Source organism: Bradyrhizobium sp. T-1, from assembly GCF_053592855.1.
Genome location: NZ_CM132115.1, coordinates 3,716,654 through 4,170,789, shown reverse-complemented (window position 1 = coordinate 4,170,789; position 454,136 = coordinate 3,716,654). Strand labels below are relative to the sequence as shown.

General features: G+C 63.8%; 432 protein-coding genes, 6 tRNA genes, 7 pseudogenes and 1 riboswitch (2 of these 446 running past the window's edge). Of the genes and pseudogenes, 166 read left to right on the top strand and 279 right to left on the bottom strand.

The window, feature by feature from the left end:
• The 3 genes from ACWAT4_RS20090 to glmS form a co-directional block, all read right to left on the bottom strand.
• On the bottom strand, positions 1-595 hold the 5' portion of the coding sequence (locus ACWAT4_RS20090) for an NAD(P)-dependent oxidoreductase (RefSeq protein WP_449727872.1). It extends 263 nt beyond the left edge of the window; 595 of the gene's 858 nt are visible here — the first part of the coding sequence; it begins with the start codon at positions 593-595; the stop codon falls past the left edge of the window.
• A gap of 106 nt (positions 596-701) precedes the next feature.
• On the bottom strand, positions 702-1,472 hold the full coding sequence (locus tag ACWAT4_RS20085) for a DUF502 domain-containing protein (protein ID WP_212302344.1): 771 nt from the start codon (positions 1,470-1,472) through the stop codon (positions 702-704).
• Between the two features lie 89 nt (positions 1,473-1,561).
• On the bottom strand, positions 1,562-3,388 hold the full coding sequence (gene glmS, locus ACWAT4_RS20080; RefSeq protein WP_212302345.1) for a glutamine--fructose-6-phosphate transaminase (isomerizing): 1,827 nt from the start codon (positions 3,386-3,388) through the stop codon (positions 1,562-1,564).
• A gap of 221 nt (positions 3,389-3,609) precedes the next feature.
• Between glmS and ACWAT4_RS20075 the strand changes: the two genes are divergently transcribed.
• Positions 3,610-3,828 carry a hypothetical protein gene (locus ACWAT4_RS20075; protein ID WP_212302346.1) on the top strand — a complete coding sequence of 73 codons (219 nt, stop codon included), beginning with the start codon at positions 3,610-3,612 and terminating at the stop codon, positions 3,826-3,828.
• Positions 3,829-3,850: 22 nt separating this feature from the next.
• Here ACWAT4_RS20075 and ACWAT4_RS20070 read toward each other — a convergent pair whose 3' ends face one another.
• On the bottom strand, positions 3,851-4,036 hold the full coding sequence (locus tag ACWAT4_RS20070; RefSeq protein ID WP_212302347.1) for a hypothetical protein: 186 nt from the start codon (positions 4,034-4,036) through the stop codon (positions 3,851-3,853).
• 40 nt (positions 4,037-4,076) lie between these two features.
• Positions 4,077-5,432 carry a bifunctional UDP-N-acetylglucosamine diphosphorylase/glucosamine-1-phosphate N-acetyltransferase GlmU gene (glmU, locus tag ACWAT4_RS20065; protein WP_212424692.1) on the bottom strand — a complete coding sequence of 452 codons (1,356 nt, stop codon included), beginning with the start codon at positions 5,430-5,432 and terminating at the stop codon, positions 4,077-4,079.
• Positions 5,433-5,622: 190 nt separating this feature from the next.
• Here glmU and ACWAT4_RS20060 point away from each other — a divergent pair, with 190 nt between their 5' ends.
• The gene (locus tag ACWAT4_RS20060; RefSeq protein WP_449727871.1) at positions 5,623-7,068 is read left to right on the top strand and encodes a hypothetical protein; all 1,446 of its coding nucleotides are present in this window, start codon (positions 5,623-5,625) and stop codon (positions 7,066-7,068) included.
• A gap of 54 nt (positions 7,069-7,122) precedes the next feature.
• On the opposite strand, the gene ACWAT4_RS20055 is transcribed toward ACWAT4_RS20060, so the two are convergent.
• Complete coding sequence (locus ACWAT4_RS20055) at positions 7,123-7,257, bottom strand: hypothetical protein (protein ID WP_283815591.1); 135 nt, start codon at positions 7,255-7,257, stop codon at positions 7,123-7,125.
• A gap of 201 nt (positions 7,258-7,458) precedes the next feature.
• Here ACWAT4_RS20055 and ACWAT4_RS20050 point away from each other — a divergent pair, with 201 nt between their 5' ends.
• A complete protein-coding gene (locus tag ACWAT4_RS20050) occupies positions 7,459-7,839 on the top strand; it encodes a hypothetical protein (RefSeq protein ID WP_212302350.1) in 381 nt (126 codons plus the stop codon).
• Here the strand turns inward: ACWAT4_RS20050 and ACWAT4_RS20045 are convergent.
• Positions 7,799-9,460: a glycoside hydrolase family 17 protein gene (locus tag ACWAT4_RS20045; RefSeq protein WP_249154185.1), complete on the bottom strand. Its 1,662-nt coding sequence runs from the start codon at positions 9,458-9,460 to the stop codon at positions 7,799-7,801. The two genes, ACWAT4_RS20050 and ACWAT4_RS20045, sit on opposite strands and share 41 nt — an antisense overlap.
• Positions 9,461-9,683: 223 nt before the next feature.
• Between ACWAT4_RS20045 and ACWAT4_RS20040 the strand changes: the two genes are divergently transcribed.
• From ACWAT4_RS20040 to ACWAT4_RS20030, 3 genes are all read left to right on the top strand, one after another.
• Positions 9,684-10,286 carry a beta-1-3, beta-1-6-glucan biosynthesis protein gene (locus ACWAT4_RS20040; protein ID WP_212424689.1) on the top strand — a complete coding sequence of 201 codons (603 nt, stop codon included), beginning with the start codon at positions 9,684-9,686 and terminating at the stop codon, positions 10,284-10,286.
• Positions 10,287-10,501: 215 nt separating this feature from the next.
• On the top strand, positions 10,502-13,168 hold the full coding sequence (locus ACWAT4_RS20035; RefSeq protein ID WP_212424688.1) for a glycosyltransferase: 2,667 nt from the start codon (positions 10,502-10,504) through the stop codon (positions 13,166-13,168).
• A 330-nt stretch (positions 13,169-13,498) separates the two neighbouring features.
• A tRNA-Lys gene (locus ACWAT4_RS20030) sits at positions 13,499-13,574 on the top strand.
• A gap of 1,022 nt (positions 13,575-14,596) precedes the next feature.
• On the opposite strand, the gene ACWAT4_RS20025 is transcribed toward ACWAT4_RS20030, so the two are convergent.
• Entirely contained in the window at positions 14,597-14,725 is a 129-nt protein-coding gene (locus ACWAT4_RS20025) for a pyocin activator PrtN family protein (protein ID WP_212424687.1), read from the bottom strand.
• 293 nt (positions 14,726-15,018) lie between these two features.
• Here ACWAT4_RS20025 and ACWAT4_RS20020 point away from each other — a divergent pair, with 293 nt between their 5' ends.
• Entirely contained in the window at positions 15,019-15,507 is a 489-nt protein-coding gene (locus ACWAT4_RS20020) for a hypothetical protein (RefSeq protein ID WP_449727870.1), read from the top strand.
• 197 nt (positions 15,508-15,704) lie between these two features.
• Here ACWAT4_RS20020 and ACWAT4_RS20015 read toward each other — a convergent pair whose 3' ends face one another.
• Entirely contained in the window at positions 15,705-16,559 is an 855-nt protein-coding gene (locus ACWAT4_RS20015; protein ID WP_449727869.1) for a right-handed parallel beta-helix repeat-containing protein, read from the bottom strand.
• A 534-nt stretch (positions 16,560-17,093) separates the two neighbouring features.
• Here ACWAT4_RS20015 and ACWAT4_RS20010 point away from each other — a divergent pair.
• Positions 17,094-17,591 carry a hypothetical protein gene (locus ACWAT4_RS20010; protein WP_449727868.1) on the top strand — a complete coding sequence of 166 codons (498 nt, stop codon included), beginning with the start codon at positions 17,094-17,096 and terminating at the stop codon, positions 17,589-17,591.
• A 315-nt stretch (positions 17,592-17,906) separates the two neighbouring features.
• Positions 17,907-18,392: a hypothetical protein gene (locus ACWAT4_RS20005; RefSeq protein ID WP_212445730.1), complete on the top strand. Its 486-nt coding sequence runs from the start codon at positions 17,907-17,909 to the stop codon at positions 18,390-18,392.
• Positions 18,393-18,459: 67 nt separating this feature from the next.
• On the opposite strand, the gene ACWAT4_RS20000 is transcribed toward ACWAT4_RS20005, so the two are convergent.
• Entirely contained in the window at positions 18,460-19,134 is a 675-nt protein-coding gene (locus ACWAT4_RS20000) for a hypothetical protein (protein WP_449727867.1), read from the bottom strand.
• A gap of 308 nt (positions 19,135-19,442) precedes the next feature.
• Between ACWAT4_RS20000 and ACWAT4_RS19995 the strand changes: the two genes are divergently transcribed.
• The 5 genes from ACWAT4_RS19995 to ACWAT4_RS19975 all read left to right on the top strand — a co-directional run bounded on the left by ACWAT4_RS19995 (position 19,443) and on the right by ACWAT4_RS19975 (position 21,554).
• Positions 19,443-19,916 (top strand): hypothetical protein, encoded by a 474-nt coding sequence (locus tag ACWAT4_RS19995; protein WP_212302359.1) that lies wholly within the window; start codon positions 19,443-19,445, stop codon positions 19,914-19,916.
• Positions 19,917-19,934: 18 nt separating this feature from the next.
• On the top strand, positions 19,935-20,252 hold the full coding sequence (locus ACWAT4_RS19990; RefSeq protein WP_449727866.1) for a hypothetical protein: 318 nt from the start codon (positions 19,935-19,937) through the stop codon (positions 20,250-20,252).
• A gap of 254 nt (positions 20,253-20,506) precedes the next feature.
• A complete protein-coding gene (locus ACWAT4_RS19985) occupies positions 20,507-20,749 on the top strand; it encodes a hypothetical protein (RefSeq protein ID WP_212302361.1) in 243 nt (80 codons plus the stop codon).
• Positions 20,750-20,901: 152 nt separating this feature from the next.
• Positions 20,902-21,144 carry a hypothetical protein gene (locus ACWAT4_RS19980; protein WP_449727865.1) on the top strand — a complete coding sequence of 81 codons (243 nt, stop codon included), beginning with the start codon at positions 20,902-20,904 and terminating at the stop codon, positions 21,142-21,144.
• Between the two features lie 119 nt (positions 21,145-21,263).
• On the top strand, positions 21,264-21,554 hold the full coding sequence (locus tag ACWAT4_RS19975) for a hypothetical protein (protein WP_212302363.1): 291 nt from the start codon (positions 21,264-21,266) through the stop codon (positions 21,552-21,554).
• A 15-nt stretch (positions 21,555-21,569) separates the two neighbouring features.
• On the opposite strand, the gene ACWAT4_RS19970 is transcribed toward ACWAT4_RS19975, so the two are convergent.
• Complete coding sequence (locus ACWAT4_RS19970; RefSeq protein ID WP_212445734.1) at positions 21,570-22,490, bottom strand: LysR family transcriptional regulator; 921 nt, start codon at positions 22,488-22,490, stop codon at positions 21,570-21,572.
• A gap of 107 nt (positions 22,491-22,597) precedes the next feature.
• Here ACWAT4_RS19970 and ACWAT4_RS19965 point away from each other — a divergent pair, with 107 nt between their 5' ends.
• From ACWAT4_RS19965 to ACWAT4_RS19910, 12 genes and pseudogenes are all read left to right on the top strand, one after another.
• Complete coding sequence (locus ACWAT4_RS19965; protein ID WP_212302365.1) at positions 22,598-22,921, top strand: Dabb family protein; 324 nt, start codon at positions 22,598-22,600, stop codon at positions 22,919-22,921.
• On the top strand, positions 22,918-23,997 hold the full coding sequence (locus tag ACWAT4_RS19960) for a maleylacetate reductase (protein ID WP_449727864.1): 1,080 nt from the start codon (positions 22,918-22,920) through the stop codon (positions 23,995-23,997). The genes ACWAT4_RS19965 and ACWAT4_RS19960 overlap by 4 nt, the downstream gene beginning before the upstream one ends.
• Positions 23,998-24,002: 5 nt before the next feature.
• A complete protein-coding gene (locus tag ACWAT4_RS19955; RefSeq protein ID WP_449727863.1) occupies positions 24,003-25,376 on the top strand; it encodes an amidohydrolase family protein in 1,374 nt (457 codons plus the stop codon).
• Between the two features lie 21 nt (positions 25,377-25,397).
• The gene (locus ACWAT4_RS19950) at positions 25,398-26,300 is read left to right on the top strand and encodes an NAD(P)-dependent oxidoreductase (protein WP_449727862.1); all 903 of its coding nucleotides are present in this window, start codon (positions 25,398-25,400) and stop codon (positions 26,298-26,300) included.
• A 16-nt stretch (positions 26,301-26,316) separates the two neighbouring features.
• Positions 26,317-27,201 (top strand): intradiol ring-cleavage dioxygenase, encoded by an 885-nt coding sequence (locus ACWAT4_RS19945; protein WP_449727861.1) that lies wholly within the window; start codon positions 26,317-26,319, stop codon positions 27,199-27,201.
• Positions 27,202-27,312: 111 nt separating this feature from the next.
• Positions 27,313-27,459 (top strand): annotated as a pseudogene (locus ACWAT4_RS19940) (FAD-linked oxidase C-terminal domain-containing protein); the annotation flags it as partial.
• Positions 27,456-28,979, top strand: coding sequence for a sugar ABC transporter ATP-binding protein (locus ACWAT4_RS19935; protein ID WP_449727860.1), 1,524 nt, complete (start codon positions 27,456-27,458; stop codon positions 28,977-28,979). The pseudogene ACWAT4_RS19940 and the gene ACWAT4_RS19935, both read left to right, overlap by 4 nt.
• A complete protein-coding gene (locus ACWAT4_RS19930) occupies positions 28,972-29,922 on the top strand; it encodes an ABC transporter permease (RefSeq protein WP_449727859.1) in 951 nt (316 codons plus the stop codon). Before ACWAT4_RS19935 ends, ACWAT4_RS19930 begins: the two co-directional genes overlap by 8 nt.
• Positions 29,919-30,896 (top strand): ABC transporter permease, encoded by a 978-nt coding sequence (locus tag ACWAT4_RS19925; RefSeq protein WP_449727858.1) that lies wholly within the window; start codon positions 29,919-29,921, stop codon positions 30,894-30,896. The genes ACWAT4_RS19930 and ACWAT4_RS19925 overlap by 4 nt, the downstream gene beginning before the upstream one ends.
• 43 nt (positions 30,897-30,939) lie before the next feature.
• A complete protein-coding gene (locus ACWAT4_RS19920) occupies positions 30,940-31,914 on the top strand; it encodes a sugar ABC transporter substrate-binding protein (protein WP_449727857.1) in 975 nt (324 codons plus the stop codon).
• Between the two features lie 71 nt (positions 31,915-31,985).
• Positions 31,986-32,273: a YciI family protein gene (locus ACWAT4_RS19915; RefSeq protein WP_449727856.1), complete on the top strand. Its 288-nt coding sequence runs from the start codon at positions 31,986-31,988 to the stop codon at positions 32,271-32,273.
• A 275-nt stretch (positions 32,274-32,548) separates the two neighbouring features.
• Positions 32,549-33,022, top strand: coding sequence for a cupin domain-containing protein (locus ACWAT4_RS19910; protein WP_212424678.1), 474 nt, complete (start codon positions 32,549-32,551; stop codon positions 33,020-33,022).
• 102 nt (positions 33,023-33,124) lie between these two features.
• Here ACWAT4_RS19910 and ACWAT4_RS19905 read toward each other — a convergent pair whose 3' ends face one another.
• A complete protein-coding gene (locus ACWAT4_RS19905) occupies positions 33,125-33,652 on the bottom strand; it encodes a hypothetical protein (RefSeq protein WP_449727855.1) in 528 nt (175 codons plus the stop codon).
• A 1,846-nt stretch (positions 33,653-35,498) separates the two neighbouring features.
• Between ACWAT4_RS19905 and ACWAT4_RS19900 the strand changes: the two genes are divergently transcribed.
• Complete coding sequence (locus tag ACWAT4_RS19900) at positions 35,499-36,812, top strand: serine hydrolase domain-containing protein (RefSeq protein ID WP_449727854.1); 1,314 nt, start codon at positions 35,499-35,501, stop codon at positions 36,810-36,812.
• A gap of 255 nt (positions 36,813-37,067) precedes the next feature.
• A complete protein-coding gene (locus ACWAT4_RS19895; protein ID WP_449727853.1) occupies positions 37,068-38,144 on the top strand; it encodes a hypothetical protein in 1,077 nt (358 codons plus the stop codon).
• A 526-nt stretch (positions 38,145-38,670) separates the two neighbouring features.
• On the opposite strand, the gene ACWAT4_RS19890 is transcribed toward ACWAT4_RS19895, so the two are convergent.
• Both ACWAT4_RS19890 and ACWAT4_RS19885 read right to left on the bottom strand, forming a co-directional pair.
• A complete protein-coding gene (locus ACWAT4_RS19890) occupies positions 38,671-39,063 on the bottom strand; it encodes an NUDIX hydrolase (RefSeq protein WP_212303846.1) in 393 nt (130 codons plus the stop codon).
• A 156-nt stretch (positions 39,064-39,219) separates the two neighbouring features.
• The gene (locus ACWAT4_RS19885) at positions 39,220-40,320 is read right to left on the bottom strand and encodes an AI-2E family transporter (protein WP_212303847.1); all 1,101 of its coding nucleotides are present in this window, start codon (positions 40,318-40,320) and stop codon (positions 39,220-39,222) included.
• A gap of 506 nt (positions 40,321-40,826) precedes the next feature.
• Here ACWAT4_RS19885 and ACWAT4_RS19880 point away from each other — a divergent pair.
• From ACWAT4_RS19880 to ACWAT4_RS19870, 3 genes are all read left to right on the top strand, one after another.
• Positions 40,827-41,054: a hypothetical protein gene (locus ACWAT4_RS19880; protein ID WP_212303848.1), complete on the top strand. Its 228-nt coding sequence runs from the start codon at positions 40,827-40,829 to the stop codon at positions 41,052-41,054.
• 347 nt (positions 41,055-41,401) lie between these two features.
• Positions 41,402-43,441 (top strand): acetoacetate--CoA ligase, encoded by a 2,040-nt coding sequence (locus ACWAT4_RS19875; RefSeq protein ID WP_449727852.1) that lies wholly within the window; start codon positions 41,402-41,404, stop codon positions 43,439-43,441.
• Positions 43,442-43,561: 120 nt separating this feature from the next.
• Complete coding sequence (locus tag ACWAT4_RS19870) at positions 43,562-43,864, top strand: hypothetical protein (RefSeq protein ID WP_011087444.1); 303 nt, start codon at positions 43,562-43,564, stop codon at positions 43,862-43,864.
• Between the two features lie 5 nt (positions 43,865-43,869).
• On the opposite strand, the gene ACWAT4_RS19865 is transcribed toward ACWAT4_RS19870, so the two are convergent.
• Together ACWAT4_RS19865 and ACWAT4_RS19860 are read right to left on the bottom strand one after the other, a co-directional pair.
• Positions 43,870-44,103, bottom strand: a complete 234-nt coding sequence (locus ACWAT4_RS19865; protein WP_212303850.1) for a hypothetical protein — start codon at positions 44,101-44,103, stop codon at positions 43,870-43,872.
• Positions 44,104-44,440: 337 nt separating this feature from the next.
• Positions 44,441-44,725 (bottom strand): hypothetical protein, encoded by a 285-nt coding sequence (locus ACWAT4_RS19860; RefSeq protein ID WP_212424670.1) that lies wholly within the window; start codon positions 44,723-44,725, stop codon positions 44,441-44,443.
• A 187-nt stretch (positions 44,726-44,912) separates the two neighbouring features.
• On the opposite strand from ACWAT4_RS19860, the gene ACWAT4_RS19855 reads away from it, so the two are divergent.
• The 3 genes from ACWAT4_RS19855 to ACWAT4_RS19845 all read left to right on the top strand — a co-directional run bounded on the left by ACWAT4_RS19855 (position 44,913) and on the right by ACWAT4_RS19845 (position 46,540).
• The gene (locus tag ACWAT4_RS19855) at positions 44,913-45,500 is read left to right on the top strand and encodes a formyltransferase family protein (RefSeq protein ID WP_449727851.1); all 588 of its coding nucleotides are present in this window, start codon (positions 44,913-44,915) and stop codon (positions 45,498-45,500) included.
• A gap of 199 nt (positions 45,501-45,699) precedes the next feature.
• Positions 45,700-46,050 (top strand): hypothetical protein, encoded by a 351-nt coding sequence (locus ACWAT4_RS19850; protein WP_212303853.1) that lies wholly within the window; start codon positions 45,700-45,702, stop codon positions 46,048-46,050.
• Complete coding sequence (locus ACWAT4_RS19845) at positions 45,995-46,540, top strand: hypothetical protein (RefSeq protein ID WP_212303854.1); 546 nt, start codon at positions 45,995-45,997, stop codon at positions 46,538-46,540. The genes ACWAT4_RS19850 and ACWAT4_RS19845 overlap by 56 nt, the downstream gene beginning before the upstream one ends.
• A gap of 51 nt (positions 46,541-46,591) precedes the next feature.
• Here the strand turns inward: ACWAT4_RS19845 and ACWAT4_RS19840 are convergent, their stop codons facing one another.
• The gene (locus ACWAT4_RS19840; protein WP_212303855.1) at positions 46,592-46,990 is read right to left on the bottom strand and encodes a RidA family protein; all 399 of its coding nucleotides are present in this window, start codon (positions 46,988-46,990) and stop codon (positions 46,592-46,594) included.
• A gap of 148 nt (positions 46,991-47,138) precedes the next feature.
• On the opposite strand from ACWAT4_RS19840, the gene ACWAT4_RS19835 reads away from it, so the two are divergent.
• Together ACWAT4_RS19835 and ACWAT4_RS19830 are read left to right on the top strand one after the other, a co-directional pair.
• A complete protein-coding gene (locus ACWAT4_RS19835) occupies positions 47,139-48,014 on the top strand; it encodes a DMT family transporter (RefSeq protein WP_449731234.1) in 876 nt (291 codons plus the stop codon).
• 204 nt (positions 48,015-48,218) lie between these two features.
• Entirely contained in the window at positions 48,219-49,631 is a 1,413-nt protein-coding gene (locus ACWAT4_RS19830) for a caspase family protein (protein ID WP_449727850.1), read from the top strand.
• Positions 49,632-49,732: 101 nt separating this feature from the next.
• Here ACWAT4_RS19830 and ACWAT4_RS19825 read toward each other — a convergent pair whose 3' ends face one another.
• Positions 49,733-49,972 (bottom strand): BrnA antitoxin family protein, encoded by a 240-nt coding sequence (locus ACWAT4_RS19825; RefSeq protein WP_212303857.1) that lies wholly within the window; start codon positions 49,970-49,972, stop codon positions 49,733-49,735.
• Positions 49,973-49,975: 3 nt separating this feature from the next.
• Positions 49,976-50,953 (bottom strand): cysteine synthase A, encoded by a 978-nt coding sequence (gene cysK / locus ACWAT4_RS19820; RefSeq protein ID WP_449727849.1) that lies wholly within the window; start codon positions 50,951-50,953, stop codon positions 49,976-49,978.
• Between the two features lie 222 nt (positions 50,954-51,175).
• Between cysK and ACWAT4_RS19815 the strand changes: the two genes are divergently transcribed.
• A complete protein-coding gene (locus tag ACWAT4_RS19815; protein WP_128951697.1) occupies positions 51,176-51,394 on the top strand; it encodes a hypothetical protein in 219 nt (72 codons plus the stop codon).
• 12 nt (positions 51,395-51,406) lie between these two features.
• Here ACWAT4_RS19815 and tgt read toward each other — a convergent pair whose 3' ends face one another.
• Positions 51,407-52,555, bottom strand: a complete 1,149-nt coding sequence (gene tgt / locus ACWAT4_RS19810; protein WP_449731160.1) for a tRNA guanosine(34) transglycosylase Tgt — start codon at positions 52,553-52,555, stop codon at positions 51,407-51,409.
• 228 nt (positions 52,556-52,783) lie between these two features.
• Between tgt and ACWAT4_RS19805 the strand changes: the two genes are divergently transcribed.
• The 4 genes from ACWAT4_RS19805 (at position 52,784) to ACWAT4_RS19790 (ending at position 56,974) form a co-directional block, all read left to right on the top strand.
• Positions 52,784-53,938: a patatin-like phospholipase family protein gene (locus tag ACWAT4_RS19805; RefSeq protein WP_212445758.1), complete on the top strand. Its 1,155-nt coding sequence runs from the start codon at positions 52,784-52,786 to the stop codon at positions 53,936-53,938.
• 147 nt (positions 53,939-54,085) lie between these two features.
• Complete coding sequence (locus tag ACWAT4_RS19800) at positions 54,086-54,844, top strand: TetR/AcrR family transcriptional regulator (RefSeq protein ID WP_212303877.1); 759 nt, start codon at positions 54,086-54,088, stop codon at positions 54,842-54,844.
• A gap of 256 nt (positions 54,845-55,100) precedes the next feature.
• Positions 55,101-55,706, top strand: coding sequence for a PepSY domain-containing protein (locus ACWAT4_RS19795; protein WP_212303878.1), 606 nt, complete (start codon positions 55,101-55,103; stop codon positions 55,704-55,706).
• A 230-nt stretch (positions 55,707-55,936) separates the two neighbouring features.
• Positions 55,937-56,974, top strand: a complete 1,038-nt coding sequence (locus ACWAT4_RS19790; protein ID WP_449731159.1) for an aspartate-semialdehyde dehydrogenase — start codon at positions 55,937-55,939, stop codon at positions 56,972-56,974.
• A gap of 95 nt (positions 56,975-57,069) precedes the next feature.
• Here ACWAT4_RS19790 and queA read toward each other — a convergent pair whose 3' ends face one another.
• The 5 genes from queA to coaD all read right to left on the bottom strand — a co-directional run bounded on the left by queA (position 57,070) and on the right by coaD (position 60,261).
• The gene (queA, locus tag ACWAT4_RS19785) at positions 57,070-58,143 is read right to left on the bottom strand and encodes a tRNA preQ1(34) S-adenosylmethionine ribosyltransferase-isomerase QueA (protein WP_449731158.1); all 1,074 of its coding nucleotides are present in this window, start codon (positions 58,141-58,143) and stop codon (positions 57,070-57,072) included.
• A 123-nt stretch (positions 58,144-58,266) separates the two neighbouring features.
• Positions 58,267-58,731, bottom strand: coding sequence for a peptidylprolyl isomerase (locus ACWAT4_RS19780; protein WP_212303863.1), 465 nt, complete (start codon positions 58,729-58,731; stop codon positions 58,267-58,269).
• Entirely contained in the window at positions 58,728-59,153 is a 426-nt protein-coding gene (locus tag ACWAT4_RS19775; protein ID WP_449731233.1) for a hypothetical protein, read from the bottom strand. Before ACWAT4_RS19775 ends, ACWAT4_RS19780 begins: the two co-directional genes overlap by 4 nt.
• An 8-nt stretch (positions 59,154-59,161) precedes the next feature.
• Positions 59,162-59,725 (bottom strand): peptidylprolyl isomerase, encoded by a 564-nt coding sequence (locus ACWAT4_RS19770; RefSeq protein ID WP_212303864.1) that lies wholly within the window; start codon positions 59,723-59,725, stop codon positions 59,162-59,164.
• Positions 59,726-59,766: 41 nt separating this feature from the next.
• On the bottom strand, positions 59,767-60,261 hold the full coding sequence (gene coaD / locus ACWAT4_RS19765) for a pantetheine-phosphate adenylyltransferase (RefSeq protein WP_212303865.1): 495 nt from the start codon (positions 60,259-60,261) through the stop codon (positions 59,767-59,769).
• Between coaD and ACWAT4_RS19760 the strand changes: the two genes are divergently transcribed.
• The 4 genes from ACWAT4_RS19760 (at position 60,251) to ACWAT4_RS19745 (ending at position 63,914) form a co-directional block, all read left to right on the top strand.
• Positions 60,251-60,472, top strand: coding sequence for a hypothetical protein (locus ACWAT4_RS19760; protein ID WP_212303866.1), 222 nt, complete (start codon positions 60,251-60,253; stop codon positions 60,470-60,472). The two genes, coaD and ACWAT4_RS19760, sit on opposite strands and share 11 nt — an antisense overlap.
• Positions 60,473-60,518: 46 nt before the next feature.
• Positions 60,519-60,776, top strand: coding sequence for a hypothetical protein (locus ACWAT4_RS19755; RefSeq protein WP_212303867.1), 258 nt, complete (start codon positions 60,519-60,521; stop codon positions 60,774-60,776).
• A 189-nt stretch (positions 60,777-60,965) separates the two neighbouring features.
• A complete protein-coding gene (locus ACWAT4_RS19750) occupies positions 60,966-62,819 on the top strand; it encodes a potassium transporter Kup (protein WP_212447636.1) in 1,854 nt (617 codons plus the stop codon).
• Positions 62,820-62,954: 135 nt separating this feature from the next.
• The gene (locus ACWAT4_RS19745) at positions 62,955-63,914 is read left to right on the top strand and encodes a phosphotransferase family protein (RefSeq protein ID WP_212303868.1); all 960 of its coding nucleotides are present in this window, start codon (positions 62,955-62,957) and stop codon (positions 63,912-63,914) included.
• Positions 63,915-63,923: 9 nt separating this feature from the next.
• Here the strand turns inward: ACWAT4_RS19745 and gyrA are convergent, their stop codons facing one another.
• The 3 genes from gyrA to ACWAT4_RS19730 form a co-directional block, all read right to left on the bottom strand.
• Positions 63,924-66,662 carry a DNA gyrase subunit A gene (gene gyrA / locus ACWAT4_RS19740; RefSeq protein WP_449731157.1) on the bottom strand — a complete coding sequence of 913 codons (2,739 nt, stop codon included), beginning with the start codon at positions 66,660-66,662 and terminating at the stop codon, positions 63,924-63,926.
• A 168-nt stretch (positions 66,663-66,830) separates the two neighbouring features.
• Positions 66,831-67,229 (bottom strand): DUF2306 domain-containing protein, encoded by a 399-nt coding sequence (locus ACWAT4_RS19735; RefSeq protein ID WP_212303870.1) that lies wholly within the window; start codon positions 67,227-67,229, stop codon positions 66,831-66,833.
• 197 nt (positions 67,230-67,426) lie between these two features.
• Positions 67,427-67,924, bottom strand: coding sequence for a single-stranded DNA-binding protein (locus ACWAT4_RS19730; RefSeq protein WP_128966369.1), 498 nt, complete (start codon positions 67,922-67,924; stop codon positions 67,427-67,429).
• Positions 67,925-68,356: 432 nt separating this feature from the next.
• Between ACWAT4_RS19730 and ACWAT4_RS19725 the strand changes: the two genes are divergently transcribed.
• The 6 genes from ACWAT4_RS19725 (at position 68,357) to ACWAT4_RS19700 (ending at position 75,655) form a co-directional block, all read left to right on the top strand.
• A complete protein-coding gene (locus tag ACWAT4_RS19725; RefSeq protein ID WP_212303871.1) occupies positions 68,357-69,130 on the top strand; it encodes an outer membrane protein in 774 nt (257 codons plus the stop codon).
• A 250-nt stretch (positions 69,131-69,380) separates the two neighbouring features.
• Complete coding sequence (locus tag ACWAT4_RS19720) at positions 69,381-70,058, top strand: outer membrane protein (RefSeq protein ID WP_212303872.1); 678 nt, start codon at positions 69,381-69,383, stop codon at positions 70,056-70,058.
• Positions 70,059-70,337: 279 nt separating this feature from the next.
• Positions 70,338-73,319, top strand: a complete 2,982-nt coding sequence (gene uvrA / locus ACWAT4_RS19715) for an excinuclease ABC subunit UvrA (protein ID WP_212303873.1) — start codon at positions 70,338-70,340, stop codon at positions 73,317-73,319.
• A gap of 73 nt (positions 73,320-73,392) precedes the next feature.
• Positions 73,393-73,956, top strand: coding sequence for a DinB family protein (locus ACWAT4_RS19710; RefSeq protein ID WP_212303874.1), 564 nt, complete (start codon positions 73,393-73,395; stop codon positions 73,954-73,956).
• Between the two features lie 18 nt (positions 73,957-73,974).
• Positions 73,975-74,625, top strand: coding sequence for an HAD-IA family hydrolase (locus ACWAT4_RS19705; protein WP_212424647.1), 651 nt, complete (start codon positions 73,975-73,977; stop codon positions 74,623-74,625).
• Between the two features lie 109 nt (positions 74,626-74,734).
• Positions 74,735-75,655, top strand: a complete 921-nt coding sequence (locus tag ACWAT4_RS19700; RefSeq protein WP_449731156.1) for a nucleoside hydrolase — start codon at positions 74,735-74,737, stop codon at positions 75,653-75,655.
• 7 nt (positions 75,656-75,662) lie between these two features.
• Here the strand turns inward: ACWAT4_RS19700 and ACWAT4_RS19695 are convergent, their stop codons facing one another.
• Both ACWAT4_RS19695 and ACWAT4_RS19690 read right to left on the bottom strand, forming a co-directional pair.
• The gene (locus ACWAT4_RS19695; RefSeq protein WP_212300742.1) at positions 75,663-76,601 is read right to left on the bottom strand and encodes a YVTN family beta-propeller repeat protein; all 939 of its coding nucleotides are present in this window, start codon (positions 76,599-76,601) and stop codon (positions 75,663-75,665) included.
• A gap of 2 nt (positions 76,602-76,603) precedes the next feature.
• The gene (locus ACWAT4_RS19690; RefSeq protein ID WP_212424645.1) at positions 76,604-77,170 is read right to left on the bottom strand and encodes an SRPBCC family protein; all 567 of its coding nucleotides are present in this window, start codon (positions 77,168-77,170) and stop codon (positions 76,604-76,606) included.
• Positions 77,171-77,626: 456 nt separating this feature from the next.
• On the opposite strand from ACWAT4_RS19690, the gene ACWAT4_RS19685 reads away from it, so the two are divergent.
• Complete coding sequence (locus tag ACWAT4_RS19685) at positions 77,627-79,699, top strand: DUF1217 domain-containing protein (protein WP_449731155.1); 2,073 nt, start codon at positions 77,627-77,629, stop codon at positions 79,697-79,699.
• Positions 79,700-79,711: 12 nt separating this feature from the next.
• Here the strand turns inward: ACWAT4_RS19685 and ACWAT4_RS19680 are convergent, their stop codons facing one another.
• The 5 genes and pseudogenes from ACWAT4_RS19680 to ACWAT4_RS19660 all read right to left on the bottom strand — a co-directional run bounded on the left by ACWAT4_RS19680 (position 79,712) and on the right by ACWAT4_RS19660 (position 84,185).
• The gene (locus ACWAT4_RS19680) at positions 79,712-80,509 is read right to left on the bottom strand and encodes an AAA family ATPase (protein WP_212300745.1); all 798 of its coding nucleotides are present in this window, start codon (positions 80,507-80,509) and stop codon (positions 79,712-79,714) included.
• A 76-nt stretch (positions 80,510-80,585) separates the two neighbouring features.
• Positions 80,586-80,993: pseudogene (locus ACWAT4_RS19675) on the bottom strand (AAA family ATPase); the annotation flags it as partial.
• Between the two features lie 111 nt (positions 80,994-81,104).
• Entirely contained in the window at positions 81,105-81,965 is an 861-nt protein-coding gene (locus ACWAT4_RS19670) for a PCC domain-containing protein (RefSeq protein ID WP_212424643.1), read from the bottom strand.
• A gap of 9 nt (positions 81,966-81,974) precedes the next feature.
• Positions 81,975-83,582 (bottom strand): acyl-CoA synthetase, encoded by a 1,608-nt coding sequence (locus ACWAT4_RS19665; RefSeq protein WP_212424642.1) that lies wholly within the window; start codon positions 83,580-83,582, stop codon positions 81,975-81,977.
• Positions 83,583-83,687: 105 nt separating this feature from the next.
• A complete protein-coding gene (locus tag ACWAT4_RS19660) occupies positions 83,688-84,185 on the bottom strand; it encodes a hypothetical protein (RefSeq protein ID WP_212300748.1) in 498 nt (165 codons plus the stop codon).
• On the opposite strand from ACWAT4_RS19660, the gene ACWAT4_RS19655 reads away from it, so the two are divergent.
• Genes ACWAT4_RS19655 through ACWAT4_RS19645 form a run of 3 tightly spaced genes read left to right on the top strand, consistent with a single transcriptional unit; the run spans position 84,184 to position 85,542 of the window.
• Positions 84,184-84,690, top strand: coding sequence for a hypothetical protein (locus ACWAT4_RS19655; protein WP_449731154.1), 507 nt, complete (start codon positions 84,184-84,186; stop codon positions 84,688-84,690). The two genes, ACWAT4_RS19660 and ACWAT4_RS19655, sit on opposite strands and share 2 nt — an antisense overlap.
• 49 nt (positions 84,691-84,739) lie before the next feature.
• The gene (locus tag ACWAT4_RS19650) at positions 84,740-85,255 is read left to right on the top strand and encodes a DUF3828 domain-containing protein (protein ID WP_449731153.1); all 516 of its coding nucleotides are present in this window, start codon (positions 84,740-84,742) and stop codon (positions 85,253-85,255) included.
• Positions 85,256-85,266: 11 nt separating this feature from the next.
• Complete coding sequence (locus ACWAT4_RS19645) at positions 85,267-85,542, top strand: GNAT family N-acetyltransferase (protein WP_449731152.1); 276 nt, start codon at positions 85,267-85,269, stop codon at positions 85,540-85,542.
• A gap of 49 nt (positions 85,543-85,591) precedes the next feature.
• Here the strand turns inward: ACWAT4_RS19645 and ACWAT4_RS19640 are convergent, their stop codons facing one another.
• Both ACWAT4_RS19640 and ACWAT4_RS19635 read right to left on the bottom strand, forming a co-directional pair.
• Entirely contained in the window at positions 85,592-85,990 is a 399-nt protein-coding gene (locus ACWAT4_RS19640) for an SPW repeat protein (protein WP_212300752.1), read from the bottom strand.
• A 200-nt stretch (positions 85,991-86,190) separates the two neighbouring features.
• Positions 86,191-87,126: a tetratricopeptide repeat protein gene (locus ACWAT4_RS19635; RefSeq protein ID WP_212300753.1), complete on the bottom strand. Its 936-nt coding sequence runs from the start codon at positions 87,124-87,126 to the stop codon at positions 86,191-86,193.
• Between the two features lie 104 nt (positions 87,127-87,230).
• Between ACWAT4_RS19635 and ACWAT4_RS19630 the strand changes: the two genes are divergently transcribed.
• The gene (locus tag ACWAT4_RS19630) at positions 87,231-87,506 is read left to right on the top strand and encodes a GNAT family N-acetyltransferase (protein ID WP_212300754.1); all 276 of its coding nucleotides are present in this window, start codon (positions 87,231-87,233) and stop codon (positions 87,504-87,506) included.
• 53 nt (positions 87,507-87,559) lie between these two features.
• On the opposite strand, the gene ACWAT4_RS19625 is transcribed toward ACWAT4_RS19630, so the two are convergent.
• Positions 87,560-87,973, bottom strand: coding sequence for a DUF3597 domain-containing protein (locus ACWAT4_RS19625; RefSeq protein ID WP_212300755.1), 414 nt, complete (start codon positions 87,971-87,973; stop codon positions 87,560-87,562).
• A 335-nt stretch (positions 87,974-88,308) separates the two neighbouring features.
• Here ACWAT4_RS19625 and ACWAT4_RS19620 point away from each other — a divergent pair, with 335 nt between their 5' ends.
• Positions 88,309-89,217: a DUF2189 domain-containing protein gene (locus tag ACWAT4_RS19620; RefSeq protein WP_212300756.1), complete on the top strand. Its 909-nt coding sequence runs from the start codon at positions 88,309-88,311 to the stop codon at positions 89,215-89,217.
• 136 nt (positions 89,218-89,353) lie between these two features.
• Positions 89,354-90,178, top strand: coding sequence for a lytic murein transglycosylase (locus ACWAT4_RS19615; RefSeq protein WP_212424639.1), 825 nt, complete (start codon positions 89,354-89,356; stop codon positions 90,176-90,178).
• 76 nt (positions 90,179-90,254) lie between these two features.
• On the opposite strand, the gene ACWAT4_RS19610 is transcribed toward ACWAT4_RS19615, so the two are convergent.
• Positions 90,255-90,581 (bottom strand): hypothetical protein, encoded by a 327-nt coding sequence (locus ACWAT4_RS19610; RefSeq protein WP_212301105.1) that lies wholly within the window; start codon positions 90,579-90,581, stop codon positions 90,255-90,257.
• A 628-nt stretch (positions 90,582-91,209) separates the two neighbouring features.
• Here ACWAT4_RS19610 and ACWAT4_RS19605 point away from each other — a divergent pair.
• The 5 genes from ACWAT4_RS19605 (at position 91,210) to ACWAT4_RS19585 (ending at position 95,939) form a co-directional block, all read left to right on the top strand.
• On the top strand, positions 91,210-91,362 hold the full coding sequence (locus ACWAT4_RS19605) for a DUF1127 domain-containing protein (RefSeq protein WP_007590701.1): 153 nt from the start codon (positions 91,210-91,212) through the stop codon (positions 91,360-91,362).
• Between the two features lie 126 nt (positions 91,363-91,488).
• Entirely contained in the window at positions 91,489-92,916 is a 1,428-nt protein-coding gene (gene trmFO / locus ACWAT4_RS19600; protein WP_212424638.1) for a methylenetetrahydrofolate--tRNA-(uracil(54)-C(5))-methyltransferase (FADH(2)-oxidizing) TrmFO, read from the top strand.
• 7 nt (positions 92,917-92,923) lie between these two features.
• The gene (locus ACWAT4_RS19595; protein WP_449731151.1) at positions 92,924-94,018 is read left to right on the top strand and encodes a serine/threonine protein kinase; all 1,095 of its coding nucleotides are present in this window, start codon (positions 92,924-92,926) and stop codon (positions 94,016-94,018) included.
• A gap of 93 nt (positions 94,019-94,111) precedes the next feature.
• Positions 94,112-94,666 (top strand): CAP domain-containing protein, encoded by a 555-nt coding sequence (locus ACWAT4_RS19590; protein ID WP_249209909.1) that lies wholly within the window; start codon positions 94,112-94,114, stop codon positions 94,664-94,666.
• A gap of 94 nt (positions 94,667-94,760) precedes the next feature.
• Positions 94,761-95,939 (top strand): aminotransferase class V-fold PLP-dependent enzyme, encoded by a 1,179-nt coding sequence (locus ACWAT4_RS19585; RefSeq protein ID WP_449731150.1) that lies wholly within the window; start codon positions 94,761-94,763, stop codon positions 95,937-95,939.
• A 33-nt stretch (positions 95,940-95,972) separates the two neighbouring features.
• Here ACWAT4_RS19585 and ACWAT4_RS19580 read toward each other — a convergent pair whose 3' ends face one another.
• Positions 95,973-96,434 carry a cupin domain-containing protein gene (locus ACWAT4_RS19580; RefSeq protein WP_212300762.1) on the bottom strand — a complete coding sequence of 154 codons (462 nt, stop codon included), beginning with the start codon at positions 96,432-96,434 and terminating at the stop codon, positions 95,973-95,975.
• Positions 96,435-96,562: 128 nt separating this feature from the next.
• Here ACWAT4_RS19580 and ACWAT4_RS19575 point away from each other — a divergent pair, with 128 nt between their 5' ends.
• The gene (locus tag ACWAT4_RS19575; RefSeq protein ID WP_212301106.1) at positions 96,563-98,104 is read left to right on the top strand and encodes a winged helix-turn-helix domain-containing protein; all 1,542 of its coding nucleotides are present in this window, start codon (positions 96,563-96,565) and stop codon (positions 98,102-98,104) included.
• 13 nt (positions 98,105-98,117) lie between these two features.
• Here the strand turns inward: ACWAT4_RS19575 and ACWAT4_RS19570 are convergent, their stop codons facing one another.
• From ACWAT4_RS19570 to yajC, 6 genes are read right to left on the bottom strand one after another with little or no spacing between them, the layout of a single operon-like run.
• Entirely contained in the window at positions 98,118-99,362 is a 1,245-nt protein-coding gene (locus ACWAT4_RS19570; RefSeq protein WP_212300763.1) for a threonine ammonia-lyase, read from the bottom strand.
• Positions 99,363-99,407: 45 nt separating this feature from the next.
• Positions 99,408-100,271 carry a phytoene/squalene synthase family protein gene (locus ACWAT4_RS19565; RefSeq protein WP_212300764.1) on the bottom strand — a complete coding sequence of 288 codons (864 nt, stop codon included), beginning with the start codon at positions 100,269-100,271 and terminating at the stop codon, positions 99,408-99,410.
• Positions 100,268-100,651 carry an Mth938-like domain-containing protein gene (locus ACWAT4_RS19560; protein ID WP_449731149.1) on the bottom strand — a complete coding sequence of 128 codons (384 nt, stop codon included), beginning with the start codon at positions 100,649-100,651 and terminating at the stop codon, positions 100,268-100,270. The genes ACWAT4_RS19565 and ACWAT4_RS19560 overlap by 4 nt, the downstream gene beginning before the upstream one ends.
• A gap of 60 nt (positions 100,652-100,711) precedes the next feature.
• Positions 100,712-101,731: a protein translocase subunit SecF gene (gene secF / locus ACWAT4_RS19555; protein ID WP_212300766.1), complete on the bottom strand. Its 1,020-nt coding sequence runs from the start codon at positions 101,729-101,731 to the stop codon at positions 100,712-100,714.
• A gap of 10 nt (positions 101,732-101,741) precedes the next feature.
• Positions 101,742-103,340: a protein translocase subunit SecD gene (secD, locus tag ACWAT4_RS19550; RefSeq protein ID WP_212424632.1), complete on the bottom strand. Its 1,599-nt coding sequence runs from the start codon at positions 103,338-103,340 to the stop codon at positions 101,742-101,744.
• A 50-nt stretch (positions 103,341-103,390) separates the two neighbouring features.
• Complete coding sequence (gene yajC, locus ACWAT4_RS19545) at positions 103,391-103,759, bottom strand: preprotein translocase subunit YajC (protein WP_148753779.1); 369 nt, start codon at positions 103,757-103,759, stop codon at positions 103,391-103,393.
• 181 nt (positions 103,760-103,940) lie between these two features.
• Between yajC and ACWAT4_RS19540 the strand changes: the two genes are divergently transcribed.
• On the top strand, positions 103,941-104,945 hold the full coding sequence (locus tag ACWAT4_RS19540; RefSeq protein ID WP_449731148.1) for an ATP-binding protein: 1,005 nt from the start codon (positions 103,941-103,943) through the stop codon (positions 104,943-104,945).
• Positions 104,946-105,097: 152 nt separating this feature from the next.
• Here the strand turns inward: ACWAT4_RS19540 and ACWAT4_RS19535 are convergent, their stop codons facing one another.
• Both ACWAT4_RS19535 and ACWAT4_RS19530 read right to left on the bottom strand, forming a co-directional pair.
• Positions 105,098-106,486 (bottom strand): LysM peptidoglycan-binding domain-containing M23 family metallopeptidase, encoded by a 1,389-nt coding sequence (locus ACWAT4_RS19535; RefSeq protein WP_212424630.1) that lies wholly within the window; start codon positions 106,484-106,486, stop codon positions 105,098-105,100.
• A gap of 109 nt (positions 106,487-106,595) precedes the next feature.
• Positions 106,596-107,246 carry a protein-L-isoaspartate(D-aspartate) O-methyltransferase gene (locus tag ACWAT4_RS19530; protein WP_212300770.1) on the bottom strand — a complete coding sequence of 217 codons (651 nt, stop codon included), beginning with the start codon at positions 107,244-107,246 and terminating at the stop codon, positions 106,596-106,598.
• A gap of 242 nt (positions 107,247-107,488) precedes the next feature.
• Here ACWAT4_RS19530 and ACWAT4_RS19525 point away from each other — a divergent pair, with 242 nt between their 5' ends.
• Complete coding sequence (locus tag ACWAT4_RS19525) at positions 107,489-107,860, top strand: response regulator (protein ID WP_212424628.1); 372 nt, start codon at positions 107,489-107,491, stop codon at positions 107,858-107,860.
• A gap of 20 nt (positions 107,861-107,880) precedes the next feature.
• On the opposite strand, the gene surE is transcribed toward ACWAT4_RS19525, so the two are convergent.
• The 12 genes from surE to ACWAT4_RS19465 form a co-directional block, all read right to left on the bottom strand.
• Positions 107,881-108,648 (bottom strand): 5'/3'-nucleotidase SurE, encoded by a 768-nt coding sequence (gene surE, locus ACWAT4_RS19520; protein WP_212424627.1) that lies wholly within the window; start codon positions 108,646-108,648, stop codon positions 107,881-107,883.
• 128 nt (positions 108,649-108,776) lie between these two features.
• Entirely contained in the window at positions 108,777-109,139 is a 363-nt protein-coding gene (locus ACWAT4_RS19515; protein WP_212301107.1) for a hypothetical protein, read from the bottom strand.
• 158 nt (positions 109,140-109,297) lie between these two features.
• A complete protein-coding gene (gene serS / locus ACWAT4_RS19510; protein ID WP_449731147.1) occupies positions 109,298-110,728 on the bottom strand; it encodes a serine--tRNA ligase in 1,431 nt (476 codons plus the stop codon).
• 137 nt (positions 110,729-110,865) lie between these two features.
• A complete protein-coding gene (gene tatC / locus ACWAT4_RS19505) occupies positions 110,866-111,678 on the bottom strand; it encodes a twin-arginine translocase subunit TatC (protein ID WP_212300774.1) in 813 nt (270 codons plus the stop codon).
• On the bottom strand, positions 111,675-112,238 hold the full coding sequence (gene tatB / locus ACWAT4_RS19500) for a Sec-independent protein translocase protein TatB (protein ID WP_212424625.1): 564 nt from the start codon (positions 112,236-112,238) through the stop codon (positions 111,675-111,677). Before tatB ends, tatC begins: the two co-directional genes overlap by 4 nt.
• An 88-nt stretch (positions 112,239-112,326) precedes the next feature.
• On the bottom strand, positions 112,327-112,560 hold the full coding sequence (locus tag ACWAT4_RS19495) for a twin-arginine translocase TatA/TatE family subunit (protein WP_212300776.1): 234 nt from the start codon (positions 112,558-112,560) through the stop codon (positions 112,327-112,329).
• A gap of 168 nt (positions 112,561-112,728) precedes the next feature.
• Positions 112,729-113,481 carry an SMC-Scp complex subunit ScpB gene (gene scpB / locus ACWAT4_RS19490; RefSeq protein WP_212300777.1) on the bottom strand — a complete coding sequence of 251 codons (753 nt, stop codon included), beginning with the start codon at positions 113,479-113,481 and terminating at the stop codon, positions 112,729-112,731.
• A 21-nt stretch (positions 113,482-113,502) separates the two neighbouring features.
• Positions 113,503-114,342, bottom strand: a complete 840-nt coding sequence (locus tag ACWAT4_RS19485) for a segregation and condensation protein A (RefSeq protein WP_212300778.1) — start codon at positions 114,340-114,342, stop codon at positions 113,503-113,505.
• Positions 114,339-114,776: a hypothetical protein gene (locus ACWAT4_RS19480; protein ID WP_449731146.1), complete on the bottom strand. Its 438-nt coding sequence runs from the start codon at positions 114,774-114,776 to the stop codon at positions 114,339-114,341. The genes ACWAT4_RS19485 and ACWAT4_RS19480 overlap by 4 nt, the downstream gene beginning before the upstream one ends.
• A gap of 45 nt (positions 114,777-114,821) precedes the next feature.
• Positions 114,822-116,369, bottom strand: coding sequence for an SPOR domain-containing protein (locus ACWAT4_RS19475; protein WP_449731232.1), 1,548 nt, complete (start codon positions 116,367-116,369; stop codon positions 114,822-114,824).
• Positions 116,370-116,511: 142 nt separating this feature from the next.
• Positions 116,512-118,302, bottom strand: a complete 1,791-nt coding sequence (gene argS / locus ACWAT4_RS19470; RefSeq protein ID WP_449731145.1) for an arginine--tRNA ligase — start codon at positions 118,300-118,302, stop codon at positions 116,512-116,514.
• Between the two features lie 9 nt (positions 118,303-118,311).
• On the bottom strand, positions 118,312-119,508 hold the full coding sequence (locus tag ACWAT4_RS19465; protein WP_249148998.1) for a deoxyguanosinetriphosphate triphosphohydrolase: 1,197 nt from the start codon (positions 119,506-119,508) through the stop codon (positions 118,312-118,314).
• Positions 119,509-119,629: 121 nt separating this feature from the next.
• Between ACWAT4_RS19465 and erpA the strand changes: the two genes are divergently transcribed.
• Positions 119,630-119,959, top strand: coding sequence for an iron-sulfur cluster insertion protein ErpA (erpA, locus tag ACWAT4_RS19460; RefSeq protein ID WP_449731144.1), 330 nt, complete (start codon positions 119,630-119,632; stop codon positions 119,957-119,959).
• Positions 119,960-120,081: 122 nt separating this feature from the next.
• Here the strand turns inward: erpA and ACWAT4_RS19455 are convergent, their stop codons facing one another.
• The 7 genes from ACWAT4_RS19455 to ACWAT4_RS19425 form a co-directional block, all read right to left on the bottom strand.
• On the bottom strand, positions 120,082-121,314 hold the full coding sequence (locus tag ACWAT4_RS19455) for a transposase (RefSeq protein WP_449731143.1): 1,233 nt from the start codon (positions 121,312-121,314) through the stop codon (positions 120,082-120,084).
• Between the two features lie 165 nt (positions 121,315-121,479).
• Positions 121,480-122,235, bottom strand: coding sequence for a DUF4272 domain-containing protein (locus ACWAT4_RS19450; protein WP_449731142.1), 756 nt, complete (start codon positions 122,233-122,235; stop codon positions 121,480-121,482).
• 74 nt (positions 122,236-122,309) lie between these two features.
• On the bottom strand, positions 122,310-123,386 hold the full coding sequence (locus ACWAT4_RS19445; protein WP_449731141.1) for a cobaltochelatase CobT-related protein: 1,077 nt from the start codon (positions 123,384-123,386) through the stop codon (positions 122,310-122,312).
• Positions 123,387-123,515: 129 nt separating this feature from the next.
• Positions 123,516-124,625: a dienelactone hydrolase family protein gene (locus tag ACWAT4_RS19440; protein ID WP_449731140.1), complete on the bottom strand. Its 1,110-nt coding sequence runs from the start codon at positions 124,623-124,625 to the stop codon at positions 123,516-123,518.
• A 118-nt stretch (positions 124,626-124,743) separates the two neighbouring features.
• Positions 124,744-125,718 carry a DUF4132 domain-containing protein gene (locus tag ACWAT4_RS19435; RefSeq protein ID WP_449731139.1) on the bottom strand — a complete coding sequence of 325 codons (975 nt, stop codon included), beginning with the start codon at positions 125,716-125,718 and terminating at the stop codon, positions 124,744-124,746.
• On the bottom strand, positions 125,667-126,365 hold the full coding sequence (locus ACWAT4_RS19430; protein ID WP_449731138.1) for a hypothetical protein: 699 nt from the start codon (positions 126,363-126,365) through the stop codon (positions 125,667-125,669). Before ACWAT4_RS19430 ends, ACWAT4_RS19435 begins: the two co-directional genes overlap by 52 nt.
• 109 nt (positions 126,366-126,474) lie before the next feature.
• Complete coding sequence (locus ACWAT4_RS19425; protein ID WP_449731137.1) at positions 126,475-128,805, bottom strand: ATP-binding protein; 2,331 nt, start codon at positions 128,803-128,805, stop codon at positions 126,475-126,477.
• 134 nt (positions 128,806-128,939) lie between these two features.
• On the opposite strand from ACWAT4_RS19425, the gene xth reads away from it, so the two are divergent.
• Positions 128,940-129,737 (top strand): exodeoxyribonuclease III, encoded by a 798-nt coding sequence (gene xth / locus ACWAT4_RS19420; protein ID WP_212300790.1) that lies wholly within the window; start codon positions 128,940-128,942, stop codon positions 129,735-129,737.
• 88 nt (positions 129,738-129,825) lie between these two features.
• Here the strand turns inward: xth and ACWAT4_RS19415 are convergent, their stop codons facing one another.
• From ACWAT4_RS19415 to ACWAT4_RS19405, 3 genes are all read right to left on the bottom strand, one after another.
• Positions 129,826-130,650 (bottom strand): tetratricopeptide repeat protein, encoded by an 825-nt coding sequence (locus tag ACWAT4_RS19415; RefSeq protein WP_212300791.1) that lies wholly within the window; start codon positions 130,648-130,650, stop codon positions 129,826-129,828.
• Complete coding sequence (gene ilvD / locus ACWAT4_RS19410; protein WP_212300792.1) at positions 130,637-132,361, bottom strand: dihydroxy-acid dehydratase; 1,725 nt, start codon at positions 132,359-132,361, stop codon at positions 130,637-130,639. The genes ACWAT4_RS19415 and ilvD overlap by 14 nt, the downstream gene beginning before the upstream one ends.
• Positions 132,362-133,053: 692 nt before the next feature.
• Positions 133,054-133,410 (bottom strand): hypothetical protein, encoded by a 357-nt coding sequence (locus ACWAT4_RS19405; RefSeq protein ID WP_212300793.1) that lies wholly within the window; start codon positions 133,408-133,410, stop codon positions 133,054-133,056.
• Positions 133,411-133,575: 165 nt separating this feature from the next.
• Between ACWAT4_RS19405 and ACWAT4_RS19400 the strand changes: the two genes are divergently transcribed.
• Complete coding sequence (locus tag ACWAT4_RS19400; protein ID WP_063706516.1) at positions 133,576-133,854, top strand: metal/formaldehyde-sensitive transcriptional repressor; 279 nt, start codon at positions 133,576-133,578, stop codon at positions 133,852-133,854.
• A gap of 5 nt (positions 133,855-133,859) precedes the next feature.
• The gene (locus ACWAT4_RS19395; RefSeq protein ID WP_449731136.1) at positions 133,860-134,921 is read left to right on the top strand and encodes a nickel/cobalt efflux transporter; all 1,062 of its coding nucleotides are present in this window, start codon (positions 133,860-133,862) and stop codon (positions 134,919-134,921) included.
• A 33-nt stretch (positions 134,922-134,954) separates the two neighbouring features.
• Here the strand turns inward: ACWAT4_RS19395 and ACWAT4_RS19390 are convergent, their stop codons facing one another.
• Positions 134,955-135,875: a DUF1259 domain-containing protein gene (locus ACWAT4_RS19390; protein WP_449731135.1), complete on the bottom strand. Its 921-nt coding sequence runs from the start codon at positions 135,873-135,875 to the stop codon at positions 134,955-134,957.
• 429 nt (positions 135,876-136,304) lie between these two features.
• Between ACWAT4_RS19390 and ACWAT4_RS19385 the strand changes: the two genes are divergently transcribed.
• Positions 136,305-137,363 (top strand): Cj0069 family protein, encoded by a 1,059-nt coding sequence (locus ACWAT4_RS19385; RefSeq protein WP_449731134.1) that lies wholly within the window; start codon positions 136,305-136,307, stop codon positions 137,361-137,363.
• A gap of 25 nt (positions 137,364-137,388) precedes the next feature.
• Here ACWAT4_RS19385 and ACWAT4_RS19380 read toward each other — a convergent pair whose 3' ends face one another.
• The gene (locus ACWAT4_RS19380) at positions 137,389-137,790 is read right to left on the bottom strand and encodes a MerR family transcriptional regulator (protein WP_449731133.1); all 402 of its coding nucleotides are present in this window, start codon (positions 137,788-137,790) and stop codon (positions 137,389-137,391) included.
• An 85-nt stretch (positions 137,791-137,875) separates the two neighbouring features.
• Here ACWAT4_RS19380 and ACWAT4_RS19375 point away from each other — a divergent pair, with 85 nt between their 5' ends.
• Positions 137,876-138,316, top strand: coding sequence for a hypothetical protein (locus ACWAT4_RS19375; RefSeq protein ID WP_212300798.1), 441 nt, complete (start codon positions 137,876-137,878; stop codon positions 138,314-138,316).
• Positions 138,316-138,525: a hypothetical protein gene (locus ACWAT4_RS19370; RefSeq protein ID WP_212300799.1), complete on the top strand. Its 210-nt coding sequence runs from the start codon at positions 138,316-138,318 to the stop codon at positions 138,523-138,525. The genes ACWAT4_RS19375 and ACWAT4_RS19370 overlap by 1 nt, the downstream gene beginning before the upstream one ends.
• Here the strand turns inward: ACWAT4_RS19370 and ACWAT4_RS19365 are convergent.
• From ACWAT4_RS19365 to ACWAT4_RS19315, 11 genes are all read right to left on the bottom strand, one after another.
• Entirely contained in the window at positions 138,522-139,307 is a 786-nt protein-coding gene (locus ACWAT4_RS19365) for a CbtA family protein (RefSeq protein WP_212300800.1), read from the bottom strand. The two genes, ACWAT4_RS19370 and ACWAT4_RS19365, sit on opposite strands and share 4 nt — an antisense overlap.
• A gap of 10 nt (positions 139,308-139,317) precedes the next feature.
• Positions 139,318-139,536: a CbtB domain-containing protein gene (locus ACWAT4_RS19360; protein ID WP_212300801.1), complete on the bottom strand. Its 219-nt coding sequence runs from the start codon at positions 139,534-139,536 to the stop codon at positions 139,318-139,320.
• Between the two features lie 3 nt (positions 139,537-139,539).
• Complete coding sequence (locus tag ACWAT4_RS19355) at positions 139,540-139,830, bottom strand: hypothetical protein (protein ID WP_212424611.1); 291 nt, start codon at positions 139,828-139,830, stop codon at positions 139,540-139,542.
• Entirely contained in the window at positions 139,827-140,003 is a 177-nt protein-coding gene (locus ACWAT4_RS19350; protein ID WP_449731132.1) for a hypothetical protein, read from the bottom strand. The genes ACWAT4_RS19355 and ACWAT4_RS19350 overlap by 4 nt, the downstream gene beginning before the upstream one ends.
• A gap of 76 nt (positions 140,004-140,079) precedes the next feature.
• Positions 140,080-142,080, bottom strand: coding sequence for a TonB-dependent receptor plug domain-containing protein (locus ACWAT4_RS19345; RefSeq protein ID WP_449731131.1), 2,001 nt, complete (start codon positions 142,078-142,080; stop codon positions 140,080-140,082).
• 228 nt (positions 142,081-142,308) lie between these two features.
• A riboswitch (cobalamin riboswitch) is annotated at positions 142,309-142,522 on the bottom strand.
• A gap of 75 nt (positions 142,523-142,597) precedes the next feature.
• Positions 142,598-142,819, bottom strand: coding sequence for a hypothetical protein (locus tag ACWAT4_RS19340; protein ID WP_212300805.1), 222 nt, complete (start codon positions 142,817-142,819; stop codon positions 142,598-142,600).
• A gap of 110 nt (positions 142,820-142,929) precedes the next feature.
• Complete coding sequence (locus tag ACWAT4_RS19335; protein ID WP_449731130.1) at positions 142,930-143,130, bottom strand: hypothetical protein; 201 nt, start codon at positions 143,128-143,130, stop codon at positions 142,930-142,932.
• Positions 143,131-143,383: 253 nt separating this feature from the next.
• Complete coding sequence (locus ACWAT4_RS19330; RefSeq protein WP_212300807.1) at positions 143,384-144,220, bottom strand: fumarylacetoacetate hydrolase family protein; 837 nt, start codon at positions 144,218-144,220, stop codon at positions 143,384-143,386.
• A gap of 23 nt (positions 144,221-144,243) precedes the next feature.
• Complete coding sequence (locus tag ACWAT4_RS19325) at positions 144,244-145,566, bottom strand: MFS transporter (RefSeq protein ID WP_249209913.1); 1,323 nt, start codon at positions 145,564-145,566, stop codon at positions 144,244-144,246.
• Between the two features lie 31 nt (positions 145,567-145,597).
• On the bottom strand, positions 145,598-147,169 hold the full coding sequence (locus ACWAT4_RS19320) for a bifunctional 3-(3-hydroxy-phenyl)propionate/3-hydroxycinnamic acid hydroxylase (RefSeq protein ID WP_212300808.1): 1,572 nt from the start codon (positions 147,167-147,169) through the stop codon (positions 145,598-145,600).
• A 43-nt stretch (positions 147,170-147,212) separates the two neighbouring features.
• Complete coding sequence (locus tag ACWAT4_RS19315; protein WP_449731129.1) at positions 147,213-148,109, bottom strand: VOC family protein; 897 nt, start codon at positions 148,107-148,109, stop codon at positions 147,213-147,215.
• A 197-nt stretch (positions 148,110-148,306) separates the two neighbouring features.
• On the opposite strand from ACWAT4_RS19315, the gene ACWAT4_RS19310 reads away from it, so the two are divergent.
• Positions 148,307-149,026, top strand: a complete 720-nt coding sequence (locus ACWAT4_RS19310; RefSeq protein WP_449731128.1) for a GntR family transcriptional regulator — start codon at positions 148,307-148,309, stop codon at positions 149,024-149,026.
• 22 nt (positions 149,027-149,048) lie between these two features.
• On the opposite strand, the gene ACWAT4_RS19305 is transcribed toward ACWAT4_RS19310, so the two are convergent.
• From ACWAT4_RS19305 to ACWAT4_RS19295, 3 genes are all read right to left on the bottom strand, one after another.
• On the bottom strand, positions 149,049-149,261 hold the full coding sequence (locus ACWAT4_RS19305) for a hypothetical protein (RefSeq protein WP_212300811.1): 213 nt from the start codon (positions 149,259-149,261) through the stop codon (positions 149,049-149,051).
• 215 nt (positions 149,262-149,476) lie between these two features.
• Positions 149,477-149,653, bottom strand: a complete 177-nt coding sequence (locus tag ACWAT4_RS19300) for a hypothetical protein (RefSeq protein ID WP_212300812.1) — start codon at positions 149,651-149,653, stop codon at positions 149,477-149,479.
• Positions 149,654-149,758: 105 nt separating this feature from the next.
• Positions 149,759-151,495 (bottom strand): adenylate/guanylate cyclase domain-containing protein, encoded by a 1,737-nt coding sequence (locus tag ACWAT4_RS19295; protein ID WP_449731127.1) that lies wholly within the window; start codon positions 151,493-151,495, stop codon positions 149,759-149,761.
• A gap of 323 nt (positions 151,496-151,818) precedes the next feature.
• On the opposite strand from ACWAT4_RS19295, the gene ACWAT4_RS19290 reads away from it, so the two are divergent.
• Complete coding sequence (locus tag ACWAT4_RS19290) at positions 151,819-154,002, top strand: lytic transglycosylase domain-containing protein (RefSeq protein ID WP_449731126.1); 2,184 nt, start codon at positions 151,819-151,821, stop codon at positions 154,000-154,002.
• A gap of 77 nt (positions 154,003-154,079) precedes the next feature.
• Here ACWAT4_RS19290 and ACWAT4_RS19285 read toward each other — a convergent pair whose 3' ends face one another.
• Both ACWAT4_RS19285 and ACWAT4_RS19280 read right to left on the bottom strand, forming a co-directional pair.
• The gene (locus tag ACWAT4_RS19285) at positions 154,080-154,421 is read right to left on the bottom strand and encodes a hypothetical protein (protein WP_449731125.1); all 342 of its coding nucleotides are present in this window, start codon (positions 154,419-154,421) and stop codon (positions 154,080-154,082) included.
• Positions 154,418-154,606: a hypothetical protein gene (locus ACWAT4_RS19280; protein ID WP_449731124.1), complete on the bottom strand. Its 189-nt coding sequence runs from the start codon at positions 154,604-154,606 to the stop codon at positions 154,418-154,420. Before ACWAT4_RS19280 ends, ACWAT4_RS19285 begins: the two co-directional genes overlap by 4 nt.
• Positions 154,607-154,674: 68 nt before the next feature.
• Here ACWAT4_RS19280 and ACWAT4_RS19275 point away from each other — a divergent pair, with 68 nt between their 5' ends.
• The 4 genes from ACWAT4_RS19275 to ACWAT4_RS19260 all read left to right on the top strand — a co-directional run bounded on the left by ACWAT4_RS19275 (position 154,675) and on the right by ACWAT4_RS19260 (position 158,913).
• A complete protein-coding gene (locus ACWAT4_RS19275; RefSeq protein ID WP_212424601.1) occupies positions 154,675-154,986 on the top strand; it encodes a hypothetical protein in 312 nt (103 codons plus the stop codon).
• A 791-nt stretch (positions 154,987-155,777) separates the two neighbouring features.
• Complete coding sequence (locus ACWAT4_RS19270; RefSeq protein ID WP_449731123.1) at positions 155,778-157,760, top strand: PAS domain-containing sensor histidine kinase; 1,983 nt, start codon at positions 155,778-155,780, stop codon at positions 157,758-157,760.
• Positions 157,757-158,428, top strand: coding sequence for a response regulator transcription factor (locus ACWAT4_RS19265; protein ID WP_212300817.1), 672 nt, complete (start codon positions 157,757-157,759; stop codon positions 158,426-158,428). Before ACWAT4_RS19270 ends, ACWAT4_RS19265 begins: the two co-directional genes overlap by 4 nt.
• Before the next feature lie 104 nt (positions 158,429-158,532).
• Entirely contained in the window at positions 158,533-158,913 is a 381-nt protein-coding gene (locus ACWAT4_RS19260) for a response regulator transcription factor (RefSeq protein ID WP_433995261.1), read from the top strand.
• Positions 158,914-158,954: 41 nt separating this feature from the next.
• Here the strand turns inward: ACWAT4_RS19260 and ACWAT4_RS19255 are convergent, their stop codons facing one another.
• The 18 genes and pseudogenes from ACWAT4_RS19255 to eno all read right to left on the bottom strand — a co-directional run bounded on the left by ACWAT4_RS19255 (position 158,955) and on the right by eno (position 177,654).
• A complete protein-coding gene (locus tag ACWAT4_RS19255) occupies positions 158,955-159,926 on the bottom strand; it encodes a tripartite tricarboxylate transporter substrate binding protein BugD (protein WP_212424599.1) in 972 nt (323 codons plus the stop codon).
• 88 nt (positions 159,927-160,014) lie between these two features.
• A complete protein-coding gene (locus ACWAT4_RS19250; RefSeq protein ID WP_212444800.1) occupies positions 160,015-161,256 on the bottom strand; it encodes a threonine synthase in 1,242 nt (413 codons plus the stop codon).
• 210 nt (positions 161,257-161,466) lie between these two features.
• Positions 161,467-162,888 carry a dihydrolipoyl dehydrogenase gene (gene lpdA, locus ACWAT4_RS19245; protein WP_449731122.1) on the bottom strand — a complete coding sequence of 474 codons (1,422 nt, stop codon included), beginning with the start codon at positions 162,886-162,888 and terminating at the stop codon, positions 161,467-161,469.
• Between the two features lie 17 nt (positions 162,889-162,905).
• Positions 162,906-163,139 carry a hypothetical protein gene (locus tag ACWAT4_RS19240; RefSeq protein ID WP_212300822.1) on the bottom strand — a complete coding sequence of 78 codons (234 nt, stop codon included), beginning with the start codon at positions 163,137-163,139 and terminating at the stop codon, positions 162,906-162,908.
• A gap of 8 nt (positions 163,140-163,147) precedes the next feature.
• Positions 163,148-164,500: a pyruvate dehydrogenase complex dihydrolipoamide acetyltransferase gene (locus tag ACWAT4_RS19235; protein ID WP_212300823.1), complete on the bottom strand. Its 1,353-nt coding sequence runs from the start codon at positions 164,498-164,500 to the stop codon at positions 163,148-163,150.
• A 62-nt stretch (positions 164,501-164,562) separates the two neighbouring features.
• Positions 164,563-165,015, bottom strand: a complete 453-nt coding sequence (locus ACWAT4_RS19230) for a nucleoside deaminase (RefSeq protein WP_449731121.1) — start codon at positions 165,013-165,015, stop codon at positions 164,563-164,565.
• 2 nt (positions 165,016-165,017) lie between these two features.
• On the bottom strand, positions 165,018-165,320 hold the full coding sequence (locus tag ACWAT4_RS19225) for a DUF5076 domain-containing protein (RefSeq protein WP_212424593.1): 303 nt from the start codon (positions 165,318-165,320) through the stop codon (positions 165,018-165,020).
• Between the two features lie 3 nt (positions 165,321-165,323).
• Entirely contained in the window at positions 165,324-166,706 is a 1,383-nt protein-coding gene (locus ACWAT4_RS19220) for a pyruvate dehydrogenase complex E1 component subunit beta (RefSeq protein ID WP_212424592.1), read from the bottom strand.
• Positions 166,707-166,735: 29 nt separating this feature from the next.
• Complete coding sequence (gene pdhA / locus ACWAT4_RS19215) at positions 166,736-167,758, bottom strand: pyruvate dehydrogenase (acetyl-transferring) E1 component subunit alpha (RefSeq protein WP_212424591.1); 1,023 nt, start codon at positions 167,756-167,758, stop codon at positions 166,736-166,738.
• A gap of 172 nt (positions 167,759-167,930) precedes the next feature.
• Entirely contained in the window at positions 167,931-169,328 is a 1,398-nt protein-coding gene (locus ACWAT4_RS19210; protein ID WP_449731120.1) for a glycerophosphodiester phosphodiesterase family protein, read from the bottom strand.
• 176 nt (positions 169,329-169,504) lie between these two features.
• A complete protein-coding gene (adh, locus tag ACWAT4_RS19205) occupies positions 169,505-171,022 on the bottom strand; it encodes an aldehyde dehydrogenase (protein WP_212424589.1) in 1,518 nt (505 codons plus the stop codon).
• 149 nt (positions 171,023-171,171) lie between these two features.
• A complete protein-coding gene (locus tag ACWAT4_RS19200) occupies positions 171,172-172,131 on the bottom strand; it encodes a helix-turn-helix domain-containing protein (RefSeq protein ID WP_212300829.1) in 960 nt (319 codons plus the stop codon).
• Between the two features lie 222 nt (positions 172,132-172,353).
• A complete protein-coding gene (locus ACWAT4_RS19195; RefSeq protein WP_027529774.1) occupies positions 172,354-172,671 on the bottom strand; it encodes an FtsB family cell division protein in 318 nt (105 codons plus the stop codon).
• A 202-nt stretch (positions 172,672-172,873) separates the two neighbouring features.
• Entirely contained in the window at positions 172,874-173,425 is a 552-nt protein-coding gene (locus tag ACWAT4_RS19190) for an NADPH-dependent FMN reductase (RefSeq protein WP_212424588.1), read from the bottom strand.
• Positions 173,426-173,607: 182 nt separating this feature from the next.
• Complete coding sequence (locus tag ACWAT4_RS19185; RefSeq protein WP_212300831.1) at positions 173,608-174,603, bottom strand: MBL fold metallo-hydrolase; 996 nt, start codon at positions 174,601-174,603, stop codon at positions 173,608-173,610.
• Between the two features lie 71 nt (positions 174,604-174,674).
• A pseudogene (locus ACWAT4_RS19180) lies at positions 174,675-175,001 on the bottom strand (helix-turn-helix transcriptional regulator); the annotation flags it as partial.
• 196 nt (positions 175,002-175,197) lie between these two features.
• Positions 175,198-176,337: a zinc-binding dehydrogenase gene (locus ACWAT4_RS19175; protein ID WP_212424587.1), complete on the bottom strand. Its 1,140-nt coding sequence runs from the start codon at positions 176,335-176,337 to the stop codon at positions 175,198-175,200.
• A 33-nt stretch (positions 176,338-176,370) separates the two neighbouring features.
• Entirely contained in the window at positions 176,371-177,654 is a 1,284-nt protein-coding gene (eno, locus tag ACWAT4_RS19170; protein WP_212300833.1) for a phosphopyruvate hydratase, read from the bottom strand.
• 127 nt (positions 177,655-177,781) lie between these two features.
• Between eno and queF the strand changes: the two genes are divergently transcribed.
• Positions 177,782-178,258: a preQ(1) synthase gene (gene queF, locus ACWAT4_RS19165; protein WP_212300834.1), complete on the top strand. Its 477-nt coding sequence runs from the start codon at positions 177,782-177,784 to the stop codon at positions 178,256-178,258.
• Here queF and ACWAT4_RS19160 read toward each other — a convergent pair.
• From ACWAT4_RS19160 to ACWAT4_RS19135, 6 genes and pseudogenes are all read right to left on the bottom strand, one after another.
• Positions 178,255-178,653 (bottom strand): TfoX/Sxy family protein, encoded by a 399-nt coding sequence (locus ACWAT4_RS19160; protein ID WP_212300835.1) that lies wholly within the window; start codon positions 178,651-178,653, stop codon positions 178,255-178,257. The two genes, queF and ACWAT4_RS19160, sit on opposite strands and share 4 nt — an antisense overlap.
• Positions 178,654-178,713: 60 nt before the next feature.
• Entirely contained in the window at positions 178,714-179,925 is a 1,212-nt protein-coding gene (locus ACWAT4_RS19155; RefSeq protein ID WP_449731119.1) for an MFS transporter, read from the bottom strand.
• Positions 179,925-180,788, bottom strand: a complete 864-nt coding sequence (gene kdsA / locus ACWAT4_RS19150; protein WP_212300837.1) for a 3-deoxy-8-phosphooctulonate synthase — start codon at positions 180,786-180,788, stop codon at positions 179,925-179,927. Before kdsA ends, ACWAT4_RS19155 begins: the two co-directional genes overlap by 1 nt.
• A 126-nt stretch (positions 180,789-180,914) precedes the next feature.
• Positions 180,915-181,241 (bottom strand): NIPSNAP family protein, encoded by a 327-nt coding sequence (locus tag ACWAT4_RS19145; protein ID WP_212301111.1) that lies wholly within the window; start codon positions 181,239-181,241, stop codon positions 180,915-180,917.
• 235 nt (positions 181,242-181,476) lie between these two features.
• Positions 181,477-181,773 carry a nuclear transport factor 2 family protein gene (locus tag ACWAT4_RS19140; protein ID WP_449731231.1) on the bottom strand — a complete coding sequence of 99 codons (297 nt, stop codon included), beginning with the start codon at positions 181,771-181,773 and terminating at the stop codon, positions 181,477-181,479.
• Positions 181,774-181,860: 87 nt separating this feature from the next.
• Positions 181,861-182,253 (bottom strand): annotated as a pseudogene (locus tag ACWAT4_RS19135) (RidA family protein); the annotation flags it as partial.
• A gap of 147 nt (positions 182,254-182,400) precedes the next feature.
• On the opposite strand from ACWAT4_RS19135, the gene ACWAT4_RS19130 reads away from it, so the two are divergent.
• A complete protein-coding gene (locus tag ACWAT4_RS19130; RefSeq protein WP_212444809.1) occupies positions 182,401-183,132 on the top strand; it encodes an ArsR/SmtB family transcription factor in 732 nt (243 codons plus the stop codon).
• Between the two features lie 55 nt (positions 183,133-183,187).
• Here ACWAT4_RS19130 and ACWAT4_RS19125 read toward each other — a convergent pair whose 3' ends face one another.
• The 3 genes from ACWAT4_RS19125 to tpiA form a co-directional block, all read right to left on the bottom strand.
• Entirely contained in the window at positions 183,188-184,819 is a 1,632-nt protein-coding gene (locus tag ACWAT4_RS19125) for a CTP synthase (RefSeq protein ID WP_212300840.1), read from the bottom strand.
• A 166-nt stretch (positions 184,820-184,985) separates the two neighbouring features.
• Positions 184,986-185,375, bottom strand: coding sequence for a preprotein translocase subunit SecG (secG, locus tag ACWAT4_RS19120; protein WP_212300841.1), 390 nt, complete (start codon positions 185,373-185,375; stop codon positions 184,986-184,988).
• A gap of 193 nt (positions 185,376-185,568) precedes the next feature.
• Positions 185,569-186,324, bottom strand: a complete 756-nt coding sequence (gene tpiA / locus ACWAT4_RS19115; RefSeq protein ID WP_449731118.1) for a triose-phosphate isomerase — start codon at positions 186,322-186,324, stop codon at positions 185,569-185,571.
• A gap of 276 nt (positions 186,325-186,600) precedes the next feature.
• Here tpiA and ACWAT4_RS19110 point away from each other — a divergent pair, with 276 nt between their 5' ends.
• The 4 genes from ACWAT4_RS19110 to moaC are packed head-to-tail and all read left to right on the top strand — an operon-like array spanning position 186,601 to position 190,873.
• A complete protein-coding gene (locus ACWAT4_RS19110; RefSeq protein WP_449731117.1) occupies positions 186,601-188,499 on the top strand; it encodes a SurA N-terminal domain-containing protein in 1,899 nt (632 codons plus the stop codon).
• 14 nt (positions 188,500-188,513) lie between these two features.
• Positions 188,514-189,527, top strand: a complete 1,014-nt coding sequence (trpD, locus tag ACWAT4_RS19105; protein WP_212300844.1) for an anthranilate phosphoribosyltransferase — start codon at positions 188,514-188,516, stop codon at positions 189,525-189,527.
• A 7-nt stretch (positions 189,528-189,534) separates the two neighbouring features.
• A complete protein-coding gene (gene trpC, locus ACWAT4_RS19100) occupies positions 189,535-190,356 on the top strand; it encodes an indole-3-glycerol phosphate synthase TrpC (RefSeq protein WP_449731116.1) in 822 nt (273 codons plus the stop codon).
• A gap of 1 nt (position 190,357) precedes the next feature.
• Positions 190,358-190,873 (top strand): cyclic pyranopterin monophosphate synthase MoaC, encoded by a 516-nt coding sequence (moaC, locus tag ACWAT4_RS19095; RefSeq protein ID WP_212424578.1) that lies wholly within the window; start codon positions 190,358-190,360, stop codon positions 190,871-190,873.
• A gap of 5 nt (positions 190,874-190,878) precedes the next feature.
• On the opposite strand, the gene ACWAT4_RS19090 is transcribed toward moaC, so the two are convergent.
• Positions 190,879-191,043 (bottom strand): Flp family type IVb pilin, encoded by a 165-nt coding sequence (locus ACWAT4_RS19090; RefSeq protein ID WP_212300847.1) that lies wholly within the window; start codon positions 191,041-191,043, stop codon positions 190,879-190,881.
• 307 nt (positions 191,044-191,350) lie between these two features.
• Here ACWAT4_RS19090 and ACWAT4_RS19085 point away from each other — a divergent pair, with 307 nt between their 5' ends.
• Both ACWAT4_RS19085 and ACWAT4_RS19080 read left to right on the top strand, forming a co-directional pair.
• The gene (locus tag ACWAT4_RS19085) at positions 191,351-194,071 is read left to right on the top strand and encodes a bifunctional diguanylate cyclase/phosphodiesterase (protein WP_449731115.1); all 2,721 of its coding nucleotides are present in this window, start codon (positions 191,351-191,353) and stop codon (positions 194,069-194,071) included.
• Between the two features lie 57 nt (positions 194,072-194,128).
• Positions 194,129-195,230, top strand: a pseudogene (locus ACWAT4_RS19080) (serine hydrolase domain-containing protein).
• 105 nt (positions 195,231-195,335) lie between these two features.
• On the opposite strand, the gene ACWAT4_RS19075 reads toward ACWAT4_RS19080, so the two are convergent.
• Positions 195,336-196,673: a S41 family peptidase gene (locus tag ACWAT4_RS19075; RefSeq protein ID WP_212300851.1), complete on the bottom strand. Its 1,338-nt coding sequence runs from the start codon at positions 196,671-196,673 to the stop codon at positions 195,336-195,338.
• A 307-nt stretch (positions 196,674-196,980) separates the two neighbouring features.
• On the opposite strand from ACWAT4_RS19075, the gene ACWAT4_RS19070 reads away from it, so the two are divergent.
• The 8 genes from ACWAT4_RS19070 (at position 196,981) to ACWAT4_RS19035 (ending at position 203,597) form a co-directional block, all read left to right on the top strand.
• A complete protein-coding gene (locus ACWAT4_RS19070) occupies positions 196,981-198,108 on the top strand; it encodes an alpha-hydroxy acid oxidase (RefSeq protein WP_212300852.1) in 1,128 nt (375 codons plus the stop codon).
• 15 nt (positions 198,109-198,123) lie between these two features.
• A complete protein-coding gene (locus ACWAT4_RS19065) occupies positions 198,124-198,750 on the top strand; it encodes an HAD family hydrolase (RefSeq protein ID WP_212300853.1) in 627 nt (208 codons plus the stop codon).
• Positions 198,751-198,909: 159 nt separating this feature from the next.
• On the top strand, positions 198,910-199,107 hold the full coding sequence (locus tag ACWAT4_RS19060; protein ID WP_212300854.1) for a hypothetical protein: 198 nt from the start codon (positions 198,910-198,912) through the stop codon (positions 199,105-199,107).
• Between the two features lie 146 nt (positions 199,108-199,253).
• On the top strand, positions 199,254-200,381 hold the full coding sequence (locus tag ACWAT4_RS19055) for a helix-turn-helix transcriptional regulator (protein WP_449731114.1): 1,128 nt from the start codon (positions 199,254-199,256) through the stop codon (positions 200,379-200,381).
• Positions 200,382-200,501: 120 nt separating this feature from the next.
• Entirely contained in the window at positions 200,502-201,713 is a 1,212-nt protein-coding gene (locus ACWAT4_RS19050; RefSeq protein WP_449731113.1) for a molybdopterin molybdotransferase MoeA, read from the top strand.
• A gap of 176 nt (positions 201,714-201,889) precedes the next feature.
• Positions 201,890-202,591, top strand: a complete 702-nt coding sequence (lexA, locus tag ACWAT4_RS19045; protein ID WP_128966471.1) for a transcriptional repressor LexA — start codon at positions 201,890-201,892, stop codon at positions 202,589-202,591.
• 177 nt (positions 202,592-202,768) lie between these two features.
• On the top strand, positions 202,769-202,966 hold the full coding sequence (locus tag ACWAT4_RS19040; RefSeq protein WP_212300857.1) for a hypothetical protein: 198 nt from the start codon (positions 202,769-202,771) through the stop codon (positions 202,964-202,966).
• 196 nt (positions 202,967-203,162) lie between these two features.
• Positions 203,163-203,597, top strand: coding sequence for a hypothetical protein (locus tag ACWAT4_RS19035; protein WP_212424572.1), 435 nt, complete (start codon positions 203,163-203,165; stop codon positions 203,595-203,597).
• A gap of 10 nt (positions 203,598-203,607) precedes the next feature.
• Here the strand turns inward: ACWAT4_RS19035 and ACWAT4_RS19030 are convergent, their stop codons facing one another.
• The 4 genes from ACWAT4_RS19030 to ACWAT4_RS19015 form a co-directional block, all read right to left on the bottom strand.
• Positions 203,608-205,905, bottom strand: a complete 2,298-nt coding sequence (locus ACWAT4_RS19030; protein ID WP_449731112.1) for a ComEC/Rec2 family competence protein — start codon at positions 205,903-205,905, stop codon at positions 203,608-203,610.
• A 96-nt stretch (positions 205,906-206,001) separates the two neighbouring features.
• A complete protein-coding gene (locus ACWAT4_RS19025) occupies positions 206,002-206,235 on the bottom strand; it encodes a DUF2171 domain-containing protein (RefSeq protein ID WP_015685840.1) in 234 nt (77 codons plus the stop codon).
• 123 nt (positions 206,236-206,358) lie between these two features.
• The gene (locus tag ACWAT4_RS19020; RefSeq protein WP_212300861.1) at positions 206,359-206,745 is read right to left on the bottom strand and encodes a nuclear transport factor 2 family protein; all 387 of its coding nucleotides are present in this window, start codon (positions 206,743-206,745) and stop codon (positions 206,359-206,361) included.
• Between the two features lie 9 nt (positions 206,746-206,754).
• The gene (locus ACWAT4_RS19015; protein ID WP_449731111.1) at positions 206,755-208,431 is read right to left on the bottom strand and encodes a glutamine--tRNA ligase/YqeY domain fusion protein; all 1,677 of its coding nucleotides are present in this window, start codon (positions 208,429-208,431) and stop codon (positions 206,755-206,757) included.
• A gap of 155 nt (positions 208,432-208,586) precedes the next feature.
• On the opposite strand from ACWAT4_RS19015, the gene gltX reads away from it, so the two are divergent.
• The 9 genes from gltX (at position 208,587) to ACWAT4_RS18970 (ending at position 218,601) form a co-directional block, all read left to right on the top strand.
• Positions 208,587-210,014: a glutamate--tRNA ligase gene (gltX, locus tag ACWAT4_RS19010; protein ID WP_449731110.1), complete on the top strand. Its 1,428-nt coding sequence runs from the start codon at positions 208,587-208,589 to the stop codon at positions 210,012-210,014.
• Between the two features lie 147 nt (positions 210,015-210,161).
• Entirely contained in the window at positions 210,162-211,466 is a 1,305-nt protein-coding gene (gene gltA, locus ACWAT4_RS19005; protein WP_212300864.1) for a citrate synthase, read from the top strand.
• Positions 211,467-211,566: 100 nt separating this feature from the next.
• Complete coding sequence (locus ACWAT4_RS19000) at positions 211,567-212,283, top strand: hypothetical protein (protein WP_449731109.1); 717 nt, start codon at positions 211,567-211,569, stop codon at positions 212,281-212,283.
• Positions 212,284-212,412: 129 nt separating this feature from the next.
• Entirely contained in the window at positions 212,413-213,591 is a 1,179-nt protein-coding gene (locus ACWAT4_RS18995) for an ROK family transcriptional regulator (RefSeq protein WP_449731230.1), read from the top strand.
• 57 nt (positions 213,592-213,648) lie between these two features.
• Positions 213,649-214,935, top strand: coding sequence for an ABC transporter substrate-binding protein (locus ACWAT4_RS18990; RefSeq protein ID WP_212300865.1), 1,287 nt, complete (start codon positions 213,649-213,651; stop codon positions 214,933-214,935).
• A complete protein-coding gene (locus ACWAT4_RS18985; protein ID WP_212300866.1) occupies positions 214,932-215,861 on the top strand; it encodes a carbohydrate ABC transporter permease in 930 nt (309 codons plus the stop codon). Before ACWAT4_RS18990 ends, ACWAT4_RS18985 begins: the two co-directional genes overlap by 4 nt.
• Complete coding sequence (locus ACWAT4_RS18980; RefSeq protein ID WP_449731108.1) at positions 215,854-216,711, top strand: carbohydrate ABC transporter permease; 858 nt, start codon at positions 215,854-215,856, stop codon at positions 216,709-216,711. The genes ACWAT4_RS18985 and ACWAT4_RS18980 overlap by 8 nt, the downstream gene beginning before the upstream one ends.
• 10 nt (positions 216,712-216,721) lie before the next feature.
• Positions 216,722-217,837: an ABC transporter ATP-binding protein gene (locus ACWAT4_RS18975; RefSeq protein WP_449731107.1), complete on the top strand. Its 1,116-nt coding sequence runs from the start codon at positions 216,722-216,724 to the stop codon at positions 217,835-217,837.
• Entirely contained in the window at positions 217,834-218,601 is a 768-nt protein-coding gene (locus ACWAT4_RS18970) for an SDR family NAD(P)-dependent oxidoreductase (protein ID WP_212424564.1), read from the top strand. The genes ACWAT4_RS18975 and ACWAT4_RS18970 overlap by 4 nt, the downstream gene beginning before the upstream one ends.
• A 110-nt stretch (positions 218,602-218,711) precedes the next feature.
• On the opposite strand, the gene lpxB is transcribed toward ACWAT4_RS18970, so the two are convergent.
• The 22 genes from lpxB to ACWAT4_RS18860 all read right to left on the bottom strand — a co-directional run bounded on the left by lpxB (position 218,712) and on the right by ACWAT4_RS18860 (position 246,386).
• Positions 218,712-219,890, bottom strand: coding sequence for a lipid-A-disaccharide synthase (lpxB, locus tag ACWAT4_RS18965; protein ID WP_449731106.1), 1,179 nt, complete (start codon positions 219,888-219,890; stop codon positions 218,712-218,714).
• Entirely contained in the window at positions 219,887-220,747 is an 861-nt protein-coding gene (locus ACWAT4_RS18960) for an LpxI family protein (protein ID WP_212301114.1), read from the bottom strand. Before ACWAT4_RS18960 ends, lpxB begins: the two co-directional genes overlap by 4 nt.
• 19 nt (positions 220,748-220,766) lie before the next feature.
• Entirely contained in the window at positions 220,767-221,558 is a 792-nt protein-coding gene (gene lpxA, locus ACWAT4_RS18955; protein WP_449731105.1) for an acyl-ACP--UDP-N-acetylglucosamine O-acyltransferase, read from the bottom strand.
• A gap of 194 nt (positions 221,559-221,752) precedes the next feature.
• Positions 221,753-222,214, bottom strand: coding sequence for a 3-hydroxyacyl-ACP dehydratase FabZ (gene fabZ, locus ACWAT4_RS18950; protein WP_036010015.1), 462 nt, complete (start codon positions 222,212-222,214; stop codon positions 221,753-221,755).
• Positions 222,211-223,278, bottom strand: a complete 1,068-nt coding sequence (gene lpxD / locus ACWAT4_RS18945; protein ID WP_449731104.1) for a UDP-3-O-(3-hydroxymyristoyl)glucosamine N-acyltransferase — start codon at positions 223,276-223,278, stop codon at positions 222,211-222,213. Before lpxD ends, fabZ begins: the two co-directional genes overlap by 4 nt.
• Positions 223,279-223,426: 148 nt before the next feature.
• Entirely contained in the window at positions 223,427-225,961 is a 2,535-nt protein-coding gene (gene bamA / locus ACWAT4_RS18940) for an outer membrane protein assembly factor BamA (protein ID WP_212300873.1), read from the bottom strand.
• 173 nt (positions 225,962-226,134) lie between these two features.
• Positions 226,135-227,286 carry an RIP metalloprotease RseP gene (rseP, locus tag ACWAT4_RS18935; protein WP_212300874.1) on the bottom strand — a complete coding sequence of 384 codons (1,152 nt, stop codon included), beginning with the start codon at positions 227,284-227,286 and terminating at the stop codon, positions 226,135-226,137.
• Between the two features lie 44 nt (positions 227,287-227,330).
• A complete protein-coding gene (gene dxr, locus ACWAT4_RS18930) occupies positions 227,331-228,554 on the bottom strand; it encodes a 1-deoxy-D-xylulose-5-phosphate reductoisomerase (protein ID WP_212300875.1) in 1,224 nt (407 codons plus the stop codon).
• Positions 228,555-228,558: 4 nt separating this feature from the next.
• Positions 228,559-229,401: a phosphatidate cytidylyltransferase gene (locus ACWAT4_RS18925; RefSeq protein ID WP_349629478.1), complete on the bottom strand. Its 843-nt coding sequence runs from the start codon at positions 229,399-229,401 to the stop codon at positions 228,559-228,561.
• A complete protein-coding gene (locus tag ACWAT4_RS18920; protein ID WP_212300876.1) occupies positions 229,398-230,156 on the bottom strand; it encodes an isoprenyl transferase in 759 nt (252 codons plus the stop codon). The genes ACWAT4_RS18925 and ACWAT4_RS18920 overlap by 4 nt, the downstream gene beginning before the upstream one ends.
• Positions 230,157-230,168: 12 nt before the next feature.
• On the bottom strand, positions 230,169-230,732 hold the full coding sequence (gene frr / locus ACWAT4_RS18915; protein ID WP_212300877.1) for a ribosome recycling factor: 564 nt from the start codon (positions 230,730-230,732) through the stop codon (positions 230,169-230,171).
• Positions 230,733-230,801: 69 nt separating this feature from the next.
• On the bottom strand, positions 230,802-231,518 hold the full coding sequence (gene pyrH, locus ACWAT4_RS18910; RefSeq protein ID WP_212300878.1) for a UMP kinase: 717 nt from the start codon (positions 231,516-231,518) through the stop codon (positions 230,802-230,804).
• A gap of 61 nt (positions 231,519-231,579) precedes the next feature.
• Positions 231,580-232,503 (bottom strand): translation elongation factor Ts, encoded by a 924-nt coding sequence (tsf, locus tag ACWAT4_RS18905; RefSeq protein ID WP_449731103.1) that lies wholly within the window; start codon positions 232,501-232,503, stop codon positions 231,580-231,582.
• Between the two features lie 136 nt (positions 232,504-232,639).
• Positions 232,640-233,629: a 30S ribosomal protein S2 gene (locus ACWAT4_RS18900; protein ID WP_212300880.1), complete on the bottom strand. Its 990-nt coding sequence runs from the start codon at positions 233,627-233,629 to the stop codon at positions 232,640-232,642.
• Positions 233,630-233,838: 209 nt separating this feature from the next.
• Positions 233,839-236,337, bottom strand: a complete 2,499-nt coding sequence (locus tag ACWAT4_RS18895; protein WP_449731102.1) for a caspase family protein — start codon at positions 236,335-236,337, stop codon at positions 233,839-233,841.
• A gap of 180 nt (positions 236,338-236,517) precedes the next feature.
• Entirely contained in the window at positions 236,518-237,480 is a 963-nt protein-coding gene (locus ACWAT4_RS18890) for an FHA domain-containing protein (protein WP_212300882.1), read from the bottom strand.
• Positions 237,477-238,820 (bottom strand): S1C family serine protease, encoded by a 1,344-nt coding sequence (locus tag ACWAT4_RS18885; RefSeq protein WP_349629477.1) that lies wholly within the window; start codon positions 238,818-238,820, stop codon positions 237,477-237,479. Before ACWAT4_RS18885 ends, ACWAT4_RS18890 begins: the two co-directional genes overlap by 4 nt.
• A 99-nt stretch (positions 238,821-238,919) precedes the next feature.
• Positions 238,920-239,660, bottom strand: a complete 741-nt coding sequence (locus tag ACWAT4_RS18880; protein WP_212300883.1) for a carbonic anhydrase — start codon at positions 239,658-239,660, stop codon at positions 238,920-238,922.
• Positions 239,661-239,721: 61 nt separating this feature from the next.
• Complete coding sequence (locus tag ACWAT4_RS18875) at positions 239,722-240,249, bottom strand: DUF2846 domain-containing protein (protein ID WP_212301117.1); 528 nt, start codon at positions 240,247-240,249, stop codon at positions 239,722-239,724.
• Between the two features lie 100 nt (positions 240,250-240,349).
• Positions 240,350-243,853 carry a DNA polymerase III subunit alpha gene (gene dnaE, locus ACWAT4_RS18870; protein WP_212300884.1) on the bottom strand — a complete coding sequence of 1,168 codons (3,504 nt, stop codon included), beginning with the start codon at positions 243,851-243,853 and terminating at the stop codon, positions 240,350-240,352.
• Between the two features lie 526 nt (positions 243,854-244,379).
• Positions 244,380-245,102, bottom strand: a complete 723-nt coding sequence (locus tag ACWAT4_RS18865; RefSeq protein WP_212300885.1) for an outer membrane protein — start codon at positions 245,100-245,102, stop codon at positions 244,380-244,382.
• 375 nt (positions 245,103-245,477) lie between these two features.
• Entirely contained in the window at positions 245,478-246,386 is a 909-nt protein-coding gene (locus tag ACWAT4_RS18860; protein ID WP_449731101.1) for a transglutaminase-like domain-containing protein, read from the bottom strand.
• A 21-nt stretch (positions 246,387-246,407) separates the two neighbouring features.
• Here ACWAT4_RS18860 and ACWAT4_RS18855 point away from each other — a divergent pair, with 21 nt between their 5' ends.
• Entirely contained in the window at positions 246,408-247,667 is a 1,260-nt protein-coding gene (locus tag ACWAT4_RS18855) for a hypothetical protein (protein WP_212300887.1), read from the top strand.
• Positions 247,668-247,703: 36 nt separating this feature from the next.
• Here ACWAT4_RS18855 and ACWAT4_RS18850 read toward each other — a convergent pair whose 3' ends face one another.
• The 5 genes from ACWAT4_RS18850 to ACWAT4_RS18830 all read right to left on the bottom strand — a co-directional run bounded on the left by ACWAT4_RS18850 (position 247,704) and on the right by ACWAT4_RS18830 (position 253,655).
• On the bottom strand, positions 247,704-248,636 hold the full coding sequence (locus ACWAT4_RS18850; protein ID WP_449731100.1) for a dihydrodipicolinate synthase family protein: 933 nt from the start codon (positions 248,634-248,636) through the stop codon (positions 247,704-247,706).
• A gap of 128 nt (positions 248,637-248,764) precedes the next feature.
• Positions 248,765-250,162 carry an ABC transporter substrate-binding protein gene (locus ACWAT4_RS18845; RefSeq protein WP_212300889.1) on the bottom strand — a complete coding sequence of 466 codons (1,398 nt, stop codon included), beginning with the start codon at positions 250,160-250,162 and terminating at the stop codon, positions 248,765-248,767.
• 230 nt (positions 250,163-250,392) lie between these two features.
• Positions 250,393-251,436: a LacI family DNA-binding transcriptional regulator gene (locus ACWAT4_RS18840; protein WP_449731099.1), complete on the bottom strand. Its 1,044-nt coding sequence runs from the start codon at positions 251,434-251,436 to the stop codon at positions 250,393-250,395.
• An 84-nt stretch (positions 251,437-251,520) separates the two neighbouring features.
• Entirely contained in the window at positions 251,521-252,510 is a 990-nt protein-coding gene (locus ACWAT4_RS18835; RefSeq protein ID WP_449731098.1) for a serine hydrolase domain-containing protein, read from the bottom strand.
• A gap of 371 nt (positions 252,511-252,881) precedes the next feature.
• Entirely contained in the window at positions 252,882-253,655 is a 774-nt protein-coding gene (locus ACWAT4_RS18830; protein ID WP_449731097.1) for a helix-turn-helix transcriptional regulator, read from the bottom strand.
• Positions 253,656-253,763: 108 nt separating this feature from the next.
• On the opposite strand from ACWAT4_RS18830, the gene ACWAT4_RS18825 reads away from it, so the two are divergent.
• Entirely contained in the window at positions 253,764-254,843 is a 1,080-nt protein-coding gene (locus ACWAT4_RS18825) for a zinc-binding dehydrogenase (protein WP_449731096.1), read from the top strand.
• Positions 254,844-254,971: 128 nt separating this feature from the next.
• Here ACWAT4_RS18825 and ACWAT4_RS18820 read toward each other — a convergent pair whose 3' ends face one another.
• The 8 genes from ACWAT4_RS18820 to ACWAT4_RS18785 form a co-directional block, all read right to left on the bottom strand.
• Complete coding sequence (locus ACWAT4_RS18820; protein ID WP_449731095.1) at positions 254,972-255,676, bottom strand: ABC transporter ATP-binding protein; 705 nt, start codon at positions 255,674-255,676, stop codon at positions 254,972-254,974.
• A gap of 7 nt (positions 255,677-255,683) precedes the next feature.
• A complete protein-coding gene (locus ACWAT4_RS18815; protein ID WP_148773669.1) occupies positions 255,684-256,964 on the bottom strand; it encodes a lipoprotein-releasing ABC transporter permease subunit in 1,281 nt (426 codons plus the stop codon).
• Positions 256,965-257,037: 73 nt separating this feature from the next.
• Positions 257,038-258,357 carry a proline--tRNA ligase gene (proS, locus tag ACWAT4_RS18810; RefSeq protein WP_449731094.1) on the bottom strand — a complete coding sequence of 440 codons (1,320 nt, stop codon included), beginning with the start codon at positions 258,355-258,357 and terminating at the stop codon, positions 257,038-257,040.
• 147 nt (positions 258,358-258,504) lie between these two features.
• Positions 258,505-260,067: a copper resistance CopC/CopD family protein gene (locus tag ACWAT4_RS18805; protein ID WP_449731093.1), complete on the bottom strand. Its 1,563-nt coding sequence runs from the start codon at positions 260,065-260,067 to the stop codon at positions 258,505-258,507.
• Positions 260,067-260,585: a YcnI family protein gene (locus ACWAT4_RS18800; protein WP_212424547.1), complete on the bottom strand. Its 519-nt coding sequence runs from the start codon at positions 260,583-260,585 to the stop codon at positions 260,067-260,069. The genes ACWAT4_RS18805 and ACWAT4_RS18800 overlap by 1 nt, the downstream gene beginning before the upstream one ends.
• Before the next feature lie 31 nt (positions 260,586-260,616).
• A complete protein-coding gene (locus ACWAT4_RS18795; RefSeq protein WP_449731092.1) occupies positions 260,617-261,141 on the bottom strand; it encodes a copper chaperone PCu(A)C in 525 nt (174 codons plus the stop codon).
• Between the two features lie 39 nt (positions 261,142-261,180).
• Positions 261,181-263,700, bottom strand: a complete 2,520-nt coding sequence (locus ACWAT4_RS18790; RefSeq protein ID WP_449731091.1) for a TonB-dependent receptor — start codon at positions 263,698-263,700, stop codon at positions 261,181-261,183.
• Positions 263,701-263,785: 85 nt separating this feature from the next.
• Positions 263,786-264,160, bottom strand: coding sequence for a DUF2946 domain-containing protein (locus tag ACWAT4_RS18785; protein WP_449731090.1), 375 nt, complete (start codon positions 264,158-264,160; stop codon positions 263,786-263,788).
• Positions 264,161-264,641: 481 nt separating this feature from the next.
• On the opposite strand from ACWAT4_RS18785, the pseudogene ACWAT4_RS18780 reads away from it, so the two are divergent.
• The 5 genes and pseudogenes from ACWAT4_RS18780 (at position 264,642) to ACWAT4_RS18760 (ending at position 269,797) form a co-directional block, all read left to right on the top strand.
• Positions 264,642-265,046 (top strand): annotated as a pseudogene (locus tag ACWAT4_RS18780) (globin).
• 136 nt (positions 265,047-265,182) lie between these two features.
• On the top strand, positions 265,183-266,205 hold the full coding sequence (locus ACWAT4_RS18775) for a sugar ABC transporter substrate-binding protein (RefSeq protein ID WP_212300906.1): 1,023 nt from the start codon (positions 265,183-265,185) through the stop codon (positions 266,203-266,205).
• Between the two features lie 23 nt (positions 266,206-266,228).
• Positions 266,229-267,731: a sugar ABC transporter ATP-binding protein gene (locus ACWAT4_RS18770; RefSeq protein WP_212300907.1), complete on the top strand. Its 1,503-nt coding sequence runs from the start codon at positions 266,229-266,231 to the stop codon at positions 267,729-267,731.
• 12 nt (positions 267,732-267,743) lie between these two features.
• Positions 267,744-268,772: an ABC transporter permease gene (locus tag ACWAT4_RS18765; RefSeq protein WP_212300908.1), complete on the top strand. Its 1,029-nt coding sequence runs from the start codon at positions 267,744-267,746 to the stop codon at positions 268,770-268,772.
• A gap of 647 nt (positions 268,773-269,419) precedes the next feature.
• Positions 269,420-269,797, top strand: coding sequence for a hypothetical protein (locus tag ACWAT4_RS18760; protein WP_212300909.1), 378 nt, complete (start codon positions 269,420-269,422; stop codon positions 269,795-269,797).
• A gap of 49 nt (positions 269,798-269,846) precedes the next feature.
• On the opposite strand, the gene ACWAT4_RS18755 is transcribed toward ACWAT4_RS18760, so the two are convergent.
• Positions 269,847-271,015 (bottom strand): IS3 family transposase gene (locus tag ACWAT4_RS18755; protein WP_212298635.1). Its coding sequence is split into 2 segments (ribosomal slippage): positions 269,847-270,727 and positions 270,727-271,015, totalling 1,170 coding nucleotides; the frame shifts between segments, so codons are not numbered across the junction.
• A gap of 478 nt (positions 271,016-271,493) precedes the next feature.
• On the opposite strand from ACWAT4_RS18755, the gene ACWAT4_RS18750 reads away from it, so the two are divergent.
• On the top strand, positions 271,494-274,232 hold the full coding sequence (locus ACWAT4_RS18750; RefSeq protein ID WP_449731089.1) for a UPF0182 family membrane protein: 2,739 nt from the start codon (positions 271,494-271,496) through the stop codon (positions 274,230-274,232).
• A gap of 235 nt (positions 274,233-274,467) precedes the next feature.
• Here ACWAT4_RS18750 and ACWAT4_RS18745 read toward each other — a convergent pair whose 3' ends face one another.
• The 6 genes from ACWAT4_RS18745 to ACWAT4_RS18720 form a co-directional block, all read right to left on the bottom strand.
• On the bottom strand, positions 274,468-274,677 hold the full coding sequence (locus ACWAT4_RS18745) for a hypothetical protein (protein WP_212300911.1): 210 nt from the start codon (positions 274,675-274,677) through the stop codon (positions 274,468-274,470).
• A gap of 188 nt (positions 274,678-274,865) precedes the next feature.
• The gene (locus ACWAT4_RS18740) at positions 274,866-275,924 is read right to left on the bottom strand and encodes an ABC transporter ATP-binding protein (protein ID WP_449731088.1); all 1,059 of its coding nucleotides are present in this window, start codon (positions 275,922-275,924) and stop codon (positions 274,866-274,868) included.
• Positions 275,917-276,897 (bottom strand): ABC transporter ATP-binding protein, encoded by a 981-nt coding sequence (locus ACWAT4_RS18735; protein ID WP_449731087.1) that lies wholly within the window; start codon positions 276,895-276,897, stop codon positions 275,917-275,919. Before ACWAT4_RS18735 ends, ACWAT4_RS18740 begins: the two co-directional genes overlap by 8 nt.
• Positions 276,894-277,715, bottom strand: coding sequence for an ABC transporter permease (locus tag ACWAT4_RS18730; protein ID WP_212300914.1), 822 nt, complete (start codon positions 277,713-277,715; stop codon positions 276,894-276,896). The genes ACWAT4_RS18735 and ACWAT4_RS18730 overlap by 4 nt, the downstream gene beginning before the upstream one ends.
• Positions 277,712-278,635 carry an ABC transporter permease gene (locus tag ACWAT4_RS18725; RefSeq protein ID WP_212301118.1) on the bottom strand — a complete coding sequence of 308 codons (924 nt, stop codon included), beginning with the start codon at positions 278,633-278,635 and terminating at the stop codon, positions 277,712-277,714. The genes ACWAT4_RS18730 and ACWAT4_RS18725 overlap by 4 nt, the downstream gene beginning before the upstream one ends.
• A 59-nt stretch (positions 278,636-278,694) precedes the next feature.
• Positions 278,695-280,284, bottom strand: coding sequence for an ABC transporter substrate-binding protein (locus tag ACWAT4_RS18720; RefSeq protein WP_449731086.1), 1,590 nt, complete (start codon positions 280,282-280,284; stop codon positions 278,695-278,697).
• A 424-nt stretch (positions 280,285-280,708) separates the two neighbouring features.
• Between ACWAT4_RS18720 and ACWAT4_RS18715 the strand changes: the two genes are divergently transcribed.
• The gene (locus ACWAT4_RS18715) at positions 280,709-280,996 is read left to right on the top strand and encodes a hypothetical protein (protein WP_449731085.1); all 288 of its coding nucleotides are present in this window, start codon (positions 280,709-280,711) and stop codon (positions 280,994-280,996) included.
• 32 nt (positions 280,997-281,028) lie between these two features.
• On the opposite strand, the gene mtnK is transcribed toward ACWAT4_RS18715, so the two are convergent.
• The 25 genes from mtnK to ACWAT4_RS18590 form a co-directional block, all read right to left on the bottom strand.
• Positions 281,029-282,315, bottom strand: a complete 1,287-nt coding sequence (mtnK, locus tag ACWAT4_RS18710; RefSeq protein WP_449731084.1) for an S-methyl-5-thioribose kinase — start codon at positions 282,313-282,315, stop codon at positions 281,029-281,031.
• A gap of 33 nt (positions 282,316-282,348) precedes the next feature.
• On the bottom strand, positions 282,349-282,696 hold the full coding sequence (locus ACWAT4_RS18705; RefSeq protein WP_212300917.1) for a hypothetical protein: 348 nt from the start codon (positions 282,694-282,696) through the stop codon (positions 282,349-282,351).
• Between the two features lie 55 nt (positions 282,697-282,751).
• Positions 282,752-283,027, bottom strand: coding sequence for a DUF1467 family protein (locus ACWAT4_RS18700; protein ID WP_212300918.1), 276 nt, complete (start codon positions 283,025-283,027; stop codon positions 282,752-282,754).
• Between the two features lie 9 nt (positions 283,028-283,036).
• Positions 283,037-283,441, bottom strand: coding sequence for a methylmalonyl-CoA epimerase (gene mce, locus ACWAT4_RS18695; protein ID WP_212424534.1), 405 nt, complete (start codon positions 283,439-283,441; stop codon positions 283,037-283,039).
• A gap of 52 nt (positions 283,442-283,493) precedes the next feature.
• Positions 283,494-285,164, bottom strand: a complete 1,671-nt coding sequence (locus ACWAT4_RS18690; protein WP_212300920.1) for a ribonuclease J — start codon at positions 285,162-285,164, stop codon at positions 283,494-283,496.
• Positions 285,164-285,970: a biotin--[acetyl-CoA-carboxylase] ligase gene (locus tag ACWAT4_RS18685; RefSeq protein ID WP_212300921.1), complete on the bottom strand. Its 807-nt coding sequence runs from the start codon at positions 285,968-285,970 to the stop codon at positions 285,164-285,166. The genes ACWAT4_RS18690 and ACWAT4_RS18685 overlap by 1 nt, the downstream gene beginning before the upstream one ends.
• Position 285,971: 1 nt before the next feature.
• Entirely contained in the window at positions 285,972-287,408 is a 1,437-nt protein-coding gene (gene nuoN, locus ACWAT4_RS18680) for an NADH-quinone oxidoreductase subunit NuoN (RefSeq protein WP_212300922.1), read from the bottom strand.
• A gap of 22 nt (positions 287,409-287,430) precedes the next feature.
• Positions 287,431-288,939, bottom strand: coding sequence for an NADH-quinone oxidoreductase subunit M (locus tag ACWAT4_RS18675; RefSeq protein ID WP_212300923.1), 1,509 nt, complete (start codon positions 288,937-288,939; stop codon positions 287,431-287,433).
• Positions 288,940-291,021 (bottom strand): NADH-quinone oxidoreductase subunit L, encoded by a 2,082-nt coding sequence (gene nuoL / locus ACWAT4_RS18670; RefSeq protein WP_449731082.1) that lies wholly within the window; start codon positions 291,019-291,021, stop codon positions 288,940-288,942. It abuts the gene before it with no gap.
• Positions 291,022-291,084: 63 nt separating this feature from the next.
• Positions 291,085-291,393, bottom strand: coding sequence for an NADH-quinone oxidoreductase subunit NuoK (nuoK, locus tag ACWAT4_RS18665; protein ID WP_008547737.1), 309 nt, complete (start codon positions 291,391-291,393; stop codon positions 291,085-291,087).
• A complete protein-coding gene (locus ACWAT4_RS18660) occupies positions 291,390-292,028 on the bottom strand; it encodes an NADH-quinone oxidoreductase subunit J (RefSeq protein ID WP_212300925.1) in 639 nt (212 codons plus the stop codon). The genes nuoK and ACWAT4_RS18660 overlap by 4 nt, the downstream gene beginning before the upstream one ends.
• A 9-nt stretch (positions 292,029-292,037) precedes the next feature.
• Positions 292,038-292,532, bottom strand: a complete 495-nt coding sequence (gene nuoI / locus ACWAT4_RS18655; RefSeq protein WP_191093171.1) for an NADH-quinone oxidoreductase subunit NuoI — start codon at positions 292,530-292,532, stop codon at positions 292,038-292,040.
• A gap of 8 nt (positions 292,533-292,540) precedes the next feature.
• Entirely contained in the window at positions 292,541-293,608 is a 1,068-nt protein-coding gene (gene nuoH, locus ACWAT4_RS18650) for an NADH-quinone oxidoreductase subunit NuoH (protein ID WP_212300926.1), read from the bottom strand.
• 5 nt (positions 293,609-293,613) lie between these two features.
• Entirely contained in the window at positions 293,614-295,689 is a 2,076-nt protein-coding gene (gene nuoG, locus ACWAT4_RS18645) for an NADH-quinone oxidoreductase subunit NuoG (protein WP_212300927.1), read from the bottom strand.
• Between the two features lie 5 nt (positions 295,690-295,694).
• Complete coding sequence (gene nuoF / locus ACWAT4_RS18640) at positions 295,695-297,020, bottom strand: NADH-quinone oxidoreductase subunit NuoF (protein ID WP_128951516.1); 1,326 nt, start codon at positions 297,018-297,020, stop codon at positions 295,695-295,697.
• 15 nt (positions 297,021-297,035) lie between these two features.
• A complete protein-coding gene (locus ACWAT4_RS18635; RefSeq protein ID WP_212300929.1) occupies positions 297,036-297,239 on the bottom strand; it encodes a hypothetical protein in 204 nt (67 codons plus the stop codon).
• Complete coding sequence (gene nuoE, locus ACWAT4_RS18630) at positions 297,239-297,850, bottom strand: NADH-quinone oxidoreductase subunit NuoE (RefSeq protein WP_212300930.1); 612 nt, start codon at positions 297,848-297,850, stop codon at positions 297,239-297,241. The genes ACWAT4_RS18635 and nuoE overlap by 1 nt, the downstream gene beginning before the upstream one ends.
• Positions 297,851-297,860: 10 nt before the next feature.
• Positions 297,861-298,823 carry an FkbM family methyltransferase gene (locus ACWAT4_RS18625; RefSeq protein WP_212424531.1) on the bottom strand — a complete coding sequence of 321 codons (963 nt, stop codon included), beginning with the start codon at positions 298,821-298,823 and terminating at the stop codon, positions 297,861-297,863.
• Positions 298,823-300,019: an NADH-quinone oxidoreductase subunit D gene (locus tag ACWAT4_RS18620; RefSeq protein ID WP_449731080.1), complete on the bottom strand. Its 1,197-nt coding sequence runs from the start codon at positions 300,017-300,019 to the stop codon at positions 298,823-298,825. The genes ACWAT4_RS18625 and ACWAT4_RS18620 overlap by 1 nt, the downstream gene beginning before the upstream one ends.
• 2 nt (positions 300,020-300,021) lie before the next feature.
• Complete coding sequence (locus tag ACWAT4_RS18615; RefSeq protein ID WP_449731079.1) at positions 300,022-300,636, bottom strand: NADH-quinone oxidoreductase subunit C; 615 nt, start codon at positions 300,634-300,636, stop codon at positions 300,022-300,024.
• Positions 300,637-300,647: 11 nt separating this feature from the next.
• Positions 300,648-301,235 carry a NuoB/complex I 20 kDa subunit family protein gene (locus tag ACWAT4_RS18610; RefSeq protein ID WP_194475600.1) on the bottom strand — a complete coding sequence of 196 codons (588 nt, stop codon included), beginning with the start codon at positions 301,233-301,235 and terminating at the stop codon, positions 300,648-300,650.
• Entirely contained in the window at positions 301,226-301,591 is a 366-nt protein-coding gene (locus tag ACWAT4_RS18605; RefSeq protein ID WP_092290902.1) for an NADH-quinone oxidoreductase subunit A, read from the bottom strand. Before ACWAT4_RS18605 ends, ACWAT4_RS18610 begins: the two co-directional genes overlap by 10 nt.
• A gap of 478 nt (positions 301,592-302,069) precedes the next feature.
• Positions 302,070-303,206: a PepSY-associated TM helix domain-containing protein gene (locus ACWAT4_RS18600; protein ID WP_449731078.1), complete on the bottom strand. Its 1,137-nt coding sequence runs from the start codon at positions 303,204-303,206 to the stop codon at positions 302,070-302,072.
• Between the two features lie 22 nt (positions 303,207-303,228).
• Entirely contained in the window at positions 303,229-305,478 is a 2,250-nt protein-coding gene (locus ACWAT4_RS18595; protein ID WP_449731229.1) for a TonB-dependent siderophore receptor, read from the bottom strand.
• A 184-nt stretch (positions 305,479-305,662) separates the two neighbouring features.
• Positions 305,663-306,178 carry a MarR family winged helix-turn-helix transcriptional regulator gene (locus ACWAT4_RS18590; RefSeq protein WP_212424527.1) on the bottom strand — a complete coding sequence of 172 codons (516 nt, stop codon included), beginning with the start codon at positions 306,176-306,178 and terminating at the stop codon, positions 305,663-305,665.
• 176 nt (positions 306,179-306,354) lie between these two features.
• Between ACWAT4_RS18590 and ACWAT4_RS18585 the strand changes: the two genes are divergently transcribed.
• Positions 306,355-307,545, top strand: coding sequence for an aromatic ring-hydroxylating dioxygenase subunit alpha (locus tag ACWAT4_RS18585; RefSeq protein WP_212424526.1), 1,191 nt, complete (start codon positions 306,355-306,357; stop codon positions 307,543-307,545).
• 159 nt (positions 307,546-307,704) lie between these two features.
• Positions 307,705-308,997 (top strand): spinster family MFS transporter, encoded by a 1,293-nt coding sequence (locus ACWAT4_RS18580; protein WP_212424525.1) that lies wholly within the window; start codon positions 307,705-307,707, stop codon positions 308,995-308,997.
• 6 nt (positions 308,998-309,003) lie between these two features.
• On the opposite strand, the gene ACWAT4_RS18575 is transcribed toward ACWAT4_RS18580, so the two are convergent.
• Positions 309,004-309,912 (bottom strand): alpha/beta fold hydrolase, encoded by a 909-nt coding sequence (locus tag ACWAT4_RS18575; RefSeq protein ID WP_249154174.1) that lies wholly within the window; start codon positions 309,910-309,912, stop codon positions 309,004-309,006.
• Between the two features lie 222 nt (positions 309,913-310,134).
• Between ACWAT4_RS18575 and ACWAT4_RS18570 the strand changes: the two genes are divergently transcribed.
• Positions 310,135-310,338, top strand: a complete 204-nt coding sequence (locus ACWAT4_RS18570) for a hypothetical protein (protein ID WP_212300939.1) — start codon at positions 310,135-310,137, stop codon at positions 310,336-310,338.
• Between the two features lie 95 nt (positions 310,339-310,433).
• Here the strand turns inward: ACWAT4_RS18570 and ACWAT4_RS18565 are convergent, their stop codons facing one another.
• Positions 310,434-312,659: an O-linked N-acetylglucosamine transferase family protein gene (locus tag ACWAT4_RS18565; protein WP_449731077.1), complete on the bottom strand. Its 2,226-nt coding sequence runs from the start codon at positions 312,657-312,659 to the stop codon at positions 310,434-310,436.
• 200 nt (positions 312,660-312,859) lie between these two features.
• Here ACWAT4_RS18565 and ACWAT4_RS18560 point away from each other — a divergent pair.
• The 3 genes from ACWAT4_RS18560 to pepT all read left to right on the top strand — a co-directional run bounded on the left by ACWAT4_RS18560 (position 312,860) and on the right by pepT (position 314,839).
• A tRNA-Asp gene (locus tag ACWAT4_RS18560) sits at positions 312,860-312,936 on the top strand.
• A gap of 249 nt (positions 312,937-313,185) precedes the next feature.
• Positions 313,186-313,485 carry an HU family DNA-binding protein gene (locus tag ACWAT4_RS18555; RefSeq protein WP_212444874.1) on the top strand — a complete coding sequence of 100 codons (300 nt, stop codon included), beginning with the start codon at positions 313,186-313,188 and terminating at the stop codon, positions 313,483-313,485.
• A gap of 106 nt (positions 313,486-313,591) precedes the next feature.
• Positions 313,592-314,839 carry a peptidase T gene (gene pepT / locus ACWAT4_RS18550; RefSeq protein ID WP_212300962.1) on the top strand — a complete coding sequence of 416 codons (1,248 nt, stop codon included), beginning with the start codon at positions 313,592-313,594 and terminating at the stop codon, positions 314,837-314,839.
• A 13-nt stretch (positions 314,840-314,852) separates the two neighbouring features.
• Here the strand turns inward: pepT and ACWAT4_RS18545 are convergent, their stop codons facing one another.
• A complete protein-coding gene (locus ACWAT4_RS18545) occupies positions 314,853-315,746 on the bottom strand; it encodes a hypothetical protein (RefSeq protein WP_212300963.1) in 894 nt (297 codons plus the stop codon).
• 308 nt (positions 315,747-316,054) lie between these two features.
• On the opposite strand from ACWAT4_RS18545, the gene ACWAT4_RS18540 reads away from it, so the two are divergent.
• The 5 genes from ACWAT4_RS18540 to ACWAT4_RS18520 are packed head-to-tail and all read left to right on the top strand — an operon-like array spanning position 316,055 to position 322,978.
• Positions 316,055-316,480: a hypothetical protein gene (locus ACWAT4_RS18540; protein WP_349630899.1), complete on the top strand. Its 426-nt coding sequence runs from the start codon at positions 316,055-316,057 to the stop codon at positions 316,478-316,480.
• Between the two features lie 56 nt (positions 316,481-316,536).
• Complete coding sequence (ihpA, locus tag ACWAT4_RS18535; protein ID WP_212300964.1) at positions 316,537-317,811, top strand: divalent metal ion exporter subunit IhpA; 1,275 nt, start codon at positions 316,537-316,539, stop codon at positions 317,809-317,811.
• The gene (gene ihpB / locus ACWAT4_RS18530) at positions 317,808-318,785 is read left to right on the top strand and encodes a divalent metal ion exporter adaptor subunit IhpB (RefSeq protein ID WP_212300965.1); all 978 of its coding nucleotides are present in this window, start codon (positions 317,808-317,810) and stop codon (positions 318,783-318,785) included. The genes ihpA and ihpB overlap by 4 nt, the downstream gene beginning before the upstream one ends.
• Positions 318,778-321,990: an efflux RND transporter permease subunit gene (locus tag ACWAT4_RS18525; protein WP_449731076.1), complete on the top strand. Its 3,213-nt coding sequence runs from the start codon at positions 318,778-318,780 to the stop codon at positions 321,988-321,990. The genes ihpB and ACWAT4_RS18525 overlap by 8 nt, the downstream gene beginning before the upstream one ends.
• 1 nt (position 321,991) lies before the next feature.
• Complete coding sequence (locus ACWAT4_RS18520; protein WP_449731075.1) at positions 321,992-322,978, top strand: cation diffusion facilitator family transporter; 987 nt, start codon at positions 321,992-321,994, stop codon at positions 322,976-322,978.
• 185 nt (positions 322,979-323,163) lie between these two features.
• Here ACWAT4_RS18520 and ACWAT4_RS18515 read toward each other — a convergent pair whose 3' ends face one another.
• Positions 323,164-324,024, bottom strand: coding sequence for a class I SAM-dependent methyltransferase (locus ACWAT4_RS18515; protein ID WP_449731074.1), 861 nt, complete (start codon positions 324,022-324,024; stop codon positions 323,164-323,166).
• Positions 324,025-324,157: 133 nt separating this feature from the next.
• Between ACWAT4_RS18515 and ACWAT4_RS18510 the strand changes: the two genes are divergently transcribed.
• Positions 324,158-324,234, top strand: a tRNA-Val gene (locus tag ACWAT4_RS18510).
• Positions 324,235-324,373: 139 nt separating this feature from the next.
• Here ACWAT4_RS18510 and ACWAT4_RS18505 read toward each other — a convergent pair.
• From ACWAT4_RS18505 to ACWAT4_RS18480, 6 genes are all read right to left on the bottom strand, one after another.
• Complete coding sequence (locus tag ACWAT4_RS18505; protein WP_449731073.1) at positions 324,374-324,778, bottom strand: GFA family protein; 405 nt, start codon at positions 324,776-324,778, stop codon at positions 324,374-324,376.
• Positions 324,779-324,847: 69 nt separating this feature from the next.
• Positions 324,848-327,271 carry an endopeptidase La gene (gene lon / locus ACWAT4_RS18500; RefSeq protein WP_212300970.1) on the bottom strand — a complete coding sequence of 808 codons (2,424 nt, stop codon included), beginning with the start codon at positions 327,269-327,271 and terminating at the stop codon, positions 324,848-324,850.
• A 325-nt stretch (positions 327,272-327,596) separates the two neighbouring features.
• Positions 327,597-328,868, bottom strand: coding sequence for an ATP-dependent Clp protease ATP-binding subunit ClpX (clpX, locus tag ACWAT4_RS18495; protein ID WP_018642420.1), 1,272 nt, complete (start codon positions 328,866-328,868; stop codon positions 327,597-327,599).
• A 450-nt stretch (positions 328,869-329,318) separates the two neighbouring features.
• On the bottom strand, positions 329,319-329,954 hold the full coding sequence (locus ACWAT4_RS18490; RefSeq protein ID WP_212300971.1) for an ATP-dependent Clp protease proteolytic subunit: 636 nt from the start codon (positions 329,952-329,954) through the stop codon (positions 329,319-329,321).
• 292 nt (positions 329,955-330,246) lie between these two features.
• Positions 330,247-331,605 (bottom strand): trigger factor, encoded by a 1,359-nt coding sequence (gene tig, locus ACWAT4_RS18485; RefSeq protein ID WP_212300972.1) that lies wholly within the window; start codon positions 331,603-331,605, stop codon positions 330,247-330,249.
• Between the two features lie 181 nt (positions 331,606-331,786).
• A tRNA-Leu gene (locus ACWAT4_RS18480) sits at positions 331,787-331,871 on the bottom strand.
• Between the two features lie 155 nt (positions 331,872-332,026).
• On the opposite strand from ACWAT4_RS18480, the gene ACWAT4_RS18475 reads away from it, so the two are divergent.
• Entirely contained in the window at positions 332,027-333,343 is a 1,317-nt protein-coding gene (locus ACWAT4_RS18475) for a multicopper oxidase family protein (RefSeq protein ID WP_449731072.1), read from the top strand.
• Between the two features lies 1 nt (position 333,344).
• On the opposite strand, the gene ACWAT4_RS18470 is transcribed toward ACWAT4_RS18475, so the two are convergent.
• The gene (locus ACWAT4_RS18470; protein ID WP_212300974.1) at positions 333,345-333,788 is read right to left on the bottom strand and encodes a GNAT family N-acetyltransferase; all 444 of its coding nucleotides are present in this window, start codon (positions 333,786-333,788) and stop codon (positions 333,345-333,347) included.
• Complete coding sequence (locus tag ACWAT4_RS18465; RefSeq protein WP_449731071.1) at positions 333,788-335,287, bottom strand: NAD(P)H-hydrate dehydratase; 1,500 nt, start codon at positions 335,285-335,287, stop codon at positions 333,788-333,790. The genes ACWAT4_RS18470 and ACWAT4_RS18465 overlap by 1 nt, the downstream gene beginning before the upstream one ends.
• 378 nt (positions 335,288-335,665) lie before the next feature.
• Here ACWAT4_RS18465 and ACWAT4_RS18460 point away from each other — a divergent pair, with 378 nt between their 5' ends.
• The gene (locus ACWAT4_RS18460) at positions 335,666-336,004 is read left to right on the top strand and encodes a P-II family nitrogen regulator (RefSeq protein ID WP_007603495.1); all 339 of its coding nucleotides are present in this window, start codon (positions 335,666-335,668) and stop codon (positions 336,002-336,004) included.
• A 150-nt stretch (positions 336,005-336,154) separates the two neighbouring features.
• On the top strand, positions 336,155-337,564 hold the full coding sequence (gene glnA, locus ACWAT4_RS18455) for a type I glutamate--ammonia ligase (RefSeq protein ID WP_212300976.1): 1,410 nt from the start codon (positions 336,155-336,157) through the stop codon (positions 337,562-337,564).
• Between the two features lie 223 nt (positions 337,565-337,787).
• On the opposite strand, the gene ACWAT4_RS18450 is transcribed toward glnA, so the two are convergent.
• The 3 genes from ACWAT4_RS18450 to ACWAT4_RS18440 all read right to left on the bottom strand — a co-directional run bounded on the left by ACWAT4_RS18450 (position 337,788) and on the right by ACWAT4_RS18440 (position 340,969).
• Positions 337,788-338,546 carry a slipin family protein gene (locus tag ACWAT4_RS18450; RefSeq protein ID WP_433995260.1) on the bottom strand — a complete coding sequence of 253 codons (759 nt, stop codon included), beginning with the start codon at positions 338,544-338,546 and terminating at the stop codon, positions 337,788-337,790.
• Positions 338,546-339,919, bottom strand: a complete 1,374-nt coding sequence (locus tag ACWAT4_RS18445) for an NfeD family protein (RefSeq protein ID WP_449731070.1) — start codon at positions 339,917-339,919, stop codon at positions 338,546-338,548. The genes ACWAT4_RS18450 and ACWAT4_RS18445 overlap by 1 nt, the downstream gene beginning before the upstream one ends.
• Before the next feature lie 276 nt (positions 339,920-340,195).
• On the bottom strand, positions 340,196-340,969 hold the full coding sequence (locus tag ACWAT4_RS18440) for a gamma-glutamyl-gamma-aminobutyrate hydrolase family protein (RefSeq protein WP_212300978.1): 774 nt from the start codon (positions 340,967-340,969) through the stop codon (positions 340,196-340,198).
• A gap of 236 nt (positions 340,970-341,205) precedes the next feature.
• On the opposite strand from ACWAT4_RS18440, the gene ACWAT4_RS18435 reads away from it, so the two are divergent.
• On the top strand, positions 341,206-342,357 hold the full coding sequence (locus ACWAT4_RS18435) for an AI-2E family transporter (protein ID WP_212424514.1): 1,152 nt from the start codon (positions 341,206-341,208) through the stop codon (positions 342,355-342,357).
• Between the two features lie 15 nt (positions 342,358-342,372).
• On the opposite strand, the gene ACWAT4_RS18430 is transcribed toward ACWAT4_RS18435, so the two are convergent.
• From ACWAT4_RS18430 to ACWAT4_RS18405, 6 genes are all read right to left on the bottom strand, one after another.
• Entirely contained in the window at positions 342,373-342,669 is a 297-nt protein-coding gene (locus ACWAT4_RS18430; RefSeq protein WP_212300980.1) for an antibiotic biosynthesis monooxygenase family protein, read from the bottom strand.
• Between the two features lie 99 nt (positions 342,670-342,768).
• The gene (locus tag ACWAT4_RS18425; protein WP_212300981.1) at positions 342,769-343,005 is read right to left on the bottom strand and encodes a hypothetical protein; all 237 of its coding nucleotides are present in this window, start codon (positions 343,003-343,005) and stop codon (positions 342,769-342,771) included.
• A 57-nt stretch (positions 343,006-343,062) separates the two neighbouring features.
• Complete coding sequence (locus ACWAT4_RS18420) at positions 343,063-344,295, bottom strand: GGDEF domain-containing protein (RefSeq protein ID WP_212300982.1); 1,233 nt, start codon at positions 344,293-344,295, stop codon at positions 343,063-343,065.
• Between the two features lie 229 nt (positions 344,296-344,524).
• Positions 344,525-345,007: a 30S ribosomal protein S9 gene (gene rpsI / locus ACWAT4_RS18415; RefSeq protein WP_092290945.1), complete on the bottom strand. Its 483-nt coding sequence runs from the start codon at positions 345,005-345,007 to the stop codon at positions 344,525-344,527.
• A gap of 2 nt (positions 345,008-345,009) precedes the next feature.
• The gene (rplM, locus tag ACWAT4_RS18410; RefSeq protein ID WP_015685724.1) at positions 345,010-345,474 is read right to left on the bottom strand and encodes a 50S ribosomal protein L13; all 465 of its coding nucleotides are present in this window, start codon (positions 345,472-345,474) and stop codon (positions 345,010-345,012) included.
• Positions 345,475-345,632: 158 nt separating this feature from the next.
• Positions 345,633-346,061: a PaaI family thioesterase gene (locus ACWAT4_RS18405; protein WP_449731069.1), complete on the bottom strand. Its 429-nt coding sequence runs from the start codon at positions 346,059-346,061 to the stop codon at positions 345,633-345,635.
• A gap of 86 nt (positions 346,062-346,147) precedes the next feature.
• Between ACWAT4_RS18405 and ACWAT4_RS18400 the strand changes: the two genes are divergently transcribed.
• The 5 genes from ACWAT4_RS18400 (at position 346,148) to ACWAT4_RS18380 (ending at position 350,445) form a co-directional block, all read left to right on the top strand.
• Positions 346,148-346,972 carry an enoyl-CoA hydratase gene (locus tag ACWAT4_RS18400; protein WP_212300983.1) on the top strand — a complete coding sequence of 275 codons (825 nt, stop codon included), beginning with the start codon at positions 346,148-346,150 and terminating at the stop codon, positions 346,970-346,972.
• Between the two features lie 133 nt (positions 346,973-347,105).
• Positions 347,106-347,690: a CoA-binding protein gene (locus ACWAT4_RS18395; protein ID WP_449731068.1), complete on the top strand. Its 585-nt coding sequence runs from the start codon at positions 347,106-347,108 to the stop codon at positions 347,688-347,690.
• A 138-nt stretch (positions 347,691-347,828) separates the two neighbouring features.
• On the top strand, positions 347,829-349,109 hold the full coding sequence (locus ACWAT4_RS18390) for an O-acetylhomoserine aminocarboxypropyltransferase (protein WP_449731067.1): 1,281 nt from the start codon (positions 347,829-347,831) through the stop codon (positions 349,107-349,109).
• Between the two features lie 133 nt (positions 349,110-349,242).
• Positions 349,243-350,001 (top strand): class I SAM-dependent methyltransferase, encoded by a 759-nt coding sequence (locus tag ACWAT4_RS18385; protein WP_449731066.1) that lies wholly within the window; start codon positions 349,243-349,245, stop codon positions 349,999-350,001.
• A 99-nt stretch (positions 350,002-350,100) separates the two neighbouring features.
• Positions 350,101-350,445 (top strand): hypothetical protein, encoded by a 345-nt coding sequence (locus ACWAT4_RS18380; RefSeq protein WP_212424510.1) that lies wholly within the window; start codon positions 350,101-350,103, stop codon positions 350,443-350,445.
• Between the two features lie 19 nt (positions 350,446-350,464).
• Here ACWAT4_RS18380 and ACWAT4_RS18375 read toward each other — a convergent pair whose 3' ends face one another.
• Positions 350,465-351,547 carry a COX15/CtaA family protein gene (locus ACWAT4_RS18375; protein WP_449731065.1) on the bottom strand — a complete coding sequence of 361 codons (1,083 nt, stop codon included), beginning with the start codon at positions 351,545-351,547 and terminating at the stop codon, positions 350,465-350,467.
• Positions 351,548-351,656: 109 nt separating this feature from the next.
• Between ACWAT4_RS18375 and ACWAT4_RS18370 the strand changes: the two genes are divergently transcribed.
• Positions 351,657-351,878 carry a DUF2842 domain-containing protein gene (locus ACWAT4_RS18370; protein ID WP_212424508.1) on the top strand — a complete coding sequence of 74 codons (222 nt, stop codon included), beginning with the start codon at positions 351,657-351,659 and terminating at the stop codon, positions 351,876-351,878.
• Here the strand turns inward: ACWAT4_RS18370 and ACWAT4_RS18365 are convergent.
• Entirely contained in the window at positions 351,868-352,911 is a 1,044-nt protein-coding gene (locus ACWAT4_RS18365; protein ID WP_449731064.1) for a polysaccharide deacetylase family protein, read from the bottom strand. The two genes, ACWAT4_RS18370 and ACWAT4_RS18365, sit on opposite strands and share 11 nt — an antisense overlap.
• A 129-nt stretch (positions 352,912-353,040) precedes the next feature.
• Between ACWAT4_RS18365 and ACWAT4_RS18360 the strand changes: the two genes are divergently transcribed.
• Positions 353,041-354,222, top strand: coding sequence for a GNAT family N-acetyltransferase (locus ACWAT4_RS18360; RefSeq protein ID WP_449731063.1), 1,182 nt, complete (start codon positions 353,041-353,043; stop codon positions 354,220-354,222).
• A 41-nt stretch (positions 354,223-354,263) separates the two neighbouring features.
• Here the strand turns inward: ACWAT4_RS18360 and ACWAT4_RS18355 are convergent, their stop codons facing one another.
• The gene (locus tag ACWAT4_RS18355) at positions 354,264-356,498 is read right to left on the bottom strand and encodes a GumC family protein (protein ID WP_449731062.1); all 2,235 of its coding nucleotides are present in this window, start codon (positions 356,496-356,498) and stop codon (positions 354,264-354,266) included.
• Positions 356,499-356,701: 203 nt separating this feature from the next.
• Between ACWAT4_RS18355 and ACWAT4_RS18350 the strand changes: the two genes are divergently transcribed.
• The 3 genes from ACWAT4_RS18350 (at position 356,702) to ACWAT4_RS18340 (ending at position 360,932) form a co-directional block, all read left to right on the top strand.
• Positions 356,702-357,835: a glycosyltransferase family 4 protein gene (locus ACWAT4_RS18350; RefSeq protein ID WP_212444892.1), complete on the top strand. Its 1,134-nt coding sequence runs from the start codon at positions 356,702-356,704 to the stop codon at positions 357,833-357,835.
• A 120-nt stretch (positions 357,836-357,955) separates the two neighbouring features.
• On the top strand, positions 357,956-359,503 hold the full coding sequence (locus ACWAT4_RS18345) for an undecaprenyl-phosphate glucose phosphotransferase (protein ID WP_212300994.1): 1,548 nt from the start codon (positions 357,956-357,958) through the stop codon (positions 359,501-359,503).
• Between the two features lie 163 nt (positions 359,504-359,666).
• The gene (locus tag ACWAT4_RS18340; protein ID WP_449731061.1) at positions 359,667-360,932 is read left to right on the top strand and encodes an O-antigen ligase family protein; all 1,266 of its coding nucleotides are present in this window, start codon (positions 359,667-359,669) and stop codon (positions 360,930-360,932) included.
• A 34-nt stretch (positions 360,933-360,966) separates the two neighbouring features.
• On the opposite strand, the gene ACWAT4_RS18335 is transcribed toward ACWAT4_RS18340, so the two are convergent.
• Positions 360,967-361,437, bottom strand: coding sequence for a MarR family transcriptional regulator (locus ACWAT4_RS18335; protein WP_212301124.1), 471 nt, complete (start codon positions 361,435-361,437; stop codon positions 360,967-360,969).
• 148 nt (positions 361,438-361,585) lie between these two features.
• Here ACWAT4_RS18335 and ACWAT4_RS18330 point away from each other — a divergent pair, with 148 nt between their 5' ends.
• Entirely contained in the window at positions 361,586-362,782 is a 1,197-nt protein-coding gene (locus tag ACWAT4_RS18330) for an FAD-dependent monooxygenase (protein ID WP_212300996.1), read from the top strand.
• Positions 362,783-362,932: 150 nt separating this feature from the next.
• On the opposite strand, the gene ACWAT4_RS18325 is transcribed toward ACWAT4_RS18330, so the two are convergent.
• From ACWAT4_RS18325 to ACWAT4_RS18310, 4 genes are read right to left on the bottom strand one after another with little or no spacing between them, the layout of a single operon-like run.
• The gene (locus tag ACWAT4_RS18325; protein WP_212300997.1) at positions 362,933-364,108 is read right to left on the bottom strand and encodes a saccharopine dehydrogenase family protein; all 1,176 of its coding nucleotides are present in this window, start codon (positions 364,106-364,108) and stop codon (positions 362,933-362,935) included.
• Between the two features lie 2 nt (positions 364,109-364,110).
• Positions 364,111-365,289 carry a saccharopine dehydrogenase family protein gene (locus tag ACWAT4_RS18320; RefSeq protein ID WP_212300998.1) on the bottom strand — a complete coding sequence of 393 codons (1,179 nt, stop codon included), beginning with the start codon at positions 365,287-365,289 and terminating at the stop codon, positions 364,111-364,113.
• A 9-nt stretch (positions 365,290-365,298) separates the two neighbouring features.
• Positions 365,299-366,081 carry a DUF169 domain-containing protein gene (locus ACWAT4_RS18315; protein WP_212424498.1) on the bottom strand — a complete coding sequence of 261 codons (783 nt, stop codon included), beginning with the start codon at positions 366,079-366,081 and terminating at the stop codon, positions 365,299-365,301.
• Between the two features lie 49 nt (positions 366,082-366,130).
• A complete protein-coding gene (locus tag ACWAT4_RS18310; protein ID WP_212301125.1) occupies positions 366,131-366,898 on the bottom strand; it encodes a YdcF family protein in 768 nt (255 codons plus the stop codon).
• A gap of 179 nt (positions 366,899-367,077) precedes the next feature.
• Here ACWAT4_RS18310 and ACWAT4_RS18305 point away from each other — a divergent pair, with 179 nt between their 5' ends.
• The 3 genes from ACWAT4_RS18305 to ACWAT4_RS18295 all read left to right on the top strand — a co-directional run bounded on the left by ACWAT4_RS18305 (position 367,078) and on the right by ACWAT4_RS18295 (position 368,977).
• On the top strand, positions 367,078-368,019 hold the full coding sequence (locus ACWAT4_RS18305) for an acetamidase/formamidase family protein (protein WP_212301000.1): 942 nt from the start codon (positions 367,078-367,080) through the stop codon (positions 368,017-368,019).
• A gap of 199 nt (positions 368,020-368,218) precedes the next feature.
• Positions 368,219-368,416 carry a hypothetical protein gene (locus ACWAT4_RS18300; protein ID WP_007603456.1) on the top strand — a complete coding sequence of 66 codons (198 nt, stop codon included), beginning with the start codon at positions 368,219-368,221 and terminating at the stop codon, positions 368,414-368,416.
• 72 nt (positions 368,417-368,488) lie between these two features.
• Complete coding sequence (locus tag ACWAT4_RS18295) at positions 368,489-368,977, top strand: GcrA family cell cycle regulator (protein ID WP_212301001.1); 489 nt, start codon at positions 368,489-368,491, stop codon at positions 368,975-368,977.
• Positions 368,978-369,259: 282 nt separating this feature from the next.
• On the opposite strand, the gene ACWAT4_RS18290 is transcribed toward ACWAT4_RS18295, so the two are convergent.
• On the bottom strand, positions 369,260-370,807 hold the full coding sequence (locus ACWAT4_RS18290; protein ID WP_212301002.1) for a porin: 1,548 nt from the start codon (positions 370,805-370,807) through the stop codon (positions 369,260-369,262).
• A gap of 409 nt (positions 370,808-371,216) precedes the next feature.
• Here ACWAT4_RS18290 and ACWAT4_RS18285 point away from each other — a divergent pair, with 409 nt between their 5' ends.
• Positions 371,217-371,723, top strand: coding sequence for a MarR family winged helix-turn-helix transcriptional regulator (locus ACWAT4_RS18285; protein WP_212301003.1), 507 nt, complete (start codon positions 371,217-371,219; stop codon positions 371,721-371,723).
• A 29-nt stretch (positions 371,724-371,752) separates the two neighbouring features.
• On the opposite strand, the gene ACWAT4_RS18280 is transcribed toward ACWAT4_RS18285, so the two are convergent.
• From ACWAT4_RS18280 to ACWAT4_RS18270, 3 genes are all read right to left on the bottom strand, one after another.
• Entirely contained in the window at positions 371,753-372,868 is a 1,116-nt protein-coding gene (locus tag ACWAT4_RS18280) for an alpha/beta hydrolase family protein (protein ID WP_449731060.1), read from the bottom strand.
• A gap of 273 nt (positions 372,869-373,141) precedes the next feature.
• Positions 373,142-374,113: an SDR family NAD(P)-dependent oxidoreductase gene (locus ACWAT4_RS18275; protein WP_449731059.1), complete on the bottom strand. Its 972-nt coding sequence runs from the start codon at positions 374,111-374,113 to the stop codon at positions 373,142-373,144.
• A 147-nt stretch (positions 374,114-374,260) separates the two neighbouring features.
• Positions 374,261-375,169, bottom strand: a complete 909-nt coding sequence (locus ACWAT4_RS18270; protein WP_449731058.1) for a dihydrodipicolinate synthase family protein — start codon at positions 375,167-375,169, stop codon at positions 374,261-374,263.
• 307 nt (positions 375,170-375,476) lie between these two features.
• Here ACWAT4_RS18270 and ACWAT4_RS18265 point away from each other — a divergent pair, with 307 nt between their 5' ends.
• Positions 375,477-375,716, top strand: a complete 240-nt coding sequence (locus ACWAT4_RS18265) for a hypothetical protein (RefSeq protein WP_212301007.1) — start codon at positions 375,477-375,479, stop codon at positions 375,714-375,716.
• Positions 375,717-375,853: 137 nt separating this feature from the next.
• Here the strand turns inward: ACWAT4_RS18265 and ACWAT4_RS18260 are convergent.
• Positions 375,854-375,955: pseudogene (locus tag ACWAT4_RS18260) on the bottom strand (PEPxxWA-CTERM sorting domain-containing protein); the annotation flags it as partial.
• Positions 375,956-376,993: 1,038 nt separating this feature from the next.
• Between ACWAT4_RS18260 and ACWAT4_RS18255 the strand changes: the two are divergent.
• A complete protein-coding gene (locus tag ACWAT4_RS18255; protein WP_212301134.1) occupies positions 376,994-377,263 on the top strand; it encodes a hypothetical protein in 270 nt (89 codons plus the stop codon).
• A 51-nt stretch (positions 377,264-377,314) separates the two neighbouring features.
• Here ACWAT4_RS18255 and ACWAT4_RS18250 read toward each other — a convergent pair whose 3' ends face one another.
• On the bottom strand, positions 377,315-378,286 hold the full coding sequence (locus ACWAT4_RS18250; RefSeq protein ID WP_449731057.1) for an alpha/beta hydrolase fold domain-containing protein: 972 nt from the start codon (positions 378,284-378,286) through the stop codon (positions 377,315-377,317).
• Between the two features lie 121 nt (positions 378,287-378,407).
• On the opposite strand from ACWAT4_RS18250, the gene ACWAT4_RS18245 reads away from it, so the two are divergent.
• From ACWAT4_RS18245 to ACWAT4_RS18230, 4 genes are all read left to right on the top strand, one after another.
• A complete protein-coding gene (locus ACWAT4_RS18245) occupies positions 378,408-379,037 on the top strand; it encodes a TetR/AcrR family transcriptional regulator (protein WP_449731056.1) in 630 nt (209 codons plus the stop codon).
• 303 nt (positions 379,038-379,340) lie between these two features.
• Positions 379,341-381,905 (top strand): WD40 repeat domain-containing protein, encoded by a 2,565-nt coding sequence (locus tag ACWAT4_RS18240; protein WP_212424491.1) that lies wholly within the window; start codon positions 379,341-379,343, stop codon positions 381,903-381,905.
• Positions 381,833-382,129 (top strand): hypothetical protein, encoded by a 297-nt coding sequence (locus tag ACWAT4_RS18235; protein WP_212424490.1) that lies wholly within the window; start codon positions 381,833-381,835, stop codon positions 382,127-382,129. Before ACWAT4_RS18240 ends, ACWAT4_RS18235 begins: the two co-directional genes overlap by 73 nt.
• Before the next feature lie 74 nt (positions 382,130-382,203).
• Positions 382,204-382,443, top strand: coding sequence for a hypothetical protein (locus ACWAT4_RS18230; RefSeq protein WP_212301012.1), 240 nt, complete (start codon positions 382,204-382,206; stop codon positions 382,441-382,443).
• An 87-nt stretch (positions 382,444-382,530) separates the two neighbouring features.
• Here the strand turns inward: ACWAT4_RS18230 and ACWAT4_RS18225 are convergent.
• The 7 genes from ACWAT4_RS18225 to ACWAT4_RS18195 all read right to left on the bottom strand — a co-directional run bounded on the left by ACWAT4_RS18225 (position 382,531) and on the right by ACWAT4_RS18195 (position 387,268).
• Positions 382,531-382,608 (bottom strand) — tRNA-Pro (locus ACWAT4_RS18225).
• A 111-nt stretch (positions 382,609-382,719) separates the two neighbouring features.
• Complete coding sequence (locus ACWAT4_RS18220; protein WP_212301013.1) at positions 382,720-383,298, bottom strand: MerR family transcriptional regulator; 579 nt, start codon at positions 383,296-383,298, stop codon at positions 382,720-382,722.
• 27 nt (positions 383,299-383,325) lie between these two features.
• The gene (locus ACWAT4_RS18215) at positions 383,326-383,667 is read right to left on the bottom strand and encodes an integration host factor subunit alpha (RefSeq protein WP_206733146.1); all 342 of its coding nucleotides are present in this window, start codon (positions 383,665-383,667) and stop codon (positions 383,326-383,328) included.
• A gap of 134 nt (positions 383,668-383,801) precedes the next feature.
• A complete protein-coding gene (locus ACWAT4_RS18210) occupies positions 383,802-384,782 on the bottom strand; it encodes a beta-ketoacyl-ACP synthase III (protein ID WP_212424489.1) in 981 nt (326 codons plus the stop codon).
• On the bottom strand, positions 384,779-385,840 hold the full coding sequence (gene plsX / locus ACWAT4_RS18205; protein WP_212301015.1) for a phosphate acyltransferase PlsX: 1,062 nt from the start codon (positions 385,838-385,840) through the stop codon (positions 384,779-384,781). The genes ACWAT4_RS18210 and plsX overlap by 4 nt, the downstream gene beginning before the upstream one ends.
• Positions 385,841-386,138: 298 nt before the next feature.
• On the bottom strand, positions 386,139-386,720 hold the full coding sequence (locus ACWAT4_RS18200; protein ID WP_449731055.1) for a YceD family protein: 582 nt from the start codon (positions 386,718-386,720) through the stop codon (positions 386,139-386,141).
• Positions 386,717-387,268, bottom strand: a complete 552-nt coding sequence (locus ACWAT4_RS18195) for a ubiquinol-cytochrome C chaperone family protein (protein WP_449731054.1) — start codon at positions 387,266-387,268, stop codon at positions 386,717-386,719. Before ACWAT4_RS18195 ends, ACWAT4_RS18200 begins: the two co-directional genes overlap by 4 nt.
• A gap of 98 nt (positions 387,269-387,366) precedes the next feature.
• On the opposite strand from ACWAT4_RS18195, the gene ACWAT4_RS18190 reads away from it, so the two are divergent.
• Together ACWAT4_RS18190 and ACWAT4_RS18185 are read left to right on the top strand one after the other, a co-directional pair.
• Positions 387,367-387,852, top strand: coding sequence for an outer membrane protein assembly factor BamE (locus ACWAT4_RS18190; protein ID WP_212301018.1), 486 nt, complete (start codon positions 387,367-387,369; stop codon positions 387,850-387,852).
• Between the two features lie 178 nt (positions 387,853-388,030).
• Positions 388,031-389,020 carry a Bug family tripartite tricarboxylate transporter substrate binding protein gene (locus tag ACWAT4_RS18185; protein WP_449731053.1) on the top strand — a complete coding sequence of 330 codons (990 nt, stop codon included), beginning with the start codon at positions 388,031-388,033 and terminating at the stop codon, positions 389,018-389,020.
• Positions 389,021-389,493: 473 nt separating this feature from the next.
• On the opposite strand, the gene ACWAT4_RS18180 is transcribed toward ACWAT4_RS18185, so the two are convergent.
• The 17 genes from ACWAT4_RS18180 to ACWAT4_RS18100 all read right to left on the bottom strand — a co-directional run bounded on the left by ACWAT4_RS18180 (position 389,494) and on the right by ACWAT4_RS18100 (position 406,222).
• Positions 389,494-390,588 carry an FIST signal transduction protein gene (locus ACWAT4_RS18180; RefSeq protein ID WP_449731052.1) on the bottom strand — a complete coding sequence of 365 codons (1,095 nt, stop codon included), beginning with the start codon at positions 390,586-390,588 and terminating at the stop codon, positions 389,494-389,496.
• 140 nt (positions 390,589-390,728) lie between these two features.
• Complete coding sequence (locus ACWAT4_RS18175) at positions 390,729-391,784, bottom strand: alpha/beta fold hydrolase (RefSeq protein WP_212301022.1); 1,056 nt, start codon at positions 391,782-391,784, stop codon at positions 390,729-390,731.
• Positions 391,785-391,807: 23 nt separating this feature from the next.
• Positions 391,808-393,457 carry a flavin-containing monooxygenase gene (locus tag ACWAT4_RS18170; protein WP_449731051.1) on the bottom strand — a complete coding sequence of 550 codons (1,650 nt, stop codon included), beginning with the start codon at positions 393,455-393,457 and terminating at the stop codon, positions 391,808-391,810.
• A gap of 135 nt (positions 393,458-393,592) precedes the next feature.
• Positions 393,593-394,480 (bottom strand): helix-turn-helix domain-containing protein, encoded by an 888-nt coding sequence (locus ACWAT4_RS18165; protein ID WP_449731050.1) that lies wholly within the window; start codon positions 394,478-394,480, stop codon positions 393,593-393,595.
• Positions 394,481-394,775: 295 nt separating this feature from the next.
• Positions 394,776-396,896, bottom strand: coding sequence for a sodium-translocating pyrophosphatase (locus ACWAT4_RS18160; RefSeq protein ID WP_212424483.1), 2,121 nt, complete (start codon positions 396,894-396,896; stop codon positions 394,776-394,778).
• Positions 396,897-397,183: 287 nt separating this feature from the next.
• Positions 397,184-397,792, bottom strand: a complete 609-nt coding sequence (locus tag ACWAT4_RS18155) for a hypothetical protein (protein WP_449731049.1) — start codon at positions 397,790-397,792, stop codon at positions 397,184-397,186.
• Positions 397,793-397,905: 113 nt separating this feature from the next.
• Complete coding sequence (gene thiL, locus ACWAT4_RS18150) at positions 397,906-398,904, bottom strand: thiamine-phosphate kinase (protein ID WP_449731048.1); 999 nt, start codon at positions 398,902-398,904, stop codon at positions 397,906-397,908.
• Positions 398,905-399,042: 138 nt separating this feature from the next.
• Entirely contained in the window at positions 399,043-399,537 is a 495-nt protein-coding gene (gene nusB, locus ACWAT4_RS18145) for a transcription antitermination factor NusB (RefSeq protein WP_212301028.1), read from the bottom strand.
• Between the two features lie 21 nt (positions 399,538-399,558).
• Positions 399,559-400,050 carry a 6,7-dimethyl-8-ribityllumazine synthase gene (gene ribH, locus ACWAT4_RS18140; RefSeq protein ID WP_212301029.1) on the bottom strand — a complete coding sequence of 164 codons (492 nt, stop codon included), beginning with the start codon at positions 400,048-400,050 and terminating at the stop codon, positions 399,559-399,561.
• A gap of 75 nt (positions 400,051-400,125) precedes the next feature.
• The gene (locus ACWAT4_RS18135) at positions 400,126-400,737 is read right to left on the bottom strand and encodes a riboflavin synthase (protein WP_212301030.1); all 612 of its coding nucleotides are present in this window, start codon (positions 400,735-400,737) and stop codon (positions 400,126-400,128) included.
• Positions 400,737-401,885, bottom strand: coding sequence for a bifunctional diaminohydroxyphosphoribosylaminopyrimidine deaminase/5-amino-6-(5-phosphoribosylamino)uracil reductase RibD (ribD, locus tag ACWAT4_RS18130; RefSeq protein ID WP_449731047.1), 1,149 nt, complete (start codon positions 401,883-401,885; stop codon positions 400,737-400,739). The genes ACWAT4_RS18135 and ribD overlap by 1 nt, the downstream gene beginning before the upstream one ends.
• Positions 401,882-402,364 (bottom strand): transcriptional regulator NrdR, encoded by a 483-nt coding sequence (nrdR, locus tag ACWAT4_RS18125; RefSeq protein WP_063683081.1) that lies wholly within the window; start codon positions 402,362-402,364, stop codon positions 401,882-401,884. The genes ribD and nrdR overlap by 4 nt, the downstream gene beginning before the upstream one ends.
• Positions 402,365-402,380: 16 nt before the next feature.
• Entirely contained in the window at positions 402,381-403,679 is a 1,299-nt protein-coding gene (gene glyA, locus ACWAT4_RS18120; protein WP_212301032.1) for a serine hydroxymethyltransferase, read from the bottom strand.
• Between the two features lie 301 nt (positions 403,680-403,980).
• Positions 403,981-404,202: a hypothetical protein gene (locus ACWAT4_RS18115; RefSeq protein WP_212301033.1), complete on the bottom strand. Its 222-nt coding sequence runs from the start codon at positions 404,200-404,202 to the stop codon at positions 403,981-403,983.
• A gap of 37 nt (positions 404,203-404,239) precedes the next feature.
• A complete protein-coding gene (locus ACWAT4_RS18110; RefSeq protein WP_212301034.1) occupies positions 404,240-404,476 on the bottom strand; it encodes a hypothetical protein in 237 nt (78 codons plus the stop codon).
• Positions 404,477-404,675: 199 nt separating this feature from the next.
• Positions 404,676-405,194, bottom strand: a complete 519-nt coding sequence (gene ldtR / locus ACWAT4_RS18105; protein WP_027529973.1) for a transcriptional regulator LdtR — start codon at positions 405,192-405,194, stop codon at positions 404,676-404,678.
• A gap of 524 nt (positions 405,195-405,718) precedes the next feature.
• Positions 405,719-406,222, bottom strand: a complete 504-nt coding sequence (locus tag ACWAT4_RS18100; protein ID WP_212301035.1) for a DUF6163 family protein — start codon at positions 406,220-406,222, stop codon at positions 405,719-405,721.
• A gap of 124 nt (positions 406,223-406,346) precedes the next feature.
• Between ACWAT4_RS18100 and hemB the strand changes: the two genes are divergently transcribed.
• From hemB to ACWAT4_RS18085, 3 genes are all read left to right on the top strand, one after another.
• Complete coding sequence (hemB, locus tag ACWAT4_RS18095) at positions 406,347-407,408, top strand: porphobilinogen synthase (RefSeq protein WP_449731046.1); 1,062 nt, start codon at positions 406,347-406,349, stop codon at positions 407,406-407,408.
• Between the two features lie 164 nt (positions 407,409-407,572).
• The gene (locus ACWAT4_RS18090; RefSeq protein WP_212301037.1) at positions 407,573-408,112 is read left to right on the top strand and encodes an RDD family protein; all 540 of its coding nucleotides are present in this window, start codon (positions 407,573-407,575) and stop codon (positions 408,110-408,112) included.
• A gap of 104 nt (positions 408,113-408,216) precedes the next feature.
• Positions 408,217-408,993, top strand: coding sequence for an arginyltransferase (locus tag ACWAT4_RS18085; protein WP_212301038.1), 777 nt, complete (start codon positions 408,217-408,219; stop codon positions 408,991-408,993).
• Positions 408,994-409,046: 53 nt separating this feature from the next.
• Here ACWAT4_RS18085 and ACWAT4_RS18080 read toward each other — a convergent pair whose 3' ends face one another.
• The gene (locus ACWAT4_RS18080; protein WP_449731045.1) at positions 409,047-410,198 is read right to left on the bottom strand and encodes an IS4 family transposase; all 1,152 of its coding nucleotides are present in this window, start codon (positions 410,196-410,198) and stop codon (positions 409,047-409,049) included.
• A 215-nt stretch (positions 410,199-410,413) separates the two neighbouring features.
• Positions 410,414-411,778 (bottom strand): Nramp family divalent metal transporter, encoded by a 1,365-nt coding sequence (locus ACWAT4_RS18075; RefSeq protein WP_449731044.1) that lies wholly within the window; start codon positions 411,776-411,778, stop codon positions 410,414-410,416.
• Positions 411,779-411,948: 170 nt separating this feature from the next.
• On the opposite strand from ACWAT4_RS18075, the gene ACWAT4_RS18070 reads away from it, so the two are divergent.
• Positions 411,949-413,193, top strand: coding sequence for an MFS transporter (locus ACWAT4_RS18070; protein WP_449731043.1), 1,245 nt, complete (start codon positions 411,949-411,951; stop codon positions 413,191-413,193).
• A gap of 53 nt (positions 413,194-413,246) precedes the next feature.
• Here ACWAT4_RS18070 and ACWAT4_RS18065 read toward each other — a convergent pair whose 3' ends face one another.
• Positions 413,247-414,506, bottom strand: a complete 1,260-nt coding sequence (locus ACWAT4_RS18065) for an adenylate/guanylate cyclase domain-containing protein (protein WP_449731042.1) — start codon at positions 414,504-414,506, stop codon at positions 413,247-413,249.
• A 166-nt stretch (positions 414,507-414,672) separates the two neighbouring features.
• On the opposite strand from ACWAT4_RS18065, the gene ACWAT4_RS18060 reads away from it, so the two are divergent.
• Both ACWAT4_RS18060 and ACWAT4_RS18055 read left to right on the top strand, forming a co-directional pair.
• Entirely contained in the window at positions 414,673-415,830 is a 1,158-nt protein-coding gene (locus ACWAT4_RS18060; RefSeq protein WP_449731227.1) for an MFS transporter, read from the top strand.
• Positions 415,831-415,861: 31 nt separating this feature from the next.
• Positions 415,862-416,056, top strand: coding sequence for a hypothetical protein (locus ACWAT4_RS18055; RefSeq protein WP_212424476.1), 195 nt, complete (start codon positions 415,862-415,864; stop codon positions 416,054-416,056).
• A gap of 110 nt (positions 416,057-416,166) precedes the next feature.
• Here ACWAT4_RS18055 and ACWAT4_RS18050 read toward each other — a convergent pair whose 3' ends face one another.
• The 3 genes from ACWAT4_RS18050 to ACWAT4_RS18040 form a co-directional block, all read right to left on the bottom strand.
• Positions 416,167-417,075 carry a hypothetical protein gene (locus tag ACWAT4_RS18050; RefSeq protein WP_449731041.1) on the bottom strand — a complete coding sequence of 303 codons (909 nt, stop codon included), beginning with the start codon at positions 417,073-417,075 and terminating at the stop codon, positions 416,167-416,169.
• Positions 417,042-417,917 carry a DMT family transporter gene (locus ACWAT4_RS18045; RefSeq protein WP_449731040.1) on the bottom strand — a complete coding sequence of 292 codons (876 nt, stop codon included), beginning with the start codon at positions 417,915-417,917 and terminating at the stop codon, positions 417,042-417,044. Before ACWAT4_RS18045 ends, ACWAT4_RS18050 begins: the two co-directional genes overlap by 34 nt.
• 83 nt (positions 417,918-418,000) lie before the next feature.
• Positions 418,001-418,849 (bottom strand): N-acyl homoserine lactonase family protein, encoded by an 849-nt coding sequence (locus ACWAT4_RS18040; RefSeq protein ID WP_449731039.1) that lies wholly within the window; start codon positions 418,847-418,849, stop codon positions 418,001-418,003.
• Between the two features lie 247 nt (positions 418,850-419,096).
• Between ACWAT4_RS18040 and ACWAT4_RS18035 the strand changes: the two genes are divergently transcribed.
• Together ACWAT4_RS18035 and chrA are read left to right on the top strand one after the other, a co-directional pair.
• A complete protein-coding gene (locus ACWAT4_RS18035) occupies positions 419,097-419,915 on the top strand; it encodes a chromate resistance protein ChrB domain-containing protein (protein WP_449731038.1) in 819 nt (272 codons plus the stop codon).
• Positions 419,915-421,300: a chromate efflux transporter gene (chrA, locus tag ACWAT4_RS18030; protein ID WP_449731037.1), complete on the top strand. Its 1,386-nt coding sequence runs from the start codon at positions 419,915-419,917 to the stop codon at positions 421,298-421,300. Before ACWAT4_RS18035 ends, chrA begins: the two co-directional genes overlap by 1 nt.
• A 105-nt stretch (positions 421,301-421,405) precedes the next feature.
• Here the strand turns inward: chrA and ACWAT4_RS18025 are convergent, their stop codons facing one another.
• The gene (locus tag ACWAT4_RS18025) at positions 421,406-422,134 is read right to left on the bottom strand and encodes a PEP-CTERM sorting domain-containing protein (protein ID WP_212424472.1); all 729 of its coding nucleotides are present in this window, start codon (positions 422,132-422,134) and stop codon (positions 421,406-421,408) included.
• A gap of 827 nt (positions 422,135-422,961) precedes the next feature.
• On the opposite strand from ACWAT4_RS18025, the gene ACWAT4_RS18020 reads away from it, so the two are divergent.
• The gene (locus ACWAT4_RS18020; RefSeq protein ID WP_449731036.1) at positions 422,962-423,318 is read left to right on the top strand and encodes a hypothetical protein; all 357 of its coding nucleotides are present in this window, start codon (positions 422,962-422,964) and stop codon (positions 423,316-423,318) included.
• Positions 423,319-423,450: 132 nt separating this feature from the next.
• On the opposite strand, the gene ACWAT4_RS18015 is transcribed toward ACWAT4_RS18020, so the two are convergent.
• The 12 genes from ACWAT4_RS18015 to rpoZ form a co-directional block, all read right to left on the bottom strand.
• A complete protein-coding gene (locus ACWAT4_RS18015; RefSeq protein ID WP_449731035.1) occupies positions 423,451-424,995 on the bottom strand; it encodes a GMC family oxidoreductase in 1,545 nt (514 codons plus the stop codon).
• 110 nt (positions 424,996-425,105) lie between these two features.
• A complete protein-coding gene (gene parC / locus ACWAT4_RS18010; protein WP_212301048.1) occupies positions 425,106-427,364 on the bottom strand; it encodes a DNA topoisomerase IV subunit A in 2,259 nt (752 codons plus the stop codon).
• A gap of 59 nt (positions 427,365-427,423) precedes the next feature.
• The gene (locus ACWAT4_RS18005; protein WP_212301049.1) at positions 427,424-427,702 is read right to left on the bottom strand and encodes a hypothetical protein; all 279 of its coding nucleotides are present in this window, start codon (positions 427,700-427,702) and stop codon (positions 427,424-427,426) included.
• 103 nt (positions 427,703-427,805) lie between these two features.
• A complete protein-coding gene (gene recO / locus ACWAT4_RS18000; protein WP_449731034.1) occupies positions 427,806-428,558 on the bottom strand; it encodes a DNA repair protein RecO in 753 nt (250 codons plus the stop codon).
• Positions 428,559-428,953: 395 nt separating this feature from the next.
• Positions 428,954-429,334, bottom strand: coding sequence for a hypothetical protein (locus ACWAT4_RS17995; RefSeq protein WP_212424469.1), 381 nt, complete (start codon positions 429,332-429,334; stop codon positions 428,954-428,956).
• Between the two features lie 21 nt (positions 429,335-429,355).
• Positions 429,356-430,282 carry a GTPase Era gene (gene era, locus ACWAT4_RS17990; protein WP_212424468.1) on the bottom strand — a complete coding sequence of 309 codons (927 nt, stop codon included), beginning with the start codon at positions 430,280-430,282 and terminating at the stop codon, positions 429,356-429,358.
• A complete protein-coding gene (gene rnc, locus ACWAT4_RS17985) occupies positions 430,272-431,168 on the bottom strand; it encodes a ribonuclease III (protein ID WP_212424467.1) in 897 nt (298 codons plus the stop codon). The genes era and rnc overlap by 11 nt, the downstream gene beginning before the upstream one ends.
• Positions 431,165-431,929, bottom strand: coding sequence for a signal peptidase I (lepB, locus tag ACWAT4_RS17980; RefSeq protein WP_212301054.1), 765 nt, complete (start codon positions 431,927-431,929; stop codon positions 431,165-431,167). The genes rnc and lepB overlap by 4 nt, the downstream gene beginning before the upstream one ends.
• A 249-nt stretch (positions 431,930-432,178) precedes the next feature.
• A complete protein-coding gene (acpS, locus tag ACWAT4_RS17975) occupies positions 432,179-432,598 on the bottom strand; it encodes a holo-ACP synthase (RefSeq protein ID WP_212301055.1) in 420 nt (139 codons plus the stop codon).
• Positions 432,595-433,347 (bottom strand): pyridoxine 5'-phosphate synthase, encoded by a 753-nt coding sequence (locus ACWAT4_RS17970; RefSeq protein ID WP_212301056.1) that lies wholly within the window; start codon positions 433,345-433,347, stop codon positions 432,595-432,597. The genes acpS and ACWAT4_RS17970 overlap by 4 nt, the downstream gene beginning before the upstream one ends.
• Positions 433,348-433,392: 45 nt before the next feature.
• Positions 433,393-435,678, bottom strand: coding sequence for a RelA/SpoT family protein (locus ACWAT4_RS17965; protein WP_212301057.1), 2,286 nt, complete (start codon positions 435,676-435,678; stop codon positions 433,393-433,395).
• A gap of 210 nt (positions 435,679-435,888) precedes the next feature.
• Complete coding sequence (gene rpoZ / locus ACWAT4_RS17960) at positions 435,889-436,281, bottom strand: DNA-directed RNA polymerase subunit omega (protein WP_008133017.1); 393 nt, start codon at positions 436,279-436,281, stop codon at positions 435,889-435,891.
• A gap of 332 nt (positions 436,282-436,613) precedes the next feature.
• Here rpoZ and ACWAT4_RS17955 point away from each other — a divergent pair, with 332 nt between their 5' ends.
• Positions 436,614-437,267 carry a LabA-like NYN domain-containing protein gene (locus ACWAT4_RS17955; RefSeq protein ID WP_212301058.1) on the top strand — a complete coding sequence of 218 codons (654 nt, stop codon included), beginning with the start codon at positions 436,614-436,616 and terminating at the stop codon, positions 437,265-437,267.
• Positions 437,248-437,922: a uracil-DNA glycosylase gene (locus ACWAT4_RS17950; RefSeq protein WP_212444933.1), complete on the top strand. Its 675-nt coding sequence runs from the start codon at positions 437,248-437,250 to the stop codon at positions 437,920-437,922. Before ACWAT4_RS17955 ends, ACWAT4_RS17950 begins: the two co-directional genes overlap by 20 nt.
• On the opposite strand, the gene ACWAT4_RS17945 is transcribed toward ACWAT4_RS17950, so the two are convergent.
• From ACWAT4_RS17945 to dapA, 4 genes are read right to left on the bottom strand one after another with little or no spacing between them, the layout of a single operon-like run.
• Positions 437,919-438,500 carry a peroxiredoxin gene (locus ACWAT4_RS17945; RefSeq protein WP_449731033.1) on the bottom strand — a complete coding sequence of 194 codons (582 nt, stop codon included), beginning with the start codon at positions 438,498-438,500 and terminating at the stop codon, positions 437,919-437,921. The two genes, ACWAT4_RS17950 and ACWAT4_RS17945, sit on opposite strands and share 4 nt — an antisense overlap.
• A 15-nt stretch (positions 438,501-438,515) precedes the next feature.
• Positions 438,516-438,989, bottom strand: a complete 474-nt coding sequence (smpB, locus tag ACWAT4_RS17940) for an SsrA-binding protein SmpB (protein WP_027530006.1) — start codon at positions 438,987-438,989, stop codon at positions 438,516-438,518.
• A gap of 59 nt (positions 438,990-439,048) precedes the next feature.
• Positions 439,049-439,462 (bottom strand): large conductance mechanosensitive channel protein MscL, encoded by a 414-nt coding sequence (mscL, locus tag ACWAT4_RS17935; RefSeq protein WP_212301061.1) that lies wholly within the window; start codon positions 439,460-439,462, stop codon positions 439,049-439,051.
• Between the two features lie 47 nt (positions 439,463-439,509).
• A complete protein-coding gene (gene dapA / locus ACWAT4_RS17930; RefSeq protein ID WP_212301062.1) occupies positions 439,510-440,400 on the bottom strand; it encodes a 4-hydroxy-tetrahydrodipicolinate synthase in 891 nt (296 codons plus the stop codon).
• A gap of 296 nt (positions 440,401-440,696) precedes the next feature.
• Here dapA and ACWAT4_RS17925 point away from each other — a divergent pair, with 296 nt between their 5' ends.
• Positions 440,697-443,126, top strand: a complete 2,430-nt coding sequence (locus ACWAT4_RS17925; protein WP_449731226.1) for a lytic transglycosylase domain-containing protein — start codon at positions 440,697-440,699, stop codon at positions 443,124-443,126.
• A 650-nt stretch (positions 443,127-443,776) separates the two neighbouring features.
• Here the strand turns inward: ACWAT4_RS17925 and ACWAT4_RS17920 are convergent.
• Positions 443,777-445,330 carry a porin gene (locus tag ACWAT4_RS17920; protein ID WP_449731032.1) on the bottom strand — a complete coding sequence of 518 codons (1,554 nt, stop codon included), beginning with the start codon at positions 445,328-445,330 and terminating at the stop codon, positions 443,777-443,779.
• Positions 445,331-445,989: 659 nt separating this feature from the next.
• On the opposite strand from ACWAT4_RS17920, the gene ACWAT4_RS17915 reads away from it, so the two are divergent.
• Positions 445,990-446,082: transfer RNA gene (locus ACWAT4_RS17915), tRNA-Ser, on the top strand.
• 136 nt (positions 446,083-446,218) lie between these two features.
• Here the strand turns inward: ACWAT4_RS17915 and ACWAT4_RS17910 are convergent.
• The 3 genes from ACWAT4_RS17910 to gatB form a co-directional block, all read right to left on the bottom strand.
• Positions 446,219-446,440: a hypothetical protein gene (locus ACWAT4_RS17910; RefSeq protein ID WP_212301064.1), complete on the bottom strand. Its 222-nt coding sequence runs from the start codon at positions 446,438-446,440 to the stop codon at positions 446,219-446,221.
• 92 nt (positions 446,441-446,532) lie between these two features.
• Positions 446,533-446,799, bottom strand: a complete 267-nt coding sequence (locus tag ACWAT4_RS17905; RefSeq protein WP_212301065.1) for a hypothetical protein — start codon at positions 446,797-446,799, stop codon at positions 446,533-446,535.
• A gap of 1,528 nt (positions 446,800-448,327) precedes the next feature.
• On the bottom strand, positions 448,328-449,812 hold the full coding sequence (gene gatB, locus ACWAT4_RS17900; RefSeq protein WP_449731031.1) for an Asp-tRNA(Asn)/Glu-tRNA(Gln) amidotransferase subunit GatB: 1,485 nt from the start codon (positions 449,810-449,812) through the stop codon (positions 448,328-448,330).
• Positions 449,813-450,017: 205 nt separating this feature from the next.
• Here gatB and ACWAT4_RS17895 point away from each other — a divergent pair, with 205 nt between their 5' ends.
• Entirely contained in the window at positions 450,018-450,662 is a 645-nt protein-coding gene (locus ACWAT4_RS17895; RefSeq protein WP_212424462.1) for a CC0125/CC1285 family lipoprotein, read from the top strand.
• Positions 450,663-450,699: 37 nt separating this feature from the next.
• On the opposite strand, the gene ACWAT4_RS17890 is transcribed toward ACWAT4_RS17895, so the two are convergent.
• The 5 genes from ACWAT4_RS17890 to ACWAT4_RS17870 form a co-directional block, all read right to left on the bottom strand.
• Complete coding sequence (locus ACWAT4_RS17890; RefSeq protein ID WP_212301067.1) at positions 450,700-450,996, bottom strand: hypothetical protein; 297 nt, start codon at positions 450,994-450,996, stop codon at positions 450,700-450,702.
• On the bottom strand, positions 450,987-452,462 hold the full coding sequence (gene gatA / locus ACWAT4_RS17885; protein WP_449731030.1) for an Asp-tRNA(Asn)/Glu-tRNA(Gln) amidotransferase subunit GatA: 1,476 nt from the start codon (positions 452,460-452,462) through the stop codon (positions 450,987-450,989). Before gatA ends, ACWAT4_RS17890 begins: the two co-directional genes overlap by 10 nt.
• Positions 452,459-452,671, bottom strand: coding sequence for a hypothetical protein (locus ACWAT4_RS17880; RefSeq protein WP_212301069.1), 213 nt, complete (start codon positions 452,669-452,671; stop codon positions 452,459-452,461). The genes gatA and ACWAT4_RS17880 overlap by 4 nt, the downstream gene beginning before the upstream one ends.
• Positions 452,672-452,746: 75 nt before the next feature.
• Positions 452,747-453,034, bottom strand: coding sequence for an Asp-tRNA(Asn)/Glu-tRNA(Gln) amidotransferase subunit GatC (gatC, locus tag ACWAT4_RS17875; RefSeq protein WP_212301070.1), 288 nt, complete (start codon positions 453,032-453,034; stop codon positions 452,747-452,749).
• A gap of 76 nt (positions 453,035-453,110) precedes the next feature.
• Positions 453,111-454,136, bottom strand: the 3' portion of a protein-coding gene (locus ACWAT4_RS17870) for an NAD(P)H-dependent flavin oxidoreductase (protein ID WP_449731029.1). The gene runs 51 nt beyond the window's last position; only the last 1,026 of its 1,077 coding nucleotides appear in the window; its start codon lies off the right edge, out of view — the gene reads right to left on this strand; it ends in the stop codon at positions 453,111-453,113.

Sequence of the window (454,136 nt, the reverse complement as noted above, 5' to 3'; positions counted from 1 at the left end):
GCGCATCCGCAGCCCCCGCTTTGGTCGCGGCGACCACCATGGCCGAGCCGATCCCGGCGAGACCCTTGACGATGCCGGCGTAAGACATCTTGAGCGCGGAGGCCGCGCCGACCGGGCCCTCGACGATGCGCAGGTCGAGCCCGAAATCCCTGAGCACGGCGAGGCCCTGCGCATGCTCACCCGACATGTAGAACGCAGGGCTCTTGCCGCCCGGTTGTGGCGGGAAGCCGATGATGCCGCCATCGACGAAGGGGGCCTGCGCCGAGCCGATGATCTCCTCGATGCGCTTCACCGTGTCGACATTGACGGCGTTGCAATCGACGACGACCGGCTTCTTGTTGCGCCCGGCGATCAACGCGGCGAGCCGCTCGGCCAGCGCCACCGCTTCGCCGGGCGGCACGATCGAGAGGATGATGTCGGCGTCCGCGATCGCATCGTCCTCGGCGCCGATCATGCCGGCATCCGCCGCCCGTTTCAGCGTCGCCTCGCTTCGTCCCTTCAGCGACGTCAGCACGCGCGCGCCGTTCTCGCTCAGGCGGCGGGCCACTGCGCTGCCCATGGCACCGGGCGCGAGGATCGCAATGGTCTTTGACATCGGGCACTCCAGTTCGAAATTCCGAACGCTGCGCTCGGTTCGACCGGAACATTAGCAGAGGACGCGAACGCCTGCGTGCCCCCGGCCATCTCCCCGCGGAATGGCCCTACTCCACCTTCGCAGGCTCGGGCTGAAGCGCGGAGGCGTTGGCAATCCGTGCGGCATTGGCCATGCCCGCGAGCGCGGCCGCCTTCTTCGGGTCGGGCGCCGAGCCGGGCTGGACCACGCCGGCGGACATGATCAGCGTTGCGGCGTCCTCGGCACTGAGGTCGACCTCGATGATCTTGCTCTTCGGCACGTAGAAGAAGAAGCCGGTGGTCGGGTTCGGCGAGCACGGCAGAAACACCGAGACATGTTCCTCCTGCCCCGGCAAGCTGCGCGCAATGTCCTCGCTCGGCGATTGCGAGATCAGCACGATCGACCACATGCCGGGCGATGGAAACTCGACGAGGCCGACTTTGCGAAAGCTCGAGCCCTTGCCCGAGAACAGCGTCTCGAACACCTGCTTGAGGCCGCGATAGATGGCGCGCACCGCCGGGATCCGGCCGAGGAAGGTCTCGCCGACATCGACCAGGGTCCGGCCGATCAGGTTGGCCGCGAGGAAGCCGACCAGCGTCAGCGTGAAGAATGCGACAATCAGTCCCCAGCCGGGAACGCCGTAAGGCAGATAGGTTTCCGGCCGATAGGCCAGCGGAACGAATGGCCGCACCACACCGTCGACCCAGGTGACGAACCACCAGACCAGGTACAGCGTGATCGCGATCGGACCGGTGACGATCAGTCCGGTCAGGAAATAATTGCGGAAACGGCCCATCAGGCCGGTATGTGGTTCCGGGGCGGGATCAAGTGGCGCAGGCGCGTCGTCGCGGGCGGTCATTCGGGTTCCAGGTCGGTCGCTTCGGTCAAGCTAGGGTCTTCTAGCAGGTTTTGGAAGACCACGAAGCGATCCGACCCGATCCCTCTTGCCTATTCCACGGTCACGGACTTGGCGAGATTGCGCGGCTGGTCGACGTCGGTGCCCATCACCACCGCCGTATGATAGGCGAGCAGCTGCACGGGCACGGCATAGACCATCGGTGTGAAGGCCGCGGCCATGTCGGGCATGACGATGGTGACGAGCGACTCTACGGTCGCCTCCGCCGCCCCCTTGGCGTCGGTCATCAGGATGATGTTGCCGCCGCGAGCGGCGACCTCCTGCATGTTCGAGACGGTCTTCTCGAACACGCGGTCGTAGGGCGCAATCACGACGACCGGCATGGTCTCGTCGATCAACGCGATCGGACCGTGCTTGAGCTCGCCGGCGGCGTAGCCCTCGGCGTGGATGTAGGAAATTTCCTTGAGCTTCAGCGCGCCCTCGAGCGCTAGCGGGAAGCTGGTGCCGCGGCCGAGATAGAGCACGTCGCGGGATTTTGCGATCCTGTGCGCGAGCTTCTCGATCTGGGGCTCGGTGGTGAGCGCATCCGACATCAGGCGCGGAATCTCGACCAGGCCGTGAACCAGCTTGGTCTCGTCTTCCGAGGACAATTCGCCTCTAGCTCTGCCGGCCGCAATCGCCAGGTTCGCCAGCACCATGAGCTGGCAGGTGAAGGCCTTGGTCGAGGCGACGCCGATCTCGGGACCGGCCAGCGTCTGCAGCACGGTCTCGCTCTCGCGCGCGATCGTCGAGGTCGGCACGTTGACCACGGCGATCGTGTGCGCGCCCTCGGCCTTGGCGTAGCGCAGTGCGGCCAGCGTGTCCGCGGTCTCGCCGGACTGCGAGATGAAGATCGCGAGATCGCCCTTGCGCAGCGGCGCTTCGCGGTAGCGGAACTCGGAGGCGACATCGACCTCGACCGGCAGGCGCGCAAAGCGCTCGAACCAGTATTTTGCGACGGTGCCGGCGTAGCTCGCGGTGCCGCAGGCCGTGATGTTGATGCGCTGGATGTCCTTGAAGTCGAACGGCAGCTTGACCGGCAGCGAAACGCGCTCGGTCGCCATGTCGACATAGCGCGCCAGCGTATGGCCGACCACTTCCGGCTGCTCGTGGATCTCCTTGGCCATGAAGTGGCGGTAATTGGCCTTGTCGACCAGCGAGGTCGAGGCGGCGTGCTTGATCTTCTCGCGCGCGACGGTCTGACCGTCCTTGTCGAAAATCGTCGCGTTCGTGTGGGTCAGCACGACCCAGTCGCCGTCTTCGAGATAGCTGACCGTGTCGGTGAACGGGCCGAGCGCAATCGCGTCCGAGCCGAGATACATCTCGTCGGCGCCATAGCCGATCGCCAGCGGCGGGCCGTTGCGGGCGCCGATCATCAGATCGTCGTCGCCGGAGAAGATGAAACCGAGTGCGAAGGCGCCGCGCAGGCGCGCCAGCGTCAGCTTCACAGCTTCGACCGGCTTGTTGCCGCGCGTCAAGAGATCGTCGACGAGATGCAGCACGATCTCGGTGTCGGTTTCGGTGTGGAATACCGTGCCCTTCTCCTCGAGCTCCTCGCGGAGCTCGCGGAAATTCTCGATGATGCCGTTATGGACCACGGCGACGCGCTCGGTCGCATGCGGATGGGCGTTGTTGACGGTCGGCTTGCCGTGGGTCGCCCAGCGGGTGTGACCGATACCGGTCGTGCCCTTGAGCGGCTCGGCTTCCAGCCGCCTTTCCAGATTCTTCAGCTTGCCCTCGGCGCGACGGCGCTCGATATGCTTGCCTTCGAGCGTGGCGACGCCCGCGGAATCGTAGCCGCGATATTCGAGACGTTTGAGCGAATCCACCAATTGCTCTGCAACCGGCTCGCGCCCGAGAATGCCGACAATCCCGCACATGCGGATCAATATCCCCCAAATCGTCGAAAAATCACCTAAACGACGCGCCCGGTTTTTAGCGAAGTTCCTAAGGAACCAGATACTCAATAATTATAACGGATTGCGACAACGTTCGATGACTGCGATCCCTGTCCTACGTCGATGTGGCCGGCCTTTAACCGCGCGCGTTAACTCGTTGTCAATAACTTTGGCCAACGATTCGACCCCGGGAGATCAAGGCCATGAAAGCCACGTCCGACCGCAAAGGTCACTCTTTGACGTATATGCGTGCCAGCGAGACCTCGGGCACGCACCTTGCGCATTGGCCGCCGCCACAGCGCGGCAAGGAAAGCAAGCCGGTCTTCATCAAGCATGCAGCCAATGAGCCTGCAAAGCGCGCCAAGCCCCGCGGCTGGCGCCTGACGCGCGCCATCTTCGCTGAATTCGCGGACGACGAATAACCCCCGCCGGCCTCTCCTCGTCCTAGAGGGTGGCATAGGCGAGCATGGCGACGAAGCCCCAGAATGCCAGTCCGACGACGACAGACTGAATGTCGGACGGCTCATCTACGGCGAAGAGTTTCAGTAGCGTTCGTCCTGTCGCCGCGATGAAGACCCCGATCAGAAAACTGATCAGGTCGACGATCATGCCGCCAATGAACTGGACCATCGGCTAGCCCCCGACGATGTCCAGACCAGCCGGCCGGCGCTCACTTCTCCGGCTTCTTGCCGCTGGTCTTCATTTCACGATAGCGCGCCGCGCCGCCTTCGCGGATGGTCTGTTGGCTGCGCTCCAGCGCCATCGCGTCATCTGGCACGTCGCGCGTGATCACCGAGCCCGAGCCGATATAGGCGCCGTCGCCGATCTTCACCGGCGCGACCAGCGAGGAGTTGGTGCCGACGAAGGCACCCTGCCCGATCACCGTCTTGTGCTTCTTGAAGCCATCGTAATTGCAGGTGATGGTGCCGGCACCGATGTTGGAATTGGCGCCGACGGTGGCGTCGCCAATGTAGGAGAGATGGTTGACCTTGACGCCGGCCTCCAGCGTCGCGGCCTTGGTCTCCACGAAATTGCCGATCCGCGCGCCGTCGCCGAGTGACGTGCCGGGACGCAAGCGCGCATAGGGACCGATCGAAACCTTCTTGCCGAGCGTGGTCTCGACGATATGCGAGAAGGAATGAATTACGGTGCCGTCGGCGATCGACACGCCCGGTCCGATCACCACGAATGGCTCGATGGTGACGTCCTTGCCGAACACGGTGTCGACGGCGAGATAGACGGTCTCAGGAGCGATCAGCGTGACGCCGGCCTCCATCGCAGCCTTGCGCAGTCGCGCCTGCATCACACCTTCCGCTTCTGCCAGCTGGGCCTTGGTATTGATGCCGCGCACTTCGTCCTCGCTGGTCTCGATCACCACGGACTCCCATCCATTGTCGCGGACGATGCCGACCGCATCGGTCAGATAGTATTCGCCTTTGGAATTCGCATTGCCTATTCCGTCCAGGATCGCGAGCGCGTGGCGCCCGTCGATTGCCATCACGCCGGCATTACACAGATCGATCTTGCGCTCGTCCGCGCTGGCATCGGCATGTTCGCGGATCGCGACCAGGCGATCGCCTTGGACGATGAAACGGCCATAGCCGGTCGGGTCCGCCGCGCGGAAGCCGAGCGCGGCAATCGCAGCCCCCTTGGCGAGCGGCGCGCGCAGCCGCGCAAACGTCTCGGCCGAGATCAGCGGCGTATCACCGAAGGCGATCAGGACATCATCCGCACCGCGCGCAATCGCCTCGCGCGCCGCCAGCACCGCATGCGCGGTGCCGAGGCGCTGCCCCTGCACGAAGATGAGCGCATCGGGACGGATACGCTTCGCCTCATCCGCGACGGCCTGGTGATCGGGACCGATCACCACCGCGAGGGCGGTGCCGGTTCCCCGCGGCGCCGCGCCGAGCACATGGGCGAGTAACGTCTGGGAAGCTACGGGATGCAGCACCTTCGGCACGCTCGATCGCATGCGCGTGCCCTCGCCGGCGGCGAGAACGATCGTGAGGCTTGTGCGGGCAATCATTGCAATCCTGTCAATACGGCCGAATCGGTCGTCACCCCCAAGGGACGGCGAGCGGCGGCGAGCCGGTGTCGCCTGAGCTTGTCGCCTTGCTACCCCCGCAAACGCCCGGAATTCAAGTGCGCGTGGGTTTTCCTGTTAATGTTCCTTGATTGATTCGGGGAAGCCAGACAGGGCTGGGCACTAAACGTTCATGGCAAAGGATTCCGACCCACTGGCGGATGCCTTCGGCGACAAGGAGACCGGCGGCCTGTTCTCCGGACTTTTGGCCGAGGAAAGCGCATTCGATCGCCGCTTGCTGTGGCGGCTGGGCTCCTGGGGTGTCGCCGCCGTCGGCGCCGTCGTGGTCGCCGTAATGGCCAACCAGGCCCAGCTCGGCTGGCGGCGCGACCAGGTCGCCTCCGCCGACCTCGCCCACCAGGCCGATCGGCTTCAGGTGCTGACCAGGGAAAGCCAGCTCGAAGCCCGCCGTCTCACCTCCGCCATCGAGACGCTGAACACCGATCGCGACCGGCTCTACGCGCGCGTCACCGTGATCGAGCAAGGGCTTGATTCCGTCACCGGCGCCATCGCCAAGCAGAACGCGACATCGCCCCAGGCGCCCGCGTCGAAGCCGCAGGACACGCCGGTCGCCGCTGCGCAGCCACCGTCTCCGGCTCCGGACGTCGCACCGGTCGCCTCGACCGCGGCCTCGCTGGTCGACAGGCCGCGCACGGGTGTCGGCAAGGAGCCCAAGGACGGCTTGAACAAGGACGGTTCGAACAAGGACAATTCGAAGGAGGCTGCGAAGGATCAGTCGGCCCCGCTGCCGCAGGCTGCTTCTGCTGCCTCGCTCGTTTCGCAGTCGGCTGTGACGACATCGGCGCTGCCCGTCCTTCCGCTGCTGCCGTCGAAGTCGATCATGGCGCCGCCTGATCCAGCGGCGTCCAAATTGATCCAGCCCGACTCAACGGAGAAATCCGCCGAGAAGAAGCCCGACCCAGCGCCCGCTCCGACCGAAGTTGCCGCGGCACCTGCCAAACCGTCCGAGGCAGGCGAGGCCGAGGCGCCCGCGATCGCAGTCCAGCAGACGCGCTTTGCCATCGACCTCGGAGGCGCGAATTCGATCGACGGCCTGCGTGCACTCTGGCGCGGCCTGACCAAGTCGAATCCGGAAGTCGCCGTGCTGCGCCCGATCATCATGATCAAGGAAGGCAATAACGGCCTCGGCATGCAGCTCCGCCTCGGCGCCGGCCCCCTGATCAATGCGGCTGCGGCGGCGAAGCTCTGCGCAGGGCTGAGCGAGAGCAATCGCCACTGCGAGACCACAGTGTTCGACGGCCAGCGCCTGTCAATGCGCGGCGGCTCGGACAAGTCCCAAGACAGGGTCCAAGACAAGATCCAAGACAAATCGCAAGACAAGAGCCAGGATAAGAACCAGGACACGAGCTCGGAGAAGAGCCAGGACTCGGCGCCGCAAGCTGAAACCACCCCTGCGCCCGCGCCCGCCGCCAAGCCGGAAAAGCGCCGCCGTGGCTACTCCTCAAAGCGCTCCTCAAAGCGCGAGGAGCCCGCGCCACCACCTGCGCCGCCGCCCCCTCAAGCCAAGCCAGAGACGGCGTCAGCGAGTTCAACGATATCGTCGTTCTTCCGGCGGTAGGACCATCAGGGCTCCTGATGGAATCGTCGGAGCGTCTCTCTTGAGACCGCGCCGTTAGAGAGCTGCGACCAACTGGTTGATCTTGATTGCAGCGCAGACGATCATTCCCCAAAGCGCAAAATTGATCTGCAAAGCCTCGGCCATTGCCAACCTCGTTCGCATCCTCGCAATTGCGCTCTTGAACGGCATGATCTGCTCCTGATCGAAACAGCGATCACGCCCGCGCTTGAGGCCGAATGTTAGGCGGTGCCGGAACTTTCGCAAATCCGTAGCGCTACGGTTCCGATGCATTCGGGTTGCAGCAAAGCGGACGACGGGCCGAGAAGCCCCCCGGTGTAAAAATGCCCCGCCCCTGTTGCTCCCTCCCGCCATCCCGACCATATTGCCGGCATGACAAAAAAGCCGTTTCGCCTCACGCCCTACCAGGTGCAGTTTCTCATCGTCGTCGGTTTCGTCACCGTCGGCTGGGCGCTCTATGTGCGCTATTTCGCGATCGAGTTCTCGCAGACGGCGCTTGCCTGCGATGCCGGTTTGCAGACCATGATCTGCAAGGCGCGCTCGGTGACGACGTCGCTGTTCAAGAATTCGGTCTTCGGCATCGTCGCGCTAGTGATCGCGACGCTTAACCTGATGCGGCCCTCGATCGTGCTGCTGACGCTTGGCGTGGTCGCAGCCGGCCTCGGTATCGTGCTCTACAACATCGTGCTGACGGGCCTCGCGATCGGCCTGCTCACCCTTGGCTTTGCTCGGCCCGCGCCCGCCACAGCGTGAGCGCGAGCAGCAGGTAGATCGCGCAGGTCCACATCGCCTGCCAATTGTCGCGGCCTTCGTTCAGAATCACGTAGACCGCCGACAGCGCCAGCACCCCAGCGAACACCGCTTCCGCGATCGGACGCACGCCGATCTGCGGCCGGTTCAGCATCAGCAGCGCGAACGGCACCACGGCCATCGTCAGCGAGGCATAGGGGAAGTCGCGGTAGCGCGGATCGAACACGAAGCCGAGCGCGGTCTCGGCGGCGATCACCGCCGTCACCGCCAGGGTCAGGCACAGCACGGCGGAGAGCTTCGACCATTTCCGGCCCTCGCGCGGACCGAGCAGGTCAAGGAAGGTCGGAAGGCTGCGGCCGATGACGAGCGCCTGCGCGCAGAAGATCGGCGAGAGGATGCCGGCGAGCAGCAGCACGCTCCATTGCAGCCAGCCGCCCCAACCGTAGCTCTCGTAATACATCTTGTCGGCAGCGATCCCGAGCAGGATGCCCGCCGACGTCGCGGAGATGCCGACGCCGAGCCAGGCCGAGAAGCGCGGCGTCCAGGGGCGGCGGCGCAGCGTGATGCCGGCAACCGCGAACACCAATATGCTGAGGCCCATGCCGGCGCCCATGTACCATTTCCAGAACGGGAAATTGCTGATCGGCTCGCCCGGCGGATATTTGAGCTGCCGCCGCACGGAATCGAGCAGGCCCCAATAGCCGCCGACGGTGCCTTCCAGCCGCCGCTTCCACGGCTGGTCATAGGCCTCGATCAGGTTGACGCGAAACTTTTGTGCCTTCGCCAGCCCCAGGATGTCCGAGACGACGCGCGCCTGGTTGGTGCGTGACGGCAGCGCGCCTTCGCGCATGCGGCCTTCGCTCGGCCAGCCGGTCTCGCCGATCAGGATCTCCTTGCCGGGAAACGCCACCGCCATGCGCTCGCGGATCGCCTCGACATGGCTCGCCGCGAACTTCGCCTTCACCGGCATGTCCTCCCAGTAAGGCAGGATGTGAATGGTGACGAAGTCGACGGCGTCATAGACCTCGCGGTTCTTCAGCCAGTACTCCCAGACGTCGGCATAGGTCACGGGGACGCTGACCTGCGCCTTCACCGAGCGGATGATGGCGGTGAGGTCAGACGTCGTCATCTCCCCGCGCAGCAGCACCTCGTTGCCGACGACGAGCGAAGAAATGGTGTTGGGAAAGTCCTTGGTGAGGCGGACGGCGGTCGACACTTGCGCAAAGTTCTTGGCGCGGTTGCTGCCGAGCCAGATGCCCTGGATCACCTTCAGGCCGACCTTGTCTGCGATCCCCGGCACCAGGACGAGACCGTTCTCGACCGAATAGGTGCGCACGCAGTCCGTAATTTGCTTGAGCTGCCTCAGATCACGCTCGATCTGTTCGGCCTCGATCTGGGTGCTTTCGATCAGCGGCGTCTGGTCTCCCTGAAATGGCGCATAGGAGACACATTGCACCTTGTCATTGGGATCGATGGGGGCGCGCGCGAGCGTGATCGGCGTGGCAAGCCACCACCACACGGCAGCAATCGCACCCAGGGAAACGAGCAGGAGCGCCAGTGGCGTACGAAGTGAAATAGTTCCGTCCTCCGCGAAGGGTCCGTCGATTACCTGCTCGCACGCCATCTGCCAAGGGGGTGGTGCCCGCGAGGCACTTCCTCTCCCCGGCCAATTGGGCTGCGGCCGTTCGACCGGGCCTTAGGATCGTGACTTTGCTGGACAAAAATCCAATTCCGGGTCATTGGATTTCGCGGGACTTTTCCGCCGCATTGGAGACCCATTTGGACGCCATCACGTCGGCGTTCGCGAGGTCCTCCCGCGGGCGGACGGCTGAGATATTGGGGAATTCATGCGGCGACGGGTGTTCGAGTTACGAAATGCGGTCCTGCGGCAGCTCGCCGCCACTTTGACCGTCTCCTCCCTTGTCCTCCTGGCCAGCCTCGGTGGCGCCTCCGCCCAGAGCGGCACGCCGGCCCCTGACCAGGGCAAGCAACCGGCGGCGCAGGCCACCGACGCCGCCAAGGATGCCAACCAGAACCAGAATCAGAAGCGGATCGACGAGTTCGCCGAAGCTGCCCGCGCCGTGAATGGTCCGGCCGGCAACCCTGAATGCGTCTGGCTCGGCCGTCGCGCGGTCCAGCTGATGTACAGGGACGACCTCGATACCGCCTTCCGCCACATCGATCTCTATGACCGCTTCGGCTGCCCCGGCGGCCACATCCAGGCCGCGTTCCGCTGCCTGACCCGCTTCCTCACCCAGATCGACGACAAGGTTCCGAACAGCCTGAATAATCTGACCCAGGCCTGCTGGATCAACCCGGCTGCGCAGCCGCAGCAGACGACCGCGGCCGCCTCCTCACCGGCGCCCGCCCCGGCCGCCGGCGCCGCGCCGCCGCAGCCGGCAGCGAGCCCCTCGCCTGCGGCCAGTCCGACGCCGGCGCCGTCCAAATAGCCGCAGGCCGGCTTCAGCCTCCGTTCAGGAACGATCGGCGATAGAGGCGGTTGGCACTTCCGCGCTTCCAAAAATGCCATGCCCTCATAAGGACATGAGGCCATGACAGTTGTGAAACTGCGCGGCAGAGGTATGCTCCATTTGCCGCGGACTTGGTCGGATCTCGGGGTCGGATCCGCTTCCCTGCCCCCTCAGCCCCTTTTGGTTTAGCCGCGATGCGCGTTGTCGCCGCCGTTCTGTTGCTCGTGTCCGTGCTCCACGCCGGCCTTTGGGGAGTCTTGCGCGACAAGGAACCCGCGCCGGACTTCAAAGGCCTGTTGCCCAGCGTCTCCTACGCGCCGTTCGAAGGCTCGGCCCATCCCGACATCGACAACATCCCGACCATCGAGAAAATCCGCGCCGACCTGAAGACGCTGTCGACCATGACGCGCGCGATCCGCCTCTATTCGTCGACCGGTGGCGTGGAACTGGTGCCACCGATCGCAGCCGAGTTCGGCCTCAAGGTCACCGTCGGCGCTTGGATCGACAAGGACCCGGATCGCAACGAGCGCGAGATCAAGGCCGCGATCGAGCTCGCCCGCAAGAACAGCAACGTCAACGGGGTCGTCGTCGGCAACGAGGTGATCTACCGCGGCGAGCAGAAGGTCGAAGACCTCATCGAGATGATCAAGAAGGTGAAGAGCGCGGTGCGCGTGCCTGTCACCACCGGCGAGATCTGGAACATCTGGCGCGACAATCCCGAGCTCGGCTCCAACGTCGATTTCATCGCCGCGCACGTGCTGCCCTATTGGGAAAACTTCCGCTCCGACCAGGCGGTCGACCAAGCCGTGGACCGCTACAACCTCTTGCGCAATCAGTTCCCGGGCAAGCGCATCGTGATTGCCGAGTTCGGCTGGCCGAGCGCGGGCTATAATTTGCGCAACGCCGACCCCGGTCCGTTCCAGCAGGCCCTGACGCTGCGCAACTTCGTCACCCGCGCCGAAGCGCTGGGCATGGACTACAACATCGTCGAGGCGATCGATCAGCCCTGGAAGTATTTTGAGGGCGGCGTCGGTCCCTACTGGGGCATCCTCAACGCCAGCCGCGAGCCGAAATTTGCCTGGACCGGCCCGGTCGAGAATCCCGACTATTGGAAGCTGATGACGATCGCACTGCTGGTCGGCATTCTCTTGTCGCTGCCGATCCTGCGGCTGGAGCAGCCGACCGCCAGGCAGGCCCTCCTGCTGTCGGCCGCCGCCCACGGTGTCGGCGCCTGGGCTGCGACCGTGTTCGCATTCTGGAACGGGCACTATTTCATCTTCGGCTCGGCCTTCGCGCTGACGCTCGGCATGATTCTCCTTGTTCCTCTCGTCCTCATCGCGATGGCCCGCATCGACGAGATCGCGGCTGTCGCCTTCGGCCGGCCGCCGCAGCGGCTGCTCGCCAAGGGCAAGACGATCGAGGACGTGCCGGAGAATTACTACCCCAAGGTCTCGATCCACATCCCCGCCTATTTCGAGCCGGTCGAGATGCTGAAGCAGACGCTCGATGCGCTGTCGCGGCTCGACTATCCGAACTACGAATGCGTGGTCATCATCAACAACACTCCGGATCCCGCCTTCTGGCAGCCGATCCAGGACCACTGCCGCACGCTCGGTGAACGCTTCAAGTTCATCAACGCCGAAAAGGTGCAGGGCTTCAAGGCCGGCGCACTGCGCATTGCGATGGACCGCACGGCCGTCGATGCCGAGATCATCGGCATTCTCGATGCCGACTATGTCGTCGAGCCCGACTGGCTGAAGGACCTCGTGCCGGCCTTCGCCGATCCCCGCGTCGGCCTGGTGCAGGCGCCGCAGGAGCATCGCGACGGCGACCTGTCGATCATGCACTACATCATGAACGGCGAATATGCCGGGTTCTTCGACATCGGCATGGTTCAGCGCAACGAGCTCAACGCCGTCATCGTGCACGGCACGATGTGCCTGATCCGCCGCGCCGCGATGGACATGGCCGGCGGCTGGTCGAGCGACACGATCTGCGAGGACTCGGACCTCGGCCTTGCGATCCAGGAGCTCGGCTGGACCACCCATTACACCAATCACCGCTACGGCAAGGGGCTGCTCCCCGACACCTACGAGGCCTTCAAGAAGCAGCGCCACCGCTGGGCCTATGGCGGCCTGCAGATCGTGAAGAAGCACTGGCGGCACTTCCTGCCCGGCAAGAGCCGGCTGACACCCGACCAGAAGCGCGAATACGGCCTGGGCTGGCTGAACTGGTTAGGTGCCGAAAGCCTTGGCGTGGTCGTGGCGCTGCTCAACCTCGTCTGGGTGCCGATCGTCGCCTTCGCCGACATCGCCATCCCCGACAAGATCCTGACGCTGCCGATCATCGGCGCCTTCGTCGTCTCGCTCGCGCACTTCCTGTCGATGTACCGCGCACGCGTTGCGATCAAGCCCGGCCAGATGCTGGGCGCGATGATCGCGGCAATGAGCGTGCAATGGACGGTGTCGCGCGCGGTCGCGCAAGGCCTGATCACCGAGCACATCGCGTTCGCGCGGACGTCCAAGGGCGGCCTGTCCAGGATGTCGATCGAGTTCCAGGCGTTCTGGGAGGCCGTGATCGGCACCCTGCTCCTGGTCGGCGCCGGCGTGCTGATTGCCTCCAACAGCTTCAGGCAGATCACCGAGATCTACATCTTCGCCGGCGTGCTGGTGCTGCAGAGCCTGCCGTTCCTGGCTGCGGTGGCGATCGCCATCCTCGAGCTCAGCCGCATCAACTCGTTCCAGTTCTGGCGCGACAGCGCAATCCGCACCGCCGAGCTGATCGGCCTGCGCCCGGTCGCGCTGCCGACATCGGGCAATGCGCAACCGGTGCCGAGCGAGGTGCGGCGGGAGGCGAACTGACGGGACGAATGGTCCCCTCGCGCGGGCAAGACGTCTGCGCCGACATACCGTCGGCAGTGTTCGGCGTGGATAGCTACTCGCCAATCGGGTTGAGAATTCCGGCCTAAACGACGGATACCGCGGGCAAATCCCCGATCCTGCCAACAGTTTCGGCAGCCACCCCTGCTATTGACCTCAGCGCCCCATCCCCCTACACAGCGCGAGCCGAAAGCATGATCCGGAAACAGCCGGTTTTCCCCGCAACGCAAATCCAGGCGTAGCGGCAAGACATGCTTCTCGAATGTCCGAAGACGATGGCGATCAATCGTTGAAGCCATCCAGCGGCCATGGGAGCGCGTAGCTCAGCCGGTAGAGCACGTGACTTTTAATCACGGGGTCCTGGGTTCGAGCCCCAGCGCGCTCACCAAGCTAAATCAAGGACTTACGCTAAAATCCTCACCACATCTTCCTATCTCTAAAATCCCGCGTGCACACACTATGCACACAGGAGCGCGGCCATGACTGCGCTCGTTTGGTTAGTTCTTGGCGTGGTATCGGTCTCGCATGTCGCCAAGTATGGGCGAGGTGCAGGCGGTGGTGGAGCCGGCTGACTCCTGGGATGTTCGACGAAATCCACCAAACCAACGTGAGCTGCAGCACTTGCAGGCCAGCGTGAATTCCTAGATGTACCGGTGATCTCAACGGGGCGGGATCAGTGAGGGCATTGCTAAGCTATAGCGTCGCTGGATTGGCATTCTGCGCAATCTTGCTCGCGCGTTTTGTACGCTGGGTATGGCGTGACGACCATCTCGTCATCGCATGGTTGTTTCGAGCGCTGGCGGTCCTATCAGTAGGCTACCTGATTTTCGATCGAATCTATGAGATTGGAGCTACGGTTTCTTCGCCGGGATCAGACCCAACTAAACCATTCGCCTATCCCTTCTTGATCACGAACAACAGTCACGTATTCACATTACGGAATATTCGCTGGACCTGTCACATCCTCGACATCAAATACGACAACCCCAATTACAGAGTGCAGGAAGCCTCGGTAGTTAGGACGGGTTCAACCAATACGCTTGGCCCCAGCGACTCAATCGCTATTCCTTGTTCCAATCCGGTTGCCATTCCGGCGAAGATCCTGACTACCGATGTCCGGATCTGCGTGTCATACGAGGCCCAGATACTCGGCAGGCTTTGGCCAAGTCACCCAAATCCAAATCCGACGCGTTTCACGTGGGCCGGATGGGCCAGCAATCCGCAATGGATCAGAGGACAGGTACCAGAGGGACCGGACGCACGGATATTTACCTGCGAGGATTCGATTGCGCCGCCTCAGCTTGGACGATGAGAGATCGAGGGAACGAATTTGCCGGGTCAGCCAAACGTGAACCGGTGAGCCCCATGATCGCGGGAGAGCGTCTCACACCATGAATTTGCGCTTGGACTTCACCGCCTTCCCTGTAGCTGGTCTAGCTCCTTCTGAGCCGCCGCCCGGCGAACGTCGATCCATTTCGCTAAATCGGCGAGGTGCACGCCACGCGTGGCCTTCGCGCTGCCCTCGATCACGAAATTCATTCGTCAACACCGTAACCCAGCTCCGAAAAACGCAATTGAGTGCACGGTCACTGTATAGTTGCCATGCGCCCAAGCTAGAGATTCCACACACGCACAACGCGCTGTAGCTCGCACGCAAACCGAGCCGCTACCGAACGATGATTCGCGGGGCGCGCTCCCGGACGCTTCGATCACGGCGTCCCAAACGCGGCGGACCGGCGCATCTGCGAGAACATCGGCTACGACATTCGTCAGATGTTCGGTCGTCGAAATCGTACGAGGATGAATGCCCGCCCTGACATTTGGAGGCTGAAATGCATTTCATCCAGTTTGCCAAGTCCGCTGCTGCGCTGCTCTTGTTTGTCCTGACATTTGCTGCCCCCGCTCACGCGCAGAACAACAAGCAAATTATCTCAGGAACATTCTACGAAGATCGAGCATCGATAAACGGGAACTTTGCAACGGCTACGCTCACATTCACTCAGACACCGAGCGACAAGTTCCTCAATATCACGCACGTCAATTGCACCATCTCCGTGCTCTCAAATCAAATCCTAGCGGTGGCAGAATTGGGAGTCGGGACAACTCCCGGCGCTGCCGACCTGGGCCGCCCCATGTCTGTTCGAGGAAACACGACTGGAGAAGCCGCAGGCGGGAGCAAGTATTATTCCGTCATAACGCAGGTCTATTACAAAATCGGCCCAGGCCGATATCCCTGGCTCTCTATCGCAACAGCAGCAAGCACAGGGAGCTTTGCCCTAAATGGGGCATGCACCATCGTTGGAGAGTTGACCGATAGCTGATGAGCCAATGAAGCCGCGTGAACGCGTGAAGGCGCGCTAGGGCGAACCGGATTGTGGTGACAACGACGACCGCGGCAAGTGCACGAAATTCATTCGTCAACGCCGTAGCCCACCCCTGAAAGCGCAATTGAGTGGCGTATCGACGCGAAACCGTCCTCCGGACGAACCCCAGGTTCGTCCGGAGGCGCTTATTGCGATTACTGGAGCCCGATACTGCCGGTGAATGTACCGTCGTTCCCAAAATTCCCGTTCAGATTATTGTTCCCGTAGGAATAAACGAAGGAACCGGCGCTTGCCGAGATTCCGGCGGAATTGCCGAAAATCCGACAATCATCGACCAGAAATCCACCTCCGTTGGAGGCAGAAATGGCAGCGCCGTTGCCCTGCAAGAGCACCTGGTGGAGCAGGAAAACCGAGCTTCCGGAGCCGCCGATTGCGGTAAGTCCACCATGGGTGTTGACCGAAACAAGCGAGCTGCGCAGGGTGGCGCGAATGCTGCCCCCTGCACTGCCATCGGCAACAATTCCCGCGTTGTTGCCGCTGGTGCTGCTACCGGTCACGAACACGTTGAGGGTAACGCCACTGGGAGGTGTCACGTAAATCGCTGCGACGCCTGCGGCCGTGAAGTTCCTGACGGAGGAATCGGAGACGAAGAGGTTTTTGCCGTTTGTCACGACAATTCCCGACGCCGTCCCACCCGCGCCGTCGATGATCACCCCTCCAATGCTGAGACTGACATTGGCCGTGGCCAAGGTGAAGGCGGGCTGGCCGGACACTGGAACGATGATCGGACGGTTAGGCGCGGTAATGACAACGGTTTTGGTGATGGCGTTGGACTCGTTGTAAGTCGCGGAGTCCAGGATGACGACTTCTCCGCCGGCACTGGCGGCGGCGAGTCCAGCTGCGATGGTGGTGCAGGGTGCAGTTTGGGTACAGGCGCCAGGTGAGGCTGTGGTCGCCTGAACGTAGGCCGTCTGAGCGGCGTAAGCCGGACCCGCAAACAGTCCGCCCGCCGCCATAAATGCGAATATAAATGGGAATCTCTTAGTCATTTTAAACGAGCCCCTTCTTGGCATAATTGCCGTCTAAAAATTAGTTAAAATGATTGTGCTTTACAACCGCAATTGCGCTGTCCGGCAAGGACAACGCCGCCGATAACAGCGTGACGGACGCAATCTGGCTAGTCCTGTTCGCTTTCGCAGCAATCTTGCCCTGCCGTTGTGGATAAGGCGCCCCTCATCCCGGTGATGCGGCAGCTGCGAACTGCGCCAAGCCGCGGCTGCGGCCGGAGGAGCTGACGCGCGCAAGCGTCACGTCGCCCTCGACGCTGAATCACTGACCGGACGATCCGCACCAGTCTGACGTCGAGCCACGCTTCGTCGGTCAGGATCGCGGCGCCGAGGGCTGGCCCGGTTTTGTGCTGGCTGATCCGTGCCTTGCGGTCGTCGGTCAGACTCCCGGTGCCAATTGATCAACGCGCTCCAGGCCGCGTCGGTCGTTTGGATGACGCGCGGATCATCGGGGGCGCGGTACACACGCCCGTTCAAAAAAGATCCGGCATCTACTTCTTTCATTTGGAGGTCGAAATGCGTTTCGCTGAATTCGCTAAAGTCATCCCCGCCTTGCTTGGGTTTCTCCTCGTCTTTGCCGCGCCGGTTCAGGCGCAGAACAACAAGCCAGTCAGATCAGGGAATTGGTACGAGGATCGCGCCTCTATCAATATTGGCGGCAACCTTGCTACGCTGTGGTTCGCGCAAGCACCAGCAGACAAGTTTCTGAACATCACGCACGTGGCCTGCGACATCGAGACCGCACTCGGTTGGATGTTGGGACGTACATCCGTGGGCGGCTCCACCACGAACGGAATGGCGGGCGATCTCGGCCGTTCGCAATCCATTCGTGGCACTGTTGAGGCAGAGGTCTCGATCAGCTTTCGATACTATTCGGTCGTCACCGATACCTTTTTGAAACTGGGTCCTGGACGGTTTCCCTTCATCTCGATCACGTCGGCATCAGCCCCCAACGCCAGCCCCTCCCAGGTTATTGCCGACTGCACCATCGTGGGCAACTTGTCGGACGACTGAAGGCACAGGGCCTCCCAGCGCCTGCTGGCGGGCCTTGTTTTCTCCGGATCCAGATCCGGCTCTGCTGCGTCCCTTCCCGATCGAGAATTTGCAAACGGGGATCGCGAGGGCTTCAGTCCCGCGCCTTGTTTTGCTGTTACAACAGACCACGACCTGACGCCCCCCGTCGTGCGGCGGTTTTTGTCGTTGCTGGCTGAACCTTTGCTGGCCGGCTCAGACCCATCCATACCGGGGTATTGCATCACACCCTCCCGGCATCGGATGGCTGTCGCCTGCGCTGGATTTCAAGCGGGCGGCAATATTGGGAGCGACAAGATGCTAAACGCACTTCGATTGTTCGCATTCCTCGTGGGAACGTTTTCGCTCATTCCGGCGCAAGCTGGACAGGTCAATCGGCTCGCGAATATCTACTATGAAGACATCTTTGGACCCGCGGGCTGCCAAAACACGAATCGCTGCAGCGCCGTCTCATCGCTCACGCCGTCGGACGCCTTGCTTTCTATCAATCATGTGTACTGCGCCGTTACGACGCGCGCGCAACTTCAATTGATGTATTTTCAGGTTTGGACGGCGCCTCCGGGTTCGGCCGGCGCCGTCGTCGTCCGGAGCATATATCTCGGTTTTCCGCCGGTCACGGCGAACGCAACAAACGGCTTCTACTACTATAACTTCGATCAGAACGTTTTCTTCCTCGTCGGCCAGAACAGATACGTGGTGCTGTCGGCCCAGACGATCCCGGGCGATACACTGGGGCTTGGCGTGAGTTGCAGCATCACCGGTACGATGGTTCCACCGCAGTGAGTCTCCTTGCCGAAGAGTGACGAGGCCGGCACCAACAAAGTCGCAGACTATTTTGCCTGAGGCGTCTTCAGCTCTCCGGCGCGGCAACCGTCGCCGGCGCAGTCAGTGGAGCACCTCCAACCGACATGGGCCCGACAGATTTCGACTGCCGAGCCAACCGCTTGCGCATCGCTTCGGACAGTCCATAGCGAGCATGTGCTCTTCGAATGGAGGACGTGACGTCCGACATCATTGCGCTTTGCAGCGAGTCGATCTTCGCGATCAGCGTCGAAAGCTGCGGCGATATCTTCTTCACGTCGGTCCGTTCGTCCGTGATGCTCTGGCGGAGAGAGACGAGAACCGTTGAATCCTGCTGATGCAGGGCCGTGTTTTTCTGCAAGGAGGAATTGATCTCTTGCAGCGCAGCAGCCTGTTGCAGCTGGGTCGACTGGATTTCCTTCAAGGCAGCGACGACAGGATCCGGTTTCGGCGCGGCGGCTTCCCGGCTCGGAAGCAGTGCAGCCAGACTGGCAATGTTCGGCGACGGAAGACCGAACGGCGATGTATAGATCGCCGCCGCGCCATTGATCGCCAAGGCACACACCGCCAGCGCCAGGACCGACTTCCGGCTGGACCGCTGGTTCGGCACTGGCGCTTCCGGGGCTTCGGATTCAGCTGGGGGAGCGAATGCTGCGGCTGCAAGTGCTGCAGCGTCGAGGTGTTCGGCAAAGCCTAACGTTTCGGATGTCGTGGTCATGCGCATTGACCTCATGAGCGAGCAAAAGGAAGCCGTCGCCGGAACGTCCTCGTGACGCCTCCTTTACGCAGCACCCACCTACAACTGTCTAAAATTGTGGGCTTTTCGGATTAATTCCACGTTAGCGACGTGACCGTCCGGCCTGCCCAGGCCCCCCGGCCGATTACGGGGCTATGCGATGGCGCCGACGCGACGGCCATTCGCGCAGCGCCCCTCCCGGCGGCGGCTCCGGGGTTTGAACCTTTCCCGGGGGGGAACCTACCAATGCCCAGACTCAACGCTGCGCTAGCCGCAGCCTAAATTTAGAGATCAAAATGCGTTTTGCAGAATTTGCCACATCGGCTGTTGTTGCCGCAGCGCTCTTTGCCGGAAGTCAGGCCCATGCAGCGCCTGTCGTGGTCGGCACATACTATGACGAAACGATCAGCGCCGGATGCAACGGCCAACTCAATTGCAGCGCGTTCCTGACGCAGACGCCAGCGAACAAGATGGTGATGGTCAAAAAGCTGCATTGCAAAGTTCAAACCACGCAGCCGATCTACGTCGGCGGCTTGTTCATTTCAACGGATGGCAGTTCAAACGCCATCCAACGTTGGTTACCGCTCCCCCTTCCGGAAAATGCATACACCGGGCCCGTACCCAACACGGAGTTCAAAGCGTATTTTGACATGACCACAGAATGGCTTATCGGCCAGGGACGCTTTCCATTCGTCAGAATCAGCACGGAATCGTCGAGCAATACCGTGGTCATATGCACCCTGATCGGCACGCTAGTCGATCCGCCGTGATCGTCATCGGACCGGAGGTTGCCACGCGATATTGAGCCGCTGTCGGTGGATGACAGCGGCGGCGGCTGGATATGTTCTGTCCCCTGTTCCGTCACCTCCCCCCAAAAAAGCCAGCAGACAACCCGCGAGAAAGGTGTAGGATTCGACAAAACCTGGAGGAACGGCATGTTTGAAATCAACGGTTTCGACACGGCAGGCGTCGTCAGCCTCAAGCGGCTGTCACTCGCCGCCGCCCTCAAGAAGGCCAAAGAGCTGATCGAGGACGGGTGCTGGGACGTTCAGATCGTTGATCCAAATGGCCGAATCTACACTTCGTTTGAGGAGCAGGCAGCCTAGCCGCCTCGCGAAATGAGACCCCGGCGCCTGAGAGCGCGGGGCCCTTTCGACATATCACTTGGAAACACGATGGGCTTTCCCATCGTCAGCCTCAGCAGCTTCCGCTGAGCCGCTTGGCGCGCCGCGATGGTTTCTGCGAGCGCGAAACCAACGCCGCGTGCGGCCCTCAACTCGCACGAGCCTCGTCGTTGCCAATCAACTCGTTTGAGCGCACCCTTCGACGAGGCGCGCAGACGCCGCACAGGGAGTGACCCATGAAGGAACCGGGCCTGGACGGTCGCCATCGGGACAAGGATGGCGCGATCAGTAAGAAGCACGGCAACACGCTGGTCGGCACATTGCGCAAGATCTACGGCAAGGGTTTTGCGGCCGGCTATCCGGATGCGACAACACTCAGCGAGGTCTTGCACCAGCTAAACGAGACGTCGCTGAGCCAGTTGCGTCGCGATCACGACACCGGGCATCTCGGGCACAAGATCGACCACGCCCCGAAGTGATGGGACGTCGCTCGGCGAAATTGATGTCGCCAAACCTAACGGCCGATCCTCGGCGACCTCTGCGGTCAGGCCGCGCTTTTGGTCGGCCCCACACTTGCCGTTTGAGCCTTCCGAAACCAGGCGCTAGGATGAGTCCTTTTGCGGAGGCTCATTTGAAGCAGGTCATATTCATCATTGCAGCCCTCGCGCTGCTTGCCGCGGCGCCTGCCAGATCCCAGGCTCTTGTCGATCCCAGCAAGGTTGCACCCGAATATCGGGAAGCGGCCGAAAAGCGCCGCGCCGAGCAAATCCGTCAGCGCGAATGCGCCCTGAAGGCGGAGTTGGAGAAGGTGCTGCCGCGAGATCGGACCGTCTATCTCAACCATTGCCTGGAAGCGATGGCCGCCAAACAATAGCAGGGCGCGTGCGGCTGCACGCAATGCGTGCGATCAGGCAATCAACCGGCTTCAGGCTTTCTTCAGACATTCGGCCCACCGTGACCGCCGACTTCCAATCATCATGACTTGCCGGCGCAATGAATTCCGTCCAGATCCAGTGCACGCGTTGCAAGGCGATGTTTCGCGATCGCGCGGGACGGTTGCAGGATGGCTATTCCAGGCAGTGTCCGTGTTGCGAGGTGGTGCTGTTCTTCGCCGAGGACTCGCAACATCCCTTCATCAAGCGCGCGATGCGCAACGCTAGGAAAGTACGCAAGGAGCTGCGCGAGGCCGAAGCAGGCAGGCTCTCCGCCGCGCCGGAACCGCAGGCCGCACCGCGGTCGCGGTCGTCCACCGGGCGTACGCGGGCGCAAGGCCGGGCAGAGTAGCGCGCCGTCAGCCGTCTACGTCGTCTCGATCCAGATCCCGGCATCCGAATGTACGCGGATGTGGTCGACCAGAAAATCAGAGAACACCCTGATCTTGGCCGGCAACCGGACGCGGTTCTGGTAGGCCACGTTCATGGTGAGCAGCGGCAGCTCCCAATCCGTCAAAACAGGCACGAGCTTGCCGGCTGCAATGTCGCTTTGCACGATGTAGAGCGGCTGGATCAGAATGCCGAGCCCTGCGCGCGCGGCGCCGCAGATGATCTGGCCGTCATTGCTGTCGAGCGTCGGCGCGATCCGGACGGTCTGCGTCGTGCTGCCCTTGCTCAGCCGCAGCGAATAGGGATCATTGGCCAAATTGTAGATGAGCATGTCGTGGCGCGCGAGATCGGCGGGATGCTCGGGGACACCATGCGTCGCGAGATAGGATGGTGCCGCCGCCATCACGCGGCGCATCTGTCCGATGCGGCGGATGATGATGTTGGAATCCGGCTCCTGCTCCCTTGTGCGGATCGCGACGTCAATGCCGGCCTCGATGAAGTCAGGATAACGGTTGGCGGCGATGATCTGGACGTCGAGCTTCGGATAGAGCTTCCGAAACGCCGGCAGCATCGGCGCCATGTAGATCATCGCAAAGGACAGCGAACTCGTGACGCGCAGCATGCCCTTGGGCGACAGCGCGCGATCGCTGACGGCGTCCTCAGCCTCCGCGAGCTCGTTCAGCAACGTGCTGCATCGCTGCAGCAGCTCCTGCCCGGCTTCGGTCAGCCATTGCCGGCGCGTGTTGCGCTCGATCAGGCGGACCGCGAGCCGCTCCTCCAGCGCGCTCAGGTGCCGGCTCGCCGCCGCGTTCGACATCCGCAAGGTGTCGGCGGCCTTGGACAGGCTGCCGAGCTCGGCCGTCTTTGAAAACACCTCGAGCTGGAGCAGGCGGTCCATTCTTCCTCATTCTGGAAAAGAGACTTACGATTTTTGACCTTTATTTCCGATTTCTGCAAGGCAAAATGGCCCGAACAAGCAAGATCGCAGGCGAGGAAATCTGGGAAATGTCAGGTCCGATCAAGCACATCGTGATGTGGCGGCTGCGTGGGGAGACCCAGGCCGAACGCCTGGCCGCCCGGACCAAGGTCAAAACCCTGTTCGAAGGCCTCAAGGGCCGGATCGACGGCCTCACCCATATCGAGGTTGGGGCTGACATCAGCGATGTCGATTACGCCTGCGACGTTGTTCTCGTCTCCGAGTTTACCGATCACGCGGCCCTGAAAGCCTACGCCACCCATCCGGAGCATCTGCGGGTGCGGGAGGAGCTCGGCGACTTGCGGATCGGACGCTTCCAGGTCGATTATCCCGTCAAAGAGACCGGCGCATGATCGGTTCGTTCACCTTTGAAAATCTGCCATGCCGCGTCGTGTTCGGCAGCGGGACGCTTGCCGCGGCCAGGGCCGAGATCGAGCGCCTCGGCGGCAAGCGGGCGCTGGTGCTGACGACGCCACAGCAGGAGGCGCAAGGCAAAGCGCTGGGCGCCGCGCTCGGCCAGCTCTATGCCGGCCTCTTCGCCTGCGCCACCATGCATACGCCGGTCGAGGTGACGGAGCGGGCGATCGCGGCGATGAAGGCATGCGACGCCGATTGCGTGGTCGCGCTCGGCGGCGGCTCGACGACAGGACTAGGCAAGGCGCTGGCGCTGCGGACCGGCGTCAACCAGCTCTGTATTCCCACCACTTATGCCGGCTCGGAGATGACGCCGATCCTCGGCCAGACCGAGAACGGCCTGAAAACCACGGTGCGCGACGTAGCCGTGCTGCCGGAGACGGTGATCTACGACGTCGACCTGACGATGACGCTGCCGGTGGGCCTCACCGCCACCTCGGGCATCAATGCCGTCGCGCATGCGGTCGAGGCGCTCTACGCGCGCGACACCAATCCCGTGACTTCGCTGATGGCGGAGGAAGGCATCCGCGCGCTGGCGCGCGCCCTACCCGCGATTGCGGCCAAACCCGACGATCGCGCCGCGCGCAGCGATGCGCTCTATGGCGCCTGGCTGTGCGGCGTGTGTCTCGGCACCGTCGGCATGGCGCTGCATCACAAGCTCTGCCACACGCTCGGCGGCACCTTCGATCTGCCCCATGCCGAGACGCACACCATCGTGCTGCCGCATGCGCTGGCCTACAACGCGCCCGCGGCGCCCGAGGCGATGGCGCGCATTGCAGGTGCAATCGGCGCTTCGGATGCATCGCAGGGGCTGTTCGATCTCGCCAAGCGGTTGGGCGCCAAGCTCGCGCTACGAGACATCGGCATGCCCGAGAGCGGCATCGACAAGGCCGCCGACCTCGCCGTCACCAATGCCTACTGGAATCCGCGCCCGCTCGAGCGGGGCGCCATCCGCGACCTCATCGCCCGCGCCTGGGCTGGCGAACCGCCGATCACCACCAAAGCGGCGGCGTGAGCAATATGCGGCGCATCCTCATCCAGTCAGCAACCGTCATCAGCATGGACGCTTCGATCGGCGATCTCCGTGCTGGCGACGTGCTGGTGGAGAACGGGCGGATCGCCGAGATACGTCCCGGCATCGAGCTTGGCAGTGGCGCTGCAGAGACCGAGATCGTCGATGGACGCGGCCGCATCGTCATCCCCGGCCTCGTCAACGCGCATATGCACACCTGGCAGACGGGCTTGCGCGGCTTTGCGGCGAACTGGACGCTGCTGGAATATTTCCGCCGCATGCATGCCGGGCTCGCGACCCTGTTCGCCCCCGACGACATCTACATCGCCACCCTCGTCGGCACGCTGAACCAGATCAATTGCGGCACCACCACGCTGGTCGACTGGTGCCACAACAACCCGACGCCGGCTCACACCGACGCCGCCGTGCGCGGCCTGGTCGAGAGCGGCATTCGCGCCGCCTTCTTCCACGGCTCACCGAAGCCCGAGCCGAAGCCGGGCGAGCCGCATTTCTCGGAGGTGCCGCATCCCCGCCGCGAGATCGAGCGGTTGCTGGCCGGCCCCCTCGCCGATCGCAACGGCCTGGTCACGCTCGGCCTGGCCATTCTCGGTCCGCATTATTCGACGCTCGACGTGGCAATGCATGACTTTCGTCTCGCGCGGGAACTTGGCCTGATCGCCTCGATGCATCAGGGCGGCGGTCCCGCGAAGACGCAAGGCGGTTGGGAGAAGTTGATCGAGGCCGGCCTCGTCGGACCCAATGTCAATATCGTCCATGGCAACCATCTGCCTGATGAGCTCCTGCAAAGACTGATCGATCTCGGCGTCACCTTCTCGGTAACGCCTGAGAACGAGATGATCCAGGGCCATGGCTTTCCCATCACGGGGCGGCTGCTGAAGCGCGGTGTCCGCCCGACCATCGGTATCGACCTGGAGTCCGTGTTGGCCGGCGATCTCTTCTCCGCGGCGCGCGCGGCGCTGTCGATGCAGCGCGCGCTCGACAATGCCGAGATGCGCAAGAGCGAGGGAACGATCCCGGCGACGACCACGATTCCCGCGCGCGAGGCGCTGGCCTGGGTCACCACCGAAGGCGCACGCATGCTCGGCCGCGAGGGCCAGATCGGCTCGCTGACGCCGGGGAAGCTCGCCGATCTCGTCATCATCAACGCCGACGATCTGAATCTCTTCCCGGTGCACGATCCCGTCGCGACCGTGGTGATGCAGACGAGCCTCGCCAATATCGAGGCGGTCATGATCGAAGGCCGCTGGAAGAAGCGGAACGGCAAACTGCTGGTCGATGGGCTGGAGCGGAAGAAGGAGCTGCTGGCGCAATCCGGGCAGCGACTGGTGCGGGACATCGAACGACAAGGGCACGCCCCGTAAAGGGGCCAACGGACAACAACAATGAGCGAGACAAGCAAACAGGTCGCCTTCATCGGCATCGGCAAGATGGGCCTGCCAATGTCGCTTCTCGTCGCCAAGGCTGACTTCAGCGTCACCGCCTTCGACCAGAGCGCCGCACGGCTCAACGAGGCGCGCGAGCACGGCATTGCCGTCGCCGGCTCGCCCGCTGAGGCCGTCAACGACCGGCCCACAACGATCACGTCGCTTCCAGATGACGCCGCACTTCGCGCGGTGATGCTCGGCCCGACCGGCCTGATCGGTGCGATGGCGCCGAAGGCGGTGCTGATCGAGACCAGCACGGTCAGCGCCGAGGCCTCGGCCGAGGTCGATGCAGCAGCACAGGCCCGTGGGGTTTCCTATCTGCGGGCGCCGGTCTCCGGCAATGCCAGCATCGTCCACACCGGCGCGCTGAGCTGCTTCGTGTCCGGGCCGAAGGATGCGTTCGAAAGTGCAAAACCGCTGTTTGCAAGCTTTACCCGCGCGCAGACCTATCTCGGCCCGGGCGAGGAAGCGCGTTACGCGAAGCTCGCGGTCAATCTCATGATCGCGGTCTCGGCCGCGATGATGGCCGAGAGCCTGGCGCTGGCGCGCAAAGGCGGCATCGGCTGGCAGGACATCCTGAAGGTGCTGGACGAGAGCGCCGTCGCCTCGCCGATGGTGAAGTACAAGACCGCGCCGCTGCGCACCCGCGACTTCGTCTCGAGCTTCTCCTGCAAGCAGATGGCCAAGGACCTCGACCTCATCTTGGGGGCCGGCCATGCCGTCGGCGTGCCGCTGCAGCTCGCAGCCCAGGTGCGGGAGACCTACGGCGCGCTGGTCGCGCAAGGCGACGGCGAGACCGACTTCATCGCCACCGTGAAGCATCTCGAACGGCTGTCCGGCCTCGGCGAACCCAAACTCTGATCGACGGAGACGAATTTTGCGCAATCTTGGCGAAACCAATATCACCGACGCCGTGCTAGAGCGCATCGCTGGCGCGACCGATCCTCGGATCAAGCAGGTCAGCGAAGCGCTGGTGCGTCACCTCCATGCCTTCGTGCGTGAGGTGCGCCCGACCCAGCAGGAATGGGAATACGGCATCGACTTCCTGACCCGCACCGGCCACATGTGCGACGACAAGCGCCAGGAGTTCATCCTGCTGTCGGATACGCTCGGCGTCTCCATGCTGGTCGACGCGATCAACCATCCGGTGCCGGAAGGCGCGACCGAGACCACCGTCCTCGGCCCGTTCTTCGTCCAGGCCGCGCCCGAGAAGCAGAACGGCGACGATATCTCGGGCACCATGGAAGGCGATCCCATGATCGTCACCGGCTCGGTGTCGACCGTCGACGGCAAGCCGCTCGCGGGCGCGGTGGTCGATGTCTGGCACTCCGACAATGACGGCTATTACGACGTGCAGCAGTTAGATGAGATCGGCGATCTCGCGATGCGCGCGCGCTTCCACACCGACGCCAACGGACGCTTCCATTTCTGGTCGATCAAGCCCGCGGCCTATCCGGTCCCGCATGACGGCCCGGTCGGCGAGATGCTGGAGGCGCAGGGCCGCCATCCCTGGCGTCCGGCGCATGTGCATTTCATGATCTCGGCACCGGGCTTCGACCAGCTGGTGACACATGTGTTCGTCGCCGGCGACAGATATCTCGACAGCGACGTGGTGTTCGGCGTCAAGGACAGCCTGATCCACGACTTCGTGCGCTGCCCGGCCGGCCGTGCGCCGGATGGTCGCATGGTGAATGCCGCCTATTATCACCTCAATTATGATTTCGGCCTGAAGCAGGCCGCAAGCAACGCGAGAGCGGCGTAAGCCGAACGTCGAATCGACGGACTGACAACACTCCGCGACAAGGATTGACGACGGGGAGAGACGATGGGACCGCGGGTCGATAGTGCCGCTTCGGCTGAACGCCTCGAGAGCGAGCACGGCACCGGGCTTGGCAAGATCGGCTACCTCACCGACGAGCTCGGCGAGGCCGTCGACATCATGCGGTCGATCAAGACGCCGCTTGATCCTGACGGCTCGATGAATCCCGGCAAGATCTTCGCAAGCGGAGCCACCATATGAGCACCGCCGTACCTGATATTGCCCCCTCGCCTGTTCCGCTGCTGCAGTTGCGCGGCATCAGCAAGACGTTTCCGGGTGTCAAGGCGCTCGACGACGTCTCCTTTGCGCTCTACCCCGGCGAAGTGCACATGCTGCTTGGCGAGAACGGCGCGGGCAAATCGAGTCTGATGAAGGTGCTGTGCGGCGCCTACAGCGCCGATGCCGGCGAGTTCTTCTACAAAGGCGACAAGGTCACGATCGCCTCGACGGCGGACGCACAAAAGCTCGGCATCGCCGTGATCTTCCAGGAGTTCTCCCTCGTCCCCTATCTCGACATCGCCCAGAACATCTTCTTGGGGCGCGAGCCGAAGGGCCGCATTCCCGGCACCATCGATCGCCGCAGGATCCTGGCCGACGCCAAGCGCCTGCTCGACACGATCGGCTTCGACATCGACCCGTCCATCATCGTCAACACGCTCGGTGTTGCCCAGCAGCAGATGGTCGAGATCGCAAAGGCCATCAGCCAGAACGCGCGCATCCTGGTCATGGACGAGCCGACCGCCGCGCTGTCCGATCGCGAGACCGAGCTGCTGTTCGCGCTGATCGCGCGGCTGAAGGCCGACGGCGTCTCGATCGTCTATATCTCGCATCGCATGGCCGAAGTGTTCGCGCTCGGCGACCGCATTACGGTCCTTCGTGACGGCCGCCGCATCGACGGCGTTCGCCCGGCCGACGTCACGCCCGACCAGCTCGTCCGCATGATGGTCGGCCGCACCGTCGACATGACCTATCCGCGCAATTTTACCGACAAGCCCGGCGAGGTGCTGCTTCAGGTCAAGGGCCTGACCGCGCCGAGCGGAATCTCCGACATCAACATCGAGGTGCGCAGGGGCGAGATCGTCGGCCTCTGCGGCCTGGTCGGATCCGGCCGCACCGAGGTGGCGCGTGCGATCTTCGGCGCCGATCCGGTCGCCTCGGGCGAGATCGTGTTCGACGGCAAGCCGATCTCAGGCGAGCCTGATATGGCCGCGCGCCGCGGCATCGCGCTGATCCCGGAAAGCCGCAAGAGCGAAGGGCTCGCGCTGCTGCGTTCGGTCGGCGACAACCTCATTGTCTCGGCCTTGCGAAAATTGTTTCCGAGCGGCCTGTTCGATCCGCGCAGTGGCCAGCGCACAGCAGACGGCCTGATCCGCCAGCTCCGCATCGCCACCCCGAGCGCGCGCCAGACCGTCGGCCTGTTGTCCGGCGGCAACCAGCAGAAGGTCGTGATCGGCAAATGGCTGGCGGCCGGCGCAAAACTCTTCATCTTCGACGAGCCGACGCGCGGCATCGATGTCGGCGCCAAATCCGAGATCTTTGCGCTGATCGACCGGCTGGTTGCCGAAGGCGCGGCAGCTCTGATGATCTCCTCCGAGCAGGTCGAGATCTGCCATGTCTGCGACCGCGCCTATGTGATGCGCGAGGGACGCGTCGCCGGGCATCTGACGCGTAGCGAGCTCACCGAGGAGAACATCGTGCGATTGGGGATGCATCATGCGTGAGGCCGCGGTCGTGTCAGGACCCAATCCGCTGCAGCGAATCCCCGGCGTCGCCATCGTGCTCGGCGCGCTGATCATGCTGTTCGGCGCGATCGCGCCTGGATTTCTCACCCCGGCCAACCTCTCCAACGTGCTGGTGCAGTCGACCATCCTGACCATGCTGGCGCTGCCGATGACGCTGATCATCATGACCGAGGGGCTTGACCTCTCGATGGGCGCGGTGCTGACGCTGACCTCGCTCTGCGTCGCCATCGTCTCGCTCGCGACCAAGTCGATGCTGCTCGGCCTCGGTGCCGGCGTGCTGGTCGGTGCGGCCTTCGGCACCGTCAACGGCTGGCTGGTCGCGATCTTGGGCATCCCACCTTTCGTGGCCACGCTCGGCACCCTCGGCATGGCACAGGGCCTGTCGCTGATCGTCTCCGACGGGCAGAGCGTGGTCGGCATTCCCCACAGCGTCCGCGACATCTATTCGGCGACGCTGCTCGGCATTCCCCTGCCGATCGTGCTGGCGTTTGTGACTTACGCGGTCTTTCACGGCCTGCTCTACCACACCCGCTTCGGCAGCTACGTGTTCGCGCTCGGCGGCAATCGCGAGGCGCTCCGCTATGCCGGCCTCTCGCCGAACCGGCTGCTGATCGCGGTCTACGCGCTCGGCGGCACCATGGCCGGCGTCGCAGGCCTTCTGATGACCGCCCGCATGAATTCGGGCCATCCGACCGCCGGGCTCGGGCTCGAATTCGATGCGATTGCCGCGGTCGCAGTCGGCGGCACTTCGTTCGAGCGCGGCAATGGCTGGCTGCTCGGCACGCTCCTTGGCGTCATCGCCGTCGGCGTGCTGCGCAACGGGCTGAACCTGATCTCGCTGCCCTCCTCGGTGCAGGTCGCAAGCGTCGGTGTCCTCGTCATCGTCGCGCTGTTCCTCGACGGCCTCAGGAGCCGGTCATGACCGACATCACCAAGGAGGCGCTGTCGCCGCCGCGTTCGTTCCTGTCCCAGGACGCGATCCAGCTGTTCTACCGGCTGCTCGCCGTGCTGCTGATCTGCGCCGTGCTGGCGGTGCTGAACGAGTCCTTCCTCAGCCTCGGCAACATCCTCAATGTCCTCCGCCAGGCGAGCCTCACCTTCTTCATCGCCTCGGGCCTGACGCTGGTGGTGCTCACCGCGGGCCTCGACCTCTCGGTCGGTGCCAACGTTGCGCTGTCCGCCTGCATCGCCGGGACGGTGATCCAAACCACGGGATCAGCGACGCTCGGCATCCTCACCGGGCTTGCCTGCGGCGGCATCGTTGGCCTCCTCAACGGCATCATGGTGACGGCGTTGCGCATCCCCTCCTTCATCGCCACCTACGGCATGCTCTGGGTGCTGAACGGCCTGACCTACTGGTACATGGCGGGCGAGACGCTGCACGGCTTTCCGGCCGGCTTCCGCCAGATCGGCAGCGGTTATCTGTTTGGCCTGCCGATCCCGGTCTATCTGCTGCTGGTGTTCCTCGGCATCGGAACGCTGTTCGCCCAGCGCACGATCTGGGGCCAGGAGATCTATGCGATCGGCGCCAATCCGGTCGCCGCCCGCCTTTCCGGCATTCCCGTCACCCGCCGGCTGCTGCTGGTCTATGCCGTTTCCGGCACGATGGCCGGGCTCGCCTCGATCATCTTCCTGTCACGGCTCAACTCCGCCGAGGCCGACATCGGGGAGAGTCTAACTCTGCCGGCGATCGCGGCCGTGCTGATCGGCGGCACTTCGCTGTTCGGCGGCGTCGGCACGGTGTTCGGCACCTTCATCGGCGCGCTGATCCTGACGCTGGTGCTGAACGGCATGAATTTGCTGTCGGTCAGCGCCAATTGGCAGCCGCTGGTCACCGGCATCATCGTCATTCTCGCGGTCTGGCTCGACATGAAGACCCGCCGCCGCGCGCAATGAGTTCTCGAGCAATCCAACAAATCAAAATGGGGACGGAGACGACATGAAACAGAGACTGGGCTATCTCGCACTGCCGCTCGCGATGGCGGCCGCACTCACCACGCAGGCGCGGGCCGATGGCGAGACCATCGCCGTGTTCACCAAGAACCAGACCAACCCGTTCTTCCAGACGGTGCGGGTCGGCGCCGACGCCATGGCGAAGGCGCTGAACGCCAAGACGCTGCAGTACATTCCGACCAAGCCGGACTCGATCCCCGAGCAGCTCAGCCAGATCGAGGACGTCGTGGTGAAGAAGCCGAGCGCGATCGTCTTCACGCCGGTCGACTACAAGGCGATGGTGCCGGGCGTCGAGAAGATCAACGACGCCAAGATCCCCGTCGTCAACATCACCGACCGCTCCGCCGGCGGCAAGTTCCTCTCCTTCGTCGGCGCCGACGATTACAGCCTCGGGCTCGAGACCGCGCGCTTCCTGCTTAGGACGATCGGCGGCAAGGGCAACATCGTCATCATCGAGGGCGTCAAGGGGTCGCTCACCAATGTCGATCGCGTCCGCGGCTTCAACGACGCTCTGAAGGAAAATCCGGGCGCCAAGCTGTTGGCCTCACAGCCCGGCAACTATCAGCGGCTGCAGGCGCTCCAGGTCATGGAGAACCTGATGCAGTCGAACGCACAGATCGACGGCGTGCTCGCTGCCAACGATGCCATGGCGGTCGGCGCAATCGAGGCGCTCGACGGCGCCAACCGCAAGGCGCAGGTGATCGGCATCAACGGCACCAAGGAGGCGATCGATGCCATCAAGACCGGCAAGCTGCTCGCCAGCGGCGACTATAACGGCTTTTTCCAAGGCTGCCTCGGCACCATGATGGCGATCCGAGCCTTGCGCGAGCAGCCTGTCATCGCAGAGATCGTGCTGAAGCCGACCGTCATCACCAAGGACAATTACCAGCCCTTCGACCAGCCGCTCGAACAGCGCACCTGCCCGACCTTCGAAGAGGCCAGCAAGCTCGGCGCGAAGTAACCGCGTCCCGATCCGATCGAGCAATGAGGACGGCTGAGACGACAGCCGTCCCAGGGAATCCCGGAGCCATCATGCTGTTTGCCATCCATGCCGTCGACCGTGCCGGCACACTGCCGACGCGGCTTGCCAATTACGACGCTCACAAGTCGTTTCTCGGCGACACCTCGCGCTTCGGCGTCAGGATCGTGATGTCCGGCCCGCTGGTCGCCGACGACGGCGCCACGATGATCGGCAGCCTGTTCCTGATCGACGCCCCCGGCCGCGCCGAGGTCGAGGCCTTCAACCGCGCCGATCCGTTCGCGGCGGCCGGCATCTGGGAGAAGGTCACGATCACGGGGTTTTTGCGGCGGCAGGGCTGAGCAGGCAGCGTCGCTGGGTGTGCGCTCGTTCGACGGCCGGCCAATTGATGTCCAGTCACCCACCAACAGCGGCCGAAATGCGGACCTTTCCCTGAGGTTGCAGATGGGTCAATTGCAGAAGATGTAGGTCACCCGGCGATTAGTCCGAAACTAACATGAAATCGCCGTTCGGCCCGGATCGCGTCGGGGTACACGAGGATACTCAATGCGCGCATCAGAACCTATCGTGTGTGTTGTGCAAGTGGCATAAGAATTGGTGGAGCGGGAGGCCGTCAATGGGAAAGACCCCGATAGCGCCATTTCAGGTCGCACGTAACGATGACCGACATGCAGTGCATCGCAGCGTTGGCATCGGCACCCTCACTTTCAAAGTGACCACTGCGGACAGCAACGGTGAATTTCTGGTGGCCGAGATCGCGCACCATGCCAAAGGCGGTCCTCCTCGACATCTACACCGTCATCAGGACGAGTGGTTCCACGTCATTGAGGGAAAATACATTGTCGAGATCGGCGACGAACGGTACGTGCTGGGACCGGGCGACTCAGCCTTCGGGCCGCGTGGAGTACCCCACTGCTGGGCCAACGTAAGCGACGGGCCAGGACGAATTTCTTTCGTCTTCGTACCCGCTGGTCAAGCGGAGGCGTTCTTCATAGAAATCACCAAGGGTAACGCGATGGCGCCGACGGACCCCGCATTTTGGCTACCATTCGAAATGGCGTTGGTCGGGCCGCCCCTGAAATTGGAATGACCAGCGCGCAGAACCCAAGGCGTGTCCAGAACGGAATATCGGCAGCCGAGACCAACGTCCGCAACGCGTCAAAGGCGATCCCGAACGCTGCTCGCATCCACTTCAATTCGTCGTGGTCTTGCCGCCGCGCATGGACACGAGCTTGTCCTCACCAAATCCGAGAATGAGCCAAGCGGCCTCATCGAAACCGTTTGCGAGCTTTCCCTCGTGAGAATACACCATCTGAGCCGCTTCCGACTTCGACGGCGGTCCCAACGTTTTGATGACCTCCTGACGCGACATACCCAAATGCAGCTTGCCGTCGAAGACGACGGGCGAGAACTTTTCCGGGATGATGGCGCAATCGGCCGCGGCCCCGGCGTCTTTCCCGGTGAGTTCTTCAACGATCTCCGTGACGCGATGGTCCGGGCCGCCCATCTCTCCGCTGGACACCACCCATAATCGATGTTGCGCGCGCCGATAACACAGCCAATAGATGCTAGCTCCGGCGTCGCCCTGGTGTTGGATGATCCCTTCGCCCACGGCTTCGCGAACCGCGCCGAGCCGCGTCTTTTCGAAGCGGCCGGCGAATGCGCCCAGTGAAAAGCGAATCGCCAATCTCTTCACGACTGTCGGCGTTACGCGCTCCAAGGCATGTTCGTCGACTGGGGGCGGCGATGTCTGCGCGGAGCAGTTATCCGCGGGGATTGCAGAAAGGAGTAGGAGCAAGAAGAGCGTCTTTCGACCATCAACTCCGAATTGCCTGACATTGGAGATTGCGCGCTTCTGCAATAGCTTCTTTCCTTTAGCAAGGATGGCGTCGCCATCGAGGTCATTGACGCGGCCAGCCGCTCTGTCCGCCGGTCCTTTATATATTTGTCGCCTCAGCAGGCGTCGAGAGTGCGGGCGTCAGTTTCTGAGTGTCGGACACGTCAGTCTATCTCCTGCGATGAAGAAAGGCACAACATATCACAGCTGACGTGTGGAGGAGCCTCCCTCACCCCACCGCCTTCACTTGGCTTTGTCCGGCCCACTTGCTGCTCGAACTGGCTCCCAAGACCCGCGGCGGCGCCGTCTTGGCGTCCTTCATTGGCCGACCTAACGTTTGCGTGATGACTGATCGCTGTTGAAGTAGAAGACCTTGGTTGTGAGGTAGAGCATCGAAACCAAAGTGCACCCTAGAAGAAGCAATGTCGCAACAAACAGCGCAGGCTCTTCAGAGGGAATAATCGCTCTGGGGTGCGTACTCATAAAATCTGCCGCTAAGAGTAGGCGCACCTGATGTCTGCTTGTCTCCCAACAGCGGCGCGAAGCGGACGTTGTCGGACTTCCGAGAAGGGCCACAAGCGGGCGTCGCAGTGGCCTGCCTATTACGTGTATTAACTGCAACCGGCCTTGTTGCATTCCTCGCGATGAGGCGGGATCCCGCGCCTTGCCATGTCTTCCCGCTCAGCGGAACGCGAGCCCTTGGGGTTGCAACCAGCACCAACAGAGGCATAGCGCCCGTGGTCACCGCGCGGGTTTGACGGCATTCCATCAAGATCGATATCCCAATAATACGACACGCAAACTCGCTCATCCGACGGCTCTAGCGTGCAGTTCTCTGGGGGACCTGGATCACACTGAAACCGATCCCGATAGAAGGTAATTGGAACGCCTTCGCAGCTTACATGCCATTTCCAGAGAGACCTCTCAATCGAGCAGGTGTCGGGATGAAGCGCGACTGCCGTTGTAAGTTCTGGTAGACCAAGTTCTTTGAGTGAGCCCTGCATGGCTTGCTCGGCGGATGGTGCTCGGGCGAATTTAAAGGCCACAAAGGCAATACACAGCATAGCAATCGCGCCTAACACGGGACGCCTGAAGGGCCACGACCTATTCTCATCGCTCATGTAAGCTGCCTACACTACGATGCTCGTCCAACCAGCCTGTTACCAGATCATAGCCCGGCCTGATTGCGACCTCGCCCAGTTCGTCCATCGTTAATGGTGGGCGAAGAAGATCTTGCAACACCAACATGTCAGCGTAGAACCGAAGAGGCCTGTCAGGTCCGCGTATACGGGTCCAAGCAATGCCATTAATAAACTCGCGAAGCAGCAACATGCACTCCACATGCTTGGCTTCCTTCGAGATTGGTCGATCGACGACTGCTCGCCATCGATTGACCAACTCGGAGTAGGCTCGGACTGTTCGCGCTACGGCCATAGCATGTCCTCCAAATGATCGGGGCTTTTCGCTGGCCGAATGCCCATCCTCCGATTGTATAACGGTAAAATATCAACCTGTCGCGTAGCATAACTTGATAATTTTACGCATCCTCGCGAAGTCGGTTTTGGGTCATAAGCTGAACTCGGCAGCCAACATGACGAAGGTCGGCTTACCTTGGCAAGCAGACATCACTGCGAACTGAGCGCAGGTCAGCCACGAGCCAATAGGAGACATACTCCTTGAAGTTTCCACCCGATTTGATCTCTACTTACAGGACTCTTTGGGGGACGTCATGTCGGCGCCGCAATATTCCCGCCGTAAGGCCGTGTCATCGCTGGCTGCTACAGTCGCCTGTGCGTTTGCCGGTCCCATTCCCGCAACCGCAGAGCCAGTTTCTCCCGGCGAGACGCAAGACTGCGCCGGTCCGATTTTCTCCACAACAGGTCCAAACGCCGAGCTTTACGGCGCCAAAGATGGTTATCCTCTTCCCGACATTGCGGAGGCGCGGAGGCAAGGCGACCCTTGGGAGCCAAAATACCGTGTCGGCGCATTCACCCATATCGATCACATCTATCCAACGCGGCTTATCAGGCGAGCTGTGACGCCTTGGAAGTTCAAGTGCTCGAGGGCAGACGTTTACTACAATTTTCAGGGAGGCAAGTTTTCGCCACTCGACTACATGTCGCGCAATCCAGCCACTGGCCTGCTAATCGCCAAGGACGACCAGATTATCTTCGAGGGCTATCAGTACGCGCGAACTGATCAAGATCGGTTCGTATCCCAGTCGATGGTCAAGACGATAACCGGACTGTTGATCGGGATCGCCATCTCGGAGGGGGCGATTAAGTCGGTCGATGATATCCCCGAAAGTTATGTACCGGGTCTTATAGGCAGCGAGTACGGCAGGACGCCAATTCGCGATCTGCTGCACATGGCCTCAGGCGTCGATTTCGGTGAAACAAGAGACGGAGGACGTGACCTCAATCGCCTGTGGAACGGCATGGGGATCGCATTCCCGGACTCAAAGTTGGGCACGGTTAAGAGCATTGTGCAATTCAATCGGCGTGTCGCCCCAGCGGGAACGAGATTTTACTACGCGAGCATAGAAGCCGACGTGCTCGGCATGGTGCTTCACGGCGCTGTCAACAAGTCAGCGTCTGACTATCTGCGCGAGAAAGTGTGGGAGCCGATCGGCGCGGAAGCGGATGCCAATTGGCTGGTAGACGCAGAAGGATTCGAACTGGGGCACTTTGGCTTCAATGCCGTTCTGCGCGATTACGCCCGGCTAGGACGTTTGCTGGCGCATGATGGCGCATGGAATGGCAAGCAGATCGTTCCGACGCAATGGATGATCGATGCAACCACCGTTCGCGCTTCGGATGACTATCTGCGACCGGCCGTGGCGACGAAGGGATTTGGTTACGGTTATCTCTTGTGGTTGTTTCCCGGTGAGAGGCGGCGGTTCGCGTTGTTAGGATTCAAGGGCCAGTATATTTGCGTTGATCCGACCTCTAAGGTCGTCATGGTGCATACTGCAATTGAGGACCCGGTACATCGAGACGAACCATGGGCTCTATGGTCGGCAGTGGTCGATCAGTTAGGCTGATAATGGCTCGGGACAAGCTCGACATCGACCGCTTCGGGTCACTTCAAGACATTGCCCGATGGGCATAGATAGGACCCTCGTCCACCCGGAGAACAGCAAGTGGGCCGAATAGCAGCCTTCGCATGGATCGCATGGATCGTAACGACTTTCACAATCATTGTGGTTGCCACTCCACTCCGTGCTCAAGCAGTACCGCAAGCATCAGCGTGCGGATATCTTGCTGGTCTAATCGATAAGGCATCGCCGTCAGGGCCGTTGTTCCTGCCCAGCTATCCGACCGTCGAATCGGGGCCTCTCCATGGCGCCGCCTACCTCTATGACAATGCGGTAGCCGCCATCGCATTGGTCGGTTGCGGTGAGCGAGACAAGGCGTCTCGAATTGGCTCGGCGATTCTCTGGGCCATCGATAACGACCGCACCTGGCATGATGGGCGGCTCCGAAACGCATACGCCGCGGGTGTGGTGGCCAGTGGCTCCGCCAAACTTCCGGGTTGGTGGGACAATACGCAGAACAAGTGGTTAGAAGATCGATATCAGGTGGGCAGCGACAATGGTAACATGGCATGGGCCATGTTGGCGTTGCTGTCGATTGATGATGTGAACACCGGCTCTCGGTTCCGCGACGGTGCGGCACGGCTTGGCACCTGGATCGCGCAATGGGCCGACGCGCGCGGCACTGGCGGTTTCACGGGCGGTACGTTTGGGCACGAGCCGACGCCTGACGTACGGACATGGAAATCAACCGAACACAATACCGACCTCGCCGCCGCGTTTGGCCTCCTTGCAACCCGCACCGGCGATTCACGCTGGCGTGATATGGCAACAGCGGCCGAGCGCTTCGTCGATACGATGTGGGATCCGGCATGCGCCTGTTTCGCCGCAGGGACCGCCGAAGACGGCATCACGCGCAATCCGATTTTGGCCCTTGATGCTCAAGTCTGGCCGTTAACGGCGCTCCCCGGAGCGGCCGAGAAATTTGCATCGGCAATTTCGACCGCCGAACAGCGAATGAGTGTCGACAAGGGCTTTTCTTACGGTGAAGACCGAGACGGTGTGTGGACCGAAGGGACGAGCCAAATGGCTCTCTTGCTGAAATTGCTCGGCAGGATCGGGAGGGCAGAGTCGTTGATCGCCATCATAGAATCCCAGAGGTCGCCGGATGGCGGGTTCTATGCCACGAGTGTCCGCGCGCTACCGACTGGGTTCATGTTGGATACCGATCCGGCCAGGCCACGCCTCTATTTCCGATTGCCACATCTTGGCGCGGCTTCGTGGGCTGCCCTCGCCGAACGTGGATTCAATCCCTTTACGGCGACAAAAGGACTTCCGTAATTAAGGCCGCGCTGCTTCTCGTCTCGGCCTCTCCGGTCTTTTTGATTTCGATATGCCGGCTACGGGTCACAACCGGGCTTCCCCGCGCGGTACTGTCCATGGTCCGTTTCCATTCAGAGAGCTGAGCTTCCGTTGCTTGCGGCAGAAGACAGCTAAGGGGCAGGAGGCGATGGATTTGGCTGTTTCGCAAGAGGAGCAAATACGGCGACTGCACCGCGCATCGATCTTGCAAATCCTCCAATCGCAAGGAGCATCATGCCCCGACATGAAAAACCCCAGTGCGTAGGGGCACTGGGGCGTTTCAAAAAAATGAATTGGTAAGGCAATGACGCCTCTATAGCAGCCCTCTCCACGGCAGCTTGTGAACTGGTTCACATGTGGCGCGCGGTCGACCGGACTATTTGTCGCACCAGGGCGGCGAAAGCGGAATGTGTTTTGGTTGAGCGATGCGAACCGGGAGCCCGGATCACCTCTCCCATAGGGCGAGGTGATCCGTGACGGCGACCGAACCTGACTCCATCGAGCTCTAGCTCCGCCGCCGCTTCCTCGGAAACAGGCGATCGCGGATGTAGCGCGAGGTTGCGGTCAGGCGGACCCCGCGCGGCTTCTGCCAGGCGGCGCGGTCGAGCTCCTTTTTGTCGCCGATCGCGAGGCGGCCCTTGGCGTTTTTCGCGATGAAGATCGCGTCGCTCATCTTGCGGCCCGAACGCTTGTTCTTGGCCTTCACTTCCTTCCAGAGGCTGATCCGGCCGAGCTTCAGCTTGGGCAGCTCCTCCTTGATCTCGCGCCGCAGGCAGGCCTTCTCCGTTTCGCGCGCGCGTTTGCGGCCGCCGGGGAACATCCACAGGCCGTCCACCCGTCGCCTGACCAACAGAACCTTGCCGCGCCTGGCGGCAACCAGCTTGGAAGACTTCGCCATACCTGTCGCAAACCGAAAAAGGAATCGAGCCATGGTAACTTGTCTATTTCGTTAGACAAGTTCGACGGCCGCTCCGGTTGCTGCCGCTGCCCGCAATTATCCACATGCGGCAAGGCGCGGCCAATCTCGCAGACCTCTCCAGCGCGCGAGGCGCGATCAGGTCTCGTCGGGTGTGGGCGCCTCGGCTGCCCGCTTCGCCGCCGTCCCGATCCACGCCGCAGCCAGCTCCCACGCCACCGACAGGATGATCGGCCCGATGAACAGGCCGACGATGCCGTGGGCGAGCGTGCCGCCGATCACGCCGACGAAGATCACGATGGTCGGCGTGTTGAGGCCGCGTCCCATGACGAGCGGTTTCAACATGGTGTCGATGAAGCCGACCACGACGAAGAACACGGTGAGCACCAATGCCGTCGTGACGTCCTTGGCGGTCCAGATCCAGACGATCACGGGCAGCAGCACGAGGAAGGCGCCGATCTGCACGATCGAGAGCAGCAGCACGATGAAGGCCAGCAGGCCGGCGCTCGGCACCGCCGCGAGCTTGAAGCCGATGCCGGCAAGCAGCGCCTGCACGATGGCGACGCCGATCACGCCTTGCGCAACGGCGCGGATGGTGGCGCCGCCAAGTCCGAGGAAATGCTCGCTCTGCTCCGGCACGATGCGGGACAGGAAACCGCGCCCGGCCGCAACCAGTCGCGGTCCGTGCGGAAACAGGAAGCCGGCGACGAACACCGAAACCAGGAACTGCAGCGTGCCGAGACTGGCATCGCCTGCGAGCACGAGGAGCGGTCCCGCCAGCGGCTGGAGATACGGCGCGACCTCGCGCAGCACGGCGCGGATGTTGGTATAGGCCTGGTCCCAGAGCTCATAGAGCGTGGGTCCGATAAGAGGCCAGGACTTGAGCGACTCCGGCGCCGACTGGAGCGCGAGATCACCGGTGCCGAGCTGGTGCGCGAGCTCCCTCACCCCGTCCACGGCACTGAGGCCGAGCCAGGTGGCAGGCCCGAGGACGATGCCGAGCGTGATCAGGGTCAGGATTGCCGCCGCGGTCTTGGGCCGTCCGCCGAGAGCCTTGGCGACCCAGCTGAACGCCGGATAGAACGCGACCGCGAGCACGGCACTCCAGGCCAGGATCGGCACGAACGGCCGGATGATCAGGAATGTCCAGATGATCAGCAGCGCCAACAGGCCGAGCCGGATCACGAGCTGAATAACGTCCTCGCCCGTCAGGAGCTGACGCAGACTTTTCACAGGCACGGCTTTCCTTGCGGCATCGATCCGGGTTCCGGCGCTTGCGCGGGCCCAGCCTTATTGCGAGCCCCGGGCCGGGCGTCAAGACGAGCAGGCCCCCGGCTCCGGCTGGGGGTGATTAGGAACGCCTCGTCCCCGCCGGCATTCCGGGACCATGGCACGCCGTCCCAGGGAGCCCAAAATCCTCGCAGCTGTTCACCGCGGCATTCATTATGCGCTCAAGCCGAACGCCGCACCCGGCTCATGGCGCTACGGCTACACGATCGCCGCCGGGTGCGGTCAGGACGGGTCCAGGGCCGGCTGCCTCTTCTCGCGGTCCGGCGCGTACAGATGCGCATCGACCGCGGCATGCGGTCCGGGCAATCCGAGGCGGCCCCTGGGGCTGCGGCACAGGCGACGAGAGCCCGGTTTGGCTAACGATGATTAACCGGATTTCAGCCGGCCGATTTACGCCGATGCAAAGGCCCGCATCTACGCTTTGCGTCGAGGTCCCCAATAAGAATTGCGGTGCAATGGCCAACAGTCTCTGGACGATCGAAGAATTCACCTGCCCCGGTTGCAGCATGAACTACACCGCGACAAGGGAGGAGCATGCCGAGCCGCATTCAGGCCAATTCAAATGCAGGATCTGCAGCGGCGAGGTCCACTCGTGGTCCGGCAAGCACCATTTCTTTGGCTGGCAGGCGGTGAAGACCAAGCCGGCGGTGTTCGGCCGTCGTTGGGCCGGAGTGCAGTGGTAGGCCTGCGCGGCCGAGCGAACCACAATTGCCCGTTGCAGAGGACGACAGCGATCCTTTGATCATGGCAACTGCTCCGACATAAAAAACCCGCGCCGGATTTCTCCGCGCGGGTGTTACGAATTTTTCGATGATGCCACTCTGCTCCTGTTTTGCCCGACGTGTCAAATCCGGATGACGCGACGCGTTGCGCCGTCGAGATCGGGTGAGCTGATCGCGTTGGACGAGGTCCGAGCAGGGTCTGGCCGGCGCCAACTGAAAATGTCGAACGCATTCAATACCCCCGCTACTGTGCATGGGGTTGTTTTCGACATAAATTCCCCCTCCCCGCAAATCGAAGCCGACACGCAATGGCCGCTCCTTTCGTCCCGCAGATCGCCCTCTACCGCAATTGGCTCGCCGCGCGGCGTGGCCTGACATTCCAGAATTACGAGGACATGCGGCAATGGTCGGTGCGCGATCTCGACGGATTCTGGCGCAGCATCTGGGACTATTACGATCTGCAATCGCCGACGCCATTTGAGGCCGTCATCACCGAGCGCAAGATGCCCGGCGCGGTCTGGTTTCCCGGCGCGCAGGTGAACTATGCGCGGCAGGTGTTGCGGCATGTCGACGCGGCGCATGCCGCCGGCCTGCCCGCAATCGTCAGCGGCGGCGAGGACGGCAAGCTCACAGAGACCAGCTGGCCGGAGCTCAAGCGCAAGGCAGCCGCGCTCGCGCTGCATCTGAAGGACTGCGGCGTCCGGCCCGGCGATCGCGTCGCGGCCTATCTGCCCAACATCCCCGAAACCATCATCGCGTTTCTGGCGAGCGCCAGCATCGGTGCGGTCTGGAGCGTCTGCGCGCCTGACATGGCCGCGCCCGCCATGATCGACCGCTTCAAGCAGATCGAGCCCAAAGTGCTGATCGCCTGCGACGCCGTCACCTATGCCGGGCGCAGGCATGATCGCAACGACGTCGTCGCCGAGTTGCGGCGATCGCTACCGAGCGTCGAGCACGTCATCCTGCACAGCGAAGCCGCCGCGGCGGACGCGCGACTCTCCGACATCACCGCAGGGACGGGCACCGCGATCGACGCATTCGAGCCGATGTGGCTGCCGTTCGATCATCCGCTCTGGATCGTCTATTCCAGCGGCACCACCGGCCTGCCGAAACCGATCGTGCACGGCCATGGCGGCATCGTCATCGTGGCGCTGGCGCTGCTCGGTCTGCACAACGACCTCGGCTGTTCCTACCACGAGAACTCCTTCGGCGAGCGCTATCACTGGTACTCTTCGACCGGCTGGATCATGTGGAACTGCCAGGTCGGCGGCCTGCTCAGCGGCACCACCTGCTGCATCTTCGACGGCAGTCCCGGCGGCACCAAGGACAAGCCGGACTGGTCCACGCTGTGGCGCTTCGTGGCACAATCGAAAGCAACGTTGTTCGGCGCGGGCGCGGCGTTCTTCGCCAACTGCGCCAAGGCGGAGATTGATCTCGCTGCTGTCGGCGACCTGTCGCAATTGCGCTGTCTCGGCTCGACCGGCTCGCCGCTCAGCGCCGACACGCAAGCCTGGTTCAACGACCGCTTCGCGGCGCTGTCGAAAACAAATGGCAGCGCGGCACAAGCCGACATCTGGTGGGCGAACATCTCCGGCGGCACCGATTTCGCCGGCGCCTTCATCGGCGGCAACCGCGAATTGCCGCAGACACCGGGGGCCATGCAGTGCCGGCTGCTGGGCGCGGCGGTCGAAGCTTTCAGCGAGCAGGGTCGCGCCGTGATCGACGAGGTCGGCGAGCTCGTCTGCACCGAGCCGATACCATCGATGCCGCTCTATTTGTGGAACGACAAGGGCGACGTTCGCTATCGCGCCAGCTATTTCGAGACCTATCCCGACAATTTCGACGGCAGCGGCCGCGGACCGGTGTGGCGCCACGGCGACTGGCTCAAGGTCAATCCGGACGGCTCCTGCGTGATCTATGGCCGCAGCGATGCCACCATCAACCGGCACGGCCTGCGCATGGGTACGAGCGAGCTGTACTCCGCGATCGAGGCGCTGCCGGAGGTGCTCGATAGCCTCGTCGTCGATCTCGAATATCTCGGCCGCGACAGCTACATGCCGCTGTTCGTCGTGCTGCGTAACGGCGTCGCCTTCGATGGCGCGATGCAGGCGAAGATCAACAAGGCGATCGAGGCCGGCTTGTCACGACGATTCCTGCCGAACGAGATCTTTGCGGTGGCCGAGATCCCGCGCACGCTCTCGGGCAAGAAGCAGGAGCTGCCGATCAAGAAGCTCTTGCTCGGCCAGCCCGTCGAGAAGGTCATCAACAGGGAGGCGATGGCCAATCCGGCCTGCCTCGACTGGTATCTCGCCTTCGCGCGCGACTATCTGGCGCGAACCGCCGCCTGAACTCGGCGACGCGGACAGGCCGTGGGTATGCCAGATCGGCCCAATTGCACCATCGGCATTTGCACTCCGTTCACCGATCGCCGCTAGACGGATCAGGATCTCCTCCAGCGAACCGCAGCCATGGCCGACCTCAACGCCGTCCTCACCAGGCTCAACGACCGCCTGCTCCGCCTCGAAGGCGAGCTGTTCGTGCTGCGCTCGCTGGCGCGTGCGACGCTGACCGCGGGTGACGATCACGCCGCGCGCATGCGCAAGCTGGTCGAGGCTGCCAAGGTCGCGCTCGACGACGAAGCAAAACGTGAGCTCGACAAGCCCACGCGCAAATATGTCGATGCGGCAACGGCGCTGGTAGAGGAGTTGCTGGTCGAGCCGACTCCGGCACGGCCGCTGTTCACCGTCATCGACGGCGGCCGGCGCGACTGAGCGCGTCAGACCGTCGTGCCGCCGGGCTCCGTGGATTCAGCCTTCAGCCGGCTGAGACCTTCCTCGATGATCGCGATCTCCTCGTCGATCTTGCTGATCGCCAGGCTGAAATCGTAAGCACCCGACCTGCTCTTCAGATCGACGGCGAGGCGCTGCCTGTGCATCATCAGCTCGTCGAGGCCACGGCGATTCTTCAGGCGCACATAGGCGTCCACGATTTGCGCAATTGCATTCGACATAAAATTGGTCCCGGCAAAAATGCCCGCGCAGCGCACCTACGCCGGCGGGGCATTTTTGGTGTCGCGGTACGCAATACAAATCCGCGACAGATTAGTCGATACGACAGCCAGGTTGAGAACGCGTTACCGTTTGATGATTTTGTGGTCGCAGAAATAAAAAGCCGCTGGCGATCACGCCAGCGGCCAAAGCCGGGTTCGAAAATGGATCCGGAATGAAATTTAGCCAGCCCCGGTAAGCGCACGTTCTAACGACACACAGCGGCTTCCGTCTGTCGGAAACGAAACACAGGAACCGGCGTATTGATCATTTGTGGCTGAGCGTTGCCGCGCGGCAACGCTAGTCGACGACGCAAAAATACTTCCGCGGCAGCCTGCGGTAGGCGCCGTAACGATAGTACGGCCTGTAGGCGTAGCCACGATAAAGCGCCGGCGGCTCCTCGCCGTAATAGGCGTTGTGATAGAAATTGTAGATCGTTCCTTCCGCGCAGCGATAGCTGTCCCAAGTCGGACCGATGAAGGGCGCCACGCCGATTTCGGGCGGGACTGCCGGGTATGGCCCGCCGGCGCGGGCCGGAGCGGCCGCGATCAGGACAGCGGGAAGGACAAACCAAGCGCTTCGCATGTGCTGGCTCCGAGCCGGTCGTAATACGCCCATGGAAGCACCTGAACAGGCGGCAACGCAATTGCCGAGTTCATCGCTCCCCACCCTTCGCATTGTTGATAACCGCCGCAAACGCCGCGCGGGTGGTGACAGGACGGCCGGACGTGTTATCGGGGGATGACGCAGCTGCGAGACGGATCAGACACCCATGCGCATTACCCTCGTCGGCTCCCGCCATTTCGGCGTGACCACCCTGAACATGCTCCGCGAGCACGGCGTCGGGATCGTGCGGGTTGTGGTGGCCGATGCGGATGACCGCCTGGCCGCGACCGCCGAGGCCGCCGGCATCGAGGTGGTGGTGCAGGCCAATCCCAAGCTCGTGGTCGCCTCCGAAATCGCCCCCGACACCGATCTGATCATCACCGCGCACAGCCATGCCCGGATCGGCAAGGACGCCCTCGCCGCCGCCAAGCTCGGCGGCATCGGTTATCACCCCTCGCTGCTGCCGCGCCATCGGGGCAAGGCCGCAGTGGAATGGACCATCAAGGAAGGCGATCCGATCGCCGGTGGCACCATCTATCACCTCGCCGACCGCATGGACGCCGGCGCCATCGCCGCCCAGGACTGGTGCTTCGTCAAGAAGGGCGAGACCGCCCGCGAGCTCTGGGAGCGTGCGCTGGCCCCGCTCGGCCTCAAGCTGCTGGCTGACGTGATCGACTACGCCAAGGTCCACAAGGCGTTGCCGGCCAAGGCTCAGGACGAGCAGTTCGCGACCTCAGCTCCGAGCCTGTCCTAGAGCTGCTCCATCCTGCGTCTCGCCTGACGTTAACGATTAACGTGAGGGGGCCTTGATTCCGCTTCGAAAATCAGAACCGAAAACGCAAATAAACCATTGTTCCCACAGGAACAATTTTCGACTTTGCATTGCACCAAATTTCCGTCACATTTCCTCCGAATAAGAGTCAGCATATCAGACAGATTCAAGGACGGAATTCATGCGTTTTGGTCGCATCGCGGCATTCTGCGCCGCTTCAATTATTACCGCCCCCCTCGCCGCCCCGGCCGTCGCCCAGACCCCGTTTGACGGCAATTGGCAGGTCACCATCGTGACCAAGACCGGTTCCTGCGAGCCGACCGCGAGCTCGATGCTGACGGTTGCCGACGGCAAGATCACAGCGCCCGGCGCTAACGTTTCCGGCACCATCGGCAGTGGGGGCCTTGTTAAAGTTTCGATCAATGGTGCATATGCCAACGGTCAACTCAGCGGCAACGCCGGATCGGGGAAGTGGAATGGAGCATCTGCAGGCATACCGTGCAGCGGGCGGTGGGAAGCATCGCGCCAATAAGCAATTCGGGACGAGCGTCCTTACCCGGCGGCTGCTCGTGGCGGCCGCCGTTTTGTTTGTGACGGCTGTTGCCAGCTCGGAGAGCAGAGCCCAGTCCGGTCCTTTCGCGCCGCTGGCGGGAAGCTGGAGCGGCGCCGGCACCGTCACCCTGGATGACGGGTCCACCGAACGTATCCGCTGCCGGGCCAAATACGCCCCGATCGGACCGACCATGGAGATGTCGCTGACCTGCGCCAGCGATGCCTACAAATTCAACCTCGGCGCTAGCGTTAAGGCCGAGGGCAGTGCCATCACCGGCAATTGGTCGGAGACCAGCCGCAACATCTCTGGCTCGCTCCAGGGCCGCGGCGGCGGCGGAAACTACGAGCTGGTTGCCTCGGCCGCCGGCTTCAACGCCAACATCTCGCTGAAGACCTCTGGCAACAAGCAGAGCGTCCGGATGCGCGCGGACAGCCAGTTTCGCGGCGCAGACATGACGCTGTCGCGCTGAGCCGTCCGGCCACAAAGCAATCGACCCGGCGACCTCGCCGGGTCGATTTTTTTATGCGCCAGGCACAAACGCCGTGACCTCGATCTCGACCTTGGCCCGGTCATCGACGAGGCCACCGATATAGAGCAGCGTCGACGGCGGGAAATTGCGCCCGAGCGTCTCCTTCCAGGCCGCACCAATGCCGGCGCCTGCGGCCTCATATTCGCTGCGGCTAGTCAGATACCAGGTCAAACGCACGATGTGCTCAGGGCCCGCGCCTGCCTCGGCGAGAAGCTTGATGATCCGCTTCAACGCGGCCGCGACCTGGGCTGCCATGTCGGGATGGTAATCGCCGGTCTCGTCGCCGCCGGTCTGCCCGGCCAACACGACCCAGCGGCCCGGCCCCTCCGCCACGACGCCATGTGAAAAACCCCGGGGTTTCTTCCATTCGGCCGGCTGCAAGATGCGCATGAGCGGAGATCTCCCGATCTTCTTGTTGATCTGCGTCTGGATTACCACGCCGCGCTGCATCGCTGCATCCGCAGATTTGGCCGTTGCCAACGCCAGCGATGTCGCCGATACCGGCCTCCCCTCAGCTTTGACCTCCTGCCCCGCATCGATGAGCGCAACACCGTCCAAAACGATGGCCGCACTTTGGATGGCCGGCTGGCTATCCCTGATGCTGGTCATGGCGGTCGCGGGGCGCGAGACCACGCGCGAGTTGAGCGTCTTCCAGATCATGGAAGTACGCTCGCTGATCGGCTTCACGCTGCTGCTGCCACTCATCTACCGGGCCGGTGGCGCCAAGGCAGTCGCAACCAAACGCCTGCCTCAACACCTCGTCCGCAACGGCGTGCATTATTTTGCACAGCTCGGCTGGTTCCACGCATTGACGCTGATTGGAATCGGCCAGGTCGTCGCGATCGAATTCACGATGCCGATCTGGACCGCGCTATTGGCCGCGACCTTCCTGTCCGAGCGCATGACCAGCTGGAAGATCGGAGCCATCGTGCTCGGCATCGTCGGCGTCGTCATGATCGTGCGGCCCGCCACGGGCGAGATCAATCCGGGGCAGTTGATCGCGCTCGGCGCCGCGATTGGCTTCAGCATTTCCATGGCTCTGGCGAAATCGCTGACGCGGACCGAGAGCGCCTTGTCGATCCTGTTCTGGATGATCGTGGTGCAGATGGTCATGGGCCTGCTGCCGACGCTCTATGTCTGGACCTGGCCGTCGGTCACCCTCTGGGGTTGGCTCTTTGTCATCGGGGTCTGCGGCACTTTCTCGCACTATTGCCTCGCCAGCGCGCTGCGTTACGCGGACGCGACCATCGTGGTTCCCATGGACTTCCTGCGGGTTCCCCTCACCGCGACGGCCGGCTGGCTGGTTTATTCGGAGCGCCTCGACTCCTGGACCGTTCTGGGTGCGGCCCTGATCCTGTTCGGCAATCTCCTGAATCTGAAGCCTGCCGCACCGGTTCCCGCACGCGCGCAGTGAACCGGGGCGCGGCCTGCCGCGACAAATCACAGTGATCGAGCGTGATATGGATCACGCTGGAAGAGCATTCCATCGTGCACATTCGGTCACAGGGTCGGGTGAATTGGGTGCACCGCCGTTTTGCTTGCGCGAGGCCGGGGGCTTTCGTGTAGGTTCGCACCCAATTTGTTGCTGCCCATTATTCGATTCTGTTGGGGATTCCACATGCGCACTCTCACCATCATCGTTTCGCTGATGTGCATGGCGCTGTCGGTCAGCGCCGCGAAGGCCGACCGTCGCGTCGCTTTCGTCGTCGGCAACGGCGCCTATAAGAACGTCGCGCAACTGCCGAACCCGCCGATCGACGCCAAGGCGATGGCATCGACGCTGCGCAATGTCGGCTTCGACGTGATTGAAGGATCTAATCTCTCGCGCGACCAAATGACGGAGAAACTGCTTGATTTCGGCCGCAAGGCTCAGGGCTCCGACATTGCGATATTCTATTATGCCGGCCATGGCATTGCCGTCGGCGGCACCAATTATCTTCTGCCCGTCGATGCCGACATCAAGTCGGAGATGGACGTCAAGCTCGGGGCCGCCATCAACATCGACCTGACGCTCGACCAGACCATGGGCGATGCCAAGGTCAAGCTGGTGTTCCTCGACGCCTGCCGCGACAACCCCTTTGCCGCCAAGATCAAGTCGAACTCCGCCACCCGCAGCGTCAACGTGGGGAGCGGTCTCGCCGAGATGAAGTCCGGCGAAGGCACGCTGATCGCGTTCGCGACCGGCCCGGGCCAGACCGCGCTCGACGGCCAGGAGGGCAACAACAGCCCGTTCACCCGCGCGCTGATCGACAACATCACCAAGCCCGGCGTCGAGATCCAGCAGGCGATGACCTCCGTCCGCGCCCAAGTCAATGAAGAGACCCACAAGGGCCAGCTGCCCTGGGGGCACACCAATCTGATCGGCGCGGTCTATCTCAACCAGGCGCCGACGACCCAGGTCGCCAACGCGGCGCCAACGGCAACCGCTGCGCCAGCCGCAGCGGCCAGCGGCTCAGAGGCTGAAGTCGAGTTCTGGCGCTCGGTGAAGGAGTCCAACAAGGCGGAAGAGCTCAACGCCTATGTCACCGCCTATCCGAACGGCCAGTTCAAGGCGCTGGCACTGGCGCGGCTCGCGGCGATCAAGAGCGGACCGTCGACCACGACCCGCACCCTCAACGCCGGCGTCGATCCCGCGACCTTCACCGAAGAGGCGAGCCAGCTCACCGAGGACCAGATCGGGCTCGACAAGAACCAGCGCCGCGACGTGCAGCGTCGGCTCACGGGGCTCGGCTTCGACACCAAGCAGACGGGTGTCTTCACCGACGAGACCCGCACGGTGTTGAAGCGCTGGCAGGCGGCGCGCGGCTATCCCTCGTCGGGCTACCTCAACAAGCTTCAGCACAAGGCCATGCTTTCGGAGGTTGTGGCTGCCCCGCCGACCGCGAGTGACAACAGTCAGAAGGCGGCCCGGCGCGCCAGCGCGCCCAGCAGCGCACCGGCTCCCCAGCGTAACAACGCGGGTGATGCTGCCGGCGCAGCCTTCGTCGGCGGCGTCGTCGGCGGCATGATGGGCGGCATGTTCCGCCGCTGAGGCTCGCCTCTCTCGCAGAACACGAAAGCCCGGCTTGCGCCGGGCTTTTTGTTGTTGCTCCTCAGAATGGGGAGTCAGCGGCTACACGCGACGAGCGGTGTCTACTTCCCTGCCGCCTTGCGCAGCGCCTCGTTGATGCGATCCTGCCAGCCGGGTCCGCCCTCCTGGAAGAACTCGAGCACGTCCTGGTCGATGCGCAACGTGACCTGCTCTCTGATGCCCGGCGCCACATTTGGCTTCGGCGGCGCCGCGGCAACCTTGGCCGTCACCTTCTTGAACGCCGCCTCGGCTTCGGTTCGCGCGTCGCCCAATGTCCGCGGCCGCCTCGGTTGTTCCGCCATCTTTCAGATCCCTTCAAACAGAGCGGTCGAAAGATATCGTTCGGAGAAGGACGGCACGATAGCCAAAATGGTTTTTCCCGCCGCTTCCGGCCGCTTGCCGATCTGGAGCGCTGCGGCAATCGCAGCCCCCGAGGAGATGCCGCCCGGAATGCCCTCATGCCGCGCCAGCGCCCGCGATGTCTCGATCGCGGTCGTCGAATTGATCTTCACGATCTCGTCGATCACCCCGCGATCAAGGATGTCGGGCACGAAGCCCGCGCCGATGCCCTGGATCTTGTGGGGTGTGTGCTGGCCGCCTGACAGCACCGGGCTCTCCTCGGGCTCGACCGCGACCACCCGCAAAGACGCCTTGCGCGGCTTCAGGACCTGACCGACACCCGTGATGGTGCCTCCGGTACCGACACCGGCAACGAAGAAGTCGATATTGCCGGCGGTATCGTTCCAGATCTCCTCCGCCGTTGTGCGGCGATGCACCTCGGCATTGGCGAGGTTCTTGAACTGCTGCGGCATCACCGAGTTCGGTGTCGTCTTCAAAAGCTCTTCGGCCGCTGCGATCGCGCCTTTCATGCCTTGCGCAGCCGGCGTCAGCACCAGTTCGGCACCGAGGAAGGCGAGCATCTTGCGCCGCTCGATCGACATGGATTCCGGCATCACCAGCTTCAGCCGGTAACCGCGTGACGCCGCGACGAAGGCGAGCGCAATGCCGGTATTGCCGGAGGTCGGCTCGATCAGCACGGTGTCAGGCTTGATGATGCCCGCCCTCTCCATGGCGATGATCATGGCCGCACCGATGCGGTCCTTCACGCTCGCGGCCGGATTGAAATATTCGAGCTTCGCCAGAACAGTCGCATTGACGCCGTGCATACCCGGCAGCCGGCGCAAGCGCACGATCGGCGTGTCGCCGAAAGCCTCGACGATCGAGTCATAGACGCGGCCGCGGCCGGGTTGGTGCGCTGCACCCGTGGTGGACGATGCGTCCATGATGAACTCCCTATGGCAATAGTTTGCGCTTCTGTCGCAGCGCTTGCCCAGTTACGGACAGCTTGTGACCACACGCAAGCGGCAATGCGGCACATGTTAAATACGCTGCATCGCAAAATCGCGTGAGCTTTAATTATCAGAAAACCAACGCATTTGTGTTGCGACCTCGTCAACTGATTCTGCTTATGTTAGACTTAGGTCTCGAAGCAGGAGGTCACCACGATGTCAGCAGTTGCTGAAGTGCTGTCGACCGTCGCACCAAGGCGTGATCCGCGTTGTAGCGAGTTGCCCACCTGTCCCGTCTGCGCCGACTCCATGGTCGCCGCCGAAGCTTCTGCCTACGTCTCGGACCACATGATCAGCTATCTCTGGACCTGCGACAATTGCGGCTATGGCTTCGTCACCAAGCATGCCGTTAAACAACGGATTGTGTGCAACTGATCGTTGACGCGCCTAGCGCGCGGCGATGTCGCCCTTCGCCCAATCCTCGCGCGTACGCTGATTGAACTGATCGAACGTTCCGTGTGCGATCGCGTCCCTGATGCCCTGCATCAGGGACTGGTAGTAAGCGATATTGATTTCAGAGAGCAGCATCGCTCCCAGCGTCTCGCCGGCCTTGACGAGATGGTGCAGATAGGCGCGCGCGTAGTTGCGCGCCGACGGCCATGAACTCTCTTCGTCGAGCGGACGCGGATCATCGGCGTGACGCGCGTTGCGCAAGTTCACCTGGCCGAAGCGCGTGAAGGCAACGCCATGGCGGCCGTTGCGCGTCGGCATCACGCAATCGAACATATCGACGCCGCGCTTCACCGCCTCGAGAATGTCGTCGGGCGTGCCGACGCCCATCAGATAGCGCGGACGGTCCGTCGGCAGCGCCGGCGCGGTCTCGTCGATCATCGCCAGCATCACCGCCTGCGGCTCGCCGACGGCCAGCCCGCCGATCGCGTAGCCGTGGAAGCCGATCTCGACCAGGCCTTGCGCGCTGACATGGCGCAGCTGCGGGATGTCGCCGCCCTGCACGATGCCGAACAGCATATAGCCATCAGGCGCGCTCTCGAAGGCGCGCTTACTTCGCTCGGCCCAGCGTAGCGACAGACGCATCGCGCGGTCGATGTCGTCGCGCTCGGCCGGCAGCCGCACGCACTCGTCCATCTGCATCGCGATGTCGGAGCCGAGCAGACGCTGGACCTCGATTGAGCGCTCCGGCGACAGCTCGATCTTGGCGCCGTCGATGTGCGAGCGGAAGGTGACGGCATGCTCGCTGATCTTGCGCAGGTCCGACAGCGACATCACCTGGAAGCCGCCGGAATCCGTCAGCATCGGCCCATTCCAGCCGGTGAACTTCTGCAGGCCGCCGAGGGCGTTGATGCGCTCCGCGCCGGGACGCAGCATCAGATGATAGGTATTGCCGAGCACGATGTCGGCGCCGGCATCGCGCACCTCGCGCCAATGCATGCCCTTCATGGCGCCGGCGGTGCCGACCGGCATGAAGGCGGGGGTTCGCACCATTCCATGTGGCGTGGTCAGGCGGCCGGTGCGCGCGGCACCATCGGTGCCGAGCAGCTCGAAATGGTTGGGTAGACCGGTATCAGGACGACTCATGGCGGTGCTTATTGCGTGTCGTGACATGTCGATCAACCCGCCCGGACCCGATGCCCCAGACTGGGACAGCGCTGACGCGGACGTGATCCCTGTCACGCTTGATAAATAAAACGATACAGTATAGTTTCAAAGTTGGGGCTGGACGAGACGCCGTGGCAGATTGCCGACGGCTGTAGATGCGTGATCGCCAGCCACCGACCGATGCCCTTCCCCGCATGTTCGAATGAGATGTCCGCCCTCCAGAGCGGCCGGACGAGGCGCGCGGCCGCCCACCTGATCAGGTCGCTAGCGCTGACATGCAGCCTCGCGGTCGCCGCCTGCACTTCGCTCCCCCGCACGCCCTATACGGCGGCCGATGCGAGCGGCTCGCGCGTGCTCGATATCGACGGCTTGCGGCGCTACGCAGACGAACCCGTCACCAGGTTCAGCTTCGAGCAGGACAAGGCGACCGGGAGCAAAACCTATCTGGCGCTCTCCGGCGGCGGCGCCGATGGCGCCTATGGCGTCGGCGTGCTGAACGGCTGGACCGCAGCGCGCAACCGACCGACTTTCTCTGTCGTCTCGGGCGTGAGCACCGGCGGCCTGATCGCGCCCTTCGCGTTCCTCGGGTCGCAATATGACGACACGCTGCGGGAGCTCTACACCAGCGGCATCGCCGAGAGCCTGCTGAACGATCCGAGCATCATGCGCGTGCTGTTCGGCTCCGGCCTGTTCGGCAACACGCGGCTGCGTGAGCTGGTGGCGCGCTATGTCGGGCCCGAGATCATGGCGCAGGTCGCCCGCGAAAATGCCAAGGGCCGGCGTCTATTGGTGGTCACCACGGATCTCGACACCCAGCGCACCGCGATCTGGGACATGGGAAAGATCGCGGCGGTCGGCACGCCCGAAGCGCTCAAACTGTTTCGCGACGTCATGGCCGCCTCCGCCAGCATTCCGCTGGTGTTTCCGCCGATCCTGATCGAGGCCGAAGGCCAGGGCCGCAAATTTCAGGAGATGCATGTCGACGGCGGGGTGACGGCGCCGGTGCTGACGCTGCCCGAAGCGCTGCTGTTCCAGGGCCGCCTGCCCGGCAACGCGAAGATGGACATCTATATTCTCGTCAACAAGAAGATCGAACGCAACTTCGAGCTCGTCGCCAACAGCACGATCGATGTCGCTTCACGCAGCCTGTCCTCGATCACGCAATCGCAGACGCGCTCGATCATCTTTTCGACCTATGATTTCGCCCAGCGCAACCACCTCGGCTTCCATCTCTCGTACATCGAGCGCGATTATCCGGCGCCGCCATCCGAAGGTTTCGACACCGGCTATATGCGGGCACTCTATCAATACGGATATGAGAAAGCGGCCGGCGGCCAGGCCTGGACCTCGCGGCTGCCGTAAGGTCCGCGTCACGGAACGGCGTCGGTCGGAGACCGTTGACGATACGGCCAATTCGGCCAGATTCGCGATGACGCCCCGGTTGCTGCGCGTTATACAGCAATGCACACTGGCACGACCGCGCAGGAATCATTGGACATATCATTGGGCATGGGATTGGCCGCGACCAAGGCAAGAACGGCAGCACCTCGGCGCGAGGTGTCGAAATCGCGCGGCGGTCGGCCGACGAAGAGCGCTGCGATCGAGCGCGATCAGCGGCTGATCGAGGTCGCCACGCGCCTGTTTCTCGACCGCGGTTTTGATGCGACCTCGCTCGATGCGGTGGCGGAAGCGGCCCGCGTCAGCAAGCCCACGGTTTATTCGCGCTACGGCGACAAGCGCGGCCTGTTTGCCGCCGTGCTCCGCCGCGAGATCGCGCGCTGGCTTGCGCCGCTGTCGGCGGCAGCCGAAACACAGCTCGGCAGCTCCTCCGACATTTCGGTGGAGCAGCGTCTCGTGGAGATCGGGCGCGAAATGCTTAATTTCACCTGCGGACCCGACGCCGTGGCTTTCAGCCGCATGATGACGTCGCAGGCCATCAACTTCCCTGACATCGCCAAGCTCGGCAAGGAAGAAGGTTGGCTGAAGGCCGTCGCCACCACCGCGCGCTTCTTCGATCATCTGGTGGCGCAGCGCGCGCTCGATGTCGACGACACCACGATCGCAGCCGAGGTTTTTCTCGACGTCGTCGTCGGCCACACCCACCGCATGGCGACATTCGGCACGCCGATGGAACTAAAGGCCGCCGAGAAGCGGATGCGCGCGGCGATCAAGCTGTTCCTGGCCGGCGCGATTGGCCCCGCCGACCGCGTGCAAGAAACTGCAAGAGACACCGCCAAGGCCGCCCAACGCCGCCGCCCCTCCCGCTGACATTTACGTGAGACCGGCGATTTGTCCTCTGCGGACGATGGCCGCTTCGTTGACCAAAATAAAACGATACGGTATGGTTTTGTTTATAGAGCGGTGCGGGCCACTTTTTTTTCACCAGCCCCAAAAGAGGACCGGACCGCTTGGATCGCCGCGACGGGTACAGCCCGCCACGACGCTCCGCGGCCGGCCGATGCCCAAGGCCGGCCGCGATTTCTTTACGAACATCCGGCACACTTGCTGGCCGAAGGTTTGGACCATGAGCGCGACGAGACCACGGGTGTACGGGTTGCTGGCGATCGCCCTGTCGGGGCTGCTGATCGCAACACCGGCGCGCGCGATCGTATCCGCCAGCAGCACACCGGCCGCCCTCCACAGCGAGACAGATGGCGACGCCACGGCGGACCGCCAGGCCGTCAGCCGCGAGATCGAGCGCTTCCGTAGTTCGTCGATCTCGATCGGCCAGGCCATGGCGATCGCCGAAGCCCGTCACGCCGGCGCGACTACGGCGGATATCAGCTTCGATGGTGGCTCGGGCGTACCGGTGTACCGGGTCAAGACCCTTCACAACGACCGGATCTGGCGGCACACCATCAATGCCGCAACCGGCGAGGTCATGGGTGGCGAGGCCGCCCTCCCCCTGGCCGAGCTGGATCATGAGGATCGCAGCAACCTCGCAGCGCTCGGCACCATCAGGCACCGCCTGGCTGATGCCGTGCGCGTCGCCGAGCAGGCGGCCTCTGGCAAGGCCATCAGCGGCGGGCTGGTGCGCGACCGCGGCCGGCTCAATTTCGCGATCGTCGTCATCAGCGGAGACGACCTCAAGGAGGTCCTCCTCGAACCGCCGGGCGTCCGGGGCAAATAGCGCGGGCCACAATCCCGCCCAAGAGCCATTGACGGGCGCCAGACTCTCCCGCATAAGTCGCCGCCATGTTCACGACCACCAAACGCACGACCAAAACCACCACGGCCTTCGGGGCCCGGGGAGGCGTGCGCGCGTAGTCGTCGACTAAAACGCAATCAGCTCTACCGAAGCCCCGCCCTCGATGGTCCGGGGCTTTTTTGTTGCCTGAATCTCAGCTCAAACGAAATGGAATGGAGGACAAAGTGAGTAACGATCCCGTCGTCGCGATTGTCGGCGTCACCGGTGCGGTGGGCGCCGAATTCATCGCCACCATGGACAAGCGCGGCTTTCGCGTCGGCAAGCTCAAGGCGCTCGCCAGCGCCCGCTCCGCCGGCAAGACGGTCTCGTTCCGCGGCCAGAACATCGTCATCGAGGAGCTGACCGAGCGCGCCTTCGAGGGCGTCGACATCGCGCTGTTCTCCGCCGGCAGCGGCATCTCCAAGAAGTTCGCGCCGATCGCGGTCAAGGCCGGTGCCGTCGTCGTCGACAACTCGTCCGCCTTCCGCATGGACCCGAACGTGCCGCTGGTGATCCCAGAGGTCAACGGCAACCGCATCAGGGATCACAAGGGCATCATTGCGAACCCGAATTGCGCCGCGATCACCGCGCTGGTGCCGCTCTGGCCGATCCACCAGAGGAACCGCATCAAGCGCGTCATCATCTCGACCTACCAGGCGGCTTCCGGCGCTGGCGCGGCCGCGATGGACGAGCTCGTCGAGTCCACCCGCGCCAATCTCAACGGGCAGGTCTATACGCCAAAGGTGATGCCGCACCCCTACGCCTTCAATCTCTTCAACCACAACACCGCCGTCGATCCCGAGACGGGCTACAACGACGAAGAGACCAAGGTCATCCAGGAGACCCGCAAGATCTTCGAGGACGAGAAGATCGCAATCGGCGTCACCTGCGTCCGCGTGCCGGTGCTGCGCGCGCATTGCGAGGCGATCACCTTCGAATGCGAGAAGCCGATTACCGAGGATCAGGTCCGCGCCATCATGGCGCAGGCGCCCGGCGTGAAGGTCGTCGACGATCGCGTGAAGAACTACTTCCCTATGCCAATCGACGCCTCGGGCCAGGACGACGTTCTGGTCGGCCGCATCCGCAAGGACCTCAGCGATCCCTCAGGGCACTCGATCTCGATGTTCGTGGCGGCCGATCAGCTGCTCAAGGGCGCGGCGCTGAATGCCGTGCAGATCGCCGAGCTGCTGCCGCAGCGGGTGATGGCGTAACGGACGGTGTCGTAGGGTGGTTAGCGAAGCGTAACCCACCTCTTTCGTCTCCGTGGAAACAGAAGTGGTGGGTTACGCCTTACGGCTAACCCACCCTACGGCTCTGCCCGAAACAGCAAGCATGCGTCGCCATACGAGTAGAACCGGTAGCCATTTGCGATCGCGTGCGCATAGGCCTGCTTCATCGTGTCGAGGCCAGCGAAAGCCGACACCAGCATGAACAGCGTCGATTTCGGCAAGTGGAAGTTCGTCATCAAAATATCGACGGCGCGAAAGCGATAGCCGGGTGTGATGAAAATCGACGTCTCGGCCGTAAACGGCTGGATCGTACCGTCCTCGCTGGCAGCGCTTTCCAGCAGCCGCAACGACGTGGTGCCGACGGCAACGATGCGGCCGCCCTTCTTTCGCGCGGTATTGAGCCGTTCCGCAGTCTCCGCCGAGATCGTGCCCCACTCGGCGTGCATCTTGTGGCCGTCGGTGTCGTCGACCTTGACGGGGAGGAAAGTCCCTGCCCCGACATGGAGCGTGATGCTGACGATGCCGACGCCGCGCGCGCTCAGCGCCTGCTCGAGCGCCGGGGTGAAATGGAGCCCAGCGGTGGGAGCCGCGACCGCACCTTCATTGGCAGCGAACATGGTCTGGTAGTCGGCGAGGTCCTGGTCGTCAGGCGTGCGTTTCGAGGCGATATAGGGCGGCAGCGGCGGGCTGCCGAGATCGGCGATGGCCTGATCCAACGCGGGCCCGTGGAACGAGAATGACAGCGTCACCTCGCCTTCCATGCCCTTCGCCTCGACCTCGGCATCGAGATGGCCGAGCAGGCAGACCTTGCCCTCATTGCCGAAGCGAATCCGGTCGCCAGCAACGAGCTTCTTGGCGGGCTTCACCAGCGCCTGCCAGCGCGAGCCGTCGAGACGCTTGATCAGCGTCGCCTCGATCTTCGGCTCGGTCTCGCGGCCGATGCGGCGGCCCTTGAGCTGCGCCGCGATCACTTTGGTGTCGTTGACGACGAGCTGGTCGCCCGCCTTCAGCCAGTCCGGCAAATCGGCAATGATCTGGTCGCGTAGCGACCCGTTCTCGACGACCAGCATTTTCGCGGAGTCGCGCGGATGCGCCGGGCGCAACGCGATGCGCTCGGGCGGCAGGTTGAAATCGAAGAGGTCGGTACGCATGTCTGTTTCGCCACCACCGTCATTCCGGACGCCGCGCAACGGACGCGGCGATCCGGAATCTCGAGATCGTGGCGCGAGATTCCGGGTTCGCGCTTCGCACGCCCCGGAATGACCGCTACGCGGTCACTCCTTGTCAGCCGCCATGCGCGCCTTGACGATCTTGTCCGGGTTCTGCACCGGCTCGCCGCGCTTGATCTTGTCGACGTTCTCCATGCCCTCGGTGACCTTGCCCCAAACCGTGTACTGGTTATCGAGGAAGCGGGCATCGTCGAAGCAGATGAAGAACTGGCTGTCGCCGGAATCGGGATTGGCCGCGCGCGCCATCGAGGCGGTGCCGCGCACATGCGGCTCCTTGTTGAACTCGGCCTTCAGCTTCTGGCCCGAGCCGCCGGTGCCGGTGCCGTGTGGGCAGCCGGTCTGCGCCATGAAGCCCTCGATCACACGGTGGAACACGATGCCGTCGTAGAAGCCTTCGCGGACCAGCTCCTTGATGCGCGCGACGTGACCGGGCGCGAGGTCCGGGCGCATCTCGATGGTGACGGGGCCCTGCGTAGTCTCGAGGATCAATGTGTTTTCGGTGACGCTCATGCTCGTCTCTCTTGCGTTGGGGGTGAAGTCTTGTCGGGTGACGTTTTGCGGTTACGGAACTGGATCGCGAATGGACGTCCCGCGGCAGCGCCCGCCATTGCATCGGTAAATGGCATCGGCGTGCAGCGTTGCAACGCCTCCATCACCGCGATCCGGTATTGCAGCCGGTCATTGTCGGAGGCCTCCGCGGATTCATAGGTAATCCTCGGATGGCCCAGAATGTTTCCGGACCGGTTAAAGCTCACGACGACCGTGATGTCGAGTGGGCGAGCCTTGGCAGGCGGAGGTGGCTTCCAGCAGGTCCGCAAGTGCTGGAAGACGTCCTGGATCGTGTTGACCTGCGCGTCCTCTGCGGCCGCAGGGGTGAGGCCAAACAGCAGCGCCGCGGCAGCGAGCAGGAGCCTGTCGCCGCGGCGCGTCATCATCCCGGCTACTTGATATCGGAGGCGACCTGCACCTTCACCATCTTGTCGGGATCGGTGACGGTGCCGCTCGGCGAGCCAGCCGGTGCCTTCTTCAGCTTGTCGACGACGTCCATGCCCTGCACGACCTCACCGACCACGGTGTACTGGTTGTCGAGGCTGCCGCCGTCGGCGAACATGATGAAAAACTGCGAGTTGGCGGTATCGACGCTGTCACCGCGCCGGGCCATGCCGACGACGCCGCGCGCGAAATGCACCTTGGAGAATTCCTGCTTCAAATTCGGATATTTCGACCCACCGGTGCCGTTGCCATTCTGGCCGTCGCCGGTCTGGGCCATGAAGCCGTCCATCACGCGGTGGAACGGCACGTTGTTGTAGAAGCCCTCGCGTGCAAGCTGCTTGAGGCGCTCGGCGTGCTGCGGCGCCAGATCGTTCCGGAGCTTGATGACGATGCGGCCCTTGGTGGTATCGATGACGAGCGCATTGGCCTTGTCGAGATTGGCCGGCAGCTGCTGCGCCATCGCCGGCACCGCAAACAGAAGCGCGGCAAGAACTGCGAGAATTCGGATCATGACATCTCCGGATCAGAAATGAGAAAGGAAGCGCGCCGTTATCAGGCGAATTTTGCCTTGAGCTGGGATGCAACGAGCGGCGGGACGAAGGCCGAAACGTCTCCGCCCATGGCGGCGATCTGGCGCACCAATGTGCCGTTAATCGGGCGGACCACGGGCGAAGCCGGCAGGAAGACGGTTTGCACGTCGGGCGCCATGGCGCCATTCATCCCGGCGAGCTTCATCTCGTAGTCGAGGTCGGTGCCGTCGCGCAGGCCCCGAATCATGATGGTCGCGCCATACTTGCGCGCCGCGGCGACCGCGAGATCGTCATAGGTTACGGCCTCGAGCGTGCAGCCGGCCTGTGCCGCCATCGGCCCGCAGACGTCGTGGAGCATCTTGAGCCGCTCCTCGGTCGAGAACAGCGGCTTCTTGCCGGGATGGATCCCGATCGCGACCACCAGCCGATCGCACAGCGTGACACTGCTCCGGACCACGTCCAGATGGCCGTTGGTGATGGGATCGAAGGAACCGGGATAAAAGGCAATGCGCGGCATGGCCTCCTCCTACCCCGGCTGGCCCGGCCCGGCAAGCGGGGCAGGTTCCGTATCGGTTTCTTGCCGGTTTCCGCCAATCCTGTCGGAAGGGCCTGATTTGTTTCGTCCTCGAGCCGCCCACGAAACAAAACGGGGCGCGAACGAAACCATTTCCGGCGCCGGCGAAGACGTCCTGAAACTGGTCATGGTTATCAATCCGGCCAACGAATGACGGGCCGCAGGCTTGGGCGCAGCGGCCGCATCACAGGGGACCGTCGATGATCAAGGCTCTTTCAGCGATCGCTATCGCCGCGTGCGTGGCTGCAACCCTCACCCTCCTTCCCGGTTTTGCCCCCACGGTCGAAGCCAGCGTGCCGCAGCCGCTTGCCAAGAGCGACCGGCTCGATATCAAGACCATCGGCAGGGAGTGCTCGCAGCAGGCTTGGCCGAACTTCGAGGCGTCGTGCCTGCGCCGCGCCGGCACCAAGGCTGATGTCCGCGTCGCTCGCCTCGTCACGGCGGACCGCACCCCGTAAGCGGTCTGTCAGCTCCGCGTCATAAATCTCAACATGATCCCCATGGATATTTGCGACGTCTCGTCGCAGACTGTCTGACGGTCGCGCCCCTCGGAATGGCCCGTGGGGCGCGATCCCATTGAGGGGTTGCCTTTGTCCAGTACGCCCGCAGTCGCTTCCGGCCATCATCCCGATCCGCTGCCGCTTGCCATGACCATGGGTGCCCTCGGGGTGGTCTATGGCGATATTGGCACCAGCCCCCTCTATGCTCTCAAGGAAGCCGCCAAAGCGGCCGCTCATGGCGGCACAGTGTCTCCCGAGGCCGTCCTGGGGGTTGCTTCGCTGATCCTCTGGGCGCTGCTGCTGATCATCTCGTTGAAATACGCGATGCTGATCCTGCGCGCGGACAACCGAGGCGAAGGCGGAATCGTTGCGCTGCTGGCGCTACTACACGCGCGTCACGCCCAGCCGGGCACCTGGCGAGCGCATCTGCTCGTCGTTGGCCTCGTCGGCGCCGCCCTGCTCTATGGCGACGGCGCAATCACGCCGGCGATCTCGGTGCTCTCAGCCATCGAAGGCCTCAAGGTCGATGCGCCCTCGCTCTCGCCGGTCGTCGTGCCCGTTACTGTTGCCATCCTGATCGGCCTGTTCATGATGCAGAAGCAGGGCACCGGCTTCATCGGCCGCATCTTCGGACCGGTGATGCTGGCCTGGTTCGTCGTGCTGGCCGCGCTCGGCATCCACGGCATCGTCAAGGCGCCGGCGGTTCTGGCCGCGCTCAGCCCGCTCTATGCCTTCGACTTCCTGATCCACCAGGACTTCCACATCTCCTTCGCCATCCTCGGCGCCGCCTTCCTCGCGGTCACCGGCGGCGAGGCCATGTATGCCGATATGGGCCATTTCGGCCGCTTGCCGATCCGGCTCGCCTGGTTCGCGATCTGCCTGCCGGCTCTGGTGCTGAACTACTTTGGCCAGGCCGCGCTCCTGATCACCGATCCCACGATGATCGAAAATCCGTTCTTCCAGCTCTGCCCCGACGCCCTGCATTATCTGCTGGTCGCGTTCTCGGCCGTGGCGACCGTGATCGCCTCGCAGGCGATCATCTCCGGCGTGTTCTCGCTGACCCAGCAATCGATCCAGCTCGGCTTCCTGCCGCGCATGCAGATCCGCCACACGACCAGCGATGCGATCGGCCAGATCTATGTACCGCTGGTGAACTGGCTGCTCGCGGCAGCAACGCTCGGTGCAGTGCTGAGTTTCGGCACGTCCGACGCGCTCGCCGGCGCCTATGGCATCGCGGTGTCGCTGCTGATGGCGATCACCACCCTGCTCGCTGCGCTGGTCGCGATCCAGTGGGGCTATTCGCCGTGGCTCGTGGTGGCCGTGAACGGCTTCTTCTTCGTGATCGATATCATCTTCTTCTCCGCCAATTCGATCAAGCTGTTCGAGGGCGGCTGGTTTCCGCTGCTACTCGCGGCCTTCGTTGCCTTCCTGATGCTGACCTGGCGCAGCGGCGTGAAACTCGTCGAGGCCGCGCGCGCAAAGCTGCGCCAGCCCGAGGAGGACCTGATCGAGACGGCGGTGAACAAGTGCCACGCCAGGCTGCCCGGCACGGCGGTGTACCTGGCCTCCGCCCCAAAGGGTGTGCCGCTGGCGCTCACGCAGTTCGTCAAGCACAACCACGTCCTGCACGAGCGCATCGTCCTCGTGACCGTGCTGATCGAGGAGATGCCGCATATCGCCGACCAGGACCGCGCCGAGATCATCGAGATCATCCCCGGCATCACCCGCGTGATCCTGCATTATGGCTTCATGCAGAACCCGACGATCTATGAAGGACTGATCCTCGCCTGCCGGCAGGGCAAGCTGCCCGGCATCGATCTCTCCGACATCACCTATTATGTCGGCCGCGAGACCATCATCCCGCGCGAGGACATTCCGGGCATGTGGGTCTGGCGCGAAGGTCTGTTCGCCTTCCTCCAGCGCAACGCCGAACGCTCCGCCGCGTTCTTCGGCGTGCCGACCAAGCAGGTCGTGGAGTTCGGGACCGAGCTGGAGATCTAAAGCGCGATGAGATCAGGATGAATCGTCATCGCGCTTTAGGTCGTTGTTTGAGCGTGATCTTTTCGGAGAACCGCTGCGCGCTTTTCCGGATCATGCCTTAGCGCGGCTCCGCCGTGCTGCCCGAAGCGAGCGTCGATGTCCAGCGATCCACCCTTGCAGCTAAAGCCCCGGCTGGCGATCTCGGTCGATCAGGTGCAGGCGATCATCCGTCGGATATCTCCGCACGCATCCGTCCTCGGCATCGCCGAGTTGCACGGCGGGGAGATCAGCACCGTGCTCGAGATCGCGCTGGCAGACGCACCGGCCTGCATCCTCAAGGTCTATCCGGAATCGCTGCAGTGGAAGATGGCCAAGGAGGTCTACGTGCTGGGTCTCCTGCGGGACCTCGGCGCAGCCATCCCCAAAATCCTGCTCGCCGACGACACGCGATCAGTGATCGACCTGAACTATGTGCTCATGACCAGACTCGACGGCACGGTGCTCGGCCGCCGCGAGGCGACGCTGTCGGAAGCCGAGCTGACAGCGATCTACGCGGAGATGGGAGCAACATTGCGAGCGATCAACGACGTCGCCCTCGACAGCTTTGGCTATATCGGCCCGAATGGCGTCTGGACGGCGCATCCGAGCAACCATGCCTACATGTCCGCGCAGTTCGAGCGGAAGCTGACGGAATTTTGCGCGCGGGACGGCGATCCCGCACTGGCCGCGCGCTTGCGGGACAGCGTTGCGGAGCGAGAGCACCTGTTCGCGGCGGCAATCACCCCTCGCCTCTGCCACTACGATTTCCATGCCGGCAATGTGCTGGTAACGTCGCAGGGCGAGCCGCACCTGACGGGCATCGTCGACTTCGAGAACGCGACATCAGGCGATCCGCTGATGGATATCGCGAAGGCGCTGTACTATTTCACGCCGAAGGACGCCCCGAAACGCGACGGATTGCTCGCCGGCTATGGCCCAATTGGGCGCCCCGACTGGCAGGAGACACTCGCCCTCTACCGCACCTATTGCACGCTGGAGCTTTGGTGCTGGATGGCGCAGATCGGCAAGCACGAGGCACTTGCCGGTCTCACGGCGGAGCTCACGGACGCCGGCTAGAACGGGACATTACGCCCCGTTCCCGCCCTCGCCGTTGCCGCTCTCGGCCTCTTCCGTGATGTGCTCGACCGAGACGACATGCTCGTCCTCGGCGGTGTCGAACACGATCACGCCTTGCGTCGAGCGGCCGGCAATGCGGATGCCCTCGACCGGACAGCGGATCAGCTGACCCTTGTCGGTCACCAGCATGATCTGGTCGGCGTCCTCCACCGGGAACGAGGCGACCAGATTGCCGTTGCGGTTGTTGACGCTCATGGCGACGATGCCTTTGCCGCCGCGGCCCGTGGTGCGGTACTCGTAGGACGAAGTCCGTTTGCCATAGCCGTTGACGGAGACGGTCAGCACCACCTGCTCGGCCGCCGACATCTCGGCATAGCGTTCCTGCGGAAGCTGGAAGCTGCCGGAGCTCTCCTCCGCCTCGGCATCCGCCGAGGCCTCTTCCGTTGTGGCTTCGCCGGCCACCGCGCGGCGCATCTTCAGGTACGCCGAGCGCTCGTCCGACGTGGTCTCGACATGGCGCAGGATCGCCAGCGAAATCACCTTGTCGCCCTCGCCAAGCGCGATGCCGCGCACGCCCATCGAGGTGCGCCCGGTGAACACGCGCACATCGGTCACGGGGAAGCGGATGCACTGGCCGCCGGCGCCGGTCAGCAGCACGTCGTCGTGCTCGGTGCAGATCTGCACGTCGACGATCGCTTCATTGTCGTCGAGCTTCATCGCGATGATGCCGGAGCGGCGGACGTCGACGAAGTCGGACAGCTTGTTGCGTCGGACGTTGCCGCCCGTCGTGGCGAACATCACGTCGAGCTGAGCCCAGGTCGATTCGTCCTCGGGCAGCGGCATGATGGTGGTGATGCGCTCGCCCTGCTCCAGCGGCAGGATGTTGATCATCGCCTTGCCGCGCGCGTTCGGTGCGGCCATCGGCAGGCGCCAGACCTTCTCCTTGTAGACCTGACCGCGCGACGAGAAGAACAACACCGGCGTGTGCGTGGAGGCCACGAACAGGCGGCTGACGAAATCCTCGTCGCGGGTTTGCATGCCGGCGCGGCCCTTGCCGCCGCGGCGCTGCGCCCGATAGGCCGACAGCGGCACGCGCTTGACGTAGCCGGCATGGGAGACGGTGACGACCATGTCCTCGCGCTGGATCAGGTCCTCGTCCTCGACCTCGCCTTCCTGCTCCATGATCATGGTCCGGCGCGGGGTGGCGAACTCGGCCTTCACCTCGGCGAGCTCGGTCTTGATGATGCTCAGCACGCGCTCGCGCGAGCGCAGGATGTCGAGATAATCGGCGATCTCGCCGGCGAGCTTGTCGAGCTCGTCGCGGATTTCGTCACGACCGAGTGCAGTGAGGCGCTGAAGGCGCAGATCGAGAATGGCCCTCGCCTGTTCCATCGACAGCCGGATCGTGCCGTTCTCGCTGATGCGGTGGCGCGGATCATCGATCAGCGTCAGCATGTCCTCGACATCGCGGGCCGGCCAGTCGCGCGACATCAGGGTGTCGCGCGCGGTGGTCGGGTCGGGCGAAGTCCGGATGACGCGGATCATCTCGTCGATATTGGCAACCGCGATCGCCAGACCGACCAAAATATGCGCGCGATCGCGCGCCTTGGCGAGCAGGTACTTGGTGCGTCGCGTGACGACCCGCTCACGGAAGTCGACGAAGATCGCCAGCAGGTCCTTCAGATGCATGATCCGCGGACGGCCGCTGTCGAGCGCAACCATGTTGACGCCGAAGCTCGTCTGCAGCGGCGTGAATCTGTAGAGCTGGTTCAGAACCACGTCCGGCACGGCGTCACGCTTCAATTCGATGACGACGCGATAGCCTTCGCGGTCGGATTCATCGCGCAGGTCGCCGATGCCCTCGATCTTCTTTTCCTTGACCAGCTCGGCGATGCGCTCGACCATCGTGGCCTTGTTCACCTGGTAGGGAATCTCGGTGATGATGAGCGCCTCGCGCTCCTTGCGGATGGTCTCGATCGCGACCTTGCCGCGCATGACGATCGAGCCACGGCCGAGGTGATAGGCCGAGCGGATGCCCTGCCGTCCGAGAATGACGCCGCCGGTCGGGAAATCCGGTCCCGGCACGATGTTGATGAGTTCGTCGATGGTCAGCGCGGGGTTGTCGATCAGCGCGACGCAGGCGTCGATGACCTCGCCGAGATTATGCGGCGGGATGTTGGTCGCCATGCCGACCGCGATGCCGCCGGCGCCGTTGACGAGAAGGTTCGGGAACTTGGCCGGAAGAACCGACGGCTCGGTCTCGTTGTTGTCGTAGTTCGGCTGGAAGTCGACGGTGTCCTTGTCGATGTCGGCCAGCAGAGCCAGCGCCGCCTTGGTTAGCCGCGCTTCGGTGTAACGATAGGCGGCCGGGGGATCGCCGTCGACCGAGCCGAAATTGCCCTGACCGTCGATCAGCGGCACGCGCATCGAGAAGTCCTGCGCCATGCGGACCATGGCATCGTAAATCGACTGGTCGCCGTGCGGGTGATACTTACCGATGACGTCGCCGACCACGCGGGCGGATTTGACGTACTTCTTGTCGGGCGTGTGCCCCTGCTCGTTCATCGAGTACAGGATGCGGCGGTGCACAGGCTTCAGACCGTCGCGGGCATCTGGCAGCGCACGCGCCACGATCACGCTCATGGCGTAGTCGAGATACGACTTCTTCATCTCCTCGAAGATGGAGACGGGGCGAATATCCGAGGGTTGCGCCGGCTGGTCGCCGGGCTTGTTGTCGTCGTCAGCCAAGGGGGAATCCGGTGAAATTTTATCTGGGAATCATATAGCGCATCGGCCCCCTGATAACCACCCTTGCGAGGTCCTGGGAAGCGCTTTTTCCGACTGTTTTTCCAGAGACTTACGCCCTTCCCGGCACCATCGAGGGCGGGGCCGGAACGAGCCCGGCGGAACCGCCGCTCAAGCCCCGAAAATCACCCGGTGCATGATGCGTCCGGGCACCAGCGTGAACAGGCCCGCGACCACCAGCGCGCCGGTGAACAGGAAGATCATGGTCCATCGATGAGCGACGACGCGATGGGTGCGGGCCCGCCATACCGCCAGCGGCAGCATCACCAGTGTGAAGATCGACAGGAGATGGATCGGACTGAACGGGCCGACCAAGCGGATCTGGTGGATCCAGAAAGACGAGAGAGCCACCACGGCCATCAGCGCCACCCAGATCCAGCCGAGCGTCCGGTGCGGCAGCGTGCCCTTCGGAGCGGCGAACTGGACGATGCCAAGCACGAACGCCGCCATCGCCGCGAAGGCGTGCAAGGGGATCGCCGGAGCAGCGTCAAGCAGTGGCGCGAGGCTCATATGGCGACCTCCAGCCGCGGAAACGGCCATGTAAACAGAATTAACATAAAGTTAATACCATTCACATCGCGCCCCCATCAAGGCTTGAGGCAATACGTGAGGCCGGCTCGGAAAAACCGAGCTCGCCCCGTCAATTGGCAAGAAATCCTGCCGCTTTACGCGAGCAGGCAAAGGTCGAAGCGAAGTCTCGCTTCGCGTCAGAATGGGATGTCGTCGTCCATATCGTTGTTGCGACCGCCGCCGCCAGCGGCCACTGCACGGCGCGGTGCACTGCTGACGGGCCCGGACGAGCCGAAATCGCCGCCCGGCTCGTCGCCGAAGCTGCCGCCTCCTCCGCCACCGCCGCGACCGTCAAGCATCGTCAGCGTGGAGTTAAAGCCCTGCAGCACGACCTCGGTGGAGTACTTCTCGACTCCGCTCTGGTCAGTCCATTTGCGCGTCTGCAGCGCACCCTCGATGTAAACCTTGGCGCCCTTCTTCAGGTACTGCTCGGCAACTTTGCAGAGACCTTCATTGAAGATCACGACGCGATGCCATTCGGTCTTTTCCTTGCGCTCGCCGCTGTTCTTGTCGCGCCAGGTCTCGGAGGTCGCGATGCTCAGATTCGCAATCGGCCGCCCGTCCTGGGTACGGCGGATTTCCGGGTCCTTGCCGAGGTTTCCGACCAGAATGACCTTGTTGACGCTTCCCGCCATCGCCGCTCTCCACTCCGAATGCCACTGAATTTCAAAAGGCGCGCCCGCGCTGCCGCCTGTTGGCCGACCCTATACGCTTACGAGCGCCGATCGGCCCGCCGCGCCCTCGGTTATCCCCACATATAGCATCGACCCGGGATTTGTTCCAGATTTGTTCCTAGGGAAACTGGAGCCGATTTTGCGCGCAACGCGTTCTTGATGTCGCTATTCACTATGCGATGAATTGGAACTCTACCGAGTTCCCAAAAACACCAAAAACCGCTTAACATTCATCAACTTGTACGCCCTTCGATTGATCGGCAAGTGTTGCATTCCAGAGACGGACTCCGCCCCAAGATGGGCGTAGGGTTGCCCCGAAATTGTTCATTTGGGCGTCGCGCCTAACTGACCGCTCCGGGGACCTTTGGAGCTGTCGACATTGGGGAGACTGCAATGAAGAAAATTCTGTTCGGAACAATCGGTATCGTTGCGTTGGGCATGTCGGCTCCCGCAAGCGCGGCGGATCTGGCGGCACGCCCTTACACGAAGGCGCCGATTGCGGCACCTGCTCCGATCTACACCTGGACTGGCTTCTATCTCGGTATTCAGGGCGGCGGTGGCTGGGGCCGGAGCAACGAAACGTACTTCCTTGCCCCCAATACTCCCGCCTTCGCAGGAACGCAGAACTACGACACCAGCGGCGGCTTCGTCGGCGGCGTTGCCGGTTACAATTGGCAGATGGGCGCCTTCGTTGTTGGTCTTGAGGGCGATTATCACTGGGCCGACATCAACGGTCGGTCGTCGGTGATCAATGTCGGTCCGCCGAACCTCGGCGACTCCTATGCCACCAAGCTACGCGGCTTTGGAGACATCAAGGGCCGCGTTGGTTACGCTTGGGGACCGGCGCTCTGGTTCGTGAGCGGCGGTGCGGTTGTCGGCGATATCCAGCATCGCTACGACGCTGCCCTCAACGGCGGCGCGGCCAACACTTTCGTCCAGAACGACTGGCGCTGGGGTTGGACCCTCGGTACCGGCGTGGAGTACATGTTCGCTCCAAACTGGTCGGCAAAGGTTGAGTACAACTACATCGACCTCGGCAAGAGCACGATTCAGTACGCCGCAGTGCCGGCGACGAATCGCTCGGAGTGGAACGACACGATCCACACCATCAAGGCCGGCGTGAACTACCACTTCAATTGGGGTACGCCCGTCGTCGCGAAGTACTGATCGATACAAGTACTGATCCACCCGGAATTATTCAGGAATAGAAGGCCGGCCTCCCGCCGGCCTTCTTGCTTTTTGTTCCCAATGGGAACCATAGGTCAGCGTCTATTACATTTTGTATCCGTTGTGGCTTTTGAGAGACACAACTTGCAGCTTCAGTGGTGTAAGCAAGGCATAAGTTGGACCACAGCGTCCGATGCTGCTTCCGACGCACGGAAGTCAAAACAGAAACTGGGACTGGGATTTGTTGAATATGAAGAAGATTTTCTTGGCTTCGGCCTGTCTGCTCGCCCTCACTGGCGCCGCTTCGGCTGCCGATCTGGCTGCGCGCCCCTACACCAAGGCTCCAGTGGCCGTGGCCTCGGTCTACAACTGGACCGGATTCTACCTCGGTATCGTCGGTGGTGGCGCCTGGGAAGCCGCCTCTGGTGACCCGAAGATGAAGGGTGGGTTCGTCGGCGGCACCGCCGGCTACAACTGGCAGACCGGCAACGTCGTGTTCGGCGTCGAGGCTGATGGCGCCTGGGCTGACGTCAGCGCCTCCGCCGCGGGCACCGTTCCTGGCTTCGGTGTCGTAACCGTGAGCTCGAAGACCGACGCGATGGGCACCGTGCGCGGCCGCATCGGCTACGCCGTCAACAACGTCCTGTTCTACGGCACGGGCGGCTACGCCTGGATCGACAACAAGATCAGCCTCTCCGCACTCGGCGTGTCCGTGTCGGACAGCAAGTGGCACTCCGGCTGGACTGTCGGCGCAGGCGTCGAGGCATTCTTCGCTCCGCAGTGGTCGGTCAAGGGCGAGTACCTCTATCGCAGCCTGGGCGGCGAGACCTACTTCTCGGGCGCTCTGCCCTCCGGCACCATCAACTTCCACACCGTGCAGATCGGCGTGAACTATCACTTCGGCGCACCGGTGGTCGCAAAGTACTAATCGTCGCGACCGACGTCACATCGTTACGAAAGGCCGGCCTTGCGCCGGCCTTTTTGTTTTCGAGGGCACGCTCCCACCGCTGTTCCACGGGGCTTCCTGCTGCCAAGTCCCGCCAGCGTGCCAACAATCCGTTGACGATTCGCAAGTCCCACTGGAAATCCGTCTCCGTTCTTCCTACGTTCGCTCGCATACCCATTGGCGCCGATCCCGGTTCCGGGCAAAGCGCGCCTTTACGTCGGCGCGATCGCGCACCTTTGGGATTCCTTGAGGGCAACTCGGATGGATGAAGTGATCAAGGCGAAGCGCCAACAGCAGAACGCGGGCTCGAGCCTGCGCGCAATTACGATCCGCGGCGCGCGCGAGCACAACCTCAAGAACATCGACGTCGAGATTCCCCGCGACAAGCTGGTGGTTTTCACCGGCCTCTCCGGCTCCGGCAAATCCTCGCTCGCCTTCGATACCATCTACGCGGAAGGCCAGCGCCGCTACGTCGAGTCGCTCTCGGCCTATGCGCGCCAGTTCCTGGAGATGATGCAGAAGCCGGATGTTGACCAGATCGACGGTCTGTCGCCGGCGATCTCGATCGAACAGAAAACGACGTCGAAGAACCCGCGCTCGACCGTCGGCACGGTCACCGAGATCTACGACTACATGCGCCTGCTCTGGGCGCGCGTCGGCGTGCCCTATTCGCCGGCCACGGGACTTCCGATCGAGAGCCAGACCGTCTCGCAGATGGTCGACCGCGTGCTGGCGCTGCCCGAGGGCACCCGCCTCTATCTGCTCGCCCCCGTCGTGCGCGGCCGCAAGGGCGAGTACCGCAAGGAGCTCGCCGAATGGCTCAAGAAGGGCTTTCAGCGCGTCAAGATCGACGGCACCTTCTATGAGCTCGCTGAGGCGCCGACCCTCGACAAGAAATTCCCGCACGACATCGACGTCGTGGTCGACCGCATCGTCGTGCGCGCCGATATCGGCCAGCGCCTCGCCGAAAGCTTTGAGACGGCGCTGAAGCTCGCCGAAGGCCTTGCCGTCATCGAATATGCCGATGCACCTTCTGCCGCCGCTGCGCCTGCCGAAGAGAAAAAGAAGACCGCAAAAATCCACGACAAGAGCGGGCCCGAACGCATCCTGTTCTCGGAAAAATTCGCCTGTCCGGTCTCCGGCTTCACCATCCCCGAGATCGAGCCCAGACTCTTTTCGTTCAACAACCCCTATGGCGCGTGCCCTGCCTGCGGCGGCCTCGGCGTCGAGCAGCATGTCGACGAGGACCTCGTCATCCCCGACAAGGAGCTCGCGATCGGCAAGGGCGCGATCGCGCCCTGGGCCAAGTCGTCGTCGCCCTATTACACGCAGACGCTGACGGCGCTCGGCAAGCACTACAAGTTCACATTGACCACAAAGTGGAAGGATCTGCCGAAGAAGACGAGAGACGCGATCCTCCATGGCTCCGGCGAGGACGAGATCAAGTTCTCCTACGAGGACGGCGTCCGCTCCTACGACACCAAGAAGCCGTTCGAAGGCGTCATCACCAACATCAACCGCCGCTACCGCGAAACCGAAAGCGAGTGGGCGCGCGAGGAGTTGGCAAAGTATTTCCACGACGTGCCCTGCGGCGCCTGCAACGGCTTCCGTCTCAAGCCCGAGGCGCTCTGCGTCAAGGTCGGGGCTAAGCATATCGGCGAGATCTCCGAGCTGTCGGTGAAGAGCGCCGGCGCCTGGTTCGAGACGGTGCCGGCCGCGCTGAACGCGCAGCAGAACGAGATTGCCGGGCGCATCCTCAAGGAGATCCGCGAGCGCCTGACCTTCCTGCTCGATGTCGGCCTCAACTATCTCACCCTCTCCCGCTCCTCCGGCACGCTGTCCGGCGGCGAGAGCCAGCGCATCCGCCTGGCCTCGCAGATCGGCTCGGGCCTGACGGGCGTGCTCTACGTGCTGGACGAGCCCTCGATCGGCCTGCACCAGCGCGACAACGCGCGGCTGCTCGACACGCTCAAGCGCCTGCGCGATCTCGGCAACACCGTGGTCGTGGTCGAGCATGATGAGGATGCCATTCGGCTCGCCGACTACGTGCTCGACATCGGCCCCGGCGCCGGCATGCATGGCGGCAACATCGTCGCCGAAGGCACGCCCGACGAGATCATGCGCAACCCGAAATCGCTGACCGGCAAATATCTCACTGGCGAGCTCGAGGTCGAGGTGCCGGAACGGCGCCCGCCGAACCATCGCCGCACCATCAAGGTGGTGAACGCGCGCGGCAATAACCTCAAGAACGTCACCGCGGAAATTCCGCTCGGCCTATTCACGGCCGTCACCGGCGTGTCCGGCGGCGGCAAGTCGACGCTTCTCATCGACACGCTCTACAAGGCCATCGCGCGCAAGCTCAACGGCGCGAGCGAAGGCGCCGCCCCGCATGACCGCATCGAGGGCCTCGAGCATATCGACAAGATCATCGACATCGACCAGTCGCCGATCGGCCGCACCCCGCGCTCGAATCCTGCGACCTACACCGGCGCCTTCACGCCGATCCGCGAATGGTTCGCAGGGCTCCCCGAAGCCAAGGCGCGCGGCTACGAGCCCGGCCGCTTCTCCTTCAACGTCAAGGGCGGCCGCTGCGAGGCCTGCCAGGGCGACGGCGTCATCAAGATCGAGATGCACTTCCTGCCCGACGTCTACGTCACCTGCGACGTCTGCAAGGGCAAGCGCTACAACCGCGAGACGCTGGAGGTCCTGTTCAAGGGCAAGAGCATTGCCGACGTGCTGGACATGACCGTCGAGGAAGCCGCCGAGTTCTTCAAGGCGGTACCGCGCGTGCGCGAGACCTTCCAGACCCTGCACCGCGTCGGCCTCGACTACATCCATGTCGGCCAGCAGGCGACGACCCTCTCGGGCGGCGAAGCCCAGCGCGTCAAGCTCGCCAAGGAGCTGTCGAAGCGCGCCACCGGCCGCACGCTCTACATACTGGACGAGCCGACCACCGGCCTGCACTTCCATGACGTCAAGAAGCTGCTGGAGGTGCTGCACGAGCTGGTCGCGCAAGGCAACACGGTCGTCGTCATCGAGCACAATCTCGAGGTCATCAAGACCGCCGACTGGGTCATCGACCTCGGCCCCGAAGGCGGCGACGGTGGCGGCGAAATCGTCGCCTGGGGCCCGCCCGAGGACATCGTGAAAGCGCAGCGGAGCTATACGGGCAAGTTTTTGGAGCCGGTGTTGAAGAAGGCAAGGAAGCCGAAGCGGCGAAGCACGAGCGAAGCGGCGGAGTAGGAGCTTGGGCCGTACGGCGGATTAGAGAAGCGTAATCCGCCACGGGTCGATCAGGATCCGGGAAGGGACCGACATGTCCGCAGGCCTCGTGCAAACTTATCGCGCCTTCGCCCACAACAATGCCTGGGCGAACCATCGCCTGCTCGCCGCCTGCGCCGCGCTATCCCAGGCGGAATTCGAAGCCCACCGCACCGGCTTCTTTCCAAGCCTGCAACGTACGCTAAACCACATCTACATCATCGACCTCTTCTACATCGATGCGCTGGAGGGTGGCTGGCTCGGACCGGCAGCCTGGAAGAACGAGGTGCCCTTTCCTGCCCTCGCCGCGCTGAAGCCTGCCCAAGCCGCGATGGACAAGCGCCTGATTGCCATCTGCGACGCACTGACACCCTCAGGGCTCAATGACATCGTGAAGGTCAACCGCGATACGCGCGTGCAGACCGAGCGGCGCGACCGGCTGCTGATGCATCTCTTCCAGCATCAGATCCATCATCGCGGGCAGGCGCACGCCATGCTGTCCGAAACGTCAGTCGCACCGCCACAGCTCGATGAGTTCTTTGCAGAAGGAGAAGCGCCGCTTCGGGCCTCCGAGTTCGCCGAACTTGGGTGGACCGAGGAGACCGTGTGGAACTCCTAACGGCGCGATTTCTCCTCCATGCCCTTCTCCCTTGCCATCTTCGACCTCGACGGCACCCTCGTCGACAGCTTCCCCTGGTTCCTGCGCACCATCAACGACGTCGCAGATCGCTTCGGCTTTCGGCGTGTCAGGGATGAGGATGTCGAAGGGCTGCGGCATGCGTCGACGCGCGAGATCCTCAGCCGGCTCGAGGTGCCCGTGTGGAAGCTGCCGGCGATCGCGCGATATGCGCGGCGGCTGAAGGGCGAGGCGGCGGGGGAGATTTCGCTGTTTGCGGGCGCCGAAGCGATGCTGCGGACGCTCGCGGACAGCGGCGTACAGCTGGCGCTGGTGAGCTCCGACAGCGAGGCCAATGCGAAGACCAAGCTCGGCGAGGCCGCCGCGCTATTCTCGCATTTCGACTGCTCGGCATCGGTGTTCGGCAAGCCCGCGAAATTCCGCCGGGTGATCCGGCGTGCCGGCGTCGAGGCGGGCAAGGTCATCGCGATCGGCGACGAGGTGCGCGACATCGAGGCGGCGCGCGCAGTGGGGATTTCCTGCGGCGCAGTCAGCTGGGGCTATGCCGCGCCGGCGGCGTTGCAGGCGCTTGCGCCCGATCACATGTTCGCGCAGATGGATGAGATTGCGGGCGTGGTCTGCCGCCTTGTAGGGTGGGTTAGCGAAGCGTAACCCACCACTTCGATCGCGCGTGGCATGGTGGGTTACGCCTTGCGCCCTCGTGTGCTGAAGCACCGCGCGTGTGATCGGCTAACCCACCCTACTCTCACTTGGAGAGCTCATGACACTCACGGACGCAGCCCGCCTCAAACTCCTGGAACCTCCCGTCGGCAAGGTCCGCGTCGTGCTCGACACCGACACTTATAACGAGATCGACGATCAGTTCGCGCTGGTGCAGATGCTGCTGTCGCCGGAGCGGTTCGACGTCGAGGCGATCTACGCCGCGCCGTTCTTCAACCCGCGCGCGGACAGTCCCGGACACGGCATGGAGCTGAGCTATCAGGAAATCCTGCGTCTGCTGGAGCGTCTGAATGTCGCGCCGGATGGTCTGGTTCATCGCGGCGTCACCGACTATATCGGCCCCGGCAAGGCGGCGCAGACGGCGCCCGCCGTTGACGACCTCGTGGTCCGGGCGCGCACCGGTTCCGCCGAAAATCCGCTTTTCGTCATCGCCATCGGCGCCATCAGCAACGTCGCCTCGGCCCTGCTCAGGGCGCCTGACATCATCGACCGGATCGTAGTGGTCTGGCTTGGCGGCCATGCGCTGGAATGGCCCGATACCGTCGAGTTCAACCTCAAGCAGGACGTCGGCGGCGCGCAGGTGCTGCTTGACAGCGGCGTGCCACTCGTCCTAGTGCCGTGCAAGGGCGTTACCTCGCGCCTGCACTCGACGGTGCCGGAGATCGAACGCTACGTCGAACCGCACGGCGGCATCGGCGCGTTCCTCGCGATGCGGTTCAAGGAATATTCGTCCGACCACATGGGCTGGGCCAAGGAGATCTGGGACATGGCGCCGGTCGGCTGGCTGCTCGATCCGATGTGGGCACCGAGCGTGATCATCCCCGCCCCCGTTCTCACCGATCAGATGACGTGGAGCATCGACCGAAGGCGGCATCCGATCCGCTACGTGACCTACGTCGATCGCAACCCAATCCTGAGGGATTTTTTCGTGAAACTGCGGGAATTCGCCGCGTCGAAATAGCGCTGCCCTACTCCGTCTTCCGCAAGAACGCCCCGAACGCGCGCGGGCCGTCGCCGGTCTTGACCTCGCCGATCACCTTGAGGTCGGTGGCATCGATGATATCCAGCGTGTTGCTCTCCCAACAGGCGACGATGATGCGCTTGCCGTCGGCGGTCGCATTGATGCCTTCGGGGTAATCGCCGACATTGATGCGCTTGATCGGCTTCAGCGTCGCAACGTCGAACACGCTGACCGTGCCACCATATTGATCGGTGACGAAGCCGCGGCCGAGCGTCAGCGCCACGGCATAGGGCCGCATCCCGACTGGCACACGGCCGATCTCGCGTGCCTCCGCGATGTCGATCACGGAGACGTCGTTGGAGCCGACATTGGCGGTGTAGGCGCGCTTGCCCTCGGCATCGATGGTGACACCGAACGGGCGCGTGCCGACCTTGATGACCGCCTTGCGCTCGCGCGTTGCGGTATCCACCACCGAGACGCTGTCGTCGTCGCGGTCCGCCGAGAGCAGCAGCTTGCCATCAGGCGTCACCGCGAGCCCCGATGGCGAGGCCCCGACGGTGATGCTGGCGGTGACGCTGCGCGCCCCCGCATCGATCACCCGCACCGCAGCCGCGTACCAGTCGGCGACATAGACTGTCTTGCCGTCGGGTGTCACGGCGATGCCGAGCGGCCCACCGCCGACCTCGATGCGGCCGGCGACCTGCCGTGTGGCGGCGTCCACCACCGTCACCGCCTTGGCATCGGGGCTCGTCACATAGGCAAAGCGGCCGTCCGCGGTGACGGCAACGCCCGCCGGCTTGCCGCCGATCGGGATGGTCGCGACGCTGCGCGACGTGGCGAGGTCGACGACCATCAGGTCGTCGCTGAGCTGGTTGGTGACGAACGCCTCTTCCGCCGAGGCGTTCGCGACGCTGGCGGCGAGCGCCGCCAGGACCAGGACCCGCACGGTCAGCTTCCGCTCTCGATCTTCTTCTTCAGCGCTTCGAGGCCGGTCTGATACAGCCCCTTCACCGCCTTGACCGAGGCCTCATCGCTCAGCTCTGGCGGCGGATCGTTGTTCGGAAAGCCGCGATAGAACGCGCCGGCCCATTCCAGCGTTGCACCCTTGCCGTCGGCGCTCGGCGTCACCGTCAGCGTCGAGGAATAGTTGTTGACCGGCAGCACCTTCACGTCCACGGCAGTGATCCGGTATGAATAGGTCATGGCGGCGGCGTCAAACTTGTAGAGCTCCTCGTCGACCGTGGCACCTCCCGTCAGGGTCAGCCGCCGCGTCGCGCCGATCTCATTGCCCTTCTCGCCCTCAGTCTTGGTAACCGGCGGCAGCCAGCTCATATCCTGGAAATTGCCGATCACTGCCCAGACCTTGGCCGCCGGCGCATTGATCTCGATGGATTCCCGCACCTTCTGCCGGGTCGGGCCATGCGCCCTGGCCGGGACAAAAGCCGCCGTCAGAGCCATCCCCGTCACTGCAAGCACCGCCACCCCGGCGATCGCACGACCGATCGTCTTCCTCATCTCGTTTCCTCATCCTTTCACCAGGCGCGACTTGAGGCGCGCTAAGGGCATCGTAACGCATTTTTGGACCCTGGGGAGACTGCTTCGTGGCGACGGCGTGGCGGCAATGCTGCCCGCGGCCTAGAAGCCCATGCGTTGCCCGGCGGGCAAGGCGCGCCAGACGATGGTCAAATGGGTCCAGAGCGAATACTTCGCTTTACGCGAATTCGGAAATACATCATGTCCCGGGCATTCCAGGGAAAAGAACCTCCTCCCACATCTTGCTTGCGGGAAGCTTGCCGGAGAGATGCATCCGATGCGGCGCTTGGACGCAAGCGACACCTAAGGTTGCCACTCAGAATCGCAGTAATGAATTGAAACAATGTTTCTGAGTGCTGGCATGAAGCCAGCCCCTGCCTTGCGACCCGGCAATGATTGACGGACGTCCAGGACCCGCCGAGCCGTCAGGAATTCCCCATGGTGTCCACCTACTTCAGCTACAGCTACGTCGCGCGCAATCTCACGCAGTCTCTGACGCGGGTGGCGCAGCAATCAGACGTATCGCGCGAAGTCCTCTACTACAAAGCCAACATCGGCAAGGTGCGGACCGTCGACGACCTGATGAACGACTATCGCCTGTATCATTACGCGACGAAGGCCTTTGGCCTGGAAGACATGGCCTATGCCAAGGCCTTCATGAAGAAAGTGCTGCAGAGCGATCTCACGGACTCCAAGGGCTTTGCCAATACGCTGATCGACAAGCGTTACCGGGAGTTTGCCGCGGCCTTTTCCTTCGCCAGCGGTGAAACGAAGGTCGCGCAATCGGAGAACCAGACCGACGACATGATCGGACTGTACACGGCGGCCATGAAGAGCAACGTCGATGCAGTTGCCGCCGACACGACATACTACAATGCCAAGATTGGCAGCGTGACCAGCGTCGACGAGCTTCTCAACGACGATCGTCTTCGCAACTATGTCGCGTCGGCTTTCGGGATCGATCAGAGCAAGTGGCCACGCGACACGATCAAGCAGGTCCTGTCCAGTGACCCATCCGACCCGAACAGCTACGTCAATGTCACCTTCTCGTCCCAGCTGGATGGCCTCAACGTCCAGCTAGCTCAAGCCAAATCGGATGCAACCGACGCCAGCACGAAGATCGCCGACTACACGGCTCAACTGTCGCAACCCGGCGCTGACGTCGATCAATTGAACGTCCAGATATTGGTCGAAAGATACCGCCTGCAGTCCGCCGTGAGCAGCATATCAAGCACCAACGACGCCATCGCGATGACGGGCCGGTTCATGAACCTGGCCGGCGCGTTCGAATTTTCGCCCGACGGATCGCTTCCACCAGGCACCTCCGCGCAGACCGGTGCAAACCTCGCAAGCACGAACCAGAGTTTCGACAACAGCAAGTCGGCTGTTTATGCAGCGGCAAGTCCGCTGCAGGAAGCCTTGGTCATCGGGCAATTCAGAAAAGCCATTCCCAATGTGAATACGCTGCAGGCGCTGGTGTCCTCGCCCGTCGCGTATAATTTCGCGCTGGCAGCAGTCGGCCTCGACCCTACACAAGTCTCGCAGTCCACCGTGAAGGCTGTGCTCGAAAGCGACCTCAACGACCCCAAGAGCTATGTCTATACGCTCAAGGACGATCGATACGTCAAGCTCGCGCGTGCGTTCAACTTCGACGCCAAAGGCAATCTGACGACACCCCTGGCGGCCCAGGATTCGGCCGAAATCCTCGATATCGCGAAAGACTACGTCATCGCGAAATTGAAATCTGCAAGCACGCAGGACCAGGCGAAAGTCAAAGCTCAAGCCCAGAAGGAAGCGACGGACTATCAACAGTCGATTGGCACCATCAAGAGCGTTTCCGATCTGCTCTCAAACAGGAATCTGGTCGACTTCATTCTGGTCGCCAAGGGTCTGGAGCCTGCGAACGTGAGTACCGCCTATCTCAAGAAGATCTTCGCCTCCGATCTCAACGATCCCAAGAGCTTCGCGAACACGGAGAGCGATCCGCGTTTTGCCGAGATCGCGGCGTCGTTCAATTTTGACAGCAAGGGCAACGTCGCGCGACTTGCGATGATTGGCCCGCAAAAGCGCGATCAATTTCTCGCAACGCAAAAGAACTATCTCGAGCAGAGCCTGGAGCAACAGCAGGGGGATACAAATCCCGGCGTTCGTCTGGCGCTGTATTTCCAGCGCATGGCGGGACACGTCACGTCCGCTTACGACATCCTAGCCAACAAGGCCCTTTCGGAAGTATTTCGCACCACCTTCGATCTGCCTGACCAGATGGCTTCGATGCAGATCGATCAGCAAGCCAGGATCGTGGAAAAATACCTCAATCTCAAAGATCTCGGCGATCCCGCGAAAGTTTCAAAGCTGCTCAGCCGTTTCTCGGCCATGTACGACGCAAAGAACGCCAGCCAGACCTACTCGCCCGTGCTCGACCTCTTCCAAGGATCGAGCTCGACAGGGATATCGGGCTTTAATGAATCGACCTATCTGGCCATGACGAAAATGCGCGCCAGCCCGTGGTGATCGACCGCTCACTTATTCCGCCAGCGTCGCCTCGACGAAGCCGCGCGGGTCGGCGCAGAACTCTCGCATGACCCGATAATGATCAGTCTGCTCGACCGTTGTCGGTTCGAGGCCATATTTGCCGAGTCGAAGCAATTGCGCATTGGGATAGGCCATCAGCAGCGGCGCGTGGGTCGCCATGATGACCTGACAATTGCCGGAGAGATCCATGCGATGCAGCAGCTTGAGAAAGTCCATCTGCCGCGCCGGCGACAGCGCCGATTCCGGCTCGTCGAAAATGTAGATGCCCTGCTTCTGGCAGCGCTCCTCGAAGAAGACCAGAAAGCCCTCGCCATGCGAGAAGGAGAGATAGTCCGGCGCTTCCTGAACGCTCGCACCAAACACGCCTTCCATGGCTGTCGCTGCATCTACCGCCGAGCGGTCCAGATAACGCGCGACCGAAAAGAATGTCTCCGCCCGAAAGAACCAGCCGTCGGTCACCTTCGGCACCCACGCAGCCCTCAACGCAGACGACAGCTCGTCGCCGGTGATCTCGATGCCGCCGCCGTCGAGCTCATGAAAACCCTTGCGCCCGCCGATGCTCGCAAAGCCGGCCATCCCTGCGATGCCTTCGAGGATAGTCGACTTGCCCGTGCCATTCTCGCCAACGATGATCGTAACGGCGGCGTCGAAGCTGTGGTCGAACTCGTCCCTGAACACCGGAAGGCAGAACGGATAAGCCTCCCAGTCTTCAACCCGTGCGCGGTCGAGCCAGACGCGCCTCAGATAGGGCGCACGCAGCGTGGTTTGTCGGCGTCTTTTCCTGCTCATTTGCTCTGCCCCCTATTCATCCTGCAGCGCGGCGTCGATGAACCCCGCAGGATCTTCGCAGAATCCCGAACGGGTCATCCAGCGCGGCCTGATCGAGGTATCTCGCGACCGAAAAGAAGCTTTCGGCACGAAAGGACCAGCCATTGGTGATCTTGGGCAACCAGCTTGCGCGCAGCGCCTTCGACAGCGTCCCACCCATCTTTTCGAGCGCCATGGAGTGATCGACCGGCCTGTAGCCCTTGCCGCCGCCTGCTTCGTCGTAGCCGGCGAGCGCTGCAATCCCCTCCAGGATGGTAGACTTGCCCGTGCCGTTCTCCCCGACAATGATCGTGATGGGCGTGTCGAAGCTGAACTCGAAATCGTCTGCGAAGATCGGAAGACAGAATGGATAAGCGTCACGATCGCCAACCTGCGACGGATCGAGCCAGACCCGTTTCAGGTATGGCGCCGGCAAATTGATCGTCCGATTGCCCCTTCGACCCATATGACCCCTCCGCCGATCCCCAACTCGGGTTCCATGTCGTCGTTGGAACATACCAGGAACACCGGAGATAGGAAAGTAGCAATGAGGAGCGGCAGCACGCCTCAGTCGTGGTTAGCCGACAGGCTCCAGCACCAGCTCCATGGTCATTAGCACGGGATTGTCACCGCGAACCAAGCCCCCCTCGGCTATGCCACCGGTGTAGTCGATGAGGGCGACGTCGAGCGCGGCCTCCAGCGCGCCGGACCCTCCCGGCGCGATCGTCCCGGCGGCGATCGCAAGCTCCGTGGCAAACGGTTCGGTCGTGCCGCCATGGGTGAAGCGCGCACCGATGGTCGAGCCGACACCGCCGTGGATTTTGGCGTGCGCAATGCCGTGCGCCTTGCAGAAGGCTTCGAGGCAGCCAGCAAAATCCTGGTTGGGACGCAGCCGCAGCGCGAAAGCGCGGCTGCTCGTGCGCGCACCCGTGCTCGCGGCGGCGACAGGCCCGAACAGCTTGAAATTGGTCTCCGGGTCGGGCTCGGCGGTGAACATCGCGCCATCGATGCCGAAGGCCTGGACCTCGAATGGCTCGGCAACAACCGTCTCGTCCGGCAGCATGTGGCCGCCGCTGGCCTTGCCGTCCGCCTCGGTCCACAGTCCGTGGCAATGAAAGAACGGCGCACCGTCGCGCGTGCCGAGCGTCATGCTGCCGAGCCGCGTACGCGTCACGCCCGCGGGCCGATACGTGTCGCTGTAGAACGCGGCATTCTCGCCGGTCTTCGACAATGCCGGCATCACATAGGCGAACGGCCCAAGCGCCCCGCTGCCGAAATTCAGGACGCCGCCCGCAAAGCCCTCCGCCGCAAAGCCGCGGCGCGCGGCTTCCAGCAGCGGCAGGCCTGCTTCAAGCGTGAACGAGAAGGCACGCCCCCTCGCCTCGACCCACTGGATGCGTTCGGCGACAGCTGCGCCCGGCTGCTTGATCGTCCGCATCACCGACGCTCAGCCTGTCTTGGTCTGGTCGAGATCGAGCAGCCCGCGCGCCTCGAGTTCGTCGCGCACCATGCGCTTCGGCACCTTGCCGTAACCGGATTTCGGCAGCGCCTCCCAGAAGAAGAACCGCTTGGGCATCTTGTAGCGCGGCACCTTCGGCGACAGGAACGCCGCCATCTCCGCTTCGCTCACCGGCTTCGCGCCGTCGCGCGCGACGCAGACGGCGACACCGACCTCGCCCCAGGTCGCATCGGGCACGCCGAGCACGGCTACCTCGCCGACTCCGGGATGGGTCAGGATTTTTTCCTCGATCTCGCGCGGATAGATGTTGGAGCCGCCGGAAATGTACATGTCCGACGCGCGTCCCGTGATGTAGACGAACCCCTCCTCATCCATGTGACCGAGATCGCCGGTCCGGAACCAGCCGTTGCGGAATGCCTTCGCATTGGCTTCCGGATTGTCGTAGTAGCCGGCGAGCACCGCAGGCCCGATCACGCAGATCTCGCCGCTCTGGTTCGCCTGGAGCTCGCGGCCCTCGTCATCCTGGATCGAGACCTGCATGCCGGTCCGCTCGAAGCCGCAGGTGCCGATCTTCGCGTGCGGGCCATCCTCGGGATCATGCAGCGCCGCCGGCAGTACAGTGATGTTGCCGGTGACCTCACCGAGGCCGAAATACTGCACGATGACCTTGCCGAGCTTCTTCAGCGCAGCCTTCTGGTCCTCGCGATACATCGGCGCGCCGGCATAGATCACGTGACGCAGCGAGGAATGATCGTATTTGTCGACCGCGGGATGCTCGATCATCATCTTCAAAATGGTCGGCACCGTGAAGAGATTGCCGACCCGATGCCTTTCGATCAGGCGGAACGCCTCGTCGATGTCGAATCTCTCGGTCGGCAGCAGCACGGTGCAGACGCCGCGCGCAGTCTGCACCAGCTGATGCACGCCGGCGCCATGCGAGAGCGGCGCCACCACCAGCGACGCATCCGCTTCTGTGACACCGGGGGTGAGATCGGCGAGATGATTGGTGACGACAAAGCCCATCTGGCCGTGGGTCAGCACCGCGGCCTTGGAGCGGCCGGTGGTACCGGACGTGAAGAAGAACCAGCAGGGATCGTCGTGCTCGACCGCGACGTTCTCGACCACTTGGCCTGCCTGCGAGGCTATGGCGTCAGCAACCGAGCGCTCGCCGAACGAGGCCTTGCCGTCGATGCTCCAGGTGAATTCCAGTGCACTTCCTTTCACCGCCGCCGCGTGCTCGGGAAAATCGACATGGCAGAGAAACGCCTTCGCGCCGGAGGCCTGCGCAAGATAGGCGACCTCGTCAGGCATCAGGCGGAAATTGGTGGGCACCCAGACCGCGCCGAGCCGGAACGCCGCAAACATCGAGACAAACATCTCGTTGCCGTTCTTGGAATGGACGAGAATGCGGTCGCCTTTGGCGATGCCGCGCGCAGCAAGCGCCGCCGCCAGCGCCGAAACCTGCGCATCGATTTCGCGCCAGGTCCAGGATTTGTCACCCCAGACGAAACCTGGGCGCAATCCATGCCGCCGTGCATTCTGGGTCAGCATGTAGGCGAGATTCATGACGCGGCGGGACATGCGGAGCGGCTGCATCGGGCTTCCTCTTCGACGGCAGACAGCACGCAAGCCATCTGCTCATTGCAGCCCATTTATCGCCATCGAACGCGGCCCTGCAAGGCCACGATCCGCGCACCTGCCCTACGGTTTCCTGAATTCGAACGGCGTCGCCGTGATCGCCTTCTCCTTGACGCAGACCTGCGCGCCGAAACCGCCGCAATAGCTGCCATGCAGGTCGAAGCGGATGACACGCGCCGCGCCGCGCTTCATCGGCGGTGCCACGATGGCGTAGCTGCGGACATAACCGTCGAACACAGCACGGACGCTGCCGTCCGGCCACGTCACCAGAATGTCCAGCACACAACCGCCAGTCCCGCAATAGGTGCTCTCGCGCTCGCCACACTTGGTTTCGCGGAAATCGACGATGTAATCGTCGCGACCGTCACCGGTCAGGTCGATCTTGCGCACCGTATCCGGCGCGAAGGTCACCGCACCACCGCCCTGGCTGTCGCATTCCTCATTGGCGTAATGTAACGCCTTCTGCACGGCAGGTGGATAGTCGGCGGGATTGAACGGCTTGGCGTGGTCAGCACGCGCGGCGGCCGTGAGCATCGTGAGCAGGACGAACAGATAGCGCATGCGCGTTGGTCGCCTGCGCGGTCGCAATCGTTCAGGGAATTTTAAACATGATCGGCGCAACTTCCATCAGTTGTCGCGTACAGAGTGTCCCATCATGGTCAAAGCGCCCGCCTTTCTCCTGCTGTCGCTGGCGCTTGCCGGATGTGCCGTGGCCCCGCAAGCGCATTTGGCTTCAGATCCCGCCTTCAGGCCCGCCCGCTACGCCTGGGATGGCGCTGGCGAAGATCCCAATCGACCACATACCGCCGCCCAGCCGTCGCGAGCAGCGCGCACAGCCGACGCATCCGAGCGAGCCAAGTCGCAGGCCGGGCTTCAGCCCTATTCGAAGGAATGGTGGCAGGCCCAGGACGGCATCGAGGCCGAGCAGGACGCCAAGGTCAATCGCTCCCTGGTTATCTGCCAGGGCTGCCTCCGCCCGAAACAACCGCCGGAAGATTCGCGGCTCGCCAAGGCGGTCGATGGAACCGAACTACGCCTCCGCCGCTCTACTGAGATACCGCGCTGACGTGGCCATTCCGGCCTATCGTCGCGTGCCAACATCTCAGGGACGAACAATGCTCACCCGCCGCAGCCTCGTTGCCGCCTCTCTCTTCGCCGCCGCCACGCCCACCTTCGCTCAGGCGCCCACCGCCAACGATCCCGTCACAATCCTGACCGCGATCTACACCCGCGCCGCCAAAGGAAAAGGCGATGGTGGCGCCGCCTTCGTCATCGAGAACAAGGCCGCGAAAGCGAAATATCTCTCCAAGGCGCTGGTTGCGCTGTGGGCCAAGGCGGATGCGCATACACCGAAGGGCGACGTCGGGCCGATCGATTTCGATCCCGTCACCAATTCGCAGGAACCCGACGTCAAGGCGTTCAAGGTTGACGCGGAAAAGATCGAGGCCGACAAGGCGACGCTTGCGGTGACCATCACCGGCCACCGCAACGACCGCAAACCGGCCGACCGGATCGTACGTTACGACTTCGTGCGCGAGACTGGCAGCTGGAAGATCGACGACATCAAGGGCTCTTCGGACGGTGAGGCCTGGTCGATCCGCAAGATGCTGACGGACGCGCTGAAGAGCTAACGGGAGACACCATGAGCGACGTCATCGACAAGAAGGCCCATCACCGCTTCGAGCTCGAGGTGGAGGGCCATCTCGCAACCGAGCACTACAAGCTCGAAGGCAACATCATCACCTTCGAACATACCGACGTGCCGAAAGAGCTCGGCGGCAAAGGCGTCGGCTCAAAGCTGGTGCAAGGCGCGCTCGATCAGGTCCGCGCGAGGGGCCTGAAGCTGATCCCGCAATGCCCGTTCGTGAGGGCGTGGATCGAAAAGCACCCGGACTATGCGGATATGGTGCAGCAATGAGCAAGCTCAGGCCCGCCGGTCGCGCGGCGGGCCTGCCGACATTCACGGCCTATTGCCCGTGCCTCAGCAAGTCCTGGTCACTCAGATCCCAGTCCTGCCACAACTGCAGCACGCCCAAGATCACCGCCACTGCGCCGAGACTGGTGTGGTAGATCCGGAGAAAGCCTCCGCCAGAATAGCCGAGCACATAGGGCGAGACGATGAGCCACAGCCCGACCAGGATCGTCGCGACCTCCTGCCAACGCTGCAAGGCGACGTATTCGAGCTGGCTTAGGCCAAATATGACGAGGCCGACCGCGACCGCGTTCAGGACCATCGCCTGGTGTCCGGCGATTCCCGGCTGATCCTGGATGGGAAACCACGGCGAGGCGACAATCAACGCGCCCAGCAGCATCCCACACCAGTCTTCCCATGTGCGATGAGTATTCAAGAAACCAAAGTCCGACATTGTATCCTCCTACAAAAGAGGCATACGTCGGGCGGCTGGCAATCATGACACTCCGAATGTCTAGCGACCCTGCCGGCCGCATTCGGGCGTATGTCCTGCAATCGACGTGGGAACCGCCACGGAACTTGCAAGAGCGATATCGGAAATTATTCACGACCGCCGCTCCACATTCACGGCAAGGAATTCATGACGCACTGCGGCTACAGCGCTCCAAGCTTCTGGAGCGCCTCGCGTGCGGTCGGCAGGCCGGGGCGCAACTCCAGCGCCTTCCTGAAATCGGCAATGGCGCCCTGCTTGTTCCCAAGTCTCATCTTGGCCTGACCGCGATTATTCCAGGAGAACACATCAGACGGATCGTACTCCAGCGCCTTGTCGTAGTCGGCGAGTCCGCCCTTGTTGTCGCCTTGGTAGAGCCGGATCATACCGCGGTTGCGCCAGCCGCGCGCATCGGTCGGCGCGACCCGGATCGCCTCGCCATAGTCGGCGGCCGCGCGGTCGAGCTGCTCGCTGTCGCGATAAACGTTGCCGCGGTCGATATAGGCAAGCAGATCCGGCGCGAGCTTGATCCGCATGCTGAAGTCGGCCAGCGCATGCGCCGTGTCGTGCTTGCGGGCATAGACGTAGCCCCGATTGGCGTAGGCGGTGGCATAGCTGGGATTACGCTTGATCGCCGCGTCGAAATCGGCGATGGCGCCGTCGAGATCGCCTTTGTTGTACCGAGACTCGCCGCGATTGCTGTAGGCCATCGCCAGCGAGGGATCGAGCTTGATGGCTTCGTCGTAGTCGGCAATGGCGCGATCATAGTCGCGCTTGAAGCCGTAGACGCGGCCGCGATTGTTGAAGGCGCAGGCGTAAGCCGGGTCGAGCTTGACCGCCTCATCGAGATCGGACAGCGCCGCATCGAGCTCGCGTTTCTCGGTCAGGCCGTGACCGCGATTGCAATAGGCGCCGGCGAGCCTCCGGCCGGTCTCGCTTCTTGCGTCGATCACGGTCGAGCAGGCTTTCACCCGCTCATCCGGCGTGCTGGTGAGCCCGACACAGGCTTCCCAGGCCGGACCACCTTCGGCGGCGGCCGGGACCGGCGCCGTCGAGACGACCATGGCGAGCAAGGCCATGAGGCTGAGCGGGACACGCATTTTGCAGATATCTCCCCTGCGGCAACCTGCCTTGGTCGCGCCTTGGCAAGGGCCGGTTCAGGCGCCTAGATCAGGAAATAAGCACGGCTTCGGAAGGATCAGGGATGACGGCAACGGTACGCGACAACAAGGACAGGAGCCGCTTCGAGCTCGATGTCGGCGATGAACTAGCCTTCGCAAATTACCGGCTGACGCCGTCGGCCGTCATCATCACCCATACCGAGACGCCGCGTGCGCTACGCGGCCGCGGCATAGCCTCCGAATTGATCAACGGCGCGCTCGACCTGATCCGGCGCGACGGCAAGAAGGTGGTCGCGGGTTGTGGCTTCGTCGTCGATTATCTCGACAGGCATCCGGAGAATGCGGATCTCGTTGCCTGAAATGAAAAGGGCCCGCGACATCGCGGGCCCTTTGAGGTCGACCGATCCGTCGGTCAGTGCTTGATTTCAGGCGGCAGCTTGCCGCCGTTGGCGGCGAGCTTGGACATCACTTGCTTGTGCAGCCAGACGTTCATGCTAGCGGAGTCGTTCATGTCGCCGGTGTAGCCGAGCTCCTTGGCAAGATCCTTGCGCGCGGCAAGGCTCGAATCGACGTCGAGCGCCTTCATGAGGTCGACGATCGAGGTGCGCCACTCCAGCTTCTCGCCCTTGTGCGCCGCGACGGCCGCGTCGACGATCGCGGCGACGTCCACCGTTGCTGCGGGCGCGGCTGCCGGCGCAGACGCTGGCGCCGATCCGCTCGGCGCGGCCCCTGCAGGCGCGCTACCCGCGGGTGCGCCGCCGGCGGGCGCCGCGGAAGCCGGATGGCTGCCGAAGATTGCGCCCATGATTTTCCCGAAAATGCTCATGTCTGCTCCCCGAAAAGGATCCCGTTGGAAGGCCCCGAATGGGGCCCTTATAGATGAAGTTTCTGCATTGCGCCCGCGCTGTTCACGCGACCCACAAGCAGCATGAGCTTATCTGCGGCGAAATGACGACCGAATGACGTCGTCAAGGTTGCGCTGCGGCATCGAATCTCACCCAAGCGTGAGGGACAGGGCTCGGAAATGGGCGTAGGCTTCGTGTTCAGCTCGCGATGCCATCCGGAATTCGCGCCTGGTTGGACTCGCGAAACTCAGAAGAGCGGCCGCTTGCGCCGTTGCCGGCGCCAAACTCGGCTGCATGGCAAGGGAGCAAGCCGACCATGGCCACACTCTATCAGGGCAATGTCCCCACGATGGGCCGGACCGCAGACGGGGCTGGACCGGTAATCCGAACCATCCGACTTTCCGACCTGCACGACGCGCTCAAGCGCGGCTGGGAAGATTTCAAGGCGGTGCCGAGCCACGCCATCATTCTCTGCGTGATCTATCCTGTGCTCGGCCTCGTGATCGCGCGCGTCGCAATGGGCTATTCAGTGATACCGCTGCTGTTTCCGCTGGCCGCGGGCTTCGCCCTGATCGGCCCGTTCGCAGCGCTCGGCCTCTACGAGCTCTCGAGCCGGCGCGAGCGCTATGAGGAAGCCAGTGCCTGGGACGCGATGGACGTGCTCCGCTCCCCGTCTTTCGGCGCCATGCTCGGTCTCGGCACGTTGCTGCTCGCGTTGTTCGTGACCTGGGTCGCGACCGCGCAGGCGATCTATATTGCGGCGTTCGGCTATGAGGGCGTGACTGGAATCTCGGACTTCGTGACGCGCGTGCTGACGACATCACAGGGCTGGTGGCTGATCGTTGTCGGCTGTGGCACGGGCTTCCTGTTCGCACTCGCCGCGCTCTGTATCAGCGCTGTATCGTTCCCGCTGATGCTCGACCGGCATGCCGGCGCGTTCGAGGCGATGGTCACCTCGCTCCGCGTCGTCGCCAAGAACCCGGTGCCGATGGCGGCTTGGGGCCTGATTGTCGCGGTGCTGCTCGCGCTCGGCACCATCCCCGCGTTTCTCGGGCTCGCCATCGTCATTCCCCTGCTCGGCCACGCCACCTGGCATCTCTACCGCAAGGTGATCGTCTCCGAGCCCGGCGCACGGCCGGTGCCGCCTCCACCGCAGCGTCCGCGCAAGCCGGCCGCCGACTTCCCGGCCAACCTGTTCCCCTGGCGAAATCGGAGGGACGCCTGACGATATCGTGACATGCGAACCTGCCCGGGCTTGGCTCGGGCAGGCTCTGCGCGCTACCATACGCCTTGCTTTGGCCGCGGTTACAACCGAGATTGCGCCCGCCGGTCAGATCACTTCACGGAATCCATTTCATCTGATGACCCCGACGATTTCTCGTCTCGCTCTCGCAGCCTTCGCCCTCTCCGCATCCATCCTGTCCGCCCAGCCAGCACTTGCCGCTGTTGCCTGCGGCTCAGGCAATTTCGACGCCTGGCTTGCGGACTTCAAAACCGACGCTGCGGCCAAGGGTATCTCGCAGCAGGCCATCACCGCCGGACTTGCCGGCGTGACGCTCGATCAGAGCGTGCTCAACCGCGACAAGTCGCAAAAGGTCTTCACCCAGACCTTTGAAGAGTTTTCCGGCCGCATGGTGCCGCCGCGGATGACGCGCGGCTCCAACATGATGAAGCAGTACGGCTCGGTGCTGTCGCGCATCGAGCAGACCTATGGCGTGCCCGGCGAGATCCTGGTCGCGATCTGGGGTCTCGAGACCGATTTCGGCGTCAACACCGGCAAGTTCGCGACGATCCGCTCGCTCGCGACACTCGCCTATGATTGCCGGCGCGCCGAGCAGTTTCGTGGCGAGTTGATGGATGCGTTGCGCATCGTCCAGCGCGGCGATCTTGCGCCAGCCGACATGAAAGGCGCCTGGGCCGGTGAACTCGGTCAGACCCAGTTCATGCCGTCATCCTGGATGAAATATGCCGTCGATTTCGACGGCAACGGCAAGCGCGACCTGCTGCATAACGCGCCCGACGTGCTCGCCTCTACGGCCAACTATCTCGCCGGCTACGGCTGGCAGAAGGGCAAGGACTGGCAGCCGGGCAGCCCGAACTTCGCGGTGCTCCAGCAGTGGAACAAGAGCGAGGTCTATTCCAAGACGGTGGCCTATTTTGCTACCCAACTCGCGCACGCCCCCTAAGACGCGCACTAAGACAAAACGCATAGGGCCGATCGCCCGGCGACCGGCCCTCTCTTGGATTGCGTTACCTACCCGATTACTTGCCCATGGTGGCGTGCATCGCCTTGTTCAGATGCATGCCGCACGCCCCCATTTTGCCGTTGAGTAGCGCGTCCTGGGCCGCCGTGACCTCCTTCTCAGCGACGAACTTGCTGTCGCCGTCCGGCATCGCCTCGATCGCGGTCTCGGTCTTCTCCAGATTGGCCCCGCTGCAGCCGCCCATGGCGTGCTTGGCGGCCTGAGCCGGCGCGACGGCCAATGCGACGGCAGCAATTGCGATAACCCCGAGTAACTTCGTCATGATGTTACTTTCCTTCTCTTGTTCTTGGAACAGAGCCAGCGACATTGCCGGAATCTGCAACATGACTTTGCTGCTGACGCGGCAACTTGCCGCAATAAATTCCGCGCGAGAATTGCGTGATGTTGCGCAGCGCGCAGAGCCGCATGCGAAATTTCTGATTTTCATTACAACTTCGTAATCAGAATATGCACGCTTGGCGTGTGTGCAGCGCATCATGGGACAATAGCCCTCGGGATCTTTCGCAGGACCGTCCGGCAGCGCTGCGAAAACGGCCAAAATCGCCTGGAAGCTAAGCTCGGACTCCTCCGAAATCAGAGAATCTCGCTCAGTAAAACTGAATAATGATTCATCTCTAGAAAAGCCAGATCATGCGAATCACGCATATCAGACTTGGGCTCACAAGCTAACATGACGCCCTCGCAGGTCACGAGAATGTAACCTATTTTCTGAACAATCAGAATCGAAGATGGATCGATAAACCCGTGATTTCACGGAGTTTATTGCTTGCCGTCCGAGGTTTCGCCTGGCTACTGGGCGGGACTCTCGACAGGTTAATCGCTCCTTACCTGCGCCATGCGTTCTACGCTTAGCTGCATCGCAACATCGGAACTTTCGCACTGCACTACTCTCACCTATATTCATTTTAACGATGAGGCCCGGCAAGGGCTGAATCGAACTACAGGAGACTACCATGCTGCTCTCACTTATCCGTATGATCCAGGCTTTCCGGGACTATCAGCGCAATGTTGCCGAGCTGTCCCAGCTCAGCGATCGCGAACTGGCTGACATCGGCCTCGATCGCTCGGACATCCCGCGCGTTGCCGCCGGTCAGTATCAGGGCTGATACCGTTCAGCCTTTCACCGGACGAACCGATAGCGCCCGCCTCGTGCGGGCGTTGTCGTTTCTGATGGCAGAAAACTCGATCTCGGCGATTCCACTGACCGCCGAAAAGCGCTACCTGTCCGCCCCATGACAGGACCCCAATCCAATTCCGTGCACGTCATCGGCGCCGGCCTTGCCGGCTCAGAGGCCGCTTGGCAGGTGGCCAAGGCTGGCGTGCCCGTAGTGCTGCACGAAATGCGGCCGGACCGCATGACCGAGGCGCACCGCACCGACGGGCTCGCTGAGCTCGTCTGCTCCAACTCGTTCCGCTCGGACGACGCCGCCAACAACGCTGTCGGCCTGCTGCATGCTGAGATGCGCCGCCTCGACTCGCTGATCATGCGCGCGGCCGATGCCAATCAGGTGCCCGCCGGCGGCGCGCTTGCGGTCGACCGCGACGGCTTCTCGGCCGCCGTCACCAAGTCCCTGAACGACCATCCCCTGATCGAGATCGCCCGCGGCGAGATCGCGGGCCTGCCGCCGGCCGAATGGAGCAACGTGATCGTTGCGACCGGGCCCCTCACCTCGGCGCCCTTGGCCGACGCCATCCGCGAGCTGACCGACGAAAATGCGCTCGCCTTCTTCGACGCCATAGCACCGATCGTACATCGCGAATCCATCGACATGTCGGTGGCCTGGTTTCAGTCGCGCTACGACAAGGTTGGCCCCGGCGGCAACGGCGCCGACTACATCAACTGCCCGATGACCAAGGAGCAGTATGACGGCTTCGTCGCCGCGCTGATTTCAGGCGAAAAGACCGAGTTCAAGGAATGGGAGACCAACACGCCCTATTTCGACGGCTGCCTGCCGATCGAGGTGATGGCGGAGCGCGGTCCCGAGACGCTGCGCCACGGCCCGATGAAGCCGGTGGGCCTCACCAATCAGCACGATCCCGCCACCAAAGCCTATGCGATCGTGCAGCTACGCCAGGACAACAAGCTTGGCACCCTCTACAACATCGTCGGCTTCCAGACGAAGCTGAAGTATGGCGAGCAGCAGCGCATCTTCCGCACCATTCCGGGGTTGGAGAAGGCCGAGTTCGCCCGCCTCGGCGGCCTGCATCGCAACACCTTCCTCAACTCGCCAAAGCTGCTCGACAGCCAGTTGCGCCTGCGCGCGCAGCCGCGGCTGCGCTTTGCCGGCCAGATGACGGGCTGCGAAGGCTATGTGGAATCCGCCAGTGTCGGCCTCATCGCCGGCCTCTATGCGGCTGCCGACGCGCGCGGCGAGACGCTTGCGAGCCCGCCGGCTACGACGGCGCTCGGATCCTTGCTCGGCCACATCACGGGCGGCCATATCGAGACCATCGAGCCGGGCACCCGCTCGTTCCAGCCGATGAACATCAATTTCGGCCTGTTTCCGCCGCTCGCGAGTGCGCCGACGAAGAAGCCGGACGGCACGCGCCTGCGCGGCAACGAGAAGACGGTGGCCAAGAAGCAGGCGATGAGCGCATTGGCGCTCGCCGATCTCGATCGCTGGATCGCCGATCATTTGCGCATTGCCGTAGCCGCGTGAGTTTTCGATGAGTCTCCCGAAAGACGACGCCGCGATGCTCTCGGCGCACTGGACCGAGGGCGTGCTGCTCAAGCGCGACGTGTTCTCGACCGTCGAGCGCGGCCGCTTCCGCGCTGACAGCGGCGAAGTCGACGCGGTGCTGCGCCGGCTCGACGAGGTGCCGTGGTGGTCGTTCCTGCTGGCGCGCCATCTGTTTGCACGCGAGAAGCACGCGTTGGCGCTCGCCAAAGGCCTCGATGTCGGCCCTGAACTGCTCTGGGCCGGCCGTCGCGCGCTGGTACGCGGCTTTGTCGACGGCGTTGCGCTGCATCTGGCAAAGCCCCATGGCGACCTCGCTTATTTCCGCTCGGCCAAGGTGGCCCTGCGCCGGCTGCGCCGCGCCGGCATCTGCCACAACGATCTCGCCAAGGAACAGAACTGGCTGGTCGGCCGCGACGGCCGCGCCTACGTGACCGACTTCCAGCTCGCCGCCTGCTTTGCCCGGCGCGGGCGGCTCTATCGCATCCTCGCTTACGAAGATCTCCGCCATCTGCTCAAGCACAAGCGCTCTTATGCGCCCGAGGCGCTGACGCCGCGCGAGCGAAAGATCCTGGCGAAGAAATCCTTCGCCGCGAGCCTGTGGCTCGCCACCGGAAAGAAGGTCTATCGCGCCATCACCCGCGGCCTGTTCAACTTCACCGACCGCGAGGGTGGCGGCCGCCGTCTCGTCAATGACGCGCCGGTCTTGGCCGAACTGATCCGCAAGAACTCCGCCGTGCGCGACACCGCCATCGTTGCCTTTGCCGATCGCCGCTCCGGCGTAGGGCTCTATGCGTTCGTCGAAGCTGATCAGGCTGCGCTCGAAAGCCAGCTCCGCAACGAGCTCGCTGCCGCCAAGGGGCCGAAGCCACCGGAGCACATTCAGGTGGTCCACGCCCTACCACGCGACTCCGGCGGCAAGCCGCGCACCGAGATCCTGCAGCTGGTCGCCATGAACCAGCTCGACTTGATCGAGCCCATGATGAAGAACGACCAAGACCGCGCTTTCCTCAAGGACATCCTGGAGCAGCGCAAGAACCTCCGGGACCGCTTCAACTTCGAGGCCAACCTGCCCACCGGTTAGACCATGGCGTGCGCCGCGCCTTGAAGCCTCCACAATGCCGGTAGAGAAGCCTGGAACTGTACTGACTTGGGAACAATGACTCGCTGGGGGACCATGAGGCGCCGCGCAGCCCTGCTGTTGGCGGGTCTAGTGCTGCTGGAGGCCGCGCCTGTGATGGCCGCGGAGTCCGCGGCCGAGCAGATCTCCGGCTTCCGGCTGAAGCATGGTGAGGGCCGCGTCGTACGCGACGCAACGCTCGACCGCATCGCCATGGACCAGGCCCGTGCCATGGCGGCGAAGGACGATCTCAGCCACGACGCCCTCGGCCCGTTCAACAAGCGCGTCGCGCCGTCTGGCGCGGGCCGTGCCGCGGAGAACATCGCCTACGGCTACGATAATTTCGAGAAGACGCTGGGACAGTGGATCGACTCCTCGGGACACCGCAAGAACCTGCTGCTGCACAACGCCTCTCGCGTCGGGATCGCAAGTGCGAAGAATCCCAGCGGCAAGCGCACCTATTGGGCCATGGTGATCGCCGGGGATTACGAGCCGAAGGGCAAGAAGAACAAGGACAAAGAGCCTCTGGTTGCCGTCAAGCGCGAGGCTGCGCCCACGAGCAAGCCCAAATCCAGCAATTGCCACGTCAAGCTGCTAGGCCTCTGCATCTGAGGCGAGCCGGGCCAGTTCCTCGCTTGTCCGCCGTCTTGCTCGCCTTGTTCGGCACGTCTAGTGCATGCCGATGGATTGCGACAGGAGAGCCAGCTTGATCGACATCGACCGAATGCGCGCCGACACGCCGGCGGCCTCTCGGATCGCCTATCTCCACAACGCGGGCGCGGCGCTAATGCCGGCACCGGTCGTCGCGACGATGAAAGAGCACATCGATCTGGAGAGCGAGATCGGAGGCTATGCCGCTGCCGACCGTGAATCCGAACGGCTCGACGCGGTCTACGGCTCGGTGGCGCGTCTCCTGAATGCCGCGCCCAATGAGGTTGCGCTGGTGGAGAATGCGACGGTTGCCTGGCAGATGGCGTTCTATTCGCTTCCGTTCTGCAAGGGCGACCGCATCCTGACCGCCGAGGCGGAGTACGCGGCCAACTATGTCGCGTTCCTTCAGGTCGCCAAGCGCACTGGCGCGGTCGTGGATGTCGTGCCGAGCGATGCCACCGGCGAGCTCGACGTCGACGCGCTTGAACGCATGATCGACGACCGCGTGAAACTGATCGCGATCACCTGGGTTCCAACCAATGGCGGGCTGGTCAATCCCGCCGCTGCCATCGGCCGGATCGCGCGCGCACACAACATTCCCTATCTGCTCGATGCCTGCCAAGCCGTCGGCCAGATGCAGGTCGACGTCGAAGCGATCGGCTGCGACATGCTGTCGGCGACCGGCCGCAAATTCCTGCGTGGCCCACGCGGAACCGGATTTCTCTATGTCCGCCGCCAGCTGCTGCAGCAGCTTGAGCCGCCGATGATCGACCATTTTGCGGCGCCCTGGGTCTCGCGGGACCAGTATGAGCTCCGCGACGATGCGCGCCGGTTCGAGACCTGGGAAAACAATTACGCGGCCCGGCTCGGGCTTGGCGCGGCCGTCGATTATGCTCTCGCGATCGGTCTCGGCCCGATCGCGCAACGCTGCCGCCTGCTTGCGGACCGCCTGCGCAATGGCCTCGCTTCAGTTCGCGGCGTCACCATTCGCGATCTTGGGCGCGCGCCGGGCGCCATCGTCAGCTTCACGATGGAGGGGCATGAGGCGGATGCTATCGTCCGCAGTGCAGCCGCGGCCGGCATCACGATCGGCGCCTCGGATCCATCCAGTACCCGCATCGATGCGGAAGTCCGCGCACTGCCGGTGGTCGTGCGCGCCTCGCCGCACTACTACAACACGGAAGCTGAGATCGACCTCCTGATCGCCCACGTGGCAGGTCTGGCGCAACATTAGTGGCACCAGACGACACAAGACCCAGACCCGGACCTAGGCTCTCGTCGTCAGTGCCGATAGCTGGTCGGTGTCAAAGCGGGCACGCAGCTCGCTGATGGCCGTCGCATCCGGTGGTCCGCTGGCGGTGAGCTTGGCCAATTCCTCGAAATAATGCTCGTGCCCCGGTGGAGACACCGTCATGAGCACGCGCGCGGGCTTGTCGCGGACATTGGTGATATTGTGGGGAACGCCCGGTGGAATGAAGAGATAGGTCCCCGGCGTGGCCCTGACGACCTCTTCGGCGACGTGCCATTCGCACTCGCCCTCAAGCATGTAGAAGGTCTCTTCCTGCACACGATGGACGTGCCGGCCCGTGGCGAACCCGGCCGGAATGGTCCAGTCGAACATGCTGGTGTGCCGCGTGTCCTGCCCGGTCACCAGAAAAGCCATCGGCTGGCCCCGCAGCATCACTCCCCCGGTCTCGCCGGGCCTGCGGATGAGAGGCTTTGCGTTCATGTGGTCCTCCATGGCTGGTCGCACCATTGCGCAGCAATGGCGCCATGATGGCGCCCCCCGCCCCGGGAAGTAGCGAAGCGGTGCGGAAAACATTGCAAAAAACCTGCGAAATGTGTCCTTCTTCGACGATGGCCGCGATCCTTGAATTTGGTCCCTTCCGCCTCGATGCCGATGCAGGGATTCTGTTCCGCGGAGCCGAGCCGACCCCACTCGGCCAGCGCGCCGTGCTGCTCCTGGCCCTGCTGGTGCAGCGCGCCGGCATGCCCGTATCCAAGGATGCCCTGATCGAGGCGGCTTGGCCCGCCCAAGCGATCGAGGACAGCAACCTGACCGTCCAGATCGCAGCCGTCCGCCGCACGCTGGCAGACGCTTCCGGAGAGGCGCAGTGGATCGAGACACTGCCGCGACGCGGCTATCGCTATATCGGCCCGGCCGTGACGACGACCGACCCGGACCGTGCGTCCGCGCCATCACTGGCACTGCCCGAGAGGCCATCAATCGCGGTGTTGCCCTTTGCGAACCTGAGCGGCGATGCTGAACAGGACTATTTTGCCGATGGAATGGTCGATGACATCATCACCGGCCTGTCGCGCATCAATTGGCTGTTCGTGATCGCGCGAAATTCCACGTTCACATACAAGGGCCGAGCGATCGACGTGAAGCAGGTCGGACGCGAACTTGGCGTGCGCTACGTGCTGGAAGGCAGCATCCGGAAAGCCGGCGGCAATGTGCGGATCACCGGTCAACTGATCGACGCGTCGACCGGAATGCACGTGTGGGCCGAGCGCTACGACCGCAGGTCCGAGGACATTTTCGCGCTCCAGGACGAGATCGCCATGTCCGTCGTCGGCGCCATCGCACCTAGCCTGCGCCGCGCCGAAATCAACCGGGTCAAGCGTAAGCGGCCGGATAGCCTCGATGCCTATGACCTCGTCCTGCGAGCCCAGCCGGATGTCGATTCCGGCATGCCGGAGCAGGTGACGCAGGCGCTTGTATTGCTCGAACGCGCGATCGCGCTAGAGCCCTCCTACGCGCTGGCGCACGGCAACGCTGCGATGTGCCATCATTGCCTGTTCCTCCGCGCTGGTCTGCGGGAGGTGAGCCGCGCGGCATCGATCAGGCACGCGCGCTCAGCGATCGCCCACGGGCAGGACGACGCGCTGGCTCTCACGCTGGCGGGCTTTTCGATCGGCATGGATGGGCACGATCGCGCCGCCGCATTTACTGCCCTCGACGCTGCTCTTTCGATCAGCCCGTCGTCCGCGCTGACTTACATCCTCGGAAGCGTCATGCTCGGTTGGGGTGGCGATGCCGACCGCGCCATCGAATGGAGCGAGCGCGGCATGCGGCTCAGCCCGTTCGATTCCTGGGCCTTTGCCGCCTTCGACGCGCAGGCGATGGGACATTTCCACCGTGGCCGGTACGAAGAAGCCTGTCGCGCCGCTTACCGCTCCGTTCAGGCCAATCCGCGCCACAGCATCACCCATGTGCAACTGGCGGCGGCCCTTGCAAAGCTAGGCCGATTGCAGGAGGCGAAAGCGGCCGCGGCTCGGGTGATGGAGTTGCACCCGACCTTCCGCTACGGCCGTCAGTTCCAGGGCGTCAACTGCTCTCCGGCGCTGGCCGCGGAGCTCGGTGATGCGCTTCGCGTCGCGGGGCTGCCGGAGTAGCCCTCGAGCTGCCTCAAGTGCAGCGCGCGCTCAATCCGGACGCGCCGAGCTTGGCCATGACCTCGTCGAGATGGGCGCTGTCGCGGGTCTCGATGACGAGCTGCAGCAGCGTCGCCTTGGCCGGCAGGTCGGAGAAGGTCCGCTGGTGCGAGACCTCGATGATGTTGGCGCCGGCTTCCGCCAGCAGTGCCGCGACCGCGGCCAATTGACCGGGCCGGTCAGGAATATCGAGCGAGAGCTGCGTCAGCCGCCCCTCGCGCGCGAGCTCGCGCGTCAGCACCGAGGCGATGAGCCTGGTGTCGATGTTGCCGCCGCTCAAGACCAGACCGACCTTCTCGCCGGCAAAGCGCGTGGGATCGGACATAATCGCCGCCAGGCCTGCGGCGCCGGCCCCCTCGACGACCGTCTTCTCGATCGAGATCAGGGTTGCGACCGCGCGTTCGAGCTCGGCTTCGTTCACGAGCGCAATGTCGTCGACCAGGCGGCGGACGATTTCCGTGGTGATCTTGCCCGGCGATTTGACTGCGATGCCTTCGGCGAGCGTATCGCCGCGCGCCGGCAGATTGCCGCCATGGACGGCATTGTACATCGAAGGATAAAGCCAAGCCTCGACGCCGAGGATCCGCAGTGAAGGTTTGATCGATTTCGCCGCAATGGCAATGCCGCTGATCAGGCCGCCGCCGCCGATCGGGACAACCAACGTGTCGAGCTCCGGCACCGCCTTGAGCATCTCCAGCCCGACCGTGCCCTGCCCTGCAATGACCAGCGGATCGTCGTAGGGGTGGACGAAGATCATGCCGCGGGCTTCGCCGTGACTTCGCGCAAACGCAGCCGCCTCCTCCAGCGTCGCGCCGGTAACGACCACCTCGGCGCCATGATGCCTGGTGTTCTCGACCTTCACCATCGGCGTGCCCACCGGCATGACAATGGTGGCGGGAATGCCAAGCCGCTTGGCGTGATAGGCAACGCCCTGCGCGTGATTGCCGGCTGACATAGCGACGACGCCGCGCGCCCGCTCCTCCGGCGTCAGCGCGGTGAGCCGGTTCAGCGCACCACGCTCCTTGAAGGAGGACGTGAACTGGAGATTTTCGAATTTGAGCCAAAGCTCGCAGCCGCAGATGTTGCTCAGCGTCCGGCTGAAGCTACAGGGCGTCTCGACAACGGCCCCCCGGATCGTCTCTGCGGCAGCGTGAATGTCACCGGGCACGACCGGAAGGCCGCTCAGATCGGGGATTGCGATTTGGGACAATTCGGCCATGGGACAGCATAGAGCATTTGGCCGCCTCGGGCGATAAGCCAACCGCTATTTGGTAAATTCCCGCGATCGTGAAGCCCGCCAAAGCGTCCACAGCGTGCGCAGGCGCGATGGTGGCTGCGGTGCGAAAGGATTGCGCCCCGGCCGCGACAGACGATTGAGATCGGCCTGCGCGTGACTCAACGGCAGGAACGCAACCCGCGCCGACGGTGGCACTTGCACCAGGAGTGACGAGGCCGTCGCCAGATGCTGCCGCGCCTCGCCGACGAGCTGGTCCAGGACGGCACGAAGATTGGGCGTCTCCTTGCCGGCGAACACATCCTCGATGGCGCAGCCATGGCTGGTCAGAAACTGCTGCGGCAGGAACAATTGCCGGTGGGACGAGTCCCGCGGCAAGTTGGCAATCGCCTGCGCGATGCCCTGCGCCAACCCGGCGTGCCGAGCGAGGTGCTCGGCTGCCTCGGAAGCTTCGCCCATGATCCGCGCCGCCAGTGCGAACAGGGCCGAAGAGGTCGCCGCCAGATAGCCTTCGAGCGCCGTCATGGTCGGCATCGGATCGTTATAGAGATCGAACTGATGCTCGTCGACGAGCAGCGACAGCGGCTCGACCGGCAGGTCAAAATCGCGGATCGCGCGCAACAGTTCCGCCGCCACCGGATTGCCCTCGGCGCTGCCGTGGACAAGACCCGAGAACAGATCGGTCCACCATTGAAAGCGGATCTCTCCGGGCAAGGGCTGGGTCACCTGATCGCGGACGCGGACGATCTCGACATTGAAGGCGTAGAGCGCCAGTAGCGCTCGGCGCTCTACGGCCGGAGCGAAGAGGGTCGCGGCATAGCGCGGAAAGTCATAGCTGCGCACGAGGTCGGCGCAGATGGTCACGCCATCGGGCGGCGTCGCAGCGCTGCTCATGGCACTGCAATCAGCGCAGCCGCGACGCGGCGCCGTTCGCCGATCATGATGTTGTAGGTGCGCACGGCGGGGCCGGTCTGCATGGTGTCCAGCACCACCCTCACCGCTTTCAGGGCCTGGCGCAGTTCCGACGGGGCTAGCCAGAGCCCGGTTCCAGTGCCGACCAGCAGCGTATCGATGCTGTTGGCAGCAGCGAAGACCCGATCCAGCGAGTAGCGGTCGATCTTGGTTGGATCGGTCACATCCCAGGCCCAGATCGCATCAGGCAGGCACAGCAGCGAGCCCCGGTGCGACATGCCGGCAAAGGCAAAGCCGCCCTTGCCGTAGGCCTCGATCGGCGCCGAGCGCGGGAAATGGGGAGCGTTGGGATCGCCGGCCATGAGCTTCGTCCGAATGAGCCTGGTGCCCTCGCAAACTCCTGCGAGGGCCCGCGGTTCGGATCATGCCTTGTTTTTCTTCGCCGGCGCAGCCTCGTCCTTCGCATCTTCGCGATGCTCGCCGACGCCGAGATAGATCAGGATCGGCGCTGCGATGAAGATCGAGGTGTAGGTGCCGACCAGCACCACGCCGAACATCATGACAGCCGTGAAGCTGTGGATGGCATGACCGCCGAACAGCAGCAGCGCCAGCAACGCCAGGGTCACCGTGAAGTGGGTGATGATCGAACGCGACAGCGTCGAGTTGATGGACTCGTTGAGCAGCTGCGGCATCGGCATCTTCTTGTAGCGCCGCAGCATTTCACGGATGCGGTCATAGATGACGACGGTGTCGTTGAGCGAATAGCCCAGAATGGTCAGAAGTGCCGCGATGCTGGTCAGGTCGAAATCGACCTGACTGATCGACATGAATCCGATCGTCAGCACGATGTCGTGCACGTTGGCGATCATGGCGCCGAGCGCGAACTGCCATTCGAACCGGAACCAGAGATAGATCAGGATCGAGACGATCGCGAGCATCAGGCCGAGCATGCCGAAGGCGAGCAACTCGCCGGAGACGCGCGGACCCACCACTTCGACGCGGCGGTATTCGACGGAATCGCCGAGCGCGCCGCGGACCTTCTGCACGGCCTCCTGCTGGGCGGCGTCACCACCCGGCTGCTCAGCGACGCGGATCAACACGTTCTCCGGGCCACCAAACTGCTGCAACTGGACTTCGCCCAGACGCAGGCCATCCAGGGTCGTGCGCATCGCCGCGATGTCGGCGGCGCCCGACTTCGCCTTCACCTCCAACAGCGTGCCGCCGCGGAAGTCGATGCCGAAATTCAGGCCATGGGTGAAGAACAACGTGATGGCGACGATCGACAGCGCCGCCGAGATCGGGAAACTGATGCGGCGGAAGCGCGTGAAGTCGAAATGCGTAGCATCAGGGACGATGCGCAGTGACGGCAGCCAGCCGAACACCGAGACCACGGTGAGGACGGCAATCAGGACGCCGAGCCCGATGAGAACGGTGTGAGTCACGGTCAGGCTCCTAGATCGGCACGTTCTGTGGCCGCTTCCACCGCACCCACCAGGCCACGATCAGCCGGGTCAGCGTGAAGGCGGTGAACACCGTAGTGATGATGCCGATGCCGAGTGTCACGGCGAAGCCGCGCACCGGGCCGGTGCCGATATAGAACAGCACCGCGGCGGCAATGAAGGTGGTGATGTTGGAATCGAGGATGGTCGCGAGCGCCCGCTTGAAGCCGGCGTCGATCGCCGAGATCGCGTTGCGGCCGCCGCGCAGCTCCTCGCGGATACGCTCGTAGATCAGCACGTTGCTGTCGACCGCGATGCCGACGGTAAGCACGATGCCGGCGATGCCGGGCAGCGTCAGCGTGGCGTTGAGCAGCGACAGCAGGCCGAAGATCATGGCGACGTTGACGGCCACCGCGATGTTGGCGAACACGCCGAACAGCCGGTAGGTCAAGAGCATGAACACGATGACCATGATCGAGCCAACATAGGCCGCAAGCTCGCCCTTCTCGATCGAGTCCTGGCCGAGGCCCGGACCGACGGTGCGCTCCTCGACCACCGTGAGCGGTGCCGGCAAAGCACCGGCTCGCATCAGGATCGCGAGATCGTTGGCGGCCTGGACCGTGAAGCTGCCCGAGATCTGCCCCTGCCCGCCCGTGATGGGCTCGCGGATGACAGGCGCCGAGATCACCTCGTTGTCAAGCACGATCGCGAACGGCAGCCCCACGTTCTCCTGCGTGGCCTGCGCGAATTTGCGGGCCCCCGTAGAGTTGAAGCGGAAGGAGACGATCGGCTCGTTGGTGCGCTGGTCAAATCCGGGCTGGGCATCGGTGAGCTCAGCGCCGGAGACCAGTACCTGCTTCTTGACGACGTAAGGCACCTTCGGCGAGCTCTGGCTCATCAGGAGCTCGGAGTCCGGCGGCACGCCACCGCGCTGCGCCTGGTCCGGCGGCACCGAAGTGTCGACCATGCGGAATTCCATCTTCGCGGTCTTGCCGAGCAGCTCTTTCAGATGCGTCGGATCCTGAAGACCGGGAACCTGCACCAGGATGCGGTCGGTGCCCTGGCGCTGGATCACCGGCTCGACGGTGCCGAGCTCGTTGACGCGGCGCTCGACGATCTGGATCGACTGCTCGATGGTCTTGCGCATACGCTCGACCATGGCGGGCTGCGACAGCGCCAGCCGGATCAATCCGCCCCCGGCATCGGTGACGTCGAGATCGCGTTGGCTGCTCGACCCGAGCAGGCCGCCGATCGGTTGCGACAGCTCACGCAGCTTGGTCAGCGCGGTCTGAAGATCGGCATCCTTGACCCGGACCTCGACCGCGTCGCCCCGTGTCACGAGGCCGGTATAGCCGATCTTGGCCTCGCGCAGCGCGCGGCGGACGTCGTCGCGGACCTGGTCGAGCTTTTCTTTCTTCACATAGTTGGAATCAACCTCGAGCAGCAGATAGGAGCCGCCCTGCAAGTCGAGACCCAACACCAGGCGCCGCTGCGCCCAGGCGGGCCAGGTCTTGACCTGCGCTTCGGGAAAGAAATTCGGGACCGCGCAGAGGCACACGATCAGCGCCAGCAGGATGATCCCCAGCGCCCTCCACCGCGTGAAATACAACATCGAGTGAACCTGTCAGATCAGGAGATTTGAGAGACTCGCGGGAAAGCGCTCTACTTCGCCGCGGCGTCGTCCTTGGCGCTTTCCTTCGCGCTGTCCTTGGCCGGCTCGCCCTTGGCGCGCACGCCCGAGATCATCGACCGCATCTGGCGCACACGCACGCCGTCGGAAATTTCGAATTCGATCTGATCGTCATCCACCACCTTGGTGACCTTGCCGACCAGGCCCCCCGAGGTCACGACCGTGTCGCCGCGGCGGATGTTCTTCACGAGCTCGGCGTGGTCCTTCACCTTCTTCTGCTGCGGGCGCAGAATCAGGAAGTACATGATCACGAAGATCAGGGCGAACGGCAGCAGCGACATCAACATGCTGTTGGTGTCACCGGCGCCCGCAGCCTGGGCATACGCAGGGGTAATGAACATTCGGACGATCCTCGTGGAAACGGGGGAAAACCGGCCGGGCCCTCAAAGGCGACCGGTTCGGTCAAATTCGCGCGGACTATAGCGGCCATTGCCCCAATTGCAACGCTGCCAGACCGCCCTTTTGGCCACCTTGCGGCGCGCCGTCAGGCCCGATAAGGCTGCATTCTCAGGAACTTCGGACATGCCCAAAAAACCAAGCAAAAGCCCGGCCGGCAAAGGCCCCCGTACCCCTGCCACGAAGCCCGCTCTGGTCGCGGCAAAACGCCCCAAGGTGGTCTCAAACGCGGCTCCCAAGGCAGCCTCGGATGCCACCCAGGACCTTTCTCAGGAGCGGATCGTCCGCGCGCTGGAGACCATCGCGGCGCACCTTTCTGCCCAGGGCAAGCCGGCTGCCGAGCGCGAGTCGTTCAAACAGGCCGACGCTTATGTCTGGCACCCCGACGGCCGTCTCGCTGCGGTGCCGCGGGTCAGCCGCGTCGAGCTGTTTCTGCTTAGGGGCGTCGACCGGATGCGCGACATCCTGATGGAGAACACCGAGCGCTTCGCCAATGGCCTGCCCGCCAACAACGCCCTGCTCTGGGGCGCGCGCGGCATGGGCAAGTCGTCGCTGGTGAAGGCGGCGCATGCCAGCATCAACGCCGACCGCAAACCCGCCGACAGGCTGAAGCTGATCGAGATCCATCGCGAGGATATCGAGACGCTGCCGATGCTGATGGAGAAGCTTCGCGACGCCGACTTCCACTTCATCGTGTTCATCGATGACCTCTCCTTCGACGGCAATGACGCGTCTTACAAATCGCTCAAGGCCGTGCTCGAAGGTGGCATCGAGGGCCGGCCCGAGAACGTCATCCTCTACGCCACATCCAACCGCCGCCACCTGCTCGCGCGCGACATGATCGAGAATGAGCGTTCGACCGCCATCAATCCCGGCGAAGCCGTCGAGGAAAAAGTCTCGCTGTCGGATCGCTTCGGCCTCTGGCTCGGCTTCCACCGCTGCAGCCAGGACGAATACCTCGCCATGGTGCGTGGCTATTGCAGCCATTTCGGCATCAAGCTCGACGATGAGGCGCTGGAGCGGGAAGCTTTGGAATGGTCGACAACACGCGGCTCTCGCTCGGGCCGCGTCGCCTGGCAGTTCGTGCAGGAGCTTGCGGGCCGGCTCGGCGTGAAACTGACGGCGAAGTAGCGGAAGGCCTCGCCTCACCCACAACTGTCATTCCCCGCAAGGGCGGGGAATCCAGTACGCCGCCGGCCTTTGCGCTACTCGAAAGGAAATCGCCCGCACGAGGCGGGCGACAACTGCGTTCTGGTGGAGAGAGCGCGAGCCTGACGCAGGCCTCACGCCCCGTTCAGGAATTGAAGCGGGTCAACCGGGCTCGATCCCTTACGGATCTCGAAGTGGAGCTGCGGCGACGCCACCTCCCCGGATTGACCCGACTTGGCAATGACCTGACCGCGCTTGATCGTATCGCCGCGCTTCACCAGCAGCTCACTCGCATGGGCATATGCGGTGACGTAGCCATTGGAGTGCCGAACCAGGACGAGATTGCCGTAACCCTTCAGCTCATTGCCGGAATAGGCAACGACGCCATCTTCAGCTGCCTTGACCGGCGTCCCCTCGGGCACCGCGACATTGATGCCGTCATTGGACTTGCCGTTGGTCTTGGCGCCGTAGCTCGTAATCACCTTGCCGCGCACGGGCCAGCGGAAGGTCGGCAGCGAACTGGTGGTCTCTGCGGCTTTCGCCGGCGTCTCGGCGGACTTCTCTTCGATGTTGGTGGTGGCCTGAGCCAGACGCGCGCTCTGCGCCGGTTGGGCGACAGCAGCCAGCTTGGTCGTGGGTATAGGAGCTGCCGCGACCGGCTGCAGCGCAGCCGCCACGGGGGCCGCAGCGACTGGCGCCGGAGCAAGCGGCGCAGCAACCGCCGCGGTCTTGGAGCCCGGCACGGTCAGCTTGGTGCCGAGCTTGAGCTTGGCCGACGGCTCCAGGCCATTGGCGCGGGCGAGTTCGGCGGCGGAGATATGGTTCTTGCGCGCGACGCTGGCGAGCGTGTCGCCGTGATTGACGAAGTGGAAGCTGGCAGGCGCGGCAACAGCCGCAACCGGCTTTGGTGCCATCGCGGGAGCCGCGGCGACCGGAGCCATCGCAGGCGCAGCCGCCGTCGCACCGGGATGCGGGATGATCAACTGCTGACCGGGCGAGAGCGCGCGCGGGCCTTTGTAGCTGTTGGCGGCCATGATCGCCTGCGGGCTCACATGATAGCGCTTGGCCAGCACATCGAGCGTATCGCTGGTGCCGACGATGATCTTGGTCCCACCAACCGGCTGGGCGGCTGCGACCGAGCGCAGCGGCACAGTGCCGGTGGCTTCGAGACGCGGCTGGGCCGGCGGCGTGTAGGAGCCAAGACCACGACCGCCACCAGAAACGCCCCCACCTGCAGCAACGGGATAGGATTGCGGTGTGGCAACCGCCGGTGGCGGCGCCAAGGGTTGTGACTGATAATAGCCGGGCTGGGTCTGCGGGCGCGCATATTGCGGCAGCTCTCGCTGCGGCGGCGGCGCCTGCTGAACCGAACCGGTGGATTCCGAGAAGGGGTTGGAGAAGTTCGACTGGGACAGGCGCGACGACATGTCGGCGCTGCACCCTGCGAAACTGAAGGAAATCAGCGCCAGCACCGCGACCTGCGGTACGCGGCGCGAGTAAAGCAACTCGGCGACAACAGACATGGTTACTCACTCGTACGCAACAGAACTGGTCTTTTAAGTAAACACGCGCCGAGTAAATAACGGCTTAACCCTCCCAATAAGATGTTGGATGCGCAGCCGATCCGGAGTTCTACAGCTCCCGCGCCACACCTGGCAGTGCCGGTACGAAGCGGACCTCGACGAGTTCCTTGCGTTCGATGCCGGCTTCGGTTCGGCTGAGGCGGGTCAACGTCTGCACGCCTTGATGCGGACCGACCGGCGCGATCAGGATGCCGCCGACCTCGAGCCGCTCGACCAGGTTCTCCGGAATCTGCTCCACCGCAGCGGTGACGATGATGCGATCGAACGGACCGATATTGGGCGGCAAATTAAGGCCGTCGCCAAGCATCACCTCGACATTGTGACAATCCAGCTTTTCAAGCCTGGCGCGTGCTGCATCAGCCAGCATGCGGTAGCGCTCGACCGTCAGCACCTCGCGCGCCAGCCGCGACAGCACGGCAGCCTGATAGCCGGAGCCGGTGCCGATCTCGAGCACGCGGTGGCTCTTCTGGAGCTGAAGCTGCTCGGTCATGTAGGCGACGACGAAGGGCTGGCTGATGGTCTGCCCGCAGGCAATAGGCAGCGCGCTGTCACGATAGGCCGCCTCGCGATCAGAGACCTCGACGAACAGCTCGCGCGGCACCTCCTCCATGGTTCGCAATACGGTCTGATCGCTGATGCCACGACGCCTCAGGGTGAGCTGAAACATCATCTTTTCCGGCGGAGGCTGATTGGAGATCATCGGTGCTTATGTCGTCTCGTACGGGTTCGGCGGCGATGGCTTCGGCGCCCATGCCCCGAGCCAGAATCTTGTTCCTGCTTAGGAACCCATGATAGCCTCGAAGCTTGGCAATTTGACCACAAATCGGCTTGCAGCGGAGGCGTCGCTACGGCCATTTTCACGTGCCAGCTGGCCGAAACGCGCATTGCGTCGATTCGAGTTATCTGCGAACGTTTTCGAGAATGGGCAAGGACTCAACGACAATGAACGCGACTGGGCTTTCCGGGCGCTCTGTATTCCTCGTCGAGGACGAGGTGATGATCCGAATGATGGTTGCGGATATGCTGGAAGAGCTCGGCTACAAGATCGCAGCCGAAGCCGGCGACATCGCCGAGGCGATGCGCCTCGCCCAGGCCACCGAGTTCGACATCGCCATCCTCGACGTCAACGTCAACGGCAAGGTCATCTCGCCGGTCGCCGACGTCATCAAGGCCAAGGGCTGCCCCTTCATCTTTGCGACCGGCTACGGCTCCTCGGGCCTGCCCGAGCAATATCGCGACCGGCCTGCGCTGCAGAAGCCGTTTCAGCTCGACGCGCTCGGCAAGACCATCGAGGCCGCACTTCGCGGCGGCTAGCCGCTATTTCCGAATCGTCGTCACTTCAACGTTGCGCTCAGCTCTTCGGAGAACGCTTCATTGGTGCGATCGAGCCGCAGCGGCGTAACCGAGACGTAGCGCTCGCGCAGCGCCGCGAGATCAGTGCCTTCGGCCGGTGTGTCCATCATTGCCGCCCGTTCGAAGCCGATCCAGAAATAGGGATTGTTGCGACCGTCCCTGCGCTCGTCGATCCTGAGGAAACCCAGATTGCGCTTGCCCTGCCGCGTGACGCGAATGCCGAGCACGTCCTCAGGTGCGCAGGACGGGAAGTTGACGTTGATGACGGTGTCCTTCGGGATGCCGGCCTTTATCACCTTGCGCAAAATGTCGGGACCGAATTGGCGCGCGGTGTCCCACGGCGGATGCTCGCGCGTCTCGACGCTGAATTCCTGCGACAGTGCGAACGACGGGATCCCCAGGATGGTGCCTTCGAGCGCGCCGGCGATGGTGCCTGAATAGACCACGTCCTCGGCAACGTTACGGCCCTTGTTGACGCCGGAGAGCACGACATCGGGCAGCTTGGCACCGAGGATATGACGGGCCCCCATGATGACACAGTCAGTCGGCGTGCCGCGCACCGCGAAGTGCCGCGGCCCGACTTCGCGCAGGCGCAAGGGATCGTTCAGTGATAGCGAATGCGACACGCCGGATTGATCGAGCTCTGGCGCCACCACCCAGACGTCATCGGACAGCGCGCGTGCGATCTCCTCCACGACCTTGAGGCCGGGGGCGTGGATACCGTCGTCATTGGTGCAGAGAATGCGCATACCGTTGGTCGATTCCTGAGCTGGGATCAGGCCGTCTTATCCGGCCGGGACCGATCAGGCAAACCAGCTTCGGCGCAGACCTCACCCGCGATCCCCGCCATTGCTGCGACGCAGCAATGGCGTTGGCTTTAACGGCGGACCCGCCATTGCGGCAGGAAGCGCGCGAGCCTGCCTTCGGCACGCAACTGCATCGCAGGCAAGACAGGATGCACGACGGGAGTTTCAATCACACCGAGCGCCTTCAGTTGCGCAAGGAACGGAGCCGATGCCGGCGTCTCGGGAAAGCGCTCCCGCGCCATCGTCAACGCCTTGTCGAAGTCCTCGGCGTTGACACCGGGCTTCGCGCGCCGGCTCTGCACGAGGCTCTCGTCCCAGAGCCGCGCGATCTCGATGTCCAGCACGCCACGCAAGCGTTGATCGATGGCTTGAATACCGGCGCCGGTCACTGCCCATTGTCGGCCGACCCAGAAGATGTCGCGGTGCAAGGCCATGGACAGTCGGGTTCGTGTTGACGAATGCCCGGCAGGATAGCCGGCCGCCCGATCTTCGCAACCAAACGTTTCTGCCGCAACATCAAGCAACACGCCTGATTCTTGTTTGACCCGTTTTCTTAACGCGAACCGCGTCCATTTCGCTCGAAAGCGCTTTGTTACTCGCGCGTGATCACCTTCAGCCCGCCCATGTAAGGCTGCAGCACGCTCGGGACGGCAATCGAGCCATCTCCCTGCTGATAGGTCTCCATGACAGCGATCAGCGCGCGGCCGACCGCCGTTCCCGAACCGTTCAGCGTGTGCACGAAGCGCGGCTTGCCGTCCGGGCCTCGCGAGCGCGCATCCATGCGCCGCGCCTGGAAATCGCCGCAGACCGAGCAGCTCGAGATCTCGCGGAACATGCCGCTCTCGCCCTGTCCGGGCATCCACACCTCGATGTCATAGGTCTTTTGCGACGAAAAACCCATATCTCCTGCGCAGAGCGTCATCACGCGATAATGCAGATCGAGCTTCTGCAGCACCTGTTCCGCGCAGGACAGCATCCGCTCAAGCTCGTCCTTGCTGGTCTCGGGCGTGGTGATCGACACCAGCTCGACCTTGGTGAACTGGTGCTGGCGGATCATACCGCGCGTGTCGCGTCCGGCCGCACCCGCTTCGGCGCGGAAGCACGGCGTCAGCGCGGTGAGCCGCATCGGCAACTGTTTCTCATCGAGAATAGATTGGCGCACAAGGTTTGTTAGCGACACTTCCGCGGTCGGAATGAGCCAACGTCGGTCGGGGTTCTGTCGATATACGAACCCTAGCACTTCATGGACGGCTTCCCTGGCCGCTTGAATACCGTGCTCGTCGGCGAAATCCAGAACTGCTTTCCGATCCAATTCAAAGTTTACTTGGGCATGTCTTCTCTGATCATCTTCAGTTTCCACCCGAAACTGATCAGCGCTGAATTTCGGTAGTTGTGCCGTGCCAAACATGACCTCGTCGCGAACCATGAGCGGCGGGTTGATCTCGGTGTAGCCGTGCTCATTGGTGTGCAGGTCGAGCATGAACTGGCCGATCGCACGCTCGAGCCGCGCGAGCCCCTTCTTCAGCACGACGAAGCGCGCGCCGGAAAGTTTTGCCGCTGCCTCGAAATCCATATAGCCGAGCGCGGTGCCGAGATCGTCGTGCAGCTTCGGCGCAAAGCCGTAGTTGCGCCGGGCGCCGAATACATGGTGCTGGACGTTGCCGTGCTCGTCGACGCCGTCAGGCACTTCGTCGAACGGAATATTCGGGATCGCCGACAGTTCTTTGGTCAGCTCCTCGTCGGCAGCTTTTGCAGCGGCCTCGAGCTCCGGCATCGTGGTCTTGAGCTCGGCGACTTCGGCCATGAGCTTGGCCGCGCGCGCCTCGTCCTTGGCTTTCTTGGCATCGCCGATTTCCTTGGACGCCGCATTGCGCCGCGCCTGCGCCTGCTCGGACGCCAGGATCGACGCCCGCCGCCGCTCGTCGATCGCGAGCAGCGACGCCGACAACGACTTCAGACCCCGCCGGGCGAGGCCGGCGTCGAAGGCTTGCGGATTGTCGCGGATCGATTTGATGTCGTGCATGGCTGTTTTCCCGTCATGGCCGGGCTTATCCCGGCCATCCACGTATCTGCCGCCTTAGATCAAGTCGTGGATGCCCGGGTCAAGCCCGGGCATGACGAATCATCGGCTGTACAGCGATATGATAGAGCGAAAGTGCCCTACTCCGCCGGATTGGCCGGCGTCGATACGTCGGTGCCGGTGGTCGCCTGCGAGGCGGCCGCCTTCTTCTCCACCATCGACACCGCGATGATCGAGCCCTCGTAGAGCGCAAGCAGGGGAATCGCGAGCGAGCACTGGCTGAGGATATCCGGCGGCGTCAGGACGGCCGCGATGATGAAGGCCAGAACGATGAAATAGCGGCGTTTCTCGCGCAGCATCTTGGACGTGATGATACCGATCCGCCCGAGCAGCGTCAAAATCACCGGAAGCTGGAAGGCGATGCCGAACGCGAAGATCAGCGACATCATCAGCGACAGATATTCGCCGACCTTGGGCAGCAGCTGGATCTGCGCGGTCTCGTCGCCGCCCATCTGCTGCATGCCGAGCGAGAAGCGAACCAGCATCGGCAGCACGACGAAATAGACCAGCGCAGCGCCGAGCACGAAGAAGAACGGGGTCGCGATCAGATATGGCAGGAAGGCCTGCTTCTCATGCTTGTAGAGGCCGGGTGCAACGAACTTGTAGATCTGCGTCGCAACGATCGGGAACGAGATAAAGCCGGCACCGAACAGGGCGAGCTTGAGCTGGGTGATGAAATATTCCAGCAGCGCCGTGTAGATGAATTTCGAGTTCTCGGCGCCTGCAACCCACACGAACGGCCAGACCAGCACGTTGTAGATCTGCTTGGCGAAGAAGAAGCAGAAGATGAAGGCCACGCCGAAGCCCAGGAGCGCCTTGATCAGCCGCGCGCGCAGCTCGATCAGATGGTCCATCAGCGGGGCTTTGCTGGCCTCGATATCGGCGTCGCTCATGACGCTTTGGCGTCCTTGATCGCTTCGGATGGCGCCGTGTCTTGAGTAACAGCGTCTTGCGCAACCGGCGTCTGCTCGACCTCACGGGTGATGGCGAGCGGCTCGCTCACCGCCGCATGTGCCTCAGCTTCCACGAAGGTCTCAGGCGTGGGGGCTTCAGGTGTCGTTGGGGTCACCGGCGCTTCACTCGAAGTCGCCGGCGCTTCAGTTGAAGTCGCCGGCGCCTCGATGGCAGCCGCTGTCGTGGCCGTCTCGGCCGGCTTGTCGAGCGCGTCGACACGCAGCGCGTCGCTGACGTCCTTCTGCAGCGAGGTCATCAAGCCGCCGCCGGTGAATCCGGAGGCGGCTTCCTTGACCTCGTCAAAGCTCTTCTTGAGGTCCGCCATCTCGGCCTCGCGCATCGCTTCCTGGAACTGGCCCTGGAATTCGGCGGCCATCTTGCGGGCCTTGCCCATCCACTGGCCAACCATGCGCAGCACGCCCGGCAGCTCTTTCGGGCCAATGGCGACCAGGGCCACGACCCCGATCAGAACCAGTTCACTCCACCCGATGTCGAACATGACGTCTTCCGTTCACGCGAAGCCACGATCGGCCCAATCCCTCACGCGCAGGATCGGGTCCGCTTCCCGCGTCTCGCGTGCTCCTGGCTCAGACGGCCTTGCTGCCGACGTCGGATCGCGCCGCGGTCGGCGCGGCATTGTGCTCGATAGACTTCGAGGGCTCCTGCTTGTCGGCGGGCTTGTCGTCGTCCTGCATGCCCTTCTTGAAGGCCTTGATGCCCTGCGCCACGTCACCCATCAGATCCGAAATCTTGCCGCGGCCAAACAGCAGCAGGACCACTGCGATCACCAAGATCCAGTGCCAAATGCTAAGCGAACCCATCCTGCAACCCTCCAAACGCGCATGGCCGGGACCCCGGCCGATCTTCACCGAAACCTAGGCTTCGCAGGTACCAAAAACAAGGACCAAGGCAGCGCCAATTCGCTGTTGGCGCTACGTAATCTTGCTAGTGTTAACCAGTCGCAGGGGCCCGTAAGAGGCCGCGGAGGATTACTCCTCGCTCCCGCCCTCGCCGCCCTCGTTACCGCCTTCCGGCGGCGTCTCGGGCTCGACAGCGGGCGCCAGCGCCAGATCGAGCTCCTCGCCTGGTTCCAGCGGATCCTCGTCCTCACGCAGTGCCGGGTCGTCCGACGGCGTCGGTACGCTGAAACCGGTCGGCAAGCGCGAGTCCAGGAGGCCTGTGCCCTTCAGCTCCTCCAGACCCGGCAGATCGCCGAGCTGTTCCAAGGTGAACTGCGACAGGAAGTCCTCGGTGGTTCCGAAGGTCAAGGGACGGCCAGGCGTCTTGCGACGGCCGCGCGGCTTGATCCAGCCGGTCTCCAGGAGCACGTCGAGCGTGCCCTTGGAGGTGACGACGCCGCGGATCTCCTCGATCTCGGCACGCGTCACCGGCTGGTGATAGGCGATGATCGCCAGCACCTCGATGGCCGCGCGCGACAGGCGCCGGGTCTCGGTGCTCTCACGCGTCATCAGCCAGGACAGATCGCCGGCGGTGCGGAAGGTCCATTTGTTGGCGACCCGCACGAGGTTCACGCCGCGCAAGGCGTAGTCGGCCTGGAGCTGCTCGAGCGCAGCCTTGACGTCCACGCCCTCGGGCATGCGCTTGGCCAGCGTCGCGGTGTCCAGCGGTTCATTCGATGCGAACAGCAGTGCTTCCAGCAGCCGCAATTCTTCGGGACGCGCCTGGGATTCGTTCTCCATCGGCTCGGCCTCTTCTACCCGCACTTCAGCCAGGCTTGCCATGGCAGCTTCTCCTTCTTGCACTTAACCGACCGGCGCGTCGGGCGCAGGTGCTGCGTCCACGACCGGTTTCGGGCGCCCCTTCCGGAAATAGATGGGCGCAAACGCCTCTTTCTGGTTCAGCTCGAGCTGACCTTCACGCACGAGCTCGAGCGCGGCGGCGAAGCTCGAGGCGAACACCGTTGCGCGCTGCGTCGGATCGGCGACGTGACGGATCAGGAAATCGTCGAGCACGCCCCAGTCGTCCTGTTCGGTGATGCTGCCGACCAGCCGCTCCAGCGTGGCCCGTGCCTCGGCGAGCGACCATACGGTGCGCTTGGCCAGATGCACGCTCGCCAGCACGCGCGACTGGCGCTGTGAGGCATAGGCGGTAAGCAGGTCGTACAGCGTCGCGGTATATTTCGGATGCTTGATCTCAGCGATCTGCTCGGGCTCGCCGCGCGGAAAAATGTCGCGCAACAATTGCTGCCGGTTCATCAGCCGATTGGCAGCTTCGCGAATGGCTTCCAGCCGACGCAGCCGGTTGGCGAGCGCGGTTGCCATTTCCTCGGCGCTCGGACCTTCCGCGCTCGGCGGCTCCGGCAGCAGCAGGCGCGACTTCAGGAAGGCAAGCCAGGCCGCCATCACCAGATAGTCGGCGGCAAGCTCAAGCCGGATCTTTCGCGCGGCTTCGATGAAGTGAAGATACTGGTCGGCGAGCGCCAGAATCGAGATCTTGGCAAGGTCGACCTTTTGCTGCCGCGCCAGCGCGAGCAACAGGTCGAGCGGGCCTTCATAGCCCTCGACGTCGACCACCAACGCCGGCTCGCCTTCGGCCAGCTCTGCGGGCCGGCCGGTTTCAAACGATAGGATTTCTGCGGTCATGCGGATGCCGTGTTTGCGGTCAATGCGTCCAGTTTCGCATTGTCGTTGCTGTGAAGCGGCGCGCCGGCCACGAACATGGCGCGAACCCGCTCGCCAATGCGTCCCGCCAGCGTCTTCATCGGCACGTCATTACTCATTAACAAACCCTGGAACCCGATTGCGCTGCGAATCACCTGAGCAATCATTGTCGCAGAAGTCGTCACTGGATGGACCGGCTCGGCGGCGCCATCCACGGGAATGCTGAGACCGGCGAGATCGGCCGCGATCGGTCGCGCCGTCGTCAATTCCCTAGCTGGACCCGCAACTTGGGTCGAAATCTCGAAGCGGAGATTGAAGAGGATGACGTTCCACGAGCATTTGTCACGGACAAGCGCCCGCTCAGCGGCGGTCAGTTCCGTTCCGGATACGCCGGTGATGAAGGCCCGCGTGCTCATGGGGCCGATTAACCCTGCCCCGCGAGGGGGTCAAGGAAACGGCCGTTAATTCCTCTGGACGAAGCAGGCAGACAAGCCGGCGGACTTCAGGTTGTTGCAAGCCTGCGTCGCTTCCTCAGCCGAACCATAGGGACCGGCGAAGGCACGGTAGACGATCCCCTTGCCCTTGTCGGTCAGGTCGACGCGCTTGATCACCGGCGAGCGGGATCCAAGCACGCTACCATACTTGCTCTGGAGCACACGGTAGGACGCGGCGGCACTATCCTCGCTCTGCTGCGAGGACACTTGCACGACGTAGCCACCGCCGCTGCTCGCGGGAGCAATCTGCGTCGGATTGGTCGCGGCCATGCGCTGCGGCGGCTCTGCCGGCGCCGCCTGCGGCGCCAGCGAGAGCGGCTGGTTGACACTGGCATTGGCGGAGGTGGGTGGCGTGCGCGGCGCAGCCGGTGCGGCGAGCGGTTTTGGCGGCGCGACCGGCTTGGCGGGCGACGGTGCGGCGGCCTGCGGCACGGCACTGTCGGTCTGGTCACCCTTCACCGACACAGTCTTGATCGAGCGCGGCGCGTTGTTCGGCATGGTCCCGTTGCTCGACGTCGGGCCAGCATTCGGCGGCGGAGCAGCCGATGGCGACACGCTCGCAACCGACGGCGGGTTGGCATTTTGGTTGAGCGGCGGAAAAATCACGCGAGGGCCGGCCGCCTTGGCGTTGACGTCGACAGGCGCCTCCTCGCGCGGCACGATCTTTTCGCTGCCGTCACCGCTCACCATGCGGTCCGGTACCTTGGCCGAGGAATCCGAGGGTGCCGGCACAATCTTGGTCGGCGTGTTGTCGGCCTTGATGATCGGTGGTTCGCCGCTGCGGGGCGAGCCGATATAGGTCTTGTAGGCGAAGGCCGCTCCCGTACCGACCACGGCGAGCGCGAGGATCGCCGCAACGGTCATCATGCCGCCGCGTGACTTCCTGGGCTCATCGAGATCGGCCTCGGGATAGTCGCTCTGGAACGCATAAGGATCATCCGGATAGGCCGACTCGCGCTGAAAATCCTGCTCGCCCGTCTCGAGCCGCCCGTAGAGCGTATCATCGTAGCGCGCCGGATCAGGCTGCTGCTCGTACGGCGCCTCGTAGGCTTGGTGCTGGGCCTGCTCCTGATGGTAGGCTTGATCCTGATAAGCCTGATCCTGATAGGCTCGGTCCTGATAGGCCTGCGGCTCGGGTACGGCCGGCTGAGCTGAATAGCGATGCAACGGATGAACGGGATTCACGGTGACGGGACAGTCAGGCTCGGGCGCCGGCTGCGGCTGCACATTGGCGCGCCGCATCCATGAGGGCGGCCCCGGCTGAGACGGCGCGGCCTGCTCGGCATAATCCTGCTGATAATCGTCGTGCGGATAATCATCATCCTGATAGCTCTGCGCAGGTGCAGGTGCTGCTGCGGGTCGCGCACCCGGGCGGCCCTGCGCTGCGAACGGATCGGTCTGCCCGATCAGACGCGCGAGCTCGGCCAAGGGATCGTTGTCCGCCTTCCCATGCTGGTCGCCACCGCGACCATAGTCATCGGAGGGAAACGGTCTGTCGTGATATCGATCGGCCATCGTGATGATGCGTCCCTTCGGGAAAGCCGCGCGCCCCTCGACCAAGGCGCAGCTTTCGACCCACAAGGCTTTCAACCAAGTCTAAGCGATCCGGCTTCTGCCGGTACCCCCACAATATTCCCCTTAAGTAGTTCGCCCCAAACTACCGCATCTCGTCCGGAGCATGGACGCCGAGGATGGCGAGGCCCGATGCCAGGACAGAGACGACGCCCTGGACCATGGCCAGCCGCGCCTTTGTAAGATCTGCATCATTATTGATAATGAAGCGTAAATAGGGCAAATCGCGCCCCTTCGTCCAAAGTGCGTGAAATTCGCTCGCTAAGTCATAGAGATAAAAGGCAATACGGTGCGGCTCGTGGGCCGCGGCGGCCGCTTCCAGCATGCGCGGATAAATTGCGAGGCGCTTAAGAAGATCAAGCTCAACGGGGTCCGACAGCCGTTCCACCGCCGACTCACTCAGCCAAGCGATGCGCTTGTTGGCATCCTCGGGCAGTTCCGGGAACATTTCGGCCCGCGCGTTACGGAAGATCGAGTGGCCGCGGGCATGGCCGTACTGGACGTAGAACACCGGGTTGTCGCGCGACTGTTCCATGACCTTGGCGAGATCGAAGTCGAGCACCGCATCGTTCTTGCGGTAGAGCATCATGAAGCGGACGGCGTCCTGACCGACTTCATCCACCACCTCACGCAAGGTGACGAAGTCCCCGCTCCGCTTGGACATTTTCACGGGCTCGCCGTTGCGCAGCAACTTCACGAGCTGGACGATCTTGACGTCGAGCGCGCCCTTGCCCGAGGTCGTCGCCTTCACCGCCGCCTGCATGCGCTTGATGTAGCCGCCATGATCGGCGCCCCAGACGTCGATCATCTCCGCAAAACCACGGTCGAACTTGTTCTTGTGGTAGGCGATGTCGGAGGCGAAGTAGGTGTAGGAATTGTCCGACTTGATTAGCGGACGATCGACGTCGTCACCGTAGGCCGTCGCCTTGAACAACAGCTGCTCACGGTCTTCCCAGTCTTCGACCGGCGCGCCCTTCGGCGGCGGCAGGCGGCCTTCATAGATGTCGCCCTTGGCCTTCAGGAAATCGATGGTCTCGGCCACCTTGTTGTTGCCGGCCTCGATCAGCGAGCGCTCGGAGAAGAACACGTCGTGGCGGATGTTCAGGGCGGCGAGATCGTCCCTGATCTCGTCCATCATCATCGCGATTGCCTTGGCACGGACCGTCGGCAGCCATTGCGCCTCGCTCATCGCGAGCAGCTTGTCGCCGTGCTCCTTGGCCAGCGCCGCGCCAACGGGCTTCAGATAGTCGCCGGGATAGAGCCCTTCCGGGATCGCGCCGATGTCCTCGCCGAGCGCCTCGCGGTACCGGAGAAATGCGGAGCGCGCGAGCACGTCGACCTGCGCGCCGGCGTCGTTGATGTAATATTCGCGGGTGACGTCGTGGCCGCCGAACTGGAGCAGGCTCGCCAGCGCATCGCCGAACACGGCGCCGCGGCAATGGCCCACATGCATCGGCCCGGTCGGGTTGGCCGAGACGTATTCGACATTGACCTTGGAGCCACCGCGGACACGGCCGTAATCGGCGCCCTCGCGCAGCACCGTCCGCAGCGCCTCGGCCCAGGCCGCCGGCTTCAGCGTCAGATTGATGAAACCGGGGCCGGCGACATCGACCTTGGCGATCAGCCCGTCGGCGCGCAGCCGCTCGGCGATCTGCTCGGCGAGGTCGCGGGGCTTCGCCTTTGCCTCTTTCGCAAGCACCATGGCGGCGTTGGTTGCCATGTCGCCATGGGAGGCATCGCGCGGCGGCTCGACCACCACACGCGAGAAATCGATGCCCTCGGGCCAGTTGGCGGCCGCCGCAAGCGCGCGGCAGGCGGCGTGCACACGAGCGAGCACGTCGGCGAACAGATGCGGTGCTGAGAATGTGTCGGGCATGGGCGCCGCCTAACGCAAATCCGGGGTCGAGTCAAAAAGCCGCTGATGCTCGGTCAGGGCGAAACGGTCGGTCATTCCGGCAATGAAATTGCCGATCCGGCGGGCCCGGTCGCCCTCGTCGTCGCCCTCCGCCCCGACCAGCCACTCCGGCGGCAGGTCGGCCGGCGATGCCAGGTATTTCGCGAACAGATCGAACAGGATCTGCTCCGCCTCCGCCATCACCCGCATCACCCGCTTGTGACGGTACATGTGCTGGTAGAGGAAGGCCTTGATCGCGGCCTCCTCCTCGGCGACCACGGCCGGAAACGCGATCAGCGCCCGGCTCTGCTGGCGCACGTCCTGGGCCGATTGGGGCCGGACGGCGGCAATGTTCTTCTGCGCCTCCGCGAACACCGCGCCGATCAGGTGCGAGATCAGCTCGCGCACCAGCTCCGCCCCGCGCCTGACGTCTTCGAGGTCAGGGTAATGCGCCGAGGTCTCGGCGATGATCTCGGCGGTGAGCGGCATGACCTTGAGGTCGTCGAGGTGGAACAGGCCGGCCCGCAGGCCGTCGTCAATATCATGGGCGTCATAGGCAATGTCGTCGGCGATCGCGGCGACCTGGGCCTCCAGCGAGGCAAAGCTCCAGAGTTCAAGGTCGTAGGTCTTGATGTAGTCGGCGATACCGACGGGAACGCCGTGCTCGCGATAGCGTCCGACCGGCGCGCCGCTGCGATCGGTCAGCGGACCGTTGTGCTTGACGATGCCCTCGAGCGACTCCCAGGTCAGATTCAGCCCGTCGAATTCGGGGTAGCGGTGCTCGAGCGAACCGACGACGCGCAGCGCCTGGGCATTGTGGTCGAAGCCGCCGAAATCCTTCAGGCAGGCATCCAGCGCCCGCTCGCCGGCGTGACCGAACGGCGGATGGCCGAGATCATGGGCGAGCGCGAGGGTTTCGGTGAGGTCCTCGTCGAGCCCGAGCTGCCGGGCCAGCGCGCGGGCGACCTGCGCCACCTCCAGCGAATGGGTCAGCCGGGTGCGGTAGTGGTCGCCTTCGTGGAACACGAACACCTGGGTCTTGTACTTCAGGCGGCGGAACGCGGTCGAATGGATCACCCGGTCGCAATCCCTGCGGAACGGGCTCCGGGTCCGGCTCGGCGGCTCCGCGACCAGCCGGCCGCGGCTGCGCTCGGGGTCGCAGGCATAGGGCGCGCGGGGGGCAGCCATTCCGACGGACACGACGAATTTAGTCCCTATCCATTTGATTCTGCGTATCCTTGCACTTAACTATGCCGGACGCGGGATACCAAATGAATTGGGTATGACGTGGCCCTATCGGAGACGAGCTATGACCACCCCTGTGACCATCAGTGACCGTGCCGCCCGCCGGATCGGGGAGATCCTCAAAGGCGAAGGCACAGGCGCGATGCTGCGCATCTCGGTCGAGGGCGGCGGCTGCTCCGGCTTCCAGTACAAGTTCGACATCGACCGCGACCGCACCGAAGACGATCTCGTGATCGAGCAGGAGAACGCGGTGGTGCTGGTCGATTCCGCCTCGCAGCCGTTCCTGGCGGGCTCGCAGGTCGACTTCGTCGACGACCTGATCGGCGCCTCATTCCGCGTCAACAATCCCAACGCGACGGCGTCCTGCGGCTGCGGCACAAGCTTCTCGATCTGATCGATTTCAAAACCTGCAAAACAACCCCATGCACAGTAGCCGGGTCACCGGCGCGGTGCACTTCGGCTTTTCCGAATTTCGTTGACGCGTCGAGGCTGGGCAAGAATTGGTTATTGGCGGCCTCAGGTCGGAACGGACCGGCCGATTGCGAGCCGCGGCGGGATATTTGTCCAAAATATCTCTGGAGCAAGCTGGATGGGCTGCAGGAGGGCTGCGAGGATACATCGGCAAGCGGCAAGCGTCTTTGCGAGCGCAGCCAGAAATCCGTCAAATCCAAGGATGTTGAGCGCACGAGTGAAGTTGTAGCAGAGGGCCATCAGGCCCCATTCGCCGCGGACCTTGTCGAAGCCGCGGACCAGGAAATGACGATAGCCGGCACGGCATTTGAGCGTGCCAAACGGATGCTCGACAATCCCCGAACGACGGCGCATCAGCTCGCCCGCGCCCTGCATCCGTGCGCGGTGACGTTCGAGAACATCTTCATGCTCCCAGCGACCAATGGTCCGACAGGCGGTGGTCGGTGAGAGACAGCGGACCTTGAGCGGGCAGCTCCTGCAGATTGCTGCACGGGCTGCGTAGCGGATCTCGATGCGGCCGCTGGTGTTCTTTTGCCTGCTCTTGAACGGATGCAGCGATTGGCCCGCGGGACAACGATAGGTGTCGGTTACGCCGTCATAATTGAACTCCTTGAGCGCAAAGCGGCCTTGCTTCTCGAGCCGCGCGTTACCTTCGGGCAGCGGCACATAGGCAATGATACCCTCGTCCTCGCAGGCCTTCAGTTCGACACTGCTGTAATAGCCCTCATCGGCCAGCGCCTGCAGCGTCTCGGCTCCAAGAGCCTCTTTGGCCGCCTTGGCCATCGCAGAGAGCTGTCGAACATCACTGCTGTCGTTGACTACCTCACTCGCGACAATGAGCTTGTGCTTGTCGTCAACCGCGGCCTGCACATTGTAGCCTGCAATGCCCTGACCGTTCTTGACCAGAAGCCGGGCGTCCGGATCTGTCAGCGACATTTGTGTCTCGCCATTCTCTTCCAGCCGAGCGAGATCGGCCTCGGCACGCGAACGCTTCGCCATCAGCGCCGCAACCTTCGCGCCGATATCGCCGCCATCTCCTCGGCCATCCCCGCCCGCGCGATCCTTCCCAGGCTTCCTGGCTTCTGCTGCATCATTGTCTTCGAGAGACTTGCGGTAAGCCTCGATCTCCTGGTCCAGCCTTGCGATCTGGTCGAGCGCGCAAACGAAGCTCTCGATCGCCCGGACCGGATTGTCCGGCCCGACATAGTCCTCAATCCGCGCAGGAAGAAGACTGGGTTGCTCCCGGCTCTCGCCGGTCTTGAATGTGCGATTCGCCATAAGACGAATCCTACATCAACTCCCAGAAAACAACGTTCTTGCCCAGCCTCGTCGGGCAAAACAGGGGTAGGATGTAATCATCGTGAGGTCCCCAAGAGCGTTAGCTCGACGGGACACGTCTGCGTGGTTCGATACCACCTCGCACCGAAGCGACCCCGGCCGCAGTCAGGTGTGAGTCGTGACATCATCCCACGCTTCGTCATCGTATCCGATGAGCCAGTTCAAAGCGTGGTGTCGTTCTTTCGTCACGCCAGGCTCTAGAGCAGCCGGTACCTGCTGTCCTTTAATGCGAGCGTTTCTAACAGCCCAGTGGTACCTGTAGATCAGATCGGCTTGATCAAGGATTTCGGAAATCGGACGAAGTTCGGAGTCTTCGATAAACTCAGAGGTTGTCCTTTCGGCCATTGTGCTTGCAGCGAAACCCACATCACAAATCTGCGCTGGCTTGCCTAGTTGGGCCACGAAGCCCAATGCCCAAAGCAGAGTCCAAGCGGCTTCGTGCCTCCACGTGAATTGAATCCGGTCGTGCTGCGAGGGGGACTTGTCGAGCACGAAGGCGAGCTCCTCGGGAGTCAGATGTGCCCGGAGCTCGTATGATTCCAGAAGTCGTTCAACTAGTTCTTCCCCAAGTCCTTCGCCCTTTGCAGCAACGAAAAGGACACAAAGAGTGCGCAGCGCGACTTCTTCTTTCGACCGTTTCAGCGCCTCAGCCGTGGTCTCAATAACGGGCAATGTGGCGAGGACAGGTACGCCCTCGGCTCGAAGGACCTTTTCTGACCTGAGCTTTCGATCAATAGCTTCCGCTGAGATCCCCGCGTTCTCCACTGACAGCCTCCCATTGATCGCGCCAATTCGCGAAACGCTTGTAAAACGTACAATATCACGAGGCATCTTCGACAGCGACAAGATCGAGATGCCCATCACAGCCTTGGCGCCTGGAGAGCATGCCAGACTGCGGCATCACTTCGATTGCCGCTTCCGCACGAACAGACGCATCAAGGCGACGGGTGTAACAGTCGATTGATGAGCTGAACCAGGGTGTCCTCCAATTCTTCCGGAGCGCTGACGGTGATGCCTTGCTTGTAATATTGCTCGACCGGGTGGCCGATGCCTATCGCCGCAAGTCTGATGTCGCCGGCTTGCTCTATCTCGCTGATGACACGGCTTAAATGGTAGCTCAGATACCCATCACCATTCGCGTGCAATGTGGAATCATCGACTGGCGCACCGTCGGACAGCACGATCAAATATTTCTGCCTTTCTTCGCGTCGGCGCAAACGCGACGCAGCCCATTCGACGGCTTCGCCATCAATGTTCTCCTTGACGAGGTCTCGCCTCAGCATGGTGGCACAGTGTCGCGCGCTCAGCTTCTCGCCGGCGCTGCAGTAGATGATGTGCAACAGGTCGTTCAGTCGCCCGGGATAGGAGGGCTGGCGATCGCTCAGCCATTTCTCCCGGCTCCGACCGCCCTTCCAGCGCGCGGTCGTGAAGCCGAGCACTTCCTGCTTTGCTCCGAGGCCGTCGAGCAGGTCGGAGGCAACCAGCGCGGCCCTGGCCGCGAACAGCATACGTTGCCCGCGCATTGATCCGGAATGATCGATGAGCAGTGACACGATCGTATCAGCGGCACCAAGAGCGGAGTTGTCTTGGGCCTGGGCAGTCTTCACGCCCGCACGCCGTGTAGCAAGTTGCTTTTCGAGGTCGTACAGCTGTCCAGGATCGACCTCGGGAAATTGCTCGGCCCAGCGCCGGTCAGGATCGGAGAGCCCCGCCACGAACGCGTCCAAATCGTCGGCCTTGATCTCCACGTCAAAATCTCGCGTATAGACCTGATAGGGCCGATCGGGATCGAACCGAACTGCGCGACGCCGCGATCTCCGAAGCGATGGCAAAAAGCTCAACGCGATGAGCGCAACAAGCGCCGTCAAGAAAGCATTACGCCAAAGCAAGCCAGGCTCCAGTGATATCGACAGCAAGGCGCAGCGAGTGGTTAGCAGCGCAGGCCGGATGACTCGAACGTCTTCGAGGCCCGAAATATTGCCGTATAAACCCTCAGCGGTGCCAGTATCCAAGCGCGATTATCTTCCCGGCAAGCAAACGCCAGCCGACACCCCTGTAGATTTCGATCCGCTCGTGAGGCGACAGTAACAGAAGCTGGCGACCCGGGTTTGCACAGACAAAAGGATCGCGTGGACCGTGGTTCAATCCCCCGCAAGCTTCTGTCCGACCGCGTAAAGCCTGCAATCTTCGCCGCGCGAATTGATCTTGCATTTCATCACAGCAGGCTCGCGCGCCTCGATAGCCGTGCGGCCAAATCCAGTCCCGCAGTGGCCGTGCGTGCTCACCGCGAAGGCCTTGGCATCATCGGGATTGGCGAGGTAGTCCGCGAACGCGTCCTGACAAGCGGCGACAGCCCCCGGCGGGATCGGCAGCTCAGCGAACAACGGCGCCCCTATGACAGTCTTGGTTGGGAGACCCAATTTTTCAAGAAAGGGATCGACGGACGGAAACCAGGTGTCTGCCGGCGCGAGCACGACGGTATTGTGGCCGTTCGGTTCGAACGGAGGCAGCAGACGCAACTGCGCAGGCGCACCGCCAGCGCTGTAGGCCGCGAACATGCGCCGTGCCAAATCGGGACCGTAGAATTGATCGTTCTCGGCATAGAGCCAAAGCACCGGGACACGGGCCGTGCGCCCCAATGCGGCGACTGTATCGACCAGATTATCAGGTGAGCAGGGTTGGTTGGGTGCGGAGAAGCTGTGCCGACCGCCATCGAAATTCACGGCGCCAACGACCCCCGGTATGTTCTCTGCGGCGACGGCCATAACCGTGAGCCCCCCAACGGAATGACCGAGCAAAACGACATGCTCAGCGTCGACCCAGGGCTCATTACGCAGTGAAGCGACCGCCGCAATGATATCGTCGCTGGCAGCGTGCACGGCCGGAAGATAGTCGCAGGTCTGCCGCGCAGACTCGGAGAACCCTCCCCCGGATCGGCCATAGCCACGACGCATGATCGAGACCACTGCATATCCTCGCTGCGCGAAGGCGACGGCGGCCTTGCTATAGCCGACCGGAGAGCGGTTGAGGAGTTCAGTGAAGAATTCCTCGCCGAAGCCGCTAGGCATGCCGTGAGTGATCACGACCAGAGGAAATTTGCCGGGACGATCAGGACGAACCACGAAGCTTTCCAGCGACACCTTGTTGCCGGAGATCACGACAGGCAACATCATGTGCGCGCTCATCAGCGCCCCGTCGCCGGCGCGGGCGGAGGCCGTGAACAAGATGAGAAGCAGGGCAAGGAAGCGCATGGCGCCGCAACGTAACACGGTGCATCCGAATTGCCAGCGTCCGGCCAACCGGTGCGGACACGCATATTCTATTCGCGCATGGGTTAACGCCTTCGGGCGCCTTGTCGGCGCCCGACGCTCACCCAACGAGTTGGGAGAGAATAGTGGGATCTTCGATCCGATCGTCCTGAGCGAGCAGCATCGCTTTGGAGAGGATCAGCGACAGCGTCGGGTTGCCTTCCGAAGGCAGAAAATCCAAATCGTCCTCACCGCCTTTGGGCACAATGCAAAGGTGGCGGCCGCTGTCCGCAAGCAGGCTCGCTCCCGATCCCAGGTGAATGCGATACGTCGTCCGCTTCCCGTCGACGATCAACCAGTCGCCGGCGATGTGGCAACTCGCGGCAATGGCGAGCGAGGGCAGCAGCGTCTCCAGGAACGCCTTTCGCAGCGCCTGAGCCTCGCCACGATCAGCGCTCGCGAAGTCGTCGCGGTAGCGTCCGGCGTTGGGCAGTTCGGAAACCGGCATCGAGGCCCCGGCGCCGCGGTCAGTCCAGAAACGGTCCGCAGCAATGGAGGTCGCGTCGATGGCGGTCTCCAGATCGCACAATGTCTCGCTGAACGCCACGGTAGGAACCTCGTCGAGCGGCAGCGGCGCGTCCGCGACGGTGCCTTTCGCATCGAGGGCGTGGAAGGCGAGCCGGTCCGTTGTCACATATTCGTAATTCGGCGCGCCGTATTCCTCCGGTACGCTGGGCGCGCCGACGCCGGAGAACCAGAACTCGGCCGCTACCCCGAAGGCCGGCAGCAGCAGCCGGTTCGGCTTAGCGTCCGACCTTTCGTCGTCGGCGACGCGGCTCGCCGCGATCCAGCCGCGCTTGCGAAGGATCGCGATCAGCACCGGCTGATGCAGGATATGGCCAGCGAAGCGATTGGAATAGGTTCGCGTCGCGCGCTCGGCATCCGTCACGACGTAGCTCGCACGCCATGCCTGCGCGAAGGGCTGGCGTATTCCGCTGGCTTTCAGCCGTTCGCGCCAGGCTGCAACGGCGCCCATGCGCTCGGTCAGCGGATGCCACATGCGCACGCTGGCTTCCGGCCCGGGAAGCGGGAGCACCGCGCCATCCATCTGCAAAATCGTTCCATCACCGCGTGCGTCCCCAACATTTCGGTGCGCGTGCCGTCCGGCCCGATGCCGTAATCGGGCGTCGCCAGATCGTGCATGTCGTCGAGGCCGAGCCCCACCTTGGCGCCCGCGGCTGCAAGCGCCGTGTCAACCAGCTTGGCGACCGACTTGTCGCGGATGGCGCGTCGCAGCCGCGCCAGCGCATAGGCCGCCTCGAGGGTTCCGATTTGTCCGAGCGACCACAGCACGGCATTGCCCGCCGCCTGGGAGCGGAAGTCACCGGACCTCTTGAAGTAGAATTCACGGCCTGCGGCCTCGAGCAGATCAGGCACGCGTGCGTCGTCAATGCGCGACAACGCCCAGACAACGCCGCGGGCAATGGCGACGTTCGGCTCCGACATCGGCCGGCGCAGGCGATGTTCGGCATCGCGCCGCGCGTCCGCGCCCTCCCACGGGGTATGACGCGGACCGAGGAAATGTGCGCTTTGCGCGCAATAGTGCAACGCCAGGCGGCGCAACGCATGGGTTCGGCTGTGCTTGCGCGTCGTGCGGTCAAATTCGGCCCGAAGAAGCGAAAGGTTATTGAACGCCATGAAGGCTTTTGGTCCTTGCACCAGCTTCAGCCGCGGCGGGCGCATCGTGCAGCACCTCTTTTTCAGTAACCTTCGCCGATGCGTCGAAAAGCGTTGGGGCCCTGAACTGAAACTCCTTACTCAATGTCTCCCTCCGACATTTCATGGAAAAGCTTCAAGCGCCGGTGATCTGCCGTTCCTCCTCCGTCCACTCCACCTCATCAGGCATCAGCCCCGGCTGTAGCGGCGCATTCTCGGTCATTACGTGTCCATCCAGCGCACGCAGCAGGGCCGCGGCCAGCGCGGGCTTCCGTAGGGGCTTCGCCAAAAAGTCCGACATGCCGGCCTCGCGGCAGATCTTGACGTCTTCGGGGAAGGCGTTGGCGGTCAGTGCGACGATCGGCAGGGCGTCGAAGCGCCCTCGTTCCGCGCGGATCGCCCGGGTTGCGGCAAGGCCGTCCATCTCAGGCATGCGCACGTCCATCAGCACGATGTCGTAATCGCCTTCGGACACGGCCGCGACGGCTTCGACACCGTCGGTGACGACCTTGAGCTCGACGTCGAAGGCACCAAGCATCTTGCTCACGACCATGCGGTTGACGGCATCGTCCTCCGCGACGAGCACCTTCAGCGGCCGATCAAGTTCGGCGATACGCGCCTTGAGATCGTCGGCTTCGTCCCGGCCGGCGTCCTGGTCGGACATCTGCACCTGGCTCCACGGCAGCACCAGCGTGAAGCGGAAGGTCGAGCCCTCACCCGGCGTCGAGGTGACAGCGATGGTGCCGCCCATTTGCTCGATGATGCGCCGGGAGATCGCAAGGCCGAGCCCGGTGCCGCCGAAGCGGCGGCTGATCGAGGCATCGGCCTGGGCGAAGTCGGAGAACAACTGCCCGAGCTTCTCGGGCGCGATGCCGATGCCGCTGTCGGTCACCGTCCATTCGACGGTCGCGAGCAGATCGCGGCGCGCCTGGCAGATGGCCTTGATCGTCACCTCGCCCTGATCGGTGAACTTCACCGCGTTGGAGGCGAGATTGAGCAACACCTGACGGATGCGCGCGACGTCGCCGCGCAGCGTCGGCGGCAGGTTCGGATCGAGCTCGACCTTGACGCTGAGACCTTTGCTCTTGGCGCTCGCGCGCACCACGGTCGCAACCGTCTCGACCAGCGACTGCGGCGCAAAGTCGATCGCCTCGAACTGGAAGCGTCCGGCCTCCAGCTTGGAGAGATCGAGGATGTCGTTGAGGATGCGCTGAAGGTTGTCACCGGACTCGCGGATCGTGATGACGGCCTCACGCTGCTCCGGATCGAGCTTGGTCTCGAGCAGCATGCTGGCGAGCCCGAGCACGCCGTTCATGGGGGTGCGGATCTCGTGGCTCATCACGGCGAGGAAATCCGACTTCGCGCGGCTCTCGGCCTCGGCCTTCTCCGCGCGCCAGCGTTCGGTGACGTCGCGGCCGAAGCCGCAATAGCCTAAAAATTGCCCGTCGCGGTCATAGGCCGGCTTCGCGGTCAACGACCACAGCCGCGCCTCGCCGCCGGCGACGACCTTGAGGTTCATCTCGTGCAGCGGCTCGGCGTGCTCCATCAGGCCGACGACGTTGTAGGCGGCCGCCTTGTCCTCGGGGCAGAGCATGTCGAGCACATCGGCGAAATGCGATCCCTTCAGCAGCGGAAGCGGCAGCTGCGCGACGTCGGCGAAGCGTTGCGGCACGTCGGTAAGATGCCCTTCGGCATCGGTCTGCCACAACCAGTCGCTGGCATTGTCCTGAAAATCCTTCAGCAGCAGCGAGATGATCTCGGTCTGGCGCTCGAGCTCGAGCTGGGCCTTGAGATTGCCGAGGAACAGATTGCCTTGCGAGACGATGTTGCGCGCCATGAAGAACGCGAACAGCGTCAGAAATACCGCCGTGACGAGATAAGGCCCGGCGCCGCACGAGAGCAGCGCGCCGGCGCAGGCGACCGTCATGGTGGCGAGATAAACGAGGCCGGCACGGGGGAACGTCGATAGCGTGAAGGCACCGCCCGACATCATGCCGACCATCAAGCAGGCCAGGATGAGCTGACTGGTCGGCGCAACGCGGCTGAACAGCGCGAGCGGCAGCGTGCCCCAGATCGCCGCGAGGAAGAAGGCCTGCCGCAGCATGTGGCGCGCCGCGCGCGGAGGAGCCTCCTGCGGCGGATTGCGATGCGACCGCTTCCACGCGCGCACGGCGAGCGAGGCGGTGACGGCAAGTGTCATGCCCCAGATCGCGAGGAAGTCGTTCCAGCCGCTGCCCCAGAACAGGATCAGCACGACGCCGACATTGAGCATGGTGACCGCCATGGTCACCGGGATCGTCCTCGTTACAGCGTCGATCTGCTTGGCGCGGATCCGGCGCAGCTCGCGCTCGCTGAGATCGGCGGTGAGGCCGTCCTCGATCTCGAAGCCACCGAGCCAGTAGAGGAACGCGCCGATCAGACCGTCGCGCGGCTCAGTTGGCATCATGGATTTGTCCGGCCATCCCATCAGAAGAACCTTTTGACGATCAATGACCTGCCGCCGGCTTAAGCCGGGTTAATTTTGTGGGAGATTTTGCGGCGTCCTTGACGGGCACGTTTGCATTTTGTTCTAACCATGGCCCCCGCCCGGAGCCCTCACCAATGCCCATCAGAGTAGCCACCTGGAACGTGAATTCGGTCCGGCAGCGGATCGACCTGCTGCTGACCTGGCTCAGGGAGTGCCAGCCGGACATCGTCTGCCTGCAGGAGATCAAATGCGTCGACGAGGCGTTCCCGCGGCTGGAGATCGAGGCTTTGGGCTACAACGTCGTGACGCACGGGCAGAAGACGTTCAACGGCGTCGCCCTGCTCTCCAAGCTCAAATTCGACGAGACCAAGTCGGGGCTGGCCGGCGACGACGAGGACGCCCACGCCCGCTTCCTCGAGGGCGTGGTCACGCTCAAGTCCGGCGTGCTGCGCATTGCATGCCTCTATCTGCCCAATGGCAACCCGGTCGGGACCGAGAAATATCCCTACAAGCTCAAATGGATGTCGCGGCTTCTTGAGTATTCGAAGGAGCGCCTTAAGACCGAGGAGCCGCTGATCCTCGCCGGCGACTTCAACGTCATTCCGCATGCCCGCGACGTCCACAACCCCGCGGCCTGGACCGAGGACGCCCTGTTCAAGGCCGAGACGCGCGAGAGTTTCCAGTCCCTGCTCGGCCTCGGCCTGACCGATGCCTTGCGCGCCGTCACCGACGAGGGCGGGCTCTACACCTTCTGGGACTACCAGGCCGGGGCCTGGCAGAAGAACCACGGCTTGCGCATCGATCATCTGCTGCTGTCGCCACAGGCCAGCGACAAGCTCGCCAATGTCGGCATCGACAGTTATGTGCGGGGCTGGGAAAAGCCGTCGGACCACGTGCCGGTGTGGGCGGATCTGGATCTGGAGGCGGCGTAACGCCGCTCGCGGAACGGTGGGTTACGCTTGCGCCGTTCCGCTTTGAATGACCGAGAACGTAGTCGCTACCCTACCCTACGAGACCGAGTTACTCGCGGCGGCCCTGCACCCACTGTTCCAGCATTTGCAGGCACATGGCGCGGTCGTCGTCGGAGGCCTTGGCGAAGGCGCGGTTGTAGTTTTCCTTGATCCAGGTCTCGTCCGTGCCCGCGCTGTCACGCGCGAGCGTCAGCCACATCAGGCCGCGCGCGGCCTGCCGCGGCAGACGGTCGCCGTTGAACAGCATCTGCCCAAGCAGCGCCTGGGCCTCGTGCTGGCCCTTCTGGGCGGCGAGGCCGAGCCAGCGCGCGCCGTAGCGGAAATCCTCGCGTGAAGCGTCCGGCGTCTTCAGATAGAGCCGGGCGAGATCATACTGCGCATCCGCATTGCCGAAATAGGACGCGGCATAGGAGAACATCTCCCGCGCCCGGTCCGGATCCGGCTTGATCTTCGAGTTCGGGATGCCGCTGAGATAATAGCGGCCGAGCGCGACAAAGGCGTTGGCCACGACCTGCGCCTGCGGCGCCGACGGACTGTCCTCGGCATGCGCATTGGCGATCCGGGTAAAATATTCGAAAGCGCGCACGTCATCCTGGGCCACGCCGTCGCCACTGGCGTACATGCGGCCGAGCTTCCACTGCGCGATGGGGTGACCGCCCTCGGCGGCATATTGGAGGGCGCTAAGCGAGGTTTCCTGGGGCGCAACCGGCGACACCGATTTGCGCATCGCACCCGCCGCCCCGGGCAAGGTGGTCACGACAGGGATGGCCGCATCCTTCTGGTTGACCGGTGCGCCATCGAAGGCGACCGCCGGCGCGGCCAGCGCGGTAGCCCCCAACACAAACGCAACTATGGCACGCCTAGATGTCCGCATAGCACTGTTTCTCGTGCGCGCCGCCCGGATGGGTCACTGCCCCCCCGACCGCTGGTCCAACCTGCTGGGCATATTTCCAGAGCGCACCCGACGTGTGGTTAGTCGCGCGAGCGCTCCATTTGGTCTTGCGCTGAGCGAGCTCAGCGTCACTCAATTTTACGTTAAGAGTGCCGATGTCGGCGTCGATCTCGATGATGTCGCCGTCCTCGAGCAGCCCGATCGGGCCGCCGACTGCCGCCTCAGGCCCGACATGGCCGATGCAGAAGCCGCGGGTGGCGCCCGAGAAGCGACCATCGGTGATGAGCGCGATCTTGCCGCCCATGCCCTGCCCGGTCAGCGCTGCGGTGGTCTGGAGCATTTCCCGCATGCCGGGGCCGCCCTTGGGGCCCTCGTAGCGGATCACGATGACTTCGCCTTCCCGGTAGGTGCGCTTCTGGACCGCCTCGAAAGCATCCTCCTCACGGTCGAAGCACCTGGCCGGACCGGTAAACTTGAGGTTGGACATTCCAGCGACTTTCACGATCGCACCTTCTGGCGCCAAATTGCCCTTCAAACCAACCACACCGCCCGTGACGGTGATGGGCTTGTCTGCCGGGTGCACCACGTCCTGGTGCGGATTCCATTTCACGCTTTTGAGGTTCTCGGCGATCGTTCGACCGGTGACCGTAATGCAGTCACCGTGGAGAAATCCGTTGTCGAGCAGCGTCTTCATCAGAAGCGGTATGCCACCTACTTCAAACATGTCTTTGGCGACATAACGGCCGCCCGGCTTCAAATCCGCGACATATGGTGTCTTTTTGAAGATTTCTGCCACGTCGAACAGGTCGAACTTGATACCGGCCTCGTGCGCGATCGCCGGCAGGTGCAGCGCAGCATTGGTAGAACCGCCCGAGGCCGCAACGACGGCAGCTGCGTTCTCCAGCGCCTTGCGGGTGACGATGTCGCGGGGGCGGATGTTGGACGCGATCAGCTCCATCACTTTCTCGCCCGCGGTCATGCAGAAGGCGTCGCGGATTTCATAGGGTGCCGGAGCACCGGCCGAGTAAGGCAGCGCGAGGCCGATGGCTTCCGACACGGTCGCCATGGTGTTCGCCGTGAACTGCGCGCCGCAGGCGCCCGCCGAGGGGCACGCCACACGCTCGATCTCGTCGAGGTCCTCGTCCGACATGGCGCCGACCGAGTGCTTGCCGACCGCCTCGAACATGTCCTGCACGGTGACCTGCTGGCCGCGGAAATTGCCGGGCAGGATCGAGCCGCCATAGATGAAGATCGAGGGCACGTTGAGGCGGATCATCGCCATCATCATCCCCGGCAGCGACTTGTCGCAACCGGCGAGCCCGACGAGAGCGTCATAGGCGTGGCCGCGCACGGTCAACTCGACGGAGTCGGCGATGCATTCCCGCGACGGCAGCGAGGAGCGCATGCCGTCATGGCCCATGGCGATGCCGTCAGTGACGGTGATCGTGCAGAATTCGCGCGGCGTGCCGCCGGCGGACGCGACGCCCTTCTTCACCGCCTGCGCCTGGCGCATCAAGGCGATGTTGCAGGGCGCGGCCTCGTTCCAGCACGAGGCGACGCCGACGAAGGGTTGGTGGATCTGCTCGGTGGTCAGACCCATGGCGTAGAAATAGGAGCGATGGGGCGCGCGCGCAGGACCTTCCGTCACGTGACGGCTCGGCAGCCTGTGCTTGATGTTGGTCTTCGCGTTCATCGCGACCAGTTTCCTTGGCTAACCCTTGTCAGACCCGGAACATCAGACCCAAGATTTGAATCGGCCTTGGAATTTCCCGCCGCCTGCAAGGGACCAGCCCAGCCCCTGAAAACATTAGAGCGATTTTATTCATGTTCGGGTGTGGCCAAAAAGCGGCGTTGATGCGAACGGGCTGCGATAAGGGTTAAATCGCACAGGAATGTTGCGCAGACAGCACAATCGTTACCGGGAAGACACGGGATTGCTTACTGTAATACCCTCGCGAATGTGACAACGCACAATCTCTGATTTCATCATACCAGACGCGCGCCCAGATTCCTGCGCGATGATGGACAGACACCCGCGTGAGTCGATCAAACTGCTCCTCCATCATCCTGAGGCTTCGGCGGGCAAGGCGCCGGCAATGATTGAGTGTGAGGGCACGGACTCATCCTCCAGCCGACGTTGTCATTCCCCGCGAAGGCGGGGAATCCGGTACGCCCGCGGCCTCTCGGCTCAATCACAACCGTCGCTGGAATACTGGATCGTCCGGTCAAGCCGGACGATGACAGCGAGCGTATGGATACACACTCCTTCGCATCCTCGCGGCGCAACTCGCTCGAGCTTTCCTCGATCTCTCCACTCTCTCGTCTGAGATGACACAGGAAAGGTCGGGGGCTGACCTGTCCGACGGAGCAAGTGAATTGTGATCTTTAGAAACCGCAATCGCGATATTGCCTGCTCGCGAGACGGAAATGCGTGCCGACCTCGACGAAGTCGACGTCAATGCATTGGTGTCCGCGGCGAACCTCAGTGAGCCCCTCACACCTCAGATATTCGATGTTGATGCGCCAGCGCTTCTCGACCGGAGAATAGGTTGCGAAGTCGTGCTGGGCGCTGGCCGGTCCCTTGCACATGCTTGCGATGTACTGGCGGATTTCAGGAGGCAGCGTGCCGATATGCTCGGGATTCCAGGGATCATCCTTGGATGGGGAGCTTGCTCTTGAATCTGCCGGCAATGCGCTCGCGAGCAGAAGGGAAACTCCGAGAATGAGTGTGCGCATCAACATATTGGGCTCCTCCCACTGATGATGGCCGGCTCAACAATAGTCCTTCTCGAGCCCGAAGCGGCGGACAAAGTTGAACCGAGGACCCGTCTCCCCGTACCGGCAGCGCTGATTGCGTTGCAGCATGCGTGCATTGACTCATATAGGGTACCCCCCTATCTTACTTTCATGTCGCACACGATCAAGCACAAGTCGAAGCTCATTGGCCGGGTCCGTCGCATCAAGGGGCAGCTCGAGGCGGTCGAGCGTGCGCTGGAGTCGGAGATCGGCTGCGCCGATGTGCTGATGCTGGTGGCGTCGGTGAAGGGCGCGATCAGCGGTCTCACCACCGAGTTGCTGGAGGACCACATCCGCCATCACGTCGTGGATCCCGCGCACGAAAAGGATCCGGAGAAAGCCAAGGGCGCCGCCGACCTCATCGACGTCGTCCGAACCTATTTGAAGTGAACGCAATGACCGACCTGTCTCATCTGCTCCAGCAGAGCAGCGCGCATGCATGGCTGTTCGTGCCCAGCGCGATCCTGCTCGGCGCGCTGCATGGTCTCGAGCCCGGGCATTCCAAGACGATGATGGCCGCGTTCATCATCGCCGTCAGGGGAACGGTGCTTCAGGCCGTGCTGCTCGGCCTGTCGGCGACCATCTCCCATACCGCGATCGTCTGGGCGGTTGCCCTCGCGGGGCTGTATTTCGGCCGGGAATTGTCCGGGGAACGCAGCGAGGCCTATCTGCAACTGGCATCCGCAATCATCATCGTCGGCATCGCCGGCTGGATGGTCTGGCGCACCTGGCGGGATCAGAACCACGGGCACGAGCACCACCACCACGACGAGCCGCAAGCCATCTCGCTTGCCGGCCTGCCGCTGTTGCTGGAGGTGTTCGAGGACGGCGTGCCCCCGCGCTGGCGCATTCGCAGCGAGAGCGGCGCGCTTCCCGCCAGCGACGAGGTCAAGGTGACCACGATCCGCGAGGACGGCTCGGAGCAGACCTTCGCGTTCGCCGCGCGGCATGGATATCTCGAAAGCGTCGAGGAAATTCCCGAACCGCATGCATTCAAGGCGCGTGTCGCTCTTGCCGGCGACGCGACCGAGCTTCTCTTTGAAGAGCATGATCACGACCACATCGATCTCGGCGACGAGGACGACGCTCACGCCCGCGCCCACGCCGCCGACATCCGCAAGCGCTTTGCGGGACGCAACGTGACGACCGCGCAGATCGTCCTGTTCGGTCTTTCCGGCGGACTGATCCCCTGCCCCGCCGCCATCACCGTGCTGCTGCTTTGCATTCAGCTGAAGCAGTTCAGCCTCGGCTTTGTCCTCGTGCTGTCCTTCGGCATCGGGCTTGCGATCACCATGGTGTCGGCCGGCGTTCTGGCGGCGCTCAGCCTGCAGCAGGTCGAACGTCACTGGGATGGCTTCAGCCGCTACGCCCACCGCGCACCCTACGTCTCGGCGGCCTTGATCGTCTTCGTCGGGCTCTACACCGGCTGGACCGGCCTGCACGCGCTGATCTCGTGACAGGCTGCGGGGCGGCAACATCTACTTCCTCGGTCAGCCTTTCGCGCTCGCGGTCTTGTCGAGCGCGGCCCGCAGGCCCTTGGCGAGCTTGATTGCATCATCATTGGCCCAGAAGTGCATGAAGAACAGCCGCGGCTGCTCGTCCAGCATGTGGCTGTGCAGGGCGGTCACCTCGATGCCATTCGTCAGCAGCGCCGCAATCACCGGGTTCACCTCGTCACCCGATAGAACGAAGTCGCCGGTGATGGCAGCCTTGCCGTTGCCGGTTGGCTGGAAGTTGATGCCGATCGCAACGCCCATCGCCCCGACCGGCGTGAGCGCCATGCCCTCCTGTGTGATCGGATCGCGGCGCTTGACGTTGAATTGGTAGACGCCGCCATTGGCCTGTCCCTTCACGCCGATGATCTGCTCGAGCTTGGCGGTGTCGAGATCGACCGCGGGCGGCGGATTGGCGGGCGCGGCAATTGTCAGCGGCGTCTTGCTTTCGGCGAGTGCATCGCGGATCGCAGAGGCGAGCTTGACGGGGTCGCCGTGTCCGGCGACATGCATGTAGAACGTCGCCGGGCTTGCACGCAGCAGATGATTATGCACGGCGGTGACCTCGAGGCCGCTCGCGATCATCTTCGCCATCACGGGATTGATCTCGGTCTCGAGCAGCACAAGGTCGCCCATCACCATGGCGCCACCATGGACCGGCTTGAACGCCACCCAGCCGCCAAGGGCCAGCGCCGGCTTGATCGCGACCCCGTCCAAGGTCACGGAGAGATCGCTGCGAGGAAATCCGTAGCGGTGGACATCATCCGAGACGGCGGCCTTGCGGCCGAGCGCTTGGTCGATCGCCTGCCAATTGACATCTTCCGCCCGGGCCGGCGAGACGAATTGCGCGGCGGGCGAGGCTGGGCCCAAGACGGCGGCCAGCAAGAGAACTGCGTGACAGAGTGTTCGTAGTCGCATGGTCCTTCTCCTGGTGTCCCGCCCCAGGTCGAATCTTTTCTGGCAGGCATCCGAACCGCGCGCGCCGGCGTATGCCGTGCGAGACGAATGAGCCAATCTGTCGAATGAACTCTCGGTCTGTGAAATGGACATGCTGCGCCCTTGATGATCAGGACGCGATGCTTGGGCATGTCGCCTCGCGGGGAGACCGCATATCCCCGATGTCCCGACTAGAGGCCCGGCGGTCCCAGCTGTCAATCAGTGGGCCCGCGAAAAGATTTCGAAGGTCCAATGGAACGAAATCGATTGCGCCCCCGGCCGCGAAAGCCAAGCGGTCGCGTCTTGCGGTTTCCGGACGATCGCGCATAGAATGCCCGGGTGGGGACGAGGCAGACTCCCCGTGAGACCTCGGTCCAAGTCTGCGCAGCACGCAATTCGTGGAGCTTGCGCATGGACACCCAATCCTCTCACCGATATTCCGTAACCATTGTTTCGCGGGGCGACGCAGCCGCGCGCCGCGACGCCACCGCACAAAACAGCCGCTTCGTTCGCGTCTTCGAAGCCCTCGCCGCCGCCGGCATCGCCGCACAGCCGGCGATCTACGATGAAAGCTTCACTGAAGCGGTCCGCGAGCAATTGCTTGCGGTCGACGGCGTGCTCGTCTGGGTCGATCCGATCCATCAGGGCAAGACGCGCGCGGGGCTTGATGCCCTGCTGCGCGAGGTCGCGGCGCGCGGCCCATGGGTCAGCGCGCATCCTGACGTCATCCTGAAGATGGGCGTCAAGGAGGTGCTGTACCGGACGCGCCGTCTCGGTTGGGGCGCCGACACTCATCGCTATGACAGCGCATCCGCTTTCGCAGCGCAATTTCCGCAGCGCCTGCGGGGCGACGGCCCGCGCGTGCTCAAGCAGAATCGCGGCAATGGCGGCCAAGGCATCTGGAAGGTCGAGGTGCTGCCGAACGCACCCACCACGGTTCGCGTGCTCCATGCGCTGCGCGGCAGCCTTCCGGAAGACATGCCGCTCGATGCCTTCATTGCGCGATGCGAACCGTATTTCGGCTGGGGCGGCTGCATCATCGACCAGCCATTTCAACCTCGCCTGCCCGACGGCATGATCCGCTGCTATATGAGCGGCGCCAAAGTCGCGGGCTTCGGCCATCAATTGATCAAGGCCCTGATCCCGCCGCCGCCTGAAGGGCCGGATGCGCCCGAGGCGCAACCGGGCCCACGGATCATGCACGGCCCCGATGCGCCTCAATTCCAGACGCTGCGGCGGCTGATGGAGGACGAATGGACGCCGCAGATGATGAAGCTGCTGGCTATCGATGAGGCGTCGCTGCCGGTGATCTGGGACGCGGACTTACTCTATGGGCCGCGCGATGCTGATGGCGCCGACACCTACGTTCTCTGCGAGATCAACGCGAGCTCGTGCTTCGCGATTCCCGACGAGGCGCCGGCGGCGATCGCAAGGACGGTGCGCGAGCGACTGGTGGGTGCGAGGCCGTAGTTGCTGCGAAGCAAGCGGGCCGCGTTCAACGGCAACACGCTTGGCCGGGCTGCAGGATCACGCAGTCCGGCGCGGTGCTGCCGCAGCATGTCGTCTCGCAGCCGCTGACGAGAGCGGCCACCGTCGCTTCCAACGAACGCAACTCGGCGATCTTCCTCCTGATCGAACGGAGGTGCTGCTCCGCAAACGACTTCGTGTCGCTGCAGGGCGAGCGCCGCTGCACGGATGCGAGGATGTCGCTGATCTCGTCGAGCGAGAAGCCGAGATCGCGGCAGTGCCTGATCAGGCTGAGCGCCTTGACGTATTCGCTGCCATAGACGCGCTGGCCGCCCTGGCGGGCCGGTGCCGAGAGCAGACCGATGCTCTCGTAATAGCGGATGGTGGGGACGGAGACGCCGGCCGCTTTGGCGAGGACGCCAATTCTCATGGAAGCGCTCACTTTTCGCTTGAACCTCAAGTGGCTTGAGGGCGTAGCGATCGGGTCCGAGACGCACAAGCATGAGGAGAATCACATGAGCGTTATTGGACCGTCCTGCAACCTCCCCTCCGAGACGTCGCCGGGATGCGGCTGCGCGGCGAAGGCCGAGCCCGCCGGCCGCAAAGCCGCAGGCACGGCGGTCGCAACCGCCGTTGTCGCTGCAGCCTGCACGGCGTGCTGTGTGCTGCCCTTCACCTTGCCCGCCGTGGTGCTCGCCAGCGCAGGAGGCCTGATCGCCGCGCTCGACCATGCGCACGGGCTGATGACGAGGCTGTCCATCGCCGTCGTGCTCGGCGCGTGGGGCTGGATCGTGTGGCGGTCACGGAGGACGGGCTTGAAAATCCGCACATCGGTGCTGGTGGCGATGTGCGCAGCAACAGTGCTGACCGCGACGGCCGCGCTGTGGCCGGTGATGGAGCCCGCCATTTTCCACGCACTCGGCGCTGCCAAGAAGCCGAAGCCGCAGGCCGGCTGATGGACGGGCTGACCATCTTCGGCCTGCTTTCGGTCGGCGCGATGCTGCTGTTTTACGCGCTCGAGCCGCGCGGGCCGCATTACGTGCTGGCCTTCGCGGGCGCGTGCGCGTTCAGCGCCGCTTACGGCTTTCTCCAGGGCGCCTGGCCGTTCGGGCTTGTCGAGACGGTCTGGACGGCGGTCGCGGTGCGGCGATGGCGCAGGCTTTAGGCGCGCAGGTTGGCGCCGCGATCGATGCGCGCGAACACTGCACTCGTCAAACCGCCGAGCAAGGTCCAGAACACCAGGCTCGTCATCGTCACCGCCGTGACGAACTGATGCGTCAGCGACGACGGCACGTTGGTCTCGACATTGGCGAGCTCCGGCGCGCCGATCAGATGCGGCAACGTCAGCAGGATCACGCCGGCAATCGCCGCCGGCACCGAACGGCGGAAGGCGATCATGGCAAGCCCTCCGGCTGTCGCCAGCACGGCGGCCAGCCACCAGATCTGGCGCGACAGCAGCGGCGCGGCAGGCACGCCGGGCAGCTCCGGCGGCAGGCCGAGGCCGGGCGCCAGGGTGAAGACGGCGAAGCCCGCCAATCCCCACAGCAGGCCTTCGTGCCAGGAGACGCTCATCCCGGTCGTGCCGCAACGCACGGCGAAGAAGCCGGCCAGCAGCAGAGCAAAGCCGATCGCGGTCAGGATGTTGGCGGCAGCGGTATAGGCGTTGCGCTCAAACCCGTCGCGCGGCTCCCAGGCCCCGGCGCCATGGTCGTGATCGCCGGCGCCATGCTCATGGTCGCCATGATCGTGAGCCGCATGGTCGTGACCGGCAGCCGCCGGCTGCGGGACTGCCGCAGCGTCGTGTTGGTGCGTTTCCGCCGCCTTCTCGAAGACTTCCGCCTTCAGGATCAGGGGAACGGTGCCGAACTGCTGGACGACCGTGACGACGAGACCGACGATGAAACCGGCAATGACCGAGGCGAAGACGATCGAGCGGAATGTGCTCATGCCACCCCGGTCAGTGGCAGGGGAACGCGTTCGAGTGGCGCACGTCGTGGGCCGCGTTGTGGACGACGTCGATATGCGAGAAGCCGACCATGCCGACCACGAACACGCCGAGCACCATCGCCATCACGGCCTGCGACAGCCGTCCTACCTGCCCGGCGGCGACCGGAAGCGTGGCCTGAGCCGAGATCTGGGCCGAGACTTGGGCGTCCGCGAGCTGGGACTGGCTCATGTTCTATTCTCCATTGGCGATTTGGCCGTCTTCTAGCAGCTTCCGGGCAATGTCGCGACTGGTAAGATGCAGGCTTGTCCCAGGCAAAATGCCCCGGCGGGCGATCTTGGCGCCGGCGGCGGCCCGAAAGACGGCCTCAAGCCGCCGAAAATAGCCGAGGCAGGCCTCCGGCGTGGGCTCGGCGCCGAGCAGCGTCCGGAACGCGCCCCGGTGCACCGCGCAGATCGCGCCGTGGCCGGCGACGGGAAACACCAGCGACGCGATGTCGTCCCGCCAATGGACTTCGCTGCTCAAGCAGTCGCCCGTCCCCGCCCGAACGGACGGGCGATTTCGCAAGCGGCGACAAGGCCGACCAGCCAGACGGGCGTCGCGGCGAACAGCGCAAAGCAGAACATCGACGCATAACGCCGCTCGACCGGATGAAGCCGGAAACGGTCGGCGTAGCGCGGCAGGACAGCGACAGTCATGGAGCGATTTCCTTGCAGGATTTGTAACACGTTTCGCCGGAGCTCGGCAGCCATGCCTGGGGCTTTCTCTCCCCCGCTACCTAACATCGTGGTTGGCCAGGCGGATGCCGCCGTAGACAGCCAGGCCCGGCTGCAGAAATCCTGTCGGATTTTGATAATGCGCGTTGGCCAGGTTATCGACCCGGCCGAACACCTTGAGCTGATCGGTGACCAGATATTCCGCCGCCACGTTGGCAACCGTGTAAGCCGGGGCCAGCAGACGCGGAATGCTGAAGTCGCGACTCCCGTCAACGAAGCTTCCGACGTGCAACACGGTTGCCGACAGCGTCAGTGTATCAATCGGATCCCAGATGACGTTTGCGCTCCACCTCTCTTTCGGACGCCTCAGGAGCTCCAGTCCCGCCGTCGCATCGACGGCGCGGGTGAACGTGTAATCGGCGCGAACGCGCAAGCGATCGGTGATCGCAGCCGCGACAAAGCTTTCGGTGCCCTCCGTGATCGCCTTACCGATATTCACATTGGTGCTGGTGAACGTCACGGCATCGGACATGCTCTGGATCAGGTCCGTGATGTTGTTGCGGAAGTAGGTCGAGCCGAAGCGAACGCGGTCGTTGAACAAAGGCTGCTCGAAGCCGGCGTCATAACCAACGCTCTCTTCCGGCTTGAGGTTTGGATTGGCAAAGAAGAAGAACGCAGGAAAGCTGACAAAGAGCTGGTTGAGGGTCGGCGCCTTGAATCCCGTGCCGTAGCTTTCCTTGAATTTCGTGTCCGCGACCGGGACGATGACCGCGGAGGCCAGGCGAAAGGTCGGATGCCCGCCAAACCGCTCGTTGTCGTCCTGCCGGACGTTGGCCGTGAAGAAAACACGGTCCCGCAGCTGGGATTGCAGTTCCATATATCCGGCCTTGTTGACGTTCTGCGCGGAGACCGTCGCGGTTTGCAGAGTTTCGGTCTCGTGCTCCGCGCCGATGATGAAATTGTTGTTGCGCGCAAGCTCGGTCGTGGTGCGCCAATCGTATTTGATGCGATCGCCGGTGGTGATGGTCGGCATCGCATCGCCGGGGGAGATGTTGTAATTCCAGTGATTGGTATGGTTGACGCCGAAATAGCTCTTCATCCGGTTGTCGAGCGCAGACCAGACGGCCTCTCCCCGTGTGAAGAGCTGGTGCACCGTCTGCGTGCTTTGCGCAGCCGCGGGGAAGCTCGCGAAGGTCACGGGATCAAACGTGTCGCCGGTAAAGCGCAACGTAGCGTCGGTGTAACGTGCGACGCCGTTGAGCGCCAGGTTTTCGCTGACATCGGCGCCAAGCTTGGTCGAATAGGTCATGTTGTCGTGATAGTTTCCGATCGCCTTCTGACCCGGCGGCAGCAGTTCGACCGGCGTCACCGGCACATCGTTGGCGTGGAAATGCGCAACGTTGAACGCGTAGTTGAAATGGTCCTGCGAGCCGCTCAGCCCGGTCGTCTGATTGAACGTACCGAACGAGCCGCCTTCAATTGACCCGGTCACCCGGGCGGGACCATCGCCCTTCTTCGTCACCATGGAGATCACCCCGCCAAGCGCGTCTGCGCCGTAGAGACCGCTTTGCGGACCGCGCAGCACTTCGATCTGCTGCAGGTCGGAGGTGAGCAGCTTGCCGAGATCGAACGACCGGTTCGGACTACTGGGATCGCTGACGTCGATGCCGTCGATCAGGACCTTGGTATGGTTCGAGTTCGTTCCACGCATGAAGATCGAGGCCTGTCCGCCCGGTCCGCCGGTCTGGACCAGATTGAGCCCGGGAACGGCGCTGAGCGCATCGGACGCGGTCCCGCGCTGATCGCGCTCCATGTCGCGCGCGGTCAGGACTGTCACCGAGTTCGCAACCAGATTCGCCGGCGTAACGACGCCTGTTGGACTGACGACGACTGTCGGAAACAGATTGGCGGCGGACACCCCCGGCACAGGCGGCGATGCCAGCGGCTCCGGCCTTGGCGCGCGAACGATGTGCTGGCGCTCGCGCTTGCCGGTCGAACGCCGGGGAACCTGCGGCTTGGCCGCGGACTCAGTTGGCGCAACCTCAACCGGTGGCAGCAAGTTGGGCGACGCGGACTGCTGCGCCTGGGCGACGGAAAGATCTAGCAAATACAGGGAAACGGACGTGAGTAGGCCGGCGCCAAAGCGCCTGGCGGCAGAGACAATACAGGACACTCTTGTAACCTCGGTATGACGTCAGTGGCACGTCACAGCGAACGAGGTTTCACGGCAGAGCGCTCGCTTGCTCCGGTGAAGCTAATGTCTGTACTCCCCGACCGACATCTTCGCGTGTGACCACGGCTGACGGCAGGTCTCCTGGCTCGCGGGTCGTGACCTCTCCGTCGCCTTCCCGGGACCGAGATTCCCAGTGGCATATGACGAAAGATTCGCCGCTTACAGTTGCGGGGGCAGCCGCTGCTTGAGGAAGATCCTGGCGTCAGGACATCCCGCACAACGTTCCCTTTTGATCTCCGTGAAGAGAACCGTCGCCGATCAATTTAGGGGCCGCCTGCGCGGCGAGTCAATCGGCCGGTGGAATGAGCGTCGAACCATCGCACCGAAGCTTGCGCCGGCTCAATCAGACTGGCTCCCGCGCCGCATGCGTCCTGATCGTTGCCCGTTCGCCGGCATCGACGAGCTGACCGATGCCAGTGCGGCCGGTCAGCGCGCAGCGGATGATGTTTTCGGCGACCAACCTTCGGAAACCATGGTCCTCGCCACTGGGGCGATGGCGGCAGACCCGGTCCAGCGCCAGCTTCATGTTGATCCGTGTGCGGGTGTCGAAATGCTCGCTGATCATGCGGCCAGCCTCGATGCGGTGGAGCCGAAGCGGAAACGTCAGACAGGTGGCCGGGTTCCAAAACACGATCGGGCTATGCCCGCCCTCTTATTGTTATTGAGACGGGCGGGCTATGCCCGCCCTCTTGCCCGCTGCTGGGCCTGGGCCCAAGCCGCTTTGACGTCGCGCGGCGGGACATCGATGCGCTTGATCGGCGTCAGCTCGCCGGAGGCGGAGATGATGGCGGTCTCTTCGCGGCGGCAGCGCGGGCAAACGAAGCGAACTTCGTGCGGCGATGCCGACCAGCTCGAGCGCTTGACATTGGCGGCCATCGGCCATGCCTCGCAATGCGAGCAAGACACCAGAAATCGACCGGGATCGAGCATACCCATTCCATAGGACTCCGCGTCCTGCCGCCCTCCTCTAATGATTAACCCATGTGAATCGTTCCGGTGCCCCGGCACCGCCAAGCGGGTTCAGCGCGCGCTGTTCCCGATGGCGGCCGCATCCGCGCCAGTGTTCCGTCGCGCATCACCAACGCCAGACCGTTGCCGCGATGTGCAGGCCAACGTGTCGTGCGCGAGCTCAGGCTTCGTCGGCAATTCCGTTGCGCAGGCAGCCAACCTTGTCGATCTCGACTTCGACGACATCACCAGCCTTCATCCAGAGCGGCGGGGTGCGCCTGGAGCCAACGCCACCCGGCGTGCCGGTGGCGATGACGTCGCCGGGCTCGAGCCGAGTGAACTGCGAGCAATATTCGATCTGGCGCGGGATATCGAAGATCATCTGATCGATGGTGGTGTCCTGCACCACTTCGCCGTTGAGCCGGGTCTGCAAGCGCAGCGGACCGACGTCGCCGACCTCGTCCGGCGTCACCAGAAAGGGGCCGAAGCCGCCGGTCGCCGGAAAGTTCTTGCCTGGAGTGAACTGGTGGGTATGGCGCTGATAGTCGCGCACGCTGCCTTCGTTGTAGCAAGCATAGCCGGCAACATGGCCCCACGCCTCGCTCTTCTGAATGTAGCGGCCGGGCTTGCCGATGACGACGGCGAGCTCGCCCTCGAAGTCGAGCTGAGTCGACACCTTCGGGCGGATGATGTTGGTGAGATGGCCGGTCTGGCTGTTGGCGAAGCGGCCAAACACAGTGGGGTTCTCGACCTCGGTGCGGCCGGTCTCCTTGCGATGATTCTCGTAGTTCAGGCCGATGCAGAGAATCTTGTCGGGGTTTGGGATGACAGGCAGGAATTTGATCTTTGCCAGCGGATGACGCTTGGCGCCGGCGGCTGATTTGGCCGCCTCGGCCAGGCTGCCGGCCGCGATTGCCGATTTCAGGTCGGGGTAGCGACTCCCGAGATCGGCCACGCTGTCGCCCTCCACCAGGCCCCACGAGGCGACGTTGTCGATTTCAAAGCTTGCGAATTTCATTTGGTGTCCTTGAGATAGGCCGATCAGGTCGACGTGGCAGGAAGAGCAGTAGCTGAAGATGGCCGCGAAGAGGTCTTCGCAAAACGCGCGATGGTCCGCTCCGGGAAGATGAGTGCAAATGCGGCCACCGCGCCGACGATGAGAATCCCGGCGGTGAACGTCATGGCGTGGGCGTAGCCGAGAGCGCTGTTGCTGCCCGCCTCACCGACGATCCATCCGGTCAGCGCGTTCGAGAACAGTGCGGATGCCGCATTGCCCGAGTAGATCACGACGATCAGCCGGCCGCGCTGGGCCGCCGGCGCCACGGCACCAAGCGCCACCGGCCCAAAGATCGTGGTCAGGCTGGGCGCAGCGAAGGCGATCGCCACGCAGACGAGCTGAAGCGCGCCCGAGGTCACGATGCTGAGCAGCAGCGCCGAGCCCGCGATCAGCAGCGCCAATCCCGATGCGTTGCCGAGGCAGGCGCGCAAGCTCCAGCCGCGACGCTGAAGCACTTGCGTGATCCAGGAGCCGCTGAGCAGCAGCGGCGACTGGAACATGTAAATGGCCGAAATGATCCAGCCGACATCGGTCGGCTTGTAGCCGAGCCCGAGCTGCAGGAACGGCGGCAGCCATGTCGCGGAGATGCCGACGATCCAGTACGACATGGTCGACATGATGATGACGCCGATCACCGTCGGATCGCACCACAGGAGCCGTGTCGGCACATTCGGCGCAGCGGCAGGCGCATCGTGACCGGCGTTCGCCGCTGCGTAAGGTCCCTCCCCGCCGATCACGCTCCAGGCGATGATCCAGGCGATGCCGAGCAGGCCGCAGACCAGAAAGCCGGTGCGCCAGCCGTGATTGACGATCACATAGGTCAGCAGCGGGCCGCCGGCCAAAAGTCCAACGCTGATCCCCTGCAAGACTATGGCGCTCGGAACGCTGCGCTTGTCGGCGGGAAACCAGTTGTAGCAGGCGTGCAACGCCGTCGGCAGGCCCGGCCCCTCGCCTGCGCCGAGAAGAATCCGGCACACGACCAGCACCATGACAGAGCTCGAGAAGAACACCGGAAGCTGCGTCGCCGACCAGATGGCGGCCAGCAGCATCAATATCCACTTCACGGGATAGCGGCCGACGGCGAACAGCCCGACGGCCATGCCCGAGAGCGAGAACAGGAGAAAGAAGCTGCTGCCGATAAGGCCGAACTCCTTCGGGCTGAGCGACAGCTCCTTCATCAACGGCACCGCGGAGAGACCGAAGACCAGCTTGTCGAAGAAATTGATCGTCTGAAACAGAAACAGCATGATGAGAACCGCGTAGGCACGCGCGGGCACCGTCGTCAAGCTCGCCGATGATGGCATCATTTCCCCCTGTTGAATCTTATCGTTGATTTATTCATTGAAGTCGCGCCGCGAGACCTGACAGCATCGCCGCTAGTGCCGCTTCGTCTGTCGCAACGCCGTAGACGTAATGATCGGGGCGCACGATCGCGGCCGCGCAGGCGTGCCGTGCGAACCAGTCCGTCACGACGCCGCTTTCTTCCCGCAGAACGCCCGGCCCCCGATCGTGGTCGGCTTTCGCGATGGCGATCAGGCGCATGCCGATTTCCGCCGCGCGTGCCGCGACCGCGCGCGACCGCGCCAACGCGCTGTCGCCACGCAGCACAAGCCGCCACCCGGCACCGCAGACCGTGTCGAGCAATTGCCGGCCGTCCGCGGTCGACACCCATGGCTGGGGAAACAACACGCCATTGGCGGCATGCGGCACGTCGGCGCGCAGGCCGCAACTGAGCGGCGGCACGATCTCCTGCCGGGTGATGGTACGCGGCACGCCGCCGCCTTCGGCGAGGATGCGATCATCACGCGCTGCGGCGGCTTCCGGATCGCGCTCGCAGATGACGTGGCCGATCGCCTTGATGCGGCTCGTCAGCTCGCGGACATGGGCACTGCGCTCGTCCTGATAGGTATCGAGCAGCGCCTCGCCGGAATTTCCACGCAAGACGCGCGCGAGCTTCCAGACCAGATTGGCGACATCACGAACGCCCTGGCACATCCCCTGACCGATGAACGGCGGCTGCTGGTGGGCGGCATCTCCTGCAAGGAAGACGCGCCTTTCGCGCCATCTGCTGGCGACGAGGGCATGAAAGCGATAGCTCGCCGCCCGCCACAGCGTCGCATCGTCGGGGGTGAGCCAGCGCGCCAGCAGCCGCCAGACCTGCTCGGGCTGCTCCATCGCGCGCGGATCCTCGCCGGGCAGCAGCATGATCTCGAAGCGCCGATGCGAGCCCGGCCCGACGATATAGGTGGTCGGCCGTGACGGATCGCAGAACTGCGCCGCCGTGCGCGGCAGCTTCGCAAGTCCCACGCCGTCGACCCTGAGGTCGACCACCAGCCAGGGCTCGTCGAAGACCAGATCGTCAAAGCCGATCCCGAGCTGGCGGCGGACCGCGCTCGACGCACCGTCACAGGCAACGACGTAGTCCGCAGTGACGTTGCGCGTACCGTGGTCGCCGCAAAGCTCAAGCGTCACGCCGTTCGGGTTCTGGCTGAGCTGGCGGAGCTCGGTACCGAGCTCGACGACCACCGACGGATAGGATCCCGCATGCGCGCGCAGGATCTCCTCGACCGGCGGTTGCGTGAACACCATGGTCGGGGTGTAACCGAGCGGATAAGGCTCGCTCACCATGTCGATGCGGCGGATCAACTGGCTGCGCGCGCCGAAATGTTCCGACGCCGGGAACGGCGCAATATGCGGAGCGAGCTGCCCGGCCATGCCGAGATTGTCGAACAGCCGCAGAATCTCGTGATCGAGCGCGATCGCGCGCGGCTTGTCATAGACTGCGCGGTCCCGGTCGACGGCCAGCGTCCGGATGCCCTCCGCGCCGAGCAGGCTCGCGGCAACGGCCCCTGACGGGCCGAAGCCCACCACAACGACCTGAAATTCGTTCGCGCGGTTCGAACCGGACACTGACCTCGATACCTCGTTTCGCGTGGTTGATGGATCATCGCGCTCAGGGCGCGGCGTAGCGAACGGACAGTTGCGCTGCCTTGACGTGTTCGGCCTTGGGCGGCGCGATGCCCCATTGATCGGTGCGGCCCGGCGGCCAGACCCAATGATCCGGACCCCGCACGACGTAGCTGTCGTCGACCTGCAGCACCTCGGCGGTGTATTCGATCACGGTCCCCACGGGGTCGATGAAGTAGGAGAACACGTTGTCACCGGGGCCGTGGCGACCGACGCCCCAGGCGATCGGGAAACCGGAATCGATCATGCGCCCCGAGCCGCGCATCACCGCCTCGAGGTTCGGCATCAGAAAGGCAACGTGGTTCAGTCCGTTGACTTTGGCGTCGGCGATCACGACCGCATGGTGATCGCTGTTGCAGCGGACGAACGCCATCGCCTTCGAACGGTCGGTCAGCTGAAAGCCGAGGGCCCTTTCGTAGAAACCGGCGGAGCGATCGACATCCGTGCTGTTGAGATTGACGTGCGCAAGCCGCTCGGGCCGATCGCCTTGCCGTGGCTCCGGCGCATGACCGACATCGTCGTGAACGAAGCGCAGGATGCCACCTTCGGGCGCACGAACGGCCATCACCATGCCGCCATCGGGCGCCGCGCTGGGAGCCGGACTGCTCACCAGCCGGGCGCCTTCTTTGACCGCGTTGGCGGCAATGGCATCGAGATCGTCCGCGTGCGCGACGCGAAATGTCACCGCGCCGAGTTCCGGCAACTCACTTTGATAGAGCGCGACGACGTGATGATCGCTGCCGGTCGCGCGCAGGTAGACGATGCCAGCCGCCTGCGTGACGAGCGCAAGGCCCCAGACCTCGCAATAGAACCTTACGGAGCGATCCAGGTCCGGCGTGCCGAGATCGACGCTGCGCAGCGCTGTCACCGGAAACCGGGGCATGAACGCACTCCTCCATCAGGCCACTATCCGGGCAGACCAGGCGTGGCTTTCTTGATCGCGGTCGCACCTTCACGACCCGCACGCCCCTTTTATTACACAAAATCGATATCGCAACAAAAATTTATACATTTTTATGAATCATCATCGGATGTATATGATGACGACCGCCTGCTGAGCGAACAACGGAGCCTAGAACGGTGGATTTGACTGCGGCCTCTCCCCTGCCAGCGCCATCGACGCAGGCGAGCCATGTCTATGACCGGCTGCGCGAGGACCTGCTTTCCGGACGCCTCGCCCCGTCGCGCAAGCTGCAGATGCGGTTTCTGATGGAGGCCTATCAGACGGGCCAAACGCCGCTGCGGGAGGCGCTCAACCGGCTCACTGCCGACGGACTGGTCGAGGTCCGCGAGCAGCGCGGCTTCTACGTCAAGGATGTCAGCCGCACCGAGCTAGCCGAGCTGACCAAGACGCGCTGCTGGGTCGAGGCCCTGGCGCTACGCGAGTCCATGGCAGCGTCCACGCCGGGCTGGGAGGAACAGCTCGTCCTGGCACACCATCGGCTGAGCCGCGTGCCGCGGTCGTTGAGTGCCACCGAATTCGAAGACAATCCCGAATGGGAGAAGCTGCATCGCATCTACCATCGCACCTTGATCGGCCAATGCGGCTCGCAATCCCTGATCGCGTTCTGCGGCCAGCTGGCCGACCAGCTCTATCGCTACCGGCGGCTGTCGATCAGCAAGGCCTTTCCGTCGCGCCACGTCGGTGACGAGCATGCGGCGATCATGGATGCGGTGCTGAGCGGCGATTGCGATCTGGCGGTAATGCTGTTGACGGCGCACTACCAGCGAACAGCCAATGTCATCCTTCAAGATGAAGCCATCTTCCCGGAATTGCGGGGCGAGGCGGCGCGCAGCTAATCAGGCCCGCCCGACCCCTTCCTCACCGCGCGCCCTTGAGCGTGCAGGAGGTGGTACAGGTCACCGTGTTGCCGTGGTCGCACGACTTGCAGGCGGCAACACACTGGTTCATGTCGCGGGGATTGTAGGACGTGTAGTTGCGCATCGGACAAAGCGGGGTCGAGCCGGTGACGTCCTGCTCCTGGTTGCAGGCTGCCGTCAGAAGCGCAAACAGGATGACCGCAATCAGGCGCATGGGATGTCAACCGTCGGACGAGCTAGGTTCGCGGGCAACATTGCATCGCAAACTTGCCCAGGCATTCCCACCGCGGGGAATCGCACTGCACGACTCCCTGCTTCCCACACAGGATGCGGCTCAATTGTTAAAAACGGATTGCGACCGGGCACCGGCTCGTCATGAGACGAATGCTCCGCATCGTGCCTCGCTCCAACTGAACCCCCTGGGCCGCCTCAGGCGGCGGCCTTGGTCGCGATCACGTGGCGCATGTCCACCGCGAGCTGGCGATACTGCTCCCCGAGCTTCAGGTAGAATTCGCGCTTGGTGCTGTCGGTAGCGAGCTTGGCAATCAGCTCGCATTCGGCGGTGAGTGTCTCGAACCGCTCCAGCCTGTCCTCAAGTTCTGTCATCGGCGTATCCCCATCAAACGCCTTAGGGACAGTGAACCTAAGCCCGCAATTTAGGTCACGGCGAACATCGTTATGGAGTAGAATGAATTATTCAGAGACGGACGGCTATTTGCTGTCCATCCGCCAGGCAGCGTCCCAATCGGCCGCCGGCGGGCTGGCCTCGAACTCTGCGATGCGGGCGAGCATCGTGCGAGCAGGACCGTCGCCGGGGCAGCTCTCCAGCGCGGCGTTGAACGCGGCGCGTGCGCCCTCGAAGCGGCGCGCGCGATAGGCGGCAAGGCCTTCGGCATAGTGCTTTCGCGTGCCCTCTTGCGCATCGGTCAGCGCGCCTGCCCTGCCCATCACCTCAAAGATCGCTTGCGGCGCACTCTGGCCTGCGACCGCCAGACGATCGATCTCACGCAGCTCGAGCTTCGAGCCGATCGCGTCAGCCGTCGCCTGCGCGATCAGGATGCGGGTACCGTAGACCTTGTTGACCAGTTCAAGCCGCGAGGCCAGGTTCACGGCATCACCCATCACCGTAAAGCTCATCATCAGCTCGGAGCCGATGCTGCCGGTCAGCACCTCGCCGGTGGCGATGCCGATGCGCAGATCGCACGGCACCGGCATGGCGCGGATGCCGAGCAGATCCGGCAATTGCTTCTGAAGCGCGGGTACCTGCTCGGCCATATCGACGGCGGAAAGCCCTGCGAGCAGCGCTTGCTCGTCTTCCTCGATGAAGGGCGGGCCCCAATAGGACATGATGGCGTCGCCGATATATTTGTCGATCACCCCGCGGTTGTTGCGGATCGGGCCGGACATCACCGTGAAGTAGTGGTTCATCACCTTGACGAGGCCGCGCGGCGTCATGCCCTCGCTCATCGAGGTGAAGCCGCTCATGTCGCAGAACATGATGGTCATCACCCGGCGCTGTCCGTCGATGGCGACCTCGGGCCGGTCGATCAGGCCCTGCACCACCTTGGGATCGATGTAGCGGCCGAAGGTCTCGCGGATGCGCTCGTTGTGGCGCAACTGCTCGATCATACGGTTGAAGGCGGCTGCGAGCTCGCCGATCTCGTCCTGGGTCGAGACGGCAATGGTTTTGTCGAAGCGGCCCGCCTCGACCTCGCGGGTGCCCGCGAGCAGCAGCCGCACCGGTCGCGTAATGCCGCTGCTGACCAGCAGCGCAAAGGCAAATCCGACGATCGCCGCGAGCAATGTCACAGCACCCGAAACGATGATCGCCTGGCGCTGGTGGCCGACCACCTGCGACGTCGAGACGAAGACCTGCTTGAGCATGTCGGCGCGGATCGCATCGATCCTCTGGTTGAATAGATCGCGCGTGGCATCGATGTGCTCCAGCGTCCCGCGCGCCTCCGCCATCTGCTTGGCATCGACCTGCTTGAGCAGCTTGGCGTGATCCGCGTTCATGTCGCGGCGGAGCTCGCTGACCGCGGTGTCGATGCGGGTGTCGATCCGCGCCAGCGCGGCATTGTCCGACGGCGTCCTGGTGTCATCGATGATCGCGTTGATGAGCTTTTGCGCGGCTGACGTCTCCTCTTCGATCTTCCGATCGGCGTCCTCGAACTCCCTCAGGCGCGCCGCATAGGCCTCCTCGTCCGAGGAGTCCTGCATCTTCATCATGACCATCCGCCGCAGCGCCACCGACCGCTCCAGCGAGCGGATGTTGGCGCGGGCCAAATCGCCATAGGCCGGGATGTAGCGGTTGGTCAGCTCGTCCAGGAGAACACCGACCTGGCTCGACATCACCATCGACAGGATCGAGGTGATCAGCATCAGGACGATCAATCCGAGGGCGATGCCGACGATCTTGCGCCGGATCGACTGGTTGAAAAGCGGCATGGGGTGCGGGCAAAGGGCTGAAAAGAAGGTCTGGAACTCAATACACCGGATTTTCGCCTGGGAACACGCGCAATCGAGGCGCTCGTGGCGCTACGCGCCGCCCGCAACCGTCGCGCGAGGCCCGATCGTTAACAAAGGTTAAAGCCGCCCCCGCTTCCGGCGTTTCGGAAGTTCCAGAGTTCCAATCCGTATTTTGCCGCATTGTTGCGGGAGCGTGACCAATGCGAAACGATGTCGTGGCATCGTTTGGTGTCGTCTTTGATTCTCAAGCCGCATGTCGTCGCGGACCTTGGTTTGTAGTGGTTTCGCAGGGGGACCATCGAATGAACCAGTGCCTACGCTCGCTCGCGTGTGTCGTTGCCGTGGCCGCTTTGGCCCTCCTTCCCACCGAGGTGGCAGCGAAGAGCAGTCACAAATCATCAGCGTCGAAGAAGACGCACGAAGCCAAATCCGCCGGCAAGCAGCGGCATGCAAGCGGCAAGCACGGCAAACATGCCGAGGCAAAGCGCAAATCGAAGAAGCACGACGACGAGCCCGCAGACAAGCCGGCGGCGCCGCCGCTGACGGGCGACCTTGCTGCGCTAAAGGACGCGATCGACCTCGCACGCAAGGGCAAGGCCGATGACGCGACCGCAGCGCGCGATCGCATCGCCGATCCCGCCGGACAAAAGCTCGCCGACTGGTTCATGCTGCGCCATTCCGAGAGCACGGCGAATTTCAAGCGCTACGCCGCCTTCCTCGCCGCCAATCCGAATTGGCCGAGCGCCGCGCTGCTGCGCCGCCGCGCCGAGGCACGGCTTTGGCAGGAGAAGAGCGATGCGGCCACTGTGCACGCCTTCACGATGGACCGGCCGACCACCGCCAAGGGCAGTTTCGCGCTCGCCCGCGTGCTGATCTCCGAGGGCGACGGCGACCGGGCCGCGCGTTTCGTCCGCGCAGCCTGGCGCTCGGAGGAATTGTCCGAACGCAGCGAGGAGGACTCCTACGAAGCGTTCCACGACCTGTTGCGGCCTGAAGATCATCGCGCCCGCATGGACAAGCGCCTGGGCGCCAAGGATTATGCCGGCGCGAAGCGCGCGGCCAAGCGCCTCGATGAGGACGCCCTCGCCATCGTCAAGGCTTGCGCCGCGGTCAATGGCAAGGCCGACAAGGCCAAGGATTATCTCGACGACGTCCCGGCTGACGCCCGCGGCGACCTCGGCTATGTCCTCTGCCGCGCACAATGGCACCTGCAGAAGGACCGCATCGACGATGCGGCCGAAGTGATCCTGGCGGCTGCGTCCGACACGATGGCGGCCCAGGACACCGATGCCTGGTGGCGCGAGCGGCGCCTGCTGGCGCGAAAGCTGCTCGACCAGGGCAAATTCCAAACCGCTTACGAGGTGGTGCGCGCGGCCGCGGTGCCGGCGATGGAGGTCTACCGCGTCGACTACCACTTCATGTGCGGCTGGATCGCATTGCGCTATCTCGACGATCCCAGGACGGCGATGGCGCATTTCGCCGCGATCGACGAAGGTTCGGCCAATCCGATCGCACTGTCGCGCGCCCATTACTGGCGCGGCCGTGCGGCCGAAGCGATGAATGCGACGGCCGATGCGCAGCAGAGCTACAGGGCCGCCGCGCGCTATCCGACCGCCTATTACGGCCAGCTTGCCCGTGCACGGCTCGGTATCGAGGGAATCGAGCTGCGCGCCCCCTCGCCCGTGCTGGCCGCAGCCGACACGCCGGCTACGGACGAGCGCGTGCGCGCCGCCGACATGCTGTATGGCATCGGCGAGCGCGACGTGGTGTTCTATTACGCCGAGGATTTTGCCAAGGAGAGCACCGATGTCGCAGCGCTCGAAGCACTCGGCGAGCTTGCCGGCCAGCGCAACGATGCGCGCGTCATGCTCGAAATCGGCAAGTCGGCGCTGGCTCGTGGGCTGGCGCTCGACCATTACGCCTTCCCGACCATCGGCATCCCCGAGCACAAGCAGGTCGCCCCCGCGATCGAGACCAGCGTGATCTATTCGGTGGCACGCACCGAAAGCTCGTTTGACCAGCGCGACAAATCGGCTGCGAACGCCGTCGGCCTGATGCAGGTGACGCCGGAAGCCGGCCGCGACACCGCAAAACGTTTCGGCGTGACCTATGATTGGGACAGGATGGTCTCCGACCCCGTCTACAATACCCAAATGGGCGCTGCCGAACTCAGCGCGCTTCTATCGGAATATCGCGGCAACCAGATCATGACCTTCGCCGGCTACAATGCCGGCCGCGGCCGGGTGCGCGAATGGGTGCAGGCGCACGGCGACCCGCGCGACCCCAAAATCGATCCGGTCGACTGGGTCGAGCGCATCCCGCTGTCGGAGACCCGCAATTACGTCCAGCGAGTGATGGAGAACGTGCTGGTCTATCGCGCGAGGTTCGAGGGCAGCGGCGCCGTCGCCGGCAAGACCGACCAGCGCATGGTGACGCAAGAAATCAGCGCAACGGCACCCGTGGCAGCCGCAGCACCCGCTCCCTAGTCGACGCCGCCGGGGCTGGACCGCGGCGCCTGCGAGGTTACGTTGCTGCGGCTTCCCGCGCGGGTACAGTCGCGCAGCTAGGTGTCACCTCCTTCCATCGTGATCAGATCGCAACCGTGCAGAAATGCGCCGCTCATGGCTCTCGCGAAGGTCCAGATCTGCATCGTACAGTTCCAGCACGAGACGGCACTCAGGACCGCCAACATCTCGATCATGTTCCCGCCGCCCGGCTCTCCGCGCCCAAACATCGGCCACGGCATCAGCAGCGCCCCGAGTTCGCCGCGGCGATAGCAGTCGTAGTCACAGTAGCAGCGCTGTGTCCGCACGTGCCGGACATAGCCGGACCGGATCGAGCGCGCGCATGTGCTGCAGGTCGCCGAGCATAACGCGGGCTCGTGATTGACCAGCACGAATTTCATGAAGCCGCCCTTACGCGATCTTGCGCGAGGGCTTCGCAGTACAGCGCATAGCATTGATAATCGCAGTACGGCAGGCGGGTCGCTATCTCGCGGAGATAACTGCCGCTGATCGGCTCACAGCACTGCATGCAACACACCTGCCGGAACGGCGTCCGGCCGTTCACCAGCACGAAGGCGAATCTCATGTGGCACCTCCCAAAGCGAAGCAGTAAACGCTGTCCAATGGAGACAGTGCGGGCGGTGGAGCGCAAAGATGGTTTCGGCCGTCCGGATTATCCCTGTTTCGCTCCACTTTTTGCGGCGGGACCGGAATGTATCTTCCGTCCTCCCTGCGCCGCGCGTAGATCTGGCCGTCGACGTACTTGATATCGGTCGGATAGCAGTCAGCGCTGTTGCAGCAGCTGAGGCTGGGATTGTCCGGCATCTGCCAGGTCGAGTAGAATTTTTCGTGCAGCGCCTGGTCCTGGGGTGGATGGTGGCGATGAACGGCGCCCTGTCCCGTTTCCTGCGCCTGGACCGTTGCGGTGGAGCAGAGGAGAACCATCGCGCACAAGAGCTTGCATGAGCGGTTCAACACACGGCCTCCCGGATCAAACCATCGGAGCGACGTCAGCCTTCTAATTCAGCCTCACGCGAATTGAGCCCGAAACAACCACCGGCGGTCGCGTTCGCGGCGTGTGCGGAAGCGGTCGACGCATTTCTTGGAGCAGAGCGCGGTGCGCCACGAATAGTAGCGGATCAGACCAAATTTTCCGCCACAGACCGCACAGCCTTTGGCTGAAGAGCAAGGCTCGGACTGCGCTAGGCCACGCTCGGGAAGTGCGGATGCATCACACATTGCTGTCTCCCTCTGTTGCTTGCGCTTTTGCCGGTTCGTTCCCATCGACCTCTCGCAGGCCGTGAATCGCGGCGATCGCGTTGCGCATCGAGAAGTGCCTGTCGATAAGACGCTTCGGCCGTAAGCCTCGGACCGGTTCTCGTGCGCCCTCTGCGATTTGGCTGGTCGGCATTTCCCGATTGGTCGTGAGGGTAGTGCGCCGAGCACGAACCGCTCAATTGTACGGAGGTAAACGGCCGACATGATTAGGATTGAAGGGGCTATACCTAGGTTTGTCCGTATTCGCCCGGGGTCCCGCCCCTTGTCATGTTCAACGAGACAGCGCACGACGCTCCGGCTGCACGGGCACGGCGAAACTTTCGCGGCAGGGGCGTGGTTGCCGCGCAGCGATGGCCAGGGCGGCGAGCGGTCGATCCGAAGGCGACATCGCAACCCCGATCCGACTTTGGCCGGAATTGCTCCCCTCGCGGCAACGTGCTCTACTCGCCGTCACGCAGAGAGCGCCGGGAGCGTCTGCGATGAAGTCTGGCCGGGCAGTGACGTTTGGGAAGTCAGCCGCGCAATTCCTCGCCGGCTGTGTCAGGCAAACTGTAACCGCCAAGCCGCATACCGAGCCCGATGGCGGCTTGCTCGAGGCGGTCAAGCAGTGGCAGCAAGTCTTCGAGCATAATCCGGTCATGTATTTCATGGTTGATCCGGCGGGAACCGTGATCAACGTGAACACGTTCGGCGCCGCGCAGCTGGGCTATTCGGCCGCAGAGTTGATCGGCCGATCGGTGCTGGATGTCTTCTTCGAGGAGGATCGCGACTTCGTCCGCGCGTGCGTTGCGCTGTGCCTTCAGACCGTCGACCAGTCCCACACCTGGGAGATCCGGAAGGTGCGTAAGGACGGCTCGGTGCTATGGGTGCGCGAGAACGCCAAGACCATGCTGCGGGCCGATGGCGGACCAATCGTGCTGGTGGCCTGCGAGAACATCACCGAGCGCAAGGCAACCGAGAATGCGCTGCGACAGAGCGAGGCTTATCTCGCCCAGGCGCAGGAATTGAGCCACACCGGCAGTTTCGGCTGGCGGGCCGCAACCAGCGAGATCACCTGGTCCAAGGAGACCTACCGCATCTTCGAATGCGACGAAGGGAGCAAGCCACAGATCCCGGTCATGCTCCAGCGGATCCATCCGGAGGACCGGCTCGCGGTGGAACGGACCACAGGGCGGGCCGCGCGCGCGGGAAAAGATTACGATCACGAGTATCGGCTCGTGATGACCGACGGCTCCATCAAGTACGTCCGTGCGGTGGCCCGGGCCACGCGAGATTCCGCCGGTCATGTGGAGTTCGTGGGATCGGTGAGCGACATCACGGCGACCAAAGAGGCCGAGCGCAAGCTTCGCGAGAGCGAGCAGCGCTTTCGCGACTACGCGGAGACCGCATCTGACTGGTTCTGGGAAACGGGGCCGGACCACCGTGTTACCCTGATTTCGGAGCATTCGGATACCACCGCCGCCCCAGCGGGCGTGATCGGGCTCACGCGGTGGGACATCGCTCCGGACGCGGATCTCGAACCCGAAAAATGGCGGCAACATCGGGCCGCGCTCGACGCCCACGTTCCGTTCCGCGACCTAGTGTATCGCAGCAAAGACCGCAACGGCCAGCCGATCTATGTCCGGACCAGCGGCAAGCCATTCTTTGACACTGAGGGAGCTTTTCTGGGTTACCGCGGCGTCTGCACCGACATAACTGCGGCGATCCGAGCCGACCAGGCCGAAGACGCACTGCGCAAGGCCCAAGCCGAGCTCGCCCATGTGACGCGCGTCACGACGCTGGGCGAGCTGACGGCTTCCATCGCTCATGAAATCAATCAGCCGCTTGCAGCCGTGATCGCAAATGCCGACGCCTGCCTTACCTGGCTGCAGCGCAGTCCGCCCGATTTCAAAGCGGCCCGCCGCTCCGTGGAATGGATCATCGAGGACGGCACCCGTGCCAGCGACGTCATCCGTCGCGTCCGTGCGCTCGCCAAGCGGTCGGACATCGAGATGGTTCCCCTCGATGCCAATATCGTCGTGCGCGAGGCCGTCGCACTCGTTCAGCGCGAAATGGCCAGCCATTCCGTGTCGATACGAATGGCGCTGTCGTCCGCGGTGCCCAAGATCTTTGGCGATCGAATCCAATTGCAACAAGTCCTGATCAACCTGATCATGAACGGCATTGAGGCCATGGAAGGCGTCGATGATCGCCCGCGCGAGCTGGCCATCCGCTCAGCGGCGGATGACGACGAGACGGTGCTTTTAAGTGTCGCCGACTGCGGCGTCGGCATCAGTGAACAGGCGATAGACCGTCTGTTCACGCCGTTCTTTACAACGAAGGCCTCCGGCATGGGCATGGGCCTGTCGATCTGTCGCTCCATCATCGAGGCTCATGGCGGACGTCTTTCCGCAGCACCGAACCAGGGGCGCGGCGCGACTTTTCAGATTGCTCTGCCCCGCCATCGAGAGGAAGCATCGTGACCGAGCGCGCGGAACCCTCGCCGGCGCAAGACGATGGCGATCAGCCAATCGTCTTCATCGTCGACGACGACGTGTCGATGCGCCGTGCGCTCACCAATCTATTCGAATCGGTCGGCCTCAAGGTCGAAGCATTCGGCTCGGCTCCGCAGCTCCTCCAGGTCAAGCCGCCGGAAGTCCCCAGTTGCCTGGTGCTCGACATCCGCCTGCCCGGAGCCAGCGGCCTTGACCTGCAGTCCGACCTTGCCAAGGCCAATATCCACACGCCCGTCATCTTCATCACCGGTCATGGCGATATTCCCATGACCGTTCGGGCCATGAAAAGCGGCGCCGTCGACTTCCTGACCAAGCCTGTTCGCGACCAGGACATCCTGGACGCAGTCCGGGCCGCGATCGAGCGGGACCGCAAGCGGCGCGACCTCAACAGGGTGGTCTCGACCGTCAAATCGCGTTTCGAGTCACTGTCCTCGCGCGAGCGAGACGTATTGTCGCTGGTGACGGCCGGCCTGATGAACAAGCAGGTGGCCGCCCAGCTTGGATTGGCTGAGATCACCGTCAAGATCTATCGCGGCCAGATCATGCGGAAAATGGGCGCGAAGTCGCTCGCCGATCTGGTGAGAATGAGCGAGGCGCTCGGAATTCAATCCAGCAAGCGCGACGTACAAACCTAAGTATGAGTTTCCAATGGTGACTGGCAGGTCCACCTTGGGTGCCCATCTGCAGCCGCGGACGACGGCAAGCGCGTTGTCCCGGGCAAGGAGTGGACGTCTTGTCAGTGGCTTCGGTCATTTCGGTGGTCGACGACGACCCTTATGTGCGGGCCGCGATCAACAATCTCTTGAAATCCCGCGGATACATCGTCCACACATTCGCCTCCGCCGAGGAGTTTTTGAGGTCGAGCGTTGCGACTGACACCTCGTGCGTGATCGCCGACATGCAGATGCCCTCGATGACCGGCATCGATCTGCTGACCCAGATGCGCGCGGAGGGGTCGCCTACGCCGTTCATCGTCATCACGGGTTACCCGGATGAGAGCGTGCGTGCGCGCGCGCTCAACGCCGGGGCAACCTGTTTTCTCGGTAAGCCGTTTGCCCCCGCGGATATGATGCGATGCCTGGAGCGGGCGCTGGCGGCGGGCGGCGAAACCCGGGGGTGATGGCCCCGGCGTCCGGAAAACGCGGCGGAACGTCGCCGACCTCACTCCACCTTGATGTTCGCCGCCTTGATGATCGGCCACCATTTGGCAATCTCGGCCTTCTGACGATTGCCGAGCGCCTCAGGCGCGAGCTGATCCTGGGGCGTCATCTCCAGACCCTGGCTTTCGAGCTGCTTCTTCACGGCGGGATCATTTAGCGCTTCCACGGCGGCCGCGTTGAGCTTGGTCACGATCTCCTTTGGCGTGCCCTTGGGCACCCACATTCCCGACCACAGCGTCATGTTGAAGCCCTTCAGCCCGGCCTCCTCCGCGGTCGGAATTTCCGGCGCCGAGGCCAGACGCTTGTCGTCGGTGATGGCATAAGCGCGGATGGTACCGGCGCGGACCTGATTGATGGAGTTGGAGGTCTGGTCGACGATGAGGTCGATCTGCCCGGCAATGAGATCGTTCAGCGCGGGCGCCGTGCCGCGATAGGGCACGTATTGCAGCTTGATGCCGGAGACGCTTTCGAAATAGACGCCGGCGATGTGACTGCCGGAGCCTGCGCCCGCAGTGCCGGCTGTTGGCGGCGACGGGCGCGACTTCAGCCACGCCAGCAACTCCTTCAGTGAAGTCGCGGGCACCGCGTTCTTGCTGACCACAATCATCGGATTGCTCGGCAGCAGCACCACTGGCTCAAGGTCGTCGACGAGATCGTAGTTGAGCTTGTAGACCGCGCCGTTGGCGACATGCGTGCCAAGATGACCGAAGGAAATGGTGTAGCCATCGGCCGGCGAATGCACGGCACGCCCTACCCCGATCGACCCGCCGGCCCCCGTGACGTTCTCGATCACCAGCGGCTGGCCGAGCGACACGCGCATCCGCTCGGCAAGCACGCGCGCCATCGCATCCGACGGGCCGCCGGCGGCGAAAGGAACGATGATGGTGATCGGATGGGATGGAAAATCGTCGGCGCGCGCGACGCCCGTGATCGCGAGAATGCCGATCAGCCCGGCCCAAACGGCCTTCTTCATTTGTAATCTCCCCAACGATCTCGTTTTTGTTTTTATCTCTTCCCGCGTACGGGAAGAGCAATCGTTCGTGAAGAGACGTATTGCCGCGCTAGAACTGGGTGTAGTCGATCGGCTTGTGGCGATCGAGCGTGCGGGTGACTGGCGGCAGCGGGTATTTCAGGCCGGTCGCGCAGTTGAACAACATCACGCGGTCACCCTTCGAGACGCGGCCATCGGCGAGGCTGTCCTTGTAGGCCGCGTAAGTCGCAGCGCCCTCGGGGCACAGCAGCAGCCCCTCCTCGCGCGCGACCTCGTTCAGCGCCGCCGAGATCTTGTCGTCGTCGACCGCGATGGCAAAGCCCTTGCTCTCGCGCACGGCGCGCAGGATGAGGAAGTCGCCGATCGCCTGCGGCACGCGAATGCCGGATGCGATGGTGTGGGCGTCCTCCCAGCGCGTCGCGTGCTCGGTGCCGGCATCATAGGCGCGCACCATCGGCGCGCAGCCCGAGGCCTGCACCGCCACCATGCGCGGGCGCTTGGAGCCGATGAAGCCGATCTTCTCGAGCTCGTCGAACGCCTTCCACATGCCGATCAGGCCGGTGCCGCCGCCGGTCGGATAGAAGATCACGTCGGGCACCTCCCAGCCGAGCTGTTCGGCAAGTTCGAGGCCCATCGTCTTCTTGCCTTCGATGCGGTACGGCTCCTTCAGGGTCGAGGTGTCGAACCAGCCGACCTTCGCCTTGCCCTCGCCGACGATCTTGCCGCAATCGTCGATATAACCGTTGACGCGGTAGACGGTCGCGCCCTGGAGCTCGATCTCGCTGACATTCACTTCCGGCGTATCGGCCGGGCAGAAGATCGTGGTCTTGATGCCACAGGAGGTCGCATAGGCCGCGAGCGCCGCGCCGGCATTGCCGTTGGTCGGCATCGCCATGTGCTTGATGCCGAGCGCCTTGCCCATCGACACCGCCATCACCAGGCCGCGCGCCTTGAACGAGCCGGTCGGCAGGCGTCCCTCGTCCTTCACGATGATCTCGCCGCCGCCGAGCTTCTTGCCGAGCTTCGGCAGCCGGATCAGCGGCGTCGTGACTTCGCCAAGCGAGACGATGTCCTTGCATTTGCGCACCGGCAGCAGCTCGCGATAGCGCCACATATCGCCGGGACGTTCCTTGAGCGCATCCTTGGTCAGCGCCTTCTTCACACCGGCGAGGTCGTACCGGACCAGCAGCGGCTTGCCGGCCTTGGAGAGATTGTGGACCTCGTCGGCCGCGTAATGATCGCCCTCCATCGCGCATTCGAGATGGGTGACGAAAGTCGGGCGTTCGATGGTCAGGTTGTCGTTGTCGTGCATGGGTTCACTCCCTTTTCTTGTTGTTCTGCTTATGCGCTAGTGAACTCGTCACCCTGAGGTCCCGGAGCGAAGCGGAGGCCTCGAACGGCGACGAGCCCGGCTGCCACATCTTGGCCGTCCATCCTTCGAGGCTCGCTCAGCGGCGCCATTGCGCGCCGCAAGGCGAGCGCCTCAGGATGACGGGGCGGGACGGTGCAGCCGCCTCTCCCGTCAAATATTCAGCACCCGTCCATACGCATCCAGCACCGCTTCCTTCATCATCTCCGACAGGGTCGGATGCGGGAACACCGTGTGCATCAGCTCTTCTTCCGTGGTCTCCAGATTCATCGCGACCACGTAGCCCTGGATCAGCTCGGTGACTTCGGCGCCGACCATGTGGGCGCCAAGCAATTGGCCGGTCTTCTTGTCGAAGATCACCTTGACCAGGCCCTGGTCCTCGCCGAGCGCGATCGCCTTGCCGTTGCCGACGAAGGGGAAACGGCCGACGCGGATCTCGCGGCCGCTCTCCTTGGCCTTGGCTTCCGTCAGGCCGACCGACGCGACCTGCGGATGGCAATAGGTGCAACCCGGGATCATGTTCTTGTCCATGGGATGCGGATGCAGGCCCTTGATCGCCTCGACGCAGATCACGCCCTCATGCTCGGCCTTGTGCGCGAGCATCGGGGGACCGGCGACGTCACCGATGGCGTAGATGCCGGGGATGTTGGTCTTGCCATAACCGTCGATCACGATGCAGCCGCGGTCGGTCTTCACGCCGAGCTTTTCCAGGCCGAGATTCTCGATATTGCCGACGACGCCGACGGCCGAGATCACGCGCTCGAATTCGGTGGTAACGGGCTTGCCCTTGCCGTCGTCGATGGTAGCAACGACGCTGTCGGCCTTCTTCTCGAGCTTCGTCACCTTGGTCGAGGACATGATCTTGATGCCCTGCTTCTCCAGGCGTTTGCGGGCAAGGCCGGCGATCTCGGCGTCCTCGACGGGGAGGATCTGCGGCAGCACCTCGACGACGGTGACGTCCGAGCCCATGGTGTGGAAGAACGAGGCGAACTCGATGCCGATCGCGCCGGAGCCGACCACGAGCAGCGACTTCGGCATCCGCTCCGGCACCATCGCTTCAAAATAGGTCCAGATCAGCTTCTTGTCGGGCTCGAGGCCCGGCAGCACGCGCGGCCGCGCGCCGGTCGCGACGATGATGTGTTTTGCCTGATAAGCCCCCTCGCCCAGCGTCCCCTTGGGCGCCTCGACGTCGGACTTCTTCACGGTGACCTTGCCGGGCGCGTCGATCGAGGCCGCGCCCCAGATCACGCTCACCTTGTTCTTCTTCATCAGGAAGCCGACGCCGTCGTTCAGCCGCTTGGAGACGCCGCGCGAACGCTGCACCACGGCCTTCGGATCGAACGACACCTTCTCCGCCGACAGACCGTAATCCTTGGCGTGCTGCATGTAGTGGTAGATCTCGGCCGAGCGTAAGAGCGCCTTGGTCGGGATGCAGCCCCAGTTCAGGCAGATGCCGCCGAGATAATTCTTCTCGACGATCGCGACCTTGAAGCCGAGCTGGGCAGCGCGGATCGCGGTGACGTAGCCGCCGGGGCCGGAGCCGATGATGATGACGTCGAAGGATGTGTCGGCCATTGCGGCTCCCATTCAACTCAAGCGGTCGTTGTGCCGCGGGCGCGGCGATTGAGGATGTACGTTCTGATCAGCCATTCCGCGAGAATGACCAGTGCCATGACGGCGAAGATGGTGAGCGCGATCGGCGCCCAGATATTGCGCGACAGCGCCTCCCCGGCAAAGAAGGCGGCGTCAACGATGTCGCGGCCGAGCGGGCTGAGCGTGAGGATCAGCGAAACCAGCATCGAGATCCAGGGCCAGCGCGTCGTCATGCGCCAATTCAGACCATCATCATGACGGGGTTTTCGATCAGCTGCTTGAACGCACCGATCAGCTCGGCGCCGAGCGCGCCGTCGATGGCACGGTGATCGCACGAGAGCGTCACGCTCATCATATGCGCGATCTCGATCTTGCCGCCGCGCACGACGGGGCGCTCCTCGCTGGTGCCGACCGCGAGAATGGTGGCGTGCGGCGGGTTGATCACGGCGGTGAAGTGGCTGATGCCGTACATGCCGAGGTTGGAAACGGCCGTGGTGCCGCCCTGGTATTCTTCCGGCTTCAATTTGCGAGAACGCGCGCGCGCGGCAAAGTCCTTCATCTCGTTGGAAATGGTGGACAGCGTCTTGGTCTCGGCCTTGCGGATGATCGGGGTGATCAGGCCGCCCGGCATGGCCACGGCAACGCCGACGTCGGAATGGTGGTGCTTGACCATGCCGGACTCGGTCCAGCTGACGTTGCAGTTCGGGATCTTCTGCAGCGCCACCGCCATCGCCTTGATGACGAAGTCGTTGACCGAGATCTTGTAGAGCGGCTTCTTCTCCTTGTCCTTCGGCGCAGCCGCATTGATCTCCTCGCGCGCGGCCATCAGCTTGCCGATGTCACAGTCGATAGTGAGGAAGAAGTGCGGGACATTCTGGATCGACGCGGTCAGGCGCTGCGCGATGGTGCGGCGCATGCCGTCATGCGGGACGATGTCGTAGGAGCCGGGCTCGAACAGCGACAGGATCTGCTTGTCCGACATGGTCGGTGCGATCGAGGGTGCACCGCCGGACGGCGCCGCGGCGGGCGCCTTGAGGCCCTTGCCGGACTTGGCCTGCTCGACGTCGCGCGCAACCACGCGGCCGTGCGGGCCGGTGCCGGTGACCATGCCGACATCGATGCCGGCTTCCTTGGCGATGCGGCGCGCCAGAGGCGACGAGAACACGCGGCCGGCATGGCCGTTGCTCTGAGCGGCGGGTGCTGCAGCTTGCGGTGACGACGCCGCTGCGGGCGGCGGCGCAGCCTTGGGCGCGGCAGGCGCGGGAGCCGGCGCTGCAGCGGGAGCCTCAGCCGCCTTGGGTGGCGCGGCCGACGCGCTCGGCTTGGCACTGCCTGCGGCCTTGACGTCCTCGCCCTCGCCGGCGAGCACAGCGATCACGTCGTTGACCGGCACATCCTGCGTACCCTCCGGCACCAGGATCTTGGCGATCGTGCCCTCGTCGATGGCTTCGACCTCCATGGTGGCCTTGTCGGTCTCGATCTCGGCGATGACATCGCCGGATTTGACCTTGTCGCCTTCCTTCTTCAGCCACTTGGCGAGGTTGCCCTTCTCCATCGTTGGCGAAAGAGCTGGCATCAGGATGTTGATGGGCATGCTGACCTCACGAAGAACTTCTCAAAACGTCGCCTTCGAAAGTGAAGACGAACGGACCAGGTTTAGTTGCCGATGTCGCCCTGCCACAGGCGCTCATTGGCGGGGATGGAACGCCAATTTCTCATCATGGTGATGGAGCGATCGTCGGCAAGGTCGATCCAGGGAATCCCGAACTTGTCGAGAATATCCTTGGAGCCCGGAAACGTGACGGACTCTCCGATCACGACGAGCTTGACCTTGAACAAAGCGAGCGCGCCGGCACACATCGAGCATGGCGACAGCGTGGTGTACATGACGGTGTCATGGAACGAGATCGCGCCCGCTTCGCGCAGGCAGCTCATCTCGCCATGAAGGATTGGATTGTTCTCCTGCACGCGGTTGTTGTGACCGCGGGCGATGATCTTGTTGTCGCGCGTCAGCACGGCGCCGATCGGCAGGCCGCCTTGCGCGATCGAGGCTTCCGCTTCGTGGATCGCCTCCAGCATGAGATCGAAATGATGGGCTTCGATCGCCACGGTCAGTGCCCCTTCCCGCGCGGCGTCGTGGTGCCGGTGTCGGTGGGACGCTCGATCTCGGCCTGGAACATGTCGAGGATCCGGTTCAGCGCGTCTTCCTCGGTGTATTCGCTCTCACGCGCATAGGCGCGCGCGGCGTGGCGGGCGAGATCGACGAGCAGCAGGCCCCACATGTCGGGCTCTTCGAAGGCACGCTGGAACGCCATCGACAGCCCGCCATCCAGCACGAACACGCGCAGGATTTCGACCGCGTCGTCGCGGGCGATGACGTCGGGCGGCAGCGGCTGCTCCTTCGGGCCCGCCATGGCCTACCTGTAGCAGACGGCTTTGGCGGCCTCGACGACTTCGGCCGCCGACGGCAGCGCGAGCTTCTCCAGGTTCGCCGCATAAGGCATCGGCACGTCCTTGCCGGCGACGCGCGCAACCGGCGCGTCCAGATAGTCGAAGGCATTCTCCATGATGCGCGCGGCGATCTCGGCGCCGACGCCGCTCTGCGCCCAGCCCTCTTCCACCGTGACGGCACGGCCGGTCTTCTTGACCGAGTTGATGATGGTCTCGGTGTCCATCGGCCGCAGCGTGCGCAGATCGATCACCTCGGCCTCGATGCCGTCCTTGGCGAGCTCGTCGGCGGCCTTCAGCGCATAGGTCATGCCGTTCGACCAGGAGATGATGCTGACGTGGCTGCCGGAGCGCACGATGCGCGCCTTGCCGATCGGAATGACGAAATCGTCGAGCTTCGGCACCTCGCCGGTGTGGCCGTAGAGCACCTCGTTCTCGAGGAAGATCACCGGATTGGGATCGCGGATCGCGGCCTTGAGCAAGCCCTTGTAGTCGGCGGCCGAGAACGGCGCGACGACCTTGAGGCCGGGGACGTTCGAGTACCAGGCCGAGTAGTCCTGGCTGTGCTGGGCGGCAACGCGGGCTGCCGCGCCGTTCGGTCCGCGGAATACGATCGAGCAGCCCATCTGGCCGCCGGACATATAGAGAGTCTTGGCCGCGGAGTTGATGATCTGGTCGATCGCCTGCATGGCGAAGTTGAAGGTCATGAACTCGACGACCGGCTTCAACCCGGTCATCGCAGCGCCGACGCCGACGCCGGCAAAGCCGTGCTCGGTGATCGGGGTGTCGATCACGCGCCTCGCGCCGAACTCCTGGAGCAACCCTTGCGTCACCTTGTAGGCGCCCTGATATTCGGCGACCTCTTCGCCCATCACGAAAACGTCGGGGTCGCGGCGCATCTCTTCGGCCATGGCGTCGCGCAGCGCTTCGCGGATGGTCTGCGTGATCATCTCGGTGCCGGCAGGCACTTCGGGATCGGGCTCGGCGACCGCCTGCGGCGCAGATGCGGCCTTCGGCGCTTCGGCTTTCGCCGCGGCGGGGGCAGCGGATTCCGCAGCCTTCTCCTGCTTGGCAGGCGCGGGCGCCTTGGCAAGGTCGGCGGCGCTCTCACCGTCGGCGAGAATGGTCGCGATCGGCGTGTTCACGGCAACGTCGGCTGTGCCTTCGGGAATCAGGATCTTGCCGAGCGTGCCCTCATCGGTCGCCTCGACCTCCATCGTGGCCTTGTCGGTCTCGATCTCGGCGATCACGTCGCCCGATTTGATCGTCTCACCCTCTTTTTTCAGCCATTTGGCGAGGTTGCCCTTTTCCATCGTGGGCGACAACGCGGGCATCAGCACTTGAATTGGCATATCGACTCCAAAAGAAAGCTTGCGCGCGTTCAGCGGTAAACATCGGTCCAGAGCTCGGACGCATCCGGCTCGGGATCATGCTGGGCAAAGTCGGCGGACGCATTGACGATGTCGCGCACCTCGGCGTCGATCGCCTTGAGATCGGCCTCGCTGACCTTCGACGCCAGCAGACGGTTGCGCACCTGCTCGATCGGATCCTGGTCGTGGCGAACCTTCTCGACCTCCTCGCGCGTGCGGTATTTTGCCGGGTCGGACATCGAGTGGCCGCGATAGCGGTAGGTCTGCATTTCGAGAATGAAGGGGCCCTTGCCGGCGCGGCACCAGGCCGCCGCCTCCTCGCCCGCAGCCTTGACGGCGCGGACATCCATGCCGTCGACCTGCTTGCCGGGGATGTTGAAGGACACGCCGCGCTTGGAGAAATCCTGCTGCGCCGAGGCGCGCGAGACCGCCGTGCCCATCGCGTAGCGGTTGTTCTCGATGACGAAGATCACCGGCAGCTTCCAGAGCTCCGCCATGTTGAAGCTCTCATAGACCTGGCCCTGATTGGCCGCGCCGTCACCGAAATAAGTGACGCTGACATTGCCATTGCTGCGATAATTGTTGGCGAAGGCGAGCCCCGTGCCGAGCGAGACCTGCGCGCCGACGATGCCGTGACCGCCGTAGAAGTGCTTCTCCTTGCTGAACATGTGCATGGAGCCGCCCTTGCCCTTGGAATAGCCGCCGCGGCGACCCGTGAGCTCGGCCATGACGCCGTTGGCGTCCATGCCGGTGGCAAGCATATGGCCGTGATCGCGATAGCCGGTAATGACCTGATCGCCCTCTTTCAGGGCCATCTGCATGCCGACCACCACGGCCTCCTGGCCGATATAGAGATGGCAGAAGCCGCCGATCGCACCCATGCCATAGAGCTGGCCGGCTTTTTCCTCGAATCGCCGGATCAGGAGCATGTCGCGGAGCGCCTTCAGCTCCTGCTCTCTCGTGAATTCCGGGGGCGAACCGCCGTCGGTTTTGTCTTGTGGGCTGCTTGCGGCGGCTTTCTTGGGGGCGGCCATGAGAATTCCGGGTCAGAGAAAACTAAGCCCTCTCTAACCTAACTCAATCGTGTGTGAAAGCACCGCAGTGACATGCCACGACTTTCATTATGCCGCACTGCAACGTGGCCGAAATTTTGCAAAACCTTTGGGCACGATCAGGCAACATTCGGATTCCACGCCGCTCGCCTCACTAGCCGAGCTCGCGCAAATACGCCGCGCGGGCGGCAACCCCGGTATGCGTGAAGTCGGTGAAGACCCCGTCCACACCAAGACGGAAGAATTTGAGATATTCCTGCGCGGGATCGGCGTGATAGTCGGCAGCCAGATATTTCTTCTCGTTCCGAAACGTGAAGACGTGGACAAAAAGGCCGAGCTTGTGGGCATCGGCAATCAGGCTGGTTGCGTCCTGCGTCGAAGCCTCCGGTGTCGATCCCTTGTAGGGCGTACCGTCGGAATTGGCGTCCTTCCACGGCGCGATCTTGAGCGGAACGATATAGGCCTTCCACGGACCGATGCCGTCGGCATAGGTCTTGATCTCGGCAAGGCCCGCAGGCGTCAGCATCGCGTCATACAGGCGCGCGTCCCCGGCAACCGTCCAGTCGAACGGACGTGAATTGGTGATGTTGTTGAGCAGGACGTTGCCGGTCCTGAAGTCGATGCCGTTGCCGTCGACGAGCTGAACCTGCCGCGCCTGGAGACCATGGCTGCGCATGTATTTCAGGCTGCCCGGCTCAAAGCTCTGAACGAGGATGGGTGCATCCTTCGTGTTGAGGCCGTTGTCCTTGATGATCTTGATGAGGGCGTCCTCGAGCGGATGACTGCCCGGCGCGCCACAACCATTGGCGATGGCCTGGGCATTGTTCCAGGTCGGGTTCTTGGTCTCTGGATAGACCAGGATGGTCCGCCCCGTCTCCTTGCTCTTGGCTTTGGCGATGTCGAGGATGTCCTGGAAGCTGATGACCGGGAGCTTGCCGTTGAAAACCTTCGGCCGCTCATTGGCGGCGTCATAGGTGGTGCCGCCGATCCATTCCTTCAGCTCGGCCATGGTGAAGTCGGTGATCGACCAGTCATTGCTGTGATCCTCACCGTCGACGATCAATGACTTCAACACCGATTTGGGATCGGTCGGATCGGTGAGATCCGTGAGGTAGTCAGCGGGCACGCCGGCGGCCGCCGGCGCCTTGACGCGCACGCCGGGCACCGTGCGCTTGCGGGTCGCGACCGCCGCATTGGTCTTCGCCACTTCGGCAACGTTGGTGTTGTCGCCCAGCCAGGGGTTGTGACGCGCAACCAGGACGCAGTCCTTGGTCAGATGCAGATCTTCTTCGAGTGCGTCGGTTCCCAACGCCGCGGCGAGGTCGTACGAGGCCTCGGTTTCTTCCGGCACCAGCCCCGGTACGCCGCGATGTCCGAGGATCAGCGGTGCTTTTCCGTCCACGGTCAGGAAGGGTTTTGCGCCTGATGGCGCCGGCGCGGTCTGCGCGAGGGCGATCGATGGCGCAAGCAACGCCACGGCCGCCACGCCGAGCAGCATCGCTCCGACATGGATCTTACGCTGCAGGAGAGTGTGCAGAGGATTGCTCGTCATGGTCGCGCCTTCCGTCATGGCCTGGCATCGCATCGTAGCGATCAGGCTGCCGTCTTGTCTCAATTCTCTGACAGACGGATGACGGCGGGGCGAATGATGACGGATGTACACAGGCGGCGCCGTTATGACGCCGCCTGTGCCTTTCCGATCAGAACTTGCCGATCGGGATCCGCCGATCAGAAGAAGCCGAGCTTCTTCGGGCTGTAGCTGACCAGGAGGTTCTTGGTCTGCTGATAGTGATCGAGCATCATCTTGTGGGTCTCGCGCCCGACACCCGATTGCTTGTAGCCGCCGAAGGCCGCATGCGCCGGATAGGCGTGATAGCAGTTGGTCCAGACCCGGCCGGCCTGGATCGCCCGGCCGAAGCGGTAGCAACGGTTGGCGTCGCGGCTCCAGACGCCCGCCCCGAGGCCGTAGAGCGTGTCATTGGCGATCGCGAGCGCTTCGTCGTCGCTCTTGAAGGTCGTGACCGAGACGACGGGGCCGAAGATCTCCTCCTGGAAGATCCGCATCTTGTTGTGGCCCTCGAACACCGTCGGCTGGACATAGAAGCCACCCGAGAGATCGCCGCCCAGGTCGGCCCGTCCGCCGCCGGCCAGGACCTTGGCGCCCTCCTGCTTGCCGATGTCGATATAGGAGAGGATCTTTGCGAGCTGCTCGCCGGAGGCCTGCGCACCGATCATGGTGTCGGCCGCACGCGGATCGCCCTGCTTGATGGCGGCAACACGCTTCAGCGCCCGCTCCATGAAGCGATCATAGATGTCAGCGTGGACCAGCGCCCGGCTCGGACAGGTGCAGACCTCACCCTGGTTCAGCGCGAACATCACGAAACCCTCGATCGCCTTGTCGAAGAAATCGTCGTCCTCGGCGGTGACGTCCTTGAAGAAGATGTTCGGCGACTTGCCGCCGAGCTCGAGCGTGACCGGAATGAGGTTCTGGCTGGCATATTGCATAATCAGCCGGCCCGTCGAGGTCTCACCGGTGAAGGCGATCTTGGCGATGCGCGGGCTGGAGGCGAGCGGCTTGCCGGCTTCGAGACCGAAACCGTTGACGATATTGAGCACGCCGGGCGGCAAGAGGTCGCCAATGATCTCGGCCCAGACCATGATCGAGGCCGGTGTCTGCTCGGCCGGCTTGAGCACGACGCAATTGCCGGCGGCAAGCGCGGGGGCGAGCTTCCAGCACGCCATCAGCAACGGAAAGTTCCAGGGAATGATCTGGCCGACCACGCCGAGCGGCTCGTGAAAATGATAGGCGATGGTGTCGTGGTCGATCTCGCCGATCGAGCCTTCCTGCGCGCGCACCACGCCGGCGAAGTAGCGGAAGTGATCGATCGCGAGCGGAATGTCGGCGGCGCGGGTCTCGCGGATCGGCTTGCCGTTGTCCCAGGTCTCGGCGATGGCGAGGCGTTCGAGATTCTCTTCCATGCGGTCGGCGATCTTGTTCAGGATCGCGGCGCGCTCGGCGACGCTGGCCCGTCCCCAGGCGCCCTTCGCGGCATGCGCGGCATCGAGCGCCGCTTCGACGTCCTGCGCGTCGGAGCGCGCGATCTTGCAGACGATCTGGCCGTTCACCGGCGAGGCATTGTCGAAATATTTGCCCGAAATCGGCGCGACGAACTTGCCGCCGATGAAGTTGTCGTAGCGTTCGGCGAAGGGAACTTTGGTGACGTTGAGGAATTCAACCTTGTTCATTGATCACTCCCGATGTTGATGTTTGCGCAAATCGTCGTGTGTTCACGACTTGCCCAACGATCTCGCGGAAGGTGATTTCTGTCAGCCCGGGTGGACGCGATGGCCGGGCGGACCTGTCGCAGTTGTGCGACAGTCCCGGGCAATAGCACTCAGTGCTTCAGCTCGAACCGCTTCAGCTTCCTGTGCAGCGTGGCGCGGCTGACGCCGAGGGCCTTGGCGGCTGCCGAGACGTTGCCGCCGGCGCGAAGCAGCGCCCGCTGCACCACCGCGCGCTGACCGCCGGCCAGGTGGTCACACGCGGTATCGCCGCCGAGCAGATCCGCCGCGGGCACCGGTTGCAGCGCCCGGCCAGGCGCAATCCCGAGTCCCGCCCTCGCCGACCGGGTCGCACCGATCACGAGGTCGTCCGCATCGACCGCGACCAGTCCGATGGACTGGCCGTCAGCTCCCGGCGTCAGCACGATACGGGCATGGGCGAAGGCCCGGCGAAACAGGTCGGCCTCGATGCGCCTCGCCGCTTCACCGGCCGCCAGCGCGATCAGACTGGAGAAGGCGTCCGTGCGGTCGGCGCGGCAGGAGGAGACGTCGAGCACGCCGGCAAAGGCCGCCTCGTGGTCGTAGATCGGAACGGCGGTGCAGCTCAGAAGCGTGTTGCGGGTGAAGAAATGCTGGTCGCGATCGATCGTCAGCGGCCGTTGCTCGACGACGCAGGTGCCGATGCCATTGGTGCCCTCGTGCTCCTCGCTCCAGAGTGCGCCGGTCCACAGGCCCCAGGACCGAAATGTCGCGTCGTCGGCGGGCGTGCCACGGCGGTCGACCGGAACCCCCTCGCCGTCGGCGAGCAGCACACAACAGCCGCTCGCGCCGACCGCCTGGTAGAGCCGATCCAGGGTGCCTTGCGCGGCGGCCAGCAGCGGCGCGATGCGCTCGCGTGCCTGTTGCAGCTCGACGTCGCTCAGACGCACGGGCACGCTACGGCCGGAGGGATCGAGATGATGTAGGCGGGACGAACGGCGCCACGAGGCCACGAGCGCGGAACGAGCCGCCTGGCCTGACGCAATAGCGGCTTCGACACGAGCCGCGTGATGCCGGGGCATCGACCCATCCATCACCGTTTCCTCCGGGAAGCAGTCTAGTCGGCGCCCTCACAACCCGATTGATCTCCGTCAACCTTTGGCGGCATCGCGCCTGGGCAAGCAATGCCCCCCTCGCCACGCCGGCGTCAAGGCGGCGGTCCGGTCGGGCTCTACGACTTTCGGAACAATTGGGGTCGCGCCATCGGGATTCGGCATGGCGGCTTGCGCGGCCCGTTTCGAATGCTGCGGAAAGCGCTAGTTCTGCGGGATCATCCGAACGAGATCGTGCGGATTGACATAGTCGAGCTGGAACCGGGCTCGCTCGTCCAGCATGTCAGGATCAATCTTCTCGGTCCGCAGCAGCGAGACGCGCTGCTCGCTCCGGGCGCGCTCGCGCTTGAGCTGGGCAAGCTCGCTGGTCAGCGCAATGATCTCCTGGTCGAGCTCCTGGCGAGCGTTGAGGCCATACTTGCCGGTATAGGCGTTGACGCCGAAATAGCCGACGATGGCGGCCGCCATCGCGTAGAGAGCAAGACCGGTCAGGATCGATTTGAGGCGGGCGCGGGAGACCATTTTGGCAAGATGGGCCAGCTTGGTTAAGGGAGTGCTAATTGCGCTCCTATCCGCACCGCCAATCACGATCGTCATGCCCGGCCTTGTGCCGGGGCATCCACGTTCTTCGTCGCAGCGGGCCAAGATGTGGATGGCCGGGACATCTACGCGAAGACGCACTTCGCGCTTTTGCCCGGCCATGACGGAGACTTGGGTATTGGCCTCAGCCGTGATGCTTGGCCACGTGCGCGGCGAAGGCGTCGATATAGGCCTGGAGCACGCCCTTGAGCGAATCCTTGGTCAGATTGCCCTCGGCATCGAAGGCGTCGCCGACCGCGTTCAGGTAAGTCTCGGGCTGCTGCATGATCGGGCCGCTGATGCCGGGCAGGATGTTCTGCAGGGTCTTGGCAGCGCTGACGCCGCCGAGCGGGCCCGGCGAGTTGGAGATGATGCCGACCGGCTTGCCGTTGAACGAGCTTTTGCCATAAGGCCGCGAGGCGACATCGATGGCGTTCTTCAGCACGCCCGGAATGGCGCGATTGTATTCCGGCGTCACGAAGATGACGCCGTCGGACTTCTGCAGCTTGTCGCGGAAGGCCAGCCAGTCGGCGGGCGGCGCGCCCTCGAGATCCTGGTTAAAGAACGAAATGCCCGCCGGCGTGGTGACGTCAAGCTTGACGGATGCCGGCGCGAGTTTTGCGAGCGCGTTGGCGATCTTCAGCGAAAAGCTGTCCTTGCGCAGGCTGCCGGCGATCACGACGATATTGTAGGCCATGGTTTGTCCTTGAAACCTTGAGGGGAAGTGCCGGGCGGCACTTAAGCGATCCGGATCGATGGATGCAAGTGCATGAACCGGTCTGGTTTGGAAACGCTGAGTTTCGTGAAAGCAGATGGTCGCCCAAAACGATCAGGCCGCCAATCGGCGGCCTGATCCTTCGTGCAAACCTGCAAACCAGCTCAGATCGTCGGATTCCAGGCCGACGGGATCAGGCGATACTTGGCGCCGTCCTTCTCGACGTGGCCGACCGAGGGGAACGTGAAGTGGAAGCCGATTACGGTCGCCTTCTCGGCCGCCGCCATGTCGTAGAACTTGTGACGCGTCTGCTGCGCCAGCGCGCCGTCGGTGTCGAAGGCCACGTGCCAATCCGGATTGCGCAGGAACAGCTCCGGAATGTTGGTGACGTCGGACTGGATCAGGATCTTCTTGTCGCCCGAGGCAACCGCGAACGAGGTGTGACCGGGCGTGTGGCCGGGCGTCGCGATCGAGGTGATGCCGGGCGCGACCTCCTTGCCCCATTCATACTTGGTCACCTTGGACTCGATGCCGGCGAAGGTCTTCTTCACGTTGGCGAAGTAGTTCTTCATCATGTCGCTGGAGGCCTTGCCCGCGTTCTCCTCACTGGCCCAGAACTCCCAGTCCTTCACCGGGACCATGATCTCGGCATTCGGGAAAGCCAGCGCGCCGTCGGCCAGACGAATGCCGTTGGTGTGGTCCGGATGCAGATGTGACAGCAGCACGATGTCGATGCTCTTCGGGTCGACACCGGCGGCCTGGAGGTTCTGCAGGGTGCGGCCGACCGCGCCCTTGCTGGGCTCCAGATTGGCGACGCCGTTGCCAGTATCGATCAGCACGAGCTTGGAGCCGGTGTTGATCAGCTGCGGATTGAACGGGACCGTCACCATGCCCTTGGGCATGTAGGCTGCGTCGGCGGCGGCGAGCGCCTCCTCCTTCGGAATGTTGACGACGAACTTGTCCGGCATCGGGAAGCTGCGCGCACCGTCGTTGATCGAGGTGCACTCGAAGCTGCCGACCTTGTATCGATAGAAGCCCGGCGCCTGCGCTCCCGTTTGTGGCACTGCGGCATTGGCTGCGGTCGGTCGCAATCCGGTGACGGCGGCAGCGCCGACTGCAGCAGCGCCTGCGAGCAAATGTCGGCGATTGAGATCGGTCATGAAGATGTCCCCTTCTGAGCGCTTTGCGGTTTTCCCGCCTGCGACGGCGGCGGAATAATCTCCCGCTTCGCTCAGAAGGCAAGACCTTCTTTCGGGGACGTGCCGCCGCACGTCACGAAAATTTTCTTGAAGCGATGGAGAATTTTTTCGCCGATGGCATGTCTGCGCCAGTATCGCTTCGGCGCGAGGCCGTAGACGCGTTTGAAGGCATGCCCGAAAGCGCTCTCCGAAGAGTACCCGACTTGCGCCGCGGTTGCAGAAACGGTCGCTCGACGACGCAGCCGGTCGCATGCAAGCCGCATGCGCCATCGAAGCAGGTAGTCGAGCGGCGCCATCCCCACGAGCGACTCGAACCGCTTCGAAAATGCGGATCGCGACATAGCGGCTGCGTCGGCCAACTGCCGTCCTCCATGACGGATCCGCGTTACCGGAGCAAGGGCAAGCAAGCATGAAGTCGATGGCCATTCCGGCAAGCGCCATCGCGGAAGCGATGGCCTTCGCGATAGCGCAGCCGGATCATGTGGATGTCGGCGAGATCGTTATCCGTCCCACCGCTAAGGCCTGAATTCGATCAGGCCCGGACACCGTCGCACGTCACGACGACTTACTCGGGTTGATGAGGAATTTTTCGCCGGTGGCGCGTTTGGCATACACCGCGATGTTGGCGGGATCGAGCGTCTCCTGCAGCGACACCACCTTGGTGTAATGGCTGGCAAAGGTGGTCTTCAATTCGCTCACGACGCGCTGACGCAGCCGCCCGATATCGGCAGGTCCGATCTTCTGCAGGAACGGCGTGAGCAGCCAACCACCGACGCCCCAGGCCATGCCAAAGCCGCGCGGCAGCTCGATCGGACGGATGTCGAGCGCGCCATAGACATAGACCTGCTTGTGCACGCTGGAGCCGTAGCGGCTGTATTCCTTCGCGGTCTTGTTGATCGCGATTTCCATGCAGTTGAGGATGTCGCCGGCGAGCTTGCCGCCGCCGATGGCATCGAAGGCGATGGTGGCGCCGGTCTCGACCAGCGCGGCCGTGAGATCGTCGAGGAAGCTCGGCGCACTGGAATCGACGACGTACTTGGCGCCGATCTTCTTCAGGATCTCCGCCTGCTCCTTGCTGCGCACGATGTTGACCAGCGCGATGCCGTCCTTGATGCAGATCTTGTTCAGCATCTGGCCGAGATTGGAGGCGGCTGCGGTGTGCACCAGCGCCTTGTGGCCTTCGCGCCGCATCGTCTCGGTCATGCCGAGCGCGGTGAGCGGGTTGACGAACCAGGACGCGCCCTCCGCCGCCGTCGTGCCTTCGGGCAGCGGCTGGCAGTCCCTGGCCTTCAGGGTCCGGTACTGCGCGTACATGGCACCGCCGATCATCGCGACCGTCTTGCCCATCAGCGCCTTCGCAGCATCGGACGAGCCGGTCTTGATGACGACGCCGGCGCCCTCATTGCCGACCGGCAGGGACTGGTCGAGCCGCGCGCCCATCGCCCGCATCGCACCGTCAGGCACCTTCGCGGTGATGACGGGCGCCTCTTTCGTCCCGGACGCCTTGGCCGTGCCCATGTCGGCGGCGCCGACGAGCAGGCCGAGATCGGACGGGTTGATCGGCGCCGCCTCGATGCGGACGACGACCTCGTCGTCCGCGGGCTCGGGGGTCGGCACGTCCAACAGCGAGATCTCGAGCTCTCCGCTCTTCTTGATCAGCGAACGCAGTTGCAGTCCGGTCTTGCCGTCGCTCATGTCGATCCTCCCCTGTGTTGTTGAAACGCTGGCTTATGCCAGCGCCTTCAGTGCCGCCTTGCCGCCGTAGAGCGCCTGCTTGCCGAGCTGCTGCTCGATGCGGAGGAGCTGGTTGTATTTGGCTGTGCGATCGGATCGTGCAAGGGAGCCGGTCTTGATCTGACCGCAGTTCGTGGCGACCGCCAGGTCGGCGATGGTGGAATCCTCAGTCTCGCCGGAACGGTGCGACATCACCGAGGTGTAGCCGGCCTTGTGCGCCATCTCGACGGCGGCGAGCGTCTCGGTCAGCGTGCCGATCTGGTTGACCTTGATCAGGATCGAGTTGGCCCGGCCGGCCTTGATGCCCTCGCCAAGACGCTTGACGTTGGTGACGAAGAGATCGTCGCCGACAAGCTGACACTTCCTGCCGACGAGGTCGGTGAGCTCCTTCCAGCCGTCCATGTCGTCTTCCGACATGCCGTCCTCGATCGTGACGATCGGATAGCGGCCGACGAGGTCGGCGAGGTACTTGGCCTGCTCGGAGATCGAACGGGTCTTGCCCTCGCCTTCATAGACGTACTTGCCGTCCTTGAAGAACTCGGTCGAGGCGCAGTCGAGGCCGAGCACGATGTCGTTGCCAGCCTTGAAGCCGGCCTTGCCGATCGCATTCATGACGAACTCGAGCGCAGCGTCCGCCGACGGCAGATTCGGCGCGAATCCGCCCTCGTCGCCGACATTGGTGTTATGGCCGGCTTTCTTCAGCTCCGACTTCAGCGTGTGGAACACTTCCGCGCCGTAGCGCAGGCCCTCGGCGAAGGAGGACGCGCCCACAGGGAGGATCATGAACTCCTGGAAGTCGATCGGATTGTCGGCATGCACGCCGCCATTGATGATGTTCATCATCGGCACCGGCAGCAGCCGCGCCGAGGTGCCTCCGACGTAACGATAGAGCGGCATGTCGAGCGAGTTCGCGGCCGCCTTGGCGCAGGCGAGCGACACGCCGAGAATGGCGTTGGCGCCCAGCCGGCTCTTGTTCGGGGTGCCGTCGAGCTCGATCATGATCTGGTCGATCTGGGCCTGCTGCTCGACGTCGAGCCCGCTCAGGGCCTCAAAGATCTCACCGTTGACGGCACCGACCGCCTTGGTGACGCCCTTACCGAGATAGCGGGCCTTGTCGCCGTCGCGCAGTTCGACCGCCTCATGGGCGCCGGTCGAAGCGCCTGACGGCACCGCAGCGCGGCCGAGCGCGCCATCTTCCAGCACGACGTCGACCTCGACAGTGGGATTGCCGCGGCTATCGAGGATTTCGCGTCCAATGATGTCAATGATGGCGGTCATGAGAGCCTCTTTTCGGGGAACCAAGGGGGCAGTTCGCGGGTGCTTCTACCGCAATGCATCGAACCGGAAAAGGCCGGGTGACGGCTGCGCCTTGATTAGCTAAGAGGGCCGCATCGGAGGCGGCCTCATGTCGAAAAAACCCAGCAAATCGAACAACTCACCTGCATTGCAGCTCGGCCGTGCCGTGGAATGGCCTGATACCCCCGAGAAGGCCAAGCTCGACCGCGTGCCGAATCCGCAAGCCGGCACCGATTATCTGGTCCGCTTCACCGTGCCGGAATTCACCTCGCTCTGCCCTGTCACGGGACAACCCGATTTCGCCCATCTGATGATCGACTACGCACCCGGCCCGTGGCTGCTGGAGTCGAAATCGCTGAAACTCTACATCGCCAGCTTCCGCAACCATGGCGCCTTCCACGAGGATTGCACCGTGATGATCGGCAAGCGCATCGCCGCCGAGATCAAGCCGAAATGGCTGCGCATCGGCGGATACTGGTACCCGCGCGGCGGCATTCCCATCGACGTGTTCTGGCAGACCGGACGCGTGCCGAAGGGCCTCTGGGTGCCCGAGCAAGGCGTCGCGCCGTATCGCGGCCGGGGCTAGCAGCTGACCGGCCGCATCTTTCGGGGCTTTGACGTCCGTTTCGGCGTCGTGCGCTGCCGTTTGACCGCGACCCGACGTGCGGCTTCGATAGCGGACCTCGCCCACAGCACCAGCTCGTCAGGGTCGTCGAACAGCCGCTCCGGTGCGCGCCAGAACGATAGATCGATCGTGCCGCCCTTCTTCTCATAGTTCAGCGGCGGAAACGCTTCGGCTTCCTTCAGAACGGCGCGGTTGCCATCGTCGACCCGGAAGTAAAGCGTATCATCCCTCACCATCCCAAGCATGACGCCGTCGCAGAACACGCCCGTCTTGCCGAACATGCGCCGCACAGTGATGCGGCCGAGCGGCGCAAGTTGCTCGCGCAGGAATTCGACAAAGCTACTGCTGGCAACCACGCTCGCCACATCGTCCTACAAGTCGTTGGCAGCAAAGGTAGTACCGCGACCGCGCCGCAATCAAGCGCGCACGTCGGACGGCGCACGCGGCTTGAGCAGCCGGGCGCAGACCAGACCCAGCACCGCCATGATGGCCGCGCTCGCAAGCAGGGTCGGCGCCTTGCCGCCATGCTGGAGGCCAAGGCCATAGGCCAGTGGTCCGACGGTCTGCCCCATGAAGAAAAAGAACGAATGCAGCGACATCGCGGTCGCCCGCGCCCCGATCGACAGCTCGCTGGCGAACACCTGCAGGCAGCCATGGATCATGTAGAAGCCCCAGCCCATCGCCAGCATGCTGGCGAATTGCAGCTTCCAGCCGGGACCAAAGGCGAGCGCGCCGAGTTGCAACGCAACGAGGCAGCCGCCGGCGATCATCATGCCCTTGACGCCAAGCCGCGGCAGCATGCGTGACACCGTGAAGGTGTAGAGCAGCCCGCCGACGGCAAACCCCGCGATGACGATGCCTGCGATCGACAATGATTTTTCACCGAGATCGAACAGAAACGCGGCGATGAAGGGAAACAGGCCGAAGACGCAGCAGCCCTCGACGAAGACGGCCGAATAGCAGTAGCGCGTGTTGGGATTGGCGAAGATGGTGCGGTAGCCCTGCCACAGAGTCTTCAGATCGGTCTTCGGGGGCGGCGTCAGCGCGGCGCCGCGAAAACCCGCGGCGACCGCGACGGCTGCGATCAGGCCAAGCGCACCGAGGATCACGAGCACCCCACGCCAGCCGATGAAATCACCGATGATGCCCGAGGCGGATGCACCGAGCAGGTTGCCGGTCATGGAACCCGCCATCGTGCGCCCGATCGCGACCTGTCGCTTGGCGGGTGCAACGAGGTCGGCGGTCAGGCCGAGCGCAACGGGAAACACGCCACCGGAGGCGATGCCGGCCAGGATGCGGGTCGCAAACAAGGCTGAGAACGTGCTCGTCAGCGCGCCGAGAATGCAGGCAACACCAAGGAGCGCCAGGCACAGCGTCATCAATCGCGCTTTGCCGAACAGATCGGCTGCCGCCCCGATCGCCGGCTGGACCAGCGCATAGATCAGCGCAAAGCCGGCCGCGATGCTTGCAGCCGTGGCGATGCTGATCGAAAAATCCTCCGCGACATGTGGCAGCACGGGATCGAGCGCCCGCGTCGACAAGGCCGCCGAGAAGCCGGCGAGCGCGATGATATTGATCGCCGGCGGAAACTTCTGGTCTTGGGGCGGCCTGGTCACAGGCTGGTGCATCAGCGCGGTGGACTCTGCGACGTACTCTTTGCAACTGCGTCGAACGCCATCAGCGTGTGGATCAGCCCTTCGAACTGGCGCAACGGCACCATGTTCGGCCCGTCCGACGGCGCGCGATCCGGATCGGGATGGGTCTCGATGAAGAGCCCGGCGACGCCGACGGCGACGGCCGCGCGGGCCAGCACCGGCACGAATTCACGCTCGCCACCGGAGGAGGCCCCCTTCCCGCCCGGCTGCTGCACCGAATGGGTGGCATCGAAGATCACGGGCGCCCCCGTGGTGCGCGCCATGATCGGCAGCGCGCGCATGTCCGAGACCAGCGTGTTGTAGCCAAAGGAGACGCCGCGCTCGGTGACAAGCACGTTGGGATTGTTGGCGCTGGTGATCTTGCTCACGACATTCGCCATGTCCCAGGGCGCGAGAAACTGGCCCTTCTTGACGTTGACGACGTTGCCGGTCGCGGCCGCGGCCAGCAGCAGATCGGTCTGCCGGCACAGGAAGGCCGGGATCTGCAGGACGTCGACGGCTTGTGCCACCTCGGCGCATTGCGCGGCATCGTGCACGTCGGTCAGCACGGGCAGACCGAGCGAGGACCGGATCTCGGCGAAGATCGGCAGCGACTGCGAAAGCCCGAGACCGCGCGCCGCCGACGCGCTGGTGCGGTTGGCCTTGTCGAACGAGGTCTTGTAGACGAGGCCGATCTTCAGACGCGCGGCGATCTCCTTCAGCGCGGAGGCCACCTCCAGCGCATGCGCGCGGCTTTCAAGCTGACACGGCCCGGCAATGATCGAGATCGGCAGATCATTGCCGAATTTGACCGTGCCAACGGTGACGACCGGCGCCGCGGAATTCGAAAAGCTCAAGGCAAAATCCCTCGTTTCGCCGCGACCATAGCGGTGATGAGGGGCCGATCAACCCCATTCGGCCCGGGCTGTCAGAATATCAGGGTTGCGCCAGAGGTGCCCGCCGCAATCCATGCCGGAACGTTGCTACTTGACCGCCGAGAAAGCGGTCGGTGCCAGGATCTGATTGACGATACTGGCAACGATCTGGCCGTCCGCCTCGGTCTTCGCGCGCGCCTCGAGCCATTCCGGATCGGTCGCGAACGCGCCCCACTTCTTCTCGCGCTCGGCGAGCGAGTCCCAGGCCAGGAAATAGGTCAGTTCCTGGTTGGATTCGCCAATCAGGGTGGTGAAGAACCCGGCCTGCTTGATGCCGTGCTTCTCCCAGATTTTCAGCGTGATCGTGTCAAAGCGCTTCAGCAGCGCCGGCAGGCGGCCGGGCACGCAGCGATAGACGCGCATCTCGTAGATCATGGTTGTTGTCCTCCCTGAACTGGCCCGGCGGTTATAGCGATCGGCCATGACGCTGTCTTGAGCCCCGCTCGACCGCCCGCGCGGCGTTTCGCGCATAGCTGGATCTCTGGAACATGCCCACAGCTCCCCGCCCTGAGACAAAGCGACGGAGCCGCTCCCGACCTGGCAATTGGCGGGACGGCGCTCAAATCATGCTCAAGCTTGAGCTCGGTCTGCCGCCAAATTCTGTCTGTCCTCATCCCCGCGTGACATGAGCGGCGACGCAAACCCAGACGCCGGCACGGCGCGCCCAACTGTCGGTGTATCGTCCGAAACCGGCCGAACCGTCGGCCCTGACATAGGTTGTCCGTGCATGGATGATCGCCATATCGCCCATGATCCGGATCCGCTCGTCCTCGTATCCCAAGTTCGATATGGTTACGGGCCTCGCGATCTGTCCAAGAAAGCCTGCACGATCGACCACTGATCCGTCGGGGTTGCTGTTGAGGAAATCGTCGCTCAGATGTTCGCGAAACCAATCAACATCCTTCATGGCGACCGAGCGCATGTAGCCCGCGTTCAGGTGCTTCAATGCGTTCATATCCCTTGCCGAAGCCGACCGATCTTCCAGATCGGCTTTGATCGCAACACAATCGACTTCCACGTCGAATTCACCCGGCCAGGACGGCACCGTTAGAAAGATGCGCGCGGGTGGCGAGACGGGAAAATAGCGTTGGTAGACGTCATTGAACGCAGTGAAATTCGAACTGTCGGGGGTGCAGTAGACATTGCATTTCACGACCTGGTGCAACGACGAGCCGGCAACCTCCAGGCACAGCTTCATTTGCTCGAGAACGATCTCGGCTTGCTGCACGAAAGGCAATCGCCTGACCTCACCGGTGACCGGATCAAATGGCGGAAGGCCCGAGACATAAACCGTCTCGCCGGCGACAATGACAGGGCAGATCGGTCCCTTCCGCCGTTGCTCCAAATACGTGGAAATGGGCTCAACTCTGATGGGTTCGCGCTTCACGGCCGCCTCCAGAACACGATCGATCGAGTGGACTAAGCAACTTCAACTCTGTCGCATCCGACGAGCCAAATGTCTCCGGTCGTAAGTTCGGTACGTGCCGAACTCACGTCGCTTGTTGATCCGACGCGGACGATGGTAGAGGACACTATGGTTGCAGCGGCGAATTTGGTCGAGGTTGCAGCGCTCGTCGGTGATACGGCGCGCGCCACCATGTTGTCGGCCCTCATGGGCGGACAATCCCTCACCGGAAGCGAGTTGGCGTTCCTTGCACGAATTTCGCGACCGACAGCCAGTGAGCACCTGTCCAAAATGGTCGAGGCGCGGCTCATCTCGGTGACGAGGAAGCGCAGCTATCGGTATTACCGCATTGCCTCACCGCTGGTTGCGAGCATGCTTGAGAGCATCAAGCTGGTGGCTGCTCTCGAGGTCCCTCAGCGATATCAACCTCGATCCGCGCGTGACGCAGCGCTGCGGTTCGGACGCACTTGCTACGATCATTTGGCGGGTCGACTGGGCGTTGCGATTGCAGACTCCCTGATCGCCAGCGGTTGCATCGTCCTCGACGAAGATGGCGGCGATGTCACCGATGCCGGCGTCAGGATGTTGACGGAGTTTGGCGTCGATCTGAGCCAGAAGCGCAAAAGCAAGCGCATCTTCTGCAAGCCATGCCTCGACTGGAGCGAACGCCGATATCACATCGCCGGTCACGTCGGCGCAGAGATCCAACGACGCTGCATGGAGCTGAATTGGCTCATCCGAGTGGATGATACACGAGCTGTGCAATTGACGAGTGCTGGCCAGGCCGGTCTTCGCGAGAACTTTGGCCTTGATCATTTGGGTCTTCGAGACGACCCGCCGGACCTCAAGGTTGGAGCGTAGGCGCGCTGCTTTCTGTGCAAGCGCGCCTCCTCGCCGTGAGGGGTCACTTGCGATGCTACACCAGCCGGCTCTGCTTCGCCGCCGCCGCGATGAACGAGGCGAACAGCGGGTGCGGCTCGAACGGCCGCGACTTCAGCTCGGGGTGGAACTGGACACCGATGAACCAGGGGTGATCCTCGTACTCGACGATCTCCGGCAGCACGCCGTCGGGCGAGAGGCCGGAGAACTTCAGGCCGTGCTGCTCGAGCCGATCCTTGTAGGCGGTGTTGACCTCGTAGCGATGACGGTGGCGCTCGGAAATCTCGGTCGCGCCGCCATAGACCTCTGAGACGCGGCTGCCGCGGTTCAGCGCGGCGGGGTACGCGCCGAGGCGCATCGTACCGCCGAGGTCGCCGGCCTGCGAGCGCTTCTCGAGCTCGTTGCCGCGCAGCCATTCCGTCATCAGGCCGACCAAGGGCTCCTTGGTCGGGCCGAACTCGGTGGAGTTGGCGTCCTCGATGCCGACGAGATTTCGGGCCGCCTCGATTACCGCCATCTGCATGCCGAAGCAGATGCCGAAATACGGCACGTCGCGCTCGCGCGCGAACTGCGCCGCGCGGATCTTGCCTTCCGCACCGCGCTGGCCGAAACCACCGGGCACCAGGATGCCGTTGACGTGCTCGAGGAACGGCGCCGGATCTTCCTTCTCGAAGATCTCGCTCTCGATCCAGTCGAGATTGACCTTCACCTTGTTGGCGATGCCGCCATGCGAGAGCGCCTCGATCAGCGACTTATACGCATCCTTCATGCCGGTGTACTTGCCGACGATGGCGATGGTGACGTTGCCTTCGGGATTGCGGACGCGCTCGTTGATCTTCTGCCAGCTCTGCAGCGCCGGCGGAATCCGCGAGCCGATGCCGAACGCAGCAAGCACTTCGTCGTCGAGACCGGCGTCGTGGTAGGCCTCGGGCACCGCATAGATGTTGTCGACGTCGCGCGCCTCGATCACGGCGCTTTCGCGCACGTTGCAGAACAGACCGAGCTTGCGCCGCTCCTCCTTCGGGATCTCGCGATCGGTACGGCACAGCAGGATGTCCGGCTGGATGCCGATCGAGCGCAGCTCCTTCACCGAGTGCTGCGTCGGCTTGGTCTTGAGCTCACCGGCGCTCGGGATGTAGGGCAGCAGCGTCAGATGGATGTAGACGGCGTGGTCGCGCGGCAGCTCGTTCTTGAGCTGGCGGATCGCCTCGAAGAACGGCAGGCCCTCGATGTCGCCAACGGTGCCGCCGATCTCGACCAGCACGAAGTCGTAATCGTCGTTGCCGGAGAGGACGAACTCCTTGATCGCGTTGGTGACGTGCGGCACCACCTGGATGGTCGCGCCGAGATAATCGCCGCGGCGTTCCTTCGAGATGATGTCCTGGTAGATGCGCCCCGTCGTGATGTTGTCCTGCTTGGTCGCAGGCCGCCCGGTGAAGCGCTCGTAGTGACCGAGATCGAGATCGGTCTCCGCGCCGTCATCGGTCACGAACACTTCGCCGTGCTGATACGGCGACATCGTTCCGGGATCGAGATTGAGATAGGGATCGAGCTTGCGGAGGCGGACCTTGTAGCCCCGGGCCTGCAGCAGGGCACCGAGTGCCGCTGAAGCCAGACCCTTGCCGAGCGAAGAAACCACGCCGCCGGTGATGAATATGTACCGCGCCATGGGACCTAACCTCTAATCCCTCGAATCCGATTCGCCAAAGCGATTCGCATTCCGCCCCAAAGAATCTGCGGGCCTGTGGGTGAGCCAAAACGAAGAGTGGTGACAGAGCCTTGATGGGGATTATTGATGCAGGACGCTAGCCGCCGTCCTGCATGGCCCCCCTGCTTTATTGCGAGCGAGGCACCTGCGGGCCGCTCGGCGCTGCCGGGGCCTGCTGCTGCTCGTCCGCCTTCTTCAGCGTATCCAGAATGCCGCCCGAGGTCGGCGCCGAGATCGGCGCGCCACCGGCCGGCTGGGTCTGCGACGCCGGCTGGCCGATGATCGAGGACGGCGCGCGGTTGTAGCCGGCGTACCAAGACAGGAACAGGCTGGTCAGGAAGAAGCCGGCAGCGAGGATCGCGGTGGTGCGCGACAGAAGATTCGCGGTACCGCGGCTCGACATGAAGCCCGCGCCGCCGCCCATGCCGAGGCCGCCGCCTTCCGACTTCTGGAGCAGGACGGCACCGATCATGACGGCAACGATCATGAGGTGGATGACGATGACAACAGTCTGCATAGTATCCTTCCGTCACAAGCGGGCGGCGCCTGACGGCGGCCGATCGCGCTTCGCGGGTTTTCCTGAAGTTGCGCGGTGTTACACGATCGGAAGGGGCATTGCCACCCCCGATCGGCCACGGTCCGCGCTTTACGCCCAGCTGGGGGCAGCGCTTTAGCTAAGGGCAGCCCTTGAGCTAAGGGCAGCCCTTGAGCTAAGGGCAGCCCTTGGCAATGGCAAGGAAATCGGCCGCCTTCAGGCTGGCGCCGCCGACCAGAGCGCCGTTGACGTTCTTCACCGCCATCAGCTCAGCCGCATTCGAGGGCTTGACCGAACCGCCGTAGAGGATTCGCATCTTGGCCCCCTCCGGCTTGAACCGGGAGGTCAGAAGTTCCCGGATAAAGCCATGAATCTGCTCCACATCCTTGGCCGTGGGCGTCAGTCCCGTGCCGATCGCCCAGACCGGCTCATAGGCCACGACCAGATTGGCGGCCGTGGAACCGTCCGGCAGCGAGCCGTTGAGCTGGCCACGGAGGACCTCCAGGGTCTGGCCGGCATCGCGCTGGGCTTGCGTTTCACCGATACAGACGATCGCGACCACCCCGGCCCGCCAGGCCGCTTCCGCCTTCTGCCGGATCAGGGCATCGCCCTCACCGTGGTCGGCACGGCGCTCGGAATGGCCGACGATGATAGCGGTCGCCCCCGCGTCAACCAGCATTTCGGCCGCGATATCGCCGGTATGGGCGCCAGAGGCCTTGGGATGGCAATCCTGGGCCCCCACGGCGACCTTCTTGCCGCGCCCCTTCTCCGCAAAAGCCGCAATCAAGGTCGCGGGCGGACAGACCAGCAGATCGGCCTTGCCGGCGACGTCTGCCGCGCCATCGAGCATGGCGTCGAATTCGGCGGCCGCGGCCTTCATACCGTTCATTTTCCAGTTGCCGGCGATCAGCGGTCGGATGGCATCGGTCATGTCAATTTTCCAGCAGAATGAGGTTTGTGCATGCGCTAGCAGAGGTCCTGCTGCAGTTCCAGATTCTTGTTTTGACGCGTTTTCCCGACGCGAACCCGGGGGCCACTTCCTTAGAAAGCGCCTTGGGGCCTTTAACCGCAGTCTCAGGCGGCCTGGCCTGAGGTTGCGGGGGGAAAGCCGCCACTTTATGATGGCATATCAATTTGGTGACGCGCTTTTGCGGAATCTGCATTAAGACGCGCTCCCGTTCCCCTCCTGCCAAACAAGTTGGACCAAATGCTTCGAGGAATGCGCAAGGCCTCATCAAACTGGGTCGGCAAGACCATCATGGCCGTCGTGATGGGCGTGTTGATCATCAGCTTCGGCATTTGGGGCATCGCCGACATTTTCCGGGGCTTCGGGCAGTCCACGGTCGCCAAGGTCGGCCACACCGAGATCTCGCTGAACGAGTTCCGCCAGATCTACACCGACCGCCTCCAGCAGATCGGCCGCCAGTTCGGCCGGCCGCTGACGCCCGAACAGGCACGCGCGTTCGGCGTCGACCGCCAGGTGCTCCAGCAGACGATTGCTGAAGCCGCCCTGGATGAAAACACGCGCCGGCTCGGGCTCGGCCAGTCCGACGACCAGATCCGGCAACTCATCATGAACGACCCGAACTTCAAGGGCGTCGACGGCAAGTTCGATGCGAACCGCTTCCAGGCCGTGATCCGCAATTTCGGCTACACCGAGCAGCGTTACGTGGCCGAGCAGCGCAAGGTGGCCTTGCGTCGGCAGATCACCGGCACGATCGGCGCCGGCCTCGAGCCGCCGAAGACCATGCTCGACGTGGCGACGCGCTTCCAGAACGAACAGCGCGCGATCGAGTTCGTCAGGCTCGACACGGCACAGGCGGGCACCATCGACCCGCCCTCGCCCGAGGCGCTCGCCGCCTATTTCGAGGATCACAAGGTCCAGTTCCGCGCGCCCGAATATCGCAAGATCGTCTTCGCCGTGATCTCGCCGGAGGAGATCGCCAAATGGAGCGACGTTTCTGACGACGACGCGAAGAAGCTGTTCGATCAGCGCAAGGACCAGCTCGGCACGCCGGAGAAGCGCCAGATCCATCAGATCGTATTCCCGAACGTCGCCGACGCGCAGGCCGCGCGCGAGCGCCTCGCCGGCGGTCTCTCCTTCGAGGACCTCGGCAAGGAGCGCGGGCTGAGCGCCACCGACGTCGATCTCGGGCTCGTGGCCAAATCCTCGCTCGAACCCGCAGTCGGTGACGCCGCCTTCGCGCTTCCCGCGGGCGAGATCAGCCAGCCGATCCAGGGGCGTCTCGGCGTCTCGATCGTCAAGGTCGACAAGATCGAGCCGGGCGCCGAGGCCGACTACGCCAAATTTGCCGCCGACGTGAAGCGCCAGATCGCGACCGAGCGTGCGCGCACCAAGGTCGGCGAGCTCCGCGACAAGATGGAGGACGAACGCGGCGCAGGCACCAGCGTCGCCGAGGCCGCGCAGAAGCTCGGGCTCACCGCCGTGACCATCGATGCCGTCGACCGCTCCGGCCGCGCGCCGAACGGGCAGACCGTTGCCAACATTCCGCAGGGGCTCGATGTGGTGTCGCAGGCCTTCAACAGCGACGTCGGCGTCGACAACGACCCGATCTCGTTCAAAGGCGGCTATGTCTGGTACGACGTGCTCGCCATCACGCCGTCGCGCGACCGCAATCTCGACGAGGTCCGCGATCAGGTCGAGGCCCGTTGGCGCCAGGACCAGATCGCCGCCAAGCTGAAGACCAAGGCGACCGAAATGGTGCAGAAGCTCGAACAAGGCGTCAAGCTCGCCGACGAAGCCTCGGCCGTCGGCGCCAAGGTCGAGACCGCCAGCGGCTTCAAGCGCGATGATCAGCCGGCTGGCGTGCCCGCAAACATCGTCGCGGCCGCCTTCCGGACCGCCAAGGACGGCGTCGGACAGGCGCCCGTGACCGGCGGCACCGAAGTCATCGTTTACCGCGTCACCGATATCGTCGAACCCGCGGTCGATACCGCCTCCGACGCCGTCAAGAAGCTGAAGGACGGCATCGACCGGGCGCTGACCGACGAGCAGGTCGCCTCCTACGTCACCAAGCTTGAAACCGACATCGGGACCACCATTAATCAGGCCGCCTTCGCGCAAGTGACCGGCGCGAACCAGTGAGTTGAAAGCACGCGATGGACGACCTGAAATCGATCATTGGAAAAGTGGCGACCGGCGCCAGCCTGTCGCGTGACGAGGCGGCCTCCGCCTTCGACGCCGTAATGTCCGGCGAGGCCACGCCCTCGCAGATGGGCGGGCTGTTGATGGCGCTGCGCGTGCGCGGCGAAACGGTGGACGAGATCACCGGCGCCGTCACCGCCATGCGCTCGAAGATGCTCACGGTCGACGCCCCCGCGGACGCCGTCGATATCGTCGGCACCGGCGGCGACGGCTCCGGCTCCGTCAACGTCTCGACCTGCGCCTCGTTCATCGTCGCGGGCACCGGCCTGCCGGTCGCCAAGCACGGCAATCGCGCGCTGTCGTCGCGCTCGGGCGCAGCCGACGTGCTGGCCTCGCTCGGCGTGAAGATCGACCTCCGGCCCGACCAGGTCGGCCGCTGCGTCCGCGAATGCGGCATCGGCTTCATGTTCGCGCCGGCGCATCACCCCGCGATGAAGAACGTCGGCCCGACCCGGGTCGAGCTCGCGACCCGCACGATCTTCAATCTGCTCGGGCCGCTGTCCAATCCGGCCGGCGTGAAGCGGCAGATGGTCGGCGTGTTCTCGCGACAATGGGTGCAACCGCTGGCGCAGGTGTTGAAGAATCTCGGCTCCGAATCCGCCTGGGTGGTGCACGGCTCCGATGGCCTCGACGAGATCACCCTCACCGGCCCGACCTTCGTTTCCGCGCTCCACAATGGCGAGATCCGGAATTTCGAAGTGACGCCAGAGGACGCCGGCCTGTCGCGCTGCGAGTCCGGCGCCCTCAAGGGCGGCGATGCCGACGCCAATGCAATTGCGCTGCAAAGCGTGCTCGACGGCAAGCCGAGCCCCTATCGCGACGTCGCGCTGCTGAATGCCGCCGCCGCGCTCATCGTCGCCGGCCGCGCCAAGGACCTCAGGGAAGGCGTCGCGATCGGCGCAAAATCGCTCGACAGCGGCGCGGCGAGCGCGCGGCTTAAGCATCTGATCGCGGTCTCGAACAGCTGAGCCTGTCATGTCCGACATCCTGACCAAGATCGAAACCTACAAGCGCGAGGAGATCGCGGCAGCCAAGCGCGCCCAGCCGCTCTCCGTCGTCGAAGCCAAGGCCAAGGCGCAAGCCGCGCCGCGCGGCTTCGTGCGTGCGATCAAAGCCAAGCACGCCAATGGCGACTACGCGCTGATCGCCGAGGTGAAGAAGGCCTCGCCTTCCAAGGGGCTGATCCGCGCCGATTTCGATCCGCCGGCGCTCGCCAAGGCCTATGAGGCCGGCGGAGCGGCCTGCCTCTCGGTGCTGACCGACACGCCCTCGTTCCAGGGCCATCTCGACTTCATGGTGGCAGCGCGCGCGGCGACCTCGCTGCCGGTGCTGCGCAAGGATTTTCTGTTCGACACCTATCAGGTCGTCGAGGCACGCGCGCATGGCGCCGACTGCATTCTCATCATCATGGCCGCGCTCGATGACGCCACGGCCGCGGATCTCGAAGACGCAGCCCTCGCCTACGGCATGGACGTGCTGATCGAGATCCACGACCGCGCCGAGCTCGACCGCGCGCTGAAGCTGCGTTCGCCGATGATCGGCGTCAACAACCGCAATCTGCGCACCTTCGAGACCACGCTTGCGACCAGCGAGACGCTGGCGCCGTTGATTCCCGAGGGGCGGCTGATGGTCGGCGAGAGCGGCATCTTCACCCCTGGCGACCTCGCAAGGCTCGCGCGCGTGGGCATGTCGACCTTCCTGGTTGGCGAGAGCCTGATGCGACAGGCCGACGTGACTGCGGCCACACGCGCGCTGCTCGCGCGCGAGACCAAGACCCGCGCCGCGGGCACGCGCTGACATGGCGCGCAAGCCCGCGAAGGCCAGGCCCTCGAAGACGGCGAGCCCTGTCCTCACTCATATCGGCGCCTCCGGCGAGGCTCGTATGGTCGACGTCTCCGACAAGGCCGCAACCGAGCGGCTCGCGGTCGCCGAAGGGCGCGTCATCATGGAGAAGGCGACGCTCGACCTGATCGTTTCGGGCAATGCCAAGAAGGGCGACGTACTCGGTACCGCGCGCATCGCCGGAATCATGGCGGCGAAGCGCACCTCGGAGCTGATCCCGCTCTGTCATCCGCTCGCGCTATCGAAGGTCATTGTCGACATCGAGCCCGACGCAAAGCTGCCGGGCTGCGTGGTGCGTGCCAGCGTCAAGGTGACCGGCCCGACTGGCGTCGAGATGGAGGCGTTGACGGCGGTCTCTGTCGCCTGCCTCACCATCTACGACATGATCAAGGCCGTGGAGCGCGGCGTCCGCATCGAGGGCATCCATCTCATCGAGAAGCTCGGCGGCAAATCGGGCCACTACCGCGCCTGACCCTCCTACTTCAACGACGAGCTGATCGAGCCGAATTTCGCATTGAGCTTGCTGCCGAGGCCGTTGACGACGCTGATGATGGCAAGCGCGATGCCAGCCGCGATCAGCCCGTATTCGATTGCCGTCGCACCGGATTCGTCGGCCCAAAAATTTTTCAAAGTCTTTCTCATGCTCGTATCCTCTCTGCGTCGTCGCAAACCCAACTCGCAAATCGCGTGCCAGTGCATCACCGAGGACCGTCAACGCGTTAGATGGTTAAGCATTGATTGACGCGGCCGCGACCGGCAACAACTGACGGTCATCGCGACCATCGCAGGCAAAATTTGCACGCCTCTCGCCGTGCGCATCGATTGCATTTGTGCGTTACGGTTCATGTCGCATTAACCGCGCTTCCTAACGCCGCCTCCACATCGATCCCGTAAACCGACGGATGTTATGGGATCGCGAATTGACCCTGACGTGTGTACGGCAACCGACATGATGATGAGATACGGCAGCCGCCTCCTTGACCAGGCTTTCGTGCGCAGCGGACCGATCCGCTGGCTCGTGGTGGGCGGCACGCTGTTGATCGCGGCGATCGCAGTCGGCGCGGTGCTGATGGCGCAGAATTTCCGCGAACGCGCGCTACGCAACTCCGGCCGCGAGCTGGACAACACCGTGCTGCTGCTCACCCATCATTTCGATCAGCAATTGCAGGATTTCGCGGTCATCCAGAGAGATTTCGTCGACCATGTCCGCGCGATCGGTATCGCAGGGACGGAAGACTATCGCAATCGCCTCTCCGGTCAGGACATCCACCGGATGCTGCGTTCGAAAATCGAAGCCTTGCCCTACATGGGCGCCGTCAACGTCATCGATGCCGAAGGCAACCTGATCAACTCGTCGATGGCGTGGCCGGCGCCGAAAGTGAATGTTGCCGATCGCGCCTATTTTCGCACCTTCAAATACGCTCCCTCCTCGCCAGACGTCCTGATCGAGCCGCTTTATAGCCGCGTCTCCGGGCAATGGACGATCCTGATCGTGCGCAAGGTCGTTGGACCCGACGGCGAATTCATGGGCGTGGTCGGGCGCGGCATCGAACCCGTCGGCTTCGAGAAGTTCTTCGCCTCCGTCGTGCTGGGCGAGGGTGCAACGATCTCGATGCTGCATCGCGATGGCACGCTGCTCGCCCGCTATCCTCACTCCAGCGAACTGATGGGGCGGAATTTCAAGAACGGCTCGTTCGAGCAGCAAAGGATCTTCGGACTCGACCAGTTCGCCGGACGCTTCGTGAGCCCGATCGACGGCGAGGACCGGCTGATCTCGGCGCGAGCCCTGCCCCATTTCCCAATTCTGATGATGGCAACGACCACGCGCGCGGCGGCGCTTGCCGACTGGCGCGAGCAGATCGGCATCCTGATTTCGGTCGCCGGCGCGTCCGCGCTCGCCATCGCCGGCGTGCTGATCGCGATCGTGCGCAAGCTCCTGGAGCAGCACCGCATCTCCCGGGAGCGGCTGACGCTGGAGAAGCAGCGCCTCGACCGCGCCGTCAACAACATGACCCAGGGCCTGCTGCTGTTCGACGCTTCGAAGCGGCTCGTGGTCTGCAACCAGCGCTACATCGAAATATACGGCCTGTCGGCCGAGATCGTGAAGCCCGGCTCCAGCTTCCGCGACATCATCGTGCACCGCAAGGCGACGGGCTCGTTCACGGGCGATGTGGACCAGTATGTCGCGCGCGTGCTGCGCGATATCCATGTGCGCAACTCCATGGTCGTCGACACCAGCGACGGCCGCTCGGTCCAGATCGTCAACGAGCCGCTCGGTGATGGCGGCTGGGTGGCGACACATGAGGACATCACCGAGCGCCGTCGCATCGAGGAACGCATCACCCACCTCGCCCATTACGACGCGCTGACCGACCTGCCGAACCGCGCCATGTTCCACGAACATCTGCGCGAGGAGCTCGGCGCCATCGTCCACGGCGAAGAAATCGCGGTGCATTACATCGACATCGACGAATTCAAGGGCGTCAACGATGCACTCGGCCATCTCGTCGGCGACGAGCTGTTGAAGTGGGTGGCGAAGAGCCTGCGCGACTGCGCCGGGCCGACCGACTTCGTCGCGCGGCTCGGTGGCGACGAATTTGCGATCGTACAGAGCGCGGTGACCTCACACGATCAGGTCAGCGAGCTCGTCTCGCGGATCTTCGCGGCGATCCGCGTGCCGTTCGACTGCATGGGCCATCACCTCACCACTGACGCCAGCATCGGCATTGCGCTGGCGCCGGGACACGGCACCGCATTGGATCAGATCCTGAAGAATGCGGACATGGCGATGTACGCCGCCAAAACCGCCGGGCGCCGCACCTATCGCTTCTTTGAGCCGGAAATGGACGCGAAGGTGCGCGAGCGGCGCCAGGTGGAGATCGACCTGCGCCACGCCATCGCCCATGGCGGTCTCGAGGTCTATTACCAACCCTGCCTGAGCCTGAAGGACGATCGCATCACCGGCTGCGAGGCGCTGGTGCGCTGGCATCACCCCGAGCGCGGCATGGTCTCGCCCGCCGAGTTCATCCCGATCGCAGAGGATACCGGGCTGATCAACGCGATCGGCGAATGGGTGCTGGCGACCGCCTGCCGCGACGCGGCCGGCTGGCCCGACGACATCCGTCTCGCCGTCAACGTCTCGCCGGTGCAGTTCAAGAGCGGCACGCTGGCCCTGAAAATCATGGCGGCGCTGGCCGCCTCCAATCTGCCGGCGAGCCGGCTCGAGCTCGAGATCACCGAGGCCGTGCTGATCCGCGACGACGACGCTGCGCTTGCGATCCTGCACCAGCTCCGCGCCATCGGCGTCCGCATTGCGCTGGACGATTTCGGCACCGGCTATTCCTCGCTGAGCTACCTCCATCGCTTCCCGTTCGACAAGATCAAGATCGACCGCTGCTTCGTCAACGACATCGCCGGTCCCGATGGCTCCGCCAGCATCGTGCAGGCCGTAGTCAACCTCGCCAGTGCCCGCCGCATGGCGACGACGGCCGAAGGCGTCGAAACCGAGGAGCAGCAGCGGCTGTTGCGCACGCTCGGCTGCACCGAAATGCAGGGCTATCTGTTCAGCGCCGCAAAGCCGGCCGACAAGGTCGTGGAGCTGTTCGCACTCCACCGCAGCCGTCTCGCCCGGCGCGACGGCAACGAAAGCCGCCGCCGCGAGGCGAGCTAGGCGCACGGGAGCACGGTCTGCTATGTTGGCGAAAGCTGCCCCCGCAGGTGTCCTCAGATGCGTTTTCTCGGAACGTCCGTAGCAACGGCTTGCCTATGGTTAGGCACAATCTGGGCCAGTCAAAGTTCAGCCGCAGATCTCGAGCAGCTTCTCAGAGACGGTCGCGTGCCAGGGCTTTCCTTTGCTGTGATACACGCCGGCAAGATCGTCGAAACGAGAGCGCTTGGTGTCCGCGACGTCTCGACAGGCACACCGGTCGACGAGAACACGATCTTTGAGGCTGCCTCGCTGTCCAAGCCGGTTTTCGCCTACGCCGTGCTTCAGCTCGTCGATGACGGAATGTTGTCGTTGGACAAGCCTCTTTCGACCTACGTGCCGGACTTCGTCGGGGATGACGCACGTGCGGCTTCGATCACCGTGCACAACGTGCTCCGCCAATCCTCCGGCTTGCCGAACTGGCGCAGCAGCACCATCCCTCTCAAGACCTATTTCCCACCGGGCGAGCGCTTTAGCTATTCCGGCGAGGGATTTGTCTGGCTGCAGCGCGTCGTGGAGACCGCTCAATGATGTCGTCACGCGCCTGGTCTTTGATCCACTGGACATGAAACGATCCAGTTTTATCTGGCGCGCGGACTTCGAAGCGGACTACGCAGCTCCACATGATTCCAAGCCGGCTTCCGGCAACAAGCGGCGGCCGTCAAAGGCCGTAACCGCGTCCTCGCTGCAAACGACCGCAGCAGACTATGCGCGCTTCCTGCAAGCGGTCCTGTCCGGCGCGCGCCTCAAGCCAGAGACTGCAAAACAATGGCTAGAGCCGCAGATCAGGCTTCGACAGCATTGCATTCAATGCCTATCGACTGATCAACCGGACGCAGATCAGCACATCGCTTGGGGCCTGGGCTGGGGTCTGGAGCCTGATGGAGGCTCGTTCTTCCACTGGGGTGACAACGACCAGTTCAAGGCATTCGTGATCGGATCACGAGCGGATCAGTCGGCCGTCGTCGTCTTCACCAACGGCTCCAATGGAATGGCGATCATGCCGGATGTCGTCCATCAACTGATGCCTGGCGATCATCCGGCTTTCGCGTGGCTCAATTACTCACGGCATTCCGCGGGCCACGCTGTGCTCGATTGGCTTCGTGCCGGCTGGCATCAGTAGGTCACCGGACCAAGCCCGCTTTCCGTGTCGCCACCGGCGCTTCGCGCCCTTGTCCGCGAGGAACTCGCAAGACAAGAGCTCAGCTTGTTGCGGCCTGCTCTGGCCCTAGTTCGGCACCGCAGCCTTCGGCGCGGGCTTGGCGGCGACCGCATTCGCGGTAACGCCATGCAGGAAGTCGTAGGCCGCGTGCAGCGCCTTGTCGTCCTTCTCTTCCGGCGGAACGTAGGACTGCGATCCGGTCTGCTCGGTGCCGTCGGCGGCCTGCAAATGACCGCGCATCTGGGACTCCGCGATGGTGTCGACGCGGCCTTTCAGCTCGGCCGGAACGTCCTGGAGGATCTCGATATCGGGCGCGATGCCTTGCGCCTGGATCGAGCGGCCCGACGGGGTGTAGTAGCGCGCCGTGGTCAGCGCGAGCGCGCCGTTACCGCTGCCGAGCGGAATGATGGTCTGCACCGAGCCTTTGCCGAACGAGCGCGTGCCGATGATCGTCGCACGCTTGTGGTCATGCAGCGCGCCGGCCACGATCTCCGAGGCCGAAGCCGAGCCGCCATTGACCAGAATCACGAGCGGCTTGCCCTTGGTGAGATCGCCGCCATGCGCGGTGAAACGCTGCGTCTCTTCCGGATTGCGGCCGCGGGTCGAGACGACCTCGCCACGCTGCAGGAACGCGCTCGACACCGACACCGCCTGGTCGAGCAGGCCGCCGGGATTGTTGCGCAGGTCCATCACGTAGCCGACGAGCTTCTCCTGCGGAACGTCCTTGGAGATCGAGGCGATCGCTTTCTTCAGACCGTCGGTGGTCTGCTCGTTGAACGAGGTGACTCGGATGTAGCCGATGTCGCCGTTCTCGACGTGGAAGCGCACGGGGCGGACATGGATGATCTCGCGCGTGATCGCTACGTCGAGCGGCGCGTCGGCGCCCTTGCGCATGATGGTCAGCTTGGCCTTGGTATCGACCGGGCCCTTCATCTTGTTGACGGCCTGCTCGAGCGTCATGCCCTGCACGGCCTCGCCATCGATCTTGCTGATGAGGTCGCCGGACATGAGGCCGGCCTTGGACGCCGGCGTGTCGTCGATCGGCGAGACGACCTTGACCAGGCCCTCCTCCATCGTGACCTCGATGCCGAGACCACCGAACTCGCCGGAGGTGGTCTCCTGCATATCGGTCCAGGCCTTGGCGTTCATGTAGCGCGAGTGCGGATCGAGCGAGGTCACCATGCCGGTGATCGCGCCTTCGATCAGCTTGGAATTGTCGGGCTTCTCGACATAGCTCGCCTTCACCCGCTCGAAGACCTCCCCGAACAGATTGAGCTGGGAATAAGCATCACCTGCGCCCGCCGCCGCCCGCGCCGCCCATAGTCCGCCCTGCGGACCGGATACGAGGAGAGTGAGGCACGCGCCGGTGAGCGCGCCCAGGGGGAATAGCAGGGTTTTCCGCATGGAATGGGTAGCCTTTTCGCTGAGCGGTTCTTTTGAGGCTTGGCAGCCGCCAAGCAAATGGCGATCCAGCCCGGTTCTCACAATATCATTCTGGTTTCTTCAAGGCCGGCCTGCCACGCCGGCGCGTACCCGGTCGAAATCCCTTCGCCTTGACCTAAACATTTGGCAACGTTCGGAAGAATGCCCCGTTCTCAGCGGGAATCGGTCAACCGGACAACGCCTCGCAGCCATGCGATTTTAGGATGGTTTTGGCCGGCCGGACGGGATAGGCGATGGCGTAAGGCTTCAAATTCTCGGGAGGATAACAATGAACGAAGCACTCCGGCCGGAACGGAACGTCGAGCTCGGCGCCAGCAGCGAGCCGTTCCAGAACCTGCACGAATTCATCCGGAAGGCCCGTTCCAACCTCAACCAGAATGCCTGGGACTACATCGTCGGCGCCGCCGAGACCGAGACCACGATGCGCCGCAACCGCATGGCGCTGGATGAAATCGCTTTCCGCCCAAGGGTGCTGCGCGACGTCCGCAAGGTCGACGGCTCTGTCGAGCAGTTCGGCCGCAAGATGCGCCTGCCGGTGGTGCTCGCCCCGGTCGGTGCGCTGGAGATTTTCGACCCGCATGGCGCTGCCAGCGTCGCGCGTGCGGCCGGCACATTCGGGGCGTCGCATATGCTGAGCTCGGTCTCCGAGCCGGGCCTGGAAAAGACCGCCGAGGCGGCCCCCGATGCGCTGCGCATCTACCAGCTCTATGTCCGCGGCGACGACGCGTTCGTCGCCGACGTCGTCAGCCGCGCCGAGAAGGCCAACTATGCCGCCTTCTGCCTGACCGTCGACACGGCTCATTACAGCCGTCGAGAGCGCGACATTGCCAAGCGTTACGTGCGCGAGAGCCGCCTGCGCGCGACCGGCGGCGACTTCCAGAAAGGACTGGAGTGGCGGACGGTGAAGATGGTCAAGGACAAGTTCAGGATACCGTTGATCCTCAAGGGCATCGCCACGGCCGAGGATGCGCAGATCGCGGTCGATCACGGCGTCGAGTGGATCTATGTCTCCAACCATGGCGGCCGCCAGCTCGATCACGGCCGCGGCGCCATGCATGTGCTGCCCGAGATCGTCGATGCGGTGAAGGGCCGGGCCAAGATCATGGTCGATGGCGGCATTTGCCGCGGCACCGACATCGTCAAGGCGATCGCAGCAGGTGCCGACCTCGTCGGCATCGGCCGGCTGCAATGCTGGGCGCTGGCCGCGGCCGGCGAGACCGGTGTGACGCGGATGCTGGAACTCCTCGAGGACGAGGTGCTGCGCTGCCTCGGTCTTTTGGGCGCCACCTCGTTCACCGAGGTCAACAAATCCTGCCTGCACCCGGCCACGGCAACCAATGCGCCGAGCGTGTTCAGCGCGTTCCCGCTGTTCGATCACGAACCATATCGCTACTGACGAGAAAACGACGCCATGACATCGCTCTCTCCCGGCAGCGCGGATGCGCTTCTGTTCGATCTCGGGCGCGTGGTGCTCGACATCGATTTCTCCAAGGCGATCGTCTGCTGGGCGCGACATGCCGGGTGCCAGCCAGAGGCCATCGTCGCACGCTATGTCCGCGACAGCGAGGCCTACCGGTTGCACGAGGTCGGCAAGATCAGCGACGAGGACTATTTCCAGTCGCTGCGCTCCTCGCTCGGCATCGGCATCTCGGATGCGCAGTTCCTCGAGGGCTGGAACGCGATCTTCGCCGGCGAGATGCCCGACATCGCGGACCTGCTGCCGCGCGCGGCGAGGCGGATGCCGCTCTATGCATTCTCAAATACCAATCGGCCGCATGTGGACCATTTCTCGAAGGAATATGCCGACCTGCTCGGCCACTTCCGCAAATTGTATCTGTCCTCCAACATCGGCCTGCGCAAGCCGGATGCGGAAGCCTTCGACCATGTCGTCGCCGCGATGGGCGTGCCGGCCAACCGTATCGTGTTCTTTGATGATCTCGTCGAGAACATCGAGGGCGCCCGGGCTCGCGGCCTCACCGCGGTGCATGTGACCTCGCCCCGCGACGTCGGCCTTGCGCTGGAGGCGCTGGGGATCTGATCCGCCGAAGCCGGCTGCCCAACCGGCCGATTCCGGAACAATTTCGTCCGGAGATCAGGAACCAACCAGCTCTGTGCATTTTTATACGAAGTTCCTGGAACGAATGCCCGCCTCCCGGACTCATGAGTCCGTTGGGATTTCTACATCGGACGTATCAACGTGTTGGGCAAAACCTACCTCACCAAGCAGGCCTCTCTGCTGATGAAATTCGCCAGAACCACCTCGGATTCTGACCTTTCCGCAAAGCTGATCAGCAAGGCCGCCGATTTGAAGGCCCAGGCCGATCCAATGCCCGACCGGGATCAGGGCCCCCAAGCGCCCGACGTGGCTCTGGACGGAAACCCGACAACGTCGTGATCTCATGCACCCTTCGCCGGATATCCGATCGCCCATACCCAGGAAACTGCGGCTTCGCGGCAACAAGGCCCGATCTGCCGCTTTTCTGACCTTGTTCCCACCCTGAAACTGCGTTCAAATGTCGCATTGCAACTGCGGGGGTTGGAATGCGCGCCGGCGAGCTTTCGGACGACGCCGTATTGGACCTCGTGGGCGCAATCTACGACGCCGCGCTCGAGCAGGACCGCTGGTCGAGCGTGCTGGAGCGCGTCGATGACGCCGTCGGCGGCCGCGTGCTGTTTGGCATCTACGATCCGGCCAACGGGCTGTCCAGCCTGCTCTCGCCGCGCATCGATCCCGCCCGCGTGCAGGACCTGCTCGGCTGGGCGCCGCGCAATCCGCTGCTGCCACTGGGGGTCGGCAGGACGCCGGGCGAAATCTTCACCATTGGCGACTTCATCAGCCGCGCGCAGTTCACCAGCAGCGATTTCTACAACGAATGGTGGCAGCCGGCCGGCTTCGACACCGAGCCGCTGACGACCAATTTGCTGGTCGATCACAATGCCACCGGCATCCTGACCAGCCACCGGCCGTCCAATCTGGAGCCCTATGATGCCAAGGCGCGCCGGTTGTTTGCGACACTGGCACAGCATCTCGTGCGCGCCGTTGCTATCCAGCGGCGTACGCACCAGCTCGACATCACCGGCCGCGCGGCGCTGGCGGGCCTGGACGGGCTCGATCAGGGCTTTGTTCTCGCGGACGCGCAGGGTCGCCCGGTTTTCATCAATCGCCGGGCACGCGAGCTTATGGAGACCGGCCACGGTGTCGTTGTCGAGGACGGCGTGCTGAGCGGCGTCAACGCCGAGGACGGTCATCAGCTGCGCGCACTGATCAGCTCCTGCAGCCTCGACAATCCGGACCGCATCGGCGGCGAGATGAGCCTGCAGCGACCGCCTGGCCGCATGCCGCTGCGCGTGCAGGTAACACCGGTCGGCAGCGAATGGATCGAGAAGGCCGTCCCCCTCGCCTCCGGCTGGCGCTCGAGCGCGATGGTGTTGATCACCGACCCCGAACCCGCCGCCAAGACGCAAGGCGAGACTTTGCGCGAGCGCTACGGCCTCACCCGCGCTGAAGCCGCGTTCGCGCTGGAGATCGTCAAGGGCGGCGGCCGCAGGGCCACGGCGGAGCGCCTCGGCATCACCGATGGAACCGCGCGCAGCCATCTGTCGAAGATTTTCGACAAGACCGGTGTCACCCGGCAGGCCGAGCTGGTGCGGCTCATGCTGCAGAAATAAATCTCCTTCGACGAAGGCAGGCGCGCGTGTTGCACGTGATCTCGCGGTGTTTTGCCTCAGCCCCTTCGCTCGGCTAGAACCTTGCCGACCAAATCACTCGATTTGTAGCAGGAGTTCACTGTGGCCCTGATGCCGGTATCCGATGCGCTTGCCGCCGTGCTCGCCGGTGCAGAGCCGCTGGCCGAAGAATCAGTCTCGCTCGATGAGGCCTTTCATCGCGTGCTCGCGCGCGATGTCGCGGCGCGGCGGACGCAACCGCCACAGGCGATGTCAGCGATGGATGGCTATGCCGTCCGCGCGGCCGATGCGGCAAAGGTCGACGCGCAGCTGACCGTCATTGGCGAGGTCGCAGCCGGCCGCCCTTACGCAGGAACTGTCGGCGCGGGCGAAGCGGTCCGGATCTTCACCGGCGGCGTCGTTCCCGATGGCGCGGACGCCGTCGTGATCCAGGAGGACACGGTCGCCGACGGCAGACGCATCGTGATCAGGGAAGCCGCCATCGCCGGACGGCACATCCGCCCTGCCGGTATCGACTTCCGCGAGGGTGACGTGCTCTTGCGCAAGGGCGCGCGGCTGACCGAGCGCGACGTCGCGCTCGCCGCCGGCATGAACCACCCGCAGCTTGCCGTTCGCCGCCGCCCGAAGGTCGCGATTCTCGCCACCGGCGACGAGCTGGTGATGCCGGGCTCAACGCCCGGCCATGGCCAGATCGTCTATTCCAACGGCTACGCCCTGCATGCGCTCGCCCGCAGCGAGGGCGCCGATACCGTCGACCTCGGCGTTGCCGCCGACACGCTTGCCGCCACCACCGCCGGCATCCGCCGTGCGCGCGAATCCGGTGCCGACATCCTGATCACGACCGGCGGCGCCTCAGTCGGTGACCACGATCTGGTGCAGCAGGCGCTGAGGGAAGAAGGCACCGCGATGGCGTTCTGGAAGATTGCGATGCGGCCGGGCAAGCCGATGATGAACGGCCAGCTCGGGCCGATGCGGGTGATCGGACTGCCCGGCAATCCCGTGTCGTCCTATGTGTGCGCCTTCCTGTTCATGGTGCCGCTGATTCGCGCGCTCTCAGGTCGCTCCGCGGTTCATCACCGTCGCGAACGCGCCGTGCTCGGCCGCGATGTCGGCGCCAACGACCAGCGCGAGGATTATCTGCGCGCGCGCCTCGACATGCGCGACGACGGCACGCTCGTCGTCGTCCCCGTCGATCACCAGGACTCCTCGCTGCTTGCGAATCTCGCTGCGGCACAGGCACTTCTCGTGCGCCCGCCGTTTGCGCCGAAGGCCGCGACGGGCACGCCTTGCGAGGTGCTGCGACTGCCCGCCTGACCGCTTCGTTCGCAACCGTTCCGCGAACTTTGTCGCGTTCACGGTAAATTAAGCAGTTGCGGAACATGTATCGAACATATAGTGTCCGTTCATGATTTGTTTCGAGCATGTAGCGGCTTATCGCTGAACTCAGCGTCTCGGAATCGAACGACATCAACCGGGGGATTTTGGTCGAGATGTTAACGCGCAAACAGTACGAGCTCCTGCGGTTCATCAGCGAGCGGTTGAAGGAAAGCGGCGTGCCGCCCTCCTTCGACGAGATGAAGGACGCGCTCGATCTGCGCTCGAAATCAGGCATCCATCGCCTGATCACCGCGCTCGAGGAGCGTGGCTTCATCCGGCGCCTGCCGAACCGCGCCCGCGCGATCGAAGTGATCAAGCTGCCCGAGCTCCAGGCCGCCGCCGGCAACCGCCGCGGCTTCACGCCGAGCGTCATCGAGGGCAACCTCGGCAAGGTGCGCACGACCTCGAGTCCACCCGCCGACGAGGGCGAACGCCCGGTTGCAGTGCCCGTGATGGGTCGGATCGCGGCCGGTACGCCGATCGAGGCCTTGCAGACCCGCAGCCACACCATCAGCGTCCCGCCGGACATGCTCGGGGCTGGCGAGCACTACGCGCTCGAAGTACGCGGCGATTCGATGGTCGATGCCGGCATTCTCGATGGCGACATGGCGCTGATCCAGCGCAACGAGAGCTGCGACACCGGCGATATCGTGGTGGCCCTGATCGACGACGAAGAGGCCACGCTGAAGCGCTTCCGCCGCCGCGGCGCCTCGATTGCACTTGAGCCTGCCAATGCGGCCTATGAGGTGCGCATCCTTCCGCCCAACCGGGTGAAGATCCAGGGCAAGCTGATCGGGCTGTACCGGAAGTATTGAGCGCGTCGCGATCGACGACCGCGATCAACGATTGGAGCGGACGATTGTCCGCTCCGGCTGGATAGTCTTTCTGGTTTTGCACAGATTATCCGGTCCCCTCTCCAGCGCGACATCCTCGGTACGCCGCAACGAAGCACGCGTCGCTTCGCAGGCCTTTGAGAGACCGAGGAGACCACCATGCGCAAGATCATTTTGAGCACCGTCGCGATGGCGCTGATCGCAGCATCAGCGTCGCAGGCCTTGGCTGCGCAGCACCACGCCCGCAAGGCACCGCAGGCGACGAGCGAGCAATTCCGCAACGCCCGCAACGCCGTCGAGCAGCCGTCGCAACCGGGCTGGCAATATTCGGGCTGGTCGGCACCTGCTGGCCGCTGAGGCAACGCGCTCTCCGAATGCGCGAGAGCAGGCTTTGTTCCTCGTGCATTTGAAAAAGATAATGTGATCGCGCGCTGCGGATGCGAGCCGCAGATTTGCCCACAAACAAGCATAAGATCGCAGGCTTCCACTCTGATAGGGGCCTGCGCGTCCGAGACAGAGGCGTGGGTCGCTATCCTGATTGAGGAGCACCCCGATGTGTGACTACAGCCTGCACGCTGTCGCGACGCGCCCCGCAGAAGTGGGCGAGACGATCGTCACGACAACCTTCCGCGGCACCTCGACGCGCGGCTTCGCCTCCGAAGCCGACATGTCGGTCGCGGTCTGCCTCCTTCCGGGAACGGAGCTCGCCTTCGCCGACAACGTCCGCTACGATAATCGCTGGATCTGGACCCGCACTGTCAACTCGCGCGTCGGCAAGTTCGGCAAGATCGATCCGCACATTCCCGATCGTCATCACGACGCGATCGAATTCCCCGACGGCAAATACGTGCTGGTGACGCAGCTGGTCGAAGGCCAGCGCGCGACCGTGCTGCAACTGCCGGTGACCCAGCCGCTCGGCGAGCGCGAGCAGAAGCCGCGCGTGATCGCCGACAACCGCACGACGCCCCCGCGTCTGCCGATCGGCTGAGACAACGGCCTTAATCCTCGGCCTGAAGGTCGGCCTCCGATGGTGTTGCGTCTTTGGCGCGCGGAGCTGTCGATCGTGGCATGAGGGTCTGTTCGAATTCTCCATCGCCGGCCGCCGCCGGCGACCAGGGGCGATTTGCGCCTCTCGCCTTCACCGCCGCAATCGCAAAACCGTCACCACGCTGCGTCAGCGCCAGTGCACCCTGACGCGCAAGACGCGGTCGATCGACCACCATCGCAGCGCAATCCGGCGGCGCGGGCCTGGCTGTCACCACCAGCGCGGCACGGCTGCAATCGTCGGCCAGTGCGTCGATGCGCAGCGCCAGCGCAATCATGCGGCCGTCGGCGAGCGGCGTCACGCAACCGATTTCGTCGCAGGACACGCCGTCACCGAGCGAGGCGCTGCCGGCATCGCGCGGATCGGCGTCCGCAGCTAGCCACTCCTTCAGCAGGAAATTGTCCTTGCTGGTCCTGATCAGATGCAGCTGCCCGTCCCTGCCCCGCACCGCGACGCTTTGACCGTTACCGGCGATGAGGATGTCGGGCTGACGGACCGACAGACCCCAGACGGTAGCTGCCATGAGCACGAACGCGCCCGACCAGCGCAGCGGAGTGCGCAACAGACCCAATAGGATGAGGCCGAGGCTGGCAGCGATCAGCGGCGCGGTACCGAAGGCTGCGATGTGGCCGACCGCGCCTGGCAGCGCGGCCACCCAGCGCGACACCGCCACCATCCAGTCGATGCCGATCCCCATCAGCCACCAGAACACGCCGTCGAGCCCGAACGGTGCCGCGAGCAATCCCAACAGCCCGGCCGGCATCACCAGCGCCGAGACCACCGGCATCGCGCCGAGATTGGCGAGCACGCCGTAGGGCGTGACGCGATGGAAATGGAAGGCGGCATAGGGCGTGGTCGCGAGCCCCGCGATCATCGAGGCCATGAACAGCATCGCGATCTCGCGGCCGCCCCACAGCGCGATCCGCGCGGTCGCCGAATGATCCGGCGAAGCAAACAGGTTCGGCATACCGATCTGCACCAGCGCCACCAGCCCAAGCGTCGCCGCGAACGACATCTGGAAACTCGGATGGACGAGCGCCTCCGGCGCAACCGCAAGCACGATCAAAGCCGCCACGGCCAGGGTGCGGAACGTGATGGCGCGGCGATCGACCATCACGGCGATCAGCACCACCGCGGTCATGAAGAACGATCTCTGCGTTGCGACCTCCGCGCCGGAGAGCAGCAGATAGAATGCTGATGCGATGAGCGCCGCGGCGGCCGACCATTTCTTGATTGCGAAGCCGACCGCCAGTCCCGGGATCAGGGCCAGCAGCGCGCGGACTGCGAAGAAGACGACGCCGGCGACGACGGCCATGTGATAGCCGGAGATCGACAGCACATGGCCGAGACCGGAGATGAACATCGCGTCGTTGACGGGCGTGGTGATTGCATCGCGGCGGCCGGTCAGAAGCGCGGTGGCGATCGCGCGCTTGTCGCCGTCGAGCACAGAGCGAATGCGCGCATCGATCGCATCGCGCAGGCCCTGCATGACGGCCGCGTAGCGCAACTGCAGGCCACCGGCAGCGGGCGGCGCAGAGACGGTGATCGCCCCCATTGCGAAACCGGAGGCGCCGATGCCTTGGAAAAACATATCGCGCGAGAAATCATAGCTGCCCGGCCGCAATGGTGCGAGCGGCGGCATCAGCCGCGCTTTCAACTGCACGAAGCTGCCGACGTCGGGCGCCGTCCCCTTGCGCACGGAGAGACGGACGCGATCGAGCTTCACGTCGCTGCGCTGCGCCTCCATCGCGGTGACGCGCAGCACGAACCGATCGGTCCGTTCGCGGATGTCGCGAGTCTCGACGAAGCCCGACAGCGACACCGAATAGAGCGGCTTCGCGAGCACGGCATGTTCGATGCGTGCCGTCTTCCACGTTGCCATGGCAAAGCCGGCCGCGACCGCCGCGGTCATGATCGCAGGCGCAAACAGCCGGCTCCGCCGCAACAGCACCGCGCCGATCGTGAGTGCCGCCGCCGTCGTGGCGGCGACCCACAGCACCGGCTCATGATCAGCGGCGAAGTAGAGCGCGATGCCACAGCCGAAAGCGATGGGCACCCAAGGGAACAACCGCCCGGCGCCGGCCTCGGCGCGCACCCATTCGCGCAGCGTCCCAACGATCGAAGGCCAGACGTCAAAACCTGCCGGCACAAGGCCGCCGGCCGACGCGGTCCGGCCAGTCGGCCAGGTCCCTGCAATCGGCGTCCCGGCGATCCCCTGCGAGGCGCGCTGTGGTCGGCCCGGCTCCGCCATTCCTGAGCAACCCTGCGATACGCGACGGGGGCAGAAGCTACCGGAACGTGCAGGCCGTCGAATAGCGGTACAGATCGAGAACGAGCGGCTACAGCCCTACTTTTCCTCTTCCATCGTCACGGCGACATCCGCCTTGGCCGATAGCCGGACCTTGTTGCCCTCGACACCGGCGACCAGGCCCTTGTCGATGAAATGGTGGTGACCCTTGTGGCTGCCCTCACCGCTGTCCTTCTTGGTCAGCTTGATGCGGTTGCCTTCGACCTTGTCGACCGTGCCGACATGGACGCCGTCGGCACCGATGACTTCCATGTGTTCTGCGATGTTCTGCATGGCGGGATCCCATTGGTTGGATCCACATCAACGCCGGGGGAGCTCGTTCGTTTCTATCGTCATTCCGGGGCGCGCCACTTGGCGCGAGCCCGGAATGACGAAACTGATATGCTAGCACCTACGTCAAATCAACGGCGCCTTCGCCGAAGCGTGGTGATTGACGATCTTCCAGTCGCCATCTTCGCGAATGATGACCCAGCTCATCTTGACCACGAGATCCGGCCGCTCCCCGGCGAGATCAAATGAGATGGTCGCGCCCATGTTGATCAGATCCGGCCCCGCGTGCGCCGCCTGCACCTCGGAAAACACCGCGCTCGGCTTGTGCCAACGCGGCAGGCCGTTGAAATAGTCGGCAGCGCCATCCCTGCCCCGATAGAGTTTTGGATTGGAGCCGAAGAAGAACGCGTTCTTGGAGTACAGCGACGACAGCGCGGCCGCATCGAGCGTCGCGAAGCCGGCGCACCATTTCGCGATGATGGCGGAAACGATGGCGTCGGCTTCGTCCTGCATGGCCTTTCCTCAGCCCTTGGCAACTTCCTTCGCGAAGGTATCGCGCAGACCGATGGTGCGCGAGAACACCGGCTTGCCCGGCGTCGAGTCCTTGTCGCGCACGAAGTAGCCCTGGCGCTCGAACTGCATCGGCTCGGTCGAATTGCTCTCGGCAACCGATGCCTCGATCCGCGCGTCCGACAGGATCTCCAGCGACTGCGGATTGAGATCGGCGGCGAAGTTCGAGGCGTCCGGGCTCGGGTTGGCAAAGAGCTGGTTGTAGATGCGGATCTCCGCGGGCACCGAATTCGCCGCCGGCAGCCAGTGCATGGTCGCCTTGACCTTGCGGCCGTCGGGCGCATTGCCGCCCTTGGTCGCGGGATCGTAGCTGCAGCGCAGCTCCACCACCTCGCCCTTGTCGTTCTTGATCACGCCGGTGCACTTGACGAAATAGGCGTAGCGCAGCCGCACCTCGTTGCCCGGCGACAGGCGGAAGAACTTCTTGGGCGGATTCTCCATGAAGTCGTCCTGCTCGATATAGAGCTCGCGGCCAAACGTGATCTTGCGCGTACCGGCGGAGGGATCATCCGGGTGATTGATCGCCTCGAGCTCCTCGGTCTGCCCCTCCGGATAATTCTCGATCACCACCTTGAGCGGCCGCAGCACGCCCATGCGCCGCTGCGAGGTGCGGTTCAGCTCCTCGCGGATGCAGAACTCCAGCATGCCGACATCGACCACACTGTTGGCCTTGGCGACGCCGATGCGCTTGACGAATTCACGGAGCGCGGCCGGCGGCACGCCGCGGCGGCGCATGCCCGCCATGGTCGGCATGCGCGGATCGTCCCAGCCCGCGACATGGCCGTCGCGGACGAGCTGGGTCAGCACGCGCTTGGACAGCAGCGTGTAGGTCAGGTTCAGCCGCGCGAACTCGTACTGGTGCGGCTTGGACGGCACCGGCAGCTTCTCGATGAACCAGTCATAGAGCGGCCGATGATCCTCGAACTCCAGCGTGCAGATCGAGTGCGTGATGCCCTCGATCGCGTCCGACTGGCCGTGGGCATAGTCGTAGCTCGGATAGATGTGCCACTTGGTCCCGGTGCGCGGATGATGCGCATGCAGGATGCGGTACAGCACGGGGTCACGCAGATTGATGTTGCCCGCGCTCATGTCGATCTTGGCCCGGAGCACGCGCGCGCCGTTCGGGAATTCGCCGGCTTTCATGCGGCGGAACAGGTCGAGGTTTTCGTCCACGCTGCGGTCGCGGAACGGCGAATTCTTGCCGGGTTCGGTCAGCGTGCCGCGCGAGAGGCGGATCTCCTCCTGGGTCTGGTCGTCGACATAGGCGAGCCCGTCGCGGATCAGCTTCTCCGCCCATTCATAGAGCCGCTCGAAATAGTCCGAGGCGAAGAACAGATTCTTGCCCCAGTCGAAGCCGAGCCAGCGCACGTCGGCCTGGATGGAATCGATATATTCCTGCTCTTCCTTGACCGGATTGGTGTCGTCGAAGCGCAGATGGCAGCGGCCTGGAAACTCCTGGGCGATGCCGAAATTGAGGGCGATCGACTTGGCGTGGCCGATATGCAGGTAGCCGTTCGGCTCCGGTGGGAACCGGGTCACGATCTCCTTGTACCTGGCCTGATCGAGGTCAGCCTGGATGATGTCACGAATGAAATCGCGCCCAACCTCAGTCGCCACCGGTTCTGTCATTAGGAAAATCCTGTAGGGAAATCAGCGGTTCTTCTGCCAAATTCGCGTCGCCGAGCCAAGTGTTAAGCGAGGCTGCAAGCCATCCGCCGCCGGGCTTTAGTTATGTCCCGTTCCTGCTATACACCACCGCTTCCAATGCATAGGCCCTGCCAAGAATGACCGATTCCGTCGTCACGCGCTTCGCTCCCTCGCCGACCGGCTTCCTCCATATCGGGGGCGCCCGCACGGCGCTGTTCAACTGGCTCTATGCGAAGAAGCACGGCGGCAAGATGCTGCTCCGGATCGAGGACACTGACCGCGAGCGCTCCACCGAGGCCGCGATCGGCGCCATCCTCGACGGGCTGAAATGGCTCGAGCTCGGCTGGGATGGCGACGTCATCTACCAGTTCAGCCGCGCCGCCCGCCACCGCGAGGTAGCCGAGCAGCTGCTCGCCGACGGCAAGGCCTACCGCTGCTACGCCACCGCTGAAGAGCTCACCGCGATGCGCGAGAAGGCGCGCGCAGAGGGCCGCACCCGCCTCTATGACGGCATGTGGCGCGACCGTGATCCCGCAACCGCACCGTCCGACGTCAAGCCGACCATTCGGCTCCGTGCGCCGCAGACCGGCGAGACTGTGATCGAGGACCAAGTTCAGGGCCGCGTGGTCTGGCAGAACGAGAACCTCGATGACCTCGTCCTGCTGCGCGGCGATGGCAACCCGACGTATATGCTCGCGGTGGTCGTGGACGACCACGACATGGGCGTCACCCACGTCATCCGCGGCGACGACCATCTGATCAATGCCGCGCGCCAGAAGCAGATCTACGATGCGATGGGCTGGGCGCTGCCGAACATGTCGCACATCCCCCTGATCCACGGCCCGGACGGCTCGAAACTCTCCAAGCGCCACGGCGCGCTCGGCGTCGATGCCTATCGCGCAATGGGATACCTCCCGGCCGCGCTACGCAACTACCTCGTCCGCCTCGGCTGGAGCCACGGCGATCAGGAAATCTTCTCCACCGAGGAGATGATCGCGGCGTTCGACCTCGCCAATGTCGGCCGCGCTGCCGCTCGCTTCGACTTCGCCAAGCTGGAGAACCTCAACGGCCACTACATCCGTCACGCCGACGATCAATCGCTCGTGAAGATGTTCGAGGACGTGCTCGACCACGTCGTGCCCGCGCGCGCCGAGATTAAGGCCAAGTTAAGCGACACCACGCGCGCCCAGCTTCTCAAGGCCATGCCGGCCCTGAAGGAGCGCGCCAAGACGCTGATCGAGCTGATCGACGGCGCCTATTTCATCTTCGCCGAGCGGCCGTTGCAGCTCGATCCCAAGGCAGCAGCGCTGCTGACGCCGGAAAACCGCAAGCTGATCGGCCAGCTTCATTCCGCGCTGGAGAAAGTTGAGACCTGGAGCGGCGCCGCCACGGAGGCTGCGCTGCGCGCTTTTGCCGAGGAAAATAGTCTCAAGCTCGGCGCCGTCGCCCAGCCTCTGCGGGCCGCGCTGACCGGCCGCACCACATCGCCTGGTATATTTGAGGTTTTGGACGTGCTCGGGCGCCAGGAAAGCCTCGCCCGGCTGAAGGATCAGTCTACGACGTAAGTCGACCATGCGTGCGGGTGATCTTGCAGCGCACACAGCAATAATATACCCATCTCCCCCGTACATTCTGGAACATCCGGCCTGCCCCATTTTCTCCCTTGGGGGACTCCGGCTCCGGCCCGTTTCACCACACATCGGGGACCTACGATGGACGCAAAACCAAGCAATAAGACCGCCACGCTGACGGTCGGAAACAAGAATTACGATCTTCCGATTTACAGCGGCAGCGTCGGACCTGATGTCGTCGATATCGGCAAGCTGTACGGCCAGTCCGGCCTGTTCACCTACGATCCCGGCTTTACCTCCACCGCGAGCTGCCAGTCCAAGATCACCTATATCGACGGTGATGCGGGCGTGCTGGAATACCGCGGCTATCCGATCGAGCAGCTCGCCGAGAACGGCGACTTCCTCGAGACCTGCTATCTGCTGCTCTACGGGAACCTGCCGACAGCAGCGCAGAAGAAGGATTTCGACGACCGCGTGACCCGTCACACGATGGTGCACGAGCAGATGGCCCGCTTCTTCCAGGGCTTCCGTCGTGACGCTCACCCGATGGCCGTCATGGTCGCTTCGGTCGGCGCGCTCGCCGCGTTCTATCACGACTCGACCGACATCAACGATCCGAAGCAGCGCATGATCGCTTCCATGCGCATGATCGCGAAGATCCCGACGCTGGCCGCGATGGCCTACAAGTACACGGTCGGTCAGCCCTTCGTGTATCCGAAGAACTCGCTCACCTTCGCCGAGAACTTCCTCAACATGTGCTTCGCGGTGCCGTGCGAGGAGTACAAGATCAACCCGGTGCTGGCTGACGCGCTGGACAAGATCTTCATCCTGCACGCCGACCACGAGCAGAACGCCTCGACCTCGACGGTGCGTATCGCCGGCTCCTCGGGCGCCAACCCGTTCGCCTGCATCGCCGCCGGCATCGCCTGCCTCTGGGGCCCGGCGCATGGCGGCGCCAACGAAGCCGCACTGGCAATGCTTGCCGAGATCGGCTCGGTGGACAAGATCCCCGAGTTCATCGCCAAGGTGAAGGACAAGAACTCCGAAGTCCGCCTGATGGGCTTCGGTCATCGCGTCTACAAGAACTACGATCCGCGCGCCAAGATCATGCAGAAGATGTGTCACGCCGTTCTCAAGGAGACTGGCCATGGCGACGATCCGATGCTGAAGGTGGCGCTCGAGCTCGAGAAGATCGCGCTCAGCGACCAGTACTTCATCGACCGCAAGCTCTACCCGAACGTCGACTTCTATTCGGGCATCACGCTGAAGGCGATGGGCTTCCCGGTCTCGATGTTCACCGTGCTGTTCGCGGTCGCCCGCACCGTCGGCTGGATCAGCCAGTGGAGCGAGATGATCGAGGATCCGCAGCAGAAGATCGGCCGTCCGCGCCAGCTCTACACCGGCGTCACCCGCCGCGACTACGTCGCGATGAAGGATCGCAAGTAAGTCTGCAAACGACACGACTCACAAGACGGCGCCATCTCACGATGGCGCCGTTTTTGTTTGGCAAGACGCCAGACAGACGAGCAAAGCACGGGGCAAGCGGATGCGGATCACGAACCCGGTGGATGGATGGTTGCAGGTTACAGCCTGCTCGCCATTCCCCGACGCGGCCAGCGAGATGGTTCTTTACCCCAAATGCGACATTGACGGGGTGATCACTGCAGAGCGCCTGGCCACGACGGCCGTGCGGTACAGCGGTTACGACGTGCCCAAGCCGAAATGGCCGCGCCCGGGCATGACGCTTCCCGTCACCGTGGACCTGGCTGCCCCCTCGCGGTTCAGGATTGAATGGGATCTGGTGCCGACCGAACCAGAGGCCGCCGAACGGCTCGCCGCACACTTGCGCCGCGAGCCAACGGGCGCGGAGCAGACCGACACGCCCGGCCGCCATCCCTTTCCCCGCACCTGGCGCGAGGTCGAGCACGCAGCGCCATCGCCGGCGCTGGTCAACGGCCTCACGCCGCAACAGACTGAGATCGCGCTCGCCGGCGGCGCCGCGGCCCTCGGCCTGGTGCCCGCCACGGGGATGGTGTTGGCTGCACACGAGGTGCAACCGAGCAGCGCGCCGGGCGGAACATGGAACATTGCCGTCCGGGTAAACGACCCCAACGGCGGACCAGGCTGGGAAGCGGTCACGCGCATGTCGTTCAGCAGTTCAAGCCGCCGCGAAAGCCGCGCCGCGCCAGGCACCGAGTTGCCCGTCCTGGTTGACCCAGACAACCACAAACGGATCATCGTCGACGTCACGCGTTTGTCGTGAGCAGTGTCGCACGCTCCGATCTTGCTGCCGCGCACAACAACAAGTCCATGCATCGCGCCGACGAGCGCTTGACAGACGAAACGCTCCGCGCGCAAATTCTTACACTAAGTAAGAATGACGACGACAGGGATGGAAATGCCGGAGCAGCCGAGAAGTCGGCGGCAGACGCGCGCTGCCATTTTGACTCACTTGCTGCAGTCGGGCGGCTCGTTCCGGCCGCCGCTGGCAAGAGCCGTGCGCCTGTCGGAAGCGAGCCTGTCGCGCATCCTGTTTGACCTGAAGGCCGAAGGCCTGATCGAGGAAGTGCGGCGCCCTGCCCCTTATGTCGGCGGCCCGACGGGTCTCGTTTCACTTGACGACAGCGTGGCGCTTGGGGCGCTCGAGCTGACCAGCCAATGGCTCAGCGTCGGCGTGGGCAGTCTGTCTGGCGAGCTGCATTACACCGAGCGCGTGCCGCTGCCGAAGAAGCCGACGATCGAATCCGTCGGCCGGGTATTTCGCGAGGCGCTGACATTGCTGCGCGACTGGACGCGCCGCCGCCGGATCGCCCTCGCGCAGGTCGGCATCACCATTCCTGGTCTCGGCCGCCTCAGCGTATCAGGCAATCCGATCATTCCCTGTGACGTCGGACGTATCGGCGACATGTTTGCCGAATTGTTTACGGAGGTGCCAGTCACGTTCACCAACTCGGTGGTGGCACACGCCACCTTTCATCGTTGCCGCACGGAAAACTATCCGTTCAACGACGCGCATCTGTTCGTGTTCGTCGGCCAGGGCGTCGCCGGCGCCTGGGTTGACGATCCAATCGAAGACGACGCGCTCGACCCGGTCGAGCTCGGCCATATGGTGTTCGGAACCGACGGCCCCCGCTGCCGCTGCGGTCATCACGGCTGTGTCGAAGCCTATACGTCGCTGCCGGCACTGGCCGACCTGCTACGCGCCACCGAAACGGAATTGCTTCAGCTTGGCCCTGATTGGGTGACCACGATCCCCCTCACATCGCGCGTGCGCCGGGAATTGCGGCAGCGGCTGTTCAGGCTTGGCCTTGCCATCGGCAACACGCTGAACGTCAAGCCCTGCCGCGGCGTCGTCGTCAGCGGCTGGCCATCACATCTTGCTGAACAGGATCGAAAGGCCGTCATCGACGGGATCGACGCCTGCCTGCTGGGCGGCCGGAAGCTGGCGCAGGTGTCGGTCGCCTTCGTGCCGCCCTCGAACGGGAACGACCCGCAGGCAGCCCTCGCCTTCGCCGCGTTCTGCCTGACCAGAAGCGGCGGCATGCCGGCCGCATCGACGGAGGCCGCCTGAAATAATCTGATGTCGCGCGTCTCGCGCCAAAGAGTTCACACCCGGGAGGAACTTGCCATGCCGATCACAACAACAAGGCGTCGTCTGCTCGCTGGATCTGCTGCCGCACTCGCGCTGCCGGCCTTTGCCCGCGCGCAAGGTGCGGTCAAGCCCCGCCTCACCGCGATCTCGCAATGGTCGGCAGGCAGCGACGGCGCGGCGATCACCGCACTCGGCAAGAAATTCGAGGAGAAAGGCGGCGTTTGGCAGCACTCGCCCGTTCCCGGCTTCACCACCGAGATGATGAACAAGCTGCGCGCGCAGATCATCGCAGGCGATCCGCCGGCCTGCTCGCAACTCAAGGGCCCCGAGATTGCGGCCTGGTCGAAGATTGCTCCGACCGTCGATCTTGACGCCGTGGTCGCGGCTGCCGGCTACGAGAAGGTCGTCGCGCCGGACCTTGCAAAATTGCACAAGCCGGGCGGCAAGTGGATTGCCCTGCCGCTGCAGATCTACAGCACCAACATGTTGTTTCTCTCCAAGCGCGGGATGGACAAGGCCAAGGCCGACAAGATTCCCGTCACCTGGGCTGACTTCAACGCACTTGCCGAGAAGATGAAATCAGCCGGCATGGCTTATCCCCTCGCCAACGGTGGCACCCGTCCCGATGACGGGCAAAAATTCGAGGCCTCCTTCGCCGGCATCAGCCCGACGGCATATCGCGCAGCCATCATGAATCTCGACAAGAAGGCGCTGGAGGGGCCCGAAATCAAGGCAGCCTTCGCACAGACGCGCAAGATCGCCGACTGGTGTGACCCCAATGTCGGCGCGCAGCCTTATGCGGTCAATCTGAAGCGCTTCGTCGACGGCGACATGGGCATGTTGATCAATGGCGGCTGGGCGCAGGGCGTGTTGAAAAACGCCGGTTTCAAGTTTGAGGACTACGTCATCGCTCCGGGCCCCAGCGACAATGGCAAGCCGGTGTTCCTGTTGAATGCCGATGCCTTCATCTTCTGGCAGCGCAAGGAGGCCGATCTGCAGGCCGGCCAAATGTTGATGGCGCAGCTCGTGATGGATCCGGCGATCCAGACCATGTACTCGCAGATCACGGGGTCGATCCCCGTGCGCACCGATGTCGATCTGTCCGGTGAAGGCTGGTCGGACGGCCAGCGGCGGACCGCCGCGGCGCTGAAAGACGCCGTCGCCAGCAACCAGGCCGTCCTGAGTGTTGCGCACAACATGGCGCAGGAAAACGGCCTGACCGCCGCGATGATCGACGTCATCACCGAATATGTGAAGAACAAGACGATCAAGCCGGAAGAGGCGGTCACACGCCTCGCCGACGCCGTCGAGGGCGCACGTTGACCGACGTCGCCTCGACAGCAACAGGGCCGGGCCGGTCGGCGACCTCTGAGACGGTGCGCCGGCTGCCCGAATTTCTGATGATCTGGGTGCCGCTGCTACTGTCGGCAGCGCACCTCATTTCGTTTTCGATCTGGACGATCTGGATTTCGTTCACGCCCTCCACCCTCGTTCCGGTCTCGGGCTGGGTGGGCTTGCGCAACTACACCGCGGTTCTCGCGTCGCGGAACTGGCAGGTCGCCTTCGACAATCTGCTGTTGTTTGGCATCGCTTTCGTGCTGCTCAGCTTGATCACCGGCCTGCTGCTCGCGATCCTGCTCGACCAGCGCATTCGCGGCGAGAACGTGCTGCGGACCATCTTCCTCTATCCCTTGGCGGTGTCGTTCGTCGTCACTGGCACGGTCTGGAGCTGGCTGCTCAATCCCGGCATCGGGATCGAGAAGCTCGTCCATGACCTCGGCTGGACCGCTTTCCACTTCGACTGGCTGGTCAACCGCGACATGGCGATCTGGACGATCGTCATCGCTGCGATCTGGCAGTCCTCGGGCTTCGCCATGGCGCTCTTCCTGGCCGGGCTTCGCTCCGTCGATTCCGACATCATCAAGGCCGCGCAGATCGACGGCGCCGGGCCGATCCGAACTTATTGGCGGGTCGTGTTGCCGACGCTCTGGCCGATCACCATCACCGTCATCGTCGTTCAGCTGCAGTTTGCGATCTCGGCGTTCGACCTCGTCCGTGCGCTCACCAACGGCGGGCCCGGGATCGCGACCCAGTTGCCGGCTTTGGTCGTCTACGACCTCATGTTCCAGCGCAGCCAGCTCGGCCGCGGCGCGGCGGCGGCAGTGTTGATGTTGCTCATCCTTCTCGCGGTGCTGCTACCCTACGCAGCGTGGCGCTATCTCCGGCGACGGCGGGCCACCCATGCGTGACCGAGGTTTTGCTCCGAGCCGCATCCTGATTTATGTCATCGTGACATTGTTCGCGGCGGCTTATCTCGCTCCGCTGGTCGTCGTGGTGCTGAACTCGCTCCGGACCAACGAGGAGATTGCGCAGGGGTCGATGATCGGCTGGCCGCAACAACTGGCCTGGAGCAACTACGCCAAGGCCTGGAGCGGATTCTGCGTTGCCGAGACCTGCGCCGGCATCCGGCCATACATGTTGAACTCCACCCTCATCACGATTCCCGCGACGATCTTCTCCACCCTTCTCGGCGCTGTCGCCGGCTACGCCGTGTCGCTCTGGCGATTCCGCGGCGACAACTGGATCTACGGCATCGTCACCCTCGGCCTCTTCCTCCCCCAGCAGATGCGCCTCTTACCTTGGACCATCGTGCTGCGGGACATCGGCCTCATCAACACGCTGACAGGTCTCGTGCTGATTCACACGATCCAGGGCCTCTCCTTCACTGTGCTGTTCTGCCGAAACTATTACGTCGCCATTCCCCATGAGCTGATCAGGGCCGCGCGCATCGATGGCGCCGGGTTCTTCCGAATCTTCTGGCGCATCATTCTGCCGCTCTCCTCTCCGATCCTGATCGTCACCGTGATCTGGCAGTTCACGCATATCTGGAACGAGTTCCTCTTCGGCGTGACGTTCACGACCGGCCAGCAGCAGCCCGTCACCGCCGCGCTGATCGCACTGTCTGCCGCGGTCGCGGATATCCCGCAGCATGGCGTACAGAGCGCGGCGGTCATCATCGCAGCCCTGCCTACTCTGCTGATCTATCTCTTCGGCGGCAGGTACTTTGTTCGCGGCCTTACCGCGGGCGCAGTGAAATGATGGATTTGTCATGGCAGCACTGAGCATTCGCGCCCTGTCCAAGCGCTACGCCAATCTCGAGGTGCTGAAAGGCATCGACCTCGACATCGAGAGCGGCGAATTCACCGTGCTGGTCGGACCGTCCGGCTGCGGCAAGTCCACGCTGCTCAACATCGTCGCCGGGCTCGATCGCGCCAGCGACGGCACCATCGAGATCGGCGGGCGCGTGGTCAACGACGTCCCGCCCAAGGACCGCGACATCGCCATGGTGTTCCAATCCTACGCGCTCTATCCGTCGATGACGGTGCGCCAGAACATCACCTTCGGCATGGAATGCCGCGGCGTCGCCAAGGCGGAGCAGGAGAAGGCGCTGGCGAACGTCGCCAGGCTGTTGCAGATCGAGCCGCTGCTCGGCCGCAAGCCGTCGCAGCTCTCCGGCGGCCAGCGCCAACGCGTGGCGATGGGGCGCGCGCTGGTGCGCGATCCCCTGCTCTTCCTGTTCGACGAGCCGCTCTCCAATCTCGACGCCAAGCTGCGCGTCGAGATGCGGATGGAAATCAAGCGGCTGCACCAGCGGATCGGCGCCACCATCATCTATGTCACCCACGACCAGATCGAGGCGATGACGATGGCGACCCGCATCGCCGTGATGCATCGGGGCGTGGTGCAGCAGTTCGCCGATCCGGACACGGTGTACCGCTATCCCGCCAATCTGTTCGTCGCCCGCTTCATGGGCTCGCCACCCATGAACACGATGCCGGCGCGGCTCGAGGCGGATAGCAGCGGGCCTGTGGTGGTGATCGGCGCAGGCCGGCCGGACGAGGTCCGCCTCCGCCTGCAGGGCTACGATGCGGCCGTGTCCTATGTCGGCCGCGAGGTGGTGCTCGGGATCAGGCCGGAATGCATCGCCGAGGGCGACCGCGTGTTCTCCGGCGCCGTTGGCGCGCCCGTCATCGTCACCGCGCCGGTCGAACTGGTCGAGCCCACAGGCGCGGAGACCATCGTCCTGCTGCGGCTTGGCGGCGAGCCTGCTCAGGCGCGCATCTCGCCGGATATCCGGCCCACGCCGGGCGCCACCGCTACCTTTGCGCTGGATACCCGGCGCATCTGCCTGTTCGACCCCGAGACGGAGCGACTGATCGCATGACCAAGACGAGCTATGCCGGCCTCGCGGATCGCGTGGTGCTGATCACCGGAGGCGCCAGCGGCATCGGCGCAGCCATTGTGCGAGCCTTTGCCGCTCAGGGCTCCCGCGTCGCCTTCCTCGACATCGATACGCAGGCCGGCGAAGCGCTGGCGCAGGAGGTCGCAAAAACCTCCGGCACCGCACCGTTGTTCGTACCTTGCGACCTCCTCGACGTCGACGCCTTGCGCATCGCACTGGCGAAGGTCCACGCAGCGCTCGGCGATGCCGCGGTGCTCGTCAACAACGCGGCCAATGACCAGCGCCAGGTGCTGGCCGACGTGACGCCGGCGGACTTCGACTGGATGATCGGAGTCAATTTCAAGCACGTCTTCTTCGCCGCGCAAGCCGTGGTGCCGCAGATGCAGGCGCGCGGCGGCGGCTCGATCATCAACATGTCCTCGGTGGCCTGGATGCGCGGCGCACCGGCGCTGCCGGTCTACGCCGCAGCCAAGGCTGCGATCGTCGGCTTCACCAATTCGCTGGGCCGCAAGTTCGGCGCCGACCGCATCCGCGTCAACGCGATCGCGCCGGGGATGGTGATCACCGAGCGGCAGCGCCGGCTGTGGTTTCCGAATGAGCAAGCCATCACCGAGCTACGTACGCGCCAGGCCATTCCCGATGCAGTGACGCCCGACGACATCGCTGACATGGCGCTGTACCTCGCCTCCGACGCGAGCCAGCGCATCACATGCCAGTGTTTCCGGGTCGACGGCGGGCTAGCCTAACGGCACGGGAAGTATCGTAGGATGGGCAGAGCGATAGCGTGCCCACCACCTGTCTGCAGTAGAGAAAAATCGTGGGCACGCTTCGCTTTGCCCCTCGACAGGACCGTCTTTTAACGTCGGCTTTTCCGCATCGTTGCAAGCACGATGTCGGCGGCGAGCACGCTCGGTGATTTGTTGCCGGTCGACATGATGGTGTCGAGCTGCGCAAAGGCTTCGACCTGTTGCCGGCGCATCGGCGTGTCCGCCAGCACTTCGGACAGGGCAGCCGCAAGCTTCTCCGGCGTGCAGTCCTCCTGCAAATATTCAGGGATCACGTCCTTGCCGATCACGAGATTGGCGAGGATCACCGAGGATACCTGGATCGCGCGGCGCAGGATGAAGGCCTCCATCGCGCCGACACGATAGGCCGTTACCATCGGAATACCCGACAGCGCCAGCTCCAGCGTCACGGTGCCGGACTTCGCCAGCGCTGCGCGCGCGATCCGGAACGCGGCGCGCCTCTCGCTTTCGCCGACCACGATTTGCGGCTTGACCGGCCAGCGCGCCACGCCCGCGCGGACGGTGGATTCGAGATGCGACATGGTCGGCAACATCAATTCGAACGCGCGGCCCTCGGCCTGCAGCCGGCCGAGCGCTGCACCGAACAGGTCCAGATGGTGCCGGATCTCGCTGCGACGGCTGCCCGGCAGCACCAGCAGCACCGGCGGCTCGCTGTCGCGGCGCTTTTGCTCGTCTGGGCTCGGCCGCAGCGAGGGCAATTGCTCGATCAAGGGATGGCCGACATAGCTGCAGGGCGGCCCCTTCAGCTTGCGGTACTCCTCCGGCTCGAACGGCAGCAGACCGAGCACGTGATCGACATAGCCGAGCATGGCGCGCGCCCGGCCCGGCCGCCAGGCCCAGACCGAGGGCGAGACGTAGTCGATCACAGGGATTTCCGGATTCTTCGCACGAACGCGGCGGGCGACGCGGTGGGTGAAATCGGGGCTGTCGATGATGACGAGCGCGTCGGGTGCAGCTTCCGTCACGGCATCCGCGGTCTCGCGGATCAGCCGCAGGATCTTGGGCAGTTGCTGCAGCACCGCGGCGAACCCGACGATCGACAGCTCCTCGATCGGAAACAGCGTCTCGAGGCCCTCGCGCGCCATGGTGCGGCCGCCGACACCTTCGAACTGCACACCGTCGCCAAGACGCTGGCGCAGCACCTTCATCAGCGCCGAGCCGAGCCGGTCGCCGGATTCCTCCGTTGCGATCAGGAAGATCTTTCGCTTGGGATCGCGGGTCTGCATCATGATGCGGGCAGACCGACGACGAAGAGATATTTGGCGTCGGCGCGCGCGATCATCGCCTGCGGCTCGGCAGCGATGGTGTTGCCGGCGATGACGGCGACGCCGGCAAGGCCGGCCTTGGCAACGCCTTCGATCGTGCGCGGGCCGATCGTCGGCAGGTCGAAGCGCAGATCCTGCCCGCTCTTTGGCGCCTTCACCAGCACGCCACGCCCCGTGGCGGCGCGGATACGGCCCTCCTCGCGCAATCGCGCGACCCGCGCCAGCAGCGCATCGGTGCCCTCGATGTCCTCGACCGCCACCACATGACCGTCGATCACCACGGCAGCCTGTCCGATATCGAACGGCCCGAGCGCGGTGAGCACCGCGCGCCCGCGCTCGATGTCACCCTTGGCATTGTCGGCCGGCCAAGCGCGGCTGATGCAACCCTCGGGCATCAGCAGGTCGGGCGCGACGTCCTTGATGCCGACCATGCGAAAGCCGTCCTGCTCGAGGATCCGCCCAACGCCGGACAACAGATGATCGTCACCGCCACGGAAAGCACGGATGACATTGCCGAGCAGCCGCAGCGTCTTGATGTCAAACCGGATCTCCGTGAGCGAGGGCCGCACCAGCGTGCCGATGAAGATCAGATCGCGGCAGCCCTCCTCGCGGAACAGCCGCATGGCGCGGCCGAGCTGGCCGACCGAGATCCAGCGGTGGCGGAATTTCTCGACCAGCGCCGGGTCGCAGGCGCCGCGAAGCGGAAACAGCACCGGCGTGATGCCGCGCGCGGCGAGCGACTCGGCGACCGCGAACGGCATGGCGCCGCCACCCGCAACGACGCCGACCGGTGATGAAATCCCAGGAGCCGCCGATGTCATGTCCGCGGCCATTGCAGCGTCACTTCTCGATAGAGGGAAGACAGAGCGGACGCTTGCCCTTGCCGATGAAGCCGAGGATTTCGGCGATCGCCGGGTCTTCGCCCTCAAGGGGCCGCACCGCCTCCAGCCGTTCGGCGAAGGTGCCGGTGCCATGGAAGAGCTTTTGGTAGAACGCCCGCACGGTCGCAAGCCGTTGCTTGGTGAACTTGCGCCGCTTCATGCCGATCAGGTTGAGGCTCTCCAGCACCGCATATTGGCCGTTGGCGAGCCCGTACGGGATGATGTCGTCGCGCACGCCCGACAGACCGCCGACCATCACATAAGAGCCGATGCGGGTGAACTGATGCACTGCGGACAGTCCGCCGATGTAGACGGCGTCGCCGATCTCGCAGTGCCCGCCGAGCGTCGCCGAGGTGGCGAAGATCGCGTTGTTGCCGACCATGCAGTCATGGCCGACGTGGCTGTTGTTCATGAAGTAGCCGTCGTTGCCGACGCGCGTGTGCCCGCCACCCTTGACGGTGCCGACGTTCATCGTCGCGCCTTCGCGGATGATGCAGCCGGAACCGATCGCGAGCGTGGTCGGCTCACCCTTGTAGCTGAGGTCCTGCGGCTCGCCGCCGAGCACCGCGAACGGCGAGATCACGCAATTGTCCCCGACCGATGTATGACCGATGACGGTGACCTGTCCGATCAGCTTGCAATTGGCTCCGATCCGGGTGTTGCGACCGATGATGCAAAACGGCCCGATCTCGGTGCCCTCGCCGATCACGGCGCCGTCTTCCACCCGCGCGGTGGGATCGATCTTACTCATCAAGCGATCTTACTTATCAAGAAGGTCTGACTATGTGTTGAACTTGCTCGGCTTTCCGCTGGTTAGCGCGACTGCGCCCAATCTGTCCAGTGACGTATGATCTCGGCATGTTTCAGATGCCGGCTGAAGCAGCCGCGCCGCTGCATCAATGACCTCATCCAACACTTGAGCTTGGGCGCGCGCGGGAAGCGGCCTCAGTCCGTCAGCATCGCGCCGACGTCGGCTTCGGCGACGACCTGACCGTTGACCTTGGCGTCACCGTGAAACCACCACATCGTCTTGCGGCGGCCGAGCGAGCGCATGTGATACTCGATGGTGTCGCCGGGCAGCACGGGTTTGCGAAACTTGCACTTGTCGATGGTGAGGAAATACACCGCCCGCGGCTTCTCGGTGCCCTCGACCGACTTGATGCCGATCACGCCGGCGGTCTGCGCCATCGCCTCGATCATCATGACGCCCGGATAGACCGGACGTTCGGGGAAATGCCCCTGGAAGGCCGGCTCGTTGAACGTGACGTTCTTGATGCCAATGCCGCTGTAATCGGCCCGGATATTGATCACCCGGTCGATCAGCAGCATCGGAAAACGGTGCGGCAGCGTCTGGAGGATCGCATTGATATCCACCAGCTCGAATTTTACAGGTGATTCCGCCGTCATTCCCGTCCCTCGTCCTTCGGATCGGCCTTGCTGTCGCGTACCAGGCGCTCCACCGCGATAATTTCCTTGAACCATTGTTTGGTCGGCTTGGCAAAAAAACCGCCCCAGCGTCCGTTCGGCGGGATGTCGTCCTTGACGCCGCTCATCGCGGTGACCTGGGCCCCGTCGCCGATCTTGAGGTGATTGTTGATGCCGACCTTTGCTCCCAGCGCCACGTTATCGCCGATGGTCAGGCTGCCCGCGAGCCCGATCTGGGCCGCCAGCAGGCAGTTCCGGCCGATGGTCACATTGTGGCCGATCTGAACCTGATTGTCGATTTTGGTGCCGTCCCCGATCACGGTGTCGCGCAAGGAGCCGCGATCGATGGTGGTACCAGCGCCCACTTCCACATTGTTCTGGATCAGCACGCGGCCGGTCTGCGGCACCTTCAGATGGCCCTCGGGGCCGAAGAAGATGAAGCCGTAGCCGTCCTGGCCGATCGAGCAGCCGGGATGGATCAGCACGTTGTTGCCGATCAGCGCGCACTGGATGGCGGTGCGGGCGCCGACATTGCAGTCCCGGCCGATCTTGACGCCTGGACCAAGGACCACACCAGCGCCGATCACGGTGCCGCCGCCGATCTCGACATCCGGGCCGATGACGGTCAGCGGCTCGACGATGACGTCGTCCTCCAGCCGCGCCGAGGGATCGATGATGGCCGATGGCGCGATGCCGTCATTGCCGAACCAGGACTGTGGGCGCAGCGCATCGCCATGCCATTCCCGGGCGATCCCAACGAAGGCACGGAACGGCTGCGCCGCCCGCAGCACCGCCACATGCGGGGGCACCTGGGCCTCGAAGCGCGGGCTGACCAGGCAGGCGCCGGCCTTGGTCGCCTTGAGCTCATCGGCATATTTGAGGTTGTCGAAAAATGCCAAATGCATCGGGCCGGCTTCGTCGAGCGAAGCAAGGCCCGTGATGACATGACCGCCCCTGGTGGGGTCGACCAATAGCGCCTTGGTCTGCGCGGCGATGTCGGCCAGCGTTGAGGCCGGCGGCTTTTTGAAGAAGGTCGGCTGCGCCATTCCACCCCGCCGCGGTCCGGCTTCGGCATGAAGCGGTCAGGCCGCATCATGCCTTATCTCATGAGTTGAGCACGATCTTTTTGGCGGCCGGCCCCGGGGAACTCCCCAAGGAATTCCCAGGTGGCCGAATCATGCCCTGCTGATCGAATTAGAACGAGGTACCGCCGCCGAACCGGAATTCCTGCACGCGGTCATACTTGCCCTTGGTGAGCGGCACTGCGTAGTCGAAGCGCAGCGGACCGAACGGCGAGGCCCAGATCAAACCGACACCGACCGACGAACGGACCACATTGCCGTTGTCATACACCAGGCCGGTACAAGTTCCAGCCGTGGCCGGGCTGATGGTCGATGGCGTACAGTTCGAGTTCTTGGTCGTGGTCATTTCGTTGGTCAGCGACCACGTCGTCGGGCCCTGATAGTCGAAGAGACCGCCGGCGTCGGCGTAGACAGCGCCCTTCAGACCCACTTCCTTCGGCAGGAACCAGAACGGCATCTGCAATTCGAGCGAGGCGCCCCAGTACTTGGTGCCGCCAAGCGCGTCCTGCGTACCGAAGGGATTCAGATCGCGCGGGCCGATGCCGTTCGGCGCAAAGCCGCGGACGAGGTTCGGGCCCATCTGGAAATGATCCAGCATGCGCAGATCGTCCTTGCCGACCTTGTTCAGGATACCGCCCTGGAGATGGACGAGGCCCACGAGGTCCGACACCAGCGACTGGTAGTACTTCGCATCGGCAGCAGTCTTCAGATAGGAGACGTCGCCGCCAACGCCGGCGAAGTCCTGCCTGAAGTCGATGAGCAGGCCGTCGGTCGGGTTCTTGTTGTTGTCGAGCGTGTTGTAGGTCAGCGTGTAGCCGAGCGCCGAGGTCAGCGTCTTGCCGTTCGCGAGCTCCCTGCGCACCGGTAGCGAGGCTTCGCCGTCGAAGTAGCAGCCGAGGCCGTTGGTCGAGGTCAGATCGATGCCGTTGGCGGCGGCAAAAGCCGGGCTCGGATTGAACGTCGATGAACCGATGACGTTGTTACAGTTCGCCAGGTTGGACGGCAGCGTGATTTCCTGCCGGTAGATCGAGTAACGCAGCTGGAGCGAAAGATCTTCGCGCAAGGAGAAGCCGAGGCGCGGCGAGAATCCGAGCGTCTTGGTGCCGTAGGAGATGTAGCTGTTGGACAGCTGCTGGCGCTGATAGAGGTCGAGGCCCAGCGCAACGCGGTAATCGAGCAGATACGGCTCGACGAACGACAGCGAATAGCCGCGGGCGTACTGGCCATAGGTGACCGACGCCTTGGCGAACAGGCCGCGGCCGAGCAGGTTTCGCTCGGAAACCGAGACTTCGGCCAGCGCACCGTCGGTCGTGGAGTAACCGCCGGAGATGGAGAAGTCGCCGGTCGATTTCTCTTCGAGATCGACGAGCAGAACCACGCGGTCGCTGGAGGAGCCCGGCTCCGTCGTGATCTTCACGTTCTTGAAGTAGTCGAGGTTCTTCAGGCGGCGCTCGGCGCGATCGACCAGCGCACGGTTATAGGCATCGCCCTCGGAGATGTCGAACTCGCGACGGATCACATAGTCACGGGTACGGGTGTTGCCGCGGATGTTGATGCGCTCGATATAAGTGCGCGGACCTTCGTCGATGTTGAACACGACGGAGACGGTGTGCGCATCGAAATTGCGATCGCCGCCCGGACGCACCACCGCGAAGGCGTAGCCGCGCCGCGAGGCCTCGATCTGCATATCCTCGACCGACTTCTCGACCGACTCGACGTTGTAGAGCGATCCGACATTGACGCGCGAAAACGAGCGCAGCGAGCTAGGGTCGAAGTTCGGGATGCTGGTGCGGAAATCGACGGTGCCGACGCGGTACTGCTGGCCTTCCTCGATCTTGAAGGTGACGTTGAAGCCCTTCTTCTCCGGATCGTATTCGGTGAGCGCGGCCACGACCTGGACGTCAGCGAAGCCGTTCTTCAGGTAGAAGCGCCGAATCAGGTCGCGGTCGGCCTCGACGCGGTCGGGGTCGTAAACGTCGCCGCTGCCGAGGAAGCTCAGCAGATTCGTTTCGCGCGTCTTGATGACATCGCGCAGGCGATAGGACGAGAACGCATTGTTGCCGATGAAGTCGATCGACTTGACGCCCGTCTTGGCGCCTTCGTTGACCGTGAAGATCAGATCGACCCGGTTGTTCGGCTGCTCAATGATTTCAGGCACGACGCTCACGTCATAGCGCCCGGAGCGGCGATAGATTTCGGCGATTCGCAGCGTATCCGATTGCACCATGGCGCGGGAGAAGGTGCCGCGGGCCTTGGACTGGACTTCGGCGGTGAGCTGCTCGTCCTTGATCTTCTTGTTGCCCTCGAACGCGATGCGTCCGATCACCGGGTTTTCCACCACGGAAACGACGAGCTGGCCGCCGGCGCCGCGGTTGATCTTCACGTCCTGGAACAGGCCGGTCTCGATCAACGCCTTGAGGCCGTCATCGATGGCGCCCTGATCGAGGCGCCCACCCGGGCCGGGCTTGAAATAGGAGCGGATCGTCTCCACCTCGACGCGGCGATTCCCTTCGACGGAAATCGACTGCACGGTCTGAGCGAGCGCAGACGAAGACACAAAAACAGCCCCAACCGGGGCAACCACCGGCGCGCCGAACATGATCAGGGTTGCGAGCAAGCCCCCCCGGAGTCGCAGTCCAAACTTCATGCGCAACGCGCCCTTATCAACGTACCAGACCAACCCCAAAGCCGGTCTGGGAGATTCCCCAAGTTCAAGCCGCTTGTAGCCAATTTCCCCGACGCCGCAAACGGCCGAGCGCGCCGCAATTTCAATTTCAGTCCAAGACGTTGCCCAAGAGCAACGTCACAAAAAAGCCCCTATCAAGACGCCGCCATCCGAAGGATGTCGTTGTAGGTTGCAAACACCATCAGCATCAGCACCAGACCGAGCCCGATTCGGAACCCCATTTCCTGGGTCCGCTCCGAGAGCGGACGGCCACGGACCACTTCGGCCGTATAGAACAGAAGGTGACCGCCATCGAGCAGCGGGATCGGAAACAGGTTCAGGAGGCCAATCGAGACCGACAGCACGGCACACAGGTTGATCACGAACTGGAACCCGGCGCTGGCCGCCTGCCCCGACATCTTGGCGATGCCTAGGACGCCACTGACCTCGTTCGGATTGCCCTGCCCGATGAACAGCGAGCCCAGGAACTTGAAGGTGCTGGTGATGATGAACCAGACCTGCTCGCCCCCGATCTTGAGCGCCTCGCCGACCCCGACCGGCGCGGTCGAGGCCTCACCGGCCTGCGACTTGTGCTCGACGCCGAGCACGCCGACCCGATGGCTGTTGCCGAACGGATCCTTGCGCTCGAGCAGCGCTGGCGTCGCCGTCAGCGACACCACAGCACCATCCCGCTTCACCTGGAATACCAGCGCCGAACCGGCACTCGTCGCGACGATCCGCTGCATATCGGCAAAGCTCTCGATCGGCTTGCCGTCGATCTCGACCACGACGTCGCCGATCTTGAAGCCGGCGGTGGCCGCGGCGCCGTCGGCGACGACGCCGTCCACGCGCGCGATCGTGCTGGGTTTGCCGTAATACAGGGCCATGCCCGCGAAAATCAGCGCGCCGAGGATGAAATTGGCGATCGGGCCAGCCGCGACGATGGCGGCACGGGGACCGACCTTCTTGTGATGGAAGCTGCCGGCGCGCTCCTCGGCCGTCATGGCCGCGAGCGCCTCAGCCGAGGGCGTCGAAGCCTCGCTCTCGTCGCCGAAGAACTTGACGTAGCCGCCGAGCGGGATCGCCGAGATCTTCCAGCGGGTGCCATGACGATCGTTGAAACCAACGAGCTCAGGCCCGAAGCCGAGCGAAAAGGTCAACACGCGCACGCCGGCCCAGCGCGCGACCAGGAAATGGCCGAGCTCGTGGAAGAACACGACGATGGTCAGGACGAACAGGAAAGGAACCGCGTAACCGAGGAGCCCATGGCTCAACGTATTGAAACTATGGGTAAAAAAGTCGATCATCGAATTCCCTCATCCAGCGCCGCAAGGCCCTGGCCCCGAACCATCTAGGATGCCTTTAAGGCAATTTGAGGCAATAGGGCGGCAGCTTTATTTCGCGAAACATGGTCAACGGATATTGCATCATCCGCTGAGGTCATGGGGCCGTGGTTCCCACCGCGGATCCAGTCCTCAAGCGTTGCCTCCACCAGCCGGGCGATCGCGCCGAACCGGATCTTGCCGGCAATGAATGCCGCGACCGCGACCTCGTTGGCGGCGTTGAAGACGGTCGTTGCCCCCTTCCCGTGCCGGAGCGAATCGAAGGCCAGGCGAAGCCCGGGGAACCGCTCGAAATCCGGTGCCTCGAAGGTCAGCTGGCCGATCTTGGCCAGATCGAGCTTGGCCGCTGGTCCCTTGATCCGGTCGGGCCAGCCGAGGCAATGGGCAATCGGCGTGCGCATGTCCGGCGAGCCGAGCTGGGCCATCACCGAACGGTCGGAGAATTCGACCATGCCGTGGATGATCGATTGCGGATGCACCAGGACGTCGATCTCATCCGGCTTCAACGCGAACAAATAAGACGCCTCGATCACCTCGAGCCCCTTGTTCATCATCGAGGCGGAATCGATCGTGATCTTCTGGCCCATGCTCCAGTTCGGATGCTTCAGGGCCTGCTCGAGGGTCGCCTGCTCGATATCGGCCGGCTTCCAGGTGCGGAACGGACCGCCCGAGGCGGTGATGATCACGCGAACCAGCTCGTCGCGATTGCCCGAGGCCAGCGCCTGAAACAACGCGTTGTGCTCGGAATCGGCCGGCAAGATGCAGGCGCCCGCTTTCGCCGCGCGCTGCATGAAGAAATCGCCGGCGCAAACCAGGCATTCCTTGTTGGCGAGCGCGACATGCGCCCCGCGATCGACCGCAGCCAAAGCCGGCTTCAATCCGGCCGCGCCGCTCACCGCGGCCATCACCCAATCGGCCGGACGCGCGCCCGCCTCGATCACCGCGCTTTCGCCGGCGCCGCATTCGGTGCTCGTGCCCGCAAGTGCGGCCTTGAGCTCGGCGAGCTTGCTGCTGTCTGCGATCGCGACAAAGCGCGCGGAGAATTCCTTCGCGAGCTTGGCCAGCGCTTCGACATTGCTGTTCGCCGTCAAGGCTTCGACGCGATAGCGCTCGGGCGACGCGCGCAGCAGATCCATCGTGCTGTCGCCGATCGAGCCGGTGGCACCGAGGACGGTGACGCTGCGGATGTCGGCCACAGCGGGCTTGTTGTTACGCAAAGGGACTGCGCTCATATCCTCACCAAACCATAAGACCGCTTCCGGCGCTATGCACACCATGGCGGAGGAAGCCGATAATCCATGCCACCAGGATGGCGGCGACAAAGCCGTCCAGGCGGTCCAGAAGCCCGCCATGGCCGGGAATTAAGTGACTGGAATCCTTGACGCCGAAGCGCCTTTTCACCGCGGATTCGAACAGATCGCCGGCCTGCGATACCACCGACAGGATGGCGCTGACGAGGAGCAGAGGAACTGCTTTTCCGATGCCGAACGCCGCAAACCCGCTCGCAACCGCAAGGCTCGCCGCAAAACCACCGAACGCGCCGGCCCAAGTCTTCTTGGGACTGACGCGCGGCCACAGCTTCGGTCCACCGATGCTGCGGCCGGCGAAATAGCCGCCAATATCGGTCGCCCACACCACCAGCAGCACGAACATCAGCGCGGAGAAGCCGTTGACGAGATCCTTCCGCACCAGGATCGAGGCCAGCAGCGCCGCCGCTGCATAGGCAAAGCCGGTCGCAGCCCAGACGAACTTGCCGCGCGCGATCAGCGTCACGAGCGCACCGCCGACAAAGCCAGTGACGACAGCGGTCTTCAGCGCACCGGCAGCTACGCACAAGCCCATCGTGGCAATGACGACCGTCCCTGCCCCGGTCAGCGCGGCGGATCCTGCGCCCACCACCATCAGCCATTCCGCGAACAGCCCGATCGACACCAGGGTGACGCAAAGCGCCCACAGCCAGCCGCCGGCGTAAACGACGGCAATGGCGAGCGGCGCGAGCACCAGCGCGGCGAGGACTCGCATCACGAGATTGTTCGGGGCAGGCTTCGCGCCCGCTGCTTCGGCGTCGGGTTCGCTCACGAGGCGGTTTTCGCGACCAGGCCGCCGAAACGGCGCTCACGCCTGGCGAATTCGGCGACCGCCCCCTCCAGCGCCGCCTTGTCGAAATCGGGCCAGTGGATCGGCACGAACACCAGTTCGCTATAGGCGGCCTGCCACATCAGGAAATTGGACAGGCGCTGCTCGCCACTGGTGCGGATGATGAGATCGGGGTCGGGAATGTCGGGCGCATCGAGATGGGCGCCGAGCGTATCGGCATCGATCGAAGCGGGATCGCGCTTGCCGTCCGCAACTTCGCGCGCGAGCTTTTGCGCTGCTTTCGCGATTTCCTGCCGCGAGCCGTAATTGAAGGCGACGACGAGCGTGAGGCGGGTGTTGTCGCGCGTCAGTTCCTCGGCCTCGTTCAGCAGCGCGCAGATGTCGCCCTCGAGGCCGTCGCGCTCGCCGATGATGCGCACCTTGACGCCGTCGCGATGCAGGCTTGCGAGATCGTTGCGGATGAAACGCCGGAGCAGACCGAAGAGATCGCCGATCTCGCTCGCGGGCCGCGACCAGTTCTCGGACGAGAACGAGAAGATGGTGAGATAGCGGATACCGAGCTCGTGCGAGGCACGCACCACGCGGCGCAAGGCCTCCACGCCGCGGCGATGCCCCTCCGCCCGCGGCAGACCGCGCGCGGCCGCCCAACGCCCGTTGCCATCCATGATGATGGCGACATGCGCAGGCGCGTCGGACCGGTCGGGTCCTTCGGTAGCGGGCGCGGTGGCGTTGGACATGGAAAAGAGACCTTAGACGGTGAGGATTTCTTTTTCCTTGGTGGCAAGCAGCTGATCGATCTCGGCGATGGTGCCGTCGGTCACCTTCTGCACCTCGTCGGCGTGACGCTTCTGATCGTCTTCCGACATCTCGTGATTCTTCTCGAGCTTCTTCAGAACATCGAGACCGTCGCGCCGGACATGGCGCGCGGCGACCTTGGCGGCTTCGGCGTATTTGTGCGCGACCTTGACGAGCTCCTTGCGGCGCTCCTCGTTGAGCTCGGGAATGCGCAGGCGCAGCACCTGGCCCTCGGTCGCCGGCGACAGGCCGAGATTGGAATCGACGATCGCCTTTTCGACCGGCTTCACCATCGACTTGTCCCAGACCTGCACCGAAATCAGACGCGGCTCCGGCACGCTGACGGTGGCGAGCTGGTTGAGCGGCATGTGGCTGCCATAGGCTTCGACCTGGACCGGATCCAGCATCGACGCAGCCGCGCGCCCCGTCCGCAAGCCGCCGAGCTCATGCTTGAGCGAGGCGACCGCGCCCTGCATGCGGCGCTTCACTTCGTTGAGGTCGAAATTACCCGTGGCCATCACGTTTCTCCTTCAATATCCCGGCGCCCTCGTCGCGCCCTTCGCCGAAGGCGCGCGCCAGATGAGCCGTCAGCCGGCGACGATCGTCCCGTGGCCGACGCCGCGCAGAATCGCGCCGATCGAACCGGGCTCCGCGATCGAAAATACGATGATAGGCAGCGATGTCTCGCGGGCAAGTGCGAAGGCGGTCGCATCCATCACCTTGTAGCCGCCCTCAATCGCCTGCGAATGCGTCAGCCGCTCGAACCGGGTGGCGGACGGGTCCTTCTTCGGATCGGCCGAGTAGACGCCGTCGACATTGGTCGCCTTCAGCACCGCCTGGGCGCCGATCTCGGCAGCGCGCAGCACCGCCGTCGTGTCCGTAGTGAAGAACGGATTGCCGGTTCCGCCGCCGAGTAGCACGATCCGGCCCTCGGCGAGGTATTTGTGCGCCGCAGCGCGAGTGAACAGCTCAGAAACCTCCGGCATGACGAACGCCGAAAGAGCCCTCGCCGGCGCGCCCTTGCGCTCGATCGTGGCTTCGAGCGCGAGGCAGTTCATCATGGTGGCAAGCATGCCCATGGTGTCGCCGGTCGGGCGCGACACACCGCGCGAGGACACCTCGACGCCGCGGAAAATGTTGCCGCCGCCGATCACGACAGCAACCTCGGTCCCGAGCTGACGGGCGGCGATCAGGTCGTCCGCAACCCGGTCCATGGTCGGCTGGTCAATGCCAAAACCCTGCTGTCCCGCGAGATATTCGCCGGACAGCTTGATCACGACGCGACGATAGACCGGATCTGTCATGCGCACTTTCCTTGTCCGGGCGCCGCTTCCGGCGGCGCGCCGGAAGGAGGTGTTCCGGCGCTTACTTCTTGCCGCTGGCCGCCGCGACCTCGGCTGCGAAGTCGGATTCCTGCTTCTCGATTCCCTCACCGAGAGCATAGCGCACGAAGCCCGCGATTTTCACAGGCCCGCCGACCTTGCCTTCGGCCTCCTTCACCGCCTGCGCCACCGACTTGCCGGTGTCGTGGATGAAGGCCTGCTCGAGCAGGCAGACTTCCTTGTAGTAGGTCTTCAGGCCGGACTCGACGATCTTTTCGATCACGTTCTCCGGCTTGCCCTGCTGGCGATATTTGTCGGCGAGCACGTCCTTCTCGCGCTTCACGACCGCCGGATCGAGGCCGGACGGCTCGAGCGCGAGCGGGTTGGCCGCCGCGACATGCATCGCAATCTGACGACCGAGCGCTGCGAGCTCGTCGGCCTTGCCGGGCGATTCCAGCGCGACGATCACGCCCATCTTGCCGGCGCCGTCGACGACCGCGCCGTGGACGTAGCTCGACACCACGCCCTGGCTCACTTCAAGCGAAGCTGCACGACGCAGCGTCATGTTCTCGCCGATGGTGGCGATCGCGTCGTTGATCGCGGCTTCCACCGTGACGTCGCCGACCTTGGCGGCCTTGATCTTCTCGACATCGGCGCCGGCATCGAAAGCGACCTGGGCGACCATCTTGACGAGGCCCTGGAACTGGCCGTTGCGCGCGACGAAGTCGGTCTCGGAGTTGACCTCGACCACGACGCCCTTGTTGACCTTGGTGACCGCGCCGATGAGGCCCTCGGCCGCGACGCGACCCGACTTCTTGGCGGCCTTCGACAGGCCCTTCTTGCGCAGCCAATCCTGCGCCGCTTCCATGTTGCCGTCGTTTTCGGTCAGCGCGGCCTTGCAGTCCATCATGCCTGCGCCGGTGGACTCGCGCAGATCCTTGACCATCGCAGCAGTGATCGTTGCCATCGTTGAAAATCCTTCTTGCCTGCCGGTTCGCCGCGGCGTGGCATCCATTGCCCCGCCGCGGTCCATCTCAGGAATTCGCGTCAACTGAATGAAATGGCGGCCGGACCTTGTCCGGTCAACTCATCGCTCTTTTTGACTATTCCGCTTCCGCGGTCAGTGCCTTGGCCTTGGCCACCCAGGCATCCGCGCGGCTGGGCAGACCGACTTCTTCGCCGATCGTGTGCGCGGTGTCATGGTCGAGCTCGGCGAGCTGCCAGTAGTGGAAGATGCCGAGGTCGTTGAACTTCTTCTCGATCGCACCCGACACGCCCGGGAGCTTCTTGAGGTCGTCGGCGGTGCCGCGCGGACCGGCAAGGCCCTGGAAGCCGCCGGCCGAGGGGAGATCTTCGGCGACCGGGCGGGCCGAGGCGCCGATGTCGATGCCGGAATCACCCTGGGCGCGCGAGATGCCGTCGATCGCGGCACGCGCAATCAGATCGCAGTAGAGCGAAATGGCGCGACCGGCGTCGTCATTGCCCGGCACCACATAGGTGATGCCCTTCGGATCGGAGTTGGTGTCGACGATCGCCGCGACCGGAATGTTGAGCCGCTGGGCTTCCTGGATCGCGATGTCTTCCTTGTTGGTGTCGATCACGAAGATCAGGTCGGGCAGACCGCCCATGTCCTTGATGCCGCCGAGCGAGCGATCGAGCTTGTCGCGCTCGCGCTGAAGCGTCAGGCGCTCCTTCTTGGTGTAGGAATTGGCTTCGCCGCCAGCCAGCACTTCGTCGAGATGACGCAGGCGCTTGATCGAGGCCGAGATCGTCTTCCAATTGGTCAGCGTGCCGCCGAGCCAGCGCGAATTGACGAAGTACTGCGCGCAGCGCTTGGCCGCGTCCGCGACGCCGTCCTGCGCCTGGCGCTTGGTGCCGACGAACAGAATGCGGCCGCCCTTGGCAACGGTGTCGCTGACGGCCTGGAGAGCCGCATGCAGCATCGGCACGGTCTGGGCGAGGTCAACGATGTGGATGTTGTTGCGAGCGCCGAAAATGAACGGAGCCATTTTCGGATTCCAGCGGTGAGACTGGTGACCAAAGTGCACGCCGGCTTCGAGGAGCTGACGCATAGTGAAATCGGGTAGTGCCATCGTTCTAATTCTCCGGTTGGTTCCTCCGGAAGCGTGTGAGCAAGACGGAGCGTTGTCGCCCCGGCTGCCACCGGACGGCCTTGTGAGCCATGCTTCCGTGTGAGATGGCGCGCTATATAGCGCCATTTCGGCCAGAAGCAAGGAAATAAGGGCCTTTCGGGGCTTTTATCGCCCGCGAAAGGCCCATCTCGGGATTTCCGCCCTGCCCGCTAGCACTTTGGCTGGTTGGGCGGGCATCTTTTCGCCGCAGGGGCCGCAGGGGGCCGTGGCGGCGGCGCCACCGGACGCGGCGGCGGCGCGACCGCAACCCGCGGCGGAGGCGGAGGTGGCGGCGCCGGTCTTGCCACCGGCGGGGGAGCCGGCCGGGCAGCTGCAACCGGCGGCGGCGCCGGACGGGGTGGCGGCGGTGCAGCCACCCGCGGCGGCGGCGGGGCTGCACGCGCTGGCGGCGGGGGCGGCGGAGGCCGCGCCGAGATCTGCGGATGCGGCGGCGGCGCAGCGACGTGTGGCGGTTCCGGCCTGATTTGCTGCCGGGCCACCGGTGGTGGCGGAGGAGGAGCCGTCGGTTTGACGGAAGTTACGGCCGGCTTGGCGGTTACAGCCGCCGGCGGCGGCGCGACGGCATGGCCTGGCGGGTTTCCCGCCGTTGGCGGCGTTGAGGTGGCCGGTACCGCAGCAGTTGGCGCCGGCGGAGTTGGAGCTGGCTTGCCGCCGGGAGCTTGACCACCGGGCGCCTGGATCGCGGACGGCTGCGCACCGGCTCGACCGGGCACCGGCGGCGCGCCATGGCCCCCCGGAACGGGGAGCGCGTGTGCGTCAGGCTGTTTTGGCTGTCCTGGCGCGGGAGCGATTGCGGGCGCGTTGGCCTGGGCCGGCGTGCCCGCGGGTGCGGCTGCCGTCGGAGCAGGCTTGCCGCTCGGCGTCTGGACCGAGGGCTGCGATCCGCCCCCCCCTGGAGCGGGCGGCGTATTCTGCGATCCGGGAGCCGGAAGCGCGTGACCTGGCGCCGGCGGTGCCGTCGGGGCAACCGTCGTTGGCGAGGCGTTGACCGGCCTCGCCATCATCGCAGCCGGCTTTGCCGTCGGGTTGCTGACCAACGCCGCCTGGCTGGGCTTCAGCGGCTGGTTCGGATGGGCCTGGATCGCCTGCGCCTGAAGCTTCACCGCCGTCGGCACCTGCGTCATCCCGGCTGCGCGCCCTGGTCCATTTGCCGCAACGGCTGCGGCCGCGGCGGCATTGCCGGCCGGCAGCGCGGCCGCCGGCTGGTTGATCACGGTGTTGATGACCGTGGTGTTGTGGATGTTCTGGTAGATGATGTTGTTCGGCGGCGGCGCGACATAGACCGGCGGACTGTAGAACACCGGAATCGGCACGAACACCGGCTGCGGCAGCACGAACAGGCCGACGACCGGCAGCGGCGGCGGCAGCACCACGAAATCGGGCGGTGGCGGCGGGCAGAAATAGATCGGCGGTGGTGGTGGCGGCGCAAAGCCGAAATCAGGATCGCTGAAATACAGCACCGGACGGTCGACATAGACCACCTCCTCCGGCGGCGGAGGCGGAACGTCGTAGTCCATCATCGCGAATGTCGGCGGCGGCTCGAGCGGCGCAGTCAGGATCGCAAGCCTGCGCCGGGCATCGCCCGCATGCGGCCCGCGCGGATAGCGGCGCAGATAAGACCAATAGGCATCAGGCGTGTCGGCGCGATAAGTCCGCCGCCAGGTAATCGCTTCGCGGCGCGCCGCCACGATCGCCATCACGCGCTTCGCCAAGGGATCGCCGGGATAGGCGGCAAGAAAATCCTCGTAGGCCGGCAGCGTGTCGCGCTCGAGCGCGGCCGCATAGGCGTCCTGCACGCCGAGATCGCGCATCGGCTTGTTACGGATCGCGGCGACCTGATCGGGTGCGGCCTGCGGCGGCGGCGCATCAGGCGCGCGCTCGAAGAAGGCGAATTGCGCGGTGATCTTCTGGTCGTCCCAGGGCACCTGCGCGCCCTTGGAACTCTCGTTGACGCGGAGGCGAACGCGGTCGAACACCTCCGGCAGCGACAGGCCCCCGGTGCGAATCATCTCCGCCAGCGATTGGGCGTAGATGCCGTAGGGCCCCGGCTCCTCAGGCGCCACCGTGCCGGGCGCCGCGTTGAAGGCGATCAGCATGTTCGGATCGGGTTCGACCAGCGCCAGCCCGCTCGCAATCGGCTGCTGGCCGCCCTCTATGAAGGGTTGCGCGCGCGCCGCATCGAGCACGATGACGTTGGCCTTGAGCGGGATCGAGGCGAGCTGGCGGGCATAGTCGCTGATACGCAGCGCCTCCGTCGGAATGTCGGTGTCACGCGCGATGTTGGAATCGACCGGGATGAAATAGTTCTCCCCGGCGAGTTGCACGCCATAGCCGGCCAGATAGATCATCGCGACGGTGCCGGGGCCTGAGGCCTGCGCCTTCTGGATGAAATCGCGAAGACTCTTGCGCAGCGTGTCGCCGTCGAGATCGCGCGCGCCGACCACGTCGAAGCCCGCCGCCTGCAGCGTCTGCGCGATCAGGCCGGCATCGTTCGCGGTGGTTGCCAGCGGCGACTTCGAATAGGCGCCGTTGCCGACCACGAGCGCAATGCGCTTTTCCTGCTGCTGCGCGCCCACCGGACCGAGCGCGCCCGCAACGAGCAGGATCGGCAGCAAAAAGCAGATGAAGATCTTGTGTGTCCCGCGCATGGCTCGCTCGTTATTGTTGTTGAGGTGCCAGCGCGCATGAGACGCGCGGCCGGCTGAACGGCACTTGAACGAAAGGCTCGGATTGAGGCGGCGCCATGGCGCGCAGGCTTGTCAGGATCATGTCAGCTTCGCCGGACCCAACGGCCACCCTCTCTCGCAGGGTGACGTGGCCCGCTCGCATCAAAGGCGCGGCTCGCCCGGGCGAGCCTGACTGCGGTCGGTATCGAGCTCGCCCTTCAGACTGCCGATCTTGTCGAAGAAGGCGTCCTCGCTACTGACTGGAACCGCACGCAACATCGGCGGCATCAGCCAATGCACCGTCCGCTGCCGTCCGGAATCGGTGAAGGCCTCTGATTGCTGCAACGTTTGCACGCCGATGCCGCCCGCCAGCAAAGCCGCGACGAGTCCCCCTTTCAACCACAGCCGGCTGCGCCCAATCTCGCGCAGATGACCGAAGCAGACGATCGCAAAGATCAGCCATCCCGCGACATACTCGTAGCTGACGCCCCACGGCCAGGTCCAGGCGAATGCGGCATATTGCGCGAACTCGTTGCAGAGCGAAAAGGCAGCGAGGCCGATCAACACGATCAGGAGATTGCGCAGGAAGTGCGAGCGTCCGGTGAAGATGCGGCAGAGCAGCGCCCACAGCCCGACCCAGACCAGGAGCGTCCCGGCGACCGTCAGCAGCGGCGTGAAATAGGCCGATGCGCGCGGCTCGCTTGTCTGTGTCAGCCAGATCTTGAGGGCGTCGATCGCAAGGATCAACACACCGATGACGAGCGCCAGGATGATCGGCAAGACATGCCGCTCGGGCGGCGCAATCAATTCACGCTCGACTTCGTGATCGACGTCGCGAATGCGCAGGTAAGTCTGCCCGATCCGGATCGGCTGCTTTCCGTCCACGACGAAATCGGACAGCCTGGTCTTGCTGCCGTCGATGAATGTGCCGTTGGCGCTGCCGACGTCCTCGGCGAAAAGGCTGCCATCGTCGCGGCGGACCACGCGCAGATGCTGCGCGGCCACGTAGGGATCATCGATCACGACATCGTTGTCGTAGCCCCGCCCGATGCGCACCTCGGAAGCGGCGATGCGAACGCGTGCGGCGACTTCGCGCTGTCGCGAGAGTATCTCGATCCACATCATTTGCCGGCCTGCACCGCTTCGAGGAAGCGCTTGCCGAGCGCGATGGCGTCGTCATAGCCGACCGCCTGCATATTCAGCCGCGAGACCAACGCTTCAAGTGACTGGTCCTGCGTGACCGCGATCAAGGACACGTCGTAAAGTCCTTCGAACTGCCGGTAGGCCTGCGCGCACCACACGACATGCAGCGGCGGATGCTGCGGCGCCGCGCCGGCCTGGACGAAGTCCTCGTGACACCGCTCCGGCGTGTACCATTTCTTGAAGGGACCGCCGACGCTGAGGCGGGGCTGACTGATCCGGATGAGATAGGTTGCGAACTGGAATTGATTGAGGTCGACGGTCTTGACCAGGGAATGATTGATGTTGATCGCACCGATGTTGAGGTCGGACGCCACGAACACGCTGGTGTCGCTGCTGCATTCGGTGGAGTTGACGCTGGCGCGCGGCTTCGGCGTGTCGCTGGCATTGGTGCTGGCCCAGCAGTTGAACCAGAGCGCCTGCGCCGCGGGCGCGCGGTAGCGACCGAACGTGTCCGAGCGGAAATCCGCTTCACCCAGCGATTTGTAGAGTCCTGATCGCCACGCGACCAATTGCCGGCCCACCTCGTCCTTGATATCGGACGGCTTGACGTCAGAGGATCTGGCATTCTCACCGGATCGCTGCAGCAAATCCGCCGCAAACCGCGCGGGCACCAGGAAGCTGATGAGCTGGCCGCCCCGGCGCGTTGCGACGTTGACGCCGATGACGTTGCCGTCGGCAGCGACCGCCGGGCCTCCGCTCATACCGGGATTGAGCGCGCCGGAGAAATGGATCCGATCGGTGTAGGTATGATCGGTGACGCCGTTATAGGTGCCTTCGATGATGGTGAAGCCGAGGTCAAGCGGATTGCCCATCGAATAGAGCCGCTCGCCCTTGGCGAGCTTGCCTTCGAGCGCCGCCTGGTTGAAGGCAAAGAATGGCACGTCCTTCTTGTCGATACGGACCAGCGCAAGATCGTTCGGCAAATCGACGCGCAGTAGCGTCACCTTGCCCTGGCTGCCGTCGGCGGCGATATATTCAAGCCGATAGGTGTCCGGCTCCAGCACGGCCTGCGAGACGACGTGATAGTTGGTGATCGCCAGTCCGTCCGCAGAGACGAGGAAGCCCGAACCGATCGAGGTCTGGCGCCCGGCATCCGCGACCAATGTACGGATTTGCAGCAAGCGCGGCGGCGCGGCCGCATAGATGCGCTCGGCGACCGAACCTTCACCCTGCGCCGCCGACGCCATGTCCGAAGCGCACACCGCGATCAGAACCGACAATCCGATCGCACGCACCAGCGCGCCGAAAAACGATTTTTGCAAGTCCCTGCTCCCGCGCAAATGCACGCAAGGTTGCATAGCCAAAGCACGGAGGGGCTGCAACATGGTCCGGCTTCGTCCGAAGCACGGACGCGAGGCATCTCATCCCTGGGCGATCAAATCGACGGCGCCGGTCGCGAGCCGATAGACACCGCCGACCACCCTGAGCTTGCTCTGCGCGACCGCGGCGTCGAGAATCGGAGTTGCCGATTTCAGCTTCGCGACATTGTCGATCACGTTCTGCCGGATCGCCTTGTCGAGCACCTCGCCGCCCTGCTGCATCGCGGCCTTGGCAGCCGGCGCGATCGCGTCGACCAGCGCGGGAATGTGCCCCGGTGGCGACGTGTTGCCTTTGATCGCCTTCAGCGTCGCATCGACGGCACCGCACGCATCATGGCCGAGCACGAGGATCAGCGGCGTATTGAGAACAGCGACCGCATATTCCATGCTGGCGATGGTCTCGGTGCCGGCAAAATTGCCCGCAACGCGGCAGACGAAGAGATCTCCGCGGCCGGTGTCAAAGGCATATTCCGGCGCGATGCGCGAGTCGGCGCAGCTCAGCACCGCCGCGAACGGATTCTGCCCACCAGCCAGCGCCTCGCGCTCGTGCTTGAAATCGTGGCGCCGCGATACGCCGTCGACATAGCGCGCATTGCCTTCCATCAGCCGCTTCAACGAAGCGTCCGGCGACAGCACGTTCTGGGGTTTGGGCGGCGCCTTGTTGTCCTTGGCGAAGGCCGCGCCACTCAAGGCGAGCCCAAGTGCAGCACCGGAGAAATGGATGAACGATCTCCGCGAAGGGCCGATCCCGGTATCAGTAACGCGAGCGCATTTTTCGCACATGCTTTTTTCTCCCGAGCAACCGCTGCGGCTGGACCGCCGCAGCCGTGCCGCGGCGCGCATCTTAGTTGATGGCTTGCAATTCGGCGAGCTTCGTTCGCGCCGTCGCCTCGTCCAATGCGACAAGCTCTGCCGGCCCGGGATTGGCCTCCCCCGCCGTCGCAACCGACACGACTGCGAGCCCGGCCAAGCCACCGAGTATCGCTCCACCCGTCGCCGCATCGTGCCTGGCGCTGCTCTTGATCAGGTAGAAGTGCGTCCGTCCGGCCTCCATCACGATCTCGCGCTTGGTGTCGCCGGGGAAAAGCGCTTCGGTCACCAGCACGTCGTGCCGACCGGCCGGACGATCAGCATAGGCATATTTGCCGGCCACGACCCGCCCGAGCGATGTCCCATCGAGCTTCACCTCGCAGCCGCAGATGGCCATGCTCAGGCCCTCGCGCTTGTCCTGCAAGAAAACCACGCGCGCTTGCCCGCCGCGTGGAGGTCCGATCTTCCGTGACACGGATGCAAAGTCGGTTCCGACCTGATCGCTGACGCAGCCCGTCAGCATGGCGCCAACGGCCAACAACAACACGCCCAATCGCAGCATCACGCACCCCAGCCTATTCCCCGGCATGGATGCTAGCCAAAATCACCGCCAGGTTGCAACAGCAACCCGACGTTGACAACGCAAATGACCTGGAACGGCGCTAGATCTGCTGCACATCCACGACGCCCGCGACCGCCTTGATCGCGCCGGCGATCTGGGGCGAGACTTTGAAGCGGCCGGGCAGCTTCATCTCCACCTCGGTCTCGAGGTCGAGCATCATCACCAACGAGACCTCGCCGTCGCCGTTGGAGCGCGGCGCGATGCCGGGACTGCCGATCTTTGGCGTGGCGCCGTTCGCGGCCGCGGCTTCCGGTCCGGCCAGGCGCTTGGCGATCGAGTCCAGCGGCTTGGTATCGCGCACGAAGATGCGCAGGCCCTTCTGCGTCTTCGCCGCGGCGTCATCCAGCGGCTCGGCATGCAGCACGCGCGCGCGGACGTCCTCACCCTGGAGCTCGGCGCCGAGCTGGAGCAGCACCGCAGCGCCCGGCTCCAGCACGTCGCGATATTGCGCGAGGCCTTCGGAGAACAGCACCGCCTCAAAATGGCCCGTGGGATCGGAGAGCCCCATGATGCCCATCTTGTTGCCGGTCTTGGTGCGCCGCTCCATGCGCGACACCACCGTCGCCGCAACCTTGCCGGCGGTGGCGCCGGTCTTCACCGCACGCGAGAACTCGGCCCAGCTCTGCACACGCAGCCGCTTCAGCACGGTGGCGTAATCGTCGAGCGGATGACCCGACAGGAAGAAGCCGATCGCATCGTATTCGCGGCGCAGCCGTTCGGCCGGCAGCCACGGCTCGATCTGCGGCAGCATGATGGTCGGCGCGTCCGCCGACATGCCAAACATGTCGTTCTGGCCGATGGTCTCGGCCTGATGCGCACGCTGGCAAGCAGCCAGGATCGAATCGGCCCCGGCGAAGACCCGCGCCCTGTTCGGCTCCAGCGTGTCGAAGGCGCCGGCGGCCGCGAGACTTTCGATGATGCGCTTGTTGATCGCACGCGGATTGACGCGCGCCGCAAAGTCGGCGAGCGAGGTGAACAGCCCCCGCTTGGTCCGCTCCTCGATGATCTGGTCGATGGCCTGGATGCCGACGCCCTTCAGCGCGGCGAGCGCATAGTAGATGACCTTGTCGCCGACCTCGAAGGTCGCGCCGGAACGATTGATGTTCGGCGGCTCGACCTTGATGCCAAGCCGCTGGGCCTCGGAGCGAAATTCGGAAAGCTTGTCGGTATTGTTGAGATCGAGCGTCATCGACGCTGCGATGAACTCCACCGGATAATGCGCCTTCATATAGGCGGTGTGGTAGGACACCAGCGCATAGGCCGCCGCGTGGCTCTTGTTGAAGCCGTAGTCGGCGAATTTTGCCAGCAGCTCGAAGATGGTCTCGGCCTGCCCCTTCGGCACGCCGTTCTTCACCGCGCCCGCAACGAAGATGTCGCGCTGCTTGTCCATCTCGGCGCGGATCTTCTTACCCATGGCGCGGCGGAGCAGGTCGGCGTCGCCGAGCGAATAGCCCGACATCACCTGCGCGATCTGCATCACCTGTTCCTGGTAGATGATGACGCCGAAAGTCTCCTTCAGGATCGGCTCGAGCACGGGATGGAGATACTCCGGCTCCTCGTCGCCGTGCTTGCGCGAGCAATAGGTCGGAATGTTCGCCATCGGGCCCGGGCGATACAGCGCGACCAGCGCGATGATGTCCTCGAAACGGTCGGGGCGCATGTCGACCAGCGCGCGCCGCATGCCCTGGCTTTCAACCTGGAACACGCCGACCACCTCGCCGCGCGCCAGCATCTGGTAGCTCTCGGCATCGTCGATCGGCAGCGTCGCAAGATCGACATGGATGTCGCGCGGCTTGAGCAGCTTGCACGCGACGTCCAGCACGGTCAGCGTCTTCAGGCCGAGGAAGTCGAACTTGACGAGGCCGGCCGGCTCGACCCATTTCATGTTGAACTGGGTCACCGGCATGTCGGATTTCGGATCGCGATACATCGGCACGAGTTCGCTTAAAGGGCGATCGCCGATCACGATACCGGCCGCGTGGGTCGAGGCGTGCCGGGTCAGGCCTTCGAGGCGCTGCGCGATGTCGAAGGCGCGCGCCACCACCGGGTCTTCGTCGCGGAACGCCTGAAGCTTCGGCTCGCTCTCGATCGCAGCCGCCAGCGTCACCGGTGCGGCCGGATTCTGCGGCACGAGCTTGGTGAGCTTGTCGACCTGGCCGTAGGGCATCTGCAGCACGCGGCCGACGTCGCGCAGCACGCCGCGCGCCTGCAGCGTACCGAAGGTGATGATCTGCGCGACCTGGTCGCGGCCGTAACGCTGCTGGACGTACTGGATCACCTCGCCGCGGCGGTCCTGGCAGAAGTCGATGTCGAAGTCCGGCATCGAGACGCGCTCGGGATTGAGGAAGCGCTCGAACAGCAGGCCGAACTTGATCGGGTCGAGGTCGGTGATGGTCAGCGCCCACGCAACCAGCGAGCCGGCGCCCGAGCCGCGGCCCGGCCCGACCGGAATGCCCTGGCTCTTCGCCCATTTGATGAAGTCGGACACGATCAGGAAGTAGCCCGCGTATTTCATGCGCATGATGACGTCGAGCTCGAACGCCAAGCGCCTGTTGTAATCCTCCTCCGTCATGCCTTGCGACAGGCCGTGCACCCGGAGCCGCCTGGCGAGCCCCTCCTCCGCCTGCCGCTTCAATTCGGCCGCCTCGACCGCGGCGGCATCCGAGCTGCCGGCGGCGCCGACCGTAAAGAACGGCAAGATCGGCTTGCGCGTCATCGGGCGATACGAGCAGCGTTCCGCGATCTCGACCGTGGAGGCCAGCGCCTCCGGAATATCGGCGAACAACACCGCCATCTCGGCGCGGGTCTTGAAGCGGTGATCCGGCGTAAGCTGCACGCGATCGGTCTCGGCGATCAGCCGGCCGCCGGCGATGCACAGCAGCGCGTCATGCGCTTCGTAATCGTCGGTCGCGGCGAAATACGGCTCGTTGGTCGCGACCAGCGGCAGGCCCTTCGCGTAGGCAATGTCGATCAGCCCGCTCTCGATGCGCCGTTCCTTGTCGAGGTTATGGCGCTGCAATTCGACGTAGAGGCGATCGCCGAACAGGCCGGCGAGACGCTCGCAGCGCGCGGCCGCAATGTCGGCCTGGCCGCTCGCAAGCGCGAGCGAGATCGGTCCGTCCGGGCCGCCGGTCAGTGCGATCAGCCCTTCGGTCTCGCCGTCGAACCAATCGAACTTGATGAACGGCGCGTGGCTGTCGGGTGATTCGAGGAACGCGCGCGAATTCAGCCGCATCAGGCTGCGATAGCCGCGCTCTTGCGCGGCCAGCAGCACCACGCGGGAGGGCGGAAGCGCGTTGCGCGCGTTGGGATCCTGGTCGCCGAAATCGATCGCGAGCTCGCAGCCGACGATCGGCTGGATGCCGGAACCCGCCATCTTGTCGGAGAATTCGAGTGCACCGAACAGATTGTCGGTGTCGGTCAGCGCCAAGGCCGGCTGGTGATCCTTCTTCGCGAGCTCGGCGAGCTTGGCGATCTTGATCGAGCCCTTGAGCAGCGAATAGGCCGAGTGAACGTGAAGGTGGACAAATCCGGCGCTCGGCATGGTCGCGTGACGGCCTCTTGTGAGAAGAGTTGGAGCGGTCGCCGGCGCCCCAAGGCGTGATGTTCGGGCGACTCGCCTCACAATGGTGGGGGCTCGCCGCGTCAGAGTCCACGCCGGAGCCGCCGATCGGCCGCCTCATCCCGCTTTTCCCCAAGGGCCGCGAGAAAAGAGCCATGAGAAAAGGGCCACGAGATGGTTCCCGAGCATCGGTTTACAAGACCGCTGCTCCAGCACCGCAGCATCAGAGCTGCGGAATCACCTGAGCCCAGATCGCGATCATCCCGACGAACAGCGCGATCGACGTCAGTGCAGCGGCTTCTTCCACGAAAATCCTGAACATGGCTTGCTCCATCACCAGAACGTATGAAGAACATTGTTCTCATTTCGTTCTATGGAGTCAAGCGATCTGGGGCGGCTCGAAACGAAATGGTTAACTCGCTGAATTCACGCAATAAAAAAGCCCCGGCGCGAAGGCCGGGGCTTTCGACAACCGCTTCTTGCGAAGCGATCAGTCTCAGTGCTCTGCTCAGTACTTGGCCAAGACCGGGCCGCCAAACTTGTAGTTCAGGCGGACGAGACCCATGTCGACGTCCTGACGGATGCGGTCGGTCGACGGCACCAGCGCGAAGGTGACGTCCTTGTCCTGCAGGAAGATGTGGTTGTACTCGACGCCAACCGACCAGTTCGGCGCGAAGCCGTACTCGAGGCCGGCACCGACCGTACCACCCCAACGGGTCTGGCTGTTCGAGGCGAGCAGCGCGCCGGTGGCAGTGCTGGACACCTCGTACTTGGTGCCCGCAACGGCCGCACCGCCCTTCACGTAGAGGAGCACGTTGTTCCAGGCATAGCCGATCTGGCCGGTGATCAGACCGAACGAATCGATCTTCGAGCGGTTGCGCGTGGCGAACAGCGCGCTGACGTTGTCACCCGAGAAGTCGGCCCAGTTGCCCTGGCCTTCCACGCCGAACACCCACTGGCCGGACTGCCAGCGATAGCCGATCTGGCCACCGACCGTGCCGCCGGTCGCATCGTGCGAACCTTCGCGGCCACCGCCGACGAGATCCCAGGTCGAGTGCGAGGAACCGCCGCCGCCGTTGATACCGATGTAGAAGCCGCTCCAGTCATAGACCGTGGCGATCATCGCAGGCGCCTTGGTGTAAGGACGCGCAGCGAGGTCAGCAGCCAGCGCCGGTGCAGTCGCGCTGATCGCGACAAGGCTCACAGCAGCGAGCAACATATTCTTGTTCATTTGAATCCCGTTCCAGTTTCGTCGTTAGGCCCCCGGGCCATGGCGACCTCATACCAGCGATCGACGGAATTGCTGTAACCTCGACGCAACAGTTCACGCCAAAGGGTCCTGTTTCATTAACGAGTGTTTAGCGCGCGAAGCGCGGAAACCCTTTGAAACAAGAGTTTTCAGCGATTCCAACGTCTGCCGCGCGACTCGCATTGCGTGAGCGCGTAACAACGTCGCGCGCACGATTGTGTGATCAAGGAATCGAAGACGCGCGCATCATTTCCTCTCCCCATTGTCGCCACATTCTCGCGCGCGATCGCCACAATTGCGGACGCCGAGAACGCAACGCCTCTCGAAATCGTCCACGCGCGCAAACGCCCTGCTTTCTCATTGCCAGGGCGGAACACTCAACGACGGCGCGATTGCGACGGCCCCCTGCTCGCCCCGCCGTGCCAGATCATCGCAGAGCGACAGCGCGATATCGTCGAGCGCATAGTGCGGCTCGCGCGCCGCGCGCCACGTATCCCATGCTGAGGTCTCGCTCTTGGCGAGCGCGAGCAGATCACGCGCCAGGTTGACGCGCGCGAAGAACATTCCCGTCGTCGTTCCGTGCCCCAGCTGCTCGGGATCCATCGCGCCGGACCGGCAGCGTTTCCACGCCTCGATACCGGTGATGAACGCCGTACGCGGCACATCGGTTGGCTCGAAATCGAATTTGAGGAGATTGCGGTGCGGCTCGTCGAGCTCGGCATCGACCAGCACCCAGCGTTGCTCGTCCCGCATCCAGTATTCGCACACCCAGTGATCGTGATAGGGATGACCTGAAAAGTAGGTGCCGAAACCGCAGCGGACACGGGCGGGCACGCCGTGCTGGCGCAGAATTGCGCACAACATCAGCGCAAAATCCCGGCACGTTGCCAAGGCTCTCAATTCACCCGGTCGCGCCATCGTCAGCGGCCGAGGGTCAATCGCCAGAAGCTGATCCAGACGTTTGGACACCGGCAGCGTGGCGCGGCTCTGACCGGAAAACGCAGCCGCGTCGAAGCCCTGGCTCTCGATCCAGGCCTCGTGGATCAGCAGACCGTGCAGGATGCGACACACCGCTGGAATATCCAGCGGCAAGTCGCTGATCAGACCGGCATGAACGCCGGGATCGCTCAGCGGGCTATGGCTGGCGTAGTCGTCGAGCGTCGCAGGTTCATTCATCCGGAGCAGCATAAGCTCGCGGCGCCCCAGCGCGCCACTAAAAGTTGTAGACGCTCCGATCGTCCTGTAACGTGAGATCGTCTCCTTCATCGCGCCTGGTCTTCTCATTTCATGCTCGCCCGTACCTTGCTCCTCGTGGCCTCGCTGACGATCTCCGGCGCATTGCGCGCAGAACCGACGCCGGCCGAGAAGGCGGGATTTGCGTCCAGGCTGACGATCTATCTTGCCAAGGGGGCGCCCGATGCATGCGGGCCGGGCTGCGACCGCTGGATCGCCATCGAGGGCGAGCTCGACGGCAACGCCGCGTCCCGCGTCCGCCGCTTTCTCGCCGGCGTCAAGGACACGCAGCGTCCGATCTATCTCCATTCGCCCGGCGGCAACGTGGAGCAGTCCTACATCATCGGGCGGCTGCTGCGCGGCCGCAAGGCGATCGCGCGCGTTGGCCAGACGATTGCGGCGGCGTGTGCCGCAGGCACGCAGGTGGATGCCGCGTGCCTGAAGGCGAAGAACGCAGGCGGCGAGATCGAAGCCGAGCTCACCACTCACCATGCGATGTGCAACTCGGCCTGCGGCTACCTGTTTCTCGGCGCGACATCGCGCGAGGTGGCACCGGACGCCGCGCTGGCGGTCCACAATTCCAGGCTCGTCTTCGCCATTCAGGGCCATCCGCCGCCGGCGTTGCTCGCAGAATTCAGGCAGCGTCGAACCGCAACCGCCGACCGCGAGCGCACGGCCTATATCGCGGCGATGGGGATCAGCCGCGAGCTCGATGATCTGATCCGGACGGTGAAGTTCGAAGATCTGCACATGCTGACGCGCGCCGAGCTGTACCGCTTCGGCATCGACACGCGGGCGCTAGCCGAGGCGAAGTGGCGACTGGAGAAAGCAACCTCGCCCTATGTCAGCAAGTTCGCAACGCTGAAGAACGAAGGCGGCCCGTCGTTCCGAACGATGGAGTGGCGCCTTTACTGCGACCGCAAAAATCGCGTGCCGCTGATGTTCGCGGCCGAGATCGACGAGGCGTCGGTGGGCAAACGCACCATCATGATGACGGCAGACGCCGCCCCCAACGAGCAAGCCGGAGGATCTCCGATGCGGGCCGGCAAATACGAAATGTGGAGCGGCTCGCTCGATTTCGGCACGTTCAGGGCGATCATGGCGTCCCGCTCCCTCCATGTCCGGGAGACCACGCGGAAGTCCGACGAAGCGGCAGACGTGACAACGTTCGACATCGACGCCACGGGCCTGCCCTCGGCGTGGTCGCAGCTCGAAGCATCATGCCCACCGGCGACGCCCGCTGCGAAGAGCCCTTGGCCGGCGGTGTCTCTGCCGAAGGCTACGGCAACGCCACCGGCTGCGCCGTCGCCCTGACGTCATCGAGATTTGCGCCGGCCACGTCCGTCGTGCTCAGCGTGCCGCTGCGATCTTCGCGCGGAACGACTCCTGTCCCTCGACGATCTTGTCGATCAGCACATCGAGCGCCCAGAAGCGCTCGCGGATGTCGAAATCGACCGCCCGGCTCTCGGTGCAGGAAAAGGTGCCGAGCCGCTGGTGATAGAGCTTGGCCAGCTTGGGATAGCCCATCGGCTCCGCCATCGCGGCGAGCGCGAGATAGACCGAAAGCTCGTTCGCCAGCACCGGATGCTTCTGATGCTGCGTCAGCAGCCATTTGTAGAGGTCGGGGTGGAAGTTCGTGAATACGCCGGTGAACCCGGGAGCTCCCGACTTCATCGCGTCAAAGGCGATCGCGGCATTGGCATTGACGATCGTCAGCGGCGTGCCCTGGGTCAGCTTGACCCGGCGCTGCACGGTCGGAAGGTCGCACGAGACGTCCTTGAGAACTGCGAAGCGGCCGCTGTCTGCGCAAAAGGCCAGCTCATCATCGGAGAGAAGCCGGCGGAACGGCGCCGGGCATTCATAGAGGCCGAGGCTCATGTCCTTGGGCAGCCGGTCGAGCAGCCAGGTCAGATTGTCGGTGAAATTAGTCCCCGTCGGATCCAGGGACGCAAGTCGGTTCGTCACCAGCACCAATCCGTCGACGCCCGTCTTGGCAATGGAGGAAAGCTCGGTCAGCTGGTCCTCCCTGGATTCGCTGATATGGCCGGACGCGATGACCGGTAGCCGGCCTGCCGCGGTCCTGGCGACGAACCTCGCCAGCGCCACGCGCTCGTCCAGCGTCAGGAACTGCATCTCGCTCGACTGGGCGACCGCGAACAGCGCGTCGGCCCCGTTCGCGATATACCACTCGATCAGCCTTTCCAGGCCGGCATAGTCGATCGTCTTGGCTTCGGTGAACGGCGTCAGCATCACGGGAATGATGCCCTTGAGAGCGATGGTCACAGGCAGGCTCCAAAGCGTGTCGAACGGGGTAACGAAGGTGGCGGCGGCTCCGCTACCGGTTCGCGACTATAGATCATTGGCAAGAGGCCGTCCGCAGCAACACCGTGCGCTGCTGCGGACGCTTGTCGTTATTCGCTGACGATCTTCTTGATGCGGTCGATCATCTCATCGACGGCCTGCTCCGGCGGCACCTTGTCGAGGACCACGCGGATGGTGGCCTTCGCCCAGACGTTCTCGTTGTTGACCGTGGTGAACTTGTAGTTCCGCGTCATCTCGTAGCCGCCGACGCCCGCCGCAAACTGGTCGCGCAGGATCTTGCGATGCTCGTCCCCGTTCCAGAATGCCGACTTCACGGCGGCAGTCTTCACAGGGAACCAGCGGCCCAGCGCGCCTTCGACATAGGGCTGCAGGTTTTCGTCCTGAAGCAGGAACTGCACGAACTCCTTGGCACGCGCCTTGTTCTTGGCCTGCTGGAAGATCACGCCGACCACGACCGAGCTGCGGGTGTGCATCGGCGTACCGTCCGGCTTGCTCGGCCAGGGCAGTGTCCGGATGCGCTCCTCGTAGTTCTTCTTGGCCTCGTCCCGCTGCTCGGCGGTCAGGGTCTGGTTGGTCGAGTCATCCAGCCACTTGCCGGGAATCGAGATGGTCGGATTGAAGGTCATCACCGTCGTCTTGTTGTGGAAGGCGACGTTGTTGTCCGCGTCCTTCCAGCTCGTCGCGGAGGACGGAACGCAGCCCTTCTTGTAGATCTCGGTGTAATCCCTGAGCGCGGACACGAGCCCGGCCTTCACCTTGGGATCGTCGAGCAGCAGCTTGCCGCTGTCGTCGACCATGACGACATTATAGGCCTCGGCGAAGGTCAGAAAGCCGATCAGGCTGTCGCTGCTGTCCACGCCCATCGGCAGGCCGATGCCATAGACGCGCTTGCCGCTTGCCTTGCGAACCGCTGGCTGCGCCTTGTCGCACCAGAAATTCCAGAAACCGTGCCAGTCCTTCGGAATGTCGCTTTCCTTGAGACCGCCCTCCTCGAGCATGTCTTTCCAGTAGTGCAGATGCAGCGTCGCCTGCTTGACCGGGAAAGCGTAGTAGCTCTTGCTCTTGGTCTGCTCGTTTTGCAGCATGACCGTATCGAGCGCGCTCTTGTCGAACTGGTCCTTCATCGGCGTGAGGATGGCGCCGAGATCCTCGAGCTTGCCTTCGGCGGCCCATTTGCCAACGCTCTGGAAGTTGAAGGTGTCGGCATAGGCGACGTCAGGCACCGTGCCGGAATCGAGCGCCGCAACGGTCTTCGGAATGACGTCCTGCGTCGCGTATTGCGACAGCTCGACCTTCACACCGGTCTTGGCTTCGAATTTGTGAATCGCTTGGAGCAGCGCGTCTTCTTCGGCCGAGTAAAAGCCCTTGTTCCACCAGACCACGAGCTTCTCTTCGGCGTGGGCCGCCGGCGCTATCGCGAAGGTGCTCAGCAGAAGCGTGGCTGCGACGGCGCAGCCGTTCAGTGTTTTCGACAGACCAAGGCGCATTCCTGCATTTCCTCCGATGGCGCTTCCTTGCGAAACGCTCGCTACGTTTATGACGACAAGCCGTGTCGTATGTAAGCGCTTACATATTGGGTGTCAATTTCACCGAAAGGTCCGATTTCTGTTGTCTTTCAATGACATGAACCGATTTCCATTCGGTGCAGGTCAGCCATCTCGCCGGTCAAGCAGGCAAAGGCGGCGCCCTTCCCCACCCCGGATATCACCCGCGATCGTCAAGCCAGCGGGCCCGAGCTGTCCCTGACCTGCAACACCGGCACGATCTCTTTGGACTGTGGCCTCGTCTTGTGGCCGGCAACGACGGCGAGGAGCTCGCTGGCGGCCAACGTCCCGATCTCCTGGTTGTCGACCTTCATGGTGGTCAGACGTGGCGTGAAGCGCGACGAGATCGCGAGATCGTCGAACCCGGTGATCGAGAAGTCCGTTGGCGCCTTGAGGCCGAGGGCATTGGCAGCCATCAAGGCGCCGAGCGCGATGTTGTCGTTGCCGCACACGATGGCCGTAGGTCGCACCTCTCCCTCCCGCGTCATCAGCCGCGAAAAACTCTCGGCGCCGAATTCCAGCGTGGAGGGACCGATCAGCAAATTCTCATCCGGCATCTGCCGATCCGCAGCCGCCAGCGCCTCCCTCACGCCGGCAAGCCTGGCGGCCACACGATCGTTGTTCGCGACCGGCTGGAAGATGCCGGCAAAACGCCGGTGTCCGAGGGAGAGCAGATGATCCGTGATCCGGGTGAAGGCGGCACCGTTGTCGAAGCCGATACAGGGATGTTCCGACAGCCTGCTGTAGGAGTACATGACGACGTAGGGAATGTCGCGGGCCTTCAAGGCCGCAAAGAGCTCTTCGGGATGGTTTTCACCGACGAGCGCAATCGCCTCCACGCCCCGCGCGAGCATGGCCTCCGCCTGCCTCAAGCCTTCGAGCGGATCGTAATTGGAGCAGCCCAGAAACAGCGTGAAGCCGGCATTGCTGAACACCGCCTGCATGCCGCCGATCTGATGCGCGAAGATTTCGTTGTCGAGCGTCGGGATGATCGCCCCCGCAATATGCGTTCGGCTCGAGGCAAGCGCCCTTCCCGCGGCATTCGGAATCCAGTTGAGCGCGCGGGCAGCTTCCTTTACGCGCTCCCGGATCGCTTCAGAGACCTTGTCCGGCTCGTTGAACACCCGCGACACGGTGGCCGTCGATACATTCGCGGCGCTTGCAACCGCCTCGAGCTTGACGCGGCCGCTTCCCTCGCGCGTTCGTTTGCCAGTCACAGTCCAAGTCCATCCCGGTGATCGCGTAGCAATTGGCGAACCTACTCCGAAACTTCATCGTTTCGCAAAGAGGTTTGCGGGGCCTTACGCCGGAGGCGAGACAGCCTGCAAGACATCCCTGAACACGCCGTACTGCAATTTGAAGGCTTCAGGACTGTAGTCTTGATAGTATCCCGCGGTGACCGCGACAACGAGATCGAGTTCCGGGACGATGCGGATCGACTGGCCACCTCGGCCGAGTGCGCCAATCCACGGGACGAGACGCCCATTGAGGCGAGAACGTCCCAACCACCACAAATATCCGTAGGATTGATAGTCATCCGCCCTGAGCTTCATGGTGGTCGACGCCTCGATCCATGCTTTGGAAACGATTTGCCGATCGTTCCAGCGACCGCCGGCGAGGACGAGTTGGCCGATTTTCGCCATGTCGCGAGGCCGCAGGCGTAATCCGCCTCCGGCATCGCTGTCGCCCTTGACCCTGCTCCACTCAAATTCGTTGATGCCGAGCGGATTGAACAGCACCGTGCGCGCGAATTCATCGAGCGGACGGCCGGTGGCCTTGCGAACGATCGCCGAGAGCAGCGTGAGCGCACCGGTGTTGTAGAAGAACCCCTGCCCGGCCGGTGCCGTCACAGGAAGACCGAGGACGTAACGAGAGGGATCCTGCGCCATATGCATGCGCACTTCGTCGTTGTCGTCCCCTGTCGCCGGAGTTGCCTCCACCCACTTTAGGCCCATCGACATGGTGAGCACGTGTGAGAGCAGGATGCGATCCTTGTCCGGGGACCGCAGCTCGGGCAATTCGGGAAAGAAGCTGACGACTGGTTCGTCGATGCTTCGGATGAAGCCCTGGTCGATCGCGATCCCGACTACGAGCGACGCGACGCTCTTCGAGCACGATTTTAGATTATGGAGTGTATCGGCGTCGAAGCTGATGTCCTTGACCAGAACGCCGAAGAAGCGACTGGCAACCTCATCGGATCCTCTGAAGTATCGCTCGAACGCTAATCTACCGTGGCAAGCGACCAGCACGGCGTGAATGTTGGCGCCGGAGCTTTCGAGGCGATCGGCCATCCTGCACAGCGCGGCCTGGTCGAAGTCGTTGTCTCCATTGGCCGATAGAACGGACCAGCCATCATCGCGCTTTGCCGGAGCGGCACAGTTGGCCGGTGAGTCAGCGCAGACCGGAGGCCCGGCGATTGGCGCCAAGGCAGCCCCGCCGAGAAGCGAAATGAATTGCCGACGCCTCATCCGATCCCTCGTCGACCTCGCTTTCGACCGCGAACGAATGCTACGATTTGTAGCATTACTTTGCGTTGGCTGCAATCATGGCGCTCGAACTTCGGCCCTGCTTTGTAGGCACGTCGCGACATGCACGAGACTGTGCTCGGTTTCGCCGTCGGTCGTCAAAAAGGCCGTCGCGTGATTGCCGTGCTTTTGCGCCCTCACACCGGCGTATAGATCACGAGCTTCAGCGCGGGATCGTCATTGGCCTGAAAGCTCGTGTGCTCGAAATGCAGCACGCCCTTGGTCGGATGGGTCATGGTCTTGCGGCCCGACAAGGTGCCGTGCACCTCGTGCGCGCCCCACCATTTGACGAATTCGGGACTGCCTTCGCGCAACCGCGTCAGCAATTCCGCAAAGGCGGGATCGCCGGCCCAGACGTCGTGGGTGGCGCGAAACATCGCGACCATGCGCTTGGCCACGTCAGCCCAGCCCGCGCCATAGGATTTCCGGGTCTTCTTGTTGGTCATCATCAAGAGCAGCGTGTTGCGATCATCCTCCGGCAATCGCCCGAACGCAAAGATCTCCTCGGCGGCGGCATTCCAGGCCAGCACGTCCCAGCGCCGCCCGGTGATGTAGGCCGGATGCGGCAGGCTCTCGACCAGGCGCAGGATCGGCGGCGGCACCACCTCGCGGGTGAACGTGCCCCTCGCGCCGCCGCGCGCGAGATCCTTGAGATGCGCATGCTCGGTCTTGCTGAGGCGTAGCGCACGCGCCAGCGCATCGATGGTCGTGACCGACGGGCTGACGGTGCGTCCCTGCTCGAGGCGGATGTACCAGTCGACGCCGATGCCGGCGAGCTGGGCGACCTCCTCACGGCGGAGCCCCGCGGTCCGCCGCCGCTGGCCTGCGGGGAGCCCGACAGTCTTCGGCGACAGCTTTTCGCGGCGGGAGCGGAGGAAATCGCCGAATTCGACGCGGCGTGGGTCGGCCATGGCGTGTTCCCGTGATGGAGGGTTTTGGGAATACTAGGATAATACCAGGCCTTCATGTCCCTTCAAGGCCGACGCATATGAGCATCACCCGTCTCTGAGGTGAACATCATGAAAGCTGCCATCCTTAAATCCCTGGGATCACCGCTGGTGGTCGAGACCGCGCCGGATCCGGTGCTCGGCACCGGCGAGGTCATCGTGGATGTCGTCGCCACGCGCGTCCTGTCCTACATGAACGAAGTCTTCAGCGGGGAGCGCAACTACGCGCTCGCCCTGCCGATCATCCCCGGCCCTGGCGGCATCGGCCGGGTGCGCGCGATCGGCCCTGATGCCACCAAGCTCAGCATTGGCGACTGGGTGTTCTGCGACCCGACGGTGCGCTCGCGCGACGACATCGTGGCGCCCGATATCGCCCTGCAAGGGCTCACGGCCGCCGGCCCCGGCGGCATGCGCCTGCAGCAGCATTTTCGCCACGGCTCCTACGCCGAGCAGATGCGCGTGCCGACCGAGAATGTGAAGAAGCTTGGCCAGATCACCTCCGCGGAAGCCTCGCAATGGTGCGCGCTGGGAACGGCGCTGGTGCCCTATGGCGGCTTTCTCGCTGCAAACCTGCAAGCGGGCGAGACCGTGCTGGTGAGCGGGGCCACCGGCAATTTCGGCAGCGCCGCCGTCTCCGTCGCACTCGCAATGGGGGCGGCCTGCGTGGTGACGCCCGGCCGCAACGAGACGATCCTGGCCGACCTCGTCCGCCGCTTCGGCGCGCGGGTGAAGCCGGTCAGGCTCACCGGTCACGAGGACGACGACCGCGAGGCAATGAAGCGCGCGGCGGGAGGCTCGATCGACTGCGTGCTCGACATCATGCCGCCCTCGGTGAGCACGAGCGTGGTGCGCGCGGCGGTCATGACGGTTCGCGCCTATGGCCGCGTCGTGCTGATGGGTGGTGTCGGCATGGCCGGCGGTGCGGGCCTCGAACTGCCCTACCCCTGGATCATGCGCAACTGCATCTCCATCCACGGCGTGTGGATGTATCCGCCGGATGCGGCGAGCCGCCTGATCGGCCTGGTGCGCGCGGGATTGTTGCGGCTCGACGAGTACCAGACGACGAACTTCGACCTCGACCACGTCAATGAGGCCGTGGCGCATGCCGCGGCCAATGGCGGGCCGTTCAAATTGACGGTGATCCGGCCATAACAGGCCCCGCCGCTGCAGCGATGCGCCGTCGCAGCCGGTTTGTCCGATATGTCAGATGGTTGGGAGACATTCCCCCGACCGTAGCCGGCAACGGCCGTCTACTGTGCATGGGGTTGTTTTCGCGTTTTCTATTCGAGCTCGATGACCTGGCCGTTCGACAACGACACGCGCCGGTCCATGCGGCCGGCGAGCTCCATGTTGTGGGTCGCGATCAGCATGGAGACCTTGGTCGCCTTGACCAACTGCATCAGAGCCTGGAACACGTGGTCGGCGGTGTGCGGATCGAGATTGCCGGTCGGCTCGTCCGCCAGCAGCACGCGCGGCGCATTAGCGACCGCGCGCGCGATCGCGACGCGCTGCTGCTCGCCGCCCGATAGCTCCGCAGGCCGATGCGTGATGCGATCGCCGAGGCCGAGATAGCCGAGGATCTCCTTGGCACGCTTGACGCTCTCGGACTTCTTCAGGCCGCGGATCATCTGCGGCATCATCACGTTCTCCAGCGCGGAGAATTCCGGCAGCAGCCGGTGCGACTGGTAGACGAACCCGATATCGCTGCGGCGAAGCTGGGTGCGCTCGATGTCGGGCAATTGCGAGGTCGGCGCGCCGTTGACGTAGACCTCGCCGGAATCGGGCGCCTCGAGCAGGCCCGCGATGTGCAGCAGCGTCGACTTGCCCGAACCAGACGGCGCCACCAGCGCGACCGACTGGCCCGCCCACAGCGCGAGCTTGGCGTTGTCGAGGATCGTCAGGGCCGCCTCGCCCTGAAGGTACTGCCGTCTTATCTCGTGGAGATAGATGACCGGTTCATCTTCCGCCCCCTGCTGCTGCTCCATCAGCCCCTCACTCGTACCGCAACGCTTCGACGGGATCGAGGCGCGCGGCGCGCCACGACGGATACAGCGTCGCCAGGAACGACAGCGTCAGCGCCATGATGACGACGGCCGTGGTCTCGCCGACGTCGATTTCGGCGGGCAGCTTCGACAGGAAATAGAGTTCCGGCGAAAACAATTCGGTGCTGGTCAGCCAGGACAGGAATTGCCGGATGGATTCGATGTTGAGGCAGATCACGAGGCCGACGAAGAAGCCGACCAGCGTGCCGACCACGCCGATCGAAGCGCCCGTGATCAGGAAGATCCGCATGATGGAGCCCTGCGAGGCCCCCATCGTCCTGAGGATCGCAATGTCGCTGCCCTTGTCCTTCACCAGCATGATCAGGCCGGAGACGATGTTGAGCGCTGCGACCAGCACGATCATGGTCAGGATCAGGAACATCACGTTGCGCTCGACCTGCAGCGCGTTGAAGAAGGTCGAGTTGCGCTGCCGCCAGTCGACCAGGAACACCGGCCGGCCCGCGGCCTCCGTCACCGCCTTGCGGAAGGCGTCGATGCGGTCGGGATTAGTGGTGAACACCTCGATCGAGGTGACGTCGCTGCTGCGGTTGAAATAGGCCTGCGCTTCCGCGAGCGGCATGAAGACAAAGCCGAGATCGTATTCGGACATCCCGATCTCGAACACGGCGACGATCTTGTAAGGCTTGATGCGCGGCGTGGTGCCCATCGGGGTGACCGCGCCCTTCGGCGCGACCAGGGTCACGCTGTCGCCGGCATGCAGGGACAGCTGATCGGCGAGCCGCCGGCCGATCGCAACACCCTGCCCGTCGTCAAAGCCCTCAAGCGAGCCCTGCTTGATGTTCTTGGCGATCGAGGTGAGGTTGTTGAGATCGTCTGACCGGATGCCACGCACCAGCACGCCCGAGGCATTCCAGGGCGAGGACGCCAGTGCCTGGCCGTCGACGACCGGGGCAGCCAGCCGGATGCCCTGAACCTGGCTGATGCGCTCGGCGACGTCCTTCCAGTCGGTCAGCGGCGATTCCAGCGGCTGGACCAGGATATGGCCGTTCAGCCCCAGGATCTTGTCGAGCAGCTCCTTGCGGAAGCCGTTCATCACGGCCATCACGATGATCAGCGTCGCCACGCCGAGCATGATGCCGAGGAAGGAGAACCCGGCGATGACCGAGATGAATCCTTCCTTGCGGCGCGCCCGCAAATAGCGCGCCGACAGCATCCACTCGAAGGGCGCGAAAGGCGCGGTTTGAACGGTCTCGGTCATGGTTTCATCCATCGCTCGATAATCCCATGATTCGGGGTCAATTGTGGCCGGATTGGCGGCCGCGATATCGGGCGATGAACAATATTCAGCCGACCAGCCGGGCGACCGCGTCCGCTGGCGACATGGTCTCGCGGGAGCCGTCGCTGCGCTTCTTGATCTCGACCTTACCGTCGGCCAGCCCCTTCGGCCCGATCATGATCTGCCAGGGGATGCCGATCAGGTCGGCGGCAGCGAATTTGGCGCCGGCGCGCTGGTCGGTGTCGTCATAGAGCACGTCGACGCCCTTGGCAGTGAGCTCGGCATAGAGCTTCTCGCAGGCGCCATCGACCGCCGCATCGCCCTGCTTGAGATTGAGAATCGCGACGCGGAACGGCGCCACCGCCTCCGGCCATTGGATGCCGGCATCGTCATGACAGGCCTCGATGATGGCGCCGAGCAGGCGCGAGACGCCGACGCCGTAAGAGCCGCCGTGGATCGGTACATCGACGCCGTCAGGCCCCGCCACCATCGCCTTCATCGGCTCGGAGTATTTCGTACCGAAATAGAAGATCTGGCCAACTTCGATGCCGCGCGTGTTCAGCCGCTTCTCCGCCGGCACTTCCTGCTCGAACCGCGCGGGATCGTGAACGTCCTCCGTCGCGGCATAGACCGAGGTCCATTGCTTGATGATCGGCGTCAGGTCGCTGTCATAGTCGACGTCCTCGCCAGGCACCGGCAAATCCAGCACGTCGCGATTGATGAAAACGCCGGATTCGCCGGTCTCCGCGAGCACGATGAATTCGTGGCTGAGATCGCCGCCGATCGGGCCGGTCTCGGCACGCATCGGGATGGCCTTCAGCCCCATCCGAGCGAAGGTCCGCAAATAGGCGACGAACATCTTGTTGTAGGCGACGCGCGCAGCGGCTTCGTTGAGGTCGAAGGAATAGGCATCCTTCATCAGGAATTCGCGGCCGCGCATCACGCCGAAGCGCGGACGCTGCTCGTCACGGAATTTCCATTGGATATGATAGAGATTGAGCGGCAAGTTCTTGTAGGACTTGACGTAGGCGCGGAAGATCTCGGTGATCATTTCCTCGTTGGTGGGCCCGTACAGCAGCTCGCGCTTGTGCCGGTCGGCGATGCGCAGCATCTCCGGGCCGTAGGCATCGTAGCGGCCGCTCTCGCGCCAGAGGTCGGCGAGCTGCAGCGTCGGCATCAACAGTTCCAGCGCGCCGGAACGGTCCTGCTCTTCGCGCACGATCTGCTCGATCTTCTTCAGCACCCGGAAGCCGAGCGGCAGCCACGCGTAGATACCGGCCGCCTCCTGCCGGATCATGCCGGCGCGCAGCATCAGCCGATGCGAGACGATCTCCGCCTCCTTCGGATTTTCCTTCAGAATGGGCAGAAAGAACCGCGACAACCGCATGGCAATACTCTGGGAATCAGTGATGAGTTGCAGTGAAACCGGATTGGGAGCGAAAACACAAGGCCGGGAATGAGGAAAAGCCGCTAACGTGACGGAATTCCTGTCATTTTTCCGTCGACTTCAGGTTCGACTCGAACCGTGCTCGCCTTAAGGCGGCGCGACCTCGAGGTCGTCCTCGAGTGTGATTTTCTCGAAATCGGTCACCAACGCGTCGATCCGCACATGCCAGCGGCCGGCGAAGGGCAACTCGACCTTGCGCACGTGCCAATAGCCATCAGGCCCGAGTTCGGCGTCACGCTCCATCGGCTCGATGCCGCGCTCCGGCAGGCTCAGCGTCAGGCTCGCCTCTTTGGCCTGCAGCGGCGTCGCCTCCCCGGTCATGAGTTGGAGCACGAAATCGTCGACGCCGGCCTTGCCTGGGGACACCAGCACCTGGAACATCGCCTTGTCGGTGTGGATGTGGATCGCCAGGGGCGTCTCCGGCACGATGGTCCGCGGCGGCGGCGTGAAGCGCCAGCCGGCGACGATGGCGAAGATGCCGAGCGCGGTAGCGCATTCGAGCAGGATCGAGCGTTTGAGTACGGTTGCGACGCCCCGATCTTTCACCAGCGCCGGTGTGAGCCTGTAACGATTGAGCGCGGCAAGCGCCAGCAGGAACAAGACCAGCACGAGCTTGACCGAGAGAATGAGGCCGTAGGTCGTCTCGACCAGCGCCGCCGGCTTTTCAAGCTGGATGATTGCGAGCACGAGACCGGTCAACGCCAGCGCGGCGACCACCGGCACTGCGATGCGCGAGAAGCGATTGAGGAGCGGTAGCACCGCCGGTGTCGGCTTCGACAGCAGCGCTGCAAGCGGCGTCAGCGCGCCGATCCAGAAGGCGACAGCGAGGCCATGGACGAAGACCGCCGGTCGCGTCAGCACCTCGGGCGATGCCGTTGCCGCGTGCCCGGTCATGGCGAGCGATAGGCCAACACCGATGAAGGCGACGACCGCAAGAGCGCGCGCGTACCACACGCGACTCAGCGCCATCAGCGCGAGCAGCATCGCCGCGATGGCAACGTTCGAGGCGAGGCCGGCGCTGGTCGCAAATGCGATGGTCCAAGGAGCCGCCGTCACGATCGCCGCCAGCGGCAGCCCAAGGAGATCGAGACCCAACACGCCCAACGAGACAGCGGCACTTAGCAGACCCAAAAGCAGCGCTGCGCGCGGTACCCTCATGGCCGTCATCGACCAAGCAATCCAGCGGCCAAAGAACACGCCGCCGACGCCGACGAAGAGCCCGAGATAGAGACCGATCCGAGACAACCAGATCATCGCGCTCAATCGGCCATCCGCTTTGGCCCGGGGCTGCGTGGCCGTCGGCGCGCCGATCGAAAAGATCACCGATCCCGCGACGGGATGACCGTCCTGCGAGATCACCCGGTAGCTCACGACCGCGGTGCCCTTCGGCAAGTCCGGCGGCATCGCAACCGTGATTGCCTCGCCCGATGTCGTGACACGCGCATCGTCGCGCGCCCTGCCCGCACCGTCGATCAACTGGATCGCGCCCGGCGTCACCGCCTCGTTGAAGCGCAGCTCCACCGCCTTCGGCGCGCTCGCAAGGATACTTCCGCTCGCCGGTTCGACCGAGATCAGCGCCGCATGTGCCGACGCGCTGGTCGGAGTGCCGGCGATGGCAAGCAGCATCGCGAACGCAGCGAGAAGACGCATTACGGTTTGGACAGCAGCTTCACGCCGGGCGCCGGCGACTTGTCGTCGTGCGAATGCCCAGCGCCCTCCGCCGGGATTTCGATCCAGCGGCTGACGCCCTTCTCGCATTCCTGCACCACCGGAAAATACAGCGTGGTGTTCGGCTTCAGGCTGTCGGTGAGGAAGCTGCTGACGATGAACTCGTCGTAATTGTGGTCCGGCAGCTTGCCGCCGGACCACACCACTTCCTTCACACCCGAGGTCAGCTTGTTGCCGTGATAGTCGTACGCACTGGTATATTGGCCCTCCACGACATCGACGTTCCAGCCGGCCTTCGGCATCGGCTTCACTGCGATCACGCCTTCCGGGATCTGCACGCGGATCTTGACCGTCGGCGAGCCGGAACAGCCATGCGGCACGGCGAAGACGGCCTTGTAGGATGCACCGACCGCAGCCTGCTTGCCTTCCAGATAAACATGCGCCGCCGCAGGCGACGCGGCCAGCGCAGCCATCAGGATCAGCCAGAGTGCCTTCGACATACTCGATCTCCCGGAAATTAGATCACACACATCACATCTTCATTCCCGAATGATCGGGCATCTTCTTCATCATCATGCCTCCCCCACCCCCGGGGGCCTGGGCACCGACGCCCTGGACATCGAGCGAGACGACGACCTTGCCAGCCTTTTCGAATTCGAGCGTCACCGGCACCTTCTCACCCTGCTTGAACGGACCCTTCAGATCCTGGAGCATCAGATGGTTGCCGCCGGGAGCGAGTTTCACGGTCTTGCCCGGCTCGATGACGAGGCCCCTGTCCAGCGGACGCATCTTCATGACGCCATTGTCCATTGCCATCTCGTGAACCTCGGCCTTACCGGCGATCTCAGCGGTAACTGCCACGAGCTTGTCGGGTGCAGAGCCCTTGTTCTCGATGGTCAGGAAGCCGCCGGCGACCTTGGCGCCGCCCGGCGTTGCCCGGCTCCACGCTTGCGAGATGACGAGATCGCCAGCCTTGACGTCGTCGGCGCGGACGGGAGCCGCGATCACAACGGCCGAGAACGCCGCGAGCGCGAGAATGCGTGAGAGATTGTTCATGTCGGTTGCCCTTCTTGTCGTCGTTGAGAGTCTCATTTGTCAGCATGTGTACTTGCCGGCGAGAACGAAAGTTCTTCCGGGGAACGGATGGAATAGGAAATACTGCTTGTTGAAGAGATTATCGATGCCAAAGTCGAACGCAAAATCCTTGGTTGCGTTGTAATGGATCTTGGCGTCCACGACCAAGTAGCTATCGAACGATTGATACACCCGAGCGATATAGTCGGTGTTATCCAACGTCGAATACTGCTTGCCGCTGTAGCGCGCTGCCACAGTGTAGGCCCAACTCTCGTTCGGCCGATAGGTCACGCCGAATTTGGCGCGCCAATCAGGGACGTATGGCACGCGCTTGCCGACCACCGTCGTCGGCACCCCCGTGACCGGATCCTTTCCAGCCCAGCTTGCGTCCGCCAGGATACGCGAGTCGACGTAGGTGATGCTGCCGAACAATTGGAGACCCGTAAGCAGGACATTGTCCCTCTCGGCCGACAATTCGACACCCTGCATCCGGATTGCGTCGACATTGCTGATGACCGTAACCGAGTTCTGTTGACCGCCTGCGGTGACCAGGTTGGTCTGGGAAATGATCGCATTGTTCGTCCGCTCCCAAAACAAGGTCAATCGCGCCCGGCCGTCGTTCCACTTCCGCTCGACGTTCAACTCGGTGCTGTAGTCGTGCTCCGGTGCGAGAAACGGATTTGCAAAGGTCGCGACCCCGTTGACCACGATGTTCTGGTAGAGTTCGGTGACAGTCGGATAGCGATAGGCCTCACCGAAGTTCGCCGTGACGTTCCAATCCTTGTTTGGGTCGAACGAGAGCGAGGCTTTCGGCGATAAATTTGCGGCATTGAGGCTTGGTTGGTTCTGAGGAACCAATTTCACGACCGGGATCGGCACATTCACCGTCCCGGTACCCGCAGCCACAGTCGAGTTGACATTGTAGCCGTCAAGGGCCTGCCAGTTCTCGAGACGCCCTCCCAGGGTAAGCTTCCAGTTTGGCGCAATCTTCCAGGCGTCCTGCAGCCACAGCGCGTCCGTTCGTGTCTCTCCAACGCCGGTGGTGAAGAGCTGGCCGTTTCCCGTCGACGGGGCCGTGAACCACACATTTGAAAGATAGACAGGGTTCTCGAGCCTGTAGCGATCGGCGTGGAAGCCGAAGCTGACCTCGTGCGCACCATCGACGCCGAACGGGCGCCAGATTCCCTTGGCATCCGCATTCTGCCAATTAGTGCCATCCATTCGCGTCACTTTGCCATTGAGCGAGTAGCCGAGCCCCGGCGACTGGACGACGGTATAGGGATTGAGCAAAGTGTCATGGAGATAGTTGTAGCTCGACGCAGACAAATCGAAATCAAACGTCCCCTTGGTGTCGCTTCTGAGCGCAACCGCATTGCTGATGTGAGTCTGATCCCAGGTATACTTGTTGCTGGCAAAGCCGGTGATGCCGGCGAAAGTCGGCAAGCCGGTCACGGTAGACTTCAGATAGGTCTGGGGATCCGACGTCTGATGATTGTTCCAGACACCGAATGAGTACGTGGCTTGCACCAGCGGAGAGACGTCGTAGGCCACCCGAAGGTTGCCCGAGGTTTGCTGCGAATGCGCCAACGCGCCTGCGCCGACCACATCCGCGATTTGACCTGTCTTGTTGAGGGCAAGGTAACCTCCCGTCGTTCCCGCGGGAAGGCTGCCGTTGGTCACGTAAGACAACGGTTGCTGGTAGCTATCGAGATGGTTCGCGCTGACAAGCCAGGATAGTTTGCCGTCGCGATTGCCTGCGGCGGCGCTGGTCTGGCTGGTCACGTAGGTGTCCTTGGTGCCGTATTGATTCCAAGGCATCACCGAGACGGTTTCCTTGGCAACCGCAAACGGCTTGTCCGGCATCTTGGACGTGATCAGCAGAACGCCGCCGATGGAATTGCCGGGATAGGCGGCCGCGAAGGGACCATTCAGGAAATCAACCCGTCCGATCGCCTCGGGCGAGATCAGATTCCATTTGGGCGAGGCACCAGAGTTGTTGTTGCCGATCAGCGCCGAGATCAACAGGTCGTCATAATAGATCAGCGTTCGAGCACTGGAGTTCAGGCCCCAGCTTCGGGTCGCGAGCACCGCCTGATTGTCTCCGTCGTTGCGCTTCCGCACGAACAGGCTCGGCATGTACTTGACGGCGTCCTCGGGGTCCTTGAGGTTGATGGTCTCGTCGACCTGCTTTGCCGTGATGCTGAACGAGCGCTGCGGCAGCTGATAGCGCGCCACCGCCGCCGGCTGATCGAGCGATGCCCGGGCGCTGCCCGCGCCCTGCTCATCGGCTGCAGCGGCCGAGGCCGGCCGTTCGGCCGCCGGATTTGCCGAATTCCTCCTGGTGCCGGCGGTCTGCACGGGCTTGCGCGGCTTGGGCTTCACAGTCGCGGGGGCGTCGACGGTCACTGCGGGCAGCTCTCTTGGCAGCTCCCTTGGCAGCTCCCTTGGGCTGCCCTGGGCGAAAACGCCGCTCGACGAGGCAAGCAGCGCGGCCTGAACGGCAACGACACTCACGCCGCAGCGGGCATGACGAGATAACATGGGGCGTTCCTGACGCCGGCTTTCTTTCCGGCCATTCGACAGCATCAATCGCCAACGGATGAACCGAGGCAATCACGAAGGGTCGTCAGGAAAAGTGGGGAGGCCCCCGCGCCTGCGCGCTTAAGCCCTTGTGGGGTGCGACAACGGACGCGGCGGCCTCGTGCCACGCCACGCGTTCGGCGTGGCGGAAGGGAACGGAGAACGCTGCCTGCGGCGGCGAATCGAACGATGCGTTGGCCTGCGCAAGGCAACACAGCGCGCAGGCGCCGGCATGTGCGGTCGGCGAGCCATTCTGGCCGCTCGGGCCGCCCTGCTCGCTGGCGCTATGGCAGATGACGCCGGCGCCAAGCGGATCGGCAACGGCCTGGCCGGCCGCCCAACACGCGGCAATCGGCGCCAGCACCTGCATCACTAGCGCGAGCAAGACAATCGGTAGGAATTTTTGCAGCCGTGCGCGCATCCGCCGAACCATTCGTTCGCTGGGCTAACTAAACACCACGCCTCGTCCGAGTCGAGGTCACTTCGGCCAGCTGGTTGGGGCTGCGCAAGTTTCTCGAAAAAAATGTTCGGCGGGACCCGCCGGGGGACCGCGTCCACCATTTGCGGCAGTCCGCCCGACCTGAAATACCCACATAATTCTTATATTTGTCATATACTTAAGGGGTTAACAGCCCGATCATTGCGTCAACTGCTCGAATTTTGAACAATCGTTGCCGAAAATGATGACAAGTGAGAAAAGTTGATCTAGCATCCCCCTTGCTCAGGCCTGACCGTGAGGTTGAGGTCTGGTGGTCCAAGTCTCGGGAGGAGCCCCTGGCGCGCAAAACGCAGCGTCGCCCCGCCAATCAAGATCAAATCTTAGAATCGGGGATAATAGGGTCGACACAATTTTTGAGCGGGGCTAGGGCCCCGCTCTTTTTTTATCTGCGGCCGATGGGCCGATGAGTACTTCTCCCAACCCGATCGAGCAAAGCTTTGAGCTTGCGGCCTGGCGCTGCGCCGATCTCACGCCCCTCGTCTGTCAACGGCTGTTCAACGAGCATCCCGAAACGTGGGCGATGTTCCGGTCCCAAGGTAGCGAGCTCGTGATGGGATCGATGCTTGCACTGACGATCGAGGCGATCCTCGACTTCGCCGGCGAGCGCAGTGGCCAATTCCGGATGATTGCCTGCGAAGTCGCCTCGCACGATGGCTACGGCACGCCTCGCCAGCTGTTCATCGCCTTCTTCAACGTCATCAGGGATACGCTGCGAGACCTGCTCGGCGATGAATGATCACCCGAGATGTCATGCGCATGGGAGCAGCTTCTCACGGACATCGAAGCCTTCGCCGGCATCACAGCGTAGCGCTTTGCGCTGCACCAAGACCCCGCGACGATTCCGCGTTGATTGCACATTGAGTGGCATCAACTCTTGTGAGACACTTTCCGTCTCGGTAGCGCAATCAATGACGCGCCGACGATAAAATTTATGGGAGCGAGCGATGTCCGGGACGAAAGATTTCTCGACGACGAGGCGCGATCTTCTTCAGGCGGCAGCGACCGCCGGCGCCGCGACTGCCATCCTCGGCAGCATGGGCATAAACCCAGCACTTGCAGCCGAAGTTGGACGAAGCGAGAAGCCGCTGAAGGCGGCGTTCTCCAACGCAGGCCTTCAGGCGACCTGGTGCGCCCAGGGCAAGCAGGCCGCGGAATTCTGGGGCAAGCTGTTCAATGTCGAAGTCACCTGGTTCGACGGCCAGCTCGACGCAGTGAAGCAGCGCGCGGCGATCGACAACATGGCCTCGCAGAAATGGGATTTCGTCGCGATCCAGGCCTTCGGCATCGGCACCCTCACCCAGCCCGTGCAGAAGATGATCGACGCCGGCACACCTGTCATCGACATGGACACGCTGATTGCGCCGCTCGACCAGATCAACGTACACTCCTTCCTTGCCCCCGATAACGAGTTCATGGGGGCCTCGGTGACGCAGGCGCTCTGCAACGCCATGGGCGGCAAGGGCAAGATCATCATGACCCAAGGCGCGCTCGGCCATACCGGTGCGCAGGGCCGTGCCAAGGGCTTCAACTCGGTGGTGAAGCAGTTCCCGGGTATCGAGGTGCTCGACACCCAGCCGGCCGATTGGGACGTCTCCAAGACCGCGCGGCTCTGGGAAACCTATCTGACCAAATATCCGCAGATCGACGCGGCGTTCTTCCACAACGACGACATGGCTTTGGCGGCCGCCAACATCATGAAGGCGCACAACCGCACCAACATCCTGATCGGCGGTGTGGACGCGATGCCGCCGGCGATCCAGGCGGTCAGCGAGGGCCGGATGTACGCGACCGTGCGCAATCCGTCCTGCCGCATCCATGGCGGCGCGATCATCGCCGGTGTTGCGGCGGTCGCCGGCGGCGAGAAGAGCGGCCAGGGCATTCCCAAGAACGTCGTCACCGACGGCCCGGTCGTGACCAAGGCCAATGCCGCCGGCATGCAGTGGATGCAGGATCACTTCCTGATCTGAAATCCTCCAAGATCTGATCTTGCATGCCTGAGGGTCAACAGCCCATCCTGGAACTCCAGGGCATCACGAAGAGCTTCGGCGGCGTCGAGGCGCTTCGTGGTGTCGACTTCGCGCTTCTCCCCGGCGAGATCCACGGTCTCGTCGGCGAGAACGGCGCTGGCAAAAGCACGCTGATGAAGATCATCGCCGGCGTGCACACGGAATTCTCCGGTCGCTTCCTGATTGACGGCCAGGAAACGCATTTCCGCTCGGCGCGCGATGCGCATGCGGCCGGCATCGCCATGGTGCATCAGGAGCTCTCCGTCGCACCCGATCTCACGGTCGCGGAGAACGTCTTTCTCGGTAACCAGCCGACCAACGCCCTCGGCCTCGTGCAATGGCGGCGCATGGCGCGTGAGGCCGGCGAGCAGCTCGCACGCTTCGGCATCGACGTCGACCCAATGAGCAGGCTCGGCGACCTGCCGATCGGGCTGCAGCAGCTGATCGAGATCGCCCGCGTGCTGTTCTCGGGCGCGCGCATCGTCATCCTGGACGAGCCGACCTCGGCCCTCTCCCCGCCCGAGGTCGAACGGCTGTTTACGACGCTGCGGCGCTTACGTGAAGAAGGCACGGCCATCGTCTTCATCTCACATTTCATCGAGGACATTCTGCGCGTGTCCGACACGGTCACCGTGTTCCGCAACGGGCGGAAGGTCGCGGAAACCGCAAGCGCAGCAACCAGCAAGGGCGCGCTGATCGAGGCCATGATCGGCCGCGGAGGCGAAGTGCTCGAGCACAGCTACACCGACGATCTGATGCTGCCGCGGCCGAGCGACAGTTCGATCGTCCTCAAGGTCGATCAGCTGTCGCTGGCCCGCAGCCTCAAGGACGTCTCGTTCGAGGCCCGCGCCGGCGAAGTCCTCGGCATCTACGGCTTCATGGGCTGCGGCCAGCAGGAGCTGTCGCGCATCCTGTTCGGCAAGCTGAAGCCGGACGCCGGCACGCTCGCCGTCGACGGCAAGCCGAAGACCTTTGCCAGCACGGCGGCGGCGCGGCGGGCCGGCGTGGCGCTGGTGCCGGAGAGCCGGCGCGCCATGCTGTTTCACCAGGAGCCGGTCTACAAGAACATATCGATCAGCATCCTTGACCGCATCTCGTCGCTGCTGCTCAAGCCGGCGCAGGAGCGCGATATCGCCAAGCGGCAAGTCGAGCAGCTCCAGATCAGGCCGCCGGTGGTCGGCCTCGACCTCGGCATGCTCTCCGGCGGCAACCAGCAGAAGGTCGCGCTGGCGAAATGGCTGACCTATCCGCCCAAGCTGCTGGTGCTGTGCGAGCCGACCCGCGGCATGGATGTGGGTGCCAAGAACGACGTCATCAACATCGTGCGCGACCTCCGCGCCAAGGGGCTCGCGATCATCGTGCTGTCGACCGAGCCGGAAACGGTGCTGTCGCTGGCCGACCGCATCCTCGTGCTCAAGCGCGGCGCATTGGTGCGGGAATTCAAGAACGAGCCGGTCAGCAAAGACCGCCTGCTGGAAGCGGCGTGACGGAGAAGCACAATGGCGAGCAGTGAGACGGCACCAGCGGCGGATCAGCGCACACGGAGCCTTGCATCCTTTCTGCGTTCGCAGATGCGCAACATCGCCCCGTTCCTGACGCTGATTTTCCTGTCCGCCTTCTTCGCCTTTGCCAGCCCTTCCTTCGCGACGATCGACAATCTCGGCAACATCCTCACGCAGGTGTCGGTGACCGGCATCATCGCCGTCGGCCTCACCTTCGTGATCCTCTGCGCCGAGATCGATCTGTCGATCGCCAGCATCGCCAACGTCACCGGCATCGCGGTCGCCTATTTCACGCTGCAGGAATCCTACGTCAACATTCCCAACATCCCGCTTCCCGGTGTCGCCGCGATCCTGCTGGCGCTCCTGCTCTGTGCTGCTCTCGGCCTCGTCAACGCGCTGGGGCTGACCGTGATCGGCATCCCCTCCTTCATCATGACGCTGGCGATGATGCAGATCGCTGCCGGCATCTCGGCCCTCCTGGTGCGTGGCCAGATCGCCTACAAGGTGCCAAGCCTCATCTCGACGCTCGGCTCCGGCTCGATCGGCGGCATCCCCTGGATCGTCATCGTCGCCGCCATCATGCTGCTCGGCGGACACCTGGTGCTGACCTACACGCGCTTCGGCCGCTACGTCTACATGGTCGGAGGCAATCGCGAGGCGGCCGAATATTCCGGCCTCAACGTCAAGCTCATCCTAGGCAGCGTCATGGTGATCTCGGCGGTCTGCTCCGGCATCGGCGGCATGCTCGGTGTCGCCCATTTCGGCAGCGCGCAACAGAACGAGTTCGACACCTATTTGCTCGACTCCATCGCCGCCGTCGTCGTCGGCGGCACCAGCCTGTTCGGCGGCCGCGGCGGCATCGGCAACACCATCGTCGGACTCTTCGTTCTCGGCGTCCTCAATAACGGCCTCGACCACGTCAACATCGACAGCTTCCTGAAGATCCTGATCCGCGGCGTGATCCTGCTGGCGGCCCTGATCATCAACGTCTATGCGCAGCACTTGCGAGAGAAGGCGGCGGACTAGCCGATGGTGTTTCCCCCTCTCCCCGTTCTTACGGGGAGAGGGTTGGGGTGAGGGCCACTCTCCACACGTGAGATCGTCGAGGGACCGGTACCCCCTCACCCGGATCGCAAGTGCGATCCGACCTCTCCCCGCAAGCGGGGCGAGGTGAAGGAAGAATCGCAAAATCAACCCCATGCACAGTACAAATCATTGGGGAATTTCCCGCGGAACGACCTGCGCCATTTCCGAAATTAAGTTTGACACGTCGGGCAAAACAGGAGCACGATGTCACCTCCGCGACTCTTCTCGACCTGGTTCGGCGGGTCATGACTTTTGTCGAATAATTCTCCGTCATCCTGATGTGCGAAGCAGGCGCTGCGAATGCGGCGCATGCGGAGCCTCGAAGGATGAACGGCCGAGATCGAGGACCGCTGAAGAAGCGGCCATCTCAGGGTGACGCGGATAGAGCGGTGCTTGCTGCCCGAGTGAGAACGAAGTTTGCAATGATTGATTCATCGATCGCAGGTATTGTTCGCGACCAAAGATCGCGTGCGTGTTGCCCGCCGGGTAGTCTACCTCGTGAGCGTGGAGTCAGATACGCAGTCGCTCATCAGGCAGCGCCATACGCTGGGCTCGACCGAGAGCACCCTGGAGAGTGCGAGATTGCCATGTTGCGACAAACGATGAAATGCGCACTCCTGGCGTTGGCTCTCTTTAGCAGCGCCGCCTTCCTTCTTGCCGTCAGCCGCGGCGTCGACGGTGGCGAGATCCTCGTCCGAATGATCGTTGTATTTCCGATGCTCATCGTATTCTCTACGATCACCACGGCTATTATCTACGCAATTGCCGCGGGCGCTGCAGCGCTCGCCAAGCAGTCTTCGCTTGTTGCCGCCTCGATCTCCGGGATATTGGGATGGATCACCGCGAGCGGTGGCTATCGGTCCTTTGAGGGGCTCGGCGGATATAGCGACCTTATCCAGCCCGCCTACGCCATCTCACTCGTTGCCCCCTGGCTTATCCTCGCCCTCAAGAACCGGGCCAGATAGCGAAGGGTCAATCGCCAGCTGTGATCTTCCCCCGAAAAAGTGGACGGGCTTAAGCTGCTTTTAGCTCCATTTCGATCGGGGCGATATATCCGATGGCGGAATGGAGCCTGGTTCGGTTGTAGAAGCCCTCGATGAAGGCGAAGATATCGCGCTGGGCCTCGGCGCGGGTGTTGTAGTCGCGATGATGGACCAGCTCGGTCTTCAAGGTATGAAAGAAGCTTTCCATCGGGGCATTGTCGTAGCAATCGGCCTTGCGGCTCATCGATGCGGTGATGCCGGCGCCGGTGAGAGCGTTGCGATAGGCGTGTGAGGCATATTGCACGCCGCGATCGGAGTGGTGGATCAATCCGGCCTGCGGGCGTTGCTGGCGGATTGCCATCGTCAGCGCCGCAGATGCGAGTTCGATTTGCATATGATCCCGCATGGCCCAGCCGACGATCTTTCGGCTGAACAGATCCATAACGGCCGCCAGATACAGCCAGCCCTCCGCGGTCGGGATGTAGGTGATATCAGCGAGCCAGACCCGGTTCGGGGCATCCGCCGTGAAGTCGCGCGCGATCAGGTTCGGCGCGATCGGCAGGTCGTGACGGCTGTCAGTGGTGCGAACCCGACGGGGTCGCGCCATGATCGCTCGAATGCCATATCGACGCATTAGCCGTTCGATCCGGCCGCGGCTGGCACCGCGTCCCTGTGTCCGCAGAGCGGCATGAACGCGAGGACTGCCGTAGCGTCCGCTGCTGTCGCGATGGACCTGCTGGATCTCGGCCAGGAGCGCGGCATTGGATTTTGTCCGTTCGCCCACCGGGCGATCGCGCCAGGCATAATAGCCGGCCGGCGAGACCTCGAGCACGGCACACATCAGCCGTACCGGATAGCTGTCGCGGTGGTCTTCGATGAAACGGAAGCTCATGTTCGGGTTCCGGCGAAGATCGCGATCGACTTTTTTAAAATGTCGCGCTCCATGCGCAGCCGTTCGTTCTCCTGGCGCAGACGGGCGATCTCCGAAGCCTGGTCCGCCGACATCGGCGTCGCCTGCGTGGTGGGGCGCCACGCCGCCGATGCCGGCTGCTGCCGGAACTGGTCGACCCAGCGCCGCAGCACCGAGTCGCGCAGACCGAGCTCCTTGGCCACCGACGTGACCGAGCGACCGCTCGAGATCACCAGCTCGACCGCCTGGCGCTTGTACTCCTCGGTAAACGACCGACGTTGACGTTCCATTCGACACCTCCGGGCTCAATGAGCCTACCACAGGTGTCCACTCATTCGGAGGAGGTTCAGCTGTTCTCTAACTCCACGCTTACCAGCATCGAAGTCGGTCTCCCCGCCGTCACGAGTCAGAAGCCGGACTGTCGGCGAGCCCGGCAGCGGATACCGCTGTCGGTCAAAAAAGCCGGCATTCGCTGCTAAGCACAAAAGTCTGCTCCGCGTCCAAGTGCCCGCGTCGCGCGAGCCGCACTCGTCGCGTCAGGAGCTTGAATCCCGGCTCGACGACAAAGCGGACGACGACGCCCCCCAAGAACTCGCGCCTCCTCCAGAGTTCGACCTGCAACCTGGTGCGGGCATCAACCTATTGTAGGAGCAAAAAACAGGTGCGGGCGCCCCCGCGACAGGCGCGCCACGTCTATCGTTCTGCTATAATGTCACTATGACGATCGGGATTTCCGGACCCGAACGGAAGGCACCAGGGCGAAGCGCCATGGTGGGGCTCATCATCGCGGCCATCATCGCCGCAATCGGCCTGATCCTGCTCGCTCTCGCCGGCGACTTCCTGGTCGACTGGATGTGGTTCTCCTCGATCGGCTACAGGCAGGTCTTCTGGACCACGATCGGGACGAAAGCCGCCGTCTTCCTCGTTGTCTTCGTGGCGACCGCCGCCGTCTTGTGGACAAACGCGCGCCTTGCACTTGGCCTCGCCGGGCGCCGAAGCCGGTTGCCTGCGGCGTTCGACCCCGCGCTTGCGGCCGCTACGGCGCCGCCGGATCCGTTGGAATTCCTGCGCGAGCGGCTGCCGTGGCGCATTGTCATCGCCGCGAGTAGCGGCCTCTGCGCTCTGCTCGTCGCCTGGGGCGAAGTCGGCAGCTGGAGCACTCTCCTGCGCTTCATCTACCAGGTGCCCTACGGCACCAACGATCCCTTGTACGACAAGGATATCGGCTTCTACCTCTTTTCCCTGCCCGCCTTTGTGGCCATGAAGAATTGGGCATTGCTGATTCTCGTCATGGGCGCACTGTTCGCCGGATCGATCTACTGGGTGTATGGCGACATCGAAGACCGAGCCCACCGAATATCGCCAGCAGCGATCTCGCACGGTTCGGCGCTTCTCGGCCTCTTCTTTGGCGTGAAGGCATGGTCCTACGGTCTCGACCGCTATCTCCTGCTGTACGGCGACAACGGCGTGGTGGTCGGCGCAGGCTTCACCGACGTCAATGTGGAACTGCCGGTCCTGTGGCTACTGATCGCACTTTCGATCGCCGCCGCTTCGGCGGCATGCGCGAACCTGTGGGTGCGTACCTACCACCTTCCCGGGGCCGCGATTGTGCTGCTGTTCGGAGGCGCGTTGTTGCTGTCGGGCATCATCCCCGCGGTATTTCAGCGCTTCTACGTCGGGCCGAACGAGCTGGCGTGGGAGCGGCCCTACATCGAACGTAACATTGCCCTGACCCGCGAGGCCTACAATCTCAATCGGATCGCGCCAAAGCCTTTCCCGGCGGAACAGAATCTGACCTTCACGACACTCGAGGCCAACAAGGCCACCGTTGAAAATATAAGGCTGTGGGATTGGCAACCATTGGCCGACACCTACGCGCAACTGCAGGAGATTCGCACCTACTACAAACTGCGCGACCTCGATGTCGATCGCTACTGGTTTGGCGATACCTATCAAAGCGTGATGATCTCAGGCCGCGAGCTGAATTCCGCGCTGCTGCCGTCCAACGCGCAAACCTGGGTCAACCGCCACGTCCTGTTCACCCACGGCAATGGTGTGGTGATGAGTCCGGTCACCCAGAAGAGCGGTGAAGGACTTCCGCTTCTCTATCTGCGCGACATTCCTCCGGTCGCGCACGGAGGTCCCGCCATTCGCGAGCCGCGCATCTATTACGGACAGCAGACGGAGGACTACGTCATCGTCAAGGGAACGGTGCCGGAATTCGATTATCCCAAGGGAAAGGACAACGTCTACGCCTCCTATGGCGGCTCCGGCGGCGTGCCGCTGTCGGGCATGGTGCGCAGACTGATCTTCGCCCACCACTTCAATGATGTGAACCTGCTGCTGTCGGACTACATCGGCGACGACAGCCGGATCATGATCCGGCGCAACATCCAGAAACGGGTCGGCATGATCGCCCCGTTCCTCGCTCTAGATCGCGATCCCTATCTGGTCGTCAGCGAGGGCCGGATGTTCTGGATTCAGGACGCCTACACGACGAGCGAATATTTTCCCTACGCGCAGCCTGCGCCCGGCCTGAACCTCAACTATATCAGAAATTCGGTGAAGGCCGTGATCGACGCCTACAACGGCACCGTCGACTTTTACCTGATGGACCCGGCGGACCCGATCGCCGCAACCTATCGACGAATCTTCCCAGACCTGTTCAAGCCGTTCGCGGCCATGCCGTCCGATCTTCAGAAACACATTCGCTATCCCGAAGACCTCTTCCTGGTCCAGGCGCGGCTTTTTCAGACCTACCATATGGAAGCGGCCGATGTTTTCTATAACCGCGAGGACCTCTGGCAATTTCCACGTCAGCCGGCCGGTGACGGCGTCTCTTCAATAGACGGCCTTACCGCGATGGCCCCCTACTACATCATCATGCGGCTCCCCGGAGAGGCGCAAGCCGAGTTCTTCATCATGATCCCGATGGTGCCGAGCCGTCGCGACAACATGATCGCATGGCTCGCCGCGCGCTGCGACGAGCCCGGCTATGGCAAGCTGGTCGTGTACGAATTTCCCAAGGAGAAGCTGGTCTACGGACCGTTCCAGATCGAGGCGCGAATTCATCAGAACACGGAGATCTCCCAACAGATATCGCTGTGGAACCAGATGGGGTCGCGGGTGATCCGAGGAAATCTACTCGTGATCCCGATCGAGAATTCGATTCTCTACGTGTCGCCGCTGTATTTGCGGGCCGAGCAAGGACATTTGCCGGAGCTGAAACGGGTGATCGCCGCCTATGGCGAGCATGTCGTTATGAAGGAGACACTTGCTGAGGCCCTGTCGGCACTCTTCGTGGACGACGGACCCGCACCGGCGCCGGCTGCGACCGCGGAATCGCCCAGTGATGGGTCCGCGGCAAGGCGCGCACAACAGGCGCTCGATCACTATAATCAGGCCATGGAGCGGTTGAAGTCCGGCGATTGGACAGGCTTCGGCAAAGAGATCGGCGTGATGCGTGGTATTTTGGAGGATATCCGCAGGCAATCGGGTAGCCGTTGATCGCTCCAAAAGTACACGGCCTAGCCGTTCGCATAACGGCCGCCAACCCCGTAGTTTTCGCACGACGCGGTTGGCTGCCTACTATCAAGAGGGAGTGGACAGCTTACAACTTGCAACGGGTCGCACCATTTTGATTCACGACCTCCGTGACCCTTTTTCGATTTTTTCTCCAGAAACGGACGACTTCGGTAGATTGCCGAAAAGTCTCTCAGACCAAGCGTGCCGCCGGGCTCCCTCAGCGCCAAGCCTTTTCGTTCTTCTGCTCGTAGTCCTTGAAGGCCTTCTCGAGCCCACCCAGAACCTCGGCGGAGGTTTCGAACATCGCCTTCAGCTGGGGCTCGTCGACCTTCGAAATGTCCTCACGCAGGTGGTTCCGGATATCGTGGAGCGCCTTCTGCATCTTCTGGGTATGGTGTCGGGGATCGCGGTCTGCCGCACTTGCCATGGTCGGTCTCCTCGCTGCTACTATGGCTCCGCCAGACTAGGAAGCGTCCGGCGCGACGGCGCATCAACGGACGACGCGTGGTGTCGTTCCAATTCCAATTGGAACTCCTTCCTGGAAGCGCGCCAGTGCACAGGCCATGCGCGGCGTCAACGCAGCGGTGGTCGGCGTGCTCGGTGCTGCGCTTTACCTCAGGGTGACGGTGATAGAGCGAGGCCCGTTGCACGGATCTCCTCGCTCCGCCAGCACCTCACGGCATGCCCATCAGGCCGCGTCTCCAGCACCGGCCCCGGCTCGTGGCGGCACAAATCTTCCGCGTAGCGGCACCGTGGGCTGAAAGCGCATCCGTTCGGCGGGTTGAGCGGATTGGGAAGATCGCCGCCTGTCGTCGCGAGCGGCGCATGGTGCAGGGGATCGGGAATGGCGGCAATCAGGGCCTGCGTATAGGGGTGCGCCGGCCGTTCAAAAATTTCGCGCCAGTCGCCGTTCTCGACGATGCGGCCGAGATACATCACGGCGACACGGTCGCTCATGTGCTCGACGACGCCGAGGTCGTGGCTGATCATGATGTAGGACAGACCGAGCGTGTCCTTCAATTCGAGCAGCAGGTTGATGATCTGGGCGCGGATCGAGACGTCGAGCGCCGAGACCGGTTCGTCGCAGATGACGATCTTGGGATTGAGGATCAGGGCGCGCGCGATGCCGATACGCTGGCGCTGGCCACCCGAGAACTCGTGCGGGTAGCGGTCGGCCTGTTCGGGCCGCAGGCCGACATGCTTCAGCATGGTCGCGACGCGATCCTCGATCTCGCTTTTTGCGGTCACGCCGTGCACGCGCAGGGGATCTTCCAGCGTGCGCCGCACGGTCTGGCGCGGATTGAGCGAGGCGTAGGGATCCTGAAACACCATCTGCACGATGCGGGCCAGCGATTTCCGATCGCCGGATGGCCGGCCCGTCACCACCTGCCCGTCCAGCACGATGCGGCCGCGCGTCGGCGTCAGCAGGCCAAGGATCGACAAGGCGACCGTCGACTTGCCCGAGCCGGACTCGCCGACGAGGCCGAGGCACTCGCCGCGCTTCAGCTTGAGATCGACACCGTCGACCGCGCGCAGCAGCCGCTGGCCACGGCCCAGCAGACCGCCGCCAACAGGAAAATGAACCGCGAGATCCTCGACGCTGAGAATGAGATCGTCGTCCGCCCTGCCCTCACCCGATTTTCTCTCACCCGATTTTCTCTTGGGCTCATGCATGGTGGTGACACCTCACCAAGCCGCCCGCCTCCAGCAAATCCGCCGGCGGCGCAACGGTCCTGCAGATATCGGTCGCCTGCGTACAACGCGGATTGAACCGGCAGCCTTCCGGGAAATTCGTGATGGCGGGAACGACGCCTGCGATCTCCTTGAGCCTGCTCCGGCCAAGCGCAGCACGGCTGCCGAGCCGCGGCAGCGAGGCGACCAGGCCTTGCGTATAGGGATGCGAGGGGGTGCGAAAAATATCGGCCGAGCCGCGCTCCTCGACGATGCGGCCGGCATACATGACGGCGACGCGGCGGCAGACATTTGCGACAAGGCCAAGATCGTGGCTGATCATCAGGATCGCCGTGCCGCGCTCGGCGCAGAGATTTCGCATCAGCTCGATGATCTCGGCCTGCACGGTGACGTCGAGCGCGGTGGTCGGCTCGTCGGCGATCAAGAGATCCGGACCGCAGGCGAGCGCGATGGCGATCATCACGCGCTGGCGCATCCCGCCGGAGAGTTGGTGCGGGTAGTCGTTGACGCGCCGCTCCGGCGCGGGAACGCGGACGCTCGCCAGCGCCTCGACCGCCAGCTTATTGGCCTCCCGCCAGTTCTTGCCCTTGTGCAGCACGAACATCTCGGCGATCTGCCGTCCCACCGGCGAGACCGGATTGAGCGCCGTCATCGGCTCCTGGAAGATCATGGCGATCCGGTTGCCGCGCAGATCGCGCTGCGCGGCGGCGGACAGGTGCTGGATCTCGCGCCCGTCAAACCGGATGACACCGCTGCCGATCGACAGCGGCGGCCGCAGCAGGCCGATCAAGGCGAGCGCCGTGATGCTCTTGCCGCAGCCGGATTCGCCGACGAGGCCGAACGTCTCGCCGCGATCGATGCGGAATGAGACACCCTCGGCCGCCGCAACGCGCTTCGATCCATCGTCGAGATCGATGCGCAAATCCTCGACTTCGATCAGCGGCGCGCCCGTCATGCCCGCCGGCTCCGCGACTGAGGATCGAGAATGTCGCGCAGGCCATCGCCGAGCAGATTGAGGCCGAGCACGGTCAGGAAAATGGCCAGCCCCGGAAACACCGAGAGCCACGGCGCCGTCGTGATCTGGTCGCGGGCATCCGACAGCATGCTGCCCCAGCTTGGGAATGGCGGCCGAACGCCGAGGCCGAGGAACGACAAGGCGGCCTCGGACAGGACCGCGCTGCCCATGCCGAGCGTGCCGATGACGACGATCGGCCCCAGCATGTTCGGCAAGAGCTGCGTGATCATGATGCGCAAATCGCTGTAACCGAGCACGGTGGCCGCCTGCACATAGCCCTGGTTTCTGAGCGACAGCGCGGACGCCCGTGCGATCCGGCACGTGAAGGACCAGTTGGTCAGCCCGAGTGCGATCAGCAGGCTGGTCAGGCCGGGTCCAAGCACCGCCATGATGGCGAGCGCGAAGATCAGCGAAGGGATCGCGAGCATGACATTAGTCAGGGCGTTGACGAAATCGTCCCACCAGCCGCCCCAATAGCCCGCGCTGAGCCCCAGGGCCACGCCGATCACGCTGTTGATGAGCTGCGAGATGATGCCGACCGTCAGCGAGACGCGGGCGCCGTAGACGACGCGGGAATAGATATCGCGGCCCTGGTCGTCGGTCCCGAACCACCAGGTCCAGCTCGGCGGCTCCTCCGCGTTCAGCAAATTGGCGTCGAGCACGGGATCGGTGTGCGCCAGCCAGGGCGCGAGCACGCCGACGATGATCGCAAGCGCGAACAAGGCGCCACCGATGATGAGATTGGCGCGGAGCTTCATGCGTATCTGATCCTGGGATCGATCACGCCGTAGAGCACGTCGATCAGCAGATTGATCGCGAGAAAGGCCAGCACCACCACCAGGATGGAGCCCTGGACGGCCGGAATGTCGCGCTGCAGGACGCTGTCCACCAGCAGCGAGCCGATGCCCGGCCAGGAAAACAGCTTCTCGACCACGACCGCCTGCCCCATCAGCCCGCCGAACTGCAGGCCGACGGTGGTGAGAATGATGACGAGGGCGTTGCGCATCACGTGCCATTTCACGACGCGGGTCTCGCTCATGCCCTTCGAACGCGCGGTGCGGACGAAATCGGCGGTCATGATCTCAAGGACCGCAGCGCGCGTCGTCCGGGCGAACAGCGCCATCGGCGAGACGCCGAGCGTCACCGCCGGCAGCAGCAGATATTTCAGGCCGCCATCGCCGTAGCCGAAACTCGGCAGCCAGCCGAGCTTCAGGGCGAACAGATACATCAGCACCAGCCCGAGCCAGAACTTTGCGATGGAAAGGCCCGACACGGCCAGAACCATTGCTGCACTGTCGACAAGTCCGCCGGGCCGCAGTGCGGCGATGAAGCCGAGCGGCACGCCGAGCACGACGGAAAACGCCATGGCCGCAAAGATGAGCTGCAGCGTCGGCCAGGCCCGCTTGGCGATCATGGCCGTCACAGGCTCGCGCGTCCGGAACGACGTCCCGAAATCACCGGTGGCGAGCTTGGCGATGTAGGTGCCGAAACGCACGTAGACGGGATCGTTGAGGCCGAGCTGCTGCTTCAGGCGCAGCTCGACCTGGGGATCGGCGTCGTCGCTCATGCTCGAGACAATGCTGCCGGGAACGACGCTGAACAGCACGAACACCAGCAGCACGACGGCGAGCACGGTCGGAATGGATTGCAGCAGGCGGCGGATCAGGAAGGAGAGCATCGGCACTTTCTTCCCTCCCCCCATCGCTCATGACGATGGAGGGAGCACGAGAACGCGTGTCACTTTGCGGGCGAGGTCTCGTCGACCCAGAGCTCCTCGGTGTTCTGGTGGGTCAGCTCGGTCGGGTTCTGCTGAATTCCGTGGAGCCAGGGCTGCACGGCCATGACCGCCTTGTTGTAGTTGAAGAACCAGACCGGCGCCTCCTCGTAGAGCAGCGCATTGGCCTTCTGCAGCAGCTGCGTGCGCTTGGCAGCGTCGTCGGCCTGTCCCGCCTCATCGAGGATCTTGTCGAAGTCGGCATTCTTGAAATTCATGTAGTTGCAGGCCGGCTGCGGCGTCGACGAGTGGAAGCATTTGAGGGCAGCCAGCGGGTCCGGACCGCTCTGCTGGGAATAAATGAAGGCCTGGTAGTCGCCGGTGCGAACCACCTCCGCCAGCACCGCGGTCTCGACCTGCTTGACCTTCGCCTTGATGCCGACCTTGTCCAGCATCGGGATCACGGCCGAGACGATCGGCAGGCCCCAACTTTCATTCTGGCTGGTGGTCCATTCGAACTCGAAGCCTTGGGGATAGCCGGCCTCCGTGAGCAACTGCTTGGCCTTGGCGGGATCGTAAGCGTACGGCTTCATCGCCTTGTCGTAGGCGGGCGAGGTCAGCGGCAGCCAGCTGGTGGCGCGATAGGCCTTGCCCTTGACCAGCTTGCTGATGATCAAATCGGTATCGATCGCGTAGTTGATCGCCTGCCGGACGCGCTTGTCGGAGAACGGCTTGAACGCGGGATTCATCCCCATGTAACGCGTGAAGACCTCGGCAACCTCGACAATGGTGCCCTTGAGGTTGGGATCAGCCTGATAGGCGACATACTGCGCCGGTCCGAGCACCGAGGTATCGATTTCCTTGTTGCGGAAGGCGACATCGCGCGCCGCCGCCTCGCCCATGATCGACACGATCACCTTGTCGGCATAGGGCTTGCCGGGCTTGTAGAACTTCTCCCACCGGTCAAGGACGATGCGCGAGCCCGGCACGTGCTCGACGAACTTGAACGGACCGAGACCGATCGGATGCTGGATGAAGCTTTCCTTGGCACCCTCGTCGGCGGGATAGATCGAGGTCAGTGCGGTGAAGAAATAGAAGCCGGGATCGACCTTCTCGGTCAGCTTCATCTCGAGGGTGAAGTCATCGATCTTCTTCAGGCCGGAGATCTCCTTGGCCTGCCCCTTTTCGACCGCGGCCGCACCCTCGATCACGCGGACAAAACGCGCTCCAGGATAGGCCTTGGTGCCGTCCATAATGCGGTTGTAGGACCAGATGATATCATCGGCCGTCATCTTGCGGCCGTTGTGGAAATAGGCGTCGTCGCGGAGCTTGAAGGTGTAAACGAGACCACCGCCCGAGACGGTGACCTCCTTCGCAAGTTCCGGAACCGGCTTTCCTTCCGCGGAGTCCCAGGTGTAGAGCGAGCGATGCAGGGCCTTGGCGTAGATCTCGTCCTGGGCGCGCTGGGTGGTGTGAATGTCGAGGCTGGTGAAGCTCGAGCCATAGGGCGCGGTCATGCGGATGGTACCGCCCTTGCGCGGTGTCTGGGCCTCAGCTGCCCCGGCAAGCGCCAGCCCCAAGCCCGCGACGATTGCGATCTTCCTGAACATCATGTGTCCCCCAAACAACGCAGGTGTCTTCCGGTCCGCGAGTTGACCATCCGCGGCCGGTCGAGCGCAAGCTTCGTTTTTGAGGGAGAGCGGTTCCCGAAGGACGCCGATTGACGCGGCGCGTCATCGAACGAGCCAGGTCAGTGAACATATTTCCTGACCGACGCGACCAAGCTCAGGATCATCATCCGGGCGCGAAGGATCGCGGAAAAAATGAATCGTCGAACGCTAGGGGCCTTGCTCGCCGGCAGTCTGCTCGCCGCCACGGCCGCGATGGCGATCCCGGTGACGCCGGATCCGGCCCGGGACGGCGTCCGATGGGCCGGCGCTGCTCCGGCTTGTCCGTCAGGGCACCACGACAGTCGCCGACCTCTCGCTGCGCAAGCGGGCGGTTGCCACGGCCGGCTTCCTGCCGGAGCCGGGGCAAGTGAGGCTGTTGCTCGGCAACCACACGGATGAAGCGGCTGAAATCACCGTCAATGAGCGAACCATCGCACTCGCGGCTCACGCCGGGGAAGACCTGATGGACTCCGACGCTGAGGCCGGCGAATTGCCGCTTAGCCAGAAGCTCGATCTGCCGCCGGGCAAGTACAAGGTCACCCTCAAGGTTGATGGTAGCGTGCCACAGAGCCGCGAGTTCGATGTCGCCGCCAACGAGACCTGGGGGCTGCTGGCCGGCCCGGACGGCGCGCCGCTGCCCATGCGGCTGTATTGACGCACGACGATCTCCGCCCGTCATTGCGACTGTCAGCCTGACAATTCCGGCTGCCAATCCCGCAATTTTCGCGCAGCGCCCGTCACGTCGAGGATCGTCCGAAACGCCACCGCCTCCACCATCATCCCTCGCGCGAGCCGCACGGCGCGGGCCTCGCTGATCGCCCGCTTCCTGGGGTCCTCGATCAGCTCGAAGTCGATATTGTGGGCGAGGCCGAAGATGCGGCGGATGGTTTTGGCGGCGGCAAAGCCGACCGTGTCGGTAAACAGCCGCTGCATATAGGCCTGCCGCTCGGCCTCCAACCGCGCCGCGCCCTTCTCGCCGGCGAAGAGCGAGACGGGATAGGCATCGCCATTGGCCCCCGACCGCCAGAGATCGAGAAACTTCTGAGCGAACCCGCCCCAAGCCTGCTCGACCGTCTCCAGCACCCAGGCCTCGAAGTCGCGCCGCTCACTAGGCGCGCGCTCGTGGCCGGCGGAAGCGAAATAGGCCATCAGAAGATTGGCGAGCACGGCGCCGACATCAAAGCCCATCGGGCCGTAGAAAGCGAATTCGGGATCGATCACCCGCGTCTCGCCCTCCGTCACCATGATCGAGCCGGTGTGGAGATCGCCATGCAGCAGTGCTTCCGGGCTCGCCATGAATTTGAGCTTCAACCGGGAGATCGCGACATGCAGCTCCATGTCGTCGCGCAAGGATGCGGCGAGCGCATCGAGATGCGGCGTGGTCCAGCGGTTCTGCCCGGCGATGCGGTAGGGATCGGTGAAGATCAGGTCCTCGGTGATCTTGCACAGCGCGTGATTGCCGGCGAAGGCCGCGATAGCCTCCTTCTTCTCGGCAGCAGGAAGCGCGAGATCCGAGGTGAAGAACAGCGTCCGCGCCATGAAGGTGGTGATGTCGTCGACGAAGCGCGGATAGCACGCACCCGCGACCAGCCCCTTGCGCATGATGATGTGGGGCTCGAGCAGCTCCATCACGGTGAGCGCCAGCGTCTCGTTGTGATGCAGCAGCGCCGGCACGAGGCCGGGCGCGAGCCGGGCTTGCCGGGACAGAGCGAGATATTCGTAATGCGCCCGCGACAGCGGCAGCGGCCAGCTCTCGCCGACGAGGCGGACGTAAGGCAGCGCCTGCTTCACGGCAATGCCGCCGCGCGCGCCCTTCACGATGAAGACGAAATTGAGGTTGCCGTCGCCGACCTCGGTGATGACCCAGGCCGCCGGCGCTCCGCCGAGCAGCGCTGTGATGTCAGGCAGGCTCGCGAGATAATCCCGCAACGCCGCTTCCTGCAGAATCCGATAGTCCCCCTGCCCCTGCGTCATGACGATCCCATCCCATGTTTGATGGCCGGATCGTTACTCCCGCTCGAGGAAGCTCGAGCCGATCTCGGCCTTTCTTTTGATTGGATCGTAATCACAATAGACGCTGTCCGCCACCAGCGTGTAGCTGGCGCTGACGGTGTATTTGTCTGTTTTGACCGAGTTCAGCCCGATCACCGAGGTGCTTTTTCCGCCGTTCCATTTGAACGGCGTCGAGCTCTTGGCCTGCTCGCAGGCCATCACCGCCTCGTTGAAGACGTAGCCTTCGACGAACGCCTTCAGCGTGCGCACCTGCACGGCCATCTTCCATTCGAAATAACCGATGCCGCCGAGACCGGCGACGATCAGCACCAGAAGCGCAACGGCGATCCTCTGAAAAGTCATTCATGTCCCCCCGTAACGACGCAACGCGGAAAATCCAGCACGCCGGCGGGAAAGCCTAAAACGGCATTCCCATCAATTTCGACAGACGTTCGAGCGAGAGATAGCCGGCGTGATAGGCGGCAACGCCGAGGCCATAGATGATCGCCGAGATGATCGTGGTCCAGACCAGCTTGCGCTTCATGCCGGTCAGAACAGGCGCGCCCGGGTCCGTGCCCGGCGCGCCGACGCCGTCCTCGTGCTGGCTGCGCACGCCGAACGGCAGCGTCAAGAACAGCGCGATCCACCAGATCACGAAGTAGATCGCGAGCGCGGTCGATATCTGGATGGCCATGATCGGGCCTTACGCCTGCTCGATTTCGACCAGCGCGCCGGAAAAGTCCTTCGGGTGCAGGAACAGCACCGGCTTGCCGTGGGCACCGATCTTCGGCACGCCGTCGCCGAGCACCCGCGCGCCCTCCTTCACCAGCGTGTCACGCGAGGTGATGATGTCGACGACCTCGTAGCAGACGTGATGGATGCCGCCATCGGCATTGCGCTCGAGGAACTTCGCGATCGGCGAGGCCTCGCCGAGCGGCTCGATGAACTCGATCTTGGTGTTGGGCAGCGTCGCGAACACCGTGGTGACGCCGTGCTCGGGCAGCGGAACGGCTTCCGAAATCTGCGCCCCGAACGCCGCGCCGTAGATCTTGGCGGCCTTGACGGCGTCCCTGGTCGCGATCGCGACGTGGTTGAGGCGACCCAGCATGTTTCTTCTCCCTCAGCGCATGATCCGGACAACCGAGACCGTGCCGACACGATTACACCGTCAGGACGTGTACCAGACAGGGGGGCTTTTTGCCCCAATGTTCGTTGATGACGGCCCGGACAGCGCGTCGCACCGATTCAGCCAGCGCGTCCGGATCCCGGCGCCGTGCCTTCGGCAGCCCCTCGATCGTGGACATCACGGCGTCGAACACGATGTCGTCGAACGGCTCGCCGGCCCGGTTCTTCTCGGGGATGCCGACGAGATCGACCTCGGGCTCGTCGACAAGCTCGCCCTGCGCGGTCATGGCGATGGCGACGAAGGCACAGCCGGAGAACGCCATGCGGCGACGCTCGACCACCGCACGGGACTTCGAATCCTCCAGGATCGCGCCGTCCTTGTAGAGCCGGCCCGACGGCACCTCGCCGACCACGCCGGGATCGCCGGGGCCGAGCTTGACCAGGTCGCCGTTGCGAATGACCAGGACACGCGGCACGCCGGCAGCGCGCGCGAGTTTTGCGTGCTCGTTCAGGTGCAGGGCTTCGCCATGCACGGGGATCAGGAGCTGCGGCTTCACCCAGGAGATCAGGTCGCGCAGCTCGTCGCGGCGGGGATGGCCGGAGACATGAACCAGGTGGTCGCGATCGGTGAGGACCTCGACGCCCTGCAGCACCAGATTGTTGATGATCGAGCCGACCGCCTTCTCGTTGCCCGGGATGGTGCGCGAGGAGAAGATCACGCTGTCGCCGCGGTTGAGCGTGATTTCAGGGTGGTCGTCATTGGCGATGCGGGCCAGCGCGGCGCGGGGCTCGCCCTGGCTGCCGGTGCAGAGCGCCAGCACCTTGTCCTGCGGCAGATGCCCATAGACCTCGGGTGAGCGGAAATTCTGCACGCCGTCGAGAAAGCCGGTCTCGCGCGCCACCTGCACCACGCGCTCCATGGCGCGGCCGACCACGACGACCTCGCGGTCGGCGGCCTTCGCGGCATCGGCGACGGCCTTGATGCGGGCCACGTTGGAGGCGAAGGTCGTGACCGCAACGCGGCCTTTGGCAGCCTTCACCAGATCGATGATGGTGCGGGCGACCTCAGCTTCGGACGGCGAACGGCCGTCGCGCACCGCATTGGTGGAATCGCCGATCAGGGCGAGCACGCCCTCCTCGCCGAGCTCGCGCAGCCGCTTCTCGTCGGTCGGACGTCCCAGCGTCGGGGTCGGATCAATCTTCCAGTCGCCGGTGTGCAGCACCGTGCCGGCTGAGGTGTGGATCGCCAGCGCATGCGCTTCCGGAATTGAATGCGCGACGGGGATGAACTCGACGTTGAACGGGCCGACATCGATACGGCCGCCTGACGGAACCACGGTGACAGGGATCTTGGGCGCATTGCGCTCCGCGGCGCATTTGGCCTCGAACAGCGCCGCGCTGAACTGCGTCGCATAGATCGGGCATTTCAGCTTCGGCCAGAGGTCGATGATCGCGCCGAAATGATCCTCATGGGCGTGCGTCAGCACCAGGCCCATCAGGTTCTTGCGTTCCTTCTCCAGGAAGCTGATGTCCGGCATGATCAGATCGATGCCGGGCAAATGCTCCTCGTCGCCGAAGGAGACGCCAAGATCGATCGCCAACCAGGCGCGCTGGTGACGGTTGCCGAGGCCGTAGACCGACAGGTTCATGCCGATCTCGCCGACGCCGCCCAGCGGCGCAAATACCAGTTCGTCGGGCCTCGCCATCACGCAGCTCCCACCGACCGCGCAGGGCCGAAGAACACCTCGCCCGCAGCCACCGGCACCAGCCGGCCTTCCGCGGTGCGGACGATCAGGCAGCCGGCGTCGTCGATCGTGTCAAAAATACCTTCCAGCACCTTGGTTCCCGTGTGGATCGCGACCGGCTCGCCAAGCCGGGCGGCGCGCTCCAGCCACAGCTTACGGATATCGGCAAAGCCGCGGCCATTGTCCCAGATACCGCGGAACTCGACCCAGGAGTCCGACAGCGCCGAGAACAGCTCCGCCGCGCTGATCTGGACGCCGAGGGCCGCGAGCGACACGGCCGGCGTCGGCGTGCCCTCCGGGGCTGCCACGATGTTGGTGCCGATGCCGACGACGATGGCCAGCTGGTCGCCGACCGCTTCGGCCTCCAACCCAATGCCGACCAGCTTCTTGCCGTTGGCGAGGACGTCATTCGGCCATTTCAGCGCGTATCGCGGCCGGTCGGGGCCAAGCCGCAGCGCAGCCTCCAAGCTGACCTTCTCCAGCGCCGCCTCCTCCGCCAGCCCTGCGGCAAAGCCGATCGTCGCGGCCACTGAGGGCGCGATGTCCAGGACTTCGAGGACGCTGGCTGCGAGATTGCCCTTCGGCGCGATCCAGGGCCGCTGGCGGCGGCCGCGGCCTGCCGTCTGCTCGTCTGTCACGAACCAGATCGGGCCGCGCTCTCCGGCGCGGGCCGCTTCGATCGCATCAGTGTTGGTCGAGCCGGTCCGCTCCAACGCTGCGAGCTTGTAGCCCGCGGCCAATGCGCGAGGACCGAGCGCGAACCCCATCCTAAAACAGCGACTTGGCGGCGGCGGAAGCGACGCTCACCACCGGACCCGCGAACAACGCGAACAGGATGTTGAACAGGCCAAAGACCGCCAGCACCGTCTTGACCTCGACCCTGACCGGATCGACCTGACCGGCCGGCTCGTCGAAATACATCGTCTTGACGATGGCGAGATAGTAGTAGGCGCCCACGACGCTGGAGAGCACGCCGATCACGGCGAGCGTGAACAGGTTCGCCTTGATGGCGGCGACGAAGACGTACCACTTCGCGAAGAAGCCGGCGAGCGGCGGGACGCCCGCGAGCGAGAACAGCAACATCGCGAACATGAAGGCGAGCAGCGGATTGGTGCGCGACAGACCCGCGAAATCGCTGATCTGCTCGACGGCCTGGCCGTTGCGCTTCATCGCGAGGATGATCGAGAACGAGCCGAGCGTCATCGCCACATAGATCACGATGTACATCAGCACGCCCTGCGCACCCTCGACCGTGCCGGAGGCAAGGCCGACCAGCGCAAAGCCCATGTGGCCGATCGAGGAATACGCCATCAGGCGCTTGATGTTGCTCTGGCCGATCGCGGCGAACGAGCCCAGCGCCATCGAGGCGATCGCGACGAACACCAGGATCTGCTGCCACTGCGAGACGATGCCCGGGAATGCGGTCAGCGTGACGCGGGTGAACACGGCGAGCGCGGCGACCTTCGGCGCGGAGGCGAAGAAGGCGGTGACGGGCGTCGGTGCGCCCTCATACACGTCCGGCGTCCACATGTGGAACGGCACGGCCGAGACCTTGAAGCAGAGGCCGGCGAGCAGGAACACCAGGCCGAAGACGAGGCCGGTGTTCGAGATCGTCGCGGCCGTGGCGATGCCGGTAAAGCTCACGGTGCCGGTGAATCCGTAAACCAGCGAGGAGCCATACAGCAGCATACCCGAGGATAGCGCGCCGAGCACAAAGTACTTCAGGCCGGCTTCGGTCGACTTGGCGTTGTCGCGGTTCGAGGCCGCCACGACATAGAGCGCGAGCGACATCAGCTCGAGGCCGAGATAGAGCGAGATCAAATCGCCGGCCGAGATCAGCACCATCATGCCGAGCGTCGAAAGCAGCACCAGGATCGCATATTCGAAGATGCGGCGCGACGCGTCGGCGAGGAACTCGGTCGACAGGATCAGCGTCACCGCCGAACCGATCAGCGCGAGGATCTTCATGAAGCGCGCAAAATCGTCGACGATGAAGCTGCCGCCGAAGGTCACCTGCTTGCCAGCCGGGAGCGTGTATTCGAGCACGCCGACCACGATCAGCAGCAGCACCGCGATCGTGGTGACCGTGCTGGTGGTCCCCTGCCCGCGATAGGCGCCAAGCATCAGAAGCGCCATGGCACCGATCGCGAGCACGAGCTCGGGCAGCACCGGCGCCAGTTGATAACCTGCAGTCGTAAAGCTCATGGCGATATCCTGACCTGCCCGATCAATGGAGCAGTGCGGCGGCCTTCACGGCCGTCACAGCGGTGTTGTAGTTGTTGACGAGTTGCTGAACCGAGGCGGCCGACATGTCGAGCACCGGCTTCGGATAGATGCCGAACAGGATCGTCAGCGCGATCATCGGAAACAGCGTCACGCATTCGCGCAAGGTGAGATCCTTCATGCTCGCCAGCGACGGCTTGACCAGCGCTCCGAACACGACCTTGCGGTAAAGCCACAGCGCGTAACCGGCCGACAGGATCACGCCAAAGGTGGCGAAGAACGCGGTCGGGATCGAAACCTTGAAGGTGCCGAGCAGCGTCATGAACTCGCCGACGAAGCCGGAGGTGCCGGGCAAACCGACATTGGCCATGGTGAAGATCATGAAGGTCAGCGCGTAGAGCGGCATCCGGTTGACGAGGCCGCCATAGGCCGCGATCTCGCGGGTATGCAGGCGGTCGTAGACGACGCCGACGCAGAGGAACAGCGCGCCGGAGACGATGCCGTGCGAGATCATCTGAAACACGCCGCCGGCGACGCCCTGCATGGTGCCGGCGAAGATGCCCATGGTGACGAAGCCCATATGCGCCACCGACGAGTATGCGATCAGCTTCTTCATGTCCTCCTGCATCAGCGCCACCAGCGAGGTGTAGATGATCGCAATCGCGGACATGGTGAACACCAGCGGCGCGAAGTCATGCGAAGCCAACGGGAACATTGGCAGCGAGAAGCGCAGGAAGCCGTAGCCGCCCATCTTCAAGAGGATCGCGGCGAGAACCACGGAGCCCGCTGTCGGCGCCTCGACGTGTGCGTCGGGAAGCCAGGTGTGCACCGGCCACATCGGCATCTTCACCGCGAACGAGGCGAAGAAGGCGAGCCACGCCCAGGTCTGCAACGACCGCGGCACGGCGGTGTGCATCAGGGTCGGGATGTCGGTGGTGCCGCCGTTCCAGTACAGCGCCATGATGGCGAGCAGCATCAGGACCGAGCCGAGCAGCGTGTAGAGGAAGAACTTGAACGACGCATAGACCCGGCGCGGACCGCCCCAGACGCCGATGATCAGGAACATCGGGATCAGGCCGCCCTCGAAGAACAGGTAGAACAGCACGAGATCGAGCGCCGAGAAGGTGCCGATCATCAGCGTTTCCAGGATCAGGAACGCCATCATGTATTCGCGGACGCGGTTGGTGATCGCCTTCCAGCTCGCGATGATGCAGAACGGCATCACGGCGGTGGTGAGGATCACCAGCGGCAGCGAAATGCCGTCGACGCCCATGTGATAGGTGATGCCGGTGGCGAGCCAGGCCGCCTTCTCGACGAACTGGAAGTCGGCATTGGCCGGGTCGAAGCGCATGACCAGGATCACCGATACCGCGAAGGTGATCAGCGTGGTCCAGAGCGCGATCCAGCGCGAATTGCGCTTGGCCGCCTCGTCATCACCGCGGCTCAGATACACGATCAGCGCGCCGACCAGCGGCAGGAACGTCGTGACCGAAAGAATGGGCCAGGTTGTCATTTACTGGCCTCCAAAGCCGAACATGAACCAGGTGATCAGGCCGGCGGCGCCGATCAGCATGGCGAATGCATAGTGATAGAGATAGCCGGTCTGGATCTTCACGACGTTGCGGGTGACGTCCAGCACACGGGCCGAAATGCCGTCGGGTCCGAAGCCGTCGATGATGAAGCCGTCGCCCTTCTTCCAGAGCTGGTAGCCGATCCACTTCGCCGGACGGACGAAGATGATCTCGTAGAGCTCGTCGAAGTACCACTTGTTGAGCAGGAACTGGTACAGCATCGGCTGCGTGTTCGCGAGCTCGACCGGCAGGTAGGGCTTGCGGATATAGAAGGTGTAGGACACCAGGAAGCCGCCAACCATCATCACGAAGGGCAGCCAGCCCAAGAGATGCGGCATGTGCTCCATATCCTCGAGGATATGCGGGTTCATCTTCACGGACTCGCGGAAGAACTCCTCCACGCCGTGCGGTCCGGTGAACAGCTCCTTGAACGGGAAGCCGGCCAGGACCGAGCCCACCGCCAGCACGCCGATCGGGATCAGCATCCAGATCGGGCTCTCATGCGCGGCCTCGTAGTGCTCCTGGTCGTGCGGCTCGCCGAAGAAGGTCTTGAACACCAGGCGCCAGGAATAGAACGAGGTCAGGCCGGCGGCCACGATCGTCAGCAGATAGGCGTAGGTCGAGAACGGATTGTGCGAGGCATAGGCCGCCTCGATGATCGCGTCCTTGGAGAAATAGCCGGCGAACAGCGGGAAGCCGGTCAGCGCCAAGGTGCCGACGGTCATCACCGCAAACGTGTACGGGATCTTCTTCCAGAGGCCCCCCATGTTGCGGATGTCCTGCTCGTGGTGCATCGCGTAGATCACCGAGCCGGAGCCCAAGAACAGCAGCGCCTTGAAGAAGGCGTGCGTGAACAGGTGGAACATGCCGACCGAATAGGCCCCTGCTCCCATCGCCACGAACATGTAGCCGAGCTGCGAACAGGTCGAGTAGGCGACGATGCGCTTGATGTCGTTCTGGACGAGACCGATGGTCGCGGCGAAGAACGCCGTGGTCGCGCCGAAGAACATCACGACGGCCTGGGCGTACGGGGCGAGCTCGAACAACGGCGACAGGCGCGCCACCATGAACACGCCGGCGGTGACCATGGTCGCGGCGTGGATCAGCGCCGACACCGGGGTCGGGCCTTCCATCGCGTCCGGCAACCAGGTGTGCAGCAGGAACTGCGCCGATTTGCCCATCGCGCCCATGAACAGCAGCAGGCAGGTCAGCGTCAGCGCATCGGCATGCCAGCCAAGGAAGTTGATGGTCTTGCCGGTCAGGCCGGGAGCGGCATGAAAGATGGTCTCGAAATCGGTCGAGCTCGTCAGCATGAAGATCGCGAAGATGCCGAGCGCGAAGCCGAAATCGCCGACGCGGTTGACCACGAAGGCCTTGATGGCGGCGGCGTTCGCGGACGGCTTCTGATACCAGAAGCCGATCAGCAGGTAGCTCGCCAGGCCCACGCCCTCCCAGCCGAAGAACAGCTGCACCAGGTTGTCGGCCGTCACCAGCATCAGCATGGCGAAGGTGAACAGGCTGAGATAGCCGAAGAAGCGCGGCCGGTTCGGATCCTCGTCCATGTAGCCGATGGAATAGAGGTGCACGAGCGAGGACACGGTCGTCACCACCACCAGCATCACGGCGGTGAGCGTGTCGACGCGCAGCGTCCACCAGACCTCGAGCTCGCCTGAGAAGATCCAAGGCAAGAGCTGGAACCGGGCGTCATGGCCATTGAAGCCGACATCGACCAGCGTCATCCAGGACAGCGCGGCCGAGACGAACAGCAGGGCGGTCGTGATCAGCTCGGCGCCGCGTGAACCGGCGGCCGCCGGCTCGACCGGACCGTGGCCGTGGTCGTCGTGAGCGTGATCATCGTGACCGTGGTCGTCATGGGCCGCCGACGCGTGCGCGTCGCCGTGGCCGTGATCGCCGTGATGCTCGACCTCGTCGCCCGAGGGGTTGCGGCCATGCGCGCCGACGAGCGCGATCAGGCCGGCCAAAATGGCGCCCAGCAGCGGCAGGAAAACAATTGCCTGAACCATGACTTATTTCTCTTTCCGCATGATCTGACCGGAAAACCGGTACCCACTTTTCCGGATCATGCGTTAGCCCTTCATCAGATTGACGTCCTCAACCGCGATCGAGCCACGGTTGCGGAAATAGACCACCAGGATGGCGAGACCGATCGCGGCTTCGGCGGCCGCAACGGTCAAGACCAGCAGCGCGAAGACCTGGCCGACGATGTCGCCAAGGAAGGTCGAGAATGCCACCAGGTTGATGTTGACCGAGAGCAGGATCAGCTCGATCGACATCAGGATGACGATGATGTTCTTGCGGTTCAGGAAGATGCCGAGGATGCCGAGCGTGAACAGGATCGCGCCGACCGCCAGATAATGTCCGAGCCCGATCGTCATTTCACCCACTCCGCAGCATCCGCGTCCGAGAGCCCCTGCCCCGGCGCCACCTTGCGCATCGCCATCGCCATGTCGGGCGTGCGTGCGTTCTGAACATTGATGTCCTGCCGCTTCACGCTCGCCTTGTGGCGCAGCGTCAGCACGATGGCGCCGATCATGGCGACCAAGAGCACCATGCCCGCGAGCTGGAAGTAGTGGACGTACTTCGTATAGAGCACGAGACCCAGCGCCTCGGTGTTCGAGACGTTGGTCGGGATCGGCGCCGTGATCGTCTTGCTCACGGTCGGATTGATGACCCAGGCGCCGACGGTCAAGAGCAGCTCGAACAGGAAGATGCCGCCGATCACGACACCAACCGGCAGATACTGGATGAAACCTTCGCGCAGCTCGAGGAAGTCGACGTCGAGCATCATGATGACGAACAGGAACAGCACCGCGACGGCGCCGACATAGACGACGATCAGGATCATCGCCAGGAATTCGGCGCCCATCAGCACGAACAGGCCGGAGGCGTTGACGAAGGCCAGGATCAGGTACAGCACCGAGTGGACGGGATTGCGCGAGACAATCACCATCACGGCCGAGGCGACGCAGACGGCGGCGAAGAGATAAAAGAAGAGCGCGGGAAGGATCATGCCCTCACCTCACCGGTACGGCGCGTCAAGCTCGATCGCTTTCGCGATCTCGCGTTCCCAGCGATCGCCATTGGCGAGCAGCTTGGCCTTGTCATAGAACAGTTCCTCGCGGGTCTCGGTCGCGAACTCGAAGTTCGGACCTTCGACGATGGCGTCGACCGGACAGGCCTCCTGGCAGAGGCCGCAATAGATGCACTTCACCATGTCGATGTCGTAGCGCACGGTGCGGCGGGTGCCGTCGTTGCGGCGCGGGCCGGCCTCGATGGTGATGGCCTGCGCCGGGCAGACCGCTTCGCACAGCTTGCAGGCGATGCAGCGCTCTTCGCCGTTCGGATAGCGGCGCAGCGCATGCTCACCGCGGAAGCGCGGCGAGATCGGGCCCTTCTCGAACGGATAGTTCAGCGTCGGCTTCGGCTGGAAGAAATAGCGCATGGCGAGGAAGAACGCCGAAACGAATTCCGACAGCAGAAGCGAGCGTGCAGTGGCGTTGACGTTGATACCCATGACGGCCCTCACTTCGGCGCGATGCCGGCGAATTGCAGCACGCCGGCCACCACGACCACCATCACCAGCGAGAGCGGCAGGAACACCTTCCAGCCGAGGCGCATCAGTTGGTCGTAGCGGTAGCGCGGCACGATCGCCTTTGCCATCGCGAACAGGAAGAACATGAAGAATAGTTTCAGCGAGAACCAGATGATCCCCGGCACCCAGTTGAAGGGCGGCAGGTCCACCGGCGGCAGCCAGCCCCCGAGGAACAGGATGGTGGCCATCGCGCACATCGTGACGATCGCGACATACTCGCCGAGCATGAACAGCAGGTACGGCGTCGAGCCGTATTCGACCATGAAGCCGGCGACGAGCTCGGATTCCGCTTCGACCAGGTCGAACGGCGGACGGTTGGTCTCCGCCAGCGCCGAGACGTAGAACACCACGAACATCGGGAACAGCGGCCAGACGTACCAGTTCAGGATGGTCAGCTGCGGCAGCCCGATCAGGCTGGCAAGGCCGCGGACGTGCTGGGCCTCGACCACGGCCGACAGGTTCAGCGTGCCGGCACAGAGCAGCACCGTGATGATGACGAAGCCGATCGAGACCTCATAGGACACCATCTGCGCCGCCGAGCGCAGCGCGGCCAGGAACGGGTACTTCGAGTTCGACGACCAGCCGGCCATGATGATGCCGTAGATCGACAGCGACGAGATCGCGAAGATGAAGAGGATGCCGACATTGATGTCCGAGATCACCCAGCCGAGATTGGTCGGGATCACCGCCCAGGCCGCCAGCGCGAGCACGCAGGACACCAGCGGTGCCAGCAGGAAGACGCCCTTGTTGGCGCCGGCTGGAATGATCGGCTCCTTCAGCACGAACTTCAACAGGTCGGCGAAGGACTGGAACAGGCCCCAGGGACCGACCACGTTCGGGCCGCGACGGATCTGCACCGCCGCCCAGATCTTGCGGTCGGCGAGCAGGATGTAGGCGATCGCGACCAGGAGGACGACGAGCACCAGCACGCTCTCCGCGATCATGATGATCAGCGGCCAGAGGAAGCCGGTCCAGAATGCGCTTTCGAAGAATTCCATCTAGCTCACTCCGCTGCGGTCAGCATCTGCCCGGAGGCAAGCCGCGAGCACTCCGCCATCACGGCGGACGCACGCGCGATTGGGTTGGTCAAATAGAAGTCCTCGATAACAGCCTTGAACGGCGCCTTCTCCGGCGAGCCGCCCTTCCCCGCCAGCTTCTTGATCTGGTCGGCTGCGCCCGCCTCGATCTGGTCGAGACGGATCAGATGCGGCACCGCCTTGAAGATCACCTGGCGCAGGGCGGCGAGCGAGTCGTAGCCGAGCTTCTTGCCGAGCGCTTCCGAGAGCGCACGGACGATCGCCCAGTCCTCGCGGGCTTCGCCCGGCGGGAATGCAGCGCGACCGGTCATCTGCACGCGGCCCTCGGTGTTGACGTAGATCGCGGACTTCTCGGTGTAGGCGGCAGCCGGCAGGATCACGTCGGCGCGATGCGCGCCGCGGTCACCGTGGGTGCCGATGTAGACGACGAAGGTGCCGTCCGGCGCCTTGATCTCGTCGGCGCCGAGCAGGAACAACAGGTCGAGCGTCCCGAACGTGGTCATCTGCGCCCCGTTCAGGCCGCCTTGGCCGGCGACAAAGCCGATGTCGAGCGCACCGACGCGCGAAGCGGTCTCGTGCAGCACGCCAAAGCCGTTCCAGCCGTCCTTCACCGCGCCGACGTCGAGCGCGAGCTTGGCGGCGGCAGCCAGAATGGCGGCGCCATCGTGACGCGAGGCCGCGCCCGCGCCGACCAGGATGATCGGATTCTTGGCGTTCTTCAGCACGTCCATGAAGGAATGCTTGCCGGAAGCGAGTTCGCCGAGGGTCTCGGTGCCTGCGCCGAGATGGTCATAATCGTAGGTCAGATCGGCCTTGGCGCCGATCACGCCGACCTTCAGGCCGCCGGCGCGCCAGCACTTGCGGATGCGGGCGTTGAACACGGCCGCCTCTTTCCGCGGATTGGCGCCGACGATGAGCAGCGCATCGGCCTGCTCGACGCCTGCGAGCGTCGGGTTGAAGATGTAGGAGCCGCGGCCGAGCGCGGGATCGAAGGCGTCGCCGCCCTGCACTGCCAGATTGGCCGAGCCGAATTTCGCCAAGAGATCCTTCAGCGCGAACATCTCTTCGACGCCGGAAAGATCGCCGGCGATGGCGCCGATGCGCTTGCCGTCGGTCCGGGCTGCCTTGGCTGCGATAGCCGCAAAAGCTTCCGGCCAGCTCGCCGCACGCAGCTTGCCGGCCTCGCGGATATAGGGCCGGTCGAGGCGCTGGGTGCGAAGGCCGTCGACGATGTGGCGGGTCTTGTCGGAGATCCACTCCTCGTTCACGGCCTCGTTGATGCGCGGCAGCACCCGCATCACCTCACGGCCGCGGGTGTCGACGCGGATCGCAGAGCCGACGCCGTCCATCACGTCGATCGACTGGGTCTTGCCGAGCTCCCACGGGCGCGCCGCGAAGGCATAGGGCTTCGAGGTCAGCGCACCGACCGGGCAGATGTCGACGAGGTTGCCCTGCAGTTCCGACGTCAGCGCGTGCTGGAGATAGGTCGTGATCTCCATGTCTTCGCCGCGCCCCGTCGCGCCCATCTCGGGAGCACCGGCGACTTCCGCCGAGAAGCGGACGCAGCGCGTGCACTGGATGCAGCGGTTCATCGAGGTTTTGACCAGCGCGCCGAGATATTTGTCCTCGACCGCACGCTTGTTCTCGGCGAAGCGGCTGGTGTCGACACCATAGCCCATCGCCTGGTCCTGCAGATCGCACTCGCCGCCCTGGTCGCAGATCGGGCAGTCCAGCGGATGGTTGATCAGAAGGAACTCCATCACGCCTTCGCGTGCCTTCTTCACCATCGGCGAACGGGTCGAGATTTCCGGCGGCTCGCCCTTCGGGCCCGGACGGCAATCGCGCACGCCCCAGGCGCAGCTTGCGACCGGCTTCGGGCCACCCTTCACCTCGACGAGGCACATCCGGCAATTGCCGGCGATCGACAGCCGCTCGTGATAGCAGAAGCGCGGAATCTCGGCGCCGGCCGCCTCGCACGCCTGAAGCAGCGTGTACTCGGCGGGGACATCGATCTCTTTGCCGTCGATGATGAGCTTGGTCATGTCTCTTACTCCGCCGCGACCATGTTCACGGGATCGCGGACGCCGATATCGTCAATGTCGGCCTTATGCGAATATTCGTCTATGCGCGCTTCGATCTCATGACGGAAATGCGCGATCAGGCCCTGGATCGGCCAGGCAGCGGCGTCGCCGAGCGCGCAGATGGTGTGGCCTTCGACCTGCTTGGTGACTTCAAGCAGCATGTCGATCTCGCGCTTGTGGGCGCGGCCTTCGGCCATGCGGGTCAGCACGCGCCACATCCACCCCGTGCCCTCGCGGCACGGCGTGCACTGGCCGCAGCTCTCATGCTTGTAGAAATAGGAGATGCGGGCGATCGAACGGATCAGGTCGGTGGACTTGTCCATCACGATCACGGCCGCGGTGCCGAGGCCCGAGCGCAGCTTGCTCAGGCTGTCGAAATCCATCGGCGTATCGATGATCTGCTCGGCCGGCACCATGCGCACCGAGGAGCCGCCGGGGATCACGGCCTTGAGGTTGTCCCAGCCGCCGCGGATGCCGCCGCAATGCTTGTCGATCAGCTCACGGAACGGAATGCCCATGGCCTCTTCGACGTTGCAGGGCCGCTCGACATGGCCGGAGATGCAGAACAGCTTGGTGCCGACATTGTTCGGACGGCCGATGCCGGCGAACCAGGCGGCGCCGCGGCGCAGAATGTCCGGCGCAACCGCGATGGATTCGACGTTGTTGACGGTGGTCGGGCAGCCGAACAGGCCGACGTTCGCCGGGAACGGCGGCTTCAGACGCGGCTGGCCCTTCTTGCCTTCGAGGCTTTCGAGCAGCGCGGTTTCCTCGCCGCAGATGTAGGCGCCGGCGCCGTGGGCGACGTAGATGTCGAACGGCCAACCGTTGACGTTGTCCTTGCCGACCAGCTTGGCGTCATAGGCCTGATCGATCGCGGCCTGCAGGTGCTCGCGCTCGCGGATGAACTCGCCGCGGACATAGATGTAGCAGGTGTGCGCGTTCATCGCGCAGCTCGCGATCAGGCAGCCCTCGATCAGCAGGTGCGGATCGTGCCGCATGATCTCGCGATCCTTGCAGGTGCCGGGCTCGGACTCGTCGGCGTTGACGACGAGATAGCTCGGCCGGCCGTCGGTCGATTCCTTCGGCATGAAGGACCATTTCAGACCGGTCGGGAAGCCGGCGCCGCCACGGCCCCGCAGGCCCGAGGCCTTCATCTCGTTGATGATCCAGTCGCGGCCCTTGTCGATGATGTTCTTCGTACCATCCCAGGCGCCGCGGCGCCGCGCGCCCTCGAGCCCCCAATCGTGGAGGCCGTAGAGGTTCTTGAAGATGCGGTCCTTGTCCTCGAGCATATCAGTGCTTTCCGATCAACGGTTGGCCTGCTTGTAGGCAAGCCCGGCGGCGCAGACGGCGAAGGTCAGCGCCCAGAGCAGACTGGATTCCAGCGTCGCGTTCATCATGAAGCGCTGCAGCAGGAACATGAAGGTGGCCGCGAGCGCGGTATGCATGGCGACGAAGCCCCATTTCTTCACGGCTTCGCTCCCCCGGTTGGCCTGAGACGGAAGCCTCATCAGGAGGTCTCCTTCAGAGTGGTCGGCCCGCCCGCCGGCGCCGAGAACTGGCGGCCGTTCTGCGGACCGGGCTTCGGCGGATTGCCCGAGGCAAAGCCGTCGAGCACCTTGCCGAAGGTTTCCTTGGTCAGGTCCTCATAGGTGTCCTTGCCGATCAGCACCATCGGCGCGTTGACGCAAGCGCCCAGGCACTCCACCTCTTCCCAGCTGAAATTGCCGTCCTTGGAGAGATGGAAGGGATCGTGATGGATCCGGCTCTCGCAGACATGGATGAGATCTTCGGCGCCGCGCAGGCGGCACGGCGTGGTGCCGCAGACCTGGACGTGGGCCTTCTTGCCGACGGGAGCGAGCTGGAACATCGTGTAGAAGGTCGCGACCTCGAGCACGCGGATATAGGGCATGTCGAGCATGTCGGCGATGACGCGGATCGCGGCTTCCGATACCCAACCCTCGTGCTGCTCCTGCGCGCGCCAGAGGATGGCGATGACAGCCGAGGCCTGGCGTCCGGCCGGATATTTCGCGATCTGCTGCTTCGCGAATGCGAGGTTCTCCTCCGTGAACGCAAAGCTCGCGGGCTGGACTTCCTTCGGGGCTAATCGGCGAACGGACATGTGTTATCTCTCACTGCATACGGCGCGCGGTTTTGGCATTCAGGGCATTGATCCTGTCCTGCCAGAATGCGCTTGCGGTGCCGAAAACGTTGTAGCCGACATGGGTCGAGACCTTGATGCGGTCGAGGATCGACAGCTCGGTCACGGTCTCCAGCCGGTTGGTGCGCGGATCGAGCACGATCAGCTTCAACGGGGTCTGTTCAAGGATGTAGCGCGACACCGCGTGCGTGCGGTCGCTGCCGTGCTCCTCGCACATGATGACGCTGTCGGTCTGCAGCAGCCGGGCGCCGCCCTTGATCGCCTCGATCTCGACGCCCTCGACGTCGAGCTTGATCAGGTACTTGCCGGTGCCTGCGACCTTGCCGTCGTCGATCAGATTGTCGAGCGCCAGCACCGGCACTTCCTCGCCGCCATCCGACGGAGCGCCGGCGATGCTGAAGGCCTCATGCTTGGTGCCTGACAGACGCGCGGTGCCGCGGGCAGCGCCGATCGCGCATTTCATGGTCTCGAAGCGGCCACCGTTGACGCGCGCATTGTTGGCGAGCTTCGGATAGTTCTGGCCCGACGGCTCGATCGCGATCGCCTTGTGCGAACCGAACGGCTTGCTCGACACCAGCACCGACCAGTAGCCGTAATTGGCGCCGCAATCGAGCAGCGTGTAGTCGACGTCGATGCTATCGGCGAACAGCAGCTCCAGCTCGTCCTCGTAGCAATAGGAGCGGTTGAGCAGCTTGCTCCAATAGCCGTCGCCGTACGGGAATTCGAACACGGCATCCGGGTTGAGCTTGATCGCGATGTTGCGCTCGGGCAGCGTTTTCCGCAGCAAGTTCGCGCAGGCGATGTAGCCCATATGCGAGAAGTGCGACGAGATCTTCGATCCCGTCACCAGCGCCAAGGCAGCCGTCCGCTCCCACAGGTTGGCCCCTTCCAGGGCCCCCGAGGCACGGTCAAACTGGATTGGCGCCTGCGCCATCACCGATCGACCTCTCCGAACACGATGTCGAGCGAGCCGAGAATGGCCGAGACGTCGGCGAGCAGATGGCCGCGGCAGATGTGGTCCATCGCCTGAAGATGGGCAAAGCCCGGCGCGCGGATCTTGCACTTGTAGGGCTTGTTGCTGCCGTCGGAGATCAGATAGACGCCGAACTCACCCTTGGGCGCCTCGACCGCGGCGTAGACCTCGCCTTCCGGCACGTGAACGCCTTCGGTGTAGAGCTTGAAGTGATGGATCAGCGCTTCCATCGAGCGCTTCATCTCGCCACGGCGCGGCGGCGCAACCTTGTTGTCCTCGACGACGACGGGGCCCTTCCCGTCGGCTGCATTCAGCTTCTGGATGCACTGCTTCATGATGCGCACGGACTGGCGCATCTCTTCCATGCGGATCAGGTAGCGGTCGTAGCAGTCGCCGTTCTTGCCGATCGGAATGTCGAAATCCATCTCGGCGTAGCATTCATAGGGCTGCGACTTGCGCAGGTCCCAGGCGGCGCCCGAACCGCGCACCATCACGCCCGAGAAGCCCCACTCCCAGGCTTCCTTCAGCGGCACCACGCCGATGTCGACGTTGCGCTGCTTGAAGATGCGGTTGGCGGTGAGCAGCCGGTCAAGGTCGTCCACGACTTTCAGGAACGGATCACACCAGGCCTCGATGTCGTCGACCAGCTTCTGCGGAAGGTCCTGATGCACGCCGCCGACGCGGAAGAAGGCTGCATGCATGCGGCTGCCGGAGGCGCGCTCGTAGAATACCATCAGCTTCTCGCGCTCTTCGAAACCCCACAGCGGCGGGGTCAGCGCGCCGACGTCCATCGCCTGCGTGGTGACGTTGAGCAGGTGCGACAGGATGCGGCCGATCTCGCAATAGAGCACGCGGATCAACTGGCCGCGGCGCGGCACCTCGATGCCGAGCAGCTTCTCGGCGGCGAGGCAGAAGGCGTGCTCCTGGTTCATCGGCGCGACATAGTCGAGCCGGTCGAAATAAGGGATCGCCTGCAGATAGGTCTTCTGCTCGATCAGCTTTTCGGTGCCGCGGTGAAGCAGGCCGATATGGGGATCGACGCGGGCGACGACTTCGCCGTCCAATTCAAGCACAAGACGCAACACACCGTGGGCAGCAGGATGCTGCGGTCCAAAATTGATGGTGAAGTTGCGAAGCTGTTCAGGTTGCTCGTTCATGATCAGGCCTTCGGTCCCGCTTTTTCATCACCCGGAAGGACCGGATAGTCGGCCCCTTCCCACGGCGACAAAAAGTCGAACTTGCGGAATTCCTGGTTGAGCCGGACAGGCTCGTACACCACGCGCTTCTCCTGGTCGTCGTAGCGGACCTCGAGGAAGCCGGTGGTCGGAAAGTCCTTGCGCAGCGGATGCCCCTCGAAACCGTAATCGGTGAGGATGCGGCGCATGTCGGGGTGGCCGACGAAGAACACGCCGTAGAGGTCGTAAGCCTCGCGCTCGAACCAGTCGGCGCCGGGGAACACCTCGATCAGCGACGGTACCTGCGTGGTCTCATCGGCCTGGGCCTTGAGGCGGATGCGGGTGTTCAGGGTCGGTGACAGAAAGTGATAGATCACGTCGAAGCGCTTTTCGCGCGACGGATAGTCGGCCGCCGTAATGTCGGTGAAGTTGACGAAACGGCAGCTCGGATCATCGCGGAGGTACTTGACCACCTCGACGATCTTGCTGGCTTCGACATCAACCGTAAGTTGGTTGAAGGCCACCGAATGACCGATGGCAGCGCCCGGAAGCGCGCTCACGATCGTCTGCCCCAGGGCGTCGAGCTTGGCGTCGTCCATGACGTAAAACCTTAGCGTTCGATGGTGCCGGTGCGGCGGATCTTCTTCTGCAGCAGCAGCACGCCGTAGAGCAGCGCTTCCGCCGTGGGCGGGCAGCCCGGCACGTAGATGTCGATCGGCACGATGCGGTCGCAACCGCGTACGACCGAGTAGGAATAGTGATAGTAGCCGCCGCCATTGGCGCAGGAGCCCATGGAGATGACATAGCGCGGCTCAGGCATCTGGTCGTAGACCTTGCGCAGCGCGGGCGCCATCTTGTTGGTCAGCGTGCCTGCGACGATCATCACGTCGGACTGGCGCGGCGAGGCGCGCGGCGCGAAGCCGAAGCGCTCGACGTCGTAGCGCGGCATCGACACTTGCATCATCTCGACCGCGCAGCAGGCGAGACCGAAGGTCATCCACATCAAGGAACCGGTACGGGCCCAGGTAATGAGGTCGTCGGTCGCAGCCACGAAGAAGCCCTTGTCGGACAGCTCGTGATTGACTTCGAGGAAGAACGGATCATTGGCCCCGACCGGCTTGCCGGTCGACGGATCCAGGATGCCCTTGGGGGCCGGCGCGATGGCCGGACCGGCGGACGTTGCAGGGTTCAATCCCATTCGAGTGCCCCTTTCTTCCATTCATAGGCGAAGCCCACCGTCAGCACGGCAAGGAACACCAGCATGGACCAGAAGCCGGTCGCGCCGAGCTTGCCGAACGCCACCGCCCAGGGAAACAGGAACGCCACCTCGAGGTCGAAGATGATGAAGAGGATGGCGACCAGGTAGAAGCGGACGTCGAATTTCATGCGGGCGTCGTCGAAGGCGTTGAAACCGCACTCATACGCCGACAGCTTTTCCGGATCGGGCTGCTGGAACGCCACGATGAAGGGCGCAATCAGCAGCACCAGGCCGATGATCGCAGCTACCCCTATGAACACGACGAGTGGAAGATAGTTCTGTAGAATGCCGCTCATTGACGAGCCCTTTTTCCCGCAGCCTCGGGACAGCCACGGATTCGTCCGATTTGGAATTATTCTGAGCCTTAGCGCAGTGCACCAATGGGCGCAAGACACGCTCTTTTCAGGCCCTTTGCTGCTTCCAGACCGGTGGAAATCCCGGAATCACCCCGCGGCTGGTATGAAGCAGATCGCCTGACGCGACAAGGGTGGCCACGGTTTTGCGGGGCAGCAGCTCTGAGATTGCGGCGCCCAGGCCGCGGGCGCTATTTGCCGCTTATCGTCGGCGAATTTGGCCCGATTTTTTGACTGCGGCGCCGCACCCAAACCCGGGCTACGACCGCGACCGGGGCCCCGACTGTCACCCAGGCGACATACTGGCCGGCCGTTCCCCAGAGCAACGCGGCGAGCAGACCGGTCATGGTCGCGGCCGCGAGCAGGATAGGTGCAGCAAAGACACGTATCCACAGGCGCGCGCGGTCGGAGGAGCCATGCATCACGACGGGACCGGGGCTCGTCTGGCGAATGCGTCGGTGCGGACCGGCGCCCGCCTCCGCCGCCGTGCCAGCCAGAGATAGAGGCCGCTGCCGATCACGACGATGGTGAGCCCGTCGAGCGCCGCCCAGATCAGCTTGAGCGGCATGCCGCCATAATCGCCGAAATGCAGCGGCTGCGAGATCAGGAGCGCCTGGAGATAGAGCGGCAGCGCCCTGGTATCGGCAACCTCCCCTGTCGCGCCGTCGAGCAGCACCGGTTTGAGCAGCCGCGCCGTCAGCGCGGTGTCGCCGCGCATGAAAGCTGCAAAATGATGCGAGGACGTGAACGGCGTCCCCGGAAACGCGACGAAGGCGATGTCCATGCCAGGAGCCGCCTGCCTGGCGCGAGCAACCACGTCGTCGAGCGAGGCGAGATGCACAGGCGACGGCTTGCCGGCATAGGGCGCGACCATGCTGGTGAGCTCGGTCGCCTTCCACTGGTTCAGCATCAGCTCGGCCCAGGTATTGACGACGCCGGTCAAGCCCACCACCAGCGCCCAGGCCACCGTCACCACACCGATCAGATTGTGCCAGTCGAGCCAGCGGACGCGGCGCGAGGCGGTGTCACGAATGGTGGCAAAGCGCAGGCGGCGGGTGAACGGCCAGTACAGCACCACGCCGGAGACGATGGCAGTCGCAAACAACAACCCCATCGCGCCGAGGAACAGCTTTCCGGCCTGGCCCGCGAACATGTCGGTGTGCAGCTTGAGCACGATCAGCATCGGCCCGACGCCGACCGGCCCGAGCAGCTTGGCGGAAACGGCGTCGAAGGCCCGGACGGTCGCGTTGTCGGCCGCACCGTCAGGGGCGCTGTTGGTGAAAGCTGTCACGATCCCGGGCTCGTCCTTGTCCCAGGAAACATATTGCAGGACCCTGCCGGGATCCGCGGCGAGCGCGGCGTCGGCGACGACTTGGGGCGTCGCGCGGGCCGCGCTCGCATAAGCTTCGGGCTGGGGGGCGTAGCCCAGGAGCTCATCGATCTCGTGATGGAAGATCAACGGCAAGCCGGTCAGGCAGAGCAACAGCAGGAACAAGGTCGAGACCAGGCTTGTCCAGGTGTGGACCACGGACCAGAGCCTGACCGTGCGCGCCCTCACAGCCCCCTCCCCTTGCCCGCCATCACCACTTGTAGGACGCGCTGGCCGTGACCCGGCGGCGATCTCCGTAGAAGCAGGCCGTTGGAGAGGAACAGCTTCCCACGTAGATCTTATCCGTGATGTTGGCGACGTTGAGCGCGTATCGCCATCCCTGCCGCTCGTAGTGAATGGCCGCGTCGCCCAACACATAAGACGGCACGACCAACGTGTTCACATTATCGGCGTAGGATTTGCCGACATAGCGAATGCCACCGCCAAAGCCGAGGCCGGTCAACGGGCCGGACTGAATGGTATAGTCGGCCCAGCCCGATGTGAGCTGGCTTGGCGTATTGGTCGGCACCTTGCCAATCAGTGCCGAATTCAGGTCCTTGCTGACGAAGATGTCATAGACGGTATGTGACGCGATCACCTTCAGACCAGGCATGACGTTCGCCACGGCCTCGAGCTCGATGCCGCGCGAAGTCACTTCGCCGGTCTGCACCGACAGCAGCGCATTGCTTGGATTGGTCGTGAGCATATTTTCCCGCTTCAGATCGAACAGCGCGATTCCGAAGTGACCATCGAAGCCGAGCGGCTGATATTTCACGCCCACTTCCGCCTGCTTGGCGGTTTCCGGCAGATAAAGTTGGGGCGGGGTCAGCGTGAAATTGGTTCCGATGATCGGATTGAAGCTCGTCGCGTAGGAAACGTAGGGCGCCAGGCCGACGTCGAAATTGTAGATCAGGCCAGCACGGCCGGAGAATGCGCTGTCGTCACGACCCAGGCTCGAGCCGATGTGGTTGTCGTTGTAGGTATTGACCCAATCGTTGCGGCCGGACAACACGAGCGTGAATCGATCGAGCTTGATCTGGTCCTGCACATAGACCCCGGCCTGTTTCTGCGTCAGCGTCGCATTCTGATACGGCGCGCCGCTGAAGGTCGCCGTCGGCGCATACACGGGATTGAGCAGGTTGAGCGACGTCGCGGCACCAAATCCCTGGTAGTCGTCGATCGTGTAGTGCTTGAGGTCGATGCCGAACAACGCGGTGTGCTGGAGTGGACCGGTTGCAAAGCGATATTCGAGCTGATTATCGAGATTGGCCTGATTGGCGACGCCGCTGGTGAAGAAATTGCCGCGCGCGAGAGTGGCGGCAGCCGCCGTCGTCGCATAGCCAAGCCCAAACAGCGTCGAATAGGTCACGTCGACATGCGCAAAGCGGGCGTTCTGGCGGAACGTGACGTCGTCGGACAGATTGCGCTCGAACTGATAGCCGACCATCTCCTGCTGGCGCTTGAAGCTGTCGACGCTGGGATCGCCGATGAAACGGCTGGTCGGTATCCTGCCCCAGGGCGCGTCGACCACCGTGCCGACATAAGGCAAGAAGGCGATGCCGCGTGTATCCTGCTTGGAAGCCGACGCGAGAACCGTGAACGACGTGTCCACGTCGGGTTTCCAGGTGACGGACGGCGCGATGAAGTAGTTGTTGTCGGGCGTGAAGTCGACCTGGGTGCCGCCGTTCTGGACCTGGCCGACGATGCGGTAGAGCAACTTGCCCTGCTCGGTCGAGGTCGCCACCGGCCCGCCGAAATCGAACGCCACGTAGGCGTTGCCGAAATTGTTGACGCCGGTCTCGACATAGCGGATCGGCTCGGACGGCGGCATCTTTGAAATCGCATTGACGATGCCGCCCTGGCTCGACCCACCGTACAACACCGCGGACGGGCCGCGCAGGATGTCCACACGCTCCAGATTGAACGGCTGGAGCTTCCAGCTCGCGTAGGACGTGTAGAACAGCTGCATGCCGTCGAGGAAGAGGCCGACATCGTCCGATTTGAAGCCACGGATCAGGAACCAGTCGTTACGCGTATCTGCACCAAACGTTCCAGCGCGGACGCCAGCCGAATAACGCAATATCTCGTCAAACTTGGCTGGCTTCTGATCGCGAATCTGCTCGGCGCCGATCACCGACACCGCCTGCGGCGTCTCCATGATCGGCGTGTTGATCTTGGTGCCCGACGAGCTGCGACCAGCGACATAGCCACGCACCGGACCACGCGGATTCTCGACGACGCCGACATTGCGTTGCGGCTGCGGTTTGCGGCTGTTCGCTGCCTGTAGCTGGCTCTCCGCGCGGCGCCGCACAGGTGCGGCTGCGCGGCGGCGCGGTTCAGGTGCCGCCACGTTCACCGGCGGCAGGCTCTGCGCGCCACCTTGCGATGGCGATTGTGCAAGCGATGCCTGCGGCATCAAGACCCAAGCGGACGCGGTCGCCAACACGGCCGACCGCAGCATTCCAAGACTGTTCAACACGCCACCCCAATGTGCATCCGATGCATCATGCCGCCTGTCCCCGGACGGCATGCGATGGGGTGACGCTTAGGGGAGCGCGCGCGATATCCCTAATTGAAAGGCTCTTAGAAGGACTCTTAGAGAGACTCTTAGAAGCGCTCCAGCGCGCTCGGAGATGTCCGGGCGATCAGCGCGTGTTCTTCTCGATCTCGAGCATCTCGGCGGCGATCGCCGTGAGGCGATCGACATGCTGGAACAACATTTCGAACTCGGCTTCGCTCAGATGTGCAAGCAGGCGCTGATTGCGCTCCTGCGCGCCTTCGACAATCGCATCATGCGCCGCCAGCCCCGCGGCGGTCAGCGAGATCAGAACCTCGCGGCTGTCTTTCGGATTTGCCGATTTCGCGATCAGCTTGCGCGACAACAGATTGGCCAGCGCGCGGCTGATCTGTCCCTTGTCCTGACCGACCGCCTCGGCTAGCCGCGCCACGCTCATCGGCGGCCGGCGGCCGAGCGATGCGACGAGACCGAACTCGACCGAGGACAATCCGGTGAGACGCTTGTAGCGCAGAATGGCACCGCGCTTGAGCAAATTGGCCAGCACCATCAGCCGTGACGACAGCATCACGGTGATCGGCGCCGGCGGATCACTCTCGTCCGCTTCGGGCGACGTCGACCCGCCCCTGCTCTCGGTCTGGCTCATGATCCACCTCTGCCAAGAAAGCCGGGGCCTGCCAAGTCCGCGCCCCGGCTGCGCCGTCCCGGTCAAATGCGACTAAGAGGCATTTAGAAGATCGTTGACATTGTCATCGAATTATTTTTCACTGAGGGCAAGACAACAAAAGCCCGGCCGTCACGGCCGACAGCGGGAGGATCAGCATGACCATCACCCAGCGGGATCGCGATCTCGGCACGGCCTATGCGATGAAGCCGGCGCACACCCGCAGCGAGCTGACCTCGGTGACGCGCGGCACGCCAATGGGCGAGTTGCTCCGCCGCTACTGGCATCCGGTCGGGCTCACCAGCGACGCCACCGACACACCGAAGAAGGTTCGCGCCCTGGGCGAGGATCTGGTGCTGTTCCGCGACAAGCATGGCCGGGCCGGCCTGTTGCACGCCCGCTGCTGTCACCGCGGCACCACGCTCTACTATGGCAAGGTCGAGGAAGACGGCATCCGCTGCTGCTATCACGGCTGGAAATTCGACGCTGAAGGCCATTGCCTGGAGCAGCCCTGCGAGCCCGACGGCGGCCAGTTCAAGGACAAAGTGCGCCAGCCCTGGTACCCCGTCGAAGAACGCTACGGCCTGATCTTCGCCTATATGGGCCCGGCCGAGAAACGCCCGGTGCTGCCCGCCTACGAATGCCTGGAAAATATGGACGACGGCGAGCTGGTCGAAGCCGACGATTCCTCGATCGGCGGCGGCGGTCCCGCCATAATCCCCTGCAACTGGCTCCAGCATTTCGAGAACGTGGTCGATCCCTACCACGTGCCGGTGCTGCACGGCTCGTTCTCGGGTCCGCAATTCACCAACATGATGGCCTCGATTCCGGAGGTGAAGTTCGAGAAGTCGCCGCGCGGCGTCCTCGTGCGTTCGGAGCGCAAGCAGGACGACGGCAAGGTGTTCTATCGCGTCAGCGAGGCGGCGCTGCCGACGCTGCGCGTGGTGCCGAACCCGCGCGTCGCCCAGTTCGCGCGCGTCGAGTCGCTCGGCTGGGTTCTTCCGATCGACGACACCTCGTTCCGCATCTACGTCGCCGGCCGCGTCAAGACGCCTGGCGAGATCAGCCGCATGCGCTCGAAGTTCAACGGCAAATTCTGGTGGGACATGACCGAGGAGGAGCACCAGAAATTTCCGGGCGACTATGAGGCCCAGGTCGGCCAGGGCGGGGTGACGGTTCACTCCGAGGAGCATTTCGGCCAGAGCGATCGCGGCATCCTGTTGATCCGGCGCATGCTGAGCGACCAGCTCGAGGCACTCGCCGCCGGCCGCGACCCGATCGGCGTCTCGTTCGACACAAGCGCGCCCCCGGTCGCATTCGAAGCGGGGAATTACATCCGCGAAGGCTAGAGCCCCATTCCGATAGAATCGGAACGCGACTCCAGCTCCTTGTCTTAACGCGTTTTCCTTACGCGAACCGGTATCCACTTCGCTCGAAAACGCTTTAGGGCTGCCGGCTTCGCTCCGGGCTGGACCGACAACGATAACAAAGACAATTTGGGGGAAGCGATGGTCGATGTGACGTCACAAATGTCGGCGCAAGCGGCCGCTGCCGCAAAGCCCGCGGCGCGGCGCTATTACGTGCTGGGCCTGCTCACCATCATCTACGCGCTGAACTTCCTCGACCGCACGATCTTCAACGTCCTGATCGAGCCGATCAAGAAGGAGTTCCAGCTCAGCGACACCATGATGGGCCTGCTCGCGGGGTTCGGCTTCGCGCTGTTCTACTCCCTGCTCGGCATTCCCATCGCGCGCGTCGCCGACAGGCTCAACCGCCGCAACATCGTAGCCCTGGCGTTCGCGTTCTGGAGCGCGATGACCGCACTGTGCGGCATGGCCGCGAGCGTCACCGCACTGGCGTTTGCCAGGATCGGCGTCGGCATCGGCGAATCCGCGGGCTCTCCGGCCTCGCAGTCGATCGTCGCCGATCTCTTTGCCAAGAACGAGCGTCCGCGCGCGCTCGGCATCTATGCCATCGGCACCTATCTCGGCGTCTTTCTCGGCTATTTCGTTGGCGGCTATGTCAACCAGCACTATGGCTGGCGCATGGCCTTCTATGTCGCGGGCCTGCCGGGCATCCTGCTCGCGCTGATCCTGTGGCTGACGATCTCCGAGCCGAAGCGCGGCGCGATGCAGGAAAACTTCGTACCCGAGCCGCTCGGGCCGACGCTGCGCTTCCTGGCCTCGCAGCAAAGTTTTGTCATCGTGCTGATCGGCTTCTGCCTGACCACTTATACCAACTATGCCACCGCAGCCTGGATCCCGCCCTTCCTCGCGCGCGTGCACCATCTGTCGAGCGCCGAGATCGGCACCTATGCCGGCACCTTCAAGGGCCTCGCCGGCATGGCCGGCACCCTGCTCGGCGGTTTCGTGGTGGCGCAAATCAGCCGCCGCGATGACCGCTGGAAGCTCTGGGCGCCGGCGATCACATCGGGGCTGGCCGGCCCCGTCTTCGCGCTGTGCATGCTGACGCAGGATTTTGCCATGATGGTCGCGATGCTGGCTATGACCTCGTTCCTGGTCGGCTTCCACCTCGGGCCGATCTTCGCGATCGCGCAGACGGTGGCGAAGCCCAGCATGCGCGCACTCGCCTCCGCCCTGATCGCGCTCACCGCGACCTGCTTCGGCCAGGGCGTCGGCCCCCTCGCCGTCGGCGTGGTCAACGACGCGCTGAAGGGCAGCTATGGCGCGGACGCCGTGCGCTATTCGCTGCTCTCGGCCGCGATCACGACCACGCTCGGCGCCCTGCTGTTCGTCTGGGCGGCGAGGACCATCCGCACCGACATCAAGCGGGCGAACTGAGCCCGCTCAAGCGCTCATGAAGGCGAGCATGTCCGCAATCAGCCGTTCGCTGTGGGTCAGCGGCAGCGGATGCGGCGCGCCTTCGTAGACGATCAGCTTGCTGCCCTTGATCAGCTTTGCGGTCTTGGCGCCCGTCAATGGCAGCGGCGCGCTGGCATCCTTGTCGCCGTGAAGGATCAGCGTCGGGCGATCAATCCTGGCGGCGGCGGCGCGCAGATCGGCGAACGAGATGGTCTTGCGGCAGGCCAGCGCCACCGGCAGCGCCACGCTCAGCATCATCTCGCGGATCCAGGTCCGCGTGATCTCGGGCGTGTCCGATGCAAAGAACGGCGCCTCGTTCGCCGCAATCCATTTCGCAAAGTCGCGCGCGACGGCTGCGTTGTCGGCCTCGATCATGGCCTTCGGCACCGCATCCGGATTGTCCTCGGTCTTGACCAGGAACGGTGTCGTCGGCGCGACCAGCACCAGCCTGGCGATCCGGTCCGATCCGTATCGGCCGAGATAGTTCACCGCCTCGACCGTCCCCATCGAGAAGCCGACCAGCGTCACATCGCGCAGGTCGCGCGCCTCGATCACGGCGGCGACGTCATCGGTCAGCGTGTCCAGATCATAGCCCGACGACGGCATTTCGGACCGGCCGTGCCCCCGCCTGTCGGGCGCAACACAGCGGAAGCCTTTTGCGGTAAGCGCCGCAATCTGGCTCCCCCAGGTGCTGGCGTCGAAGGTCCACGCCGACAGCAGCAGCACCGGCTTTCCGCTTCCCCAGTCCTGCACGAACAGCTTTGTGCCATCCCTGGCCGTCACATCGGGCGCTCGCGCAGCCGGCTCGGCCGCTGCCGCCGGCGCGCTCACGCCCGACGACGCCGCCATGGCGGTTCCCAGCAACGTGGCTTCGAGGATTTTTCGACGGTTCATGGTGCTTCTCCCCGGATCGTGCGCGGCCGATGGAAGCGATCATGACGACGGGATCGGTCGCCCGCGATTACGCGCCAGGTAAGACCGTGCCCGACTTTCGCCGCGAAACCGGTCAAATGGGCCGATGAAACCATTTTGCGGAACCCGCGAAACGATCCGGAAACAGATGCTCCTTAAGACACGAGCCTACAGACGGCGCCAAAGCCCGTCGGGAGGCTTTCGATGAACCACTCAATTCACTCTGCAGATCGGGGTACCCACCTGAAGATCGTGGTGGTGGCGCTGGTGGCCGGCATCGCAGTCGCCGCCTTCGGGATCGCAGCCCGCACCAACGCTGATTACAGCCAGACCGCGCAGTCCACCCACGTGATCAAGGCCGGCAAGCCGGTGGTGATCACAAGCTCGGGAACCTCTGAGATCCGCTAATTGCGGAAATGCGATCCGGTTTGAGACGAAATGGCCGCCCTGGGGCGGCCTTTTGCATTTGGTAGAGCCTCAAGAGTTCAGGCCAAGCTATTGAATCAATGGGCTTGAGCCGCGCAATACTCCCGCCAGAACTGGCGGTAGGCCGCCTCCACGTAGCGGGTGTAGGTCGCACCATTGCCCGCCGCGGAGGCCGCGATCCGGGCCGGCAGCTCCTGCCGCAGCGTGGCCAGCGCAGCCGGGTCCCCGGCAAACCGCTTGGCGATGGCGATGTAGGTTTCGTCATCCTCCGCCACCCAGTCGTCGAGGCCGATCGCCCGGAGGATGCCGCCCGCAGCCCGCCCCGAAGTCGTCTGGCCGAGCTTGGCGATCACGGGCACGCCCATGTGAAGGGATTCCCAGGTGCCGGCGCCGCCGTTCTGCGGGAACGGATCGAGCGAGATGTCGATCCGGGCATATTCGGCGAGGTGCTCGTCGCGCCCACTCGCCCCCAGGCAGACCACGCTCTCCGGGCTGACCCCATGTTCGCCAAAGCGGGCGATCAGGCTGTCGCGGAGGCCCGTGTCATCGAGCGCACGGTGCTTGATGACGAGCTTCGATCCCGGCAGCTCACGCAGCAGCCTCGACCACGCCGGCAGCACCTCCTTGGAGATCTTGTCGATCCGGTTGAAGCTGCCGAAGGTGACATAGCCGTTGCGCAGCATCGGCAAATCCGGCCGGTACAAGCCCGGCGCGGGCTCCGACATCGTCAGCATGCATGGCAAATCGTGGATCTTTTCGGCGAACTCGGGCCGCGCCGCCTCGGGAATCGCGACCGGGTCCGCAAAGACATAGTCCATGGTCTTCAGACCCGTGCCGGTCGGCGCGCCCCAGGCGGACACCTGGATCGGCGCGGGCTTGCGTGCAAAAGCCCCCAGGCGATTGCCGGACGAATGCCCGGAGAGGTCGACGAGAATATCGACCCGATCGGCCTCGATGCGATCGGCCAACTCGTCGTCCGTCAACGACACCGCGTCCACCCAGCGATCCGCGAACGAGCGAAACTCGTCGGTCATCTCATCCTGAAGCGGCGAGTTGGAATAACAGACGATCTCGAAATCGGCGCGATCGCGGTGGCGCAGCACCGGCATGAAGATGAAGGCTGCCGAATGCCGCCGAAAGTCGCCGGAGACATAACCCACCACCAGCCGCCTCTCCGGATCGCGTTGCCGTGGCGCGAGGCTTCGCCGCGCATGCACCGAGCCGATCGCATCCCACCAGGATTTGCGCGCATCCTGCAGCATTGCGAAGTCCGCGCCCGGCAGGAAATCCAGGGCAAATATCTTGTTGGTGATCGCATCACTGTAAGCCGGATAGATCTCGAGTGCCCGGTCGTAATGCTCGATGGCCGTCTCGATGTCGCCATGGCTCGCAAAACACGCCCCCATCAGGTTGATGGCGATCATGGACTTTGGATTGAGCTCGAGCAGCTTCTTGCTGGCCGCCATCGCCTGGGTTGCGTTGTGCAGCATCAGGCTGACGGCGGCCTTGGTTCGCAAAGCCAGTTCGAGCGTCGGCATCAGCGCAAGCGCCGCGTCAACATCCGCATTGGCCTGATCGAGGTGCCGTAGCTGGAGATGAAGCCGCCCGCGATGTGCGAGGACCTTCGCATTGGCCGGCTTGAGCGCAAGGGCCGCGTTCAAGGCCATTTCGGCAGCGCTGTAGCTCCTCAGTTCCAACAACGCGATGCCGCGGCCGGCCATCGCCTCCTGGTGCTTCGGCTGGAACGCGAGCGCGCGCTCGAAGCTTTGCGCCGCCTGCTCGAAATTCCCGATCCGCAGCTCGACCATGCCGCGATTGCAATAAGCGTCGGCATAGTCGGGCTTCAAGCGGATGGCACGCTCATGCAGTTCGAGCGCCTCCAGCGGCAGCGCCAGATGCATCAGCGTATTGCCGAGATTGGTGAGGGCCATCGGGAAGTTCGGATTGAGCGCGATTCCCTTCTCCTGACAGGCCCGCGCGTCCTCATAGCGCTTGAGATCGAACAGCACCGTGCCGAGGTCGCAATAGACGTTGGCCGCACGCGGGCTGACCGCGATCGCGGCGCGCAGGACCTGCTCGGCCTCCTCCAGCCGCTTCCGATCGTTGCTGAGGCAGACCCCGAGCAGATGCAGCGTATCGAAATGGTCGGGAAGCACCTCGAGGATCCGCCGGCACAGCGTCTCGACGTCGGCGAGCCGTCCATTGGCAAAGGCCTGATGGGCCACCGCCAGCGCGGCATCTGCGTCCTTCTTGAATTTCTTCTGGAGCCTTGCGTTCTGGAAGGCGCGCGAGCCGACGGTCAAGCCAATTGTCCCCGGAAATTGCCTGTGGAGCTTGTAACACCATTGATTGATTCGGCGCCCCGCGGCAGGCGTCCGGGCCGTAGCGATACGGTCCCGCCCTGCGCCAACAGGCGTTTGCGCCACGTGCGCGCAACGTCCTTGACTTCACCATGTCCCCCCTTTAAGTCCCCCCTCGTTCCGCGCGGACACATACGCGTCACGCGGGAGTAGCTCAGTTGGTTAGAGCGCCGGCCTGTCACGCCGGAGGTCGCGGGTTCGAGCCCCGTCTCTCGCGCCATTTTTGGCAATATCTTCAAAGACTTAGCAGTAGAATCCTCCGGCCGATCGACGACGCCTGCGTCGGATATTACGGCTGAGCTCGCGTGGGGCCAGCGGAAACGGCCGGATTTGCTTGAGAAACCACGCGAAAATCCCGCCGCCGGACGGCCGGCATAGTCAGTCCCATCCCGAATCGTCTAGGCCTGCGGGAACTTGGCAGTTTGGGAAGCCCCGGCAGGCTTCCGCGCGACACCCGAGGAGGCCAGACATGGCGAAGAAAGCTGCTGCTCCAGCCACGATCACGCTCAAGCACCTCGCCGCCAACATCGCGGAAAGCCAGGATCTTTCGAAGAAGCACGCCGAGGCCGTCCTGACCGACATGGTCGACTTGATCACCAAGCACCTCAAGAAGGGCGATCGCGTCCGCATCGTCGGGCTCGGCATTCTTCAGGTCCGCAAGCGCGCCGCCCGCACCGGTCGCAATCCTGCCACGGGCGAGGCAATCCACATCAAGGCCAGCAAGAAGGTCGCCTTCCGCCCGGTCAAGGAACTGAAAGAGGCGATCTGACGCTACCTTTCGTTAAGCCTGAATCCGCATCGGTCTCGCCGCAACCCGGCCTGCTTTCCTGATATACTGCCCACCTCTCCCCAAAGACCCGGCGGTTTGACCAGAAATGTCCCTGACCTTCGCGCATACCGTGACCGAGCGCTTCCTGCGCTACGTCACCATCGACACCCAGTCCGATCCGAATTCCCCGGCCTCGCCATCGACCGAGAAGCAGAAGGATCTCGGCCGCGTGCTCGTGACCGAGCTGAAAGCCATGGGCGTCGCGGATGCCCATCTCGACGATTACGGTTATGTCTATGGAACGATCCCGGCCAACACACCTAAGAAGGTGCCGGTCATCTGCTTCTGCTCGCACATGGACACCTCGCCCGACGTCACCGGCAAGGACGTCAAGCCGCAGGTCGTCAAGAACTATCGTGGCGGCGACATCACCCTGCCGGCCGATCCCAACCAGGTGATCCGCTTCGCTGAACATCCCGCGCTGAAGCACCAGATCGGCAACGACATCATCACCACCGACGGCACCACGCTGTTGGGTGCCGACAACAAGGCCGGCGTCGCCGAGATCATGGATGCCGCGCATTTCTTCATCAACAATCCCGATGTGAAGCACGGCACCATCAAGATCCTGTTCACGCCGGACGAGGAGATCGGCCGCGGCGTCGACAATGTCGACATCAAGAAGTTAGGGGCCGATTTCGGCTACACCATGGACGGCGAGACCGCGGGCTCGGTCGAGGACGAGACCTTCTCGGCCGACGGCGCCACCATCACCATCACCGGCGTCAGCGCCCATCCCGGCTATGCCAAGGGCAAGATGGAGCACGCGATCAAGATCGCGGCGGCCATCGTCGAGCGGCTGCCCAAGGAGGGCTGCTCGCCGGAGACGACCGCGGGCAAGCAGGGCTTCCTGCACCCCGTCGGCATCGAGGGCGCGCTGGAGCAGGCGACCCTGTCCTTCATCGTGCGCGACTTCACCGAGGAAGGGCTGAAGGAGAAGGAGGTCCTGCTCGAGGGGATCGTCAAGGACGTGATGAAGGAGTATCCGCGCTCGACCTACAAGTTCGAGGTCCGCGAGCAATACCGCAACATGAAGCAGGTGATCGACCGTCACCCGCACATCCTTGAATACGCCATCGAGGCGATCCGCCGCGCGGGACTGCGTCCGATGCGCACCGCGATCCGCGGCGGCACCGATGGCTCGCGGCTCTCGTTCATGGGCCTGCCCTGCCCCAACATCTTCGCCGGCGAGCACGCATTTCACTCGCGGCTCGAATGGGTCAGCCGGCAGGACATGGAGAAGGCCGTGCAGACCATCGTGCATCTCGCGATGATCTGGGAGGAGAAGGCTTGAAGTAAGCCTTCTCCTACGGCACCGGCATTGCGCGCCGACCACGATGGAAGCGGTTCGAGCTCGCCATCCAGTTCGGCATCGGCTCGCCATCGCGGTGCCGCCCGCCGGCAACGGCCGCAACCCAAGCCACGGCGGCGCCGATCAGGGCCGCCGCTGCAACCGAGAAGGCGACAATCACCGAATTCCGCCTAGCGCGGTTGATCGCGGCGTGGGAGTCGACAATCGAGGCATCGACACGCCGCTCGGCGTCAGGCGCACCCAATCCCGTCAGCGCAGCAACCTGCTGAATGAGGTAGGCGCGATCATCGACGCTGATGCCGCTGTGGCTCGATGTAGTCATCAGAATGCGGCCGGCTTCGGCACGCGCTTCCCGCATATCCGTGTTGGGCGGCCGCCGCGGGGCACGGAACAGCTTGTCGAGCTCATAGCTCAGCAGCGGCTCGGCGGAGCTCGCATTGCCACTTGCGCTTCGCATCGGCGAGCGTTCGATCGCCGCCGCGCCGATGACCGCCAGCAGCGTCGCGCCGATCAGCACCGCCAACGCCCAGGACGTCAGTCCGTGAAGCCCGTCGCGCCGCTCGCCATCATCCTCGATCGTCGCCAGCGCCGGCGCCGGTCGTGCCGTCCGGCCGGCGATGTAGCCGCCAACTCCAAAGCTGATGATCGCCTGGACGATCAGATAGAATCCCGACAGCAGCGCGAGCGCCGCCGATGCATCGCGCCAGGTCGGCGAGGCCGAGCTGACACCGAGGCCGATGGCCACGCCAAAGCTGACCAGAATGAACGACATTGCGCCGGACGCAAAAGCGCCGGCGATGACGGAGCTCCACTGGATGCTCCGGCGTTCTTCGGCGGCGATGAAGCCGCCTTCCATGACGTTGTCCTGCATGAGAGTTTCGATGGCCATCGCTGTTCTCGCTAGCGCAGGCCGAAGAACGACAAGATCGCCATGATCACGACGATCAGGCCGATCAGATAAATCAGTCCGTCCATAGTCCCATCCTCCTCAAAGGCTCCGGGGCGCTAATGAGGGGGACCGGAGAACGTTCCTAACTTTGGCAGGCAGCGGGAACGAACTGCTGAGACCCGAATTGTCTCTGCAAGTCCCAACGGATGAAGATTGTGAGCACAAAAGGCCTCAGCCGGTCAGCCCCGGGCTGGGGCCTTTTCGTGTTTGCCCACTATGCGACATCGAGTTCCCCACACGTAACATTATTGCAGGTCGACACCATTCCAGCCGCCATGCTACCGGAAGCGGATCGGGAACTGAGTGACCTCGTGACTACAACCCGCCGCCTCCATAGCTTTTGGTCCTCGCGCAACTGGCGCGGGCTTGTGGCTGTGCTGGTGGCAATCATGTACCTGCTCTCTGGCGTCCTGCACGGCGCGCACGACATTGATGTCACCAGCCCCTCAGGCGGCTCGGAGATCGCCTCGATCCTCGACAACGGTTCCGGCCATGGCGATCACAAGGCGCTCGGCGGCCATCACTGCCACGGTTGTTTCTCGATCGCCGTCACGCAGTCGGCGCAGCCGGACGTCGCGGCTGCCATCGTAGCCGCACCGGTCGCCCAGCGCGCGCCCGCACTGATCGGCATTGCGCCCGATACCGACTCCCGGCCCCCCAAACAATTGACCTGAACTGATCAGCCGGGCGCCGCGTGCGCCCACGATGCGATTGTTCACAGGTCACCTTCATGTCTTGCAGACGGACGGCCGCGCGCTTCTCGTGCGCGATGGCGATTTTGGTCAGCCCCTGGCTGACGCAGCACACTCACGCCCAGACGCTCACGATGCGCGCTGCGCTCTCGCGCGCACTGGCTGCGAGCCCACGCCTGACCGCCGCGGAACGCGATGTCGGCATCGCCACCGGCCAGCGCCTCCAGGCGGGCGCCCTGCTCAATCCGGAACTGTCCTATGAACAGGACAATTCGTTCGGGTCAGGCATCTATCGGGGCACCAAATCGGCCGAGACTACGCTTCAGATCAGCCAGGCGTTTGAGCTGTTCGGCAAGCGCGACGCGCGGATCGCGGCGGGGGCAGCCGGCATCGAAGTCGCTTCGATCCAGCGCAAGGCGATCAGGCTGGAGGTGCTGTCGGAAACCGCGATCGCCTTCCTCAGCGTGCTCGGTGCGCAGCGGCGCATCCAGATCCTCGACGAGCAGATCAGCGCAATCGACAAGCTGACGCCGCTGTTGCGCCGCCGCGTCGAGGCCGGCGCCTCCTCACCCGCCGAGACCGGCCGCGCCGAGGTCGCCTCCGCCCTGGTCAAGGCCGACCGCGAGCGTTTCAAGGGGACGCTGGCCAGCGCCCGGCGCGAGCTTGCCGTGCTGATGGGCGATCCCGTGGCAAGGTTCGGCGAGGTCTCCGGACGTCTCGACACCATGGGAAAGCCGCCGACATTCCAGTCGGTGGTCGCCGCCATCGATGCTAATCCGCAGCTGGTGCGCTGGACCGCGGTGTATGCGCAGCGGAACGCCGAACTGCTGATGGCACGCCTCAAGCCTTATCCCGACGTGCGGATCGCCGCCGGCTGGCGCCATTTCAACGAGACCAATGACGACGCAGTCCGCCTCACCGTGTCGGTGCCGATCCCGGTGTTCGACCAGAACCAGGGCAACATCCTCTCGGCGCAGGAAAGCCTCGCCAAGACCCGCGCCGAGCGCGAGGCCAACCGCAACACGCTGATCGTGGTCGCCGGCCGCGCCTACGACTCGCTACAGGGCTCGCTGCGCGAGCTTGCGGTGCTGCGCGAGACCGCAATCCCCAAGGCAACTGAGGCGGCCGATGCGATCTCGCAGGGCTACGGCCAGGGCCGCTTCACCCTGCTCGAAGTGCTCGACGCCCAGGCGAGCGTGACCCAGGCGCGGCTGCGCGAGCAGGAAGCGCTGCAAAACTTCCACGCCGGCGTTGCCACCATCGAAGGCCTCGTCGGCAATCCCTTTGCGCTGGCCCGGGAGAGCGCGCGATGAAGACCCCTTCAGCCATCCTTGTCGCCATCGTTGCCGCGGCACTCGGCGCCTACGGCTATTCCCAGCTTGCCCCCGCCAAGGTCGCTCCCAACGAACAAGCCACGGAGAAGAAGCCGGAGAAGCCGAACGACCATGTCGAGCAGGACGAGCACGGCGCCGACCGCATCCGCATCTCCGACGTCAAGCTCGCGGCCGCCGGCGTGACGCTGGCGGAAGCTGCGAGCGTCACGCTGACCGACACGCTCTCCTTCAACGGCATCCTGCGCGCCAATCAGGAAGCCGTGGTGCAGGTGACGCCGCGCTTCCCGGGCCTCGCCAAATCGATCCAGAAGCGCATCGGCGACAAGGTCGGCAAGGACGACCTGCTCGCCGCCATCGAGAGCAACCAGAGCCTGACGGTCTACGAGCTGAGGGCGCCGATCGCCGGCACCGTCATCGAGCGGCAGATCTCGCTCGGCGAATATGCCTCCGAGCAGAAGCCGGCCTTCGTCGTCGCCGACCTTTCGACCATCTGGGTCGATCTCTCGATCTACCGGCAGGACCTCAAGCGCGTCCGCCTCAGCGACGAGGTGCTGATCGATCCTGATGACGGCCGTGGCGAGATCAAGGGTACGATCTCCTACCTCGCCCCGATCGGGTCGAGCGAGACCCAGACCGCGCTCGCCCGCGTGGTGCTGCCAAATCCCGACGGACGCCTGCGTCCCGGCCTATTCGTCACGGCGCGGCTGGTCCTCGCCGCCCGCAATGTCGCGGTCGCCGTGCGCCGGAGCGCGATCCAGACGCTGGAGAACAAGACCATCGTCTTCGTGCGCGAGGACAACGACAAGATCGAGGCACGCCCGGTCGAGCTTGGCGATTCCGATCCGAAATTCGTCGAGATCCGCGCCGGCCTCTCCGCCGGCGAACGCTACGTCGCCGAGAACAGCTTCGTCGTGAAGGCGGAGATGGGCAAGGGAGACGCCGATCATGATTGACGCGCTCCTCTCCTTCTCGGTCCGCCAGCGCTGGCTGGTGGTCCTGCTCGCACTCGCGGCCGGCGCCTTCGGCGTCTGGAACTTCACCCGCCTGCCGATCGACGCCGTGCCCGATGTCACCAACGTGCAGGTGCAGATCAACACGCGCGCGCCGGGCCTGTCGCCGCTCGAAGCCGAGCAGCGCATCACCTTCCCGATCGAAACCGCGATGGGCGGCTTGCCAAAACTCGACTATACGCGCTCCATCTCGCGCTATGGGCTGAGCCAGGTCACGGTCGTGTTCGAGGACGGCACCGACATCTATTTCGCCCGGCAGCTCGTCAACGAGCGCATCCAGCAGGCCAGGGATCAGCTGCCCGCCGGCACCGAGGTCGCGATGGGCCCGATCTCGACCGGGCTCGGCGAGATCTATGTCTACTCCGTCGAGGCCAAGGCCGGCGCGAAGTCGCCTGATGGCACCGAGTTCACGCCGACGGAGCTGCGCACCATCCAGGACTGGATCATCAAGCCGCAGCTGCGCACCATCCCCGGCGTGGTCGAGGTCAACTCGATCGGCGGTTATGAGCGGCAATTCCATGTGCTGCCGATCCCCGGCCGGCTGATGGCCTACAAGCTCGGCTTCCGCGACATCATGACCGCGCTGGCCGCCAACAACGCCAATGTCGGCGCCGGCTACATCGAACGCAATGGTGAGCAATATCTCGTCCGTGCCCCCGGCCAGGTCGCTGATATCGCCGACATCCGCGACATCGTGATCGGCTCCCGCGGCGGCGTGCCGGTCCGCATCCGCGATGTCGCCGAAGTCAGCGAGGGCCAGGATTTGCGCTCGGGTGCTGCGACAGCGAATGGCAGCGAGACCGTGCTCGGCACCGCCATGCTGCTGATCGGCGAGAACAGCCGGAGCGTGGCCCAACGCGTCGCGGCAAGGCTCAACGAGATCGCGAAATCACTGCCCGACGGCGTGATCGCGCGCGCGGTCTATGACCGCACGCATCTGGTGGAAGCGACCATCCAGACCGTCGAGAAAAACCTCGTCGAGGGCGCCGCGCTGGTGATCGCTGTGCTGTTCCTGATTCTCGGCAACATCCGGGCCGCCCTGATCACGGCCTGCGTCATTCCGCTGTCCATGCTGTTCACGATCACGGGCATGGTCGAGAGCAAGGTCAGCGCCAATCTCATGAGTCTCGGGGCCATCGATTTCGGCATCATCGTCGACGGTGCGGTCATCATCGTCGAGAACTGCCTGCGGCTGCTCGCCGCCGAGCAGCACCGGCGTGGCCGGCTGCTGACGCTGGAGGAGCGGCTCCAGACCATCCGCGCCGGCAGCAGTGAAGTCATCAAGCCCAGCCTGTTCGGCACGCTCATCATCGCCGTGGTCTATCTGCCGGTCCTGACCCTGACGGGGACCGAGGGCAAGATGTTCACGCCGATGGCACTGACCGTGCTGATGGCGCTTGCGGGCGCCGCGCTGCTGTCGGTCACCTTCGTCCCGGCCGCGGTGGCGATCTTCGTCACCGGAAAAGTTTCCGAGAAGGAGAACATCTTCATGCGCGCGGCCAAGCGGTTCTACGTGCCGCTGCTCGACCGCGCCATCCGCTATCGCCGCAGCGTTGCGCTCGGTGCCGTGCTGATCGTCGCCGGTAGCCTGCTTGCCGCAACGCGCATGGGCGGCGAGTTCATCCCGAGCCTGGATGAGGGCGACATCACCATCGAGACCATCCGGATTCCCGGCACCAGCCTCACCCAGAGCGTCGACATGCAGCTTCGGCTGGAGCAGGCGGTCAAGCAGGTGCCCGAAGTCGCGACCATCTTCTCCAAGATCGGCACCGCCGAGATCGCTAACGATCCGATGCCGCCGAATGTCGCCGACACCTATGTCACGCTCAAGCCGCGCAACGAATGGCCGGATCCCGCCAAGCCGAAGGACGAGGTGGTCGCCGAGCTCGAGCGCACCGCCAACACCCTGCCCGGCACCGCCTATGGCATGACGCAGCCGATCCAGATGCGCTTCAACGAGCTCATCGCCGGCATCCGCAGCGACGTCGGCGTCAAGATCTTTGGCGACGATCTCGACGTGCTCGCCGGCATCGCCCAGCAGGTCAACGGCGTCGTTCGCGGCATTGAGGGCGCAGCCGACGTCAAGACCGAGCAGGTCGCGGGCCTGCCGATCCTCACCGTCAAGCTCGACCGCCGGGCGCTGTCGCGCTACGGCCTCAGCCTCAGCGAGGTGCAAAACCTCGTCGAGATCGCGATCGGTGGCAAGCCGGCCGGAAAACTGTTCGAGGGCGACCGCCGCTTCGACATCGTGGTGCGTCTGCCGGAGAGTCTGCGAGCCGATCCGGACGCGATCAAGTCGCTGCCGATCCCCTTGCCACCGGCCGAGGATGCGACGCCTGTCACCAAGACCGCCTGGTCCGGGACTTCGGGCGCCGCGCTCCGCTATGTGCCCCTGTCCTCCGTTGCCGCAATCGAGATCGCGCCCGGCCCCAACCAGATCAGCCGCGAGAACGGCAAGCGCCGCGTGGTGGTGATGGCCAATGTCAGGGGCCGCGACCTGCGTTCTTTCGTGGCAGAGGCGCAGGACGCGGTGGCCGAGAAGGTCAAGCTGCCGCCGGGCTACTGGATCGGCTGGGGTGGCCAGTTCGAGCAACTGGTCTCCGCCACCAAGCGACTGACGATCGTCGTGCCGGTGGCGCTGCTGCTGGTGTTCATGCTTTTGTTCATGGGCATGGGGTCGGCCGCCGACGCGGCGCTGGTGTTCTCCGGCGTGCCGCTGGCCCTCACCGGCGGCGTCGCGGCGCTGCTGCTGCGCGGCATCCCGCTGTCGATCAGTGCCGGGGTCGGCTTCATCGCGCTGTCCGGAGTGGCCGTGCTCAACGGCCTCGTCATCATCGCCTTCATCGAGCGGCTGCGCAGCGAGGGGCGATCCGTTGCCGAGGCCGTGTATGAGGGCGCGCTGACGCGACTCCGACCGGTGCTGATGACGGCCCTCGTCGCCTCGCTCGGCTTCGTACCGATGGCGCTTGCGACCGGTGCCGGTGCCGAGGTGCAACGGCCACTCGCGACCGTCGTGATCGGCGGCATCATCTCCTCGACCATCCTGACGCTACTGGTGCTGCCGGCGCTCTACGTGCTGTTCCGCCGTGACGTGACAAATGAAACGCCTACAATGGCGCCTGATTTGGCGACGTCCGGGGAGCGCTAGGTTGGACAGTCACGACCATCACGGTCATCACCACCACGATCATGCCGACCACGGGCATGATCATGGTCACGGCAATCATCACGATCATGCTCATGGTGCCGGACACGTCCACGCGCCCGCCAATTTCGGCAAGGCGTTCGCGATCGGCATTGCGCTCAACACCGCGCTTGTCGTGGCCGAGGCGGTCTACGGCTATGTCGGCAACTCCACCGCCCTGCTCGCGGACGCCGGCCATAATCTGTCTGACGTGCTCGGTCTCGTCGTCGCCTGGGGCGCCTCGATCGCGGCACGGCGCGCGCCGAGCGGCCGCTTCACTTATGGCCTGCGCGCCTCCACCATTCTGGCCGCGCTTGCGAACGCGGTGTTCCTGCTGGTTGCCACCGGCGCGATCGGCTGGGAGGCGATCCTGCGCCTGCGCGAGCCGGAGCCGGTCGCGGGCGTCACGGTGATGGTGGTCGCCGGCATCGGCATCCTCATCAACGGCTTTACCGCCATGCTGTTCGCCAGCGGCCGCAAGGACGACATCAATATCGAGGGCGCGTATCTGCACATGGCGGCCGATGCCGCAGTCTCGCTCGGCGTCGTGGTCTCGGCGGCGCTGATCATCTGGACCGGCTGGCTCTGGCTCGACCCCGTCACCAGCCTCGTCATTTGCGGCACCATTCTCTGGAGCACGACCAGCCTTTTGCGCGGCTCCATCGACATGTCGATGGCCGCCGCCCCCAAGGGCACGGACCTCGCCGCGATCAAGGCGTTCCTGCTGGCACGCCCGGGCGTCTCGGCGATTCACGATCTCCACGTCTGGCCGATCTCGACCACCGAGACGGCGCTGACCTGCCACCTCTTCATGCCCGCCGGCACGGCCGACGCATTCCTGATGGAGACCGCACAGTTGCTGAAAACGACCTTCCGCATCGGCCACACCACGCTGCAGGTCGAGACGCATGCGGACAATGGCTGCGCGCTGGCGCCGGATGATGTGGTGTGAGAGAGTTGCGTGGCGATTCCAAACACCGATTCGGGACCCACGCCCCCAGGGAGCCGTTTGACGAAGACTCGGAGTGGGAGCCTCGCGCCACAACTTCTCCCTGTGGGTATGGGTCCCGGCCTTCGCCGGGACGATACCAACTATGAGGCACGCTCATCCGCAATGACGACCAAGAGCGATCGTCCCTAGCCCGCCTTCGCCGTCACGATCCAGATCGCGCCCGGCAGCGCCACGCTCTGCCCTTTGAGGTACGGCGCAAGCGTCTCGCGGATCGACGCCTTGGCCGCAGCATACGTCTCCGGCGGATGGCCCTGCAACGCGCGGCTGGCAGGGCCGATCTGAAGCGAGCCGTCGACAGCGGCGTCGAGCCCGCCGCCGATTGCGATGTCCATCGCCAGATTATGCGGCTCCATCGCTACGTCCGCGAAGCCCGCGCCTTTCAGGATGCGCATCACGCGCTCTTCGGAGGCGAAGGCGAACGGGCCCGGTTCCTCCGGCCCGACCGGCGGCATCTTCGGCACGTGCTTGTAGACCGCCATCAGCGGCGCCATCATCCACGGGTTTTCCTTGGGCTCGCGCCAGCAGACGAAAGCGAGCCTCCCGGTGGGCTTGAGCGCCCGGCGGAGGTTGCTGAAGGACGCAACGGGATCGGCGAAGAACATCACGCCGAAGCGCGAGGCCAGCAGATCGAAGCTCGCCGGCTCGAACGGATGCACCGTCGCATCCGCCAGCACGAAATCCAGCGGCAACCCCTTCGGCGCAAATGCGCGCGCCTGCGACAACATCGGCTCGGACACGTCGAGGCCGAGCGCCAAGCCATCGGGCGCCACAGCCTTTGCGAATGCAAAGGTCGTCGCACCCGATCCGCAGCCGACATCGAGAACGCGCTCACCCGGCTTCGGCCTGGCGCGGTCGATCAGCACATCGGCGATGGGGCCGAGCAGGCTCTCCTGCGCCGCATGGCGATCGGCCCAGCGCTGGCCGCTCGGACCGTTCCAATAGGCGATCTGGTCGGCGTTTTGCTCGTGTCCGCTGGGTGGTTGCATGGGGGCCTCTGTCATTTTCTAATTTGGCGGGGTGATACCACGTCGGAGACCGATCCAGAGGTCAAATGAGCGCGGTTTGCCATGCGGCGGCCTCTTGCTCCAACACCCGCCGGAGGGCTAAAGAGGCGCCGTGGGGCGGTTAGCTCAGCTGGTTAGAGCATCTCGTTTACACCGAGAGGGTCCGCGGTTCGAATCCGTGACCGCCCACCAGCCTTCGCCTGCTTCGCAGGCTACGGCTTGGCAAGCCAGCCCAGGTGCTCATTGATGCGAAGCAAGCGAAGGCTGCCTCGCCGAAGCCCAACGGGCGAAGGCGGGCTTTGGGCCGCGAGCTTCGGCTAGGCAAGCCAACCTAATCCCCCGGCCTCCCCGGCAGCAGCGGCACGGCGTCGATCCAGACTGCGGCCGACTGGCACCAGATCTGCCTGACGGGGCGCAATTTGTCGCGCTGGCGGATCGAGCCCCAGCGGATGCCCCAATCGTCAGCTTGGTCGCCTTCGCCGCTGGTGAACAGCGGGGAACCGCAGTCGGCGCAGAAGTGCTGGAAGCGCATCCGGCCATTGTCGCCGCGCTTGCCGTAGACTTTTGGCGTGCCGCCGGTGAGTGTGACGTCGGCAGCGGTGCAGATCGCCGTCACCCGGAACGGCGAGCCCGTGAGGGCCTGGCAATCGGTGCAGTGGCAGACCGAGACCGCCTCGGGGTCGATCTCGGCCTCGAAGGTGATCTTGCCGCAATGGCAGTGACCGTCGACCTGCATCGCATTTCCTTCCCCAAAACAAAAACGGCGCCCGAAGGCGCCGTTTTATCATCTTTTCGGATTGCGATCTCAGTGAGCCGTCAGGCCGCCAGCGGCTTCGTCGCCGTCGGGCTTCACCGTCACCTTGGTGTCCTCTTCCCAGACGATCGGCACCGGCTTCTTCACCAGCGCCTTGGCGACGACGTCGTCCAGACGCGAAACCGGGATGATCTCCATGCCGCCCTTGATCGCATCGGAAATCTCCGTGAGATCCTTGGCGTTGTCCTCGGGGATCAGCACCGTCTTGATGCCGCCGCGGGCAGCGGCCAGCAGCTTCTCCTTCAGACCGCCGATCGGCAGCACGCGGCCGCGCAGCGTGATCTCGCCGGTCATCGCGACATCGTGGCGGACCGGAATGCCGGTCATGACCGAGATGATCGCGGTGGCCATTGCCACGCCCGCCGACGGGCCGTCCTTCGGCGTCGCGCCTTCCGGCACGTGCACGTGGATGTCGCGCCGGTCGAACAGCGGCGGCTCGACGCCGTAATTGATCGCCCGCGAGCGGACATAGGACGCCGCCGCCGAGATCGATTCCTTCATGACGTCGCGCAAGTTTCCGGTGACCGTCATCTTGCCCTTGCCGGGCATCATGACGCCTTCGATCGTCAGCAGCTCGCCGCCGACATCGGTCCAGGCGAGGCCGGTGACGATGCCGACCTGCGGCTCGCTCTCGATCTCGCCGAAGCGGTACTTCGGCACGCCGAGCAGCTCTTCCAGAGTCTTCTCGGTGACCTTGACCGACTTCTTCTTGGAGATCATCAGCTCCTTCACCGCCTTGCGGGCGAGTGTGGAGAGCTCACGCTCCAGATTACGCACGCCCGCTTCGCGGGTGTAGCGGCGGATCAGAAGCAGCAGCGCGTCGTCGTCGATCGAGAACTCCTTGGAGTCCAGGCCATGCTTGGACACCGCGTTCGGGATCAGGTGCTTGCGCGCGATCTCGACCTTCTCGTTCTCGGTGTAGCCGGCGATCCGGATGATCTCCATGCGGTCCATCAGCGGCCCGGGAATATTGAGCGTATTCGCGGTCGTGATGAACATGACGTTCGACAGATCGTAGTCGACCTCCAGATAGTGGTCGGCAAACGTCCCGTTCTGCTCGGGGTCGAGAACCTCGAGCAAGGCCGAGGACGGATCACCGCGGAAATCGGCGCCCATCTTGTCGATCTCGTCCAGCAGGAACAGCGGATTGGACGACTTCGCCTTCCGCATCGACTGGATGATCTTGCCGGGCATCGAGCCGATATAGGTGCGGCGGTGACCGCGGATCTCGGCCTCGTCGCGCACGCCACCGAGCGACACGCGCACGAACTCGCGGCCGGTCGCCTTCGCGATCGACTTGCCGAGCGAGGTCTTGCCGACGCCGGGAGGGCCGACGAGGCACAGGATCGGGCCCGTCAGCTTGTTGGCGCGCGACTGCACCGCAAGATACTCGACGATGCGTTCCTTGACCTTCTCAAGGCCGTAGTGATCGGAATCCAGAATGGCCTGCGCCGCTTCCAGATCCTTCTTCACCTTGGACTTCTTGTTCCACGGGATCGACAGCAGCCAATCCAGGTAGTTGCGCACGACGGTCGCTTCCGCGGACATCGGCGACATCTGGCGCAGCTTCTTCAATTCATGCTGCGCCTTCTCCCGCGCTTCCTTGGAGAGCTTGGTCTTGGAGATCTTCTCTTCGAGATCGGCGAGCTCGTCGCGACCGTCGTCGTCGCCGAGTTCCTTCTGGATCGCCTTCATCTGCTCGTTGAGATAATACTCGCGCTGCGTCTTCTCCATCTGGCGCTTGACGCGCGAGCGGATGCGCTTCTCGACCTGCAGCACCGAGATCTCGCTCTCCATCAGACCCAGCACCTTCTCCAGGCGCGTGGTGACGGACAGCGTCTCCAGGATTCCCTGCCGATCCGCGATCTTGACGGCGAGATGCGAGGCAACCGTGTCGGCGAGCTTGGCGAAATCGGTGATTGCCTGCACGACGCCGACGACCTCGGCCGAGATCTTCTTGTTGAGCTTCACATAGCTCTCGAAGTCGGACACGACCGAGCGCGCCAGTGCTTCGGCCTCGACCGACTTCGCATCGGTGTCGGCGAGCGCAATTGCGGTTGCTTCATAGTAGTCGGCGCGATCGGTGTATTTCGCCACGCGCGCGCGCTCGAGCCCCTCGACCAGCACCTTCACGGTGCCGTCGGGAAGCTTCAGGAGCTGCAGCACGCTGGCAAGCGTACCGGTCTCGTAAATGGCATCGGGTGCCGGATCATCGTCGGACGCATTCTTCTGCGTCGCCAGCATGATCAGCGCGTCGTTCTTCATCACCTCTTCGAGCGCGCGGATCGACTTCTCGCGACCGACGAAAAGCGGAACGATCATGTGCGGGAAGACGACGATATCGCGCAGCGGCAACACGGGATAGGCGTGCGTCTCGCCATGGACGATGGTTGGCCGGGGTTTTGGATTAGTCATGGCCTTTTCCTTTTGCTTTGCCCCCTCGCACGCAGCCCGCTTCTCATGCGCAACCGCCACAAGGTGCCGAGGTGATCCACAAGACCCGGCCTACCATGCGAAGGTTGGACCGGGCTTGCCGGATCGAAATTAAGGCGAATCTTGAACAGAATTCTCGCTCGCCGCCGACATTAGGTGGCTATCGACCCGGGGGGTGTCAAGTCATTGAAAAACGCGCGCCATCAGGCGCTTACGCACGCAAATAAGCGACGCAATTCCGGCTGCGGATTACAATTCCGCAGCCGCTACCGTGAAAGACGATAGGAAGCGTTCCAGCGCCGAGAAATCAGGCGCTGGCGTTCTCGACCGCACGATCGGTCCGATCGGCGTAGATGTAGAGCGGACGGGCCGTTCCTTCCACGACTTCGCGGGAAATCACGACTTCTTCCACACCTTCCAGGCCCGGCAGGTCGAACATGGTCTCGAGCAGGATCGCTTCGAGGATCGAACGCAGACCACGCGCGCCGGTCTTGCGCTCGATCGCCTTGCGGGCAACCGCGCCAAGCGCCTCGTCGGCGAAGGTCAGCTCGATGTTCTCCATCTCGAACAACCGCTGGTATTGCTTCACCAGCGCGTTCTTCGGCTCGGTGAGGATCTTCTTCAGCGACGTCTCGTCCAGGTCCTCAAGCGTCGCCACAACAGGCAAACGGCCGACGAATTCTGGGATGAGGCCGTACTTCAGCAGATCCTCGGGCTCGACGTGACGGAAGATCTCGCCGGTCCGGCGATCTTCCGGCGCCATCACCTGCGCAGCGAAACCGATCGAGGTCGACCGACCGCGCGCCGAGATGATCTTCTCGAGGCCGGCGAACGCACCGCCGCAGATGAACAGGATGTTGGTGGTGTCCACCTGCAGGAATTCCTGCTGCGGATGCTTGCGGCCCCCCTGCGGCGGGACCGAAGCCACCGTGCCTTCCATGATCTTCAGCAGCGCCTGCTGCACGCCCTCACCCGACACGTCGCGCGTGATCGAGGGATTGTCGGATTTGCGGCTGATCTTGTCGATTTCGTCGATGTAGACGATGCCGCGCTGGGCGCGCTCGACATTGTAGTCCGCGGCCTGGAGCAGCTTCAGGATGATGTTCTCGACGTCCTCACCGACATAGCCGGCTTCGGTCAGCGTGGTCGCATCCGCCATCGTGAACGGCACGTCCAGGATACGGGCGAGCGTCTGCGCGAGCAGCGTCTTGCCCGAGCCGGTCGGACCGATCAGCAGGATGTTCGACTTCGCGAGCTCGACGTCGTTGTGCTTGGTCTGGTGGTTGAGGCGCTTGTAGTGGTTGTGCACCGCGACCGACAGGACCTTCTTCGCATGGCTCTGGCCGATGACGTAATCATCCAGCACCTTGCAGATTTCCTTCGGCGTCGGAATGCCGTCGCGCGACTTGACCAGCGAGGACTTGTTCTCCTCGCGGATGATGTCCATGCAGAGCTCGACGCATTCGTCGCAGATGAAGACCGTGGGACCCGCGATCAGTTTGCGAACTTCGTGCTGGCTCTTGCCGCAGAACGAGCAATATAGCGTGTTCTTGGAGTCGCTCGTGCCGACCTTACTCATTCATGTCTCCGTCCGCGGTTCGATCCCGTCCGCTCGATCGTCCCATCCCGAAACGTTGGCGGGTAAGGGATTCAAATAGAGCAAATTCCGTACCAAAAAAGACCTACGCGTTACATCCCGTGCGAATCACGGTCACTCGATTCTCCGCGATCATAGCCGATCATTCGTAGCCAACCATGCTGTCACCCGACTATCAAGAATTCGCTAATCGGGGGGCCGCCGGCTACCCGTGACAATACCGTGATTTCACGTCTTGGCACGGGCGAAGTGACCGAAATCACGCCAGCGTTGCTGGATTACCACGAAATAACGAGCACGAAAGCGGAACTTTCTGCCTGTCGCAGGGCGCAGAACCGGCTTTTTGCGCCTTTGCGAACGCGTCCTTAACGTGAACGCCGTGCTGACGATCCCCGGCATTCCCGGGGATCAAAGCTGCAGTCCCGGTTGGCCTTACGGGGCCTTCGCAGCCGCGGCCTCTTCGGCGCGCTTATCGATGACCTTGTCGACCAGGCCGAACTCCTTGGCGTCGTTGGCGGTCAGGAACTTGTCGCGTTCCAGCGCGTCCTCGATCGTCTTGTAGGTCTGGCCGGTGTGCTTCACGTAGATTTCGTTGAGCCGCTTCTTCAGGTTCAGGATTTCCTGCGCGTGCAGCATGATGTCGGTGGCCTGGCCCTGGAAGCCGCCGGAGGGCTGATGCACCATGATGCGGGCGTTCGGCAACGAGAAGCGCATGTCCTTCTCGCCGGCGCAGAGCAGCAGCGAGCCCATCGAGGCCGCCTGGCCCGTGCACAGCGTGGAAACCGGCGGGCGGATGAACTGCATGGTGTCGTAGATCGCAAGGCCCGACGTCACCACGCCACCCGGCGAGTTGATGTACATCGAGATTTCCTTCTTCGGATTTTCCGCCTCGAGGAACAAGAGCTGCGCGACGATCAGTGTCGACATGCCGTCCTCGACCGGTCCGGTCACGAAGATGATGCGCTCTTTCAACAGGCGCGAGAAAATGTCGTAGGCGCGCTCGCCACGGTTGGTCTGCTCGACCACCATGGGCACGAGGTTCATGTAGGTTTCAACCGGATCGCGCATGAGTCACCTAGGGTTTTAGAGGCGGACATCGCCAGTCTTGGCTACCAGTCAGGCTGGATGTGCCGGAAGGCCGATGGACGTCCCGTGATGCAGGAAGTTGATAGAGGCAGAACGCGTAGGTACCGACAGATATAGCCCAATTCGCACCAGACAAGTGCGGAGCGAATTAAGGCTTAATCGACCTGATCCCCTTTGGCACTTGAAGCTGATTCTCACAAAAAGGCCCAGCCGGCCATCTGGCTAGCTGGGCCCCTTCGCTGATCATCCTTAATAGAAAACTGTCTCAAAGCCTTCAGGCTGCAGTCTTTTCCTCGTCGTCCTTGTACAGGTCCTCGCGCGAGACCTTCTTCTCGGTCACGTTGGCGAGTTCGAGGATGAAGTCGACGACCTTGTCCTCGTAGATCGGCGCGCGAAGCTGCGCCAACGCCTGGGCGTTGTTGCGATAGAAGTCCCAGACTTCCTTCTCGCGGCCCGGCATCTGGCGCGCGCGCTCGATCACGGCGCGGCCGACCTCGTCGTCGGTCACGGTGATCTTGTTCTTCTCGCCGATCTCGGAGAGCACGAGGCCGAGACGCACGCGGCGATCGGCGATCTTGCGGTACTCTTCCTTCGCCTTGTCCTCCGTGGTGTCCTCGTCGGCAAAGGTCTTGCCGGCGGAATCCATCTCGGCCCTGACCGAGTTCCACATCAGATTGAATTCCTCGTCGACGAGCGAGGGCGGCGCCTCGAAGCGGTGCGCCTCGTCGAGACGGTCGAGCAGCGCGCGCTTGACGCGCTGGCGCGTTGCACCGGCAAACTCGGCAGTCAGCCGCTCGCGCGCGGCTTCCTTGAGCTTGTCGAGCGATTCCAGTCCGAGCGTCTTGGCGAACTCGTCGTCGATGGTGAGATCCTGGGGCGCCTCGATCAGCGTCGCGGTGGTCTCGAACTCGGCCGGCTGGCCCGCGAGCTTCTCGCTCATGTAGTTCTTCGGGAACGACACCTTCAGCGTGCGCGTCTCGTTCGCGCCGATGCCGATGAGTTGCTCCTCGAAGCCGGGGATGAAGGTGTTGGAGCCGATCGCGACCTGGATGCCCTCACCGGTACCGCCCTCGAAGGCTTCGCCGTTGATGGTGCCCTTGAAGTTGATGGTGACGCGGTCGCCAGAGGCGGCCTTCTCGCCCTCACCCTTGGGGGCATAGCCGCGATTGCTGTCGGCGATGCGCTTGATCGCCTCGTCGACGTCCGAATCGGACACGTCGGCGACGGGCTTCTCGACCTGGAAGGCCTTGAAGTCGGCGAGCGCGATCGCGGGCACCACCTCGATCGTGACCGTGTAGGTCAGGTCGGACTTGCCCGAGAGCAGTTCCTCGACCTCGGCCTTCTCGGTCGGCATGGTGATCTTCGGCTCGGTCGCGAGCTTGAAGCCGCGCTCGGTGAAGAGCTGGGTGTTGGTGTCGCGGATGGTCTGGTCGATGGTTTCGGCCATCACCGAACGGCCATAGACCTTCTTGAGGTGACCGACCGGCACCTTGCCGGGACGGAAGCCGTTGAGGCGCACCTTGTCCTTGAGGTCGACGAGCTTGGCACCAGCCTTGGCGTCGAGATCGGACGCGGGAACGCTGATCTTGAACTCGTGCTTCAAGCCTTCCGAGAGGGTTTCTGTGACCTGCATGGCGTCCAATCTTCTTCTCGTTCGGTCCCGGCACTCATCGCGCATCAGGACGCTGTCATCAATCGATCCGGCGCGAGGCTAACGCCTCAACGCCGGTGGTTCATCAGAGCCCTGCCCCGAGCGGACAATCATCCGCGCGGAGCGAGGCCCTTCGGTAATCCGTGCAAACGCGATAAGCGCTTGGTGCGGGCGGAGGGACTCGAACCCCCACAACTTTCGTCACTGGAACCTAAATCCAGCGCGTCTACCAGTTCCGCCACGCCCGCGTGAATTTGCATCAAGACCGGCCGCGATGCCGCGGGCGGCCGGGCTTATAGCATGTGCCCGACTGTTCGCAGCAAAAAAATGGCCTGATCGAGGCACTCTCCAAGTAGGCATGATGGCTGGACTTATCCAGCGCGGCGTGGTCCGGATCGAGCCCATGAAACCGCGGATTTTCGACCCCACCAGACGAGAGGTTTTGGCCGGAGTCGGTGCTTCCCTGGGGGCCTCTGTTGTCGGGTTGACCACCGGCGGCGCGGTCCCGCTTCCCACCGCCCAGGTCCTCCTGCAGGCAAGGCCAGCCACGCTGGCTCTGGGGCCGGATCAGCCGGCTACACCGATCTGGGAGCTGGCCGCCGCAAGCCATATCGGGAATGTGCACCTTAAGCGCGGGGACCGCTGCGAAGTGGTCTTTCGGAACGACCTGCCTGTGCCGATTGCCCCAGCCTGGTACGGCCTCGATGGCACAACCGTAGCCGATCCGCTGGCGGGACGGGCGCCCACCGCGCCGGGATCGACCGAAACATCAATTATCTCAATACCAAACGCGGGAACCTTGCTAGCCAACTTCCGTCTCTTTGAGGACCGCCTGAACGAGCCGGCCCGCCCGCTCCCGATCATCGCCACGGAGACGAGCCCCGTCACCAACGACCGCGACGAGGTTCTGTTGATCGAGGAATGGCGCATGAAGCCGGATGGCACGGCGCTTCCGCCGGGCCGCGACGCCACGGGCAGCACCCCGCTCTACACGCTGAACGGGCGGACTTCATTCGAACTCTCAGCCGCGGCCGGCGAGCGGCTGCGGCTGCGCTTCATCAACGGCTCGCAACGCTCTGTTCTGGCAATCAAATTAGAAAGCCATGAAGTCCAGGTGATCGCGCTGGACGGACAGCCGGCCGAGCCCTTCCCGGCCCGCAATGGCGCCCTGGTGCTGGCCCCTGGCGCGCGCGCTGATGCCTTCGTGGACGCGGCCGCCTCAGCCGCATTCGTGCTGCACGACGGCAAGGAGGCGCGCCCGATCGGGCGCCTCGCCGTCTCCGGCAAGGCTGAGCGACGCGCGTCGCTACCACCGTCACAGCCGCTCCCGCCGAACGACCTTCCCGAAAAACTCGACCTGAAAGGCGCCCTGCGGTTCGAGGTCGCGGTTGGCACGACCGAGGCCGGCTGGACCCGAACAGCCAATTTCTCCACCGCCTCCGCCCCGGCCTTCCGCACCAAGGTCGGCCGCACCGTCGTGCTGGCCCTGAAGAACCCTGCCCCGATCACGACCGTCTTCCATCTGCACGGCCACCATTTCCGCCTGCTCGACCGGCTCGATGATGGCTGGAAGCCCTACTGGCTCGATACGCTCGCCCTTGAGCCCGGCCAGACCCAGCGCATCGCCTTCGCTGCGACCTCTCTGGGCCGATGGCTGATCGAATCCGTGATGACGGATTGGACCGCACCGCGGCTGGTGCGGTGGTACGCCGTGGAGTGATCTAACGACCCGCTCGTGTCCAAACGTACCGAGCGTCGGGCTCCTTCTCCTCGTTCCGCGCCCCGTCGGTCTCCTCGACCAGCCTAAACCCGCGCGCTTCGTAGAAGTGCCGCGCCGGCGTGTTGCGCTGGAAGGTCCAGAGCTCGAGCTGCTCGCTGTTGTCTTTGGCGACGTTGAGAAGTTCGGTGCCGATGCCGCGGCCCTGCGCGGCGGGTCGGACGTAGAGCTGCTCGATCCAACCCTCGCGGAAGGCGACGATTCCGCAGAGCTCATCGCCGTCGAAGCGTCCCCAGACGCGGCAGGCCGGAAAGATGCGTTCGCGGTAGAACCAGTGATCCTCGTCCGGCGTATGCAGTCCGGCGAGCGACGGCATCGCACGATCGAAGGCGATCCGATGAACCTGCGCCGCGGCGCCCATGTCGGTGAGCGCGAGCGGCCTGAGCATCAGTACTCGATCCCGAGCGCGTTATAGATGCGCCGGTGCACCGCCGGCAGCGTCTCGGTGAGATCTTCGGCGATCAGCCCCGGCCCCGCTTCGCTGGCCGCCTCGCCATGCATCCAGACGCCGATGCTGGCGGCTTCGAACGCCGGCACATCCTGCGCCAAAAGACCCGCGATAATGCCGGCGAGCACGTCGCCGGCGCCTGCCGTGGCAAGCCAGGGCGGCGCGTTGGCGGCAATCGTGGCGCGACCATCGGGCGCGGCAATCGTGGTATCGGGGCCCTTCAAGAGCACGATTGCACCTGACCGCTCGGCGGCAGCGCGCACGCGCTCGAGCTTGGAGCGGCCCGGAGTCTTGTTGCTGAGGTCGGAGAACAGGCGCGGAAACTCGCCCTCATGCGGCGTCAACACGACCCGCGCATCAGGCGAAGACTTGATCGACTCAAACAGCCGCTCGGGATTTGCGGCAAAGCTCGTCAGTGCATCGGCGTCGAGCACGACATGGCGCTGCGCCGAGATCGCGGTGTGAACCATATCGCAGGTGCGCTCGCCGATGCCGGCACCGGGACCGATCATGCAGGTATTGTAGCGCTTGTCGCCGAGCAACTCGCTGAACTCGACCACGGTGTCGACGGGACGAACCATCACCGCCGTCAGCGCACTTGCGTTGATGACGAGCGCATCGCGCGGGGTCGCGAGCGACACAAGACCCGCCCCGGCGCGCAAGGCGCCGCGGGCGGCGAGACGCGCCGCACCGGTCGCAGCCGCATCACCGGACACCGCCAGCACATGGCCGCGAGCGTATTTATGGCCGTCGATGCGCGGCACCGGGAAAGCAACGCCCCAGAAATCCGGATCGTTTTCGAAAGTCTGGGGCGCGATCTCGTCGAGCACCTGTGCGTCGATACCGATGTCGGCAACACGCACGCGGCCGCAATGCATGCGGCCCGGCAGCAGCAGATGCGCGGGCTTCTTGCGGAAGAACGTGACGGTCTCGGTGGCGTTCACCGCCACCCCCATCACGGCCGCGCCGGTGCCGTTGATGCCGCTCGGCAAATCGACGGCCAGAACCATCGCGCCGTTGGCGTTGATCGCCTCGATCATCGCGCGCGCCTCGCCGTCGACGGGACGGCTAAGACCTGCGCCGAACAGCGCATCGATGATCAACGCCGGCCTTCCGATCGCCTGCGGATTGAACGGCAGCACCGGGTGCTTCCAACCGCGCGCGGCCGAGGCCGCATCACCCTGGAGCTGGTCGCGCTCGCACATCAGAATCACCGAGACATCGCGGCCCTGGGCGGCGAGTTCGGCGGCTGCGACAAAACCGTCGCCACCATTGTTGCCGGGACCGGCCACGATCAAGATCGGGCCCTCCTCCACCAGCGCGTTGGCGGCTTCGGCGACCGCCTGGCCGGCGCTCAGCATCAGCTTGAAGCCGGGCGTGCCGGCCGTGATGCTGAGTTGATCAGCCCGCTGCATCTCGGCGGTGGTAAGAACTTCCATGCCACTTCCCTGGTCCAAACGCCTTTTCAACAGGCACGTTTCGTGCCGATCCGCCCGACGGAACACCTGTCTGCACAGATATTGAACTGTTTGCCTATTTCGTAGTCTGCGGTATTTTGAGCCGACCGGCTCCACCTATCAGAGATGCTCGTTAAAAGGCTGATAACGCTCCAATAATCAGGGCATTTGCAACTTGGCATAGACCCTGCTTTCGAGGAAGCCGCTTCGGTTCGTCGTGCTCACTGGCAATATCTGGGTGTGGCCGGCCGTTGGTGCCGGGCTGGTCAGGTCCCGGCATAGCAAAGACAAGATCGTGCGTGAGAGAAGCGCATCCTGACGAAGACGTTGCTATTTGATCGAAAGGCCGGGAGGCGCGCAGTGAAGAAAATCGAAGCCATCATCAAGCCGTTCAAGCTCGACGAGGTGAAGGAAGCGCTTCAGGAAGTCGGTCTTCAAGGCATCACCGTGACCGAGGCCAAGGGTTTTGGTCGCCAGAAGGGCCACGCCGAACTCTACCGCGGCGCAGAATACATCGTCGACTTCCTGCCCAAGGTGAAGATCGAGATCGTGATCGGCGACGACCTGGTCGAGCGCGCGATCGACGCGATCCGCCGCGCCGCGCAAACCGGACGCATCGGCGACGGCAAAATCTTCGTCTCCAATATCGAAGAGGCGATCCGCATCCGAACCGGCGAATCCGGGCTGGACGCTATCTGAGCCGGGTGCTATCCCGAATTTTGCGACACTCTGAAAGAAAAAAGGCTGCTTCGGCGGCCTGATTTCGTTTGTGCGGTTGCACCAACTCGCCGAAAGCGAGAACGAATCTGCTCATCTGGAAACCGACCCGCAGAGCCAAAAGGGGTATGCATGAAGACCGCCAAAGACGTCCTGAAATCGATCAAGGACAACGACGTCAAATACGTCGATCTGCGCTTCACCGATCCGCGCGGCAAGTGGCAGCACGTGACGTTCGACGTCAGCATGATCGATGAGGACATTTTCGCCGAAGGAACGATGTTCGACGGCTCCTCGATCGCCGGCTGGAAAGCGATCAACGAATCCGACATGTGCCTGATGCCTGATCCGGTGACCGCGACGATCGATCCGTTCTTCGCAGAAACCACGATGGTCATCACCTGCGACGTGCTCGAGCCGACCACCGGCGAGCCCTATAACCGCGACCCCCGCGGCATCGCCAAGAAGGCCGAGGCCATGGTGAAGTCGATGGGTGTGGGCGACAGCGTGTTCGTCGGTCCCGAAGCCGAGTTCTTCGTGTTCGACGACGTGCGCTATTCGGCCGAACCCTACAAGACCGGTTTCCGGCTCGACTCCTCGGAACTGCCGACCAATTCCGACACCGAATATGAAGGCGGCAATCTCGGCCACCGCATCCGCACCAAGGGCGGCTACTTCCCCGTTCCGCCGCAGGACTCGGTGCAGGACATGCGCTCGGAAATGCTGGGCGCCATGGCCAAGATGGGCGTCAAGGTCGAGAAGCATCACCATGAAGTCGCTTCCGCCCAGCACGAGCTCGGCATGAAGTTCGACACGCTGACGCTGATGGCCGACCACATGCAGATCTACAAGTACTGCATCCACCAGGTCGCGCACATCTACGGCAAAACCGCCACCTTCATGCCGAAGCCCATCTTTGGCGACAACGGCTCGGGCATGCACGTGCACCAGTCGATCTGGAAGGACGGCAAGCCGGTGTTCGCCGGCAACAAATATGCCGACCTGTCGGAGACCTGCCTTCACTACATCGGCGGCATCATCAAGCACGCCAAGGCGATCAACGCCTTCACCAACCCGTCGACCAACTCCTACAAGCGTCTGGTCCCCGGCTATGAGGCTCCCGTGCTGCTCGCCTACTCCGCGCGCAACCGCTCGGCTTCCTGCCGCATCCCCTACACCGCTTCGCCGAAGGCCAAGCGTGTCGAGGTGCGCTTCCCGGATCCGATGGCCAATCCCTATCTCGGCTTCGCCGCGATGCTGATGGCCGGCCTCGACGGCATCAAGAACAAGATCGATCCGGGTCCGGCGATGGACAAGGACCTCTACGACCTGCCGAAGGAAGAGCTGAAGCAGATCCCGACGGTGTGCGGCTCGCTCCGCGAGGCGCTCGAAAACCTCGACAAGGACCGCGGCTTCCTCAAGAACGGCGGCGTATTCGACGACGACTTCATCGACGCCTACATCGAATTGAAGATGACCGAAGTCGCCCGTTTCGAGATGACCCCGCATCCGGTCGAGTTCGAAATGTACTATTCGGGCTAAACGGCCCGAGCGATCGCGACAAACAAAAGGCGCCCCGCGAGGGGCGCCTTTTCGTTTGGGCGAACGCTGAAAGCCGTCAACTTTCGTTCTGCATCTGACTCCATTTCGTTCTCAAAGAACGAATCGGAATCGCGAAAATCGGCGCGCAGCAATCGTTGCCGATTGGTTTATTCGATCCGAGATATTGCGAGCGCGTTCGTAGCAGTCCCGCGTCAATCCACGCTCAATTCGTCTCGCGCCGCGATATCAAATGGTCGAGCAACCCCGTCGGCAGCGGAAACACGATGGTCGACGACCGCTCGCCGGCGATGTCGTGCAGAGCCGCGAAGTAGCGCAGCTGCATCGCCTGCGGCTCCTGCGCGAGAATCCGGCCGGCCTCGACCAGCTTTTCGGCGGCCTGTTGTTCGCCCATCGCGTTGATCACCTTGGCGCGCCGCAACCGTTCTGCTTCGGCCTGCTTGGCGATCGCGCGCACCATTGTTTCGTTAATATCGATGTCCTTGATCTCGATTCCGGTCACCTTGATGCCCCAGACGTCGGTCTGCTTGTCGAGGATTTCCTGGATGTCGGCGTTCAACCTGTCGCGTTCGGCGAGCATCTCGTCGAGCTCGTGCTTGCCAAGTACCGAGCGCAGCGTGGTCTGGGCGAGCTGACTGGTCGCGGCCATGTAGTCGCCGACCTTGATGATGGCGCGCTCGGGATCGACGATGCGGAAGTAGAGAACGGCGTTGACCTTGACCGAGACGTTGTCGCGCGAAATCACGTCCTGGGGCGGTACCACCTGCACCATCACCCTGAGGTCGACCTTGACGAGCTGCTGCACAACCGGAATGAGGATGACGAGGCCCGGCCCCTTCACCCCAGTGAAGCGGCCGAGCGTGAAGATAACGCCGCGCTCGTATTCCCTGAGGATGCGAACCGCCTGGGTGAGAAACAGGACGACGATCAGCGCAAGCACTGCATAAAGCGAATATTCGAACATCAGACGTGACCTCCCTCGCCGCTCGGCCGCCGAACCACCAGGGTCAAGTCGACGATATCGGCGACCTCGACCCTCTCTCCGGGCTTGAAGGGATCGGCGCCGCGCGCTTGCCAGCGTTCGCCATGCGTGAAGACGTGCCCCTCGTTCTCGTTCCAGTCGAGCACCTCGGCGATCAGGCCGCGCATGGCTTGCGCCCCGACCCGTGGCGAACCGCGGCGGGCGCGCCGAAGCGCACCGAGCACAACCAGAACGAACCCCGTGAAGATCGCCGCGACGATGGCGATGACCGACCACGACAGCCGGTAGCCGGGCGATTCGATCCTGACCAGCATGATGGCGCCCAGCACAAAGGCGACGACGCCTCCAAGCCCGATCACGACGGTCGGATTGAATGCCTCGATCGCGAGGAGCGCAATGCCGACCAGCATCAGGCCGAGGCCGGCATAATTGATCGGCAGCATGTTGAGGGCGTAGAGGCCGAGCAGCAGGCAGATCGTCCCGACCACGCCCGGAGCAACGGCGCCGGGGGACATGAACTCGAAGATGAGGCCGTAGATTCCGACCATCAGGAGGATGAACGCGACGTTGGGATCGGTGATGACCGCCAGGAATCGGGAAATCCAGCCGGGATCGACGGCTTCGATGATGGCGTCCTGCGTGGCCAGACGCTGCGTCGTGCCGTCGCCGAGCTCGACCACGCGACCGTCGATCTGCCTGAGCAGGTCGGCCTCATCGCGCGCGACGAGGTCGACGGCATGCGCCTGCAACGCGCCATTGGCGGACAGCGTGGCCGCTTCGCGGACCGCCTTCTCGGCCCAATCGGCATTGCGGCCGCGCAGTTCGGCGAGGCTACGGATGAAGGCGACGGCATCGTTTGTCACCTTCGCCGTCATCGCGTCCTTCGGCTCGTCCTTCTTGTCCTTGCTGTCCTTGTCCGGCGCGCCGCCGGGCAGGCCCGGAAGCGGTCCGCCAATCTGCACCGGCGTCGCGGCACCGATATTGGTGCCCGGCGCCATCGCCGCGATGTGGGTCGCATAGAGGATATAGGTCCCGGCGCTTGCCGCATGGGCGCCGGCCGGCGCGACGTAGCCGGCGACAGGCACGGAGGAGCCGAGCACATCCGCGATGATCTCGCGCATGCTGGAATTCAGGCCGCCGGGCGTATTCATCCGAAGGACCACGATCTCGGCGCGTCGTTCGCTCGCCTTGACCAGCGCCTCCTTCACATAGCTCGCCGACGCCGGGTCAATGGCGCCATCGATCGTGACGGTGAGTGCAAGACGGCGATGATCCTCCGCAGAGCCGGGACGGAGACAGGCAAGACAAGCGACGATGCCGATCGCCGCAACGAGGGCCGCCTTCATGATCTGCACGGCAAGGGCTCCCTTGCCGAAGATATGGTGGCCGTCACGCAAACCTCAATGCGGAGGTGCGTCGCCCGCAATTGCATTGTGCGATGCAATGGACGGGGTCGAACTGCGGCACTCATGTCGCGGACAACGTCCGCCGTCATTCCTTCCAGAGTCTTCGCGCGAACGGATTCTGGATTGCTTCGCGGAGCCTATCATCGGGCCGCGCTTCGCGCGGACCCGTTGACGCGCAATGGCGATGTGGCGAGAGGCTTACCCCGAACTCGCCACGCAGCCGCGCTACGCCGCCGCCCTCTGCTTCGCCACCATCGCCTCGCCGAACGCCTCGAACAGCTTGCGATTGATCGGATTGCGCTGCGGGTCGTATTCGGCGTGCCATTGCACGCCGAGCGCGAAGGTCGAGGCCTCCGCGATGCGGATCGCCTCGATGGTGCCGTCCTCGGCCACGCCTTCGATCAGCACGCGCTTGCCCGGATCGAGGATGCCCTGCCCGTGCAGCGAATTGACCCGGATCTTCTCGCAGCCGAGCAGCTTTGCGAACGCGCCCCCCGGCGTGAGGTCGACGTCATGACGGTCGGCGAACACGACCGTGGGATCAGGATGGATCTCGCCATTCTCGAGCCGCGGCATGCGGTGGTTCATGCGGCCTGGAATTTCGCGGATCTCGGGATGCAGCGAGCCGCCGAAGGCGACGTTCATCTCCTGCAAGCCCCGGCAGATGCCGAACAACGGAATGCCACGCGAGACACAAGCGACCGAGAGCGCCAGCGCGACCTCGTCGCGGTGGATGTCATAGGGCTCGTGCTTCTCGCAGGGATCGACGTTGAAGCGGGTCGGATGCACGTTCGCGCGGGCCCCCGTGAGCACGATGCCGTCGACGGTATCGAGCAGTGCGGCGATATCGGTGATGTCGGGCGAGCCCGCAAACATCACCGGCAAGCCGCCGGAGACCTCAGCCACGGCGCGCAAATTGCGCTCGCCGACCATCTGGACCTGAAATCGATTCTCGACGCGATGGGCATTCCCAATCACGCCGACGACCGGCTTTCTCATCTCCCGTTCCGACCTCCCCGTAAGAAGATTCTCCAAACATGCCCCTCGGATGGAACAAATTCAACCGAGGGGATTGCGGGACGGCAATGCTATTTTTGCGCAAATGCGCCCCAAGGCGCCCTCCCATCCCCCCGGTATTGGCCGCGAGGCCCGCTTCGATCCGGCGCACGGCCCCGGCTTGATCCCCGGTGGGATTTCACGAAAGAGTGCTGCTGCCGGTGCCGAAAGGACATGATGTGACCGTCCCCAGAGATGAACAGTCCAAAACCCGCTCCGATCAGGCGCGGGACATGGCTTGGGCCATTGGCGTCGGCGGCATGGGGGTCGTCCTGTTCACCGCGGCGCTGGTCTTCACCTGGTACTTTGCCGCCACCCTGCTCCTGATCTTCACCGGCATGCTGCTCGGCGTCGGCCTCAACGCGCTGACCAATGCGCTCGGGCGCCGCGTGCACCTGCCGCATGCGGTGCGGCTTGCGATCGTTTGCAGCGTGCTTGCGGCGTTGCTTGCAGGTGTTGCCTATCTCGGTGGCGCGACCATTGCCGAGCAGGCCTCGGTGCTCAGCAACACCATCAAGTCGCAGATCTCGCATGTCAGGTCCTTCCTCGAGACCCACGGCATCGACACTAGCTTTTTCGACATCGGCAGTACCGGCTCCGCCGGCCCCTCGTCCTCGACCGATACGGCGTCGGCGCCTGCGCCGAGCCCGAATGCCCACGGCCAGCTGCCGGGCGCAGGCGCGCTTGCCTCCAGCGGCGGGGCGATCGTCAGCCAGACCTTCAAGCTGCTGTTCGGCGCGATCAGCGCCGTCGGCAACATCTTTATCGTGCTGTTCCTGGGACTGGCCTTTGCGGCGCAGCCCAGCGTCTATCACGACGGGCTGTTGTTTCTCGTGCCGGCGAAGCATCGCCTCCGCGCGACCCTCATCATCGATCGCATCGGCGAGACGCTGGAGCGCTGGCTGATCGCGCAGATCATAGTCATGCTCGCGGTCGGCGTCGTGACCTGGATCGGACTTGCCGTCATCGGCATCCCCGGCTCGTTCATCCTCGGGATCCAGGCCGGCCTGCTCGCCTTCATCCCGACCGTCGGCGCCATCATCGCCGGTGTCGTCGTGGTGCTGGCGAGCCTCGCCTCGGGCTGGATCCCGGCGCTATCGGCGCTGATCCTGTTCCTCGGCGTGCATACGATGGAGAGCTACGTGCTGACGCCGCTCCTCCAGCGCCAGGCGCTGGACATCCCGCCGGCCACGCTGTTCGCATTCCAGATCCTGCTCGGCGTCGTCTTCGGCATCTGGGGCCTCGCGCTGGCGCTGCCCCTCGTCGCCATCGCCAAGGTCATGATCGACCATTTCAAGACGTATGAGGCGCCTCGCGCAGAGGCGGCATAAAGCAGGTGTGGCGCCTCAGGTCGTCAGCACGGTCTCGGTGTGCTCGACCTCCGGGGGCGAGGCAAAATACTGACCAACCAGGCCGCGCCATTCGGTGAAATTCTCCGAACCGCGAAAATCGACGGTGTGGTTTTCCAGCGTCGCCCACTTCACCATCAGCCGGTAGCGCTGCGGCTTTTCGATCGACTTGTGCAGTTCGAACCCGTGAAAGCCCTTGGAGCGGCCGAAGGCGGCCTTGGCCTTGGCGACGGCGGCCTCAAAGTCCTTCTCGCTGCCCGGTTTGATGTCGATTTGCGCGATCTCGGTGATCATCGGTTTCCACCCTTTGTTTGGTGGCCGTATCTACCGCAGCCCGGACAAAAGAAAAAGGCGCCGAAACGGCGCCCTGCCCGGCCGAAAATGCGCTCGCTCTCAGGCGAACAGCAGCACGGTGCCTGCAACGACGAGCGCGCAGCCGAGAAACAGCGCCACCGGCCAATAGCTGCGGCTCTGGGCGTAGCGTCCCTGGGCCCGACGCTCGGCAATCAGCGCGGTCTCGTACTCATCCGCGGTCGAGAACAGACAGGCGAAACCGCCGCGTGCCGAGCTTGCGGCGGCTTCGAGCGACATCAGGGCAGCCTGCGGGTTCTGTCGACGGATCGATTCCATGACCGCAATGGTAGGAACCGAATGGTAAACAGAGGATTACCGCAAGCCCCCTTCGTCTCAGGCCGTCGCCGGCTGGGTGTTGGATTGTCCCTTGGGGACGCCGATCCGCGCGGCACTCTGGCGGCGCCAGTTCTCCAGCGACAATGGCAGCTCCTCCGCCGCCTCGACGCGATTGCGGCCGCCGCGCTTGGCCTGGTAGAGCGCCGTGTCGGCCGAAGCCAGCAACACCTCCAGCTCGGTGCCGGCCGGGCCGCCGGCCACACCGATGCTGACGGTGGTGTCGACCGGGCCTTCATCGACCACGACGCCGGAGGTCTCGAATGCCTCGCGCACGCGCTCCGCGACCAGCACGCCTTCCTCCAGCGCACAAGGTAGCAGCGCCGCGAATTCCTCGCCGCCGATACGGCCCGACAAGTCGGAGATGCGAAGATTGTTGACGACGACGGTCGAGAACAGTTTCAGCATCTCGTCGCCGGCGGGATGGCCGAAGCGATCGTTGATCGATTTGAAATGGTCGATGTCGAAGATCATCACCGTGACCGGACGGCCGCCCTTGGCCTCGCGATCGATCATCCGCGCGCAGGCTTCCGAGAAGCCGCGGCGGTTGAGCATGCCCGTCAGCGGATCGGTCGACGCGGCGGTGCGGTGCGCAGTTACCGTGCGCTCCGACACCAGCATGAAGATCACGAACACGGTGCCGACGGCATAGAGCACGAGCTCGACCGCGAACACGGTAACCCAGACGCTGCCGGAGAAGCCGGCATCGTTCGGACGCAGGAAGCTGCCGAGCAGGATCGGCAGCATCAGCACGCAGCCGTGCATCACCGGCACCACGAAGGCCGGCCAGCGCCGTTGCAGGCTCTTGCGCCGCTCGACCCAGAGCTCGCTCGCGGTCAGCGCCGCATAGACCGAGACGATGCCGGCGCCGACGATCATACGCAGCATCGACGCAGTGGGATCGAGCAGCGTTACCGCCGCGACCCAGGCGAGCGCACCAATCACGAGACCGGGCCAGTTCGGCTTGCGGCCGTGGAAGACGCGCGCTGCGTTCCACACCATGCCGCAGGCAACAAAGCCGACCGCGTTCAAGGCGAGATAGAGGTGCGGACCGAGCTTGTCGCCGGCCGCCGTCCACAGCGCGACGGAGGCCGCGCCGAGCAGATAGGCCGTGCCCCACCATTTCAGCGCGGGGCTATTCTCCTGCTTGCCGAAAAACACCATCATGGCGCCGAGCAATGCGGCGACCATGGTGGCGACCAAATAGAGCGTGATGCTATCGAGCGACATCATGTCGGCCCCCTTCTAAACATAGCAGTTACGCGATCGGCCCAGCCGACTTGCGCGCCCTTCCAGATGCGACGCTATGTCCGGCGGGTTCCATTCAGGTTTTCATGGGGACCCAAGTTTTCGGGAAACACGCGCTCAATTTGCGTACAAACGAACAACAAAAAAGGCGCTGAAATCAGCGCCTTTTTGCATCTCATTGAAGCCGCTTTCGCGGCGAATGTGACCGAAGCGATTAACGCTTCGAGAACTGGAAGGACCGGCGGGCCTTTGCCTTGCCGTACTTCTTACGCTCGACCACGCGCGAGTCGCGGGTGAGGAAGCCGCCCTTCTTGAGCACGCTGCGCAGCTCGGGCTCGAAATAGGTGAGCGCCTTGGAGATGCCATGACGCACAGCGCCAGCCTGACCGGACAGACCGCCGCCGGCGACGGTGCAGATCACATCGTACTGGCCCGAACGCTGGGCCACCGAGAACGGCTGCTCGATCATCATGCGCAGCACGGGACGAGCGAAATAGACCTCGACCTCACGCGCGTTGACGGTGACCTTGCCGGCGCCGGGCTTGATCCAGACGCGGGCGACCGCGTCCTTGCGCTTGCCGGTGGCGTAGGCGCGGTTGAACTTGTCGACCTTCTTCTCGTGCTTGGGCGCATCGGGCGCCGCCGCAGCGGTCTTGAGCTGCGAGAGCTGGTCGAGCGACTGAATGGATTCGGCCATGATTATGCGGCCCTCGTGTTCTTGCGGTTCAACTTGGCGATATCGAGCTTCTCGGGCGTCTGGGCCTCGTGCGGATGATCGGCGCCGCCGTAAACACGGAGATTGCCCATCTGAACGCGACCGAGCGGACCACGCGGGATCATGCGCTCGACGGCCTTCTCGAGCACGCGCTCGGGATGCTTGCCCTCGAGGATCTGGCGCGCGGTGCGCTCCTTGACGTGACCGACATAGCCGGTGTGCTTGTAGTAGGTCTTCTGCTCGCGCTTGCGGCCGGTGAGGACTGCATGCTGGGCGTTGATGATGATGACGTTGTCGCCGCAATCAACGTGCGGAGTGTAGGTCGGGAGGTGCTTGCCGCGCAGGCGCATGGCAACGATGGTGGCGAGACGGCCGACGACCAGACCCTTGGCGTCGATCAGCACCCACTTCTTCGTCACCTCAGCCGGCTTTGCCGAAAAGGTTTTCATGTCAGAGTTTCCGTGGACGGGGAGCATCGGCGCGAACACCGCACCGGACTGCGCGGGTTTCTAGAGAAGAGACGCGCAACGGTCAATGCCCAACGATGCAAATTACAATAGATAAATCAATATCTTAAAAATAAGGTGCGATACTACCTGCGAAAACCTCAAACATTTGGAATGGAATAGGTCGATGTGACATGGGCGATCGGATCGGGCGAAGTCCCCGACAACAGCTTCACCTCCCCGACCGCCAGGCGCTTGCCGAGCTTGAGCAGCCGGGCCTCCGCCAGCACGTCCTGCCCCGGCTGGCCCTTGCGCAGGAAATTGATGTTGAGATTGGTGGTCACGGCGAGCCCGATCGGACCGATCGCCGACAACAGCAGCACATACATGGCGAAATCGGCCAGGGCCATCAGCGTCGGGCCCGATACGGTTCCGCCCGGCCGCAGCATCTTCTCACCGTAACGCTGGCGCAGCAGGCAGGTCTGGCCGTCCGCACTCTCGATCGTGATGTCGTCGCCACTGAAGGCCTGGGGAAATTCGTCGCGGAGAAATTGCTCGAGCTCCGCCACGCTCATTTTCGCTGCCGCCATGCCGTTCCCCACCCTCGCTTCACGTCGCCTGCTACATTAGGTTATCTGCATCATCTAACTGTAATAATCCAATCGGAAACGCCGCAATGTCCGCCCAGGCCGCCCGCGCCCCCTCCACGCAACCGCCAATTCTGCTGCGCGAAATGGTCGGCTCCATCGCGGTGCTGACCCTCAACCGGCCGGCCGCGCGCAACAGCCTGTCGGTGGCGATGATCGCAAGCCTGCATGCCGCGCTGAATGATATCGGCAGCGACAAGTCCGTGCGCGGTGTCGTGCTCGCCGCCAATGGTCCCGCCTTCTCGGCCGGTCACGACATGAAGGAGCTGACCGCGCGCCGCACCGACCCCGATCGCGGCCGCGCTTTCTTCGCCGAGACCATGAACGCCTGCAGCGCGATGATGCAGGCGATCGTGCATCTGTCGAAGCCGGTGGTTGCGTCCGTCCAGGGCATCGCGACCGCCGCCGGCTGCCAGCTCGTCGCAAGCTGCGATCTCGCGATCGCCTCCGAGGCGGCGAGCTTCGCCACACCCGGCGTCGACATCGGCCTGTTCTGCTCGACACCGATGGTGGCACTGTCGCGCAACGTGCCGCGCAAGCAAGCGATGGAAATGCTGTTGACCGGCGAACCGGTCCCGGCCACGCGCGCCCGCGAGATCGGTCTCGTCAATCGCGTCGTCGCTGCCGGCACCGAGCGCGACGCCGCGATTGCGCTCGCGGCAAAGGTCGCGCTGAAATCCGCCTACACCGTCAAGCTCGGCAAGGAGGCGTTCTACCGCCAGGCCGAAATGAGCCTTGCGGACGCCTATCGCTATGCGGCAGAGGTGATGACCGAGAACATGATGGCCCGCGACGCCGAGGAAGGCATCGGCGCCTTCATCGAGAAGCGCACGCCGACCTGGCGGGACGAGTGACTGTATTTTCTTGCACCGTCATTCCGGGGCGGCTCGCAGAGCCGAACTATGGTGCGCACTTGCGCACCTGAGAATCTGGAGATTCCGGGTTCGATGCTGCGCATCGCGCCGGAATGACGAACGAAAGAAAAAGATGAACCACGACGCCTATCCCGACAATTACATCCGCGGCATCCTCAACAGCGTGAAGTCGATCGCGATGGTAGGCGCCTCGCCGGTCAATGTGCGGCCGAGCTATTTCGCGTTCAAATATCTGGCGCAGCGCGGCTACGACATGATCCCGGTCAATCCCGGTCATGTCGGCAAGGACCTGCTTGGCAAGCCCTTCGTTGCCTCGCTGCGCGACATTGGCCGCCCCGTCGACATGATCGACATCTTCCGCAACTCCAGCCACATCATGCCCGTGGTCGAGGAAGCGCTCGCGCGGGATCCGCTGCCGAAGGTGATCTGGATGCAGCTTGGCGCGCGTGACGACGCAGCCGCGGAAAAGGCCGAGGCCGCCGGTATTAAGGTCGTGATGAACCGCTGCCCCAAGATCGAGTATGGCCGGCTGTCGTCGGAAATTTCCTGGATGGGAGTCAATTCGCGCACGCTCAGCTCCAAGCGTCCGCCGGCGCCGACGCAAGGCATGCGGCTATCCCTCAATCGGATGAGTGTCGGCGGCGGCGACACCGCGGCCTCTGATCGGGCTGCCAAAAACAAGACCGAGCAAAGCTGACGCAATCGCGACGGATTCATTTCGCGAACGCGACAATGCGTAGCACGATCGTTGCGATGTGAAGCCGCGGCTTGACGCCGGGCGCGGCGCCGATCAGCATGCCGCGCGATTTCAGGCCACAAGAACAGGACGCCCTCAATGAGCGATCGCCTTCCGGGATTTTCCACCCTTGCCGTGCATGCCGGTGCACAGCCCGATCCGACCACCGGTGCGCGCGCGACCCCGATTTATCAAACGACTTCTTTCGTCTTCAACGACGCCGACCATGCCGCCTCGCTGTTCGGCCTGCAGGCGTTCGGCAACATCTACACCCGCATCGGCAACCCGACCAACGCGGTGCTGGAGGAGCGCGTCGCCGCGCTCGAGGGCGGTACCGCCGCGTTGGCGGTGGCCTCGGGCCACGCGGCGCAGGTCGTGGTGCTGCAGCAATTGCTCCAGCCGGGCGACGAGTTCATCGCTGCGCGAAAACTCTATGGTGGCTCGATCAACCAGTTCACCCATGCGTTCAAGAGCTTCGGCTGGAACGTGGTGTGGGCCGATCCCGATGACATCGCGAGCTTCGAGCGCGCGGTGACGCCGCGCACGAAAGCGATCTTCATCGAGTCCATCGCCAATCCCGCCGGCAGCATCACCGACATCGAGGCGATCTCGACGGTCGCGCGCAAGGCGGGCGTGCCGCTGATCGTCGACAACACGCTGGCCTCGCCCTATCTGATCCGGCCGATCGACCACGGTGCCGACATCGTCGTGCACTCGCTGACGAAGTTTCTTGGCGGTCACGGCAACTCGCTCGGCGGCATCATCGTCGACGCCGGCACCTTCGATTGGTCCACGGGCGGCAAATATCCGATGCTCTCCGAGCCACGACCGGAATATCACGGCATCCGTCTTCAGGAGACGTTCGGCAATTTCGCCTTCGCAATCGCCTGCCGCGTGCTCGGCCTGCGCGACCTCGGGCCGGCGCTGTCGCCGTTCAATGCCTTCATGATCCTCACCGGCATCGAGACGCTGCCGCTGCGCATGCAGAAGCACTGCGACAACGCCAAGGCCGTCGCGGAATATCTCGCTGGCCATCCCGCGGTGGCCTCGGTGAGCTATGCCGGCCTGGCGAGCGACAAGTACAACCAGCTCGCGCGCAAATATGCGCCGAAGGGTGCGGGCGCCGTGTTCACCTTCAGCCTGAAGGGCGGCTACGACGCCGGCGTCAGCCTGGTGTCGAAGTTGCAGCTGTTCTCGCATCTCGCCAATGTCGGCGACACCCGCTCGCTCGTCATCCACCCGGCCTCGACCACGCACAGCCAGCTCGACGACGCCGCCAAGATCAAGTCCGGCGCCGGCCCCGACGTCGTGCGGCTCTCGATCGGCATCGAGGACAAGGAAGACCTCATCGCCGACCTGGAGCAGGCGCTGGGCGCATAAGGCGCGGCACCGCCGTCCATCCGCAACGAGATCTGGCGCTGCGCCTGCCGAAGGCTCCGCGCCAGCTTCCGTTGCTACGGTCGTCCAACGCTCCCACGACTTCACCGAGCGTCATGATCGCGACTGCACAAGGATGGCCATGAATATCGCGGTACCGGATATCGGAACGCTTTTTCCAATCCCCTCACAAACAAGCGCTCACGATAAACGGTTCTTGGTGCAGACCATCGCGCTCGCTAAGCGGGTCCTGGGATCGTTTTCGTATGTCGAGATCGGCTCGTATCTCGGCGGTAGCCTGACCCCGTTTCTGATGGACCCCGCCTGCACAGCGGTTCTTTCAATCGATGAAAGAGGACGTCAGCAACCAGACGAGCGCGGCGCAAAGTACGACTACTCCGGAATCACCCACCAGACGATGATCGACAATCTGGTGTCTCGTGGCGTCCCGACGTCCAGGCTGACGACGTTCGACGGCTCCGTAGATGGAGTACAGGGCGCCGAAAATAGCTTCGAGATTGCCTTCATCGATGGCGAGCACACCGATATCGCCTGCTTCAGGGATTTTCTGTGGACGCTGCCGCTGATGAAGAGCGACGCGATCATTCTGTTTCATGACAGTACGCTGGTCTACAAGGCTCTCCGCATGATCGGCCTGTACATGAAGAAGTCGGGACCACAGCATCTGTTCGCGAAGAACAATGCGTCTGACGTCACGGCCCTCTTCCTTGGAAAATTCGCCGGGATCGATTTCGCGAGAGAGTTCGGTCAGGCCGCGAACTGGGATGAGTTTTTCGAGAAGTCGGAAACAGAGGTCATCCAACACGTCCTGAAGAACAGGGTGAGCATTCAGTTCGACGCGGTCGTCACGCCGGTGAGGACGTTTCCTGCCTGACCGGCAGGGCACCCTTCTGAATCGGCCGCGATTAACGGTCGTTAACCACATCTGTCGCATAAATCGTCTTTGGATCGCCCCTTTGATTCGGAGCCGACGATGCTGCGCTGGATCGTGCCTGCCCTTGCAGCGACGCTGATGCTATCGAGCGCACTCGCCGCCGATCTGCCGGCGCATCCGAAGCGGCGGGCTGTTGCGCCGACGCAGGAGCCGCCGAAGGTCTATGTCGAGACCGATCCGGATGCGTTGATCTCGCCGGCCTATGGCATCGGCAGCTACATCCGCAACCTGCCGGGAACACCGCTGTTGCCGGGCTCCCATACGCTGCCGGGCTATTACGGCCGCCCCTGGGACTATGACTATCAGGGGGCGTATTACGGCGGGAAGCAGGTCGACTACTTCTGGCGCCTGCCCTACTCGTGCGGCATCTACGGCTATTGCTGATCAGCCGGGCCGATGGCGATCAGCCGGGCTGACCGACGGGAACCGCGCGCGGCTGCATCTCGGCCGATCGGCGCGACGCCAGCCGTTCCAACTGCATCACCGCCAACGTCAACACGACGATCGCGACCGCCTGGTGCGAGAGCGCAAGGTCGATCGGCACCTGGTTGAGCAGCGTGAGGATGCCGAGCACCGCCTGCAGGCTCACCGCCGCAAGCAGCCAGAGTGCACCGCTCACCGCCGAACTGCTGCGCGAACGCACCGCGTCGAGCGCATGCAGCACCGCCAGCGTGAAAAGCAGGTAAGCCGTCATGCGGTGCTCGAACTGCACCGTCAGCACATTGTCGAACATGTTGCGCCACCATGGCGTCTCGAACCACAGCCGCTCCGCCGAGGGAATGAAGGCGCCGTCGATCGTCGGCCAGGTGTTGTAGGCACGTCCGGCACGCAGGCCCGCGACCAGCGCGCCGAAATAGATCTGCACGAAGGTCACGATCACCAGCACCGCGCTCGTGATCCGCAGCCGCGCCGCGACCGCAAGCTGCGGCCGGTCGGCAAGCCGCCGCACGGTCCAGACGATGCCGGCAAAGATCAGCAGCGCCAGAACCAAATGCGTCGCCAGTCGATACTGTGACACCTCGACCCGCTCAGACAGCCCTGAAGCCACCATCCACCAGCCGACAGCGCCCTGCAGGCCGCCGAGCGCGAACAACAGCCACAGCCGCCGCTTCAATTCAACTGCCAGCCCACCGCGCCATAGGAAGAACAGGAACGGCAGCAAATAGGCGACGCCGATGAAGCGGCCGAGCAGCCGGTGGCTCCATTCCCACCAAAAAATCTGCTTGAACTCTGAGAGCGACATGCCCGCATTGAGCTCGCGATACTGCGGGATCTTCTTGTAGGCCTCGAAGGCATCGGTCCACTGTGCCTCGGACAGCGGCGGCACGCTGCCGGTGACCGGCTTCCATTCGACGATCGACAGGCCGGATTCCGTCAGCCGCGTCGCGCCGCCGACCAGCACCATCAGCGCGATCAGGGCGGCCACGGAGATCAGCCACCAGCGCACGGCGCGGTGCGGATTGGTCGGAGTGGAATTCGTCGTCATTTCAAGGGCAAAACCAAGCCTGTACCGAAGATACTTGAACCGGACTGCGTGCCCCTTATAGTCCCCCGCTCCCGCAGCGCAAGTTACGCGAAAGCCGCAATAGTCCGCCATGACGATCCGTACCCGCAAGTTCCTCGGCGCCATTCTGCTCCTGGTGCTGGCCACCGTCTGGGCCCTGCTCGGCATGGCGCTGGCGCAGATGCCGTGGATCGCCGAGTCCGGCTGGCGGCAGGCGATCTATTATGTGGTGGTCGGCATGGGCTGGGTGCTGCCGGCGATGCCGATCGTGAGCTGGATGCAGCGGCCGGACCGGACCAAATCTAGCTCGTAACGCTGCCCGTCGGCTTCACCGGTGCAAAGGCAACACCGGACACCAGCACCCGCATCATCCGCAACGAGCGCACCCGTCCGTCCCAGGCAATCCGCGGCAACGCGCGCAGATTGGTGCGACCTTCCGCATCGACGATGCCGGGGATTGTCGACACCGCGCTGGCAAAGCCGGCCTCCTCTGCCATCACGACGTGGCTGCGCCGGAACGAGGCGCGATCGCCGAACGGAAACGCCAGATGCCTGATCTCGCGGCGGAAAGCGGCTTCCGCCACCGCTTTGCCCATCGCCATCTCGCGCAGAGCAGCGCCGTCCTTCATGTTGGCGAGAACGGGATAGTTCACGGTCGCACTGCCGATCGTCACGAGCGGATCGGCGGCAAGCTTGGCGAGATCCTCCCAGTTCATCGACGCCTCGCGCGACAGCGCAGCGAGATCGACGCGGTAGCGCGTGCAGAGATCGGCGATCGCAGCCGATAGATCCGCTGGCGGCAGCGAGCGTAGCCAGTCCGCGAGATGCGAGAACAACGCCTGCTTCTCGGCATTGCCGGTGACGGTGAAGCGCTGCTCCTTGTCGCCCATCATCAGGCTGATCCGGCCCTCGCGCGCGATCACCTGCTCGAGCCCGAGCCACCACGCCTCGCCGACGCCATCAGGAAACGCGGTCGGAACATAGAGCGTAAACGGTACGCCGTGGCGCGCCAGCACGGGATAGGCAAAGCTGATGAGGTCCTTAGGCGCACAGTCGAAGGTGAGCGCCACGAAGCGCCGCTTCTCCGGCAACGTCACCGCGCGCCGGCAGACCTCCTCCATGCCGAGAAAATCAAAATTCCAGCGCTTCAGCGCGCGAATGGCACGATCGAGGAATTGCGGTGTGATCTCGTTTTCGCGCAGCGGCTGGAACGCACCGCCCCGCCGCGGCCGCACACGCTCGAAGCGCAGGATGGCGCCTGCACCACGGCTGCGCAGCAAGGGCTGGCCGGTGAACCAGGCGAGTTCGAGCCGCAACCGGTCCAGCCATCTGTCGTCGGATGCCAATATCCCACCTTCGCGCTCGCCGGCGGCCCGTTCCTTTGTTCATTCTCATTACCCTTTGTTGACATTTCTTTGCAAAGGTCGGCCACGGGCCGAATTACGTATTTTTCGTTTTCTCGACAGGTTTCGCGGATGACCATGGCTGCGGCGATGCAAAGCCGGACGGCAGAATCGCCGACGCGGCCCAAAGCGAGCTGCATCGCGCATGTCGACATCGTCGGCGATCTCGCCGCGGCCGAGCCGGTCTGGCGCGCGCTCGAGGAGCCCGGACACCTGTTCACGCCCTATCAGCGTTTCGATCTCCTGGGCTCCTGGCAACGATCGGTCGGCGAACGCGAAGGCGCCCGTCCCTTCGTCGTGATTGCCCGCGATGCCGAGCACCGGCCGCTCGCGCTGCTTCCGCTCGCGCTGCGCCAGGGGCACGGCGTGCGCACGGCCTGCTTCATGGGCGGCAAGCACCCGACCTTCAACATGGGACTGTGGAACGCCGAGTTCGCCGCACAGGCCGTCACCACCGATCTCGACATGCTCTTCGCTCCGCTGCACGAGCAAGCCGACGTTCTCGCGCTGACGCAGCAGCCGAAGCGCTGGCACGACCACCAGAACCCATTCGCGCTGCTGCCGCAGCAGACCGCCATCAACGGCTGCCCGCTGCTGGTGATGGAGCCAGGTGGACCACCGACCTCCCGGATCAGCAACTCCTTCCGCCGCCGGCTGAAGAGCAAGGAAAAGAAGCTCCAGGCGCTCGCCGGCTATCGTTACCACCTTGCCACGGCGGACGCGGACATCACACGCCTGCTCGACTGGTTCTTCCGCATCAAGCCGGTGCGGATGGCGGAACAGAGACTGCCGAATGTCTTCGCCGAACCCGGCGTCGAACAATTCATCCACAGCGCGTGCCTTGCGCCGCGCGGTGAAGGTCGCGTCATCGATATCCACGCGCTGGAATGCGACGAGGAAGTGATCGCGATCTTCGCCGGCGTTGCCGACGGCCAGCGCTTCTCGATGATGTTCAACACCTACACAATGTCGGAGCACGCCCGCTACAGTCCCGGCCTGATCCTGATGCGCTACATCATCGACCGCTACGGCGAGCGCGGCTACAGGTCACTCGACCTCGGCATCGGCACCGACGACTACAAGCGCATGTTCTGCAAGGATGACGACGACATCTTCGACAGCTTCGTGCCCCTGACCTCACGCGGCAAGCTCGCGGCGATGGCGATGTCCTCGCTCAATCACGGCAAGCGCCTGGTCAAGCAGAACCAGATGCTGTTCGACCTGGCGCGACGCCTGCGCCAGGCATTCGGGTAGCCGATCCGACTTTCGGAGAGCTCGGTCAGCCCACGATCGGCCTAGGCCGCCACCACGCGTGGCGGCGTCTCACCGGCATCCGACGGCTGCACGGGCCGGCTCAGCATCGTCACCTCGCTGAAGCCGACGGCCTTGAGCTGCTCGCACATCAGCGCACGCGCATCTGCATCCATCGAGACGTCGGGCACCACGACGGCGCGGGCATTCGCCGTCAGCAGTTCGGCCGGCAGATCGGAGGCGCTGCCGGCATCGAGGAGTACATGATCGTAGGCGCGTAGCAAGGCGTCGATCGCGAGTGTCACGCGCGGCGACTGGAGCAGGCTGCGGTCGAAGCCGGGACGCCCGGCCATGACCAGATGCAGCCGCGAGAGCTTGTCGCGCGTGATGACCTGCGCAAACGAGGCCTGCCCCTGCATCAACTCGGCAAGGCCGGGCGCGGTCGGATCAACGGACACCGCGGCGATCGTCGGCGACGACGCGGCGAGGTCGACCACGACAACGCGCGCGTCGCGTGCCAGATGGCGGGCAAGCGTCAGCGTCGACAGCGTGATAGCATCGCCCGATGCGGTGCCGAGCACCGTGACCTTCTTCGCACCCGCCCCTGCAGCAATCAAGCTGTCGGCCAGCTGCCCGATCTCGGCGAACTCGCTGACATCGGCATTGGCCGTCATCGCCGGCTGCAGCGGCGTGGGATCGACCTCGACCGGATCGACGACCGGCTCTGAGCGAATCACCGGCTGCGTGAGCGTGGCAACGGCGCGCGGCGCGGTCTGGCGCAACAGCTCACCGGTGACGACGAGGCCGGACGAAAGCAGCAGCGTCGCCAGCGTCGCGATCAGCACGATTGGCAGCTTCTTCGGATAGGCCGGCGTATTGGAGACGACGGCGCGCGAGATGATGCGGCCTTCCGTCGGCGCGGAATCGATGGTCTCACGCGTATTCGCCTCGCGGTACTTGGCGAGATAGGTCTCGAGCAGGTCGCGCTGCGCCTTGGCCTCGCGCTCGAGCGCACGCAGCTGGACATCCTGGCCGTTGGTCGAGGTCGCCTGCTTCTTGAGCTGCTCGAGGCTCGTCGTCAGGCCATCGACCCGTCCGCCCGCGATCCGTGCGTCGTTTTCGAGCGAGCGCGAGATCTTGGCGGCCTCGTCGCGGATTTGGCCGTCGAGATCGCTAAGCTGCGCCTTCAATTCCTTGATCCGCGGATGATTGCCTAGCAGCGTGGACGACTGTTCGGCGAGCTGGGCCCGCAGCGTCACCCGCTGCTCCGACAAACGCCGCATCAGTTCGGAGTTCACGACCTCGGATGCCTCGATCGGCTTGCCGCTCTGGAGCATCTCGCGGATCAGCCGGGCCTTTGATTCGGCATCCGCCTTCAACGCGCGCGCATTATTGAGCTGGGTGTTGACCTCGCCCATCTGCTGGTTCGACAGCGTGGTATTGTTCGTGCCGACGAACAGCGACGATTTGGAACGGAAATCCTCGACCTTGGCTTCGGCGTCGGAAACCTTCTTGCGCAAATTCTCGATCTCGCCCGCCAGCCACTGGCTCGCGTTGCGCGCCTGGTCCTGGCGCGCGGCCTGCTGGAGCACGAGATACCCCTCGGCGATCGAATTGGCGACACGAACGGCGAGCTCCGGATCCTGCGACTGGAATTCGACGACGATCACGCGAGACTTGTCGACGGCGTAGGCCTGAAGACGATCATAGTAAGCATCGAGCACGCGCTCTTCCGGCGTCATCGAGAACGGATCGCGGCCGATGCCGACCAGTGCCGCCAGCGATTTCAGCGGAGAGACGCCCTGCAACACCGGATCGAACTCCGGTCGCTCGGCAAGCCTGTTCTTCTTGATGATCTCGCGCGCGAGATCGCGCGACAGCACGAGCTGCACCTGGCTTGTGACGGCCTCGGGGTCGAGCGCCTGCCGCTCCTCGGTGCTGCGGTCACTGCTCGGCCGCAGGAAGACGTTTTCGCGACCGTCGATCAGAATACGCGCCTCGGACTTGTAGCGCGGCGTGATGAGATTGACGACGACAACGGATGCGACGAGCGCCAGCACCGTCGGCACGATGATCCAGCCGCGCTTGCGCGCGAGCGCGCCACCGAGCGCACGCAGATCGATGTCACCGGATTCGGCTGGCATCTGCTTGGCGGCAATCGGCGCAGGCTTGGCTTCAATCCGGGGCTTGGCTTCGGGCCTCGCCTCAAGCTTGGCCTTCGAAACGGCCCGCTCGATGACGGCCTTGGCTTTGCCGGCACGCCAGAACGCTAAACGCATCGAACACTCCCGCAGGGCAACGCCACTCGTGCACCTCAACGCGGCCGATTACACTCCATTAAGGTTGCCGCTGGGTTAATCACTGCGTCAGGCGGGCCGCACGGGCGCATTGGTCACCGTTTGTTAACCACGAGGCCCCCTTAATCCATCTCGATATTTCGAGAACATTGTTCGGCATTCGCCGTCGAGCGCTGGTTTTGATCATGCCCCCCTCTCCTGACCAGCCGCTTCGTATCCTGCACGCGGTGCGCGCGCCCGTCGGCGGCATCATCCGCCATATCCTCGACCTTGCCAACGGCCAGGTCGATCGCGGCCATCACGTCGGGATTCTCGCCGACAGCCTCACCGGCGGCGAGCGTGCGGACAAGGCGCTGGCCGAGCTTGCGCCGCGGCTGAAGCTTGGCGTGCATCGGCTCGCGATCCGTCGCGAACCTTCGCCCGAGGATTTTCTGGTCTGGCTGCGCATGCGACGCCTGATCGGCCAGCTCAAGCCCGACGTCATGCACGGCCACGGCGCCAAGGCTGGCGCCTTCGTCCGCATGCGGCGGCGGGCCGACGACATCATCCGCATCTACACGCCGCACGGCGGCTCGCTGCACTACCCGCTCAACACGTTGAAGGGTGAGTTCTACGCGCGCCTCGAGCGCACGCTGATCGATGCGACGGATCTATTCCTGTTCGAAAGCGCGTTTGCCCGCGATACCTACCAGCGGATCGTCGGCACGCCCAAGGGCGTGGTGCATTGCGTCTTCAACGGCGTGACCCCAGAAGAGTTCGAACCCGTCGTCGTCGCCGACGACGCCACCGACCTCGCCTATGTCGGCGAGTTCAGGCACATCAAGGGCGCAGACCTCCTGGTCGCTGCGGTAGCGCTGCTGCACGAACGCGGCAAAATGGTCACGCTGACGCTCGGCGGCGACGGCGAGGAGACGGCGGCGCTGAAAGCGCAGGTCGCGCGGCTCGGCCTGACAGACGCGATCCGCTTCATCGGCCACGTCAAGGCGCGCTACGGCTTCTCCAAGGGGCGGCTCCTCGTTGTTCCCTCGCGCGGCGATTCCATGCCCTATGTCGTGATCGAAGCGGGGGCGGCCGGCATCCCCATGATCGCGGCCCGCGTCGGCGGCATCCCCGAGATTTTTGGTAGCGAAAGCCCGGCTTTGTTCGCGGCGAGCAACGCCGAAGCCATGGCCGAGGCGATCGCGGCCGCACTCGATGACGCGGAGGCGACCGCGCAGCGCGCATCCGCCTTGCGCGAGCGCATCTCGGCGCATTTCTCCCAGCAGGCGATGGTCGACGGCGTGCTCGCGGGCTACCGCGATGCATTTGCCAATCATTAACCATCCTTAAGCCAGCTTTAGAGAATCTTCCGATTTGTTCGATAATCGAAGTGCCAGGGGATGCATGCCCGGGGTGCGCAAGGCCGCGCCCACGGGTGTTTGGAATGGACGTGGACGCCCGTGGAACCGCTCAACGCACGCTCGATGCTCGATGCCGCGACCAGCGCCGCGGCCAAGCCGGCTGACCAACCTTTTGTCGAGAGACGGCGCCGCCTGACACCGGCCGCACTCGAAGTCGTCAACCAGAAAGTCGCCCGCGCCTATTCGCCGATCGTGATCGCCGGCATCGTGCGCGCAGCAGATTTCGTGTTGCTGAGCTTCGTCGGCGTCACCCTCTATGTCGGCTACGTGATGCCGCTCGCCGGCTTCAGCTGGGTGTATCCCGCGGAGATCGTCGCCGTGGCGGTCGCCGCCGTGGTCTGCTTCCAGGCTGCCGACCTCTACCAGGTGCAACTGTTCCGCGGTCACCTCCGGCAGATGACGCGGATGATCTCCTCGTGGTCGTTCGTCTTCCTGCTCTTCATCGGCATCTCCTTCTTCGCCAAATTCGGCAGCGACACCTCGCGCGTATGGCTCGCTGCCTTCTATGTTCTCGGCTTCGCCGCTCTGATCGTCGAACGCCTCATCCTGCGTTCGCTTGTGCGCAACTGGGCGCGCGAGGGTCGGCTCGATCGCCGCACCATCATCGTCGGCTCCGACAGCAACGGCGAGCAGCTGGTTGAGGCGCTGAAGGCGCATGAAGATTCCGATATCCACGTGCTCGGCGTGTTCGATGACCGCAACGACAGCCGCGCGCTCGACACCTGCGCCGGCGCGCGCAAGCTCGGCAAGGTCGACGACATCGTCGAGTTCGCCCGCCGCACCCGCGTCGACCTCGTGTTGTTCGCGCTGCCGATCTCGGCGGAGACGCGCATCCTGGAGATGCTGAAGAAGCTCTGGGTGCTGCCGGTCGACATTCGTCTCTCCGCCCACACCAACAAGCTGCGCTTCCGTCCCCGCTCCTATTCCTATCTCGGCGAGGTGCCGACGCTCGACGTGTTCGAGGCGCCGATCACCGACTGGGATCTGGTGATGAAATGGCTGTTCGACCGCGTCGTCGGCAGCCTCGCGCTGCTCGCAGCGCTTCCTGTGATGGCGCTGGTCGCGCTGGCGGTGAAGCTCGACAGCCCCGGCCCCATCCTGTTCCGCCAGAAGCGTTTCGGCTTCAACAATGAGCGCATCGACGTCTACAAGTTCCGCTCGATGTATCACCATCAGGCCGACCCGACCGCCTCGAAGGTGGTGACCAAGAACGATCCCCGCGTCACCCGCGTCGGCCGCTTCATTCGCAAGACCAGCCTCGACGAGCTGCCGCAGCTCTTCAACGTGGTGTTCTCCGGCAACCTCTCGCTCGTCGGCCCGCGTCCGCACGCGGTGCAGGGCAAGCTCCAGAGCCGCCTGTTCGACGAGGCCGTCGACGGCTATTTCGCCCGCCATCGCGTCAAGCCCGGCATCACCGGCTGGGCCCAGATCAACGGCTGGCGCGGTGAGATCGACAATGAAGAGAAGATCCAGAAGCGTGTCGAGTTCGACCTCTACTACATCGAGAACTGGTCGGTGCTGTTCGACCTCGTCATTCTCCTGAAAACGCCGATCTCGCTGCTGACCAAGAACGAGAACGCGTATTGAGTTGAGTCTTTCCGTCATGCCCCGCGAAGGCGGGGCATCCAGTACGCCGCAGCGCCAGCCGGTTTCCGCAACACGCGCCGCAGAGTACTGGATCCGCCCGGTCAACCCGGGCGATGACAGCTCTGTTTGTGGCGTGCGAGTTGCGTAAGAGTTTGAGCGTGTGATGGCGTATGCGGCGACAGCCGGAGGAATGAAGATAGCCGCACCGGCTGCGCCCGGCGTGCTGGCCCTGCAGCGCGCGCTGGTATGGCTGGTCGGCGCATCCGGCGCCATCGTCTTCATCGAGCCAAGCCCCTACGAGATTGCGACATTGCTCGCTACCGTCGCCTTCTTTGCGACCGGCCTGCGGCTCAGGCTCGTGCTGATGCCGCTGGTGTTGGCGCTCGTCCTGCTCAATGTCGGCTACACCGTCAGCGCGATCCCGCTGCTCGACCAGTCGGAGGTCGCAAGCTGGATCGCGACCTCCTGGTACATGGCGGTGACCGTGGTGTTCTTCGCCATGGTCATCTCCGAGGACACGGCAGCGCGGCTCGACATGCTGCGCCGGGGCCTGGTGGCCGGCGCGATGGTTGCCTCGCTCTCGGCTATCGCCGGCTATTTCAACCTCGTTCCCGGCGGCCACGATCTCCTGACGCTCTACGAGCGCGCACGCGGCACGTTCAAGGACCCGAACGTGCTCGGTGCCTTCCTGATCCTGCCGGCACTGTTCGCGCTCCAGAGCGTAGTCTCGGACGGGGTTGCCAAGGCCTTCCGCAATGTCGTCGCCTTCAGCATCATGTCGCTGGCGATCCTGCTCGCCTTCTCCCGCGCCGCCTGGGGCGGGCTGGTGCTGACCTCGGCCTTCATGCTGGCGCTGATGGTGCTGACCAGCCGTACCAACGCGCAGCGCTCGCGCATCATCATCATGGCCATCGTCGCCGTGGTCCTCGGCCTGGCGCTGATCGCTGTGCTGCTGTCATTCGACTCCATCGCCGAAATGTTCAAGCAGCGCGCGAGCTTCGACCAGAGCTACGACGAAGGGCGCTTCGGCCGCTTCGGCCGGCACATCTTGGGTGCGGAGATGGCGCTCGACCTGCCGTTCGGCATCGGCCCCTTGCAGTTCCACCGCTTCTTCCCTGAAGACACCCACAATTCCTATCTGAACGCCTTCATGTCCGGCGGCTGGCTCTCCGGCGTCTGCTATCCCGCGCTGGTCTTCACCACCGTGATCACAGGCTTCCGCCACATCTTCGTCCGCGTGCCCTGGCAGCGCGCCTATCTCGCGGTGTTCTCGGCCTTTGTCGGCACCGTCGGCGAAAGCTTCGTGATCGATACCGACCACTGGCGGCACTTCTGGATGATGCTGGGCGCGATGTGGGGCATGATCGCAGCGGCGCAGGCCTACAAGGACGTGACCATTCCGATGGAATCGGAACGGCAAAGTTCTTGACGCGCACCGGCTATCCGCTTCGCTCGAGAACGCCTTAGCCACGACGCTTCTTCAGCTTGAGATCGGGGCGCTTCTCCGGCGGCGTATCGAGCAGACCCTTCAGCGCCGTGGTTGCGGCGACCACGCCCTTGTAGCCTTCGTTGGCGAAACGCAGCAGCAGCCGCAGCTCCTCGTCTGAATAGGCATTGAACACCTTCTCCATCGCCTGCTGCATCGGCACGTAGAGCTGGCCGATCTTCATGGCGGTTTCTGGCACGACGGCGATATAGACCTTGCGGCGATCGGCCTCGTCCCGCTCGCGGCGCACCAGCCCCGCCTTCTCGAGCCGGTCGACCACACCGGTGATAGCGCCGGTCGTCAGTCCCGTGACCTCCGCGAGCCGGCCCGCGGTCACGCGCCCCTCGAGATAGAGAATGTCCATGCATTCGAGGTCGGAGTTGGCAATTCCGGCCACGTTCGCAACGGTTTGCCCATAGAGCACGCCCTGCGCGGACGACCGCCGCATCGCCTCTTCCAATTCCCCCAGCAACGCCGCGCGCGCCTTTGTCCTTGACAAGGCTCACCTCATATCTTAGTCGATATATATCTTAGTCACTAAGAGATTTAGCGACCGTAATTCCTCGTAGCACCACGGAAACGTCGGGAGCAAGCCAATGCCTCATCGTCCCCGCAAGGCCCTGATCATCGGCGCCGGCATCGCCGGGCCCGTTGCCGCGATCCTGCTGCGCCGGGCCGGCATCGAATCTGCGATCTACGAAGCGTGGCCCTATGCGAAGGGCATCGGCGGCGGCCTGCAGATCGCGCCGAACGGCATGCACGTGATGGACGAGATCGGCCTTGCGGACGAGCTGATCAACCGCGGTTCGATCGCGGAGGCCTTCGACTTCTACTCGCAAGGCGGAGAGCGGCTCGGCTCGATCAACCGCGACATGGCGCGGCGCTTCGGTCAGCCCGCGGTCAACGTCTGTCGTGCCACGCTGAACGAGATTCTGATCGACAAGGCCTGGTGCGCCTGCGTCTCGCTCTATTTCGACAAGCGCCTGATCAAGATCGAGGATCGCGGCGACCAGCCGATCATTGCCTATTTCGCCGACGGCACCACCGCCGAGGGCGACTTCCTGATCGGCGCCGACGGCGTGCATTCCATAGCGCGGCGCCAGGTCGTGCCGGACGGGCCAAAGCCCTTCAACACCGGCCTGATCGGCTTCGGCGGTTTCGTGCCGCACGCCGTGCTGGACGGCCGGGCGATTGGCCGACACGTCGAGACGACGTTCGGACAGAGCGGCTTCTTCGGCTACGGCTATTGCAGCCCGGACCCGAAGGACGGCGTGATGTGGTGGAGCACGCAGCCGGCGCATGGCATGGATGCCGCGATGGTCCGCGCGCTCGACCAACAGTCGCTGAAGCAGCATCTGCGCGGTTTCCATCACGGCTGGCACGATCCGATTCCTGACATCATCGAGGCGGCCGAGAACATCGTGGTCACCGACACGCTCGACATCGCGACCTTGCCGACCTGGTCGCGCAAGCGCTCGCTGCTGATCGGTGATGCCGCGCACGCGACCAGCCCCCATGCCGGCCAAGGCGCCTCGCTCGCGCTGGAGGATGCGATGCGGCTTGCGCGACTGATGCAGGAGGGCCAGGAGCTCGGCGCCACATTCCAGGCTTTCGAGGCCGAGCGGCGCCCCCGCGCCGAGAAGATCGTCGCCATCGCGCGGCGCAACGGCAACAGCAAGCGCGAGTTTGGCGCCACCGGCGCGTGGATGAGAAATCAGATGCTGAAATGGCTGTTGCCATTGGGCTCGAAGAGCATGGACTTCATGTACGCCTATGATGCCCGCGCGGCGTAACGGCTAACTCGGTGTCATCGTCCGCCTAATGCGCAATTGCGCACAGGGGCGAGCGATCCAGTATTCCAGAGGCGGCAGTGATCGAAACGATAGGCCGCGGCGTACTGGATGCGCCTTCGCGGGGCATGACAGCATTCGTAATGCAGCCATCTATGCTTCTACAGCAAACATCAGCCCGGCATGATCGACCAGCCGCTTGATCAACTTGTGCTGCATCGCTGCCCCCGGCGTCCAGAGACCCGCTGGAACATCAGGCGTGTCGCGCAACAGGCAAACCGCGCATTCGGAAACCATCTTCGCCGTTGACGCATAGCCGGGATCGAGATCGCCCTTCACCGCCGCGCGCACCTGACGGCCGTCGGGAGCGATCGCAACGTAGAGCAAATCGTAATGACCGTTATCTCGCTCTTCCTTTGACGGCCCTTCACCGGGCTTGAGCGCTTGAGGGCCGGTCTTTTCGCTATTGGCGGCCATCACGCGCTTCGCGTTGGCCTGGCCCTCGTCGCCTGCTCCCGTCAGCACCATCTCGTCGTAGACAAAATCCCGGCCATAGGGGAATCCCATCAGCATGTTGGAGCGATGGACATTGCGCGTATTCAGCATCGCCATCGCGAACGGGGCGGACCAGGATTGCAGATCCTCCTCAAAAATGGGCTTGTTGCCGCGCGGCTGTTTCGGCCCCTCGAAGCCGGGTGTGAATGCGAAGGGGTCCTTGAGGATCGACACCAGGCTGAGATCCTGCGCAACGGCTTCGAAGGTGACCCTCGCGCTAGCCGAAGTGCCGCCGGAGAACTTCCAGCTGAGGTCGCGCACGCGTCCCTTGACGCGGGGCACTGGTGCTCCGAACACGCGCCTTGCTTCCTCCTGCACGAAGAACGCACCGAGCTCGAACGGGATGGAATCGAAGCCACAGGAGAAAATGATGCGCGCGCCGCTCGCCTTGGCCGCCACTTCGTGCCTGTCGATCATCTGCTTCAGCCAGATCGGCTCGCCGCAGAGATCCATGTAGTCGGTGCCCGACGCGACGCAGGCGCCAAGCAAATCGGAACCGTAGAGCTGGTAGGGACCGACCGTGGTGACGACCAGCTTCGCCTGATCGACCATGGCCCGAAGCGACGCAGGATCAGCTGCGTCTGCCACAATGAGCGGCGTGTCCGCATGTGCGCCGATCGCATCGCGAGCGGAGGCGAGCTTGTCGCTGCTGCGCCCCGCCATCGCCCAGGTCAGCACACTGTCGCCCGCGTACTGCGCGGCGAGATACTCAGCGACGAGTTGGCCGGTATATCCGGTTGCGCCGTAGAGGACGATGTCGAACTTCGACGACACGGCTACCGTTCGACCCTAAACGTCAGCCCGGCGTTCTCCTCGAGCCGCTTGATCAGTTTGTGTTGCATCGCTGCACCCGGAGTCCAGAAGCCGGCGGCAACGTCCGTTGCATCACGCAGCATGCAGATCGCGCATTCGGAGATCATCTTCGAGGTCGAGCCATAGCCGGGATCGCGATCGCCGGTGACACCGGCGCGAACCATGCGGCCGTCGGGCGCGATCGCGACATAGAGCAAATTGAACAGTCCGTTCTCGCGCTCTTCCTTCGATGGTCCCTCACCCGGCTTCGGCGCGCCCGGACCGGTCTTCTCGGCGTTGGCCGCCATCACGCGCTTGGCGTTGGCCTCGCCCTTCTCGCCGGGACCGGTCAAGACCATCTCGTCGTAGACAAAATCCTGGCCGTAGGGAAAGCCCATCAGCATGTTGGAGCGATGCACGTTGCGGGTATTGATCAGCGCCATCATGAACGGGGCGGCCCAGGACTGCAGGTCTTCCTCGAGGATCGACCTGTTGCCCTTCGGCTGCTTCGGGCCGGCAAAGCCCGGCGTCAGCGCGAACGGATCGTTCAGGATCGCAACCAGGCTCATGTCCTTGGCGACCGCATCGAAGGTCGCCTTAGCGCTCGCCGCAGTGCCGCCCGAGAGCGTGCCGCGCATGTCGCGCACGCGACCCTTCACCCGCGCGGCGGGCGAGCCGAACACGCGCTTGGCCTCTTCCTGCACGAAGAACGTACCCAGCTCGAACGGCACGGAGTCAAACCCGCAGGAGAACACGATGCGCGCACCGCTGTCCTTCGCAGCCGCCTCGTACTTGTCGATCATCTGCCGCATCCAGATCGGCTCACCGCAGAGATCAAAATAATCCGTGCCGGTGGCGACGCAGGCCGCGAGCAGTGCCTCACCATAGAGCTGATAGGGGCCGACCGTCGTAATCACCGACATCGTCCGCTCCGCCATCGCCTTCAGCGAGGCGGCATCGGCCGCATCGGCCACGATCAAGGGGGTATCCGCGGGCGCGCCGATAGCGTCCCGCACGGATTTCAGCTTGTCTAGGCTGCGGCCCGCCATCGCCCATTTGAGCTGCTTGTCGTTCTTGTAATGCGCCGCCAGATATTCGGCGACGAGCTGACCGGTGAAACCGGTCGCACCATAGACAACGATGTCGAACTTCGCAGAATTCATGATCGGCCTTTATTTCTTTGCGTAACTCACGCCCATACCGGCACGGACGTCGCTTTGAATTCCATAGGGCGGAATCGGATAGCGCAGGCCGTTCTTGGCCAGCGCCTTCATGCCCTCGATCGCCTTGGCGAGATGCGCAGGCTTCAGGGCCATCAGCATCTCCTCGTCCGGCACGCCGCCATAGCGCCGTTCGGCATAGCATGGCAAGGACAGGCTGGGCTCTCCGGTCTTGAGCGCCCGCCCCCAGGAATCCGCGCAGGCGGTCTCGCCCACGACGCCCCATTCAAACTTCTTGTAGCCGGTATATTGCAGGCCGTTGATCAGGATGATCATCTGGCCGGGCGTCGCATAGACGAGGCAGATGTCGGGGGGATCGAGCCGGCCGCTCGCGAGCGGACTGACCGCGAGCGCCTGGTATTGCCCGAACGGAACCACATCCAGCGCCTCCTGGCGCTTGCGCGCATCCGCCGCGGTGCCGTGCCAGACGCCGACATAATTTTCGCCGGCAAGCCATTTCTCGTCCTGGGGGCTGAGCCCAATCACCGCGCGGCACTGTGCGCCGACGAGATCGTCACCGGTGATGCCGACCGTCCAGCCGAGCCGCGAGGCCATGCTGACGATCTGATCCGTGGTGTGGGTCGCATTTGGCCGCCGGATTTTTGGGATAGCCTCCATCTCCGCGGCCTGCGTGAACAGCTTCATGCCGATCACCGTCGTCTTCAGCCGCAACAGGCTGTTGAGATCGGCGACGAGGCCGGCAAGATCGATCCTGTCTGCATTCTGCTGCTGCATGGCGTCCTCCGGGCCGGTGACTGCGCACCGTTGCTGCTCTTGTTCTAAGCTAATCCTTGGCAGGTCCCGGAAGCAACTCACGGGTCCGTCCCGTGACACGGTACGCCAAGAGGCCGATCCATTCGCGCATCGCGACGTCGGTCTTTTCGAGGCCGTCCCGTCCGTTACGCGCAAAGGCAAAAAGCTCGTCGCGCCCGCCCATTCGCCAGTCGACGGGATAGGCTTCGACGTCAAAGCCAGCCTCGCGAAAGACGCCGATCGAACGCGGCATGTGGAAGGCCGACGTGACCAGCAGCCACCGCTCGCCCGGTTTCGGTGCGACCAATTGCTTCGTGAAGATTGCATTCTCCCAGGTGTTGCGGGAGTCGCGCTCGAGGATGATGCGCTGCTTCGGAATGCCGAGATTCTCCAGGATCGGCGCGGAATAGTCGGCTTCCCTCGCCTCGGTCGCGATCAGGTTCGACGTGCCGCCGGTGAAGACGATACGCGCGTTCGGATAGCGCCGCGCGAGCTCGGCCGGCGCCAGCATGCGATCGGCCGCGTGTGCGACGACCGGCGTGCGATGCGCCGCCGACAGATCGGTGTCGACGGAGCCGCCGAGCACGATGATGCCGTCGGGCGCCCCGCGCAAGGAGTCCCATGGCGGAAAGCGCGACTCCAGCGGATACAGCAGGAGATTGCCGAGCGGTGAGAACGCAGACAGAGCCAGGAGGACCAACGTGGTCACGGCAAGCTTGCGGGCGAGTGCGGCAAGGCGCGTCGCCATCAACAGCAGCGACAGGATCCCAAGCTCGACCAGGAGATTGATCGGCAGCAACGCAATGCCGAGAGTCTTGGAGAGAACGAAATACAGGGGAGCCTCGCTGGAATGACCGTGCCGGGCTTGACCGGCCCGTCCATCTTCGGAAATCCTTTGAATGAGGATCGATCGCCCGGTCAAGCCCGGGCATACAGGTTCTCACGACGAGAGCTGATGAAACCGGACGGACGCGGCAAATGACCCATCACCATCTGCATTCAAGCCCCGAAACCTGCCATTGGGGCTTCTTTGAAGCCGCGCTCAAGCCCGTCCTCACCATCGCCAGCGGCGATGAGGTGACCATCGATACCATCAGCGGCGGCCCGGACATGCTGCCCGACCGCAGCAAGTTTCACATTCCCCCGGAGCTGTTCGAGGTTCATGCCAAGAACGAACGCATGCTCCCCGGCCACATCCTGACCGGCCCGATCGCAGTCGAAGGCGCCGAGCCCGGCGATGTGCTCGCCGTCGAGATTCTCGACGTCCAGCTCCGCCAGGACTGGGGCTGGAATTTGATCAAGCCGTTGTCGGGCACCCTGCCCGACGATTTCCACGAGACGCGCATCCTCAACATTCCGCTGGACCGGACACGGATGGTTGGCCGCATGCCGTGGGGGCTCGATCTGCCGTTAAAGCCGTTCTTCGGCGTGATGGGTGTTTCGCCGCCGCCGGCCTGGGGCCGCATCTCCTCGCTCGTTCCGCGCGCCATGGGCGGCAATCTCGACAACAAGGAGCTCGGCGCCGGCGCGACGCTGTTTCTGCCGGTGTTCGTTCCGGGCGCGATGTTCTCCTGCGGCGACGGTCACGGCGTGCAGGGCGACGGCGAGGTCTGCGTCACCGCGATCGAGACGGCGCTCTCGGGCCGCTTCCGGCTGACGCTGCGCAAGGATCTGCGGTTCAATTATCCGCGCGCGGAGACGACGACCCACTACATGACCATGGCGATGGACCCCGACCTCGACCAATGCGCGGTGCGGGCGTTGCGCGACATGATCGCGCTGCTTGGCGAGATGCGAAACCTGTCGCGCGAGGATGCCTATACGCTGTGCAGTCTCGCGGCCGATTTGCGGGTGACCCAGACCGTCAACGGCTCCAAGGGCATCCATTGCATGATCGAAAAGGCGGTCGTGCACGGCTGAAACCTGGCCCGCATCCCCTGCCCGCTGACGCCACACCGCCGCCCGGACTTCCGCGCGGCGCACGCGGTCGCGTCTTTTTCCCAGCGATTCCAATGCGCTGAACTGCGGCCGAAGCTCGGATTTGACTTCCACCCCCGAACCTAAATAGATTCTTAATCGTTACTTTTATGTACCTGAGTAAGAGGCTAGCGTTCGGGCCATGGCCACCGAAAAAGCCGAGACTGACCGCATTCCCGTAACCTTGGCGCTCTCGACCATCACCTACCTGGAGAAGTTGGTGAGACAGGGCACCCACGGCACCAGCGTTCCCGGCGTCGCACGTACCTTGATCGAGGAAGGCATCCGTCTCGCCATCAAAGACGGGCTTTTGTCGATCCGCGACAATGGCAGGACGTGAGCGCGCGCCGAACGTGAAGCGGACGGATCTCGAGCTGCGGTTGGTCGATTGTCGCAACCTGGGACCGTTACAATGCCTGTTCTCTCACCGACCTGGACCAACGAACGAATTGAACTTCTGAAGCAGCACTTCGAAGCCGGTCTGTCCTGCCGCGAGATCGCCGCCGACATCGGCGTCAGCCGCAACGCCGTGATCGGGAAGCTGTCGCGCCTCAATCTCACGCGCGGCCGCTCGGTCGACGAGCGCAGGCTGCAAGACAGAAATCAGGACAGGAATTCCGTGCCGCGCGCGCCGAAAGCGGTGCCCCGGTTACAATTCGAAATGCTGGCCACGATCTACGGCGACGCGGACGTGCCCGTCGCGACCGGGCCGATCGACGAGGCCAATCGCTGCTCGCTGATGGAGCTCGGCGAAAACCACTGCCGTTGGCCGATCTCGACGCCGGGGGCCGAGGATTTCTGCTTCTGCGGCAATGCCGCGCACGACGGTCAGCCCTATTGCGCCGGCCACAGCCGCCTCGCCTACAAGCCGAACTCGCGCGCGCGCATCATGCGCGGCTGAAAGCCACCGTCCCCTGCTCCACAACGAAAAACCTCCGGCAGGGCACTACCGGAGGTTCTTGGAGGCTTAGCGTGAAGCTAAGAGCCGCAACTTTTCGAAATCGGCCGAGCGGAATATAGCTGAGCAACTCAGGTAAGTAAATAAAATTGGTGGAGATCGAATCGCATAGCTCGTCTTCGTCGCTCGCGGAGGAGATCTCTGATTGTGGAATTCAGAGATTCATCAAGAAAAGCCCCGGCGGTTGCCCGCCGGGGTTCTCTGACCGAATTGCGCGATCGATGATCAGAAGTTGCGCTGAGCGCGCAGCAGCATGCTCACCGAGTTCTGGTCCTTCAGCTCATACACGGCGCCCGGCTTGGCAGCGGTGGAAATGGCCGGAGCAGTGATGGCGCCAGAGTACTTCTGGTCCAGACGCGACCAGCTCAGGTCTGCAGTGAACGCCAGGTTCTTGACCGGAGTCCAAACGGTGTTGACACCGATGACGCCGAAGTTGAAGTCCGGGTTACAAGTCGAACCGGCAACCGCGATCGTAGCGAAGTTGTTGCAGATCAGGGCCTTGCCCGTCGTGCCATACTTCAGCTGGGCATAACCGCCGTAGACGGCGCTCGCCCAGTTCGGGCTCCAGTTGTGGGTGTAGGCACCACGGAGACCCCAGGTCTTGACGGTATCGATGCCGGTACCCGTGCCGAAGACGCCGTCAGCAAGACCGGCGAAACCGACGCTCTGATACGCGCCGGAGCTGCTGCCGCTGAACATGAAGAAGCTCTGCGGGAACAGGCTCTGGAAATTGTAACGCGTTGCACCGTCCGTGTAGACAGCCTGCAGGTTGATGTTGTCGCCCGCACCAGTCGGGATGTTCTTGATCGACAACGAGCCCTGCACAGCCCAGCCCCACTTGTCCGACGGATGACCGCTGGGTTCCGTCGTGCCGTAGTAGCCAGGATGCAGATCATGCGCAGCAACCGAGATCTGGGCGAGACCCCAGGCCTGGTCGACACGAACTGCACCCGTGATATCGGGGACGCGCGTTCCACCCCAGGCATTGACGCCATAGTTGCCCTGGATGAGGGCGGCGGCAGCGTTTGCGGCAGCCGAAGTGGTCACGATGGCACCCGCACCGTTAACGGCACTGGAGGCCACGAAACCGTTGGCGTTCCACAGGTTCGACTGGCCGTTCGACGCCGTGGTCTCCTCTTCCAACGCGATCGAACCCGTGATGCCCTGGCCGAAGTCAGCCGTGTAGGCAGCCTGGTTGATGCCGTTGACGTGGTTGCTGCCGCCCGGAATGCTGTCGGGACCGCCAGCCGGATAGCTCTGCCACGGGGCATCGAAGATCGAGACCGTGCGGCCGAAGGTGAAGCCGGCGAACTGGATGAACGCATGGTAGAGGCCGAGCGTGGGCGCACCGGTCGAGAACGCCGCCGGGCTGCTGCCGGTGACGTTGGCCGTATCATAGCTGAAGATCATGTCAGCGTAGGTGCGAACGACGCCGTATTCGGTCGCCGTACGGGTGTCGACGTTGAGGTCGAAACGAGCGCGGCTATAGTAATAGTTGGTTAGACGGTTGTTTGACCCACCATTCGCACTGCTCGTGGTGTTGTTGAAACCATAGTCGCCGGCGCCGCCAAGAACGGCGTCAGCGCGCAGGTAGCCACCCAGCTTGACGCAGGTGTCGGTGCCCGGAATGTAGTAGAAACCTGCACCGTACAGCGAGCAGATCTTCACGTATTCAACCGCCTTGGCCTTGACCGGAAGATCAGCCGCCTGAGCTCCACCGACGGCGATCAGACCCGCCGCAGTGCCGAGCAAAAGGCTCTTCACCACTTTCATTTAAAACCTCCAAGTTGCTCATTTTACGGAGACCGGACCGTGAGGCCCCCCAGATCCCCGTCTCTTCAAATCCGCTCGGCCGCTTCGCGCTTTCGGACGTACCCGCATTCGACGCGAGGGACGTGAGCGAACCACCTGCAACGGGACGATCGAGAACCCCCCACCGTCAGAAATCAATATGAACGCACCGATCCATTAATCAAAATAGTTTATTAGATCAGCTTTGTGGTTTCACTAATCCTGTGTCTGCTGCGCAACACCAGCCCTGAACCAAAAAGCCTGACCTGATCATATTTGTAATTTCCGTGACACAATTACCCTGCCCTGCACTTGCGTCAGGGCAGACTTGCGTGGACTATGGCGGCCGCGAACACCGGCCAGAAAGACATCAGTTTGCGGGAGTGACGCTGTGTCAGCGACGAGGAAAGAAGGGGCGCGCCTCCGCTCCGTCGGCAATCTCGACATCATCAGGCGATTTACCTGGGAGATATCGTCGATCAACATGCACTTGGAGGAGCTGCGTCAGTTCTGGGCTAGGACGCTCGGAATCAGCGGACCGCAATGGCTGATCCTGATGGCGATTTCGGACCTCGACAAGGACGACGGCGTGCCCGTCAACGTGGTCTCCAAGCTGCTCCACGTCGATCCGTCCTTCGTCACCACCCAATCCAAGCTGCTCGAGAAGAAGGGCCTGCTGCGTCGCCGACCCTCGCCGACCGACGCCCGCGTGGTGCGGCTGTCGCTGGTGGAAAAGACGCAGAAGCACATCGCGAGCCTCAACGAGCAGTACAAGACGATTCGCGAATTCGTCTTCCAGGAGTTCGACGAAAACGAGCTGACGGAATTCACGGCCAAGCTCGCAACGCTGAAGACCCGGCTTGAGAAAGCCTGCGTCCGGATCTCCCTCGATTTCTGAAGTGCGCAGCCGCTTCCGAGAGGCCGCGCTCAGATTCGCTGATTGGCGGCACCGAGTCGCGATTCGAGCCAGTCGAAGATGTATTCGTTGGCAAGGCTCGGATTGTCGGCATGGGCCTGTGCCGCGCCGGTCTCCGCTGCTGTGAACACCTTCAGCACGATGTCGGAGCTGCCGAGCGCGGATTTCTGCACGATCTGACGCGCCCGGTCGGCCTTGAGCCAGCCGTCCTCGCCGAGCGTGATCAGCACCGGACATTCGGCGCTGGAGGCCATCAATGGCGCCTGCGGCACCGGGACGATGCTGAGGTCGCGCATCGCAAAACGGCTGGAAAAGAACGACCGCTCGTGCAGGTCCCATAGGCCACCGTCACAGACGGCTGCGGCGAGACGCGGCTCCTGCAGCACGGCACGCGCGACAAACGAAGAGCCCCACCCGTCCGCCACGATCGCAACGCGACCGAAATCGACATCCGCGCGCTGCTCCAGATAATCCATCGCGCAGCCAACCGAGCTTTCGAGATCCCGGCGCTGCATCAGCATGTCGGCGTAGTCGTCACGCTGGTCGCCGAGCAGGTCCAGCGCGAGCATCGACAACCCACGCTCGCGCGCATGCGGCGCGAGCTTGGACAAGAACTCTTCCTTGCGATGACCGGGCTCGCCAATACAGATCACCGTCGGCGCGCGACCGCTCGCCGCAGGCGCAGGCAAGAAGTAACCTCGCAACGAATGTCCTTCGACCCAGGGAATGGTCACGACTTCGCCGCCCGGCCTACGCGCCGCGACGAATCGCCGGGCGCATTCCTGCATCGCGAGCACTGCGACCCAGCGGCGTTCATCGGCCGGATCGAGCGGCATCGCGGCCGCGCCGTAGTAGTTCATCGCCCGCAGCCAGTTGCGCTGCGCCGTGGCCAGATGGCCTTCCGCAAACGCCGCCTCGGCGCGCTGCCGGTTGGCTTGCGCAAGCCTCTTCCACTCACGATGCCAGGATTGCTCGTCGTCGCGCTTCAGCTGCCGCGCGATCATCAGGCATTCGGCGATGGTGGCGCCACCCTCCTGTGCCGCAGTCAGCAGCCGCGTGAATTCAGCGGAGATATCCTCTCTCTCCGGGCAGAGGATAAAGTTGTCGGAGAGGCAAGCGGGTATCATCGGAGCGACGCTCTGTCGTGGTATTACCCCTGATTGACTAAACTATTTCAGTTCGCCAACCAAGCTGGCTTGCGCCGAATGAGACCCGTTCGAGATCACCATCGCTTGAACGCACGGCACGTGTCGCATGTGTGACATTCCGTATCATCATAAGAAGACTCGCGCGAGAGAACGGCTAAAATTGCCCGAGTAAAATGACTCGAACAAAATTAGCTGCGCACCTCTTGCAATGATGATCATCATACCCACATGCGCGCGCGATCGTTGCTGGTCTCAGCCAAGCCGCCAGCCGACCTCCTGGACAAGACTTTCGTAGAAGGCACGGTCATAGGCCTGCTCCGGCGCCGCGCGTACGCGCTCATCGAGGCGCTTGGCGTCCTCACCGACCAGGATACGCCAACGCTCCGCCTTCACACCATCGAGAATGATTTTGGCGGCCTGCGCCGCGGTCGTCGGTGCATCCTCCAGGAAGCTGCGGGCACGCTCGGCGAAGACCGCCTGGATGTCGTCGTCCGACATTTTGTCAGCATCTGGCACGCCTGCCCCAACCATCCGCTTGCGGGTCAACACGATCTCGTCGGCGTTGAGACGCTCCGATCCGTCCCCGCTTTGCACCTTGCGCGAATTGGAGACGATCGAGGTGCCGATGTGGCCGGGCATTACCACCGAGCATTTGACATGCGGTGCGTGCAGGCGGAGGTCGTTGATCAGCGCCTCGGTAAAGCCCTTCACCGCGAACTTCGCCGAGCTGTAGGCGGTATGCGCCTGGCCCATGCCGATCGAGGCCCAGAAGCCGTTGACGCTCGCGGTGTTGACGATGTGGGCTTCGTCGGCCTTGACCAGCATCGGCAGGAAGGTGCGCACGCCGAGATAGACGCCGCCCCAGCAGATGTTGAAAGTGCGCTCCCATTGCTCGCGCGTGTTGGTGAACAGGCTGCCGCCACCGCCGATGCCGGCGTTGTTGAACAGCAGGTGGATATTGTCGGTCTTCTGCTGCTCTGCGAGCTCATCGCGAAAGCGCTTGAGATGATCCTCGATCGAAACGTCGGCGACATGCGTCGTGACGCGCAGACCCTGCGGCAGCTTCTCGACCTCGCAGAGCCGCTTGGTCTCCGCCATCGCAGCCTCCGAGACGTCGCACATCGCAACATTGCAACCTTCGGCCACGAGCTGCCGGGCGAGCTCCCGCCCCATGCCCGTGCCGCCACCGGTGATGACCGCGATCTTTCCAGCAAATTCCTTCATGGGACTTCAGCCCCTCCCCTTGTCGGCCTGTTTCTTTCTCGTTGGCGCGCCGCGCATGCGACGTGCGCGAAATGTAGCAGCGCCGCATCCGCACGTAAAAGCGGATCGGCTCTGCTCTCTTTGGCCCGGGTTATTTCGGTGCGCGGACTATTCGGCCGCTTCGACCCTCGCCCCATTCAAGGCGCCGAGGGCTTCCAGCGCCTTGCGGGTGGCGGCCTGCTGCGCTGGCGAGGGTTCCGGCATCGGCGCACGTGGGTAGGTCCTGGGCAGGCCCTGAAGGGTCTGCGCATAGCGCGTGCAGGCCGGCAGATTATCGGCGATCACGGCGTTCCACAGCGTCAGCGGCTTCTTGTGCAGTTCGAGCGCGCGTGGATGATCGTTCGCCTTCACCGCATCCCACAATGCCACGGACGCGTGCGGCGCCGCAGTCAGGATTGCAGCGATCGAGCCATGGGCCCCCAGCGTGTAGGACGGATACATCAGGGCATCGACCGCACTGTAGATCAGCTTGTCCGGCGCCATCATCATGAGGTCCGCGAACAGCTTGAGGTCGCCCGCGCTTTGCTTGACGCCGATCACCAGCGGCACCTCGGTCATGATCCGCGTCAGCAGCGCCGGCGACAAGTATGACCAGGGCACGACGTTGTAGATGATGATGGGCATGCCGGTCTCATCCGCCATGGCGCGGAAATGCGCCACCATCGCCTCGTCATCCGGCTTGAACAGATAGTGCACCGGCGTGACCTGGAGTGCTGCGACATTCATGTCACGCACCAGCTTGCCGCGGCGGATCGCATCGCGCGTGGAGTCCACGATGATGCCGGCGATCACGGGAATACGTCCCTTCACCGCCTCCACCGTCGCTGCCATCAGGTCGCGATATTCCTCGTGGTCGAGCGTATGACCCTCACCGGTCGAGCCACCGGCCGCAACGCCATGCGCGCCGGCGCCGATCAACCAGTCGACCTGGGACGCCACGAGCTCATAGTCGATCTCGCCGTCTTTCCGGAACGGCGTCGTCATTGGCGGGATCACCCCGGTCGGTCGTGCCTTCATGGTCTGCCCTCGCGTTTCCGAAACTGGCGAGCCCGCCGACTTCGGAGCCTACCGGCTCCGAGGAGGCTGTGAAGCGCCCCCGGCGCGGCACAGCCCTTAGAATCCAGCATTCCTACGGGCATTTCTTTTCCGGTTCCCCGTAATTGTCCGGCTTCGGTTTAGGGGCAATTTTTTTACAATCCGAATCGCCAAATGGATTCCGGACGCTGGGTCGAGTCGGCCAGGCCAGCGTGTTGTTCGTGTCACAGGCTCTGGCACTCCGCTTGCATCCTCTTCGTGGTCTGAAACTACCGATGAGGTGACAGGAATGTTCGTGACCGTCGTTGCCGTGCTCTGCCGGCTGAGCGCAGTCAGCTCAGGCAGTTGCATCGAGGAAATCGTGACCGACAGCAACATGACGCCCGAGATCTCGATGATGCAGTGTGCGATCGGCGCCCAGGCCCCGCTTGCAAAATGGATGGACGAGCATCCGATCTATCACGCCAACTGGCGCCTCGACCGCTACAAATGCGTGCCGGGCCACTATGAGATCAAGGGCCACGCCTAAGGCCTCGCAAACCATTGCCTCGAGGAAACGCCCGGAGCCGCTCTCACGACTGCGGAGGCTTGCAGCGCACACCCGCCCCACCCCTCGGCGGATTCAAGTCGACTTGATTTCCTCGCGCAGTCCCAGTCGCGACGGACTCAAATGCCAACCGCAACTTTGCGTTTTCGCTGAAACGCCAGGAATCCCACGGCGGCGAATCCCAAACACATCATCGCCCAGCTTGAGGGCTCGGGAACAGCAGACGAGATGGCAACCGCGCCGTCGGCGATGTAGCGAATCCCGCCGCTGCAGCTCCAGTTGTTGCACTCGAACGACTGGCCGCCAGCTCCGCCCACGATCGCATCCACGCCCGGTACAGTCAGTGGATTGGCGAATGTCAGCTGGATGTACCGCTGGTAAGCCAATCCATCCGAGAGGAAGATCGTGACCGTATCGGTCGGATTGTTGATGTTGGAATTCCAAACACCGGTATAGACATCGCCGGTCATGGCGATACCCGTCGTGGTCACAATGTGGACCGGTCCGTTGTAGCCATACACGTTGATGGCGAACGTGCCATTCAGCGTTCCGCCGTCCGATGAACCATTCGGCAGGACGAACTGGAGATCACTGAGATTCCAAATAATATCTGCATGCGCCGATGAAATCGGATTGGCACAGATTGCGCCAAAAGCGAGAGCCGCCGCCGTGACCATGGCCTTGAGTGACTTCATGACGTCCACTCCCTGCTGCATTTTTTTGAATGCTGCTCAATTTCAATGATTAAATCAAGTTTAATTAGAGGTTTCGCCGCTTATTCGGCCCGATCGGCATCCGATTAAATGTTTAAAGTGTGAGTAGAGCCGCCGGCGTTTCTTCGTGATGCAGCCGCCGACCAGCGCCGACGTGACGCGCCCCTCGTCATCCGGTCGGCAACAAAGAAAGGCCGCCTCGCGGCGGCCTGTCTCGAAGTCAGCTTGACGTGGTGTCAAAAAATTAGGTCGAGCAAATCCAGCCCCGGGATGAAAACAACTAACGATACAAACCCTGCTGCCCGGTCAGCGGACGTTAGGATCACCAACTCGCTCTTGCCAATCTAAATCGTTGTTCCCAAAAGGGAACCTTCATATTTGGTCATAGCGCTCTCCCCCTCGCGCTCTCCCCCTCGAAACGCGCCGAGGAGAGGCGGAGTTGGTTCCCCACCGCGGCGGCGAAGAAAGATCGCATTTGAGGGACTGTTTCAACGGTATTTCAGCAGGTTTTACATAAGGTTATACGACCAACCCCAGGAGGTGCAGATGCAATATCCGCCCGATCATGGATTGCCACTCGTGCAACTGAAGGAGCGCCGGCGAGAGATGGTCGTCGCGCTGCAGAACCGCGTCGGCGCCATCAGCGACGACGAGCTCAGACAGATTGCTGATATCCAGCAGGCGATTTCCGCCTTCGAAGACGTCATCGCAGATATCGACTGCGAGCAAAACGAGGCGCGGTCCGAGGCCATGGAGCGGCCGGGCCATCTGTTTCCTGCCTTTGGACGACGAAGCGCTGTTCACTCTCCGGCCTAATTCATTCCGGGACCGAGGCAGCAGCGGCTTAGTCAACGAGCCCGCGCCCCATCAGGCGATGGCGTGCAGGATCATCTTGCGCGCCCGTCGCCCTTCCGGCGTCGGCATCAGTGCGTAATTGTGCGGCTGATCGCGGAGCAGGTGCAGCTCGACCGGCACGCCTGCCGCCCTCGCCCGCGCGGCGAGATCGACGCTGTCGGGATAGAGCAGATCGCGCGTGCCCGAGAATATCGTCATCGGCGCAAGCGAACGGAAAGCACCGTTGAGCGGGCTGACGAAGGGATGGCCGATATCAAGCGCACCGGCATAGGGCCGTCCCGCTTCGATGATCCCCGGAATATCCTGAATCGGATCGCGCGCCGCGATCGCCATTTGCTCCGGACGGCTCACCGAGGCATCCGCTGCGGGCGAGATCAGCACCAGCCGATTGGGCTGCCGATGGCCGCGGTCACGCAGCCATTGGCACGCAGCAAGCGCAAGGCCCGCGCCGGCCGAGTTGCCGACCACTGTGACCTCGGCAGCTGCCGCGTCTTCCAGCAGCATCCGCAACAGCTCGGCCGTCTTCGGCACGACATCCTTGGCAGTCGCGCGCGGCGCGAGCGGATAGATCGGCACGACGCAGACGACGCCCGCCTTGCGCGTCATCTCCCCGACAAAGCACCAATGCGCCGGCACGATCTCATTGATGTAGCCGCCGCCATGCAGGAACATAACGAAGTTGCAGCCTTCATAACCCGATGACGGCGTCGTGTAATAGACCGGCCAGCCGCCCATCTTGGTCAGCGTCGCCTCGACGCCACGGCCAAGCCCCGTCGGCTCAAACGATGCCGGCGCCAATGCGAGCTTCTGCACATGCGCCTGCACGGCCTCGACCGATGCGAGTTGCCCCTTGTTGGGAAGCAGTCCGAGCAGCAAGTTGAAGAGGCGGCTCTGCAAGCTCGGCGCGGGATCGCTTGAAGGTTTGCCCTGCGAGAAATTGCATTCGCAAAGCCGCCCGATCGACAGCATCTTCGCAACGCTCATGCTCCTGCCCTCAACTGCTGCGCCAGGCCGGCACCAACTCGCTTCTATCTCTCGGCGACCGGCCGGCCTATAATGCGAGCATTCACTCGCTTTTCCTACTCGCATTCGAACCGTAGGTCTCATGGCGCGCAAACCACCGACAAAACCCCGGAAAAATGCCCTGCAGGAGCGCTCCCGCGCCACCGTCGACGCGCTGGTCGAGGCAACTGCTCGCATTCTGGTTCGCGAAGGTTTCGAGAAGACGAGCACCAACCGGATCGCGGAGGTCGCCGGCGTCAGCGTCGGCTCGCTCTATCAATATTTCCCGAGCAAGGAGGCCCTCGTCGCGGCCGTGATCGACCGTCATCACGAGGAGATCATGGGCATCGTTCGCGCGACACTCTGCGATGTCATGGACATGCCGATCGAGAAAGCCGTGCGCCGCCTCGTCACCTTTGCGATCGACGCACACCGCATCAACCCCAAACTGCACCGCGTGCTCGCCGAGCAGATCCCCCGCGCCGGAAAGCTCGACGTCGAAGCCTTCAACCGCGAGGTCCATACCCTCGTGCGCGCCTATCTCGACAGCCACCGCAAGGAAATGCGCAAGATCGACCTCGATGTCGCAACCTTCATCTGCGTCAGCACGATCGAGGCAGTCGCGCACAACACGGTGCTGAACCCGGCCGAGATGCTGCCGGAGAAGACGGTGCGGACGCTGGTGGACGAGACGACGCGGATGGTGGTGGGGTTTTTGAAACCTTCCGCGTAGCGTTCGCAGCTCAGCCAGGGCTCATGACTCCAAGTTGGGCTTCGGCGGATGCGCTCCCGACATAACGACCGGCGACATCGGCAAACCCGACGTCGGCCTTCGGCAAACTCTGGCGCAAAATCGTCGACATGGGTGCAGATCGATAGAGAAACACGGCGAAACAATACGGGCATTGCAATTGCTTCCTGGAGCTGTGCGAATGAGGGGACAGTTCGGGCCACCAAAGCGAGCAATAAATTAGCGACCTGAAGACCTCGAGCTTCGAACGACCTGCATCGACGTACGGTCCGGGCTAAGGAGACGATGTTGAAACGATTGATGGTCTTGCTTGTCGTGTTGGCTGTGATGCACGCCATAGCCCACATGCACGCGGCCATGCAAATTGGCGAAGCTCATGCAGCACATGAAGATGGACGTGCGACCACATTCGTTGGGGCTGCGCACGGTGTGTGGGCGCAGCAAGGATTGAAGCTGGTGGGCACTGGCGCTGCTGGCAGTTCTTTGCAGGGTCGCTCCGTCGCTTTGTCCCTGGACGGCAACACTGCTTTGGTCGGCGGCGTTGCGGACGACGGCTATCTTGGGGCAGCGTGGGTCTACACTCGCAAAAGTAACGATGAGTGGGTGCAGCAGGGACCGAAGTTGGCCGGCACCGGCGCCGTTGGAAGCTCCGACCAAGGCGTTTCCGTCGCACTGTCCGCCGACGGCAATACCGCCATTGTTGGCGCATATGGCGACAACGGCGGCATCGGGGCGGCCTGGATCTACATGCGCAAGGATGGCGCGTGGATGCAGCAAGGACCGAAGCTGGTCGGCACTGGCTCCATCGGGGGCACCCAGCAAGGCTTGTCCGTCGCGCTGTCTGGTGATGGCAGTACCGCAATTGTGGGCGGACCTGGCGACGACGGCGGCGCTGGCGCGGCCTGGGTCTATACCCGCGGCAGTGACGGCGTGTGGGCGCAGCAGGGATCGAAGCTACTCGGCACCGGCGCCGTTGGAAACTCCCAACAAGGTTATTCCGTTGCACTGTCCTCCGACGGCAATACCGCGCTGGTTGGCGGGATTGCCGATCACGGCGGGATCGGAGCAGCCTGGAGCTATGTTCGCCGTAGTGACGGCGTGTGGACACAGCAGGGATCGAAGCTGGTCGGCACTGGTGCTGTACATTCCGCACAAGGTGTTTCCGTCGCGCTAGCCGCTGACGGCAAGACCGCGGTGGTCGGCGGGCCCAGTGACACCGGCCTCGTCGGGGCGGTTTGGGTCTACACTCGCCAAGACCGCGGGTGGGAGCAGCAAGGATCCAAGCTGGTCGGCGCCGGCGCTATGGGAAGCTCCTATCAAGGCATTTCGGTCGCGCTGTCTGCCGATGGCAATACCGTGATGGTCGGCGGGGATTCCGACAACGGCTACGTCGGTGCGGCTTGGGTCTACAGCCGCAGTCACGGTGAGTGGACGCAGCAAGGGTCCAAACTGGTCGGCGCTGCGGCTAGAGGTTCCTACCAAGGCGTGTCCGTCGCGCTTTCCGGCGATGGCAATACGGCCATTGTCGGAGCATATGCCGATGACGCTGGCGCTGGGGCGGCCCGGGTCTATGTCCGCACTGAGGGTGCGTGGACACAGCAGGGATCGAATCTGATCGGCACTGACGCTCAAGGCAGTGTGCGGCAGGGTTATTCCGTCGCACTGTCCGCCGACGGCAACACCGCCGTTGTCGGCGCGCCCCTGGACAGCGGTCTCAGCGGGGCAGCCTGGGTCTATACCCGCAAAAGCGGCGCCTGGGCTCAGCGAGGATCGAAGCTTGTCGGCACTGGCGCTGCTGGACATGCGTTCCAAGGCCTCTCCGTCGCAATGTCCGCCGACGGCAAGACCGCGCTGGTCGGCGCGGATTACGACGATGGCGGCGTCGGAGCCGCCTGGGTCTATACCCGCGGTCATCATGATGTGTGGACGCAGCAAGGATCGAAACTGCTTGGCTCCGGCGCGATAGGAACGTCCGCCCAAGGTGTATCCGTCGCACTTTCTGCCGACGGCAATACCGCCATCGTCGGCGGGCGTGACGACGATGGCGGCAACGGCCGCGGCGCGGCCTGGGTCTTTATCCGCAATAAGAAAGGTGTGTGGGCGCAGCAAGGATCGAAGCTGGTTGGCACTGGTGCTATCGGGAGCTCTCTACAAGGGCGTTCAGCCGCCCTTTCCGCCGACGGAAACACTGCAATTATCGGCGGGATTGCCGACGATGGTTACGTCGGAGCGGCGTGGGTCTATACGCGCAGTCGTGATGGCGTGTGGGCGCAGCAAGGGCCGAAGCTGGTCGGCACCGGCGCTGTTGGAACGTCCTACCAAGGTGTTTCCGTAGCACTGTCTGCCGATGGCAATACCGCCATTGCCGGCGGATATCTCGATAATGCCGGCGCTGGCGCGGCCTGGGTCTATACCCGCAGTCCCAATGGTGAGTGGACGCAGCAAGGATCGAAGCTGGTCGGCACTGGCGCCCGCGGCGAAGCCGAACAGGGCTACTCCGTCGCGCTGTCAGCCGACGGCAACACCGCCATTATCGGTGCGCCCACCGACAGCGGGCATGGCGGAGCGGCGTGGGTCTATACGCGCGATCGTGATGGCGTATGGACGCAACGAGGGTCGAAGTTGGTCGGCACCGGCGCGATTGGAAATGAAATCGAACAAGGCTATTCCGTTGCTCTGTCCGCCGACGGCAACACCGCGATCATAGGCGGCCCTTTCGACAACGGCCATCTCGGCGCGATGTGGGTGTTTTCCCAAGAAGCCCCAAACTGCACCGCATGCTCGCCCAGCAGATCCCCCGCGCCGGCAAGCTCGACATCGAAGCGTTCAACCGCCAAGTCCACACCTTAGCGCGCGCCTATCTCGACAGCCATCGCAAGGAGATGCGCGAGATCGACCTTGATGGCGCAACTTCATCTGTCAGCACGATCGAAGCGGCCACGGACAACATAGCGCTGAACCAGGCCGAGATGCTGCCGAAGGCGGTACGGACGCTGGCGGACGAGACGACGCGAATGGTGGTGGGGTTCTTGAAACCTTCGGCGCAGCGCTCGTCTTCAAGAATGCGTGTGTGAGCCCTTCGACGGCTTGAATCGCTCACAGAAGCCCTACCTATCCGCGCAGGCGAAATACCTGAGAAAGTCAGCTGATGAAATCACCAGAATGGAGGGGAATTATCGTCGCGTCCGCGATTGCGTTCCTGTCGGTATCCCTTTTGGCGGCCGACGCACTCCTGGACCTTAACGCCGGCGCGGTGCTCAAACGCCTGGAGAGCGCACAAGCCTCCTTGGTGGACACGATGGGGCATCACCAACTCGCCTTCGCCGTCAGGTCATGGGCCCGCGGCAACGCGCCTCCTGAGCAGCCGTGCCAGCACAGCGCGTGCTGATGCCGCCAAGCACCGACTCATTGCGAAAACAGGACATCGCTTGCCGATCAGCGATCGCGCAAGCATTGGGCTCTTCTCTGAAGAAAATGGTCGGAGCGAGAGGATTTGAACCTCCGACCCCTAGTCTCCCAGACTAGTGCGCTAACCGGGCTGCGCCACGCTCCGAACGTCGTTCCATTAGCCAGGATCGCCGCTTTGCGCAAGGCGAGGTCGCACCATTTTGGTGTCTTCGCTCAAAGCCCGGGGGAACGGGCCGCAAAGCGGACGAAAAGGCCCTCAGCCATCCTTCAGGGCCAGATCCAGCATCTCCTTGCAAGCGACGAGCTCACCAAGCGCCCGTTCCAGCCGTTCCCGGTCCAGCGCACTGGGGCCAGCCGGCGCGGCAGCAGCGCCGCCCTTGCGGAAGGTGGTGAGGATCTCCTCGTCGTCGACCTCGGTGAAGCGGAAGTCGATGCCTTCCTCTTCATCGCCCTGATAGTCGTCATCGTCGGCATCGGTGATGCCCTTGATGGGCGCCTCGTCGTCCGGCTCCATCAGGCTCGCCCCGATGGCGTCCTCGATGGCCCCGAACGAGACCGCCGCCGAGCTGTCAGCCAGCCCCTGCACTGATTTGACGCCGTGCTCTTTCAGGATCCGCTGCACCCCGCGGATGGTGTAGCCCTCCCCGTAGAGCAGCCGGCGGATGCCCTTGAGCAAATCGACATCGTCGGGGCGGTAATAGCGGCGGCCGCCGCTGCGCTTCATCGGCTTGATCTGGGAGAATCGCGTCTCCCAGAACCGCAGCACGTGCTGCGGAATGTCGAGTTCCTGCGCTACTTCGCTGATGGTTCGGAACGCATCCGGCGCCTTGTCCAAATGCCAAATCCTTTTCCGACAGGCTGGTTACGCCTCGGGTTGCGCCTTGCTGGCGTCGCCATTGGCCCGGTGCTGACCGTTGATCCGCTGCTTCAGGATCGCCGACGGCTTGAACACCATCACCCGGCGCGGCGAGATCGGCACCTCGGTGCCGGTCTTCGGATTGCGGCCGATGCGCTGCCCCTTCTTGCGGACCATGAAGGAGCCGAACGAGGACAGCTTCACCGTCTCGCCCTTCTCAAGGCAGTCGGTGATCTCCTTCAGCACGAGTTCCACGAACGCAGACGATTCCGTCCGCGACAGGCCCACCTTCTGGTAGACGGCTTCACAGAGATCGACACGCGTTACGGTTTTACTTTGATCGGTCATCGCCCTGCCCCACATCACGGCGAACAATTGTTGTCTGAAATTATGAGCTTACGATACGGCGGTCAACACCGCTCATCAATGCAGACGCATCGATAATCGACGCCGATTCCGGCAAAATTTTATCGATTGTGGCTCTACCAGCGCACCAGTGCGGAGCCCCAGGTGAAGCCGCCGCCCATCGCCTCCAGCAGAACCATGTCGCCGCGCTTGATGCGGCCGTCCTTGCGCGCCACCGACAGCGCCAGCGGGATCGAAGCCGCCGAGGTGTTGCCATGGCGGTCCACCGTCAGCACCACCTTCTCCGGCGCGATGTGGAGCTTGTGGGCGGAGGCGTCGATGATTCGCTTGTTGGCCTGGTGCGGCACGAACCAGTCGATGCCGTCGGCATTGAGCCCCGTCGCCTGGAACGCATCGACGATCACGTCGGTGATCATGCCGACCGCATGCTTGAAGACCTCGCGTCCCTCCATGCGAAGATGGCCGACAGTCTGGGTCGAGGACGGCCCGCCATCGACGAACAGCTTGGCCTTGTGGCGGCCGTCGGAGCGCAGATGCGTGGTGACGATGCCGCGGTCGGTCGCGGGATTGCCCGGCTGCTCCTGCGCCTCGAGCACGACCGCGCCGGCGCCGTCGCCGAACAACACGCAGGTGCCACGGTCGTTCCAGTCGAGGATGCGCGAGAAGGTTTCGGCACCAATCACCAGCGCGCGCTTGTAGGCGCCGGTGCGCAGGAAATTGTCCGCCGTCGCCAGCGCGAAGACGAAGCCCGAGCACACCGCCTGAAGGTCGAAAGCCGCGCCGTGATTGATGCCGAGCCCGTGCTGCACGGCGACTGCGGTCGCGGGGAAAGTATTGTCGGGCGTCGAGGTCGCCAGCACGATCAGCTCGATCGATTGCGCATCCACGCCTGCATCGGCAAGCGCGGCCTGCGCCGCCTTGAGCGCAAGATGCGAGGTGAATTCGCCCTCGGCCGCAATGTGCCGCTCGCGAATGCCCGTCCGCTGCACAATCCATTCGTCGGACGTGTCGATACGCGCCGCCAATTGGGCATTGGTCACCACCTGCTCCGGCAGGTAGGAGCCGCAGCCCAGCACCACCGAACGAATCTTGGTCACGAAACATCCTCCGGCGCGGTTGGCACGGAACCTAGCGTACCCCCATCGCGGTTGAGCATCTGATTGATCTTGTTCAGAAGATCGAATTTGGCCATCTCATAACCAACATCGATCGCATAGGCAAAGCCTTCGGCATTGATGCCGCCATGGCTTTTGACCACGAGCCCGTTCAGTCCGAGCAGCACGCCGCCGTTCGACTTGTTCGGGTCCATCTTGTCGCGCAGGGCCTGGAAGGCATTGCGGGCAAAGAGATAACCGAGCTTGGACAGCCAGCTCCGCTGGATCTCGTTACGAAGCAAGTCGGCCATCTGGCGCGCGGTTCCCTCGGCCGCTTTCAGCGCAATGTTGCCGCTGTAGCCCTCGGTCACGATGACGTCGGCCAGCCCCTTGCCGATACCGTCCCCCTCGACGAACCCGACATAATCGAGTTCCGGCAGGTTCTTCGCGCGCAGGATTTCACCGGCCTCGCGGATCTCCTCATGCCCCTTGATCTCCTCGGTCCCGATGTTGAGCAGGCCGACCGTCGGGCGCTTCTTGTCGAACACCACGCTCGCCATGGCCGCGCCCATCACCGCGAGCGCCACCAGATGGCGCGCATCGCCGCCGATCGTGGCACCGAGATCGAGCACGACGGACGAGCCGCGCATGGTCGGCCACACGGCAGTGATCGCAGGCCGATCGATGCCAGGCAGCGTGCGCAGATGGAAGCGCGCCATTGCCATCAGCGCGCCGGTATTGCCGGCGGAAACCGCAACATCCGCCTCCCCCTTTTTCACCGCATCGATCGCAAGCCACATCGAGGAGGTCTTGCGGCCGCGGCGCAGCGCCTGGCTCGGCTTATCCTCGCCGCTGACGGCAACGTCGGTATGGATGATCCGGGAGGCAGCCTTGAGCTTCGGATGGCGCTCGAGCTCGGGCTCGATCCTGGCGCGATCGCCGACCAGCAGAAACTCGGTCCCGGGATGCCTGCCAAGCGAGATGGCCGCGCCTGGAATGACGACAGGGGCGCCGACATCGCCCCCCATGGCGTCAAGCGCGATACGAACCTTGCTTGGCATCAAAATCCCGGAAACCTGGTCTGGCGCGGTCGTCAAAGAGCGGGGCCGCGGAATGGGCTCGCCATGGACATGGCGACCGGCCAAGCGCCACGCCGCACCCGGACCGGGGCGGACAATAGCGTTTTGTTATCCCGAAACAACCTCTTGCCCCCAGGCTTTTGGATTGAGGACAATCCGCCGGCAGAACGCCAAAATCAAAAATAAACGCATATAACTCAAACAGATGCGACGATCTTTCAAACCGGCCCCGCAAGCACCTCACAGCCCGTCGCACAGCGCTCTTACGGGGAATGCCCAGCTATTTGCCTTTCTTCTTGCCCTGCTTGTTGTCCTGGAGGGCCTTCAGCGCCGCAAACGGATGGTCCTCCGGATCGGGCGCGGTGACCTCAGCCTCGAACACGGCGCCCGGCTTGCGGGGATAGGGATCAATCGCCAGGAACAGGGCATCGGTTGCGATCCGGCCGAGATCGATGATTCCGTTGACGATGGCCTCCGGCGCATCGGCGACCTCCGGCGGCTCCTCGCCGTCCTGCCCCTCCTCGATCAGGTCCTCCAGCCGCCGTGTTTCGGCCTCGGGCGCAAAGGTCAGATCAACCTCCTCGTCGATCTCGCTCTCGATCGGATCGAGGGTGACCACGCAGGTCTGGCCGACCCGGGCGCGGACATGGCCCGTGACCTGGATCCGGCCGCCGCTCTTCGGCACGACCTCAAAGTCGGCCTGGGCTGACAGGATGTCGCGCAGGCCCGCGACATCGGCCATTGCCTGGCGCTCGGCCGCCGAGGCTTCGAGCGCGCGGTGCAGCCCGGTATCGGGAATCTGGGCCACCATCACGGGCACGCGCCAGGGATCGGGTTCAGATCCGGTCATCGGTCGGGTCATGACGCCTCATCCTCTCGAAACGGTGCGGGAAACTTGAAGGATCCGAGCAGCAGCGTGGGATCGGCGATTTGCCCGAGCTGCGCATTCGCGGCCTTTGCGTAAGCGGCCAGCCGCCGCGCATGGTCCATGCCTGTCCCATTCAAGATATTCTTGCAGATCGCCTGCGCCAGCGCCTCAGCGTCGGCGTCGATCGCCTGGTCGTAGGCCTGGACGCGGCCGTAAAACGCCTCGCCGAAGGCCCGCATCCGCTTCGGGACGGTCTGGTCGCCGACGCCCATCTCGCGCAGATTGTCGTCCATGTCCTCGCAGAAGCGGTCGAACAGCGCCTGCGACAGCTCCGTCCCGCCTTGGGCGGTCCTTAAGCGCCGCAGCAATAGCCAGAGATGCAGCAGCAACAGGTCAAAACGGCCGTTAACCGTATCCGGTACGCCCAAGTCCCGGTAAAATATGGGTTCTCGCGCCTGCGTCACGATCATGCCATAGATGGCTTCAATGGTGCCGGCCGGGGCTAGCCGGGGTTTCCTGAAGTGATTGAACGGCCAAAGCATTGTGGTTTCCGCAAGCGGGCGCGCGCGAGTTGCATTCAGAGCCTCCGCCCGGTACTTCAGCGCCTCGCGCGACGCAAGGGGACGGAATCAGTTCCGCTATGACGATAACGAACCAGACCAGCCCGCGCGCAAATCAGCGGCGCGGCCTTCATTCGCGCTGGCGCGGCTTGCGCCTGCTCGCGGCCGTGGCTCTGGTCGGTGGCGCCCTTGCGGGATGCACCGGCGAGCAGTTCCAGAAGGGCTACATCCTACCGCCCGGCGCACTGGAGCAGATTCCGATCGGCGCGAGCCAGGACCAGGTGCTGATCGTGATGGGTACGCCCTCCACGGTCGCGACGCTGGACGGTGAAGTCTTTTACTACATCTCGCAGCGCTCCGAGCGCATGGTCGCCTTCATGAACCAGAGGGTGGTCGACCAGCGCGTCATCGCCGTCTATTTCGACAAGAACCGGCGCGTGCGCCGGCTTGCGAATTACGGCCTGCAGGACGGCAAGATCTTCGATTCCATCAGCCGGACCACGCCGACCTCGGGTCAGGAGATGAACTACCTCACGCCGCTGTTCAAGCTGCTCAGCTTCAACTGAGATCGTGAGCTGACATTGCGGCCTGCGGCGTCGTGCCGCTCTCCGCACAACGTCCGCCATCGCGTGCGACTTGCCGTTGCGCACCGGGTTCCCTACGCTCCCTGCAAAATAAGAGGCTGGGAGTGGATTCGTGTCCGGGAAACTTCGAGGCAAACCTCAAGACAAACTTCAGAACAGATTGCTGTCCCGCCGCCGCGTGCTCGCGGGGGCCGTCGGTCTGTCGGCCGCAGCCATCCTGCCGCGATCGAGCCTTGCCGACTGGAAGCCGACCGAGAATGTCCGCATCATCGTGCCGGCCGCGGCAGGCGGCTCGACCGACGTGATGGGCCGGCTGCTTGCCGCCCATCTCCAATCCGTCTGGGGCCAGACGGCGGTCGTCGAAAATCGCTCGGGCGGCGGCGGCACGATCGGGACGGCCGAGGTCGTCCGCGCCAAGGCCGACGGCCACACCATCCTGATCGGCAATCCCGGCCCGAACGCGATCGCCTACAGCATCTTCAAGAACCTCACCTACAAGTCGGACCAGCTCCAGCCTGTCACCAACATGATCCGGATCCCGAACATCGTGTCGGCGCATCCGAAGACCGGCATCAAGTCGGTCGCCGAGCTGATCGCGTATCTGAAGGCCAATCCGGACAAGCTCAGCTACGCCTCCTCCGGTGTCGGCCAGAGCCCTCACCTCACCGGCGCCTGGTTCCTCCAGCTCACCGGGCTGAAGATGACGCACATCCCGTTCCGCGGCGCCGGGCCTGCGCTGCAGGCCGCGCTTGCTGGCGACATCCAGATCCTGTTCGACAATCTCTATCCGAGCCTGCCGCAGGTGCAGAACGGCACGCTCAACGGGCTCTGCGTCACCACGACCGAGCGCAGTGAGCTCGCGCCGAACCTGCCGACCATGCGCGAAAGCGCCCCCGAGCTTGCAAACTTCGACGTGTCGTCATGGTTCTCGGTGTTCCTGCCGAAGGGCGTCCCCGCCCCCGTGCTCGATGCGCTCAATCTCCAGGTCAAGGCGATGCTGGAGCGGGACGACATCAGGAAGCAGATCACCGCCATGGGCGCCCGCGCCGACTACGGCACGCCGCAGCAATTCGCCGACTTCGTGGACGCCGAGACGAAGAAGTTCGCCGGCATCATCCAGAAGGAAGGACTGCAGATGGACGTGCAGTAGAAGGCGCTCTCAAGAGAGGCGGCAGATAGCGCCCAGCACACCGCTGTCCATTCCCCGCGAAGGCGGGGAATCCGGTACGCCGCGCCCTATCCGTATCCCACCATGGTCTCTGGAATACAGGATCACCCTGCGCGGGCGATGACAGTGAGGTTGAGGCTCCGCTCGCGATGCTTCCCCCGCCCTGCCGGGCTCGACAAAAAAGTGAAAAACAACCCCATGCACAGTAGAGGCGCGGTCGCACGTCGGCTCATGCCCGCTCGGCGATTTCGCATTTCACGAATTCCATTTGACGCGTCGGGCAAAACAGTGGCACTATGCCATCGTGGTCCTCGTCGATAGCAGCAACGGCCAGTCGCCGCGACGCACAACGTCTCGGCTTTCGGAATCCGACGAACGAGCGATCCTCATTTCATGTTGAACCAGATACCTCGTGATTGCGGACCGGCAATTTAGGCGATGGTCCGGCACCGCACCTACGTCGCACGGGGCGCGCCGATCGCCACGCCGGTGAGCGTTCCGTTCATGTGCATCGGACCATACAGCTCGCCATAGGTATTGCAGCCGAACACACGATGGGTCCGGTACAGTTCCGACATGTCGCGGTCGCATCGATGCGCGACGCCCATGCGCCTCTGAACCGACTCGAACCCGATATAGAGTGAGACCTCCCCGATTTCTTCCTCGATGTGCGCGAAAAGATCACCGGTCGGGTCGACCGGGTCACGCAGTGTGGCCACCGTCAACACGAGGCCTTTGTCGATGGCGGAGGCAAAATGGAGCGTGCCGTCCGCATCGACCCGGCGTATCGAGCGTGCGTAATACGCATCGCCGACCCGTACCAGCACAGGATGGGATGCCAACGCAGCCAAATCGAGGACACCGCCGGCGATGCCGGCCATGCGAGAGTACTCGGCTGCTGCGGGCTCGGCATTCAATTCGCTGACAATACGTCGATCCGGATCGGCCTCCGTCACGACCATCTTTTCCGTGCCAGGCTCGCACGTGTCGCAAGAGAAGATGAGGAACGGCAACGACGTCCTGAACACAAGGAGCACCGCCGCATCCGTATGGGCACGGCCCCCGAAATAGACCCAGCTGCGCTCAAATCGCAGACCATCGGCGGCCGAGCCGCCGACCAGCGGAATAGGACCAAGCGCGGCATGAATCGCAGCCAATACGACCTCTTCCCGCTGGCACATGCCATCGATGAGCAACAGCCCGAAACAGCGCTCGCCATCGGCATTGCCGCCGTGGCCGAAGAAGCGATGCCGAATATCCGCGCCGATCGTGCGATGATCTTCGATGCGAAAATCCGAGAGTCCCAGGATGGGGTGAGCAGCCACGTCGAAATCGGCAGCGCTGAAGCCGAGCGCGACGACGCTGTTTTCATCCCATCCGTTGAGCGCAATCTCGCCGGCGGTCGTGCAGCCGAAGACTGGCGTGCCCGTGAAGCGGGTCGCCATTTCCGCCGCAAACCGATGCGGATCGTAACGCGGCGAAACAAACACGAGCACCGCCGCAAGCCCGCTGGCCGGGAGAACGCTTGCCAGCTCCGCCGCCGCACGCACGGGGGTCGACGCTTTCGTCTCGACGGCGACAACACCGGATGGGCATCGATTGAGCATCCGCGTCAGAAACCTGCGTGCTGAAGCGCGATGAGTTCCGATTGAATCATCATCGCGCTTCTTCGTTGTCGGAATGCGGCCGTTCAGTTGACAGGTGTGGCGAGCAACTCGGACAGGTTGGCGTCGAGCTGTGCGAGCATCTGCGGATCGGTGCCGAATAGACCCAGGTGCCCGTCGATGCTGGCCAGCGGGCGGAACTCGCTTCCCGGAATGAGCCGTTGCTCGACCTCGCAATCGGCCGGCGGGAAGAACATGTCATGACTGATCGGCATCACGAATGTCTTCGCCTTGATACGCCCGAGAGCGGCAGCAAGGTCGCCGCCGGCGTTGCGACTGACGTCGCCGCGCTGCCACTTCCACGCCATGGACAGCAGATTGTTCGGGTCCATCGGCGCGAAGTAACCGGTCATGAAGGTGTCGACGAAGGCCTGCACGGTTTCGAAACCCAGCGCCTTGTGCCGATTGGCCCGGAAGAAGTCGGTGCTCCAACCCATCACGGTCCAGAGCTTCGCCTGTCGCTTGAGGCCCGCGGCGACGTCGGCCGGCGAGCCGTAGCGTCCTTCGCGGAAGCCCGGATCGCTCGTGATGGCCTCATTCAGCGTCTCGGCGAAGAGGAAGTCGTGCTCGGTATTCTTCGCCGTACCGGCGATCGGCGCCGCGCGCTTGACGAAATCCGGATAGCGCACGGCCCACTCGTAGGTCTGCTGCGCGCCCATCGAGCCCCCGACCACGAGCGCCAGGCTCTTAAGCCCGAAGTTTTCGGTCACCAGCCGATGCTGGGCGCGAACATCGTCGCTGATGCGGACCTTCGGGAAATTGGGTCCGGCCATCGCACCACCAGCGTTGTGCGGCGACGTCGACAATCCACTGCCGATCTGGTTGACCACGATGATGAAGTATTTCGCAGGATCGAGCGCCCGGCCCGCGCCGATATAGGCCTGCTCCATGATCTTGCTCGTGCCCGAATACCAGGTGGGAACGAGAATGGCGTTGTCCTTCGCAGCGTTGAGCGCGCCGTGCGTGGCGACGGCGAGCTTACAGCCGGGAATGGTGCCGCCATCCTCGAGCGGCAGGTCGCCGATGTCGATCATCTCGTAGGGGCCGTGACCTTCAGGCCCGTAATAGGGATTGTTGCTCATTTGAATTTTCCTTCGGACCTGAGTCAATTCATCGCGAGACCGGGATAGCCGCTGGCGGCCAGCTCGTCGCATTGTCGGTTGTAGTTGCCGACGCCCCCGATATAGGACAACAGCCGGCGCGGCTTGCCGTCGACGTTGGAGCCCATGTACCAAGAGTCGGTTTTGACCACGAGCGTCGCCGCAGCGGTGTCGTCATGGTGCTTCACCCAATTGTCCTCGAACTCCCGGGTGGCCTCGATCGTCTGCTTGCCTTGCGTCCGCGCGTAGCCGATGCAGTCGGTGATCCAGTCGACCTGCTGCTGCAGACAGGTGGTCATGTTGCAGAGTGCAGCCGAAGGTGCGAGCGGCGCGCCGGTCGTAAACAGGTTCGGATAGCCATGGACCTGGAGGCCCATGGCGGTACGAATCTCCTGCTTCCATTGGTCTTTCAGCGAACGACCGTCGCGGCCGCGGAAGTCGATCCGGCTCAGCGCGCCGGATCCGGCGTCGAAACCGACCGCGAGGATAATGACGTCGACCTCGTGAACCTTGCCGTCGGAGGTCTGGATACCCTCGGGTACGATGTACTCGATCGGCGTGGACCGGCAGTCGATCGCTTCGACGTTGTCCTGCAGATAGACCTCGAGATAGCCGTTCTCGAGCGGCACGCGGTGCGTGCCGAAGCCATAATCAGAAGGGATCAGGAGGTTGCACAGTTTCGGATCGTTGCGCAGGCGCTCACGCATCTTGCCCCGCACGAAGTCGGACACGACGGCGCTGACCGTTTCGTCGAAGAACATCTCCGGGAAGGTCGCGAGCCACATCGACAGCGAGCCTTCTTTCCAGAATTTTTCCAGCACTTCCGTGCGCTCTCCGGGCGTCAGCTCCGCCCAGGGGCGGTTCTCGAAGTCGTAATGGAAGCCGGCAAAGGTCGAACGGACACGCTTCTTCAGGTCGTGGAATTGACTGGCCCAGACGTCCCATTCGGCCTGGCTATATCGCGGATTCTGCATCGGCACGACGTATTGCGGCGTCCGCACGAAGATCTTCATTTCGGCCACGTCGGGAGCGATGGTCTGGATGACCTGGATGCCCGTCGCACCGGTACCGACCACCGCGACGCGCTTACCTTTGAGATCGACGCCGGTCTTCGGCCATCGTCCGGTATGGTGGATCTCACCTCGGAACGTCGACTGGCCGGGAAAGCGGTCGACCAGCGGAGCCGACAGCATGCCACAGCAGGCGAGGACGTATTGCGTGTCGATCCTCTCGCCGGCGTCCGTCGTGACCGTCCAGCGGCCATCCTTCTCGCGATAATGGGCCGAGGCGATGCGGCTGTTGAATTGAATGTCCTTCTTCAGGTCGAGGTGATCCGCGACGAAGTTCAGCCAGCGTTCGGTCTCCGGCTGCGCGGGAAATCGTTCGCTCGGCTTCCAGGCCTTGTACAGATCTTCGGAGAACCAATACTGGTAGACCTCGACCTGGGAGTCGAAGCGCGCACCCGGATAGCGATTCCAGTACCAGGTGCCCCCCACCCCCGATGCCGTATCGTAGGCGCGGACGTTCAGTCCCATCTCGCGCAGGCGATACAACTGATAGAGACCGGCGATTCCGGCGCCGATGACCAGCGCGTCCAACCGTGTTGTCGGTGCATCCGCACGCGACGCATGTGTCGGCTCCAACAAGGTGCCCATAACGTTTCCCCTCTTTTGTGGCGGCCGCTTGAGCGACCGAATGGCCATTCGGCCGTGGGGAGGAACGTTAAGAGCGACGTGCAGCGCCGTCTTGAATGAACCAGTGGGTTTGTTGAAGGATCAGGTGAAGGCGCGCTAGCGAGAGCTGTCGTCCCTCAGGGCGGCGGGCGTCCGTCCCAGCCGTGCGCGCATGACGCGCGTCAAATGGGCCTGATCCGCGAAGCCGCATTCCGACGCGATCGCCTTCACCGGCAGGCGACCAAGAGCCAGCATCTGCTGCGCTTTTTCGAGCCGACGGTCGACGACATACTGGTGGGGGCTGGTCTGAAACGAGGCACGAAAGCGCTTCCCGAAAGTCCATACGCCCATCGAGGCGACTTCGGCGAGCTCCTCGAGCGAAAGCGGCTGATCGATCCGCGCTTCGATGTAGTCGACAATCCGCTTGCGTATTGCCGGCGGCAGCTCGCCCCTTCCGGACTTGTCGACAAATTGAACCGATGCAAAGTTGCGAAGCAGATTGACGACGAGCTGTGTGCTCAACGCATCGACGTATAGCGCACCGCCGATGCCGTTGCCGCTGGCTTCGCGCGATATGGCCTCGACGGCTTCGGTCACGATCGGGCTTTGCGTGCGCAAGATGTCGTGCAGCCGCACCGCAGCGATCGGCCGCTCGAGGACGTCGGCGGCCACGCGGGACACCACGGCGTCCGAGAGATAGACATGCGAGACATCGATCTGCTCGGTCCAGTGCCAGTGCGAGGCCTGCGAGCGGGTCAATAGCGAGACATCCCCCGGATGACACTCGGTCCGGGTCCAGCGTCCCTCGAAACGCCGCTCCATCATGGTGCTGCCGCGCTTGTAGGAGACGATCATGAAATCGGCCATCGCGGGCACTGGGACGTCGAGACCGCAATAGCGGTAGGTCCGCAGCTCAACGCCCTTCCAGCCTTGACCGGCACTGCAGCGCAGCAGCTCGCCCGGTACCCAGCGCGGCAGTTCTTCCGGTCGAATGAGCAGTGCCATGGGATTTTTCCAACGTCGCGGACTGACGGCACCTGTGCGAACCATTCTCAACAGCAGGTTTGGACGTGTCAAGCCAACCCTGAATGGCGTGGCGCGCAAGCGTTGCAGATGGACGTGGCGTGACGCGCAGTGTCATTCCGGGGCGGCTCGCAAGAGCCGAACCCGGAATCTCGAGATTCTCAGGTGCGCAATTGCGCACCATAGTTCGGTGCCGCGGACCGCCCCGGAATGACGACGGAAACCAAAAACCCCGCGGCTCGCGCCGCGGGGTTTTGTCTTGCGTCGTTTGCGCGGCTCAGTGCGCCAGGATCGCCAGCAGCAGCAAGGCCACGATGTTGGTGATCTTGATCATCGGGTTCACCGCGGGGCCCGCCGTGTCCTTGTAGGGATCGCCGACGGTGTCGCCGGTCACGGCCGACTTGTGGGCATCAGAGCCCTTGCCGCCGAAATGACCGTCCTCAATGTACTTCTTGGCGTTGTCCCAGGCGCCGCCGCCCGAGGTCATCGAGATCGCGACGAACAGGCCGGTCACGATCACGCCGAGCAGCATGGCGCCGACCGCGGAGAACGCCGCCGACTTGCCGGCGACGCCGCCGCCCGCGATCGCGTAGATCACGAAGTAGACGACGATCGGCGACAGCACCGGAAGCAGCGAGGGGATGATCATCTCCTTGATCGCCGCGCGCGTCAGCAGGTCGACCGCCTTGCCGTAGTCAGGCTTGTCGGTGCCCTGCATGATGCCCGGCTTCTCGCGGAACTGACGACGGACCTCCTCGACGATCGCGCCGGCCGCGCGGCCGACGGCGGTCATGCCCATCGCGCCGAACAGATACGGCAGCAGGCCGCCGAACAGCAGGCCCACCACGACGTAAGGGTTGTTCAGCGAGAAGTCCGGATTGACGCCGGCGAAGTAGGCGTGATGCGCGCTGTCCGCAACGAAGAACTTGAGGTCCTGGTTGTAGGCCGCGAACAGCACCAGGGCACCGAGACCGGCAGAGCCGATCGCATAGCCCTTGGTCACTGCCTTGGTGGTGTTGCCGACCGCGTCGAGCGCGTCGGTCGACTTGCGCACCTCCTTCGGCAGGCCCGCCATCTCGGCGATGCCGCCGGCGTTATCGGTCACCGGACCGAACGCATCGAGCGCGACGACCATGCCGGCCAGCGCCAGCATGGTGGCGGTCGCGATCGCGATACCGAACAGGCCGGCAAGGCTATAGGTGACCAGGATGCCGGCGATGATCACGAGCGCAGGCAGCGCGGTCGCCTCCATCGAGACGGCGAGGCCCTGGATCACGTTGGTGCCGTGACCGGTGACCGACGCCTGGGCGATCGACTTCACCGGCCGATAGTCCGTGCCGGTGTAGTATTCGGTGATCCAGATGATCAGCGCGGTGACGATGAGGCCGACCACGCCGCATTCGAACAGCGCCATGCCGGTATAGTCGACGCCTTCGAGCTTGCCGAAACCGATCAGGTAATAGATCACCACGGCAATGCCGATCAGCGACAGGATGCCGGTTGCGATCAGGCCCTTGTAGAGCGCGCCCATGATCGACTGGCTCGGCCCGAGCTTGACGAAGAAGGTGCCGATGATAGAGGTGATGATGCAGATGCCGCCGATGGCGAGCGGCAGCGTCATCATGTTGGCGAGGATCGGCGTCTTGGCGAAGAAGATCGCCGCGAGCACCATGGTGGCGACCGCGGTCACCGCATAGGTCTCGAACAGGTCGGCCGCCATGCCGGCGCAGTCGCCGACGTTGTCGCCGACGTTGTCGGCGATGGTGGCCGGGTTGCGCGGATCATCCTCCGGAATGCCCGCTTCGACCTTGCCGACGAGATCGCCGCCGACATCCGCCCCCTTGGTGAAGATGCCGCCGCCGAGACGGGCGAAGATCGAGATCAGCGAGGCGCCGAAGCCGAGCGCCACCATGGCGTCGACCACGGTGCGGCTGTCGGGCGCGAGCTTGAGCGAGTGGACCAGGAAGCCGAAATAGAGCGTCACGCCGAGCAGCGCGAGACCCGCCACCAGCATGCCGGTGATCGCGCCCGCCTTGAAGGCGAGCTCGAGGCCGCCGGCGAGCGACGTGGTCGCGGCCTGGGCGGTACGCACGTTGGCGCGGACCGAGACGTTCATGCCGATGAAGCCGGCCGCCCCCGACAGGATGGCGCCGATCAAAAATCCGATCGCCACATAGAGACCGAGGAAATAGGCAAGCAGCACGAAGATGACGATGCCGACGATGCCGATCGTGGTGTACTGGCGCCGGAGATAGGCCTGTGCGCCCTCACGCACCGCTCCCGCGATCTCCTGCATGCGCGGTGACCCCGCATCTGCACTCAACACCGAAGACGTCGCCCAAATCGCGTAGACGACGGAAAGCACTCCGCAGAGCACTATCAACCATAATGCTGTCATGTGATTTTTGCCTCAGATCCTTGATGTACGACCCCCGGCGCCTTTTGTTGTCCGTCGTGCGGTGCGGCGCCTTGATTTTGAACAAAGCCGCCCGCAGGCGGCTTTAGTCAGCCACAAGCTTGCCAAAATCAAATTGAGGGTGCAACGCCGGATGAGGCCGAAAAAGCCGATCTCGGCAAGTATTTAGACCAAATCCCGCGCCGAGCGCTTGGCCGGCTGCTCAGATGCAGCACCCGTCGGCGGGCAGGACTTGGCAGGGCGTTGGCAGGGCTTTGGCAGGGCTTGGCCTAAGCGGCCGCCCTCAGGGGATGCCGGGATGAAGACGCCAATTCCAAAATCTGCCCGTCGGCCGTCGTGCGTCGGTTGAAGATCTTGACCTCGTAGACGCTGCCGCTCGTGCCGGCCTCCAGCGTCACCGAAACGACCTGGTCGAGCGTGAGGACGCCAAGCGGGACATCCTGGTCGGGCAGGATCAGCGTCGCCAGCTCGCCAACGACCACGATCACCAGATGGCCTTTCGCCATGTTGCTCTTCGACAACAAGCGGAGTTGGCCGTGATAAGGCTGCCGGGTCCAGGCCGATGGCAGGCCGGGATCAACCGCGACCTGGATGTTGTTGGTCTGGGGATGCACGGTGAGCACCATCTTCGACTGATCGGGCTTCCAGTGCATGGGCAAGGCCGGCATGGTTTTCCAGAGACAATCAAACGCCGCGCACTCGCTCGGCAGATTGTCATGGATCCTGCAGCCTTGGCCCGGTTTGCAGTGCGAGCACCATTTGCCGGCGGGCTTGTCGAACGCGACCACGTTGTAGACCTTGCAGCAGAGCGTGCAGCCTCCGCACTCCCGCCTGGCAGCAGCCAGCGCCTCGCTCAAACCCGAAACGGCCGCCGTCATCGAATCAGATCCATTGCCTGCTTTTGCATCAATGGATGCGGATACATCCGTTGGCTGTCGCGGGGATTGCGGCCGCTACGCCAGAGATCAGGTCGGGCGCGAGGGAGCTGAATTCAGAAGTGGCTATAGGACAGGCGCTTCAAGGTCAGTTCCTGGCCCTGGCCATCGAGGAACCGCGGCCTCTCGAGACCCGGAACAATCGTGCCGATCGCGGTGACGGCCACGCCCGCCGCCCGCCCCGCCGCGATCAGCGCATCGCTCTGGGCCAGCGGTGCCGTGCACAGCACCTCGTAATCGTCGCCTCCGGCAAGCAGCGTCTCGATGCAAATCGCGCTGCGCGCGATCAATCCAGCCGCCGCGGCCGAGCGCGGCACGCTCGCCACGTCGACGGTGGCCGAGACACCGGACGCCGCGCAGAGTTTCGTCAGGTCGCCGGCGAGCCCGTCGGAGACGTCCATCGCGGCTGTCGCGTGCTCGCGCACGGCCTGCGCCAGCACGTTGCGCGGCTGCGGGATCCGATAGCGGGAGACAAGGGCCTCTCTGGCGGCAGGATCGGACGCGAGCACCGTCGCCGCCGCTCCACCCGTGAGCACGTCGAGGCCGAGCGCGGCATCGCCGATCGTTCCCGTCACCAGAATGCGGTCGCCCGGCCGCGCGCCGGTGCGACCGACCATCCGCCCTTTCGGCACGCGCCCGAACATGGTGATCGAAATCATCTGCGGTCCCGGCGTCGACACCGTATCGCCGCCGAGCAGCGGGCATCCAAAGCTGTTTGCGTCCTCGCCAAGCGCGTCCGCGAACGGCCTGAGCCAGGCATCCTCCTTGGCTCGCAGCGCCAGCGTCAGCACGAAGCCGGCCGGAGCAGCACCCTTGGCCGCGAGATCGGACAGGTTCACCCGCAGCGCCTTGCGCGCGATGGTGTCGGGCGGATCAGTGGCAAGATAATGCACGCCCTCGACCACGGCGTCGGTGGTGACGACGATGTCCTCGCCGGATGAGGACAGGATCGCGGCGTCATCGACCAGAGCGAATGCACCGGGGTCAGTCGCCAGCGGCTTGAAATAGCGCGCGATGAGGGAGTCTTCGGCGGAGGTTTCCGGTGCGTTCGTCATCGGCGCTAGCCCCAAATTCCACTGTCATCGCCCGGCTTGACCGGGCGATCCAGTACGCCGAGACGCCTGATATCAATCACCGCTGCCGCGGCGTACTGGATCACCCGCCTTCGCGGGTGATGACAGCGGAATGTGTGCCTACCCCCGCCCGAACTCGTCACCGCGGAACTGGCGGCCGATCTGATCGAGCACGGCGTTGACCATGCCGGTCTCCTCGCGGTCGACGAAGGCGTTGGCGACGTCGACATATTCGGAGATCACGACGCGGCCCGGCACGTCCCTGCGGTGCTCCAATTCGTACGCCCCTGCCCGCAGCACCGCGCGCAGGATCGCTTCGATCCGCTTCAAGGGCCAACCCCTCGACAGCGCCTCGTCGATCAGCGGATCGAGCTTCTTCTGGTCACGCACGACGCCGGAGACGACGTCGCGGAAGAACGCGGCTTCCGCCGGCAGGTAAGTATCGCCCTCGACCTCGTTGCCGAGCCAGTGGCTCTCGAACTCGGCAAAGATGTCGTTGATGCCGGCGCCGGCGATGTCCATCTGGTACAGCGCCTGGACGGCCGCGAGCCGCGCCGCACCGCGCCGGTTCGCTTTCTTCTCCGTAAGCCCTGCCGGTTTCCTGGTGTCAGCCATTTTCTTAGGATCAGCCATGGCTCAGGCCCGCGCCGTGCGGCGTTTGATGCGCAGCATCGCGAGCGCCGCGCGCGCGGCATCGCCGCCCTTGTTGAGCTCGCTGGCGCGCGCCCGCGCCCAGGCCTGGTCCTCATTGTTGACGGTGAGGATGCCGTTGCCGAGCGGCAGCTTGCGCGCGACGGCAAGGTCCATCAGCGCGCGCGAGGATTCCTGCGAGACGATCTCGAAATGAATGGTGTCGCCGCGGATGACGCAGCCGAGCGCGATGACGGCGTCATAGGGCTTGCCGTTCGCCGCAGCCGCGTCGACCGCGATGGCGACTGCCGCCGGGATCTCCAGCGCGCCGGGAACCGTGATGACGTCATGCGTGAGGCCGGCCGCCTTCAGCTCGGCGACCGCGCCGTCCAGAAGCGCGTCCTGGAGATCGTCATAGAACCGCGCCTCGACAATCAGCGCACGCGCGCCGGAAATGTCGGTCTGGTCCTTCAGGGGTGCGCGCCGCGCGTCTGCCATCGTCTCAATCCGTTCTAGCAAGTCGTCTCTTGGGTCGGCGCGTTATGTAGTCGCCGCAGGCACGTAAGCCAAGTTTTAAACCGTCATTTCCGTCAGCCGCGCCGCATAGCGGGCCATCAGATCGACCTCGATATTGACCTCGCTGCCCGCCTTCCAGCTGCCGATCGTGGTGACATCAAGGGTATGCGGGATGATCAGCACCGAAAAGGTCACATCCTTCACCGTGTTGACCGTCAGCGAGACGCCATCGAGCGTGATCGAGCCTTTGGTCGCGATGAAGCGCGCCAGCTCCCGCGTGGTGGAGAGCTCGAACCGCGCCATGTCCGGCAGGTCCTCGCGGCTGACGAGGGTCGCAATGCCGTCGGCATGGCCGGCGACGATGTGGCCGCCGAGCTCGTCGCCAATCTTCAGCGCCCGTTCGAGGTTGAGTCTGGTGCCGACCTTCCAGTGCTTGGCCGTCGTCAGCGCCAGCGTCTCCGCGGCGGCATCGACGTCGAACCAGGTTTTGTCACCTGCGACACCGGAGGCAACCACCGTCAGGCAGACACCGTTGCAGGCGATCGAGGCGCCGTCGGCGATGGTGGTCTGGTCATAGCTGCAGGCGATGCGCAGGCGGTGCAACTGGCCCTGCGCGGTCGGCGTGAAGCCGACGATCTCGCCGATATCGGTGACAATGCCAGTGAACATTACGCGCGCTCGTAGATGGTGAGAGTATCCTTGTCCAATGTCTCGCTAGCATGAACCTTGTAGGCCTGCGACTGCGTGATTTTCGACAGGGGCAATGCATCGAGCGCATCGACGCCGTCGGCGCCCACCTCTTCCGCGCCGCGGAACAGCCAGATCTCGTCGACGAGACCAGCCGACACGAAGGATGCGGCAACGCGGCTGCCGCCCTCGACCATCAGCCGCGTGATGCCCTTTTCGGCCAGCGCATGCAGCACGGCCGGAAGGTCGAGCCCGGACGCACTGCCCGGCGGCACCCGCATGATCTGCGCACCGGCCGCGCCAAGGCGCGTCGCGGCGGCCGCTTCCGCAAGCTCCGAGCCGATCACCCAAAGCGGCGTCTCCCGCGCGGAGCGCACCAGCTGGCTCGAGGCGGGAATGCGCAGGCTCTGATCGAGCACCACCCGCACCGGCGAGCGCGCCGCCATGCCCGGCAGGCGGCAATTGAGCTGCGGATCGTCCGCCAGCACCGTGCCGATGCCGACCAGGATGGCATCGCTCGAGGCACGCAGCAGATGCACGCGATCGCGCACGGCCTCGCCGGTGATCGCCAGCGGCTTGCCGCCGGCTGCGGCGATCTTGCCGTCGGGCGAGACCGCGAGCTTCAGGATCACATGCGGACGGTTGTCCCGGATGCGGCGGAAATGACCGGCATGGTCGAAGGCGGCCTCCGCGCCGCACAGACCCACATCCACGGTGATGCCCGCCGCACGCAACCGCGCATGGCCCTGTCCCGCGACGTCCGGATTGGGATCCTCGATCGCTGCCACCACGCGCTTGATGCCGGCGGAGATCACCGCATCGGCGCAAGGCGGCGACTTGCCGAAATGCGAGCATGGCTCGAGCGTGACATAGAGCGTGGCGCCGTGCGCCGCCTCACCCGCTCGTCGTAACGCTTCACGCTCCGCATGCGGCCGTCCGCCTGCTTGCGTCCAGCCGCGGCCGACGATGATTCCGTCCTTGACGATGACGGCGCCCACGGCCGGATTGGGCCAGGTCCGCCCCTGCCCGCGCCGCCCCAACGCCAGCGCCAGCTGCATGAAGCGGCGATCGGCCTCCTTGGACTCGCGGATCCTCGCGGCGAATTGATCCTCCAGGATGCGGAAGATCATTTGCGGATCGCGGCGAGCCGCGCTTCCTCCTCGCCGGAGAGCTCGCCGAGCACCTCTGCGAAATCCTTGGCCTCGCGGAAATTGCGGTAGACGGAGGCAAAGCGCACATAGGCGACGTCGTCGAGCGTGCGCAGATGCTCCATCACGGTCTCGCCGATCACCTCGGAGGAGATCTCGGCCTCGCCGCCGGTCTCGAGCTCGCGCACGATGGTGGAGACCATCTTCTCGACCCTTTCGGGCTCGACCGGCCGCTTGCGCAACGAGATCGACACCGAGCGCATCAGCTTGTCGCGATCGAACGGCACGCGGCGGCCGTTGCGCTTGATCACCGTGAGCTCGCGCAGCTGCACGCGCTCGAAGGTGGTGAAACGGAATTCGCAGGCGACGCACACGCGCCGCCTGCGGATGACGGAGGAATCCTCGGTCGGACGCGAGTCCTTTACCTGCGTATCGAGACTATTGCAGTTCGGGCAGCGCATCCGTGTACCCTAAGCCTTACTGGTAGATCGGGAACCGGTCGGTGAGCGCCTTGACCCGTTCCTTGATCGCGGCTTCCACCAGCGGCGCCTTGCCGTCGGCGGACTGCGCGATCGCGTTGAGGACCTCGGCGATCATGCCGCCGACCTGCTGGAATTCAGCGACACCGAAGCCGCGGGTCGTCGCCGCCGGCGTGCCGAGACGAATACCGGAGGTGACAAACGGAGATTCCGGGTCGAAGGGAATACCGTTCTTGTTGCAGGTGATTGCAGCGCGAACCAGCGCCTTCTCCGAGGCGTTGCCCTTCAGGCCCTTCGGCCGCAGGTCAACGAGCATCAGATGGTTATCGGTGCCGCCGGAGACAATGTCGAAGCCGTGGCTCTTCATCGCCTCGGCCAGCGCCTTGGCGTTCTCGACGACATTCTTGGCATAGACCTTGAAGTCCGGACGCAGCGCCTCGCCGAAGGCGACCGCCTTCGCCGCGATCACGTGCATCAGGGGGCCACCCTGCAGGCCCGGGAAGATCGCCGAGTTGAACTTCTTGGTCAGCGCCTCGTCATTCCACAGCATCAGGCCGCCGCGCGGGCCGCGCAGCGACTTGTGCGTAGTCGTGGTGGTGACGTGGGCATAGGGCACCGGAGAAGCGTGCACGCCACCGGCGACGAGGCCCGCGAAGTGCGCCATGTCCACCAGCAGATAGGCGCCGACCGAGTCCGCGATCTCGCGGAAGCGCTTGAAGTCCCAGGCGCGCGAATAGGCCGAGCCGCCGGCCACGATCAGCTTCGGCTTGACCTCTTCGGCCTGCTTGGCGACCGCGTCCATGTCGATGATCTGGTCTTCGCGGCGCACGGTGTAATGCGCGGCCTTGAACCACTTGCCGCTCATGTTGACGGGCGAGCCGTGGGTGAGATGGCCGCCGGCCGCAAGGTCGAGACCCATGAAGGTGTCGCCGGGCTGCAGCAGCGCCAGGAACACCGCCTGGTTCATCTGGCTGCCGGAGTTCGGTTGCACGTTCGCGAAGTTCGCGCCGAACAGCTTCTTGGCACGATCGATCGCGAGGTTCTCGGCGACGTCGACCCATTCACAACCGCCGTAGTAGCGCGCGCCCGGATACCCCTCCGCGTATTTGTTGGTCATCACCGAACCCTGCGCTTCCAGCACGGCCCGGCTGACGATGTTCTCGGAGGCGATCAGCTCGACCTCGTGGCGCTGCCGCCCGAGCTCGCCCTTGATGGCGGCGGCGATTTCCGGGTCGGCCTGATCGAGCGAAGCGGTGAAAAACGAATCGGGCGCATTGGCGGTTTTGGCGAGGGTCATCTTGCGAATATCTCCACCGCCGCAGCCTTTTGGCGGGCTACGGGGGTCTTGGTGTGGCGATCGGAAGCGGCGAGCGCGATCTACCACATCGCCCGCCCCCGGCCAAGCATTTGCGGGTCGGGTGCGGGAATTATGCCAGATATGGTGGAGATCGCCGGGGCTGGGCCCGCAAGGTTACGGGGCTGCCCGGCGGGAGAATACGGATCGGCCAGCTCGGCCGCCCTATCGTTAACGAACAGGGCCCGTGGCCAATCGGAGGCAAAAATTGGCCCGGGGACCGCCGCCCTTCGGGCCATCCCGTCTACAGCCCGGTATACCCCGCCTTCACGGGATCCACGCTGCCGTCGAGCTGGCGCAGATAGGTCAGGCCGCAAACCGTCAACCTGTGGGTGTCCTTCTCGCCGGCTTCCATCAGGGTATTGAGGTAATTCGTCACCTTCTCCCGCGCCTCCTCGCTCGCCGCGGCCGTGCGGTTTGCGAGCAGGTCATAAGTCTTCATGATGCGGTCGATGACAGCTTCCATGGCACCCTCTGGCTCTCTTGAATTTTGGGAGTCTTGATCAGGCAACCGCTCTCGCCTCGGCGTGCGTCTCAAAGCGCGCGATCGCCTTGTTGGCCAGTCTGATCTTGTTGAATTCGCCGTGCTGGAGCAGCTTGACGATGATCTCGAGCAGGCGCTCGTTGGTGACGAGCGTGTCGGGGATCGCACCGGAGCGGCGCAGGTAGTTCGCGGCGATGGCATAAGCATCGCTCACGAGCTCGACGTTCATTGCCTGCAACCCGCGCTCGACCAGCATCGCGACCTCCGATCCGGAGAGACAACTGCGACGCGAGGGACCGGTTCCCTCCGCGGCAGATTTTTTCGCAAGCGCGAAAGGACAGCAAAGCGCGCCGGTTCCGGGGCAAGCCGGAACCGGCGCGATTGGGGAAGTCAGGCACGTTCGGGAAAGGCCGCCGGTCTTGTTGTGGGCCGGCTTGGCTTATCCCTTCTAAAACTCAGAGCCGATACAGGATCTGGTCGGTCCAGAACCGCTCGAGGCGGTGCAGCGACTTGTTGAGGGTCGAGAACTCCTCGCCGGAGATGCCGCCGACCTGCTCCACCGTCTTGACGTGCTTCTGGTAGAGAGAGTCGACGATGCGGCGGACTTCCTGACCCTGCGGCGTCAGGCGGATGCGCACCGAGCGGCGGTCAACCCGCGAGCGCTGATGGTCGAGGAAGCCGAGCTCGACGAGCTTCTTCAGATTGTAGGAGACGTTGGAGCCGAGATAGTAGCCGCGCGTGCGCAGCTCGCCCGCGGTCAGCTCCTTGTCGCCGATGTTATAGAGCAGGAGCGCCTGCACGGAATTGATGTCGGCGCGGCCACGACGATCGAACTCGTCCTTGATCACGTCGAGGAGCCGGCGATGCAGCCGCTCCACCAGAGTCAATGCTTCCAGATAGAGCGACTGAACCGAACCCTGCGGGCCCGAAACGCGCTCTGCGGTATCTGCCGCAGTTGCGACGGCTTTCATCATGACACTTCCCCTGTTGTCGTTTTTATCGACACTTATTCGACGAAACTTGTGTCCCGTCTGATAGGTGCAACTTAAGGGGCTCGTTTGAAGATCGGCTTAAATAAGAGAATAAAGAGATCATGAATTTAAGACAGTGAATTGCGCATTAAGCCTGTGCCACAAGCACTTTTCGCAACCGTCTGTTGACCGTGGCAAGGTCCTGTTCACCCTCCGTCCGAGCCGGTTGTCGCATTCCAGAACAGCCCCGCCCCGTTTCGAAACGCACGCGTAAGAGCTGTGGCGGATATCGCGAGGTCAATGAAAAGTTACCTCGAATTTTACGAAACCAACGGTCAACCACGAGCAACGCTCGTGTCCCGGACGAGCGCAGCGAAGCGGAGCGAAGATCCGGGACCCAGAGCCAAAAGCGAGATCAAGGAGAGATGAGCCCGGCTCTGCAACGCATCACGCCGCAAGTGCGGCGCGCTGCATTGCGTCCGGGGCACGAGAGAGCGTGCGTTGAAACGTCAGCGCCCCGACGGCTGCTACGGCGGCCGTTCGCGCGCCGCCATCCAGGCGAGCGCCAGATAAGCGGCGAGCATGAAGGCCTCGACGCCGACCACGACAAGGCTGCCGCCGTAGATGCCCGGGAACATCAGCTCGATCACCGCCATCGAGACCACGGTCGTCAGCCACACCACCGCTCCCCAGGGCGTGGCGAGCCACAGGCCGACCGCGGCGACGAGCTCGATCACGGCGAAATAGATGGTCGAGGCCTGCCAGGCCATCGACTGGTTTTCGAACGCCTCGTCCTCGCCGCCGACGAAGCCCGTGACCTGCGCCCAGTGATAGAGGCCCTTGAGGATCGACAGCAGTGCCATCACGCGCAGGAACAGCACCAACCGCCGCGTCCAGACATTGTCGTCGGACTCAGGCCTTTCCGACGAGATCGCCGCCACCGACATTGCGCTGTCGCGGGCGCTGTCTCTGACGGCATCCCTGGTATTGGCGCTGTCGCGGGCCGCATCGCGGGTGGAGATCTCGGACATGGCCCCCTTCTCGCTGTTTCGCCCATCAAAATCAATCGGCTGCCATCACCTTGCGGGAGGTCAAGCCGCCGTGACGGGAACCATGCGAGCTGGTATAAGAATAATTCCAGCCGGGAGAAGAGTAATGGCGATCAAATACGGACGTCCGATCGAATTGCGCGAGGTCGCGCGCGGAGTTGGTGCCGCAGTGCCCCATGCCCTCGATCTGACCGTCCGCCCGCGCCGCAACCGCAAGGCCGAATGGGCCCGGCGCATGGTGCGCGAGAATGTGCTCACCACCGACGACCTGATCTGGCCGCTGTTCCTGATCGACGGCAACAACAAGCGCGAGCAGGTCGCCTCGATGCCGGGCGTCGAACGCCTCAGCGTCGATCAGGCCGTGCGCGAGGCCGAGCGCGCGATGAAGCTGACGATCCCCTGCATCGCCTTGTTTCCCTACACCGACCCGTCCCTGCGCGACGAGGAGGGCTCGGAAGCGACCAACCCGAACAATCTGGTCTGCCAGGCGGTGCGCGCGATCAAGAAGGAGTTTCCCGAGATCGGCCTTCTCTGCGACGTCGCGCTCGATCCCTTCACCAGCCACGGCCATGACGGCCTGATCTCCGACGGCAAGATCCTGAACGACGAGACGGTCGCCGTGCTGGTGCGCCAGGCGCTGGTGCAGGCCGAAGCCGGCTGCGACATCATCGCGCCCTCCGACATGATGGACGGCCGCGTCGCCGCGATCCGCGAGGCGCTGGACCGCACTGGCCTCCTCGACGTGCAAATCATGGCTTATGCCGCAAAGTACGCCTCGGCCTTTTACGGCCCGTTCCGTGACGCGATCGGCTCGGCCAAGACGCTCACGGGCGACAAGCGCACCTATCAGATGGACAGCGCCAACACCGACGAGGCGCTGCGCGAGGTCGAGCTCGACATCGCTGAGGGCGCCGACATGGTGATGGTGAAGCCTGGCATGCCCTATCTCGACGTGGTCCGCCGCGTGAAGGATACGTTTGCGATGCCGACTTTCGCCTACCAGGTCTCCGGCGAGTACGCGATGATCGCGGCCGCCGCGGGCAACGGCTGGCTCGACGGCGACCGCGCCATGATGGAGAGCCTGCTCGCCTTCAAGCGCGCCGGCGCGGATGGCGTGCTCAGCTATTTTGCGCCGAAGGCGGCGGAGAAGCTGCGCGCACAGGGGTGACCACCTGCGCCGGGACGACACCGGTGCTTGTAGCGCCAACATCGCGCCCTCCCCCGCCCCCGAATCGCCGGAATATTTCGGCTTGTTGACGCCCGCGCACCCTTGGCAGGGGAAAAGGCTGTTCCCATGTCCTGCCTTGCGGAGTTTTCCCTGGGAGAGCGGACATGTCGTATTCGGATTCGGGCAACGCCTGGCGCAACGACGGCGGCGCGCAGCCGCACGCCTACGATCCCTACCTGCATCCGGAACTGTTTCGCGGCGTCGCGACGCGGCGGGCGTTCGCGTTCCTGATCGACATGGTCGTGATCTCCGTGCCCGTCATCCTCGGCTACATCTTCATCGCCCTGTTCGGCGTGGTCACGCTCGGCATCGGCTGGGCGCTATTCTGGCTGGCTTGGCCGGCCTCCGTGATCTGGGCGATCGTCTATTACGGCGCCTGCATCGGCGGTCCCTCCTCCGCGACGATCGGGATGCGGGTGATGGATCTGGAGCTGCGGACCTGGTACGGCGCCCCCGGCTACTTTGTCCTCGGCGCCACCCATGCCGTGCTGTTCTGGGTGACGGTCTCGTTCCTGTCGCCCTTCGTGGTGCTGGTCGGTTTGTTCAATGGCCGCCGTCGGCTGTTGCACGACTTCGTGCTCGGCACGGTCGTGATCAACAATTCCGTTCGGGCGCCCGTGCCGCAGACGGCAAGGACCTACTAACCCGGATGCGCTAAGCTGAGTGATCTGACCGACACCGCAGACCGATTGACCGGGGGCCTTCGTAGCGCGATGCTGATACTCACTTCGGAGGCCCACGACGTCCCTTGACCCAGCACTCGCGCGACACCCCCCAATTTTACCTCACGGCGCCGTCCCCCTGCCCGTACCTGCCGGGCCGGCATGAGCGCAAGGTGTTCACGCACCTCGTGGGTGACCGCGCCGGCGATCTCAACGACCTCCTGACCCATGGCGGGTTCCGCCGCAGCCAGTCGATCGCCTACCGTCCGGCCTGCGACCAGTGCCGGGCCTGCGTCTCGGTCCGCGTGGTCGCCAACGAGTTCCGCCCCTCCCGCAACTTCCGCAAGGTGATGGCGCGCAACGCCGACATCATCGGCGAGCAGCGCAGCGCGGTGCCGACCTCCGAGCAATATTCGGTGTTCCGCGCCTATCTCGACGCCCGCCACCGTCATGGCGGCATGGCCGACATGACCGTGCTCGACTACGCCATGATGGTCGAGGACAGCCATGTCGAGACCCGCATCATCGAATACCGCAAGCGCGGTCCCGACAGCGGCCTTACCGGCCGCGGTGAGGAGCTGATCGCGGTGGCGTTGACCGACGTGCTCAGCGACGGCCTGTCGATGGTCTATTCGTTCTTCGAGCCGAGCCAGGTCGGCCGCTCGATGGGCACCTTCATGATCCTCGACCACATCGCCCGCGCGCGGCGTCAGGGCCTGCCCTACGTCTATCTCGGCTACTGGATCGAGGGCTCCAAGAAGATGGACTACAAGGCCCGCTTCCTGCCGCAACAGCGCCTCGCCCCCTCAGGCTGGCTGCGCATCGACGCACAGGGCGATGCGACGTCCGAGCCGCAGGACTAGCTGACGCGCACACGCTCTCTGTCATGCCCCGGCTTGACCCACGGCTGTCCGGTTTAGGTTTGAGGAAGACTTAGGCACATCTGCCGCTGATCTTGGACGGTCGGCGGCGGGGCGAGCAAGTTGTCGATACGGCGGCGTTGCATGAGATTAGCGCGAACCAGCCTTGCGAAGACGAGCGGACTTCGAATGGCTTGCTGCGTGGCCTGAGCGAGGCGCAGCAGCAGGAAGGCGATCAGGGCAACGGCAATCTGGATTCGCACGGCGTTTTCTGAGGTGCCAACGAAGCGAGTGATCTTGAGGGTCTGCTTGACCCAGCGGAAGAACAGCTCGATGGCCCAGCGGCGGCGGTAAAGATCGGCGATGTCCTCGGCGCTGGCATCGAGATCGTTCGACAGCAGGCGCAGCACCTTTCCTGTCTCGGTGGTGATGCGCACCTCGCGCACCGCATCCTGCATCGGGTTGCGGCGGCATCTGGCCTGGCGTGCCGGGAGGAAGCCGATGCGATCGGACAGGATGTTGCTGTCCGGGGTGACCGGCAGCTCCTTGACCACATCGATCGGGGTGTTGGATTTGAACCGGCTGACAATGCGGCAGCCGACGGCATCAAGCTCGGCCCACCAGGCATAATCGTAATATCCGAGGTCGAAGACATAGGTCGCACCCGGCGTGATCGGCATCTGATGGGCTGCAGTGATGTCGTTGACGTTAGCAGCACTGACCGCAGCATAGATCGGACGATCGGCGTCGGCATCGTAGATCACGTGCACCTTGGCGCCGCAGACCCCGGACGAGAACCGGGCCCAGCCGGAGCTGTGCTCGTTCAAACGCACACTCGTGGAATCAATTAGATAGGTCGTCTCGGCGAGCTTGCGGCGCAGCCCGCGATGGGCCTGCTCCATCATGACTTCCAGCAGTTCGCCGAACACCGCAACAGGCCGCTTGGCATTGGCATCCGACATCGTCGACCGGCGGACCGGATCCGCGCCCAGATGATAGAGCCGGGCCGCGTGGCTCGAAAGCCCGGTCACGATCTCGCGCAAGCCCGAGGCGCCCGACAGCTGGCCGTAGAGCAGTGCCACAAACTGGCCCTTGGTCGAGAGCCGGCGAACCCGCGCGTCGGCATCATGATCGTCCACAAGCGCCTCGAACCGATGCCACGGCACAAGCTTCAGCAGATCGCGAAATACTGTATTGTGGTGCGGCATGGCGCTGATCTCCATTCGTGTCCCGGAACGCTTGCAGACGTCCAGGATCGAGTAGAATCAACGCCATGCGCTTCGTCCAATAAATTTAAACCGGACAGCCGTGGGCTTGACCAGGGCATCCAGTACGCTGCGGCTTCTCGGTTCAATCACAACCGTCTCTGGAATACTGGGTCGCGGTCAAGCCGGGCGACGACAGCGGTGTGTTTGGCGGACACTCACCCGAACAGCGTATCCACCAGCAGCTTCACGTTCAAAACCACGATCACGCCCGCCACGATCCACGCGATGGCAGCGACGTAGGACGGTATCGCGAACTGGCCCATCTTGCGGCCGTCAGAGACGAAGCGGACCAGCGGAATGACGGCGAACGGAAGCTGCATCGACAGCACGACCTGGCTGAACACCAGCAAATCCGCCGTGCCGCGCTCGCCATAGATCGCGGTGACGACGATCACCGGAATGATGGCAATGCCGCGCGTGAGCAGGCGGCGCGCCCAGCTCGGCAAACGCAGATCGAGAAAACCCTCCATCACGATCTGGCCGGCCAGCGTCGCCGTCACCGTCGAGTTGAGGCCTGAGGCGAGCAGCGCCACCGCGAACAGCGTCGAGGCGATGCCGAGGCCCAGCAGCGGCGAGAGCAGCTCGAAGGCCTGGCCGATCTCGGCGACGTCGGAATGGCCGCTCGTGTGAAAGGTCGCTGCCGCCACGACGAGGATCGCAGCATTGATGAACAGCGCCAGCATCAGCGCGACGGTGGAATCCGTCGTCGCCCATTTGATCGCTTCGCGGCGGCCCTCGTCGTTGCGCGCATAGGCGCGCGTCTGCACGATCGAGGAATGCAGATAGAGATTATGCGGCATCACGGTCGCGCCGATGATGCCGATCGCGATGTAGAGCATCTCGGAGTTGGTGAAGATCTCGCTCTTCGGCGCGAAGCCGCGCAGCACCTCGGCGACCGGCGGCGCGGCGGCGGCGATCTGGATCGCGAAGCACACCGCGATCACCGCGAGCAGTGCCATGACGAAGGCTTCGAGGAAACGGAAGCCGCGGTTCATCAGGACGAGCAGCAGGAATGCATCGAGAGCTGCGATCAGAGCGCCGCCGACCAGGGGAATGCCAAACAGCAATTTCAGCGCGATCGCGGTGCCGATGACCTCGGCGAGGTCGCAGGCGATGATCGCCGCCTCGCAAGCGAGCCAGAGCAGGAAATTCACCGCCGGCGAATAGCTCGCGCGGCAGGCCTGCGCGAGGTCGCGATCGGTGACGATGCCGAGCCGCGCCGCCAGCGACTGCAGCAGGATCGCCATCAAATTCGAGAGCAGGATGACCGAGAGCAGCGTGTAGCCGAACTTGGATCCGCCGGCGAGGTCGGTCGCCCAGTTGCCGGGATCCATGTAGCCGACCGAAACCATGTAGCCCGGACCGACGAAGGCCAGCAGCCGCCGCCACCACACCCCCGCCGTCGGGATGGCGACGGTGGCATTCACCTCGGCGAGGCTCTTGGTGGCCGGCGCGTCGGTGCGCCAGCCGGCAGCATCTTGAGTCAGGTCCTGGGTCAGATCGGGTGATCGGGCATCCATGCGGTCAGAATACCGAAGTCGAGGCTTATTGCAACTCATTTGCAACTGCATCTAGCCGCATTGGTTCCCGACACCGCCACGGGTTTGCCCGACCCTGTCGGGAAGCGGGTGGGTTTGGCCGGCGTCGGGGGCGGATACTGGCGCCAATCCGACTTTGCAGGAAATGAGCCATGTCAAATCCGCCCCGCCTCCCCGACACCTTCAACCGCCTCGCCTGGTCCAACCTCGCCGCTCAATCGGCCGAGCAGATCGCGCTGGCCGCGGCCCCGATCGTCGCCGTGCTGACGCTGGGTGTGGCCGAGGGCCAGACCGGCCTGCTCCAGACCGCCCTCACCCTGCCCTTCGTCCTGTTCGCCATTCCGGCCGGCCTGCTTGCGGACCGCATCTCGCGCCGCTCGCTGATGGCAGGTGCCGAGGCGCTCCGTGCGGTGGCGCTGGCGAGCATCGTCCTCCTGCTCGCGCTCGGCGCGCTCAAACTGCCGCTATTGGCGCTGCTCGGCTTTGCCGCCGTCTGCGGCACAGTCGTCTACAGCGTGGCTGCACCGGCCTTGGTGCCGTCGCTGGTCGGCGCGGAGCTCCTGCCCGCGGCCAATGCCCGAATCGAGCTTGCCCGCACCATTGCCTTCGCCAGCGGTCCCGCGCTCGGTGGTGCACTGGTCGGATGGTGGGGCGCGAGCCCCGCCTTCGGCTTTGCCGCCGCGCTCTCGGCGATCGCGGTGGTCTTGCTCTCCGGCATCTACGAACCCGCGCGGGCGCCGTCGCCGCGCCGCCATCCCTTCCAGGACATCCGCGAAGGCGCGGCCTTCGTGTTTCAGCACCCGCTGCTGCGGCCGGTGTTCATCACGCAATTCATCTTCAACACCGGCTGGTTCCTGCAGATCGCGGTGTTCGTGCCTTACGCCGTCCGGCATCTCGGCTTGACCGCCGCCGGCGTCGGCACGGTGCTGACGATGTACGGCGTCGGCATGGTGATCGGCGCGCTGTTCGCCACGCGCGTGATGCAGCGGATTGCGTTCGGCACCGTGGTCGGCCTCGGCCCGGTCACGGGCTTCGTCGCCGCGGTCGTGATGGCGCTGACGGTGCTGGTCCCTTCGCCCTGGTTGGCCGCCTTGAGCTTCTTCCTGCTCGGCGTCGGGCCGATCCTGTGGGTGATCTCGACCACGACCTTGCGCCAGTCGGTGACGCCGCCGCGCCTGCTCGGGCGTGTCTCCGCCATCAACATCATGAGCTACGGCGCCCGCCCGCTCGGCTCGGCACTGGGCGCGATCGTCGGCGGCATCTGGAGCGCGGAAGCGTGCCTCTATCTCGCAGCAGCCTTCTTTGGCCTGCAGGCGCTGGTGATCTGGCTGTCGCCGGCGGTGGCGCTGGACCGGCAGCCGGCCATGGTGGGAGACGAAGCGGCGGCACGGTGCTAGCTCCCTGGCGTCGTCCTGGCGAAAGCCAGGACGACGCCGTGGAGGTAGTCGGGCTAGTTCGCCAGGTACCGCTCGTAGCCGCCCGTCACCGGCTCGCTCGAATCAACTTCGGGATCGAGCGTGTAGAGATCCTGCGCGCGGCCGATGCCGCGCAGCGCGTAGCGGCCGGTGGAGACGAGATAGCGGCGGCCGGAGGCGTCCAGGCCCTTGTAGAATTCCGCCGACGCCAGCAGTTCGCGATCGACCGAGCGGCTCATCGAGGCGATGCGGCTGACCTCGTTGACGGTCGGCCCCACCACGGTGAAATCGAGCCGGTCCTCGCTGCCGATATTGCCGTAAAGGACCTCACCGACATGCAGGCCGATATAGGCCGACGTCGTCGGACGGCCCTCCGCCGCGCGCCGTGTATTCAGCGCCGCGACATTCTTGCGGAACAGATGCTCGGCGCGCAGCGCGGCGCGGCGCGCATCCGCCATGTCCTCGCCGGTGAACATCGCGAGCACGCCGTCCCCGATCAGCTTCAGCACGTCGCCGCCGGCATCGTGGATCGCGTCGATCACGGCCTGGGCATAGTCGTTGAGAAACGGGATGATCTCGTCGGGGCCGATGCTCTCGCTGATCCCGGTCGAGCCACGCAGATCCGAGTACCAGAGCACGGCATTGATGCGCTCGGTGACGCCGCGCGAGATACGCCCGCGCAGCACCTGCTCCGACGCGTCGCGCCCGAGATAGACGCGCCCCAGCGTCCGGACAATGTCGACCTGCTGCGCCGACTTGATCGCGAGGCCCAGCACCGGCACGAGATCGCGCAGCGCGGCAAGCTCGGCTTCGGTAAAGCCGTCGTCGCGTCGCGTGGTCCAGTAGGAGTAGAGGCAATCCATCTGCCCGAGCGCTCCGGTCTCGCCGAAGCGGTGCACGAAGGCCAGGAAGTGGCGGTGACCGGTTTCGGCGAGGTCGCCGATCTGCGAGAAATCGAGCGAGGGCGCGTCGGCGAGGTCGATCACCATCTCGTCGTGGCCATGCTCGAGCAAATGATAAAACACTGAGCGGCGCCAGTTCTTGGCCGCGTCGCCTTCCGCCGTCGAGCCGTACTCGATGACGTCGCTCTCGTTGCTCGGCGTATCGCTCCAGCGGAAGGCCCGGCCCTCGTAGATCGGATGCAGCGTGTCGATGACGACGAGGCCGCGCGAGAGTTCCAGTCCGTCGGCGCGGCAGCGCTCGCAGAAGCCGCGCAGCAGGTCGGGTTCGGGAAGGCCGGTGAGCCCCTGGCCGGCCAGCCAGTTCATCAGTGCGAGACGGGAGGTTAATTGCATGCGCTATTATGGCGTGCATTCGTGACGAGCGAAAGGCCACGCGAAGATGTCGCGCCGCGAAGGCTCCCGCCCGCAGCAGGTCGAATATGTCGTGCACGCTGTTGACGCGCGCGCGCCTCGGGCCGCAAATGCAGATGATGACACCGCCGATCAGAAATACGGGGACATGAGCCAGCGCCAGCTTCCGATTATTGTTGCGCTGGGTACGACGCAGACCCTGGCCTGGGCCTCCAGCTATTACTTGCCGGCCCTGCTCGCCGATCCGATGGCGCACGACCTCGGCGTCTCCTCCAACTGGATCTTTGGCGCGTTCTCGGCCTCGCTGGTGATCTCCGCGATGCTGGGGCCGCGCATAGGCCGGCAGATCGATCTTGTCGGCGGGCGCCAGGTGCTGTCGGCCTCGAACATCACCATTGCTGCCGGCCTCGTCCTGCTCGGCTTCTCGCAATCGGTCGCAGTGATGGCATTTGCCTGGCTCGTGCTCGGCATCGGCATGGCGATGGGACTCTATGATGCCGCCTTCGCCGCGCTCGGCCGCATCTATGGCACCGAGGCCCGCAGGTCCATCACCGGCATCACGCTGATGGCGGGCTTTGCCTCGACCGTCGGCTGGCCGCTCACCGCGTGGGGCCTCGCCCATATCGGCTGGCGCGACACGTGTTTCGCCTGGGCTGCGGCGAACATCCTGATCGGCCTGCCCCTCAACTTCTTCATGCTGCCGGCGATCAAGGGCGCGAAGCAGGCGGCGGCAACGGCCGAGAAGCCGCACGTGCCGCTCGACCGCACCATGATCCTGCTCGCCTTTGTCTTTGCCGCAGTCTGGACCGTCACCGGCGCCATGGCCGTGCATTTCCCGCGCATCCTGGAGACCATGGGCGCGACGCATGTCGAGGCGATCGCTGCCGGCGCCCTGATCGGCCCGGCGCAGGTGGTCGCGCGGATTCTCGAAGCGAGCCTGCTCAGCCGCTTCCATCCGCTATGGTCGACGCGGCTTGCCTGCCTCACCCACCCGATCGGAGCGGCCGTCGTCGCCATCTTCGGCGCGCCCGCGGCGAGCGCCTTTGCGCTGCTGCACGGCTCCGGCAACGGCATCCTGACCATTGCCCGAGGGACGCTGCCGCTCGCGATCTTCGGTCCGAAGGATTTCGGCTATCGCCTCGGCATCATCGGCGCGCCGGCGCGGATGGCACAGGCGATAGCGCCGCTGGCGTTCGGCCTGCTGATCGACGTCATGGGCACCAAGGTGCTGATGGTCTCGTCCGCGCTCAGCCTGTCGGCGCTGGCCGCCTTGTTCCTGATCCGCGCAGGGAAGCGGCCGGATTGACGGGCTTGCGGCTTTCGCGCACAAGCGGGCCATGAGCGACAACAACAGCCCGCCGCCCCGCACGTTCAAAGGCCTCCTGCGCTGGGCCATGACGCCGCCGCAGGCCTGGGGCGTCTATCTCCTCGCCGTCCTCCTGGTGTGGCTGCTCTCGTTCTATGCCGGCACGCTGAAGCCGAAGAAGACGCCGGACACAGGCGTGCCGACGGTCACGGCGCCGCGGGGCTGATAGGCCTGCCTCACCGACGGTCCTATCATCTCGAATGCGAAAGACCACCGCTTCCGGATCGTCCCGCCCGGTCGAGCGGGCACGACTTCATGGAGGACGCGGTCAACGGCTTAGTTGTCCGTGAGGTTTCCAACTAAGACGCAGGACGCCTCGATAATAACTTGAATATTGGTTGCCACGCCTGCGTCGATTCGTACCGTGGGGAAGCGGCCGGGTCCCATCTTGTAATAGATCTGGTTGGTGACGATGGAGTAGAAGGAAGCGTTGGTCAGTGTTTGCGGCGAGACGTTTCCCCGTACGGAATAGTCTCTGCCAAGGTCATCATTCCCCGACGTGGTCCCGACAAATAGCGTTACGTCCTCCAGAACTTGCTGCGAACCCGTAAAAATGCGGCAGGAAACATTTGTGATGTTCAAATACTTGTTTGCGGGGGATTGCAGAAACGTCAGAAACAAGAGGGTTGAATTGGCCGCATTGGTAGCTCGATCCTCGTAAAATGTGCCTGAGATGATTTGCTTGTTGTTCTGAGCGTGGGCCTGTGCGGCCAGAGCAATTGTAAACAGAAGCAGCGTGACCGCGAATTTGGCAATGCGAACGGAATACATTTCAAATCTCCATTGATTTGAGCCTTCGTTGAAATGAACGAGGCCGCGGCGGCGGCCAGTCGTCAGGAGGTCGGATCGGTGGGCGGATTGCTCAACGAGCCAATGGGTCGAAATGTGCTTCGTGAATCGAGAATGACCGTCGGTCCGGTTGAACCTTGATGGTTGCGCACCGCGCCTGCTCGCGAAGATAAATATTGCGCCGACGACGATCGCTGATCTTGCGACGTCGAATGCATCTTGGTCTTCAAATGTAACAAGAGCAGCCTGCATCCTCTGCGCGATTTTCGGGAGTGTCAACCTGACGCGTCGCGGTGCGGAGCCTCCATCGGCTCCTCTGCCGAATTGTTGGGCGGTCGGTACCTCGTCGCGCGATGGCTCGATCAGGCCGGCTTCGGCTGGCTGGTCGCGATCCAAATTCCTGCGAACACGGCGAGCAGCCCGATCAGGAGATTGGGCGTGATCGGTTCTCCGATCAGCAGCGCGGCCAGCAAGGTGGCCGCGATCGGGTTGACCGTCATGGTGTTGGCGACGCGGGTCGGCGTGGCGCGCTGCAGCGCCATCACCCACAGAATGAAAGCGAGCGCGCCGCCACCGGCGCCGAGATAGGCACCCGCGATCCATTGCGTCACCGTGAACTGCGCGAGCGCGGCGAAACTGCCCTTCGTCACACCCACGAGCATCAGCGCCACGGCGCCCGCACCCATCCCGACCGTGAGAAAGCCGAGCGCGCTGGAGCGCTGCATCAGCGGCCGCGACAGCACGTTGTAGAAGGCCATGCAGAACACTGCGCCGGTCATGATCAGCTCGCCACGCCAGGCCCCAGGCGGGCTCTGCGCCGGGCCCGCCGCCAATGCGGCGGCAACCCCGAGCACGGCAATGCCGACACCGGCGATCTTGCGCGCCGTCAGCCGCTCGACGCCGAGGATCGCACCGACGACCATGGTGTGAAGCGGCAGCGTTGCCAGCGCGAGGCTCGCTCGCGCCGCAGTCGTATAGGAGATCGCGATGTTGTAGAGGATGAAGAACAGGCCGAAGAAGCAGATGCCAAGGGCCATCACCGCCGGCCAGTCCGACCGTTGCGGCCAGCTTACGCGAAGCAGCAACGCGCACGGCAGCAGGCAGAGGAATCCGATTCCCCAGCGCAGGATCGCAAGCATGACCGGATCGGCACCGACGACGAGATAACGGGTGATCGACGCGGCGGTGCCACCGATGCTGCTCGACGCCAGAGCGATCGCGACCCCGAGCCACTCCACGTTTCGCCTCCCGGTACCGGAGATTTGGAGGCGCCTACCACATCCCTGTTGCCACCATGGTGGCAACAGGGGTCTCACCAAAGCTAGTCGTAGAACTCCGGCGACATCTTCTGGCCGTCGCGCTGGGCCTTGTCGTGGTTGATCCAGAGCTGCGCCTTTTCCTTGTCGAGCGTGTCGGCGATCTTCTGCATCGAGGCCGCGGTCTGCTCCTTGTTGGCGTTCATGCTGGGAACGCGGCGGTTGTCCCAATTGTCCTTGAAGTGAACGGCATCGCCGGACAGCACCACCACGCCGGTCTTCGGCAGTTTCACCATCAGCGACTGGTGTCCCGGCGTATGACCGGGAGTCGAGAGGATGGTGAGGCTGCCGTCGCCGAACACATCCTTGTCGCCCGCGAGCAACTCGACCGGATGCGAGGGCTTGAAGCGCGGCTCATTGTTGGCACCCGGCCAGTCATATTCCGCCTTCTGTACATAGAGCGTCGCCTGCGGGAACATCTCGACATTGCCGATGTGATCGGGATGGGTGTGCGAGACGGCCATCGCCTTGATGTCGGCCGGCTTCACGCCGATCTGCTCGAGCTGCGCGGCGAGCGTTTTCGGACGCCGCCAAGTGACGGCCTTGGGATCAGCCGGCGCCAACCCGTTCGGCATCGATGCTACGGCGTCGGGAATGCCGGTGTCCCACAGGAACCAGCCCTGGCTGTGCTTGATGAGATAGCAGGTGTCGACGAAGTCCATCGACTTGCCTTCATTCACCCCTGGCGACCAGCGCGAGATGTCGCCGGCAACGCCCTCGCCGCAATTGAGAATGTAGAGCTTTTCGACTGCCGGCTTTTGCGCGGATGCCGATTGGGCGGACAGCGCGAGAGCGGCGATGGCGAGGGCGAACGTGAGCTTCGGCATGATCTTCGGCATGATCTTGGGCGTCATCCTTGGTCCCTCCTGGCAGCGCCTTCCTGCTGCGACCGAGGATCAACCCCGGTCCCGGTGCAGAATTCCGCTTTCGCCGACTCTAGGCCGCAGCAGCATATCTTCCTAACATTCAATGCCCATGAAACCGATGATTGACAGCGCGGCGTGGTTTCGGTGTAATTAGCGCCATGGGGATTTGAGCGATCTCCCCACGAGGCGACATGCCCAAGTATCGCGTCCCGTTTGATTTATGCGAGGACGCATCATGTCAACGTTCACGACCATATCATCTGACAAATTGGCGCGCCTGATCGGCACGGCCAATGCTCCCGTCCTGATCGACGTCCGCACGGACGAGGATTTTGCCGCCGACCGGCGGCTGATCCCGGGCTCGATCAAGCTCAGCCACGAGACCGTTGCGGAATGGGGCGCCGGCTTCGCCGGTCGCCGGGCCATCGTCTCGTGCTTCCGCGGCGAGAAACTCGCGCAGGGCACGGCGGCCTGGCTCCGCCAGCTCGGCGCCGAGGCCGAAACGCTGGAAGGCGGCTTCGAGGGCTGGAAGGCGGCCAAGCTGCCGCTGGTCGACACGCGAAAACTGCCGCCGCGCGATGCCAAAGGACGCACGATCTGGGTGACACGGGCGCGGCCCAAGATCGACCGCATCGCCTGCCCCTGGCTGATCCGCCGCTTCGTCGATCCCAACGCGGTGTTCTTGTTTGTCGCGCCGTCCGAGGTGGTTGCCGTCGGCGAACGCTTTGGCGCGGCCCCCTTCGACATCGAGAACGTGTTCTGGAGTCACCGCGGCGAACTCTGCACCTTCGACGTCATGGTCGAGGAGTTCGGGATCGCGACGCCGGCGCTGTTGCGGCTGGCCACGCTGGTGCGCGGTGCCGACACTGCAAGGCCCGACCTCGCACCGGAGGCACCCGGCCTGCTCGCGGCGTCCCTCGGGCTGTCGCGCATGTACGATGACGACCTCGAACAGCTCGAGGCCGGCATGTTGCTCTACGACGCCTTCTACCGCTGGTGCCGCGACGCCACGGGTGAGACGCACAACTGGCCGACCAACAAGGCAAAGGCGTAATGGATATCCGCGCCAAACAAACGAGAGCTGATGCCGGTCACGGCATCAGCTTCAACGAAGCTTTCCGCGTCTGGCTGCGCGTCGCCTGCCTCAGCTTCGGCGGGCCCGCCGGCCAGATCGCGGTGATGCACCGCATCCTGGTCGAGGAGAAGAACTGGATTTCCGAGGGCCGTTTCCTGCATGCGCTGAACTACTGCATGCTCTTGCCGGGGCCGGAGGCGCAGCAGCTCGCGACCTATATCGGCTGGCTGATGCACCGCACCGCCGGCGGGCTGATGGCGGGCGGGCTGTTCATCCTGCCCGGCATCATCGCCATCATGGGGCTCAGCTACATCTACGCGGCTTACGGCAATGTCAGCTTTGTCGAGGCGCTGTTCTTCGGATTGAAGGCCGCGGTGCTCGCCATCGTCATCGAGGCCGTGTTCCGCGTCGGCAAGCGCGCGCTGAAGAACCGCATCATGATCGCGCTCGCCGCGATCGCCTTCGTCGCAATCTTCTTCTTCGCGGTCCCCTTCCCGATCATCATCATCGCCGCCGGCCTGATCGGCTATGCCGGCGCGCGCGCCGGACGTCCGGAATTCGCGCCAGCTGGTCATGGCCACGGTGGCAATAGCGCCGCCATCGACAACATGCTCGGCGAGGCCGTGCCGGACCATGTCCGCCCCAACGCCGCGCGCGCGATCCGCACCGGTGCGCTCTGGCTCGCGCTATGGCTGGTACCGGTGATCGCGCTGCTTCTGGCGTTCGGCCAGGCCAATGTGTTCAGCCAGATCGCGCTGTTCTTCTCGAAGATGGCGCTGGTCACCTTCGGCGGGGCCTACGCCGTGCTGGCCTACGTCGCCCAGCAGGCTGTCGAGCATTATCACTGGCTGAAGCCGCACGAGATGCTCGACGGCCTCGGCATGGCCGAGACCACGCCGGGCCCGCTGATCATGGTGCTGCAGTTCGTGGGCTTCATGGCCGCCTATCGCGACCCGACCGGCCTGTCGCCGATGCTGGCGGCTACGCTCGGTGGCTTGCTCGCGACCTGGGTCACGTTCACGCCCTGCTTTCTCTGGATCTTCGTCGGCGCTCCCTACATCGAGCGCCTGCGCGGCAACACCGGGCTCGCCGGCGCGCTGGGTGCGATCACCGCCGCCGTGGTCGGCGTGATCCTCAACCTCTCGATCTGGTTCGCGCTGCACACGCTGTTCCGCGAGACCGTGCCGGTGCACGCCTTCCCGCTGGATTTTGACAGGCCCGTGCTGGCGAGCGTCGATGTGCCGGCGCTCGTGCTATCGATCGCGGCGGCAACCGCGATCTTCCGGTTCAAGCTCGGCATGTTGACCGTGCTTGCCGGCAGCTGCGCCGCCGGCGTGGTGCTGCGGCTGGCGGGTGTGATCTAGCCAACAACTCATGACTGCCGGAGCACGGCGGTGTCAGCTGTGCTCGCCGACAGGAGAGAAGAGCGTGCGAACGCAGCCCCGCGGTCGATCAGGCGACGGCCCAAATTAGTCTGCGGTCAGCGCCATGCGTCTCCTGCCGCGATGGGCGAGGAAGCCTAAGCTGCAGAAGCCAAGAAGCAGCATCGCCCAGGTGGACGGTTCGGGGACTGCTCCAACCGTATCGGTCGTAAGGGCAGCCAGGAATGGTTCTCCATTCCCCCATACGCCATTTCCAACATAGTCAAACTCAACCTTGGTCAGCGTACCAATTCCGGAGACGTTGAATTGCTGAGCGTCCAATCGGTCCTGGTTGCTGGCTCCGTAGTAGGCGGATCCATACAAATTCGTCGCGGTATTGATGAAGCCATCGTTGAAGTGGTCGCGAATATTGACCCCTTCGGTAAGGTTGAAGGTGAATGTGCCCCCGCTGCCGGTGAAGATGAATTGGCCGGTGGTCGCACCATTCGCGCCGAAGGCGGAGTTGACGAGGCTGTAGATCGTCTGCACGCCAGTGATGTTCAGCCCGCCAAAAACGAATGAGGTGGGCAGATTGTCTTGTCCCAACGTTTGCACGGCGCCTAGGTGGTTTCCACCGGGATAGCTCGCAAGACTGAACGTGGCCGCACCAATCGTCAGCGATGTGCCGCCCGCAGGATAGTTGGTCCCGCCACTATAAGTCACCAGATCGGCGTTTACCTGGGAACTGAGATCGATTTGAACCTGGGACGCACGCGCTTGAGAAACCTGGAAGGTCGTAAGAGCAAGCAGCGAGACCGCCAATAATCTCTTCTTCATTCCCAATCCCCTTCATGCAATAGCTGCAACACTAATGGAGGTCTCGAAACTGGCACGGAAATCCGTGAGTCATCTCGCAAAGGAATGCTTCTGATTATTAATATTTAAATTATTTTCTCGCGAATAATCGCGGGTGTCAAGAACTGATGAATTTCGCTCATGGGCCGCGGTTGAAGATCACGCGTACCCGACTGAACCAAAAAGGAGAATTGGCTGTTTGCGGATTGGCTGGCCGCGACCTCGCGATACGGCGGGCCGCGACCACCAGTTCTTTTTGAAGCGCGGCAATGTTTGACAAGCGCCGCGTTCAAGGATTGCCGTCCGCCAGATTTCGGGGGCTCGACGCGGCGAGCCCCCACTTCGCAGTCGGCCCCAGAGAGCAGCATCGCCATAATGAACGAGGCCGCCAACTGGGGCGACCTTCGCACGGAGTTGCCACCTCGGTTGGCGTTTGAGCAAATCTCAATTGGCCTTCGATCTCGGAGGACTGTTGCTGTCCTGTCCTTGCGCCGGCGCGGCGAAGCCGAACATGGATATTGCGAGCGAAACTGCGGTCAGTCTGGAAACCGCCGCTTTAACTAATCGATCGGTTCAACGCCCAACGCTGCGAAGCGAGCTCTCGTCAGATCGGCCTGGTGCGAAGACGTCTGATCCTCACCGTTGAATCAGCATATTCGCGACCAAGCTTTCGGTAGCAATGGGCCCAACAACGGTCATCGCAACTCAACCGCTTCGTCGACCCGATCGAGATGTTGATTCAAATCAATGGTGATCCGAATGCTGCGAGATCGACTGCGTGATGCCCCTCATCTTCGCAGGAGACGAACATGCGGTCACTTGCAATTGCAGCTGCCTTGAGCCTGATGCCGGTTTCGGCTTTCGCCGTCTCCGACTGCCGGGTCACCGGTGATCCCTCGGTGTTTGGCGTCGACATGACGGCCTACTTCGTGATCAGGTCAGGGCAAACCTGCAATTTCCCGATGCGAATTCCGGGAGCGATGCACAACTCGGGCGTTTCCCAGAAGCCTGCGCACGGGACGCTCAGACAGCTCAATGTAACGACGTTCAGGTACACCGCGGCGTCCGGATACAAGGGCAACGATACGTTTGCCATCTACGGCGAGGGAAAAGGTCCGTACGGCTCGGGCAGATCGGTCATGACCGTGAATGCAACGATTGAATAGGACCGTAAGCCCAATTGCGATGAAGGGGCCTCGGGCACGACAGACCACTCTGAGACGATCGTGGTTGAGGAGAGAAGCCGCGGCGTACTGGATGCCCCGGTCGAGCCGTGGCATGACGCCGTCATTGTGGCCCTACCGCATCATCATCCGCGCGATGGCCTCGCCGATCACCACCGTGGTGAAGTGGGTGTTGGCACGGCAATCCGACGGCATGATCGAGGCGTCGGCCACGCGTAGGCCCGAGATGCCTTTCACGGTGCCATCGGGATTCACCACGCCATCGGCATCGTCGACACCGCTCATGCGGCAACTGCCGGCGGCATGCTGGATGTCGCCGGTCTCACGCCGCAGCAGTCCATCGAGCTCGCGATCCGGCAAGTTTGCCGCCTGCGGCAATGTCAGATCGGTGTCGGTGAACCTGATCCAGTCGGCGATGCCTGATAGCGCCGGCTGGGACGTGATCACGGCGAGCCGCCTCACCGCATCCATCATGCGCAGCATGTCGCGGGGGTCGGCGAGCATGTTCTCCTCGATGATCGGATCGACGGACGGATCGGTGGAAGCGAGCTTGAGCGTGCCGCGCGAATAGGCGTTGAACAGGCCGGCGCCGATCGCGCCAGGCGCACCGATGCCGCGATGGTTGAACGCGATCAGGATCATGTCGCGCTTGCCGCCGTTGGCGAGGCCCGAAGAATAAGTCACGCAGCAATTGGTGTGGCGCGTGTCCGGGTCGGTCGGCCGCAGGTTTTCGCGGAGCTGGATCGTGGCGCGAAACAGTGGATGATCGAAGAAGTGACGACCGACCGGCAAATCGCGCGCGACAGCTATCCCCATCGCCTTCAGCTCTTCAGCCGGCCCGATGCCCGAGCGCAGCAGGATCGCCGGACTGTGGATTGCGCCGGCGCACAGCACGATCTGCCGCGCGTTGATCTCGCTCGTGCCCTGCCCCTCAGCGTGAATGCGAAGACCGGTCGCCCGGCCGTCGCTGATCAGCACGCGATCGACCAGCGTCTTGCCCCGGATCTCCAGATTGGCGCGACCACGCGCGGGCTCGAGATAGCCTTCGTTGGTGGTGATGCGGCGACCGTCGCGGCTATTGATGGGATAGCAGGCGACGCCCTCGCCGTCCGGACCGTTGAGATCGGCGCACCAGGGATAGCCACTCGCGAGCGCGGCATCGCGCAAGCCGCGATCGATCGGCCCCCATTTTGCGGGAGGCGCGCGATAGACCGGCAACGGTCCGCCGCTTCCGTGGCCTGCAACGGCACCGAACTCCAGATCGTCCTCGATCACGGAGAAGAGCGGCATGATCTCCTTCGCCGACCAGCCGGCGCAGCCCTTGGCGGCCCATTCGTCGAATGCGTCCGCAACACCGCGGATCGCGATCTGGCCGTTCATCATCGACGAGCCGCCGAGCCCCTTGCCGCGCCAGTAAAAGCGCGGCTCCTGTCCTGCGACACGGCGCGTCAGGAGATCAGGCCACTGCCATTTCTCCTGATACTCGCGCTTGTGGATGATCGGGATGGGATTGGGCGTCCGCACCTCCCAAGGCGCTTCATCAGCGCGCCAGTCCAGGCCGGCTTCGAGCAGCAGGACACGCCGTGCCGGATCCTCGGAGAGCCTTGCCGCGACCGCGGCGCCGGCGGAGCCGCCGCCGACCACAATGACATCGTACATCGCGTTACTTCTCAAAGATCCCAGAGACCGGCATGCCAGACGGTATCAGACCGCCCACGCCGATGCAGCAATGCAGGAGCATTGCTGCCCATCAGGACATGAGAGCCGCCCTACCCGATCACTTTGCCGAACTTGTTCGATTTCGGGAATCCCTTCGGTGGCAGGCGGCCGGCGTCGGCGCGGGTGCCTTGCCACTCGGCGAGCTCCTTGGTGGTCGCGGAGAATTCGCGCCCCGCAGAGTCCTTCCAGGTCAGACCTGCCTTGGCCTCGAAGACAGTGACGTCGGACAGACCGCCGTCCTTATACTTCTGCAGGCGCACGCCGCGACCGCGCGCCATCTCCGGCACCTGGTCGAGCGGGAAGATCAGCATCTTGCGGTTCTCGCCGATGACAGCGACCGTGTCGCCGAGCACCTCGGTGACCGCGCGCGCCTCGTTCGGCATGTCGACGTTGAGGACCTGCTTGCCCTTCTTGGTCGTGCCGACGCAATCGTCCTCGTTGACGACAAAACCCTGGCCCTCATGGCTCGCGACCAGGAATTTGCGTCCGCCCTTGTTGACGAACAACGTGACCGGCGCGGCCTCCGGCTCGAGATCGATGAACTGGCGAATCGGCTCGCCGTGGCCGCGGCCGCCCGGAAGCTTCGCCACGTCGATCGAGAAGAATTTTCCGTTGGTCGCAAACAGCAGCAGCTTCGATGTCGTCTCCGCGAAGAACGCGATGCCGAGCTTGTCGTCCTGCTTGAAGGCGAGCCCCGAGAGATCCTCGACATGCCCCTTCATGGTGCGGATCCAGCCCTTGTCGGAGACGACGACCGTCACCGGCTCGCGCTCGACGAGGGCTTCCTCCATCGCAGCGAGATCGTGCTCGGGCGCGTCGGCGAAGGTGGTGCGGCGCTTGCCGAGCGGCGTCTTCGGTCCGAACATGTCGCGGACCTTGCCGACCTGCTCGGCAACCTTCTTCCACTGCTCGGGCTCGGAGGCGAGCAGGCCCTCGATCCCCTTCAGCTCCTTGCGAAGATCCCTGTCCTCGTTGCGGATCTCCATTTCCTCGAGTCTGCGCAGATTGCGCAAACGCATGTTGAGGATGGCTTCCGCCTGGATCTCGGTGAGCTTGAAAGCCTTGATCAAGGCAGGCTTCGGCTCGTCCTCGGTGCGGATGATCTTGATCACCTTGTCGAGGTTCAGATACGCGACCAGATGGCCGCCGAGGACTTCGAGCCGATGTTCGATCTCGCCCTTGCGGAAATTGGAGCGGCGGATCAGCACGTCGCGCAGATGGTCGAGCCATTCGCGCAGGCACTCCGCGAGCCCCACCACCTTGGGGATGCGGCCCTTGATCAGCACGTTGAGGTTCAGCGGAATCTTGTTTTCGAGCTCGGTCAGCCGGAACAGCGATTCCATCATCAGCGCCGGATCGACGTTCTTCGACTTCGGCTCGATGATGAGACGAACGTCCTCGGCGGATTCGTCGCGGACCTCGCCAACCAGCGGCAGCTTCTTCTGGTCGAGCAGTTCGGCGATCTTCTCGACCATGCGCGACTTCTGCACCAGGAAGGGGATCTCGGTGACGACAACGACCCAGGTGCCGCGGGCGCCCTCTTCCTGCTGCCACCTGGCGCGGACACGGAACGAGCCGCGGCCGGTGGTGTAGGCCTCGGCAATCGCCTGCTTGGAATCGACGCAGATGCCGCCCGTCGGGAAATCGGGCCCCTTGACCCATTTCATCAGCGCCTTGGACTTGGCGTCGGGCTTCTCGATCAGATGCAGCGCGGCCTCACACAGCTCGGCGGCGTTGTGCGGCGGGATCGAGGTCGCCATGCCGACCGCGATGCCCTGCGCGCCGTTGGCGAGCAGGTTCGGGAAGCCGCCGGGCAGCACGACCGGCTCCTTCGACTGGCCATCGTAGTTGGCGCGGAACTCGACGCCGTCCTCGTCGATGCCCTCGAGCAGAAGCCGCGCGACGTCGGTCATGCGCGCTTCGGTGTAGCGGTAGGCGGCGGGATTATCGCCGTCGATATTGCCGAAATTGCCCTGGCCGTCGACCAGCGGGTAGCGCGAGGAGAAATCCTGCGCGAGGCGCACCATGGCGTCGTAGATGGCCTGGTCGCCATGCGGATGGAACGAGCCCATCACGTCGCCGACGATCTTGGCGGATTTCTTGAAGGCGGTTCCGGGGTCGAGCCTGAGCAGACGCATGCCGTAGAGGATGCGCCGGTGCACCGGCTTCAGGCCGTCGCGCGCGTCAGGCAGCGCGCGGTGCATGATGGTGGAGAGCGCATAGGCGAGATAGCGCTCTTCCAGCGCCTCACGCAGCGGCACCTCGTGAATTTCGGCCGGTTCTTCCGGCGGAACGATTCGTTTTCCCATGCCGCCCGGTTAAACCGTGGAAGCGAATCGGGCAAGGATGGATTGGTTCCCTGGGGCTTCTACTGCCCTGCCCACCCGGCCGTCACGGTCGGCTGGACCTTGGCCGGGGCCGTCGCCGGCGTGTTGGCCACACAGCGGCGGGCCGCCTCGATCTCGGCGTCGGTGGCACCATGAGAGCGCGCCCATGTCTCTGCGGCCGCAGCGGAATATTTCGCCACATAATACCGGACGACGGTACAGGACGCCCGGCGAAACACGCCAGGTTGCGGCTCGCCGGCCATGGCCTCAGGCGCAAAAGCCAGCAGCGCTGCGGTCAGCGCAAAACCCCTGATCAACATGTTGGCTGTCCCCGTTGTGGAACCTGCCCGCGCCAACGCGGAAACCCGAACTTCGTTCCCGGGGGAACCCTATACCCTCAAGCAATGCAGCAGCGCGATCCGCTCATGGCGCCGGCAGCGCCGCTTTGGCCTGCAGCCGCGTCAGGGCATTGATGAAGCCGGCCCGCGCATCGGAATGGCCCTGCCCCCGCGGCTCCAGCACATGGCGCAGCAGGAACAGGCCGGTCAACCGGAAGCCGTCCTGGAGATCCTCGTCGGTGAGGTCGCTTGCGGCTTCGCCCTGGCGGAGGAACGGCGGCAGCCGCAGCAGCCGGTCGCGCCACGGCTCGCCGGCGCCGCGGGATACGGCGCCGCCGGATTTTGGCGAGACATAGATCAGGTCGGTGGTCTCCCCTGTCACCGCGCAGTTTTCGAGCGCGAGCCCGAAGCCGAGCTCGGCGAGCATGGCCAGCTCGAAATGGATGAGATGCACTGCGGCGCTGCCGATGTCGTCGAAATCATCGAGCGAATGTTCGAGCAACGCAAAGATATCCTCGTGCGGATCGCGCTCGGGAAGCAGCCGCGCAATCGAGGCCAGATGGGTGACGCCGTAGACGCCATGGGACGATCCCAGCAGCGTCGCCGCGCGCAGCTTCAATCCCTCGATCGCGTAGGTGCCGAGATGCTCATCGAGCCGCGCCCGCCACACCGCGCTGACGCTGTTGCCGGGCTGCAAGAGCGGCCGCAGCCGCGCGCTCGCACCGCCCCGCACGAGACCGAGATGCCGGCCGTGCGCACGCGTCAGCAGCTCGACAATGGCGCTACTCTCGCCATGCCGCCGCACGCCCAGCACGATGCCTTCGTCGGTCCATTCCATGGAACGCAACTATAGCGCTATATGGGACAGTGAAGAAAGGTTTGGAGGTCAACTCTCATAATGGCAAACCTAGTTGGCGATCTGCTGGCCGGAATTATCGAGCTGTCGCTTTGGCTGATTAAGGGGTTTCCCAGCTTTTGCTATTTCACGGGAATCATTGTCGTTTACGCTGCGACCCTCGGCAGGGTCACCGTCGAGTATCCGAGGCGTCCTGACAACGCATACCGTAGCTGGCGCAAGTCTCCCCAGGGACGAACGCTCCTGTCTCCCACGCTCGGCTCCGTCTTCGGATTTTCGTTCTGGGCGATCGTGATCGCCCTAACTGTCATTGTATACGAGTATTCCCATCCCCGAGATACAACCCCGCGCAGGCGCAGCACGCTATTCTGCGTCCTTCACGCGTTGAACCAGCCCTGCGCATCGCCTGTGAAGGAGAAGTAGAGCCCGAACACCGTCAGCGCGCAGGAGACGATCTCGATGGCGCTATCGAGCTCCACGCCCCTCTCCCCGATGATCTGGCCAAGCGAGATCACCGACAGCGCCAGCACCGCCGCCAGCACCCAGCGCGGCCAGTTCTTGCGCCAATGCGCAGCCAGCCAGACGAAATAGAGCAGCAGCAGAATCATCCCGCCGGCGAGCAGCGTCGCCGTCATGATCATCTGCTCGGTCATCTCGAGGGTGGGCGTGCGATCCTGCACCGCCACCGACAGCGCATCCAGCATCAGCGAGGCATAGAGCAGCGCTTCGAAACGCTGGACGTTGCGGGGCACACTCATCGGCGACTGATCTTTTCTTGGTTATTCCTTGGGAAATTCCAGGCCCATCTCGCGATAGCGATCGGGGTCGTCCCCCCAGTTCTCGCGCACCTTCACGAACAGGAACAGATGCACCGGCACGTCCAGGATCTGCATCAGCTCTTTCCGCGAGTCCGCGCCGATCGACTTGATGGTAGCGCCGCCCTTGCCGAGCACGATCTTGCGCTGGCTCTCGCGCTCCACGAAGATCGTCTGCTCGATGCGCACCGACTTATCCTTGCGCTCCTCCCACTTGTCGGTCTCGACCGTGGACTGGTAGGGCAATTCCTGGTGCAGCTTCTGATAGATCTTTTCGCGCGTGATCTCGGCCGCCAGCTGGCGCATCGGCGCGTCCGACATCTGGTCTTCGGGATAGAGGTATGGCCCCGGCGGCACCATCTCGGCGAGCGTGGTGCGGATGTCGTCGACGCCGTCGCCCGAGATCGCCGCGATCATGAACGTCCGTGCGAACTTCATGCGTTCGTTGGCGGCCTGCGCCAGCGCCAGGAGCTTCTCGCGCTGGACCAGATCGACCTTGTTGATGACCAGGATCTTGTCGTGATTGACACTGGCGGCTTTGGCGAGGATCGCCTCGGCCTCTTCGTCAATACCGGTCTTGGCATCGAGCAGCACGCAAACGAGGTCGGCGTCATGCGCCCCGCTCCAGGCGGTCGAGACCATGGCGCGGTCGAGCCGGCGCTTCGGCAGGAAAATGCCGGGCGTGTCGACCAGGATGATTTGCGAATTGTTCTCGATCACGATGCCGCGGATCAAGGCGCGCGTGGTTTGCACCTTGCGCGAGACGATCGTGACCTTGGCCCCGACCAGCGCATTGACCAGCGTGGACTTGCCGACATTGGGCGCGCCGATCAGCGCGACGAAACCGCAGCGCGTCGCGGCGGGCGCCTCGCCGCTTGTTTCAGCCGTCATTGCCGCCGCCAACGCCTTCACGTTCGATCATCACTGAAGCTGCCACTTTCTCTGCCGCCCGCTTGCTGCCGCCGATGCCTTCGGCCGGCGCGAGTCCGGGCAGGTCCACGGCGACCCGAAACTGCGGATCGTGATGCGGGCCGGTGCGCTCGACCTCGCGATAAACCGGCGTCGGCAATCCTTTGCCTTGCGCCCATTCCTGCAGCACGGTCTTGGGATCACGCAGCGGACGCCGCGGCTTGTGCATGCGCTCGGTCCAGTTGCGCTTGACGAACTCGTCCGCCGCCGCATGACCGCCGTCGAGGAAGATCGCGCCGATCACGGCTTCGCAGATGTCACCGAGGATCGACTTGCGCAGGCGCGCATCCGCGCTGGAGCCGACCGAACCGAGCTTGATGTCGTCGAGCAGACCGAGCGACTTGGCGACATCGGCGCAGCTCTCCTTGCGCACGAGTTCGGCAAGCCGCTTGGACAGTTCGCCCTCGTCGGCGTTCGGGAAGGCGTGATAGAGCATGTCGGAGACGACAAGCCCCAGCACGTGGTCGCCGAGGAACTCCAGCCGCTGATAGCTGTCACCACGCTTGCGTCCGGACTTCAGCGCCGAGACGTGCGTGATCGCCTGCATCAGCAAATTCGGATCGGCAAAGCTGTGGCCGATGCGCGCCTCGAGCGCCGCATTCGCATCAGCCGCCGCCTTCGCCTTGTCCTTGGCCTTGCTGCTCCGTGTCCGCTTCTTCTTCGCTGGAGTCTTGGTGTCAGCGCCCTTGGGTTCAGAAGTCTTGGTTTCGGGAGTCTTGGGCGCAGCCGTCTTGGTTGCAGCTTCGCCCTCGGGAGCGGCTTGCGCTTCGATCGATTGGGTCGTGATGTCCTTGGCTTCGTCTTTCATCGGACGATTTTGAAGAACCGGTTCCAGCGCACCGACCAGGGCCAGCGCCAGAACATCCAGGCATGCTCGCCTTCACCGATGGAGAAGAAGATCATCTGCGCACGGCCGATCAAGTTCTCCTGCGGCACGTAGCCGACCTGGCCGAGGAAGCGGCTGTCGGTGGAGTTGTCGCGATTGTCACCCATCATGAAGAAATGGCCGGGCGGCACGGTGTAGACGTTGGTGTTGTCCATGTAGCCGTTGTCGGCGCAATCGAGCGTCTCGTAAGTGACGCCGTTCGGCAGCGTTTCCTTCCAGCGCTTCACGCGCGAGATGCCGCCGCCTTCCGAGCCGCACGGGTCCTCGCCGACATACTCGCTCATGCGCTGGCGCTCGACCGGAGTGTCGTTGATGTAGAGCAGCCCGTCCTTCATCTGGATGTGGTCGCCGGGAAGGCCGATCACGCGTTTGATGTAGTCGGTGGTGTCATCCTTCGGCAGGCGGAACACGACGATGTCGCCGCGGTTGGGATCCGAGCCCCAGATCCGTCCCGAGAACAGCGGCGGCGAGAACGGGATCGAGTAATGGCTGTAGCCGTAGGAATATTTCGAGACGAACAGATAGTCGCCGACCAGCAGCGTCGCCTTCATCGAGCCGGACGGGATGTTGAACGGCTGGAACAGGAAGGTGCGGATCACCAGCGCGATCAGGAGAGCATGGATCACGACCCGGACTGTTTCGCCGACGCCGCTTTCAGTTTTTGTTCCCGAAGTCACGCTCATTGCTCTCTCAATTCCGGCCGGCGATCACAGAACGCCCTCCTCTCGCGAACGGCCCACCGGTTCGCGGCCCAAGGAGATTGTCCTGATTCTGATAGTGAGGGCCAATTCCGGCGTAAAGCCGAATTCGCCCAGCCTGATTTGCGTCCGCGGACTTTTAGACGGTTGTCGCAGGCCACGCAATCAAGGATCGCGTCAAAAACCAATAAGGCATTGATTTTCAATGCAAATTATAAAATGATGGTATTGCCCTCAGGGCTTGGCCCGCGGCACGGCGGAAATGATCACGAAGGCCTGCGCCAACGGCCAGTCGTCGGTGATCGACAGGTCGATCTGCGCCTCGAATCCCTCCGGCGTCAGCGCCTGGAGCCGGGCCAGCGCCCCCCCGGTCAGCCGCATGGATGGCCGTCCCCCGGGGAGATTGACCACCCCCATGTCGCGCCACCAGACGCCCTGCCGGATGCCGGTCCCCAGTGCCTTCGAGCAGGCCTCCTTGGCGGCGAAGCGCTTGGCGTAGGTCGCCACCACCATCTTCTCGTTCTTGGCCCGGCGCTCGGCCTTGGCCCGCTCGGCCGCGGTGAAGATGCGGTCGAGGAAGCGCTCACCGTGGCGCTCCATCACCTTGGCCACGCGGGTAATGTCGATGAGGTCGGAGCCGATGCCGATGATCATGCCCGGCTCCGGCCGCGATCCATCGCGGCGCGCATTTTGCGCACCGTCTCGGCAAGACCGACGAACAGCGCCTCGCCGATCATGTAGTAGCCGATGTTGAGCTCCATGATCTCGGGCAGGCCGGCGATCGTCTCCGCCGTCGCATAGTCGAGCCCGTGGCCGGCATGCACTTCGAGCCCGGCGTCCCTGGCTAGCTTGACGCCCGCCACGATTCGCCGCCATTCGGCCTCGGCCTTGTCGGAGTGACCGTCGACCACGGCGTCGCACCAGGCACCGGTGTGGATCTCGATCACGGGCGCACGGAGCCGTGCCGCCATCTCGATCTGCGCGGGGTCGGCGGCGATGAACAGCGAGACGCGGATGCCGGCATCGCTCAGCCGCGCGATATAGGGCGCCAGCGCATTGTGCTGGCCGACCGCGTCGAGCCCGCCTTCCGTCGTCACCTCCTGGCGACGCTCCGGCACCAGGCATACCGCATGCGGCTTGGTCGCGAGCGAGATACGCATCATGTCGTCGGTCGCCGCCATCTCGAAATTCAGCGGCTTGGAGATCTCGGCCTTCAGCCGCGCCATGTCCTCGTCGCGGATGTGCCGGCGGTCTTCGCGCAAATGGGCGGTGATGCCGTCGGCACCGGCCTCGATCGCAAGCAGCGCGGCGCGGACCGGATCGGGATGGCGCCCGCCGCGAGCATTACGGACGGTCGCGACGTGATCGATATTGACACCGAGGCGGAGCGGAGATGCGGGCATTTCGGGACTCTCGAGATCGGAGAGACAGGCGACTGCGACAGACGCCTATCCATTAACACGTTCGACTTTGGCGACGACGGCCTTGGCGCGCAACTGCGCCAGGATCGCGCTCAAATGCTTGAGATCATAGACTTCGAGATCGATCGTTGTCTCCGTGAAGTCGGGCGAGCGGCGCTGCATGCTGATGTTGTCGATGTTGCCGTCGTGCTCGGCGATCACGGTCGCGATCTGCGCGAGCGCGCCGGGCTCGTTGACATTCTCGACCTTGATGCGCGCCGGGAAGCGCTGCGGCGCGGAGTCCTCGATGTCCCAGCGAACGTCGAGCCAGCGCTCCGGCTCCTCCTCGAAGTCCTTCAGCGCCGGCGACTGGATCGGATAGATCGTGATCCCCTCGCCCGGCGTGACGATGCCGACGATGCGATCGCCGGGCACGGCGCCGCCGTTCGGCGCGAACTTCACCGGCAGATCGGAATTGTTGCCGCCGATCGGAATCGCAACCGGGCTGCGTGACGGCTCCGGCGACTTCTCCTTGAGCTTGGCGGCGAGGCTCTTCTTGACGCCGTAGCGCGCGACACGCTCTTCCTTGTAGTCGGGATACATCGCGCGCGCGACGTGGGAGGCCTTGATCTCGCCGCGCCCGACCGCTGCCATCACGTCCTCGATCGAGGTGCGCGCCAGGCGTGGCAGCGCGCCCTTGAGCTTGTCATCGGCGTATTCGATCTTGGCGCGCTCGAACAGGCGCTCGACGATGCGCCGGCCGAGACCGACATATTGGTCGCGCACCGCGGTGCGCGTGGCGCGGCGGATCGCGGCGCGCGCCTTGCCGGTGGCTGCGAGCGTTTCCCAGGCCGATGGCGGGGCCGACTGCGCTTCCGAGGTCAGCACCTCGACCTCGTCGCCGTTCTGGAGCTCCGAGGACAGCGGCGCGAACTTGCCGTTGATCTTGCAGCCGACCGCGCTGTTGCCGACGTCGGTGTGCACCGCATAGGCGAAGTCGATCACATTGGCATGGCGCGGCAGCGCGATCAGCTTGCCCTTCGGGGTGAAGCAGAACACCTGGTCGTGGAACAGCTCGAGCTTGGTGTGCTCGAGGAACTCCTCGGGGTTGGCGCTCTCCGACAGGATGCCGATGGTGTGGCGCAGCCAGGCGAACGCATTGGACTCGCGCTTGAGGAATTCGGTCGGCGAGCCCACGCCTTCCTTGTAGAAGACATGCGCGGCAATGCCGCGCTCGGCGATCTGGTCCATCGCCTCGGTGCGGATCTGCAGCTCGACGCGCTGGTTGCCGGGGCCGATCACCGTGGTGTGGATCGATCGGTAGTCGTTCTGCTTCGGCGTCGAGATGTAGTCCTTGAAGCGTCCCGGCACGACCGGCCAGGTGGTGTGGACGATGCCGAGCGCGCGGTAGCAGGACTCGATGTCGTTGACGACGACACGGAAACCGAAGATGTCGGACAATTGCTCGAAGCCGACCGACTTGCGCTCCATCTTGGTCCAGATCGAAAACGGCTTCTTGCGGCGGCCATAGACCCGCGCGCCAAGACCCCTGTGACGCAGATTGTTGGAGAGCTGGTCCTCGATCTCGCCGATCAGGTTGCGGTTGCGCTCGGCGAGCGCATCGAGCCGCTGCATCACCACCGAATAGGCTTCGGGATCGAGGGTGCGGAAGGACAGATCCTCCAGCTCCTCGCGCATTTCCTGCATGCCCATGCGCCCGGCCAGCGGCGCGTAGATGTCGAGCGTCTCCTCGGCAATGCGCCGGCGTGATTCGGTCGGCACGAAGTCGAGCGTGCGCATGTTGTGCAGACGGTCGGCGAGCTTGACCAGAAGCACGCGGACATCGTCGGCAATGGCCAGCAACAATTTACGCAGGTTCTCGGCCTGCTTGGCCTCGCGCGAGACCAGCTCCAGCCGCTTCAGCTTGGTCAGGCCCTCGACCAGCGCGCCGATCTCGGGGCCGAACAACTGGTCGATCTCGGCCCGCGTCGCCTCGGTGTCCTCGATCGTGTCGTGCAGCAGCGCGGCGACGATAGTGGCGTCGTCGAGCTTCAAGTCGGTGAGAATCGCCGCCACTTCGAGCGGGTGCGAGAAATACGGATCGCCGGAGGCGCGGGTCTGCGAGCCATGCGCCTTCATGGCGTAGACGTAGGCGCGGTTCAGCAGGTCTTCGTTGGTGTTCGGATTGTAGGACCGGACCCGTTCGACGAGGTCATATTGACGCATCATCCGCGCACGCGGCTTCGCTGGCCGTGCCACAGGCGCAGTCGGGGCCACGGCAACCGATTCGGTTGCGGCCTGCATCTGCGTGGGTCTGCGGCGTCGATACACCATGCCGTCCTGCCTTCAAACGGACCATCAGCCGGCCCGTTGTATACATCCTAAGCCCCGATCGCGGACGCCGCCGATCAATTCAGTGACAGGCGTACGGCGCGAGCCGGCAACGCTATGGTAACCACGAAAACGCCAACAAAAGCAAAGGCCCGAACAGGGGTTCGGGCCTTCGATAAGATCACAAGAAGTCGACAATCGCGAGTAAGACGATTACTCGTCCTCCTCGGGCTGCTCTTCCGGCGGCGCGAGGCCTTCGAGACCCTTCAGGAGCTCTTCTTCGGTCATGCGCTCCACAGCCACTTCGGTATCGTCTGCATCGACGCTGGCACCGGCGGAACCGATCAGCGGCACCGTGTCCGGCTCGGGCTCGTCCACCTCGACGAACTTCTGGAGCGAGTGCACCAGCTCCTCGCGCAGGTCCTCCGGCGAGATGGTCGTGTCGGCGATTTCACGCAAAGATACAACAGGGTTCTTGTCGTTATCGCGGTCAACCGTTAGTTGTGAACCGGACGAAATCATGCGGGCGCGGTGGGCGGCCAGCAGGACCAGGTCAAACCGGTTGTCGACCTTGTCGATACAATCTTCTACGGTGACGCGAGCCATGGACTGTCGCTCCGTTGTGGGTGGGACGAAATATGTGGATGATCGGGGCTAGTTATAGGGGAAGGGACGATTTCGCAAGGCCAATTTGTGATTTGGCCTCGCCAAACGGCTCTGCTACCCCCACATTGGGGCTGGGACGGGTGGTTTCCCGGGCTGCCATTGTGGGCGGCGCCGGGTGTATGAGAGTCCGCCATAACTATACCTTGATTGCCCCGACTTCTCCGGATTTGCGGTTTCGACGGGTTTCGGCGGCACTTTAGAACTGCGCGGCTTGCTGCCGCCGCGCCAACAATAAAACGATCAATCACGAACACACTACGCGAGCAAACTGAATGTCACCTTCCCCTACCAACAAGATCGCGCTCTTCATCGACGGGGCCAATCTTTACGCCACGGCGAAAACTCTCGGCTTCGATATCGACTACAAGCGCCTTCTGAAGGAATTTCAGAGCCGCGGGACGCTGCTGCGGGCGTTCTACTACACAGCGATCATCGAGGATCAGGAATATTCCTCGATACGTCCCCTGATCGACTGGCTCGACTACAACGGCTACACCGTCGTCACCAAGGCGACCAAAGAATTCATCGATGCCTCCGGCCGGCGCAAGGTCAAGGGCAACATGGATATCGAGCTCGCGGTGGACGCCATGGAGCTCGCAGAACACATCGACCAGATGGTGCTGTTCTCGGGTGACGGCGACTTCCGCTCGCTGGTCGAAGCGGTGCAGCGCCGCGGGGTGCGGGTCACTGTGATCTCCACCATCGCCAGCCAGCCGCCGATGATCGCCGACGAGCTGCGCCGCCAGGCTGACGTCTTCACCGACCTCGTCGAGCTGCAGTCCAAGCTTGGCCGCGACCCGTCCGAGCGTCCCGCCCCGCGTGATCGCGGCGAGCGCGAGGCACGCCACCACGCCCCGCAGTTCCTCCAGCGCGCGACCACGACCACGATGGCGCCGACGAGGGGCGATGACGACTTCGAGGAGTGAGGCGGCCCGGTCAAGCCGCCAGGCCCCCGCCCTCGTCCCCGACCGTGACTGCCCGCTCTGTCCGCGCTTGGTCGCCTTTCGCGAGGCGAACCGCGCGCGCGAGCCGTTGTGGCACAATGCTCCGGTTGCGCCCTTTGGCGACATCACGGCGCGCCTGCTGGTCGTCGGTCTCGCGCCGGGGATGCAAGGCGCAAACCGCACCGGCCGACCGTTCACAGGCGACTATGCCGGCGACCTGCTCTACGCCACCCTGCTCGAATACGGTTTCGCCAAAGGCAGCTATCAGGCCCGGCCCGACGACGGTTTGAAATTGGTCGACTGCCGGATCGCCAATGCCGTGCATTGCGTTCCGCCGCAGAACAAGCCGCTGCCGATCGAGATCAACACCTGCCGCCAGTTTCTCGTCGCGAATCTCGAAACCATGCCGAAGCTGCGCGCAATCGTCGCTCTCGGGCGTATTGCGCACGACAGCGTGCTCAAGCCGCTGAAGCTGAAGGCCTCACAAGCGCCCTTCGGCCACGGCGCCGTGCACCAAGCCGGCGCGTTCAAGCTGTACGATAGCTACCACTGCTCCCGCTACAACACGAACACGGGCGTGCTGACGACGGACATGTTCCGCAGCGTGTTCGCCAGGGTGAAGGCGGATCTCGACTAACTCCTGGCGGGATTGGCCTTCAGCCAGTCCAGCACATCGCCCGCGTTCCGGTCGGGCGGGAACACCGGATAAAACACGTGCGCAATTTCGGCGTCGTCGATGATCAGAGCCAGGCGCTTGATCAGCGTCAGGCCCGCGACGTCCATGGTCGGCAGCTTGAGCGCGCGCGTGAGCGCCAGCTTCTCGTCCGAGAGCACCGGGAACGGCAGATGCAGCCGCGACGCCATCTCCGTCTGGTAGTCGTTGCTTTGGGTCGAGAGGCCAAACACCTGCGCGGCGCCTGCAGCCTTCAACTCGGCGAACAGGTCTCGAAACGCGCAAGTCTGCGGCGTGCATCCCCTCGCGCCAGGAATCATGTCCCAGTCGTCGACCAGCGAGATCTTGCCGGGCTCGCCGGTGCGTGGATAAGCGAACACCACGGTGCGGCCCGGGAGCGCCGACAGATTGACCGAAGTGTCGTCGGTCGCGAGCAGGCTGATCGCAGGTAGCGTCAGACCCTTGAGATGGGCGGCATCGCCATCGTCCAAGGGGGCGGGAATCTGGCTCCAATCAACCTCGAGCAGGTTCTTCTGGATCATCCTGTCCTCTCAGCCCTATCCCCTCGCTCGCATCAGCCTGCCCTTCTCCCGGCTCCAGTCGCGCTTCTTCTCGGTCTCGCGCTTGTCGTGCAGCTTCTTGCCCTTCGCAACCGCGAGCTGCAGCTTGGCCCGCCCGCGCTCGTTGAAATAGAGCTTGAGCGGGATCAGCGTCATGCCCTCCCGATCGACCGCGCCCATCAGCTTGTTGATCTGCCGGCGATGCAGCAGCAGCTTTCGCGGCCGCTTGGGCTCGTGGTTGAAGCGATTGCCCTGGAGATATTCGGGAATGGTGGCGTTGATCAGCCAGATCTCGCCGTCCTTGGAGTCGGCGTAGGACTCCGCAATCGTGCTCTTGCCGTTGCGGATCGACTTGACCTCGGTTCCGGTCAGTGCAATCCCCGCCTCGATCGTATCCTCGATCGCATAGTTGAAGCGGGCCTTGCGATTTTCCGCCATGACCTTGATCGGACGTTCGTTCTTGTCGGCCATGGACGTAAAACCTGATCGAGATACGCAGCGACGCTAACAGATTGGATGAAGCGCGCGCGTCACTTCTTGAGGAGATCGCGGATCTCGGTCAGCAGCACGACTTCCGCCGAAGGCTTCGGCGGCTCCGCGGGCTTGACCTCTTCCTTGCGCTTGAACTGGTTCATGGTGCGAATGACCATGAACAGCACGAAAGCGACGATCGCAAAGTTCACGATCAGGGTGAAGAAGCTGCCATAAGCCAGCACTGCGCCCTGCTTCTTGGCATCGGCGAGATTGTGCTCCGTGACCTTGCTCGAGAGTCCGATGAAGTAGTTGGAGAAGTCCAGGCCGCCGGTGATCGCGCCGATGATCGGCATGATGATGTCGTTCACCATCGACGTCACGATGGCACCGAAGGCGGCGCCGATGATGACCGCGACCGCGAGGTCGACGACATTGCCCTTCATGGCGAAGTCGCGGAATTCCTTCAGCATCGGTGATCCCCCTGAGTTGCCTGTGGCGATGAATTGACGAACGCTGCCTAGTTGATCAGGCCGGCGTGCACCATGGCGCTGCGCACGGCAACGCGGGTCGGTTCGGAGACCGGAACCATCGGCAGCCGCAGCGTCTCGTCGAATTTGCCGAGCAGCGACATCGCGTACTTGATCGGCGCCGGGTTGCTCTCGATGAAGAGGTTGTTGTGCAACGGCATCAGCTTGTCGTGGATCGCAAGCGCTGCCTTGGTGTCCCCCTTCGCCCACGCGGCGTGGAACTCGGCGCACAGGCGCGGGGCGACGTTCGAGGTCACCGAGATGCAGCCATGGCCACCATGCGCCATGTAGCCGATGATGGTGGCGTCCTCACCAGAAAGCTGGTTGAAGTCCTCGCCCATCGCGGCGCGCTGCTGCGAGACGCGCACCATGCTGGCGGTGGCGTCCTTGACGCCGGCGATGTTCTTCAGCTCCCACAGCCGCTTCATGGTGTCGACCGACATGTCGATCACCGAGCGCGGCGGAATGTTGTAGATGATGATCGGAATGCCGATCGCATCGTTGATCGCCTTGAAGTGCTGGTACATGCCTTCCTGGGTCGGCTTGTTGTAGTAGGGCGTGACCACCAGCACGGCATTAGCGCCCGCCTTCTCGGCGTGCTGGGCGAGTTCGACCGCCTCCTTGGTCGAATTGGAGCCGGCGCCGGCGATCACGGGCACGCGGCCCTTGGCCTCCTCGATGCACCATTCGACGACCTTCTTGTGCTCGTCATGGCTGAGCGTCGGGCTCTCGCCGGTGGTGCCGACCGGGACCAGGCCGTTGGTGCCCTCGGAGATCTGCCAGTTGACCAGCGACCGGAACGCCGCCTCGTCCAGCGCGCCGTTCTTGAACGGCGTGACCAAGGCGGTGAACGACCCCCGGAATTTCGTCTTGGCTGCCATGGACTTCCTCCGTACGCGGCGCGAATTTAAAGCAAGCCCCATTCTTATCGGGTCTGTCCGGCCGGTAAAAGACCTGCTGCCGACTGACGCACCGTTTAGGCCGCGATTTTGCCGCTGTGGTGGTGCAAACCCGGCGGCGGTAAGCGGCTGTTGGTATTTTGTCCGCATATTCAATCAAATACAGCCAGATCTTGTACAGATAGGTCTTGGGCCAATTGACTGATTCGGGGCGACGAACCTCCGTGACCTCCTTTCCTGGTACTGCATGGCGATCCGCCGGTCTGGCCCTATGCCTGATGGCCGGCCTGTCGATCGGCTGCGTCGCCTTGGCCAAATCCAATGAGACAACCGACGACGCCGCGAAGGAACCGGCCAAGCAGGCGACCAAGGGAACCGCGAAGCCGTCACCCAAACCGCCTGCGAAGGACGGCACCAAGGGATCCGCCAAGGACACGGCCAAGGACACGGCCAAGAACACGGCGAAGAGCCCTGGCAAGGAAACCGCCAAGGGCGCGAGCAAGGGAGCAGCTGCCGCCCCGGCCAAGGACGCTGCGAACAAGGACACTGCGAAGAAACCTGCCGGCAAGGACGCAGCAAAGGACAAGCCCAAGCCCGCGGCAGCCGCTTCCACGCCAAAAGCGCGACCGGCAGCCAATGCCCCGGCCGTACACACCGCGCCAGCGGTCACGGCCACCGTCAGGCCCACGGCCCCCGCCCCCGCCTCTGCACGCCCCGTCGCAGCCCCCGTGCTGGCGCCCGCAACTCGCCAGCACGCCGCACCGCGCAAGCCGGTCACGCCAGCCGCGGTCGCGGCGACCTCCTCGACGTCGCAGGCCGACAAGGACACGCTCGAGAACGTCATCGAGCTCGTGCGCAAGCGCAAGCCAGGCGACGCCACCAGTTACGCCGATTCGATTTCCGATCCGGTCGCGCGAAAGCTCGCCGAATGGATCATCCTGCGCAGCGAGGACAATGGCGCGAGCGTCGAGCGCTACCGCGCCTTCCTCTCCGCCAATCCGAGCTGGCCGTCGCAGACCTTCCTGCGCCGGCGCCTCGAGGCTGCGATGTGGGACGACCGGCGCGACGATTCCGTCGGCTGGTCGTGGTTCGAGAACGAATCCCCCGTTTCGGCCAAGGGCCGCTTCGTGCTCGCCAAGGCGATGCTGGCGCGCGGCGACCGCGCCAATGCCGAACGGCTGGTGCGCGAGGCCTGGCGCAGCGATCCGATGTCGGAGGACACCGAGAACAACGCGCTCGATCAGTTCGGCGCCCTGCTGACGCCGGGCGACCAGAAGGCGCGAATGGACACGCTACTCTATGGCAGCGAGCACGAGGCGGCGCTGCGTGCGGCGAAAAGACTCGGCGCCGGCTACGTCGCACTCGCCAAGGCCCGCATCGCCTCCTTCAAGAAGGCGCCCAACACACGCGCGTTGCTGGAAGAAGTGCCGCGCGAGCTGCACAGCGATCCCGGCTTCATCTTCAGCAAGATCCAGCTGCTGCGTCGCGAGGAGAAGTTTGCCGAAGCGGCCCAGCTTATGCTGTCCGCACCGAAGGACCCGAACCGGCTCTACAATCTCGACGAATGGTGGATCGAGCGGCGCCTGCTCGCGCGCAAGATGATCGACACCGAGGACTTCCGCAGCGCCTATCTGATCGCGCGCGACGCAGCCCTCCCCACGCGCGACATCTACAAGACCGAGCAGGAGTTCACGGCGGGCTGGATCGCGCTGCGCTTCCTCAACGATCCCGCGGCGGCCGCCCAGCACTTTGCACGCATCGGCGTCGGCAGCGTCAATCCGACCACGCTGGCGCGTGCCGGTTACTGGCAAGGGCGTGCGGCCGAAGCCGCCGGTCGCCAGCAGGAGGCGCGCAACGCCTATGCCCGCGCGGCCGAGCAATCCACCAGCTATTATGGCCAGCTCGCGCGCGCAAAACTGGGCTTGCCGCAGATCGAGCTGAGCAGCCAGCCGCGCGGCCGCGGCGCCGAACGGCTGGAGATCGTGCGCGCAGCGCAATTGCTCTATGAGCTCGACGAACGCGAGATGGCGGTGCCGATCCTTGCCGACATGGGCGAGAACGGCGATCCCGAGGCGCTGACCGGCCTCGGCGAGCTGACCCAGCGCTACAGCGACGCCCGCGGCATGCTGCTGGTCGGCAAGGCCGCTCTCAATCGCGGGCTGCCGTTCGATTTCTACGCCTATCCCGTCAACGGCATTCCGCAATTCACGCAGATCGGCCCCGAGGTCGAACGCAGCATCGTCTACGCGATCGCGCGACAGGAAAGCGCATTCAACCCCTCCGTGGTCTCGCCGGCGCAGGCCTATGGGTTGATGCAGGTGACGCCGGACGCCGCGCGCTACGTCTGCAAACGGCATGGCGCGACCTACGACCTGTCGCGGCTCAAGAACGATTCGTCCTACAACGCCACGCTCGGCGCGGCCGAGCTCGGCGGTCTGCTCGAGGACTATCGCGGCTCCTACATCATGACCTTCGCCGCCTACAATGCGGGGCGCGGCAGTGTGAAGAAGTGGATCGACCGCTACGGCGACCCGCGCGACGCCAAGGTCGACGCGGTCGACTGGGTGGAGCTGATTCCCTTCTCCGAGACGCGCAATTACGTGCAGCGGATCATGGAGAATCTTCAGGTCTACCGCGCCCGCTTCGGCGGCGGCACGCGGCTGCAGATCGAGGCCGATTTGCGCCGCGGCGCCGGCAGCGTGGAATAGAGCCACGCTCTCTCGGGCGGAAGAAACTCGCCTCCGAACTCAGCGAAAACGCCCAGCCGAATACGTTGATGCCCGCCAGCCGGATCCTTCCGCAGACCGGCAAGCCTGACATTGCTTTTGTCTTGTCGTTAGGGCTGGATGCGAACAGTTTTTTCCATCACGACCCTTTTTTCCATCGGAGGCACCTATGTTTAAGACGATTGCACTAACGGTTTTGCTCCTGGCTCCCGTCAGTTCAGCGGCATTCGCACAAACAGCGCAAAAAAAGGTCGACATGTCGGCTAAACGCGAACGCTGCGCAGACGAGGGCCGGAAGATGGGGCTATTCCGCGGCGTTACCGGCGGATTGAGCCAGTACGTGGCGAGTTGCGTGAAGCGCTAACGCGTGCCGCGCGCGCCACCAAGTGTCGTTGCGGTAATCGGGCGGCCAAGGGCTCTCTGAAGGAAAAGCGCTTCTCAGAGCGGATCAGGTCGCAGCCTGTCGCGCGCAATGCGTCCTCTTGAACATCAAGGTTCCGGTCGGTGGTGCTTACGCGAGCCCATCCGATAACGGTCGTCTGAGGGGGCCGCAGGTATACCGCCCCAAATGCCAACAAAAAAAACAAAAGCCCCCGGCGGTTTCCCGCCGGGGGCTCGTCGATAGATCGGTATTAGAACGTGCGGTTGGCGCGGAGCAGCAGGGTCAGCGAGTTCTGATCCTTCAGCTCATACACTGCGCCCGGCTTGGCCCAGATTGCGGTGGCCGGAGCAGCGATCGTGCCGGAGTACTTCTGATCCAGGCGCGACCAGCTCAGGTCCGCAGTGAACGCCAGGTTCTTGACCGGGGTCCAGTTGGTGTTCACGCCGACAACACCGAAAGCGAAGTCCGGGTTGCAGGTCGCGGTGGCGGTACCGAAAGCGGCGGTGAAGTTACCGCAGATCAGGGTCTTGGCAGCGCTGCTGTAGCTCAGCTGAGCATAGCCACCGTAGACACCGCTCGACCAGTAGGGGTTCCAGTTGTGGGTGTAGCCACCACGGACGCCCCAGGTCTTGACGGTCTCGATGCTGCCGCCAGCGCCGAAGACGCCGTCAGCAATGCCAGCGAAACCAATGCTCTGGTAAGCGCCGACGCCCGAGCCGCTGAACATCGCGAACTGCTGCGGGAACAGGACCTGGAAGTTCTCACGGGACATGCCATCGGTGTAGACGGCGTTCAAGTTGATCGAGTCACCCGCACCAGTCGGGATGTTCTTGATCGACAAGGCGCCCTGCACAGCCCAACCCCACTTGTCGGAAGGATGACCGGTGGGTTCAGTCGTGCCGTAGTAGCCGGGATGCAGGTCATGCGCGGCAACCGAGATCTGGCCCAGACCCCAGGCCTGGTCGACACGGAGAGCGCCGACGATGTCGGGGGAGCGCGTTCCGCCCCAAGCGTTGACACCGTACTGACCCTGGATGAGGGCAGCACCAGCAGCGGTAGCAGCAGAGGTGACGGTCGGAAGGCCCGTAGCGGCGCTAACCGAACCGGAGGCCGCGAAGCCGTTCACGTTCCACAGGTTGCCCTGACCGTTGGACTGGGTGTCCGGGCTTTCCAAGGCCAGCGAGCCGGTGATGCCCTGACCGAAGTCAGCGGTATAGGCGAACTGGTTGACGCCGGTGACGTGGTTGGAGCCGCCCGGAACGGTATCGGGACCGCCTGCGTTGTAGGACTGCCACGGAGCGTCGAAGATCGAGACCGTGCGGCCCATGGTGAAGCCAGCGAACTGGATGAACGCATGGTACAGGCCGAGGGTGGCGCCGCCAGCAGCGAACGTCGCCGGGCTGCTGCCGGTGATGTTGCCGGTGTCGTAGCTGAAGATCATGTCAGCGTAGGTGCGGACAACACCGTATTCGGTCGCCGTGCGGGTATCGACGTTGAGGTCCATACGAGCGCGGGTGTAGTAGTAGTTGGTCAAACGGTTGTTCGACCCGCCGTTCGCGGTGGCCTGGCTGTTGTTGAAGCCATAGTCATTCGCGCCGCCGAGAACTGCGTCAGCGCGGGCATAACCGCTCAGCTTGATGCAGGTGTCGGTGCCCGGGATGTAGTAGAAACCCGCACCATACAGGGAGCAGATCTTCACGTATTCGACCGCCTTGGCCTTCACGGGGAGATCGGCTGCTTGTGCTCCGCCCACGGCGATCAGACCCGCCGCTGAGCCGAGCAAAAGGCTCTTAACCAACTTCATGTTAAACCTCCAAGTTGCTCTTCAGGGAAGGTCACTGACCCGAACGGCCAATTCCCCAACCCCCTCTAAATCACCGCCTTGGCCACCTTCGCGTCTTCGGACACACCCGCATGAACGCGAGGGACTTAAGCGAAAGACCTAAACGGGACGACCTTGGGATGCCCCCCTCCGTCGCCCGTTCACAATTACCGAACGTCCTTGCACACACAACAAGAGAACGCTCCGAAACGGGCCCATGAAGTCTGTTTTCCGAAGGGTGTTGCACAAATAACACGCGGATGTGATCGGATGGCGCCCGTAACCAATTGTTATTATTTATCTTTTTTGAACGGTTCCATTTCGTCCGAAGTTCCCGGCCTGAACGACCGGCGAGCCGACTTACGCACACGCGTGGTTCTGGAACGCTCGAATCGTGGAATCGGCAGGAAGACTCAGCGGGATGTGTAATGCTCGGTAACGTTCGGTGATCCCGGGAAGGACCCGCGCAATCCGGCTCCGCCTCGCGCGTGGAATAGACACTCTATGAGGCCGAAGCGGCTCGAGAGATCGGGGAATCAGGACGGGCATCCCGGCCGGTGGAAATCGTTGGGAATATTTGAACGAAAACACACGCTTCCAAATTGACCCGCCCAAGCAATTAGATGCATAAGGCTCGCACCGGAGAGGTGGCCGAGTGGCTGAAGGCAACGCTTTGCTAAAGCGTCATACGGTCTCAAGCTGTATCGAGGGTTCGAATCCCTCTCTCTCCGCCACCCAGCGGCAGAATCAAGGTCCGCGCGTTCCTTCCTCTGAAGACGATCGCGGCGCGGCTGCAAAAGCCTGGCGCAAGGATCCGCGCGGCTGAGCTCAGCCCGATTCGCGTCTCCTCTTATATAAGTGTGCGTGCACCTAGATGCGCGACCGCCAGATCCGCCAGTGCGAGGGCGATATCAGCACGGCCTCGTCCGCCCAAACATTGAACCAGACGCCGGCCTTGCGGCGGCATGGAAAGGTCAGCGGCAGAATACCGGTCTTGTGCGGCCGGCCGAGTTCCAGATCGCAATCATCGGGCGCGATCTGAATCGGTAGCCATCGGCCCGGTCCAGCGTCAGTCTTGTCGGGATCGCTCATGCCGTGTGGGTCTAATCGGCGGCACGACGCGGGAACTTGATTCAGCGCAACCCAATAGTCCCGCGAAAGCACGGGACGGCTGCGGTTCCAGATCAATGAGCAGACACCCACGCCCTCGCCTCACGCTGCGCGACCGAGATCTCGGACTCCGACATCTGGCCGGCCACTTCCTGGCGCAGCGCGACGGCGTCCTTGCGACCCTTCAGGGCGGCGAGGTTGAACCATTTGTGCGCGGCGACGAGGTCGACCAGGCCCGAGCGGCCGCTCGCCCAATAGATCCCGCGCTCGAACAGAACGTCCGACAGCGTGCTCGAATCGATCGGCGTTGCCGTATCGAGATCGAAAGTCCCCTGAAACATAACGCATCCCCTTTTTCTTTGTGCCGCCTCGTTCCCCCGAGCGCGGCTCCCGTCCAACTCTGATTTGCGTGATCCTTCCGGGTCACGCGTTGCTCAACTCATCCCCGAGTCTTCTTTCGACTCTTCTTGCCTGATGCCGTTTGCCGGCTTGTTGGAGGCGATGATGGCGGGCAAATTTGAATGGCAGTTTAAGTATCGCGATGAAGCAGACGTAAACGCGGGGCTGCGCCACGCGCGCCGGAAATTCAAGAAGTCCCCGATTTGCAGGGACTTCTGCGATTCGTCAGATTTGGTTTACTCTGGGATTTTGGGACATCGATAACCATCGCGCGCGGTGGCGCGTGTCCTGCGGCGCCTCCTCCGGCTGTCGTCACCCGTTTTGTGCGCGAGTTGCGCACTGCAGCGGGTACTCAATATTCCAGAGGCGCCAATCGCTGACACCGCGCGCGGAGGAGCGCCGCGCTGATGGCGCGCGATCACGTCGTAGCCCTCGCCTGCTCCAAGGCCTCGCAGCCCAGCACGGCAAAGCGGCTATGCCGCGGTCAGATCAACAATGTCGGGAAAGGAATGCCGGCAATACCCCGGCCTCAGGGAACGAGGGCGTCGGCGAACACGTCAGGACCAGATTCCAAATGGCCCGAAGGCCGCTTGTGGAATTGCGGAGCTCTTTTGAAGGAGACCCGCACCGATCGAAGAAAACTTTGTTTCTTCTGCCGGACCGGACTTTGACGAGCAAGCTCGCGAAGTTGACGATCCGACCGTTGACCTGATGTCTCGCCGACACCCTCTATCGTCGACCAGAACCTCTAGGAGGCGCTGATGACGTGCCAGCTACGAGGAGCCGGCAACTTCAGAAGCGAAGTTACTTCTTCTTCGCGACCTTGCGGGTCTTCTTCGCAGTCTTCTTCACTGCGCTCTTCGCCTTCTTTACCTTCTTCGCCTTCTTCGCTTTCTTGGCCATGTTGCCCTCCGATGTGTGAGATGGCTTTAATCGCTGCATGCATTCGGGGATCGAGTGCACACTCATTCCGAATACACCAACACGACGAAAAAAACATCTTCTCACTTAAGGAAGTGTTGACGACGCAGCGCGCGTGCGCCAGCCGCGCTTGATTTGCCGACACCGAGAGACACGCGTCGGCGATTGCAAATGCATCTCGCAGCATCGACGTCGGCAAGCGTAACGATTGCAGGAAAACGCTATGCAGCAAGTATTATTCTGCGCGCGTGCATCACGCCTGATCGGCGCGATGATGCGCGCTGCAACGCGCGCGATGGTGTCGCCGGGCAGAGTCGCGGACTCTGAGTCGCGAATTTTGGCAACGAAATTATTTTCATGCTTAACGGCGGAGGCGCTCGTCAGAGCGTGTGCAAGTCGCCGTTTTGCGCGAATCGCGCGACCGCGATTCGCATCTGCACCGTGACCTCAACGGGATGAAGTTGGATGTCGGCGATGCGTGCGCGCGTCTCGTCTCGACGTCGCGCGAGGTGACGAAGCGTGTCCGTCACCTCCTTCAAACGTATAACGTCAGATGCCGAGCTTGGACTTGAGCAGATCATTGACGGCCTGCGGGTTCGCCTTGCCGCCGGATGACTTCATCACCTGGCCAACGAACCAGCCGAGCGACTGCGGCTTGTCCTTCACCTGCGCAGCCTTGTCCGGATTGGCCGCGATGATGTCGTCGACAACCTTTTCGATCGCCGAGAGATCCGTGACCTGCTTCATGCCGCGGCTTTCGACCAGCGCACGAGGGTCGCCGCCCTCCTGCCAGACGATCTCGAACAGATCTTTGGCGATCTTGCCGGAGATCGTGCCCTCGCCGATCAGGTCGATGATCGCAGCGAGCTGCTCGGATGAGACCGGAGAGCCCGTAATATCCCGGCCTTCCTTGTTGAGACGGCCGAACAGCTCGTTGATCACCCAGTTCGCCGCCATCTTGCCGTCGCGGGCGCGGTTGGCGAGCTTGTCGAGCACCGTCTCGTAGAACACCGCACTCTCGCGCTCGGCGACCAGCACGCTCGCATCGTAAGCCGACAGGCCGAAATCTGCGACAAAGCGTGTCTTCTTCTGATCCGGCAGCTCCGGCAGCTCCGCCTTCAGCTCGTCGACGAAGGTCTGGCTGAACTCCAGCGGCAGCAAATCCGGATCGGGGAAGTAGCGGTAGTCATGTGCCTCTTCCTTCGAGCGCATCGAGCGCGTCTCGCCCTTGTTGGGATCGTAGAGCCGCGTCTCCTGGTCGATCCGGCCGCCCTCCTCGAGGATTTCGATCTGGCGTCGCGCTTCGTACTCGATCGCCTGGCCGATGAAGTTGATCGAGTTCATGTTCTTGATCTCGCAGCGCGTGCCGAGCGGCGCACCTGGCTTGCGCACGGAGACGTTGACGTCGGCGCGCAAGCTCCCCTTCTCCATGTCGCCGTCGCAGGTGCCGAGATAGCGCAGGATCGAACGAAGCTTGGTCACGTAGGCCTTGGCCTGCTCGGCATCGCGGATGTCGGGCTTGGAGACGATCTCCATCAGCGCCACGCCGGAGCGGTTGAGATCGACATTGGACATGGTCGGAGATCGATCGTGCAGCAACTTGCCGGCGTCCTGCTCGAGATGCAGCCGCTCGATGCCGATGGAGACGCTGCGACCGCCGTCGAGCTCGACCACCACTTCGCCTTCGCCCACCACGGGCGATTTGTACTGGCTGATCTGGTAGCCCTGCGGCAGGTCTGGATAGAAATAGTTTTTCCGATCGAACACCGAGCGCAGGTTGATCTTTGCGTTGAGGCCAAGCCCGGTCCGGACAGCCTGCCTGACGCATTCCTCGTTGATCACGGGCAACATGCCCGGCATCGCGGCGTCTACCAGCGACACGTGGCTGTTCGGCTCGCCGCCGAACTCCGTGGAAGCGCCGGAGAACAATTTCGACTTCGACGTCACCTGGGCATGGATCTCCATGCCGATGACCATCTCCCAGTCACCGGTGGCGCCTTTGAGAAGCTTGTGGGATGCGGCTGGTGCGTTCATCGGTCTCGGGGTCCAGATCAGATCATATCGGGGATGGCTGGGCTTCGCGCAACGGGTTCCGCCAGTCAAGCCAGAGAAGGCGGCGTGCGGACGGCAGCACAGCCTGCACCTCCGCCATCTCGCCTGCGCAATGCCGCCGGCGCCGCGCACTCAGGCATTGACGCAAACCCCTGACGCACCATAAAGGTTGCGCAGGGGGCAATGCATGTTTTTTCGCGTTTCGATGCTGGCGGCTGCAGCTGCCATTCTTGTGTCATGCTCGACGCCTTATCAGCAATCAGGCTTCACCGGTGGGTCCGACGTCAAGGAGCTGAGGCCGGACGTCTACCGCGTGACCTTCCAGGGCAATGGTTACACCACCCGCGAGAGCGTTCAGGTCTATTGGCTCTATCGCTCGGCCCAGCTGGCGGTCGAAAAGGGTTTTGCCGGATTTGAAATCCTGTCGGACATTCAATTCGTGATGCGGCGGCCGCCGGCGGACGATCGTCGCCCTCGCCTCGCTGTTGCCGTGCCGTCGCTGCGCACCCATATTCCCGTCTCGCCACAGGAAGCCGCCGATTTCAGGATCCGGGACGACGATCTCGCCATGCGGCCGGATGAGCCGGTCAGGCTTGCGCGCGGCGGGGGTGTCTTCATCTACACCGGCGGCGGAGCGGCCTCGCCAAAGCCCGGGCTCGAGGCCGACGTGCACTTCCTCCCCGCGCCCGTCGTGGCGGCACCGCCCAAAGTGTTCGACGCCAAGGCGCTGATCGCCCAGCTCGAGCCGCTCATCAAGGCAGAACGGTGTAACCTCGGCAATGTCTGCCCGCATGTTCACGAATACCTGCTGCCGAAGGGAACGCTGCGATAATTGCGTCCGGCGAGACGTCTTCGCCGCTGGCGCGGTCTCACCGGGCGAGCAGCGTGGCAGCGATCCGCTCCCACTCCGCTTCCAATGAATCGTTTGCCGCCACCTGGCCAGCCTGACGGTACCAATAGCCGGCATTGCCGAGATCGCCTTCGACGCGGTGCAGATAAGCGTGCACCCAGGCGGCGTCGCGCCCCTGGTCGTCCTGAACGATCTTGTGGGCCTGGTCCCAATCACCCTTCGCAGCCCACCAGAGACCGGCGAGCGGCGCGTTCAGGCTCGGCGCAGGCGCCGCGCCGTCGAGGCTCGCGATGAAATCAGCGACATTCACCACCACCTCGCGGGGGTGAAGCGGCCGGCGGCCTGCTCGATCACCTCGCCGAGCGAGAACAGCGTCTCCTCCTCGAACGGACGGCCGATCAGTTGCAGGCCGAGCGGCAGGCCCTGCGCGTCCTTGCCGGCGGGCACCGCGATGCCCGGCAGGCCCGCCATGTTCACGGTCACCGTGAAGATATCGTTGAGATACATCTCGACGGGGTCCGCGCCGCCCTTCTCGCCGATGCCAAAGGCCGCCGACGGCGTTGCCGGCGTCAGGATCGCGTTGACGCCCTTGGCGAAGCAATCCTCAAAGTCCTTCTTGATCAGCGTGCGCACCTTCTGAGCGCGCAGATAGTAGGCGTCGTAATAGCCGGCCGAGAGCACATAGGTGCCGATCATGACGCGGCGGCGCACCTCGGCGCCAAAACCTTCGGCGCGGGTGTTTTCGTACTGCTCGACGATGTTCTTGCCCTGCTCGCGCAGGCCGTAGCGAACGCCGTCATAGCGCGCGAGGTTGGAGGACGCTTCCGCCGGTGCCACGATGTAATAGGCCGGCAGCGCGTATTTGGTGTGCGGCAGCGACACCTCGACCAGTTCGGCGCCGGCCGCTTTCAGCCAGGCGGCGCCCTCGCTCCAGAGCTTCTCGATCTCGGCCGGCATGCCGTCGAGACGATACTCCTTGGGGATACCGATCTTCATGCCCTTCACGGACTTGCCGATCGCAGCCTCGTAATCCGGCACGGCAATGTCGACCGAGGTCGTGTCCTTCGGATCGTGGCCGGCCATCGAGCGCAGCAGCATGGCGCTGTCGCGCACGCTGCGCGCGATCGGACCGGCTTGATCGAGCGAGGAGGCAAAGGCGACGATGCCCCAGCGCGAGCAGCGGCCATAGGTCGGCTTGATGCCGACGGTCGCGGTGAATGCCGCCGGCTGGCGGATCGAGCCGCCGGTGTCGGTTGCCGTCGCGCCCATGCAGAGCAGCGCCGCCACCGCCGACGCCGAACCGCCGGACGAACCGCCCGGCACCAGCGTGGTGTTGCTTCCTTCGCGCCGCCAGGGATTGCCGACGGGGCCGAAGCACGAGGTCTCGTTCGCCGAGCCCATCGCGAACTCGTCATTGTTGAGCTTGCCGAGCATCACGGCGCCGTCGCGCCAGAGCTGCGACGTGATGGTGGACTCATAGGTCGGCACGAAATTGCCGAGGATTCTCGAGCACGCCGTGGTGCGCACGCCCTTGGTCGCGAACAGATCCTTGATGCCGAGCGGGATGCCCGCGAGCGGGCCGGCGTCGCCCTTCGCGATCTTCTCGTCCACGGCCTTCGCCATGTCACGCGCCTGGTCAGGCGTCTCAAGGATAAAGGCGTTGAGCACGCGCGCCTTCTCGATCGCGGAAAGATGCGCGTCGGTCAGCTCGAGTGACGTGAAAGTCTTGTCGGCGAGACCCTTGCGGGCCTCGGCGAGCGTCAGCGATGTCAAATCGGTCATTTATTGATCGGGCTGCAGAAGAACGGAGACAGGGTCTTGTCGTTGGCCGGGTCGTCTTTCTTGGCGGCCGCATTCGCGGCGGCCTCGAGCTCATCGAGCACGGCATTGACGGCGACATTGGGATCAGCAGCCTTGCCCTGCCGTTCCATCTTGTCGAGGTAATTCATGTAGGCCTGATAGGCCTTCTCATCGTCGCAAAGCATGCACATCGGACTTGGTCCAGAGACTCTTAGTTTGACGCGTTTTCTTCACCGGCTTCCACTTCGCTCGAAAACGCTATGCAATTATTCGACGACCTTGGGCACCAGGAAGAAGTGACCTTCGGTCGCAGGCGCGTTGGCAACGATATCGTCGGCGATCTCGCCGTCAGTGACCACATCTTGCCGCTTCTTCATCTGCATCGGAGTGACCGAGGTCATGGGCTCCACGCCCTCGACATTCACTTCCGAGAGCTGCTCGACAAAGGCGAGCATGGCGTTGAGCTCGCCCTGCAGGTGCGGAACCTCGTCCTCGGAAACCGCAATGCGCGCCAGATGCGCGATGCGGCGGACGGTAGCGGCGTCGACGGACATTATATAAGGCCTCTCACGGCAAAACCTATGTGCCGTATAGCAGAGGCCGGTTTTGCGCCGCAACCGGCGCCGGGAACTAGCCAGCCATCTGGCGGAGGCGTGCCAGGGCTGATTTGGCGAGATCCCGGGTCAATTCGGCGGCAGGAAGCTCCCGGCCCAAGCCAATGGCCTGCCCGGCCCAGAGATTGGTGAAGTCCACTTTGCCCTGCTTCTCCGCGGCCGCCTTCAGCGGCGCCAGGGCCGTTGCGGCATGGGGAAATGGCGGAGCATCAGGAGAGATCGGGCCCGCTTCGCGGATGACGCGGTTCTGGATACCCCGCGCGGGCCGCCCGGTCATGACATTGGTGATCACGGTGGAGTCGTCCCGCCCCTCCGCAAGCGCCGCCCGTCCAGCCGCCGTGTGCGTGGATTCGGGGCAGCGCAGATAGGCACTGCCGATCTGCACGCCGGATGCGCCGAGCGTGAAGGCCGCCGCAATGCCGCGTCCGTCGCCAATGCCGCCGGCGGCAATGACCGGCACCTTCACTGCGTCGACGATCTGCGGCACCAGCGCAAACGTGCCGGGCTGCTCGGCGATCTTGTCGGTCAGGAACATGCCGCGATGACCTCCCGCCTCTGCGCCTTGCGCGATGACGGCGTCGACGCCGCGCTGGTCGAGCCAGACCGCCTCTTTCACCGTCGTCGCCGAGGCGATCACCAGACACCCGGCCGCCCTGATGCGGTCGAGCAGACCCTTCTCGGGCAGACCGAAATGGAAGCTGACGACCTCTGGCTTCAGTTCCTCGACGACGGCGCAGGTCGCTGCATCGAACGGCGCCCGGTTGGCGGCGTTGATCGGCGCCGCCGGATCGAGGCCATGCTCCCTGTAATAGCCTGCAAGGCGCTGCTTCCAGCGTGCTTCGGCGGCAGCCGTGAGCTCGACCGGCGTGTGGCAGAAGAAGTTCAGATTGACCGGCGCCGCCACGCGCTGGCGGATCATCTTGACCTGCTCGCGGATCTTGTCGCCGGACAACATGGCACAAGGCAGCGAGCCGAGCGCACCGCCTTGCGCGGCCGCGATCACCAACTCCGCGTCCATCACGCCGGCCATCGGTGCCAGCAC

Coding starts and splice junctions, on each gene's coding strand:
- clpX (WP_018642420.1), bottom strand. CDS start 328,868: ATGAGTAAGGTCGGCACGAGCGACTCCAAGAACACGCTATATTGCTCG.
- ACWAT4_RS18805 (WP_449731093.1), bottom strand. CDS start 260,067: ATGCGTCTTCTCGCTGCGTTCGCGATGCTGCTTGCCATCGCCGGCACT.
- trmFO (WP_212424638.1), top strand. CDS start 91,489: ATGACAGGACCCCAATCCAATTCCGTGCACGTCATCGGCGCCGGCCTT.
- ACWAT4_RS18895 (WP_449731102.1), bottom strand. CDS start 236,337: ATGCGCGGGACACACAAGATCTTCATCTGCTTTTTGCTGCCGATCCTG.
- ACWAT4_RS19955 (WP_449727863.1), top strand. CDS start 24,003: ATGCGGCGCATCCTCATCCAGTCAGCAACCGTCATCAGCATGGACGCT.
- queF (WP_212300834.1), top strand. CDS start 177,782: ATGTCGAAAAAACCCAGCAAATCGAACAACTCACCTGCATTGCAGCTC.
- ACWAT4_RS18240 (WP_212424491.1), top strand. CDS start 379,341: ATGTTGAAACGATTGATGGTCTTGCTTGTCGTGTTGGCTGTGATGCAC.
- nuoE (WP_212300930.1), bottom strand. CDS start 297,850: ATGTCCGTTCGCCGATTAGCCCCGAAGGAAGTCCAGCCCGCGAGCTTT.
- ACWAT4_RS18845 (WP_212300889.1), bottom strand. CDS start 250,162: ATGCGCCTTGGTCTGTCGAAAACACTGAACGGCTGCGCCGTCGCAGCC.
- ACWAT4_RS18760 (WP_212300909.1), top strand. CDS start 269,420: ATGTTGCGACAAACGATGAAATGCGCACTCCTGGCGTTGGCTCTCTTT.
- ACWAT4_RS20040 (WP_212424689.1), top strand. CDS start 9,684: ATGCGGCGACGGGTGTTCGAGTTACGAAATGCGGTCCTGCGGCAGCTC.
- nuoI (WP_191093171.1), bottom strand. CDS start 292,532: ATGGGTATCAACGTCAACGCCACTGCACGCTCGCTTCTGCTGTCGGAA.
- ACWAT4_RS19615 (WP_212424639.1), top strand. CDS start 89,354: ATGACCCCGACGATTTCTCGTCTCGCTCTCGCAGCCTTCGCCCTCTCC.
- ACWAT4_RS18100 (WP_212301035.1), bottom strand. CDS start 406,222: ATGTCCGAGATCTCCACCCGCGATGCGGCCCGCGACAGCGCCAATACC.
- ACWAT4_RS18835 (WP_449731098.1), bottom strand. CDS start 252,510: ATGGCCGATCGCCTCGAAAGCTCCGGCGCCAACATTCACGCCGTGCTG.
- ACWAT4_RS19710 (WP_212303874.1), top strand. CDS start 73,393: ATGTCCGCAGGCCTCGTGCAAACTTATCGCGCCTTCGCCCACAACAAT.
- ACWAT4_RS18745 (WP_212300911.1), bottom strand. CDS start 274,677: ATGGCAAGTGCGGCAGACCGCGATCCCCGACACCATACCCAGAAGATG.
- ACWAT4_RS18190 (WP_212301018.1), top strand. CDS start 387,367: ATGACGATAACGAACCAGACCAGCCCGCGCGCAAATCAGCGGCGCGGC.
- ACWAT4_RS19925 (WP_449727858.1), top strand. CDS start 29,919: ATGACCGACATCACCAAGGAGGCGCTGTCGCCGCCGCGTTCGTTCCTG.
- rplM (WP_015685724.1), bottom strand. CDS start 345,474: ATGAAAACCTTTTCGGCAAAGCCGGCTGAGGTGACGAAGAAGTGGGTG.
- ACWAT4_RS18590 (WP_212424527.1), bottom strand. CDS start 306,178: ATGAGCCAGACCGAGAGCAGGGGCGGGTCGACGTCGCCCGAAGCGGAC.
- ACWAT4_RS20035 (WP_212424688.1), top strand. CDS start 10,502: ATGCGCGTTGTCGCCGCCGTTCTGTTGCTCGTGTCCGTGCTCCACGCC.
- ACWAT4_RS18800 (WP_212424547.1), bottom strand. CDS start 260,585: ATGTCGAAGGCACTCTGGCTGATCCTGATGGCTGCGCTGGCCGCGTCG.
- ACWAT4_RS18515 (WP_449731074.1), bottom strand. CDS start 324,024: ATGCAACCACCCAGCGGACACGAGCAAAACGCCGACCAGATCGCCTAT.
- ACWAT4_RS20005 (WP_212445730.1), top strand. CDS start 17,907: ATGCTAAACGCACTTCGATTGTTCGCATTCCTCGTGGGAACGTTTTCG.
- ACWAT4_RS18350 (WP_212444892.1), top strand. CDS start 356,702: ATGCCCCCCTCTCCTGACCAGCCGCTTCGTATCCTGCACGCGGTGCGC.
- ACWAT4_RS19450 (WP_449731142.1), bottom strand. CDS start 122,235: ATGGGCATCTCGATCTTGTCGCTGTCGAAGATGCCTCGTGATATTGTA.
- ACWAT4_RS18295 (WP_212301001.1), top strand. CDS start 368,489: ATGCCTGTTCTCTCACCGACCTGGACCAACGAACGAATTGAACTTCTG.
- ACWAT4_RS19635 (WP_212300753.1), bottom strand. CDS start 87,126: ATGCGTGTCCCGCTCAGCCTCATGGCCTTGCTCGCCATGGTCGTCTCG.
- ACWAT4_RS18110 (WP_212301034.1), bottom strand. CDS start 404,476: ATGCTGGTCGAGCGCGGGTTGCAGGCAATGAACGTCGAGCTCGTGAGC.
- mscL (WP_212301061.1), bottom strand. CDS start 439,462: ATGCTGAAGGAATTCCGCGACTTCGCCATGAAGGGCAATGTCGTCGAC.
- ACWAT4_RS18475 (WP_449731072.1), top strand. CDS start 332,027: ATGAAACCGCGGATTTTCGACCCCACCAGACGAGAGGTTTTGGCCGGA.
- ACWAT4_RS18315 (WP_212424498.1), bottom strand. CDS start 366,081: ATGCAGCAGCAGAATGCAGACAGGATCGATCTTGCCGGCCTCGTCGCC.
- pyrH (WP_212300878.1), bottom strand. CDS start 231,518: ATGACAGATCCGGTCTATCGTCGCGTCGTGATCAAGCTGTCCGGCGAA.
- ACWAT4_RS17895 (WP_212424462.1), top strand. CDS start 450,018: ATGTTTTTTCGCGTTTCGATGCTGGCGGCTGCAGCTGCCATTCTTGTG.
- ACWAT4_RS19965 (WP_212302365.1), top strand. CDS start 22,598: ATGTCAGGTCCGATCAAGCACATCGTGATGTGGCGGCTGCGTGGGGAG.
- ACWAT4_RS18855 (WP_212300887.1), top strand. CDS start 246,408: ATGCTCGCCCGTACCTTGCTCCTCGTGGCCTCGCTGACGATCTCCGGC.
- ACWAT4_RS19835 (WP_449731234.1), top strand. CDS start 47,139: ATGAGCGCAACACCGTCCAAAACGATGGCCGCACTTTGGATGGCCGGC.
- ACWAT4_RS19400 (WP_063706516.1), top strand. CDS start 133,576: ATGTCGCACACGATCAAGCACAAGTCGAAGCTCATTGGCCGGGTCCGT.
- era (WP_212424468.1), bottom strand. CDS start 430,282: ATGACGGCTGAAACAAGCGGCGAGGCGCCCGCCGCGACGCGCTGCGGT.
- ACWAT4_RS19625 (WP_212300755.1), bottom strand. CDS start 87,973: ATGAGCATTTTCGGGAAAATCATGGGCGCAATCTTCGGCAGCCATCCG.
- ACWAT4_RS18615 (WP_449731079.1), bottom strand. CDS start 300,636: ATGGACGACGCCAAGCTCGACGCCCTGGGGCAGACGATCGTGAGCGCG.
- ACWAT4_RS19720 (WP_212303872.1), top strand. CDS start 69,381: ATGAAGAAGATTTTCTTGGCTTCGGCCTGTCTGCTCGCCCTCACTGGC.
- ACWAT4_RS19540 (WP_449731148.1), top strand. CDS start 103,941: ATGCCCAAAAAACCAAGCAAAAGCCCGGCCGGCAAAGGCCCCCGTACC.
- lexA (WP_128966471.1), top strand. CDS start 201,890: ATGTTAACGCGCAAACAGTACGAGCTCCTGCGGTTCATCAGCGAGCGG.
- ACWAT4_RS18135 (WP_212301030.1), bottom strand. CDS start 400,737: ATGTTCACTGGCATTGTCACCGATATCGGCGAGATCGTCGGCTTCACG.
- ACWAT4_RS18570 (WP_212300939.1), top strand. CDS start 310,135: ATGAACCACTCAATTCACTCTGCAGATCGGGGTACCCACCTGAAGATC.
- ACWAT4_RS18720 (WP_449731086.1), bottom strand. CDS start 280,284: ATGATGTTCAGGAAGATCGCAATCGTCGCGGGCTTGGGGCTGGCGCTT.
- ACWAT4_RS18815 (WP_148773669.1), bottom strand. CDS start 256,964: ATGGATGAAACCATGACCGAGACCGTTCAAACCGCGCCTTTCGCGCCC.
- ACWAT4_RS18505 (WP_449731073.1), bottom strand. CDS start 324,778: ATGCAGGTCGACGGTCACTGCCATTGCGGCAAGATCACCTTCGAGGCC.
- ACWAT4_RS19185 (WP_212300831.1), bottom strand. CDS start 174,603: ATGACCGATCTCAATCGCCGACATTTGCTCGCAGGCGCTGCTGCAGTC.
- rseP (WP_212300874.1), bottom strand. CDS start 227,286: ATGATCGACTTTTTTACCCATAGTTTCAATACGTTGAGCCATGGGCTC.
- ACWAT4_RS19650 (WP_449731153.1), top strand. CDS start 84,740: ATGCTCACCCGCCGCAGCCTCGTTGCCGCCTCTCTCTTCGCCGCCGCC.
- ACWAT4_RS18890 (WP_212300882.1), bottom strand. CDS start 237,480: ATGATGTGGATCGAGATACTCTCGCGACAGCGCGAAGTCGCCGCACGC.
- ACWAT4_RS19570 (WP_212300763.1), bottom strand. CDS start 99,362: ATGGCCGAATTGTCCCAAATCGCAATCCCCGATCTGAGCGGCCTTCCG.
- ACWAT4_RS19195 (WP_027529774.1), bottom strand. CDS start 172,671: ATGGTCTCCCGCGCCCGCCTCAAATCGATCCTGACCGGTCTTGCTCTC.
- ACWAT4_RS18160 (WP_212424483.1), bottom strand. CDS start 396,896: ATGACAGCATTATGGTTGATAGTGCTCTGCGGAGTGCTTTCCGTCGTC.
- nuoG (WP_212300927.1), bottom strand. CDS start 295,689: ATGACCAAGCTCATCATCGACGGCAAAGAGATCGATGTCCCCGCCGAG.
- lpxA (WP_449731105.1), bottom strand. CDS start 221,558: ATGAGTAAGATCGATCCCACCGCGCGGGTGGAAGACGGCGCCGTGATC.
- ACWAT4_RS17920 (WP_449731032.1), bottom strand. CDS start 445,330: ATGAAGTTGGTTAAGAGCCTTTTGCTCGGCTCAGCGGCGGGTCTGATC.
- ACWAT4_RS19465 (WP_249148998.1), bottom strand. CDS start 119,508: ATGGCTGCCCCCCGCGCGCCCTATGCCTGCGACCCCGAGCGCAGCCGC.
- ACWAT4_RS19235 (WP_212300823.1), bottom strand. CDS start 164,500: ATGCCCATCAACATCCTGATGCCAGCTCTTTCGCCAACGATGGAGAAG.
- ACWAT4_RS18305 (WP_212301000.1), top strand. CDS start 367,078: ATGACCCATCACCATCTGCATTCAAGCCCCGAAACCTGCCATTGGGGC.
- ACWAT4_RS18795 (WP_449731092.1), bottom strand. CDS start 261,141: ATGAACAATCTCTCACGCATTCTCGCGCTCGCGGCGTTCTCGGCCGTT.
- ACWAT4_RS18725 (WP_212301118.1), bottom strand. CDS start 278,635: ATGCTCTCCTTCCTGATCCGCCGCCTGCTGCAATCCATTCCGACCGTG.
- ACWAT4_RS18380 (WP_212424510.1), top strand. CDS start 350,101: ATGCTGCGCTGGATCGTGCCTGCCCTTGCAGCGACGCTGATGCTATCG.
- ACWAT4_RS19290 (WP_449731126.1), top strand. CDS start 151,819: ATGAACCAGTGCCTACGCTCGCTCGCGTGTGTCGTTGCCGTGGCCGCT.
- ACWAT4_RS19830 (WP_449727850.1), top strand. CDS start 48,219: ATGCGCACTCTCACCATCATCGTTTCGCTGATGTGCATGGCGCTGTCG.
- ACWAT4_RS19685 (WP_449731155.1), top strand. CDS start 77,627: ATGGTGTCCACCTACTTCAGCTACAGCTACGTCGCGCGCAATCTCACG.
- ACWAT4_RS18825 (WP_449731096.1), top strand. CDS start 253,764: ATGAAAGCTGCCATCCTTAAATCCCTGGGATCACCGCTGGTGGTCGAG.
- ACWAT4_RS19970 (WP_212445734.1), bottom strand. CDS start 22,490: ATGGACCGCCTGCTCCAGCTCGAGGTGTTTTCAAAGACGGCCGAGCTC.
- ACWAT4_RS18465 (WP_449731071.1), bottom strand. CDS start 335,287: ATGGAAGTTCTTACCACCGCCGAGATGCAGCGGGCTGATCAACTCAGC.
- ACWAT4_RS19750 (WP_212447636.1), top strand. CDS start 60,966: ATGACCATGGGTGCCCTCGGGGTGGTCTATGGCGATATTGGCACCAGC.
- ACWAT4_RS19780 (WP_212303863.1), bottom strand. CDS start 58,731: ATGAGCGTCACCGAAAACACATTGATCCTCGAGACTACGCAGGGCCCC.
- ACWAT4_RS18875 (WP_212301117.1), bottom strand. CDS start 240,249: ATGCTGCGATTGGGCGTGTTGTTGTTGGCCGTTGGCGCCATGCTGACG.
- ACWAT4_RS18625 (WP_212424531.1), bottom strand. CDS start 298,823: ATGGCGCAGGCGCCAATCCAGTTTGACCGTGCCTCGGGGGCCCTGGAA.
- ACWAT4_RS18790 (WP_449731091.1), bottom strand. CDS start 263,700: ATGTTATCTCGTCATGCCCGCTGCGGCGTGAGTGTCGTTGCCGTTCAG.
- ACWAT4_RS19700 (WP_449731156.1), top strand. CDS start 74,735: ATGACACTCACGGACGCAGCCCGCCTCAAACTCCTGGAACCTCCCGTC.
- ACWAT4_RS19475 (WP_449731232.1), bottom strand. CDS start 116,369: ATGGCCGATCGATATCACGACAGACCGTTTCCCTCCGATGACTATGGT.
- ACWAT4_RS19275 (WP_212424601.1), top strand. CDS start 154,675: ATGGTTTCGGCCGTCCGGATTATCCCTGTTTCGCTCCACTTTTTGCGG.
- ACWAT4_RS18065 (WP_449731042.1), bottom strand. CDS start 414,506: ATGCAATTAACCTCCCGTCTCGCACTGATGAACTGGCTGGCCGGCCAG.
- ACWAT4_RS19210 (WP_449731120.1), bottom strand. CDS start 169,328: ATGACGAGCAATCCTCTGCACACTCTCCTGCAGCGTAAGATCCATGTC.
- nusB (WP_212301028.1), bottom strand. CDS start 399,537: ATGGCTGACACCAGGAAACCGGCAGGGCTTACGGAGAAGAAAGCGAAC.
- ACWAT4_RS18730 (WP_212300914.1), bottom strand. CDS start 277,715: ATGAAGCTCCGCGCCAATCTCATCATCGGTGGCGCCTTGTTCGCGCTT.
- ACWAT4_RS19330 (WP_212300807.1), bottom strand. CDS start 144,220: ATGAAATTCGCAAGCTTTGAAATCGACAACGTCGCCTCGTGGGGCCTG.
- ACWAT4_RS19360 (WP_212300801.1), bottom strand. CDS start 139,536: ATGAGCCAGTCCCAGCTCGCGGACGCCCAAGTCTCGGCCCAGATCTCG.
- ACWAT4_RS18250 (WP_449731057.1), bottom strand. CDS start 378,286: ATGAGCGTTGCGAAGATGCTGTCGATCGGGCGGCTTTGCGAATGCAAT.
- ACWAT4_RS19090 (WP_212300847.1), bottom strand. CDS start 191,043: ATGAGAAAGACTTTGAAAAATTTTTGGGCCGACGAATCCGGTGCGACG.
- ACWAT4_RS17910 (WP_212301064.1), bottom strand. CDS start 446,440: ATGAGCGATCCCGACAAGACTGACGCTGGACCGGGCCGATGGCTACCG.
- ACWAT4_RS18705 (WP_212300917.1), bottom strand. CDS start 282,696: ATGACTTTTCAGAGGATCGCCGTTGCGCTTCTGGTGCTGATCGTCGCC.
- ACWAT4_RS18200 (WP_449731055.1), bottom strand. CDS start 386,720: ATGACCCGACCGATGACCGGATCTGAACCCGATCCCTGGCGCGTGCCC.
- ACWAT4_RS19840 (WP_212303855.1), bottom strand. CDS start 46,990: ATGCGCATCTTGCAGCCGGCCGAATGGAAGAAACCCCGGGGTTTTTCA.
- ACWAT4_RS18090 (WP_212301037.1), top strand. CDS start 407,573: ATGTCGTATTCGGATTCGGGCAACGCCTGGCGCAACGACGGCGGCGCG.
- ACWAT4_RS19380 (WP_449731133.1), bottom strand. CDS start 137,790: ATGAGAATTGGCGTCCTCGCCAAAGCGGCCGGCGTCTCCGTCCCCACC.
- ACWAT4_RS18385 (WP_449731066.1), top strand. CDS start 349,243: ATGGCCATGAATATCGCGGTACCGGATATCGGAACGCTTTTTCCAATC.
- rpoZ (WP_008133017.1), bottom strand. CDS start 436,281: ATGGCTCGCGTCACCGTAGAAGATTGTATCGACAAGGTCGACAACCGG.
- ACWAT4_RS18690 (WP_212300920.1), bottom strand. CDS start 285,164: ATGGCGAGGCCCGACGAACTGGTATTTGCGCCGCTGGGCGGCGTCGGC.
- ACWAT4_RS19845 (WP_212303854.1), top strand. CDS start 45,995: ATGGAGCATCTGCAGGCATACCGTGCAGCGGGCGGTGGGAAGCATCGC.
- ACWAT4_RS17965 (WP_212301057.1), bottom strand. CDS start 435,678: ATGGTGTATCGACGCCGCAGACCCACGCAGATGCAGGCCGCAACCGAA.
- ihpA (WP_212300964.1), top strand. CDS start 316,537: ATGTCTTGCAGACGGACGGCCGCGCGCTTCTCGTGCGCGATGGCGATT.
- ACWAT4_RS18990 (WP_212300865.1), top strand. CDS start 213,649: ATGCCGATCACAACAACAAGGCGTCGTCTGCTCGCTGGATCTGCTGCC.
- thiL (WP_449731048.1), bottom strand. CDS start 398,904: ATGACGAACGCACCGGAAACCTCCGCCGAAGACTCCCTCATCGCGCGC.
- ACWAT4_RS19825 (WP_212303857.1), bottom strand. CDS start 49,972: ATGGCGGAACAACCGAGGCGGCCGCGGACATTGGGCGACGCGCGAACC.
- serS (WP_449731147.1), bottom strand. CDS start 110,728: ATGCACGACATCAAATCGATCCGCGACAATCCGCAAGCCTTCGACGCC.
- ACWAT4_RS19250 (WP_212444800.1), bottom strand. CDS start 161,256: ATGCACGACAACGACAACCTGACCATCGAACGCCCGACTTTCGTCACC.
- ACWAT4_RS19200 (WP_212300829.1), bottom strand. CDS start 172,131: ATGGATGGGTCGATGCCCCGGCATCACGCGGCTCGTGTCGAAGCCGCT.
- ACWAT4_RS19390 (WP_449731135.1), bottom strand. CDS start 135,875: ATGCGACTACGAACACTCTGTCACGCAGTTCTCTTGCTGGCCGCCGTC.
- nuoK (WP_008547737.1), bottom strand. CDS start 291,393: ATGACGATCGGGCTCGGACATTATCTGGCGGTCGGCGCGATCCTGTTC.
- ACWAT4_RS18405 (WP_449731069.1), bottom strand. CDS start 346,061: ATGGCGGCAGCGAAAATGAGCGTGGCGGAGCTCGAGCAATTTCTCCGC.
- ACWAT4_RS19140 (WP_449731231.1), bottom strand. CDS start 181,773: ATGAAGGATGTTGATTGGTTTCGCGAACATCTGAGCGACGATTTCCTC.
- ACWAT4_RS19610 (WP_212301105.1), bottom strand. CDS start 90,581: ATGTTGCAGATTCCGGCAATGTCGCTGGCTCTGTTCCAAGAACAAGAG.
- ACWAT4_RS18015 (WP_449731035.1), bottom strand. CDS start 424,995: ATGTACGATGTCATTGTGGTCGGCGGCGGCTCCGCCGGCGCCGCGGTC.
- ACWAT4_RS18005 (WP_212301049.1), bottom strand. CDS start 427,702: ATGTTGATCAGGGGTTTTGCGCTGACCGCAGCGCTGCTGGCTTTTGCG.
- glyA (WP_212301032.1), bottom strand. CDS start 403,679: ATGACCCTCGCCAAAACCGCCAATGCGCCCGATTCGTTTTTCACCGCT.
- ACWAT4_RS18555 (WP_212444874.1), top strand. CDS start 313,186: ATGGCGAAGAAAGCTGCTGCTCCAGCCACGATCACGCTCAAGCACCTC.
- recO (WP_449731034.1), bottom strand. CDS start 428,558: ATGGAATGGACCGACGAAGGCATCGTGCTGGGCGTGCGGCGGCATGGC.
- ACWAT4_RS19865 (WP_212303850.1), bottom strand. CDS start 44,103: ATGTCGAATGCAATTGCGCAAATCGTGGACGCCTATGTGCGCCTGAAG.
- ACWAT4_RS18060 (WP_449731227.1), top strand. CDS start 414,673: ATGAGCCAGCGCCAGCTTCCGATTATTGTTGCGCTGGGTACGACGCAG.
- ACWAT4_RS19495 (WP_212300776.1), bottom strand. CDS start 112,560: ATGGGTTCGCTTAGCATTTGGCACTGGATCTTGGTGATCGCAGTGGTC.
- ACWAT4_RS18155 (WP_449731049.1), bottom strand. CDS start 397,792: ATGACGGCGGCCGTTTCGGGTTTGAGCGAGGCGCTGGCTGCTGCCAGG.
- ACWAT4_RS18675 (WP_212300923.1), bottom strand. CDS start 288,939: ATGACAACCTGGCCCATTCTTTCGGTCACGACGTTCCTGCCGCTGGTC.
- acpS (WP_212301055.1), bottom strand. CDS start 432,598: ATGATCATCGGCATCGGCTCCGACCTCATCGACATTACCCGCGTGGCC.
- ACWAT4_RS18450 (WP_433995260.1), bottom strand. CDS start 338,546: ATGTTCGAATATTCGCTTTATGCAGTGCTTGCGCTGATCGTCGTCCTG.
- ACWAT4_RS18765 (WP_212300908.1), top strand. CDS start 267,744: ATGGCGAGCAGTGAGACGGCACCAGCGGCGGATCAGCGCACACGGAGC.
- nuoF (WP_128951516.1), bottom strand. CDS start 297,020: ATGCTCGAGGACAAGGACCGCATCTTCAAGAACCTCTACGGCCTCCAC.
- lpdA (WP_449731122.1), bottom strand. CDS start 162,888: ATGGCCGACACATCCTTCGACGTCATCATCATCGGCTCCGGCCCCGGC.
- ACWAT4_RS19580 (WP_212300762.1), bottom strand. CDS start 96,434: ATGAACGCAAAGCCTCTCATCCGCAGGCCCGGCGAGACCGGGGGAGTG.
- dnaE (WP_212300884.1), bottom strand. CDS start 243,853: ATGCCGAGCGCCGGATTTGTCCACCTTCACGTTCACTCGGCCTATTCG.
- ACWAT4_RS19125 (WP_212300840.1), bottom strand. CDS start 184,819: ATGGCGCGGTACATATTCATCACCGGCGGCGTGGTTTCTTCGCTCGGC.
- ACWAT4_RS19295 (WP_449731127.1), bottom strand. CDS start 151,495: ATGCCGCTTTTCAACCAGTCGATCCGGCGCAAGATCGTCGGCATCGCC.
- ACWAT4_RS19735 (WP_212303870.1), bottom strand. CDS start 67,229: ATGAGCCTCGCGCCACTGCTTGACGCTGCTCCGGCGATCCCCTTGCAC.
- surE (WP_212424627.1), bottom strand. CDS start 108,648: ATGCGCATTCTCTGCACCAATGACGACGGTATCCACGCCCCCGGCCTC.
- pepT (WP_212300962.1), top strand. CDS start 313,592: ATGTCCCTGACCTTCGCGCATACCGTGACCGAGCGCTTCCTGCGCTAC.
- ACWAT4_RS18245 (WP_449731056.1), top strand. CDS start 378,408: ATGGCGCGCAAACCACCGACAAAACCCCGGAAAAATGCCCTGCAGGAG.
- ACWAT4_RS19130 (WP_212444809.1), top strand. CDS start 182,401: ATGGTTGCAGCGGCGAATTTGGTCGAGGTTGCAGCGCTCGTCGGTGAT.
- ACWAT4_RS18970 (WP_212424564.1), top strand. CDS start 217,834: ATGACCAAGACGAGCTATGCCGGCCTCGCGGATCGCGTGGTGCTGATC.
- lepB (WP_212301054.1), bottom strand. CDS start 431,929: ATGAGCGTGACTTCGGGAACAAAAACTGAAAGCGGCGTCGGCGAAACA.
- ACWAT4_RS19190 (WP_212424588.1), bottom strand. CDS start 173,425: ATGGCCTACAATATCGTCGTGATCGCCGGCAGCCTGCGCAAGGACAGC.
- ACWAT4_RS18375 (WP_449731065.1), bottom strand. CDS start 351,547: ATGACGACGAATTCCACTCCGACCAATCCGCACCGCGCCGTGCGCTGG.
- tig (WP_212300972.1), bottom strand. CDS start 331,605: ATGCAGGTCACAGAAACCCTCTCGGAAGGCTTGAAGCACGAGTTCAAG.
- ACWAT4_RS19375 (WP_212300798.1), top strand. CDS start 137,876: ATGAGCGTTATTGGACCGTCCTGCAACCTCCCCTCCGAGACGTCGCCG.
- ACWAT4_RS19065 (WP_212300853.1), top strand. CDS start 198,124: ATGACATCGCTCTCTCCCGGCAGCGCGGATGCGCTTCTGTTCGATCTC.
- ACWAT4_RS19855 (WP_449727851.1), top strand. CDS start 44,913: ATGCGCATTACCCTCGTCGGCTCCCGCCATTTCGGCGTGACCACCCTG.
- ACWAT4_RS19365 (WP_212300800.1), bottom strand. CDS start 139,307: ATGAGCACATTCCGCTCGATCGTCTTCGCCTCGGTCATTGCCGGTTTC.
- ACWAT4_RS19305 (WP_212300811.1), bottom strand. CDS start 149,261: ATGCGCCTGATTGCGGTCATCCTGTTTGCGCTTCTGACGGCAGCCTGC.
- ACWAT4_RS19900 (WP_449727854.1), top strand. CDS start 35,499: ATGTCGGCGCCGCAATATTCCCGCCGTAAGGCCGTGTCATCGCTGGCT.
- ACWAT4_RS18785 (WP_449731090.1), bottom strand. CDS start 264,160: ATGCGCGCACGGCTGCAAAAATTCCTACCGATTGTCTTGCTCGCGCTA.
- ACWAT4_RS18995 (WP_449731230.1), top strand. CDS start 212,413: ATGGAAATGCCGGAGCAGCCGAGAAGTCGGCGGCAGACGCGCGCTGCC.
- ACWAT4_RS19515 (WP_212301107.1), bottom strand. CDS start 109,139: ATGGCCTTGCACCGCGACATCTTCTGGGTCGGCCGACAATGGGCAGTG.
- ribD (WP_449731047.1), bottom strand. CDS start 401,885: ATGATCTTCCGCATCCTGGAGGATCAATTCGCCGCGAGGATCCGCGAG.
- ACWAT4_RS18020 (WP_449731036.1), top strand. CDS start 422,962: ATGCGGTCACTTGCAATTGCAGCTGCCTTGAGCCTGATGCCGGTTTCG.
- ACWAT4_RS19915 (WP_449727856.1), top strand. CDS start 31,986: ATGCTGTTTGCCATCCATGCCGTCGACCGTGCCGGCACACTGCCGACG.
- ACWAT4_RS18960 (WP_212301114.1), bottom strand. CDS start 220,747: ATGACATCGGCGGCTCCTGGGATTTCATCACCGGTCGGCGTCGTTGCG.
- ACWAT4_RS19950 (WP_449727862.1), top strand. CDS start 25,398: ATGAGCGAGACAAGCAAACAGGTCGCCTTCATCGGCATCGGCAAGATG.
- ACWAT4_RS19690 (WP_212424645.1), bottom strand. CDS start 77,170: ATGAGGAAGACGATCGGTCGTGCGATCGCCGGGGTGGCGGTGCTTGCA.
- ACWAT4_RS19565 (WP_212300764.1), bottom strand. CDS start 100,271: ATGAGCAGCGCTGCGACGCCGCCCGATGGCGTGACCATCTGCGCCGAC.
- ACWAT4_RS18750 (WP_449731089.1), top strand. CDS start 271,494: ATGGTGGGGCTCATCATCGCGGCCATCATCGCCGCAATCGGCCTGATC.
- ACWAT4_RS19725 (WP_212303871.1), top strand. CDS start 68,357: ATGAAGAAAATTCTGTTCGGAACAATCGGTATCGTTGCGTTGGGCATG.
- ACWAT4_RS19285 (WP_449731125.1), bottom strand. CDS start 154,421: ATGAAATTCGTGCTGGTCAATCACGAGCCCGCGTTATGCTCGGCGACC.
- ACWAT4_RS19890 (WP_212303846.1), bottom strand. CDS start 39,063: ATGGCGAAGTCTTCCAAGCTGGTTGCCGCCAGGCGCGGCAAGGTTCTG.
- ACWAT4_RS19535 (WP_212424630.1), bottom strand. CDS start 106,486: ATGTCTGTTGTCGCCGAGTTGCTTTACTCGCGCCGCGTACCGCAGGTC.
- ACWAT4_RS18575 (WP_249154174.1), bottom strand. CDS start 309,912: ATGAACCGTCGAAAAATCCTCGAAGCCACGTTGCTGGGAACCGCCATG.
- ACWAT4_RS18430 (WP_212300980.1), bottom strand. CDS start 342,669: ATGATCACCGAGATCGCGCAAATCGACATCAAACCGGGCAGCGAGAAG.
- ACWAT4_RS18070 (WP_449731043.1), top strand. CDS start 411,949: ATGTCAAATCCGCCCCGCCTCCCCGACACCTTCAACCGCCTCGCCTGG.
- ACWAT4_RS20060 (WP_449727871.1), top strand. CDS start 5,623: ATGGCAAAGGATTCCGACCCACTGGCGGATGCCTTCGGCGACAAGGAG.
- moaC (WP_212424578.1), top strand. CDS start 190,358: ATGGCGCGCAAGCCCGCGAAGGCCAGGCCCTCGAAGACGGCGAGCCCT.
- ACWAT4_RS19620 (WP_212300756.1), top strand. CDS start 88,309: ATGGCCACACTCTATCAGGGCAATGTCCCCACGATGGGCCGGACCGCA.
- chrA (WP_449731037.1), top strand. CDS start 419,915: ATGGATATCCGCGCCAAACAAACGAGAGCTGATGCCGGTCACGGCATC.
- ACWAT4_RS19985 (WP_212302361.1), top strand. CDS start 20,507: ATGAAGGAACCGGGCCTGGACGGTCGCCATCGGGACAAGGATGGCGCG.
- ACWAT4_RS18340 (WP_449731061.1), top strand. CDS start 359,667: ATGGCGTATGCGGCGACAGCCGGAGGAATGAAGATAGCCGCACCGGCT.
- ACWAT4_RS19335 (WP_449731130.1), bottom strand. CDS start 143,130: ATGGCCGCCAATGTCAAGCGCTCGAGCTGGTCGGCATCGCCGCACGAA.
- ACWAT4_RS19815 (WP_128951697.1), top strand. CDS start 51,176: ATGTCAGCAGTTGCTGAAGTGCTGTCGACCGTCGCACCAAGGCGTGAT.
- ACWAT4_RS18270 (WP_449731058.1), bottom strand. CDS start 375,169: ATGAAGGCACGACCGACCGGGGTGATCCCGCCAATGACGACGCCGTTC.
- ACWAT4_RS20025 (WP_212424687.1), bottom strand. CDS start 14,725: ATGAATTTCGTGATCGAGGGCAGCGCGAAGGCCACGCGTGGCGTGCAC.
- ihpB (WP_212300965.1), top strand. CDS start 317,808: ATGAAGACCCCTTCAGCCATCCTTGTCGCCATCGTTGCCGCGGCACTC.
- ACWAT4_RS19455 (WP_449731143.1), bottom strand. CDS start 121,314: ATGGCGAATCGCACATTCAAGACCGGCGAGAGCCGGGAGCAACCCAGT.
- ACWAT4_RS18685 (WP_212300921.1), bottom strand. CDS start 285,970: ATGGGGTTCGCGCTCGGTCCTCGCGCATTGGCCGCGGGCTACAAGCTC.
- ACWAT4_RS19315 (WP_449731129.1), bottom strand. CDS start 148,109: ATGCCCCGGTTTCCGGTGACAGCGCTGCGCAGCGTCGATCTCGGCACG.
- ACWAT4_RS19880 (WP_212303848.1), top strand. CDS start 40,827: ATGGCCAACAGTCTCTGGACGATCGAAGAATTCACCTGCCCCGGTTGC.
- tgt (WP_449731160.1), bottom strand. CDS start 52,555: ATGAGTCGTCCTGATACCGGTCTACCCAACCATTTCGAGCTGCTCGGC.
- ACWAT4_RS18235 (WP_212424490.1), top strand. CDS start 381,833: ATGCTCGCCCAGCAGATCCCCCGCGCCGGCAAGCTCGACATCGAAGCG.
- proS (WP_449731094.1), bottom strand. CDS start 258,357: ATGCGGTTGTCGCGGTTCTTTCTGCCCATTCTGAAGGAAAATCCGAAG.
- ACWAT4_RS19325 (WP_249209913.1), bottom strand. CDS start 145,566: ATGATGCCATCATCGGCGAGCTTGACGACGGTGCCCGCGCGTGCCTAC.
- secD (WP_212424632.1), bottom strand. CDS start 103,340: ATGTTGTATTTCACGCGGTGGAGGGCGCTGGGGATCATCCTGCTGGCG.
- tsf (WP_449731103.1), bottom strand. CDS start 232,503: ATGGCAACGATCACTGCTGCGATGGTCAAGGATCTGCGCGAGTCCACC.
- uvrA (WP_212303873.1), top strand. CDS start 70,338: ATGGATGAAGTGATCAAGGCGAAGCGCCAACAGCAGAACGCGGGCTCG.
- ACWAT4_RS20050 (WP_212302350.1), top strand. CDS start 7,459: ATGACAAAAAAGCCGTTTCGCCTCACGCCCTACCAGGTGCAGTTTCTC.
- ACWAT4_RS18820 (WP_449731095.1), bottom strand. CDS start 255,676: ATGGAGCAGCAGCAGGGGGCGGAAGATGAACCGGTCATCTATCTCCAC.
- ACWAT4_RS19995 (WP_212302359.1), top strand. CDS start 19,443: ATGCGTTTTGCAGAATTTGCCACATCGGCTGTTGTTGCCGCAGCGCTC.
- lpxD (WP_449731104.1), bottom strand. CDS start 223,278: ATGGCGCAGCCGACCTTCTTCAAAAAGCCGCCGGCCTCAACGCTGGCC.
- ACWAT4_RS19730 (WP_128966369.1), bottom strand. CDS start 67,924: ATGGCGGGAAGCGTCAACAAGGTCATTCTGGTCGGAAACCTCGGCAAG.
- ACWAT4_RS18265 (WP_212301007.1), top strand. CDS start 375,477: ATGTTCGTGACCGTCGTTGCCGTGCTCTGCCGGCTGAGCGCAGTCAGC.
- ACWAT4_RS19755 (WP_212303867.1), top strand. CDS start 60,519: ATGATCAAGGCTCTTTCAGCGATCGCTATCGCCGCGTGCGTGGCTGCA.
- ACWAT4_RS18355 (WP_449731062.1), bottom strand. CDS start 356,498: ATGCGTTTAGCGTTCTGGCGTGCCGGCAAAGCCAAGGCCGTCATCGAG.
- ACWAT4_RS19385 (WP_449731134.1), top strand. CDS start 136,305: ATGGACACCCAATCCTCTCACCGATATTCCGTAACCATTGTTTCGCGG.
- ACWAT4_RS18175 (WP_212301022.1), bottom strand. CDS start 391,784: ATGAGCAACAATCCCTATTACGGGCCTGAAGGTCACGGCCCCTACGAG.
- trpC (WP_449731116.1), top strand. CDS start 189,535: ATGTCCGACATCCTGACCAAGATCGAAACCTACAAGCGCGAGGAGATC.
- ACWAT4_RS18740 (WP_449731088.1), bottom strand. CDS start 275,924: ATGCATGAGCCCAAGAGAAAATCGGGTGAGAGAAAATCGGGTGAGGGC.
- ACWAT4_RS17945 (WP_449731033.1), bottom strand. CDS start 438,500: ATGATCCAGAAGAACCTGCTCGAGGTTGATTGGAGCCAGATTCCCGCC.
- ACWAT4_RS18215 (WP_206733146.1), bottom strand. CDS start 383,667: ATGACCGATCAAAGTAAAACCGTAACGCGTGTCGATCTCTGTGAAGCC.
- ACWAT4_RS19705 (WP_212424647.1), top strand. CDS start 73,975: ATGCCCTTCTCCCTTGCCATCTTCGACCTCGACGGCACCCTCGTCGAC.
- ACWAT4_RS20085 (WP_212302344.1), bottom strand. CDS start 1,472: ATGACCGCCCGCGACGACGCGCCTGCGCCACTTGATCCCGCCCCGGAA.
- dapA (WP_212301062.1), bottom strand. CDS start 440,400: ATGGCAGCCAAGACGAAATTCCGGGGGTCGTTCACCGCCTTGGTCACG.
- ACWAT4_RS20015 (WP_449727869.1), bottom strand. CDS start 16,559: ATGACTAAGAGATTCCCATTTATATTCGCATTTATGGCGGCGGGCGGA.
- ACWAT4_RS20020 (WP_449727870.1), top strand. CDS start 15,019: ATGCATTTCATCCAGTTTGCCAAGTCCGCTGCTGCGCTGCTCTTGTTT.
- ACWAT4_RS19395 (WP_449731136.1), top strand. CDS start 133,860: ATGACCGACCTGTCTCATCTGCTCCAGCAGAGCAGCGCGCATGCATGG.
- parC (WP_212301048.1), bottom strand. CDS start 427,364: ATGGGAAAACGAATCGTTCCGCCGGAAGAACCGGCCGAAATTCACGAG.
- ACWAT4_RS19425 (WP_449731137.1), bottom strand. CDS start 128,805: ATGGGATGGCCGGACAAATCCATGATGCCAACTGAGCCGCGCGACGGT.
- ACWAT4_RS19850 (WP_212303853.1), top strand. CDS start 45,700: ATGCGTTTTGGTCGCATCGCGGCATTCTGCGCCGCTTCAATTATTACC.
- ACWAT4_RS19805 (WP_212445758.1), top strand. CDS start 52,784: ATGTCCGCCCTCCAGAGCGGCCGGACGAGGCGCGCGGCCGCCCACCTG.
- ACWAT4_RS18035 (WP_449731038.1), top strand. CDS start 419,097: ATGTCAACGTTCACGACCATATCATCTGACAAATTGGCGCGCCTGATC.
- ACWAT4_RS19340 (WP_212300805.1), bottom strand. CDS start 142,819: ATGATCAGCGAGCATTTCGACACCCGCACACGGATCAACATGAAGCTG.
- tpiA (WP_449731118.1), bottom strand. CDS start 186,324: ATGACCGATGCCATCCGACCGCTGATCGCCGGCAACTGGAAAATGAAC.
- ACWAT4_RS19595 (WP_449731151.1), top strand. CDS start 92,924: ATGAGTCTCCCGAAAGACGACGCCGCGATGCTCTCGGCGCACTGGACC.
- ACWAT4_RS19930 (WP_449727859.1), top strand. CDS start 28,972: ATGCGTGAGGCCGCGGTCGTGTCAGGACCCAATCCGCTGCAGCGAATC.
- ACWAT4_RS18490 (WP_212300971.1), bottom strand. CDS start 329,954: ATGCGCGATCCGGTTGAAACCTACATGAACCTCGTGCCCATGGTGGTC.
- ACWAT4_RS18395 (WP_449731068.1), top strand. CDS start 347,106: ATGAACCACGACGCCTATCCCGACAATTACATCCGCGGCATCCTCAAC.
- ACWAT4_RS19025 (WP_015685840.1), bottom strand. CDS start 206,235: ATGCAGAACATCGCAGAACACATGGAAGTCATCGGTGCCGACGGCGTC.
- nuoN (WP_212300922.1), bottom strand. CDS start 287,408: ATGAGCTTTACGACTGCAGGTTATCAACTGGCGCCGGTGCTGCCCGAG.
- ACWAT4_RS19640 (WP_212300752.1), bottom strand. CDS start 85,990: ATGTCGGACTTTGGTTTCTTGAATACTCATCGCACATGGGAAGACTGG.
- ACWAT4_RS19630 (WP_212300754.1), top strand. CDS start 87,231: ATGACGGCAACGGTACGCGACAACAAGGACAGGAGCCGCTTCGAGCTC.
- gltA (WP_212300864.1), top strand. CDS start 210,162: ATGGACGCAAAACCAAGCAATAAGACCGCCACGCTGACGGTCGGAAAC.
- ACWAT4_RS18420 (WP_212300982.1), bottom strand. CDS start 344,295: ATGATGTCGCTCGATAGCATCACGCTCTATTTGGTCGCCACCATGGTC.
- frr (WP_212300877.1), bottom strand. CDS start 230,732: ATGGCCACGGGTAATTTCGACCTCAACGAAGTGAAGCGCCGCATGCAG.
- ACWAT4_RS19485 (WP_212300778.1), bottom strand. CDS start 114,342: ATGACCGCAGAAATCCTATCGTTTGAAACCGGCCGGCCCGCAGAGCTG.
- ACWAT4_RS20070 (WP_212302347.1), bottom strand. CDS start 4,036: ATGGTCCAGTTCATTGGCGGCATGATCGTCGACCTGATCAGTTTTCTG.
- ACWAT4_RS19770 (WP_212303864.1), bottom strand. CDS start 59,725: ATGATCCGAATTCTCGCAGTTCTTGCCGCGCTTCTGTTTGCGGTGCCG.
- queA (WP_449731158.1), bottom strand. CDS start 58,143: ATGCGTACCGACCTCTTCGATTTCAACCTGCCGCCCGAGCGCATCGCG.
- ACWAT4_RS17955 (WP_212301058.1), top strand. CDS start 436,614: ATGTCACCTTCCCCTACCAACAAGATCGCGCTCTTCATCGACGGGGCC.
- ACWAT4_RS19605 (WP_007590701.1), top strand. CDS start 91,210: ATGCTGCTCTCACTTATCCGTATGATCCAGGCTTTCCGGGACTATCAG.
- ACWAT4_RS19790 (WP_449731159.1), top strand. CDS start 55,937: ATGGAGGACAAAGTGAGTAACGATCCCGTCGTCGCGATTGTCGGCGTC.
- ACWAT4_RS19590 (WP_249209909.1), top strand. CDS start 94,112: ATGAGGCGCCGCGCAGCCCTGCTGTTGGCGGGTCTAGTGCTGCTGGAG.
- ACWAT4_RS19110 (WP_449731117.1), top strand. CDS start 186,601: ATGCTTCGAGGAATGCGCAAGGCCTCATCAAACTGGGTCGGCAAGACC.
- ACWAT4_RS17925 (WP_449731226.1), top strand. CDS start 440,697: ATGGCCGGCCTGTCGATCGGCTGCGTCGCCTTGGCCAAATCCAATGAG.
- ACWAT4_RS19860 (WP_212424670.1), bottom strand. CDS start 44,725: ATGCGAAGCGCTTGGTTTGTCCTTCCCGCTGTCCTGATCGCGGCCGCT.
- ACWAT4_RS19760 (WP_212303866.1), top strand. CDS start 60,251: ATGCGCGGCATGGCCTCCTCCTACCCCGGCTGGCCCGGCCCGGCAAGC.
- ACWAT4_RS18055 (WP_212424476.1), top strand. CDS start 415,862: ATGAGCGACAACAACAGCCCGCCGCCCCGCACGTTCAAAGGCCTCCTG.
- ACWAT4_RS18230 (WP_212301012.1), top strand. CDS start 382,204: ATGAAATCACCAGAATGGAGGGGAATTATCGTCGCGTCCGCGATTGCG.
- ACWAT4_RS17880 (WP_212301069.1), bottom strand. CDS start 452,671: ATGTGCATGCTTTGCGACGATGAGAAGGCCTATCAGGCCTACATGAAT.
- ACWAT4_RS19775 (WP_449731233.1), bottom strand. CDS start 59,153: ATGACGCGCCGCGGCGACAGGCTCCTGCTCGCTGCCGCGGCGCTGCTG.
- ACWAT4_RS19645 (WP_449731152.1), top strand. CDS start 85,267: ATGAGCGACGTCATCGACAAGAAGGCCCATCACCGCTTCGAGCTCGAG.
- ACWAT4_RS18900 (WP_212300880.1), bottom strand. CDS start 233,629: ATGGCACTACCCGATTTCACTATGCGTCAGCTCCTCGAAGCCGGCGTG.
- tatB (WP_212424625.1), bottom strand. CDS start 112,238: ATGTTCGACATCGGGTGGAGTGAACTGGTTCTGATCGGGGTCGTGGCC.
- ACWAT4_RS18470 (WP_212300974.1), bottom strand. CDS start 333,788: ATGCTCAGGCCGCTCGCGCTCACCGACATGGGCGCCGCGGCGCAGGTT.
- ACWAT4_RS18195 (WP_449731054.1), bottom strand. CDS start 387,268: ATGCTTTGGCCGTTCAATCACTTCAGGAAACCCCGGCTAGCCCCGGCC.
- ACWAT4_RS19575 (WP_212301106.1), top strand. CDS start 96,563: ATGGCCGCGATCCTTGAATTTGGTCCCTTCCGCCTCGATGCCGATGCA.
- ACWAT4_RS20075 (WP_212302346.1), top strand. CDS start 3,610: ATGAAAGCCACGTCCGACCGCAAAGGTCACTCTTTGACGTATATGCGT.
- ACWAT4_RS18735 (WP_449731087.1), bottom strand. CDS start 276,897: ATGACGGGCGCGCCGCTGATCGAAGTCGAGGATTTGCGCATCGATCTC.
- ACWAT4_RS18335 (WP_212301124.1), bottom strand. CDS start 361,437: ATGCGGCGGTCGTCCGCGCAGGGCGTGCTCTATGGGCAAACCGTTGCG.
- erpA (WP_449731144.1), top strand. CDS start 119,630: ATGACCACCCCTGTGACCATCAGTGACCGTGCCGCCCGCCGGATCGGG.
- ACWAT4_RS18390 (WP_449731067.1), top strand. CDS start 347,829: ATGAGCGATCGCCTTCCGGGATTTTCCACCCTTGCCGTGCATGCCGGT.
- ACWAT4_RS18320 (WP_212300998.1), bottom strand. CDS start 365,289: ATGAATTCTGCGAAGTTCGACATCGTTGTCTATGGTGCGACCGGTTTC.
- yajC (WP_148753779.1), bottom strand. CDS start 103,759: ATGTTCATTACCCCTGCGTATGCCCAGGCTGCGGGCGCCGGTGACACC.
- ACWAT4_RS19000 (WP_449731109.1), top strand. CDS start 211,567: ATGCGGATCACGAACCCGGTGGATGGATGGTTGCAGGTTACAGCCTGC.
- ACWAT4_RS18170 (WP_449731051.1), bottom strand. CDS start 393,457: ATGGGCACCTTGTTGGAGCCGACACATGCGTCGCGTGCGGATGCACCG.
- ACWAT4_RS20010 (WP_449727868.1), top strand. CDS start 17,094: ATGCGTTTCGCTGAATTCGCTAAAGTCATCCCCGCCTTGCTTGGGTTT.
- ACWAT4_RS19665 (WP_212424642.1), bottom strand. CDS start 83,582: ATGCAGCCGCTCCGCATGTCCCGCCGCGTCATGAATCTCGCCTACATG.
- ACWAT4_RS18595 (WP_449731229.1), bottom strand. CDS start 305,478: ATGCTGCGGTCGGCCGTGTTGGCGACCGCGTCCGCTTGGGTCTTGATG.
- ACWAT4_RS19350 (WP_449731132.1), bottom strand. CDS start 140,003: ATGACTGTCGCTGTCCTGCCGCGCTACGCCGACCGTTTCCGGCTTCAT.
- ACWAT4_RS19370 (WP_212300799.1), top strand. CDS start 138,316: ATGGACGGGCTGACCATCTTCGGCCTGCTTTCGGTCGGCGCGATGCTG.
- rpsI (WP_092290945.1), bottom strand. CDS start 345,007: ATGGCCGAATCCATTCAGTCGCTCGACCAGCTCTCGCAGCTCAAGACC.
- ACWAT4_RS19530 (WP_212300770.1), bottom strand. CDS start 107,246: ATGATCTCCAATCAGCCTCCGCCGGAAAAGATGATGTTTCAGCTCACC.
- ACWAT4_RS18610 (WP_194475600.1), bottom strand. CDS start 301,235: ATGGGATTGAACCCTGCAACGTCCGCCGGTCCGGCCATCGCGCCGGCC.
- ACWAT4_RS19155 (WP_449731119.1), bottom strand. CDS start 179,925: ATGCACCAGCCTGTGACCAGGCCGCCCCAAGACCAGAAGTTTCCGCCG.
- ACWAT4_RS19920 (WP_449727857.1), top strand. CDS start 30,940: ATGAAACAGAGACTGGGCTATCTCGCACTGCCGCTCGCGATGGCGGCC.
- ACWAT4_RS19075 (WP_212300851.1), bottom strand. CDS start 196,673: ATGCGGAAAACCCTGCTATTCCCCCTGGGCGCGCTCACCGGCGCGTGC.
- ACWAT4_RS20000 (WP_449727867.1), bottom strand. CDS start 19,134: ATGCGCATGACCACGACATCCGAAACGTTAGGCTTTGCCGAACACCTC.
- ACWAT4_RS19875 (WP_449727852.1), top strand. CDS start 41,402: ATGGCCGCTCCTTTCGTCCCGCAGATCGCCCTCTACCGCAATTGGCTC.
- ACWAT4_RS19935 (WP_449727860.1), top strand. CDS start 27,456: ATGAGCACCGCCGTACCTGATATTGCCCCCTCGCCTGTTCCGCTGCTG.
- ACWAT4_RS19070 (WP_212300852.1), top strand. CDS start 196,981: ATGAACGAAGCACTCCGGCCGGAACGGAACGTCGAGCTCGGCGCCAGC.
- gatC (WP_212301070.1), bottom strand. CDS start 453,034: ATGTCCGTCGACGCCGCTACCGTCCGCCGCATCGCGCATCTGGCGCGC.
- ACWAT4_RS19280 (WP_449731124.1), bottom strand. CDS start 154,606: ATGAGATTCGCCTTCGTGCTGGTGAACGGCCGGACGCCGTTCCGGCAG.
- ACWAT4_RS18075 (WP_449731044.1), bottom strand. CDS start 411,778: ATGGATGCCCGATCACCCGATCTGACCCAGGACCTGACTCAAGATGCT.
- ACWAT4_RS19255 (WP_212424599.1), bottom strand. CDS start 159,926: ATGAAGAAGGCCGTTTGGGCCGGGCTGATCGGCATTCTCGCGATCACG.
- ACWAT4_RS19225 (WP_212424593.1), bottom strand. CDS start 165,320: ATGGCGGGCCCGAAGGAGCAGCCGCTGCCGCCCGACGTCATCGCCCGC.
- ACWAT4_RS19975 (WP_212302363.1), top strand. CDS start 21,264: ATGAATTCCGTCCAGATCCAGTGCACGCGTTGCAAGGCGATGTTTCGC.
- lpxB (WP_449731106.1), bottom strand. CDS start 219,890: ATGATGCAGACCCGCGATCCCAAGCGAAAGATCTTCCTGATCGCAACG.
- ACWAT4_RS18880 (WP_212300883.1), bottom strand. CDS start 239,660: ATGTGCGAAAAATGCGCTCGCGTTACTGATACCGGGATCGGCCCTTCG.
- ACWAT4_RS18620 (WP_449731080.1), bottom strand. CDS start 300,019: ATGAACGAGCAACCTGAACAGCTTCGCAACTTCACCATCAATTTTGGA.
- ACWAT4_RS19405 (WP_212300793.1), bottom strand. CDS start 133,410: ATGTTGATGCGCACACTCATTCTCGGAGTTTCCCTTCTGCTCGCGAGC.
- ACWAT4_RS19015 (WP_449731111.1), bottom strand. CDS start 208,431: ATGACAGAACCGGTGGCGACTGAGGTTGGGCGCGATTTCATTCGTGAC.
- ACWAT4_RS18975 (WP_449731107.1), top strand. CDS start 216,722: ATGGCAGCACTGAGCATTCGCGCCCTGTCCAAGCGCTACGCCAATCTC.
- ACWAT4_RS18660 (WP_212300925.1), bottom strand. CDS start 292,028: ATGATCCTTCCCGCGCTCTTCTTTTATCTCTTCGCCGCCGTCTGCGTC.
- ACWAT4_RS18425 (WP_212300981.1), bottom strand. CDS start 343,005: ATGGAATCGATCCGTCGACAGAACCCGCAGGCTGCCCTGATGTCGCTC.
- ACWAT4_RS18830 (WP_449731097.1), bottom strand. CDS start 253,655: ATGGCCGACCCACGCCGCGTCGAATTCGGCGATTTCCTCCGCTCCCGC.
- ACWAT4_RS19035 (WP_212424572.1), top strand. CDS start 203,163: ATGTGTGACTACAGCCTGCACGCTGTCGCGACGCGCCCCGCAGAAGTG.
- ACWAT4_RS18400 (WP_212300983.1), top strand. CDS start 346,148: ATGTCCGCCCAGGCCGCCCGCGCCCCCTCCACGCAACCGCCAATTCTG.
- xth (WP_212300790.1), top strand. CDS start 128,940: ATGCCCATCAGAGTAGCCACCTGGAACGTGAATTCGGTCCGGCAGCGG.
- ACWAT4_RS18770 (WP_212300907.1), top strand. CDS start 266,229: ATGCCTGAGGGTCAACAGCCCATCCTGGAACTCCAGGGCATCACGAAG.
- glnA (WP_212300976.1), top strand. CDS start 336,155: ATGAAGACCGCCAAAGACGTCCTGAAATCGATCAAGGACAACGACGTC.
- eno (WP_212300833.1), bottom strand. CDS start 177,654: ATGACCGCCATCATTGACATCATTGGACGCGAAATCCTCGATAGCCGC.
- ACWAT4_RS19910 (WP_212424678.1), top strand. CDS start 32,549: ATGGGAAAGACCCCGATAGCGCCATTTCAGGTCGCACGTAACGATGAC.
- ACWAT4_RS18040 (WP_449731039.1), bottom strand. CDS start 418,849: ATGACGCCCAAGATCATGCCGAAGATCATGCCGAAGCTCACGTTCGCC.
- fabZ (WP_036010015.1), bottom strand. CDS start 222,214: ATGACGGCGGAATCACCTGTAAAATTCGAGCTGGTGGATATCAATGCG.
- ACWAT4_RS19030 (WP_449731112.1), bottom strand. CDS start 205,905: ATGGCGGAGCCGGGCCGACCACAGCGCGCCTCGCAGGGGATCGCCGGG.
- ACWAT4_RS19300 (WP_212300812.1), bottom strand. CDS start 149,653: ATGACAGAACTTGAGGACAGGCTGGAGCGGTTCGAGACACTCACCGCC.
- adh (WP_212424589.1), bottom strand. CDS start 171,022: ATGAACAAGGTTGAATTCCTCAACGTCACCAAAGTTCCCTTCGCCGAA.
- ACWAT4_RS18860 (WP_449731101.1), bottom strand. CDS start 246,386: ATGAAGGAGACGATCTCACGTTACAGGACGATCGGAGCGTCTACAACT.
- trpD (WP_212300844.1), top strand. CDS start 188,514: ATGGACGACCTGAAATCGATCATTGGAAAAGTGGCGACCGGCGCCAGC.
- ACWAT4_RS18580 (WP_212424525.1), top strand. CDS start 307,705: ATGGTCGATGTGACGTCACAAATGTCGGCGCAAGCGGCCGCTGCCGCA.
- scpB (WP_212300777.1), bottom strand. CDS start 113,481: ATGGCAAGCCTGGCTGAAGTGCGGGTAGAAGAGGCCGAGCCGATGGAG.
- argS (WP_449731145.1), bottom strand. CDS start 118,302: ATGCCCGACACATTCTCAGCACCGCATCTGTTCGCCGACGTGCTCGCT.
- gltX (WP_449731110.1), top strand. CDS start 208,587: ATGACCGATTCCGTCGTCACGCGCTTCGCTCCCTCGCCGACCGGCTTC.
- ACWAT4_RS19560 (WP_449731149.1), bottom strand. CDS start 100,651: ATGGCCGGCGATCCCAACGCTCCCCATTTCCCGCGCTCGGCGCCGATC.
- ACWAT4_RS18300 (WP_007603456.1), top strand. CDS start 368,219: ATGGCCACCGAAAAAGCCGAGACTGACCGCATTCCCGTAACCTTGGCG.
- ACWAT4_RS18290 (WP_212301002.1), bottom strand. CDS start 370,807: ATGAAAGTGGTGAAGAGCCTTTTGCTCGGCACTGCGGCGGGTCTGATC.
- mtnK (WP_449731084.1), bottom strand. CDS start 282,315: ATGACGCAGGGGCAGGGGGACTATCGGATTCTGCAGGAAGCGGCGTTG.
- ACWAT4_RS17995 (WP_212424469.1), bottom strand. CDS start 429,334: ATGAGTGTGCCCCGCAACGTCCAGCGTTTCGAAGCGCTGCTCTATGCC.
- ACWAT4_RS18980 (WP_449731108.1), top strand. CDS start 215,854: ATGCGTGACCGAGGTTTTGCTCCGAGCCGCATCCTGATTTATGTCATC.
- ACWAT4_RS18025 (WP_212424472.1), bottom strand. CDS start 422,134: ATGAAGAAGAGATTATTGGCGGTCTCGCTGCTTGCTCTTACGACCTTC.
- ribH (WP_212301029.1), bottom strand. CDS start 400,050: ATGGCAGACGCGCGGCGCGCACCCCTGAAGGACCAGACCGACATTTCC.
- ACWAT4_RS17905 (WP_212301065.1), bottom strand. CDS start 446,799: ATGTTTCAGGGGACTTTCGATCTCGATACGGCAACGCCGATCGATTCG.
- ACWAT4_RS19960 (WP_449727864.1), top strand. CDS start 22,918: ATGATCGGTTCGTTCACCTTTGAAAATCTGCCATGCCGCGTCGTGTTC.
- ACWAT4_RS19085 (WP_449731115.1), top strand. CDS start 191,351: ATGATGATGAGATACGGCAGCCGCCTCCTTGACCAGGCTTTCGTGCGC.
- ACWAT4_RS19175 (WP_212424587.1), bottom strand. CDS start 176,337: ATGAGCGACGGCAAGACCGGACTGCAACTGCGTTCGCTGATCAAGAAG.
- ACWAT4_RS18370 (WP_212424508.1), top strand. CDS start 351,657: ATGACGATCCGTACCCGCAAGTTCCTCGGCGCCATTCTGCTCCTGGTG.
- ACWAT4_RS18440 (WP_212300978.1), bottom strand. CDS start 340,969: ATGAGAAAGCCGGTCGTCGGCGTGATTGGGAATGCCCATCGCGTCGAG.
- ACWAT4_RS19220 (WP_212424592.1), bottom strand. CDS start 166,706: ATGCCAATTCAAGTGCTGATGCCCGCGTTGTCGCCCACGATGGAAAAG.
- pdhA (WP_212424591.1), bottom strand. CDS start 167,758: ATGGCCGCCCCCAAGAAAGCCGCCGCAAGCAGCCCACAAGACAAAACC.
- nuoL (WP_449731082.1), bottom strand. CDS start 291,021: ATGGTTCAGGCAATTGTTTTCCTGCCGCTGCTGGGCGCCATTTTGGCC.
- ACWAT4_RS19800 (WP_212303877.1), top strand. CDS start 54,086: ATGGGATTGGCCGCGACCAAGGCAAGAACGGCAGCACCTCGGCGCGAG.
- ACWAT4_RS17950 (WP_212444933.1), top strand. CDS start 437,248: ATGACGACTTCGAGGAGTGAGGCGGCCCGGTCAAGCCGCCAGGCCCCC.
- secG (WP_212300841.1), bottom strand. CDS start 185,375: ATGCAGACTGTTGTCATCGTCATCCACCTCATGATCGTTGCCGTCATG.
- ACWAT4_RS19415 (WP_212300791.1), bottom strand. CDS start 130,650: ATGCGGACATCTAGGCGTGCCATAGTTGCGTTTGTGTTGGGGGCTACC.
- glmS (WP_212302345.1), bottom strand. CDS start 3,388: ATGTGCGGGATTGTCGGCATTCTCGGGCGCGAGCCGGTTGCAGAGCAA.
- ACWAT4_RS18635 (WP_212300929.1), bottom strand. CDS start 297,239: ATGAGGCTTCCGTCTCAGGCCAACCGGGGGAGCGAAGCCGTGAAGAAA.
- ACWAT4_RS19480 (WP_449731146.1), bottom strand. CDS start 114,776: ATGAGCACGCGGGCCTTCATCACCGGCGTATCCGGAACGGAACTGACC.
- ACWAT4_RS18525 (WP_449731076.1), top strand. CDS start 318,778: ATGATTGACGCGCTCCTCTCCTTCTCGGTCCGCCAGCGCTGGCTGGTG.
- ACWAT4_RS18280 (WP_449731060.1), bottom strand. CDS start 372,868: ATGATACCCGCTTGCCTCTCCGACAACTTTATCCTCTGCCCGGAGAGA.
- ACWAT4_RS19795 (WP_212303878.1), top strand. CDS start 55,101: ATGAGCGCGACGAGACCACGGGTGTACGGGTTGCTGGCGATCGCCCTG.
- ACWAT4_RS18360 (WP_449731063.1), top strand. CDS start 353,041: ATGACCATGGCTGCGGCGATGCAAAGCCGGACGGCAGAATCGCCGACG.
- bamA (WP_212300873.1), bottom strand. CDS start 225,961: ATGAAGTTTGGACTGCGACTCCGGGGGGGCTTGCTCGCAACCCTGATC.
- ACWAT4_RS18700 (WP_212300918.1), bottom strand. CDS start 283,027: ATGGCCATCCAGATATCGACCGCGCTCGCGATCTACTTCGTGATCTGG.
- mce (WP_212424534.1), bottom strand. CDS start 283,441: ATGCTGGGTCGCCTCAACCACGTCGCGATCGCGACCAGGGACGCCGTC.
- rnc (WP_212424467.1), bottom strand. CDS start 431,168: ATGAAAGACGAAGCCAAGGACATCACGACCCAATCGATCGAAGCGCAA.
- ACWAT4_RS18920 (WP_212300876.1), bottom strand. CDS start 230,156: ATGTCCAACGCCACCGCGCCCGCTACCGAAGGACCCGACCGGTCCGAC.
- ACWAT4_RS18275 (WP_449731059.1), bottom strand. CDS start 374,113: ATGAAGGAATTTGCTGGAAAGATCGCGGTCATCACCGGTGGCGGCACG.
- nrdR (WP_063683081.1), bottom strand. CDS start 402,364: ATGCGCTGCCCGAACTGCAATAGTCTCGATACGCAGGTAAAGGACTCG.
- ACWAT4_RS19525 (WP_212424628.1), top strand. CDS start 107,489: ATGAACGCGACTGGGCTTTCCGGGCGCTCTGTATTCCTCGTCGAGGAC.
- lon (WP_212300970.1), bottom strand. CDS start 327,271: ATGACTAATCCAAAACCCCGGCCAACCATCGTCCATGGCGAGACGCAC.
- ACWAT4_RS19440 (WP_449731140.1), bottom strand. CDS start 124,625: ATGCGCTTCCTTGCCCTGCTTCTCATCTTGTTCACGGCCTCCGCCCGC.
- ACWAT4_RS19020 (WP_212300861.1), bottom strand. CDS start 206,745: ATGCAGGACGAAGCCGACGCCATCGTTTCCGCCATCATCGCGAAATGG.
- ACWAT4_RS19660 (WP_212300748.1), bottom strand. CDS start 84,185: ATGCGCTATCTGTTCGTCCTGCTCACGATGCTCACGGCCGCCGCGCGT.
- cysK (WP_449727849.1), bottom strand. CDS start 50,953: ATGGACGCATCGTCCACCACGGGTGCAGCGCACCAACCCGGCCGCGGC.
- ACWAT4_RS20045 (WP_249154185.1), bottom strand. CDS start 9,460: ATGGCGTGCGAGCAGGTAATCGACGGACCCTTCGCGGAGGACGGAACT.
- smpB (WP_027530006.1), bottom strand. CDS start 438,989: ATGGCCGACAAGAACGAACGTCCGATCAAGGTCATGGCGGAAAATCGC.
- ACWAT4_RS18165 (WP_449731050.1), bottom strand. CDS start 394,480: ATGGCACTGCTCATTCGACCGGAAGAACTGCCGCGCTGGGTACCGGGC.
- gatA (WP_449731030.1), bottom strand. CDS start 452,462: ATGACCGATTTGACATCGCTGACGCTCGCCGAGGCCCGCAAGGGTCTC.
- tatC (WP_212300774.1), bottom strand. CDS start 111,678: ATGAGCGACGCCGATATCGAGGCCAGCAAAGCCCCGCTGATGGACCAT.
- coaD (WP_212303865.1), bottom strand. CDS start 60,261: ATGCCGCGCATTGCCTTTTATCCCGGTTCCTTCGATCCCATCACCAAC.
- ACWAT4_RS19680 (WP_212300745.1), bottom strand. CDS start 80,509: ATGAGCAGGAAAAGACGCCGACAAACCACGCTGCGTGCGCCCTATCTG.
- ilvD (WP_212300792.1), bottom strand. CDS start 132,361: ATGAACGCGAAGACCAACATCAAGCACAGGCTGCCGAGCCGTCACGTG.
- ACWAT4_RS18775 (WP_212300906.1), top strand. CDS start 265,183: ATGTCCGGGACGAAAGATTTCTCGACGACGAGGCGCGATCTTCTTCAG.
- ACWAT4_RS18080 (WP_449731045.1), bottom strand. CDS start 410,198: ATGCCGCACCACAATACAGTATTTCGCGATCTGCTGAAGCTTGTGCCG.
- ACWAT4_RS19240 (WP_212300822.1), bottom strand. CDS start 163,139: ATGACGACGCGCTGGCCCTGGATCTCGATGCTGGTTTCGCTGATCCTC.
- glmU (WP_212424692.1), bottom strand. CDS start 5,432: ATGATTGCCCGCACAAGCCTCACGATCGTTCTCGCCGCCGGCGAGGGC.
- ACWAT4_RS18255 (WP_212301134.1), top strand. CDS start 376,994: ATGCAATATCCGCCCGATCATGGATTGCCACTCGTGCAACTGAAGGAG.
- nuoH (WP_212300926.1), bottom strand. CDS start 293,608: ATGGAATTCTTCGAAAGCGCATTCTGGACCGGCTTCCTCTGGCCGCTG.
- ACWAT4_RS18865 (WP_212300885.1), bottom strand. CDS start 245,102: ATGAACAAGAATATGTTGCTCGCTGCTGTGAGCCTTGTCGCGATCAGC.
- ACWAT4_RS19270 (WP_449731123.1), top strand. CDS start 155,778: ATGAAGTCTGGCCGGGCAGTGACGTTTGGGAAGTCAGCCGCGCAATTC.
- plsX (WP_212301015.1), bottom strand. CDS start 385,840: ATGCCAAGCAAGGTTCGTATCGCGCTTGACGCCATGGGGGGCGATGTC.
- ACWAT4_RS19745 (WP_212303868.1), top strand. CDS start 62,955: ATGTCCAGCGATCCACCCTTGCAGCTAAAGCCCCGGCTGGCGATCTCG.
- ACWAT4_RS18545 (WP_212300963.1), bottom strand. CDS start 315,746: ATGGCCATCGAAACTCTCATGCAGGACAACGTCATGGAAGGCGGCTTC.
- ACWAT4_RS18115 (WP_212301033.1), bottom strand. CDS start 404,202: ATGGAAGCTGTCATCGACCGCATCATGAAGACTTATGACCTGCTCGCA.
- hemB (WP_449731046.1), top strand. CDS start 406,347: ATGGCGATCAAATACGGACGTCCGATCGAATTGCGCGAGGTCGCGCGC.
- ACWAT4_RS19430 (WP_449731138.1), bottom strand. CDS start 126,365: ATGCGCCCGCCGCGGCTGAAGCTGGTGCAAGGACCAAAAGCCTTCATG.
- ACWAT4_RS18330 (WP_212300996.1), top strand. CDS start 361,586: ATGCCTCATCGTCCCCGCAAGGCCCTGATCATCGGCGCCGGCATCGCC.
- ACWAT4_RS19055 (WP_449731114.1), top strand. CDS start 199,254: ATGCGCGCCGGCGAGCTTTCGGACGACGCCGTATTGGACCTCGTGGGC.
- ACWAT4_RS18605 (WP_092290902.1), bottom strand. CDS start 301,591: ATGAGCGGCATTCTACAGAACTATCTTCCACTCGTCGTGTTCATAGGG.
- ACWAT4_RS18585 (WP_212424526.1), top strand. CDS start 306,355: ATGACCATCACCCAGCGGGATCGCGATCTCGGCACGGCCTATGCGATG.
- ldtR (WP_027529973.1), bottom strand. CDS start 405,194: ATGATGAAAGCCGTCGCAACTGCGGCAGATACCGCAGAGCGCGTTTCG.
- ACWAT4_RS19870 (WP_011087444.1), top strand. CDS start 43,562: ATGGCCGACCTCAACGCCGTCCTCACCAGGCTCAACGACCGCCTGCTC.
- ACWAT4_RS19670 (WP_212424643.1), bottom strand. CDS start 81,965: ATGCGGACGATCAAGCAGCCGGGCGCAGCTGTCGCCGAACGCATCCAG.
- ACWAT4_RS19040 (WP_212300857.1), top strand. CDS start 202,769: ATGCGCAAGATCATTTTGAGCACCGTCGCGATGGCGCTGATCGCAGCA.
- dxr (WP_212300875.1), bottom strand. CDS start 228,554: ATGAGCGCAGTCCCTTTGCGTAACAACAAGCCCGCTGTGGCCGACATC.
- ACWAT4_RS19145 (WP_212301111.1), bottom strand. CDS start 181,241: ATGATCTACGAGATGCGCGTCTATCGCTGCGTGCCCGGCCGCCTGCCG.
- ACWAT4_RS20055 (WP_283815591.1), bottom strand. CDS start 7,257: ATGCCGTTCAAGAGCGCAATTGCGAGGATGCGAACGAGGTTGGCAATG.
- ACWAT4_RS17970 (WP_212301056.1), bottom strand. CDS start 433,347: ATGCCCGCATCTCCGCTCCGCCTCGGTGTCAATATCGATCACGTCGCG.
- ACWAT4_RS19655 (WP_449731154.1), top strand. CDS start 84,184: ATGCGCGTTGGTCGCCTGCGCGGTCGCAATCGTTCAGGGAATTTTAAA.
- gatB (WP_449731031.1), bottom strand. CDS start 449,812: ATGAACGCACCAGCCGCATCCCACAAGCTTCTCAAAGGCGCCACCGGT.